Below are 331,751 nucleotides of genomic sequence, written 5' to 3'. Positions count from 1 at the left end.
ACCGAACGCGGCACCGCCGAGGACGAGGGCACCCGTCGTGGCGAGGGTGATGGTGGTCTTGAGGGACTTGCGCATGAGGGTTGATCCTTTGCTGTGGTGGGCTCCTCCGGCACGCTCCTGTGCGTACGCCGGCTGTGTGTATTCAGATCGCCGGCCGAACTTGACCGGAGAGCGCCCTGGGCATTTGCCCTGTGCAGATGATTCGGCACCCCTCCGGGATCGGATTGGACGAGTTTCTGGAGCCCTTTCGACGGGCGGTCCGTACCGTGGAGGAATGGCGACAGAGCAGCTGCAGAGCACGGAACGCATCCGGGCGATCGACGCGTGGTGGCGGGCCGCGAACTACCTGACCGTGGGGCAGATCTACCTCATGGACAACCCGCTGCTGTCCCGTCCGATCGAGCCGAAGGACGTCAAGCCACGCCTGCTCGGACACTGGGGCACCTCGCCGGCGCTCAACCTGGTCTACGCGCACTGCAACGCGCTCATCGCGTCGTTGGACCGGCAGATGCTCTACGTGTGCGGCCCCGGGCACGGCGGACCCGCGATGAACGCGAACGCCTGGCTCGACGGCACCTGGCAGGAGCTGTACCCGGGCACGACGCTGCAGCAGTTCTTCCGGCAGTTCTCGTTCCCCGGCGGCATCCCGTCGCACGCCGCGCCGGAGACCCCCGGGTCGATCAACGAGGGCGGCGAGCTCGGCTACTCCCTGGCGCACGCGTACGGAGCAGCCCTCGACAACCCGGACCTCGTCGTCACGTGCGTGGTCGGCGACGGCGAGGCGGAGACCGGTCCGCTCGCCGGGTCCTGGCAGGCGCACACGTTCATCGACCCGGTCGCCGACGGTGCCGTGCTGCCGATCCTCAACCTCAACGGATGGAAGATCGCGAACCCGACGGTCCTCGCCCGCATCCCCGGCGAGGACCTGACGGCGTACTTCCGCGGGCTCGGGTACGACCCGATCGTCGTGGACTCCGCCCGCGTCGAGGACGACCCGTTCGCGGTGCACGCCCTGTTCGACGGGGCACTGCGCCGGGCACTCGCGACGATCGACGACATCCAGGCCGCTGCGCGCGGGCAGGCCGCACGCGCGGCGGCCGGCGAGATGGCCGGTGCTGCGGACCTCCGACCGCGCTGGCCGATGATCATCCTCCGGACGCCGAAGGGGTGGACCGGGCCGAAGGAGGTCGACGGTCAGAAGGTCGAGGGCACCTTCCGCGCGCACCAGGTCCCGCTGTCCGCCGTCCGCACCGACGACGGGCACCGGGCGCAGCTCCAGGAGTGGATGGAGTCCTACCGTCCCGACGAGCTGCTCTCCGAAGACGGCGACGGCATCGGACTGCTCGAGGCGATCCGTCCGTCCGGCGACCTGCGGATGAGCGCCACCCCGCACGCGAACGGCGGGCGTATCCGGACCGCACTCGACCGGCCGTCCGTGACCGACTTCGGGGTGCCAGCCGGGTCCTCGGCGTCTTCCACCGGCACCCTCGGTCCGTGGGTCGCGGCCCTGACGGCGCGGAACCCCTCGTCGTTCCGCCTGTTCGGGCCGGACGAGACGATCTCGAACAAGCTCGATGCCGTCTTCGACGTGACGAACCGTGTCTGGCGTGCCGGCAACGGTCCGGACGACGAACACCTCGCCCCCACCGGCCGGGTCATCGAGATCCTGTCCGAGCACCTGCTCGAGGGGATGCTCGAGGGCTACGTCCTGTCCGGGCGGCACGGCATCCTGAACACGTACGAGGCGTTCGCCCACATCATCGACTCGATGGCCGGGCAGTACACGAAGTGGCTGGAGTCCTCGGCGGAGATCGACTGGCGCGCGCCGGTGTCGAACCTCACGATCCTGCTGTCGTCGCACGTCTGGCGCCAGGACCACAACGGGTTCTCGCACCAGGACCCCGGGTTCCTCGACGTCGTCGCGTCGAAGCAGCAGGACCTGGTCCGGATCAAGCTCCCCGCCGACGCCAACACCCTGCTCGCCGTCGCCTCGCACGCGATGGAGACGACCGACCGCATCGAGGTCATCGTCGCGGGCAAGCACCAGGAGCCGGTGTTCCTGTCGATCGACGACGCCGTCGCGCACGCCGCCGCCGGGTCGGGCGTCTGGGACTGGGCCGGGACCGAGGACACGATCGGGCACGCGGACGTCGTGCTCGTCTCGGCCGGTGACGTCCCGACCGTGGAGACCGTCGCCGCAGCCGACCTCATCCGCCAGCACGCCCCCGACGTCGGGGTGCGGGTCGTGAACGTCGTCGACCTGCTGTCGCTCGGGGATCCGCGGAAGCACACGCACGCTCTGTCGGACGAACGCTACGACGAGCTCCTCCTCCCCGGCACGCCCGCGGTGTTCGCGTTCCACGGGTACCCGGCGCTCGTGCACCAGCTCACCTACCGCCGACACGGGCACGACGACTTGCACGTGCACGGCTTCCTGGAGCAGGGCACCACGACGTCCCCGTTCGACATGCTGATCCGGAACCAGATGGACCGGTTCGCGCTCGCACACGACGCGCTGACGCGGGTGGCGGACGGGTCCGACCGGTTCGGGCCGCTGCTCGCGCGGCTGACCGAGGCTCGGGACGCGGCTCGCGCCTACGCCTACACGAACGGCGAGGACCACTCGTCCGTCGCCGACTGGCACTTCTCGGGGTGGCCGCAGGACGACGACTGACGGGTCCCTCCTGCACAGGCCGGGAGGCACGCATCACCGTCCACAGGTTGGCCGTCAGGTCGTCTGACGGTGCGCGAAGGGCGGGCACTCCGGCGAAATACGGACTTCTTGGCACACCGCGACCAGTGGTGGAAGCGTTGGTCGTGGGTCGTCGACCGGGCGGTGTCCGCCGACGACCACGACCAGACGGCGGCCGCAATCATGGCGACCGCACTGTCGACACGCGGCTGGACGGCTCCTGACGACAAGTGGATGTTCGACGCAGTCCGCGCGCACATCCCCGACACGGTCCTGGAGGACTTCGATGATCTCGAAACTGACTGACCGACAGTTCAAGCGTCGCCTGGACATGGCGGAGATCTGCATTCCCGATCTCCTGGATGATCCGCACTACGGACCGCTCATGCGCGCGAAGGGCCGCGACGTCGAACTCGCGGAACTGCGTGCCGAATGGCGGGAGCGACAGGAGCGGGCTCGGGCACGCAAGCTCAAGGACGAGGCGTCGTTCGCCGACTGACGGCCGGGCGGCGTGGCACGCTGGACGGGTGTCCGACCTCGTGATCCCGGCCCCGTCCGTCCCCACCGTCCCGACGTCCACCGGCGAGCGCTTCCCGGTGCGGCGGGTCTTCTGCGTCGGACGGAACTACGCCGCGCACGCCCGCGAGATGGGCCACGATCCGGACCGCGAGCCGCCGTTCTTCTTCACGAAGCCAGCCGACGCGATCGTGGTCGACGGCGCGAACACGCCGTACCCGACGATGACCGGGCAGCTGGAGCACGAGGTCGAACTCGTGGCAGCCATCGGCGTCGGCGGGACGGACATCCCCGTCGAGTCCGCGCTCGACCACGTCTGGGGCTACGCCGTCGGGCTCGACCTGACCCGGCGCGACCTCCAGGCAGCGGCGAAACGACTCGCGCGCCCGTGGGACCTCGCGAAGGGGTTCGACGCATCCGCCCCGATCGGCGTGCTCGTCCCGGCAGCGACGGTGGACCCGACCCGCGGCTCGATCGCACTCGACGTCGACGGGGCGCCCCGGCAGCGCGGCGACCTCGCCGACCAGATCTGGTCCGTCGCCGAGGTCGTCGCGACGCTCTCCCGGTTCGTGGCACTCGCGCCGGGCGACCTCGTGATGACGGGCACCCCGGACGGCGTCGGTCCGATCGACCGCGGCGCCGTGCTCCACGGGACGATCGACGGCGTGGGGACGGTGTCGACCCGCATCGTCTGACGACGACGGTCACGTTTCCTGCGTGTCACGGTGACCTGGGAGCACTCGGAGCCGCGGAGCGTATCAGTGTCGGTGACGCCGTGTACGGGAACCGGCGTCGTGGTTCTCATTGACAGGGACAGCGGGACCGAGCACGGTCAGGACGGCCACCGCGCGCCCGGAGACGGTAGGTGCCGACGTGCTGGAACACGACCTGCTCGCGACGTCCTGGACGTGGGACGGCGACGAGCCCATCGACGAACGGGTCCGTGCGGTCGGTGACGCCGGGTTCGCCGGCATCTCACTCGCACTGGACGACCTGCACGAGGTCCGCGCCACCATCGGCTTCGGCTCGCTCCGACGCATGCTCGACGACGCCGGCATCGTGTGGATCCAGCTCGGCACGCTCGGCAACTGGTGGACGTGTCCGAGCCGCACCACCGGCGAGGACGCCGACCGCGGGGTCCTCCTCGAGGCGGCAGCGTCCCTCCGCGCGTGGCAGGTGATCGCACGCGCCGATGTCACACTCCCCGGCGTCTCCCCCGCCGCGATGCTCGACGGCTGGGTGGTGCTCGCGACCCAGGCCGAGAGCGTCGGCGCGCAACTCGTGCTCGAACCCGAACCGTGGTCCAACCTGCCGACGGTCGAGCGCGCATCCCGCTTCGTCGCGGCCGCCGGTCACCAGAACGGCGGCCTGTTGCTCGACGCGATGCACGCGCTGCGCGGTGGCTCCACGCTCGCGTCGATCCGGCAGGGCATCGCCCCGTCGACCCTGGCCGCAGTGGAACTCAGCGACGGGCTGCTCTCCACCCCGAGCGGCATGACGCTGGCGGACGAGTCGCGGGACGGCCGGTACCTCCCGGGCGCCGGCGCATGGGACATCCCCGGGTTCATCCGTGTCGCTCGGGAGCTCGGGTACGACGAACCGTGGGGTGTCGAGGTCAGGACCCCTGCGCACCGAGCGCTCCCCATCGCCGACGCACTGCGGACGGCTGCGGCGGCCACCCGAGCGGTGCTGGACGCCGCCGATGCGTACGGCGCTCCGGCGGCGCCCGCGATGCCGACGTCGCCCGCCCCGACCTCGGCGGTCGACTACGAGCCGCAGCACCGTCCGCGTCGGGAGACCGGTTCAGGGACGCCCGCGTAACGTCGTCGGCATGAGCGATCAGGCACCCCAGGCGGACGAATCACTCCTGCGCGAGTCGCAGCAGGCGATCGACGACGCAAAGGCCGCAGCGGCCGACGTCGTCGAGCCGGACGAAGACGAACTCGTCGACGAGGGTCTCCCGGTCGCGGACGACGCCGAGCCGTCCGACGGCCCCGCTCCGGCGGCCTGACGATCAGACGATCTCGACCACGCGGACGGTGACGTCGGTGGGCCGTCGACCGGCGACGTCCTGGACGCGTCGGACCACGACGTCGCGTACGGCCTTGGCGCTCCCGATGGCCGACGTCCCCGCGTCGACGGCGACGACGACGCGCACCCGGAGCACCTCGCCCTGGTCGTCCACCAGCACAGCACCGCCGTCCCGCGGCAGGTCGAGCACCGACCGGACGTCGCGGACGAGCGCGGCGAGACTCGGCCCCGGCGGGATCACCGACCGCACCCCGGGGACGGCGAGCACGGCCTCGGTCGCTGCGCGGGAGAGCGCACGGGTGTCAGCGGTCACGGGTTCCTCCCGGGAGCGAGCAGGTCCGCGACCCGGACGGTGAGGGAGCGCACCTCGAACGGCGCGTGCTCCGCGAGGACGCCGGCCACCATCGTGCGGAGCTCGTCGACACGGCTGCGGATCGGGGCGGCGGGATCGACCACGATCGCGACCTCGACGTCGACCGGTCCACCGGGGATCGACAGGTCCCCCGTGAACCGGGTCCGACGGACGAGGACGCCGGGGAGCGTGTCACCGAGCGCACGGATCACCCCACGGATCGCCCCCTCGGTCACGACGAGCGTGCTGGACGGGTCGTCGTCGGGCACCGGGATGTCCCGGCCGGCGTGCGCGGTGGTGCGGATCGAGGCGAGGACACCGGCGATCCACCGCTCGTCGGCGCCGTCGGCAGCGCGGACGTCCGCGTCGAGCAACTCCGACGATGCCGCTCGCAGCTCGCCGAGACGCACGAGCGCCGCGCGGGCAGCCGCGTCCGCCTCGATGTCGTCCCGCACGGGATCCCGGCCGGAGTCGAGGTAGTCCGAGAGCTCGTCGAGCGTGAAGGCGCCGTACCGGTCGTCGACGTCGTCGTCGGTCATCGCCACCCCTCCATCCGCTCGAGCACGGTTCGGCGCGCACGTGCGAGCAGCCCGCGCACGCTCGACGCCGACAGGCCGGTCTGCTCGGCGATCTCGGCGTAGGACGCGCCTCCGATCTCGCGCAGCACCCACACTGCTCGCTGCGCATCCGGGAGGTTCTGGACGACCCCGGCCAGCGCGTCCACCTGCATGCGCGTCGCGACGACCTCGTCGACCGGGCGGTCGTCCGACGCCTCGGGCAACGCCTCGAGGTCGAGGTGCGGGTGGCGGCGGCGGAGTCGGTCGAGCGCCTTGTTCGCCGCGATGCGGAACAGCCACGTCCGCACGCGGTCCGGCTCCTCGACGCTGTCGATCCGTTGCCAGGCCAGCAGCGACGCTTCCTGCACGGCATCGTCCGCTTCACCGTCGCCGTGCCCGAGGATCCGGGCGGCGTACGCACGCATGAGCGGGCCGTACCGGCGGATGAGCACGCCGAACGCGGCGGCGTCTCCGTCCGCGGAACGTTCGACGAGCGACCCGTCCGACAGGGACGCCAGCTGCGTGTCCTCGGTCAGGGTCTGGCCTCTCGGATCGGATTCCGGTTCTCGCGTGACGAATTCGGGGTTCGGCACGTCTTCAGTACGTGCCTACCATCGGCGCCTGCGTGCTGATGGTCTCGAGCGCGCCGTGGCCGGTCAACCCTGAACGACCGGTCACGGCGCTCCTGCGGCGGCCCGTGCGTTCCCTGATCCGGCGCACGGGCCGTCTTCAGTCGTCGACCTCGTCGCCGAGGAAGTCCGCGTAGGTCGCCTCCGGGTCCGTCGCCGCCGCCGGGTCCACCGGCTTTCGCGGCGGCCGATCCCCCGACATGGCGACGCGCTCCTCCGTGGTGAACGGTGGCAGGTAGTTGCTCGCGCTCATCGCCGCTCCCTTCGTCCCGAGGAACGTAACAGCCCGGCACGTTTTCCCAACGATCGTGAGGATTTCGTCCCCCGCAACGGGGGCCGACGGGGGACGGAAGTTCGCCCGCAGCGGACCCCATGCGCACGCATCCGATCGTGTGCGCGCTCACTCGCGGACGACGTCACCCGCCGACTTGTCGGTCCGCCAGCCGCGCCACGACGGCTGCCGGAGCCGCCCGTCCCCGGTCCACTCCGCGAACTCGACCTCGCCGACGCGCTCGGGGGTCACCCAGTGCGCGTCGCGGGCATCCGGACGCGGGACGTCCGTGAACGGGGGCGTCTTCCGTTCCAGCCGGCCGAGCACCGCGGCGATCTCGTCGAGGTCTCGATCGCTGAACCCCGTCCCGACCTTGCCGACGTACTCCAGTCCGTCCGGGCCGGGGATCCCGAGCAGCAGTGAGCCCACTCCGCCGGCACGCCGACCGTTCCCGGGCTTCCACCCACCGACGACGACCTCCTGCGTGGCATGGTGCTTCAGCTTGAGCCAGGCCTCCGACCGACGGCCCTCGGCGTACTTCGACGAGCGCTTCTTCGCCACGACCCCCTCGAGCCCGGCCTCCCGGGAGTCGCGCATCGCCCGGTCGAGGTCACCGTCGTGCGCGAGCGGCACCTCGATGACGCCGCCGGCGTCGACGACCGTCGACAGCGCCTCGCGTCGGTTGGTGTACGCCAGGCGCGTCAGCTCGTGCCCGTCCGCCTCGAGCACGTCGAACAGCAGGAAGCGCACCGGCGTGGCCTTCCGTGCGGCCTCGACCTCGCGCGGCTTCGTCAGGCCCATCCGGTTCTGCAGGAGCTGGAAGGACGGCCGCCCACGCTCGTCGAGCGCCACGATCTCCCCGTCGAACACCCCGTCCACACCCGCCCGGTCGCCGAGTTCCTCGAGTTCCGGGTACTGCGCCGTGAGGTCGTTGCCGTTGCGGCTCCGCAGCGTCACCTCGCCGTCACGGACGGTGGCCAGGGCGCGCACGCCGTCCCACTTCAGCTCGAACGCCCACTCGGTCGGATCGAGCCGGGGTTCGCCCTTGGCCAGGGTCGCCTGCATCGTCCGGCGTTCCACCGGCTCGGTCTCCGACGCGGCGGCCCCGTCGATCCGCTCACGGCCGTCGTCGTGTCCGCGCGGCGTACGCGAGGCTCGGCTCGACTCCGTCCCGCCGGTCGCGTCCACCGTCGGGTCGGGCTGGTCCTTGGTGCGGTGGATGAGCCAGTTCTTCTCGTCGCCCTCGCGGCCACGCCCGCGGCCCCGGGTGTGCAGGATCGCGAGGCGTCGGTTGCCGTTCGTCCGGCCGTGCAGCGTGACGATGACCTCCTCGCCCTCGCGCCACTTCTCCAGGTCGTACGTGCCGTCGTCCCAGATCGTGACCGTCCCGCCGCCGTACTCGTCCTTCGGGATCGTCCCCTCGAAGCCGCCGTACTCGAGCGGGTGGTCCTCGGTCATCACGGCGAGGTGGTTCTTCCCCGGGTCGGTCGGCTCCCCCTTCGGCAGCGCCCAGCTGACGAGCACGCCGTCGTGTTCGAGCCGGAAGTCGTAGTGATCCCTGGTGGCGTGGTGCTCCTGGATGACGAACGTCGGCGTGCCGTCCTGCCGGACCGTCGGCGCACCTTCCGGGACTGGCTCCGGCGTCTTCGACGCGTCCCGCTTCGCACGGTAGGCCGACAGGCGGTCGTTCCCCGAGCCTCCCGTCCGCTCCTTCCGTTCCGCGTCGTTCGCCTGCTGGGTCCGGTCGCTGTCCCAGTGACCGTGGTCGGCGCGCCCGACCGCCAACGAGGCGGCCGCGACCGGGTGCAGGGGGTCGCCACGGTCCTCCAGGCGTTCCAGCACCTGGTCCAGCGTCAGCTGGGCCAGCCCCTTCTCGGTGAGTTCCTTCCACGTCCGCGGCGCCGCGACGGTCGGCTGCGACCGGCCGCGCAGCGAGTACGGCGCGATCGTCGTCTTGTTGCCGTTGTTCTGCGACCAGTCGACGAAGACCTTGCCCTTCCGCTCCGCCCGGCTCATCGAGGACAGCACCAGGTCGGGGAGGTCCTGTTCGAGGGCCTTCGCGAGTTCGTGGGCGACCTCGGAGACGTGCTTCGTGGCGGCCTTCCCATCGAGGGCCGCGTACAGGTGGATGCCCTTCGACCCTGATGTCACCGGGTACGGCTCGAGGCCCATGCCCTGCAAGATCTCCCGTGCGGCGACCGCGACCTCGACGCACTCCGGCAGCCCGACCCCATCGCCGGGGTCGAGGTCGAGCACCAGCCGGTCGGGGTTCTGCTGGCCGCCGCGGGGACCGAACCGCCACTGCGGCACGTGCAGCTCGAGTGCGGCCTGCTGCGCCATCCAGACGAGCGTCGGCAGGTCGTCCACGATCGGGTACTCGTTGTCGTGCTCGGTGTGCTCGATGGTGTGGTGGCGGACCCAGTCGGGCGCGGAGTCCGGCAGGTTCTTCTCGAAGAACACCTTGCCGTCGACACCGTTCGCCCAGCGCTTCCTGGTCACCGGGCGGTCCTTGACGTGCGGGATCATCCACGGCGCGACCCGCGTGTAGTACTCGATCACGCGGCCCTTCGTGGTGCCGGTCTCCGGGTACATCACCTTGTCGAGGTTCGTGAGCGCGACGCGGCGGTCTCCGACGAGCACCGTGGTCTTCTTGGAGACCGGACTCACAGCGCGACCCCGGTCGCTCCGGCCACCGTGAGCGTGGACCCGGACGTGTACGACGACTCCGGCCCGGCCAGGTACACGTACGCGCTGCCGAGTTCGACGGGCTGCGCCGGACGGCCGAACGGCGTGCCCTCGCCGTAGTGCGCGATCTCGTCGCCCGGGTAGCTGATCGGTTGCAGCGGCGTCCACACCGGCCCGGGCACCACGGTGTTCGCGCGGATGCCCTTCGCCGCGAGCTGCCGCGCGAGCCCGTTCGTGTACGCGATGATCGCCGCCTTCGTCGCGGCGTAGTCGATCATCCGGTCCTGCGGCTGGTAGGCCGACACCGAGCTCGTCGTGACGATCGCGCTCCCCGGGGCCATGTGCGGGACTGCCGCACGCACCAGCCAGAACATCGCGTAGACGTTGACCTTCATCGTCCGGTCGAAGTCCTCGGTCGACTGCTCGGTGACGTCCTCGTGCACGCGCTGGTGCCCGGCGACGAGGACGAGTGCGTCGAGGCCGCCGAGCTCGCTGACGGCGGTCCGCACGAGTTCGTCGCAGAACGCCTCGTCGGTGAGGTCACCCGGGAGCATCACGGCGTTCCGGCCGAGGTCGGCGATCAGGTCGCGGACCTCGGTGAGGTCGTCGAGCTCCTCGGGGAGGGCGTTCAGCGCGACGTCGGCGCCCTCCTTGGCCATCGCGATCGCGGCTGCGCGCCCGATGCCCGAGTCCGCCCCCGTCACGAGCACCCGGTAGCCGGGCATCCGCCCGGTGCCGAGGTAGCTCGTCTCCCCGTTGTCGGGCTGCGGGTCCATCGCACTCGCGCTCCCTGACCCCTGCTGGGTCTGCGCGGGGAACGGCGGCCGCGCGTACTTCGTCCGCGGGTCGTCCTTGTCCAGCTGGCTCATGCGCCCATCGTGCTCCCTGCGAACTCCGGGCGCTCCAGCCTCGGCACGGGCATCATGAGCGCATGAGGTCGATCTGGAAGGGCTCCATCGCGTTCGGGCTCGTCAACGTGCCCATCAAGGTCTACGCCGCCACCGAGACCCACGACGTGTCCCTGCACCAGGTGCACGACGAGGACAAGGCCCGCATCCGGTACAAGCGCGTGTGCGAGCTGGGACACGAGGTCGAGTTCGCCGACATCGAGCGCGCCTACGACGACGGCGAGAAGACCGTCGTGCTCACCGCCGACGACTTCAAGAAGCTCCCCCAGGAGCAGTCGCACGAGATCGAGGTCCTGGAGTTCGTACCCGTCGACCAGGTCGACCCGATGATGTTCGAGAAGACGTACTACCTCGAGCCTGACTCCCGCTCCCCCAAGGCCTACGTGCTGCTCCGCCGGACGCTCGAGGAGACCGACCGCCTGGCGATCGTGCAGTTCACGCTCCGCCAGAAGACCCGACTCGGCGTCCTGCGCGTGCACGACGACGTGCTGCTCCTGCAGGGACTCCTGTGGGGCGACGAGGTCCGTGCCGCCGACTTCAAGGCGCTCGACACCTCGGTGAAGGTCAGCGCCAACGAGCTGAAGATGTCGTCGTCGCTCGTGGAGAGCATGTCGACCGACTTCGATCCGGAGCGCTACACCGACGAGTACCAGGCCGAGCTGCAGCAGCTCATCGACGCGAAGCTCGAGTCCGGCGATGACGTCGACACGGCCGAGACGTTCGGCGAGCAGGAGTCGTCCGACGACGAGGGCGGTGACGTCATCGACCTGATGGCCGCCCTCCGCGCGTCCGTGGACAAGAAGCGGACAGGAGGCTCCGGGTCGCGCTCGTCGTCCGGGTCGCGCTCCTCGTCGAAGGACTCCGCAGCCGACAAGACTCCGGCGAAGAAGGCGCCGGCCAAGCGCGCACCGGCCAAGAAGACCCCGGCCAAGAAGCCCGCCGCGAAGAAGAAGGCCAGCTAGCCCACAGGTCGCAGCCCGCTGCGGACATCGCGCCCTGCCGCGACGGGGCGCGATGTCCGTGTGGGGGTGCGACGCGGGCGGCGATCAGGTGCGGTCGACGATCTCCTGCATCGCGGCGGCGGCGAGGTCGGCATCGCCGGCGGCGACCGCGTCGGCGAGCGTGCGGTGCAGTGCCACGTCGTGGGCGTCCGGTTCGAGGTCGGCGCGCTCCTCGAGCGCCCGCTCGACCACGCGCTGCAGCCGCGCGAACATCGCGTTCCCGGACAGGGCCAGCAACCGTCCGTGGAAGGCACGGTCGGCCGGGAGGATCGGGGCCGGGTCCGCCGCACCGGCGGCGGAGGCGAGACGGTCGGCGGAGGCGAGCAGGGCCTCCAGGTCGGATCGGTCGTGCGTTCCGGACGCGACGGCACGGGCGGCTGCCGCAGCAGCCGCGGGCTCGACCGCACGGCGGAGGGCACGGAGCTCGTCCAGCGCGACCGCCCGGTCGGGGCCGTCGAGACGCCACCGGACCACGTGGGGGTCGATCACGTCCCACTGTTCGGCGGGCAGGACCCGGAGTCCGACGCGTCGGCCGGCACTGAGCATGCCGAGGGAGACGAGGACACGGGTGGCCTCGCGGACGATGCTCCGCGAGGCGCCGGTGCGGGCGACGAAGCCCTCGACGCTGTCGGCGTGCCCGACGGGCAGCTCGCCGCGGACGATGGCGCTCCCGAGCTCGTCGAGCACCCGGTCGAAGATCACCGCTGCGACACCGGCGAGATGACGAGTTCGTCGACCCGGACGTGCGCGGGGGCGTCGAGCACGAAGGCGACGGTGCGGCCGATGTCCTCCGGGGTGAGCATGACGGCACGGGCAGTTTCGTCGGGGACCTGTGGGCGCTGTGCGAGGAAGTCCGTCGCGACGTCGCCGGGGCAGAGGTGCGTCGCCCGGACGCCGTGCTGCGCTTCCTGCTGGTTGAGCGACCTCGTGAGGGCCCCGAGCGCCGTCTTGCTCGCGGAGTAGGCCACGCCGGCACCAGGCTGGAACGACCAACCGGCGTACGAGGAGATCACGACGACGACACCGCCGGTCTCACGGAGTGCGGGGAGGGCAGCGTCCGTGACGGTCGCCACGGCGGTGAGGTTCGTGTCGACGATGTTCCGGAAGGAGTCCATCGTCTGGTCCTCCCACCGTCGGGCGGGAGCGTTGAGCCCGGCTGCGAGCACGAGTCCGTCGATGCGACCGTGCTGCTCGAGGACGGCGTCCCGCGCGGCCTGTACCGCGTCCGGATCGGTCACGTCGAGCGGCAGGACGTGGGCAGTCCCACCGTCGGCACGGATGCCCGCGGCCACCTCGTCGAGCTGCTCTGCACGACGACCGCTCAGCACGACGGTCCAACCGGAGCGGGCGGCGGCCTCGGCACTGGCGGCACCCATGCCGCTGCCGCCGCCGGTGATCCAGAGCACACGTTCCGTCGTCATGGCTCAATAGTATGCTCATTGCATGGAACTCGACATCACCGACCGCGTGGTCGTCATCACCGGAGCCGGTCGTGGGATCGGTCGCACGATCGCCGAGCGGTTCGCCGCCGACGGAGCGCGTGTCGTCGCGATCGACCTGGCGTTCCTGGACGGAGCACCGGCGGACTCGGTCGACACCGTGACCTGCAACGTCGCCGATCCGGACTCCGTCCGCGCAGCCGTCGACACCGTGGTCGAGCGGCACGGCACGATCGACGTCCTCGTCAACAACGCCGGGATCAACGTCGACGGTCCGGTCGCCGAGCTGCGGTGGGCCGACTGGCAGCGGTGCATGGACGTCAACCTCGGCGGGGTGTTCCTGATGAGCCAGGCCGTGGCGCCGGTCATGCAGCGCGCCGGCCGCGGGCGGATCATCAACGCGGCCTCGTTCGCGGCGATCATCCCGAGCGTCGGCAGCGCGGCCTACGCGGCGTCGAAGGCGGCCGTCGTGTCGTTCACCCGCGTGCTCGCGTCGGAGCTCGGACCGTGGGGCATCACCGTGAACGCCTACGCGCCGGGGATGGTGCCGACAGCGATGAACGGCTTCGCCACGCGGCCGCAGGAGGAACAGGACGTGCTGCTCGACACGCTGTCGCTGCGGCGGTGGGAGACCGCGGACGACGTGTCGAACCTGCTGCTGTTCCTGGCGAGCGACCAGGCCGGGTACATCACCGGCACGCTTCACGACGTGTCAGGCGGCAAGCTCGCGACGCAGATCCCGTCGAAGGCGTACCCGTCACGAGCGTGAAACACGGGTCGGGGACACTGGTGCCATGACTCCACAAGAGCCAGGAGCCCTGCAGTCGTCACCCGAGACCGCAGGCCCGCCCGTCACCGTGTCCATCACACGCCTGGTCGAACCCGACCGCATCCCCGAGGTCACCCGCTGGGTGCAGTCCGGCGTGAACCTCGCCAACCGCTACCCGGGGTTCCTCGGCTCAGGATGGGTGCGCTCCCGGGCACAGTCACGCGAATGGCACATGCTCTACCGGTTCGCCGACCACGACTCGCTCGCGACGTGGGAGAACTCCGACGACCGGCTGCGGTGGCTCGACCTCGGGCGAGACCTCGTCGTGGAGTCCCGCGTCGAGAAGCGCACCGGGATCGAGGGCTGGTTCGACGCCCCGGCAGACACTCCGGCGTCGAGCGCTCCCCCGCGGTGGAAGCAGGCGGTGAGCATCTGGCTCGGGTTCTTCCCGGTGAACCTGGCGTTCACGATCATCGTCGGGCTGCTCGTGCCGTCGTTCGCCGGGCTGGCGGCGCTGCCCCGGGTGCTCATCACGACGCTGGTGCTCACGCCGATCATGACGTTCTGGGTGCTGCCGTTCGTGACGAAGCTGATCCGCCCGTGGCTGCTGGCGCCGCCGCGGAAACGGTAGCGAGCGCTACGCCCCGAGCACCGACAACTGATCGAGCCGCTCGAGGATGACGCCCTCGCGGAGCGCCCACGGGCATATCTCCAGCGCCGACAGGTCGAAGATGTCCAGGCACGCCTCGGCGACCAGCGCACCGGGGACCACCTGGTGCGCCCGACTCGCGGACACCCCGGGGAGCGTGGCGAGCTCGGCCACGGACATCTGCAGGAGCGACGGCAGCTTCGCCCGGAGGGTCGCCCCGTCGAGCGAGCGCGGCACCAGCGGCCCGGCTCCCGACGGCGCGGCCCCGCAGATCCGGGCGATCGAGCGGAAGGTCTTTGAGGTCGCCACCGCCCGGTCCGGCGCACCCGAGCGGAGCAGCTTGCCGGCATCCCGGGCGATCTCGACGCGGATCTCGTGGCGGATCCGGCGGACGTCGTCCTCGGTCGGGGTGCCCGCGGCGAAGAACGACCGAGCCAGACGAGCGGCACCGATCGGCATCGACCATGCGACGTCGGGCGCCTCATCCGCACCGCCGGCGATCTCGAGCGAGCCGCCGCCGATGTCGAACACCGCGAGCCGTCCGGCGGACCAGCCGAACCAGCGGCGGACGGCCAGGAAGGTGAGTCGCGCCTCGTCGGAGCCGGAGAGCACGGCGAGCTCGACGCCGGTGCGCTCCTCGACGTGGGCGAGGACGGCCTCGGAGTTCACGGCGTCACGGACCGCCGAGGTCGCGAACCCGAGCATGTCCTCGCAGCCGCGCTCCTCGGCCACGCGCACCGACTCCGCGACGAAGCCGGTCAGCGCGTCGATGCCGACCTGCGTGACGGCGCCCCGGTCGTCGAGGTGCTCGGCGAGCCGGAGCGGCTGCTTGAAGGACGAGGCCGGCAGCGGCGCGGCGCCGCCGTGGGCGTCGACCACCAGCAGGTGACCGGTGTTGGACCCGATGTCGAGGACTCCCACGCGCATGCGGAAACCGTAGCGGCCTGGGGGCTCGTCTCACGACCGCAGGAACGACTCCAGCTGCTCCGTGGTCGGGTAGGACGCCTGTGCCCCGGCTCCGGTCGCGGCGTACGCCCCGACACCGGCGGCGAACCGCGCGGCGTCCGCGAGGTCGTCGCCTGCTGCGAGTCGGAGCGCCACCGCACCCATGAACGCGTCGCCGCAGCCCGTGGTGTCGACGGCCTCGACGGGGATCGCGGGGACCTCGACGGGCGCGGCGTCGCCGTCGTGCACGATCGACCCGTCGCCACCCCGCGTGACGATCGACCGGGCGACGCCGTGGTCGCCGAGCAGTTCCGCCTCGTGCTCGTTGACCAGCAGCACGTCGGTGAGGTCGAGGAGCTCGCGCGGCACGTCGCCGAACGGGGACAGGTTCGTGAGGACGGTCACGCCGGCCTCGTGCGCGGCTCGGGCGGCGGCGAGGACGACGTCGATCGAGACCTCGAGGCAGAGCCCGAGCACCGCGGCCCCGTCGAAGGCGTCGGCGGGGACGTCGTCCGGCGTCAGCGTGGAGTTCGCGCCGCCGGAGATCACGATGGTGTTCTCGCCGTGCGCGTCGACCGTGATGACGGCGGTGCCGGTCGCCGTTCCCTGCCGGACGGCGACGTGCGTCGTGTCCGCACCCGCAGCCGCGACGGAGTCGCGGAGCAGCGCACCGTTCCCGTCGTCGCCGACCGCACCGATCATGCGCACCGTGCCCCCGAGCCTCCCGGCAGCCACCGCCTGGTTGGCGGACTTGCCGCCTGGCAGGATCGCGAGGTCGGAACCGTGCAGGGTCTCACCGGGCTTCGGGAAGCGCTCGGTGCGGACCACCAGGTCCGCGTTCAGCGACCCGACGACGACGATGGTGTTCAACGGACGGTCTCCTTCTGCGGGGCGACGGACGTCGTCTCGGCGCTCGACGGGCGCGGGATGAGGAACGACGTCGCGAGCGCGGCGATCGTGATGACGGCACCGAGCAGCATCCCACCGGAGTACCCGGCGGTGCCCGCGGACCCGCCGACCCCGAGGGCGATCTGCAACGCGGGCAGGACGGCGAAGCTCACACCGGCTCCGAGGTTGAAGGCCCCCGCGTTGAGGCCGGGCAGGAACCCGGGGTTCGAGTCCGGCGACAGCACGATGCCGAGCCCGTTCAGGATGATGTTCGCGATGCCGGCGTAGGTGATGCCGATGAGCACGGTCGCGGCGATGAGCACCGGCAGGGAGTGCACGCCGACGAACGCCATCAGGAGCGTCGCGACGATGCTGCCGACGAGCCCGACGCGCAGGATCGCCCGGTAGCCGAGGGTCGGGGCGAGGCGTCCGGCGAACGGTCCGACGATCCAGCCGACGAGCGCGTACGGCGTGAGGAACACGAGGGAGGCGAGGTCCGCCTCCATCCCGAAGCCGGCGTCGTGGTTCTGCGCGAGGCTCGTGACGAGTCCGTTCACGACGGCGAAGACACCGGTCATCGTGAGGAACGTCGTCGCGAGGAGCGCCCATGTCGCCCGACGCTTCAGGAACCGCGTCTCGACGAGTGGTTCCGTCACGCGCGACTCGACCGCCCAGAACACGGCGAAGGCAGCGAGCGCGACGACGATCCCGCCGATGACGAGGACCGGGTTCGCGGCGCCGAGCTTGCCGGCCTCGTTGAAGGCGGTCAGCAGGGCACCGACGCTCACCACGAGCGGCACGACACCGATCCAGTCCATCCGGGTGCCCTTGGACGGGTGGGACTCCACGCCCCACACGGCGACCAGGGCCAACGCGATGACCGTCACGACGGCGATGACCCAGAAGATCCCGCGGAAGCCGAAGTTCGTGGCGATCCAGCCGCCGGCGAGCGAGTCGATCCCGGCGATGCCGCCGTTCACCGCGGTGAGGAGGCCGAGCGCGGCGCCGTAGCGCTTCGGGTCGGCGATCTCGTTGCGGAGCACGAGCAGGCAGATCGGGACGACCGGGCCGGTGACGCCCTGGATGATGCGGCCGGCGAAGAGCATCGGCACGTTCACCGCGAGTGCGGCGACGACGCTGCCGATGAGCATCACGGCGAGCATGCCGAGCAGCACGCGCTTGCGGCCGACGATGTCGGACAGGCGGGGCAGGAACAGCGAGAACAGCGCGGCGAGCGTGAAGTACAGCGTCTGCGAGAGGCCGATCGTCGCGTCGTCGGTGTGCAGCTCCCGCGCCATGGTGACGAGAGCGGGGCTGAGCATGCTCGCGTTCAGCTGGAACGCGATGCACGCTGCGAGGAGTGCGGCGGTGAGGGCGCCGATCGACTTCTTCGTCGAGGTGGTGGTCATGGGGGTCAGGCCTTCTGGGTCTCGGTTCGGGGGGTCCAGCCGGTGTCGGGTGTCTCGCCGATGCGCTCGAGGGCGTCGACGACGAGGTCCCAGAACCGGCCGTGATCGAGCTCCATCGCGGCGCTCGTGCGGCAGTCCTCCGGCGCGGGGGCACGGAAGTCGGCGACGGTCATGCCGAGGGTCAGCGTGCCCTGGGTCTCGATGTGGATCGGGACCTTCACGGCGCGCACGATCGTCGGGTCGATGACGTACGCGACGGCGCAGGGGTCGTGCACCGGCGGGGAGTCGAAGCCCTGCGCGTCCTTGTACGTCTGGCCGAAGAAGTCGAGCAGCTCCCCGACGAACGCCGCGGGCCCGGTGCCGACGGCGGCGATGCGCTCGGCGACCTCGGGGGTGGCCAGGGCCTGGTGCGTCAGGTCGAGGCCGACCATCACGACGTCCCAGCCGGCGTCGAAGACGATCGACGCGGCCTCGGGGTCGATGACGATGTTGAACTCGGCGACCGGGCTCCAGTTGCCGACGTGCACGCCGCCGCCCATCAGCACGACCTGCTTGACGCGCTCGACGATGCGGGGTTCCTTGCGGGCGGCGAGGGCGATGTTCGTCAGGCCGCCGGTCGGCACGAGGGTGACGGTGCCCGGCTCGTGCGCCATGACGGTCTCGATGATCAGGTCGACCGCGTGCCGCTCGTCCAGGTCGAACGAGGGCTCGGGCAGCATCGGCCCGTCGAGGCCGCTCTCGCCGTGGATGTCCGGCGCGACCTCGATCTCGCGGAGGATCGGCCGGTCGGCGCCGGCGGCGAACGGCACGCCGGTGATCCCGGCGATGCGGGCGACCGCGAGGGCGTTGCGGGTGACCTTCGGCAGCGTCTGGTTGCCGACGACGGTCGTCACGGCGAGCAGCTCGATGTCCGGGTTGCCGTGCGCCAGCAGGATGGCGACGGCGTCGTCGTGGCCGGGGTCGCAGTCGAGGATGATCTTCTGCTTGGTCGCGTTCGGCACGTGTGCGCTCCACTTCGTCGGGGATGCCGGGCTCGCCGGCGGTAGCTGTGGCTCGACGCGGCCATGCACTCCGCGTCAAGCGTTTGACATCACACCTCATCAAACGCTTGACGTCAAGTCGAGCAGGGCTCGGTCGGTAGCATCGACGGGTGCCAGCATCCTCCGGGACCCCTCGTCGCGTCACCGCCGCGATGGTCGCCGAGCGCGCCGGCACCAGCATCGCCACGGTGTCGCTCGTCGTGAACGGCAAGGACCGCGGCCGCGTCTCCGTGCCGATCGCGACCCGCGTCCGCGATGCCGTCGAGGAGCTCGGGTACGTCGTCGACCACGCCGCCAGCTCCCTCGCCCGGGGCAGCGGCGACCTCGTCGTGCTCATCGCGCCCGACCTGTCGAACCCCTTCTTCGCCGAGGTCATCCGCGGCGTGCGGGACACCATCGGCGACCGGTTCCAGCTAGTCCTGTCGGTGACCGAGCGCGGCGAGCAGCCCGTCGACGCCGACGTCCGGCGCTTCGAGCGGCTCCGGCCCGCGGGGATCCTCGTCGACGCCCCGGCAGCCGCCGAGTCGATGTCCGCGAGCGTGCCCGTCGTGCTCCTCGACGCGCCGGGAGGCCCAGGAGCCGTCAACTATGACCTGTCCCTCGGGGTCTCCGCGCTCGTCTCGCATCTCGCCGACGCGGGGCATCGGCACGTCGGCTACCTCGACGGCACCTCGCGCGCGACGACCTTCGCCGTGCGCCGCACCCTGTTCGAGGACGCCTGTGCCACCGCGGGCATCACCGTGTCGGACCTCCCCGCGAGCGCCGACCTGACGATCGAGGCCGCCACGACCGCGGTGTCCGGCGTCCTCGACGCGTGGCTCGACTCCGGGGTCACGGCAGTCGTGGCCGCAGCCGACACGCTGGCGTACGGAGTGCTGCGGGTCGCGGCCTCCCGTGGCGTCCCAGTCCCGGGCACGCTCGCCGTCGCGGGCTTCGACGACCTGCCGTCGTCCTCGGTCACGGCGCCCGCGCTCACGAGCGTGGCACTTCCCGGCGCGGAACTCGGTCGTGCCGCAGCACTCCGGCTGCTCGCGACGCTCGACGGCACCGAGGCGCCGGCCCCGTCGCTCCCGACGCGCCTGGTGCCGCGCGCGAGTACGGGCGGCTGACGCGGGCGTGGTGCGCGGCTGGCGGGCGGCGCGTGTCCGGCGGGGGGGGGGGGGGGGCGCGTGTCCGGCGCGGGGCCAGCGTTGCCGACTCGGAACGACATGCTCGCTGTCGTACGACAACGATCGTGTCACCCCTTGCACGCGCAACGGGTGCGGACACCGTCGACCGGCACGCGGCCCGGAACGCGCCCCACAACGGACGGGAGTCACGGTGCCAGCTGGCGCCGTGCCTCCCGTCCGTTGTGGTGAGCGTCTACTCGTCGTGACGCGCCGTCGGGACCGATCCCGTTCCGGAGCCGACCGACTCGGCCGGACGCTCCGCGTCCGAACCGCGCTGCGCGCGCTCGAGCTCGTCCGCCTCGGCGCCGCCCACTGCCTCGCCGCGGGCGACCATGCCGGCAACGTCCGCGAGCTTCATCTGCGGGATGAACAGGGCCAGCACGAGAGCCACCGCGATGAACGGGAGCAGGTACCAGAACACCGGGGACAGCGAGTCGGCGTAGGCGTTCACGATGCCGTCCTGCACCGCTTCGGGCAGCTTCGCGAGCTGCGTCGGGTCGATGCTCGCGCTCGCACTCGCCGCCTGCGAGGCACTCCCGCCGGCGCTCGTGAAGACGTCCGTCAGCGAGTCGGTGAGGCGGGACGTGAAGATCGCACCGAACACGGCGACACCGAGGGAGGCGCCGACCTCGCGGAAGTAGTTGTTCGTCGATGTCGCCGTGCCGACGTGCTCCGGCGGGACGGCGTTCTGCGCGACGAGCACGACGACCTGCATGATGAGGCCGAGGCCGGCACCGAACACGAACAGGTAGACGCAGATCAGCCAGATCGGGGTCGCCGCGGCCAGGGTCGTCATACCGAGCATCGCGATGCCGACGACGATCGTGCCGATGATCGGGAACGCACGGTACCGGCCCGTCTTGGTGATGAGCGTGCCGGAGAGGATCGACGTCCCCATCAGCCCGACCATCATCGGCAGCATCAGCAGACCCGAGACGGCGGCCGACGTGCCCGACGCCATCTGCAGGAACGTCGGGACGAAGCCGATCGCGGCGAACATCCCGAGACCGAGCACGAAGCCGATCGCCGTCGCGGTGACGAACGTGCGGTTCCGGAAGAACGACAGCGGGATGATCGGGTCCTCGGCCCGGGACTCGGTGAAGACGAACAGCGCGGCCGCGACGATGAAGCCGGCACCCCAGGCCCAGGTCTCGAGCGCACCCCACCCGTGCTGCTTGTTGCCGCCGAACTCGGTGAAGAACACCAGGCACGCGGTGGTCGCGGAGAGCAGCGCGACACCGAGGACGTCGATGCGCTTCGTCGCCTTCTTGCTCGGCAGGGTCAGCGCAAACCAGGCCACGAAGAACGCCGCGATGCCGACGGGGATGTTGATCCAGAACGCCCAGTGCCAGGTCATGTGGTCGACGAAGAACCCGCCGAGCAGCGGGCCACCGACGGCGGAGAGACCGAAGATCGCACCGAGCGGCCCGAGGTACTTGCCGCGCTCGGACGCCGGGACGATGTCCGCGATGATGGCCTGCGACAGGATCATGAGGCCACCGCCGCCGAGGCCCTGGAGGGCACGGAAGACCACGAACTGCCAGAAGTCGGTCGACATCGCACACCCCAGCGATGCCAGCGTGAACAGCGCGATCGCGACGAGGAACAGGTTGCGGCGACCGATGACGTCACCGAACTTGCCATAGATGGGCATCACGATGGTCGATGCCAGCAGGTAGCCGGTCGTGATCCACGCCTGGTGGGCGACACCGCCGAGGTCACCGACGATGGTCGGCATCGCGGTCGAGACGATCGTCTGGTCGAGACTCGACAGCAGCATGCCGGCGATCAGCGCGGAGAAGATGATCCAGATCCGACGCTGGGTGAGGAGCAGCGGCCCGTCGCTCCCGGGGCGTGCGCGCTTGGCGGTGCGCGGCGCTGAGGTGCTCATTCGGTGTCTTCCTGTCCGGTGGTGATGGCCGCCCGCATGAGGCGGAGGTTCGTGGTGAGCAGGTCGTCGAAGGACGGACCCGTCGACTCGTCGAAGTCGTCGTCGAAGTAGGCGGCGGCGGTGACCTTGAGCAACCCGGCTGCCGACTCGGTCACGAGCCGAGCGCGAGGGTCGTCCGGGACGGTCCACCCGAAGCGTTCCCGCACGGCGTCGGCGACCTTCGCGAGCTGCACGTCCGTCGCCGAGAGGAACCGGGCGACGAGTGCGGGTTCTCGGTCGAAGACCTTGCGCACGAGCGCTTCGTCGGAGCGGTCGAGCCCCACGACGTGCACCTGCTCGATCGCCAGCGCGACGATCGAGCTCAGCGGGTCGAGCGTCGCCGGGACGACCTGCCCGCGCGCGTACGCCACGAGCAGGTTCTCGTCAGCGTTGAGCTCGATGCCGAGGACGACGTCTTCCTTCGAGGCGAAGTGGTTGAAGAACGTCCGACGGGACACCCCGACCGTCTCGCAGAGCTGCTCGATCGTGAAGCCGTGCAGACCGCACTCCACGGTCGACCGACGCGCCTCGACGATCATGCGTCGACGCAGCGTGCGGGTGCGTTCGGCTGTGCTCACCGCACAAGAATTGCACTCGCGGCGCGAAAGTGCAATACGGGAAGTGCTACAGCGCCTTGTCGAAGCAGAACGACCACGGCATCGTGGCCGCGTACGGCTCGTACACGGGGATCGAGCGCCATCCGGTCTTCTCGTACAGGGCGACGGCGTCGGGCTGCCGGTTGCCCGTCTGCAGGATCAGCCGCGTAGCGCCCTGTTCGCGACCGACGCGCTCGCACTCGTCGAGCAGCGCTGTCGCAGCGCCCTTGCCCCGGGCGGACGACAGCACGATGAGGCGCTTGAGCTCGACCTCGTCTCGGAGCCGACGGACCGCGATGTGCCCGACGGCCTCGCCGTCCTCGTCGATGGCGAGCAGGGAGGTGATGACCGTGGCCGGATCGACGGCGAGCGACCGGTCGCGCTCGGCGGTGACGGCGGGGTCCTCGTCGGCAGCGGCCGACCCGTAGCGCTCGTGCATCTCCTCGTCCATACGGGCGCGGAGGACGACTCCACGGGGGTCTTCCCAGGCGACGCGTTCGATCGTGATCACGATCGACCATCCTGACACGCACGGACGACACCGCCGAACGCGGGTACGCGGGTTCGCGTGTGTGCGGGTCAGGGGTGCCAGCGGCGACGGTCCGTGTGCGCCTCGTACGGCTGCGGGTCCGGGTACGTCAGCAGCTCGACGGTGCTCCCCCACGGGGTCCGGACGTAGACGAACCGGTTCCGCGGACCGGCCTCGGGCCCAGGGAGCGGACGGGGTGCACCGAGTGCGACGGCGCCGGCACGCACGACCCGGTCGAGTGTCGCGTCGAGGTCGTCGACGTACAGCGCGACGTGCTGCCATCCGAGGTCCGTCGGCACCGCTGGAGCCCCCTGCGCAGCACCGTCGAACGCGAACAGCTCGATGCCGGGGCCGCCGGGCACGGCGAGCATCCGGACGCGGACCTCGCGGGCACCGTCGGCCACGCCGAGTCGCTCGTCCGTCTCGTGGCCGCCCTTCGGTGGCGCGTCGGCGGGGAGCGTGTCGTACAGCACGACCGCGTCGAACGCCTCGACGAGGAAGGTGGTCGCCGCGTCGACGTCCGGCACGGTCACGCCGACGTGGTCGACGCCGCGCACCGTCACGAGCGCCCGCCGAGCGCGCCGGGCGACGCGGGCGCCCCGGGCGACCCGAGCGCGCCGATCGGGCCGCCGTCGAGGTCCGCCAGGACCGCCGCCGCGTCGTCGTACACGGCAGCGGCTCCGGCCCGCCGGAGTTCGTCGCCGCCGATGCCGCCCGTCATCACGGAGATGCACGGCACGCCGACCTTGGCCGACGCCTCGACGTCCCACATCGCGTCCCCGACCATGACGGCCCGCTCCACGACCACCCCGACCCGGTCGAGCGCGACCTGGACGATCCCGGGCGCCGGCTTCGCCTCGTCGACGTCCTCGGAGCTGGTCACCGCCGTGATCCACTCCTCGGCGGCGAGGACCTCCCGCAGCCGGACGAGCTCGGACGCGGGAGCACTCGTGGCGAGCACCACCGCGTGCCCCAGGGATGCGACGGCCCGCAACAGGTCGCGGGCTCCGGGCAGTGGACGCAATCGAGGCATCTGCTCGGCGTAGTACGCGGAGTGGTACTGCTTCGCGGTCGTGTGGACGTCGTCCGGTGCGTCGGGGAGCAACGACCCGAGCAGGCGGGAGGAGTCCATGCCGATCGCACGGTGGATGCGCCAGGCGTCGACGGACTCGTCGACGGCGCGGAACGCCCGCCACCACGCGTCGACGTGGGCGTAGTTCGAGTCGACGAGCGTCCCGTCGATGTCGAACAGGACGGCGGTGCTGGGGTCGGCAGACATCACCCCAGGCAACTCCGCCGGCCTCTGCACCGGCTCAGTCCGCGACGACGTGTGACGGACGCGGCGGACGACGTGTCACCGATGCGGCGTGGTCGTCACTCCTCGACGCGCCGGGCGATCCGGTGCAGCAACGGCGGCATCCGGGCGAGCAGCTCCCGTTCGTCGGCCGACAGGTCCTCCGCGATCGCCGTGGCGAGCCAATCCGCCCGCGCCCGTCGGTCTCGCAACACCACGTCGCGTCCGGTCGGGGTGATGCCGATCACCGACACCCGGCGGTCCTCGGCCGAGGTCTCCCGTGCGACCAGTCCGCGTTCCTCGAGCTCGCCGACCGTGCGGGACTGTCCCTGGTGCTTGACGCCACGCTTGCGGGCGAGGTCGGCGATCGTCATCGCACCCTGCCGGTCGAGCAGCCCGAGCGTCGCCGAGTGCGCCGGCGGGATCGTGTCGACCTTGCCGCGGGTCGCACGGACGATCCGCCCGATCGACTCCCGGAGTTCGTCGGCGAGGTCATCGGGCGAGTCCATGCCCCGACCGTATCGCCTGGCGCCGAACGCCCTCCGGGGCGTCGTGGCGGCGACCACCACGTCGGGACCGCATCGTGATCGAAGAGCAACCGCACCAGGCGCGCGACGTCCGTAGATTCAGGGAGCGAAGGGGGAGCACGCCATGGGGAACGCACGACGGCAGGCCGCGGGGATCGCGATCGTGCTGGCAGCGACGGCGACGTGTTCTGACCCGAGAGCACACACGCCCTGACGCGGAGAGCGGCCGGCACGACGCCGACCGCCCGCGACGAGACCCTCAGGCCCCGCGCACGTCCTCGGTGGCCGACTGCGCGTGGTCGCGCACGTCGGACGCCGCCCCCTGCGCCTCGTCCTTGACCGTCTGCGCCGCGTGCTGCGCGGAGTCCTTCAGGTCGGACACGTGCCCCTTCGCCGTGTCACCGAGCTGCGAGCCGGCGTCCTGCGCCTGCTCCTTCACCTCGTCGACGAGCGGCTTGGAGCGTTCCTTGACCTCGCTCGCGAGCTCCTCCTCGCGGTCCGTCGACGGCAGCAGCGCCGAGACGAGCCACCCTGCCCCGAAGGCGATGAGCCCGACGGCGAGCGGGTTGCCCTTCGCCGTTCCTGTGGCCTGTCGTACGGCTCCCTTCGCCGAGTCGGCAGCGTCGGAGGCGCTCCCGGAAGCGCTCGACCGAGCAGAATCGGCAGCACCCATCACCGAGTCGCGGAGGCCCTGGAAGCGCGTCTTGACCTTCTCGGACTGTCGGTGGGCGATCGACGACGGGCTGACCTTGTCGGCGAGGGCGTCGACGTCGGAGCCGAGGTCCCCTCTGGTGCGCTCGATCTCGGCGCGGATCTCGTCTGGGGTGCTCATGGCTTCCTCCGGTTGGGCTTCAGTGCTTCGGGGACTTCCTTGGCGGTGGCGACCGTCTGCGGCGCTCCCGTGATGGTCTTCAGTTCCTTGCGTCCTCGCAGCGCCAGCACGGCGGCGACGATCGCGTAGACGACGGCGACGACGAGGCCCGACCAGGCGTTGCCGATCAGGGAGCCGAGGCCCCACCAGGCCGCGATCGTCAGGAACAGCAGCGCGAACAGTCCGGCCACGCCGGCACCGCTCAGCAGGCCGGCACCCTTGGCCGCCTTCTTGCCGGACTCGGTGAGTTCGGCCTTGGCCAGTGCGACCTCCTGTCGGAACAGCTCCGACAGGTCGCGGGTGGCGTCGGACAGCAGGGTGCCGAGCGGCGTGCTCGCCGCGCGTTCCCCCGGAGTCGGCTCTTCGGTCGGGAGCGCACCGGAGTGGCTCATGCCGTCGGCCCCGTCGTCGGGTCGTGGCGTGCTGCTTCCGCCTCGTGGGTGTGCTTCGCGTCCGCGGTGAGCGCCTTCGTCAAGCGGCCCGCGAGGATCCCAGCGCCGGCAGCGATCGCGATGAAGGTCGCTGGACGCTTGGCGGCGAACGACTTCACCTCGCCGAGGAGGGATCCGGGGTCACGGTCGTCGAGGTACCCGGCGACCGAGGTCGCCCTCCCGGCCAGGTCACGGACGACCTTCGCCGCGATGCCCTGCTCGTCGTCCTTCTCCGCCATGTGCCCGAGCTGTTCGCCGAGGTTCCGGAGACCGCCCGCCGCACGCTGCTGCTGCTGCGACGCCTGCTCCTTGAGGTTCTCGGACGCCTGTCCGTAGAGCTCCTTGGCGTGGTCGGCGGCCTCGGAGGCGACCTTCGTCGCCTGCTCCTTCGCCGTGCCGGCGACGTCACCGGCCTTCGCCTTCGCATCCCCAGCCACGTCCTTCGCGGCGTCCTTCGCGCCGGAAGCGCCAGATCCGCCGGTAGCGCCCCCACTGGCAGCGCCCCCACCGGAAGCAGCACCAGCGCCAGTCGGAGCCGGAACCGGAGCCGGAGCCGGCGTGGCAGCGGGCGGCACCGGCGTGGCGTTCGACCACGACGGCACCGTCACTCCCGGATGCGCCTCGTGGCCTTCAGCAGCCGCCGTGCGATCGTGGATCGGGGTCCCGAGGTCGTCCTCGGATCGGTTGGTGTTCATGAGCGGCCTCCCGCGTGCACGGCCCACGAACTGTGGACGACGTGCCCGTGCAACGCTGCGCGGCCGGCGATGCGCTGCGACACAGGAAGGTCGCAAACCGCATCGGCGCCTCAGCCGGCCGACACCGGCCGCGACCGCACGTGGGCCCGTTCCCCCTGCGGCCCGTACAGACAGAGCACCTCGGTCACGTGGTCCGTCACGTTCCCGATCCAGTGCGGCGTGTGCGTGTCGAACTCGACGACCTCACCCGGCCCGAGGTCGAAGTCGTGTTCGCCGAGCACCAGCCGCAGCCGCCCGGACAGCACGTAGAGCCACTCGTAGCCTTCGTGGGTCTTCGGGGACGGCTCACCACCGGGCGAGTGCGGCGGGAAGAGCTGCTTGAACGACCGCACGCCCCCGGTCCGACGGGTGAGCGGCACGACGACCCGCCCACCGTGCATCTCGGGCTTCATGTGCACGCGCGGATCGCCGGTCTGCGGCGCCCCCACGAGGTCGTCGAGCGGCACCTGGTACGCCCGGGCCAACGGCAGCAGGAGCTCCAGCGTCGGCTTGCGCTGGCCGGACTCCAGCCGAGAGAGCGTGCTCACCGAGATCCCGGTCTCCGCCGCCAGCGCTGCCAACGTGACGTCCCGTCGCTGCCGCAGGGTGCGCAGTCGCGGCCCGACCCCGTCGACGACCTCAGCCGTCGTCCGTGAGGCGAGCCGAGCCTCCTGTCCGTGGTCCATGTCGGCCATGTTGCCAGATCGGCAAGGATCGTTGCCGGATCTCGAGCGGCGCCGCACGATGTCCGCATGCGTGACACCTACGACGTGATCGTCATCGGCGGCGGAGCCGCCGGCCTCGCCGCCGCCCTCATCCTCGGCCGCTCCCGCCGCTCCGTGCTGGTGGTCGACTCGGGCCACCCCCGCAACGCCCCGGCGGCGGGGGTCCACAACTACCTCGGGCAGGAGGGCACGCCACCGTTGGAGCTGACCCGGATCGGTCGCGAGGAGGTCGCCGGGTACGGGGTCGACGTCACGGCCGGGAGGCTCGTGGCCGCGTCCCCCGCACCGGCGAGCGATGCCGACGAGGTCGCCTTCACCGCCACCCTCGACTCCGGTGCGCAGGTGACGGCCCGGCGCGTGATCGTCGCCCCCGGCGCCGTGGACGTCCTGCCGGACGTGCCGGGTCTCGCGGAGCAGTGGGGCCGCGGGGTCGTGCACTGCCCGTTCTGCCACGGGTGGGAGGTCCGCGACCGACGGATCGGCGTGCTCGTGACGACACCGTTCGGGGCGCACCAGGCGCTGCTCTGGCGTGCGCTGAGTTCGGCCGTCACCGTGTTCGCGACCGACCCTGCGCTCGTCGACGACACCGCCCGTGCCGGTTTCGCTGCCCACGGGATCGCGGTCCACGACGGTCCGGTGGCCCGGGTGGTGTCGGACGGCGACGTCCTGACCGGCGTCGAGCTCGCCGACGGCACGACCGTGTCGCTCGACGCGCTCGCTGCCGCCAGCTCTGTCGAGGCGCGCGTCGACGGCCTCGACGGACTCGGGATCGTCGCGGAGGACGTGCTGATGGGCGACGTGCGGATCGCGAGTGCGGTGACGGCCGACGCCATGGGGAAGACATCGGTGCGCGGGGTCTACGCGGCCGGCAACGTGGTGTCGCCGATGGCCACGGTCATCGCGTCGTCCGCAGCGGGGACTCAAGCGGGCGCTGCTGTGCACGGCGACCTCGTGCAGGCCGACCTCGCCGCGGCGCTGGCTGCGGTGACGACGCCCGTGGGTCAGTCCACGCGGTAGCCCGCCTGCGCCGCCAGCAACGGTGCGAGCGTGTAGAGGTGGTCCGCCGCGATGGTCGCACCGCGGAAGCCCTCGAGCCGCTCGACACGGTCGAGGTCGGCGCCGCGCAGGTCGACGTGCTCGATCCGGGTGTTCGAGCCCTCGGCGGCGCGGATGCGGGTCCCCTCGAACGACACCCGCAGGAGCTTGGCGTCGGCGATGTCGAGCTCGTCGATGACGCAGTCGCGGAACACCACGTCGGTGACCGTCGCGCCGCGGAGGTTCACGAACCCGAGCTTCATCCCGACGAACTCGACACCGTTCAGCCCGGCGTCGTAGAGCTCTGCGGAGCCGACACGGCCGCCGCCGATCCGGACCTCGCGCCAGGAACTGCTCGATGCCCGGAGGACCGGGGCGTCGAGGGCATCGATCACGGTGTCGTGCACGCGCACCCCGCGGAGGTCGGCGCCGTCGGCACGGAGGTCCTCGATGACGCACTCCTCGATCTCGAGGTCGGGCAGGCGCTCACCCGCGATGTCGAGCGACGCGATGCGCTTGCCGTCGATGCGGTCGCCGGACAGCACGTCGCCCGGCGCCGGGGCCCAGTCGTCGAGGTCGGCGGGTTCGGTCAGGGTGATCCGAGGGGCGTCGGTGCCGGAGGACTTGCCGGAGGTGCGGGCCATGCGCCCAGTCTGCCGTGCCCCGCCGACGCTCACACGAGCGGAGCGTCGATCGGGGTCAGGACGCTGTCGAGCCGGTAGTCCTTCGCGGGGCCCACCGCGTCCCACCGCACGGTCCAGCGGTCTGCGTCGCCGGCGAGCACGCCCGTGTACTCGTCCGGCGCACAAGCATGGACGACGGACGCGCCCCAGACCCAGTCGTGGAACGTCCGTCCGTCGGCGAAGCACACCGTCCAGGTGCCGTCGTCGTCCCGCCGCACGGTGAGCGCTCGGGAAACCGGTGTCGTCCGGCCCGCGAGCTCCATCGTGCCGGACTCCTCCCACCGCACGAGCCCGGCGTGTTCGAGCGTCAGGGTCGTGGTCCCTCGGACGGTGCCCCGGACACCTGCACGCCGATCGACCACGACACGCTCGAGCGCCCATTCCCCGAGCAGCTGGTCCGGCATCACGGGGCGAGCGTACCCGCACGGTCGTTCCCATCACGCCCGCCGTAGGAAGCCGTTTCGCGCGTAGGAGGCCCGGAAAGTCGACCTCCTACGCGCGATTCGTCTTCCCACGCGCGAAACGGCCCCCGCCCTGCCCCGCCCCCGCCCGCTATCCGCGGAGGGGACCCGACCCCTCGACGTTCGCACCGTCCGCGAACCCGGACACGAGCGCACGCAACGCGTCTTCGGAGGTGTGCCGTGCCTCCCACCCGAGTTCCGTGCGGGCGCGATCCGTACGCATGATCGGAACCGACGCGGCGATGTCGATCCACCCGGCGTCCGTCGGCTGGATCCGGAGGCGCCAGGTCAGGGTGACCAGGCCGCGGAGCAGCCCGAGCGGGATCCGGACGGCCCCGCGCATCCCGAGCACCGCCGCGATCCGGGGCGGTGTGAGCACGGGCGTCGCGGCGATGTTGAACGCCCCGGCCGCTCGCCGGTCCACCGCGCGCCAGTACGCGTCGGCGACGTCGTCGGCGTGCACGGCCTGGAACACGAAGCGCAGCGGCAACGGCAGCACGGCCCATTGGATCCACCGGACCGCTCGCATCGGGACGAGCTTCCCGAGGAACAGCCGCCGGATCTCGGCCGCAGCCGCCCGCTGGAAGATCAACCCCGGCCGGAGTCGCGTCACCACGACGTCCGGGTTCGCTTGAGCAAAGGCGTCCATCGCCCGCTCGTTCTCCGCCTTGTGGATCGAGTACGTCGCCGTCTGGATGCCGTCCACCGGCCACGACTCGTCGACGCGCAGGCGCTTGCCCGCTGCGTCCACCCCGCGGTAGGTCCCCACCGACGACGCGACGACGACCTGCGGGACCGACACCCGGGCCACGGCGGCGAGCACGTTCGCCGTCCCGGTCACGTTCGTGCGGTACTGCACCGGGATGTCGTGCGTCGGCTGCAGCGCCCACGCCAGGTGGATCACGGCATCAGCGCCGCGGAACACGGCGGCGAGCTGGTCCACGGCGTCGGAGGCGCCGACGTCGACCGCGTGCCAGACGGCATCGCCGTACGGCGCGGTGTGCACGTCGGGCAGGCGACGGGCGACCCCGACGACCTGCACGTCGGGTTCGGCGGCGAGTCGGCGGACGACGGCGGTACCGACGTTCCCGGTCGCGCCGACGACCACGATGCGGGTCACGCTGCGGCCGGTTCGAGGACGACCTTGACGCAGCCGTCCTCCTTCTTCTGGAACACCTCGTACATGTGCGGAGCGTCCTCGAGCGGGACCCGGTGCGTGACCAGGTCCAGGGTGCCCAGCGGGTCGGCCGGGTCGGACACGAGCGGCAGGACGTCGTCGATCCAGCGCTTCACGTTGCACTGCCCCTCGCGGAGCGTGATCTGCTTGTCGAACATCTTCATCATCGGCATCGGGTCCGCCATGCCGCCGTAGACCCCGCTCAGCGAGACCGTGCCACCGCGGCGGACCAGGTCGATCGCGGCGTGCACCGCGGCGAGCCGGTCCACCCCGACGGTCTCCATCGCCTTCTGCGCGAGGGCGTCCGGCAGCAGGCCGGCGGCGCGCTGGGCGAAGCTCGCGACGGGGTTGCCGTGCGCCTCCATGCCGACCGCGTCCACGACGCCGTCCGGCCCACGACCGTCGGTCAGGTCGACGAGCTGCGCGACCACGTCCTTCGTGCGGTCGAACACCTCGGCGCCGTGCTTCGCCGCCAGGTCACGACGGACCTGCTCCGGGTCGATCGCGAGCACCCGGTAGCCGAGGTGCTTGCCGATCCGGGCAGCGAACTGCCCGACCGGGCCGAGGCCGATGACGGCGAGCGTCCCGCCGTCCGGCACGTTCGCGTACTGCACGCCCTGCCAGGCGGTCGGCAGGATGTCGCTCATGAAGAGCCATCGGTCGTCTGGGGTGCCGTCGTCGGGGACCACGATGGGGCCGTAGTCGGCGTGCGGCACGCGGAGGTACTCGGCCTGGCCGCCCGGGACCTGCCCGTAGAGCTTCGTGAAGCCGAACAGCGAGGCGCCGGATCCGTACTCGGTGACCTGGGTGGTCTCACACTGCGACTGCAGGCCTCGCTGGCACATCCAGCAGTGGCCGCAGGAGATGTTGAAGGGCACGACCACGCGGTCCCCGACCTTCAGGTTCGTGACGGCGCTGCCGACGGCCTCGACGATGCCCATCGGCTCGTGGCCGAGGACGTCGCCCCTGTCGAGGTACGGCCCGAGCACCCCGTACAGGTGCAGGTCGGAGCCGCAGATCGCGGAGGACGTGATCCGCACGATCGCGTCGGTGGGCTCGTGGATGGTCGGGTCCGGAACGGTCTCGACCGAGACCTTCTCGGTGCCCTGCCAGGTGAGTGCGCGCATGAGCGCTCCAATCGTCGGTACGTCCCGTGTACCCGGACGCACCGGCGCGCCCTCTCAGCGCGGGTCGGACGGGAGGCTCGTGGCGGCGCCGCCACGAGCCTCCCGTCAGGCGACCGGGTCGTCCAGGGCGGTGGCCAGGACCGCCTGGTGGCCCGCGCGGTCGCCCGGGCCGGCGCTGCCGGCCAGCATGATGAGGGACTTCCATAGGGCCCAGCCACGGCCCCTCGCCCAGGTCGCATCGTCCAGCCCGACGGCATCGCGGAACACCTGCCGCGCTCCCGGGTCGAGGAACGTCCACGCCAGCACCAGGTCGCACGCCGGGTCGCCGACACCGCACGTGCCGAAGTCGATGAGCGCCGTGAGCCGGCCGTCGTCGCCCACGAGCAGGTTCGTCGGGGCGACGTCACCGTGGAACCACACGGCAGGGCGCTCCCAGGTCGTGGCGCACGCCGTGTCCCAGACCGCCTCGCAGGCCGCCCGGTCGACGTCGTTCCCGAGTCGGTCGAGTGCGTCGCGGACCTCGTGGTCGTAGAACGACGGGTGTGCGCCGCGGTGGAACGAGTGCGCTCCGGCGGCCGGACCGCCGTCGGCCGGGACGGCCCGGAGCTGCCGGAGGACCCGACCGACGTCCGCGGCGAGCTCCGACCGGTCCGGATCGGCGCCTGCTGCCACCGTGCCGTCGAGCCAGCGGCGGACCGACCACGGGAACGGGTAGCCGCTGCCCGGGCGTCCGAGTCCGACGGGCTCGGGAACCGCGACGTCGAGGTACGGCGCCAGGTACGGCAGGACGCGCTGCTCCTTCTCGACGGCTGCGACGTAGCCCTCCGCGCTCGGCAGCCGGACCGACAGTGCATCGCCGAGCCGGTACGTGCGGTTGTCCCAGCCCTGCGGGTCGACCTCGGTGGCCGGCAGGTCCGACCATGCGGGGAACTGCTCGGCGACGAGGCGTCGGACGAGATCGGCGTCGATCAGCATCCCGACATCGTGTCGTGTGCCCGGGCGTGCGTCTAGGCTCCGGGCCTCCGGCCGCCGACCGGCCATCTGGAATCCTCCGATCGACTGATGTGCGGATCGGTTCCCGTTCGGGACGATGTCGTCCGATGAACCACCGTGCCCCTTCCCGTCCGTCCCGTCGCGCACTGCTGGCCGGGGTCGGTGGGAGCGTGCTGACGGGGGCGCTCGCCGCGTGTTCGGCCGGGCCGACGGGTTCGCCGACGGCTCCGGCTTCTGCGTCGCCGACGTCTCCGGCTTCCGTGTCGCCGTCGGCTTCGGCTTCGTCATCCGCGACGGCGACGGCGACGGTTCCGCCGGTCGCCCTGCAGCGACAGCCGCTCACCGCCGGGACGATCACCGGGCTGCCGGCGGGGACGCCCGGGATCGCCTGGACCGTCGACGACGGGGTGTCCAGCGAGGTGGTCGAGGCCTACGCCCGGTTCGCCGCCGAGACCGGGACCCGCCTGACGTTCTTCGTGAACGGGGTGCGCCCGGCGTGGACCGAGCACGCCGACCTGCTGCGACCGTTGGTGACATCCGGGCAGGTGCAGCTCGGGAACCACACGTGGGACCACCCGGCGCTCACGAAGCTCTCGGACCAGGGCATCATCGACCAGCTCACCCGGAACCAGGACTTCATCCGGGACACCTACGGCGTGGACGCGAAGCCGTACTTCCGGCCGCCGTTCGGGTACCACGACGCCCGGGTCGACGCCGCAGCCGCCCGCGCCGGGTACACGACGCCGTTGCTCTGGTACGGGTCGCTGGCCGACTCCGGTGACATCACGTCGGACCAGATCGTCGGCTTCGCGGAGCAGTGGTTCCAGCCTGCGCACATCGTGATCGGGCATGCGAACTTCCGGGGGACCATCGGAGCACTGCCGCGGTTGCACGCGCTGTTGCAGGAGCGGAAGTTGTCGACGTTCACGCTGGACGACGTGTTCGCGAGCTAGCGCGCTCAGCCGTTCTGGCGGAGACGGTCGCGCTCGGCCGCCGGCAGGTGCTCGGTCGCGGTCTCGAGCGCGCTCCGGCTGAGGAACCGCCCCTGTCGCTCGAGGAACGCGACGAGGGCCGGCTCGGACGCCCGCTTGCCGACCTCGCGCAGGACCCAGCCGAGCGCCGACTGCACGGTGTCCCCGCGCTCCCGGACGAGCCGGCCGGCCACCGCGAGCGGCACGTCAGCGTCGCCCTGCTTTGCGAACGCCAACGTCGCGACCACCGCGATGCGCCTGACCCACGCGACGTCCGACTTCGCGAGCGCGAACAGCGGACCGGTCGAGCCGTCGAGCATCGGCGCGCCGACGAGCTCCTCGGCGGCGGTGTCGACGAGTTCAACGCGGTCGATCCGTTCGGCGCGCGCCGCAGACAGGTACTCCTCCGTGAGCTCCGGGTCGGGGCGCTCCCGCATCGCCTGCACGAGCAGCACGACGGCGACGAGCCGCGCGCCGGGATCCTCGCTCCACAGCAGCGCAGACCGTTCACCCTCGTCGAGGTCCCGGTGCGCCCGAGCCACCCGCCGGGCACCCGCGACGTCGCCCGGCGTCTTCGCGAACGCGGCGAGGACGTCCTCGGCGGTGACCCTCACGCGACCTGCGGATCGGGCTTGCTCGCCCGCCCGAGACCGCGTCGCAGCACGATCACCGCAACCACGACCAAGAACCCGGCGAACATCCACGTCCCGACCTGCGGGACGATGACCCCTGCGATGAACGCCCCGATCGGTGAGCAGACCGCCGCCGTGATGCCCACCGTCAGTCCCACGCCGAGGTCCACCACCCCTCGACGCAGGTTCGCCACTGTGCCCGACACCGACGTCGGCACCATCGTCAACAGCGACGTCCCCTTCGCGAGCAGGTCACCCGCGCCGAGTGCGAGTTCCATCCCGGGCACGATCACGACCCCGCCGCCGACACCGATCAGGCCGGAGAGGACGCCGGCCAGCAGTCCGATCCCGAGCAGCACGACCGCCTCGATCGGGCCGAAGTGCACGTCGCCCTCGCGGGTCGGCACATTGGTGAAGAGGGAGACGAGCACGACGACGATGAAGCCGACGAAGATCCACGGGAGTATCCGGAGCGGGATCGCCCGCAGGAGTCTGGAGCCGATGGGCGCTCCGACGACACTGCCGATCGCCAGGGTGAGCGCCGCGAGCCAGTGCACCTCACCCTGCAGGGCGTAGGTGATCGCGCCGACGACGGCCGCGGGGGCGATCGCCACGAGGGAGCTCGCGGAGGCGCTGCGCTGGTCCATGTGGAGGAACGCCATGAGTGCGGGGACCACGATCACCCCGCCGCCGACGCCGAACAGGCCGGAGAGGACACCGGCGACGATCCCGATCGCGACGAGCACGGTCAGTTGCGCAGCGCGGGATCTCATCCCCTCCAGCGTACGACCCGAGTCGGCGGCGAGGCTCTCAGCCGATGGGCATGGTCGGTGTCGCCAAGTCGATGCTCATCGCGGCGTGGTCGACGTTCATCACGAACGGGTCACTCGAGAACACGGCGAACGTCGACCCTGGCGATGCCGTCGAGGTCAACGCGCTCCGTCCTCAGCCCGCGTAACGGTGTGCTGCCTCGCGGATCGCGGCGGCGTGGAGGTAGATGTCGTCGAGGTTCTCGATCGCGTGCTTCGTCTCGACCTTGTCCTCGTCGAACAGTCCGAGGTACTTCTGCTTCTTGCCGTTGAACCAGAGGCGCGCGATCGGCTTGCGGTTGTTGTCGTCGAGCAGGATCGCGAAGTACGACTTCTGATCGCGGTGCGCGATCCGGTCGGGCTTGACCTCGCTGCAGGCGATCGCCTTGACGATCTGGTAGCCCTCGAGTTCTTCGAGGGTCGTCTCGATCTCGGTGTCCCGGTCGATGTCGTCTCGAGCGACGGACTCACTCGAGACCGCTTCTTCCGAAGCCTCGACGCTGACCGGCGCCGAGTAGGAGGCACCGAGCGCAGTCTTCAGACGATCGTTCACCTGCTCGTTGAGGTATTGCTTCGACGCCTTCGCGACCAGTGCCGTGAACTGCACCTTCGCATCCTGCGTGAAGCGACCGTCGTAGACGCGGTTCGTGAACAGCCGGACGAAGTCCTCCTCCGGCTCACGGAACTGCGCGGCGATCGCGCGCTTGATCGAGCCGACGTACTTCAGCTCCTCGGCCGCGCTGATCACCGAGTCGAGGTCGAACACGTCCTTCGTGAGCTTCCGGAGCTCCGGCAGGAGCGTCTCGTCGATGTCCGCCAGATCGAGGACGAGGAACGGACGGTCGTCCATCTTGTTCGGCGCGTCGAGGTCCGTGTAGAAGTTGTAGACCTCGCCGTTGGTGAGGACGGCGATCCGAGCGTTCGTGACCGAGAAGTACCGGAAGAGCTGGGACGCGTGCTCGATCTTGAGCGGCTCCGTCGACTTCTTGCACTCGATGAGGATCTGCACCTCCCCGTCTCGCATGATCGCGTAGTCGACCTTCTCGCCACGCTTGACGCCGACGTCGGCCGTGAACTCCGGCACCACCTCGAGCGGGTTGAACACGTCGTAGCCGAGGATCGTCGAGATGAACGGCATCACGAACGCGTTCTTTGTGGCCTCTTCGGTCTGGATCGCGTCTCGCTGGTTCTGCACCTTCGCGGCCAGCGCTGCGAGTCGTTCTTCGAACTCCATCGTCTCTCCCCTCGATCAATGCGACCGTAGTTGAAGGACAGTCGACATCGAGAATCGCTCAGGACCCCAGTTCGCGGGTCATTGCGCCGACCATAGCGTATGTGAAGTTCCAGTTGCGTCAAGCGCTCGTGGCCGCCTAGGCTGAAGTCACCCCCCGGGGTGCCACGTCAACGGCTAACCGGCCAGAAGCCCTTCTCCAGCGAGAGGGGCTTCTGTACTTGCCAGGCGCTCGGCCGGCCGAAGGTACCCAGCTCATCGATCAGCCGCGCCGGGAACTGGCTCTCGCGGAGCGCCGCCTGCTTGACGTGCCGGATGTGATCTGGCCTGACTTCGAGCAGACTCCGCGCAGGCGCTGCCTCAGTCGGGACGACGAGGCCGATCTTCCCCCTCGCCCGTTCTCGCACGATGCGGAGCGCGTCGGCGAAGTCAGAGTCGTTCGACAAGAGGAACGACACGTCGAAGGTCCCTGCCATCGCGTCCGCCACCATGTGCGCAGCGAGCGACACGTCCGTCCCCTTCTCCTCGATCTTCCGGACCCGGACGCGCCGTGGCTCACCGGCATCGTCGAGCACGAGCGGCGAGAGCGCCATCCATCGTTTGTCCGCCCGGAACGTCCCGAAGTGCACCGAGACCGACGGCAGCGTGGCCAGCGCCCGGAGGTAGCGCTCCTGGTTCTGCGGGACGCGCGGGTCCTTTCCCTCGACATGCCGTACCCGTGCCGTGAAGTACCGGATCTGCCCGACGTCGAAGCCAGGCAAGAGACGAGTGCACAACAGTTCGAGGTCGAGCCATTTCAGGTCATCTCGCCCCTGGAGAGCCCGTCGGAACAGGTTGAAGCCGTCGACGTAGACGGCGGCGGTCGGGCGCGAGCGAGAAGGGCGCATCTCGCGAGAATTGCGTGACATCCGCCGCGGCGGACCACGCAGACGACACCGGTGGACAGCTCGTCGTTTTACACAACAGAAACAAACTGTATACAAGCAAGGCTCCGCAGGTGTGATTGTATGCAATCAACCCCGCTCCTGAGCGCGACCCCACAAGGGACGCCACGCACCTCCCCAGCATCAGGAACCGCATGTCCCCGATCAGCCCCCGACGACGACGCACGCTCATCGCGATGCCCGCCGTCCTCATCGCCGCGACGCTCGCACTCACCGCCTGCGTCCCCGTCCAACGCTCGAAGGCCGGCGGCACCACCGCCGGCACCGTCACCACCGCCCCGATCGGCGACCAGCAGGTCAAGGAGGGCGGTGACCTGGTGATGGCGCTGTCGGCAGAGCCCGACCGCCTCGACCCGACCACCTCGTCATCGCTGTACACCCGGTACGTCATGGAGACGATGTGCCAGAAGCTCTACGACATCGACGACGAGGGCACCCTCGTCCCGATGCTCGCGACGGAGCTCCCGACGGTGAGCGACGGCGGCACGACCGTCACGTTCCCGGTGAAGACCGGCGTGCGGTTCGCGGACGGCACGCCGTTCGACGCCGACGCGGTCGTGACGACGCTCGACCGGAACCTCACGAAGGCTGACTCCAGCCGGAAGAGCGAGCTGGGCCCGGTCTCCGACGTCGAGGCAGTCGACGACCACACCGTGCGACTGCACTACGAGACCCCGTTCGCCCCGCTCACCGCGGCCCTCGCGGACCGCGCGGGCATGGTCATGTCGCCGACGGCGCTCGCCGAGAAGGGCGACGACTTCGGCGACGCCCCGGTGTGCGTCGGCCCGTACAAGTTCGTCAAGCGCGTCCCGCAGACGTCGATCCAGGTCGAGAAGGACCCCGAGTACTACGACCCGGCGTCGGCGCACTTCGACACGATCACGTACCGGATCATCACGGACGCCAGCATCCGGGCGGCGAACCTGCGGTCGGGTGACGTCCAGGTGGCGGACACGATCTCCACGCAGGACGTCGACGACCTGCGGAAGCGCAAGGACCTGTCGATCCTGCGCACGGGGTCCCTCGGCTACCAGGGCATCACGGTGAACATCGGCAACCAGGACGGCGTCGGCACGGACCCGAAGCAGATCGACACCCCGCTGGCGAAGCGTGCGGACGTCCGTCGGGCACTGTCGATGTCGATCAACCGGGCGGAGCTCGTGCAGAGCGTATTCCACGGCTGGGCTGACGTCGCTTGCTCGCCCGTGCCGGACACGAGCGTCTTCGCCAGCACGGCGAGCAAGGCGTGCCCGGAGTACGACCCCGATGCCGCGAAGAAGACCCTCGAGAAGGCCGGCGTCCAGCAGCCGTTCCCGATCGAGATGGAGGTGACGAACACCCCCGACACCGTGCGGTTCGCCCAGGCACTGCAGGCGCAGGCGCGCAGCGGCGGCTTCGCGATCACGATCACCCCGGTCGAGTACACGACCCTGCTCGACGACCAGACGCGCGGCGACTTCCAGGCGCTCCAGCTCGGCTGGTCCGGCCGCGTCGACCCGCACGGCAACATCGGCGGCTTCCTGACGACGGGTGGCGGCAACAACTACGCCGGTTACAGCAACGCCGAGGTCGACGACCTCATCACCCGCGCCGCGCAGTCGACCGACGAGCAGGAGCGAGCCGACCTGTACGGCGAGATGACGACGATCGTGCAGCGGGACAACCCGATCATCTACCTGTACCGGACCCGGAGCATCACCGGCGTCGGGAACACGATCGCGGGCGTCTCGACGTACGCGGACGGCGTCGTGCGGCTGAGCAAGGCCGCGTTCGTGGAAGGAGCGGCGAAGTGATCCGCTACGTCAGCACCCGCATCTGGCAGTCGGCGATCACGCTGGTGCTCGCCTCGATCGTCGTGTTCTTCGGCGTCCGGCAGCTCCCGGGCGACCCGGCACTCGCGCTCGCCGGCGAGGAGGCGAGCCCTGCACGGCTCGCCGCGGTCCGGGCCCAGCTCGGCCTCGACGACTCGATCGTCGTGCAGTACTGGCGCTTCCTGGTGAACGCGTTCCAGGGCGACTTCGGCCGCTCGACCCGCACGGGCACCCCGGTGACCGAGCTCATCGGTTCGACGCTCCCCGTCACGCTGTGGCTCGCGCTCTACGCCATCGTCGTCGCCGTGCTCGTCGGGGTCGCCCTCGGCACCCTGGCCGAGCGCTACCGCGGGCAGTGGCCGGAGTGGATGGCGAACGCCGCTGCCCTCGTCGGTCTCAGCGTGCCGAACTTCTGGCTCGGCATCCTGGCGATCGTCTGGCTGGCGGCAGGGCTCGGCTGGTTCCCGGCGTCCGGGTACGTCCCGATGACGTCGAATCCGCTCAGCGCGCTCTACCACCTGACCCTGCCGGCACTCATCCTCGGCACCTCGCTCGCGGCCGTGATCATGCGGCAGACCCGTGCGTCGATGATCGAGACGATGAAGACCGACTTCGTCCGGACCGCACGGGCGAAGGGGCTCGGCCGCGGCCGGGTGCTGTTCCGCTACGGCCTCCGGAACTCGATGATCGTGGTCGTCACCATCGTCGGGCTACAGCTCGGCGGGCTCATCTCGGGCGCCGTCGTCACCGAGCGCATCTTCGCGCTGCCCGGGTTCGGCAAGCTGACGCTCGACTCGGTGTTCACCCGCGACTACCCGGTGATCCAGGCGGTCGTGCTCGTCATCACGGTCGGCTACGTCGTGATCAACCTGGCCGTGGACGTCCTGTACTCGGTCATCAACCCGAAGATCCGCGTAGGGGGATCCCGATGACGGCCATCACCGCAACAGACCTCGGCTCCAGCCGTGGCCGCGTCTGGAAGCAGGTCAGGGCGAACCGCCTCGGGCTCGCCGGCGGCGTCATGCTCGCGGTCGTCGTGCTCGCCGCGCTGACCGCTCCGCTCGTCGCGCCGCACGACCCGACGCAGACGCACTTCGACCTGCCGTTCCAGGTGCCGTTCACCGTCGGCTTCGGCCTCGGCACCGACGACCTCGGCCGCGACATCCTGTCCCGCACGCTCTACGGCGTGCAGGTCTCCCTCGTCGTGGGCGCGCTCTCCGTGCTCGTCGCCGTCGTCGTCGGGACCCCGCTCGGGCTCCTCGCCGGCTACTGGAAGTGGCTGGACGCGATCATCTCGCGCCTGACGGACGTCGCCCTGGCGTTCCCGTTCCTCATCATCGCGGTCGGCCTCGCGGCGATCAGCGGCCCCAGCCTGTCGAACGCCGTCATCGCGATCGGCGTCTCGCACGTCCCGGCGATGATCCGCATCGTCCGCGGTGAGACGCTGCGCATCACGAGCGCCGACTTCGTGACGAGCGCGAAGACCCTCGACGCCGGTGGTGCCCGGATCATCGCGCAGCACGTCCTGCCGAACTGCGTCTCCGCGATCATCGTCCAGGCGACGGTGATCATGCCGGTCGCGGTGATCGGCGAGGCGCTGCTGTCGTTCCTCGGTCTCGGCATCCAGCCCCCGACCCCGAGCCTCGGCATCATGCTCTCGGACGCGCAGCAGTACCTCGGGCAGGCACCATGGGCCGCAGTGGTCCCCGGCATCGCCATCGCCGTGATCTGCCTCGGCTTCAACCTGTTCGGGGACGCCCTGCGCGACGCCCTCGACCCGACCGCATCGGACCGCAAGTGAGCACCATGAGCACCAACCCCGCCTTCGTCCAGCCGAGCGCCCACACCACACGTCCCGACCTGCAGGGCACGTTCGGCATGGCCGCCGCCACGCACTGGATCGCCACCGCGAGCGCGCAGGCCGTCCTGGAGCGCGGCGGCAACGCATTCGACGCCGCCGTCGCCGGCGCGTTCGTCCTGCACGTCGTCGAGCCGCACCTCAACGGCCCGGGCGGCGACATGACCGCCGTCTTCGCCACCGCCGAGGACAAGACACCGACCGTCCTGGTCGGCCAGGGTCCGGCACCGGCCGGCGCGACCCCGGAACACTTCCGTGCCGAGGGCCTCGACCTGGTCCCCGGCTCCGGCGCACTCGCGGCCGCCGTGCCCGGTGCCGTCGATGCCTGGCTCCTGCTGCTCCGCGACCACGGCACGTGGGAACTGGCCGACGTCCTCGCCTTCGCCATCGGCTACGCGCGCGACGGCCACCCGGTCGCGCCCCGCGTGGTCGCCACGATCGCGACGGTCCAGGACCTGTTCCGGGACCACTGGCCGTCCTCCGCTGCTCGGTGGCTGCCGGGAGGCACGGTGCCGGTCCCCGGGAGCGTCATCCGCAACGAGACGTGGGCTGCGGTGCTCGACCGGCTCGTCGACGCCGGCTCCGCCCACACGGGTGGCAGCGCGGACGACCGTGTCGCCCGCATCGACGCTGCGCGCGATGCGTGGTCGAGCGGGTTCGTGGCGGAGGCGATCGACCGGTTCGTGCGCGCCCCGCACCGGCACGCCTCGGGCACCGACCACGCCGGCGTCATCCGCGCGAGCGACATGGCCGCGTTCCGGGCGTCCTACGAGCCCGCGACGACCGCCGAGTTCCGCGGGTACACGGTCGCGAAGACCGGCCCGTGGGGGCAGGGTCCCGCACTGCTGCAGACCCTGCGGATGCTCGAGCCCTTCGACGACGCGCTGCTCGACCCGTCGACCGTCGCGGGAGCGCACACGATCGTCGAGGCGCAGAAGCTCGCCATGGCCGACCGCGAGGCGTACTACGGCGACCACGACGTCCCGATGGACGAACTGCTGGGCGACGCGTACACCGATGCCCGTCGTGCGCTGATCGGCGACCGCGCGTCCCACGAGTTCCGCCCGGGGACGACCGCCGACGGCCCGAGCACGCTCCCGCCGCTCCGCGAGACGTACACACCGGGCGGCGAACCCGTCGCCGGCGTCGGCGAACCGACCGTCCCGGCACCCGTCGAGGATCGTGGTGAGCCGATCGTGATGGAAACGGGCGAGACCCGCGGCGACACGGTCCACATCGACGTCGTCGACCGCTGGGGGAACATCGTCAGCGCGACACCGTCCGGCGGCTGGCTGCAGTCCTCCCCGACGGTCCCCGAACTCGGGTTCTGCCTCGGCACCCGCATGCAGATGACCTGGCTCGAGGAGGGCACCGCGTCGACGCTCCGCCCGGGCGAGCGTCCTCGCACGACCCTGACCCCGACGCTCGTGCTCCGTGACGGCGCGCCCGTCGTGGCGCTCGGCTCCCCCGGCGGCGACCAGCAGGACCAGTGGCAGCTGCTCTTCCTGCTCCGCACGATCGTCGGCGGGTACTCCCCCCAGCAGGCCATCGACGCGCCCGCACTGCACACGACCTCGTTCCCCGGGTCGTTCTGGCCGCGGACCTGGACCCCGGGCGGTCTCGTCGTCGAGGACCGCCTCGGCGAGGACGTGATCGCCGGCCTCGAGGAACTCGGCCACGTCGTCACCCGAGCCGGCGACTGGGCGCTCGGCCGCCTGTCGTGCGTGACGCGCGACCCAGCAACCGGCGTCCTGGGCGCCGCAGCCAACCCGAGAGGAGCACAGGGACATGCCGCAGGACGCTGAGGACCGCACGATGCCCACCGGAGCCGACCCGAGCCTCCCGTCCGCCCCCTTGCTGACCATCCGCGACCTGCGCGTCGCGTTCGGCGGCACCGAGGTGCTGCACGGCGTCGACCTCGACGTCCGTCGCGGTGAGCGCGTCGCGATCGTCGGCCAGTCCGGATCCGGCAAGTCGACGTTGATCGCGGCGGTGCTCCGGTTGCTGCCCGGAGCCGGACGGATCACGGACGGATCGATCCGCCTCGGCGACCTCGACGTCTCCGGAGCGGACGAGGCCACCATGCGCCCGGTCCGCGGCGGACGCATCGGGCTCGTGCCGCAGGACCCGTCGACCAACCTCAACCCCGCGATGAAGGTCGGCGCGCAGATCGCCGACTCGCTCCGCGCCGGCGGGCTCCGCGGCCGTGCGGCGGTCCGACAGCGCGTCGTGGAGCTCATGACCGAGGCCGGGATCCCGGAGGCCGCGCGACGGGCGGACCAGTACCCGCACGAGTTCTCCGGCGGCATGCGGCAGCGCATCCTCATCGCGATCGCGCTCGCCCGCCAGCCGGAACTGCTCATCGCCGACGAGCCGACCAGCGCCCTCGACGTGACGGTGCAGCGGCAGATCCTCGACCACTTGCAGACCCTGGTGGACCAGCACGGCACGACGCTGCTCTTCGTGACGCACGACCTCGGGGTCGCGGCGGACCGGACCGACCGCGTCGTCGTGATGCTCGACGGCGAGGTCGTCGAGCAGGGTGCGCCGGAGGACATCCTCCGGAACCCGCAGCACGAGTACACGAAGCGGCTCATCGCGGCGGCACCCGCGCTGACGGGCGTCGCGCCGGAGCCGGTGGCCGCCGGTGAACCGATCCTCGTCGTGTCGGACCTGGTGAAGGAGTACAAGCTGCGCGGGCGCGGGGCCGGGACCCTCCGCGCGTCCGACGGCGTCTCGTTCACCGTCCGACGCGGCACCACCACCGCGGTCGTCGGGGAGTCCGGGTCGGGCAAGACGACGGTCGCCAGGATCGTCCTGGGGCTCGAGACACCGACGTCGGGCAGTGCGCTCGTCGACGGGCTCTCGATCGGGACCGCGCGCGGTGCCGAACGGCGGAGCGTCCGTCGTCGGGTGCAGCCGGTGTTCCAGGACCCGTACGGTTCCCTCGACCCGACGTCGACGATCGAGCGGATCATCGACGAGCCCCTGCGCGTGTTCGGGATCGGCGACCGGGCGTCCCGCACCGAGCGGGTCGCGACGCTGCTCGACCAGGTCGCCCTGCCACGCACGGTCGCGCAGCTCCGCCCGAACGAGTTGTCCGGCGGCCAGCGGCAGCGCGTCGCGATCGCCCGTGCGCTCGCACTCGAGCCGGAGCTGCTCATCCTCGACGAGGCGGTCTCCGCGCTCGACGTCCTCGTGCAGGAGCAGATCCTGGCGCTGCTCGACGACCTGCAGGACCGTCTCGGTCTGAGCTACCTGTTCATCACCCACGACCTCGGAGTGGTCAGGCGCATCGCGGACGACGTCGTGGTGATGCGCCGCGGGAAGGTCGTGGAGCACGGGTCGGTCGCGCAGGTGTTCGACGCCCCCGCTGAGCAGTACACACGGGACCTGCTCGACGCGATCCCCGGTCGGGCACTGGCGGAGCACGCCGCGTGACGCGCTCGCCGTGGGCCGTCGTCAGCGTGAGACGATCGTGACCGTGCTGAACGGTGCCGGCGTCCTCGACGCGATCCGCCGCGACATCGTCGCCGGCGCGCTGCTGCCCGGGACCCGGGTGACGGAGGCGTTCCTCGCGGAGCGGTACGGCGTCTCCCGGGTCCCGGTGCGCGAGGCGTTGCGCGGCCTCGAGGGCGAGGGCTTCGTCGTGTCGCAGCCGAACGTGGGCTCCCGGATCGCGGCGATCCCGTTCGACGAGGCCGACGACCTGTTCGCCGTGCGGGAGTCGCTCGAGATCGCCACCGCCCGGCGTGCGGCCACCCGGGCGCGCACGCTCTTCGACGGGGACGCCCCGCCCGAGGACTGGTGGCGGACCCGGCGCGAGCTCGGCGCGATCCTGGACGCCGGCGACGACGCGGTCGAGCGGGACGAACTCGACCTGCTCGTCGACCTCAACGACCGCTTCCACTTCCTGGTCGCCGAACTCTCCGGCAGTGCGACGCTCGCGACGCTGCTCCGGCAGTTGTCCCGGAAGATCGAGTGGTTGTACGCCACGGACACGTTCTCCCGTGGCAAGCGGCTGTGGCCGGAGCACCGGCGCATCCTCGCGGCGATCGACGCCGGCGACGTGGATGCGGCGGCGGAGCGGATGGGGTGGCACGTCCGCGAGAGCCGCATCGGGTACGCGGCGCGGTCGTCGCCCGACCGTGCCGATGCCCTGCGGTCCGCGGGCCCCGCGATCTGAAGTCTCCCGCGGTCGAGTGCGCAGGAACGGTGCCTCCGTGCGGCTGCGGGCCTTCGTTTCCGCGCACTCGACCCGTCGGCGGCGGCGCCTGGCGCCCGACGCTCGCGCGACCTACCGGAAGCGCAGCACCGTCAGCGGGTCCTGCAGCGTCCCGTTCACCCGTGTCTCGACGTGCACGTGCGGCCCCGTCGACTGCCCGGTGTTCCCCGACTTCGCGATCTCCTGCTCGGCGCCGACGACCTGCCCCGTGGAGACCTCGATCACGCTGAGGTGCGCCGTGAGCACCGTGGTCACGCCGTAGGTCACCACGACGTAGTTGCCGTAGGACGGGTCGTTCGCGACGGTCTTCGTCACCGTCCCCGGGCCGGACGAGTACACCGGCGTCCCGGTCTTCACCGCGGCGTCGGTCCCCTGGTGGTAGCGCGGCACGTGCCCGGCGCCCCGGTCGTCACCGTAGCGGCCGCTGATGGTGCTGCTCACGACGGGCCACAGCAGCGTGGTGACCGGCTTCGACGACCACGACCGGGTGCCCGCCTTGCCGTAGAGGACGACGTTGCCGTCGACCTGCACGAGCAGCTGTCCGCCTCCGGCACGGTAGGTGCGTGTCGACCAGATGGCCCGCCCGTCCGCGCGGTAGACGACGAGGTTGCCGTCGGTCTGCACCGCTGTCCACGCGCCCGGGTTCCGGTAGGTCTTCGTCGACCACGCAGCACGGCCGTTGACGTAGAGCACGAGGTTGCCGTCTGCCTGCATGGTCAGCACGCGGGCGGTGCTGGCGTCGGAGCGGAGCGTCGTGCCGGCCTTCAGGACGGTCCCGGCGGGGACGCGGTTCTGGAAGGCGGTGAGCTGCCAGCGGACGACGCCCGCAGTGTCGGTGGTGCGCATGGACCCGTCCGGCTCGACGGAGAACCCCTTCGACGCGTACCCGTTCGGCCCCCACTTGGCGAAGATGCCGCCGTTCATGGTCAGCACGAGGTACCCGTCCATCCGGGCGACCGCGACGGCGCTTGGCTTGTTCGCGGTGTTGGACGCCCAGAGGACCACGTTGCCGATGCCGTACTCGACGAGGTTGCCGTCGCCCTGCATCACCAGGCGGTACTGCCCGTTCGCCGAGGTCAGCGAGTCACCCGGGTAGAGCTTCGAGCCGGCCGGAAGCAGTCCCGTGTAGGTCGCCGCCTGCGCCGGTGCCGCCGTCACGACGATCCCGGCGAGGGCGATCGCCATCACGGTGACGGCCGTGACGGTCCTGGTCCAGATCCTGGTGCTGCGCATCGTTCCCCTGCTCCCGCGGAGGACGGCGCGGACCGCCGGTCCGGTGCGGACCGTTCGGCGACGCGCCCTGAACACGCCGCCGAACGATGCTCACAAGCGACGGGGTGCGCACACAGCCCCAGTACCGGGGGGTGGTCCGGACCGGTTCCGTGTGCAGCAACCGTCAGGAGGGCAGCTGGAAGAACTCCTTCGGGGTCGCCAGCAGCGCCCAGCCATGCGCTGAGCTCGTCGACGGCGCCGGGACGGAGGCGGCACGTCCGCCACTGCCCCTGCCGTTCACGGGTGATGAGTCCGGCGCGTTCGAGCGCCCGCGAGCAGCATTCGTCAAGGCCTCAGCGGAACCGCGACGGCGGCACCCCGAACGCACGGGTGAACGCCGCGGTGAACGCGGCGGGGGTGGCGTAGCCGAGTCGGCCCGCGACGTCCGTCACGGACGTCGTGCGGAGGGCCGGGAGGCTCGCCAGCAGTCGCGCACGCACGCGCCACACCGCGGGCCCCACCCCCGTGGCCGCCCGGAACCGCCGGTCGAGCGTCCGACCGCTCACGGAGGCCCGGCTCGCCCAGTCCGCGTTCGTCACGTGCACGTCGGGGTCGGCCAGGTACGCGCGGCACAGGTCGCGGAGGACGCCCTCCGCCGGCAGCCGGATGGACAGCGGGACGGGCGCCACGCGCTCGAGTTCGTGCAGCGCGAGGTCGAGCACCGCGCCGTCACGGCCGTGCACGTCGAGGTCGAGCGGCAGGTCGAACGCCGCGCGGAGGAGTTCACGCAGGAGTGGTCCCACCTCGACGACCGTGCACGAGGTCGGCCACCACGGCACCGCGTCCGGCTCGACGTAGAGGCTCCACGTGGTGACGTCGAGCATCCTGACCTCGTGCTGGACCCCCGGAGGGATCAGCACCGCACGGTCGGTCGGCACCGTCCACGACCCCTCGTCCGTCTCGACGAGCATCGTCCCGCTGGCACCGTAGAGCACCTGAGCGCGCCGGTGCGCGTGCCGGGCGAGCAGGAAGTCGGGCGGGTACTCGGTCCCGATGGGCAGGACGTCGAGCGGCAGGTGATCGTGGTCCTCGACCCGGACGTTGCGCACCCGTCGAGGCTAACTCTCGAAGGCCTGCGACGGAACATCGATTGCTTGCCACCACGGTCGGCGCTGGACTGGATGCCATGACGTTCTTCGTGCTCGCGCTCATCGGGGTCCTCGTCGGGCTGACGACCGTGTTGTTCGGCTTCGGCGGCGGGTTCGTGACGGTCCCGATCATCACCGTCGCCGATGCCGCACTCGGAGGCGATGCGGTCCGCGTGGCGACGGCGACCTCCGCGCTCGTGATGCTCGTGAACGCCGCAGTGGCGACGGCATCCACGAAGCGCGTCGTCCTCCGGGGACTCCGCGGACGCACCGGACTCTTCGCGCTGCTCGTCCTCGGGGGTGCGGTCGGCGCGGCAGCCGCTCGGTTCGCGCCTGATGCGCTCCTGCGGTGGGGCTTCGTCGCGTACGTCGGGGCCACCGTGGTCGACCTGCTCGTCCGCCCCGGGTTCTTCCGACGCGAGCGGGGTCCCCGGTCCCGACGTGAGCCGACCCTCGGAACGCGCCCCACGGCCGTGGTGTCCGGCAGCACGCCCGGCGGGAACGGCATGCGGACGGTGCTCGGCCTCCCGGTCGGAGCGGTCGCGGCGTTCCTGGGTGTCGGCGGCAGCGTCATGACCGTCCCGGTGATGCGCCGGGCCGGTGCGTCCATGCCGGTGGCGACCGCCCTGGCGAACCCACTGACGCTCGCGATCGCCGCACCGGCGGTCCTCGTCACCCTGCTCGTGCACGGGCAGGCACCCGACGCGACCGGCCTGGTCGGCGCGGTCGACGTCCCGGCCGCGGTCGCGCTGCTGCTCGGCGCGATGCCGGTGATCGTGCTGCTCCGCCGACGTCCACCGCGCATCCCCGAAGCGGTGCACGCGTTGGGCTACGTGGTGCTGCTCGGTGCCGCGGGCGTCGCCGTCGCCGTGTCCTGAGGCTCGGGCGGCAACGTGGCGCTCGGCTTGTACGCGTCCCACACGCTCCGGTCGAACCGTGCACCAGCCGCACGAGGCCGACGCACGACCATCGCACTCACCACGAGCCACCCGATCGGCCCGGTGAACGCGAGCAGCAGCACCCAGAGCCCGGTGTGGTCCCGGTCGTGCAGCCGCCGCACCAGCAGGGTCCAGCGCGGGATCGCCGTCACCGCGACCCAGGCGATCACCGGGAGGTCCCACGCCCTCGGTGGGACGTCCGCCCCGTCGCCGTAGCCCCACCACCAGTTCCCACTCCCCCAGAGGTGGAAGTACACGGCAGGGGACGGCATGATCCCGAACGGGTCGGCGTACCAGGTCCAGCGCCACGGCGTCCCCGACCACACCGGGATCCCGACCGCGAGCACCACGACGACCAGCTCGAACACCATCGGCCAGGCGAACTCGGACCGGCTCGCCCGACCGGAGAACCGCCAACCCTGCGTCCAGAACCGGGCCCAGGCGACGAGCGGTCCCACGTCACGCTGCGGACCGCGGGCGAGCGCCTGCTGCCGGAACGTCCCTCGATCCCCCATGCGCTCGACCCTACCGACCTGCGTCTTCGCCGGGAACCCCTTGCGAGAACGTGCGTTCTCCGATTGACTCGGCACCGTGGCTCCCGCTCGGGACCGCACCCCACACGAAAGGAGCGGCCATGCCCACGCGCACCGCACGCACCGCCTGGAACGGCGGCCTCGAGGACGGCTCCGGCCAGGTCGAACTCTCCAGCTCGAAGGTCGGCACGTACGACGTCTCGTTCCCGAAGCGCGCCGCCGAGGACGCCGACGGCACGACCAGCCCCGAGGAACTCATCGCCGCAGCGCACTCCGCCTGCTACGCGATGCAGTTCTCCGCCGTGCTCGGCGAGGCCGGCGGCACCGTCGAGGCCCTCGACGTCAAGGCCGACGTCTCGCTCGGCCCGGACTCGGCCGGCGGGTTCAAGCTCACCGGCATCGCCCTCACGGTGAGCGGCGAGGTGTCCGGCATCGACGAGGCGACCTTCCTCAAGGCGGCAGAGGACGCCAAGGCGACCTGCCCCGTCAGCAAGGCGCTCACCGGAGTCGACATCACCCTGAACGCGACGTTCGAGCAGTAGTCGGCACCACCTGACGGACGGTAGGCCCGTGGCGACCCCGCCACGGGCCTCCCGTCCGTCTCCTGGCTACGCTCGGAGCCGTGATCAGACGGACCTGGACCCACCTGACCCTGTGGCTCGGCCTGCTGGCCCTCATCGGCGGCGCCCTGCTCGTCGCCACCACGCCGAGGGCGTCCTTCGGCTGGTTCGCGTACGCACCGCTGAGTGACTACGCCTTCGTCGCCGGACCGCCGAGCTGGCAGACGCTGCTCGGGTACGCACTGGTGGTCGTCGGGCTCGTCTCGGCGGCCTTCGCCGCCGGACGACTCAGCGTGCGCCGCCGCTGACCGAGCGACTCACCGCCCGCCGGCGACGTGGAGCCGGGCATCGGCCGCGGCGAGCCCGGCGCGCAGGCGCTCGGCCTCGCCGTCCGGCCAGCCGCCCGAGCTCGCGAGCGGCAGCTCCGTCATGTACCGGCGACGCTCCTCGGGGAACGCGCGGACGACGCGGTCCGGGTCCTCGAGCACGGTGCGGTACAGGTTCGGCCCGTCGGCGTAGTAGAGGTCGGTGACCACCAGCCGACCGTCAGCACCGCGCATCACGTTCGCCGTATTGTCGTCGAGCGGGCCCCACCACGGCTGCTCGTCCGCTCCCTGCGCGTGCACGGACCGGATGTGCCCGACGAGCGCCGCGACCTCGGGATCCCCGGCTGCGAGCGATCGGTGGAACGCCGCGGCCTCGGGTTCCGCGACCGGCTCCAGGGCTTCCATCAGGGTGAGGTCCCCGCCGCCGTCGAGGACCCGGTGCCCGAACAACGCGGGCACCTGCCGGGTGTCCGACGCCACCCGGTAGAGCGCTGCCGGTGCCGCAGCCGGTCCAGCCTGAGGCTCGGAGGACCCGATCGGCGTCGTGGTGCGTGGCACCGGTGGGCAGCGCATCGAGGACCGCCGGCCAGGGATCTCCGTCGGTGGTCGCCATGGGCAGCACGGTAGTCGAGGCGTTCAGCGGACGTCCGGACTCGGGCGGGCGCGGCAGGCACAATGGACCGATGGCCGAACCGCTCTTCCCCGGCGCGCGGCCTGGTCGTCCGCACCGCCCGCGTGCCCGCAGCGTCGCCCAGCACGACCTCCGCGACATCCGCGCCCGGCTCCGCGGCACCATCTACGAGCACGTCGCGCCGGACACCCGGTCGCGGCGCGAGCAGTACTCCGCGCAGCAGATCGTCGACTTCTGTCTCGACCTCGCCGAGGTGATGCTGGCCTCGGGCGCGGACACCCGCAGCGTCGAGATCGCCCTGGTGGCGGTGGCGACCAAGTGGAACCTCGCACCCCTCGAACTCGACTTCACGGGCAGCTCGGTGACGATCCAGTACGCGCCGTCGGACGCGCCGATGCTCGTCAAGATGCGGACGGTGAGCTCGGACGGCTCCGACCTCAACCGGCTCGCGTGGGCGAACCAGATCGTCGACGACGTCATCCACGACGAGCGCGACATGTCGTCGGCGGTGAGCGCGCTCGTGGCCGTGCTGCGGATGCCCTCCCGGTGGCCGATGTGGACCGCCGACGTCGGCCTGTCCATCCTGGGCACCTCGATCGCGATGCAGGCGGGTGGCGGCTGGCGTGCCGGCATCGGAGCGTTCATGCTCATGCTCGGCATCATCGTCTCGGGGCGGTGGCTGACGGGCCGGGGCTACCCGCAGTTCTTCGTCTCCGGTGCGCAGGGGGCGGTGGCGTCCGTGATCGGCACCCTGGCGATCGGCATCGGGATCCTGCACCCGGCCGGGGCCGCGACGATGGTGGCGGCCCTGGTGGTGCTGCTCCTTCCCCACGTCGCGCTCGTCACGTGGGCGCAGGACGCGATCTCCGGGTTCCGGGCGATGGCCGTGGCCCGTGCGTTCTACATCGGGCTGGTCATCGCGGCGATCGTGGTCGGGGTGCCGGCGGGGATCGCGCTGACGAAGTGGCTCCACCTCGAGGTCGACCCGTCCGGCATCGTGACGCAGGCCCTGCCGCTGTGGGCATCGCTCGCACTGACGGTCGTGTCGGCCGGTGCGAACTGCTTCGTGCAGCAGGCCAGCGCCCGGGTGATCCCCGTCGCGGTGGTGTTCTCCGTCGCCGCGGCGGCGTCGTTGTGGGGGCTGCGCCAGCTCGGGCTCCCGCTGCTCGGCGCGACGTTCATCGCCGCGGTGCTCCTCGGCGTCCTGTCCACGTACGCCGCCGTGCGGATGCGGACGGCGGTCGCGGCGATCGCGGTCCCGGCGTTCTGCGGCGCGCTGCTGCCCGGTGTCGCGGTGTCGAACGCGCTCCTCAACTTCATGTCGGGGTCGTCGAGCGCCGCACTCGACTTCGTCGCCGCGGTCTCGGTCGCACTCGGGATCGGCGCGGGGCTCGTCCTCGGCGGGTTGTTCGCGACGCCGGGGGCACGGCGAGCGCTCCGGCGGACCCGGCGCGTGGTGGTGCACTCGGTGCACAACGACACGACGGCGATCCCCGTGCTGCGCGACACGGGCTACGACCCGGGCAACGGCTCGGTCCCCCGCGGTTCCCGCACGCGGTGATCCCGGTGACCGGGACGGGTCAGATGTCCCAGCCGCCGTCCGACCACGTGGACAGCCGGCGCTGGGCCTGCGGCTCGTAGCGTTCCATCCAGCCGCGCTCCATCCGCGCCACCGCACGGTCGAACGCGGGCACCAGGTCGAGGTCGCTGCGCAGCAGGGCCTGCAGCTGGAGCCCCTCGTAGAGCGCGATGAGCTGCTCGGCTCCGCGGCGGGGGTCCATCGTGTGCGGGGCACGGCCGACGGCGACGTCGTGCTCCAGCCCGCGTCGGATCTGCGAGGAGAAGAGCTGGTAGCGCGAGCGGAGGTACGTCGACATCGGGTGCGCCGGGTTGCCCGCGACGGACAGCAGGGCGACGAGGAGCCGCATCAGGGCCGGGTCCTCGGCGTTCGACGCGACGATCGCACGGAGCAGCTCGACCGTGCTGCCGTCCCCGACCTCGCGGGTGACCTCGTCCATGCGGCCGCCGTTCCAGCGGTCGAGTGCGGCGAGCACGAGACCGTCCCACGACGGGAAGTGCTGACGGAGTTCGGCGACGCTGATGTCCAGTCGTTCGGCGACGGCCTCGGGACGGGCCTCGTGGAACGGGACGTCGCGGAGCAGGTCCACGGTCGCGCCGACGATGGTGATCCGCAGGTGCAGGGTCGCTGCTGCGGCTGCAGCTGCCTGCGTGTCCGCGCTGGTGTCCTCGAGCATCGTGCCCTCCGTCTGCGGACGTCCTGTCCGCACGACCATCCAAACGGATTCCGGGGTGCGACAGAATCCCCGTTCCGGGGGTCGGCATGATGGGGGACAGAACGTGCAGGTCCTGGCGGTCACGGACTCCTGGCGGGTTCCCGGCGAGCTGTGTGACGATGCCGGGATGACCCCGAACGACCCCACCGCACAGGGCTTGGCGACCATGGCCTCCGCCGGCTTCGAGTTCGGCGGCGACGCCGATCAGGTGGCGCACGACGTCCGGGCGATGTGGGAGCAGGTCGGTCGGCCGGACGGCGCGTTCGAGGCGGCGGCACAGGCGATCGCGGTGCTGCCGCAGCGTCCGGAGGTCCCCGTCGCCGACCAGGCCCGTCGTCGCCGACTCGAGCGGGCGTTCGGCATCAACCCGGTCGAGGTCGAACTCGCGGCCGCGCTGTCCGCGCGCGAGCTCCTCGAGCGCATGGCGAGGTCCTGCGGCGTCGCGAGCTGACCGGGCCGACGCCGCGCACAACCGAAAGCACCCCGCGCCACGCGAACACGTGGTGCGAGGTGCTTTTCGTTGTGCGGGCGACGGGCTGCGGGCGTGGGGCTGGGCGCCGGCTGCTCGCGGACGACGCTCGCGGGCGCGCTACGGCGTCGGCATGCCGCCGTCGACGTGCAGCGTCTCTCCGACCACGTACGACGACTCCCCGCTCGCGAGGAACACGTACGCCGGCGCGAGCTCGGCCGGCTGTCCCCAGCGACCGAGGTACGTCTGCTCCCCCGCGGTCGGCAGGGCCTCCGGCGGCTGCCCACCGGCGGGCTGCAGCGGCGTCCAGATCGGACCGGGCGCCACGGCGTTCACGCGGATGCCCTTCGGCGCGAGCTGCGCCGCGAGGCCCTTCGCCAGGTTGTTCACGGTCGACTTCGTCGCCGCGTAGTGCACCAGGTGCGGCGACGGCGCGTAGGCCTGGATCGAGGTCGTGTTGATGATCGTCGACCCCGGCTGCAGGTGGGGCACGGCGGCCTTCGTGATCCGGAACGTGGCGTAGACGTTCGTCTTGAAGGTCTCGTCGAACTCTTCGTCCGAGATGTCCTCGATCGAGGACACGTTCTGCTGCTTGCCGGCGTTGTTCACGAGGATGTCGAGCCCACCGAGCTCCCGCACCGCGGTCGCGACGAGTTCCTCGCAGAACGCGAGCGACGTGATGTCACCAGGGATCGCGACGGCCTTGCGGCCGGCGGCCTCGATGAGCGAGACGATGCGGTCGGCGTCCTCCTGCTCCTCGGGTAGGTAGCCGATGGCGACGTCGGCACCCTCGCGGGCGTAGGCGATCGCGACCGCCGCGCCGATCCCGGAGTCGCCGCCGGTGACGAGCGCCTTCCGGCCCTGCAGGCGCCCGGAGCCTCGGTACGTCTCCTCGCCGTGGTCGGCCGGGACGTTCTTCGCCATCTCCTCGTCGGTGCCAGCACCCTGGAGGTACTGCTCGTCGGGCTTCTTGTCGGCGTAGAGCTTCGTCGGGTCCTGCATCGTGTACTGGTCGATCTGCTGGTCCGTCATGTCGTCGACGGTACGCACGCGGCCGTCGGGACCGCTCCAGGAGGCTGTCCCCCGATGCGCGCAGCGGCCAGACCGGCGGGTGGTCGCCGGACAGGAGGCTCGGTACGGCCCCGGCGGTCGGCCTACGCCGGGTGGGCGGCGAGGAACGCGTCGGTCTCGGCCCGGGTGGGCGCGGTCGCGGGTCCGAGGCGCGAGACGGCGATCGCCGCCGCGGCGTTGGCACGCCGCACGGCGTCGAGGAGCGGCTCACCACGGGACAGCGCCGCGACGAGCACGCCACCGTGGGCGTCACCGGCTCCGTTCGTGTCGACGGCTGCGACCGCGAACCCCGGCACCAGGACGGGCCCTCCGGGCAGCGACTCGTCGGCGACCCAGCAGCCGGCCCCGCCGTCACGCACCAGCACCGCACCCCGCGCGACCGCGGCCATGGCGGTGACCGTCTGCCGGAGGTCGGCCGATCCCGGGGACGTGAGCCGGGCCTCCCGGGCGTTCGCGGAGATGACGTCGGCACGCGCCGTCACGGGCGCGACCACCTGCGGGTCCAGCGTCGCGACGAGGGGCGACGGGTCGAACACGACCCGCACCGATGTCGGGATCGTCGTGATCCAGGACGCGATCGCACGGCCGTTCACCGGGTGGGCGAGCCCGTACCCGGACACGAACAGGGTGTCGTCCTCCCGGAGCTCGACGCGGTCCAGCTCCTCGGTCCCGAGCCGTCCCTCCGCGCCGACGCTCGTGACGAAGGTGCGCTCGGTCGAGGCGTCGACGAGCGCGACGCAGTACCCGCTGTCCTGGTCGGGTACCCCGGGCTGCAGGATCTCGACATCGGCGGCGGCGAGCGCGTCGCGGACGACGTCGCCGAACGGGCCGGTGCCGTACTGCCCGGCGAACACGACCTCGAGGCCGTCCCGTCGAGCGGCGACCATCGTGTTCAGGCCACCACCGGCGGTGATGTCCGACGAGGACGCGATCACGTCGCCTCCCGGTTCCGGCAGCTCCCCGACGCGCATCACGATGTCGACGATGACGTTGCCGACGGAGACGAGCCGCGGCATCAGGCGCGCTCCGTCACGTGCATCGGCGCGGACTCGTCGGCCGGCTCGTGGAGCACGCCCTTGGGACCGCCCGTGAGCACGTACACGGCTGCGGCGACGAAGAAGGTGACGATCCAGCCGAGTCCGTTGGCGCCGATCCAGGTGTTCGAGAACGCGCCGACGAAGACCGGGTCCGCGTCGCCGACCTGCACGCTCGTGAACAGGAAGCCGACGACGATCGCGACGGCCCAGGCGATGACGGCACGCCACGCGATGCCGCCCGAGTACCAGTACCGACCGCCGGCGCGGAGGTCGAGCAGTGCCACCGGGTCGTACCAGGTGCGGCGCAGGATGTCGGCGATGAAGACACCGAGCCAGGCCGTGATCGGCACGGCGAGCACCGAGATGAAGGTGATGAACGGCGCGTAGAAGCCGTCCGCGACGAGCATGAAGTACATCGCCCCGAGGAACGTGACCACGACGTCGACGGTGACCGCCCAGACCCGGGGGACCTTGATGCCGAGCGTCAGGGTCGTGAGGCTCGCCGAGTACACGGACAGGTGGTTCGAGAGGAGCAGCCCGCCGAACGCCGCGATGAGGTACGGCACCGCCATCCAGCCGGGCAGCAGGTCACGGATCGCGGCGACGGGGTCGCCCGCCTGCGCCAGCGTCGGGTCGCCGGCGGAGACCAGCGCGCCCAGGCCGACGAGCACGACGAGCGGGATGCCGGCACCTGCTGCGCTCGCGCTGACCAGCTTGGCGGCGCGGACGCTCGTCTTCGAGTACCGGGCGATGTCCGCCCCCGCGGTCGCCCAGCCGATGCCGGTACCGGCGGCGATGGTCCCGATGCCGATCACCATCGCGGCGACGGGCCCGGCGGGGGCGCTGCCGACGACGTGCCAGTCGACGCGGACGACCAGGAACACGGCGACGAACACGTTCAGCGCGCCGAAGACCCAGGTCGCCCACTTCTGCACGGCGACGATGAAGGCGTGACCGAGGCCGGAGATGAGCACGGTCGCGATGACGAACACCAGGATCGCGACGATCGTCAGGACCGGGTTGTGCTTGGCGTCACCGTCCGTGCCGAAGAGGATCGTGAACAGCGACAGCAGCACGAAGGCCGCGGTCGTGGTGTTCACCGTCTCCCACCCCAGTCGGGACAGCAGCGAGACGAAGGTCGGGCCGATGTTCCCGCGGACGCCGAAGACGGCGCGGCTCAGGGTCAGGCCGGGTGCGCCGCCACGGCGTCCGGCGATCGAGATCACGCCGACCACGGCGAACGACCCGGCGGCGCCGATCACGGCGACGAGGAGCGCCTGCCAGATGTTCAGGTGCTGGAACGCCACCAGGGTCGCGCCGAGGGGCAGCCCGAGGATGGAGATGTTGGCGGCGAACCACACCCAGAACAGCGCGCCGGCGTTCCCGGTGCGCTCGGCGGCGGGCACCGGTTCGATGCCGCGCTGCTCGATGCTGGTGAGGGTTCCCGAGCTCGGGGTGTCTGCCATGGTTCCTCTTACGTCGTCGGAAGGGCTTGGGGTGGGACCGGGCGGTGGCTCGTGGGGGATGCCACCGACCGGGGGCTAGGAGGTGCTGCTCGCGGTGCGGGCGCGGTCCATGCGGTCCGCGCTGCTCGTGCGGAGCTGCAGCAGCGGGGTCACGACGTCGGCGAAGCGGATGTCGTTGACCGACTCGACCTGGTCGACGGTCTCGGGCGACCACGCGTCGGCACCGTGCACGGCACCGAGCACGGCACCCGCCATCGCGGCGATCGTGTCGGTGTCGCCGCCGATGCTCGCGGCGGTGCAGAGCGTCTCCCAGGGGTCGAGGTCGAGCGACACGAGGGCGAGCGCGGCGACGACCGACTCCTGACTGGCGACGCTCGTGCCGATCACGCCGTCGATGGCGGCAATCCGGTCGTCCGTCGGCACGGTGGGGAGCCACTGGCGCGCCCAGGCCGTCTTGTCGGCGATCGAGGCCCCGGCGATCCAGTGTCCCCGTCGCTCCCCGATCCGGGCAGCGGCGACCGCGACGTCCAGCGCCTCGGCCCGCGACGCTCCGTCGATCCCGGCGCTGACGGCGGCGGCGATCGCGGCCGCGCCCCCGATGCCGAGCCCGGTGTCGTGGGTGACGCGGGAGGCGTCCTGCACGGCGTCGACGAGCGCGTCGAGGTCGTCAGCGGTCGTGGTGATGCCGACCGGCGTGATCCGCATCGCGGCGCCGTTCGTGGTGCCGGTGGAACCGGCCTCGGACGCGGGGACGCCGTCGAGGATGCGCTGCACCGCGGTCTTCGTGCTCGGGCCGAGCAGGTCGAGGGACCCCTTCGCCGCCATCCCGCGCTCCCAGTCGATGAGCGCCTCGGCGAACCGGGTCGGGTCGAGCCGGCCGTCGCCCTCGACGAGCAGCTGCGCGACGAGCACGGCCTGCTCGGTGTCGTCGGTGATGCTCGCGGCGGGCATGCCGTGCGCGATGCGCTGCCGGGGGCCGGCGTCGACGAACCCGGTGATGCGGCCGTGGTCCTCGCGGATCTCCTGGAGGGACATCGACTGCGTCGGCATGCCGAGGGCGTCCCCGATCGCGAGGCCCCGGAAGGCGGCGAGCGCGTGCTCGGAGGTGGTCGTGCGGGTCATCGGGCGTCTCCTTGTCCGAAGCGCATGTGGATACGGAAGCGCTCGGGGTCGAGCAGGCTGTCGACGGCCTCGACGAAGGCACCGCCCGCGGTGCGGGAGACCCGACGGCTGTGCAGGAAGGGGGTGCCGGGGGTGCGGTCGAGCACCGCGGCCTCGGCGTCGTCGAGCGGACGGACGTCGATCCACTGCTCCGCTCGCGCCGGGACGAGGCCGGCCGCCTCGATCGTCGCGCTCAACGACCCCTCGACGAGTCCGTCCTCGACGGCACGGTCGAGCCGACCGATGCGCGGCACGACGCTGCGCTCGTAGGAGACGTGCGGCCCGTCGACCACGGAGCGCACCCGGTCCACGGCCACGAAGGCCGGTTCGGCGTCGACCAGGCTCGCGAGTTCGGCGTCCTCGACGCGTTCGATCCGCAGCGTCGACGCGCGGACCTCGGTGCCGCTGCCCGCGATGGACCGTGCCCAGCCGGCACGCGGGTCGAGCGCCGCACCGTCGAAGGTGACGACCGAACCGATGCCGCCGTGCGTGGCGATGTACTCGTCGTCGGCGAGGTCGGCGAGCGCTGCGCGGACGGTGCCGCGGCTGACCGCGAAGCGCTCGGCGAGGTCGTGCTCCCCCGGGAGTCGTTCGCCGGAGACGTACCGGCCCGTCGCGATCGCGTCGCGGAGGGCGTCGGCGACGAGACGTCGCTTCGATGAGACGGGCATGACAGCGATGGTACATGTACAAGACCTGTCCAGTCCATCGGAAGGTCACGGTCCGGTTTCGGCCAGGCCCCGATTCGGTAACACACGTCGTGCAACGAGTCCGTCGGCCCTACCGTCGAATGGTGACCGCACGGACCCTGCTCGCGACCGGCGCCGTCGTGCTCGCCCTCGTGGCCGGCACCACGAGCGTCGATCTGGCGACCGGTGCGGCCACCGGCGGCCGGGCCGCAGCAGCGGAGGTGACTCCGGCGCCCACGTCGTCCCCGGTCTCGAACGCCAAGCTGAAGCGGGTCGACGGACTCGAGCTGGGCGCCGAGTCCATCACGCTCCGCCGCGGGGACCGCACCGTCGCCGTCGCGTCGATGCGGAACGGCTCCGCGACCGTCGAGCTCTTCGACCGCCTGTTCGGCACCCCGTCCCGCACCCTCACCGCCGAGGGTGACGGTGGACGATGCCTGCCGGCGGGGACGACCTACACGTGGGGCGGGTCGCTTCGCGTCGCAGCACTGTCCGAGCCGTCCGACCTCGGCAACTCGCTCGAGGTCCGCGTGCTCCGTGACGAGGTCCGTTCGCGCACGGGCGGCATCGTCGAGCTGAGCGGGCCGGACGGCGTCCAGGTCGGCGACGACGTGTCGGACCTGATCGACGACGCCCCGAAGAGCGACCGCGAGTCCCTGGGGTCCGGGGACTCCGAAGCCTGGCAGGTGCTCCTCGCCGAGGGATGGGCTTCCGACCGTCCGGGTGCGGGGACGAACGGCGTCTCGGCGTTGACCGACGGCACCACCGTGACCGTGATCGGGTCGCCGATGCCGGTCAACGCGACGAAGGGCTGCTGACAAACCCGGCCTGCTGAGGCCGAATCCTCACCCGCGCACGAACGCGAACTGCAGCACTCCGGCGCGTATCGAGTCCAGGAACGGCCGGACCACACCGTGCTCTCCGGCGTTGGAGTCCTCGGCGATGTGCGCCGCGAGGAACACGTCCTGGTACGCGACCAGGACCACGCCACTCGCGCTCGCCGTCTCGAGCCAGCCCTCGCTGTGTTCATCGTCCATGTGCAACGGCGGCGCGGTCCTGGCCCGCGCACCCTCGACGATCGCCAGCGTGATGGCGTTCGACTCCGCTCCGACGACGACGGCGCGGTCGGTGATCAGCGGCAACATGCCATCCGCCGGCGGTATCGCCACCAGTCGGCCCCGAAGACCGCTTTCGACCTCAGACTCGTGCACCAGCAATGCGGACATGTCGGGCCTCCCGAGGAACCACGCTGTCGTCGCCCAGGTGGTGCCGAGCCGCGCCCGCTCAGTCACGATCGTCAAGGTCGAAGAAGTCGAACGCGACGGGTCGCCCGAACATGTCGGTCATCGAACTGCTCGGGGGCCGCCGCCGGGCTCCGGGCTGCACCGGGTCGTTGAGGAACCCGCGGATCGCGGAGCCCTGCGCGGCCGCATCGATCACGATCTCATCGCCCCCGGATCGGGAGCCGTTCCGGCCCAGTAACCAGCTCGCGATGGACCTTGCCGCACTCGCGACGAAGGGTGCCGCAGCGACCGCTACGGTCGAGACCACCGGCTGCCCGGTGAGGAGTGCGGTCGGGGCGACGGCCACGCCGGCCTCGATAGTGGAACGGAGATCACGTCCAAGCAACGGATGGTCACGAACCGCGACCCCGAGCTCGCCGGCGCGTGCCCGGAGAAGATCCCGGAACTCGAGTCGCTCCCGCAGCGAGTCGGCCGCGCCGTACTCACGGAGGATGCCGGAGAACTCCTCCCTCCACCGGTGCATACGGTCCTGCTCGCGGACGGCCAGCAGTTGCTCCGTGGAGATCCGTCGCACCTGCTCCGCAGACGGCGCGGGCAGCGACAGCAGCTGTGTCAGGGATTCCTGGTGTGCAACGGAGCCGTCGAGCCAGTTCGGCCAGTCGATCTCACGGAACATCCAGCTGAGCAGTTCCGGACCAGCGAACCAGTCAGGGAGGTAGAGGTCGACGGCCCCAGACGCTTCGGCACCGAAGTCGAGCAGCGCACGGAGCTCGCGGAACCAGGTCGCGAGGTCGGCCCTGACGATGTCAGTCAGCAGCGCCGACGCATTCGGCCGGTACCCGGCACGGTCGACGACGAGCTGGACGAGTTCGTCCGGCAGGGGGTCTGGAAGCGACCGCTCGACTGTCGAGCGGTCGGGGAACGTGGGCGGGCTCACGTAGACGAGCGTTCCCGACTCCTCGAGCGGTGCGTACCGTGCCACCCGCCTCAGCAGCCAGGTGCCGTCAGTGACCGCCCGGCTCCCGAATCCGAGGTTGTCGAGGTGCGCCTGCCGGTCGTCCGCCGAGATCCACCGCTCTGCATCGTCAACGACCGCGACCTGGTCCGCGTACCCGAGCGCACGTCCCACGAACGCGAACTCGCGGTCGTACGGACCGGACGACCCTCCGGCGAAGTCGGTCAGGAACGCCGGGCGGAAGAACCCAGGGGGTGTCTGCGGCACCGGTTCCGACTCCACCGCAACCCGCCGCTCGAGGTACTCCTCGAGGAGGCCGCGGGCGTCTTGCCTGCGCCGGGTGGCACGCCACACCGCGAGGTCGGTCGGCGCTTCACCGAGGACCTCCGCGAGGACCGATGCATTGGTTGCCAATGGTCACGTCCGGATCGTCGCGACCACCGGGAAATGGTCACTCGCGAACCAAGTCTCCGGACCGTCGTGGTCGATCACCACGCGGTCCACGCCGGCGACGTCCTTCGTCAGGACCCAGTCGATCCGCTCCCCCGACTCCACCGGTGGCAGCCAGTCGTTGAACGTCGCGGTGCGGTCGCCCGGGTCCCCCGCGACCGTCCACGTGTCGACGTACCCACCGTCGGCGAAGACGCGCGACGCCGTTCCCGCGCCGGCCGGCTCGTTGCAGTCCCCTGCGACGACCACCGGACCGTCCACACCCGCGAGCCGCTCGACGATGAGCGCCGCGCTCTTGCCGCGGACCTCGTCCCCGTGGTCGTTCGCCTCGTGGTCGAGGTGCGTGGTCAACAGGGTGAACGCGGCGCCGTCGACGTCCAGGAAGCGGACGTGGTTCGCGATGCGGGGGAACAGGCTGCCCCACGTGTTCGACACCGGCTCGTCCGGGGTGTCCGACAGCCAGAACGACCCTTCCTCGATCGGGCGAAGGCGGTCCTGTCGGAAGAAGACTGCGGCATGCTCCCCCGCGCTGCCGCCCTCACGCCCCTGTCCGACGGCCGCGTACCCCTCGAGCCCCTGCCGGAGGTCCTCCATCTGGTGATCGAAGGCCTCTTGCACGCACAGGACGTCCGGGTCGTGGCGCCGCACGATGTCGAGCAGGACGGGGAGCCTGGCCGGCCAGTCGTGCGCCGGATCCGGGTTCTTGATGTTGTAGGTCATCAGGGTGATCGGACGCGCTGCGTTGTCCACACCCTCGAACCTACGGCGAGTGCACGCTCGGCCGGTCGACGACCCGCCGATGCGTCCGTCGCCCAGCGGAGAACCGGAGCCGCAGGAAATGTGGATCAGCGCTGCGCCGATCCGAGATCGGTCGTCGCATCGGCGACGCGGGACACCTCTGGATCATGCGACGCAACGAGCACCGCCGCACCATCATCGGCCAAGTCACGCACAATCCGCATCACGAGACTGGTGCGGTCGGCATCCAGTGCAGCGGTGGGCTCATCCATGAGGACCAGACGGGGCTTGCGAACGAGGATCCTCGCGATCGCGACTCGCTGACGTTCTCCGCCGCTCAGCTCGACGGCACGACGGCCGAGGTACTCCGTCGGGAGATCCATCAGGTTCATGACTTCGTCCACGCCGAACGGAGTGGACGTCGGAGCGCTCGGTGCCGCCCTCGCAGCTGCCTGGAGGTTCTGCCGGACGCTCCATTGTTCGACGAGCCCGGCATCCTGGAACACGAAACCGACGGTGTGACGGAGGTATCTCCGCAGCCGTACCCCCCGGAGCGCAGGAACGTCATAGCCGAGCGAACGAATGGTGCCAGAGCGCGGACGCTCAAGGCCACCGATCATCCGCAAGAGAGTCGACTTGCCCGCTCCGGATGGCCCGAGCACCGCGTGCACCTGACCCGTTCGTGCTTCCAGGTCGAGCGCACGGAAGAGCGGCCGATTGCCGAGTCCGTGTTCCAATGCGACGACGGACACGACCTGGTCTTCATTCGGCATGAGCCCTCAGCTCCTTCGTGGTGGTGAATCCCCCAGCGATCCGGATGCTGGACGCTGAGATCACGCCGGCGACGACGCCGAACGTGACGCCGAGCGGGAACGGCAAGATGTCCGCTCCGGTCAAACCACTGCGCATTCCGACGAGGATCGTCAATGCTGCGCACGATAAAAGGAGAACCGTTCGACCCCAGAGGGGCAGGTGAACGCGGGCAAGCGACTGGCCGTGCACCAGTCCGGACAACACCCGATCGCGGTGGATCAGCATGTAGCTGCGCGTTCGGATCACGAGTACGCCCAACATCACGAGGAGCCCGATCACCCCGCCGACCATCGCAATCGGGAGTTTCACCGCCGCGGCTTCCTCGCCGCGCGCCATCTGGTTGGCCAACGAATCGAGCACGTACACGGACCGTGAAACGCCAGCGTCGTCCAGGACCTGGCGAGTGCCGCCCACGTCTTCGGTGAACAACAAGTCGCCCGCCGATCCAGCCGCGAAGTACGAGTCGTCATCCAGCAATCCGGCTGACGCGGGAACGATGACGATGACGGGTGAGTCCGAGAAGACCTGGGACCGGAAATCCGTCTGCCCGTAGTTGAACACCTTGCCCGCTGAGTACGTGCCGATGCGCGGCGCCTTCGGAACGGCTTCGTTCGGGACATCACCAAGGGGCGACGCGAACCATCGTCGCCACTCCGAAGCGATCGAGTCCGCACGGTCAGCGTGGTCATCTGGCACGAGAATCCCCCAGATGCCGGGGCCGTGGGCTCCGCGGAGCGGATCGGACAGACGACTGCCCGATCGTACGATGAACTCCGGGTTCGCCACGATGACATTGGAGCCGGGATCTCCGGGCATGAAGCGATCACCGTTGTTGCGGCCCGGCACCCAGCTGAGCACGACTCCTGCCGCATCGTCGCGCGTGCGCACTGCCGATGCGAACGGCGCGACTGCCGCATCCAGCGCATCCGGCCCGTCGACCCCCTGGAAGATCGTCGACGTACAGGTTTCGCACGCGCGCCAGTCGGGACGGCTTCCATGGACTGCCTGGAGCGCTCCGGCGGCCGCAACAGCCTGCGTGAGGAGGAACACCACCAACGTCAGGGCGAAGACTTGGACCACAGACATCGGAACCGAGCCGCGTGCCCACGGACGCCACCCCGTGAACGCGGCGCGAAAGCGCTCCCCTGCGGGCAGAACGCCCGAAATGCATGATCCACCTGCGAACGCCGCGAACAGCAGACCCAGCATCAGGGCACTCGCTTCGTAGTAGTCCGGGAGCCGATGCCCACCGTTGTACGGAAGCAGAACCACAGCCGCCACGCCACCGAGAACCACGAACGCGGCCACGGAGAGCGCGGCCGATGTCACCAGGTCGCCGATGAGGGGTGCCCGCGCACCGAGCGTGAGCGCAAGAGCAGATCTGCGAGCCCGCCGCGCTGCGCGCGCGAATCCCATCGTGAACGCCGCGAGAACGGCAACGCCTGCAGCCATGACGGCAGGGGTGTAGCCGACCATGTACCGCAGCAGACTCCACCACCCCAGCGACTGGGCATGCGCCTCGATACCACGATCCTCGAGCCCGACCACGACCTGGTGCAGGTCCGCGAACGACATCGTCGACAGGTAGCCCCCGGACGCCGCACCGTCGAGCGGCACCAACTCCGTGACCATGCCCTTGTCGAACCGTGCGTACGTGCCCGATGGGAAAGCCCGGTCGTACAGCGTGCGGTCACCGATGATCGGCGCAAGGGTTCGTGTCGTCGTCTCCCCGGTCGGGTCCATGCGGATGCGGTAGAAGTTCGCGTGGTGACGCTGAGCCTCCGCACGCAAGAGCGGAGTGATCGGGGTGGCCTCGTTCGCCTGGGCGATCACCAGTGCAGACCGGACGGTCGCCATCGACTGCGTGTCCTGCACGCTCAAGGCCGCGAAGCCGATGAGCAACGAGATCACCGCAGCCGCAGCCGCGGCTGTGGTTCGAAGGAGGATCGAGGCCACCCGTCGCGCTACTTCGTGTCCCAGAACGCGGTGTTGCCCCCAGCAGTCCGGAGAACCTGCGCGACCGACCGCGTTCCCTTGGACACCCAACCCGAGTACTTGCAGCTCGTTCCGAAGCCCGCGCAGGCCGTCGACTTGTGGGTCTTGCTGCTGTGGTCGTAGTACGAGTAGGAGTTCCCCCCGCCGATGCCGTAGATCCACACGCCTCCGCCGACCTTCTCGGTGGTGCGGAGCTTTCCATCACCGATGGTGTCGTCGATGATGACCTGGCTCCCCTCGCCGCCGGTGATCGCCGCGGATCCACCAGCGGTCGCACCGCCATCGGTCATCGTCGACGCGGATGCAGCGGATGGAAGCGCGATCGCACCCGCCATGACCAATCCAGCGAAGAGCGTCGCGACGCGGCGACCTGCTGTGGTGTTGTCTGCAATATTGAACATGACCGTTAACGTACACAGAAGGGTCGGTGCGCGCGAATCGCCCGATCCAGCGCCGCTCGACGTGACGACCTCTGGATCGCGATGTCCGGACGAGCCGGACCAAAGGAGTCTCACCGCGCCAGACCTGCCCCACCCGCACGTCCGGCGCTTCTGCGCCCGCATGGCCTCGATTCAGCCGGCAAGGTGGCGCAACCGGGCTGCGCGTGTCGCGTCGCAGGGAGACACGCGCGGTCACACGTGCTTCAGGAGTTCACGGAGTTTCCTGTCGCGCCCTTGACCGCGGGCCGCGGTGCGGAGCCCCTTACTAGTAGATGCAGGAATCCGCCGAGCCGTAGTTGTGCACGGCGGTGGAGGTCGGGCTCGGCTCGGACGACGATCCCGAGTCCGACGATCCCGAGTCCGACGACCCGGAATCGGACGATGCCTGGTCCGACGGGGATGCCGCATCCGACGGCGCCGCCGGGTCGGCCGGCTGCTCGGCCGCGACCGCGGTCTTGCCGTCCGTGCCGAGGACGAGCGTCACGCCCTGCACCGAGGAGGTCTGCACGGCGACCGCGCCGGGGACCGCGGCGACGACGGCCTTCGCCTGCGCCTCCATACCAGCGGGGTACTGCACCATCGTCGTCGCGGTGGTGTCCGACGATCCCGGTGCGCCGACCTGGAACGACCGTCCGGCGAGCACCGTACCGGCAGCACCGGCCGCACCCGTCACGCCGCTGCCGTTGAGGACGGTCACCGCGACGCTCGCCGGGTCGGCCGCCGTTGCCTTCGTGTACGCCTCCGGTTGCCCGACGAGGCTCTGCACGAACGCGGGCATGCCGGCGGTGTCGACCTCCACGATCGACAGGGCGGAGCCGCCGACGTAGATCGTGGGGGTACCGAGGATCGGGATCGTCGCCGACTTGATGTTCGCCGGCCGCAGGTTCCGCAGCTGGGTGGCGAGCGAGAGCATGTCGAGTCCCTGGTCGGTCTCGATGGACCCGCCGATGGCATCGATGATGTTCGTCGTCTTCACGGGGTTGAGCAGGGTGCCCGCCGACAGGATCTTCCGCGCTTCCTGCGACAGGAAGTACTGCTGACGGACCTGGCGGTCGAGGTCGCCGTTCGGCAGTCCGTGCCGCTGCCGGACGAACGACAGCGCCTGCTTGGCGTCGAGCTCGGACGTGCCTGCCGGCAGGTCGACGCCCGAGTAGCTGTCCTTGGCGGGCTCCTTGAGGCAGACCGAGACCGGCCCCAGTTGCTTGACGATCTCGTAGAACCCGAGCAGGGAGACGCGCACGTAGTGGTCGATCGACAGCCCGCTGAGCCCCTCGATCGTCTTGATGAGCAGCTGTGCTCCACCCGAGGGACCGCCGCCGTTGAGGGTGCCGTAGTAGAAGGCACTGTTGAGCTTTCCCTTGCCGACCCCGGGGATCGCGACGTACGAGTCGCGCGGGAACGAGATCATCGTCGCGTCCTTGCCGTCCGCGGAGATGTGCAACACGATCATCGTGTCGGTGTTCGTGCCGCCACCGTCGTCCTCGGTGCTGAGCTCGGCCATCTGCTCGGGGGTGGCGTTCTCCGGCCGGTGGTCGTCCCCGACCAGCAGGATGTTCATCGCCTTGCCGTCGACGTCGTCCTTCTTCTCCGTCGAACCGGTGATCGCGTCGACCTTGGTGACGCTCGACGCCAGGCGGTTGTACGCGTACGCCGCGTAGCCGCCGCCGAGCAGCAGGGCCATCGTGAGCACGCCGGCGACGGCGGGCAGCACCACGCCGAAGCCGCGCTTCTGGCGGCCGTGCCGGGGCGGCACCGCGCCGCGTCCGCGGCGCACAGTCGTCTCATCGGGTTGCGAACTCACGTGAGCACGATAGCGGCGGACCGTGAGTCGAGCATGAAACCGCCCTGCAAAACGGCCTGGAGGCCCGTGGCACGCCCGCCACGGACCTCCAGACCGGCTCCGGGTCGCCGCGTCACTCCGGACGCAACGAGGCCTTGTTGGTCTCGCGGGCCCGCAGGACCGCGATGCCGCTGATCAGCGCGGCGGCCATCACGTAGAAGGCCGGTGCGAAGGTGTTGCCCGTGGAGGCGATCAGCCAGGTGGCGAAGTACGGGGTGACCCCACCGAAGATCGCCACGCTGATGTTGTAGGCGATGCCCATCGAGCCGTAGCGGATGTTCGTCGGGAAGAGCTCCGCCATCGCGGCGCTCACGGCACCGTCGAACGCGGCCATGAACAGCCCGAGGAGCATCATCGCCCCGGCGGCCGCCCAGAAGTTGCCGGCGTTCATGAGCATGAGCGTCGGGTAGGTCAGCACGACGAACCCTGCACAACCGGCCAGCATGACGGGCTTCCGGCCGATCTTGTCCGACAGCAGCCCGAAGAACGGCACCAGGGCGGCGATCACGATGAACCCGAGGACGACGGCGCCGTAGGACACCAGCGGGGAGTACCCGAGGTCGGTCTGCAGGTAGGACGGCATGAACGTCTGCAGGATCCAGTGCCCGACGGCCTTGATCACGACGAACCCGACGCAGAACAGCAGCGCCTTCCACGAGCTGCGGATCGAGCGGCGCAGCGGGTTCGCCGCGACCTCGCCCTTCGCCTTGAGCGCCCGGAACTCCGGGGTGTCCTCGAGCTTCGTGCGGAGGTAGAGCCCGACGAGGCCGAGCGGCACCGCGATGAGGAACAGGACGCGCCAACCCCACGACCCGAGGGCGTCCCCGCCGGCGATCGCGGTGAACAGGAACACCAGGCCGCCACCGACGATGAACGCCATGAACCCGAAGACGTCGATGAAGCTCGTGACGAAGCCGCGTCGGTTCGACGGGGCGTACTCCGCCAGCAGCGTGGTCGCCCCCGCTCCCTCACCGCCCGCCGCGAAGCCCTGCACGAGTCGCACGACGACGAGCAGCAGCGGTGCCCACAGTCCGACGTTGTCGTACGTCGGCAGGATGCCCATCACCGCGGTCGCGCCGCTCGTGATGAGGATGACCGTCGCGAGCGTCGTCTTGCGGCCGACCCGGTCGCCGAGCGACCCCCAGAAGAGCCCGCCGAGCGGACGCATCACGAACCCGGCGCCGAACACGGCGAACGCCGAGAGCAGCGCGACCTGCGGGTCACCCTGCTTGAAGAAGTGCACGGAGATGACCGTCGCGAGCGTGCCGTAGAGGCCGAAGTCGAACCACTCGACGAAGTGGCCGACACCGGCGGCGACGATGACCTTCCGCATGCCGGTGCGACGAGCGTCGTCACCCAGCGCGGTCTGCAGATCAGGGGTGGTGGCAGCGTCCGGAGCTGCAGGCGCTCGGGTTGCGTCGCTCATGTGGGAACCTCACACTTCGTTGTCGAGAGTTGCTTGACCATAGCATCGGCCGGGCATACTTTGCCACACAGTGGGAAAGAAACACCAATGGATGATACGTTCGCTGCCATGCAGTCCCGCAAACAGCACCACGACGTCGTGGTCGTCGGCGGCGGTCTCGCCGGTGTGAGCGCCGCCGTCGCCGCCGCCCGCCTCGGCTCCAGCGTCGCCCTCGTCACCAACCGGCCCGTCCTCGGCGGCAACTCCTCGAGCGAGATCCGCGTGTGGGTCGTCGGCGCCACCGCGCACGGCACGCAACGGTTCGCCCGCGAGACCGGGATCATGGGCGAGCTGTTCCTCGAGAACCAGTACCGCAACCCGCAGGGCAACGCGATCTACTGGGACCAGGTCGTGCTCGACCTCGTCCGCGCCGAGCCGAATGTGCACCTGCACCTCAACACCGACGTGCGCACGGTCACGACGACCGACGACGACGGGGCGCACCGGATCACGAGCGTCAGCGGGTGGACGATGGGCAGCGAGATCGAGACGACCTTCACCGCGCCGGTGTTCCTCGACTGCACGGGCGACGGACTCGTCGGCGCCCTCGCCGGCGCCGAGTACCGCATCGGCCGCGAAGGGCGCGACGAGTACGGCGAGGACTGGGCACCGGAGCAGGCCGACGACGAGCTCCTCGGCAGCTCGATCTTCTTCTCCACGCACGACACCGGGAAGCCCGAGAAGTTCGTCGCACCGTCCATCGCCGTCGACCTCTCCACGACCCCGATCCTCGTGAACCGCGCGATCAAGACGGGCGACAACGGCTGCAACTACTGGTGGATCGAGTGGGGCGGCGAGCTCGACACCGTGACCGACAACGAACACATCCGCGACGAGCTCTGGGGCGTCGTCTACGGCATCTGGGACCACATCAAGAACTCCGGGCAGTTCGACGCCGACACCCTGACGCTCGACTGGGTCGGCGCGATCCCCGGCAAGCGCGAGTACCGACGGTTCGTGGGCGACCACACCCTCACGCAGCACGACCTGCTGTCGCAGCGGACCTTCCCCGACACCGTCGCGTTCGGCGGCTGGTCGATCGACCTGCACCCGGTCGAGGGCGTCTACGCACCGACGGCCGGCGCCCAGCAGCGCTACACCGACGGCACGTACGACATCCCGTTCCGCTCCCTCTACTCGGCGAACGTCGCGAACCTGCTGTTCGCCGGCCGGAACATCTCCGCGTCGCACATCGCGTTCGGGTCCACACGGGTGATGGCCACCTGCTCCGCACTGGGACAGGCCGCCGGCACCGCCGCACACCTCGTGGCGCGACACGGGACGACGCCCCGGGAACTCGGGACCGACCACGTCGCGATGCTCCAGCAGACGCTCCTCCGCGAGGACGCCCCGCTCATCGGCGTCCGGGCCGTCGACGGCTCCGACCTGGCACGCGGCGCCCGCGTCTCGGCGAGCTCGGAGCTGACCACGATCGACACCACGCCCTGGACCAGCGAGGAGACCTTCGCCCTCGACCGCGACGCCGCGATCGTCCTCCCGGTGGACCCGACGCTCGGGACGATCGCCATCCGCACCGCGGCCGACCGGGCCTCCGACCTGACCGTCGAGCTCTGGACCACCGGCAAGCCGCAGAACTACGCCCCGATCGTCCACGTCGCCACGCACTCGGCGCACGTGCCCGCCGGTGTCGGTGACGCGGTGGTCGACCTCGCGTTCACGCCGGACGAGCCGTGCAACGCGGTCGTCGTCGTCCGGGCTGCCCCCGGCGTCCGGCTCTTCCGGACGACGGCCCACCCGTACGGCGTGATGGCGCTCCGTGCCCGCTCCGCCGAGGACGAGGCGTTCGACGACCACATCCCCGAGGAGGCCGACCAACCGGTCACCGACTGGGAGGCACGCACCCTGCGCGGAACCGGATTCGCGTTCAGGGTGAGCGGCGAGACGGACGCGTGGCGAGCCTCCAGGGCGGTGGACGGGTTCCAGCGTCCATTCGGCGGGCCGCACATGTGGTCGTCCGACGCGGTCGGCACGGCAGCGCTGACGCTCGACTGGGCGGAACCCGTCGATGTCCACCAGGTCCGCATCGTCTGGAACGACGACGTCGACGCGGACCTCATCAACCTGCACCACCACCGCACGCACTGGGATGTCGTGCCGGACCTCGCCCGCGACTACCGGGTCGAGGTGTGTGTCGACGGCGACTGGCGCGTGGTCGCCGAGGTCGCGGGCAACCGCCACCGGCACCGCGTCCACGACGTCGAGCCGGTCCGCACGTCGTCGCTGCGCGTCATCGTGACCGCGACCAACGGTTCGCCGTTCGTCACGGCGAGCGCCGTGAAGGTCCACTGACCGCTGATCCCCGCGCCCCACTGTCGGCGGCGTCACGGTCCGCGCGGCCCGGGCAGAGTCGAAGCCCATCACCGCGGGGTGCCCGTCCGACCAGCAGAATGGGCACATGGCCACCACCCCTCCGAACCAGAGCATCGAACGCGCCGCCGCGGTCCTCGGTGCGCTCGGCGCCTCCGAGAACGGGAGCGTCCGCGCGTCGGACATCGCCAGGGCCATCGGGCTCGGGACCTCGACGACCGGTCGGCTCCTGGCGACGCTGGAGTCCCTCGAGTACGTGCGCCGCGACCCGGAGACGCAGGGCTACTCGGTCGGGCGCGCCGTGCTCGAGCTCGCCAGCCAGGGCCTGAACCACAACCCGGTCCACCGCGAGTCCCGTGCAGCGGCGCAGGAGCTCGCGCACCGCATCGGCCTGACCGCCAACGTCGGCGTCCTCGACGATGCGTGGGCGATCTACCTCTGTCACTTCGAGGGATCGCTCGCACCCAAGTCGCACACGATGATCGGCATGCGGCAACCCCTGCACGCATCGGCGCTCGGCAAGGCCCTGATGCTCGACCTGACCGAGGCGCAGCGGCAGGCGCTGCTCCCGGAGCTCCCCCGCTACACCGACCACACCATCACGACGCACGACGCCCTGTCCGCGGACCTCGCGGCGTCGGCCTCGCGCGGGTGGTGCGTCGAGAACCAGGAGCTCGCGCTCGGTCGGTTCTGCATCGCTGCGCCGATCCGGAACGCGTCCGGCCGGATCGCCGCAGCGCTGTCGATCTCCGGCCGGGTCACACAGCTCCGCGACCGCGACATGGACTCCCTCGCCGAGGACCTCATCGAGGTGGCCGACCGCATCAGTGTCGGGCTGGGGATGATCAGCGCCGTCGCACACTGACGACAAACATGTCAACACATGTTCAGGGAACATGCGCACGTTGTATACCGAACTCCGTTCGGATGGTGTCGGGCGAACCGCCCCTCACCGTTCGAAGGAGCACGACATGCGGAACCTCCGCACCACGATCGCGGCTTGTCTGACCGCGACCACCATCGCCGGCATCGCATTCGGCGCGCCGACCGTCGCGTCCGCCACGACCCCGACCGCACCCGCCGCCTCGACGACCGAGAAGCACGTCGTCGTCATCGGGGTGGACGGACTGCTGTTCGACCGCATCGCACCGGCTGACGCGCCGAACCTCGACGCGATGATCGCGTCCGGGTACTCGTCGAAGACCTCCCTGTACGCCGACCCGATGGCGCCGACGCTCTCCGGACCGGGGTGGGCGACGAACCTCACCGGCGTCTGGCCGGACGAGCACGGGGTGACGAGCAACTCGTGGGGCACGGGGACGCACCTGTCGCAGTACCCCGACTTCCTGACGCGACTCGAGCAGGCGAACCCGAGCCTGTCGACGTTCGCCGACGTCAGCTGGAACCCGATCGTCGACGGGTCGACCGGCACTCCGCTCATCACGAGCACAGTCGACGACGTCCAAGCCGCGAACGGTGACGCCGACACCGCGGCCCGCGCCGTCACGAAGATCACCAGTGCGGGCCCGAACGCCTCGTTCGTCCACTTCGACGACGTCGACGAGGCCGGACACGCATCCGGCGCCGCCTCACAGGCCTACCTCGACGCGATCCACGAGGTCGACGGGTACATCGGCCAGATCCGGGCCGCGGTGGCGAAGCGGTCCGACGCCGCCGACTGGTCGTTCATCGTCACGAGCGACCACGGGCACACCGCCGCCGGCGGCCACGGCGGCAGCACCCCGGCCGAACGCTCGTCCTTCATCCTGAAGACGGGCGCCGGGATCACGAAGACGACCCCGGCCGTCGCCCCGAAGAACGTCGACATCGCCGCCGACGTCCTGCACACCTTCGGTGTCCCGGTCCCCGCTGCGCTCGACGGCCGCCCGCTCGACACGGTCTCCACCGACCCGTTCGACACGAAGGCCGGCGCGCTCCAGTCCCGCGTCGACGAGACCGGCATCCCCGCCTCGACCCTCGGCTGGACCAAGTCGATGCCCACGGGCTGGACGGTCGACAACACCGGGATGGGTACCGGCGGCGTGAGCGAGTGGCGCGGCTGGTCCCTGGCGAGCGACGCGTTCTGGACCGGCACCGAGACCGGTCAGGGACGCGAGGACAACGTCCGCGCCCGCGGCGTCTTCGCCGTGGCGGACTCCGACGAGTGGGCGGACAAGTCGCACACCGGCACGTTCAACAGCCGCATCGTGTCCGCCCCGTACACGGTGACGGGCAAGACCTCGGCGACACTGTCCTTCGCATCGCACTACCGCAAGGAGGGCAACGAGACCGCCTCCGTGCTCGTCTCCTTCGACGGCGGCGCGTGGAAGAACGTCGAGACCTACACGTCCGACCACATCGCATCGATCGACACGCAGACGATCGCGGTCCCGGCGGGTGCGCAGCAGATGCGCGTCCAGTGGTCGCTGACCAACGGTGACAACAACTGGTACTGGGCCATCGACGCCCCGTCCGTCCGTTAGTCACCGCCGCCCGGCCTGGAGGCACGGTGCACGCCCGGCGCGCACCGTGCCTCCGTCACGTGTCCCGTGGATCAGGGGCGGGGCTGCATGAAGGACGGGTTGCCAGCGGCGACGACGGTGAAGCGCACGACGTCGCTCCGGTAGCGGTCGTCGGAGCACTCGAACGCCCGTCCGTCGTCGCCGACGGTGGTGCGCCGGACACGGAGGATCGGCGAGCCGAGCTGGACCTCCATGAGTCGTGCGTCGAGGTCGTCCGCGGCGACGGCGTCGATCTCGTGCGTGACGTCCGCGAACCGGTGGCCCTTCGTCGCGAGGAACTCCGTGATCGACTCCTCGTCGATCTCCTGGAACTCGAACAGCAGGCGGCCGACGGGCTCGATGAACGTGGAGCGCTCGACCATTGCTGGCCGTCCGTCGAGCGTGCGCATCCGGATGACGTCGACGACCCGGTCGCCGACCTCGATCCCGAGCGCAGCGGCCTGGTGCTCGTCGGCACGGCGCACCGCGAGCTCCTCGGTCCGCCCGCCCGGTGTCCGGTGGAACGACCGCGCCCAGGCGGTGAACGGCGTGTACACGTCGGCGCGCTGCTGCACCTGCCGGGTCCGCACGCGCGAGGGACGTCCACGGGTCGACTCGATCAGCCCCTCGTTCCGCAGCTCGGCGAGGGCGTTGCGGACCGGGCCGCGTGACGTGTTCCACTGCACCGCGAGGTCACCCTCGGTCGGGACGTCGTCCCCCGGTGCGAGGTCCCCGTCGAGGATCCTGGCGCGCAGGGAGTCCGCGATCTGCTGGTACACGAAGTCGGCCACGTGTCGATCGTAGAGATGCCAACCCGCGAGGATCGCTCGGCACACCGCGGCGAACGGCGGGAGTTGTATTGCGAACGGGTGAACAGGGCATGACGATCCCGTAGTTGTATACCCATGTGGCGGGATCATGTGGAATCGTCCCAGACATGTCCACCCCGTCCCACCACGACGTCGCGATCGTCGGCGCCGGCATCGTCGGGCTCGCCCACGCCTGGGAGGCCCACCGCCGGGGCCTGCGCGTCGTCGTCGTCGACGCCGCAGCCGGTCCGCACGGCGCCTCCGTCCGGAACTTCGGCCACGCCTGCATCACCCCGCAGACCGGGGCGGCCGCGGTGTTCGCGAACGAGGCGCGCGGCCGCTGGCTCGAGCTCGCGGTCCGCGCCGGCTTCACGGCCCGCGAGACCGGCACGCTGGTCGTCGCCCGCCGGCCGGAAGAGCTGGCGGTCGTCGAGGAGTTCGCGACCGCCACGCGCGGTCGGGTCGAGCTGCTCACCGCCGCCGCAGCCACCGCCCGCATCCCGGTCGCCCCGGACGAGGTCGTCGGCGGGGCGTTCCTCCCGACCGACCTGCAGGTGGACCCGCGCACCGCGACGCCCGCGATCGCCGAGTTCCTGGCGGCCGAGGGCGTCGACTTCCGCTGGCGCACCACCGCGACCGGCGTGACCAGCGGGACCCTCGCCACCACCCGCGGGGACATCGCCGCAGCGACCGTCGTCGTCGCCACGAACCACGACCTCGACCGCCTGTTCCCGGAGATCGCCGAACGCGCCCACCTGGTGCGCTGCCGACTGCACATGCTCCGGGCGACGCCGTCACTCCGCGCACCCCTCGTCGCCCCGCTCTTCACCGGCTGGTCGCTGCTCCGCTACTCGGGCTTCGCGACCCAGCCGAGCGCCGACGCACTGCGTGACCGGCTGCAGGGAGAGATGCCGGAGGGCGTCGCGCTCGACCTCAACCAGATGGTCACGCAGCACGTCGACGGGTCGCTCATCCTCGGCGACACGCACGAGCGCGGGATCGACGCGACGCCGTTCGAGTCCGAAGCCGGGTTCGACCTGGTCATCCGCGAGACGAAGCGGCTGTTCGGCGTCGAGGACGTCCCGGTCGTCGAGCGCTGGCAGGGCGTCTACGCGTCGTCGCCCGACCGCGAGTTCGTCATCGAGCAGCCGGAGCCGGGCGTGCACGTCGTCACCGTCGCGAGCGGGATCGGCATGACGACCGGACTCGGCATCGCCCCCTTCACCTTCGACGGCACCGCAGCAGACATCGCGGCGGGGACCCTGCCGTCGAGCCCCGTCACGACCACCCTCCAGGAGACCCGATGACCATCGACACCCCCATCACGCTCGTCGTCCTCGACATGGCCGGCACGACCGTCAGCGACGACGGCACCGTCGAGCGCGCCTTCCTCGCCGCGGACGCCGCCGTCGGGCTCGCCGCCGACGACGCCGGCCGCCAGGACATGCTGCAGTACGTCCGCGACACCATGGGCTACTCCAAGATCGTGGTGTTCCGGCACCTGGCGAACGGCGACGAGGAGCTCGCCCAGCGCGCGAACGCCGCGTTCGAGTCCGCGTACCGCGAGATCGTCGCGTCCGGCGGGTGCGAGCCGATCCCCGGCGCGGCCGAGACGATCCACGCGCTGCGCGCCGCGGGCATCCGGACGGCCTTCACCACCGGGTTCTCCGCCGAGACGCTGGTGGCACTGCTCGCGTCGCTCGGCTGGACCGACATCGTCGACGTGGTGCTGACGCCGGCCGACGCCGGTCGCGGCCGCCCGTTCCCGGACATGCCGCTCACCGCGCTCATCCGCACGGAGACCGAGTCCGTGCGGCAGATGGTGGTCGTGGGTGACACCGCGAACGACGTCCTGTCCGGGGTCCGGTCCGGTGCAGCGGCCTCCGTCGGCGTCCTGACGGGCGCGCACGACGAGGCAGCACTCCGTGCCGCAGGAGCCACGCACGTGCTCGCGTCGATCGCGGACCTCCCGGCCCTGCTCGGCGTCGCTGTTCTGGAGGCACGGTGAGCGCCGACCGTCCGCCTCGCCTCGCCGAGACGGACGGGTCCACCGCCCCCGGGATCGAGTTCCGGGACGTCACGGTCCGCGGCGACGACGGCCGGGTGATCCTCGACTCGCTGACGATGGCCGTCCCGCGCGGCGAGATCGTCGCCCTGCTCGGCCCGTCCGGCGCCGGCAAGACCACCGCGCTGCGTGCCGTCGCGGGGTTCCAGGCGCCGGCGTCGGGGCAGGTGCTCCTCGGCGGCCGGGACGTCACGGCGGTCGCACCCCGCGACCGCGGCATCGGGATGGTCGTGCAGAGCTACGCCCTGTTCCCGCACATGTCCGTCGCGCAGAACGTCGCGTACGGGCTCCGGTCACGAGGCGTCCGTCGCCGCGACACCACCGAGCGCGTGCGCGAGGCGCTGGCGATGGTCGGGATGGAGACCTTCGCGGACCGTCGTCCCGCGTCGCTGTCCGGCGGACAGCAGCAGCGCGTGGCCATCGCCCGTGCACTCGCACCTCGTCCAGCGGTCCTGCTGCTCGACGAACCGCTCTCGGCCCTCGACGCACAGCTCCGCTCGGGGATGCTCGCCGAACTCGCACGGCTGCACCGGGAGCTCCCGGACGTCACGATGCTCTACGTCACGCACGGGCAGAACGAGGCGCTCGCGCTGGCGGACCGCATCGCCGTGATGGCCGACGCCCGGCTCGTGGAGTACGGCGCGTCGGAGAGCCTCTACCGCGACCCGGAGTACGCCTTCACCGCCCGGTTCCTCGGGGCGTCGAACGTCCTCGAGGGCGTGGTCGCCGGGGACCACGAGGTCCTCGTCCACGGGGCTCCGTCGGCACTCCGGCTCGTCGAGCCCGTCCGCGGCGGCTCCACCGTCCGCCTGTCGGTCCGCCCGCACCGCGTCCGGCTGCTCTGCGGCGACGAACGCGGCACGAACGAGCTCGCGGTGACGGTGACCGACGTGCAGTGGCGCGGGGCGACCCACCACGTCACCGGGACGGTCGGTAGCCAGTCCTTCGCCGCCGAGCTCCTCGAGCTCAGCGTGCCGCCGACCGTCGGTTCGACGGTGCGCTTCGGCTTCGAGCCGCACGACGTGGTCGTCGTCCGCGACCCGGCCACTGCGGTGCGACCCGACCACGGCACCGCGGACGCCGTCGTGGCGGAGACGAGCCGGTCCTCCCGTCCGACGCTCGCCAGGAGCTTGCGGTGACCGCCGTCGTCAGCGCGCCACCCGCACTGCCGCGTCCTCGCACCCGGGTCGCCGGTCCGGCCGTGGCGGCGCTCGTGCCGCTCGCCGTCCTGCTGGTCCTGGGCGTGTACCCGCTCGTCCTGCTGCTGTCGAACGCGGTGCACGACGACCTCGGGACCGTCGACCTGGCCAGGTGGGGCGAGCTCTTCGGCAACCCGGTGTTCCTCGACGTGATCTGGACCACCGTCCGGATCGGCGCGCTGACGACCATCGGCTGCGTCGCCCTCGGCACGTTCCTGGCGCTCGTCGTCGCGTTCGTGCCGTTCCCCGGGACCGGCTTCGTCGTCGGTGCGCTGAACGTCGCGGTGTCGTTCCCCTCGTTCCTCATCACGCTCGCGCTGGTGTTCGTCTGGGGCGACGTCGGCGTCGTCAACGGCGGCCTCGCGGCGATCGGCCTCGGACCGGTGCACCTGCTCGACGGACAGTGGGGCGTCGTCCTGGCCGAGGTCGTGTACTTCACCCCCTTCGTGCTCCGCCCGGTGCTCGGCGCACTCGAGAACGTCGACCGTCGCCAGGTGGAGGTCGCCGAGTCGCTCGGTGCCGGGCCATGGCGGATCATCAGGACCGTCGTCCTGCCCGAGGTCCTGCCGGCGATCGCCGCAGGCGGGGCGCTCGTGCTCATGTACTCGCTCAACGAGTTCGGGATCGTCCTGTTCACGGGGGCGAAGGACGTGCAGACCCTGCCGACCCTGGTGTACGGCCAGGCGATCGGCCGCGGCGAGTACCAGACCGCCGCCATCGCCGCGGTCGTGAACGTCGCCGTCTCGATCGGGCTGTACCTGGTCGCACGGCGCGTGACGCGGGCGGGGGTGCGCTGATGCTGGTCCGCAGCGCTGCCGTCCGTCGCACCGTGCAGGCCGTCGCGATCGCCCTGCTGCTCACCGTGTTCGCGCTGCCGTTCGGCGCCGTGCTGCTCGGTTCGCTGGCGTCGTCGTGGTCGGGTGCGCTCCCGTCCGGGATCACGCTCGGCAACTTCGTGGCGGTCTTCGGGGAGTCCGGCACGCTCGGCGCGGTCGGGGCGTCGCTCGCCACCGCCGTGGTCGCCACCGTCGTCGCGATCGCGCTCGCCACCTCGGCCGCGCTCGGTGCCCGTGCACTCCCCCAACTCCGCCGGGTCGTCGACGCCGCGTTCCTGCTGCCCGTCGCCGTGCCGTCGGTGGCGATCGGGCTCGCGATCCTCATCGCCTTCTCGACCGGCCCCGTCCCGCTGAACGGCACCGTGTGGATCGTCCTCGTCGCGCACGTGGTGCTCGTCAGCGCCATCGCCCACCAGCCGATCGCGGCGGCGGTCGCACGGCTCGACCGACGCTACGAGGAGTCGGCCGCGGCACTCGGGGCATCCGGGATCCGGGTGCTCGTGACCGTGGTGCTCCCGCAGCTCCGCCCGGCGCTCATCGCCGCCGCTGCGCTCTGCACGGCACTGTCCATGGGTGAGCTGACCGCCGTGATGATGGTCGCGCCGCCGACCTGGCGCACGCTGCCGCTGCAGGTCTTCTCGATGACGAGCCGCGGCATCCACCTGTACGAGGGCGCGGCGCTGGCCGTCGTGCTCATGGGCATCACGCTCGTCGTGCTGCTCGGCCTCGGCCGCCTCGCGCGCCGGGCCGCCTGACCCCACCCGACCCACCGCATCCGCGCCCCACATCCGCCGCCACATCTGCCCCAGGGAGAACCATGTCCGTGCACCGATCCCCCCGCCGCCCCGTCGTCGCCGCCGGCATCGCCGCCGTCGCCACCGTCGTCGTCCTCGCGGGCTGCTCCGCGACCGGCGCCGCCAGCACCGGCTCCGGCTCCGACTCCGACTCGAAGACCGTCACGCTCTACACCGCCGACGGGCTGAACGACGGGCACTCGTCGTTCTACAAGACCGTGTTCGCCGACTTCCGGAAGGACACCGGCATCACCGTGAACGTCGTCGAAGCAGGCTCAGGAGAGGTCGTCCAGCGTGCCGCCAAGGAGCAGTCGAACACGCAGGCGGACGTCCTCGTCACGCTGCCGCCGTTCATCCAGCAGGCCGACCAGCAGGGGCTCCTGGCGAAGTACACGCCGGCGGGGTCCGAACACGTCGCGGACGACAACAAGGCCGCTGACGGCACGTACACGACGATGGTCGACAACGTGATCGGGTTCATCCGCAACACCTCGTCCGTGCCATCGGCCCCGACGACCTGGAAGGACCTGCTCGACGCCGACTACAAGGGCAAGCTGCAGTACTCGACCCCGGGCGTGGCCGGCGACGGCACCGCGATGCTGTTGCTCGCGCAGCAGGTCCTCGGCAAGCAGGCCGTCGACGGCTACATGCACGACCTGCAGGAGAACAACGTCGGCCCGTCCGACTCCACCGGTGCCCTCGCGGCGAAGGTCGACAAGGGCGAGCTGTCGATCGCGAACGGCGACCTGCAGATGAACCTCGCACAGCAGGCGTCGATGCCGAACCTCGGCGTCTTCTTCCTCGACGGCGAGGACGGCAAGCCGACCACCATGTCGGTGCCGTACGTCGCGGGCCTCGTCAAGGACGCCCCGCACGCGGCTGCCGGCAAGAAGCTGCTCGACTACCTCTACTCCGAGAAGGTGCAGGAGGAAGCGACCACGGTCGCGGGCGGGCTGCCGGCGCGGGACGACGTCACGCCCACCGGGCCCGAGGCGGAGAAGGTCTCGAAGCTCCTCGACGGCGTCACCGTCGTCCGGCCCGACTGGGATGCGGTGCTGAAGGACCTCGACGACACCGTGGACCGCTGGAACACCGCTACCGGGACGCTCTGACCCACACGGGTCCCACCGCCCCCGCGTCGCTCGGCGCGGGGGCTTCGCGGTGTCGTCAGCCGCGTGACGGCAGCAGGTGCACGGCTTCCATGGCGAGCTCGGCGGCGATGGGGTCCTTCGCCACGACCGCGTCCTTCAGCTTCGCGAGCTCCGGCAGGATGACGTCGGCCGGCACGAGCTCGGCGAGCTCGGGGACGCGGAGCTTGAACGCCAGTCCGTCGGTCGTCGACTTGCAGAGCTGCTCGAGCGAGGGGTTCCCGCAGGCATCCGCCCACATCGAGTAGATGTCGGCTCCGTCGTGCGCGACCTTGGCCTGCTCGTCCTTGCCGACGCGGGCGACGACGTCGTCGAGCATCTTCACGATCTTCTTGCGCTCGGCGTCCGTGAACCGCGGGACCGCGAGCCGGACGACGCCGCCGTAGATCACGCCGAGCGTCCGGTAGGCGTCGAGGAGCTCGTCCTTGGCCGGAGCAGCGACCCGGGTGTACCGGTTCGGCGCCATCTCGATCAGGCCGGATCGCGCGAGCTCCGCGAGGGCCTCGCGGATCGGAGTGCGCGAGACACCGAGCCACGCGATGAGGTCGTCGTCGTTGAGGCGCTCCCCCGGCTCGAGCGTGCCGTCCATGATCGCGTCGCGGATCTTGTCCTGCACGGTGTCACGGAGGAGCTTGCGCTCTGCTGCGGGCTGCGTCGAGGGAACTGGCATGCGCTCAGCGTGTCACATGTCGGCTGGTCGCCGCGACAGGATCGTCGGCAGTTCGACGTGACAGCCGCGAGGGCCACCACGCGTGCCGACCGAGGTCGTACGCCAGCGCCGGGACGAGCAGGGAACGGACCACGATCGTGTCGAGCAGCACGCCGAACGCGACCACGAACGCGATCTGCACGAGGAACAGGATCGGGATCACCCCGAGCGCCGCGAACGTCGCCGCGAGGACCACGCCGGCCGAGGTGATCACGCCGCCGGTGACCCCGAGCCCGCGGAGCACGCCCTCGTGCGGGCCGAACCGGATCGCCTCCTCGCGCACCCGGGTCATGAGGAAGATGTTGTAGTCGACCCCGAGCGCCACGAGGAACACGAACGAGTACAGCGGCACGGACGGGTCGGCCCCGGGGAAGTGGAACACGTGGTCGAACACGAGCGCCCCGACGCCGAGCGCCGCCGCGAACGACACGATCACGCTGCCGATCAGGACGAGCGGCGCGACGATGCTCCTGAGCAGCAGCATGAGGATCAGCAGGATGACGACGAGCACGACCGGGATGATCACCGACCGGTCTCGGATGCCGGTGTCGTTCGTGTCGACAGCTGTGGCGGTCACACCGCCGACGATCGCGGACGGGTCCACGCGTTCCACCGCGGTCCGCAGGTCCCTGATCGTCTGCTCCGCGGCGTCCGAGTCGGCCGCGGAGGTGAGTGTGGCCTGCAGCAGGACGTCACCGTCCGACACCGTCGGTGCATCCGAGGACCCGATCGGCACGGTGCCGGACGGGGAGTCCTTCGACACCGCGACGACCTCACCGACACCGTCGACCCCGCGGATCGCCGATGCCAGCCGATCGATCCGGTCCGCCGAGCCGATGACCTGCGCGGGGCTTCCCGACCCAGCAGGGAAGTGGTCGGCGAGCACGTCCTGACCGTCCCTGGCCTGGGACTGCCCGATCACGAGGTCGCTCTGCGGTACCCCGTCCGCCTCGAGTCCGATGAGCCCGGTGCCCATGGCGAGCAGCCCGACGGTGCAGACGATCCAGACGACCCGCGAGCGCCGCGCGACGAGCCGGCCGACGCGCGCCCAGAGTCCCTCGGCGCCCGGCCCGGTGACGACGGGGTGCGCGCTGCCGTGGACCGGGCGGAGCGGCCAGAACGCCGCACGCCGGAAGGCGAGGAGCAGCGCGGGCAGCAGCGTGAGCGCGGCGAGGAGGCTGAACGCGATGCCGATGGCCGCGACGGGTCCCAGCGCCTTGTTCGAGTTGAGGTCGGACAGCAGCAGGCAGAGCACGCCCACGATGACGGTGCCGCCGGAGGCCAGGATCGGTTCGAGGCTCCCGCGCAGCGCGGCCGTCGTCGCTTCCCACCCGGTGCGGTGGTCGCGCAGGGCTTCGCGGTACCGGGACACGTACAGCAGCGCGTAGTCGGTGGCGGCACCGATGACGAGGATGGACAGGATGCCCTGCACCTGCCCGTTGACGGTGACGACGCCCGTCTTCGCCAACGCCCACACGACGAGGATCGACGCGGTCAGCGCGAACGTCGCGGTCCCGAGCACCAGGAACGGCAGCAGCGGCGAGCGGTAGACGACGATGAGGATGACGAGGACGGCTGCGAGCGCGACGCCGAGCAGGATCCCGTCGATCCCAGCGAAGGCCTCCGTGAGGTCGGCCGTGAACCCGGCCGGACCCGTGACGTACCCGCGCATGCCGGACGGCACCGCGTCGTCGACGTCCGCGCGGATCGCCTCGACCGCGTCCCCGGTGTCCGCCGTGGTCGTCAGCGTGGCGACGATCTCCACGGCGTCGCCGTCGTCGCTCGGGATCGCGGGGCTGACCGACTGGACGTCGGACCGGTCGCCGAGCCGCTGGACGAGGTCGGCTGCAGCCTTGGTGTCCGCAGCCGAGAACCCGCCCGAGCGCTCGAGCACGATCACGGCGGGCGCTCCGGACGGGTCTCGGAAGTCGCCAGCGCGCTCCTGCACCTTGGTCGCGTCGGCTGACGCCGGCAGGAACGAAGTCTGGTCGTTGGTCGAGACCTCGGAGATCTTCCCGAAGAACGGACCGCCGATCGACGCGATGACGAGCCAGGCGACGATGACGACCGCGGGGATGGTGATGCGGAGGAAGCGGGGCACGTCGATGAGCGTACTCCGATAGTCAGCATGCTGATTACCAGAACGACCACATCAGCACGAACCGTAGACTCCGAGCATGGACGACGCCCCCGCCGAGTGGCCCCTCGGCCGGTTGCTCGCCGCCGCGGCCCGATCCGTCGAACGCGACTGGGACGAACGGCTCCGGGCGATCGGACTGCCGCACGCCGCGCTGATCGCACTCGACATCGTCATCCGAACGGGGCCGACGGGGGCGGACACCCTCGCCCGCACGGCCAGGGTCCAGCCGCAGACGATGTCGCGGACGCTCGAGCGCCTCGAGCGCGACGGCCTGATCGAGCGCGGCCCGCACCCCGCCGACCGTCGTCGCCGGGTGGTCACCGTCACGGAGCACGGACGCACGATGTGGGACACCGCCCGGCACATCGAGCGAGAGGTCCTCCCCGACGATCCCGACCTGCGCGCGGCGCTGGGCCGGATCCTCCACAGGTCCTGAAGACATCACACGTGAAATACCACATGCCGTACCATCGGAGGCATGCCTGGTCGCCGCACTGCCCCTCGTCGCCGTCGCCCGTTCCTCGTCGCCCTCGTCGCGACCGTCGGCGGACTCGTCGGCATCGCGGCGGTCATCGCCGTGGTCGCCAGCGTCTTCATCGGCGGCCTCGCGCGCAGCTACGACCGCAACACGGAGACCATCGCCGATCCGTTCCCGAAGGCGGACCGTCCGGCCCCGACCGACGGCGCGGAGAACATCCTGCTGATCGGCTCCGACTCCCGGAAGGGGCTCGACCCGGACGGCGACCACGCTGCGGGCGGCCGCTCGGACACGCTGATGCTCGCCCACGTCCCGGCCGACCGGAAGGGCGGGTACCTGATGTCGATCATGCGCGACTCGTGGGTCGACGTCCCCGGCCACGGCACCGCGAAGATCAACGCCGCGTACTCGTGGGGTGGCATCCCACTGACGGTGCAGACGGTGGAGCAGCTCCTCGACGTCCGCATCGACCACGTCGCCGAGATCGACTTCGCCGGCTTCGAGGGCATGACCGACGCGCTCGGCGGCGTGACCGTCCAGTCCCCGAAGGAGTTCACCGCCCGCGGGCACCACTTCGTCGCCGGCGCCAACCGACTCGACGGTGCCCAGGCGCTGACGTTCGTCCGCGAGCGGTACGCGTTCGCGGATGCCGACCACACCCGCGTCCGGAACCAGCAGGCGTTCATGCGCGGCATCGTCGACGGGGTGCTCTCGAAGGGCACGCTCACGAATCCGGGCCGTGTCCAGGACTTCGTCACCGCGACGAGCAAGTACTTGTCGGTCGACGCCGGCCTGGACTTCCAAACCCTCGTCGGGCTCGGTTGGTCCCTCCGCGACGTCCGTCCGAGCGACCTGCAGACGTTCACGTTGCCCACCGCCGGCGGTGGGACGTCCGCTGACGGCCAGTCCTACGTCGCGGTCAACACCGGCGCGGTGCAGTCGCTGTCCTCGGCACTCCGATCCGACGACCTCGGCCGCTGGCTGCAGGACAACCCGCACTAGCCGGAGCACCGAACGCCCCCGCGACGAGAAGTCACGGGGGCGTTCGTGTGGTGATCGGTCGACCGGGATCAGGCCGGGAGCTGCAGCGTCTGACCCGCGTAGATCAGGTTCGCGTTGTCGATCGTGGTCGTGTTGGCGGCCCACAGCTTGTTGTAGCCACCGTCGATGCCCAGCTTCGTGGCGATCGAGTCGAGCGTGTCACCGGAGACGACCTGGTAGGTCTTGCCGCTGGTGGGCACGGCGGCCGGCTTCGACGGCGCGGCAGGAGCCGTGACCTTCGGAGCGGCGTTCGTGGTCGACGGTGCTGCCTTCTGCGCCGGGGCAGCCGGTGCGGGCGCGGCAGGAGCCGAGGCGGCCTGCTGCTGGGGGATCGCGCCGGGGGCGGCGCCGGCCGTGCCGCTCAGCCCGAGCTTCGCGGAGCAGGCGGGCCATGCACCCCAGCCCTGCGACGCGAGGACGTGCTCGGCGACGGCGATCTGCGTCTCGCGGCTGGCGTTCGCCGGGCTGCCCGTCCCGCCGTTGGCGGCCCAGGTGCCCTGCGTGAACTGCAGGCCGCCGTAGTAGCCGTTGCCGGTGTTGATGGCCCAGTTGCCGCCGGACTCGCACTGCGCGAGGGCGTCCCACGTGGATCCGTCGGCCGCGTTGGCCGGGGCCGAGAGCCCGACGCCTGCCGCGGCGATGCCGGCGAAGGCGAGTCCGCCGAGGACGGCGCGGGTACGAGTGGTCTTCTTCATGTTGTTGCTCCACCGGGGCCGCCCGCCGTTTCCGGCGTACCCGCTGCCCGCCCCGACCGATCGCGGTCTGTTGAGGTGTCGCCGGGGGCAGCGGTTCGCGCCGGCGTCACGGTCGGCCACCATAGGAAACTCCGCGTCGTTATCAAACTGAGACAAATGGTTCTACCCATCTGCGTTTGTCCCCCTCCGCTGAACCTGTACGCGCCGATCGCCGCTGACGCGGCGATCGGCTGTCCCGGGGTACACGAACATCCGAATCCCCTGGCAAGGCCGGACTGGAGGCTCGTGACGGGCCCGACCCGCGCCTCCCGTCCGGCCGTGGTCCGGCCCGGTTCCCGTCAGACGCGGGAGAGGAGGGTGACCGCCTCGAGGTGCCCGGTCTGCGGGAACATGTCGAGGACGCGCGCACGGCGCAGCCGGAGCGACGGCATCCGCGCGAGGTCCTTCGCGAGGGTCACCGGGTTGCAGCTCGAGTAGACGACGTGCTCGACGTCGGACGCCTCGAGCCACTCCGACAGCGCCTGGCCGATGCCCCGTCGTGGCGGGTTGACCACGACCAGCTCGGGGGTCTTGCCGGCTCGGGACCGGAGCGCGTGCTCGGTCGCGTCGTCCGCTGCGAACCGGACGTCCACCAGCCCGGCCTCCCGAGCGGACTGCTTCGCGGACCGGATCGCCTCGACGCTGGTCTCGATGCCCGTCACGGCACGACCCGGGCGGGCGGCGTGCAGGGCGAAGCCGCCGACGCCGCAGTAGAGGTCCCACATCGACGCCGGGGCGACCTCGTCGATCCATGCCGACGCCTGCATGTACAGCGCGGACGCGACGTGCGCGTTGGTCTGGAAGAAGCTCTGCGGGCGCAGGTGCATCGTCACGTCGCCGAAGCGCATGGGGAGCGTCTCCTGCTTGGTGAGGACGATCTCGCGGTCGCCCTCGGTGACGGCCTTGTGCTCCGGCAGCAGGTTGGCGGTGACGACCACCGCGTTCGGCAGCGCCAGCAGCAGGTCGCCGAGCCGCGACCGGAGTCGTGCGAGCTGCCCCTCGGAACGCAGGACGAACCGGACCATGAGCTCGCCGTCCGGCGACTCGGTGACGAGGAGGTACTTGAGCTCACCCCGCCGTGCAGCGACGTCGTACGGGATCAGCCCGGCGGACGTGACGAACTCCGCGAGGACGGGGAGCGCCTGCCGGATGCCCGGCGTGCAGATCCCGCAGTGCCGGATGTCGACCCCGCGTTGCCGGTGATCGAGGATCCCGATCGTGGGGTGCTCGGTCGACCCGCCGACGACCATCTTCGCCTTGTTCCGGTAGCCGGACTCCGGACTGGTGACCGCTGGGAGCCACTCGACGCTGCCGGGACCCCCTGCGGCCTTGACCGCGTCGTGCAGGAGCTCGCGCGTCCGGAGCTCCTTGTCGAGGACCTGCTCGGCGTACGGCTGCCCCATGAGCGTGCACGAGCGGCACACCCCGCGGTCGAAGTAGTCGCACTGCATGGCCCGGTCAGGATACGGCAGCAGCGTCCCTCGCCCGCGTGGTGATGCGGTAGATCGAGGTGGTCGCCGGTCAGGACAGCGCAGCAGCGTCCCTCGCCCGCGTGGCGATGCGGTAGATCGAGGTGGTCGCCGCGATGAAGAGCGTCGTGCCGTCGTCGCCGCCGAAGCAGAGGTTCGCGACGACCTCGGGGACGGGCACCTCGCCGATACGGGTACCGTCCGGGGCGAACACCACGATGCCCGCGTGCGACGACGACCACACGTTGCCGTCGGTGTCCACGCGGATGCCGTCCGGTGCGCCCTCCCCGGGCAAGAGTGTGGCGAAGACCCGGCCGTTCTTCACGCGGTGCCCGTCGACGTCGTACGCGCGGATGACGGGACGCTCACCGGACGAGCTCGCGAGGTAGAGCACGCGCTCGGACGGGTCGAACGCCAGCCCGTTCGGCTCGTCGGCGTCGAGCACGACCGGTCGCAGGTCGGACCCGTCGGGGCCGCAGCGGAACACCCAGTGGTCGCCGTACTCGCGCTCACCGGGGTGCCCCTCGCGGAGCTGCGTGATGCCGTACGCGGGGTCGGTGAACCAGACGGCACCGTCCCGCGACACGACGACGTCGTTCGGTGAGTTCAGCCGGACGCCGTTCCACCCGTCGGCGATCACCTCGACGACCCCGTCCCGGTCGCGCTCGACCCGGCGGTTCCCGTGCGAGCACTGCACGACGCTGCCGTCGCGGTCGAGGGTCCGGCCGTTCGTGAACTCGACGGCGGTGGCGTACTCGTCGGTCTGGCCGGTGTCCGCGTGCCACTGCACGATCCGGTCGCCGGGGATGTCCGACCACCGCAGCGTCCGGGTTGCGGGGATCCAGCACGGCCCCTCGGCCCAGGTGCTGCCGGTCGCGATGCGCTCGAGCGCCACGGGGTCCGGGACGAGGTCGGTGATCGACGTCATGGGTTCTCCTTCGAACACCACGAGCCTACGGTCCCCGTCCCGGCACCACTCGCGGTCACGCCGTGGTGTCCTCCAGCGCGTCGAGCGTCGCGACGTCCTCCGGCGCCAGGACGAAGTCGACGTCGGCGTTCTCCGCGATGCGGGACGGAGTCGTGGACTTCGGGAGCGGCAGAACGTCCTTCTCGAGCAGGTAGCGGATGGCGACCTGTGCGACGGTCTTGTCGTACTTCCCGGCGATCTCCTCGATGGCCGTGTTCGACAGCAGGCCACCGGTGGCGAGCGGCGAGTACCCCTCGACGAGGATGTCGTGCTCGGCGCAGAAGGCCGTCGTGTCGTCCTGGGTGTTGCCGATGAACCAGCGGATCTGGTCGGCGTGCGGGGTGACGTCGGTGTTCGCGAGGAGGTGCTCGAGGTCCGCGACGACGAAGTTCGAGACACCGATCGACTTCGTCTTGCCGGCGTCGTGGAGCTCCTCGAAGACCTTCCACACCTCGACGTTGCCCGCGCGGTGGTCGCTGCCCATGTCGCTCCAGGGCCACGGCGCGTGGATCAGGTACAGGTCGACGACGCCGAGATCGAGCGCCGCCGTCGAGGCCGCGAAGGCCTCACGGGCGCCGGCTGCGGTCTTGATCTCGGCCGGGAGCTTCGTGGTGATGAAGACCTCGTCACGCGGGACGCCGCTGTCGCGGACGGCCTCGCCGACGCTGGCCTCGTTGCCGTAGGCGGCCGCGGTGTCGATGTGCCGGTAGCCGGCGTCGAGGGCGACGCGGGTGGCGTCGTAGGCCTCGGAGCCCGGCGGGATCTGCCAGGTGCCGAACCCGATCTTCGGGATGTGGAGGCCGTTGGACATGACGAACGTGTCGGTGAGAGCAGGCATGGGCCCGACGGTACGCGCGCGCGGCGCGTCGGGCCGTCAGCCGGTCAGTCGGTCAGGGCGACCGACAGGATCCGGTCGTCGCCGGCACCGGCGCTGCCGCGGCCGTCGGTGTTGTTCGTCACGAACCAGAGCGTGCCGTCCGGTCCGGCGAGCACGGTGCGCAGCCGCCCGTACGTCCCGGCGAACCACTCCCGCGACGTCGACGGGTCGGACACGGGCACCGACCGCAGCACCTCGCCGCGGAGGTTCGCGATGAACACGGTGCCACGGACCACCGCGAGGCCGGACGGGCTGGCGTCGGAGGTCCGCCACTGCTGCACCGGATCGACGAAGCCCTGGTCGACACCCCCGGTGCCCTCGACCTCGGGCCAGCCGTAGTCGGCACCCGGTTCGATGACGTTGAGCTCGTCCCAGGTGTTCTCGCCGAACTCGGACGCGAACATCGTGCCGTCGGAGGCCCATCCGAGCCCCTGCACGTTCCGGTGCCCGAGCGACCAGACCGGGGAGCCGTCGAACGGGTTGTCGGCAGGGACCTCGCCCGTCGGCGTGAGCCGCAGGATCTTGCCCGCGAGGGAGTCCCGGTCCTGCGCCTCCGACCGGTTGCCGGCGTCGCCGACCGTCACGTAGAGCATGTCGTCGGGGCCGAACGCGATGCGCCCGCCGTTGTGGAAGCTGTTCGCGGGCAGGTCGTCGATGACCGTCGTCGCGTCGCCGAGGCCGTACGAGCCCGCGCTGCCGGTGAGGGGGTATCGCTCGACCCGGTTGCCACCCTCCCCCGTCGAGTACACGTAGAGGTCGTCGTCGTGCAGTGCGAGGCCGAGCAGTCCGCCCTCGCCGCTGTGCCGGACGCCGTCGATCGTGCCGACCGTGCGGGTGTCGCCGTCGTCCCCGAGTTCGAGCACGTCCCCGGAGTCACGCAGGCTGACGAGCGGGACGTCGTCGTCGGTGAGCACCACCGACCAGGGCGCGTCGAGGTCCGTCGCGACGTCCGAGACGGCTCCGGTGGGCGCGACCTCGCCGGTGGCCAGGTCGGTCGGCGCCGGCCCTGCAGTGGCACTGCGGCGCGTGGTCGGTTCGTCGGCGTCCGACCCCGCGGTGCACCCGGCGAGCGCCAGGACGAGCAGGGCGAACGATGCGATCGGTGCTGCGGTCCGGGTGCGCATGGCGCGGACTCTACGCGCCGTGGTTGCGAGCCCCCGTAAGCGTCCCCACGGCAGCCGACCCGACCAGCCGCCGGACGGGAGGCTCGTGGCGGCCCCGGCACGAGCCTCCCGTCCGCCGGTGGGCGCGACCAGCGCGCCGGCGCACGTCAGCGCAGCATCCGCTCCAGCAGCTCGCGGAGCCGGCGGCGGTCCGCCGACGACAGCCGCTCGGTGAGCGGCAGGAGCGCGTCGCGCATGGCGGCCTCGAGCGCGGCGGCCATCTCGTGCCCGCGGTCGGTGAGCACCACGTCGACCGCGCGCGCGTCGTCCGCGTTCGGGACGCGCTCGAGCAGTTCCTTCTTCTCGGCACGGGCGACGAGCCCGGTCATCGTCGACTTCTCGAGCCCGAGGTACTCGGCCAGGTCGCCGATCCGCAGGCGGCGGTCACGCAGGATCGCGAGGACCCGGAGCTGTGTGAGGGACAGTCCGGCGTCGGCCGCCAGCCCGGTCAGCGAGCCCATGGTCGTGAACGCCGCGTGGCCGAGGGCGTCGACGAGTCGGTCCTGCTCGGTGGTGTCCATGGCCCGAGCCTACTTGACGAACTTCGTGGTGCGAACTACTTTGATTCGTAACACGAACCAAATGGAGGCAGTCGTGCACGCATCGCTCGTCACACACTTCGGCTCGGCACCCACGTGGACCGAGTTCCCGGAACCCGAACCCCGCGGCGAGGAGGTCGTGGTCGACGTCGTCGCCGTCGGCCTGCACCCCCGCGTCCGGTCGCAGGCGGACGGATCGCACTACACGAGCGACGGCGCATTGCCGCTCGTCCCGGGCGTCGACGGCGTCGGGCGCTTCCCGGACGGCACGCTCCGCTACTTCGCCGTGCAGTCGGACACCCGCGGGTCGATGGCCGAACGCACCGCGGTGGACCCGCGCGCGAGCGTCGTGCTGCCGGACGGCGCGGACCCCGCCCGGGTCGCGGCCGGCGTCAACCCGGTGATGTCGTCGTGGGTGGCACTCCGTCGCCGCATCGCGTTCCCGGACGGTGCGCGGGTGCTCGTGCTCGGCGCGACCGGGGCGTCCGGCCGTGCCGCCGTGCAGGTCGCGAAGCGCCTCGGGGCGTCCTCCGTCGTCGCGAGCGGGCGCAACGCGTCGCGCCTCGCGTCACTGACGGAGATCGGCGCCGACGTCGTCGTCCCGCTCGACGACGTCGAGGCGATCGGGCGCGCGGCGTCCGACGTGGACGTCGTCATCGACTACGTCTGGGGTGTGCCCGCCGCCGCGGTCATGCGGACGCTCGTCACCGCCCGCGAGGCCCGCGGCGAGCGGCTCGACTGGATCGCGATCGGGTCGACGGCCGGCCAGGAGGCTCCGATCCCGTCCGCAGCGCTCCGCGCGTCCGGCCTCACCATCGTCGGCAGCGGGCGAGGCTCGGTGGGGACGTCCGGGTTCGTCGCCGAGCTCCCCGGCATCGTCGCCGCGATCGCGGACGGCACGATCGCGGTCGATGCGACCACGGTGCCGATGCACACCGTCGCGGACGCATGGGCCGGACAGGTCGACGCCGGGACGAGCAGAGTGGTGCTCGGAGTCTGATCCTCGGCGGGTCATCCTGTCCGGTCGTTCAGGTTCTCCCCATCCGGCTCTCGGTAGCCTGAGAGCCACCCAGAGCCGGACTTGCACGCCCGACCCCGAGGAGGCGCCCCATGGTCACCGTCCTCGTCGCGTTCGGAGTCGTCGCACTCCTCGTCCCCGCGCTGACACCCCTGCTCGGGCGTCGGGTGTTCACCGTCGCCGCCCTCGCACCGGCGGCCGCAGCGGTCCTGACGATCGCGCAGACCGACCGGGCCCTGCACGGTGGCATCAGTTCGTCGGTGCAGTGGATCCCGCAGCTCGACCTGTCGATCGCGCTCCGGGTCGACGCGCTGTCGTGGGTGCTCGCACTCGTGGTGTCGATCGTCGGCGCGCTCGTGCTCGTGTACTGCGCGTCGTACTTCGGTCCGAAGGAACCGGGGCTCGGCCGCTTCGCCGGCGTCCTCACCGCGTTCGCCGGATCGATGTACGGGCTGGTGATCGCCGACGACGTCATCGTGCTGTTCGTCCTGTGGGAAGCCACCACGGTCTTCTCGTACCTGCTCATCGGGCACGACGCCGTCAAGCGCGCGAGCCGCGCCGCTGCGATGCAGGCGCTCGTCGTCACCACGGCCGGCGGTCTGGCGATGCTCGCCGGCCTCGTGATCCTGTCCGTCACGGCCGGCACGACGCAGCTGTCCGCCATCGTCGCGCAGGCCCCGACGGGCACGATCGTCACGGTGTCGGTCGTGCTGGTCCTCGCCGGCGCCCTGACGAAGTCCGCGATCGTCCCCTTCCACTTCTGGCTCCCGGCCGCGATGGCCGCGCCGACCCCGGTGAGCGCGTACCTGCACGCCGCGGCGATGGTCAAGGCCGGCATCTACCTCGTGGCCCGCCTCGCCCCGGCGTTCGCGCTCCTCGAGGGCTGGCGCGAGACGATCACCCTGCTCGGCGTGCTCGGCATGGTCATCGGCGGGTACCGGGCGCTCCGCCAGACCGACCTCAAGCTGCTGCTCGCGTACGGCACGGTCGCCCAGCTCGGGTTCCTCGTGCTCGCCGCCGGCTGGGGCACGCCCGCGATCGCGCTCGGTGGGATCGCGCTGCTCGTCGCCCACGCCGCGTTCAAGTCGACGCTGTTCCTGGTCGTCGGGACGATCGACCACGTCACCGGCACCCGGGACCTGGGCAGTCTGTCCGGGCTCGGCCGGAAACTCCCCTGGCTCGCGACCGTGGCTGTCCTGGCGCTCCTGTCGATGGCCGGCATCCCGCCGATGATCGGGTTCGTGGCCAAGGAAGCCGTCCTCACCGGGCTCGTCGAAGCGCTGCACGGCCCGGGGTCCGGGTGGGCGTGGTTCGCGCTCGTCGGCGTCACCGTCGGGTCCGTGTTCACCGTGGCCTACTCGCTGCGTTTCCTCTGGGGTGCCTTCGCCCGCAAGCCAGGCGTCCAGCAGACCGAGCCGCACGCGCTGCACGGCCTCGGGGTGGTGCCGTCGATCCTCGGCCTCACCGGTCTCGCGCTCGGACTCCTCACGCCGGTCGTGGCGCACGGGCTCGAACCGGCCGCTGCCGCCGCGTCGATGTCCGGGGAAGCCGTGCCGCACCTGGCGCTCTGGCACGGACTCGAGCCGGCGCTCGGGATCTCCGCGATCACGCTCCTCGGCGGCCTCGCGCTCTTCGCCGCACGCACCCGGGTCGAGGCGCTCCAGCACCGCCTCGCCGGGTTCCCGAGCGCGGCGAACACCTACCGACACCTCATGCGCGGACTCGACCGTGCAGCCACCGGTGTCACCGCCGCCCTCCAGCGGGGATCGCTCCCCTACTACCTGACGGTCATCCTGTCGGTGTTCGTCGCCGGCGCACTCGTCAACCTGGCGCTCGGCGGGCCGTGGGAGTTCCACGTGCGCTTCGCCGACTCGTGGGGCCAGATCCCGGTCGTGATCGTGATGTCGATCGCCGCGACCGCCGTCCTCACCGCGAAGACGCGGTTCGCCGCGGCCGTGCTCGTCGGTGTCACGGGCTACGGCATGTCCGTGCTGTTCGTCCTGCACGGCGCCGTGGACCTCGCCCTCACGCAACTCGTCGTCGAGACGGTGACGCTCATCGCCTTCGTCCTGGTGCTCCGCCGCCTCCCCCCGCGGATCGCGACGGCGAACCCCTCACGCTTCCGGGTACTCCGGGCCCTGTTCGCCGCGCTCGCGGGCGCCACCCTGGCGGTGGTCGTGATCGTCGCCGCCTCCGCTCGGTCGGCCAAGCCGATCTGGCCGGACCTCCCCGCGCTGACGAGCTCGTTCGGGCACGGCCTGAACGTGGTGAACGTCGCGCTCGTCGACCTCCGCGGCTGGGACACGCTCGGTGAGCTCACCGTGGTCGTCGCCGCGGCCACCGGGGTCGCGAGCCTGATCTTCGTGAACTCCCGCGAAGACACGCTCCCCCGCCTCCGCGACCTGCCGAGTGTCGTCGCGAGCGACAAGCACCGCCCGGACGGCGAGCCCCGCGCTTGGCTGCCGACGAGTGCCGCGCTCCCGACCGGTCGTTCCGCGCTGCTGGACGTCGTCGTCCGACTGCTGTTCCACGGCCTCATCGTCCTGTCCGTGTACCTGCTGTTCGCCGGGCACAACGCCGCCGGTGGCGGGTTCGCCGGCGGTCTCGTCGCGGGCATCGCGCTCGCGGCCCGCTACCTGGCAGGTGGCCCCGCCGAGCTCGGCGCCGCCGCTCCGATCCGTGCCGGTCGACTGCTCGGCCTCGGTGTCGCGACCGCCGCGATCACCGCGATCGTGCCGCTGTTCTTCGGCAGGGAAGCCCTGTACTCGGAGTTCTTCGAGGCCACGGTCCCGATCCTCGGGCACGTCGAGTTCGTCACGGCGACGTTCTTCGACATCGGCGTGTACCTCGTCGTCGTCGGCCTGGTGCTTGACGTGCTGCGGAGCCTCGGCGCCGAGGTGGACCGGCAGCGGCTCGAGGACACGAACACCCCGACGACCGACTCGATCGAGGGCAACCCCGACGACCACGAACAGCAAGAGGTGACCGCATGACCATCACCCTCGTCCTCGTCATCGCGATGGCCGTCCTCTTCGCCTGCGGCGTCTACCTGCTGCTCGAACGCTCGCTCACGCGGATGCTGCTCGGGTTCCTGCTCGTCGGCAACGCCCTCAACCTGCTGCTGCTCGTGATGTCCGGCGCTGCCGGCAACCCGCCGATCGGCAAGTCGTCGGAGGGCATCACCGACCCGCTGCCCCAGGCGTTCGCCCTGACCGCCATCGTGATCACCTTCGCCGTCAGCGCGTTCCTCCTCGCCCTCATCCACCGCTCGTGGACGCTGTCCCGCGCCGACGAGGTCGAGGTGGACGAGGCCGACGTCGCGATCCGGCACGAACGGGACGCCCCGGCGGAGGACGACCCGGAGACGGACACGGACCCGGAAGCCGACACCGACCACGAGCGCCACCACGAAGACCAGACCCAGGACGAGGCCCACCGATGACCTTCCTCGTCCCGCTCCTCGTCCTCGTCCCGCTCCTCGGTGCGGCCGTCGCCCTCGGGCTGCTCCGGCACCAGCGCATCCAGCGCGCGATCACCGTGGCCGTGCTCGTCATCGCACTGGCCGTCGCCGCCACGCTGATGGTGCTCGTCGACCACCACGGCACCATCGTCGTGCAGGTCGGCGGCTGGGACGCCCCGTACGGCATCTCGCTCGTCGTCGACCGGTTGAGCGCGTTGCTCCTCACGGTGTCCGCGAGCGTGCTGCTCATCGTCCTGCTGTTCTCGATCGGACAGGGCCTCGCCGCCGACGACGGCGAAGCGCCCGTCACGATCTTCTACCCGACGTACCTCGTCCTCGCGGCCGGGGTCCTCGACTCCTTCATCGCCGGCGACCTCTTCAACCTCTACGTGGCGTTCGAGATGCTCCTCGTCGCGAGCTACGTGCTGATCACCCTCGGGGGCAGCGAGCAGCGTGTGCGGGCCGGCACGACGTACATCGTGACGAGCCTCATCGCGTCGGCGATCTTCCTCTCGGCGATCGGGCTGGTCTACGGCGCGACGGGCACGGTGAACATCGCCCAGATCAGCGAGCGGATGGCAGCCCTGCCCGACCACGTACAGCTCCTCATCCACACGATGCTGCTCATCGGCTTCGGCATCAAGGCGGCCGTGTTCCCGCTGGCGTTCTGGCTGCCGGACTCGTACCCGACCGCGCCGGCACCGGTCACCGCGGTGTTCGCCGGCCTGCTGACCAAGGTGGGCATCTACGCGATCATCCGCCTCGAGACGATCATGTTCCCGCGCCCGCAGCTCAACACCGTCCTGCTCGTGGTCGCCGCGCTGACGATGATCGTCGGCGTGCTCGGGGCCGTGTCGCAGACCGACGTGAAGCGACTGCTGTCGTTCACGCTGATCAGCCACATCGGGTTCATGGTGATGGGCGTCGGACTCGGATCGGTCGTCGGCACGGCCGCTGCGGTGTTCTACACGGTGCACCACATCGTCGTGCAGACGACGCTGTTCCTGGTGTCGGGCCTGATGGAACGGGTCGGTGGGACCACGTCGACCAGGTCGCTCGGCGGCCTGCTCAAGGCCGCGCCGTTCCTGGCCGCCCTGTACCTGGTCCCGGCGTTCAACCTCGGCGGGATCCCGCCCTTCTCCGGCTTCATCGGCAAGCTCGGGCTCTTCCGCGCCGCAGCGATCGACGGCAGTCCCCTGGCGTACATGACCATCGCTGCCGGGGTCGTGACCTCGCTCCTCACCCTGTACGCACTGATGCGCGTGTGGGACGCCGCCTTCTGGCGACCGAAGCCCGCTGCCGAAGCAGCGGCCCCGCACGTCGCGGTGGCAGAACCGCACGAGTCGCTGCGGGCTCCGGAGCCGGCACCCGTCACCCGGTCCGAGGCGGACGGCTCCGTCCTGTCGGGAGGCTCGGTGACGGTCACGGATCCGGTCACCGGGAGCATGCAGCACGTCTCCGGCCGTACCCGCCTGCCGCGCATGCTGGTCGGCGTCACCACGGTCGCCGTGCTCGGCTCCGTCGCGCTCACGGTCGTCGCCGGCCCGCTGTACGGGTACGCCACCCGGGCGGCCGAGTCGCTCGAGTCCCCGCAGCAGTACGTCGAGGCAGTCCTGGGGGCACGACCGTGACCGACGCCAGGACCCGACGCATCGCGAACGCCCGACGGATCGCCGTCGCGTGGCGCTACGACGTGCCGCTCGTGCTCGGGCTCACCGTGCTGTGGGCGCTGCTGTGGGGATCGTGGACGCCGCTGACCCTGCTGTGCGGGGTCGTCGTCGCGCTCCTCGTGACGCAGGCCCTCCCCCTGCCGGCCGTCCCGCTGTCCTCCCGGTTCTCCCCGCTGCACTTCCTGTGGTTCCTCGTCGTCTGGTCCGGCCTCGTCGTCGCCGCGTCGTTCCGGGTCGCGTGGGTGGCGTTCCGGCCGCGGGGAGTCCGACGCAGCTCGATCGTGCTCGTGCAGATGCACACGACGTCCGAGATGACGTTCACGCTCGCGACCCTCGCGGTGTCCCTCGTGCCGGGCTCCTACGTCGCGGACGTCGACCTCCGCCGTCGACGACTCCTGCTCCACGTGCTCGACACCGAGCGGCGCGAACAGGTCGAGCACGCCAAGCGCGAGGCACTCGGCATCGAGACGATGGTAATCCGTGCGCTCGGGTCGAAGCAGGACCTCTCCGAACTGTCCGAACCCCTGCCGGAGGTGACCCGATGAGCGCCGGGGTCGTCGTGATGGGGATCCTCGTCGCCGTGGTCCTCGCACTGCTCGGGGCCACCCTGCTCCTCGCCGTGTTCCGCATCGTCCGCGGTCCGACCATCCTCGACCGGATGATCGGCTCCGACATGGTGCTCACCACCGTCCTCGTGGTGATCGCGGCGGCCATGGTGATCCGGCAGGACCTCGCAGGGATCCCGGTACTGGTGGTGATCGCCGCGACGAGCGTGTTCGCGACCATCGCCGTGGCCCGTGCCGTGACGCCGTCCTCGGACCCGTCCGACGACGGCGCTGACGTCACCACACCGGAGCGACGGCAAGGAGGCGAGTCGTGATCGAGATCATCGAGACCTTCATCGACGGCGCGGGCATCCGGGCCTGGATCGCCGTCGGGCTGCTGCTCGTCGGGTCGCTGCTCTCGCTCGGCGCCGGCGTCGGGATCGTGCGCTTCCCCGACCCACTCGTCCGGCTGCACGCGATGGCGAAGCCGCAGGTCCTCGGGCTGGCGTTCGGGCTCGCGGCGATCGTCGTCTCGGTGTGGACGTGGACCGCGCTCTGGGTCGTCCTGCCGATCATGGTGTTCCAGCTCTTCCTGGTACCGGTGTCGACGCACATGATCGCCCGGGCCGGGGTCCGCTCCGGCGACTACGACCACCAGGCGCTCCTCGTCGACGACACCGAGTCCTGACCGCCCGGTGTCCTGACCGCCACGTTGCGCGATCCGCTCCCGCACAACCGAAAGCCATCCGCACCGCGGCGTTCAACGGCGCGGAGTGCTTTCGGTTGTGCGAACGGGCACGGCGGGCGGGCACGGCGAACGGGCACGGCGAACGGGCACGGCCGGCGGGCACGGCGGGCGGGCACGGCGGGCGGGCACGGCGGGCGGGTCAGACGACGTAGGCGGCGCCCAGACCGGATGCGGCTCGCACCGACTCCCACGTGCGCGCGAGGCCGTCCTCGAGCGACACCTGCGGTGCCCACCCGGTGAGCGACCGGACGAGCGTGTTGTCCGACAGCAGGCGATCGACCTCGCTGGCCTCCGGGCGCAGGCGCGACTCGTCCACCACGATCCGCGCACGACGACCGCTCACCCGCACGAGCATCGCCGCGAGGTCCCCGATCGACACCTCGCTCCCGGTCCCGAGGTTGCACGTGCGCCCGACCGCCGCGTCCGAGGCCCCGATCGCCAGGAACCCCGCGACCGTGTCGGTCACGTAGGTGAAGTCCCGCGTGGGTGTCGTCGAGCCGAGCCGGATGACGTCCGACCCCGCGGCGAGCTGCCCGAGCACCGCCGGGATCACCGCACGGGCACTCTGCCGGGGTCCGTACGTGTTGAACGGGCGGCAGACGGCGACCGGCGTCCCGAAGGCCGCGTGGTACGACAGCACCATCGCGTCCGCGGCGATCTTCGACGCGGAGTACGGCGACTGCGGCTGCGCCGGGTGCGTCTCGTCCATCGGCACCCGCAGCGCGCTGCCGTAGGTCTCCGACGTCGAGGTGTGCACCATCCGGGAACCGTGGCGGCGGCACGCGGCGACGACGTTGTGCGAGCCGACGACGTTCGTCTGCACGTACGACTCCGGCGCGACGTAGGAGTACGGGATCCCGATGAGGGCCGCGAGGTGGAACACGGTGTCCGTGCCCGCGACCGCGGAGTCGACGAGGAACGGGTCGCGCACGTCGCCCGCGAGCACCTCGACGCGGTCGTCGTCGGCGTACCGGGCGAGCCACCCCGCCGATCCGTACGGCTTGTAGTGGCAGAGCGCGCGGACACGGGCGCCCCGTTCGACGAGGGCGTCGACGAGCGTCGAGCCGATGAAGCCCTCGGCTCCGGTCACGAGGACGCTGCGGCCCTCCCAGTAGGTGTCGTTCATCGTGTGGTCCTTTCCGCAGAGGTACGGGCGAGTTCGATCGCCCAGTCGGCGACGGCGTCGGCCGCCGCCGCGTGGGGTGAGGTCGCGTGGTGCGCGTGGCTGATCGGCGCGACCGGGAGGCTCGGCTCGGCCCCGACGGGCCCGGCCAGTTCCGAGACGGCCCGGTCCAGGGCACGGGCGTCCAGTTCCGAGTCGGGCAGCACCACGACACGGGCGCCGGACGCGGCGAGGGCACGGGCGTTCGCGGTCTGGTGGTCGTCGGTGGCACCGGGCAGCGGCACGAGGACGGCAGGGACACCGAGGTGCTCGACCTCGGCGACGGTCGAGGCTCCGGCGCGGACGACCACGACGTCGGCCGCGGCGTACGCGGCGGCCATGTCGTCGATGTGCGGCACGATCGTGGCGACCGCGTCGCCCCCGCCGTCGCGGAGTCGCTGCCCGAGCTCCGCGGCGTGCGAGCCACTCGCCTTGATCAGCATGCGGAGCCGACCGTCCCACGATCGGGCGCACGCCAGGTCGACGGCGGCTCGGTCGAGCGACACCGCGCCGAGGCTCCCGCCGGACACGACCACGAAGCGCTCCTCGGCGGCGACGCCGAACACCGCCCGGGCACGTTCCCGCATCGCCGCCCGGTCGCAGGACGCCAGCGCCGGGAGGATCGGGATGCCGACCCGCCGGACCTCGGCGCTCGACGCGAACCCGGCACGGTCGGGGTCGAACGCGCACGCGACCTTCCCGGCCAGCCGCGCCGCGAGGACGTTCGCGAGCCCCGGCGTCGCGTTCGACTCGTGCACGAGCACCGGTATCCGGAGCGTCCACGCGGCGACGATCGCCGGCACGGTCGGGTACCCGCCGACCCCGACGACGACGTCCGCCCGCCGGTCGCGGAGTTGACGGCGGGCGCGCAGGACACACCGGACGAACCGTGCGGGGAAGCCGAACGCACGCCGGTCCACACGACGCGGGAAGGGCATGATCGGTGTGGTGTCGAGACGGTACCCGGCGGCGGGGACGAGCCGGGCCTCCAGGCGGTCCGGCGTTCCCGAGAACGTGACGGACGCGCCGGGCACGAGTCGTTCGATCGCGGCGGCGACCGCGAGGCCGGGGAAGACGTGTCCGCCGGTGCCGCCGGCGGCGATGACGACGCGGAACGGCGCACCGTCGGCGACGGAGCGCGACGTGCGGTTCGAGTGCAGCATGACCATGCCGCAAGGGTGCGACGCGGTCGTGAGCCGAACGTGAGGTCGAGGCGCGTCAGCCGGCAGGCAGGGTGATGACGATCTCGGTGCCGGGGCCGTCGCCACGAGCGTCGGCCGTGATCGTGCCGCCGGACGCGGCGACGATCTGCGCCGCGATCGCCAGCCCGAGCCCGGACCCGGGGAGCCCGCGCGCGGACGCGGCCCGGTGGAAGCGGTCGAAGACGTGTGCGCGGTCTTGCGGTGGGATGCCGATCCCGCGGTCGCGGATCGACACGAGGACCGGACGCCCGTCGAGGACCTCGATCTCGACCGGCTCCCCGGCGCCGTACTTGCCGGCATTGTCGAGCACGACGTCCAGCAGGCGCGGGAGCCGTCCGTCGGCGACGCGCACCGGGACGTCCGACGACGGGAACCGCACCCGGAACGGCACACCCCAACGGCGGGCTGCCGTGGCCGCCGACGATCGGACGACATCGACCAGGTCCACCGTCGTCAGGAGGTCGGCGCCGGGACGGTCCCCGCGCGCGAGTTCGGCGAGGTCGTCGATCGTCGCCTGCATCGCGGTGATCTCCTCGGTGACCGCTGCGCGCAGCGCGGCGCGGGTGGCCTCGTCGAGCGGCCGGTCGTCGGTGAGGAGCTGGAGGTTCGTGCGCAGGGTCGTCAGCGGGGTCCGGAGTTCGTGCGACGCGTCGGCGACGAAGTCCCGCTGCGCGTCGCTGGCGGCCGCGAGCTCGGCGAGCATCTCGTCGAAGGCGCCGGCGAGCCGCCCGAGCTCGTCGTTGCGGTGCACGTCGACGCGCTCGTGCGGATCGGCCGTGTCCCGGACCCGTCGCACCGCGGTGTCGAGCGCGCGCACGGGCCTGAGCCCCACGGTGGCGACGACGTACCCGAGGACCGCGGCGAGCACGACCCCGAGTGCACCGGCGACGGCGAGCGCGACGGCTGTGCGCGTGAGCGCGGTCTCGGTCTGCCGGGTGGGGACGCCGACCATCACGGCCTCGTCCGTGCGAGTCGGGACCACGGCGACCCGGACCCCGTCGGCCGTGTACCGAGCGCGTGCCGATTCCCGGGTGGCGACCGCGTGCGCCTGCTCGGTGACGGCGAGGGGCCCCGCGCCGGACCCCAGCGCGTCACCGGTGTCGATGCGCCGGACGCACGCCGGCTCGACCGCGTACTCGCACCCGCCGGCACCCTCCCCCGTCCAGTCGGCGTTCGCCTGGATCAGACGCTGGACGCGGGTGGCCTCGCGGTCGAGGGAGGTGTCGAGCGCGCTGTGCAGCTGTGAGGCGACGACGAACCACGTCAGGAGAGCCACCAGGACGACGGCGATCGCGACCGCTCCGGCCACGACGGCGGCCAGGCGACGACGGAGCGACCCGGTCCGCGTCCTCACGGCTCGAGCCGGTAGCCGAGGCCGCGGACGGCCGTGATCGCCGGGCCGTCGGTCGCGGCGACGAGCTTCCGTCGCAGGGAGCTCACCGCGACGTCGAGGGCGTTCGACGTGGGGACGGCTCCGTCGGGCCACACCGCCTCGCCCAGCTCGTCGCGGGTGCGGACCCGCGCGGGGTCGCGGAACAGCAGCTCGGCGACGACGGTCTCGGTGCGCGTGAGGTCGACGGGGCCGGCTGCCGTCAGGAGGCGTTGCTGCTCGCCGTCGAGACCGATCCCCCGCCACTCGGGCCGCTCCACGCCCGTGGTCGGGCCGCCCCGCCGGACGAGCGCACGGACCCGTGCCCGGAGTTCGTCGACGTCGAAGGGCTTGCCGAGGTAGTCGTCGGCGCCGGCGTCGAGGCCGTCCACGCGCTCGCGGGGTCGGTCGTGCGCGGTGAGCATCATCACCGGCACGGCGTCACCTGCGGCACGCAGGGCCCGGCACACGCCGAGCCCGTCGAGGAAGGGCATCGCGAGGTCGAGCACGACGGCGTCGGGGTCGTCCGACACGACCGCGGCGAGTGCCTGCCGACCGTCGGCAGCGGTGACGACGGCGTGCCCGTCGGTCTCGAGGGCGACACGGATGCCGAGCAGCACGTTCGGGTCGTCGTCCACCACGAGGACCGTCGTCTGCCGTGCCATGCCCGTCATGCTGGCACGGAACCGCTTCACCTTCGCCTCATGCGGCGCCACCGTCGGCCATCGTCCTCGTCACGAAGCGCTCGATGAGGTCGTCGCGGGTCCGTTCGTACACGCCGAGCCCTCGGTCGGCGACGTCCTCGAACGCCGTGGCCAGCTCCAGGAGCGCCGCGTCGGAGGTCGGCGGTTCGATGAGCGGGAAGAACGAGAACGTCACCGGGCGGATCGCGTCGACCCCGCCGAGGTCCACGCGGTTCCCGCGGCCGGCCGTGCGGACGCGGTCGAACGCCTCGCGCAGGTCGTCGACGAGGCTCGCCGGGCGTGCACGGTTGGGGTCGCGCACCATGCGGGGATGCGGGTTCTCGACGACGACCACGCGGGGGTCGATCTCGGCCCACCGCCGCACGACGGCGCTCGTCGACACGTCGGTGTAGTCGTACTGCAGCCGCCGGGTGAACTCCGGTGCCAGGAACCGGTCGAGCTCCTCCGGGATCGCGGCACCGGCGTGCGGTGCGCTGACGAGGACGTCGGCCTCGGCGATCGCCTGGTCGAGGGAACGCTCGCCCTTCCCGGCCCACCAGGTGACGTCGTCGGCCGTGAATGTGGTGCCGGCGGGGATGAGGTCGCGACTCGCTTCGTCCATGGATCGAACGTATCCGCAGAACGCGGCCGGGGAACGGACGCGACTCCGGTTGCGGGAACGCGCAGCGATCCGGACAACAGGACACCGTTCGACCAGGCTGGACACATCACTCGACGCCGAGCAGGAGACCCCGTGCGCCATCCCCAGATCGTCACCGCTGCACTGGCGGTCAGCCTCGTGGCCGCCGTCATCGGTGTCCCCGCCGCACCCGCTTCCGCAGCACCGGAGCTGCCGGACGCGACCATCACCATCGGGAACAACCAGCCGACGGGCGACGGACGCGCCATCGCTCCCGTCTCCGGCGACGGCCCGGACATCGTCAGCGACGCCCGGCTCCAGCGCGTGCAGGCCGGTACGGACGGCACCACCGTCGTCATCACGCCGCCGGAGGGTCAGGACCTGCACGTCGGGCACTACGAATCGGCTCCGAACGACAACAGGGATCCAGCCCAGGTGGTGATCGACCGTGGCAGCACCCACTGGACGACCCTCGGCGTCTTCGACGTGCTCGACATCGCCGCGAACCCCGACGGCACGTTGACCCGGCTGGACGTCGTGTTCCAGACGGACTACCCGGACGCGGGCCGCACGTACTTCGGCGAGGTCCGGTTCGGTCAGGCCGGTCCGAAGCTCCGGCCGTCTGCCACCAACCTGACGTTCCCGCAGGTGCCGGTCCGCAACACGCGGGTGTGGGCGCAGGAGTCGTTCCACAACACCTCGGACGCCCCGATGCCCATCGGCGCGGTGGGACTTTCGGGGTGGGCCCCGACCGATTGGGCGATCGCGGACGACACCTGCAGCGGCACGACGTTGGCGCCGGATGCGACGTGCACGCTGCGCGTCGGTTTCTCACCCCTGGGCGCCGGGCCGCGGACCGCGGTGCTCTCCGTCCCGAGCGGCGCGACGACCGTGACGACTGCGCTCGCGGGGACGGCCCCGCTCGGGACCACCCGCATCACGTCGACGGGGACGGACTCGATCCACCGCGGCAAGACGTTCACCGACGACGAGGCCGACGGTCACACGCGCGTCGCGCAGCAGTACTCCAGAGCGGGCACCTGGTGGTTCACGACGGCGGACGTGGCGTCGGGCGACTTCGGTGTGCACCAGGTCGGACTCTCCGTTCCCGGTGACTCGATCACACTCGGCAAGCACTCGCTGACGGACTTCGGCGACCACCAGCGCTACGGCATGGTATTGTCGGCCAACGCGTACGGATGCGGGAGCACCAGCGGCACCGAGAACGTGCTCGACGTGGCTCGGCGCCCCGACGGCACCCTGCTCCGGGCGCACATCCGGTTCACCACCGCCTGCGGCGACGGCTCGGGTCGGGCGACCGCCGAGATCCAGTGGCGGGATCGCGCGGACGTGACGGCGCCCGCCCGCCCGCAGACGCTCGTGGTCGACGCCGCATCGCGCAGCGCGACCTGGACGCGATCAGCGACGTCCGACGCGCGGACGACGGTCGTACGCCTCGTCGCGGGCGACGGCTCGGGAGCGACCGTCACCTCGGGCGTCGCCGTCGCCATGGCCGCAACCGGTACCGCTCCGCTGCCGGCGCTCGTCGCCGGTCAGCAGTACACACTGATGGCCTGGCCCGTCGACCGGACCGGCAACGTCGGGACCCCGAGGACGGTCGCGGTCCACGGCTGACCCGTGGACTGCCGGACTGGAGGCTCGTGGCGACGCCGCCACGAGCCTCCAGTCCGTCAGGTGGTCGCGTCGCGACGCGACAGCACCAGGTTCACGACGGCGGCCAGGACCACGAGGGCGGCGGACAGCGCCGGGAAGAGCATCGCGGTCTCGGTGCCGGATCGTTCCGCGACCTCGCCGACGACCGCCGAGGTGAGCGACTGGCCGACGATCACGGCGGAGCCGAGGATCGTCATCGTGGTCGCCGAGCGCCCGACGGGTGACCGATCCGAGCCGAGACTGTACTGCGCGACCAGCGTCGGGCCGATGCCGACGCCCATGATCGCGAGGACGATCCCGACCGCGAGCACCGAGTCCGCGGAGGCGAACGCGACGGCTCCGCCGAGGAGCACCACACCGAACACGAGCCACCGCCAGCCGATGCCGAACGCCTTCGGGAACGCCGCCGAACCGAGCGCGAGCCCCGCGGAGCCGATCCCCATCAGGCCGTAGAGGAGCCCGGCCTGCGAGGACTCGCCGTGGACCTCCATGAACGCGGTCAGCGAGGTCAGGGTCGAGCCGAAGAAGAAGCCGATGCCGAGGATCCCGGCGACCACGACGACGAGCCGCGGACGCAGGAGCTCCCGAGCCGGTGCCTGGGCGACCACAGCGTGCTGACCGGCCGCGAGCGTGCCGGTCGGGTGCAGCGCGAACGCCGTCACGAACACGAACGTCAGCGCGGACGCACCCGCGACGGCCACCCATGGAGCGATCGCGCTCGCGAGCAGCCCGACCAGGAACGGACCGATGATGAACACGGTCTCGTCGGCGGCGGACTCGTACGCCATCGTGCCACTGAGCACCCGCTCACGGCGGTCCCCCGACATGCGCTGCCGGATGATCGCGACGAGCCGCGTGCGGGACATCGGGGCGACCTGGGGTGCCGTCGCGCCGATGAGGAACGACATCGCCAGCACGGCGAGGTCCGGAGCGGCACCCTGTACGACGAACGGCAGGACGCCGAGCAGCACGCCGTTCGCCAGGCCGACGGGGACCAGCACCTTCCGCTGGCCGAGCCGGTCGGCCGCGGCACCCACCATCGGGCCGAAGACCGCCGAGCCGATGCCGACGAACGCGGAGTTGACGCCACCGAGGGCGACGGAGTCACGGGATGCGACGACGAGGGTCAGGACGCCGACGACCATCATCGCGAAGGGGAGCCGGGCGATGAACGCGATCGGGAAGTAGGACCGTCCGGCGTGGGCGATCAGCGATGCGTCGGAAGAACGCGGTTGGAGCATGTCGAGGTGTGCCTTCTCGGCCCGCGTCTGTCCGGCGGACCCATCGGGTGCCGCCGTTGTCCGTCGAGGTGCGACGGCCGGTAGATACACACTGCGTTCCTCGATGGTACCAGCGGGCTTGATCTCAACATTGGTTGAGGTCGTTCACTGGGTGCCATGACCATCTGGACCTGCGCCACGTGCGCCATCGAGCACGCCGACACCGACCAACCACCAGCCCGCTGCGAGATCTGCTCGGACGAACGACAGTTCGTGCCGGCGAGCGGACAGGCCTGGACGACACGGGACTCCCTCGCCGAGGAGGGCCTCCGGATCGTCGTCACCGAGATCGAACCTGGCCTGCACGCAGTCACGACCGAGCCCGCGCTCGGCATCAACCAGCGGGGACTCCTCGTGCAGACCGAGGGCGGGAACCTGCTGTTCGAGCCGCCGGGGTTCATCGACGAGGCCGGCGTCGCTGCCGTGCGCGCCCTCGGCGGTGTCGCGGTGATCGCCTCGAGCCACCCGCACCTGACCGGGTCGTCGATCCAGTGGAGCCACGCGTTCGACCGGGCTCCCGTCCTGGTCAACGCGAAGGACGAGCACTGGATCCGGCGCCCGGACCCGGTGATCGCGCTGTGGCGGGACCGGGTCGAGCTGCTGCCGGGGCTCGTCATGGTCGAGGCCGGCGGGCACTTCGCGGGGAGCAGCGTCGTGCACTGGGCGGCCGGTGCCGACGGACGCGGCGTGCTGCTCACGGGCGACACGATCGCGGTCGGCGGCGACAGGAAGTCGGCGAACGTGATGCGCAGTTTCGTGAACAACATCCCGCTGCCCGAGCCCGCGGTGCGTCGGGTGCAGGACGTGGCGCGGGGGTTCGCGTTCGATCGGCTCTACAGCGCGTTCGGGGGGCTCCCCGCCGACGCATCGAGGATCGTCGAAGCGTCGCTCGACCGGTACGTCGGCTGGCTCCGGGGCGACTTCCCCGAGTGAGGCGCGGGTCGGTTCAGCCGCGACGGCCGGAGCGCCGGGCGAAGGCATCGAGCGCGCGCAGGACGTCGTCGTTCCGCCACACGGTCGTCTTGAGCTTGTACTCGGACTTCGACACGAGCACTCCCGCGGTGACGAGCGTGTCGAGCAGCCGGTAGACGTTGACCGATCCGCCGAGCTGCGTCGAGAGCGATGCGGCTGTGAGGACAGGCTGGCGTGCCACGACCTCGAGGACCCGCCACACCGCCGAGTCTGCGCGCGCGGTGACACCCTCGCGCCACCGAGCCTGGGCGGCGTGGACGTCGTCGACGAGCTCGCGCGCGTTGTTGACGGCGCGGAACGACGCCTCCGCCGCAGCGACGACGATCGGCTCGATGTCGCCGGATCGATAGGCGTCGAGAGCCGCGTGGTAGCCGACGGTGTCCGTGAGGAGCCCCGCAGACACCGGGATCGTCACGTTCCGGGTGAGCCCCGTTCCGCGGAACATCGCCTGCATCAGCGCGCGGCCCGTCCGACCGTTGCCGTCGGTGAACGGGTGGATGGTCTCGAACTGGGCGTGCGCGACGGCGATCTGCACGAGCCGCGGCAGGTCGGTGCGGCGAGCGAACGCCATGACGTCGTCGACGAGGACGGGGACCCGCTCGAACGCGGGAGCGACGAAGTCCGCACCGGCAGGGCTGTCTGCGCTTCGGCCGATCCAGACCGGTTCCTCACGCCACGACCCGGCGTCGTGATGCGGATCGCCGTCGAGCAGGACGCCGTGCATGGCGAGCACGGAGTCGGGGGTGAGCTCGTCAGCGAGGTCGAGCGCGCTCTGCATCGCACGGGTGTTCGCGACGATCTGCGCGGCGTTCTGCCGTGAGTCGTCGCCGAGCTCGGCCGTGAAGATGGCCCGAGCGCTCGCCGTGAGGTTCTCGATCTGCGACGACGCCGCCGCTTCTGACCGCAAGAGCAACGAGGCGAACGGTGCGATCTCCCCACCGAGCTGCGCATCGAACCTCACGAGGGCCTCGACCGCATCGTCGACGAGCGCGGCAGTCGACGACGACACCACGGGGTCGAGACCCGCGATGAACGGCGGGACGGCAGCGCGGTACGTGTGCCCGAGCGTGCTCCTTCGACTGGCGGCGACACCGAATCCGGCGTACTTCGATTCGAACCAGCGTTCCTCAGAATCGATCGCCGGCCAGTTCATGACGCTCCGATCTGTCACTGTGACGCGACTGTTTTGACACTTATCGAGCTAAGTGTAACTGGTCGGCCAGGCGAGTGACAGATCGTCCTCGGTCAGCGGGTCTCGCCCGTGGCCCAGAAGTAGGTCAGGGGTGCGCCGTTCACCAGGTGGTCGCCGATCACCCGCTGCTGGAACACGACCGGGTTGTGCGACGACAGGGTCCGAGCGTTCCGCCAGTGCCGGTCGAGTGCACGGTCCCGATCGGTCGCGCTCGCACCGCCGACCTCGAACAGCGTCGTCGTCGCACGCAGGACGACCTCGACGACGGTCCCCTGCACCGCGATCGTCCGGAGCTCGGCGGCGTCGACGAGCGCGTCGAGGTCCGTGCCCGGCTCGCCGTCCACGATCGCGTCGTGCGCCGTGTCGATGGCCGCTGCGGCGTTCAGCACGAGGGCCTCTGCGGCGACGGCGTCCGATGCGATGCGTCCGACGACGGACTGCACGAGCGGGTCGGACGCCGCGGTCCGGCCGACCCCGTGCTGGTAGTGCCGGGTCCGGGAGCGCACGAACGCCGCAGCGTCGCGGGCTGCCGCGGCGCCGACCCCCGCGAGCGAGGCGAGCAGCACGGTCTGCAGGAACGCCGGCAGTACGGTACGTCGCTCGGCACGCTCGGGTCGGAGCTGCCAGAGCTCGACCCGCACACCGTCGAACGTCGTGGTGCCGCTCCCGGTCAGGCGCTGCCCGAAGCCGTTCCAGTCGTCGTGGACCTCGACGTCCGGGTCGTCCACCCGCACGGTGACCCCGACGGTGTGGCCGTCCGGCGTCTGCGCGGTGACGGTGGTCCAGTCCGCGAAGATCGTGCCCGTGCTGTAGTGCTTCTGGCCGTGCAGACGCCAGCCGTCGCCGTCCGGGACGATGTGCGTCGACAGGGAACCGACGGCCGCTGTGGAGCGTTCGTGACTGGCGTTGCCGAACACCTCGCCGGCGGCGATCCGCGTGAACCACTCGTCGCGGCGGACGACGTCCGGGTCGAGCAGCAGCTCCTCGACGAAGGCGAAGTGCGCCCGGAGCAGCTGCGGGATGTTCGAGTCGGCCTCGGCGAGCCGGATGAGCAGGGTGAACAGGTCCGATGCCGAAGCACCGGCACCGCCCGCGGCGACCGGGACGGTGACGGCCGTGAACCCCGCGTCCGCGAGCCACTTGACCTGCTCGTGCGGCAGCGTGCGGTGCTGCTCGCGGTCCACGGCGCCGTCCGCGATCCGGGCGAACACCGGTGCGAAGCGCTCCAGCAGCGAGGTCCGGGTCGGGAGTGTGGTGATGGTCATGGTTCCTCCTGCGGGTTCCGGTGGATGCTGACGCCGGGGACCGCGTCGAGCAGCCCCTGCGTGTACGGGTCGCGCGGGGAGCGGAAGACCTGGTCGGCCGGCCCCTCCTCGACGACACGACCGTCGCGCAGCACGAGCACGCGGTCGCTGACGTGGTGGATCACCCCGAGGTCGTGGGAGATGAAGAGCGCGGCGGTGCCGTACTCCTGGCGGATGTCCGCGAGGAGGTCGAGCACCTGCGCCTGGACGGAGACGTCGAGGGCGCTGACGGCCTCGTCGAGGACTAGCACGTCGGGGTCGGTGGCGAGCGCCCGGGCGATGGCCACGCGCTGCCGCTGCCCGCCGGACAGCGTCGAGGGGTGCCGGCGTGCGATCCCCACGTCGAGCCCCACGCCCGTGAGCAGTTCCGCCACGCGCGCCTGGTCCCGATCGCCGCGCAGGACTTCGGGCTCAGCGACAGTTCTCGCGTCGGGGCGCACGTGAACTGTCGCTGAGCCCGGAACCTGCGCGTGTCGACGGGCGGCGCGGGCGCCGGTCAGCGCGGAGCGGATGAGCTCGCCGACCGTGCGGCGGGGGTCGAACGAGGACAGCGGGTCCTGCGACACCGTGGCGATACGTGGGCGATCGCCGCGACGAGCCCGTTCGGGCAGCGCCGACCACGGGCGCCCCTCGAACGTGACCGTCCCCGACGAGGGCGGGGTCAGCGCGAGGGCGATCGCCGCGGTCGTGGACTTCCCGGAGCCGGACTCCCCCACGATGCCGAGCGTCTCGCCCGCGCGGAGCTCGAACGACACGTCGTCGACCACGGTCCGCACGACCCGGTCGGGCCCCCGGTAGCGCTTGGTCACGTGCGACACCGACAACACGACGGAGCCGGCCACGGGCACCGGACGCGATGCCGGCCGCGGTGCGAGGGTCGCACGGGGAGCGTCCGACAGCCGGGCTCCCGGTGCGTGTGCGGACGGGATCGCCGCGAGCAGCCGCTTCGTGTACGGGTGCTGCGGGTCGCCGAGCACGGCGCCGACGGGCCCCTGCTCGACGACGACCCCGTGCTGCATCACCACGACGTCGTCCGCGAGCTGCTCGACGACGCCGAGGTCGTGGCTGATGAGCACGAGCCCGGTCCCGCCGGCACGGAGCTCGTCGAGGAGCGCCAGGATCTGCGCCTGCACGGTGGTGTCGAGCGCGGTCGTCGGCTCGTCGGCGATGAGCACCGCCGGGTCGAGGGCGATCGCGGCGGCGATGAGCGCACGCTGCCGGAGCCCGCCGGACAACTCCGACGGCAGCTGACGGGCCCGCAGCGACGGCGAGGGGATCCCGACGCGCTCGAGCAGCGAGAGCACCTGCCGCTCGCGCTCGGCCCGCGGTCCGACCCCGTGCACACGGAGCGCGTCGGCGACGGACGCACCGACCTTGCGGAGCGGGTCGAGGGAGACCAGTGCGTCCTGCAGCACGTAGCCGACCTGCTTCCCGCGGACCTTCCGCCACGCGCCGTCGGACAGGTCCCGGAGGTCCTGGCCACCGAGCGACAGGGCCGAGGCCGTGGTCGTCGCAGTGGTCCCGTTCAGCCCGAGCAACGACCGGGCGGTGACGCTCTTGCCGGAGCCGGACTCGCCGACGATCGCCACGCAGCGGCCGGCCTCGAGCGTGAACGAGACGTCCTGCACGACGGTGCGGTCGCCGAAGGCGACGGACAGGTTCCGGACGTCGACGACCGGCGCTGAGCCCTGGACGACTGACGTGGCGGACGTGAGCGAGTCTGCGGTGGTCACCGGGGGCCTCCAGGCTGGGTCAGGGTCTGCACGGCGCGACCGACGGCGGTCAGCGACAGGGCGAGCAGCACGATCACGACACCGGGCCAGAAGTCGAGCCACCACGCCTGCTGCAGGTAGTTGCGGCCGGCGTTGAGCATCGCGCCCCACTCCGGCGCCGGGGGCTGCACGCCCATGCCGAGGAACCCGAGCGCCGACGCCCAGACGATCGCCTGCCCGATGCCGAGCGTGACCAGGACGGTGAGCGGCCGGAACGCGTTCGGCAGCAGCGTGCGGAACAGCACGTGAGCCGAGGAGTGTCCGAGTGCCCGCTCCGCCTGCACGTACGGCGCACCACGGACGGCGAGCACCTGCCCGCGGACCATCCGTGCGTACCCGGGGATGGTCGCGATGCCGACGGCGAGGATCTGCGTCCCCGCACTCGACCCGAACACGGCGATCAGGATGAGCGCGAGGAGGATTCCCGGGAACGCGTAGAGCACCTCGATCACGCGGGTCACGACGGCGTCGACGGCACGGCCGCCGAGCCCGCCGAGGACCCCGAGCAGCACGGCCCCCGCGAGTCCGAGCGAGGTCGCCCCGACGCCGATCAGGACCGACTGGCCGGCGCCGTGCACGACCCGCGAGTAGACGTCGCGGCCGGACTGGTCGGTCCCGAACACGTGCTGCGCGCTGGGTGCGTCGAAGCTCTTGCCGAGGTCGATGGCGAGCGGGTCCTGCGGCGCGAGCAGGGACGGCCAGAGGGCCGCCACCGCGACGAGCGCGATGAACGCTGCGGCCAGCCAGAACGAGACGCGGCGCAACGGGTGGGAGGCTCTGCGCACCTTGGTCGCGCCGGTGGCGGTCGGGACCGGTGCCGGCCCCAGGGCCGTCGGTTCGCTGGGTGCGATCGTTGCGGTGGTCATGCTGCGGCTCCCGTCGTGCGGCGCAGTCGTGGGTCGATCACGACGTACGCGATGTCGGTGAGGATGTTCGCCACGACGTAGACGAGCGCCACGACGAAGGTGATGCCGATCACGAGCGGCAGGTCCTGCGCGCTCACGGCCGTGACCAGGACCTGCCCGATGCCCTGGCGGGCGAAGACGACCTCGGCGATGACGGCGCCGGAGACGAGCGAGCCGAGGCCCCAGCCGGACAGCGTCACGCCGGGGAGCGCCGCGTGCCGGAGCACGTACTTCCCGCGGATGGCGCGCTCGGACAGGCCCCGACTGCGGGCGGAGAGGACGAACGGCTGCTGCTGCTTGTCCTCGAACTCGTCGCGGGTGACCTGCCCGAGGAACCCGGCGAGCGGGATCGCCAGCGTCAGGGCGGGCAGGACGATGCCGAGCGGACCGGAGCCGATGACCGGGAACCAGTGCAGCTGCACCGCGAAGACCAGGAGCAGCACGAGGCCGAGCCAGAACTGCGGGAGCCCCGCGGCGACGGTCTCGACGACGGAGCCGAGGCGTCCGACGATGCCCGGGCGACCGGCGGTGAGGAGCGTCGACGCGATCGAGAGCAGCCACGCGATGACGAGCGCGGACACCGTCAGCGCCAGGGTCGGGCCGATCTGCCCCGCGATGACGCTCGTGACGGACTGCTTCAGCGTGTAGGACTCCCCGAAGTCGAGTCGGAACAGCCCGCCGAGGAAGTCGCCGTACTGCGCGATGAGCGGCCGGTCGAAGCCGTACTGCTCGGTGACCGCGGCGACCGCCTCCTTCGTGGGGTGTGCAGCGGCGCCGCCGAGGATCGCGACCGCGGGGTCGCCGGGCACGGCGTGCTCGAGGAAGAACACGATCGTGCCGACGGCGAGGAGCAGGACCACCGCCTCGACGATGCGTCGTGCGACTCGGATGACCATCACTTGCCTCCGTCGATCAGGTAGGCGTCGGAGAGGACGGGTTCGCCCTCGCTGGGTTCGATCCACACGCCGCCGACGCGGTCGGAGATGCCGAGGCGGGTCTGGATCGGGTAGAGCGGCAGCGTCCAGGCCTCCGACGACAGTCGCTTCTGGGCCGCCGAGTAGTACCTCGCCTGCTCGGCCGGGTCGGTCGTCGCCGTGCCCGCGATGAGCAGCCGGTCGAGCTCGTCGTCGTACGCGAACGCCGAGTTCTGGCCGTTGTCGACGTCGTAGGTCGCCTTCGAGTACTTGATGTACATCACGTGCGGCGTCGGGCTGTTCCAGTAGTTCCCGAGCAGGTCGTACGCCTTCGGGTTGCCCCACACCGCGTTCATCGAGGACGAGTCCAGCGCCTGCAGCACGACCTTGACCCCGACGCGCTTCTCCATCGCCTGGATGTCCTGCAGGATCGTGACGTCGGCCGGCGGGGTCTCCGCGGAGTCGGCGTTGTACGGCAACTTCACCGTCAGCGTCTCGCCGTCCTTGGTCCGGTAGCCGTCCGCGTCGCGTCCGGTCCAGCCGGCCTCGTCGAGGAGCCGCTTCGCCTCGGCCGGGTCGTACGGGAAGGGCTCGTGGTACGCCGCGTCGTAGTGCGGCGTCCCCGAGGAGACGTTGTTCCCCTCGTAGGGGAACACCCCGTTGTAGGCGCTCTCCACGGCTTCCTTCGCGTCCGAGGCGTGCACGAACGCCTTCCGGACCCGGATGTCGCTGAAGACCGTGCTCTTCGTGTTGATGTCGAGGCTGAACGGCGCTCCAGAGTGCACGAACGACTGCAGTTCGATCGAGGGGTCCGACTTCGCCAGACCCTCGCTCTCCGGCGGGACGTTGAAGATGACGTCCGCTTCGCCCGAGCTGAGCGCGCCGTACCGCGTGGTGTTGTCCTTGAGGAACTTCCACGTGATGCCGTCGAGGTAGGCGGGACCCTGGTGCTTCGCATCAGCCGGGGCGCTGTTGTAGGCGTCGTTCCGGACGAGCTCGACGTCCCGCTCGTGGTTCCACGCCACGACCTTGAACGGCCCCGTGCCGACCGGCGACTCGCAGTTCGCGGCGAGCCCCCGCGCCATGGCCTTCGGCGACTCCATGCCGAAGAACGCCTGCGACAGTGCGGCGAGGAGCGGCGAGTACGGCCGCTTCAGGGTGATCCGCACGACGTGGTCGCTGATCGCGGTGGCCTTGTCGAAGTACCCGGTCAGGTAGAGCAGGTCGGTCGAGGACTGCGTCGCCGGGTCGAGGATCTGCGTGAAGTTGTCCACGACTGCCTGGGCGTCGAACGGGGTGCCGTCGGTGAACTCCACGCCCTGCTTCAGCGTGAAGTCGTACTGCGTGCCGTCGTCCGAGATCGTCCAGCTCGACGCGAGCCACGGCTTGACCGAGCCGTCCTGCTGCAGCGACACGAGCGAGTCCAGGTACTGCCGGGCGATGTACGTCTGCGGCATGTCCCCGGAGTTGTGGGGGTCGAGGCACGTCGGCTCACGGTCCGTCGCGTAGACGAGGTTCCCGCCGCGCACCGGCCCGGTGTCGCGGGTCGCCGAGGCAGCGCCGGCGGAGCAGCCGGCGAGGAGCACCACGGTCGCGGCGGCAGCGGCGAGCGCCGCGGTAGCGCGCTTCCGCACGGAGCGCCGTGCGGTGTCGGATCGGGTCATGTCGAGGACCGTAGGCAGCCCGGCGGGGTCGGGTCGAGCCTCCCGTCTTCCGTCGCAACGGACCGTCACACGGCGTCGCGGACCGCGGGAGGGCGTGTCACGGAACGTCACGTCCGCGCGGACCGAACGGGAGGCTCGTCACGGTTCGTCACCCGCGTCACGTCGGGACGTGGTCGCCCATATCGTGTCGGCCATGGAGCAGCGGACCATGGGGCGGACGGGTGCGCCCGTCAGCGCGCTGACGCTCGGCACGCGGGCCATCGCGGGCGTCGCGGAGCGGGACGTGGACGGTGCGGTGGACCTCGTGCAGGAGGGCCTCGGCCGTGGCGTCACCGCGATCGACGTGTCGGACGCGCACGGATCCGGGCTCGCGGAGTCCGTCGTCGGCGCCGCGCTCGCCGGCCGCCGCGACGACGTCTTCGTGTCGGTGCGGTTCGGCGACCCCGTCGACGAGGACCCCGCGCACCGGGGATCCGGCCGGCGGTGGATGTTCCGCGCGGTCGAGCGGAGCCTCGAACGGCTCGGCACCGACGTCATCGACCTCTACCAGCCCGCGCGGCCCGACCCTGCGACGTCCCTCGACGAGACCCTCGACGCGCTCGCCGACCTCGTCGCGCAGGGCAAGATCCGCAGCTTCGGCATCCCCGGGTTCCCCGCCGAGGAGCTCGTCGAGGCGCAGTGGCTCCGCTCCGGCGCGAAGAGTGCGACCGCGACGCACGTGCCCTACTCGATCCTGACCAGGACGGCCGAGCGCACCGTGTTCCCCGTCGCCAGGCGCTTCGGGCTCGGGGTGCTCGCGGGGGCGCCGCTCGCCGGCGGGTGGCTCGCCGGCGCCTACCGGGACGGCACGGTGCAACCCCGGTCGCCGCACGCCGTCGAGCAGCCCGACGTGTACGACATCGGGTCGCCGCAGAACCGGCGGAAGCTCGCGGTCGCCGATCGACTCGGGAGCCTGGCGGACGAGGCCGGGTTGACGCTCCTCGAGCTGTCGATCGGGTTCGCGCTGACGCACCCGGACGTGGCCTCGGTGGTGATCGGGCCGCGGACGGTGTCGCACGTGGACGCGTACGCGCAGGCGGCCGAGGTCGTGCTCGACGACGACGTCCTCGACGCGGTGGACGCCATCGTGCCGCCGGGGACGCACGTGCTCGAGCGGGACACGGGGTTCCCGCTGCCGGCGCTCACGCGCGAGCGGCTCCGTGGCCGCGTGGTCGCGCGGTCGATTCGTGCGTAGGGGGTCGGTCGGTCGGAGTCGGTCGAATCGCGCGTAGGGGGTCGAATCGCGCGTAGGTGGCCCGATTTTCCGACCTCCTACGCGCGATTCGACTTCCCATCGCGGGCGTTGTGGGCAGGAACGCCCACCGGGTCAGCGGTAGGCGACGGTCGACAGTGCGGCATGCGCCACCATGACCGGCAGTGCTGCTGCGTGCGGCAGACGCGCCGCGGCACGCTCGAGTCCGCCGAGGACCGCGTCGAGCGGCATCCGTGCAGCGGGGATGGCGGCAGGTCGAGTGGTCGCGGCGACTGCGGTCATGGTGGGCTCCTCGTGGTGTGGACTCCCTGGCGAGTCCGAATACACATAACATATTAGATACTTCATAGTCGATCAAGTGTTATGCGAACTTGGGGGTTCCGAGCAGATTCCGAGAAGCGACGGCGTGGTCCGCGCGCGAGCCTCGACGCAACGACGAGGAAGGGCCGACCATGGCACGGACGACGAAGACCGAGGGCACGTTCACGGACGAGGAACGCGCTGCGATGACGGAGTACGCCGCCGAGAAGCGCACCGCACGGACCCGCACGGGGACCAAGGCGGAGAAGGCGGCGGCCGAGGCGCAGGCAGTCGTCGACAAGATCGCCGAGATGCCCTCGCCGGACCGGGAGCTCGCGGAGCGCATCCACCGCATCGCGCTCGAGGCCGCGCCCGAGCTCGCCCCGCGCCTCTGGTACGGGATGCCCGCGTACGCCAAGGACGGCAAGGTGGTGTTCTTCTTCCAGGACGCCGCGAAGTTCAAGGCGCGCTACGCGACACTCGGCTTCCAGGACCCCGCGCAGCTCGACGACGGGTCGTTCTGGCCGACGTCGTGGGCGATCACGCCGGCGTTCAGCGCTGCCGACGAGGCGACGGTGGCCGACCTGATCCGCCGAGCGGTCGCCTGACGCGACCAGCAACGAGAGGGAGGCTCGTGGCGGCGCCCCACGAGCCTCCCGTCCGTCAGATCCGTAGGATCTCGACCATGGTCGAGATCCCGCGTCCGAAACCCACTGACCTGCTGACGATCGGCGAGGTCGTGGCGCGCACCGGGGTGGCAGCGTCGGCGCTGCACTTCTACGAACGCAAGGGCCTGATCCACCCGGAGCGGACCGACGGCGGGACCCGGCTGTACCCGCGACACACGGAACGACGGATCGCGATCATCCAGGTGGCGAAACGGCTCGGCATCCCGCTGAGCGAGGTCGCCGAGCAGTTCGCGACCCTGCCGGAGGACCGGATGCCGTCGCTCCGGGACTGGAACCGGCTGAACGAACGGTGGCGTGCACGACTCCGGGCCCGGCAGCTGGAACTCGAACGCCTGCAGCAGGAGATGACGCAGTGCATCGGGTGCGGCTGCGTCTCGCTGAACGCCTGCCTGGTGATGAACCCGGGCGACGCGCTCGCTGCCGAGGGGCACGGCGCCCGTCGACTCCTGCCCATCGAGGACGAGGAGCCGTCAGCCCCGTAGCCCGCCGTCGAGCCGGGTGAGCAGGGCGAGGGCATCCCGCACGCCGCCGTCGTCGCCACCGAGGGCGTTCCGTAGCTTGGCGGCCCAGTGGGCGCGCAGGATCGCGATGTTCTCCGCCGCCCGCTCGGTCGGGAACAGCTGGACCAGACGTGCGTCGGCCGGATCCACGCGACGGTCGACCATGCCCTTCGCGACGAGGGAGCGGAGGGCCGCGCTGAGGTTGCTCCGATGGAGTGCGGTGGCCTCCGCGGTCGCGCTCGGTGAGGTGCCCGCGTGCGTGTCGATCCAGCGCATCACGAGCGCCTCGGTCCCGGTGAGCGGCACGATGTCGAGCGCCGGGGTGCCGTGCGGGTCGATCTCGCGGGAGATCCGGAGCACGGCCTCGGCCAGCTCGGCCAGCACGTCATCGGTCACCGGTCGTCCCATGGGCAGCACTGTAGCGCCCGCGCACCGGGGTTATGCATTCACAACCATTGGGTTATGATTTCATAATCATGACGACGGACACCGGATCCATCCGCGCGCACGACGCGACACCCACGACGGCTGCGGCCGCACCCCGACAGCAGGGCATCACCACGGCGCTGCTGCTCGTGCTCGGGCTGCTCAGCGCGGTGGCCCCGTTCGCCACCGACCTGTACCTGCCGGCTTTCCCCGAGATGACGGTCGAGCTGCAGACCTCGGCCACGACCGTCCAGCTCACGCTCACGGCCTTCCTGGTCGGGGTCACCGCGGGGCAGCTCGTCTTCGGGCCGCTCTCCGACCGGTTCGGCCGGGTGCCGCCGCTGATCGCCGGGGCGGTGCTCTGCGTGCTCGCCAGTGCGGCAGCCGTGCTCGCGCCGAACGTCGGCGTGCTCATCGTCGCCCGGCTCCTGCAGGGCCTCGGCGGTGCGGCCGGCATGGTGATCGGCCGTGCGGTCATCTCCGACCTGGCGACCGGCAAGCCCGCAGCGAAGGCGTTCTCGCTCATGATGATCGTCGGCGGCGTCGCCCCGGTCGTCGCGCCCCTGCTCGGTGGGCTGCTCACCGGGCCGATCGGCTGGCGCGGGCTGCTCACCGTCGTGCTCGGCCTGTCGGTCGTCATGCTCGTGGCGGTGCTCGCCGTGATCCGCGAGACCCACCTCCGCTCGCACCGTGCAGCGCTGCGAGCGGCACGGACGTCGTCGGGTTCGCCGGTTCGGGCACTGCGCTCGCGGACGTTCCTCGGCTACACCGCGGTGTTCGGCTTCGCGTTCGCGGTGATGATGGCGTACATCTCGGCGTCACCGTTCCTGTACCAGGACATGATCGGCTTCGGCACGGTCGGCTACGGCATCGCGTTCGGCATCAACGCGTTCGCGCTGATGGGCGTGAGCATCCTGTCCGCCAAGCTCACCGAGACGCGTTCGGTCGTCGGCGTGCTGTCGCTCGGCATCGTGCTGGTGCTCGCGTCGACGGTGGCGTTCGCGGTGCTGGTCGTCACGTCCGCGCCGGTGCTCTTCCTCGCCGTGCCGCTCTTCACCGCGGTCGGCAGCCTCGGACTCGTGCTCGGGAACGCGACGGCCTTGGCACTCGGTGCCGTCCCGTCCGCGGCGGGGAGTGCGTCCGCCGTGCTCGGCGCGCTGCAGTTCGGCCTCGCCGCGCTGGTGTCCCCGCTCGTGAGCATCGGCGGCTCGGCGACCGCGGCGCCCCTGGCGATCGTGATGCTCGTTGCGGCGGTCGTCGCGGTGCTCGCGCTGCTCGTCGCACGCGGCCGGCGCGCGGGCTGACGCTGCGCGGCGCGCGGGCTGACGCTGCGCCGAGATTCGGCCTGAGCGACAGTTCTCGCGCTCCCGGTCGCGAGAGGTGTCGCTCAGCGCGAGACTCGGCCCCCGCCCGTGCCCGCAGCAGGGCGCGCGGGGCGCAAGAACGGGATGCGCGGCATCAGCCAGTCCACCCACACCAGGCGCGCTGCGGGCGCCACGGCGAGCGCCCACCCGACCGAGGCCAGCGCGTCCGTCGGGTAGTGCACCGCGTCGATCGTCACCGAGAACCACACGACGACGACCGCGATCGTCCCGAGCACCACCGCGAGCCGGTGCCACCGGGTGTCCCGCAGCACCCAGCACAGCGCGATCGTGAACGCCACCATGAACACCGTGTGCCCGCTCGGGTACCCGGGGTCCGGCTGCACGGCGAACGGGTGCGGCAGCACGTCGACTGAAGGCCGCGCGCGGTGCACGATCTCCTTCGCCAGGTCCGACGGGATCCAGGTGATCGCGACGACCCCGGCGAACGCCGCAGCCGGCCGGATGTTCCGCTGCAGCGCCCAGATCAGCCCGGTGACGATCGCGGTGACGACGATCGCGGGGCCGGGGCTGATCGCGTGGTAGACCCCGTCCGTGATCGCGCCGAGGAACCCGACGTGCAACGCGTTGAGCGCGCGGGCGATCCCGATGTCGACGGTGCCGAGGAAGAACCCGACGACGGTGATGACGATCACGGCACCGATGGCGATCGCGAGCGTCGTCAGCGGGTACGGCGACCGCACGAGGATGCCGTTCGCGTCGGGCTCCCGGCGTCGGGGGCGGAGCGGCGGCACATCGTCGATCATCCGTCCATCGTCCCAGCAGCACGCGGGACTAGACAGGAGGCGAAGCCGCACCCGCGTGAGAGGACACACATGCCAACCGTCGCCGAGAACATCGTCGCCACCCTCCGCAAGAACGACGTCGAGCGGGTCTACGGGCTCCCCGGCGACTCCCTCAACGGGTTCACCGACGCGCTCCGGAAAGACGGGTCGATCCGGTGGGAGCACGTCCGGCACGAAGAGGCGGCCGCGTTCGCCGCGAGCGCCGAAGCCGCACTCACGGGGAACCTCGCCGTGTGTGCGGGCAGCTGCGGCCCCGGCAACCTGCACCTCGTCAACGGCCTGTACGACGCGAACCGGTCCCGCGTGCCCGTCCTCGCGATCGCCGCACACATCCCGACCGCCGAGATCGGCTCCGGGTACTTCCAGGAGACGCACCCGCAGGAGCTCTTCCGCGAGTGCTCCGTCTACGTCGAGTACGTCGCCGACCCGACGCAGATGCCCCGCCTGCTCGAGATCGCGATGCGTGAGGCGACCGAGAAGCGCGGCGTCGCCGTCCTCGTCATCCCGGGCGACGTGCTCCTCGCCGAGGCGGTCGGCACGCGCGAGACGCGCATCGAGGCCACCACGCCGCGGATCATCCCGAGCGAGGAGGAGCTCCAGCGCACCGCCGAGCTCCTCAACGGCGCCGACAAGGTCACGATCCTGGCCGGCGCGGGCGTCGCCGGTGCCCACGACGAGGTCGTCGCCCTCGCCGAACGCCTGCAGGCACCGATCGTGCACGCGCTCCGCGGCAAGGAGTACATCGAGTACGACAACCCCTACGACGTCGGCATGACCGGGCTCCTCGGCTTCGCGTCCGGGTACCGCGCGATGGAAGACGCCGACGTCGTGCTGATGCTCGGCACCGACTTCCCGTACCAGCAGTTCTTCCCCGCGAAGGCGAAGCACGTGCAGGTCGACATCCGGGGATCGCAGCTCGGCCGCCGGCACCCCGTCGACATCGGGCTCGTGGGGACGGTCAAGGACACCGCGCTCGCCCTCATCCCGCTGCTCGACGGCTCGAAGCCGACGAAGCACCTGCAGGACGCGCTGAAGCACTACCGCAAGACCCGCGAGCGACTCGACGACCTCGCGGTCCCGGCCGGGAAGAAGAAGCCCCTGCACCCGCAGTACGTCGCGAGGGTGCTCGACGAGCTCGCGGCCGACGACGCCGTGTTCATCCCCGACGTCGGCTCCCCCGTCGTGTGGGCATCGCGCTACCTCACCATGAACGGCAGTCGCCGGCTGATCGGCTCGTTCGTGCACGGCACGATGGCGAACGCCGTCCCGCAGGCGATCGGCGCGCAGGCGGCGTTCCCGGACCGGCAGGTGGTCGCGCTCGCGGGCGACGGCGGCCTGGCGATGCTCCTCGGCGAGCTCATCACGATCGTGCAGAACAAGCTGCCGGTGAAGGTCGTCGTGTTCGACAACTCGTCACTGAACTTCGTCGAGCTCGAGATGAAGGCCGCCGGGTTCGTCACGTACGGCACCGAGCTGCAGAACCCGGACTTCGCGGCGGTCGCCGAGGCGGTCGGCATCAAGGGCTTCCGCGTCGACACGTCCGACGACTTCGAGGACGCGATGGCAGCAGCACTCGCCCACGACGGTCCGGCGCTGGTCAGCGTCAAGGTGGACCGGCAGGAGCTGTCGATGCCGCCGGCGGTGACGATGGAGCAGGCGAAGGGCTTCACGCTCTACGCGATCCGGACGGTCATGTCGGGTCGCGGCGACGAGCTGCTGGACCTGGCCTCCACGAACTTCCGGCAGCTGCTCTAGTCGCGACCACCGGACGGACCGGAGGCTCGTGGCGGATCCGCCACGAGCCTCCGGTCCGTCATCTGGTCACCAACCGAGCGGGTGGCCGTCCTCCAGCAGGACGCCGGTCGGGCCCTCCGGGCCCGCGCTGGCGGCTGCCACCACCGTGGCGGCGCTGACCTCGACGGGCCGACCGTGCGGGTTCGGCATCCCGCCGAGCTCGGTCGCGGTGTAGCCGGGCTCGAGCGCGACGAAGTGGACCTCCGGTGCCATCCGGGCGTACTGGACGGTGAGCATCGTCACGGCGGACTTGCTCGCACCGTAGACCGCTGCCTGCACGGTCGACGCGGCGCTCTCGGGGTCGTGCACCGCGGTGAACGAGCCGAGGGCGCTCGAGATGTTCACCACGAGCGGGTTGGCCGAGCGTCGGAGGATCGGGAGCGCTGCCTCGGTGGTGCGGACGATGCCGACGGCGTTGGTGTCGAACACCCGGAGTGCATCGGGACCGTTCAGCCCCCACATCGCGATGCCGGCGTTGTTCACGAGGACGTCGAGGCCACCGTCGGCGTCGACCTGTGCGAACGCGGCGGCGACCGAGGCGTCGTCGGTCACGTCGAGCTGGACGGAGCGTGCGCCGATCTCGGCGGCGACGGCCTCGCCCTGCTGGGCGTTGCGAGCGCCGATCCAGACCGTGTGTCCAGCCTCGACGAGTTGGCGGGCGGTTTCCTTGCCGAGGCCACGGGTGGCTCCGGTCACGAGTGTCGTTGTCATGGCCCCAGCGTCGGTCGTCTGCACTCGGATAGGGAGTCGTCCCGTTGTCGTAGGACCGTCAGGGCCAGGACGGCACATGACGAACGAAGCCCGGCACATCGCATTCCGACGAGCACCGCTTCCGTTCAGCCTCAGGTCGTCGAGATGTCCTTGAAGCCCTGCAGGGTCTGCGGTGGCTGATTCGAGTACTCGGGAATGCCGATATTGCGTCGGAACGTGAGCTGGGTGCCATTCCAAATGCGCGCTTTGGTGTTGTCGCCGAGATTCACCGACCACCAAACCTGCCCGGTTCCGCCATCCGGGACGGATACTGTGATCACATTCGTTGCCATGTCGTCATCCTCTTCTGACTTCGGTGGTTCGAATGGGACGTACGTGCCGTTGTACTCCCAATGCCATGCTTCCGGGTACGACCCTCCGGGTTCTGCCCCGGCAGGGTGTTCCCACCCGTACTTCCCCGCGTTCGCCTTGAGCCACAGGTACGTCGGGTGGTTCCAGTCGAGCCGCCCGATCGTGACGTCGATCGCCAACGCCCAGCCGTGGTTGGAGCTCCCCGGCAGGGCTGCGAGTTCACAGCTGCCCTGACTGCACCAGTAGTCACGGAGTTCCTGCTGCCGTGCGTAGTTGCGGTACGCCTCGGTGATCGGGAGGTTGCCGCCGCGCGCCGCGACGAACGCCTTGTTGAGCGCGACGAGCGCCTGGGTCGCATCGGACCGCAGTCGCTGGGAGGTTGCCCAGGGAATGACGGTCAACGCTTCGAGTGGGATCTTCCCGTTCTCGTACTGCCCCCATCGCCCGACGGCGAGGGCCGGCCGGGCAGTGAACAGCGGAACACCGGCGACCGCGACACCGGCCAACAATCCCATTGCGCCGATCGCAGTACGTCGCGAAATCGGCTGAAGCTGCTTTCCCCCATGCGGCATGGCGACAATCTAGCATCAGCACCGGAGCCGTTGTCAATGCTTTTTCTTCTTGCCGGAAAACGGATTCACCCGGAGTTCATCGAGCCAAGAGGTGGGTCTGACAGGGCCAGGATCCGAGACAGCCCCAGGCGCAGACTGGGGCCGTGGACGAGAACGACTTCGGGAGCACGCTCCGACGCCTGCGGGACCACGTCGCGCCCGATGCGGTCGGCGTGGCCGTGGGGCCGCGGCGTCGAGCGGTGGGGCTCCGGCGCGAGGAGCTCGCCGGCCTCGCCGGGATCTCCGCCGACTACCTGACCCGGCTCGAGCAGGGCCGTGCGACCTCCCCCTCCGCCCAGGTCGTCGAGGCGTTGGCGCGAGCACTCCGGGTGACCGACGCCGACCGGGAGCTGCTGTACCGGCTCGCCGGACACGCCGCTCCCGGGGCGGACGTCGTCCCGACCCGGATCCCGCCGAGCGTGCAGCGGCTGCTCGACCGGCTCGCCGACACCCCGGTCGCCGTCCTCGACGCCGCGGGCAACCTGCTCGTCGCGAACGCCCCGCACGACGCGTTGATGGGGTCGATCTCGGCGTACACCGGGCACGAGCGGAACACCACGTGGCGGCACCTCGTCGGACCGGGCAGCCGCGCGGTGCACACCGATGCCGAACAGGCGGCGTTCGAGGAGTCGCTCGTGGCCGGGCTCCGGATGACGGTGGCTCGGTACCCGCTCGACCGGCAGCTGCAGCAGCTCGTGCGGGACCTCCGGGCGGCGAGCCCTCGGTTCGTGGAGCTGTGGGCGTCGGTGTCGGGGGCACCGGCCGCGCAGGGACGGCGGAAGGTGATCGAGCACCCGCTGGTCGGGCGGATCACGGTCGACTGCGATGCGCTCGTCGTCGCGCCCGAGGACCTCTGCATCCTGGCCTACACGGCCGAGCCGGGGACGGTCGACGCCGAGCGGCTCGCACTGGCCGTCGTGCTCGGGACGCAGTCGCTCGTCGAAGAGGGCTGACCCGGCCCCTGCAAACCACCGGTACGTCCGCTCCGAATCATCTGTGGGCATGACCTGTCCGGACCGTCGAAGCCGACGGCCCAACTCACGAAAGGCCACACGATGACCACGCACGCAACGACCGGTCGCACCGGCTACGGATCCACCTGGACGCAGAAGGGCGCACTCGTCTTCGGCGTCGTCTTCCTCATCGTCGGCATCGCCGGCTTCATCCCCGGCCTGACGATGGACATGGGTTCCATGGCGATGGCCGGACACGGTTCGATGGCTCTGCTCCTGGGCCTGTTCCAGGTGTCGGCCCTGCACAACATCGTCCACCTGCTCTTCGGCGTGGTCGGCCTGATCGCCGCCCGCACCGCCACGGGCGCTCGCCTGTACCTGCTCATCGGCGGCATCGTCTACGCGGTGCTCTTCGTCTACGGGCTCTTCACCGCCGGGATGATGGGCGGGGCGAACTTCGTGCCGCTGAACAGTGCCGACAACGTCCTGCACGCAGTGCTCGCCGTGGCCATGATCGTCCTGGGTGTGGTGCTTCCGCGGGTCGGCGCACGGCGGGCCTGACCCGTCACCTCGCGCGGGTGCCGGCGCTCGTCGTCAGGCGCCCGCGCCACCGTCGACGGGGACGATCGCGCCGGTGACCATCGCCGCCCGGTCGCTCAGGAGCCACGCGGCGACCTCGGCGACCTCCTCCGGCTCGGCCATGCGTCCGAGCGGCACGGACGCGTTGATCTGTTCGGTGATGCCGGGCGTCGCCGTCTCCCAGGCGTCGATCATCTCCGTCGCCGTGCCTCCCGGCGTGATGCCGTTGACGCGGATGTGCTCCGGCGCCCAGGTCACGGCAGCGGTCTCGGTGATGCTGTTGAGCGCCCGCTTCATCGCGCCGTAGGCGGGCAGCGCCGGGTTCGCCCGTCGGCTGCCGATGCTCGACGTGTTCACGATCGCGCCGCCGCCGGACCGCCGCATGAGCGCTGCCTCCGCGGTCATCGCGACCCAGTGCCCGCGGAAGTTCACCGCGAACTGGGTGTCGATGTCCTCGTCCGTCGTGGTGTCGAGGGGCCCGGGCTGCTGGATCGCCGCGCCGTTGTTGAACGCGCCGTCGAGCCGCCCGTGCAGCTCGTCGACCCGGATCACCGCTGCGCGGATGCTGTCGGCGTCCGCGAGGTCGAGTGCGACGGCGTCGGCGGTCCCTCCCGCCGACCGGATGTCGGCGACGACGCCGTCGAGCGCATCGGTGCTGCGTGCCGCGAGCACGACGGCGGCGCCTTCACGGGCGAAGAGCCGGGCGGCGGCGGCACCGATCCCGCGGCTCGCGCCGGTGATGAACAGGACCTTGCCCGTGAGCAGGCCGATGGGAGTGGAGGTGGTCTCGTTGGTCATGCCGACAGCGTCCCGCCGCCCGGAGCGGCGGAGCCAGGTACATCCGGTACCAGGATCCGGTCACGGCTCCGGAGCAGACTCTCGGGCATGGACAAGCAGGAACTCGCCGCGTTCCTCCGGTCACGGCGCGAGCGGCTCCGGCCGGAAGACGTCGGGCTGCCGTCCGGACCACGACGCCGGACGCCAGGGCTCCGGCGCGAAGAGGTGGCGGTCCTCGCCCACATCTCCACGGAGTACTACGTCCGACTGGAGCAGGGCCGTGCGCCACGACCGTCAGCCGAGGTGCTCGCAGGCATCGCCGGTTCGCTCCGCCTGACACCCGCCGAGTCCGAGCACCTCCACCTGCTGGCAGGCACCGCTCCGCTGCACGGTGGGACCGTGCAGCGTGACGTTCGGCCGAGCATCCTCGCGGTGATCGACCGGCTTCCGCAGACCGCCGCGATCGTCATCTCCGCGACGTTCGAGGTGCTGGCGTGGAATCCGCTCGCCGCCGCGCTCATGGAGGACTTCGCCGAACGCACCCCGACCGAGCGGAACCTGGCGCGCAAGGCCTTCCCGGTCGGCGGGGCCCCCGAGCGCACGCCGTACGGGATCTCCGACGGCACGGAGTTCCAGCGGCACGTCGTGATGCAGCTCCGGACGACCCGCGCCCACTACCCGGCGGACGCGTCGGTGACGGACCTCATCGACGAGCTCAGGGGCAACGAGGAGTTCGCCAGGCTCTGGGAGCAGCAGGACGTCGCACCGGCTCCGATGCTCACGAAGACCTTCCACCACCCGATGGTCGGATCGGTGACGGTCGACTGTGACAGTCTCGCGCTCACCGACCACGACCAGTTCCTGGTGCTCTACACCGCTCCGCCGGGGTCGCCGGACGCGGACGCCCTCGCGCTCCTCGGCGTGATCGGCGCGGCCGACGCGGCCGACGCGGCCGACGCGGCCGACGTGCTCGGGGCCGAGGGCGTCCGGTCGGACTGACCCATCAGAACGCCGGCGTGCCCCCGGCGATCGTGATCGTGGAGCCCGACTGGTAGCTCGACTCCGGGCTGACGAGGTGCACGTAGGCGGCACCGAGCTCCGCGGGCTGTCCCGGGCGGCCGAACGGCGAGCTCTCGCCGAAGTGTGACACGGTCTCGGCGTCGTCCGACCCTGGCTGCAGCGGCGTCCACACCGGTCCGGGTGCGACGGAGTTCACGCGGATGCCCTTCGGCGCGAGCTGCTGCGCGACGGCCTCGGTGAAGAGCTTGATCGCACCCTTCGACACCGCGTAGTCGATCTTGTCGGCCGACGGTGTCGACGCCTGGATCGACCCGGTCGTGACGATCGTCGACCCCGGCTCGAGGTGCGGCACGGCGGCCTTCGTCAGCCAGAACAGCGAGTAGATGTTCGTCTTGAACGTCGAGTCGAACATCGACGTGTCGAGCGTCAGGATGTCGTCGTTGCTGTCCATGCGGCCGGCGACCATCACGAGGGTGTCGAGTCCGCCGAGCTCGTCGACGCCCTTCTGGACGAGGTCGATGCAGTACTGCTCGTCGGCGATGTCACCGGGGAAGAGCACGGCGCGACGCCCCTCGCCCTCGAGCAGGTCGCGGACTTCTTCTGCGTCCTCCTGCTCGTCGGGGAGGTACGACAGCACGAGGTCGGCGCCCTCACGCGAGAGCGCGATCGCGGCGGCACGGCCGATCCCGGAGTCCGCGCCGGTGACGATGCCGCGGTACCCGGTCAGGCGTTCCCGCCCGACGTAGCTCTTCTCGCCGTGGTCCGGCTTCGGGTCCATCTTCCACGCGGCACCCGGTAGGGACTGCTCCTGCTTCGGGTACGGCGGTGCGGGGTAGAGGGTGTTGGGATCGCGCTTGTCGTACTGGCTCATGCGTCCAGCGTCCTCACCCGGCCCCGGACGGCCACTCAGGTCAGCGCTTCGCCTCGGCACGCTGCTGGATCACGACCATGACGAGGAACAGGATGCCGACGGCGAGCAGGATCGACGCGGTGATGAACCCGCCACCACCGATCAGCGACGTGACGAGCGCCGCGATGCCGATCGCGGTGAACATGCCGCCGAGCAGCCATCCGGCCTTCACGCTGACGAACCAGCGGGGTCGGCCGGCAGCGTCCGCCTCGCGCTGCTGCCGGTCCTGGTCCTCACGCCAGGCACTGCCGCGGCCGCGCTTCCGGAGCACGAGCGCCCAGAAGACGATCGCCCCGACGCCGAAGACGAGGAAGAACCCGGTCAGTCCCGCGGCCGCGCCGGTCTTCCCCTCCGCCCAGAACGGGATCGTGATGGCGAGCCCCACGACCGCCAGCCCGACGACCAACCACGGTGCGATGTTGCGCGCGTACGACTGGTTCGCACGCCCGACGGCCCGGTCCACCTGCATGAACCGGCGCTCTCGGTCGCTTCGCTCGGACTCGGGCTTGTGCATGATGCGGCCCTCGACGGCGATGAGCACGACGGACACGAGCAGCACGGCTCCGATGACGATCCACACGACCATGGCGAGAAGCTACTCCCGAGAACTCCTCACGCCACGGCGGACCGGGGTACGTCGGGCGGGCACTGAGGCTCTTCCGGTTCGCACCTCGGCACGAACATCGCGCCCCGTCGAGACAGGGCGCGATGTTCGCAGGCGGGCGCAATCCAGCAGACGCGGCTGGCCCTACGCGAGCTCCGCGTCGCGGACGAGCGCCCGCACCTGCGCGGCGGCGCCGAGCGCGACCGCGTCGGACCCGAGCGTGGACTGCTCCACGCGGATGGTCGCCCCGGAAACGGGCGGCTCGGCAGCGATCGCGGCGGAGACCGCCGGGGCGAGCAGGTCCCACGACCGTGCGACCCCGCCCCCGATGACGACCGTCGTCACGTCGAGGATCCCCGCCGTCAGCAGGATCCCCCTGGCGATCCCCCACCCGGCGTCGTCGAACACCGCGCGGGCGTCGACGTCACCGGTGCGGGCAGCGTCGGCGATGGCGTGCACGGGCAGGCGCTGCCCGGTCCGGGCTTCGTAGCGCGATGCCATCCCCCGCGCTGCCGCGATCGTCTCGAGGTGTCCGTGCTGACCGCACGTGCAGAGCTCGTCGCCGAACCCCGGCACGTGCCCGATCTCCCCAGCGGCGCCTCGCGGGCCCCCGAACAGCGCTCCGTCGAGCACGAGCGCGCCGCCGACCCCGGTCCCCAGGGTCATCCCGAGCACGTCGCGTTCTCCCACGACGGCACCGGCAGCGATCTCGCCGAGCAGGAACGCGTTCACGTCGTTGTCGAGCGTCGCCGGGACGCCGAGCGCCGCAGACACCGCACTGGTCACGCCGTAACCGGCCCAGCCGGTGAACGAGTTCCCGGTCACCAGCACGGTCCCCGTGGCCGGGTCGACGACACCGGCAGCGCCGACGCCGACACCCGCAAGGGAGGCCCGGTGCCGGTCGAGCAGGTCCGTCACCGCGCCGAGCGCCGCCGCCACGATCGCCGCCCCACCCGCGTGCGCCGGCGTCGGCAGGTCGACGCGGTCGATCACCTCGAGGGACGGTGTCGCGATGAGCACCTTGGTGTTCGTCCCACCGACGTCGACGCCGGCGAAGACCGCGCTCACGACTCCACCGCCGCGAGGGTCGCGAGCCGCTCGGTCCGACGCTGCCGTTGCAGCACCGGGTCCGGAACCGGGACCGCCGCGAGCAGCCGACGCGTGTAGTCGGTCGTGGGGTGCAGGAGCGTGGTGCCGGTCGTGCCCTGCTCCTCGATCACACCCCGCCGCATCACGACGACCCGCTCGGCGAAGTGCTGCACGACGGCGAGGTCGTGCGACACGAACAGGCACGCGAACCCGAGCTCGCCCTGCAGTTCGGTCAGGACCTCGAGCACCGCCTCCTGCACGCTCACGTCGAGCGCCGATGTCGGTTCGTCGGCGACGAGCAGCCGCGGGTCGAGCACCAGCGCACGGGCGAGGCTGACTCGCTGCCGCTGGCCGCCCGAGAGCTCGCGCGGGGCGCGGTTCGCCAGGGCGCGGGGCAGCCGGACCGCGTCGAGCACCTCGTCGACTCGCTTCCGCCGCTCGCCGGTCGACATCCCACGACGGTGCACGGCCAGCGGCTCCGCGATGCAATCCCCGACCGACATCCGAGCGTCGAGCGAGGCGACGGGGTCCTGCAGGACGACGCCGATCCCGGAGCGCAGCGCACGCCGGTCCCGCCCGCGCGTGCGACGGAGGTCCTCGCCGAACAGGTGCACCGCGCCAGCGGTCGGCTTGATGAGGCCCAGCGCGACCCGCGCTGCCGTGGACTTCCCCGAGCCGGACTCGCCGACCAGGCCGACGGTCTCACCGGCGTGGACCGCGATGTCGATGCCGCTCAGGGCGTGGACGGCCCGCGCCCCGCGCCCGAACGTCACCGAGACGTCCCGCAGGTCGACCACCGGAGCCGAGCCGAGCCTCCCGTCCGTGTCATCGGCCACCTGGACGACCGGGGCCGCTGATCGATCCCGGGCCGCGATCGACTCAGGCGTGTCGAGCCGCGGCACCGCGGCGAGCAGCCGCTTCGTGTACTCGTGCTGCGGGCGGAGCAGGACGTCCTCGACCGGACCCGTCTCGACGATCTCCCCCTGCAGCATCACGGCGACCCGGTCCGCGAAGTCCGCCACGACACCCATGTTGTGCGTGACGAGGAGCACCCCCGTTCCGCTGTCCACCGCGAGCGCACGCAGCAGCTCGAGGATCTCCGCCTGCACGGTGACGTCCAGCGCCGTGGTGGGCTCGTCGGCGATGAGGAGCGCCGGGCTGTTCGCGATCGCCATCGCGATGACGACACGCTGCCGCTGCCCGCCGGAGAGCTGGAACGGGAAGGCGCGGGCACGCGTGGCCGGGTCGGGGATGCCGACCTTGCCGAGGAGCTCGACGGCCTCGGACCGTGCGGCAGCGGCGGGGACGGAGCGGTGGTTCCGGATGACCTCGGCGATCTGCTCCCCCACGCGGGTCAGCGGGTCGAGGGCGGTCGCCGGCTCCTGGAAGACCATCGAGACAGTCCTCCCGCGGAGCCCACGGAGCGCCGGTTCGGTGGCACCGATGACCTCGTGCCCGGCGACGACCGCGCTGCCGGACGCCGTCGCGTTGCCGGAGAGCAGCCCCATCGCGGCGAGCGCGACGGTGGACTTGCCCGAGCCGGACTCCCCGACGAGCGCCAGGGTCTCGCCGGGCGCGACCGACAGGGAGACCCCGCGAACGGCGTCGACCGTGCCGGACTCGGTGCTGAACGAGACCCCGAGGTCGGTGGTCTGCAGAATGGTGTCGGTCATCCCCGGCCCCTCACGTCGAAAGCGTCCCGGAGCCCGTCGCCCACGGCGTTGAACGCGCAGACGACCAGGATCACGGCGAGACCCGGCGGCACGATCAGCCACCACCGCCCCGAGTACGCGGCGGTCAGTCCCGCCGAGAGCATCCCACCCCAGTCCGTCGCCGGCGCCTGCACCCCGAGGCCGAGGTACGAGACGTACGCGACGAGGAGGATCGCGTCGGCGACCTGGAACGTGGCGGCGACGACGATCGTGGACACCGAGTTCGGCAGCAGGTGCTTGCCGATGGCGCGGGCGTGCGAGCCGCCGATCGCGCGGAGGGTGAGCACGTAGTCGCGGTTCTTCAGCGTCAGTGTCTCGGCGCGGATCAGGCGGGAGGGCACGAGCCACGACACCAGACCGAGGATCACGATGAGTCCGCCGACGCCCGGCGTGGTGATCGCCGAGATGACGAGCAGGATGAACAGCGCGGGGATCGCGATGCCGGCATCGACGATGCGCATCATCACCGCGTCCACCCACCCGCCGACGTACCCGGCGACCGAGCCCCACAACGTGCCGACGACCGTGGCGAGGATGCCCGCCGCGATCCCGACCATGAGCGAGACCTTGCCGCCGTACATCAGGCGGCCGAGGACGTCGTGCCCGACGGCGTCCGTGCCGAGCCAGTGCGCGGCGCTCGGGCCGAGGTTGGCCTGGGACAACTGCGTGTGGGTCTGGTCGGTCGGGTACAGGAACGGGCCGACGAAGCAGAACAGCACGATGACGACGATCACGGCGAGACCGATCACGGCGAGGGTGTTGTGCGAGAACCGGCGCGCGGCCAGTCGGAAGCCGGTGGCGGCCACGGAGACGGGGGCTCCGGGCGCCTCGGGTGCGATCTGCACGGTGGTCATGCGCGGTCCGCCTTCACGGTGCGGTAGCGGTACGTGTCGATGCGGGACGTGACGGTCATGCGCGGTCCGCCTTCACACGAGGGTCGATGAGCGACTGGGCGACGTCGGCGAGCAGCGTGCCGATCACCGTCGCGACCGAGATCACGAGGACACAGCCGAGGAGCGTCGGGTAGTCCGAGGACTGCGCCGCGTTCCAGAACAGCAGTCCCATCCCCGGGTAGTTGAACAGCTGCTCGGTGACGAGCGCGCCGCCGAACAGTACCGGCAGGTAGTACCCGAGCATCGCGACGACCGGCGTCAACGAGTTCCGGAACACGTGCCGTCGGAGGATCGTCATCGTCGAGGAGCCGCCGGCGCGGGCCGTGCGCACGTAGTCCTCCTGCAGGTTCTCGAGCGTCGATGCCCGCATGTACCGGCTGAACACCGCGATCATCGCGAGCGCCCCGGTGAGCACCGGCAGCACGAGCCCGGCCGGGTCCTGGAAGACCTCGGCGAGGGTGTTTCCGCTCGGTGCCTGCGACGGCAGCCACGGCAACTGCTGGCTGAACACCACGATGAGGACGAGTCCGAGGAAGAACGCGGGCGTCGAGTAGAAGACGAACGCGAGTGCCGTGACCGTGTAGTCCACCGCACCGTTGCGGCGGGCGGCCTGCCACATGCCGATCGGGATCGCGACGACGAGGCCGAGGACCGCGGAGAGCCCGGTGAGCACCAGGGTCTTCGGCAGACGCTCCTGGATGAGCTGCGAGACGGGTTCGTTGAGCGTGTAGGAGGTCCCGAGGTCGCCGGTGAGCAGCCGCCCGAGGAACCGGAGGTACTGCACGGGCAGCGGCTGGTCGAGCCCCTGCGCCTGGTTGAAGGCCGCGATCTGGACCGGTGTCGCGGAGACGCCGAGCACGCCCCTCGCGGGGCCGCCGGGCAGCGCGTGCAGCAGGCAGAACACGACGATCGTGACGATGAGGATCACCGCGAGCGCCTGGAGCACCCGCCGGGTGAGGTAGAGGACTGTGGTCATGCGGCTTCCGTTGGTCGGTTCCTACGTGAGCGGGACGGGAGGCTCGGTGTGCGCCGGGCGCGCACCGAGCCTCCAGGCCGTGGTCGCGTCAGCGACCTACTTGCTCCACTTCCACTGGGCCGGGTGGAAGTTCGCCAGGGAGTCCTGGTCGAAGCCGGTCAGGCCCTGCTTGACCACCGAGATCTGGTAGTCCGGGCTCGGCAGCCAGATCACCGGCAGGTCCTTCGCGACCGCCGCGCTGTAGTCCTGCACCGCGCTGGAGTCGGTCGACGTGGTGGTCGCGTCGATGAGGTCGTCGACCTGCTTGTTCGAGTAGCTGCCGAAGTTCGCCGAGCCGCCCGTGGAGAAGAGCGCCTCACCGGTCGGGTAGGCCGGGAAGTACCAGCTGCCGGCGGTGCCGAAGAAGGACAGGTCCCAGTCGCAGCTGGCCTCGTCCGAGGTGCACGTCGGGGTCTGCGACAGGACGCTCGACACCGGGGCCGTCTTGATGGTGAAACCGATGCCGGTCTTCGCGAGCGAGGACTGGATCGCGCTCATCATGTTGTCGGTCACGGACGAGCCGGATTGCGAGAGCACCTGCATGGTGAACTTCGTGCCGGCCTCGACGCCGTCGCCGCACTGGCTGGCGCCGGAACCGGCGTCGGTGCAGACCATCGTGCCGCTCTTCTCGGTCCAGCCGTGGCTGGTGAGCAGGGCCTTGGCCTTCGACGTGCTGAACGGGTACGGGTTGTCCTGCTGCGCGCTCGACACGTAGTCGGACTCCTGCGCCTGCGGCACCGGGCCGTAGGTCGGGGTCGCGGTGCCGTTGAAGACGACCTTCGACAGGCTCTTCTGGTCGATCGACATCTGCACGGCCTGGCGTGCGTAGTCCTGCTTGAAGACCGCGCCCATCTTCGGGTTGTTGAAGTTGTACGGCATGTACGTGATCGCCCAACCGGTCCACGGCTTCACGTCGTAGCCCTTCGACGTGAAGGAGTCCTTCTGGTCGAGGTCGGTCGCCTGGATGTAGCCGTAGTCGACCTCACCGGAACGGACCGCGTTCGCTTCGGCGTCTGCGGTGGTGAACGGGAGCAGGTTGACCGTCGTGATCTGCGCCTTCTGGCCGCCGTCGTACTTGGAGTTCGCGACGAGCTGGACCTTGCCGGCGGTGGTGAACGACTTGACCCCGTACGGGCCGCTGATGGTCTTCCAGAGCGGGTCGGAGTCGTAGTCGGCGATCTTGCCGGCGGCGGTGTTGATGGTCTTCCAGACCGCCTTCGCGCCGTCGGTCGTGCGATCGGCGTCCGACACCGATGCCGAGGCGCTGGTCTTGTCCCACGCGTGCTGCGGCAGCGGGACGACGAGGCTCAGCTGGTTGGCGAGCATCCAGTCGGAGTTGTACGCCTTGTCGAACGTGATCGTGAAGTGCGTTTCGTCATCGGCCTTGAACGAGGTCCAGTTGTCCGGGACCTTGCCCTCGGAGTAGGAACCCCACTGGGCCTTGTTCGCCTTGATGAGGTTGAACCAGAACTCGACGTCGCGGCTCGTGATCGGCTTGCCGTCCGACCAGTGCCGGTCGCCGAGGGTCACCGTGACGCTCTTGCCGTCGCTCGCGAAGTCCGCGTCCGTCGCGACCGAGCCCTTCTTGTTCCAGGCGATCTTGCCGGTGGAACCGTCGTACGCGATGAGGGGCTCGTACAGCGACTGCGCGATGGAGCCGTTGTTCGTGTTGAGGTGCGCTGCGGTGCCGATCGGCAGGATCCAGTTCGGCGTGAAGTTCGCCGGGAGCGCGTAGTTGATCTCGTCCGAGTTGGTGTTCGTGGCGGCGGTGCCGCCTCCGGAACAGCCGGCGAGCAGTGCGCTCACCGCGATCGCCGCCCCGGTGAGGAGGGCCCAGCGACGGGGCTTGGTCATGCGGATCTCCTTGTGCGTGGGATTCGGGAGGTGGAGCGTGGGGACAGTCAACGACCAAAGCCCTTGGAAAAACAAACATTTGTTTGTAAATACTTCGTTTCTGCGGTTCGGTCGAAAGGGTCGACCACGCTGTCTGCCCGTTAGAGTCGGCGATGCGTCGTTGTTGCCAGGTGTTTTCGTGGAATTGGAGAAAGTCGTGCCGGACCTCAGCTCCCGTGTGCTGGAGCTCGTCGCGTCGGGTCAGGCGACCAGCCGGACCGAGATCGCCGGGCTGCTCGCCGCCGCTCCCTCGACCGTGTCGCACGTGGTGTCACAGCTCCTGTCGCACGGCCTGCTCGCCGAGGAGGGCACCGACGCCTCGACCGGCGGTCGCCCCCGCAAGGTGCTCCGGATCGGCGGGGTGGACGAGTACGCGGTCGCCGCCGACGTCGGCGGCGGTCACGCGCGGATCGGGATCGTGCTGCCTGGAGGCTCGCTCGAGTCGGTCGCGAACGTCCCGTTCGCGCTCTCCGACGGCCCCACCGCCGGGCTCCAGCGACTGGCGTCGCTGCTGGAGGAGCTGATCGAGTCCCGCGGAGCGGCCGGTCTCCGTGGCGTCGGGCTCAGCCTGCCCGGCCCGGTCGACGTCGAGGCCGGTGTCGTCGACCTGCCGAGCCGGATGCCCGGGTGGAACGGGTTCCCCGTCGCGTCGTGGCTCACCGAGCGGTTCGGGGTCCCGGCGGCGGTCGACAACGACGCGAACTGCATGGCCGCCGGTGAGCAGATCGTGCAACCCGCATCGCGGCGACAGGCCATCACGATCAAGGCCGGATCGGCGATCGGTGCCGGGATCGTCATCGACGGCCGGCTCTACCGGGGCGCCACCGGCTCCGCCGGGGACATCACACACGTGCGGATCGACGCCGCCGGGGACACCCCGTGTTCGTGCGGCAACACCGGGTGCCTCGAGACCGTGGCGTCCGGTGCCGCGCTCGTCCGGATCCTCAGCGCCGCGGGGGTGCCGGTCACCTCGACGGCCGACGTCGTGCGACTCGCATCCGACGCCGACCCCGAGGCCACCCGGGCCGTGCGGCTCGCGGGCCGTTACCTCGGCGAGGTGCTCGCCGCCAACGTGAACTTCTTCAACCCGGATGCCGTGTACCTCGGCGGCATCCTGTCCACCCTCGACCCGTTCGTCGCGGCCGTGCGCAGCCAGCTCTACGAGAGCTGCCACCCGCTCATGACGCAGCACCTCGTCATCGAGCGCGCGTCGCTCGGCGCGGACGCGGGTCTCGTCGGAGCCGGACAGTTCGCCCTGCAGCGCGGGCTCGCCGCATCGCTGCAGGACCTGTCGACGCCGATCCCCCAGTCGACCACCAGGAACAGGAGCGTCCGTGTCTGACACGACCAGCACCACGACCGCCGGCACCGCCCACCGTCCCGTCATCGCCATCGCCGGGCTCGCCATCGAGACGTCGACGTTCACGCCGACACGGACCCTCGCACCGGCGTTCCACCCGGACCGCGGGGACGAGGTCGTCGCGCGGTACCCGTTCCTCGCGTCGCTGGACGCCGACTTCCGTGGGGCGCTCATCGGGCACGCGCTGCCGGGTGGCATCGTCGACCGCGCGTCGTACGAGGAGCTCGCGTCCGAGATCGTTGCGCGCCTGACCGCGATCGTGGCATCGACGTCCGTGGACGGGCTCTGGTACGACATCCACGGCGCGATGGTCGTCGAGGGGCTGGACGACGCCGAAGCAGACCTCCTCGGACGCATCCGCGCGGTGATCGGCCCCGACGTGGTCGTCTCCGCCTCGATGGACCTGCACGGCAACGTCACGGCGGAGCTCGCGCACCAGGTCGACCTCGTCACCTGCTACCGGATGGCCCCGCACGAGGACGCCATGGAGACGAAGGAGCGCGCCGTCCGGAACCTCGTCGACGTGCTCACCACCCGGCCCGTCGGTGCCCAGCGTCCGGTGAAGGCGTGGATCCCGATCCCCGTGCTGCTCCCCGGTGAGCAGACCTCGACGCGCATCGAGCCCGCGGCGTCGCTGTACGCGCAGGTGCCGGAGGTCGAGGCGACCGAGGGCGTCCTCGACGCCGCTATCTGGGTCGGGTACGCCTGGGCCGACCAACCCCGCGACCGTGCCGTCACCGTCGTCACCGGGTGGTCGACGGACGCGGTCGCCGCGGGCGCCGAACGACTGGCGCGGGCGTTCTGGGACGTCCGCGAGGACTTCGTGTTCGTCGCGCCGACGGGCTCCTTCGACGAGTGCCTCGCCGCCGCGCTGGCTCCCGACGCCACACGGCCGTACTTCATCTCGGACTCCGGCGACAACCCGACCGCGGGCGGCTCGGGCGACATGACGTGGGGGCTGACGCAGGTGCTCGCGCACCCCGCGTTCGCGGACCCGACCGGCCCGGTGGTCATCTACGCGAGCGTGCCCGGCGCCGATGCCGTCGCGACCGCCGTCGACGCCGGTGTCGGTGCGACCGTCACCGTGACCGCCGGCGCCACGGTCGACGCCGTGCACGCGGGCCCGATCACGATGACCGGTCGCGTGCACGCGATCAAGCACGGCGACCGCGACGCAGAGATCGAGGTCGTGCTGCAGGTCGGCAGCGTCTTCGCGATCCTCACGAAGACCAGGAAGCCGTACCACCACGAGCACGACTTCACCGACCTCGACCTCGACCCGCGCAGCGCCGACGTCGTCATCGTGAAGATCGGCTACCTCGAACCAGAGCTCTTCGACATGTCCGCCGACTGGATGCTCGCGCTCACCCCGGGTGGCGTCGACCAGGACCTCGAGCGGCTCGGGCACCACAGGATCGAGCGGCCGATGTTCCCCTACGATCGAGTGTTCCCGTCGGAGCCCGACCTGACCGCGCGGATCATCCCCTCGTCGAACGAACCCCTCGGAGCCGTGCTGTGACCGTTGCCCTCGAGATCGCCGTCACCTCGCCGGCCGGTGCCGCGACCGCCCGCGACGGCGGTGCCGACCGCGTCGAGCTCTGCGTCGGGCTGGAGCTCGGCGGACTGACCCCGTCGCAGGCCCTCGTCGAGGCCGTGCACGAGACCGGCATCCCGGCGCACGCGCTCATCCGCAGCCGGCCGGGCGGGTTCGTGTTCGACACAGCCGAGATCGACCTCATGGAACGGGAACTCCGGGCTGTGCTGCGCTCCGGTGCCGCCGGCGTCGTGGTCGGGGCGCTGCGTCCGGACCACTCCCTCGACGTGGACGTCCTCCGGCGCTTCGTGGCGACGGCGAAGGAGGTCCGCGACACGGCCGAGGTCACCCTGCACCGCGCGATCGACCACGCCGCCGACCCCGTCGCAGCCGTCGCGCTGCTCGCCGAGATCGGGTTCACCCGCGTGCTGACGTCCGGCGGCAAGCCCACCGCGGTCACCGGCGCCACGACGATCGCCCGCATGGTCGATGCCGCCGGGCCCGTGCAGGTCATGGCGGGCGCGGGGGTCACTCCCGCTGACGTCCCGGCTCTCCTCGCGACGGGGGCCGCCGCCGTGCACCTCTCCGCCAAGCGCCCCGCCGCGGACAACGCGCACGCCGGTGTCCCGATGGGCGGTGCCGACGACGGCGCCGCACACTTTGTGACCGACCTCGAGGTCGTCCGGGCCGCCCGCGCCGCGGTCGACGCCTGACAGGCCCGCCGTTCGCTCCCCACTCCCTCCTCTCCCCCCCCTTCACGCGAAAGCGACAGTTTCCGCCCGGAATCCACCGGGAAACTGTCGCCTTCGCGAACGAGACGAAGACACATTCCGACCGACCGTCGCTTTCGCGCTGCAGTCCCGGCACGATGGACCCGTGGGGAACGGACGGTCGGCGACCGGGGCGGCGATCGGCGCCGCACTGCTCGTCGCGGCGCTCGGGGGGTGCGCGGTGTTCCCGACGGCCTGTCCGGCGATCGGGTGGACGAACGCCGTCGAGGTTCGCGTTCCGGGCTCGTCGGGGGCCACGTCGGCCGTGCGCGAGGTCGCATTCTGCGGCGGCGGTGACGACTGCGCTCCAGGGGTAGCGCCGGAGACATCGCCGTCCCCGACGGGGAATGCGACACCGGCGGCACCTCCGGCTCCGGGGCCCCTCACCCCGAAGCCCGAGCCGACGGACACCGTCACCCTGTCCCCGACGCCGTGGCGGACGACGATCCGCGACGGCGAGGTCTGGACGATCTCGACGGACATGGGCACGCCGGACCGCGGCCGAGTGGCGCTCCGCGACCGGGAGGGCACGACACTGACCGAACAGGCCGTCGTCCTGTCGTGGAAGCGCCACGGCGGCTCCGCCCAGTGTGGCGGCCCGAGCACAGCCACGGTCATCGTGCAGCCGTGACAATTAGTTCGAGAGTTGACAGTTAGAACTCAAACACTTAGAGTTCTGAGCATGACGCAGCGCGCACCACACTTCGACACCCCGCTCCAGCTCATGCGCTGGATCGGGTGGGCCCAGCGCAAGGCCGCCGAAGAGTGGGTGCGCGAGCGCGAGCTCACCCACGAGCAGAGCTTCGTGCTCGGCTACCTCCAGCAGAACCCCGGGGCCATCCAGCGTGACATCGCCGAGATGACCCGGACCAGCGCCGCGAGCGTCTCGAGTCTCCTGCAGGGCCTCGAGAAGCGCGGGCTGATCGAACGACGAGCAGAGGCCGGCAACGCCCGGACGAAGCTCGTGTACGCCACGCCGACCGGCATCGACCTGATCGCCGGGTTCGAGGACGCGATGCTCGCCCTCGACGACACCCTGCTCGCCCCGCTCACCCCGGACGAGCGCGCCACCCTCCGCACCCTGCTGCTGAAGGTCACCGCGGAGCTCGACGAGCCCACCCGGTAGACCACGCCCGCCAGGGCGCCACCACTTCCACTCACACCACGCCGTGCCGGCGTCCGTCGGCGCGCGCTCGACCCTGCCCGGAACCGGGAGGGAAGGAGCACACCATGAGCACCGAAACCGCACCCGCCGCCGCGGAACGGACCGCAGCGGAAAAGAACCGCTGGTACCTCTCCGCCGCCCCCATCGCCAGGGCCCTCGTGCACCTCTGCGTGCCGATGGCCGCCGCGATGGTCGTCAGCGCCCTCTACAACGTCATCAACGCGGGCTTCATCGGCTCGCAGCACGACACCTCGCTCCTCGCCGCGATCACCTTCGGCACCCCGCTCCTCGGCCTGATCATGGCGATCGGCGGCGTGTTCGGCGTCGGCGGCAGCTCGCTGATGTCCCGCCTGCTCGGCGCGTCCGAGCACGACCCCGCGAAGGCCGCCGAGATCAAGCACGTGGCGTCCTTCGCCGTGTGGGGCTCGGTCATCACGGGCATCGTCCTCGGTGGCATCGGACTGCTCCTCCTGCAGCCCCTCGTGGGCGTGCTCGGCGCCGACGCGGCAGCCGTGCCCGCCACGAGCGCCTACGTCGCCGTCATGCTCGCGTTCGTCCCCGTGCTCGCCGCCGCGTTCTGCCTCGAGCAGATGGTCCGGGCAGAGGGTGCGGCACGCCAGGCCATGATCGGCCTCATCCTGTCGACGATCGGGAACCTCGTCTTCGACGTGCTGTTCATCCTGGTCCTGCACTGGGGCGTCGCCGGTGCCGCACTCGCGGTCGGTCTCGCCAACGCCGTCAGCATCGTCTACTGGGTGAGGTGGCTCGGCAAGCACAGCGAGAACGTCTCCCTGTCGCTCCGCTGGTTCACGCTCCGCCCCGCCGTCCTGGGGCCGGTGTTCGGCATCGGTGTCAGCGAGCTGCTGCAGGCCGGGTTCCTCATCGTCACGACCCTCGTCCTCAACAACCTCGCCGCGCAGTACGGCGACGACCCGCTCGCCGCGATGGGCGTCGCGGTCCGCATCGCCCAGGTGCCGGAGTTCCTGGTGATGGGCGTCACGATCGGTGTCCTGCCGCTCCTCGCGTACGCCTACGGCAAGGGCGACAAGGCCCGCCTGCACTCCGCGCTCAAGGCGTCGGCACTCACCGTCGGCGCGATCGTCCTGATCTTCTCCGGCACGGTGTTCGTCTTCCGCGAGCAGGTCTTCACGATCTTCTCCTCCGACCACTCCGTCCTGGCGATCGGCCTGACTATCCTGGTCGCCCAGCTCGTCGCGACGATCGTGAACGGCTTCACCGGCCTGTTCACCTCGCTGTTCCAGGCCGCGGGCCTCGCCACCCCGGCGATCGCGATGTCGATGGCGCAGGGCATCCTGTTCATCCCGATCGTGCTGCTCGGCAACCTGTGGTTCGGCCTCGCCGGCATCATCTGGGCGCTGACGATCACGGAGATCCTGGTCTTCCTCGCCGGCGTCGTCATCTGGCTGGCATCGCGCGGTCGGATCGACCGCGGCCTCACCGAGGGCAGCGCAGAGCGGGCGGAAGCCGTCCTCGAAGCAGCGGCCGCCTGACCACGTGCCCCGAGGCGGACGGGAGGCACGTAGGGTCGTGAGATGGCTGGCACCGGCGAGTACGCGATCTTCCTCAACGGCTCGTACGGCGTCGGGAAGACCGCGACGCTCGACCACGTCGGGAACGTCCTCGCGGCGGCCGGACGGCCGTTCGCCCTGATGGACGTCGACTGGTTCCACCGCTCCTGGCCGGTGGCGGACCACGACCCCGACAACACCGTGATCGAGGCGCAGAACATCGCCGCCGTGTGGGCGGCCTACCGCGCTGCCGGTCCGCGGCAGCTGGTCCTGAGCGGTGTGATCGCGAGCCGGACCGACCTCCACCGGTACGAGGACGCGGTCGGCATGCCGGTCCGGGCGGTCCGACTCGTCGCGGAGCCCCCGACCGTCGAGAGCCGGTTGCGCCGACGGTACGACGCTGATCAGGACGACGCACTGTCCTGGCACCTCGAGCGGTACGCCGAGCTCCAGGATCGACAGGCCCGGGCAGACCTCGACGAGGCCGTGATCGCGACGGACGGCACGACCCCGGTCGAAGTCGCCCGGGCGGTCGTCGCGCACTTCGACTCGACGGTGCACGATGTCGTCTGACGTGGAGGAGTCGTACGCGGGCAGGGCGGCCGAGTACATCGGCCTGCTCGGGTCGATGGCGTCGGTGCATCCCGCTGACGAGCACCTCGTGACGACGTGGGCGCGCGGCGTCGACGGCCCGATCATCGACGCCGGGTGCGGCCCGGGACACTGGACCGCCCACCTCGCCGAGCGCGGCTGCGACGTGCACGGGATCGACCAGGTCCCCGCGTTCATCGAGCACGCCCGGGCGGCCCACCCGAGTGCGGCCTTCGACCTCGCGAGCACGGACGCGCTCCCCGACGCCGAGAGCAGTCACGCCGGTGTGCTCGCCTGGTACTCGCTCATCCACCGCGAACCGGCCGTGATCCACCGCCCGCTCCAGGAGTTCGCGCGGGTCCTCCGCCCCGGCGGCGGGCTGCTCGTCGGGTTCTTCGTCGGACCGCGGGTGGAGGCCTTCGACCACGCGGTCGTCACCGCGTACCGCTGGTCTCCCGAAGCGCTGTCGGCAGCACTGCGCTCCGCCGGGTTCGACGTGCTCGAGGCGCACACGCGCACCGGGCCGGCGGACGGTCCACGGCCGCACGGCGCGATCGTCGCGCGGCGTCGGGACGACGCACCGTCGTTAACCTGACCGTCGCATGCGCATGGCATGGTGGGTCCGGGCATCGCCGCCCGCAGCCCAGCCAGCCGCGAGCGGAGATCGATGCCAGCACCCGACCTGATGGTCGTCACCGACCTCGACGGCACGTTCCTCGACCACCACGACTACTCGTTCGAGCCGGCCCTCCCCGTGCTCGATCGTCTGCGGTCCGACGGCGTCCCGGTGGTGTTCTGCAGCAGCAAGACGACGGCCGAGATCACGACCCTGCAGGAGCGCACCGGGCTGACCGGCGAGGCGTTCGTCGCGGAGAACGGCGCGGTCGTCGTCGGCCGAGGCGGAACCGTCCTCGCCGGACCGTCGGACGACAGCCTCGGGCGGCTGCAGGACGCGCTCGACGATCTGCGCGTCGGCCTCGACCTGCACTTCGAGACGTTCTCGAGCGTCCCGGACGAGATCGTCGCGACGTGGACCGGGCTCGATGTCGACGCCGCGTCCGCAGCCCGTCGGCGTGCGGCGTCCGAGGTCCTCCTCTGGCACGCCGAGGACGACGACCGCGCCGACGACTTCCGCACGGGGCTCGCCGCGGCCGGGCTCGACCTGGTGCGCGGCGGCCGGTTCTGGCACGTGCTGCCGACCGGGTGCGGCAAGGGCGCTGCGGTGCGGATGCTCCTCGCCGACCACGAGCGCCGGACCGGCCGGACGCCGTGCACGATCGGGCTCGGCGACGGCCCGAACGACACCGACCTGCTCGATGCCGTCGACCTCGCCGTCGTCGTCCGCGGCCACGGCCCGGCGCCGGGACCGCTCGTCGACGACCGACCCGAACGCGTGTACCGAACGACCGCCCCCGGCCCGCACGGCTGGACCGAGGGCCTGACCCACTTCCTGAGGAGCGACCGATGAGCGACTTCCACCAGAACGGCGTCATCACGACGTTCCACGACCTCAGCCGCCGCAGCACCGCGAGCATCGAGGACGACCTGCGCGGGTTCGCCGAGAAGCGTCCGATGAGCCTGATCCTGCCGGCGCTGTACTCGGAGCTCGAGCGGCCGGCGTTGACCCGCATCGTCGACGAGCTCGCGGAGGCCGACTGGCTCAGCGAGATCGTGATCGGGCTCGACCGTGCCGACCGCGCGCAGTTCGAGCACGCCCGCGCGTTCTTCGCACGGCTGCCGCAGCGCCACCGGATCCTGTGGAACGACGGTCCCCGCCTCAAGGCGCTCGACGCCGACCTCGACGCCGCTGGGCTGGCACCCGGTGAACCCGGCAAGGGCCGCAACGTCTGGTACTGCACCGGGTACGCGCTGGCCTCCGAGCGGGCCGAGTGCATCGCCCTGCACGACAGCGACATCACCACCTACGAGCGGGGCATGCTCGCCCGGATGCTCTACCCGCTGGCCAACCCGGCGTTCGACTACGAGTTCTCGAAGGGCTACTACGCCCGCGTCGCCGACGGTCGGATCAACGGCAGGGTCGGACGCCTGCTCGTCGGTCCGCTGCTCCGGTCGCTCCGCCAGGTCTACGGGGAGTCCGAGTACCTCGAGTACCTCAGCAGCTTCCGCTACCCGCTGTCCGGCGAGTTCGCGATGCGCGCGCACGTCCTGAACGGGCTGAAGATCCCGGGCGACTGGGGTCTGGAGATCGGGATGCTGTCCGAGGTCTACCGCGACTACGCCACGCGCCAGGTGTGTCAGGTGGAGATCGCCGACGCGTACGACCACAAGCACCAGCCCCTCGCCGAGGCCGACGGCACCGGCGGGCTCGCACGCATGGGGAACGACATCGTGCAGTCGCTGTTCCGGAAGCTCGCGACGATGGGTGTCCCGCTCACCTCGGACTCCTTCCGGGTGCTCAAGGCGACGTACTACCGGAACGCGCTCGACATCGTCGAGATCTACCGGCACGAGGCGGAGATGAACGGGCTCGGGTTCGACCAGCACGCAGAAGAGGCAGCGGTCGAGCTCTTCACCAAGGCGATCCTCGACGCGGGCGGCGCCTTCACCGCCCGCCCGAACGACCGGGCGTTCATCCCGAGCTGGAGCCGCGTGCGTTCCGCGGTCCCCGACGTCCTGGACCGGCTGAGCGCCGCGGTGGAGGCGGACCAGCAGGACTGAGCAGCGGGTCTGAGCGGCGGCTGGATAGGGTGACGGGGACCGGCGTCACCGTCGAGCCGGCCAGCAGTCAAGGAGTTCGAGATGCCCGCGACCCCGCTCCGGATCGGCCTCGTCGGGGCCGGTGGAATCGCGCACGCCCACATGCCCGGATTGCTGCGGCTCGGGTCCGTGACCGTGTACGCGAAGGACGGTGCGCCGGAGTTCGCGGCCGCATGGGCTTCGGCGGCGGCCGCCGCTGGATCGTCCGTCACGGTCGTGGACTCACTCGACGCCCTGCTCGACGCGGTCGACGTGGTGGACGTGGTCACCCCGACGTTCGCCCACGCCGAGGTTGTCCGCGCGGCCCTCGCCGCGGGCAAGGACGTCGTCTCGGAGAAGCCGCTCGCCCGGACCGATGCGGACGCGTCGGATCTGGTGCAGTGCGCACGGGACGCGGGCCGGCGGCTCTTCCCGGCCCACGTGGTGCGCTTCTTCCCTGCGTACGTGCGCCTGCAGGAGGCCGTGACCACGGGCCTCCTGGGCGACCTGGCGGTCCTGCGGTTCGTGCGCTCCGGCGCCTTCCCGACCCGCACCCCGTGGTTCGCGGACCGCGCCCTGTCCGGCGGGATCGTGATGGACCAGATGATCCACGACCTCGACATCGCGCGCTGGGTGGCCGGCGAGGTGACGACCGTGTCGGCGCTGAGTGTGCGCGCCGGGACCGACGCCGAGCCGGTCGAGGCTTCGCACGTCCTGCTGACCCACGCATCGGGGGCGATCAGCCACGTGGCGGGGATCTGGGGGCCGCAGCACCTGCCGTTCACGACCGAGTACTCGGTGACCGGCACGCTCGGCAGCCTGTCGCACCGATCGCGCGACGAGGTCGACTACGTCGCGGACCTGGCGGTGCCGGAGGCCGTCGACGGGTTCCTGCCGGCGGTCGATCCGGCCGACGATCCGTACGGGCTGGAGCTCGCGGAGTTCTTCGGAGCCGTGAGCGACCCGGGGAAGCCCGAGCCCCGGGTCACGGCGGCGGACGGGGCAGCAGCGGTCCGCATCGCGAACGCCGCGCTCGAGTCGATCGAGACCGGGCAGCCCGTGATGCTGGGAGGTGTCGCGTGACCATCAGGATCGGCGTGATGTCGTTCGCGCACACGCACGCGATCGGGTACCTCAGCGCCCTGCAGGCCATGGACGGCGTCGAGGTGCGGGGATCGGATCCGGACGGCGTGAGCACCGGGACGTCCGTCGGCGAGCTGCGGGGACGCGCCCTCGCCGAGGCGCTCGGGGTCGCCTACGCCGACACCCACGACGAGTTGCTGGCGTGGCAGCCGGACGCCGTCGTCGTCACGAGCGAGAACGCGCGGCACCGGGAGCTCGTCGAACTCGCCGCCGCGGCCGGCGCGCACGTGCTGTGCGAGAAGCCGCTCGCCACGACGTGGGAGGACGGCCTCGCCATCCGGGACGCCGTCGAGCGCGCCGGAGTGCTGCTCATGGTGGCGTTCCCGGTGCGGTTCTCGTCGGCGTTCGCGAAGCTCCGGGCCGCGCACGACGCCGGTGCGCTCGGGCAGCTGTTCGCGATCCGCGGGACGAACAACGGCATGCTGCCACGCACCCGCGACTGGTTCACCGACCCGGCGCTGTCCGGTGGCGGCGCGATCGTCGACCACGTCGTGCACATCGCCGACATGCTCGAGGGGCTCATGGGTGCGGCACCGCAGACCGTGACCGCCGTGGCGAACCGCACGCTGCACGCCGGGCGGGCGCGGGCCGAGACCGCCGGGCTCGCCCGGGCCGAGACCGCCGGGCTCGTGACGATCACCTACGACAACGGGGTGATCGCCGCGATCGACTGCTCGTGGAGCAAGCCGGACACGTCCGCGGTGTGGGGCGGGCTGACGCTCGACGTTGCGGGGACGGGCGGGACCGTGTCGCTCGACTTCTTCGGCCCGGCCGCGCGGGGGATCGTCGCGGAGACGGGACTGCCGATCGAGGCCCGGTACGGCGCCGACTTCGACGAGGCGATGCTCCAGACCTTCGTCGACGCCGTCCGGACAGGGGTGCAGCCCCAGCCCGACGTGCGGGTGGGGCTGCGGACGCTGTCGATCGTGGTGGCAGCGCAGGAGTCCGTGCGGACCGAGCGGACGGTGGCGGTCGACTCGGTGACCGCCACCGCCGGGCCGGGCGACGTCAGCGCTGCAGTGCTTCCGTCAGCTTGACCCGTCCGCCGGTGCGGAGCAGGGCGTTCTCGTAGACCCGGGCGCCGATCACCACGACGAGCGCGGCGGACGCGATGACCACGAGGAGCGACACGATCGGCTCCCACCACTCGGCGGTCCCGAGGAAGATGCGCATCGGCATCCCGATCGGGGCGCTGAACGGCACGTAGGACATGATCCCGAGCACGGTGGGGTTGTCCGCGGCGAAGATGATCAGGAAGTACGGGATCATCACGAGCATCATCACCGGGGTCGTGACGCTGCCGACGTCCTCCTGCCGGGAGACGAGCGACGCAGCCGCCGCGAAGAGCGCCGCGATGAGCACGAACCCGAACGCGAAGAACACGACGAACCAGAGCATGCTCGGCCCGAGGAGCGTGAACAGGTTGTCCTGCCCGGTCACGGCGAGGGTCACCGCCGCGGCGATCGCGATCGCCACGATCTGCCCGAGGGCCATCACGCTGTTCCCGATCACCTTGCCCGCGAGCAGGGCTCTGGCCGGGATCGCCGCCATCAGGATCTCCACCACGCGGGTCGCCTTCTCCTCGACGACGCTCTGCGCGATCGACTGCCCGAACGTGACCGCCGCGGCGAAGAACACGATGCCGAACGCGATCCCGACGAGGGAGATGAGCCCCGGTGCCATCGCGTTCGGGTCGAGCAGCTCCACCTTCGGCGAGACGCTGAGCGCCTGGACGACGTCGGTCGGGGCGCTGTCGAGGCCGACGACGCCGAACCCGATCGGACCGGACTCCGGCACGATCGCGGCATCCACGTCACCGCTGCGGACGAGTCGCTCGGCCGCGGCACGGTCGTCGACCCGGGTGACGTCGAGCCCGCCGGTCGACGGCAGGGTGACACCGTTCACGACGGCGACGGGCGTGGTGCTGCCACCGCTCGACTTGCCGACGATGCCGCCGACCACGATCGACGCGACGACCATCAGGAGCAGGATCAGCGCCGAGATGACGAAGGCCTTGCTGCGGAGCCGCGCCTGGATCTCGCGGATGGAGACGAGGCGGACCGCCTGTGCGGCAGTGCTGGCGGAACGACCCGAGTTCATCGGACGACCTCCCGGAAGACCTCGCTGAGCCGGGCGACCCGGGGCCCGAACGACCCCACCGTCCCCGTGGTGACCGCCCGCTGCAGGACGCGCTGCGCCACGGACTCGGATGCCTCGAAGACCGCGTAGCCGCCGTCGAACTCACGGACGTGCACGTCCGGCTCGTCGCGGAGCCAGGCGACGTCCCCGTCGACCAGCAGCTCCCACGCCGCCGGACCCGCCGCACGGCGGAGTTCCTCCTGCGGGCCCGCAGCCCGGACCCGACCGTCGGCGATGACCACGACGTCGTCGCAGAGCCGCTCGACCACGTCGAGCTGGTGACTGGAGAACAGGACCGGGACCCCGTCGGCCGCCGCCTCGCGCAGGACGCCGAGCACGGTGTCGACGGCCATCGGGTCGAGACCGGAGAACGGCTCGTCGAGCACGAGGACCTCCGGCCGGTGGGCGAGCGCCGCCGCGACCTGCACGCGCTGCTGGTTGCCGAGCGAGAGCTTCTCGACCGGGTCGGCCGCGTGCTGCGTCAGTTCGAGGCGCTCGAGCAGCTCGGCGGTGCGGGTGGCAGCCGCGCGACGGTCCACCCCGTGCAGCCGCGCCAGGTAGGTGACCTGCTCGGCGACGGGCATCTTCGGGTACAGGCCCCGTTCCTCGGGCATGTAGCCGAAGCGTCGGCGGTCGGCGGGACCGATGGCCTGGCCGTCGATCGACACCGTTCCGCTGTCGGCGTCGAGCACGCCGAGCATGATGCGCATGGTGGTGGTCTTGCCGGCGCCGTTGCCGCCGACGAACCCGGTGAGCCGACCCCGGCCGACCGTGAACGCCACGTCGTCGAGCACCCGGCGGTCTCCGAAGTGCTTCGTCACTCCCTCGACACTGAGCATCGTGTCCCCTCTCGTGCGGTGGTGGATCCACCGCACCACCGACGCTACGGAGGAACCGCGGACCGCACCTCCCACGCCGGACGGGTTCCGAGCCTCCGTCCCGAGACGGAGGACGAGACCTACTCGCCGGACCGGGCCACCCCGTGCTCGTACGCCCAGACCACCGCCTGCACGCGGTCCCGGAGCTGCAGCTTCTGCAGCACGTTCGACACGTGCGTCTTCACCGTCGCCTCGCCCACGTACAGCCGCGCCGCGATCTCACCGTTGCTCATGCCCTGCGCGAGCAGCCGCAGGACCTCGGTCTCGCGCTCGGTGAGGCCGGGGACGGTACCGTCCGGAACGCCCGCGGGCGCGGATCCCGTCGCGCGGCTGATCACCCGACGGGTGACGTCCGGCGCCAGCAGCGCGTCCCCGGACGCGACCGTCAGCACCGCGTCGATGAGCTTCTCCGGCGAGGCGTTCTTCAGCAGGAACCCGCTCGCTCCCGCATCCAACGCGGCGAACAGGGTGTCGTCGTTGTCGAAGGTGGTCAGGATCAGGACGGCGGGCGGATCGTCGAGCGCCGTGATGCGCCGGGCTGCCTCGAGCCCGTCCACACCCGGCATCTGCACGTCGAGGCAGACCACGTCCGGCCGGAGCGTGGTGACGGCGTCGACCGCCGTCGCTCCGTCGGCCGCTTCACCGACGACCGTGATGCCCGGCTCCGACTCGAGGATGACCCGGAACCCGGCGCGCACCAGGTCCTGGTCGTCGGCCAGCACCACCCGCACGGTCACGTCGTCGGCAGCCATGCACGCACCAGGAACCCTCCCCGGGCGCGTGGCCCGATCTCGATGCGACCGCCGACGGCGGCGACCCGCTCACGCATCCCGACGTGGCCGAGTCCGCCCCGCCCGGTGCCGTCCGCCTCGGCCCTGGATGCCGGACTGGAGGCTCGACTCCCGATCCCGGTGTCCGTCACCTCGATCTCCACCGCGTCCGGCAGGTACCGGAGTCGCAGGTCCGCGCGCGCGTCCGGTCCGGCGTGCTTCAGGACGTTGGTCACGGCCTCTTGCGCGATGCGGAAGGCGACGCTGGCGACCGTCGGCGGTACCGCACGCTCGGCGCCGACGACGGTGTACTGCGTCGGGTGTCCAGCGGTCTTGGCCGACTCGGCGAGTTCACCGAGCCGGGCGATCCCCTCGGTGCTCGGTGCGGTGTCGCGGTCGTCGCGGTCCGTCTCGCGCAGGGTGCCGAGCATCTTCCGGAGTTCCTCCACCGCGGTCCGGGCGCTGTCCTCGACGACGCCGAGCGACGTCGCCGCCTGGTCCGGGTCGCGGTCGAGCACCCGTCGGGCAGCGCCCGCCTGGACGCCCATGAGGGAGACGTGGTGGGCGACGACGTCGTGCAGTTCCCGCGCGATCCGGACGCGTTCGAGCGTGACGGCCTGTGCCGCGGTCCGCTCCCGCTCGACTGCGAGCTCGGCAGTGCGTTCGGCGAGCTCGTGCTTCGCCACCGCCGACGCCCATGCGCGGTTGCCCGAGTACCAGGCGGCGCCGAAGTACACGAGGTTGATGATGATCGACATCAGCGAGTTCGCGATGATCGGCGAGACCGGTCCGTCGCCCGTCTTCGGCAGGGCGCTCGGCACCGACCAGCTGAACGACAGGGCGATGAACAGCCAGGCGAACATGCCGACGATGACGATCCAGCGCACCACCTCGGCGCGGACGCGGTCGGAGCACCACGCGCCCACCGTGTACAGCGCGATGAAGAGCGTGAAGTTGTTGAAGAACAGCTCGGGCACGTGCAGGATCTGCATCGCCGCGAACGTCGCCGCCACGACCACCGCGACGGTCGTCGGGAAGCGGCGACGGAACGCGAGGGGGCCGGCGTTCGCCACGACGAGCAGGACCGACAGCCACCACGGTGCGAGCTCCTCGTAGAAGCCGGTCGAGCCGTAGAGGATCGTCGAGATGCCCATCGCGACGGCGAGTGCCGCTGCGAGGATCGTGTCCTGCCGGTACTCCGCGCGACCGACGGGCAGCCGCGACCACTCGCGCGTCGTCGCCCCCGTTGCGTCCATGCCGTCAACGGTAGCGGCCCGGGTGCGCTTCGGGGGTTGGCGCGGGCGGTCCGGCGCGCTTGGGGGTCGAATCGCGCGTAGGAGGTCGAATCGCGCGTAGGAGGTCGGTTTTTCCGACCTCCTACGCGCGGTTCGGCTTTCCATTGCGGGCGTTGTGGGTGCTCTGGGCGGTCGCGCAGCAGGACGGGAGGCACGGTGCGGGCTGGCACCGTGCCTCCCGTCCGTCGCGGTGACCGTCCACCGCACGGTCGTTGCGTCCGCAACGTGCGACAGCTGCGCTGTCGCGCGACAGCGACTTCGTCGTTCCGAGTCGGTGCCCGTGCCGGTGTCCGTGTCGCTAGTGCTCCGTGCGGCGCGACCACCGGACCAGCAGGAACAACCCGAGCACGGCGGCCACGGCCACGAACCCGCCGATCCCCACCGATCCTGCTGACACGGCCACGCCGGCGAGCACCGCCAGGACCGGGGCGTCCATCGCCCAGAGGACCCGGATGACCGGCATCGGGTCGCCGACCGCAGAGGGCGCCGGCGTCATCAGGAAGAGCGGCGCGGGCCCGCGGAGGGCGTTGCTGAGATGTGCCGCGACCACGACGATCGGCAGCGCGATGCCGCCCCAGACGAGCACGGGCACCGATGCCGGCGCGACGACGGCACCGAGCACGATCGCTACCCCGCCGGTCAGGAGCAGCGTCGTTCCGGTCGGCACGATGCTGTGGAGGAGGAGCAGCCGCCCGTCGCCGACGCCGTACATCGGGAGGTCCGTCGTGACCTGCGCGGCATGGTGCAGCCCGCGACTGAACGCGCCGACGCCGGTGTACAGCAGGACCGCGGCGAGGGCTCCGAGCAGGAACCCGCCCGCGGGTGCGACTGCGGCGAGCACCAGGAACGCTCCGGCTCCGGCGACCGCCACGACCCCGGCCGCGAGGCGTGCCGGCGTCCGGATCGCACCGACCAGGTCGCGGACGACGAAGACCAGCCCGAGTCGTGCGCTGCGGCGCACCCCGTCGATCCGCCGCCCGACGGTCGGGAGCGCCTGGTAGGACTCGGCGACCGAGGTGAAGTCGAGGCTGACCGCGTGGGCGATCGCCACGTCCCAGTTCGCCGCCTGTGCCGTGAGCGTCGCGTCGTCGATCCGGTCGAGCAGCCACGGCACCGCCACGAGCCCGGCGGCCGCGAGGACGAGCAGCACCACGTCAGCGCCGACGACAGGTCCGGCACTGCTCACCCATGCCCATCGACCGAACGGTTCCGCGGAGACGACCTGCGCCGCCACGGCGAGGAGGAGCAGGACCACGGCGAGCGCCCCGGCGACGCGGGGGAACGACTCACCGATGAGCCAGCACACCACCGCGACCACGCCGACGAGCGCACCGCGCAGCGCGAAGTCCAGCACGGCGGGCGCGGACACCAACCCGAGCGAGCCGAGCGCGAGTCCGATGAACACCGCGATCCCGCCGCCGACCACGACCGCGACGCCCACCGCTCCGAGGACCCGCGACCGGAACACCGTCCGTCGGCGGAGATCGCTGCCGGCCAGCGCGTGGACGAGGAACGGCGGGGCGACCGCCGGCCCACGGCTCCTGCCGATCAGGAGCGCCGCCGCCCAGATGCCGAGCACGACGGTCCCGGCGATCGTCCCTGCGGCCGACGACGCCAGCGCGGACGAGCTGGTCTCCGTGGTGATCCGCAGCCACACGGTCCGGCCGATCGGGGCGCCGACGATGAGCGCGGCGAGCACGAGCGTGTACGCGAGGTAGGCCCGGTCCCCCAGGTCCCGGACCTGACGGTCGCGCCACACGCCGGTGGCGGCAGCGAGTCGTGCGCTCACCGGAGGGCACCCAGGTCGACGACGCGGTCGGCGAGCTGCTCGGTGAGGAGGTCGCTGTGCGTCGCGACGACGAGCGACGCACCGGCGTCTCGGCGACGGCCGAGCACGTCGCTCACCATCTCGAGGCGTTCCTGGTCGAGTCGTTGTTCGGGCTCGTCGAGCAGGAGCACGTCGAACGGTCGCGCGAGCACGAGCGCCAGCCCGACGAGCTGCTGCTGTCCGGTCGACAGCTCGTGCGGGAACCGCCGCACCAGGGTGTCCAGTCCGAGCGCACCGAGTGTCTCCGCGGCCAGCGTCTCGGCGGTGTCGCGGTCGTCGAACCAGGTCGCGGCGACGAGCCGGACGTGGTCCTGGACGGTCAGGTCGCTCGCCATCGGTGGCAGCCCGATCATCGAGGCGACCCGGCGCCGGAAGGCCGGATCGCGACGGGAGATCCGCGCCCCGGCGATGGTGGCGGTCCCCGTCGTCGGCGAACGCATCCCGGCGAGCACGCGGAGCAGGGTCGACTTGCCGGCGCCGTTGTGCCCGCGCACGATGAGGGCCTGTCCCGCGTCGCACCGGACGGTCGTCGTGGGCAACAGGGTCACGTCATCGACCGCGACCACGAGGTCGTCCACGGAGATCATCACGGGACCAGCCTGCCCTGTCGACGTACCGTGACGCGAGCAGGAGTCCTCGGTTACCATCCACTCCACCGTGGTCAGGGGTGACCGCGCCAGGATCAGGGGCCCACCATGACCGCACGACGATGGACGACGGTCGGCATCACGACCACGATGACACTGATCGGCGTGCTGGTCGCACCGGTCACCGCGAGCGCTGCGGTCCCGGACGGCGACGGGACGCTCACCGTGATGCTGACCGACCCGGACAAGCAGCCGATCGCCATGGCCGGCGTGGCCGTGGACCTGCGCGCCGCGGACGGCGGCACCGCCGCGTCGGCGACGAGTGACCAGCGCGGACGCCTGACGTTCGAGGACGTCCCTGCCGGGACCTGGACGCTGCACGGCGAGCGCGAGGGGTCGTACGGCTTCGACGACACGATCCCCGCGTCGCGGACCGGGGTCGTCGTCACGCCGGGTGGTCACGACACCGTCGTGCTCGTGATGCGGAGGGGTGCGTCCATCGGTGGTACGGCGCACAACCCGTCCGGCGGGGACCTCTCCGGCGCGTCGATCGTCGTGCGGGGCTGGAACACCGGCACCGTCAAGCACACGGTGACCTCGCCGGACGGGCACTACTGGGTGCACGGGCTGCCGAGCGACGACTACAGCGTGCAGGTCAACGCGCACGACGAGACCCTCGACTCGTGGCCGGCGCTCCGGAACGAGTCGTGGGGGTTCCACCGCGATCCGGGCTCCACGGCGGCGCGCACGTACGTCCGGGTGTCACACGAAGCGGTCGGCCGCGACGAGACGGTCCTCGACGGGATCGACGGCAGTGCGACCGAGGGCGTCACACTCACCGGCATCGTCAACCCGCAGCTCGACACCGACTTCACGGGCGCCACCGTGCACGTGTACGGCGAGTCCATCGGCAGCACGTTCGACACCCGCATGAGCTACTGGTCCCCGGGCCGCGGCGGGACGTTCGGCGCGGTGTTGAGCGCCGGGCGGTACAAGGTCGAGGTCGTCGGGTGGTCGCCGAGCCAACGTCGGTACGTCTCGTACTGGTACGGCGGTGAGGGCAACCGGCCGGTCGCGGACCGGGCGTCGTCGCACACGATCGTGATGGGCGGAGACCAGAGCCGCTCGGTCTCGTTCTGGAGCACTCGCTGACCGGTAGTTGCCGATGGTTACGCCCGCCACGAGCGACAGGGTCGCTGTCGTACGACACACGCGTTGTCGGTACCGAGCGCTCGCAACTGTTGCACGCGCGGGGCGGCGACAACGTCGATGTCGTGCGACATCGACGTTGTCGTTCCGAATCGCTCGCGCCGCACCCCGCGCTCGCTCCCGGGCTACGCTGCGTTCCACCGGGCAACGCCGACGAGGAGGTCGCGCATGCACAAGGTCACGTACTCGATGACGGCGTCCCTCGACGGGTTCGCCATGGACTCCGACGGACGCTTCGACTGGAGCGAGCCGGACGACGAGGTCTTCCGTGTCTTCCTCGACCAGCTCCGGGGCGTCGACGTGCACCTCATGGGGCGGAAGCTCTACGAGACGATGCTGTTCTGGGAGACGGCGGAGGACGTCCCCGGGCTGAGCGATGCCGAACGCGAGTGGACGACGCTCTGGAAGGCGCTGCCGAAGGTCGTGTTCTCGCGGACGCTCACGGAGGTGCAGGGCAACGCACGCCTGGCGACCGACGGCGTCGCAGCGGAGATCGACCGGCTGCGCGCAGCGCCGGGCGACGGCGACATCGCGATCGGCGGACCGGAGCTGGCGGCCGAGATCGCGGGCCTCGGCCTGATCGACGAGTACCAGCTGGTGGTCGCGCCGGTCCTGGTCGGCGGCGGGACGCCGTACTTCGCGCACGGCGGCGACCAGGTGGGACTCGAACTCCTCGAGACCCGCGTCTTCGCGGCGGGGTCCGTGTTCCTCCGCCATCGCGTCACGCGCTGAGCAGACGTGGACCGCACCGCTGACGGGCTGGAGGCTCGGTGCCAGCTGGCACCGAGCCTCCAGTCCGTCAGTCGGGCGCGTTCAGAGCGCGAGCAGCAGGACCACCAGGGTCGCGACCGACAGCACGAGGAGCGCAGCCGCGCCCTGCAGGCCCTTGTCGCGAGCCCGCACGTGCGCGACGATCGCGCCGACGAAGTACACGATCGAGCCGATGGCGGCAGCGACGCCGAGCGCCGGGATCCACAGCCCCGCGACGAGGCCGATCGTGGCGAGGACCTCGAGTACCCCGAGCACGCGCATCTGCGACGGGGTCACGTGCACCGTTGCCATGTTCGCCCGCATGGGTGCCGCTCCGATGAGCTTCATGACGCCGGAGCCGAGCATGGCGGCGGCGAGGACGAGGGACAGGATGACGGCTGCGATGTGCACGGAGGACTCCAAACGGTGAAGCGGACAGTGGTGTCCGGTTCAATCCGGACAGCACTGTCCGTATTCCCGGAACGCCGTCGTACACTCCGATCGTGAGCGAGACCCACGCGAGAGCACCTCGGAAGGACGCCATCCGCAACCGCGCAGCGATCGTCGAGTCGGCGTGCACGGCCTTCGCGAAGCGGGGACTCGACGCTCCGCTCGAACCGATCGCCGCGGCCGCAGGAGTCGGCAACGCGACGCTCTACCGGCACTTCCCCGAGCGTGCTGCCCTGTGGGAGGAAGTCCTCCGAGCGCCGTTACAGGAGGTCCTCGACCTCGTGCACGAGTGCGCCGAGCTGTCGGAACGGGATCCCTGGAACGGGTTCGCCACCTTCATCCGCCGGACCGCCGAGATCGAGGCGCGACGCGAGGGCTTCAGCGACCTGATGACCACCCGGTTCACGGGCGCGCCGACGCTCCTCGCCATGCGTGCGGAGATCCAGGCCGGCCTCGAGACGCTGTTCCGCCGCGCGCAGGACTCCGGCTCGATCCGGCCCGACGCAGCGCTCGAGGACGTGGCCGTCCTGCAGCTCTCGATGTCGAGCACGATCGCGGCCTTCGGCGAGGTGGCTCCACAGCTGCACCGACGATGGGTCGACCTGCTCCTCGATGCCTTCCGAGCACCGGGCGCTGAACGAGAGCCGCTCGGTGGGCCACCCCTCCGGCCGAACCAGATCTGGCGTGCGGTGATGGCGCGGCGGCGGTAACTCCAAGCCCCTCATCTGGTGCGGAAGTAGCGGTGCAGGGCTCGTTCGCGGATGCTCACCAGGCCGAGGGCTCCCCCGACGACCGCACCGACGATCCCCACGGCGAGACCCACCGTCGCTTCGAGGAGAACGGGCCCCGCGTCCGATCCGTCGAGCCCGCGGATGAGGACGACGACCGACGCGAACGTCGCGACACCGCCCACGACCGCCCACACGACGTGTTGCACGGTCGTGCCGACCAGTTGCGCCGCGATCGTCACGCCGACGTGTCGATCGGACGCGATGGACAGCCGCCGCCGGAGAGCCGCGATGCCGCCGATGACGACGCCCGCGGCGAACGAGGCCACCGTTGCCGTGTTCGCGTCGATCACGGCTCCACCGACCGCGAACCTCGTACCGTGCCGGGGGTTGAGCTGCCCCGTTGCGACCCGTTCCTCACCTTCTGCTCCCGTCGACGGCAAGACGACGCGTCGGACTGCGGCAGTCGCGTCGTCGTCCTGTGGCCAGATCGTCGCCCAGCAGGCATCGAACGATCGGCCGTCGTCCACGGCGGGAGCGAGGAACGCGTACTCGAGTTCTGGGTCACGCCCGTCATCAGGATGGTCGTAGACAGCGGACACCCGGCTGACGCCGGTGGCCGTCGACAGGATGTCGCCGGTCTCGAGGCCGAGCTCGTCCGCGACCGGCCGCGACGCGAACACGCCCGCACCGCCGCTGCCCGTCGGAGAGAGCAGCGCGCCGAACCCTACGGTGACGTCGTACGTCGGCACCGAGGTGCGCGGGAGGGCACTTGGGACGGTGCCCTCGATGTGTTCCCGCAACGCCCCTGCAGCACGGACGCTCGGGATGTCCACGAGCGCGTCACATGCTCGCCCGTCGATCCGATGGGCCGCCCGCACAACGGTCGTGGCGCCCCCGACGGCGACGAACTCGTGCGCAGCGCGGACCTCGGCGACCACTCCGGTGGCCCGCACGCCCACGATCCCGCCGAGGACGATCGCCGTGAGGATCGCGAAGAACGCAGCAGATCCTGCACCCGCGACGACGTCACGCCATCCTTCGCGAACCGCCTCACGAAACCTCACCGGTGTTCACCGAGGTCGAGGACGTCGTCGCACGCTGCGCGGGTGTCCTCGTCGTGAGTCGCAACGACGACGGTCGCGCCCTCGGCAGCGAGCGCCCCGATGGTCCGGTTGACTTCGCGCGCCGTCGCCCGGTCGAGCTGTGCGGTGGGTTCGTCCACGAGCATCACACCGGGACGGGCCGCAACGGCCCTCGCGAGCATCAGCCGTTGCGCTTCGCCGCCGGAGAGCTCTGAGAACCGTGCCGCTGCACGACGACCGAGCCCGAACCGCGCCAGGAGCTCGAGGGCTTCGCGGACCGCGCGCGGGCGTGACGCACCTGCCGCCACACCGGGCAGCGCGACGTGGTCAAGGGCGGTGCGCCCGGCGACGCCGTACGGGTTCTGAAAGACCCACACCACCCGCTCCTCATCCGTGCGCTCGACGACGCCGGACGATGGTGTCTGCATCCCGGCGACGATGGAGAGCAGCGTCGACTTGCCGGATCCACTCGGTCCGACAAGCGCGCACACCCGGCCCGCTGCAAAGGTCGCGTCGACGTCGGTGAACAACGGAGCGCCCGCGACCCAGCTGTGCCCGACCCCCCTCAGGATCACCGACACGTCTGCGACCGGTCCGGATCGACGCGGACCCGGTCGAGCCGTTCTCCGCTCCGGACCCGGACGAAGGCCTGTCCGAGTTCGGACCCGACCAGGGCGACTTGCCGCGCCGAGCCGATCGTCGGCTGCACGCAGGCGAGTCCGTCCGCAACGTGCCAGAGGACGTCCGGCGGCACGACATCGACCTCGAGCGGCTCGGCAAGCAACCAGCTCGCGACGAGTGTCGGAGCTCCTTCGGCCGATGCGACGGCTGACTGATATTCAGGGAGGGCACCGATCGAGCGGAGCGCCGCCCCGTCGCCGATGATGCCGTCCGCTCCGATGTCCACCGTCGCTCCGCCGACGCGCAAGCGACGCGCACCGTCGACAGGGTTCGACGGCACCTGTTCAAGCCGCGCGCTCCGGAGCTCGGCCGGCAGTGACACGAGCATGCCCCCGTCTGGCACGGCGGCTCCGACGACCGCAGAGCACGACCGCACCGTCGTCTCCGCAGCCGGGATCCACGCGAATGCACCGACAGAGACCGAGTCGTCTGGCAGCTCCGCGGCAGGCACTCCGCGCTCGCCGAGGAACAGCCTGGCCGCGCGCAGTGTCCCCGCCCCGACCACTCCGTCGACCGTGACGGTACCTCCGAGCCGCGAGAGCTCCGCCTGCAAGGCCCGGACGTCGTCGCCCCGATCTCCCACGGCGAGGTCACGCCAGAGTGGCATCGACGCCGCGAACGCGATGACCGGTGAGCCATCGACGGTCGCAACGACGTCGCCACTGTGCAGAGCGCCTCCCGTCGTGCACGTCAGGGCGGTCACGGTCCCGGTGCGTGACGTCACGACAGCGCGCGGGGCACCGGTCTCGAGTGCGAGCGAGACCTGTCGCTCATCGGCGTCCGTCCGATGCGTCGCGCTCACGACGGTCCGGGGCTTCGGCGTGGAGAGCGATCGTGGGGCATCGACGGGCAGCGTCAGCACCAGCGTCACCGCGGTCCCCGCGGCGACGAGTACCGAGCCGAGGGCCACGAGCGTCGGAGAAGCTCGTCTCGCCCGGCTCATCCGTCCCGCCAGAGCCCGAGCGGATCGAGCCGACACTGCACCGCATCCGGGTCGTACTCCTTGAACGAGTACACACCCTTGTCGTTCTCGGCGCGCCACTTCCGCTCCGAGTAGCTCTTGGCGACAAGTCCCGCCTTCCGCAGACACGCGACCGTGATCTTCGCCTCGTCCTGCTTCTCAGGGTTTCGACGGGTCTCCTGGTAGAGGAACGTGATGCTCTGGTCGTACCGCTTCTCGCATGCTTCGAGCACGGAGTTCGTCCGATTCATGTCGTTGCTCGGCGGGCTCCCACCCGAGCTCCCGAGTTCGAAACCACCATCTGTGCCGTACGTGATCGTGTACCCGGAATCTGCGAGACATCCGCGGATCCGCTCGTGGGCGTCCTCGAGTTCCGCCGTGGTCACCTTGCCGTCCCCGAGGACCTTCGCTTCGTAACCGGAGACTCCGGCGTTCAGGGCCTCCCGGAAGTCTTCCTTCCACGGCCCGGCGTCCTGCAGCGGAGCGTCAGTTCCTGCCTCAGAAACGGCTCGATCCTCGATCTGCAATCCCGCGCAGCCAGCGGTCGCGCTCACGAGTGCCAGTCCGAGCGCCAGCAGCACGCGCATCACCTGTCGCGCCAGAGCCCGAGCGGATCGAGCCTGCACTGCACGGCGCGCTCATCCCACTCGTTGAACGAGAACACACCCGAGTCGTACTCCGAACGCCACTTCCGTTCGGAATACCCGCCATCAACGATGCCGGACGCCCGGAGACAGGCGACCGTGATCTTTGCCTCGTCCTGCTTTTCTGGGTTCCGGCGGAGTTCGTTGAAGAGCATGGTGATGCTTCGATCGAAGCGACGGGCGCAGGTCTGCATCGCCGTGTCGACGACCCCTGTCGCCGGAAGGTCGCCACCGTCCGCCATCGTCAGGTCTGAGGTTCCATCGTCGGAAATGCGCAGGACGTAGCCCGCATCGCGCATGCACGCTTTCTTCCGCGCTTGTGCGTCTGCGAGTTCCGCGGACGTGATCAGTCCGTCCTCGAGGACTTTCGTCTCGTACGCACTGGAGTCGCTCACCGCATCGCCGAATTCCTGTGCCCAGGGTCCGGCCGATGGCACCGGCGCGGCATCGGCACCCGGGTCCCCTGATCCGACCGAGCAACCCGCGAGAAGCTGAGCGGCCACGACGCCGATGACCAGGACGAGCAATCCGCCTCGACGCAGCGGCAACTCAGACCCGAACCATTCCGTATTGCGTCACGTTCGCGTAGCACAACGGCTCGTAGGACCAGGTGTTCGCTCCGGCGTTGTTGCCGTACTTCAAGATCTTGTTGTCGATGCGGTTGAAATGATGCGCCATACCGCACCCCGTGTAGTTCTTGCCCTTCGTCTGCGTGATCTGCCCCCAGCACGCAGCCGCATTCGCCTCAGGAGCCGAAGCCGTATCGAGCGCAATGCCCCCGCTGACGACCGCGCCGACGAGCGCGGCCCCGAGCAGCAGTTTGGTGATGGTCATGATGTCCTCCCGTACACCGCGAACCCCTCTCGCTGTCCGTTAACATATCTCCGTTCGCCGTTCGCTGCAACGACCGGATGTCACCGGTGCTCGAGCACCTGCAGCAACGACGAGGCCGAGCGACGCCCGTCGGCGACGACCCCACGAAGCGAGCGGACGAAGGGGGCACCCGGCGAGACGGTGACGGGCCGCTCCCACGCGACCGCGGTGCCGATGCCGGGGTAGTCGGTCGCCCGGACGAACCACGGGTCACGCGACGAGGACGTCAGCAGGACCGTCGCCGCGCCCGTCGAGCCCGGGGTCCCGGCGAAGTCCGCCGCCCACCTGAGCCACGGCGCCCGGGTGCCGAGCACGGCGTCCTCCCCTTCGGCGTCGGCCGTGGAGACCTCGATGCCCGAGCACGGCGGGAAGCGCCAGAACCACCCGCCGTACCCGGCGCGTGGTCGACCGTTCGACCCGGGGCTGCCGAGCGTCACCGTCCGGTCGCGCACGGGTTCGAGCGACGTGGACAGGTCGAGCACCCAGCAGTCGGCAGCGACCGGTCGGGCCCGCATCGTGCGGACCTCGCGGAGCTGGTCCAGGCCGTCGCGATCGACCCACGTCAGGGACGCCGTGATCGAGTCGCCGTCCCCCTCGAGGTCGTCCAGCCGCTGCCGACCGTGGTCGTCCTGGTCGACGTACCCGTGTCCGTGCACGTACGTCCCGCCGCCCCAGGTGTTCGTGTCGTCGACGTCGGCGACGGTGAACCCCAGCCCGAGGTGCCAGTCGTGGTCGGCCGGCCGGCGGGCGGTGAGCTCGACGCCACCGAGGGTCCGGACGGGGTGCAGGAACGGGCGGGGGGACGAGGACGGCGTGGTCCCGGCCCCGTCCTGCAGCACGAGCAGTGGACCTGCACCGGCAGTGGCCACCACGGCGTCCCGCGCGGCCGACGCCCACGGGGCGCCGGCATCGACGAAGGTCCCGTCGAGGTCCGCGGCCGCCCGGACCCAGCGCTCGACGTCCTGAACGACCGGGTGCGCGTCGTCGCCGGCGCCGACGACCTCGACGAAGCGGGGCTCGATCCGTGTGGGTTCGGGTGCGGTGCGCATCGCCTCGACGACCCGCATGAACGCACCGGTCGAGTCGAGGGGCACCAGCAGCGGGACGCCGTCGGCGCGGTGGGCCAGGAGGTTCTCGAGCAGGTCGGTCCTCGTGCCCGGGGTGACCGCGCCGTCCGGCCCGACGACCTCGTCCGTCGTGTACCGGAACGAGACGGTACCGCGGTCGCCGACGACCTCGACGACCGGTGCCGCGTCCGCATCGCCCGAGGCAGCCAGGGTCAGGGCCGCGGACACGGTCGGTCGGCCGGCGTCGAGCGAAGCTGGCACGATCCGGAGCGCCGTCGTGTCGTCCGCGTCGATCGCGTTCGCCCGGTACGCATCGACGTCGACACGCTCCACGTCCTCGACGCGCTGGACCCCGGCGATCCGGAGCGCCGTCGCCACCGCGTGCGCGAGCGGGTTCGTGACGACCCCGTCCACGACGTCGACGCCGTCGAGCGAGCGCCTGCCGGCCCACGGCGAGCGCTTCCAGTACGCCGCGCGACGCACCCAGGTCCCCATCGCCCGCACGTGCCGGACCGGACCGATGTCGAACCGGTCGGCGTCGAGGTCGTCGAGCACGTGCGATCCGAGGCTCTGGAACCCCACCTGCACGACCCGACCGGTCTCGCGCTGCACGGCGAGCAGGGCCTCGAAGTCGGCCATCCGGGCGAAGGGCGGCTTCTCGAGCAGGACGTCGGCACCCGCGCGGAGCGCCTCGGCAGCGACGGCCGCGTGCACGGGGATGGGCACCGCGGCGATCACGACGTCCGGCACGCCGACACCCGCGAAGGCGTCGCCGAGTGATGGGAAGAGCGGAGCGCCGACGGCATCGACATCGACCACGAGGGGGTCGACCAGCCCGATCACCCGGACCGCGCCAGCCGCCTGCAACCGCCGCAGGTTCGCCAGGTGCACCGCACCGAAGCCGCGCACCCCGACGAGCACGACCGATGCCCCGGTCATCGGTCGGAGCGCCGCACGGGGACGCACGCGTCGAACGCCGCGACCACCCGTTCGGCGACGACGTCTGCCGGTGTGTCCCAGACGTCCTGGTTGAACACCTCGACCTCGACGTCCCCGGTGTACCCGGCCGCGTCGACGGCCGCGGAGACCGGACCGAAGTCGATGTGCCCGTCGCCCATCACACCGCGGGACAGCAGCGGATCCGCGGCGATCGGCGTGACCCAGTCGCTCACCTGGTAGGACGCGATCCGGCGCTCCCTCCCGGCTCGCGCGACCGATTCCGACAGCGCAGGGTCCCACCAGACGTGGAAGGTGTCCACCACGACCCCGACGACGGCCGGTTCGAACGGCGCGGCGAGGTCGAGGGCCTGCGCGAGCGTCGACACGACGGCCCGGTCGGCGGCGTACATCGGGTGGAGCGGCTCGATCGCGAGCTGCACCCCCGCTGCGGCTGCCGCTGGTGCGAGTTCGGCGAGCGCGTCGGCGACCCGACCCCGCGCCCCGACCAGGTCGGTCGACCCGGACGGGAGGCCCCCGGCGACGAGCACGAGCACCGCCCGCGATCCCGGCGCTCCCGCAGCCGCCAGTGCCGCCGTCTCCTCGATCGCCCGTCGGTTGTCGTCGATGGCAGCCCGGCGGACCGCACTCTCGACCGGCGTGAAGAAGCCGCCGCGGCAGTGCGACGACACCCGGAGCCCGGAGTCGGCGAGCATCCGCGCGGCCTCGTCGAGTCCGACCTCCTGCACCGGCTCGCGCCACGTCCCGATCGCACCGATGCCGGCGGACCGCGTGGCGGCGATCGCCTCGGCGAGCGACGCGGACTTCACCGTCGCCTGGTTGAGCGACAGGCGCGGGTGCGCCGCTGCGCGCCCAGCCACACGCGCCCCCACGTGCCCAGCCACACGCGCCCCCGCGCGCCCTGCCACGGCGCTCACGCGACCACCTCGCTCCTGGCCTCGACGCGCGGACCGGCACCGGGCCTCCCGGCCGTCCCGACCGGCACCCCTGCCGACGCGAGCAGGCCGTGCCAGCGCGATGCGGCGAGGTCCGGGTCCTCGAGCGCGCCGCAGGCGTTCGCGAGCCGGACGGTCTCGGACAGCTGCGGCAGACTGCGCGCCGCGTGCATGCCGCCGACCATCGTGAAGGCGGGCTGGTGCCCGTTCAGCCAGGACAGGAAGGCGATCCCGGTCTTGTAGTGCCAGGTCGGCGCGGCGAAGACCTGCCGGGCGAGCGCCTCCGTCGGACCGAGCACGCTGCGGAACCCGTCCGCGTCGCCGCGGTCGAGCGCCTGCACCGCCGACGACGCGATCGGCGCGATCGCGGCGAACGCCCCGAGCAGCGCGTCGGAGTGCCGACCGGCCTGCTCGGACATCAGGTCCACGTAGTGGAAGTCGTCCCCCGTGAACATCCTGGCGGTCCCCGGGAGCCGCGACCGGAGCGCGATCTCGGCGTCCGCGTCGAGCAGGCTCATCTTGATGCCGGCGACCCGTTCACCGGCATCCGCGATGATCCGGAGGACGGTGTTCGTGGCGTCCGGTACTGACCTGGACCCGAAGTACCCCTCGAGCACCGGGTCGAAGGCCGCCCCGAGCCAGTGCAGCACCACCGGCTGCGTCGCCTCGGCGATCACCCGCTCGTACACGTGTCGGTAGTCGTCGGCCGTCCGGGCCGCGCGCGCCAGGTGCCGACTCGCCATCAGGACGGCGACCGCATCGTGCTCCTCGGCGTGCCGGAGCTGCGCGACGTACGCCTCGACAATCTCGTCGAGGGTGGCGCCGTCTGATGCGATGTCGTCCGTGTTCACGCCGACCGCGATGCGTCCGCCGACGGAACGGGCCTCGGCGGCGCTGCGCCGGACGAGTTCGCGCATCGCGACCGGGTCGAGGCCCGCGTTGCGCTGCGCGGTGTCCATCGCGTCCGCCACGCCGAGCCCCCACGACCACAGGTGGTGCCGGAACGCGAGGGTCGCGTCCCAGTCGACGTCCGCGGCGGCACCGGGGGTGTTGTCGCCCGCGACGCGCGGGACGACGTGGGCCGCCGCGTAGACGACCCGGCTGGTGAGCGGTCCACTGGGCTTGGTCCATGTCGGGAGGTCCCGGAGCGGGACGCCGGCCGTGGTGCCGTCCGGCGCGAGGAGCGTCAGGAGCGTCATGCGGTCACCCGTGTGTCGTCGGCCTGGAGGCTCGGTGCGGCTCCGTCGTCGAGCCGCAAGTCCGGCAGATCGATCCGTCGCCCCTCGCGGTTCGACCGCAGACCGGCTTCCGCCAGCGCCACTCCCCGCGCACCGGAGAGCAGGTCGTAGGGGTGCGGCGCGTCCTCGACGACGTGACGCACGAACTGCTCCCACTGGACCTTGAAGCCGTTCTCGAAGACCTCGTTGTCGGGGACCTCCTGCCAGCCGGCGCGGTAGTCGTTCTCGTCGCGGATGTCGGGGTTCCAGACCGGCTTCGGTGTCGTGCTCCGGTGCTGGACCCGGCAGCCGAAGAGCCCCGCGACGGCACTGCCCTCGGTGCCGTCGACCTGGAACTCGACGAGCTCGTCGCGGTCGACGCGCACCGCCCAGCTCGAGTTGATCTGCGCCGTGATCCCGCCGGCCAGGTCGAAGATGCCGTACGCCGCGTCGTCCGCGGTGGCCCGGTACCGGCTGCCGTGCTCGTCCACGCGCTCCGGGATGTGGGTGACGGCGCGGGCGGAGACGGACTCGACCCGGCCGAACAGGTCCTCCAGGACGTAGTTCCAGTGCGGGAACATGTCGACGACGATGCCGCCGCCGTCCTCGGCGCGGTAGTTCCAGCTCGGGCGCTGCGCGGCCTGCCAGTCGCCCTCGAAGACCCAGTAGCCGAACTCCCCGCGGACACTGAGGACCCGTCCGAGGGCGCCGGACGCCAGCACCCGGCGGAGCTTCCGGAGCCCCGGGAGGAACAGCTTGTCGTGCACGACGCCGTTCTTGACCCCGGCGTCGCGGGCCGCGCGGGCGAGGTCGAGCGCGTCGTCGAGGGTCTCGGCCGTGGGCTTCTCGGTGTAGATCGCCTTGCCGGCGGCGATCGCGCGGCGGAGGGCGGGGACGCGGGCACTCGTCACGAGGAAGTCGGCGTAGACGTCCCACCGGGGGTCCGACAGCGCGGCGTCGAGGTCCGTCGTCCAGTGCTCGATGCCGTGTCGGTGCGCGATCTCGGCGAGCTTCGGTTCGGAGCGCCCGACGAGCAGCGGCTCCACCTGGACCCGGGAGCCGTCGGACAGCAGCACGCCGCCCTGCTCCCGGATGGCGAGGATCGACCGGACGAGGTGCTGCCGGTACCCCATCCGGCCGGAGACGCCGTTCATGATGATGCCGAGTGGTGGTCGTGACACGGGGTCCTCCGGTGATCGTCGGTGATCTCGCACGTCTGGCGTGCGGAAAGCGCTTACCGAACGCTACACGGATGCCCGCGCCGAGGGAACCCCCGTCGTCAGCCGAGGCTGGTGCTCGCCCGGAGGACGACCTCGCCGGCGGCCACCGCCGGCACGTCCTCGCCGAGGGCCGCCCGGACGGCGAGCTCCCCGATCGTCTCGAGCGGCAGGTGCACGGTCGACAGCGCGGGGACCACGTCCGCCAGCGTGCCGACGTCGTCGAAGCCCGCGACCGCGATGTCCCGCCCCGGTTCCAGCCCGTGGTCGCGGATCGCGGCGAGCGCCCCGACGGCACTGACGTCGTTGACCGCGAAGACGCACCCGGGACGGACCCCGGCCTCGAGCAGCTGCGTCATCGCGGCATGGCCACCGTCGCGCGTGAACACCCCGGCGACCACCCGGTCGTCCGCCAGACGGATCCCCCGTCCCGCGAGCCCGTCGACGAAGCCCGCAGCCCGTGCCCTGGCGGTGACGACGTCCGGCTCCCCGGAGAGGACCGCGAAGTCCCGGTGCCCCTCGTCGACGAGTGCCTCGGCCAGCGCAGCCGCTCCCGCACGGTTCCCGATCACGAGCGGGGTGGCGGCGATCGACGACGCGTGGTCGTCGTCGTCCGAGACCAGCGCGACGACCGATGCCCCACCCCCGCGCAGGAGCTCCACCCCCGCTCCTGCCGGGCTGCTCGTCCTGCGGCTGACGGCGAGGACGACCGCGCGCGGCCGGAGTCCCGCGACGCTCCGCAACACCGACGCCTCGCGCTCCGCGTCCCCCGCGGTGGAGGTGATCACGAGCACGAGCCCGGCTCGGTCGGCCGCCCGCATCGCCCCCGCGGCGATCTGCGCGAAGTACGGGTCCGTGATCTCACCGACGACGAGCGACACCACCGTCGTGGCCCCACGCGCGACGGCCTGCGCCTGCACGTTGGGCATGTACCGGAGCTCCCGCGCCGCCGCCTCCACCCGCTCGACGTACTCGGGACGGACGCGGCGGGTGCTGCCGTTGAGCGCTCGGGACGCCGTCGCGAGCGAGACGCCGGCCGCGCGGGCGACGTCTTCCAGGGTCGCACTGCTGCGCTCGACCACCTCGACCCTCCGTCCCGGCCGCGCGTTCGCGGGCACGGTCACAGCATGCCAGGCGGTGCCGTCCACACCCGCCCCGGCAGGCCGTCGGCACACTTGCGGAAAGCGCTTGCCAAGCTCCGTTACAACGATTACGGTGGCGCCCAGTCATCGACACCACCATCAAAGGAGATGGGAATCGTGCAACGAAGCAACTCCACGACGGCGGGCTCCTGGTGAGTGCGCTCGGCGAACTCCGTGCACTCCGCGCACGAGACGCCCAGGGGAAACGCATCCCTGCTTCCCGGCGGGACGACAAGGCAGCGGCCGTCTTCCTCGCCCCGTGGCTGATCGGCATGGTCGGGATCACCCTCGGCCCGATCCTCGCCTCGCTCTACCTGTCCTTCACCAACTACAACCTCCTGCAGAACCCGACGTTCACCGGCCTGACGAACATCCAGCGGATGGTCGAGGACACCAACCTCGGCAGTTCGCTCGTGGTGACGCTCGTCTACACGGTGGTCTCCGTGCCGCTGCAGCTCGCGGCCGCGCTCCTCGTCGCCGTGCTGCTCGACCGCGGGATGCGGGGGCTGTCGTTCTACCGCTCGGTCCTCTACCTGCCGTCACTGCTCGGCGGCAGTGTCGCGATCGCGGTGCTCTGGCGCCTGGTGTTCGGCGGCGACGGCCTGCTCAACGCGCTCCTGGCGGTCTTCGGCATCCAGGGGCAGTCCTGGATCGGTTCCCCGAACACGGCCCTCGGGACGCTGATCATCCTGCACGTCTGGACCTTCGGGGCGCCGATGGTGATCTTCCTCGCCGGGCTCCGCCAGATCCCCCGGCAGTACTACGAGGCGGCCTCCACCGACGGGGCGACCCGCTGGCGGCAGTTCCGGTCGATCACGCTGCCGCTGCTCAGCCCGATCGTGTTCTTCAACCTGGTGCTCGGGATCATCGGGGACTTCCAGTCGTTCACACAGGCCTACGTGATCTCGAACGGCACGGGAGGGCCGACGAACTCGACCCTCTTCATCACGCTCTACCTCTACCAGAAGGCGTTCGGCAGCCTGCAGATGGGATACGCCTCCGCGATCGCGTGGCTCCTGCTGCTCATCGTCGGCGCCGCCACCGCGCTCAACTTCTGGGCCTCGAAGTACTGGGTCTTCTACGATGACTGATCACTCGACCGCACTGCGCCCCGCACCGACGACGCCCCCGGCGGATGACCGGCCCGACCCCCGGCCGGACGCCGTCAGGGTCGCGAAGGCCCGCGGCTCACGCGCTGGCAGCATCGCCAAGCACACCGTCCTCATCCTGCTGAGCCTCGTGATGCTCTACCCGGTGCTCTGGATGGTGGTGAGTTCGCTCCGCCCCGACGGGCACATCTTCGACAACCCGAGCCTGGTGCTCGACACCTTCGACACCGACAACTACACGACGGGTTGGAGCGCCCTGCAACGGCCGTTCGGCGTGTACCTGGCGAACTCGGCGATCATCGTGATCGGCGCCATCATCGGCAACCTCGTGAGCTGCTCCCTCGCCGCCTACGCGTTCGCCCGGCTGAGCTTCCGGTACAAGCGGCTCGCGTTCGGCGCGATGCTCGTGACGATGATGCTGCCCATCCAGGTGCTGATCATCCCGCAGTACGTCATCTACTCGCAGCTCGGGTGGATCAACACGTTCCTGCCGCTCATCGTCCCGAAGTTCCTCGCCACGGACGGCTTCTTCGTCTTCCTGATGGTCCAGTTCATCCGCGGGATCCCGCGGGAGCTCGACGAAGCCGCGCGCATCGACGGAGCAGGGCACGCCCGGATCTTCTTCCAGGTGATCCTGCCGCTCATGAAGCCCGCGCTGGCGACGGCGGCGATCTTCACCTTCATCTGGACGTGGAACGACTTCTTCAGCCAGCTCGTGTTCGTCACCGCGCCGGACAAGTACACGGCGTCCGTCGCCCTCCGCCAGTTCATCGACCCGACCGGGCAGTCCGACTTCGGCGCCCTCTTCGCGATGAGCGTCGTGACCCTCGTCCCCGTGTTCCTCGCGTTCCTCTTCGGTCAGCGGTTCCTCCTCAGGGGCATCGCGACGACCGGCGGCAAGTGAACGGCCCCCGACCCGAACGACCCACCCTCATCACACAGCAAGGAAGCCCATGCACCTGAGATCACGCGTCATCGGCGCCGTCGCGATCGCCACCGCCTCCGTCCTCGCCGTCGGCGGCTGCGCCGTCGGCAACGCCAACGGCGGCAACGCCGAGCTGAGCAAGGACCCCGTCACCATCTCCCTGAACTGGTGGGGCGCAGGGGCCCGCGTCACCGCCACCGAAGCAGCGGTGAAGGCCTTCGAGAAGGAGCACCCCAACATCACCGTGAAGACCCAGTCCACCGACTGGGGCAGCTACTGGGACAAGCTCGCCACCACCGTCGCCGGCGGCAGCGCGCCGGACGTCATGCAGTTCGACCAGATCTACGTCGCCTCGTACGCCCAGCGCGGCGCGATCGCCGACCTCGGGCAGTACAGCAAGTACCTCGACACCTCGGACCTCACGAAGAACGTGCGCGACACCGGCCAGTACGACGGCAAGCTCTACGCCGTCCCGATCGGGCTGAACTCGATCGGCGTCGCCGTGAACCGGACCGTCCTCGACGAGTACGGCATCGACATGCCATCGTCGAAGGGGTGGACGTGGGACGAGATGAACACGGTCGCGAAGGAGGTCACCGAGAAGTCCGGCGGCAAGGTCAAGGGCCTCGACCCGTTCGGCGGTGACACCCCGTCGCTGACGCTCTGGGCGCGGCAGCACGGCGGCGCGGTGTTCGACGACGAGGGCAAGGTCGTCCTGAAGCCGTCCATGCTCGCCGACTACTGGCAGTACGCACTCGACCAGATCGACGCGGGCGTCACCCCGAGCCCGTCGCAGCTCGCCGAGGGCACGAACGCCGCACTCGACCAGTCCGACATCGCCACCGGCAAGGTCGCGATGACGTTCATCCCGTCGAACCTCAGCGCGTACCAGGCCGCAGCGCCGTCACAGAAGCTCGACATGCTCCCGATGCCCGCCGCCGCCGACGCGAAGAAGGGCTGGCAGTACCTCAAGTCCTCGATGTACTGGTCGATCTCGAGCAAGTCGAAGCACCCGGCGGAAGCGGCTGAGCTCATCGACTTCCTGACGACCAGCCCGAAGGTCGGCAAGATCTTCGGCGCCGAGCGCGGCATGCCCGCGAACCCCGCGTTCCAGAAGCAGATCACCCCGGACCTCAGCGGCTCGGACAAGATCGTCATGGACTACGTGAAGCAGGTCACCGCAGAGTCCGGTCCGCCCGCACCGATCACGCCGGTCGGCGCGCAGGACGCGGACACGCTGCTGGCCCAGATCTGGCAGAACGTCCAGTTCGGCAAGACCACGCCGAAGGCGGGGGCCGAGCAGTACGTGACGCAGCTCAAGAAGGCGATTCAGGACGCGCAGTAGCCGCGACCACGGACGGACGGGAGGCACGGTGCCAGCTGGCACCGTGCCTCCCGTCCCTCACACTTCCGCTGTGGCGTCACCACCGCCCACTGCGCGTTTGCCGCTCAATCGATGCTCGGCCAGTCAGTGGTCATGTACGCCTCGACTGCGCGGTGCTGGAAGCTGTACTTCGACCCACGTTTGATGATCCGCCGGATGGTGTCGAGCCGTTGCGCCGTCGGCCCCGCGTCAGTCGCCTTCGCGAAACCTGCCTCAGCGGCGATGATGCTGAACCGCCGTCGTTCCGCAGGCAGGTCCGCCATCGCCCGGAGGAAGTCCCGCTCGCGCTGCGGGAGCCGCGAGACGATGCGCTCGATGTGTGCTCCTGCCTCACTCTCGGCCCCTCGCCAACCGGCGCGGACTTGTTCCAGAGTGATCGTCTCGCCGGACCCCGCATACCACGACTTCTCGCCGGCGAGTTGGAAGAGGAACGGCTCTCCTCGACACAGGTCGACGACAGCGTCGGCCGCGTTCTGTTCCATCCGGACCCTTGCAGTTCCGCCTTCTCCGTCCGGAACCTCCCAGCCGTCGACGACGAACTGGCGAAGGGCTGCGTTCAAGTCCTCATCGTCGATTCCCGTGAGGATGGTCGTCTGGAACCGTCGAGCGAACGTCGCGCCCTTGTGTGCCCCTGCTCTGTCCTCGAAATCGGGGAGACCAGTCAGGTACACAGCGAGCGGCAGTGTTCGCCTCGCGACAAGACCGCCGGGCAGCTCGACGTCGTCTTCGTGACCGATCGCGTCGCCAAGTGCGATGAGCAGCTGCGACAGCACGTTCTCATTGGTGATGTTCTGGACTTCGTCGATGTGGATCAACGCAACGCAGTTCTGCTTGCGCGCAGCGCGGCCGACCTCGACGAGGATGTCTCCGAGCACGCGGTACGGTTCGGGACCTTCCTGGTCGCGAAGCGTCAGCGCGAACCCAGACGCCTCGACGGACTCCACTCGTGCGATCAGCTCTCGGATCCGCTTTTCACGCCGCGTCGCGAGGCCGGCTTGATTGGCGAGGTCGAGGACAGCCGCAGCCACCAGCTTGAGCGGGTCGGCGCCGGATGGAATACGCAACTGCGGAGTCACCCAGTCGCCGCGCACTCGAGCGTCATCCGCGATGCGTCGTACCAGGGAGGACTTCCCCAGGCCCGGCTCTCCGAGGATCGTGCGTCCCCGTTCTGGCAGCCCCGCCATGCGGCGAGGTCGAAGCACGTCCCGCCAGTCGTTCAGCTGCTGCGTGCGGCCCGCCCACACCTCAGGGACGATGTCCGAGCCGGGACTGAAGGGATTGTCGAGAGCGTCACGCACGCGATAAGTTTATCACCGGGCGGACCGATGATAAATTTATCAACAGCCCTCTGCCTCGAGATGGTATCCGGGAATGGAACCCGCGTCCCCGGGTTTGACCCCTCCATGACATCGTCAGCCCAGCGCCGTGGGTGGCTCAGCGTCCTCTCGGTCGCACTCGGTTCCTTCGTGCTCGTCCTCTCCGAGTTCCTGCCCATCGGGCTCCTCCCCGCGATCGCCGCCGACCTCGACGTCCCGGTCGGGACCGCCGGCCTGATGGTCGTCGCCACCGGACTCGTCGGTGCCGTCGCCGCTCCCGTCGTGACCGTCGCCACCTCGCGCCTCGACCGCCGTGTGGTGCTCGTCGCCCTGACGGTCCTGCTGGTGGTCGCCGACGGTCTGGCAGCCGTCGCCCCGTCGTTCGCGGTCCTCCTCGCGGCACGCATGCTGCTCGGGGTCGGGATCGGCGGCTTCTGGGCGATCGGTGCCGGGATCGCCGGGAGGCTCGTCCCGGCTCCGTCGGTCATCCGCGCGACCTCCTTCATCACTGCTGGCGTCTCGGTCGCTACCGTCGTCAGCCTGCCGCTCGGCGCGTTCGTCTCCGCGCTCGGCAGCTGGCGCCTCGGGTTCGTGATCGGCGGGGCGCTCGGGCTGGTCGCGCTGGTGCTCCAGCTGGCGATGCTGCCGAGCATCCCGTCGGTGCAGCGGGTGCGGTTCGCCACGCTCAGCGCACTGCTCCGTGTCCCGAGGGCCCGCGTCGGCCTCATCGGTGCCGCGTTCGTCTTCGCGGCGCAGTTCGCGGCGTACACCTACGTCGCGCCGTACCTGCAGGACCTCGTCGGCGTCGGGCCGGAGACGATCACCCTCGCGCTCCTGGTGTTCGGCGTGGCCGGCATCGTCGGCAACTTCGTGGCGGGGGTCACGCTGAGCCGGAACGTGCTCGGCACGATCGGCGCGTCCAAGATCGTGCTGGCCGCGGCGGTGATCGCACTGCCGTTGCTCGCGCACTCGGTCGTCGGGGTGTTCGCGCTGCTCGTCGTCTGGGGCCTCGTGTGGGGTGCGCTCCCCCTCGGGATGCAGACCTGGATGTCCACCGCCTCACCGGGTGGTTCGGAGACCGGTCTCGCACTCTTCGTCACCACGATCCAGCTCGCGATCGCCGCGGGGTCGGTCCTCGGCGGCGTCGCCGTGACGTCCTTCGGGATCGCGGCGGACTTCTGGTTCGCCGGCGGGATCGCCGTGGTCGGTGCCGTCGTGCTGGTCGGCCTCGGGCTGCGTCGTGGGAACGCGGTGCCGGTGGCGTCCACCGACGACGTCGTCCCAGCGTCGACCAGTTCCGTGACGACGGTGTGCCCGACCGGGGCCTAGTCGCTCAGCGCCGCGCCGCCGTCGGCCGCCTGCCGCCCGACGCCCGACGCCCGCCGCCCGCCGCCCGACCCATGATCGAGTGCGCAGAAGCGGCGGGCAGAACACACCCGAGACCGCACCGTCTGCGCACTCGTTGAGCGCGGAGCGAGCGGGGCGGTCTGACCGCCGGGCGACCCCGTCCGGTGGTCGGACCGTCAGCCCGGCCAGCGCTCCGATGTCCACGTGCCGCCCGCGTCCCGCTCGAACGCGAGCCGGTTGCTCGGCGCGTCCGTCGCCCCACGCCAGAACAGCATCCGCACCGGTGTGATCGCGTAGCCGACCCAGGTGTCGGGCGGATCGAGGACCGCGTCCCGGTGCTCCGCGATGAACGCCGCCCAGGTCGCGCGCCGCACGTCGTCCTCCGCAGCGGCGAGCGGGTGGTCGTTGACCCAGGCGAGCACCTGCAGGTAGTGGGTCCTCGCGGCGTAGGCGGCCCGAGCCTCCTGGTCGGTGACCGGCGCGACGTCCCCGGTGACGACGAGCTGCCGCGCGGTCTCCGGCAAGACGATCGTGGCGGTCGCCCTGGGGACCGCCGCGACCTCGGCGGCCTTCCGGCTCCTGGAGTCGGTGTGGAAGTGCAGGCGCTCCCCGTCGAACGCGGAGAGCAGCACGGTCCTGGCCGACGGGTAGCCGTCGAGGCCGATCGTCGAGAGCGTCATCGTCACCGACGCACCCGCGCCGGGGAGCCATGACGCGGCGAGCGCCAGGGGGCCGGTCGGCGCCGCAGCAGCGGAACCGGAACCGTCCGCGCTGACCTCGCCCGGCAGCACCGACGTCACCGGCGGACGGCGGGGTCGAACCGTGCGATCTCGTGGAGCGACGCGACCGCCTCGTCGAGCGAGACGTCCCACAGCGCCTTGCCGTACTCCACCGTCGCACGGCTCGCGTCCCCGATGACACCCGGTGTCCCGAAGTCGTTCGACAGCCACCCGAAGCTGACCGGGCCGCCGTTGAACCGGATGCGCTCGAACTCGGCGAGGTGGTCGGGCACCCACCGTTCGGCCTTCGACATGTCGACGAGGTCCGGACGCAGGTGCAGGATCATCGAGGTCTCCGCCGCGCCGCCGTGGATCCCGAGGCCGCGCTCGTCGGCGTCCTCGCCACCGGGCCCCTGGACGCGCGCCAGGGTCGGCATCAGGAACGTCTTCAGCCCGAACCGCTTCCGGATCTCGCGCAGGGCGACCTGCAGCAGCGCCACGTTCCCGCCGTGCCCGTTGGCGAACACCAGCGTGCCGGCACCGGTGAGGGCGACGGCGCGGCCGATCTGCACGACGGTGTCGAACATCGTCGCCTCGTCGAGCCACACGGTCCCCGGTGCCCAGCTGTGCTCGTCCGACTTCGTGAACGCCAGGGTCGGGAGCCGCCACACGTCGAGCCCCTCGGTCGCCGCGCGCTCGACGGCCGCCCCGCCGATGTGGTCCGCGAGCAGGAAGTCGGTCAGGAGCGGCAGGTGCGGCCCGTGGTGCTCGACGGCACCGGTCGGCTGGACGACGATCGTGTCGGGCGTGAACCGTGCCGCGACCTCGGGGCCGGACAGCTCGGCGAGGTTCCTCGTCCCGCTCACTTGCCGAACCCCGGGATGCTCGGCTGCGCCGACGCCGTGGATCCGCCGGACTCGACCAGCGCGGGGTCGATCACGTGCCCGGGGTTCAGCAGTCCGGCGGGGTCGGTGCGCTGCTTGAGCGCGACGAGTTCCTCGACGCCGTGGTCGACGTAGTACTGGTGGGGGCTGTGCACGCGGACACCGAGGTCCCGGAGTGCCGGGTACCCGGCGTACACGTCCTCGGCACCGGTGTACGGCGCGGTCAGCATGCCGATCGGCCCGATGTGCGCCGCCTCGATGTGCAGCATGGCGCCCGGGTACACCGCCTCGACCTCGGCGATGCGGTCGATCAGCGCCTCGCCGCCGACCTCGACGTGGAACCAGACGGTGTCCGGCGAGTTCCGCTTGAGCCACCAGATCGGGTGGTTGTAGGACAGCATCGAGACCTTGGTCGTCTGCTGGAGGCCATCGCGGACGTCCTCGACGGTGCCACCCGCTGCCTCGATGAGGTCCCGCGACTCCTCGAGCACGACCGCGTCGATGATCCCGCGCAGGCTCGCCCGGTCGACGGCGATGGCGGGGTCTTTCGGCAGCTTCGCCGCGATCTCGGCCCGGTCGGCGCTCACCAGTCTCGGTGCCGGGGTCGTCCCACGGAGCGTTCGGACCGCGGTGAGTGCCTGCTCGAACGTCGGGAAGGTGGCGTACACGGCACGCCAGTCCTGCAGGGGCTCGAGCCGCACGGTGGCGCGCGCGATGATCCCGGCGGTGCCGTAGGTGTGCACGAACGTCTGCGCCTCGGCACCTTCGACGTGCAGCAGTCCGTCCTCGCCGGGGAGCGCGATGTCGAGCGCGGTGACGAAGCCCTCCCAGTTCGATCCGTGCGAGATCGATCCGGTGCCGCCGGAGCCGCCGGACAGGAAGCCGCCGATCGTCGACTGCGCGGTGGACGGGTACATCCAGAGCTGCTGCCCGGCGGCCGCGGCGGCCTGTTCGAGCGAGACCATCGAGGCGCCGGCCTCTGCGGTGACGTACCCGTCGCCGACCTCGACGACGGTGCGCGCCCGCGAGGTGTCGAGCACCACACCGCCGTGCAGGGGGATGCCCTGGCCGTAGTTGCCGGTTCCCTTGCCCCGCGTGGTGACGGGGACGCCGTGCCGCGCCGCGAGCTGCAGGACGGCGGCGATCTCGTCGGCGCTCGTGGGGTACGCGACCAGGTCGGCGAGGCCGAGGGGGAGCTGTTCGGTGAGGATCGGGCTCATCGTCGCCTCGTCCACGGACGCGCGTTCGCGCGTCCGCTGGTCGGTGCTGACGCCGCGGTCGCCGAGCAGGTCGACGAGCGCGACCCGCAGGGTGTCGAGGGATTCCTGGGTGGCGGGCATTGGGTGCTCCTGTGGGGTGGTCGGACGGGAGGCTCGGTGACGGTCCGGCACCGAACCTCCAGAACGGTGGGTGGGGCCGACTGCCGCGATGGCGGCCGGCCCCGTGGCCGGCTAGAAGCCGAAGCCGATCTTGTCGTCGAGGAACTTGTTCGTGTAGAGGTCGTCGGCCGTGAGGTCGGCCTTCACGTGCCCTCCGGATGCGTCGAAGATCGGCTTCGCCTTCGCGATGAAGTCCGTCATCCGGTCGGCGTCCATGTCGCCGACGTAGGCGTTGTCGCCGTCGGTCGCGACCTTCAGCTTCTTCATCTGCTTGACGGCGAACGCGCCGACCTGGGCGTCGTAGGTCCAGCCGTTGTTGTACTGCTGGACGAGCTGGTCGATCAGGTCGTTCGTCGGCGTCGGGTCCTTGAAGTAGTCGACGTCGGCCTGCTGCATCACCGGCACGAGCTTCTCGAGGCACGGGCTCAGCTTCTGCAGGTCACCGCTGCGGACCGACATCGTCTCCGGGTACGGGTTCCACCCGGTGCTGGAGATGAGCGAGTAGTCCACCTTCTTGCCCCAGGCGGCGACCTCGTTCTGGTAGATGTACGGCTCGGCGGTGGCGAAGCCCTGCTGGGCGTCCTTGCCGCCGGCCGAGACGAACTTCGACGGGGTGCCGTCGTAGCTGCCGTCGAGGACGCTCTTCGGCAGGTTGCCGGACTGCTCGAGGTAGGTCATGTACGCGGCACCGCTGAAGTAGCGCACGACGCCGTCGTTCTTCTCGAGCGCCTTGCCGAGCGACTTGATCGAGTCGACGTCCTTGTACTTCGACGGGTCCCACATGAGCACCATCGGCGACTGGTCGTTCTCGGCGAACACCGCTGTGGTCGGCAGGTTGTCGGAGAACTGCACGGCCTCGTCGGTGGAGACGTAGCCGAGGGTGATGTCCTTGTCCTGGTACATCTGCGAACTGACGGTCGAGTAGCCGATCGCCGGGCCGCCTGCACGGACCTCGAGCTTCACGCCGGTCGACTTGCCGTTGGCGTACAGGTCGCCGGTGACGGACTTGCCGCTCGCGTCGATCTTCGGGTTCGGTCCGAGCATCTGGTACACGTGGCCGTGGTCGGCCTCGGGGTTCCAGTCGGTCTGGACGACGACCGTCGCCGGGCAGACGTCCGACAGGTCGACGGCCGGGCCGCTCGCCGTGGACGCGGTCGACGTGCTGTCGCCGGTCGCGGCGCCGGATCCGCTCGCACAGCCGGTGAGGGCGATCGCGGTGACGCCGAGGGCGGCGGTCGCGATGCCGAGGCGGGTCTTGATGCGCATGGGTGCTCCGTTCGTGGTGCTGTTCACGTGGTGCGTCGGGGTGGTGGGAGGAATGGTGCGGGGGGCTCAGCCGAAGTCGTGCCAGCGCCCGACGGCGAGGCGACCGATCAGGCCGAAGAGCAGGAAGACGGCGACGCCGTAGAGCGAGGCGATGATGATGGTCGCGTAGAGCTCCGGGCCCATCAGGCGTGAGGCGGTGACCTGGATGAGGACGCCGAGCCCGGGGTTGCCGCGCTGGAAGAACTGGTCGCCGACGATCGCGCCGATGACCGACAGCCCCGCCGAGGTCCGCAGACCGACGAAGATCGACGGCAGCGCGGCGGGGACCTGGAGCTTCACGAGCTGCGCGCCGCGGCCGGCCCGCTGCAGCTGGAAGAGCTCGCGTTGCGCCCGGTCGGCGGACTGCAGTCCGAAGAGCGTGTTGGAGACCATCGGGAACAGGGCGATCATCACCGTGACGATGACCCGGCTGGTGAACTCGTAGCCGAACAGGGCGCCGATGAGCGGCACCAGCGCCAGGATCGGCACGCACTGCAGGACGACGGCGTACGGGTAGAGCGAGTTCTCGAGCCACTTCGCCTGCGCCATCAGCATCGCCCAGACGACGCCGATCACGATCGCGAACGCGAGCCCGGTCAGCGACACGACCGACGTCCGGCCGAGTGCCTTCCACAGGTCGCTGTCGAACGTCGTGGGCGCACCGTTCACGCCGGTGTCCCAGACGATCGCCTTGAGCACGAGGTGCGGGTACGGCACCAGGAACGCGAGGTTCCTGACGTGGTCGTAGTAGGCGGCGGCCGCGTACCAGATGCCGATCAGGACGGCGAAGACGACGACCGGCTGCCACCACGTGACGGCGCGACGCGGTCGGGAGCGGCGGGTGGCGAGTCTCGCCGCCCTAGCCTCGGTGGCCTGCTGCAGGGTCGCCATCAGCGGTGCCCCTCTCGGAGTGCGTGGGAGACCTCGCCGACCAGTTCGGCGAACTCGGGGGTGAACCGGATGTCGGGGTCGCGCGGCATCGGGAACGGGACGTCGAAGCGGCCGACGATGCTGCCGGGGCGACCGGACATCACGATGACCTTGGTGGACAGGTACACGGCCTCGGACACCGAGTGCGTGATGAACAGCCCGGCGAAGCGCTGCGCGACGAAGAGCCGCAGGAGCTCGTCGTTGAGGCGCTCGCGGGTGATCTCGTCGAGGGCGCCGAACGGCTCGTCGAACAGGAACAGCTGCGGGTCGAGGGTGAGCGACCTGGCGAGCGAGACGCGCATGCGCATGCCGCCGGAGAGCTGCTTCGGCAGGTTCGACTCGAAGCCGTTGAGTCCGACGAGGTCGATCGCCCGTCGTGCCTTCTCGGCCCGGTCGGCCTTCGGTGCGTGCTGCAGCTCGGCGAGCAGCTCGACGTTGCCCTGCACCGAACGCCACGGCAGCAGCGTGGCGTCCTGGAAGACGTACCCGATCCGGTCCGCGGTGACCTGGGCGGTCCCGTCCGAGGCGGTCTCGAGTCCGGAGGCGATGCGGAGCAGGGTCGACTTGCCGCAGCCGGAGGGGCCGACGACGGAGACGAACTCGCCGCGGTCCACGGTGAGGTCGACTCCCTGCAGGGCGACGGTGCCGTTCGGGAACGTCATCTCGACGTTGCCGAAGTCGAGCAGCGTGTCCGTCGACGTGACGGGCGCTGGTGCGGTGGTGGTCACGTGTACCTCATTTCGGTGGGGTGGGGCGGGCGGGTCGTGCCGGGGAGCCCGGTCAGGGAACGAGTTCGGGGGCGACGGGCGCTCCGGGTTCGGGCGCTCCGGGTTCGGGCGCTCCGGGTTCAGGCACTGCGAGCGCGGGTGCGGCGACGCTGCGGCTGACCTCGGTGACGGCGACGAGTCGGCCGTGCGCGATGACCACCCGGTCGGCGGGGGCGTTCGCCACGGCGTCGACGACGCTCGTCGCGTCCACCGCGATGAGGTCCGCTCGTGCTCCTGGCGCGACCCCGGCGACGGGCAGGCCCATCACGCTGCGAGCCCCGTCGCTGACGAGCGAGTACGCCTCGTCCGGGGTCAGGTGTCCGGCGCTGACCAGGAGCGACGCGGTCTCGAACGCGTCGGAACGGCCGACGGGGTTGAACGGGTCGCGGACGTTGTCGGCGCCGGCTGCGACGCGGACACCGGCGTCGAGCAGGGCGCGCAGGGCGGTGAGTCCGCGGGGCGTCGACACCGGGTGCTGCCAGCCCTGCAGGTACAGGTTCGTGATCGGGAGGGAGATCACCCCGATGTCGGCGGCGAGCACGTCCGCGACGACCTCGGCGAGACGGCCGGGTTCGAGCGTGCCGAGCCGGACGCAGTGTCCAGCGGAGTACTGGCGGTCGCGGGGCCAGTCGCGCACGATCTGCGCGTACCGGTCGAGCGTGACCGGGCCGTCCAGGCTCTCGTCGGCGTGCAGGTCGACGCCGAGGCCCCGCCGCTCGGCGATGACGAGGAGCCGGACGAGGTCGGCCTCCGGGTCGTCGGCGAGGTGCGGGGCGCCACCGACCAGGTCGACGCCGAGGTCGAGGACCGCCTCGACGTGCTCGTCCGGCGCGTGGTGCCCGGCGAGCGCGACGAGCTCCAGGTCGACGAGCCCGGCGAGCTCGCGGCGGACCTGCACGAGCGCCCGCGCTCCACGGGTCGCCGCCTGCACGTCGGCGGTCCCGCGGGCGCTCAGCACGTCGACGTGGGTCCGGATGGAGGTCGTCCCGGCAGCGAGCATCGCGAGGGCCTGTGTCCGTGCCCGATCCGCGATGTCGGCCACGGTCATGTCGTCGGCGTGGTCGACCCATGCCTCGATCGCGGACCCGAGGTCGCCGAGCGGCGGCTGGATGCGGTCGAAGCTCAGGGCCTTGTCGAGGTGTGCGTGCGGTTCGGCGGGGGCGGTGAGCAGGAGCCGGCCCTGCAGGTCGAACGTCGCCGCTGCGTCGGCGGTGAGGGAGCCGGCCGCAGCGACCTCGACGACGGTCTCGCCGTCGATCCGGACGTCGACGGTGCGCCCGTCCGGCAGTGTCGCTCCGCGCAGCAGGGCCAGCGCGTTCGGCAGGGATGACCGCATCGGAACGCCCTCTCGATCGTGTGTCAGAATGTTGATCGCATCAACATTGGTGATGCTATGAGGACCACGTTTCCCACGTATTTCGCGGCGGTTGCCATGTGTGACGGTCGCGTCCCGGTGAAACCCCGCCCGTGACCGACCGACGGAGGAACAGTGCCCACCGACCTCATCGAGCCCGGCTCGACGAACACCCGCGTCGTCGACGAGCAGGCACTCCGCACCGGCGAGCACATCCGCGCGCTGCGCCGGTCGCACGGCCAGACCCTCGTCCAGCTCGCCGAACGCACCGGGCTGTCGCACCCGTTCCTCAGCCAGCTCGAACGCGGGCACTCCCGCGCCAGCATGGTCTCGCTCGAGAAGATCGCGATCGCGTTGGGCACGAGCCAGGTCGAGCTGCTCGCGGCCGGGGACGCGCAGCACCGCGAACCCGACGACCGCTCCCCCGACGTCCTGCGTGCCGCCGACGGTGCCCGCGGTCCGTTCTCGAAGGGCGAGGCGCGCCTGCTCGTGCACGGTGGCCGGCACGCGTTCGAACCGCTCGAGTTCACGGGCATGAACACCGACCCCGGCGAGTACTACGAGCACCGCGAGGACGAGTTCCTCTACGTGATGTCCGGCTCGCTGCTCCTCGACCTCGGGGGCGCCGGCGTGCAGCACCTGGAACCGGGCGACTCCGCCTACTACCGCGGCGGCACACCGCACCGGTGGTGCAGCCCGGACGGCGACCGGTTCCAGCTCGTCGTGGTCAAGCAGAGCCCGTTCGGCGGGGAGGGCGGCGCATGAGCGCTCGGTTCCCCCTCCGGATCGCCGCCCGTCGGGTCGTCGCGGCGGACGTCGTCGCGATCGACCTCGCCGCCGTCGGCACCGAGCCGCTCCCCACCTGGCAGCCGGGCGCACACCTCGACGTCGAGGTCGCACCCGGTGTCGAGCGGCAGTACTCGCTCGTCACCACCACGGACGACGGGCACTGGCGGGTGGCCGTCCTCCGCGAGCACGGCGGCCGCGGTGGCTCGGTGGCCGTCCACGACACGCTCGAGGTCGGGAGCACCGTGACGGTCGGCGGCCCGCGCAACCACTTCGCCTTCGATCCCGACCGACCCGCGGTGTTCGTCGCCGGCGGCATCGGCATCACCCCGATCGCCGCGATGATCGCCGAGGCCGAGCTCCGTGGGACCCCGTGGGAGCTGCACTACGCGGGTCGCCGGCGGGACGCGATGGCCTTCGCCGAGGACCTCGTGGCCGATCACCCGGGCCGGGTGTCGCTCGCCGTGGCCGACGAGGGCACACGACTCGACGTCGAGGCACTGCTCGCGGTGCCACGTGACGCGGTCGTGTACTGCTGCGGCCCGAAGCGCCTGATGGACGCGGTCGAGGCGGCGGCGGCGCACTGGCCGGACGGCAGCGTCCGGGTCGAACGGTTCGAGGCCTCCGACGCCGCCACGCTCCCCGGCACGGAGTTCGAGGCCGAGCTGGCCGTGTCCGGGATGACCCTGACCGTGCCGGCGGACCGCACGCTGCTCGAGGTCGCCGAGGACGCCGGGGTGTTCGTCCTGTCGTCCTGCCGCGAGGGCACGTGCGGCACCTGCGAGACGCCGGTGCTCGAGGGCTCGGTCGACCACCGCGACGCCGTGCTGAGCGCCGCGGAACAGGCCGGCGACCACACCATGATGATCTGCGTGTCCCGCGCGGCACGGGGCTGCCCGCGCCTGGTCCTCGACCTCTAGCCCGAAACCGCCCCGAAACGCGCCGCTGCTAGAACCGGTCCATGCTCACCGTCTCCGGCGCACGCCGCGTCCTCGTCGACCCCAGGACCGAGCGGGACGGGGACGTCCTCGTCGACGACGGCTCGCCGGACCACGCGACCCTCGACGCCTCCGGCTGCGTCGTCACCCCCGGCCTCGTCAACGCCCACCACCACCTGCTGCAGACGGCCTTCCGCACCCTCCCGGGCACGCGTGGCGTGCCCATGTCGGCGTGGCTGCCGACGATGGCCGATGCGTACGGCCGGGTCGCCCACGATCCCGAGCTCTACGGACTCGCCGCGACCGTCGGAGCCGCGGAGGGCCTCCTGTCCGGGGTCACCACGATCGCCGACCACCACCTGAACTGGCCGGCCGCTGCGTCCGCCGACGACACGGTCGCCCTGGCGGCCGCGACGGCCGGGGCGGTCCGTGCGCTCGGAGGCCGCCTGGCGTTCGTCCGTGGTTCCGCGCGGGACGACCCGGACCGCGCGGCGGCGTCGGCCGAGGCGATCGTGACCGGACTGCTCCACCCGGACGCCGTCGGCGGTGTCGACCCCGACGGTCTGCTCCAGGTCGCGGTCGGACCGGCGGGCGTGCACTCCGACGGCGAGGCGACGTTCCGAGCGCTCGGCGACGTGGCCGCACGACACGGGCTCCGCCGCCGGACGCAGGCGAACGAGCAGGTCGACACCGCCATCGCGCTCGAGCGGTACGGCCGACGGCCGGTCGACCTGCTCGAGGACTGGGGCTGGCTCGCGCCGGACGTGACGATCGCGCACCTGTGCGACGTGACCGACGACGAGATCGCCCGGCTCGCCGCCGCCGGCGTGACCGCGACGCACGCGCCGGGGTGCGACGTGCCGATGGGGTGGGGCGTCGCTCCGGTCGCACGGCTCACGGACGCCGGGATCACCGTCGGCCTCGGGACGAGCGGCGGCGGCAGCAACGACGCCGGGCACCTGCTCGCGGACGCCCGGCTCGCGATGCAGGTGTCGGCGCTGGTCGGACCGCAGCTCCCGGCCCGGCAGGTGCTCGGGATGGCGACGGAGGGCTCCGCCGTCGGCCTCGGCCGGCCGGAGCTCGGGCACCTCGGTGCCGGTTCCGCCGGGGACCTGTGCGTGTGGGACGTGTCCGGGGTCGCCGATGCCGGTGTCGACGACCCCGTGGCCGGCCTGCTGTGGGCGTCGCCGGGGCGCCGGCCCCGGCACGTCGTCGTCGGTGGGCGCGTGGTGGTCAGGGACTGGAGGCTCGTGGCGGCCGACGAGGGCGAGCTCGCGGCCCGGCTGCGGGACCGGTTGGCACGGACGCCGGTCACGTCGTGACGGACGGGCAGCTCGTCGGCGCTGGGCGCTTCGACACGGTGGCGGCGACCGAGACGGTGACCGCGGCGCGCGTCCGCTGAGCGAGCGCCGCCAGAGCATCCTCGAAGACGGACGGGAGGCTCGTGGCGGGGTCGCCACGAGCCTCCCGTCAACCGTTGGTCACCGGGACGCGCGCCGGACGCGGACCGCGGCCGCCTCGAACGGCTCGAGGGTCGTCCGTGCGACTCCCCCGGTGACCGTGGTCGGTGCGCCCGTGGCGTCGCCCAGGTAGGTCGACCGGACGGCGCCGTCGACGTCCACGCCGAAGGCGAGCTCGACGTCGACCGGCTCGTCCGCGAAGGACTGGAGCCGGACGATCGACGTCTGCTCGTCGTCGCCGGCGACCACCGAGACGAGCCGGACGCGGGGATCGCTGATCGTGAGGAGCTCCGCCGACGCCCGGTCAGCAGTGCCGACACCGGACGCCGGGACGGCGGCGAGCGGCCGGACCAGGTCGGCCGTGGTCTGCACTGCCACCGCTCTCATGTGCGGGCCCGCACCGCGCCTCCCGTCCGACGGTGGAGACGGACCGGGCGCGGCATCGCGACTCGTCCTCAGACGGGACGGCGCTCGGTCTGCCGTGTCGCCGACCGGGACGACAGGAGGAGCCCGACGGCGATGACGAGCAGTCCGATGCCACTCCCGAGCACGGAGAGGTGGATCGACATCGACGCGACGTCGATGCCGGATCTCGCCGTGAGGAGCAGGCGATCGGCGAGGATCGCCGTGCCGTTCGTGACCAGGGCCGAGATCGCGATGAGGCCGAGGCCGACGAAGACCGCGGCGGGGACGACGCGCCTCGCGCGGTGCACCGCGAGCAGGGTGCACGCGACAGCCACCGCTGTGCCACCGACGACACCGATCCCCGGGACGACCAGTCGGAGGAACGGCTCGGAGAAGGCGTCGGGTACCCGGACCCGCAGGGCCGTCGTCTGGACCACCCCCGCGACCGCGGCCACCAGGAGCAGCACCTGCGCGGCGGGGACCGCCCGCAACGGACGTTCGTCCGACGCACCGAAGCCCAGGATGAGCAGGCCGGCGAGTGTCAGGGGGCCGGCGAACAGCGACGCCGTGGACGCGACCTCGTGACTGACGTCGATCAGGAGCGTGGCGCAGGTGCACAGGCCGGCTGCGGTGAACACCATCGCTCCGACCGAGACGGCATCGACGCCCCGGAGCCGGGTCGACCGACCGTCGCTCACGATGCCTCGCGTGCCGGCCAGCGGAACCGCTGGACGACTCCGTAGACCGACTGCGAGCGCGTCACGAGGACGAACAGGCCGTACCCGACGACGCCGCCCAGGATGTTGGTCATCCAGTCGTTGACGTCGGCGATGTGTCCACCGAACGCGAGCTGCGCGGTGGCCATCTGCGTGAGTTCGATCGCGAGACTCGCGCCGGCGACGATCGCGGTCACCCGCCACCAGCTCGGCCGCGCGAGGAGCAGGGGGATGAGTACACCGAGCGGGACGAAGACCACGATGTTGACGAGCGCGTCCTCGAGCCCGTAGTCCACGAACGGGACGAGCCAGAGCGGCAGTGGGCGCGGCCCGGAGTCCGGCCAGGTCCCGACGTGGATGAAGATCGGGAAGACCGTGTTCGCGATCACGCCCCCGGCGTAGAGCGCGAGGACGGCGGCGACGCTCGCCCGGGGAACCGTGACGCGGCCACGGGCGTGGAGGGTCCAGAGCAGGACGAGGAAGATCACGATCTCGAGCGGGATCACGATCGGGAGCATGGGGACTTCGATGGACCTCATCCGCGGGCTCCGCTCGATCGACTCACGCCGCGCTGCGTCTCCGCGGCTTGTTGCTCGGTCACCATCGTCGAACCTCCGGGACCGAGTCTGTCATCCCGTGGGCGTGCTACGAGACCGCGCCCGAGCGCGCACCCGACCAGAGGTCGACGTCGAGGACGCCCACCGAGTGCTCGTCGATCGCGGCGAGTTCCTCGTCCGTGAAGGACAGGTCGTCGAGCGCGGCCACGTTCTGCTCCAGCTGCTCCACCCGCGAAGCGCCGATCACGAGCGACGTCACGCGTTCGTCCCGCAGTGCCCAGGCGAGCGCCAGCTGCGCCAGGCTCTGCCCCCGGCGCTCCGCGATGCCGTGCAACGCCCGCAGGTGGTCGACGACCTCCGGCGTCAGCGACCCGGCGTCGAGCGACTTGCCCGCCGCCGCCCGCGAGTCCTCCGGGACGCCGTCGAGGTACCGCCCGGTCAGGAGTCCCTGGGCCAGCGCCGTGAACCCGATCACCCCGAAGCCCAGGTCGTCGGCTGCATCGAGGAGTCCCTCGTCCTCGATCCAGCGGTTGAGCATCGAGTAGGACGGCTGGTGGATCAGCAGCGGGGTCCCGAGGTCGCGCAGGATCGCCGCGGCCTGCCGGGAACGCTCGGCGTCGTACGACGAGATCCCGACGTACAGCGCCTTGCCCTGTTGGACGGCGGTGTGCAGCGCCCCCATGGTCTCCTCGAGCGGGGTCGAGGCGTCGAGCCGGTGCGAGTAGAAGACGTCGACGTAGTCCAGGCCCATCCGCTGGAGCGACTGGTCGAGCGACGCGAGGACGTACTTCCGCGAGCCACCACCCTGCCCGTACGGTCCGGGCCACATGTCCCAGCCCGCCTTCGTCGAGATGACCATCTCGTCGCGGTACGGCCGGAAGTCCTCTCGCATGAGCCGGCCGAAGTTGACCTCGGCGGCGCCGTAGGGCGGCCCGTAGTTGTTCGCCAGGTCGTGGTGGGTGATGCCGAGGTCGAAGGCGCGTCGGCTGATCGCCCGCTGCGTCTCGAACGGCCGGTCGTCGCCGAAGTTGTGCCAGTACCCGAGCGAGAGCAGCGGCAGGTCGAGACCGGAGCGGCCGGTCCGGCGGTAGCGCATGCTGTCGTAGCGGGTCTCTGCTGCGGTGTAGTCCATGGGTCGAGGATGGCACCGTGTCATCTGAGACCCCGAACTGGGGTGGAGATCGCGCCGTAACGAGGCGAGTCGCGCTCATATGATCGGCCTGCTCCCTGCAGGAGGGAGCCTCTCCCGAAGGAACGCCCTTGCGCGCACGCACCGCTCCGTCTCCAACTCGAACCGTCCGGCCGATGCGGAAGGCCATCGCGAGCGCCGCAGTCCTCGCGGCCGCACTCGCACCGGCACTGCTCTCCGTGGGCGCCGCCCAGGCTGCCCAGCAGGGCACGCTCGACCAGGCGAGTGAGACGCACAGCCTCGGCCCGTGGTCGAACGGCGACAACGGCCAGACGTTCACGCCGGCGATCAGCGGGCTCGTGTCAGGCATCGACCTCTACGAGGCGCAGGTCTCCGGGTCTGCCACGTACAACCTGACCATCCGCGCAGCGCAGAACGGGCTCCCCACCGGCCCGGTCCTCGGTACCGGCTCGGCGACCGTCTCCAGTGTCGGATGGTTCTCGGTCCCGATCACGTCGACCGCCCCCGTCACAGCCGGGGGGTCGTACGCGATCTCGTTCCGGGGCCCGTCGAACGCGTACGTGGGGTGCGACACCAACGTCTACCCCGGCGGCGGCGCGATCTACGAGGGTCAGAACTACGCCTCCAGCTACGACCTCGCCTTCCGCGAGTACGTCGTCGCCGGTGGCACGATCTCCGGCACCCCGACGTCGAACACTCCCGTCGACCACCCCTACTCCTACGACTACGCGGTGAACGGCTACCCGGCTCCGACGCTCTCGGTCGTCGACGGCGCGCTCCCTGACGGCCTCACCCTCTCGCAGTCCGGCCGGCTCTCCGGCACGCCGACCACGGTCGGGTCATCGACGTTCACGATCCGCGCCGCGAACGACAAGGGCCAGCAGGACGTCACCTCCACCATCGTCGTCCGAGCGGCAGTGGCGCCCGCTGCTCCCAGCGGTGTCACCGCGGCGGCCGGCGCCGGTTCCGCGACGGTGTCGTGGTCGGCACCCACGGACACCGGCGACGACCCCGTCACCGGGTACACCGTCACCTCCACCCCGGGCAACGTGACCGCGACGACCTCCGCCACCAGCGCGACGATCAACGGCCTGACCCCTGGCACCCCCTACACGTTCCAGGTCGCCGCCACGAGTGCCTCCGGAACCGGTGCCGCCTCCGAGCCGAGCGCCGCAGTGACCCCCTACACGACGCCGTCCGCTCCGGTCGGTTTCCGCGTGACCCCCGGTGACGGATCGGTCGAGCTGAACTGGTCCGCTCCCGCGAGCGACGGCTCCAGCCCGCTGACCGGCTACACGATCTCGCAGCGCGTCGACGGCGGGCCGTGGGCCGACGTCGCCACCCCGGCCGCAACCGACGACAACGCCGTCATCGACGGCCTGCGCAACGGCTCCACCTACGAGTACCGGATCGTCGCGTCCAACGCCGCGGGCTCCGGGCCCGCCGCGTCGAGCAACCCGGCCGCCCCGTTCGGCGTGGCCGGTTCGCCGCAGGCGGTCGAGGCGGTCGGCGACGACGAGTCCGCATCGCTCACCTGGTCGGCACCCGCCGACGCGAACGGCTCCCCGGTCACCGGCTACCAGGTCGAGTACAGCAGCGACGGCTCCACGTGGAGCGAGCCCATCAGCGCCGCGACCACGTCCGCCGACGTCACCGGGCTCACCAACGGCACCGAGTACTCCTTCCGTGTCGCTGCCGTGAACGCCGCCGGCGCCGGACCGTGGAGCGAACTCGCCACCGCGACGCCCGTCACCGTCGCGAGCGCACCGAGCGACCTGACCGTGACCCCCGCCGACGGCGCGGCCGTCCTCTCCTGGACCGCGCCCACGGACGACGGCGGTGCGGCCGTCACCGGCTACCGCGTCGAGTACCGCGCCGCCGGCGCTGACTGGACCGGCGTCGACGCGTCGACCTCCCCGGCCACGATCACTGGTCTGGACAACGGGTCCCGCTACGAGTTCCGCGTGCGCGCCGTCACGTCGGTCGCACCGGGCACCGCGAGCGACAGCGTCTCGACCACGCCGTTCGTGTTCGACCCCACCGCGCGCAGCGACGGGGACTCGATCGACGGCACCACGCTGTCCGTCGGCGACCGTGTCCACCTCGGCGCGACCGACCTGCCAGTGGGCTCCACCGTGACGGTCGACCTGCACTCGACGCCGGTCCGCCTGGCGACGGTGACGATCGGCGACGACGGCGTCCTCGACACCGACGTGATCATCCCGGCCGGAACCGCCGCAGGTGCCCACGACCTGGTGCTGACGCTGGACGGCACCGGGGCGGACCCCGTCACCGTGTCGCACGCGTTCACGGTCGCGCCGGCCACCGCGGCCGCCACGACCACCGCGGTGGCTCGTCAGGCCGCCGCGGAGCTCGCCTTCACCGGGTCGACGATCTCGCCGCTCCTCGTCGGCGGGGCCGCGCTCGCGGTCCTGCTCGGTGTCGGCCTGATCGTGGTGCGGCGCCGCCGCGCCTGATCGCTGACCTGACGGACTGGAGGCGATGCGCACGACGTGTGCATCGCCTCCAGTCCGTCCGGTGACCGCCGGGATCGCGTGCCAGTGCGCCGTCCGGAAGGTCATCCGTTCCGCGACGGCGTGGGCCTCGAGCTGGGCGGACGAGCCGACCGTCGGGGTGGACGCCGCATCAGCCACACTGGTCATGACGACCCTCCGGGCGGAAGCCGACGCGGGCGCGTGCACCCGGCACTGCCGAGCGGCCGACCACCGCCGTCCGGCAGCGGCGTGGGCACCTCCCACTGGACGGGAGGCTGTCCGTCAGTGCTCGTCGTAGTGGTCCCCGTGGCGCGCGTGCCGGTGCCCGTCGTGCACGTAGTCCACGTGGTCGCCGTGTTCGACGGTCTCGTGCTCTCCGCCGTCGTGCTCGTGGTCGTGTTCGGTGACGTCGTGCTCGGCGACGGTGTGCTCGGGCTCGGGGATGCTGGTGTCGGACATTCGACTTCCTCTCGTCGCGTACTTGTGTACTCGCTCAGCTGGGCTCTAGTGTACCCACTAACTGATAACAGTTATCAGTATCAAACAAGCTAGAGAGCACCTCATGACCAACACGATCACGCACAGCGCACGCCGCCGAGTCGGGCTGGCAGGCGGCGCCGTCGCCGTCCTCGCAGCCCTCGCGGTCGGTCTCGGATCCACCCCCGCGAACGCTGCGGACCTGAGCTCCGGGCACGTCGACTTCGTCTCCGTCGCGGCGAACGGCTCGCAGCTCAAGCTCGGCTCGAACGTCAACGACACCGGCTGGGTCGCCGCATCGGCCAACACGCTGAAGGTCGCATCGACCAGCGGCGCCAGCGGCACGGGCTACATCCTCCCCGAGAGCCACGACGAGGCCGACGCCCGTGGCGTGCCCTTCGCCGGGTTCTCCGGGGACGAGGACCTCCGCGACCTGGGCTTCGTCGCTGGCAACACCGTCACGGTGAAGCTCGAGTCCGTGGCCTACACCCCGGCTTCGGGCCAGTCCGGTACCGGAACGGTCAGCATCAGCCAGGGCGGCACCGCCTGGTTCACCAACGCCGCGAAGACGCATGCCTTCACCGTCGAGAGCGGTTCCGACGAGGCGTACCACCAGCACGCGAAGTGGGTGTTCAGCAAGGCGGGCACCTACAAGCTCACCTTCAGCGCCTCCGGCAAGGGCAAGTCCGCCGGTTCGACGACCTACACGGTCAAGGCCGGCGTCTAGCCGGTCCACCACGGGACCGAGCACGCGGTGTGCGTGCTCGGTCCCGTGCCGTCGTCGAACCCTCCCGCCCCACGAAGACGAAAGGGCGCTCGTGCGCCGCACCACCTCTGCACTCCTCTCCCTCGGCCTGGTCACCACGCTGACCGCCGGCATCGCCGCGGCCGGCCCGGCAGCGGCCGAACCCGCCGGCACCCCGGTGGTCTCCGACTCCGGATACCTCGCCGTGACCCCGACCTTCACCCTCGGGTCGGACGGCAAGCCCACCGCCGCGCGGCTGGGGCTCGTCGACAAGACCGACCCGGCGACCGCCGCTGCGAGTTGGCGTCCCGCGTCCGAGGCGGTCGTGCACATCCCGACGGCCGGCCAGGACGGCACGTGGTCGCTGCCGGCGTCCGACGCAGACTTCGGGAACGGCGAGCAGCTCGTCTACGGCACCGACCAGCCGGCGGCCGAGTACACGGCACAGGGCGGGACGCTGCTCGGGTTCGACACGCAGTCCCAGCCGGGGCAGCTCAACGGCGACCTCGCGTCAAAGGTGGCGTTCGACAGCGCGTACCGGCTCGAGGACGCCACCGGAGTCGGTTGGACCGTCAGCCGGTCGGACGTGGACTGGGACCAGGACCCGCCGGTGCGGACCATCGCGCCGGTGTGGACGGCCGACGACCACGCGGCCGACCTGCTGTCCGCTCCCGGCCAGTACGGAGTATCCCCGGCGTGGAGCTTCACGCAGCCGGGCACGTACTGCCTCACGATCGCCGAGACCATGCGGACGAAGGAGCCGAAGGGCACGCCCGCGACCGACCTCTCGACCCGGGCCACCTACACGGTCGTGGTGGGCGCGATGCCGGCGACCGTCCAGCCGTGCGCACAGCCCGGCGACGGCGACGGCGATGCGCCGGCGAACCTCGTCACGTCGGGGCACCACGACCTCCGCACCTACCTCGGCTCGGACGGCGAGCTGCACTGGGGGCTGGACAGCGCGCTGTGGTCGCTCGACGACGTCGTGATCGGCCGGACGCCGGCCCCCGCGCGGGTGCAGACGCCGACCGGGGCGACCGACATGCGGACGATCGGACCGGTCGGCACCGAGTACTGGTACTTCCCCCAGAGCTCGACGAACGGCTCGGGCGACTACGTCTGGCCCGGGTGGAGCACCGAGTCGCTGGACCGGTCGCTGATGGGCTCGAAGGTCGGGATCTCGCTCGACGGCGTGACGCGGGACGGCGCCGTGGACCCCGCTGCCCGGGTCCTCCTGCTCGGTGCCACCTCGGGTGGACGCAACAGCACGTACTTCGACTCGGCGAAGGGGATCACCTCGTTCGAGATCGGCGGGAACGACCACTCGCACAACATCTGGGCGTTCACGAAGCCCGGCGTCTACTGCGTCGCGATGACGGCGACGATGCGGACGGCCTCCGGGCACTGGACGAGCGCCGCGCAGAACCTCACCTTCGCGGTCGGTGACGACGTCGACCTGCAGCAGGTCCGACCGTGCGGCTCCGCGGACGTCCCACGGTTGTCGTCCGCGCTGCCCTCCCCGCCGTCCACCGGCACGGTGGCCCGGCTCGACCACGGATCCGCGCAGCTCGGCCTCGACTTCGACGGCTCGGACGTCCGGAGCGTCGCGACGACGGGCATGCGACCCACGGACGCGGAGTCCGCCCGTGACCCCGAGGACGTCGTCCTGCACGGCGCGACCCTCGACGGCCGATCCGGGCAGTGGCGCGCCGTGCAGAACGGCGGCGGCGCGGTGGCGATCCGCACCGATGCCGTCGACCCGGCATCGGTGCGCGACCGGCACGTGACCGTCGGCATCGGCACGGTGGACGGTCCCGGCACCGTCGCGGCGATCAGTGACGACGGCGCGAAGACCTACGGGTCGCTGTCGAGCGCGATCGGCGGGTCCCGGACGATGGAGGTCCCGGTGCGCTCCACCACCAGGACGCTGCAGTGGTACTTCTCGAAGCCCGGCGTCTACTGCGTGCCGCTGACCTACCGCGCCACCCTGGCCGACGGCGGCACCGCGACCGGTTCGGACACCCTGACCTTCGCGGTCGGACCGAACGCCGACGGCTCCGGGATCGACCTGTCGACGATCACCACCTGCAGCCGCGGCCAGCACGGCGTGGACCTCGGTGGCGGCGGCAACGGCGGTGGCGAAGGCGGCACCGGGCCGAGCCACGGGGACGTCTACCTCGAGAACGGTGCGACGAACCGTGCAGGGGCCACCGTCCTGAACGACGGACACGTCGACGTGGCCTCCCGACTGCGCGGCGACGCACTCGACACCGTCGTGAAGGACACCACGGACAGTGCGACGCCCACGTGGCGGGACCCCCGGAAGACCGTGCTGCAGCTCCTGCCGACGGCGAAGACCACCGTCCCGGAGGGCTACGGCTTCCTCGGCGCCCCCGGCAGCTCGGCGTGGTCCGTCGACCAGACCCAGCAGGACGGACTCCTCTGGCCCGGATGGTCCACCGAATCACTCCCCGGTGGTGCGACGAAGGGCGGCGTCACGTGGGCGCTGAACGACGTGCAGGGCTACCCGGACACCCAGGGCCGACCGACGTCCATCGGCGACTTCACGCTGTACCAGCAGGTCGGCTTCGGCGAACCGGACGTGCTCCTCGCCTCGGCCGGCAAGCGGAGCTTCGTCATCGGCAAGGACGTGCACGCGCACGGTTCGTGGTCGTTCTCGGCGGAGGGCGTCTACTGCATGGCGATGACCCGCAGCGCGGTCGCGGCGGACGGCGGCCCGATGCAACACGACTTCGTGCTCGCCGTGGCGGTCGGCAACGTCTCCGTGCAGGACGTCGACCCCGCGAAGTGCTTCTCGGGCACGACACCGAAGGGCTCCGCCGCCGGCACGACCACCGACGACCCGTCCGACGACGGCGGGCAGGCAGCGGCGGCTCCGTCGCTCGCGTCGATGGTCCACAAGGTCTGCACGGCGCCCACCCGGTCGTCGGGTCCCGCCGGCGCCGCCCGGACGACCGTGATCAGCCGCGGACACGTCGACGTCGGCAGCCGCATCGTCGACGGCAGGCTCCGCACGCTCGTGAAGGACGGATCGCAGGGCGGCGTCACCTGGCGGGAGCCGTCGGCCACGACGATCTGGCTGAAGCCCGCAGCGCAGGTCTCGAGTCCCGGAGGGGCGTTCTCCTTCCTCGGAGCAGCCGGCAGCCCCGCGTGGCAGATCCCGCAGACCCAGGACCCGGCCCTGGTGTGGCTCGGGTGGAACACCGAGGAGATCACCGCCGCCCAGGCGAGCGGCCCGGTGCAGTGGCGCCTCGACTCCGTCGACGGTCCCGGGACGGTGACGATCTACGAGCTGGCGTCGTTCGGCAGCCCGCAGCGCATCCTCTCCGCCGGGAGCACCTACCCGATCCCACTCGGCGTGCACGCGCACGGCAACTGGGGCTTCACCGCCGAGGGCACGTACCGCCTGCACATGACGCAGACGGTGACACTCGCCGGGGGCGGGACGAGCACGGACCGGCAGACGCTCACCGTGGTCGTCGGCGGGTCGGACCCGTCCGCCGGTGCCGGCTCTGGTGCAGCCGCCGCGGCGACCGCGGACCTCGACTGCGCACCGTCGTTCGGTTCCACCGTCCCGGCGGTCGCGGCCGTCGACGACCCGTCCACCGACCAGGGCGGCGGCACCACGGCCGGCGGCATCCGACCGGTGCAGCGCGATCGGGCGGCTGACGGATCCGACGCTCCGGACACCCCGACGTGGGTGCTCGCCGTCATCGGGTTCGGCGGCGTGCTCGGCGCCGGTGGCGCCGGCAGCGCCGCCACCTGGTTCCTGTCCCGTCGACGCGGGCTGTCGGCATGACCGCCCGTCGCCGACGCGGGGGCGACCCGGCCTGGAGGCGCGGTGCGAGCAGGCGGATCGGCCGCCTGTGGGCGGTGACGGTCGCCACCACGGCCGTGGCGGGCCTCCTGGCCGGGTGCGCGCCGAGTGGCGCCCTCTCCTCGACGTCGGACGGACGCGTCCGCGTCGTCACGACCACCGGGATCCTCGCCGACCTGGTCCGGAACGTCGGCGGCGACCGCGTCCAGGTGCGCTCGATCGTGCCCGACGACGCGGACTCGCACACGTACGAACCGAGTCTCCGGAACGTGCGCGACGTCGCCTACGCCGACCTGGCGTTCAGCAACTACCTGCTGCTCGAGGAGCACGACGTCATCAAGGCGCTCGACGCCAACCTGCGGCCGGACGCGACGGAGGTGAGCATCGCCGAAGCGTCGACGAAGTACGCGTCCGACGTCATCCCGCTCGTCGAGGACGTCTCGCTCGACACGATCTGGCTCGGCCTCCGCGTCGAGGGCAGCGGCACCGGCCTCGGGGCCGACCGGTCGTCGGAGGTGCAGCTGCGGGCGACGGGACTCGACGGCCCTGGCGAGCTCACCGCCTACCTGACGGGCACGTTCGGCGACACCGACGTGCTGTTCAGTCCACGGGACGGCGACGACCGGGACGACACCGCGACGCTGCCCCCCGACGCGCACACGCACCTGAGCTGGGCGTTCACGGAGCCCGGTGTCTACGCGTTGCACCTCAGGGCCTCGCTCCGGAAGGACGACTCCTCCGGCGCGGTCGACCTCGGCACGACGACGATCCGGTTCGCGGTCGGCGTGGACCCGTCGACGGTCAGGGGCCCGACGGGCGCCGTGCTCGACTCGGGGCACGCCGACATCACGGTCGACCTCGACGGGGACGCCGGCGACCGGTTCAGCCTGCGGTCGGAGCGGACGGGGAAGGACGGCAGCGACGAGGTCCGGCACGACGACCCCGCGACCGCGATCGTCTCGGTGCCGAACACCGCGCTCAAGCCGATCCCCGCCGGTCCGGGCTTCCGGTTCCTCGGCCGCTCCGGGCAGCAGGTCTACCAGCTGCCCCAGGCCGTGCTCGGCGTGCACGTGCACGGGTCCATCGACCCGCACCTCTGGCAGGACGTCCGGAACGCCCAGGCGTACGTCAAGGTGATCCGGGACAGCCTCGCGGCGAAGGACCCGCGGCACGCCGACGACTACCGGCGGAACGCGGCACGGTACCTCGACACCCTGACCCGACTCGACGACCAGGTCCGCGCGACCATCGCGGCGATCCCCACCGACCGTCGGCACCTCGTCACGACGCACGACGCGTTCGCCTACCTGGCAAAGGCGTACGGCATGCGCGTCTCCGGGTTCGTCACCCCGAACCCGGCGTCCGAACCGAGCCTGGCCGATCGGCAGCGGCTCGCACAGACGATCCGCTCCCTGCACATCCCCGCGGTGTTCCTCGAACCGAACCTCGCCGCCCGGTCGTCCACGCTCACCTCGGTGGCCGCCGAGCAGGGCGTCGCCGTGTGCCGGATCTACGGCGACACCTTCGGACCCGACGTCCACTCCTACGTCCAGATGATGCGCTACAACGCGCACTCGCTCCACGACTGCCTGACCTGAGAGACCCATGCGATCCCGAACACCACTCCGACGCACCGTGCTGCGCGCCGTCCCCGCCCTCGTGGCCGTCACGCTCGTCGCACCCCTCGTCCCGACCGCCGCGACCGCCGCGACCGACCCGCTGCAGCAGACCCTGTCCGCCTCGGAGCCCACGGTCACCGACCGCAAGGCCTTCGACGACGGCCACATCGACATCGGCCCGCGGTGGCAGGACGGGAAGTGGACCCTGCAGGTGCACTCCGGCGTCAGCCCCGACGCCGAGTGGCGCGCTGCGTCGGATGCCGTCCTGCACGTCTCGGACACCGCACGCCAGGCCGTCCCGGACGATCCCACGTACGACTTCCTGCACACGAAGCCGGGCACCGAGGTGTCGGTGATCCCGCAGACCCAGCAGAGCGGCGTCGTCTGGGTGGGGTGGAACACGCAGGACCCCGCGGCGATGGAGGTCATGCGGGACGGCGTCACGATGTCGTTGCACGGCGTCCAGGGCCCCGGCGACCTGGTCGTGTACCTGCAGAGCGGATCGCTCGGCGCGCCCCAGGTGCTCTGGGACTCCGCGGCGCAGCTGCCGCAGGACCTCTTCGTCGACGTGAACAGCCACACGCACGCGAACTGGGTGTTCACGAAGCCCGGCGTCTACCTCGTGGACATGGAGATCCGCGCGACCCTCCGCGACGGCAGCACCGTGACGGACACCGAGCCCGTCCGGTTCGCCGTCGGGGACGCGACGAGCCCGGACGCGGCGTTCGCGGCCCGCTGGACCGGGAAGTCCGCGTCGCCGACACCGACCCCGACGGCCGAGGCTGCCGCGAGCGGATCGGGACTGAGCGACGCCGGCGTCCTCGGGATCGGTGTCGGCGCCGGGGTCCTCGTCCTGGCGCTCGTGGTCGTCGTGATCGGCGCCGCCCGCGGCGCCCGGGCACGGCGACGAGCACGCGCAGCAGCACCGGCCGGCGGCTCCGATGCCTGACCGGCACGATGCGGGAGCGCCCGACGTCGTCTCCGTGGACGGTGTCACGGTCGTGCTCGGTGGCCGCGAGGTCCTGTCCGACGTCACCACGACCCTCCGCACCGGGGAGTTCGTCGGACTCGTCGGCCCGAACGGCGCCGGCAAGACCACGCTGCTCCGCAGCGTGCTCGGACTCGTCCCGATCGCCGCAGGGAGTCTCCGGGTCCTCGGTGCGAAGCCTGGCGGCACGCACGGCGGCATCGGCTACGTGCCCCAGCGGCACGAGTTCGCGTGGGACTTCCCGATCTCGGTCGAACGCGCCGTGATGACCGGACGGGTCCGGCAGGTCGGGCTCTTCCGGCAGCCGAAGGAGCACGACTGGCGCGCTGTGCACCGCGCCGTCGACCGCGTCGGGCTCACCGCACTCCGCGACCGCCCGGTGGGCGAGCTGTCCGGCGGGCAACGGCAGCGCGTGCTCGTCGCCCGGGCGCTGGCACTCGGCCCCGCGGTGCTGCTGCTCGACGAACCCTTCACCGGGCTCGACGTCCCGACGCAGCGGCTCCTCACCGAGCTGCTGCGCGACCTCGCCGACGAGGGGCACGCCGTCCTCATGACCACGCACCACCTCACCGACGCGGTGCGCTCGTGCGACCGGCTCCTGCTGATCGACCGGCGCGTGCTCGCCGACGGGCCGCCGGCCGAGGTCACCGCCGCCGGCGGCTGGCAGGCGTCGTTCGGAGCGGTGGCCTGATGCTCACCCCGCTCGACTTCCTGCACGACCTCGTCAACCCCGACCTGCGGTTCCTCGCGAAGGCCCTCGTCGTCGCCGTCGCATCGAGCCTGGTGTGCGGCATCGTCGGCTCGCACGTGGTGCTGCGCGGCATGGCGTTCATCGGCGACGCCGTCGCGCACGCCGTGTTCCCCGGGCTCGCGGTCGCGTTCGTCCTGAACGGCAACCTCGTGCTCGGCGGAGCGATCGCCGGCGTCGTCACCTCGGTGCTCGTCGCGGTCATCGCGCAGAACCGCAGGCTCAAGGAGGACAGCGTCATCGGCATCCTCTTCGCCGCCGCGTTCGCACTCGGGATCGTCGTGATCAGCCGGGCCCCCGGATACGCGGGGTCGCTCCAGCAGTTCCTCTTCGGGTCCATCACCGGCATCCCGGACTCCGACGTCGTCACCGTGCTCGTCGGCGGTGCCGCGATCGTCGTGGTCGTCCTGCTGCTCGGCAAGGAGTTCGTCGCCGTGGGACTCGACCGGGAGTCCGCTCGTGCCCTCGGCCTCCGCGTCTTCGCACTCGACCTCGTGCTCTACGTCCTCGTGACCCTCGCCGTGGTGCTGTCCGTGCAGACGATCGGGAACGTCCTCGTCCTCGCCCTGCTCGTGACCCCGGCGGCCACGGCGCGGCTGCTCACCGACCGGCTCGGCGTGATGATGGTGGTGGCTCCGGCCCTCGGGTCCCTGTCCGCACTCGTCGGGCTGTACCTGTCGTGGAGCGTCGACCTCCCCGTCGGCGGCACCATCGTGCTCGTCGCGACCGGGTTCTTCGTACTCGCGTGGCTCGCGAGCCCGCGACACGGCCTCGTCGCCAAGGCGCGCGCTCGACGGACGAGCCGAGCCGCGCCTCCCGTCCGCTCCGTGGAGACCACGTGAGCGAAGGCTCGCGCCGCGCGCGCTTCCTCGCCGTCGGGACCGGCGCAGCGGTGGCGGCTGCGGCGCTCACCGTGGTGGTCGCGGCCGGGTTCCGGCCGTCGAGCGGTCTGGAGGCTCGGCCCACCTCCGCCCCGTCGGTCGCGTCGACTCCCGCCACTGCTCCGTCCTCGCCCCCGTCGGTGGCGTCGCGCCCTGCCGCGCCGGTGACCGCCGACCGCGAGTGGGTCGCAGACCGCGCCGCGCGGACGGGCATCCCGGAGCCGGCCATGCGGGCCTACGCCGCCGCCGCACTCCGCGAGCGGGTACGCACACCCGGTTGCGGGCTCGGCTGGTCCACCCTCGCCGGCATCGGCGAGGTCGAGACGCGCCACGGGACCATCGGGCAGCGCACGCTCACCCCGGACGGCAAGGCGCTCCCGCGCATCGTCGGCATCGCGCTCGACGGCGGCGACACCGACCGCGTCCAGGACACCGACGGAGGGTCGCTCGACGGCGATCCGCGGTGGGACCGGGCAATCGGTCCGATGCAGTTCATCCCCGAGACCTGGCAGACCTGGGGCGTCGACGCGGACGGCGACGGGCTCGCCGATCCGGACGACCTCGACGATGCCGCTGCCACCGCGGCCGCCTACCTGTGCGCGGACGGGCACGTGCTCGGCGAGCGTGCCGGGTGGGTCGCCGCGGTCGGGTCGTACAACCACCACGAGGAGTACGTGCGGGCCGTGGCAGAAGCCGCGAACCGCTACGCCGCATCCTGACCCTTGCAACTGGAGAACCGTTTGCGCAGGACCGACCGTGACGGACCACCTCGACGAGTCGCCAGGCGATGCGAGTGATCATCGAGCCGCGTTCGACCGAGGATCCCTCGCCAGCGCTCGACTTCACGCGGGACCCTGCAGATGCTCCGTCACCGATTGGTTGCCGCAGAGCGCACACGGCCTCATGAGAAAAGCCCCGGATCCCTGCAACAACGGGGATCCGGGGCTCCTCGTCGTTGGGGGGCTCGTAACGAAACTCCCCGATCCCCACGAGCACGCCGATCCGCAGCCTTGGCTTGCAAACCGGTGTCGATCATGCGGAGCGTCGTCAGTAGCGTTCGCGTCCGCCGCTCAGGCGCGGACGCGCTACCCCCGAGCGCCCTCAGGCTTGGGCTTGGTCAGTGCCGCCACCAATCCCCCGACGATCAGGATCAAGCCAACGATTCCGAGAAGGATTTCTGGAGTGCTGGTGACGTCGTCCGGGAGTCCGTGGTCGTCGAACCAGACTCCCACGACGGCGCCCTCGACATAGGTGATGATGAGGACCGCGACACCGAGAAGGACGGTGATCCAGGACCAGATTCGTTGCATGGTTTCTCCGTTGGTTGCAGCGGTGGCTGGTGTGGGCGTCGAGTCTGCCTCGGTGCAGGCTTGTGTCGAGGTTGTACGAGTCTTTCCAGAACTGTGCGCCCAGATCGAGGTGGCACCACAGCTGCAGCTTCATGTCGTTCGTGTTCGCACGGGACCTGTGGTCAGGGGTCTTGGACAGCACCTCGCTCCAGTGCGCGTCCCACGTCAGGGACCCGGCCCACACTCGACCCCAGCTGGTGGGGAACACCATGAGGCGCGGGTCGTTCTCGCCCGCGTCCAGCGCTGTGACCCGATACCCCTCGCGCCGAAGCCACATCTCGGCAGCGTGCAACGCAGCATCGTCTCGCAGCCTGCGGACGAACCCGTCGCGGGCGATCTCGAAGTCCAGTCTGTTGCCGAGGACGTCACCGGTGGAGAATGCGGGCACGCTCGAACAGTAGTGCGAGACGAGGTCGGGAGTCTTTCCGCGCCCGATCCCGCAGCAGGAGGCCGTCGCTCCCCGTCGGCGTCTTTGCTGGAGGTCCTGCTGGTCGTCTGACGGACGCTGTCGCGCGGGAGCATGCTGGTCTGATGACAGACGAAGACGAAACGACGGAAACGCCGCGTCGGTTCCGAACCCTACGACCGAATCCTCTTCGGGACGTACTCCCGTGGGTGGCCGTCGTAGTGGGCGTCGTCCTGATCGCGCGCGGGGTCGTCGACATCTCCCGACACAACAGCCCAGCACAGCTCCTCATCGGCGCCTGCCTCGCAGTGGTCGGGTTGGTCGTCTTCTTCATCAACCGTTGGCAGGCGAAGCGAGGCCTCTGACGCCGTCTCATAGGCCAATCGTCTGCTGCGCTGACCTCGAGCGGCAGGTACGCCGCTCGGAGGTGGTGAGCGCAAAGATGCTGGCTCGTCAATGCGGGCGCGCTGGCGCCAAGCCAGACGAGCAGAAGGTCCGCCGCCGTGACCGGCACGGCTGGTCCGACTACGGACGGAACCGGAAGAAGTTCCACAGCGTCGAAGCCAAGCCCGACATCACGTCCGAAAGCTGAACCAAGAGAGCCCCCGACCGCTCGGCCGGGGGCTCTCTTGTGTTCGGGAGTTTCGCAAACTGGGCAAGCCAGTTTCGCAAACAGCCCCGTGGCGGTACCGGTGGGATTTGAACCCACGGTGGAGTTGCCCCCACACATGTTTTCGAGACATGATCCTTCGGCCGCTCGGACACGGTACCGGGAGAGAGTTTACACGATCCGGGAGGCTGGTCGCGACACGGCGGGTGGGCCCGCCCTCCACAGGCGGTCACCTCCAGGGCCCTTCCCACACCCACAGATTCCGCTCTGATCCAGCGTGGCCAGCGGGCGTACCGTCAGCGGCATGAAGTCCCGTACCCTCATCGCACTGATCTCCTCGATCGCCGGCGGCCTCGCGGTCGCCGGCGGCGCGGCACTCGGCGCCCGGGCCGGCGTCAAGGGGCAGCGCGCGGCAGCCCAGCGCGTCGTGGACATGCTCCCCACGCACGCGGACTGGTGGCGTGAGCGACTCCACCACGAGGGGCAGATCACCTACCTGGCGATCGGCGACTCCGCGGCGCAGGGTGTCGGCGCCACGGTCCCGTCCCGCGGCTACGTCGGCCTGCTCGCCCGCCGGATCAAGCACCGATCGCGCAGCACCGTCCGCGTGGTGAACCTCAGCATCTCGGGCGCGACCACCTGGGGCGCGAAGAAGCAGCAGCTCCCCGAGCTCCGCACGTTCACGCCGGACATCTGCACGGTGTCGATCGGGGCGAACGACATCGCCGACTTCAACCCGGACAAGTTCGAGCGGAACCTGCGCGAGATCTACGCCGCGGTGCCGTCGCACACGATCGTGGCGGAACTGCCGTGCATGTTCGTTCCCGACCGCGAGCGCAAGGTCGCCGTGGCGAACGAGATCGTGCACCGAGTCGCGGACGAGCTCGGGCTGACGGTGGCGCCGCTGCACGCGATCACGAAGCGCGTCGGGCTGCGGCGGACCTTCTTCAACACGTACGGAGACCTGTTCCACCCGAACGACCGCGGGTACGAGATCTGGGCGAGCGCGTTCGAGCCGGCGATCGACGCTCGCGTGGACACCGTCGCGGCGATCCGCCACTACTTGTCGGTGCGGGAAGCCGAGGACCTCGGGCGCGAAGCCGGCGCGGTCGCGAACGCTCGAGCGGAGCGGGACACCGGTGGGGCAGACGACCTTGACCAGGCGCATCGGCCAGGTCGCATCGACCGGCTCCGGCAGCGCATGACCGGATCCGTCCCGTTGCCCGGCGAGCACGGCCGCGACGACGAGCGCAATGAGCCCAACGAGCACGACGAGCACGACGACCCGAGCACACCGGACGCGGGGGACGCGCCGGACGCAGCGGACGCACCGGACGACCGCCGCGGTGATGTCGGCGGCGCCGCCTAACCTCGTCCCATGGCCCGCCCCCAGTCTTCCTACCGCTGCTCCGAGTGCGGCTGGACCACGATCAAGTGGGTCGGACGCTGCGGTGAATGCCAGTCGTGGGGCACCGTGGAGGACACCACCGCCACGACGGCCAGCGCCCGCGGGACGAGCGCGGTCGCCGTCACGGGGACCCGCATCGCGCAGCCGATCACGCAGGCCCGAGTCGGCGCGGTGCCTCGCTGGCGATCCGGCATCGGCGAGTTCGACCGCGTCCTCGGCGGCGGGATCGTCCCCGGTGCCGCAGTGCTGCTGAGCGGCGAGCCCGGCGTGGGGAAGTCCACACTGCTGCTCGAGGTGGCCTCGCGCGCTGCCGCGTCCGGCAAGCGGGTGCTGTACGTCAGCGCGGAAGAGTCGGTCGACCAGGTCCGGCTCCGGGCCGAGCGCACCGGGGCGATGCACGACGACCTGTACCTCGCGAGCGAAGTCGACCTCGGCGTCATCCTCGGGCAGATCGACCAGGTCCAGCCAGACCTCCTCATCGCCGACTCAGTGCAGACGATCTCCTCCGCGACGATCGACGGCATCGCGGGCGGCACGTCGCAGGTTCGCGAGGTCGCATCGACCCTCATCCGCGAAGCCAAGCAGCGGAACCTGCCCGTGCTGATCGTCGGGCACGTGACGAAGGACGGCTCGATCGCCGGTCCGCGCCTCCTCGAGCACCTCGTCGACGTGGTCTGCCACTTCGAGGGCGACCGGCAGACCGCGCTCCGGTTCGTCCGCGCGCTGAAGAACCGCTTCGGCCCCACCGACGAGGTCGGTTGCTTCGACATGGCCGGCGACGGCATCCACGAGGTCCCCGACCCGAGCGGGCTGTTCATGTCCCGCAACGGCGCTCCGGTCTCCGGCACGTGCATCACCGTCGCGATGGAAGGTCGCCGTGCCCTGCCGGTGGAGATCCAGGCCCTCGTCGTCCCGAGCTCCGCCCCGCAGCCCCGTCGTGTCGTGAACGGTGTCGACTCCTCACGCGTGGCGATGCTGCTCGCGGTGCTCGAACGCCGTGCGGGCATCAAGCTCTCCGACGCGGACGTCTACGTCTCCACCGTCGGCGGGATGAAGCTCACCGAGCCGGGCGCCGACCTGGCGATCGTCCTCGCCCTGGCCAGCGCCGCTCGGGACCGCCCCTACCCGCACACGCTCGCGGCCATCGGGGAGATCAGCCTCGCCGGCGAGATCCGGCCGGCAACGGGTGCCAAACAGCGTGCGAACGAAGCGAAGCGTCTCGGCTTCACGACCGTCCTCGGCGCGGACGCCGAGCACCTCCGCGAAGCACTCCGCGTCGCGTTCTCACTGACGAAGTCCGTGCGCGAACGCGAGCTCGACGCCGCGTTCTGAACCACCGCCCTGGAGCGTCACCGAGCGGACCGGACCGGCGCGCCCGGGTGGGCCGAGCCTCCCGTGTGGAGCGTGAGCCGCTCGTCCTCGACGCCCAGCCGCGCCACCGACGACGCGAAGCCGCGGCGGTCCTTCGACGCGAGCACCCCGATGATCGCCGCGACGGCGAGCGCGAACGCGACCAGCCCGGACAGGGGAAGCCCTGACGCCGACACGGCCGCCCACCCGCCGGAGCCGAGCGCCCAGCGGACGAGTCGCTGCCAGAGCGCCGGCGAGGGGACCGGACGGACCCGGATCACGTGCTCCCCCAGCGTGCGGCCGGTCGCGAGCACGACGGCCAGTTGCGCCGCAGGAGCGACGAACCCGGCGACGAACTCGAGCGTGCTGACCATCGGGTCCTCGGGGTCGGCACCCGTCAGCGCGGCGACCAACGCGATGCCCACCGTGAGCAGGCCGGTGGTGAACCAGATCGCGAGGACGTCCGAGAGCATCCCGAAGAAGCGACGCCGGGCGGTGACCGGTCGGGCCTCACTGACCCCGGAGGGACGGCGCGACCCGACGAAGATACCGATGAGCGGTGCGAAGAACGTGCCGAACGCTGCGCCCGCCGTGTTCGCGATGAGGTCGTCGACGTCGAACAGTCGGTACGAGCACGGGTAGAGGAACCAGTCGCCGGTGAGCTGGGTGAGCTCGATGACGAGCGACACCACGAACCCGGCCGCGGCACCGACGAGGAGTCCGGCGACGACCCGCCGACGCAGCACCGCGTGTCGGACCAGCGCACCGAGGGGCGCGAAGAGCAGCACGTTGAAGACCACCTGCGCCATCGCCGGGTTCCCGAGGAGCGACCGCGGGCCGGAGATCCCACCCTCCCGGGCGATGTCGTGCAGGAACGCGAATGGGTGCAGCTGCGGACTCGCGGCCACCCGGCACGCCGCCGCGGCATCGTTCGGCAGCGGCAGGAGCGTGTAGGTCACAAGGGCGAGCGCGTAGACGAGGGTCGTGAACGCGAGCAGACCGCGGCGGAAGCCGAGCCGTCCGTGCCGCCGGTACTCCATCGCGGCCCAGGGGACGAGGGCCGCCACCGCCAGGAGGGCGCCGAACAGCAGCGCGACGACACCCGGCATGATCGAACCCATCCAGTGACGCTATCCGCAGAGCGCGCACCCTGCCCGGTGTCTCGACGAGTCAGGCGCGGAGAGCGTCCAGCAGATCGGCGGGCTCTGCCTGCATGGTGTTCGGGCCGGCGATGTCGAAGAAGACGCCCTCGAGGGAGTCGAGGTGAGCGGCGAGGAACTCCTCCAGCCGGGCTGCGTCGTAGACCATGACCTGCCGGATCTTCTCGTTCGGCACCATCGCCGTGTACGCGTCGGCCGACGAGAACAGCAGCAGGATGCGCTTCTCCGACCCCTCGCGCCCGAAGACGCGGACCTGCATGTCCTTCTTGCCCGTGACGAGTCGGGGCACGATCACGATGTCGTTCCGCAGCGCGAACGCGACCGCCGCCACGTCCTGCTTCGCGAGGGCTTCCTCGAGCTGTTCGCTCCGGAAGCGCTGTTCCTTGTCTGCCATCACCATCAAGTTCATCAGATTTCGGCCCAAGGAGGCGAACTGTCTGGTCGTGGGGCCAAAGACCCTGTAGGTTGAGGGAACCGCTTCTGCGGCGCCCAACGTCCGGGCGGGGTGGTGACACTCCCCCGACCGGACTGCACAGGGTCACTGGCTCAGGCCTGACCCCGAACCCGTCCCGCCGGCACCTGCCCGCGTGGCGCATCATCCTCGTCGACATACGACGAGGCTCCGTCTGCGTGTCATACCGCGATGGAAAGCAAGAACAGTTAAGGAAACGCCATCATGGCAACTGGAACCGTCAAGTGGTTTAACAACGAAAAGGGCTTCGGGTTCATCGCCCCGGACGACAACAGCGCGGACGTCTTCGCGCACTTCTCGGCGATCTCGGGCAGCGGCTACCGCGGTCTCGAAGAGAACCAGAAGGTGGAGTTCGAGATCACTGAGGGCCGCAAGGGCCCGCAGGCGGAGAACATCACCGTCATCGGCTGAACCCCAGGGGAACGCTGACCGTCATCCGGTCGGCTGACCCCGAACACGACCGCGGTCGGACTCGATCGAGCCTTCGTCATGACGAAGTTCGATCGGCCGGCCGCGATTGTGTTTGTATGACGAAAACCCGGACAACAGCAGCCCTCTCCGCCGCCGCCCTCGTCGTGGTCGCCATGACGGGGTGCGCGCAGATCCAGCAGCAGGTCGGCGACGCATGGTCCGTCACGTACGAGGTCACCGTCGACTCTCCGGACGCGACCCCGCTCCACGATGTCAGCTACGTGGGCGCCGAGAGCCGTGGCGATTCGCCCGAGACCCACACCGCCAAGTCGACGTCGACCAAGGCGACCGAGGGCGAGAACACCAGCTGGACGCACGACTCGATCGTGCTCGCTGAGGACGATGCGTCGGTGCGAGCCACTCCCCCGGCCGACCGCACGGCGAGCTGCCGGATCCTGCTCGACGGCAAGAAGGTCATCGCCGAATCGCACGGCGGCGTCGGGCAGATCGTGCGGTGCGAGGCGACGACGCCGAAGTTCGGTTGACCCACAGGGCCACGCCCGATATATTGGCCGGTGAAGCCGGACCATCGAGGTGGCTCTGGAAGTGAGCCCGGGAATTCCCGCTGATTGCGGGGCCCGGGTTTCGCGCTTTCACGGGGTACTCCAGATCTGGTGGTCGATGAGCACCCGGTAGTCCGGGTCGCCCCGGCTCGCTGCTCCCACCGCACCGCAGATGACATCCGGCAGCCACACGAGCGGCTCATCGTGACCTCGGGCGTGGAACATCCTGATCCCTGTGCCCACGATCCGTCGAGAACGAAGCCTGCCGAGCATCTCGAGATCACGACGATCATCAGCCGGGCCGCGCGATTCGAGCACGACTTCCTCCGTCCCCACACGGTCCAACTCCCAGAGCAGCGCTTCAAGGCATCGTCGGCGAGCCCGCTCTGGTCGCTCACCATCACGGACGTCGCGCACCACGACGCAGTGCTCGAGGTCTCTGCTGGCCACGAACTCGAGGACCTCGAGGCGGAACGCACGAACCGCCTCGTGCCAGTGGAGCTTGCGCTGACCCCTGGGCACGAATCGTCGGAGCTGCTGACGGAGCTCCTCGGCGTCGACCTCGGGTCCCACCGAAGTACTCACGAGGATGTACGGGCCGGTACCGCCGGTTCCGCCGACCTGGGACTCGTCGACGAACACACGCATCCGATCCTCCGAGCACCTGCCGATCACGGGAAAGCGGCGCCCCGGAAGGGAGCGCCGCTCGATCGGGATCCCGATCCCGATCCCGATCCAAAGTATCAGATACCAGCACCTAGTTCAGGATGAACTGCGCCGAGTCCTTCGCCGTGATGTTCCCCACCGCGACCTGCAGGTGGTAGCTCGCTCCCCCGCCGGTCACCGACGGACGAGAGGCATCACACGTCGAGGCCGACGACCGCGTCCGGTCCCACGCGATGGCCGGCGTGGTCAGGGTCTGCCCGGCCTTGATCGTGACGTCCTGGTTCGTCCCACCGGTCTGGCAGTCCTTCGACGACCAGTACTGCTCCTCGCCGGAGCTGATCGTCAGGACCTGCTGCGACGACCCCAGGTCCATGTGGCAGGAGTTCGATCCCTTGTTCGAGATCGACATCGCGATCTTCGGGTCCTCGGTGGGGCCGTACGCGCTCTTGTCGAGGACGGGCTTCAGCGTGATCTGGTCCTTCGAGCACGTCGACCCGTCGGCGGCGGAAGCGGGCGCCGAAGCGGACGCGGATGCCGACGGCGCTGACGATGCGCCAGCGGACGACGACGAAGACGACGACGAAGCGGCGGAAGACGACGAAGAAGCGGGCGACGCCGACGGCGCAGCGGCGGACGACGCCCCGTTCCCGCGCCCCACGACGATGAGCACGACGACGACCACGATGAGCAGGATCACTCCGGCCACGGTCGCACGGCGGCGCCAGTAGACGCCCGGCTTCTGCGGGCCGACGGGGTGGCGGAACGAGGACATGCGCACAGGGTAGACAACGCCTGGCGCGCCGCGAGGGAACCCCGCCGAGGACGACCCGAAAGCGTCAGAGGATCTTCAGCATGCGGGTGTTGCCGAGGGTGTTCGGCTTAACCCGGGCGAGGTCGAGGAACTCTGCCACGCCCTCGTCGGACGACCGGACGAGCTCGGCGTAGACGTCCGGGGACACGACGCTCTCGCCGATCTCGAGGTACCCGTGCTTCGTGAAGAAGTCGACCTCGAACGTCAGGCAGAAGATCCGCGCGACACCGAGCTCACGGGCGTCGTGCTCGAGGGCTTCGAGCATCCGGTGCCCGACGCGCTTGTGGATCCAGTCCGCGTCGAGGGCGAGCGTGCGGACCTCGGCGATGTCGTCCCAGAACACGGCGAGGGCACCGCACCCGATAGGCACACCGTCGGGACCCTCGGCGATCCGGAACTGCTGGATCGAGCCGTAGAGCGCGACGTTCTCCTTGCCGAGCAGGATGCGCCGGTCGACGTAGGGGGCGATGAGGCGCTGGATGTGCGGGACGTCCGACGCCAGCGCCGGTCGCACGAGGATGCCGTGGTCGTCCCGTTCGTGGAACGCGTGCTTCCCGTGCTCAGTCATCTCCCCAACCATAGTGCTCACGGGGTACGGCTCCCTGGGCTGCGCACATGCGCCGCCGCCTACCGTCCAGGACATGCCTCAGATCATCGAGACCATCGACGTCAACGTCCCCGTCAGCGCTGCCTACGGGCAGTGGACCCGCTTCGAGGAGTTCCCCGCGTTCCTCAGCGAGGTGGAGAAGATCGTCCAGGTCGACGACACCACGACCGACTGGACCGTGAAGGTCGCGGGCCAGGAGCGCGAGTTCCGCGCGAAGATCACCGAGCAGCACCCCGACGAGCGGGTTGCCTGGACGGTCAAGGACGGCGAGACCGACCACGCCGGTGTCGTCACGTTCCACAAGCTGTCCGACAACGAGACGCGCGTGACCGCGCAGATCGACTGGCAGCCCTCCGGCTTCCTCGAGAAGCTCGGTTCCGCGGTCGGCATCGGTGGCCACGCCATCAAGAAGGACCTGCAGAACTACAAGGAGCACGTCGAGTCGGCTCCCACGGACGCCGGCTGGCGCGGTGACGTCCAGGCCTGAGACCCGGCCGAAGACAGACGGGAGGCCCGGTGCCAGCTGGCACCGGGCCTCCCGTCTGTCTGTGGCTGGGTCCTAGGACTCGATCTCGCCCTGCGGAGCGGCTTCCGTTCCGGACTCCACGGCGGCTGCGCCGGCGAGGACCTCTTCGCGGCCCGGCTGACGCCCGGTCTCGAACTCGAACTTGCCGTCGATGAAGTCGACCTTGACGTGGTCGCCAGCGGTGAGCTCACCCTGCAGGATGTGCTCGGACAGCTGGTCCTCGACCTCGTGCTGCATGGCACGACGGAGCGGGCGGGCACCGAGGGCGGGGTCGAACCCGACCTTGATGAGCTGCTCCTTCGCCGGCAGCGTGAGCTCGACGGTCATGTCGCGGTCGAGCATGCGGTCGGACAGACGCTTCACGAACAGGTCCACGATCTGCAGCAGCTCGGACTGCGAGAGCTGCGGGAACACGATCGTGTCGTCGACGCGGTTGAGGAACTCGGGCTTGAAGTGCTTCTTGAGCTCCTCGTTCACCTTCGAGCGCATGCGGTCGTAGCCGACGCCCGAGTCACCCTCGACCTGGAAGCCCACCGGGCCACCGGCGATGCCCTGCGAACCGAGGTTCGTGGTCATGATGATGACGGTGTTCTTGAAGTCGACCACGCGGCCCTGACCATCGGTCAGACGGCCCTCTTCGAGGACCTGCAGCAGCGAGTTGAAGATGTCCGGGTGGGCCTTCTCGATCTCGTCGAAGAGGACCACGGAGAACGGCTTGCGACGCACCTTCTCGGTGAGCTGGCCGCCCTCTTCGAACCCGACGAACCCGGGAGGGGCACCGAACAGGCGCGAGACGGTGTGCTTCTCGCCGAACTCCGACATGTCGAGGGAGATCAGTGCACCCTCGTCGTCGAACAGGAACTCCGCGAGCGCCTTGGCGAGCTCGGTCTTCCCGACGCCCGTGGGGCCGGCGAAGATGAACGAGCCCGAGGGGCGGTTCGGGTCCTTGAGGCCGGCGCGGGTGCGGCGGATGGTCTTCGAGAGCGCCGAGATGGCTTCTTCCTGACCGATGACCCGCTGGTGCAGGGCCTTCTCCATGAAGACGAGGCGCGAGGTCTCCTCTTCGGTGAGCTTGAACACCGGGATGCCCGTGGCCTGCGCCAGGACCTCGGCGATGATGCCCTCGTCGACGGTGCCGGACGCCGCGACGTCACCGGCACGCCACTGCTTCTCGAGGCGGAGACGCTCGCCGAGGAGCTTCTTCTCCTCGTCGCGCAGGCTCGCGGCCTTCTCGAAGTCCTGCTCCTCGATGGCGGCTTCCTTCGACCCGCGGACCGTCGAGATCTTCTCGTCGAACTCGCGGAGCTCCGGCGGCGCCGACAGGATCGAGAGACGCAGGCGAGCGCCGGCCTCGTCGATCAGGTCGATTGCCTTGTCGGGCAGGAAGCGGTCCTGCACGTAGCGGTCCGCGAGGTTCGCCGCGGCGACGATGGCGCCGTCGGTGATGGACACCTTGTGGAACGCCTCGTACTTGTCGCGGAGGCCCTTGAGGATGTTGATCGCGTGCGGCAGCGACGGCTCGTTGACCTGCACCGGCTGGAAGCGACGCTCGAGTGCTGCGTCCTTCTCGAAGTGCTTGCGGTACTCGTCGAGGGTCGTGGCACCGATGGTCTGGAGCTCACCACGGGCGAGGAGCGGCTTGAGGATCGACGCGGCGTCGATCGCGCCCTCGGCTGCACCGGCTCCCACGAGCGTGTGGATCTCGTCGATGAAGACGATGATGTCGCCGCGGGTGCGGATCTCCTTCGTGACCTTCTTCAGGCGCTCCTCGAAGTCACCGCGGTAGCGGGACCCGGCGATGAGCGACCCGAGGTCGAGCGAGTAGAGCTGCTTGTCCTTGAGCGTCTCGGGCACGTCGCCCTTGACGATCGCCTGGGCGAGACCCTCGACGACGGCGGTCTTGCCGACGCCGGGCTCACCGATCAGGACGGGGTTGTTCTTGGAGCGGCGGGAGAGGATCTGCATGACCCGCTCCATCTCCTTCTCGCGGCCGATGACCGGGTCGAGCTTGCCGTCGCGCGCGGCCTGGGTGAGGTTCCGACCGAACTGGTCGAGGACCTGCGAACCCTGCTGGGCGTTCTGTTGCTGCTCGCCGCCGACGGCGACCGCTTCCTTGCCCTGGTAGCCGGACAGGAGCTGGATGACCTGCTGGCGGACGCGGTTCAGGTCGGCGCCGAGCTTGACGAGCACCTGGGCTGCGACACCCTCGCCCTCGCGGATGAGGCCGAGGAGGATGTGCTCGGTGCCGATGTAGTTGTGACCGAGCTGCAGCGCCTCGCGCAGGGACAGCTCGAGCACCTTCTTGGCGCGCGGCGTGAACGGGATGTGCCCGGTCGGCTGCTGCTGGCCCTGCCCGATGATGTCCTGGACCTGCTCGCGGACGGCATCGAGCGAGATGCCGAGCGACTCCAGCGCCTTGGCGGCGACGCCCTCGCCCTCGTGGATGAGGCCGAGGAGGATGTGCTCGGTGCCGATGTAGTTGTGGTTGAGCATCTTCGCTTCTTCTTGAGCGAGGACGACAACACGACGGGCTCGGTCGGTGAATCTCTCGAACATGTGCTCTCCCTTGCCGGGCTCGTGGAAGACCGGTGACGTACATCGAGACTAACCAGCGCATCCCCGGTGGTCTGCCCCTGTTCGCCGTGGGCGTGACCTCGCTCCGCTACGCGCGGCGAGCAGCGCGGCGGAGGGCACGCCGGAAGCGACGGGGGTCGACGCCGACTTGATCGAGGACGTCGTGTGCAGCACCCATGAACGGGTCGTCCATCCCGTCGAGCACGGCGAGCATCACGTGGTGCGGACGGACGCGCTCGTGCGGGCCGGCGATCTGCGACGCGTGCGCCAGGAGCCGCGCTCCGGCGGGGGTGCACGTGATGCGGTCGGCCTCGGTCGGGTACGGCTCGGTACCGGCACCGACGAACACACGGATGGCGTCGCGGAGGACATCGGCCGTGACGCCGTGGCGCCGCAGGACGTCGCTGAACCGCGGCATCCCCGAGCAGAGCACGACCGAGGCGACGGAGAGCGCGGCGGTCTGCATGTATGCAGAATATCTTATTGCGAGTGTTTTGAGAAGCCCTCGAACCAGGTCCGCCCGGTACCATCCGGCACATGGAGCAGCCCGTCGTCGGCCTCGTCGTCCACCCGACCAAGAACGTGCAGGAGTCCGTCACGACCCTGCAGCGCTGGAACTCCTCCGGCGCCGGCCGCCTCGTCGCGCGGCGCATCGACGCAGCCCGCATCGGCGGCACGATCGACGTGGTGGAGGACGACGACTTCACCGCCACGGTCGACCTCGTCGTCGCGCTCGGCGGGGACGGCACGATGCTCGGTGCGATGCGGCTCGTCGCGAAACGCCCGGTGCCGGTGCTCGGGGTGAACTACGGCAACGTCGGGTTCCTCGTGGAGATCGAGCCCCCGGAGCTCGAAGCGGCACTCGAACGACTGTCGAGCGGCGACTACCAGCTGGAGCCGCACCACGCCCTCGAGGCCCGACTGTCGTGGAGCGGCGCGCGGACCGAGTACCTCGCGTTCAACGACCTCACCATCGTGCGGCGTCCGGGAGCAGGGCAGGTGTCCGCGGACCTCAGCGTCGGCGGGCTCGGATACGGGTACTACCGGGCGGACGCCATCGTCGCAGCGACCCCGGCCGGGTCCACCGCGTACAACTACGCCGCCGGTGGCCCCGTCCTCTCCCCCGCACTCTCCGGCTCCGTCGTGACCCCGGTCGCTCCGATGGCGGGCATCGACCGCGCGGTGGTCCTCGCCGCGCGGGAGCGCTACCGGTTCGAGATCGCCGAGGGCACCAGGAGCGCGGCGCTCGAGGTCGACGGACTCGTCGTCGGGGAGGTCGCCACCGGGGCGCAGATCGACATGCGGCTCCGGAAGGACGCCGGTAGCGTCGTCCGCCTCGACGCCGAGCGACACGGGCGCACCGGGCGACTGAAGCTCAGCCTGCTCGACCTGCCCGTCCGCCCCGACCAACTCGTCGAGCTCATCCCGAGCGACCTCCGGCAGAAGCTCCGTCGCGAGGCCGAGGACTGAGCCCGCCCGCCGACATGAGTGTGGCCCGTCCGAGCAGTGCTCGAACGGGCCGTCCCATCACCCCACCGGATCGCCTTCCCACGGAACGACCCGGTTTCCCCGTACCGACGCCGTTGCGGGCGTCGGCCGAAGTACTGCTGACCTACTCGGTCAGGTAGAGCTGCATGTCCTGCGAGACCGCCTTGGCGAACAGGCGCAGCTTGGCTCGCGACTCCACACGGCTGACCGCCTGGCGCGTCGTGTGCACGATCTTCGAAATCTCGTCGAGCGTCATCGGCTTGTCGTCGTCGAGGCCGTAGCGCATGCGGATCACGTTCGCCTCGTCGCTCGGGAGCTCCGCGACGATCGAGCGGATGTCGCGGTGCAGGAGCGTCGTCTCGGTGAGCTCGTTCGGGGACGCAGCGTCCTCGTCCTCGATGAAGTCGCCCAGTTCGCTGTCGTCGGAGTCGCCGACGACGGTGTGGATCGAGACCGGCTCGTGCGAGCGGCCCTTGAGGTCCACGAGTTCCTCGACGGACATGCTGAGCTCGGCTGCGACCTCTTCCGGCATCGGCGCGCGGCCGAGGTCGACGGTGAGGTCACGCTCGGTGCGCGAGATCTTGTTGATCAGCTCGACGGTGTGCACCGGGATGCGGATCGTGCGGGCCTTGTCGGCGAGACCACGCGAGATGGCCTGGCGGATCCACCAGGTGGCGTAGGTCGAGAACTTGTAGCCCTGCGTGAAGTCGAACTTCTCGACCGCGCGGACCAGGCCGAGGTTGCCTTCCTGGATCACGTCCATGAAGGGCAGGCCACGCTGCGAGTAGCGCTTCGCGATGCTCACGACGAGTCGGAGGTTCGAGGTGATCATGCGCTCCTTGGCGCGCTCACCGTCCCGGACCAGCCACTTGAGCTCACGCTGCAGGGACTTCGCGAGGCCCTGCTCCGTGGCGAGCTTCTCGCCGGCGAACAGACCCACCTCGATCCGGCGGGCGATCTGTGCTTCTTCCTCGGCGGTGAGGAGCGCGAGCCGTCCGATGTGGCGGAGGTAGTCGCCGACCTGGTCGACCGATGCGCCGCGGACGCCGGCGAGCTGCTCGTCCGCCTCGACCTCTGCCGCGGCGGTGTCGAGCGTGGTGCTCTCGACCTTGGCCGACTCGGTCTTCGCGGTTGCCTTCTTCGTCCGGCGCGAGGTGGTGCTCGGTGCTGCCGTTGCGATCGTCATCTGACTCTCCCTGCATTCGACGGTGATGGCCTTCGTGGGGTGTGACCGAGTAAAGCGGTCCGGAGGTGTACCCCACAAACCAAACGGAATGATTCCCAGGGTTCTCCGTGCTTCGCCATCGGAACCGCACCCCACGGGGTACAGCGCACGACCAGTCTCGTCCCCCGACCGCTCCGAGGGCAAGGGGTCCACCGCGTCGTTCCGGCGTTGCATGGGTGTTTCTGGCGCATTGCAGAGGATGCACCCCGCCGGCGCGACTTCGCCGGGCATGCGAAAGGGGTACGTCGTCGCGGATCGATGCGATCCGGACTCCGTACCCCGAAAGACGAACGGATGGGGGTCACCAGGAGGGTTCGAGCCAGCCCTCCCGGCGCTTGGAGACCTCGATCTCCGCGTCGCGGTCGTACTCGTCGTACTCGCTCTCGATGTCGCCGACCAGGCTACGAGTGCGGAACAGCTGCGTGATGGACATGCGGACGATGTTCACAGCACGCGGCAACGCCCACGTGAACGAACGGTGACGCTGGGCGTCGACGGGGTGAAGGGCAGGCGACGGTCCCTGCTCAGACGTCGATGTCGTCGTCGTCCTCGTCGTCCCACGCGGAGTCGTCACGCGTCGGGTCGGCGATTGCGGGGTGGCCGAACGCGTCCTCCGGGTCGAGCTCCGCGGGGTCGTCGCCGGGCAGGGACGAACTCATGGCGGGCACGATGGCACCGCCGGGTGAACCGGGGGTGAACGCTGCTGCTACTCCGCGGACGCCGGTGCGGACGCGGGGACGCCGTGCTCGCGCTCGAAACGGGCGCGCTCTTCGGCCTCGACCTTTGCGTAGGCGGCGCGCTCGGTACGGTCGGCCCGCATGATGGCGCGCATGACGAACCAGAACACGAGGCCGACGACGACGGTCGGCGTCAGGGCGAAGATGATCCCGGTCACGACTCCATGCGGCACCCGAGCATCCTAACCCGCCCGCTCGTGAGGGACCGACGGGCTACTTGACGAGCGGGAACAGGATCGTCTCGCGGATGCCGAGGCCCGTGATCGCCATGAGGAGGCGGTCGACGCCCATGCCCATGCCGCCCGACGGGGGCATCGCGTGCTCGAGCGCCCGCAGGAACTCCTCGTCGACGCGCATCGCCTCGGGGTCGCCACCCGCCGCGAGCTTCGCCTGCTCGACGAACCGCTCGCGCTGCACGACCGGGTCCACCAGCTCCGAGTACGCCGTCGCGAGCTCGAACCCGCGCACGTACAGGTCCCACTTCTCGACGATGCCGGGGCGGGTGCGGTGCTCACGGGTCAGCGGCGAGGTGTCGACCGGGAAGTTCATGACGAACGTCGGGCGGTCGAGCGAGTCGATCACGAAGTGCTCCCAGAGCTCCTCGACGTACTTGCCGTGGGTGGCGTGCGCGACCTCCACGCCCTCCGCCGCGGCGAGCTCCTGCAGCTCGGCGAGCGGCGTCGACGGCGTGATCTCACGCCCGGCCGCCGACGAGAGCGAGCCGTACATGTCGATGCGCGGCCACTCGCCGCCGAGGTCGTACGCCGAACCGTCGGGCAGTGTGACCTCGAGGGAGCCCCCGGTGACGGCGCGCGTCGCGTTCTGCACGAGCTCCTGCGTCAGGTCGGCCATCTGCTCGTAGTTGCCGTACGCCTGGTACGCCTCGACCATCGCGAACTCGGGCGAGTGCGACGAGTCGGCGCCCTCGTTCCGGAAGTTGCGGTTGATCTCGAAGACCCGGTCGATGCCACCGACGACGGCGCGCTTCAGGAAGAGCTCCGGTGCGATGCGCAGGAACAGCTCGGTGTCGAACGCGTTCGAGTGCGTGACGAACGGACGGGCCGACGCACCGCCGTGCTGGGTCTGCAGCATCGGCGTCTCGACCTCGAGGTACTCGTGGCCGGTGAAGGTCTGGCGGAGCGACGCCATCACGGCGGCCCGGGCACGGACGGTCTCGCGGGCCTGGTCGCGGACGATGAGGTCGAGGTACCGCTGACGGACCCGGGTCTCCTCGTTCAGCTCGTTGTGCAGGTTCGGGAGCGGCAGGATCGCCTTGGCCGCGATCGCCCACTCGTCGACCATGATCGACAGCTCGCCACGACGGGACGAGATGACCCGACCGTGCACGAACACGTGGTCGCCGAGGTCGACGAACTCCTTCCAGCGCGCCAGCGACTCGTCGCCCACCTCGGCGAGTGACACCATGGCCTGGATCCGGGCGCCGTCGCCGGACTGCAGCGTCGCGAAGCAGAGCTTGCCGGTGTTGCGGGAGAACACGATGCGGCCGGCGACACCGACGACGTCATCCGTCTCGGCCCCGGTCTCCAGCTCGCCGTACTGCGCACGCACCGCGGGGATCGTCGTCGTGATCGGGAGTTCGGCCGGGTACGCCTCGATCCCGGACTCCAGCAGACGTGCCCGCTTGTCCAGCCGGATCTGTCGCTGCTCGCTCGTCTCCTGCTCGGCGAGCGCGACGGCGTCGGTGACGGCGTCGGCGTCGGCCGGTGCAGCAGCGGTCTCGGGGGTGACGGTCTCGTCGGTCATGCGGTGCGGCTCCGGAGGTCGTGGGGGTGCAGGGGAATGCTACCCGCGGGGTGCGGCATCCCCGGAATCGACGGGCCCCGGGCTGGCCCCGCGCGCACCGGCGGCGAATGCACCGACGGGCGGCCGCCCCTGCGCGCGCAGCACGAGCATCGTCACCGACGACCCGACGTAGGCGGCAGCCACGAGCAGCATCACCACGGTGCCGAGGACGTCGAACGCCCCGACCGTGGACGCCCGCGCGAACAGCGCGTCCGCGACGAAGTACGCCGCCAGCAGGAACCCGGCGAACGGCCGACCGGTCATGCGCCACCACGCACGAGGCGGTTCGACGGGCTCGCCCTCGTTCCGGAACAACCGGACGCCGACGACGACGATCGCCACGAGTCCGACGGCCGACAGGAACGGCACGGCACCGTCCGGCAGCCCGATCGCCCAGAGCAGCAGCGCGAGGAGCACCTCGACGACGACGGCGCCGACGAGGTACCCGACCTTGGCCTGAGCGGTGGTGATGCGGATGGTCGCCATGGTCACAGTCTGGACTGCCCGTCGGCCGCGGCGAGCGCGTTGTCCACGGCGGACCGGACGAGCGCCCCGAGCACGCGCCCGGGGTGGTCGACGCCGATGCCCGAGAGCGTGCCGGCCGACTGGTCGACGATCGCGGTCGAGAAGCTCACGGCGGCGCGCACGGCATCGGCGTACGCGGGCCGGTCCTGCTCGGTCACGACGAACGGCTCGGCGCCCATCTCGACGACGAGCGCCTGGGCGATGGGGAGCACCGGCGCGGGTGCGGTGACGGCGCAGTACGCGTCGCGGAGTCGCGCGAGGTCCACGCTCGTGCCGGTGAACGCCATGGCCGGGTGGATCGCGAGCGGGATCGCCCCGGCGGCGAGGGCCGGCCCGAGGATCCCGACGCCGTGGTCGGGGCTGGTGTGCACGACGAGCTGCCCCGCCTGCCAGATGCCCGCGTCCGCGAGGCCCTGCACGAGTCCGGCGAGCTGGTCGTCCGGCACCGCGAGGATCACGAGTTCACTGCGCTCGACGAGGTCGGGCGTCTCGAGCAGCGGCACACCGGGGAGCATCGCCTCCGCGCGGTCCACGCTCTCCGCGGACACCGCGGTGATGCCGACGATCGCGTGCTCCGCGTTCGCCAGGGCGGCACCGAGCACCGGTCCGACACGGCCGGAGCCGACGACGCCGACTCCGAGCCGTCCCGCCCTCATCGTTCGGCTCCTGCCGGTGGGACGTCGCCCCAACCCACGGGAGGCTCGTGGGGCCATGGTGCCGCCGCCTGCGGTTCCGCAGGGGGCGGGGCGGACGCGTGGCGAGCCTCCAGGCCGGATGCACCGGACGTGCCGGATCCGCCGGACCGCCAGCGGTGCGACGTGTCGGTGACCGCCGCCTCGACGGCCAGCCGCGCGGTCTCGGCCCAGAGCGCCTGCGCGTCCTTCGCATCGATCGCTCCGACCGTCGCGTTCACCGGACCGGACACGGTCTGCACGTGTACCGACGCGAGCCGCAGCACTCGCTCGAGCGGCCCCTGTGACACCTTCACGCTCTGCACCCGCGGCAGCGGGACGACGACGAGCGACCGCCACACCGCACCGAGGCGGAGCAGCACGGCGCCCTGTACGAACCGGTACCCGTTGCGGCGGGCCGAGAACGGGCGGAGCCACCGGCCGCGACGGGGCGAGTGCGTGAACCCGCCCTGGTCGCCGGTCGTGGTGAGGCTGTCGTCGACGACGCTGACGGCTTCGGCTGACCCCTCGCGGAGCCGGTCCATCGAGGCGGCCGGCCCGACGACCGCGGAGCCGACGAGTGTCGGCAGGATGATCTCGAGCACCTGCCGGACGTCGGCGGCGTCGCCGACGGGCAGCACGATCGAGGACACCTGCTGGTTGTTCGATGCACCGTTGCCGGCGTTCGTCGCCCGGTTGATGCGGACGTCCCACCAGCCGAACGGCCGCCAGAGGAGCGGCTGCGCGACGCTCACGGCGTGGATGCGACCGGGAGGCAGGGTCTCGTTCGTCGTGGACACGAGGCCGAACCCGATCCGGATGCCGTCCCGGGTGTCGGCGATCGTGTACTGCAGCGAGCGCGAGAACTTCCGGATGTAGTACCCGCCGGCGCCGATCACCGCGGGGAACAGCGACACGAGCAGGAAGTACCGGCCGGTGACGGCGATGCTGACGATGATCGCGACGATGACGAGCACGAGGAACACCGTCGTGCCGGAGAGCACCATCGACGCGATGAGCCGCCCCGGCTTGACCTTGACGATGCGCGTGGCGTGCACGGCGGACGGGTCGAGCTCGGGCGACAGGAACTCGTTCACGCGGTCCTGCACGACGCCGTTGCTGTGGCGCTCGCCCGACTCCGCCTCGTCTTCCTGCGCGCCGGAGGCGAGCACGAGGATGCGCTGCCGGAGGTCGTCCGCGGCCTTCGCCCCGAGGTAGGCGAGCTGCACGTTGGCGTCGTTGCCGGCCTGCGCGATCTCGAGTTTCGCGGTCCCGAAGATCCGTGGGACCAGCGGCCGCGTGATGTTGATGCCCTGGATCCGGTCGAGCCGGGCCTTGCGGTGGTTCCGGAACAGCACGCCGGAGCGCACCTCGACGATCTCGCCGGTGACGCGGAACTCGTGCATCCGCCAGGACAGGTAGAACAGGCCGATCAGCACGACCAGGAAGCCCGCGATGCCGAGGAGCACCCACCCGACGGCGCCGTGTTCGTAGACGTAGCGGACCGGATCGCCCTCTTCCTGCGGCCCGTCGGCACCCGGGATGAACATGTTGACGAGGGTGTCGCGGAGGTTGTTCACCACGATGCCGAGCACCACGATGAGGAAGATCCCACCGCGGAGCAGCGGGGTCAGTGGGTGCAGACGGTGCCACTCGCCGTCGGTCAGCGGAGCGGCCGCAGCGGCGTTCCCGCTGCGCGGTGGTGCCGGCGGGGGCGGTCCTGGTCGGAACGTCACGGGTCCCCCTACAGCCCGGCGCGACGGGTCTCGGCGAGCTCCACGAGCCGGTCGCGGAGCTCGTCGGCGTCCTCGGCGGGGATCCCCGGCACGCGGACGTTGGTCGACGCGGCAGCCGTCACGAACTTCAGCTCGCTCATGCCGAGCGCACGGTCGAGCGGGCCGCGGGCGACGTCGACGAGTTGGAGTCGGCCGTACGGCACCGCAGTGAAGCGCTGCCACATCAGCCCGCGGCGCAGGACGAAGTCGTCCTCGCGCAGGGCGTAGCCGATCGCTCGGACCCGACGAGGGGTCAGCGCCGCGGTGACCAGGGTGACGACCGCGACCACGATGCCGATCAGGATCCACACGACGCCGGCGGTGCGTTCGAAACCGCCGCTGACGACGCCGATGATCACACATCCGGCGGTCACGACGACTCCGGCGAGCACCGTCTGCACGAGTTCCGTCCAGAGGAGCTTCGGGGACACCCTGGTCCAGGTGATGCCGGTCAGGCCGAGTCCCGGCTCGTCGAGTCGTTCGCGCGGCATCTGGGCCCCTCCTGGTGTCTCAGTTCGCCGTGGTGCCGCCCTGCGGGTCGTCACGATCGTCGTCCGGCGGGACGATGCACATGCGCTCGGCGACGAGCGCGCACACGGTGAGCACGATTCCGCCACCGACCGCCACGGCGTTCGGCAGGGTCGAGCCTAGCGAAGGCGTCACCGAACGGGTCAGGAGGTACGCGATGAGCCCGAGCCCGAACGCGCCGAGCAGCGCCCCGATGATGCTCGAGGCCTTCGCGAGCACCACCACCCTGGTCGCGTAGAGCGGGTCCACGCGGCGCTCCGCACCGCCCTTCACGTGCCGCCGGACGGGGACGGCCATGATCACGAGGGCGATGCCGATGAACGCGAGCGTCAGCCCGAGGGGCGACGACAGGATGAGCGTGGGGGCCTGCCGGGACGCCAGTGCGGCGTCGAGGGCGAAGCCGGCGACGAGCGCCACGACGGCGACGCTGATCAGGGTGGACGCGCGGGTGGGCTTCACTGGGTCCTCCCGCTCGTGGTGGGCGCTGGCCGGGAGGCTCGGGTCGGCTCCGCGAACAGGCGCGGCTCGTCGACGCGGTCGGTGTCGTCGCCGAGTACGGCGAGCAGGTCCGCGACCGGTCCGGCATCCGGCCCGCTGCCGGGCAGCACCGCGTCCGGGTCCGCGTCGAGCCACGGCGCGAGCACGAACGCACGTTCGTGCGCCCGGGGGTGCGGCACCGTGAGGGTCTCGGTGTCGATGTGCTGGTGCACGCCGGCGTCGTCGGTGATCGCGACCACGTCGAGGTCGAGGGTGCGGTCACCCCAGCGGACCTCACGGGTCCGGCCGTGGGTGTCCTCGACGACGTGCAGGGCGTCGAGGAGCTCCTGGGGCGTCAGCGTGGTGTCGACGACCACGACCGCGTTCCGGTACCGGGGCTTCGTCCGGTCGAGTCCGTCGAGCGTCAGGGCGACCGACTCGACCTCGTGGCTAGCGGACACCGGCTCGACACCGGGGATCGCCGCGATCTCGGCGGCAGCGGCGCGCAGCGTGCTCCCCCGGTCGCCGAGGTTCGCGCCGAGGGCGATGACGGCGCGGCTCACGCGACTCGCTCCCGGCGGATCGTGATCGAGACGTCGGTGAACGGCACCGTGATGGGCGCCTGCGGCTTGTGCACGGTGACCTCGGTCGCCAGGGCAGCGCGGTGCGTCAGCACGGCGGCGGCGATCCGCTCCGCCAGGGTCTCGATGAGGTCGACCGGGTCGCGCTCGATCTCGGCGACGACCTGCTCGGCGAGCACGCCGTAGTGCACGGTGCGGTCGAGGTCGTCGGAGCCGGCGGCCGCGCGGGCGTCGACCTCCACGGCGACGTCGACGACGAAGTCCTGCCCGTCGGCGCGTTCGTGGTCGAAGACGCCGTGGTGGCCGCGGGCGCGGACCCCGACGAGGCGGATGGTGTCGTTCACGATCGAGCTGCCCTCCAGGCTTCCCAGACGTCGAGCACCGCGCGGGTCGGTGCGGGGTCGTGCACGCGGACACCCCATGCCCCGCGCTCGGCGGAGAGCAGGCTGATGGCGGCCGTTGCGAGGTCGCGGTCCTTCGGCGGAGCGCCAGCCGGGCTGCCGACGCCGTCCAGGAACCGCTTGCGTGACGCGGCGACGAGCACGGGGAGGCCGATCGACGCGAAGCGCTCGTACCCGGCCAGGATCTCCCAGTTCTGCACGCCCTGCTTCGCGAACCCGAGCCCCGGGTCGATGACGACCTGCTCCTGCCGCACCCCGAGCACGATGAGTTCCGCGACGCGCATCTCGACCTCGCGACGGACCTCGTCGACCGCGTGCTCGTACACGGCGTCGCGGTACATCCGGTCGCTGTGGCCACGCCAGTGCATCACCACGAAGCCCGTCCCGGTGGAGGCGACGACGCGCGCCATGTCCGGGTCGGCCAGGCCGCCGGAGACGTCGTTGACGATCGCGGCTCCGAGCTCCACCGAACGCTCGGCGGTGTCGGCGTTCATGGTGTCCACGCTCACCACGATCCCCTCGGCGACGAGCTGGCGGACGACGGGGAGCACGCGCTCCTGCTCGACGGCCAGGGGGACCCGATCGGCCCCGGGGCGGGTGGACTCCCCGCCGACGTCGATGATGTCGGCACCGGCGGCGACGAGCTCGCGCGCGTGCGCCAGGGCGGCATCGATCCCGAGGTGCAGCCCGCCGTCCGAGAACGAGTCGGGCGTCACGTTGAGGATGCCCATCACCCGGGTGCGCTCGGGCGTCGGGGCACCGCGGTCACGACGACGGCGCACGACGACCTCCGGCACCGGTTCCGGTGCTCGGAGGTCGGTCGCAGCGAGTCGGCGCGAGCGTCGCGTCGGCAGGTCGGACATCCGGCCTACGCGGGGGCGATACCCGGGTTGCCGAACGGACGGTGACGACGGGTCTTCGAGGGCTCGTCGGTCGTCTCGGCAGCGGTGTTCGCCGCCTTGCCGGGGACCTCGATCGCGGGCAGGTCGCTCACCGGGCGCTTGTCGCTCGACAGCCACTGCGGGCGCTCCGGCAGCTTCCGGACGTCCTTGAAGATCTCGACGAGCTCCGGCGCGTCCAGCGTCTCCTTCTCGAGGAGCTCACCGGCCAGGCGGTCGAGGATGTCGCGGTTGTCGTTGAGCACCTGGTAGGCCTCGTCGTGCGCGGACTCGAGCAGGGCACGCGTCTCGGCGTCGACCATCTCGGCGATGTTCTCCGAGTAGTCGCGTCCGGTGCCGCCGCTCATGTCGCGGCCGACGAAGGGCTCGCTCGACCCGGAGCCGAGCTTCACCGAACCGACGGCCTGGCTCATGCCGTACTCGGTCACCATCTTGCGTGCGGTGCCCGTGGCCTTCTCGATGTCGTTCGACGCGCCCGTGGTCGGGTCGTGGAACACGATCTCCTCGGCGACGCGACCACCCATGGCGTAGGTGAGCTGATCGAGGAGCTCGTTGCGGGTGACGGAGTACTTGTCCTCGAGCGGGAGCACCATCGTGTAGCCGAGGGCGCGGCCGCGCGGCAGGATCGTGATCTTCGTCACCGGGTCGGTGTGGCGCATCGCCGCTGCCGCCAGGGCGTGGCCGCCCTCGTGGTACGCGGTGATGAGGCGTTCCTGGTCGCTCATGATCCGGGTCCGGCGCTGCGGGCCGGCCATCACGCGGTCGACGGCCTCGTCGAGGGCACGGTTGTCGATGAGCTGCGCGTTGGAGCGGGCGGTGAGGAGCGCGGCTTCGTTGAGGACGTTCGCCAGGTCGGCACCGGTGAACCCCGGCGTCTTGCGGGCGAGGAGCTCGAGGTCGACGCTCGCGGCGAGCGGCTTGCCCTTCGCGTGCACCTCGAGGATCTGCTTGCGGCCCTGCAGGCTCGGCGCGTCGACACCGATCTGGCGGTCGAAGCGGCCGGGGCGGAGGAGCGCGGGGTCGAGGACGTCCGGACGGTTGGTCGCCGCGATGAGGATGACGTTCGTCTTGCCGTCGAAGCCGTCCATCTCGACGAGGAGCTGGTTCAGCGTCTGCTCGCGCTCGTCGTTGCCGCCGCCGATGCCGGCACCGCGGTGACGACCGACGGCGTCGATCTCGTCGATGAAGACGATGGCCGGGGAGTTCGCCTTCGCCTGCTCGAAGAGGTCACGGACACGGCTCGCGCCGACACCGACGAACATCTCGACGAAGTCCGAACCGGAGATCGAGTAGAACGGCACACCCGCTTCGCCGGCGACGGCTCGTGCGAGCAGCGTCTTGCCGGTTCCGGGAGGGCCGTACAGCAGCACGCCCTTGGGGATCTTCGCGCCGACGGCCTGGAACTTCGCCGGCTCCTTGAGGAACTCCTTGATCTCGTGGAGCTCTTCGATCGCCTCGTCGGAGCCCGCGACGTCGGCGAACGACACCTGCGGGTTCTCCTTGTTGTTCATCTTCGCCCGGGACTTGCCGAACTGCATGACCTTCGAGCCGCCGCCCTGGGCGCTCGAGAGCAGGAACCAGAACAGGGCACCGATGAGCAGGAACGGCAGGAGCGTCAGGATCAGCGTGACGAACCAGTTCGACTGCTGGACGGTGTCGTTGTAGCCCTTGGGGAGGTCGGCCTTCGCGACGGCGTCGACGACCTCGGTGCCACGGGGCTCGGAGTAGTAGAACTGCTCGGTGGTGCCGCCGTCCTTCAGGGTGAGGTCGACGCGCTGCTCGGTCGAGTTCACCACCGCGGACGAGACCTTGCCGTCAGAGAGCTGCTCGAGGCCCTTCTGCGTGTCGATCTGCTGCGTGCCGGACTGGCTGATGAACGCCCATCCGATCCAGATCCCCACGATCGCAATGAGCACGTAGATGTACGGCCCGCGGAGGATGCGCTTGAAGTCCATGTGATCCGGGCAGAGCGCCCGACACCTTTCTCTGCCGAAGTTGCGTGCTGATCAGCATACGGCCGCGATTCTGTGGCGAGAATGGGTGTCCTCTGCGGGCGAACTCCCCGTTCGCCGACGATCCGTCTAGGAGTAGACGTGCGGGGCGAGGACCCCGATGCCGCGCAGGTTGCGGTACCGCTCGTCGTAGTCGAGGCCGAAGCCCACCACGAAGGCGTCGGGGATGTCGAAGCCGACGTACTTCACGTCCACCTCGACCTTCGCCGCCTCCGGCTTGCGGAGCAACGCGACGATCTCGACGCTCGCGGCCCCACGGGACTCGAGGTTCTGCTTGAGCCAGGACAGCGTCAGCCCGGAGTCGATGATGTCCTCGACGATGATGACGTCGCGACCGTGCAGGTCGGTGTCGAGGTCCTTGAGGATCCGCACCACACCGGACGACTTCGTGCCAGAGCCGTAGGACGACACGGCCATCCAGTCCATCTTCGCCTGGAGCGTCAGGTGGCGGGAGAAGTCGGCCATGACCATGACCGCGCCCTTCAACACACCGACGAGCAGTGGGTCCTTGTCTCCGTAGTCGCGGTCGACCGCCGCGGCGAGCTCGGCGATCTTGTCGTCGATCTGCTCGGGGGTGAAGAGCACTTCGGAGAGGTCGTCCTGCACGTCGGAGAGTTCCACCGGGACAGCCTAACTCGCTGCGAAGAGCAGACGATCCCCGCTCCGGGACACCTGCACGCCGGGGAGGTCGATCGGGCCCTGCCCGCTCCACTCGGTGACGAGTCGGCAGACCTCGAGCGTCTGCACCCTGGACAGCGTCACGCCGAACTCGCTCTCCACCGCGAGCCGGACGAGCCGCTGCCGGAGGGCAGGCGGGTTCGCGTGCAGTTGCCGCACGGACAGCGAGATGCCGGCCTCCGAGTGCTCGGCGAGGTCCTCGGCCATCTCCTCGGCGAAGTGGTCGAGCGCCGCGGAGTCCTCCCGCAGCTGGTCGGCCGTGCGGGCCAGTGCCTCGTGCACGTCGGCCCCGAGCTCGCGCTCGAGCACCGGCATCAGGGTGTTCCGGACGCGCACCCTGGTGAACGCCGGGTCCTCGTTCTGCGGGTCGTGCCACGGCGCGAGCCCGGCGGCGGCGCACGCCTGCCTGGTGGTGTGCCGCCGCACCGTCAGCAGCGGCCGGCCGTAGGCCGGGCCCGAGTCGCGGACCGCGAGCGGGCGCATGCCGGACAGGCTGTCCGGTCCGCTGCCGCGCAGGAGGCCGAGCAGCACCGTCTCGGCCTGGTCGTCCAGGGTGTGGCCCAGCAGCACGAGCGGTGCCCCGGTGGCGGACGCGACGTCCGCGATCGACGCGTGCCGGGCCTCCCGTGCGGCGCCCTCCGGACCACCTGCGGTGCCGACCGCGACCCTGCGGACCTCCACCGGGTCCAGACCCAGCTCGGATGCCTGCCTGGAGGCTCGGCTCGCCACCGCCTCGGAGCCCGCCTGGAGCGCGTGGTCGACGATGACCGCACCGGCCCGGAGCCCCTGCTTGGGTGCCTCGAACGCGGTGGCCGCGGCGAGCGCGAGGGAGTCGGGTCCGCCGCTCAGCGCGACGAGGACCAGGTCGCCGTCGCGGACGAGGTCCTGGTCGATCGCCTGCGCGAGGAGGTCGCGGACCGCGCGACGGGTGTCGGCGACTGCGGGATCCAGCCGGGGACGCGGAGAGTTCACCCGGTAACGTTAGCCGCGCTTTCGGAACCTCCGACAGACCCATCGACAAACCAGGAGTGCACACATGGCCGCGTACGACGTCGTCGTCGAGATCCCCAAGGGCAGCCGCAACAAGTACGAGGTGGACCACGAGACCGGTCGCGTGTACCTCGACCGCGTCCTGTTCACGTCGTTCGTCTACCCGACGGACTACGGCTTCTTCGAGAAGACCCTCGCGGACGACGGTGACCCCGTGGACGCGCTGCTGCTGCTCGAGTACCCGACCTTCCCCGGCGTCGGCGTGAAGGTCCGCCCGGTCGGCGTCTTCAAGATGAGCGACGAGGCCGGCAACGACGCGAAGGTCCTCGTGGTCCCCGCGAAGGACCCGCGGTGGGCGCACATCCAGGACATCTCGGACGTCGACGAGCAGACGAAGGCCGAGATCGCGCACTTCTTCGAGCGCTACAAGGACCTCGAGCCGAACAAGTGGGTCAAGGCCGAGGGCTGGGGCGACGCCGCCGAGGCCGAGGCGATCGTGACGGCCGGCCAGGCCGCCTACGTGCCCGGCTCGCACTGACGGTCCGTCCCGACTCGCACTGAGTCCTCTGGACGCAGAACGGCGCCCGCTCTCCTGACGGAGGCGGGCGCCGTTCTCGTTGCTACAGGGAACCGCTCGGACGGGCGACGTACGGCAGCAGCTGGTTCGGGAGCCAGATCGCTCGCTCCACCACGCCGACGTTCGGGTTCGCGGCCTCGACCATCATGCCGCCGCCGGTGTAGATCGAGTCGTGGTACCCGCCGGAGGCGGTGCCGTTCCGCGAGTAGAACAGGATGTCGCCCGGCTGCCGCTGCGAGAGCGGGACGAGTCGGCCGATCGAGCCGAAGTAGTTGTACTGCCAGACGACGTTGTGGCCACCGGTCGCGATGCCCTGCGAGTTGTAGGCCATCATCACGAGGCCGGAGCAGTCCCAGGTGTTCGGGCCGGCGCCGCCCAGGACGTACGGCTTGCCGAGCTGGCCGCGGGCGTAGGCGATCGCGCCGGCGGCCTTCGACGGTGACGGGGCGGGGTTGCTCGGGGCGGGGTTGCTGGGCGCCGGGTTGCTCGGTGCCGGGTTGCTCGGCTTCGACGGCGCCGGGTTGTTCGGCTGGGACGGCGCCGGGTTGTTCGGCTGGGAGGGCGCCGGGTTCGACGAACCGGGGTTGCTCGGGGTGGATGCCCCGGGGCTCGTCGTCCCGGTGTTCGAACCGGTGTTCGGGCTCGTCGCGGGGCTGGTCTGCGCCGCCAGCTGTGCCTCGGCCTGCTTCGCGCGCTGCTCGGTGTAGTACGCGCTCTCGGTCGCGACGGTGGTGCCCTTGAGGAATGCGAGCTGCTCGAGCACCTCGTTCTGCTGGCTCTGCGCCTCGTCGAGCTTCGCGTTCGCGGACGCCGCGGTGTCGTTGGCCGCGTCGAGGGCGGACTTCGTGGCGTCGGTCGCCTTCGCGAGCGCCTTCGTCGCCTGGGACTTCTGCGCGGCGAGGGAGTCGACCGTCCGCTGGTCGGCCTTCGCCTGCGCCAGCACGGTCGCCGAGCGCTCGGACAGGTGCGACATCGTGCCGACTTGGTAGAGCAGGTCCTTCGCGTCCGAGGCATCGACGAGCATGCTCGTGGACAGGTCACCGCCGCCGGTGCGCGAGAGCTCGACCACGAGTGCCGCGACCTGCGACGCGGAGTCGTCCGCCTTCGACTTCGCCCGCTTGGCCTGCGCGCTGAGGTCGTCGAGCGTCGACTGCGCCTCCTGCTGCTCCGACGCCGCGAGTGCGTACGTCTGGCCGGCTTGCTGCACCACGATCCCGGCCTGGTCCGCCGAGTCCTGCAGCGAGGACAGACGCGAGGCGAGCTCGTCGACCGTCTGCTGCGTCTCGGCCTGGTCGGCCTTCGCCGCCTGCACGTCCGCCCACGATGGGGCCTTGGGTGCGGCCTCGGCCGGTCCGGCGATCGTGACCGAGAGCCCGATGCCGAGCAAGGAGACGGTCGCGATCCCGCAGGCGAGGGAACGTGCAGGCTTCTTCATGTGGTGTCAGGGCCTCTCGGGCGCGCACACGGTCATACCGAGATCCCCCGCGCTGCCATGAAGGGGACCGGGTCCACGGCGGCGCCGTTCACCCGGGTCTCGAAGTGGAGGTGGCACCCGGTCGACCAGCCGGTCGAACCGACCTGGGCGATCTGCTGCCCGGCGGAGACGTGCTGGCCGCTCGCGACCATGATCCCGCCGTTGACGATGTGCCCGTAGGCGGTGGAGATGCCGCCGCCGTTGTCGAGCACGACCTCGTTGCCGTAGCCGCCGCCGTTGCCCGCGAAGGTCACGGTGCCGTCGTGGGCCGCGTAGATCGGTGAGTAGCAAGCGGGTGCCAGGTCGACGCCGGCGTGCAGCGCGTGCGCTCCGGTGTACGGGTCGATGCGGTAGCCGTACGGGCTCGTCTGGTACCCCGCACTCGGACGGACCCAGCCGGACGCGTTCGCTGCGCCGCCGCCAGTGCCACCGCTCGCCGCAGGCGCTTGTGCGGCCGCACGTGCCGCAGCCTCGGCGCGCTCCTTCGCGAGCTTCGCCTGGCGGGCCTTCTCGACCTGGACGCCCTTGTTGTACTTCGCCTCGACGTCGGACGCGTTCGAAGTCAGCAGGGTGAGCTGCGCTTCGAGCCGTGCCTGGTTGCTGTTCTGCGCGTCGACGGCCTTCTCGGCGGCGTCCGCTGCGGACTGTGCGGCCTGCATCTTCTGCTGCGCGGCGTCGGCCAGGTCACCGAGCGCCTTCTTCGCGACGTCCGACTTGTCCGCGAGGGCCTGTGCCGTGCCCCGGTCCTGCGTCGCCTGGGAGTAGATGCCGTCGGCCTGCTCGCTGAGCTTCGACATGGCGCCGAGCTCGTAGAGGTAGTCCTTCGAGTCGGTCGGGTGCGTCAGGAGGTCCGTCGTGACGTCGTTCGCGCTGGCCCGGCCGAGCTGTGCCGCGAGCTGACCCGCCTGCTGCTCCGACTGGGCCGCGGTCATCTCGGCCTCGTCCGCCTGGGTCTGCAGCTTCTGCTGCTGGAGCGTGGCCTCGTCGTACTTCGTCTGCGCCGTCTGGTACGCGGTGCCGGCGGCGTCGGCCGACTTCTGCTTCGCCGCGGCGTCGTCCTTGAGGTTCGAGATCAGGCCCTTGATCTCGGTGACCTTCTCCTGCTGCGCGGCCTGCGACGCCTTGGCCGCCTGCACGTCGCTCCAACTCGGATAGCTCGCCGCCGAGGCGCTGTCGACGGGGGTGATCGCGGCGATGGTCCCGGCGGTGAGCACGACGGCGACCGCTGCGGCGACGAGGCGGCGGCGGTAGCTGAGGGACTGCGAAGGTGAGGTCGACATGTATCTCGATTTCGTAACAGCGCGGCAAGGCTCACGCACGTAACACTGTTAACAAACGCAACAGTAACAACAGGTGCCGGCCCGATGCAGCCCCTCGGATGAGGGGCACGGGCCAGCGACGATGGTCGCACTCGACCATCGACGGCACAGGATCGCCAGGAGTCTCTCCCACGATCGGAGCAGTCTGCTCCACGGTGAGTGAAGCTGCGGCATGTGTACGGAGACCCGCGACACGCCGAGCGGACGCGGGTCCGGGGCCCCGATTTGTCATCGGGGCGGGGCATCCGTATGCTTGTCCATCGGTAGCGCGATGCACTGCTTGCGGCCCTATCGTTTAGTGGCCTAGGACACCGCCCTTTCACGGCGGCAGCACGGGTTCGAATCCCGTTGGGGTCACTCTCCGGAGTGAGCAAGTAACGTAGTGCAGAGCAACACCGGAACAGCAAGACACAACACAACATGGCCCTGTAGCGCAGCTGGTTAGCGTGCCGCCCTGTCACGGCGGAGGTCGCGGGTTCAAGTCCCGTCAGGGTCGCCACGGCTGGATAGCTCAGTTGGTAGAGCGTTCGACTGAAAATCGAAAGGTCCACGGATCGATGCCGTGTCCAGCCACGGTGAAAGGCCCCTCACGCGAGTGAGGGGCCTTTCGCCGTTCAGGCCTCTCGGGCCTTTGGCGTTCAGGCCTCTCGGGTCTTCGGCGAGCTGTCGTTCGTCTTCGCCGGGTCCCGCTCGACGACGCCGCCCAAGACCTCGTCGATCCGCGAGAGCAGCTCGGCCGGGATCGTGACACCAGCGGCGCCGGCGTTGTCCTGCACCTGCTCCGGACGCGATGCGCCGATGATCGCCGACGCGACGTTCTCGTTCTGCAGCACCCACGCAACCGCGAGCTGCGCCATGGACAGGTCGAGCTCCTTCGCGATGGGGTCGAGCTCCTGCACGGACGACAGCACGTCGTCGCGCATGAACCGCTTGATCATGTCCGCGCCGCCCTTGTCGTCGGTGGCACGTGAGCCCTCTGGCAGCGGCTGACCCGGCTTGTACTTGCCGGTGAGCACGCCCTGCGCGATCGGCGACCAGACGATCTGCGAGATACCGAGCTCCTTGGAGGTCGGGACGACCTCACTCTCGATGACCCGCCAGAGCGCCGAGTACTGCGGCTGGTTCGAGATGAGCTGGAAGCCGAGCTCCTTGGCCAGCGCTGCACCCGCCCGCAGCTGTTCTGCGGTCCACTCGGAGACACCGACGTAGAGCACCTTGCCCTGCCGGACGACGTCGGCGAACGCCTGCATCGTCTCCTCGAGCGGGGTCTCGTAGTCGAAGCGGTGCGCCTGGTACAGGTCGACGTAGTCCGTCTGCAGGCGACCGAGCGAGCCGTCGATCGACTCGAGGATGTGCTTCCGTGACAGCCCGGTGTCGTTGTGCTGCTTGGGTCCGGTCGGCCCGAAGACCTTCGTGGCGATCTCGAGCGACTGCCGACGCTCGCCCTTGAGTGCCTCGCCGAGGACGGTCTCGGCGCCGGTGTTGGCGTACACGTCGGCGGTGTCGAACGTCGAGATGCCGACGTCGAGCGCTGCCCGGACGCAGGCGATGGCCGCGTCGTTCTCGACCTGGGACGCGTGGGTCAGCCAGTTGCCGTAGGTGATCTCGGAGACCTTGAGGCCCGAGTTGCCGAGGTAGCGGTACTCCATGTGCGTGTCACTCCTGTCGTGGCCGCGTCGATGCGGCTCGGTCGTGACGCTAGTCCCCCGGTCACGTGCGCTCGTGGATGCACTACCTGACGAACTGTACGCTGAAGTACCAGTTGCTCGGAGCAAAAGACGAAACCCCGGCGATGTGGCCTGAGCCAGGGATCGTTCCGGGGTCTTCAGGAAGTACCTTACACCGACGGCGAGGAGCGATGCCAGCAGAGTTCGAACACGTCACTACGCTGCTGACCGCCCAGCGATTGCGTTCCTATCGCCAGTGCACGAAGACGCTTTCGAGTGCGGTGAAGCTCTACGAGTGGAACCTGCGCGCCGCGGCGAGCGTCCTCGTGCTCACCGGATTGGTCGAGGTCGTCACCCGGAACGCCATCGACCGCGAGCTGAGCGCGTGGGCGTCCCGACGGGGTCGATCGAGAGATTGGTTCGACCTCGTCGCGCTCGATCGCCAGGGGACCGCGGACCTCGACAAGGCCCGCTCCCGCGCCACCCGCAACGGCCGACGAGCGGAAGTACACGGCCGTGTGATCGCGGAGCTGACCTTCGGCTTCTGGCGGTACCTCGTCGAGTCTCGCTACCACACGGCGCTCTGGGTTCCGGGGCTGCACCGTGCCTTCCCGCACGGGCCACGAGACCTGCGCGTCCGACGGGCGGAAGTCGCCCGTCGGCTGCAACAACTCCACTTCGTCCGCAACCGCGCCGCCCACCATGAACCGATCCACGCTCGAAACCTCAGCCGAGACCACGAGCTGGCGATCGAGCTCCTGCGGTGGGTCAGCCCGGAAGCCGGCACGTGGGCGCTCCGGGTGTCCGACCTCCCCACGGTCCTCGCTGCCCGACCCCGATGAGGCGCTCCGTGGCCGAAGCTGCGCGGCGCCGCGCACGCGACGTGGTTTCGTGGACCCATGACCAGCAACGGAGCGAGTGTCCTGTTCATCGGCGGAAGTGGCGTCATCAGTGCCGCATGCGTGCACGAGGCGGTGTCGCAGGGCATCGATGTCACGGTGCTGAACCGCGGCACCACCGACGCGCGGCCGCTGCCCGACACCGTCACCCGGCTCCGCGCCGACGTGTCCGACCGGGCGGCGCTGGCGGAGGCCCTCGGCGATCGGCACTTCGACGCCGTCGTCAACTGGATCGCCTTCACGCCGGACCAGGTGCAGGCCGACATCGACTTCTTCGCCGGCCGCACGAACCAGTACGTCTTCATCAGCTCGGCCTCGGCGTACCAGACCCCGGCGACGCACCTGCCGATCACCGAGTCGACGCCGCTGAAGAACCCGTACTGGCAGTACTCCCGCGACAAGATCGCCTGCGAGGAACTGCTCATGACGGCGTACCGCGAGCAGGACTTCCCGGTGACGATCGTCCGGCCGTCGCACACCTACGACGCGACGAAGCTCCCCCTCACCGGCGGATGGACCGCTGTTGCAAGGATGCGCGCCGGCAAGCCGATCATCATCACGGGCGACGGCAGCTCGCTCTGGACGCTGACGCACAGCCGCGACTTCGCCGTCGGGTTCACCGGCCTGCTGGACCGCGACGAGTCGATCGGCGAGGCGTTCACGATCACGAGCGACGAGGCACCGACGTGGAACGCCATCGCACGGACGATCGCCGACGCGGCCGGGGTCGACGACCTGAAGATCGTGCACGTGCCGGCCGACGCCATTGCCGCAGCTGATGCCGAATGGGGTGCAGCACTGCTCGGCGACAAGGCGAACAGCTCGGTGTTCGACAACAGCAAGATCCGCGGGCTCGTGCCCTGGTACCGCCCGCGCACGACGTACCGGCAGGGCGCTCGCGAGGTGCTCGCCTGGTTCGAGGCACACCCGGAAGCCCAGGTCGTCGACGAGCGACTCGACGCGCTGATGGACGAGCTCGCGGAGCGCTGGGCGGTCTGACCGCGGGCCCGCACCGGCCGGGAGGCTCGGTGCGGGTCCGGCAGGTCAGCTGCGGTCGCGCAGGACCGACTCCAGGGCCCCGATCGCGGTGGCGATCTCGTCGTCGGTCACGACGAGCGGCGGCGCGAAGCGGATCGTCGACCCGTGGGTGTCCTTGACGAGCACCCCGCGCTCGGCCATCGCCGTCGCGATCTCCTTGCCGGTGCCGAGTGCCGGGTCGATGTCGATGCCCGCCCAGAGCCCGGCGACGCGGTGCGTCACGACCCCCTTGCCGACCAGGTCGTCGAGCAGCCCACGGAGGACCGGCTCGCCGGCGAGCGCCCGCTGCTGGAACGTGCCCTCGCCCAGCATCGCGACGACCTCGGAGCCGACCGCCGCCGCGAGGGGGTTCCCACCGAACGTGGAGCCGTGCTCACCCGGGCGCAGGACGCCGAGCACGTCGCGGGAGCCGACCACCGCGGACACGGGGACGATCCCGCCGCCGAGTGCCTTGCCGAGCGTGATGAGGTCGGGACGGACGTCGACACGCGACACCGCGAGCGTGTGCCCGGTCCGCCCGAGCCCCGACTGGATCTCGTCGGCGACGAACAGCGCGCCGAACTCGTCGCAGATCGCCCGGACCGACGGCAGGTAGTCCGCGGGCGGGATCACCACGCCGCCCTCACCCTGGATCGGCTCGACGAGCACGGCGACGACGGTGTCGTCCATCGCGTCGCGCAGCGCCGACGCGTCGCCGTACGGCACCGTGCGGAACCCCGGCGTGTACGGCCCGAAGTCGTCGTGCGCGACGGGGTCGTCCGAGAACGAGATGATCGTCGTCGTCCGGCCGTGGAAGTTCCCCGACGCGACGATGATCGTGGCCTTGCCCTGCGGCACGCCCTTCACCCGGTAGCCCCAGGCCCGCGACACCTTGATCGCTGACTCGACGGCCTCGGCCCCGGTGTTCATCGGGAGCACCATGTCGGTGCCCGTCAGCTCGGCGAGCCCAGCGGCGAACGGCCCGAGCTGGTCGTTCACGAACGCGCGGCTGGTCAGCGTGACGCGGTCGAGCTGCGCGCGGGCGGCATCGAGCAGCCTGGCGTTGCCGTGCCCGAAGTTCACGGCGGAGTACGCCGCGAGACCGTCCAGGTACCGCTTGCCGTCGACGTCCGTCACCCACGCGCCGTCGCCAGACGCGATGACGACGGGCAGCGGGCTGTAGTTGTGCGCGAGCGCACGGTCCTCGACGGCGAGCGCCGCGGTCGTCTTCGTGCCGAGCGCGGTGCTGGTCCCGGTCATCAGACGGACCGGGCCACGGACGTGCCGGTGCCGACGGGGTGCAGGTCGAGCGTGCAGCACTTCACGCCACCGCCGCCGAGCAGCAGCTCGGACAGGTCGACGCCGATGGGGTTGTAGCCCTTCTCGCGCAGCTGCGAGGCGAAGGTCGTCGCACGCGAGGCGATCACGACGTTGTACCCGTCGGAGTACGAGTTCAGTCCGAGGATCGCGGCGTCCTCCTCGGTCGCGACGATCGCGTCCGGGAAGCGCTCGCGGAGGATCGTGAGCGACGGCTCGTCGAACGCGCTCTCGAGGTACGCGATGTTCGACTTGCCCTCGGCGTCGGGCTCGGGGTCGAGCACGGCGATGGCGGTGTCGAGGTGGTAGAAGCTCGGGTTGATGAGCTTGAGCGTGATGACGTCGCGGCCGTAGACCTTCGCGATCTCGTCGTGCGAGGTGCTGTCGGACCGGAATCCGGTGCCGGCGAGGATGACGTCACCGACGAGCAGGAAGTCGCCCTCGCCCTCGTTCGTCTCGACGGGCTCGGCGACCCGGAGGCCCGCCTGGCGGAACCAGTCCATGTACGCGGGCCCCTCGGGCTGGCGCTCCGGGTACTGGAACTTCGCGCCGTACGCGACACCGTCGAGCACGAAGCCGCCGTTCGCCGCGTAGACCATGTCGGGCAGGCCGTCGATCGGGTCGATGAGGTGGATCTCGAAGCCGAGGCCCTGGTACACGTCGTACAGGTCCTGCCACTGCGCGACGGCCTTCGAGGTGTCGGTCGGGTCCTCGGGGTGCATCCACGGGTTGATCCGGTAGCTCACCGTGTAGAAGTCCGGCTTGCACATCAGGATCGTGCGCTTGGTGGCGGTCCGGAACGGTGCCGTGCTGGTGGCGGGTGCGGGGTTCGACGGTGCTTGAGTCGACACTGGAGTCCTCCTGGGACTTCGGGCCCGAGCCTGCCAGGAACCACCTGGGGAGATCTCGGTGAGATGCAGGCTCACTCACCGTGTGTTCCGCGGGCGGACCAGGTCGACGCCGAGGCCCAGTCTAGGGAAGCCGAGGCGGAGAACGCAGCAGGTCGGCGCGCACGTTTCGTGCGTTGAGCCCGGCGTCCTCGCAAGAACTCCGCGTACGATGGTGTCCGATGGATTCGCTCGACCACCGCATCCTGGATCAACTCCGGGACAACGCACGCGCCGGCTACGGCGACATCGGATCGGTCGTCGGGCTCTCCGCATCGGCCGTGAAGCGTCGCGTCGACCGGCTCGTCGCCGATGGCGTCATCCGTGGGTTCACGATCAAGGTCGACCCCGCGGTCGAGGACCGTGGCACCGAGGCCTGGGTCGAGCTCTACTGCCGCGGCACGGTCTCCCCCGACGAGCTCCGCTCGCTGCTCGACTCCGTTCCCGAGGTCGTCGACGCCGGTACGGTCACGGGCAGTGCCGACGCGGTGGTGCACATGCGTTCGAAGGACCTCCCGGCGCTGGAAGAGGCGCTCGACCGGGTCCGGCTCGCTCCGCAGGTGGACCACACACGCAGCGCGATCGTGCTGTCCCGGCTCGTCTCGCGCGAATCCGCCTGAACCGCCGTCATCGGGCCGGGGACCACCACGGTGCAGGACGCACCCAGGTCGCCGTCCGCCAGAGCCACTCGACCGGCCCGTAGGCGAAATGCCGGAGCCAGGATCGGCTGCACACCGACTGGACCACGATGAGCACGAAGCCGATCGCCACGACCGGCCACACGGCAGTCATCATGGAGAAGTCCACGACTGCACTGATGGCGGCGAGCACCACGGCGGCGACGTAGTTCGTGAGCGCCATCCGCCCGAGCGGCTCGAAGAACGCCGCGAGTCCTCGTCGGAGTGGAGTCCGCCAGAGGAGCGCGAGCCCGGTCGTGTACGCCACCGCCACCACGCCACCGGCGATCCCACCGATGACGGAGAACCGCGGGTCCCCGGAGTGCTCGGCGACCTGCGCCCACGCCAACGGGACACCGACAGCGGTCGCGACGACGAACACCACGAGGACCCAGCGCCCCGAGCCGCCCAGCGCCTTCGGGATGCCGTAGGCGGCGAGTCCGGCGCCGAGCAGCATGAGCCCCGGTGTCGCCGCGAGACCGCCTCCGGTCAGCGCGTACCCGGCGACCGTGAGCACCACACCGACCGCCAGGGTGAGCCAGCGGGGTGCGAACAGGACGATCGGCAGCACGACCAGTCCGGCGACGCCGTACTCGGTCAGGACGTTGCCCGGGTAGACCAGCATGAGCACGGCACCGATGAGCACCAGACCCACCAGTCGGCGGACCATCACGAGCCAGGGCCGTGCGGCGCGTTCCCGAGCGCCCTGCAGGACGAAGAACAGACTCACTCCGAACAGCGTGTTGAAGATCGGGACGAACCGCGTCTGCGTCGTGAGGTACAGCAGGTCGCGGACCGGGTCGGCCGGCATCGCGGTGTTGTGGAGTTCGACCCAGCCGCTCCCGACGCGCGAGATGTCGATCGCGTTGACGAAGAGGATGCCGAAGAGCGCGAACCCCCGGAGCACGTCGATGAACCGGTAGCGTTCCGAGGTCGAGGTCGAGGTCGAGGTCGAGGTCATGGTCCCATGATCCGGGATGCTGATATTCCACGCATCACCCATGCGGATGATTCCGCGGGCCGAAGCGCGTAGCTTCGCGTCCATGGGACGCAGGACGACGGACGGGAGGCTCGCCATGCCTCCCGTCGGATCAGTGGCCGCCCGCCGGATGGTCACCGCTGCGGCCGCCGCCTACGTCGCCAACTGCCTCTGGGGCACCGCCGTGGCGGTGCGCGTCATCCGGACGAAGAAGCTCCGCGTCGTGCACCACGGCCTGTTCGTCGTGACCGCGACCCTCACGGGCGTCGCGGCGACCACGCCGCTCTGGACGCGCTCCCGGTCGGCGCTGTTCCTGCTGCCCGCGCTCGTGCCGCTCGCGATGGCGCCGCGCACCAACCCCCGCACCGGAGCACACTGGAGAGTCGCGGTCGCCGCCGCACCGTCCTACCTCGGGGCGATGCTGTCCCGGCGATGACCGCTGGGAGGACAGCAGTGGAGCTCTTCGAGGCCATCCGGCGCCGGCGCACGACGAACGGGGCGTTCCTGCCCGACCCGGTCTCCGAGGAGCACCAGCGGCTCCTCGTCGAGCTCGCCGGCCGGGCACCGTCGCAGCTGAACAGCCAGCCGTGGCGGTTCGTGCTCGTCGAGGAACGACCGACGATCGAACGCGTCGCCGAGATCAGCGGGCGCTCGATGACCCGCACGATGGCCGAGGGGACGTTCTTCCAGCGCTACAAGCCCTACTTCCGCTTCAGCCAGGCCGAGATGGACGAACGGCGCGACGGGATGCTGTTCGACAAGCTCCCCGGTCCGCTCAAGCCCTTCACGAAGCAGGTGTTCACGAAGCGCGGGCAGCTCCTCATGAACACGCTCCGAGTGCCGCAGACGCTCGGCGAGGAGAACCGGAAGCTCGTCGCCGGGTCGCCGCTGCTGCTCGGGGTGATGCTCGACCGGCACGAATACCGGAAGGAGGAGCTCTCGGGCTTCTACTCGGTGTTCAGCATGGGCGCGGCGATGGAGAACATCTGGCTGTCGACGACCGAGCTCGGCCTCGGCATCCAGTTCGTGTCGTTCCCGATGGAGACCCCCGGCGCATGGGAGGAGATCGAGGGGCTGCTGCGGGTGCCCCCGGAGCTCGAGCTGATGGCCGTGTACCGGATCGGGTACCTGCCGCCGGAGCGTCGGCGTCCGGCGATCGACTGGACCTCGAGCGAGCGGAAGCGGCCATCCCAGTACGTGTTCCGCGGGACCTGCGACACCCCGCAGCAGGGGTGGGACGACGCGCCGGTGGCGACCCACATCGACGACGCGAGCGTCTCGTGACCGCCGGCCGGTCTGCCGGGTTCGAGCCGAGCCTCCAGGCCGTCGCCCCTGCGCTGCCGGGGCGGCCGTGGATCGAGCAGGCGTGGCGCGACGTCGTCTTCGTGCACTGGCGCGTGGACGTCTCTGCGGTGGCGCCGCTGTTGCCGGCGGGGACGCGTCCGGACACGATGGCCGCGGACGGCACCGACGACGGGACGACCACGTGGGTGGGGCTCATCGGGTTCCGGTTCGAGGACACCCGGTTCCCGCCGATCGCCGTGCCGGACGGACTCGGGACGTTCGTCGAGGTGAACGTGCGCGTCTACACGGTGGACGAGCACGGGCAGCACGGGGTCGTGTTCCTCTCGCTCGATGCCGGTCGCCTCGCTCCGACCATCGGCGCGCGGACGCTCACCGGGTTGCCGTACCACTGGGCGCGTGCCGAGTGCCGGGTCGGCTCCGGTCGGGTCGGGTACGCGATGCGGCGACACGGGACGCAGCTGCGTTCGGTAGTCGACGTGTCGATCGGCGACGCGATCGACGAACCATCGGCGCTCGACACGTTCCTGACGGCACGGTGGGGCATGCACGTCCGTCGAGCCGGGGTCACCCGGTTCTGGCCGAACGAGCACGAGTCGTGGCCGCTGCACCGGGCGTCGGTGCGGGTGCTGCGGGACGACCTGCTGGGGGCCGCGGGGCTGCCGTTCTCGCTGGCGGAGCTCCCGCCGGACTCGGTGCTGTACTCGCCGGGGGTGACGACGCGGTTCGGCGTCGGTCGCTGAGGCTCGCTTCGTCGGACGCCGGAGCGCCGGGGCGCCGGGGCTGCCGACTCGGTACGACAGACTCGATGTCGTACGACAGCGGCATCGTCGCTCCCCCGCGTGTGCAACGGTTGCAGGCGCGGGACGACGTCAGAGTCGATGTCGTACGACAGCGGTGTTGTCGTCGCTCTGACGATGAGCAGCGGTGAGCAAGGACGCTCCGGCCCGAGCACAGGGGGACGCTCGAAGGGCCGGAGCATCGATGCTCTCGGCGAACCTGCGGTGGTCAGGGGTTCCACCGACCGGGTGTGGTTCGCTGACGACGACAGTAGCGGGTCCGCACTTAGGGGGACAGACAGTTCGGTCCCCCAGTTCGGGTGTCCACTTGCGAATGGCTCACGGGACCCCCGCGTAGCGTCCCGCACATGAGCGACAACGAACAGACCGAGCCCGTCATGGACGGCGCCACCGAGGCCACGAACCACGAGAAGCTCTCCGGACTCATCGAGCAGGTCGACCAGGACCACGGCCACGAGGGCGCCGCCGCGATGGCCGACCACCTCCGCGACCGGATGGACGAGACCGGCGTCGTGGACGAGGACCGGGGCGACGAAGAGGACTGACCGCTAGCCGAGTCCCAGGCAGTACGCCAGCACGGCCTGCTGCACGGGCAACAGGGAACGCTTGAACCCGTACCCGACGAAGGCGTCACCCGCGAGTGCCCCGGCGGTCGCCTCCCGCCCCCGGACGAACGGCGGACACGGGGCGAACCGCACGCCCGACGGCGCGGTCGCCAGGAGTTCCGTGGTGATCCGGAAGCGCTCGAGCGCTGCAGCGTGTCGACCCGGCCCGTCGGTCAGGACGACGTCGGCCGAGCGCATGGCGGTGGCGAGGTCGTCCGTCCACACGGCTCCGGGCGTCGCGAGTCCGTCCGGGCAGCAGTGGACGAGGTCGAGGTCGAACAGTGCGGCGGCCTCGTGCCACGCCCGCGCGATGTTGCCGTCCGCGCCGACGAACAGGAACCGCAGTGCTCGGACGTCACCGTGCTGCGACAGGGCGTAGACGTCCGACAGCACCTCGCACGGGTGGTTTCCGTCGGTCATCGCGTTCACGACCGGGAGTGCGTCCGGACCTGCCAGGTCCTCGAGCACCGCGATCGACGGGTGCCGGGCGACGACGACGTCGGCCCACTGCGCCAGGTACCCCGCGACGTCGCCGAGCGCCTCGGGCTTGTCGAGCGTCTCCGGCGGGAAGACGATCGGCTGGAGGCCCATCTGCCGCGCACCCCGTTCGAACGACACCCGCGTGCGCAGGCTCGACGGCGGGAAGAACATCACCGCCGCACCGTCCGTCACCGGCCCCGTACCGCCGCGGTAGGCGTCGGCGAGGGCGAACACGGCCGCCGCGTCGGCGGCCGTCCAGTCGTCGAGTCGGATCAGGTGCCGCATCGCTCCACGATAGGGCCGACCACCGCCCTGGACGGGAGGCACGACTCACGTGACGCGCGCGCGGAACGTGCGCAGGGCCTCCAGTTCGGATGCGTCCAGACCGGACCGCGCGACGAACGCGTCCACGTCGAAGCCGTCGACGACGGCGCGGAACGCGTCGGCGACCGTGGTGCCGTGCTCGGCGCAGAGCGCCTCGATCTGGTCCTCGTGTACCGGCACACCGATCGCGGCGAACAGCGCGGGTGCGGTCTCGACCGTGATGAGGTAGTCGTCCACGATGTCGTCGGCCGCGACCCCGGCGATCGACAGCAGCACGAGCGACACGATCCCGGTCCGGTCTCGACCTCCGGCGCAGTGGAACAGCACACCCCCGGGTTCGGCGCGGACCATCGCACGGAGCACCTCGACGGTCCGATCGGGCTTCCGGTCGAGGTGTGGGCCGTAGTAGAGCGGCGTGCCGACCAGCCCGTTGTCCCAGAAGTCCGCCCAGAAGTCCTGGTCGTCGAGGTCGTCGTGGTCGATGACGACCGTCGTCAGCCAGTCCGGCCGTGAACCGGTGTCCTTCTCGCGCTCGGACGGTGCCCGGAGGTCGACGACGGTCCGGATGCCGGCGTCTTGGATCGCTGCCCACCCGTCCGTCGTCACCCGGTCGACCGACTCGGACCGGAAGAACCGACCGGCCGGCGTGGTCCCGCCGTCCCGCGTCGGCAGGCCCCCGAGGTCGCGGGCGTTGCGCAGCCCCTCGGCGGCGAGCGTGCGTCCTGTCGGTGCCATCCCGACACCGTAATCCGGCATGCTGGAGCGATGGCGACGTGGCAGGCGGAAACCTTCGAGCGGTTGCGGACCGCGCTGCCGGACGGCAGCCTGCGGGCGTACGGTTCGCTCGTCGACGGGGACCTGGACGCGTGGAGCGATCTCGACGTGGAGGTCACGACGTCCGAGCGCCTCGACGTCGAGCGGCTGCTCGACTCCCGGCTGTGGGCGTGGCAGGAGTCGCACACGGCGGACGGGCAGGTCCTCCGACTGGTCGCCCGCGACGGTCGCCGGGTCGATCTCACGGCCACGGGTCCGATGCTCATCGTGCCGGAGCCACCCGTCGACAACGAGGTCCGGTTCGACGCGGCCCTCGCCGCGACGCGGCTCGGGCGCGGCAACCTGCTCATCGGCCTGCACCTGGTCCTGGGGATCGGACGGGAGGCACTGGTCGAGTCGATGCGCGCCGCCGACCTGGCAGCGGGGACCGTCCACCACCGGGTCGCCACCCCTTTCGACGCGCGGGCGGCCGAGGTGGCGGCGCTCACGTCGGATGGGCTGGAGCCGGCGACGGCGCTCCGCGCCTACGAGCTGTACGGCGCACGACGTTCGGAGCGTGAGCCCGGGTACGCGCCGGACCCCGCCGGACTGGTGGGGTTGCTCGAGCTCGCGCGCCGCGGCTGACCGTCAGACGCGGAGCTCGGCGAACTCCCGGTCGACGTCGCCGAAGCGGTGCGTGGTGATCGACACCGATTGCTCCCGGAGGTAGGGCAGCATTTCGATGAGCCCCGACTCGACGACGGGAGCGTGGTGGATCGCGACGTCGATGCTCGCGCCGAGCGCTTCCTCGAGCGCGAGGGCGTCGCCGCCGAGCAGTCGGATGCGCGCGCCCGGCCCGCCGAAGGCCGTGTGCTTCGGGCGTTCGCGACCCTGTGACAGGACGACGTCGAGGGCGTCCTCCGGCTCGTCGGACGGGCTCGACCAGCTGTCGCGGAACACGTCGCCCGATGCCGCGCGGCGGTGGAACTCCTCGTCCGACTCGACCAGGTGGTCGACGACGTCGAGCGGGGAGCGGCTCGACGCGAACAGCTGGGTGAGGGGGCCGGGCAACGGTCGCGCGGTGCTCAGGAGGATGTGTGCGCGCGCGGCGGTTGCGGCGACGAGCGCACGGACGAGGTCCCCGCTCGACGCGTCCTCGGACTGGCGCACGATGATCGACTGCGGGCGGTAGCGCAGGACGTTCCGCTCCACGACGAGCGCCGAGGGGTCGTGCGAGACGCCGTACTGCTCCGTGCGGGCCTGCACGTCGCTGACGGCGCCTGCTCGGACCTGGTCGAACTCCTCGAAGGTCAACCCGCTGCGTGCTGCCTCGATCACGGCGGTGACCCGCGGCGGGAGACCGTGCAGCTGGATGCTCTTGTGGACCTTGCGCGGTGTCGGCTCCCAGCGGCCGAGGGTCGCGACGTACATCGGACCACCCGCCTTGGTGCCCGTGCCGACGGAGGACTGCTTCCACCCGCCGAAGGGTTGGCGTCGGACGATCGCCCCGGTGATGCCGCGGTTCACGTACAGGTTGCCCGCCTGGACGCGGTGCATCCAGTCGGCGACCTCGTCGACGTCGAGGGAGTGGATCCCCGCGGTGAGGCCGAAGTCGGTGCCGTTCTGGATCGCGATCGCGTCGTCGAGGGTCTCGGCGTGCATGATCCCGAGCACCGGCCCGAAGTACTCGGTCTGGTGGAAGTCGCTCCCGGGGCGGACGCCGTCGCGGATGCCGGGCGACCAGAGCCGGCCGGAGTCGTCGAGCGGGACCGGCTGCACGAGCCAGGACTCCCCCGGGCCGAGCTCCGTCAGGCCCGCGCGGAGCTTGCCCTTCGGCTCGGCGATGAGCGGACCCATCTGCGCCGTGGGGTCGTCGGGCCAGGCGACCCGCAGCGTCCGGGTGGCGTCCACGAGCTGCCGACGGAACCGCTCGCTCTCGGCGACGGAGCCCACGAGGATGACGAGCGACGCCGCTGAGCACTTCTGGCCGGCGTGCCCGAACGCCGAACGGACGACGTCCTGCACGGCGAGGTCGAGGTCGGCGGACGGCGTCACGACGATGGCGTTCTTGCCGCTGGTCTCGGCGGTGAGGGGCAGCCCGGCACGCCACCACGTGAAGGACCTGGCGGTCTCGGCGGCTCCGGTGAGGATGATGCGGTCGACGGCCGGGTGCGCGATGAGCTGCCGGCCGAGGATGTCCTCGTCGAGGTCGACGAGCTGGAGGAGCGAGTGCGGGACCCCGGCGTCCCAGAGCACGTCGGCGAGGACGGCACCGCAGCGCTTCGCTTCCGGGGCGGGCTTCAGCACGACCCCGCTGCCCGCGGCGAGCGCGGCGAGCACCCCACCGGCGGCGATCGCGACGGGGAAGTTCCACGGCGGCACGACGACGGTCAGGCGCGGGGGCACGTACCGCGCACCGGTGACGGACGCGAGCCCCCGAGCCTGGTCGGCGTAGTAGTGGGCGGAGTCGATCGCCTCACTGACCTCGGCATCGGCCTCGGTGATGGTCTTGCCGGTCTCGGCCGCCATCACCTCGACGAGGTCGCCACGCCGGACCTCGAGCTCGTGCGCGATCAGGTCGAGCAGCTCGGCGCGGTCGCCCGGGTCCTGACGGCCCCAGTTCACGCCGGCCTGGGCGGTGCTGCCGACGATCCGTTCGAGCTTGGTGCGGTCGAGGACCCGTGCGCCACGGATGGTCTGGGTGCCGAGCTGCGACCGGGGTACCCGGCGGAGCACGTCCGCCGCCCACGACCGGTTGGCGGGGATCGCCGGGTCGGTGTCCGGGACGTTGTCGAAGCGGTCGCGCGGACCGGGTTCGGCCGGGCGGCGGCGTCGGTCCTGCGTGCGGTTCGTCGCCGGGACCGGGTCGTCGAGCGCTGCGACGGACGCGGTCCAGCGGGCGAGTTCCCGGTCGAACACGGCCTGGTCGTGGTCGATGTCGAACGCCCCCGACATGAAGTTCTCGGAGCTGGCGTTCTCCTGCAGCCGCCGGGCCAGGTACGCGATCGCGGAGTCGAACTCGTCCGGCTGCACGACGGGTGTGTAGAGGAGGATCTGCCCGACATCGGCGCGGACGGCGTCGGCGTGCGTCGCCGCCATGCCGAGGAGCATCTCCACGTCCACGGCGTCGGTCACCCCGCGGCGCTGGGCGAGCACCCACGCGGTCGCGAGGTCGAAGAGGTTGTGCCCGGCGACGCCGATGCGGACGGCGTCGGTGCGCTCGGGCGTCAGTGCGGTGTCGAGCATGCGCAGGTACGCGGTGTCGGTCTCGCGCTTGCTGCCCCACGTGGCGAGCGGCCAGTCGTGCACGATCGACTCGACGCGCTCCATGGCGAGGTTGGCGCCCTTGACCAGCCGGACCTTCACGGGGGCACCACCGCGTGCCCGGCGGGCGATCGCCCACGACGTCAGCGACTCGAGCGCTCCCGCGGCGTCCGGCAGGTACGCCTGCAGCACGATGCCGGCGTGCAGGCCGAGGAACTCCTCGCGCCCCAGCAGCTCTTGGAAGACCGCGAGCGTGACGTCGAGGTCGCGGTACTCCTCCATGTCGAGGTTGATGAACTTCGGCGTGGGGCTCGACGCCGCCAGCCGGTAGAGCGGCACGAGGCGGTCGACGACGCGGTCGACGGTCTCGTCGAAGGCCCACATGGACATCTGCGGGACCACGGCACTGACCTTGATCGAGACGTAGTCGACGTCGTCCCGCGCGAGGATGTCCATCGTGCCCTGGAGCCGACGGTCGCTCTCGGCGCTGCCGAGGACGGCTTCGCCGAGCAGGTTCACGTTGAGCCGCGTGCCGTCGCCGCCGATCTTGGCGAGCGCCGGACCGAGCTTCGCCGGGGTCGCGTCGACGACGAGGTGGCCGGTCATCCGGCGCAGGATCTTCCGTGCGGTGGGGATGACGGCCCACGGTGCCATCGTCGCGAAGCCGCCGCCGAAGGTGACCGCGCCACGGAGGTACCAGGCGAGGAAGTCGGGGACGTCCTGGCTGACCTTCTCGAGGTTCCGGGCGGCGACACGGGGGTCTTCCGGTCGGATCACCTTGTCGACGAAGCCGAACGTGAAGTCGAGGCCCTGTTCGTCGCGGAGCACACCCGCCAGCCGGGCGGCACCGGGATCGGGCTTGACCCCCGCGGACGCGGCGAGCCACCGTCGCACGAGCGCGACGGCGTCGTCGGTGCAGTCCTGGAGTCGAGCGCTCGGCATGCACCGATCGTATGCCGCAGCACCGACCTCACCTCGGAGCGCGCCGAGTGCTGGCCAACAGTCAGCGATGTGTCAGCGGGATACGCTTGCTCGCATGTCGAAGCAGGGCGATGGCGGCCACGACTGGGCCACCTGGGACGCGTACCACGACGTGTGGAGACGCCTCGACCGCGCCCTCGACCACGCGGTCCAACACGGCGCGGGCATCTCGATCCCGGAGTTCGAGATCCTGATCGGGCTGCACCGGCAACCGGACCACCGACTGCGCGTGCGGGACGTCGCGGCCGGCATCGGCTGGGAGAAGTCGCGCGTCAGCCACCAGGTCACGCGCATGGTGTCCCGCGGCCTGGTGGAGCGTGCGGACTGCCCGACGGACGGCCGCGGCAGCTGGGTCGTGATGACGCCGGACGGCCGCCGCGCGGTGCTCGCCGGGATCCGCGCGCACACCGCCGCGCTCGAGCAGCTGTTCTGGAAGCCCGTGGGCAACGACGCGGGCACGCTGCGGTCGGTCAGCGCCCGGGTCCAGGCCGCGCTCGGCCCGGTCGATCCCGTGCACGACTGACCCGTCCGTCACTCAGATCCGGACCGTCGCGAGGGTCCTCGTGTCGCCGTGCAACCGGACCTCGACCGACTCGATGGAGCCGAGCGGCACGTCCGTCGCCGCCGCGAGACCGGCAGCCGAGCGCCCGGACGCCGTCCACGAGGCGACGGTCTCGTCGGTGCCGTCCTTCCGCACCACGACGAGGTCGTACATGACGCTGCTGCCGTTCCCCCAGTCGCGCCCGCCGTACGTGCACCCCCAGTCGAACCGGGTCCCCCAGGCCTTCCGGGTCACGTCGAGGTCGATCCGCAGCCCGGCGGCCGCGACCGGCGACATCGCGTAGCGCTCTGCCCCCGCGGAGACGGACGTCGGGGCCGGACCGACCCGCGCCGCGCCGATCGCGACCCCGCCGAGCACGGCGGCCACGACGGCGAGCCCCGCGGTCACGGTGACCAGGACCCGACGGCGGCGACGACGGCTCCTGACCCGGTGTGCGACGGTGGCGAGCGGGCGTGCCGGAGCCGGGTCGGGCCTCCCGTCGGGGTCCGCGATCGCGACGGCGTCCTCGGCCGGCAACCGACCGAGCAGGCCCGGCATGCCGGCCAGTTCCGCGACGGCGGCGCGGCACGCGGCGCACGTCTCCAGGTGCCGCTCGTACTCGAGCCGTTCGTCGCTCGGCAGCGAGCCGAGCACGTACGCGGCGTCCCAGTCCCGGTAGCGGTCCTCGGTCATCGGGTCACCCCTCGTTCCTGCAGTGCGAGTCGGAGTGCGCGGAGGCCGTAGTGCAGGCGGGACTTCGCGGTGCCCTCAGGGATGCCGTGGCGTCGGGCGATCTCGGGGACGGTGTGGCCGAGCCAGTACGCGTCGACGACGACGCGGCGGTGCTCCGGCGAGAGTGCGGCGAGCGCGTCGGCGACGACGATGCCGTCGAGCACGGCGTCCGTCCGGTCGGGCTGCACGTCGTCGACGGGTTCGTCGCTGCCGAACTCGCGGCGGTGTCGAGCGGAGCGGGCGTCGTCGACGACCAGGTTCCGCGCCACGGTGAAGAGCCAGGCCCGAGCAGCATCGGGCTCGCGCTCGAGCACCGCTGGTCGCTGCCACGCCCGGACCAGGGTCTCCTGCACGACGTCGTCGGCGAGCGCCCGGTCCGCGGTGAGGTGCCGCACGTACCGCAGCAGCGCATCCCCGTGCTCGGCGTGCAGCGCCACGAGCAGCTCGTCCGCCGGACGCTCCCCCACGGTCACCGCGTCAGCTCGAGGGAGAACTCGACCGCGCCGGAGCCGTCGACCTTCACGAACCCGAGGTCCGGCGCCTGGACGCCGTAGTCGGCGAACGTGACCGGGATCGACCCGGCGACCTGGACGTGCCCGTCGCCGTCGACGCCGAGCTGCGCGTCCGCCTCCACCGTCTTCGTCACGCCGTGCATCGTCAGGTCGCCGCGAAGCGTCACGTCCTGGTCGGTGCCGACGAGCGCCACCCGCACGTCGACGGGGTCGGTGACGCGGAAGGTCGCGGTCGGGAAGCGGTCGGTCTGCAGGGCCTGGGAGCGGAAGTACTCGTCGCGGGCGGACTCCGGTGTGGCGATCGAGGCGACCTGCACGGTGACCGTCGCGCGCTCGAGCGAGCCGTCGTCCACGGTGGCGGTGGCGTCGACGTCCTTCGTGCGTCCGGTCACGGTCACATCCTGGCCCCGGAGGACCTCGTGCACCCGGTACCCGGCGAAGGAGTCGTTCCCCGCCCGCCACGTGCCGTCGGCATCGGCCGGGTCGAGCGTCGCCCCGCCGGTCGGGGCGAGCGTCGGGGCCGCGTCGGCAGCGCCGTTCACGAGGTTCGCGTAGACGATCGGTCCGCCGATCACACCGGCCGTGCCGATGACGACCACGCCGGCGGCGATCCCGAGCAGCACCTTGGTCCGAGTCCTCATGCCCGGGAAACGACGCAGGGGGCGAGATCGTTCAATGCGGATCGGGATCGAACGATCCGGTCCGACGACCCGTGTCACCGGTGAGCGGGTCCGCTCATGCCGGGAGGCCCGGCTCGGCCCCGCAGGACAGGGGTCACCCATGCGCACCACACGTTCCACCCGTTCCGTGCTGATGGTCGCGGGCGTCGCGGTCGCGGTCGCGACGCTCGCGGGCTGTTCAGCCGGGTCGTCGGCGTCGTCGGGCGGTTCGTCCGCTCCGACCACGTCGGCGTCCTCGTCGTCGTCTGCGTCGTCGTCGGGTGCGCCGTCGTCCGGCGGCGCGTACGGCACCGCCGACAAGGGCGGCGACAGCGGCGGCGGGCACGGCGCCGACGACGGCATCGCGACGGCATCCACCTCGCTCGGCACCATCGTGGTCGACGGCACGGGCATGACCGCGTACTTGTACGACGAGGACGTGAAGGGTTCCGGCAAGAGTGCCTGCTCAGGAGGGTGCGCCGCCGCCTGGCCGGCGATCGAGTCCGACACGGCGAAGCCCGCCGTGTCCGGGGTGACGGGCGAGGTCGGCACGATCACCGGCGTCGACGGGAAGCTCCAGGTCACGGTCGACGGTCGCCCGATCTACACCTACGCGGCCGATGCGAAGCCGGGCGACGTCACCGGGCAGGGCGTCGGCGGGGTCTGGTACGTCGTGAACCCCGACGGCACCGAGCAGAAGTAGCCCCGGGCGGATCAGCGGTGGTGGTAGAAGTTCGCCTGGTCCTGACCGCGCTGGGCCTCGCGCAGCGCGTCGGCGAGCTCCTGGTCACTCTGCTCGAAGGCCCGCGAGCGAGCACCGAAGTCGGTGAACTTCGCCATCCACACCCAGAACACGACGAGGCCGACGAACACGACCGCGGCTCCGATCCACCACCCCATGCTCGGACCCTATCCCGCGGGCGGGGTCAGTGGTGGCGGTGGTCCTGGATCGTCATGCGGGGACCGAACGCGGGCTTCCGGAAACCGCTGCCGCCGATGAGCCGCACGACCCGCTCGCGGTGCCCACGCCATGGTTCGAGGAGCTCGAGCATGCCGTCGTCGTCGACCGGGCCACCGGTCAGCGCCCACCCGACGAGCGCCGGCACGTGGAAGTCGCCGACGCTCGGGGAGTCGGGGTCGCCGTGGGAGCGCTGCGCCGTCTCGGCAGCGGTCCACTTCCCGATCCCGGGGATCGACTGCAGCCGGGCGGCCACGACGGTGCCCCCGCGGCCGAGCGACAGCGTCCGTTCGAGCGCCGGGGCGACCTTCACCGCACGCATCACCGTCGCCGAGCGCCCGGGTTCGATGCCGGCCCGGTGCCACTCCCAGCTCGGGACCTTCGCCCACTCGGCGGCGGACGGCGGCACGATCATGCCGACGGGCGCGGGCCCCGGCGCGGGAGTGCCGTACTTGCGCAGCAGGTACCGCCACGCACCCCAGGCCTGCCGGGAGGTGACCTTCTGCTCCATGATCGCCGGCACGAGCATCGCGACGACCGTGTTCGTGCGACACAACCGCAGTCCCGGCTGCCGGTGCCGGGCGTCGGCGAGGAACGCGTGCGAGGACACGTCGAGGTCGGACCAGTCGTCCCCGCGTCCGACCAGGTCCGGACCGTGCTCGACCGCCCACTCCGCGCCGTCGCCCCACGCGGAGATCCCGATCGTGTCCCCGGCCTGCCGGATCACCACCGAGGCCGCCCCGTCCGGCGTACGGAGCGCGAGCCACACGTCGGGGCCGACCACCCGGAACGCCGGGTCGCCGGAGCCGCGTTGCAGGGGCCGGAGCGTCGCGGCCACGTGCACCGGGCCTCCTGGTCGGTAGACCGTGTCGAACCGTCGCACGCCGCCGGTCGGAGCCGGGTCGAGACGGGCGAGGCGCATGACAGGGATGGTAAGCGAAACCACCGTCGGCCAAGATGGGACCTGATCCACACACCCGACATCGGAGTCCCACCATGCGCATCGGCATCCTCACCTCCGGCGGCGACTGCCCCGGCCTCAACGCGGTCATCCGTGCGGCGGTCCTCAAGGGCATCGCTATCCACGGCCACGAGTTCGTGGGCTTCCGCGACGGCTGGCGCGGCGTCGTCGAGGCGGACATCGTGCCGCTCGGCCGCAAGGACATCCAGGGCATCGCGAAGCAGGGCGGCACCATCCTCGGGACGAGCCGCACGAACCCGTTCGAGGGCGAGAAGGGCGGCGTGGAGAACATCCAGGCGAACCTCGAGCGCCATGGCATCGACGCGATCATCGCGATCGGCGGCGAGGGCACCCTGGCGGCGGCGAAGCGGCTCACCGATGCCGGGCTGAAGATCGTCGGCGTCCCGAAGACCGTCGACAACGACCTCGGTGCCACCGACTACACGTTCGGGTTCGACACCGCCGTCGAGATCGCGACCGAGGCGATGGACCGCCTCCGCACCACCGGCGAGTCGCACTCCCGCTGCATGGTCGCCGAGGTCATGGGCCGGCACGTCGGCTGGATCGCACTGCACTCGGGCATGGCATCGGGCGCGCACGCCATCCTCATCCCGGAGCAGAAGACGAGCATGGAGCAGATCGCCGGGTGGGTGCAGTCCGCCTACGACCGCGGACGCGCGCCGCTCGTCGTCGTGGCCGAGGGGTTCGTGCCCGACCACGAGGACAACGCCCACTCGGAGCGCGGGCTCGACGCCTTCGGCCGTCCGCGGCTCGGGGGCATCGGCGAGCGCCTGGCACCGCTCATCGAGGAGATGACGGGCATCGAGACGCGCGCGACGACGCTCGGCCACATCCAGCGCGGCGGCACCCCGACCGCGTACGACCGGGTGCTCTCGACGCGCCTGGGACTGGCTGCGATCGACTCCGTGGTCGAGGAACGCTGGGGCCGGATGGTGGCGCTGCGCGGGACGGACATCGTGCACGTCTCGTTCGAGGACGCGCTGGGCGAGTTGAAGACCGTGCCGCAGTCGCGGTTCGACGAGGCCGCCATCCTGTTCGGCTGACGGTCCGGAGCCGGGAGGCTCGGGGTAGCGTTCGGCGCGTGACCCGCGCCGTCCTCGTCTCCAGTTCCAGTGCCCCCGCCGTCACGTCCGTGGACCTGTCGGACCCCGGTGAGGGCGAAGCCCTCGTCGACGTCTCGTACTCCAGCGTCAACTACAAGGACGGGCTCGCGCTGGCCGGAGACCCCGGCGTCGCCCGGATCGACCCGCTCGTACCGGGGATCGACGTGGTCGGGACGGTCTCCGCACTCGGCCCCGGGGTGCACGACGTGGCGATCGGCGACCGCGTGGTCCTGAACGGCGCCGGTGCCGGTGAGACGCGGCACGGCGGGTGGGCGACCCAGGCGGTCGTGCCGTCGGCGTCGCTCGTGGTGCTGCCGGACTCGGTGCCGGAGGACTTCGCCGCCGCGATCGGCACCGCGGGGTTCACGGCAGCGCTCAGCGTGCTGGCGCTCGCCCGTTTCGTCGACCCGTCGGACGGCCCGGTCCTCGTGACGGGGTCCTCCGGCGGCGTCGGCTCGGTCGCCATCCCCCTCCTCGCCGGGCGCGGGTACCGCGTGACCGCCTCGACGGGCCGGCCGGGCAACGCGGAGTCGCTCCGGGCGTTGGGTGCGACGGACGTCGTCGACCGCGGACCGCTCGGGGAGCGCGGCAAGCCGATGCAGAAGGCGGTGTGGGCCGGCGCGGTGGACAGCGTGGGCGGCGCGACGCTCGCGAACCTGCTCGCCTCGACCCGCTGGGGTGGCGCGGTGACGGCCTGCGGGCTGGCCCAGGACGTCCAGCTGCCGACGACGGTGCTGCCGTTCATCCTGCGCGGGGTGTCGCTGCTCGGCATCAACTCGGTGGACGCTCCGGGTGCGCTCCGGCGCGAGGCATGGGACCTGCTCGCCGCCGAACTCGACCCGGCCCTGCTCGCCTCCGTCACCCGCACGGTCGGACTCTCCGAGGCGATCGGGCTCGGGCCGTCGATCGTCGCCGGCCAGGTCCACGGGCGGACGATCGTCGATACATCGTACTGACGTTCTGCAATACTATTATTCTACAAGCGCTTGCATATTGACACGTTAGGATTGGAATTCCAAACGTCCGCAATGTGAGGAGCACCCGGATGCCGGTCCCGAAGTCCACCGTCGAGAACTCGCCCCGGAAGCTCCTGCGGGACGTCGTCTACGACAAGATGCTCGCGGCGCTCCGCGACGGCACGCTCCAGCACGGCGAACGCCTCAACGACGACGAGCTGGTGCAGTGGCTCGGGGTGAGCCGCACCCCGATCCGCGAGGCGATCGCGAAGCTCGTCGACATCGGGCTCGTCGAGATGGAAGCGAACCGGTACACCCGCGTCGCGACCCCGACGATCGACGATTGGGTGATCGCCACGCGCGCCATGGCCGGGTTCTTCGAACTCAGCTTGCGCTGGGGCGTTCCCGAGTACACCGACGCCGATGCCGCCGCGCTCGAGAAGCTCCTCGACCGCGCCGACAGCCTCCGGAAGGTCCGCGACTACGGGTTCAGCGGGGCCGTCACCGAGATCGTCGAGTTCGCGATCGCGCACTGCGGCAACCCGCTCGTGCAGGTCGCCGCCGACGGCGCCCTGGAGCGCGTGCGCTTCACGCTCAACCCGACGCCGGCGTTCGAGCAGTACGAGTCCGAGGCGTTCTTCTCCATCCTGCGTTCCGCGCTCGAGGACCGCGACGGCGAGACCGCGGCCGAGGCCGGGCGTGCACTCACGCGCAACTTCGAGCAGCACATCGAGTCGGTGCGAGCCGCGCGCGGCTGACCATGGACGGCGCGCGCTCGAGCGGTGACCGTCGTCCCGTGTTCGACGAGGCGTTCGTCACCGTGCTCGCCGGCATCCGGGACGGCACGCTCCGCGACGACACCGACTACGACGTGCTCGCGCTCTGTGATCGGTTCGCCGTGCACCCCGCGGTGCTCGAGGGCGCCCTGCAGCGGCTCGCGGACATCGGCCTGGCCCGCGTGCTGCCCGGCGACGTGGTGCGGTTCCCGCCGCTCGACCCGGTGGCGTGGGCCGAGGGCACCTGGTTGCTCGTCGGTGTCGTCGAGGTGGCGATGCGCGCCCTGGTGCCCGTCGCGACGGACGAGGACGTCGAGCGCTACGCCACCCTCGTGGCCGCTGCACGTCGCGCGGCTGCCGACCGTGGCGACGAGCTCGACACGACGGTGCTCGCGACGCTCGACTTCTGGGCGGGCACGGGCCCGGAGTCCTTCACGCCACGCCTCCTCGTGCGGTCGATGCAGCAGACCCGCTACGGCCTCGCCACCAGGCCCCCGTGGCGGAACCCGGACGTCGAGGCGTGGCTGGCCTCCTCGTTGCAGGCGCTCCGCCTCCGGGACGTCCGGAGCGCCGAACGCGCCGCGCACGTGTTCGCACGGCTGTGGAGCCGCTACCTGGCGGAGAGCGCGCGAGAAATCGGCCGGGAACCCGACACCCTGGTCCACCCGGCGGGCGGAGCATCGGAGACCCTCTACTGGGCCGACTGGCGGGCGGACGACGACTGGTTCGAGCTCCTCGGCTCCGTGCGCGACGGGTCGCTCGAGCCCGGGCGCTCGTACGCGTTCCGGGACCTCACCGCACGGTTCCGGGTCCCCCTGCAGCGCCTGTTGCCGATGATCCGGCGGCTCGAGGTGATGGGGCTGGTCGCCGCCGGTCCCGACCGCGACGACAGCGTCCTGGTGACGACGCCGACGGTCGACGACTGGGCGCAGACGATCGGGCTGCTGCTCGGCCTGCAGGAGATGTGTGCACGGAGCTGCATCGCGGACCTGACCGACGCGGACGTCGCCGAGCTGGACGCCCTGGTCGCTCGGGTCCGGCGTGAGGCCAGGGTCCGGGACTTCGCGTACACGGCCACGCTGCTCGAGATCGCCAGGTTCTTCGCGCTCCGCACCCCGAACCGCGCCATGCGGCAGACGACGAGCGTCGTGATCTCGCGGTTGGCGTACATCCTGCCGGAGCCGCCGCCGTTCCGGCAGTGGGCGGTCGAGGACTTCCTCCAGCTGCTCGACCAGGCAGTCCACTCCCGTGACGCCGACACCGTGTCGGAGGCGTTTCACGCGCTCGGCACCCACTTCGACGCGCACGTCGCCGACGTCCGCACCCGGTACGGGACGATGGAGTCGTGAACGACGTCCTCATCAGTGCCGCCGGTGTCCGGGTGACCCGGTCCGGCCGAGACCTCCTGCACGACATCGACCTGACCGTCCGGCGCGGCGAGCACTGGGCCCTGCTCGGACCGAACGGCGCCGGCAAGTCGACGCTGCTCGCCGTCCTCGGGGCGACCGGGCACCCCACCGCCGGCACCGTCGAGGTCCTCGGTTCGCCGCTCGGCCGGGTCGACGTCCGAGCACTCCGCGAGCACATCGGGCACGTCGACCCGCGCCACCGCATGCTCTCCCCGCTGACCGTGTTCGAGACCGTCCTGACCGGGCTGACCGGGACGACGGACCTCATGATGCGGTGGGAGCCGACGGCGGACGAGGTCGCACGCGCCGAGGAGCACATCGCCTCGGTGGGACTCACGGCCCGTCGCGACTCCCGGTGGCCGGTCCTGTCGCAGGGTGAACGCGGGCGTGCGCTCATCGCCCGAGCACTGATGTCGGAGCCGGAGCTCCTGCTCCTCGACGAGCCCGCGACGGGGCTCGACGTCGCCGCGCGCGAGCACCTCCTGGAGACGATCGACGCCCTCCGCGGGCGACACCCCGACCTCGGCAGCGTGATGGTCACCCACCACCTCGAGGACCTGCCGGCGTCCACGTCCCACGCGATGCTGCTCCGCGACGGTGCCGCCGTCGCGCAGGGCACCGCCGACGAGGTGATCACGTCGTCCGCCGTGTCGCACGCGTTCGACTTCCCGCTCGCCATCGTGCGCGCGGAAGGGCGCTGGCACGCTCGGCGTTCGGCCTAGCCGGGACGCGGTGCTGTCCCCTGTCCCACCCTCGGTGGTCCGGTCGGTACGCGGTTCTGCGATGTGCCCTGTACGCCGTCACCGGTGCTCGGTGCTGGGCTGCGATGTACACGGCTTGCGCCTGGCGCTGCCCACGGCGCCGACAGAGGACCGGATCACCCGCCGGTCCATCGGGTCCGTACCCGCCCCGGTCCGCCTACCGACGCACCGCGTGCTCGTCGTGTCAGTCCGCCAGGGCGACCTCCCAGTTCGTGCGCTGGATCGTCGCGTCGAGCTCGCGGAGCTCCTTCGCGAGGCCGTCCGCACGTGACCGGAGCTCCGCCGTCGGCAGCGCGGCGAACGTGCGGAGCTCGCTGCGCATCTGCCGGTACGAGCCACCGCCGGTCGTCGCATCCGCTGCGCCGGTGACCAGCGCGTGCCGGAGCCGGAGGGCGTCACGGCGCGCCAGCAACGTGGTCACGGTCGTGCCGTCGGGGAGCACGGTGGCGGAGTTCGTCGCGTTGATGCGGGCGACGAGTGACTCCAGCGCGTCGATCGCCGACTCGGCTTCGACCAGGAGCGCGGCGGCGTCCTCGTCCGGCTCCTCGCCCTCCTGGTAGCGGGCGTTCCCCGCGATCCGGGCGCGGAGCTGCTCGATGCGCTTCTGCAGGTCGGCCCGCTCGATGAGCGCTTCGGCGAGTTGCATGCCGCCATCCAACCAGGCCGCCGAGTGACGCGTCCGCCCGTGGAGAGCGCCTGTGGAGAGCGCTCCTGTCCACAGTTCCCCGGCTGCGCCCGCGGAGGATGAGTCCGGCTCCGTACGGTCACAACATGTTGTACATCATCCGCCACCGGACCGGTTCGTCGTCTACGCTTTCATTGCGGAACCGAGGTCGGAAGTGACCCCGATCTGGACCGACTCCGCCGACAAGCACGGCGTCTCCCGCGCCGACGCGTCCCACGCCATCGTCCACGCCACCTACGAACGACATCTCAGCACCCAGCCGGACGGCTGGACGGTCTGGGTGTTCATCGGCCCCGAGCGCTCGACGACCCGTCGCGAACTCGAGGTCCTCCTGAAGTTCCCACCACGACCCACCGCTCCGATGGTCGTGTTCCACGTGATGCCGCTCGGTCCGAAGTACCGACGGCTACGAGAGAGGTTCCCGAATGGCAATCGACGTCCACGCACTGCTCGCCGAGACCGAGTACCGCAGGTGGAGTGACGACGAGTACGAAGCCCTCAGTGACGCCATCGCAGACGGCACACTCGACCACGCCTGGGACGGCCCAGCGCAGGTCGGCGCCGAAGCCGCGGCAGCGGGTCGGGCACTCTTCCTCCGCGAGCTCGGCTCCGAAGAAGCACTCGCGGAGTACATCCGCGAGCTCGAGGACCGCCGAGCACAGCTGGCCAGCTGAGACCGACGGGCGCCGGGGTTCGCCCTGCCCCGGCGCCCGTCGTCCCGCTCGGACGAGCGGGACGACCGAGACGAGTGGGCCGAGCGGGCCGAGCGGGCCGAGCCCTCAGGGGGCCGTCGCCGCTGCAGCCGCCTTCGCCGCAGCGGGCAGCGCGTCGAGCACCCGCCCGACGGCACGGTCGTCGTGGGCAGCCGTGACGAACCACGCCTCGAACACACTCGGCGGCAGCGTCACACCGGCGTCGAGCATCGCGTGGAAGAACGGCGCGTACCGCCAGGCGTCCTGCGCCCGCACGTCGTCGTAGTTACGCGGAGCCTGCTCCGAGAACGCGAAGGAGAACAGGTTCCCGGCACGCTGGACGGTGTGCGCGACCCCCTCGGCCGACAGCGCCTCCGACGTCGCCGTCGAGATCACCGACGCCGTCCGGTTCAGCGACTCGTAGAGCGATGCCGTCGCCGCACGGAGCGTGGCGATCCCGGCGGCCACCGCGAGCGGGTTCCCGGAGAGCGTCCCTGCCTGGTAGACGGGGCCGAGCGGAGCGAGGAAGTCCATGACCTCGCGTCGACCACCGAGCGCGGCGAGGGGCATGCCGCCGCCGATGACCTTGCCGAACGTGATCAGGTCGGGCTTCCACCCGGCACCGTCGGGCACGACCTTCGACGCCTCGAGCCCCCACCACCCGGCGGACCCGACGCGGAACCCGGTGAGGACCTCGTCGACGATGAGCAGCGCGCCATGGGACTGCACGATCTGCGCGAGCGCCCGGTTGAAGCCACGCTCCGGTGCGAGCACACCCATGTTCGCGGCGGCGGCTTCGACGATGACACCGGCGATGCGCTCGGAGTGCTCGTCGAACGCGCGGCGGACGGCGTCGAGGTCGTTGTACGGCAGCACGAGGGTCTGCGCCGCCGTCTCCGCGGTGATGCCGGCACTCCCGGGGAGCGCGAGCGTCGCGACGCCGGAGCCGGCTTCGGCCAGCAGGGAGTCGGAGTGGCCGTGGTAGTGCCCGGCGAACTTCACGAGCAGGTCCCGCCCGGTGTACCCGCGGGCGAGCCGGATCGCCGTCATCGTGGCCTCGGTCCCGGTGGACACGAGTCGGAGCTTCTCGATCGGGCCGTCACCATCGACGGAGACCCGCTGCTTCACGAGTTCGGCGAGCTCGGTCTCCCCGGGCGTCGACGCACCGAACGACAGCCCGCGTGCGGCGGCCTGCTGGACGGCCTCGACGGTACCCGGGTGTGCGTGTCCCAGGATCGCGGGCCCCCACGACGCGACCATGTCGACGTACTCGCGCCCCTCGGCGTCGGTGACGTACGGCCCCTTCGCGGACACCAGGAACCGCGGGGTGCCGCCGACGGAACCGTAGGCACGGACCGGCGAGTTCACGCCGCCGGGGATGCTCTTCTTCGCGCGGCCGAAGAGCTGGCCGTTCGTCATGGGAGAAGCTGCGGTCGTCATCAGATGCCTTCCTGGCGGAGCGTGCGGGCGATGTCGACCGCAAAGTAGGTCAGGATCGCGTCGGCGCCGGCGCGCTTGATGCCGACGAGCGACTCCATCGCGGCTGCGTCGCGGTCGATCCAGCCGTTCTGCGCCGCCGCGGTGATCATCGCGTACTCGCCGGAGATCTGGTACGCCCAGACCGGGACCGGCGACGTCGCAGCGGTCGACGCGAGGACGTCGAGGTAGCTCATCGCGGGCTTCACCATCACGATGTCGGCGCCTTCGTCCACGTCCAGTGCGACCTCGCGGAGTCCCTGGCGTCCGTTCGCGGCGTCGATCTGGTAGGTCCGCCGGTCACCGACGAGCGACGACGACACGGCCTCGCGGAAGGGACCGTAGAACGCCGACGCGTACTTCGCCGCGTAGGCGAGGAGTGCGGTGCCGGTGAACCCCGCGGCGTCGAGAGCATCACGTGCGGCGGCGATCTGGCCGTCCATCATGCCGCTCATGCAGACGAGCTCGGCGCCGGCCTCGGCCTGGGCGACCGCCATGTCGCGGTAGCGCAGCAGGGTCGCGTCGTTGTCGACGCTGCCGTCCGCCGCCAGGACACCGCAGTGCCCGTGGTCGGTGAACTCGTCGAGGCACAGGTCGGACTGCACGACGAGCGCGTCACCCACCTCTTCGCGCGCGACGCGGATCGCCACGTTGAGGATGCCGTCGGGGTCGGTCGCACCCGAACCGGTCGCGTCCTTCGAGACGGGCACGCCGAACAGGTTCACCCCACCGATCCCGGCGTCGGCGGCGTCGACGAGGGCCCGCCGGAACGAGTCGAGCGAGTGTTGTTCGACACCCGGCATGCTCGAGATCGGGACGGCGGCGGTCGCGCCCTCGCGGATGAACATCGGCAGCACGAGCTCGGAGGGGTGGAGACGGGTCTCGGCCACCAGACGACGCATCGCCGGGGTGGCGCGGAGTCGGCGGGGGCGGACCTGGGGGAAGCGGCCGGTCACGGGGTGCCTTCCTGTTCGGGGGCGTTCTGGTTCAGGGTCTCGACGACGGCGTCGAGCAGGGATTCTGCGGAGCGGGCCGGAGCCACGACGTGCACGCGCAATCCCGCGGCGCGGGCGTCGGCGGCGGTTCCGGGGCCGATGCACGCCACGAGCGTGCGGGGATCGAGCGGGGTCATCCGGCGGGCGATCTCGCGGGCGACGCTGCCGCTCGTCACGAGGACCGCATCCGGCACCGTGTCGAGGGAGACCGGCTCGTCGCCGGTCCCCACGGTACGGTACGCGACCACGTCGTCCACGTCGATGCCGCGAGCGCGCAGACCGCCGACGACGGTGGGCGCGGCGATGTCCGACCGCGGGAACAGCACGGTGCCGGACACGTCCGGGAACGCGTCGACGAGCCCGCGCGCCGACGCCTCCGCCGGGACGAGGTGGACGGCCCAGCCCACCTCGTGGGCGGCCCGCGCGGTGCGGTCGCCGACCGCCGCCACGCGGACCCCGGACGGGAGGACCGCCACGCGTCCGGCGAGGACGCGCACCGCCGTCGCACTGGTCACCACGATCCATTCGTAACCAGCCACGCTGGTTCCGTCACCGGCAGCGGGTGGCGATCCGAGCCTCCCGGCCGCCGTCTCCAACGGGACCGGATCCACGGGCGGTGCCGACGAGATCAGCGGGACGATCCGTGGGTCCAGCCCGCGCTCGCGCGCGGCCGCGGCGACACGGTCGCCCCAGCCGCCACCCCGCGGGATGACGACGACGGGCGCCGGGGTGTTCGTGGCTACTCCGACGACGTCGCGATGTCCGCCAGGTCGGCGGCACCGTTCTCGAGGAGCTCGGCCGCGACGCGGTCACCGACCTCGAGCGCGTCGGCGAGACGCTCCTGCGCCGAGCCGTCGAGGACGGCGGCGTGCGACGCGGTGCGGTACTCGGACCCGTCGGGTCGGTAGACCGTGGCCGAGACGAGCAGCATCTCGGCGTCGACGATGGCCGTCGCGCCGATCGGAGCGGAGCAGCCCGCCTCGAGCTTCTCGAGGACTCGACGCTCGGCCGAGACGGTCAGTCGCGTCGCCGCGTGCTCGATCTTGCGGAGCGCGGCCAGGAGGTTCCGGTCGGATTCGTCGGAACGGATCTCGACCGCGAGCGCCCCCTGCCCGGGAGCACTCGGCCAGAACCCGAGGTCGAGGAGCTCGGTCGCCTCGTTCAGTCGCTCGATGCGGCCGAGGCCGGCGGCGGCGAGCACCACGGCGTCGAGGTCGTCCTCGACGCGGCCCATGCGGGTGTCGATGTTGCCGCGGATGTCGACGACCTCGAGGTCCGGGCGCTTCGCCTTGAGCTGCGCGACGCGACGAGGCGAGCCCGTGCCGACCTTCGCACCCTCCGGCAGGGAGTCGAGCGTGGCGGCGTTGCGGGCGACCAGGACGTCACGGGCGTCGGCGCGCTTCGGCACCGCGCCGATCGTGAGCCCCGGGTACGGCGCCGTCGGCAGGTCCTTGAGCGAGTGCACGAGGACGTCGACCTCGTTCGCGACGAGGGCCTCGCGCAGGGCACTGGCGAACACGCCGGTGCCGCCGAGCGACGCCAGGGACGCGCGGTTCGTGTCCCCCTCGCTCGTGACCGTGACGAGTTCGACCGGACGACCTGACGCCTTCGACAGGCGGTCGGCGATGTCCTGCGACTGCGCGACCGCGAGCCGGCTGGCGCGGGTCCCGAGCCGGATGGGAGCGGGCGCGTCGGTCACGGTGCGAGCCCGGCCGCCGCCGGCTTGAACCCGGCACGCTCGTTCTCGCAGCACCCCGGACGGCAGACGTCGTACCAGGGGCCGATGTCCGTCATGTGCGGACGCTCCGCGGTCGGGGTGCCGTTGACGCGCTCGAGCACCAGGTCGACGAGCCCGGTGACGTACGCCGGGTCGACGCCGGGCGTCTGCGTCCGGATCGACCAGAAGCCGAGCTCCTGGGCGGTCTCGGTCGCCTCTTCGTCGAGGTCCCACATGACCTCCATGTGGTCGCTCACGAAGCCGAGCGGCACGATGAGCACCGCGCGGGTGGGGCCGCCCTTGAGCTCCTCGTTCATGTAGTCGTTGATGTCGGGCTCGAGCCACGGCTGCGTCGGCGGGCCGGAGCGCGACTGGTAGACGAGCTTCCACGCCGGCTTCGTCGTGCCCTGCAGGTGCGCGTGCTCCGGCTGCTCGAGCAGCTCCGCCCACGCCTGGTCGAGGACGACCTGCGCCACGGCCTCGTGCTGGGCGGCGTACGCACCGCCGTCGCCGAAGCCACGGAAGTCCGGACCGGACTTGGCGGCGTCGGTCGAGGGGATCGAGTGCGTCGAGAACAGGATCTGCAGCTCGCTCGCGACGTCGAGTCCGTCGTTCTCGGCGATCGCCTGCGCCATGCCGTCCCGCACACCGTCGACGAACGGCCGGACGAAGCCCGGGTGGTCGAAGAACTGCCGGACCTTGTCGACCTGGATCGTGTCGATCAGGCCGGTGGCGTCGAGCACGCGGGCGTAGTCCTCGCGGTACTGCCGGCAGCTCGAGAACGACGAGTAGGCGCTCGTGGCGATGGCGATGAGCTTGGTGTGGCCCTGCTCGGCCGCCTCGGTGAAGGCGTCCTCGAGGTACGGCTCCCAGTTGCGGTTGCCCCACAGGACCGGCATGTCGATCCCGCGCGCGGCGAGCTCGGCCTCGAGCGCGGCCTTCAGCGCCCGGTTCTGGGCGTTGATCGGGCTGACGCCGCCGAAGTGGCGGTAGTGGTGCGCGACCTCTTCGAGCCGCTCGTCCGGGATGCCCCGGCCACGCGTGACGTTGCGGAGGAACGGGATGACGTCGTCCTGGCCCTCCGGTCCGCCGAACCCGGCGAGCAGGATGGCGTCGTACGCCACCGGGGTCTCGACGTGCTCGGGGCCGTCCGCGGCGGCGGGGGTCGCGGCGATCACCAGCTGACCGTTCGTGATCTTCGACGTGTCGGTCATGACAGGACCTCCGGCAGCTCGGCGGTCGTCACCCGACGACCGGTGAAGAACGGGACCTCTTCGCGCACGTGCATGCGCGCCTCGGTGTAGCGCAGGTCGCGCATCAGGTCGACGAGGTCCACCAGGTCGGGGCTCTCGAGCGGCAGTATCCACTCGTAGTCGCTCAGGGCGAAGGTGGCGATGGTGTTCGTCAGGACACGGCGGTACTTCGCGCCGGCGATCCCGTGGTCGCGGAGCATCGTGCTGCGCTCTTCCTCGGGCAGGAGGTACCACTCGTAGGAGCGGACGAACGGGTACACCGTGATCCACGCCTCGGGGTCCTTGCCACGGAGGAACGCGGGGGTGTGCCGCTTGTTGAACTCGGCTTCGCGGTGCATCGCCATCACGTGCCACACCGGTTCGGCGTCCTGGAACAGCCCGGTCCGGCGGATCTCGCGCAGCACGGCCTGGATCGCCTGCGCGTCGTCGCCGTGCAGCCAGACCATGACGTCGGCGTCGGCACGGAAGCCGGAGACGTCGTAGAACCCACGGATGGTCACGCCGCGATCGGCGGCGGCGGCGATGACGGCGTCCAGCTCGGCGACCGCATCGGGGCCGACCGTGTGGATCGGACCGAGGGGGCGACGGAACACGGCCCACAACGCATACGCGGTGAGGAGGTTCGGGTCGATCCCGGTGGCGGGGTCGGTCTCGTGCGGTGTTGCGTCGTGCGGGGGCACGGTGGAACTCATGAGGTCCATTGTCCTATCGGTCGCAAGGTAATGGTTCGCCCGCTGCCGATCTCCCCCGCCCGACGGGCCGCCCGTCGAAGGGGTCTACCGCCGTCGGAGCACCGTGATGACGATACCCCCGACCACCGCCACGCCCGCTGCGAGCCCGGCCAGGTACGGGGGACGTTTTACGACCACACCGCGCTTCACCTTCGACGCAGCGATGCCGATCTGCTTCGGCACGTTGAGCTTGTCCTCGATCGCGTCGAGGGTGTCGAAGAGCTGGGCCCGGGTCTTGGCGACGTCGTCGGCGAGCTGGTCGTGGGGGTGCTGGTCGGTCACGGGTTCCTCCGGAGATGGTACGGGCGTCAGAACCGGCCGCCGACGTCCGGCTTGCGGGACGCGTGCTGGGTCTCGGGCGTGGGCTTCTTGCCCATGCCCTTCACCGCGTTGATGTCGTTCTTCACGCTGTCGATCGTGCGCTTCGGCGTGATCGGCAGCCCCTTCTTGAAGCGCTTCCAGCCGACGAGCCCGAGGATCGCGGCGACGACGAGCATCACGAAGGCGACGACCAGCGCCGCCAGCCACGCGGGCATCACCGTCGCGAGGCCCATCACGGCCGCCGTCAGCAGGACGCCGATCGCATAGAGCACGATGACGAGCGCCGCGATGAGCAGCCCCGCGGCGATGGCGAAGACCTTCGCCTTGCCGACGAGCTCGGCCTTGAGGAGCGCGATCTCACCCTTGACGAGGTTCTTGACGAGCTGTGGGACGTCCCCGACGAGACCGAACAGCGATCGCGGTTTCCGGTCACGGGTGTCGGTCATGAGGCCTGGGCGTCCTTCTTCTGGCCGACCTTGCGGACGACCTTCTTGGTCTGCTCACCGACGAACTCGGCCACGTCGGGCGTCTTGTCCGCGACGAACTCCTCGACGGTGTGGACGCCCTGCTGGACGCCGTTGCTGTTCCAGATCTTGCCGGTGACGGTCTTGATCTGCTCGTACCGCGCCCGTCCGGCTCGCGATCCCAGGACGTACCCGAGTGCTGCGCCGGCGACGAACAGGAGCCTGCCTCGCATGGTTCCTCCGTTTGAGTCAGTGTGCGGTGGTCATGCGCCGAACGGAATGTGTCGGCGTTCCACCAACAGTAGCCCTCGGGGGGTCGGCGGTCCGCTCAGGAACCGAGCAGACCCCGCACGGTCGACCGGGTCTCCCCCACGATCCCGGCCAGGCCACGGCCCCGCGACACCTCACCGATCGCGACGACGCCGTCGGCGAGACCGGAGGGGCTGGTGTCCGGTCCGTGCCAGCGGACGCGCGCCGCCCCGACGACGTTCCCCGCGTCGACGGGGACGCCCAGCAAGGCGGTCGCGTCCGTGGTCGCACGGACGCCCGTCGCGTCCGCCGGGTCGACCGGGAGGCTCGTGGCCACGTCGTCCGCGCCGCCTGCGGTGGTCCGGTAGCTGAGTCGGAGGACGTGGCGTCCGTCCGCCGCGTCGGCCAGCCACGGCCACTTGGCCGTGGCGTGCGTGATCGCCTTCGCCCGGACCCCGGTGGCGTCCGGGTGCACGAGCATCCCGGTGCCGCGCGGCGCGGCGTCGAGGGCGGGCTGGTCGACGACCAGGGTGACGAGCTCGATGCCCGTCCGCTCCGGTGCGGCAGCGCGGTGGGGATCGGGAACAGCGGCGAGGACGTGGTCGGCGACGAGCCGCTCGGCGGTGCCGTCGGCGTGCAGGAGCTCGACCGCAGCGCGCTCGATCGCGGTCGCACGGGTGTGCAGCCGGACGTCGACCCGGTAGGTCTCCATGTCGCGGACGAGCTCGTCGACGATCCGGACGATCCCGCCCCGGATCCCCTGCACCGCGGAGCCGGCGGTCGCCCGCTCCCGGAGTGACAGCACGGCGCGGGCGAGGGACCCCTCGCGCTGCAGGGCTGCTCGGAGTCCCGGTGCGACGCGGTCGGGATCGAGGTCGTCCGGGTGCGTGGAGTGGACACCGGCGACGATCGGGACGACGAGGTCGTCGAGGACCGTCGCCCCCATCCGCTTCCGGACGAGCTCGCCGAGCGACCCGGCTCGCGCACCGACGGGCGACGGGATGAGGGAGTCGAGCTGGGCCCGGAACGCGGCGCCCTGGCCGACCACGGCGATCACGTCCGCGGCCATGGGGCTGCCGGGGATGCCGAGGAGCCCCGTCGCGGGGATCGGCGCGACCCGGCCGGCGCGCGTCATGAGCCATGCGCCGCGGGGGTCGGGCGCGACGACGTCGTTGCCGAGGCCGAGTTCGATCGCGAGCGCGGAAACGGCGTCGGTGCGGGTCGCGAACGAGTCCGCCGCCATGTCGAGGTCGATTCCCGCGACGGTGTGCCGGCGGACCATGCCGCCGAGCGAGCCGGAGGCCTCGACGAGCACCACGTGCACGCCCGTCTTGGCGAGGTCACGGGCGGCGACGAGCCCGGCGACGCCGCCGCCGACGACGATCGCGTCCGTCACGCGGGGCTCCCGGCGACGTCGGTCCCGTCCCCGAGCGTGTGCACGAGCTCGACCAGGCGGGTCAGCACGGTCGGGTCCGTCTCCGGCGGGACACCGTGCCCGAGGTTCACGACGTGGGCGCGTGCAGCACCACCGCGACGGACCACGTCGCGCACGTGCGCCTCGAGCACCTCCCACGGCGCGTTGAGCATCGCCGGGTCGACGTTGCCCTGCACGGTGACGCCGTTACCGACGCGGGCGACGGCCTCGTCCAGCGGGAGCCGCCAGTCCACGCCCACCGCGTCCACCTGGACCGCGTCGGTGCCGAGGGTCGTCATGTCCCGCAGGACCTCACCGCTGCCGACACCGAAGTGGATGCGCGGGACGCCGAGGTCGGCCACGTGCGCGAGCGCCGCGGCGGAGTGCGGTGCGACGTGCTCGAGGTAGTCGGCGCGGGAGAGCGAGCCGACCCACGAGTCGAAGAGCTGTGCGGCCGATGCCCCGGCGAGCACCTGGGCGCGGAGGAACGTCCCCGACACCTCGGCCGCCCAGGCGAGCAGGCGCGACCAGGTCTCCGGCTCGGCGTGCATGAGCGTGCGGGCGCGGATGTGGTCCTTCGACGGGCCGCCCTCGACCAGGTACGCCGCGAGGGTGAACGGGGCACCGGCGAACCCGATGAGCGGCGTGCTCCCGAGTTCGGCGACGGTGCGCTGGACGGCCTCGGCGATGGGAGCGAGCGCGGCCGGGTCGAGCGACTCGAGCGCGTCGACGTCGGCAGCGGTGCGGATCGGGGAACCGAGGACCGGGCCGCGACCCGGGACGATCTCGACGTCCACGCCCGCGAGCTTGATCGGCACGACGATGTCGCTGAAGAAGATGCCAGCGTCCACCCCGTGCCGACGGACGGGCTGCAGCGTGATCTCGGACGCCATCGCCGGATCGAGGCACGCGTCGAGCATCGCCGTCCCGACGCGGAGCTCCCGGTACTCCGGCAGCGAACGCCCGGCCTGGCGCATGAACCACACCGGCAGCGTCTCGGGTCGGTCCCCGCGGAGCGCCCTGACCAGCGGGGATCCGGCGGTGCGACCGTCGGCGAGCGGGTGCGTTGCGGGCAGTGCGGCTGTGGATGCGTCGGTCACCGCACGATTCTCCCATCGAGCGCGGTACCATGGAGTACGTGCTCATCTGTCTCACGGCGTCGCATCGCAACGCCAGCTTCGATCTCCTGGAGCGACTGAGCATCGGCGCCCCCGCGGCCGCCTCCCGACTGGTCACCGACTCGGACGTCCTCGACGGCGCCGTGGTCCTCGCGACCTGCAACCGCTTCGAGGCCTACCTCGACATCGCCGGCGACAGCGACTCCGCCGTGGCCGCCACGGTCGAGGCCGTCGCCAGCGCCAGCGGACTGGCCGGCGCCGAGGTCCTCGACTCCGTCTCCGTGCTCGGCGGCAAGGACGTCGTCCAGCACCTCTTCGCCGTCTCGAGCGGCCTCGAGTCCGTGGTCATCGGCGAGACCGAGATCTCCGGACAGGTCCGCCGCTCGCTCGAGGACGCACGCGCCAACGGCACCACGACCTCCGACCTCGAGCGGCTCTTCCAGGAAGCCGCGCACACCTCCCGCGGCGTCAAGACCCGCACCCGCATCGGGGCGGCCGGTCGCTCGCTCGTGCGCCTCGGCCTCGAACTCGCGTCGTCCCGCGTGACCGACTGGGCGCAGACGAACGTGCTCCTCGTCGGGACGGGCAGCTACGCGGCCACGACGATCGCAGCACTGCGCGACCGCGGTGCCGAGCGCATCCAGGTGTACTCGCCGTCCGGCCGCGCCCCGTGGTTCGCCGCGAAGCACGACCTCGTCGCCGCCCACGACCTGCGCCGGGCGATCGCCACGAGCGACGTCGTCATCACGTGCACCTCGAGCGAGGTCCCCGTGATCGATCCGGCCGACCTCGACGACGGGGTCCGCCGCATCGTCATCGACCTCGGGCTCCCCCGCAACGTCGACCCGGACGCCACGCACGTCGACGGCGTCGAGCTGCTCGACCTCGAGACGATCAGCATCCACGCGCCCATCTCCGAGCTGAACGCCGAGTCGGAAGCCCGGGCGATGGTCGACGACGCCGTGTCCCGCTTCCGCGCGCAGGCGCTCGAGCAGTCGACGACCCCGGCGCTCGTGGCGTTCCGGAAGCACGTCTTCGACATCCTCGACGACGAGATCGACCGCGCCAACCGGCGCGGGGACAGCACGCCCGAGTCGGCGGAGCACACCGAGCGGGCGCTCCGGCACCTCGTCGGCGTCCTGCTGCACCGCCCGTCGGTCCGCGCGCGCGAGCTGGGTCGCGCCGGACGCGGCGAGGAGTTCGTCGGTGCGCTCGAGGCCCTCTACGGCGTGCGACCAGAACCCGAGGCGGAACTGGACGTCCCCACCCCCGTCGTGCCGCTGGCGGACCGGACCGCCCCGGTTCGCGAGGACGAGGCGGACGCGAGCTGAGCCTCCCGCCCGTCCTGCGCGTCAGCGCGCTGCTGCTGGTCCGTGACCGGCGCGTGCTCATGGTGCGGGCGCGACAGCGCGACGTGCTCTACCTGCCGGGCGGCAAGGCCGAGGCGCACGAGACCGACGTCGAGGCCGTGGTCCGGGAATCGCTCGAGGAGACCGGTCTGCGGCTCACCGCCGCCGACGTGGACGAGTTCGCCGTGGTCACCGAGCCGGCACACGGCCAGGCTCCGGGGACGATGGTCGCGATGACCCTCTTCCTGGTCCGGCCGGGAGGCCCGCTGGACTCGGCCACGCCCGTCGCCTCGGCAGAGGTGGACGAGGTCGAGTGGGTCACCTCCGCGGACGCGGACCGGTGCCCGCCAGCGGGCGTCGAGACGATCCGCCTGCTCGCGCAGGCGGACCTCATCGACTAGCGCTCAGCCGTTCTCGGTGTCGTCGGTGCCGCTGCCGGTGTCGACGTAGTGCCCGACCGCACCGGACGGACGCGGCTCGCCCTCGCCGGGGATGTCCGACTCGACGTACTCGCCGTCGGTGCCCGTCGTCGTGGGGACGTCCTCGCCGGGGATGTCGCTCGCGACGAACTCGCCGACCGGCTCGTTCGTCCTGGGCTGTTCCTCGCCGGGGATCTCGCTGTCGACGAACGCCCCCGCAACCGGCTCGACGCCGTCCGCGCGGTCTCCGTCGCCTCGGATCTGTTCGTGCTTGCCTGCCATGGTCCGTCCTCCGGGTCCTGTGCACGGCAACGGTGCCGTACGGCGCGAGTGTGCTCGCGGTCCCTGAGTGGATACCGGGACGCATCGTGTCCGGCGGTGATTACCTGCCGTCATGCAGTCCAGCAAGGGAACCGTGATCATGCTCGGGGCGATGGGCATCCTGACGATGGGGGCCCTCGCCGGGTGCGCGTCCGGCGGGAGCGACACCGCGACGGCCACCGCCACCGCGACGAAGACCGTCACCGCGACGCCGACCCCGTCGACCTCGCCTGCGCCGTCGACCTCCGCGTCGGCCGGCGATGGCGGCGGATCGTCGAGCGGTGGGTCGTCGGCGGGCAGTTCGGGGCAGTGCGTGGCCGGCGACCTCTCCGCGTCGATCCAGCCCGGCAGCGGGGGTGCGGCGGGGAGCGTCGTCGTGCACCTCGCCCTGCAGAACACCGGATCCGCGAGCTGCACGCTGCAGGGGTGGCCGGGCGTCTCCTTCGTCGGCGGGGGCAACGGCACGCAGATCGGGGCCGCTGCCGATCAGGACAAGGGCTCGCCGCACCCGACGGTGACCCTCGCACCCGGACACACCGCCGTCGCACCGCTGAAGATCGGGCAGGCTGCCAACTACTCGAACGCCGCGTGCTCGCCACGGACGCCCGACGGGTTCCGCGTCTACCCGCCTGGGTCGAAGGCCTCGCTCTTCATCGCGGACACGGACTACACCGCCTGCGACGATGCTCAGGCCCCGCTCCTGTCCGTCCAGGCATTCGTCCCCGAGGGACAGGCGACTTCCTGACCCCTGGTGTGAAGATGTCCTCGTGAGCACGACGTCCCCCAACGGGTTCCGCCGCGAGCGGTTCACGAGCGACGACGGCAGCGGCTACACGGCGATCTTCACCTCCGAGTACGGCGGATCCGGATTCGCCTCGGACACCGCGGTGGCACCGGGGACCCGGTACGAGTACTCGGTCATCGGCGACGACGACCTCTCCCTGCGCACGATGGACGCCTCCGGCGGGCGTCGCGGCGGGGTGATCGGTCCGCGGAACGACCACGTCGTGTTCTGGCTGACGCGTGGGCGCCTCGAGATGCACTTCGCGGACCGCACCCGTGTCGTGCTCCCCGGCGCCCCCTACATCGCCTCGGCGTCGGAGGCGTACCGCTTCGAGTCGGAGGACACGCTCTACAACGGTGTCCACATCGCCGACCGGTTCCTCCGCTCGGTCGGCCACGAGCTCGGCTTCCTGCTGCCGGACGGCCCGCTGCTCTTCGACCAGCAAGACGACGTCGTCGCACGCCGGGAGCCCCTCCGTCGCCTGATCCGCGAGCTCGGGCCGGCGCTCCTCGACGACCGGGTCCGGGGACCGATGCGGACCGCGCTCAACCGGAGGCTCGCCGTCGTCGTCCTCGACACGTTCCCGCTCCGCGACCGCGGCGACGACGTCCCCCTGGCGAGTCGACTGCGCGACGCGCTCCGCTTCATCGAGGAACACGCCCGCGAACGGCCGGCCGTCGGGACGATCGCGGACGCCGCGGGCCTCCGCGAACGCGGGCTCCAGGACGTCTTCCTGCGGACGCTGGGGGTGACGCCGAGTCGCTTCCTCCGGGACCAACGCCTCGACGGGGTGCGGAGCGAACTCCTGCGGACGGCCGACCCCGGGTGCGTCACGGAGATCGCGCAGGCATGGGGCTTCACGAACGGCGGGCGGTTCGCTGCTGCCTACCGCGACCGGTTCGAGGAGTCCCCCGGTGCCACCGTCCGGGCGGTCCACGCCGCCGCCCCCGGCTCGGAGACACCGTCCCCGCGACTGCGACGTGCACTCGCCTTCATCGACGCCCACGCCGCGGAACCGCTCACGGTCGCCGGCATCGCCCGCGCGGTGGGGCTCCAGCCGCGACGGCTGCAACAGCTCTTCGAACGCGAGCTCGGGACGACGCCCATGGCCCGCGTCCGCGCGGTCCGGGCCGTGTCCGACCGCAGCGTCGGGAAGCGCACGCCGACGGACGAAATCCACGTCGATCCCTGAGCCGTCGATGTGCCGGGGGACAAGTCCGTCCCCCGGTCGACCGCTGTCTGACACTTCCCTGGGAAGCAGTGATCCCGTGTGACTTCTGTCGAGGTCAGCCCGTCTCATCCGTGAACAGCAACCGCTGGGATCACCTGGCGGGACTCACGGAAGGAAACAACCATGGCAGACACGACCACCACCCCGGGCACCGCAGCAGCGACCACCGCCGCACGGACGGCTCCGGCGACGTCGGGCACCACGACGGGCAAGACCGTCATCGACGACACCGTCGTCTCGAAGGTCGCCGGCATCGCCGCCCGTGAGGTGAACGGCGTCCACTCGCTCGGCAGCGGCGCAGCCCGCGCCATCGGCGCCATCCGCGACGCCATCGGCCAGCGTGACCTCGGTCAGGGCGTCAAGGTCGAGGTCGGCGAGAAGCAGGTCGCGGCCGACATCGTGATCGTCGCCGAGTACCCGGTGCCGCTGCAGCAGGTCGCCGAGGGCGTCCGCTCCTCGGTCAGCCGTGCGCTCGAGCAGATCGTCGGCATGGAGGTCACCGAGATCAACGTGACCGTGCAGGACGTCTTCATCCCGGGCGACGACGACGACGATGACGAGAAGAAGGAAGCGCGAGTCGCATGAGCACCACCATCACCGGCGCCCTGATCGGCGCCATCCTGGCAGTCGTCGCACTGCAGTTCGGCTTCTGGGGCTTCGTCCTCGTCGTCGTGTTCGCCCTCGTCGGCGCCCTCGTGGCCGCCCTCGTGTCCGGACGCATCGACCGCGGTGCCCTGACCGACGTGCTGACCGGGCGCCGGAGCTCCCGGTGACCGGCGGCCCGGAGGTCGCGGGCCGCGTCGAGATCACGGCGCGGGCCCTGACCTCGTGCGCGCGCGCCGTCGCAGCCGAGCACCTCGGTGCCCCGGCGAAGCGGGTCCACGTCGGACTCGGAGACCACCAAGGGTCGCTCGCCCTCGACATCACGGGACCGATCGCCGCGGCCGACGACCTCGTCGGCCGCGCGACGGCCGCCGCAGCCGAGGTCCGTGACCGGGTCAGCGCCCTCACCGGGCGCCGAGTCGGCAGTGCCCACATCGAACTGACCGGGATCGTGCGTGAGCGCGAGACCCGCGTCGCCTAGGAGATCGTCATGAGCAGCAGTCCCGTCGGCGGCAACGCCGTCGAACGACGCATCCGTCGCCGGAGCGTGCACCGCTCCCGGTCGACCGCGGTGTCCGTCGCGCTCGTGGTGCTCGTCCTCGTCGCGGCCTGGATCGGCACCGAATCGGTCCTCCGAGCGGTCGGTGCGGCACCACTCCTCGCCGACCCGCAGACGGTCGTCGACACAGCACTCCGCCCCGATGCGGCGTTCGTCACGATCGCCGAGGTGATCGCGGTCGTCCTCGTCGTGCTCGGCGTCGTGCTCGTCGTCCTGGCGCTCAAGCCCGGTCGGCAGCACCGTTCGCCGGTGCCCCACGACCGGGGAGCCGTCGTCATCGACACCCGCATCATCGCCGCCACCGCGGCCAACGCCGCCGGATCGGCAGCAGGGGTCCCCGAGGGCAACGCATCGGCGAGCTCCCGCGGCAACCGCACCGACGTCAGGGTCGTCCCGGTCTCGGGCGTCCCCGTCGACGAAGCCGCCGTCCGTGCAGCGGTCACCGAACGACTCAGCCGACTCGACGAACGCTTCGGCCGACGCGTGAAGGTCACACTCGCAGAACGAGGGACGCTGTCATGACGAAGAGCAACCGCACCCTGAACCGCATCATCCTGTTCGTCCTCGGCCTCGTGGCGATCGTCGTCGGCATCACCATCGGCGCCGGTGTCCTGCCGGCCGTCCGCGATGCCGTCGCCCCGTACGTCTCGATCCCGCGCAGCCTCGACGTCCCCGCGGCGTCGCTGTGGATCGTCGCCGTGGCCTGCGCCGTCGTCATCGTCCTCGCCCTCGTGTGGGTGTTCACCCGCGGCGGCGGCGGGACCTCCGTCGCCGTCCGCGAACGCTCCGGCGACGATGCCGTCACGATCAACGTGGCCCTCGTCCGCGACGTCGTGGACCACGAACTCAAGGGCGTCCGTGACGTCGTCGGCTCGAAGGTCGACGTCTTCCAGGTGCGCCGGCAGCGCGCGGCCCGGATCCGGGTCGCCGTGCGACGCGGCGGCGACGCCGTCGCCGTGCTCGACGCCGTCGACCGTGCCGTCGAGGTCCTCGACCGCACACTCGGCCGCTCCGTCCCGGTGCTCGTGCACCTGACCGGCGGCACCCGTTCGGCGCTCGCGAAGGCGACCACCAGGGTCAGCTGAGGCCGACCGCCGGACGTACCACGGGCCTCCCGGCCCACTCCCACCAGCGCAACGGGCGCTCCCGCCCCACCGAAGGAAGGAACCCTCATGGGTCTCGACGACAAGATCAAGAACGCCGCCCAGGACATCGCCGGCAAGGCGAAGGAAGCCCTCGGCAACGCGACCGACGACGACTCCAAGGTCGCCGAGGGCAAGAAGGACCAGGCCGCCGCGAGCGTCAAGCAGACGGGCGAGGACGTCAAGGACGTCTTCAAGAACTAGGCAGCTGCAGTGACGACGACGGGGCATCCGCCAGCGGGTGCCCCGTCGTCTCCTGTCCGGACCGAGGAGGACATCATGGAGAACGAGACACACGCCCGCACCCACGTCACCGATGTGGCCCTGCCCGCATCGCTGACCGAACCGCTGCCGGCGGACGCCAGCGTCCTCACCGTCGCAGCGCGCACCGCAGCAGTCACCGCGATCGGCGTCGACGGCGTGCACCACCTGGGTGGCGTGCTCGAACGCGCGGCCGACCAGGTCCGCTCCCGCCTCGGCCGGACCGCCAACGCCCTCGGCGTGCAGGTGGACGACGTCGACGGGACGCTCGACGTGCAGGTGTCCCTCGTCGTCACCTACCCCGAGCGTGTCACGACGGTCGCCGAGGAGGTCCGTGCGCAGGTCGCCCACGCCGTGACCCAGGTCGCGGGACGGCCCGCGACGGTCGACGTCCGGGTCACCGACGTGCACGGCCCGTTCGACGACGAGCCGTCGAAGGTCTCCGAGGCGGTCGACACGGTCCGCGAGAAGGCGGCGGAGGCGACCGAACGGGTCAAGGACACCGCCACCGACGCTGCCGAGACCGTCAAGGGTGCCGCGTCCGACGCCGCCACGAAGGCGCAGGAGGTCGGGGCGGACGTGGCCGACCGCACCCGCGACGCCGCAGACCGCACCCGGGAGGCCGCCGCCGAGGCGCTCGACCAGGTGCGCGACACCGCGTCGGAGACCGCCGACCGGGCTCGCGACGCCGCCGCCGAGGTCCGCGACTCGGCCGCCGACACCGTCGACCGGGCCGGTGTGGCCGGCTCAGGCGCCGTCGATGACGCGGTGGACGCGACCAAGCGCGCCGCGGACGACATGGCCGACGCAGCCGCGCACGCCGCGGAGGCCACCGAAGCCGCAGCGTCCGAGCCGGACACCCGAGCATGACCGTCTGGTCCGGCCGCTCCGGTCGTCGCTTCGGCCGGGAACGGCCGCCGCGCGCACGTGGTGTCTGGATCGCGACCGTCGTCGGCGTGCTCGTCGTCCTCCTGCTCTTCTTCGGGGCGTTCCTGCCGCTGACGGGCTTCCTGGCCGGTGTCACGGCCACCACCGCCGGTCTCGTGCCGTTCCCGGTCATCCGGGTCACCCTCGTGACGATCCTCGGCGGTGTCGTCGTCCTCGCGTTGCTGATCCTCGCCGTGACCCGGCGTCGTAGCGTGGCGGCGTGGGTGCCGGTGGTCCTCGCGGTCATCGTCACCCTCGCCGTGACGGCCTACCCGCTCGTCACCGTCGCGATCGGCTCGGCCGACCGCGCCGGCGACGTCTGGCCGATCATCACCGACCTCGTACGACGGATCACCGGCTGACCGGCCGGGATCCGACACTGAAGGGACAGACCATGCGCAACCGACTCCTCGTCATCGCCGCCGTCGTGCTCATCGGCTTCTGGTTCGGCGCTCGTGCCAACCGGACCGTCGTCAAGCAGTCGAAGGGCGAGACCGTCCGCAAGATGTGGAACGACCCGCACGCCCGCAAGTCGCGGAAGAAGCTCCGCAAGAAGTTGGAGAAGGCCGCCAAGAAGCGCGGCTGACCGGACTGGAGGCCCGACCCGCCTCCGCACAGCACGCCCCGACCGATGTGGCCGGGGCGTTCGTGCGTGGTCGGGTCAGCGCGTCGCGGTGACGTGCACCGCGTCGAGCACCTCGGTACCCATGGTGCGCAGCGCCTCGACGACCGACAGGCGCCGGTCGAGCGTGTCGTCCTCGAACGTCACCGTGACGGCGTAGCTGACGCTCGACCCGGGTCCTCGGAGCACCCCGGCCTCGGCGCGGATCCCCGGGCCGGACCCCGTCACGGCGACCGACTGCAGCCCGTGGTCGAGCGCTCGGTGCGCCAGCGGGTCGAGGCCGAAGGACCCCGCGACGAGCGAGAGGTCGGCAGCGAGCGAGAGCCAGCCGAGCACCCGGTTCGAGACACCCTCGTCGACGACCTCGCCGAGGGCCAGACCGCGCATCACCCAGCTGAGCTCCCCGGACGCCGCGACCGCGATGTCCGGCGCGTCGTCGGGGCCACGGCGGTCCCGGACGCGGTCGATGAACGCCGACCGCTCGACCCCGAGCGACTCGGCACGCTCGCGCACGGCGTCGATGCCGACGGTGGAGAGCAGTGCGTTCGTGGCCCACGCGTCGGCGGTCGCCGCGACGAGGGTGGCGAGGTCCGAGACCTGCATCGTCGGCTCCTGCAGGAACTGCCAGAGTCCCGGTCCGGTGGCGGTGTCACGCGCCATCCGCTGCAGCCGGTCGCCGTGCAGCCGACCGTCCTCGAGCCGTGCCGCGACCTCGATGAGCAGCAGCACCCGGCCGAGGCCCCCGACGGGTTGCACGAGCCGGTCGTCGATCGCGAGCAGGGCGCGGCCGGTCGACGTGTCGATCACGGACGCGCTGACCCCGGCACCGTCGTACGCGAGCGCTCCGAGGGCCTCGACCGTCGCCGAGAACCGCTCCTCGCCACCCCCTCGGTGGCGTCCACGAGCGCGGCCACCCGCACCAGCACGGCTGCCAGCACCGGTGGCGCCGCCGTCGTGGCGTCGCCGCCGCGAGGACGGTGCCGCGTCGGGCTCGACCATCACCAGATCGAGACGCGCTCGGCGGGGTCGAGGTACATCGCGTCGCGCTCGGTCACGCCGAACGTGTCGTAGAACACGTCGATGTTCTTCACGACCTGGTTGCAGCGGAACTCGGTCGGCGAGTGCGGGTCGATCTGGAGCAGGCGTGCGGCCTCTTCCGGGCGGATCGCCATCCGCCATGCCTGCGCCCAGCTCAGGAAGAACCGCTCGGCGCCGCTCAGTCCGTCGATGACCGGCGGTTCCTGTCCGTCGAGCGACAGGAGGTACGCCTTCCACGCGATCGACAGGCCACCCAGGTCCCCGATGTTCTCGCCGATCGTGAGGGCACCGTTGACGTGCCCGTCCGGGACCTCGGTCGGGACCAGCGCGTCGTACTGCGCGATGAGTGCCTTCGTGCGCTCCTCGAACGCCTGCCGGTCGGCCTCGGTCCACCAGTTCTCGAGCCGACCGTCGCCGTCGTACTGCGAGCCCTGGTCGTCGAAGCCGTGCCCGATCTCGTGGCCGATCACGGCACCGATCGCACCGTAGTTCGCCGCGGCGTCACGGCCGGCGTCGAAGAACGGGAACTGCAGGATCGCGGCCGGGAACACGATCTCGTTGAAGCCCGGGTTGTAGTACGCGTTGATCGTCTGCGGCGTCATGAACCACTCGTCGCGGTCGATCGGCTTCCCGATCTTGCCGAGCTCGCGGTCCACCTGGAACGCGGCGACCGCCCGGACGTTGCCGATGAGGTCGTCGGCGGAGATCGGCAGCGCCGAGTAGTCGCGCCACTTCACCGGGTACCCGATCTTCGGCGTGAACTTGTCGAGCTTCTCCAGCGCGCGCGTGCGCGTCTCGTCGGTCATCCAGTCGAGCGCCGTGATGCTCTGCCGGTACGCCTCGACCAGGTGCGCGACGAGGTCGTCCATGGTGACCTTCGACGTCTCGTCGAAGTGCTCGTCGACGTAGATCCGACCGACGGCCTCGCCCATCGCGCCCTCGACCAGCGAGACGCCGCGCTTCCAACGCTCGCGCTGCTTCGGGGCGCCGGTGAGTGCCGTGCCGTAGAACGAGAAGCTCGTGGCGGAGAACGCGCTCGTCAGGTACGGGGCCGATGCACGGATGACCTGCCACCGGAGCCAGTCCTTCCACGCCTCGAGCGACTCGGACCCGAGCAGCTCCGCCAGGCCCGTCAGGAACGAGGGCTCACGGACGACGACGGTCGAGAACGCGCCGACCGGGGCGTCGATCGACTCCCACCAGCGCTGCAGGTCCGCCCCGGGTGCGAGTGCGTCCACCTCGGCCCACGGCAGCTTGTTGTAGGTCTTCTGGCTGTCGCGCGTGGCGACGTTGTCCCAGTGCTTGCCGGCGAGCGCCGTCTCGAGCGCGATGACGTGCTCGGTGCGCTCGGCACCGTCGTCGAACCCGGCGAGCGGGAACATCGCGGCGACGAACTCGCGGTACTTCTCGCGGATGTCACCGAACCGCTCTTCGCGGTAGTACGACTCGTCGGGCAGCCCCAGACCGGACTGCTCGAGGAACACGACGTACGACTCCGGGTCACCCGGGTCGTTGTCGACGAACAGCTGGATGAAGCTCGGCAGCCCGAGTCGCTCGAACCGACCGACCATGCGGAGCACGTCGTCCTTCGTCTCGAGCGCGGAGATCTCGGCGAGCAGGGGCTCGATCGGTGCCGTCCCCAGTGCCTCGAGCTTCGACTCGTCGGTGAAGGAGGTGTACAGGTCGCCGACCTTGCGCTCCTCGGACCCCGCCGGTGCCTGCTGGGAGCGCTCGATGATCGCACGGACGGCCTTCTCGGCTTCTTCCGCGAGCACCGTGAACGAGCCGTAGCGCGCCTTGTCGTCGGGGATCGGCGTCGCGTCGATCCACTGCCCGTTGACGTGGCGGTACAGGTCGTCCTTCGGCTGCACCTTCGCGTCGAGTTCGTCGGTCTGGATTCCGGTGGTGCCTGCGACGTCGGTCATGCGCTCCACGATAGCCACCGATCCCCTGCCGTCCACCCGACGATCCCGACTCACTGGTCCTGCGGTCGCCGTCGACGCATGACCCTGAGCACCGACAGGCCCGAGCCGGCGAGCACGAGCGCTGCGGCCACGCCGAGCGCGCCCGTGGCCTCGGTGCCGGTGGAGGCCAGTCGGCCCGGTCCCGACGCGAGCTTCGCGGCAGCAACGCGATGTGCGTCCGGGTGGACCCCGGTCGAGACGCCGGGCCCGCTCGCGCCCCCGGCTCCGGACTCCCCCGGGCCCGGGCGGTGCGGGAGCCGCGGCAGCACGAGGCGCAGTCCACCCTGTTCGACACCGTCGATCCGCTGCCGCGCGACGACGACGTCCGCAGGAAGCTCGTCACGCGCCACCGTCAGCTCCCAGGTGCGCCCGACGGTCGTGCGGATCGGCGCACCGTGGTCGTCGGTGACCGCCGTGCCGTCCTCGGTCTCGAGGTCGACCGTCGCCCCGTTCTCACCCGTACCCGAGAGCCGGACCGAGCCGTCCGGGAGCTCCTCGACGCCGCCGGTCAGCGCGACCGGCACGGTGACGTGGGCGTCCGTCGTGCCGAGCTCGGTCGCACCGTCGTGTGTCGTCACCGTGACGGTGTGGAACCGCGCGTCGTCCGGGATGGGGAGTTCGACCCGCCAGTTCGTGTCAGCGCCCACCGGGACGCGGACAGCGTCGATCGGACCGCCGGCATCGGCGAAGGTCAGCTCGGTCCCGGCGGGTGCACGGCCGACGAGCGTGATGCGATCGGTCTCGCGGGAGGCGTCCGCCGCCGTCACGACCGCCGCGCCCGACACGGCGTAGACGTCGTCCACGCCACCGTTCTGCGTGCCGTCGAAGTACTGGAACGCCTCGACGTGGTGGTCCCCGAAGGACAGGTCTCGCAGCGTGAACGACCATGCACCGTCCGCGTCGGCATCGGTCTCGCCCACGGTCTGGCCGCCGTCCTTGATGACGAAGTGCGCCCTCGGGTACCCCGTGCCGTCGAGGGTGACCGAGCGCGCGATACCGTCCACCGTCGCGAGCATCCCGGGCGGGGTGAGCAGCAGGAGCTCCACGGGGAGGTCGACCACCCGGCCGGACACGGCAGCGGTCACACGGACGACGTGGGAGCCCGGTGCCACGCGCACCGCTGCCGACCACGCGCCGGTACGGTCCGCTTCGGTCCACTCCTCGGTCTCGACGTCGCCCGCGACGTGGACGCTCGTGCCGACCGGGGCGGTGCCGGTGACCGTCACGATCCCGAGCCCGTGGTCGATCGACCGGACCCCTGCGGTGAAGTCGGTCGTCGCGGCCGGCTGCGACGACACCGGGGCGGCGACCGTGGGCGCGGTGGCGGCGAGCGGCGCGATCGCGACAGCAGCGACGGCGACGGCGCAGCCGGCCGTCCGGACAGATGTGCGCATGGCCACTCCCTCGGTGATGTTCCACACACCTTATACAAGTGGTCCACGCCGGAAGCAGCAGTTGCCGTCATCGGTGGACGGCTGCCACTACGGTCGTGGGCATGGGACTCCCGTGGAAGCTGCACGGAGACGGCGCGACCGTCTCGGCGACGACGATCGTGGCACCGGACGAACGGCTCACCTGGCCGCGCACCATCGGCCTCGGCGTCCAGCACGTCGTGGCGATGTTCGGCGCGACGTTCCTCGTCCCGCTGCTGACCGGCTTCCCGCCGTCGACGACCCTGCTCTTCAGCGGCATCGGGACGATCCTGTTCCTGCTCATCACCGGGAACCGCCTGCCGAGCTACCTCGGCAGCTCCTTCGCCTTCATCGCCCCGATCGGTGCGGCGACGAAGATCGGCGGGATCCCGCTCGCGCTCTCCGGCATCATCGTGGTCGGCGCGCTGCTGGCGGTCATCGGGCTCGTGGTGCACCTCGCCGGCGCCGGCTGGATCGACCGTCTGATGCCCCCGGTCGTCTCGGGAGCGATCGTGGCGCTCATCGGGTTCAACCTCGCCCCGGCAGCCCGTGACAACTTCACGAAGGCGCCGCTCGTCGCCGTCATCACGCTCGCCGCGATCATCCTGGTGACGGTCCTGTTCAAGGGGCTCATCGGTCGCCTGTCGATCGTCATCGGCGTCGTCGTCGGGTACGTCGCAGCGCTCATCGCGGGCCAGGTCGACTTCTCCGCCGTCGGCGACGCCGCCTGGATCGGCCTGCCCGAGTTCACCGCACCGGCCTTCGACCCGGGACAGCTCGCGATCTACCTGGCGTTCGTGCCGGTCGTCCTGGCGCTCATCGCCGAGAACGTCGGCCACGTGAAGGGCGTCGGACAGCTCACCGGCCGCGACCTCACGCCGCTGACCGGGCGCGCGCTCTTCGCCGATGGCATCTCCACCGTGCTGGCGGGCGTCGGCGGCGGTTCCGCCACCACCACGTACGGCGAGAACATCGGCGTGATGGCCGCCACCCGGGTCTTCTCCACGGCCGCGTACTGGGTCGCGGCGATCGTCGCGGTCCTGCTCGGCCTCTCTCCCAAGATCGGTGCGGTCATCTCCTCGGTCCCGGCCGGGGTCCTCGGCGGCGCGACCACCGCGCTCTACGGTCTGATCGGCGTCATCGGCATCCGCATCTGGGTCGAGAACCGGGTCGACTTCGCCAAGCCCAAGAACCAGCTCACGGCCGGTATCGCGCTGATCATCGGCATCGCGGACTTCACGTTCTCGTTCGGTCAGGCCTCCTTCGGCGGGATCATCCTCGGCACCGTCGCCGCGATCGTCGTCTACCACGTGATGGACCTGATCGGCCGGGCGCGCGGCACCGAGCCGCCGACGCCGGAAGCGTCGGAGTCGGCGCACGCCGCCACCGGCGGCGTCCCGACGGAACCACGCGCGGACTGACGCGGACCCGCCGTCGGACGGGAGGCACTGGTCGACTCCGCCACGCACCGCACGGTGCGCGCGCGACGCGACCAGGGCCTCCCGTCCGGTCCGGCATGATGTCCTGGTGCCCACGTCCCGCCGCGCCGTCGACCGCGACATCGTCCGGCTGGCGCTGCCGGCACTCGGCGCGCTCGTCGTCGAGCCGCTGTTCCTGATGACGGACACGGCGCTCGTCGGACACCTCGGGGCGACACCACTCGCCGCCGTCGGACTCGCGAGTGCCGTGCTGCAGACCGTGACGGGGCTCCTCGTCTTCCTGGCCTACTCGACGACACCTGCCGTGGCGCGCGCGCTCGGTGGCGGTGACCGGCGCGGAGGGGTGCACGCCGGCATCGACGGGATGTGGCTCGCGCTCGGGCTCGGCATCGTGCTGGCGCTTGTCGGGTGGCCGCTCGCCGGTCCGCTCGTCGGGCTGTTCGGTGCGTCGACCCCGGTCTCGAGCGCCGCGACCGCGTACCTGCTCGTGTCGCTGATCGGCCTCCCCGGGATCCTCGTCGTCACCGCGTCGACGGGGCTGCTGCGGGGGCTGCAGGACACCAGGACGCCGCTCGTCGTGGCGTCGATCGGCTTCGTGGCGAACGGTCTCCTCAACGCGGTGCTCATCTACGGGTTCGGGTGGGGTGTGGAGGGATCGGCCGCCGGCACCGTGATCGTGCAGTGGTCGATGGCCGCCGTGTACGTGGTGATCGCCGTGCGTGCGGCCCGACGGGTGGGGGCTCCACTGCGGCCGGGCGCCTCTGGCGTGGTGCGGGCACTGCGGTCGGGAGCGTGGCTGTTCCTGCGGACCGCGTCGCTGCGGGTGGCGATGCTCGCGACCGTCGGGGTGGCCGCCGGGCTGGGGACGGTCGGACTCGCGACGACGCAGGTCGGTCTGACGGTGTTCAGCACGCTCGCCTTCGCGCTCGACGCGCTGGCGATCGCTGGACAGGCACTCGTCGGGCACGCGCTCGGAGCGGGTGACGCCGACCGGGTGCGGCTCGTGACGACGCGGCTCGTGGTGCTCGGCATCGGTGGTGGCGTGCTGCTCGGCCTGCTGACCCTGGCGGTGAGCGGGGTGCTGGGCCCGGTGTTCTCGGACTCCGAGGCAGTCCGGTCGTCGCTGCCCGTCGTGCTCGTGCTCATCGCGGCGGGGATGCCGGTCGCCGGGTACGTGTTCGTGCTCGACGGGGTGCTGATCGGCGCGGGCGACGCCAGGTACCTCGCGATCGCCGGCGGGGTGAACCTCGTCGTGTACCTGCCGCTGCTCTGGGTCTTCGGGGACGGGCTCGCGGCGCTGTGGGCGGTGTTCTCGTTCGGGTACATCGGCGTGCGCGCGGTGACGCTCGGCGTGCGGGCGCACCGCCCGGGCTGGATCGCGGTCGCGATGGCGCGCTGAGTGGCGCGGGCGCGCCTGCCGCGGGCTACGCGCGCGGGGGTGCCGTCGTGTCGCCGACGCGGAGCTCGGAGCGGAACGACGCACCACTCGGCGCATCGCCCTCGAGCATCGCCAGCGCTGCCCGCGCAGCCGCCTGGCCCTTCTGCACGAACGGCTGCACGAGCGTGGTCAGCTGCCGGATCGGCGAACGGTGCAGCAGGCTGTCGTCCACGTGGATGCCGTCGAAACCCACCACGCTGACGTCCTCCGGCACCCGCAGCCCGTGCTCGAGCGCCGAGGAGATCACCCCGACGGCGAGCAGGTCGCTCTGCGCGATGACGGCGGTCGGACGGGTGCCGTCGGGCCCGAACAGCGACTCCCCGGCGACGCGCCCGGCCTCGACGGAGCTGCCGCCCGCCTCGATCGCGACACACGACGGGAACACGCCACGGACCCCGCGGAGCCGCTCCATCGTCGTGAACGCCGCCCCCGCCGCGAAGCGCGCATCGGAGATCGGCCCGAGCTGGTGCGTGGCGTCGAGGGGCAGCGTGACCACGGTGACGTCGGTGTGGCCGAGGTCCCGGAGGAACGCGGCCGCGCGGCGCGAGCCCTCCCGGTTGTCGAGCTGGATCGGGACAGCGCCCTCGATGTCGTCCGCCTCGATCGCGACGACCGGGATCCCGCGGCGTCGGAGCACGGCGACGGCGGGGTCCACCCGCACGTTGCAGCCGACCAGGACCACCGCGTCCATCGGGGCGTCGACCAGCGGGCCCATGCCGCGCTCGTCGTCGAGGGGGCTCCGGACGAGGAGCAGCGACGCCCCGGCCTCCCCGGCGACCTCGGCGATGCCGTCGAGCGTCAGGACGTTCACCGGGTCGCGGAACGCGTCGCTCAGGCGTTCGTCCATCACGACGCCGATCACGCCGGAGCGACCCCGGCGAAGCGAGCGCGCACGTGGGTCGGGACCGTCGTACCCCATCGACGCGGCGACGGCGAGCACGCGGGCGCGGGTCTCCTCGGACACCGGGCCGCTGCCGCTGAACGCGAGCGACGCCGTCGACGCGGCGACCCCCGCCGCACGCGCGACCGCAGCCAGCGTCGGTCGTGCGGGCGCGGTGTGCCCCGACGCGCCACGAGGTGTTGCCGAGTCGTCCATCGCCGGTTAGCGTATCCGAGAACTACACTCGAATCGATTCGATCGGAACAGCACCATGACGACGGCGTCAGTCACCAGGACGAGCCAGGCCCCCAGCACCCGCGCGTGGATCACCGCGGTGTTCGTGGTCTTCACCCTGTCGGGGCTCGGTATCGCGACCTGGCTCGGCCGGATCCCGAGCGTCCGCGACGAGCTCGGCGCCAGCACGTTCGAGATGGGGCTGCTCGTCGTCGGGATGAGCGTCGGGTCGATCGCCGGACTGACCTTCGCCGGACACATCGTCGCGAAGCTCGGTGCGAAGCACGGCGTGCAGATCGCCGCCGTCTGCCTGGTCGTCGGCATGGTGATGGCCGGCGTCGCGGTGACCACGGGGTGGGGCTTCGCCGCCATCTGGCTGTGCCTGATCGCGTTCGGCTTCGGCAACGGGCTCGCCGACGTGTCGATGAACGTCTCCGGTGCCGCTGCCGAACGACTCGGTGGCCGCACGATCATGCCGATGTTCCACGCCGCGTTCAGCCTCGGCACGCTCGCCGGTGCCGGGCTCGGCGCACTGGCCGAACGCCTCGAGGTCCCCGTCGCGCTGCACTTCGTCGTACTCGGCGTCCTCATCGGCATCGCGATGACCGTCGCCGTCCGGTGGTTCGGCGACGAGCGGTTCACCGAACCGGAACCCACCGACACCACCCCCGTGCCGCTGCCGGTGTCCCGCTGGGCCGTCTGGAAGCAGCCGTCCACGCTCCTCATCGGTGTCATCGTGCTCGGCATGGCCCTCGCCGAGGGATCCGCCAACGACTGGCTGCCGCTCGCCATGATCGACGGCCACGGGCTCGAGAACGACGCCGGGTCCGCCGTGCTCACCGTGTTCCTCGCCGCGATGACCGTCGGCCGGGTCGCCGGCAGTCCGCTGATCGACCGGTTCGGCCGCGTCCCGGTGCTCCGGACCAGTGCGGCGGTCGCGGTCGTCGGCCTCGGCATGCTCATCTTCGTGCCGAGCGTGCCGCTGGCGATCGTCGGCGTGGTGCTCTGGGGACTCGGCGCGAGCCTCGGCTTCCCGATGGGCATGTCGGCCGCCGCCGACGACCCCCGCACCGCAGCCGCCAAGGTGAGTGCCGTGGCCACCATCGGGTACGTCGCGTTCCTCGCCGGGCCGCCGATCATCGGGTTCGCGGGTGAGCACTTCGGCCTGCTGCACGGTCTGCTCATCGTGTTCGTCTTCATCGTCGCTGCCGGTCTGGCATCGGGTGCGGCACGCGAGCGGACGCCGGACGCGCAGCCGGGTGCCGTGGACCCGGCCACCCACCCGGGGAACGAACGCGCCGGAGCCGAGCCGAGCCTCCAGGCCGACGCGAACCGGGGGCCGGACGCCCGTTAGGCTTCCGGGGTGCGTCTCGTCATCGCCCGCTGCTCCGTCGACTACGCCGGTCGCCTGTCGGCACACCTCCCCCTCGCCACCCGGCTCCTCATGCTGAAGGCCGACGGCTCGCTGCTCGTCCACTCGGACGGCGGCAGCTACAAGCCGCTGAACTGGATGAGCCCGCCGTGCTCGATCGAGATCGGCGACCCCTCCGAGGAGCAGGCCGAGGCCGGCATCGAGCAGGTCTGGACGGTCACGCAGAAGAAGACGCAGGACAAGCTCGTCGTCAGCATCTACGAAGTCATCGCGGACGAGAGCCACGACCTCGGCGTCGACCCGGGGCTCGTGAAGGACGGGGTCGAGGCGCACCTGCAGCAGCTCCTCGCGGAGCAGATCGAGCTCCTCGGGGACGGGCACACGCTCGTCCGGCGCGAGTACATGACGGCGATCGGGCCGGTGGACATCCTGGCGCGCGACGACGCCGGTGCGAGCGTCGCGGTCGAGATGAAGCGCAACGCCAACATCGACGCGGTCGAGCAGCTCACCCGCTACCTCGAGCTGATGAACCGCGACCCGCTCCTCCGCCCGGTGCAGGGTGTGCTCGCCGCGCAGACCGTCGCGCCGCAGGCCCGCACACTGGCCGAGGACCGCGGCATCCGCGTGCTGGTCCTCGACTACGACGCGATGCGCGGCATCGAGGGCGGGCACACCCGCCTGTTCTGAGCCGAGCGGTCGCCGTTTCGCGCCGGCGGGGGCCGGTTCGTGCGGGCGGGGGCCGTTTCGTGCGTAGGAGGCCGTTTCGCGCGTAGGAGGTCGAAAGGAACGACCTCCTACGCGCGATTCGGCTCGCTACGCGCGTTTCGACCCACGGACCCACCGACGCACCGCAGGGGCGGACGGGAGGCCCGGCTCGGCCCCGCCGAGCACGTCACGACCCACAGGTGGGCCGCGTCCACCGCCCCGGTTAGGGTGGGTACGTCATGACAAGCCCGTTCAGCGCCATCCTCTTCGACCTCGACGGAACCATCAGCGACTCGGCGCCGGGCATCCTGGAGAGCCTGACGTACACGTTCCGCAAGGTCGGCGTGCCCGTCCCGGACCACGAGACGCTGATGTCGTTCGTCGGGCCGCCGATCCTCGACACCTTCCGCGACGCGATGGGCATGGACCAGGAACTCGCGGACCGCACCCTGGCCGTCTACCGCGAGCACTACTTCTCCCACGGCGCCCTCGACTCCGCGATGTTCCCCGGCATCGACGTGGTCCTGCGCACCCTGCACCAGGCCGGGCTGCCGATCTCGACGGCGACGAGCAAGCCCGAGACCCCGGCGACGTACATCCTCGACCACTACGGACTGACCGGGGACATCGACATCATCACCGGCGCCAGTGACGACGAGGTCCGCTCCTCGAAGGCCGACGTGGTCGAGGAAGCGCTGAAGCGCCTCGACGGCCGCGGGTTCGACGTCTCGCGTCCGGTGCTCGTCGGCGACCGGCTGCACGACGTCGAGGGAGCCCGGGTGCACGGCGTCCCCGTGGTCTTCGCCGAGTGGGGCTACGGCTCCCCCGCCGAAGCCGAGGGAACCATCGCGCGGGCGGCCACCCCGCTCGACCTGCTGCCGATCCTGCTGCCAGGGGCTTCGGCGCCGGACGCACCCACCGCCGACGCCAGCGCCCGTTCGTGACCCGCGCCGCCGCACTGCGCCGCGCCGGCTGGGTGCTGCCGGCGGCCATCGTGCTCGTCGCGTTGAACCTGCGCGGCCCCATCGTCGCCCCGGCCCCGGTGATCGGTGACATCCGGCTCGACCTCGGCCTGACGACCACCGTCGCAGGGCTCCTCACGACGATCCCGGTGCTCTGCTTCGCCCTCGCGACACCGCTCGCTAGCTGGGTGATCGCGAAGGCGACCCCCGAGCGGGCACTGTCCCTGTCGCTCGTGATCGTGCTCGCCGGCACCGTGCTCCGGTCGGTGCCCAGTGCCGCGGCGCTGCTGATCGGTACCGCGGTGATCGGCATCGGCATCACCATCGGCAACGTGGTGATCCCCGTCGTCATCCGCCGGGACACCTCGCCCGAGCGCGTCGGGATCGTCACCGGCGTGTACACGTCGGCGCTCAACGTCGGGTCGATGCTGACGTCGCTCGCCACCGCACCGCTCGCATCCGTGTGGGGCTGGCCGATCGCGATCGCGGTGTGGGGACTCCTCGCCGTGGTCGCCGGGCTGGCGTGGACGTACGCGGTCGGAGCCCGTGCCGCGTGGATGGGCCCGGCAACCGGGAGCCCCACGGAGCCGGCGGTCGTCACCGGGCCGATCGACCAGGTGCTCGGGACGGGGGCCATCCGGGTGCCGTCCCCCGCTGCTGCCCGTCCAGCCAGGTGGGTGACGATCGGGCTCACGTTGGCGTTCGGCGGCCAGGCGTTCTCCTACTACGCGCTCACGGCGTGGATCCCGACGCTGCTGCACGACGAGATCGGCTTCTCGAAGGCGTCGTCGGGTGCGAGCTCGTCCGTGTTCCAGATCCTCGCGGTCGTCGGAGCGCTCGGTGTCCCGGTGCTCGCCTCCCGCTGGCGACCTCGGGCGATCCTGTCGCTGGTGGCGTTCCTCTGGCTCGCGATGCCGCTGGGGCTGCTGTTCGCGCCGCAGCTCTGGTTGCTCTGGTCGATCCTCGGCGGGGCGGCCCAGGGCGGCGGGATCACCGTCATCTTCATCATCATCGTGCGACTCGTGTCGACCGACGACGACGCCAGGAGGATGTCCGCGTTCGTGCAGGGCGGCGGCTACCTGATCGGGTCGGCGGGTCCGCTCGTCGCCGGGGCGCTGCACGACGCGACGAACGACTGGACCGCGCCACTGCTCGTCGTGCTCGTGGCCGTCCTGACCCTCGGCATCGTGGGGACCCTGTCCGCCCGCCGGGTTCCCTGACGCCACGAACTGTTCCGCGCGGGCGTGGGATGGGGTGGGAGCGGGGGCTGTTTCGCGCGTAGAAGGCTCTTTCGCGCGTAGGAGGCCCGATTTTCCGACCTCCTACGCGCGTTTCGACCTCCTACGCGCGATTCGGCCCCCGACCGCGCGGAACAGCCCCGACCGCGACACGCCCCCGCACCTCACCCGGCGCGCAGCACGTCCTGCAGCGTCATCGGCGCCCGACCGGTGACCCGCTCGACGTCTCCGGACACGCGCGCCAGCGCCCCCTCGGCGATCGCCGTGTAGGTGCTCACCCACGCATCGGCCTGCCACGGCTCCGGGTTCCACCGCGCCCGCGATGCATAGGCCTCGTCGAGCGTCTCCCGGTGGTACGTCACCGTACGGCCCCGCTCGGCGCTCACCGTCGCAGCCGCCTGCTCCAGGGTGATCGCCACGGGACCGCTGAGCTCGTACGTCCGGTCCAGGTGTGCCGAGGGATTCTCGAGCACAGCTGTTGCGACCCGGGCGACGTCGGCACGCGCGACCGCGGCCATCGCACCGTCGCCAGCCGGTCCACGGATCACCCCGTCCTCGCCAACCAGGTCCTCGACGAAGTCCAGGTAGAAGTTGTCCCGCAGGAACGTGTGCGCCATGCCCGTGGCCCGGATCGCCTGCTCCGTCGCCCAGTGGTCGCGACCGAGCGTGAAGGTCGCATCCGCGGCCGCGCCCGAGAACGAGGTGTAGACGACGTGCCGGACACCGGCCGTCGCCGCCGCCCCGACGAAGGCGCGGTGCTGCGCCAGGCGGTCCTCGGCCTCTGCGGCGGACACCATGAGCAGGACGTCGACGCCCTCGAGCGCGCTGCGTGCCGCGTCGACGTCGTCGAACGTCGCCACGGCGACGTCCGTCCCGGGCAGCTCGGGAGCCCGTGCGGCGTCGCGGACGATCATGCGGAACGGCACGCCGTCCGCGGCGAGCGCGTGGGCGACCGCACCGCCGATGTTGCCGGTCGCGCCGGTGATGGCGATGGTCATGCGGGTTCCTTCGTTCAGGTGGTCAGGTCCGGACGATCCGGGAGGCTCTGCTCACCGTGGGAGCGACGCGTGTGGCGTTCACGCCGTCGACGTCGATCGCCCAGCGCACGGCCGCATCGTGGTCGCGGCCGTGCCGCATGTGCCGACCGACCAGACGATCGACGCGGACGCCGTCGTCCACGACGCAGGACCACGTCTCGGTGAAGAGGTCGCGGAGCGCCGCCCACGGGTCGGTGTCGTCGAGCAGGTAGTTGCCCTCGGAGACCACGAGCCGGGTCGCCCGCGGCACGGCGATGCTGCCCGCCACGGGCTCGTCGACGCGGCGGTCGAAGTCCGGCGCCCAGACGACCGGTTCGTCAGCGGCCACGAGCCGCCGCACGAGCGCGACGTACCCGTCGGCATCGAAGGTGTCGACCGCGCCCTTCCGGTCGTGTCGGCCGAGGGCGTCCAGCGCGGCGTTCGCCAGGTGGAAGCCGTCCATCGGGACCTGCACGGCCGTGCCGGGTCCGAACCGCTCGTCCACCGCGGCGACGATCCGCCTGGCCAGCGTGGACTTGCCCGCACCGGGAGCCCCGGCGATGCCGAGCACCGCCCGATCCCCGGCGGATGCCAGTTCGAGCGCACGCTCGACGGCCTCGTCGACCGATCCCTCCACAGGCACGCCCTCATCTTCGCAGAGTGATTCACTGTCGGCATGAGCATCGATGCGACGAAGGCGTTCAGCGGGTTCTCGGTGCGGGACCCGTCGGAGGCGAAGTCGTTCTACACGGACGTCCTCGGCCTCGAGGTGACCGAGGACCACGGCATGCTCGCGATCCAGCTCGGCGACGGGCACTGGGTCCTGGCGTACCCGAAGGGCCCCGCCCACGAACCCGCCGCGTTCACGGTGCTGAACTTCCCCGTGCAGGACGTCGACGCCGCGGTCGACGAGCTCGCCGCGAAGGGCGTCGAGTTCCTGCACTACGAGGGAATGACCGACGAGAAGGGCATCAACCGCAAGGGCGGCCCGCTCATCGCGTGGTTCACGGACCCGTCCGGCAACGTCTTCAGCGTCATCGCCGAGTAACGCTGCGGTCAGGTGGTCAGCGCCCCGCCCAGCCGAGCGCGATGGGGACGACCAGACCGTGTCGGTGGTGCGGGAGCTCGGCGATCGGGATCCAGTCCGCACGCTCCGTCGACCCGTCGGTCTCGTCCCGGAGCTCGCCGCCGGTGATCCTCACCCGGAACACCACCTGCACGGCCTTCATCGGCCGGCCGTTCTCGTGCATCCGGCGTTCTGCGGGGACCAGGTGGTGCCGCACCCCCAGCAGGCCGCCGACCGAGACCTCGTACCCGGTCTCCTCCATGAACTCGCGGACGACCGCCTGCTCGACGCTCTCGTCGTACTCGACCCCGCCGCCGGGCAGCGCCCACGTCCCCGCCTCCGGGAACCGCTGCATGGCGAGCAGGACCCGGCCCTCGTGGGTGACCACGCCGTACGCAGCGAGCCGGGTGTCGTAGTCCGTGTACTCCATGACCCGACCATTCCAGCAAGCCGAGCCGGCGCGGACGTGCCGCGCCGAGCCTCCCGGCCGTCCCGGCGACCACGCAGCCGACGCGACGTCCGTGGTGAGAGCTATCGTGATCGCCATCCGGACCGGAGGGACGGCGTGCGATGACGACGACGGACACGACCCACGGGCAGATCACGTTCCGACCGGGGAACGAGGTGCCCTGGAGCGACCTCGACCTGGTGTTCGGCGAGCGGGGCGAACCAGGGACGTGCCACTGCCAGTGGCTGAAGCTGCTCGACCGCGAGTTCACGGACATGCCGAACGACGAGCGGACCCGGCGGTTCCGGGCCGAGGTCGGTTGCGACGACCCGGGAGCGCGCGACACGACGGGCATCGTCGCCTACCGCGACGGCGAGCCCGTCGGGTGGGCAGCCGTCGAGCCCCGACCAGCGTTCGTGCGCCTCCGGAAGACCCGGGTGCCGTGGTCCGGTCGTGACGAGGACCGCGACGACGATGGTGTGTGGGCGATCGCCTGTTTCGTGGTCCGCAAGGGATTCCGTCGGCAGGGTGTCAGCCGTGCGCTGGTCGTCGGTGCCGTGGAGCACGCCAGGCGCAGCGGGGCGAGCGCCGTGGAGGGGTACCCCATGCAGTTCGCCGAGGGCAAGGACGACATCTGGGGCGAGCTCTTCGTTGGCGCGCGGTCGGCCTTCGTCGATGCCGGTTTCCGTGAGGTCACACACCCGACCGTGCGGCGGTACGTGATGCGGCTCGAGTTCTAGACCTGCTGCACCGCTCCCCAGCCGACGCGCATCCGTGCGACCGCCCGGTCGAAGCCGGGCAGCAGGTCGATGTCGTCCCGCAGGAGCGACTGCAGCTGCAGCCCTTCGTACAGCGCGAGGAGCTGTTCCGCGCCGTGACGCGCAGAGGAACCACTCGACTCGCGGCCGGCGATGACGTCGCGGGCGAGGGCGAACGTGAGGTCCTCGAAGGACGTCGTGTACTGCTTCCGGAACCACCCCGCCGCTGCGTGCGAGGGGTTCGACGCCGCGCTCAGCAGGGCGAGGCGGAGACGGACGAGTGCCGGGTCGCCGAGTCCCGTCTCGAGTCGGGCCCGGACGTAGGCGACGGCGCCGTCCTGCTCCGCGACGGATCGGAGCGCCGCACGTTGGGCGGTGTTCCAGCGGTCGATCACGGCGACGACGAACAGCTCCCACACCGGGTACACCCGACGGAACTCCTCGACCGTGATGTCGGCGTGGACGGCGACCTCGGCCGGCCCGACCTCGTGGAAGTCGGCCGCACGGTAGGCGAAGATCCCTGCCGCGACGATGTGCGCGCGGAGGTCGGGGTCGTCGGTCGCGGGCATGAGGTCGATTGTCCTGTCCGCTCCGTCGGCGCGCGACCGCCAGTTCGGGGGCTCCGAGCCGACTGCCGCAGGCGCACCCGCGACCGCTCGCGACCTCGCGCTGGGCACCCGGTCAGCCGCGGTCGAACACCAGCGTCGCGTCGTCGGGGGCGGTGACACGACCGGTCCGTGCGAACTCCGCCCAGATCGCCCGCACACCCGGGCCGCGACGCTCGATCTCCGGCCAGTCGCGCTCGGGGACGAAACGGCTGCCGGCCCATGCCTCCTTGCGCCCGAGCAGCAGCGGCAGGTCGCTCATGTGCACCGCCCCGGTCGGCTGCGCGGTCGCGCCGCGGAGCAGCCGGTAGACCGTCGCGCGCCCACCGCCCGACCGGTGCCGCTCGGCGAACGCCCGGGCATCGCGCCCGTAGATCACCTCGGTCAGGGGCCGGACGAGCCACCACCGCACAAGCGACCGCGCGACCCGGTTCCGAACGATGCGCTTGAGCCCGGGGAGCACGGGCACGTACATGCCGGCCTCGTCCGAGCCCGACCCGATCAGCACGTCGACATCGGGTGCGACCCGCCGCCAGGCCTCGGCGAGGTCCCGTTCGGCGGGCAGGGGCGCGAACCCGTACTGCGTGCCGTAGGGCATCCCGCCGCGGAGCCCGTACCGGCCGCCGACCCGGGTGCCACGGGCCTGCCGCTCGTACAGCTCGTCGAGCGGGGTGTCCGCCGCCATCGGCCCCACCGCCTCGACCATCGCCCGGTTCATCCGCGCGCGTCCCCGCGAGAGTCCGAGCGGTGCGCTCTGCACGATCGCCCGGCGGAAGAGCCCGGCGGTCCCCTCGCTGATCATCAGGTGCGCGATCGCGTCTCCTCCGGCGGACTGCCCGAAGAGCGTGACGAGGTCGGGGTCGCCACCGAACGCGGCGATGTTGTCGTGCACCCACCGGAGCGAGGCGACGAGGTCGAGCAGCCCGAGGTTCGCGGGGACGCGCTCCCCGTCGCCGAGGAACCCGAGCACCCCGAGCCGGTACGTCACCGTCACGACGACGACGCGTTGCTCGCGGACCAGGTCGTACGGGTCGTTGATCGGGACGTCGCCGCCACCGATGACGTACGACCCGCCGTGGACCCACACCATGACCGGCAGCCGTTCCTCGGGGCCGATGTCCGCCGGGACCGTGATCGAGAGCGCCTGGCAGCGTTCGTCGACCTCGGCGTCGATCTCGTGGAGCAGCTGGTCGATGACCGCCGCGGAGGGCTGCGGCGCCACCGGTGCCGGGAAGTCCGCGTGGAACACGTCATCGAACACGGGCATCGGCTCCGGCGGCCGGAACCGCTCGGCCTGCGCGTACGGCACGCCGAGCACCCGGATGACGTCGCCGTCCAGCGAACCGCGGATGCGTCCGGCCGGGCTGTCGAAGGTCACGGTGGCGTCGTCGAGCATCAGTCCACGCTAGCCCTGGAGGCTCGGTGCGGCCCCGGCGCGTCGGCTCGCCGCCCGGCGGGGTCGCGCGGACCGGATCAGCGCACGCGCTTGATCGGGATCACGACGAGGGCGCCGATGATCGCGACGATGCCGGCCGCCCAGCACATGAGCTCGTAGTTGTCCGGCGAGCCACCGGTGCCGAACTTCAGGAAGAACAGCGACGCAGCAGGAGCGAGCGACTGCGGGAGCGCGTTCGCGATGTTGATGACGCCGAGGTCCTTCCCTGGTCGGTCGGCGTTCGGCAGGACGTCGACGACGAGGGCGGTGTCGATCGCCGAGTAGATGCCGTAGGCGAAGCCCATGATGATCTCGGCGACGTAGAACCCGTTCACGGTGTCGGCGTGCGCGAGGACGACGAGCCCGACGGCGAACAGCGCGGTGGATCCGCCGACGAAGACCTTCCGACGCCCGAGCCGGTCGGACAGCCAGCCGGAGAGCGCCGCACTGACGAGCAGGGCGATCGTGTAGAGCAGGACACCGAACGCGACGGCCGCGGTCGCCTCCTTGTCGCTCGTGATCCCGATGTGCTGCTTCATGTAGAGGAGGCGGTAGGTCGTGAACATGAACGTCGCGAAGATGATCAGGAAGCGCGACCACCAGGCGAAGGCGAAGTCCGGGTTCTTGATCGGGTTCGTCCAGAACGACGAGATCAGGTTGATGAAGGTGAACTTCTTGAGCTTGTACGTGGGGAGGTCGTCACGGGCGACGACGGCGTAGACCACCACGAGGATGATCGCCAGGATGCCGGGGGCGATGAACAGCACCGGCAGGTTCGCGACGAAGAACACCGAGAGGTAGGTGCCGGCGAGGACGGCGATGTTCTGGGCGAGCGCGATGATGCTCGATGACTTCCCGCGCTGGAACTGCGGCACGTTGTCGGCGAAGCTCGCGGTCAGGGTCGCCAGCACGGTGTTCGCCGAGAGCTGGGCGAGCAGCCATCCGAGGGTGAGCTGCGTGGTGTCCGGGGCGAACGCGATCCAGACGAGGGCGATCGCGAACACGACGACGCCGGTGAGCATCCACGGGCGACGACGCCCCCAGCGGGTGCGGGTCCGGTCGGACAGCGCCCCGGCGAGCGGGTTCATGATGAGCGCACCGAACGCGCCGATCGGCAGGACCGAGCCGATGACGTTCGCCGCGTCGGATCCGACGAGCGCCTCGGCCTTGAGCTGCATGCTCACGTACACGGGGGCCATGAGCGCGACGAAGAGGCCGAACTGCCCGAGGAACAGCGCGATCTGGTAGCCGATCCCGACCCGCATCGTGCTGACGGGTTGGGTGATGCCCTCTTCCGGGTGCAGCAGGACCGGTGTCTCCGCGGGTTCGGGTGTGCTCATGACGCCTCCTCGAGTCGATGAAAACCGTGCGTCGCACGGTTTTACCAGACGCGAGCATACATCGGGACATCAGGACATGCAGAACGGGCCGCAACAGACCGTCGCAAAAACTACACACCGGATGGTTTTTCGGGTAGCGTCGTACTCGATCTCGTCGCGGAGCATCGCGTCCCGGCAGGTCGAGAACGCCCAGTCAGGACCGAAGGAGCCTCTGCAATGCCCACCACCTCTGTGCAGCTGTACTCGCTGCGCGACGCCATCGCCGAAGACCTCGACAAGGCGATCGCCCGCGTCGCCGAGATCGGCTACGAGAACGTCGAGCCGTACGCGTTCGTCGAGCGCGCCGCCGACCTCGAGCGCGCCTTCGCCGCCACCGGCCTGAAGGCCCCGTCCGGACACGTCGCCGTCATCGACGCCGAGGACACCGCCCCGATCTGGGACGCCGCAGAGCGCCTCGGCATCCAGACCGTCATCGACCCGTTCATCCCGACCGACCGCTGGCAGACCGCCGACGACGTCGCGAAGATCGCCGAGCGCGTCAACGTCCTCACCGCCGAGGCTGCCGCCCGCGGCCTGCAGTTCGGTTACCACAACCACCAGTGGGAGTTCACGAACAAGGTCGACGGCCGCACCGTCTACGACCTCTTCGTCTCGCAGATCAGCCCGGAGACGGTGCTCGAGGTCGACACCTTCTGGGCCACCGTCGGCGGCGCGGACGCCCCCGCCGTCCTGCAGTCCCTCGGTGACCGCGTCGTCGCGATCCACGTCAAGGACGGCAAGGTCGACGGCGACATCCGCACGGCACTGCCGTCGTCGGAGAGCGCGCTCATCGTCCCCGAGGCACTGCAGCGTGCGTTCGAGAACCAGACGCCGGCCGGCCAGGGCGACGTCGACGTGCCGGCGATCCTCGCCGCCGCGCCGCAGGCCATCCGCGTCGTCGAGTTCGACGCCTACAAGGGCGACGTCTTCGAGGGCATCACCGAGTCCCTCGCCTGGCTGAAGGCGCATGACCAGTCTGAGGGGTCTGGCAAGTGAGCCGCGTCGGAGTCGGCATCATCGGTGCCGGGAACATCTCGGACCAGTACCTGACGAACCTCACCCAGTTCGCCGACGTCGAGGTGCTGATGGTCGCCGACCTCATCCTCGAGCGCGCGGCGTCCCAGGCCGAGAAGTACGGCGTCCCGGCGTCCGGCACGGTCGAGGAGCTCCTCGCCCGTGACGACATCCAGATCGTGGTGAACATCACGATCCCGGCCGAGCACGCCAAGGTCGGACAGCAGATCATCGCCGCCGGCAAGCACACCTGGAGCGAGAAGCCCGTCGCCACCAACGCGGAGGACGCGCAGGCCCTGCTCGCCGCCGCCGCGGCAGCAGGCGTCCGCTACGCCACCGCGCCGGACACCGTGCTCGGAGCCGGGATCCAGACCGCCATCCGCGCCATCGCCCGCGGCGACATCGGTACGCCGCTCACCGCGACGACGATGTTCCACGTCCCCGGCCCGGACCAGTGGCACCCGGACCCCGAGTTCCTGTACGCACAGGGCGCCGGTCCGCTGTTCGACATCGGCCCGTACTACGTCACGACGCTCCTGCACGCCTTCGGTTCCGCCTCGCGCGTGCAGGCCGTGTCGTCGAAGTCCCGCGAGACCCGCGTGATCGGCTCCGGCCCGCGCGCCGGCACGGAGTTCGCCGTCGAGGTGCCCACGCACCACGCCGCGCTCATCTCGTTCGCGGGTGGTCAGTCGGCACAGACGACCCTGTCGTTCCAGCACGCGCTGCCCCGCAACGGCTTCGTCGAGATCAACGGCTCCGAGGGCACGATCGTGCTGCCGGACCCGAACGTCTTCGACGGCGACAGCACGCTGTGGACGCTCGGCAAGGACGAGCCGACCACGCTGGAGCACAAGGGCTCCACCTGGGGCCGTGGCACCGGCGTCGTCGAGCTCGCCCGCGCGATCGCCGAGGGCCGGCCGGAGCGCGCCTCCGGTGCCGTCGCGTCGCACGCGCTGGACGTCATGCTCGGCATCCGCGACGCTGCCGAGTCGGGTCAGGCCGTCGAGATCACCTCGTCGATCGACCCGATCCAGCCGCTCCCCGAAGACTTCGACCCCGCGGCCGCGGTCCTCGCCGAGGGCGTGCCTGCGTAACCCCGTTCCTCTCCTCATCGAGGGAACAGAAGACGTCGGGTGCCCGTGCGGCACCCGACGTTTTCTGTTCCCTCAGCGACGCGGGAGCGCGAGCGCGCGGGGAGCGCGCGGCGAGCAACACGCTCAGCCAGCGGGCGGGACGATCTGCTCGAGCAGGTGCAGCACGCGTTCGCCGTCGACCGCGTCAGGGTCGAGCAGCCACTGGACCTGCAGCCCGTCGGACGCCGCAATGCTCAAGGACGCCAGATCGGTCGGGTCGAGGTCGGCCCGGATGCGCCCGAGCTCCTGGTCGCGGCGGATCAGTTCGGCGAGTTCGCCCCGCAGACGCGCGAACCGCTCGCGCATGAAGTCCCGCGTCGACGGATGTCCCTCACCGACCGCATCGGCTGCGAGGGTCGTGTAGAGCTGCACGAGCCCGGGGACCTCGCGGTTCCGCGCGGCGCTCTCACGCATGTCACCGATCGCGGACTGCAGGCGGTCGGGTGCGCCCTGCTCGCGGACCTCGTGCTCTCGGTAGACCGCGAGCAGGAGTTCGTCCCGCGACGGGAAGTAGTGCCGGAGTGCCGCGTGCGTGATGCCGAGCGCATCGGCCACCGACCGGAGCGACGAGGCGTCGACGCCCTGCTCGGCCACCATCCTGATCATCTCGTCGAGGATCTGGACCCGCCGCTCCGCGCCCTTGCGGTACCCGCGCCGCGGCACGGTCCCGGCGTCGTCGGCAGAGGTCATGCAGACAACTTACCGTTGGAAGGTTTCAGGCGCTGGTGTCGTCCACGGTGTACTCGTCGGCCGGCTCCGGAACCGCCTCGGCGAGGGCGTCCACGATCCGTCCGAGGGCCTCGGCGACCACCTCGTTGTCGGCGGCCGGCAGCCCGTCGAGCACCCCCACGACGATCTCGTGGAACTGCGCGTACGACTCGTCGATCTTGGTCGCCACCTGGTCGGTCGGTTCGAGGAACTGCGCCCGACGATCGGTGGGGTGCGCGGTCCGGACGATGTCGCCCTTCTCCACGAGGCCGTCGACGATCTTCGTCACCGAGGCGTTGGACACCGCGAGCATCACCGCGAGGTCCTTCGGGCCCATCGCCCGGCCGTCCCGGTGGGCCTGCAGCAAGTACCGGACCGCGAGGAACTCGTTCTTCGACAGTCCGCTCTCGATACGGGCGTGCTCGATCTGCTGTTCCTCGGCGTGCTGCAGCCGGAGGATGGCGTCGACAGCCGAGCGGGCGGCCTTCGATCGGGGTGCTCGCGAGTAGAGGTGGACGTGCTCTCGGCGGACGACGGTCAACGGCATGTGGTCATGAACTCCGGGTTCTCAGGCCTGCGGGACGGTGAAGAAGTCGGCGTAGGCCGGCTCGGCACGCTTGGAGAGGAGCGACGGGTCCTCGATCCGAGCGGTGACGTAGGCGGCGATGACCGCGGGGTCGGTGAGGCCCGCACGGGGGTGCGTGCCCAGGAGACCGGTGCTCCACTGAGCTCCGTGGTACGTGCTGCGCATGCCTGGTTCCACCTTCCTGATCGTCTTCGCGTCCGGGTTGGACGACGAAAGTGTTTCACAAAATGAACGGTTAGAGCAACTGACAATCCAGACCCTGTACGTTTCGCGCACCGAACTGTACGGAACACTGAACGACCCGCTGCGCGACCGAGGGATAGCGTGGCGGCGTGGATCTCCAACTCACGGACCGTGTCGCGCTCGTCGTCGGGGGCAAGGGGTACATCGGCAGCGCCGTCGCCGATCGACTCCGAGCCGAAGGAGCGACGGTCGTCGTCGCCTCGCGGAGCGCGACGGACGACGACGGCGTCGCGATCGACACCGCGGACCAGGCCTCGGTCGACGCTGGCGTCGCCTCGGTCATCTCGCAGCACGGGCGCATCGACGTGCTCGTCGTGACCGCGGCGCCGAGTGCCGGGACCCTCGACCCGGCGAAGAAGTCCGACCCGGATCAGATCGCCCGGGCCGTCGACGGCAAGGCGCTCGGGTTCCTGCGGGTCGCGAACGCCGTGCTGCCCGGACAGCGTGCGGCGGGCTTCGGACGCGTCGTCGTCGTGAGCGGGCAGAACGCCTACCTCTCCGGCAACATCACCGCGTCCCTCCGGAACACCGCCGTCAGCGTGATCGCGAAGAACCTCGCCGACGAGGCAGCCGGCTCCGGCGTGACGGTCAACGTCGTCAACCCGGGCACCGTGACGGACCAGCCTGCTGCCGAGGTGCAGCGCGGGTCCGGTGGCGAGTCCAGCCCCCAGCAGATCGCCGACCTGATCGCGTTCCTGTCGTCGCCGCTGTCCGCGGTGTCCGGCGAGTCGATCTCGATCGCGCACCGCGTCCTCGGCTCCGTCACGATCTAGGTCGTCAGCGCCGCCGCTTCGTCGAGGACGGTGGCGATCGCAGCCGGATCGTGCGCGAACCGGCCCAGGAACAGCCCGCCGATGCGACCCTGCCCCCGGGTGAGCAGCCCCGGCCCGGCGGAGCCGCCGTAGACCACGACCGACCCCGCCAGCTCCGGCCGCTGTCCGAGATGCGCTTCGATGCCCGCGAGGACCTCGACGACGTGGTCGTCGGGCGCCGGCTCCGGCGCGCCGATCGCCCAGACCGGCTCGTAGGCGACGATGACCGGTCCGGGGGCGTCCCGCGAGACGGCGCGGTCGAGCTGCCCGGTCACGTCCGCGATCGCATCGGGACGGGAGGCCCGGCTCGCCTCGCCGACGCAGACGAGCGGACGCAGGTGGTTGCGGAACGCGGCGTCGACCTTCCGCGCGATGGTGACGTCGTCCTCGTGGAAGAGGGAGCGGCGTTCCGCGTGCCCGATCTCGACGAGGTCCACGCCGATCTCCGCGAGCTCGGCGCCAGAGACCTCGCCGGTGAACGCGCCCGTGTCCTCCGTCGCGAGGTCCTGGGCGCCGAGCAGCACGGAGGTGCCCTCGAGCACTGCGCGCACGGGGACCAGCGACGGGAACGTCGGGATCACGAACAGCTCCGCGGCGCCCCTCGTGACCGCCCGGTGCGTCCTGGCGATGTCCGCGACGGCCTCGGCCCAGCGCAGCGTCCGCGCGTGCCCGAAGTACATCTTCAGCGAGACGCCGATCGTGATCACGGCGCCACCGCGTCCACGATGAGGGCGAACGACACCGCGCCGGGGTCAGGGGTGCCGACGGCGTGCTCGGCGTGGGTCCGCGCTCGCCCCATCCTCGGCAGGAGGTCGGCCGTGGCCTCGGCTGCCCGCTGCGCCGCATCAGCTCCTGCGCGCCAGGCGGTGGTCAGGTCGTCGCCGGCGGTGATGCGGGTGGTGAGGACGTCGTCGAAGGGGACGAGGGCGTCGACCATGGTCTTGTCGCCGACGACCGCGCCGAAGGCGAGGACCGCGTCGGTGGCGGCGTGCACCGCGCGGTGGACGGTCGCCGCTGTGGGACGTTCACGGTCCCCGATGACGCGACCCAGAGCCTCCAGTGCGGCACCCCAGATCGCACCGGACGTGCCACCGGCCTTGTCCGACCACGCATCCCCCGCGATCGCGAGGACGCCGCCGGCACCCGCCCCACGCTCGGCGGCGTCGCGTGCGGCCGCGTCGGCGGCGGTGGAGCCGCGTTGCATGCCGATGCCGTGGTCGCCGTCCCCGGCGACCGCGTCGATCCGACCCAACTCGTCCGCGTGCGCGTCGAGCAGTTCGCGGATCGTCGTGAACGCCTGTGCGATCTCGGTGCCGAGCGCGCGGGATGCGTCGCTGGCCGGTCCCACCGGTGCGGACGCGTCGGCGGTGAGGACGGCTTCGGGGAGCCGTTCCTGCGGCACCGCACCACCCTTCCGGTACGCCGGCGTGTCCGCCGGTGCCGCCCAGAGCGCTTCGAGTTCCGCGTCCAGCCAGAACAACGTCAGCGACACCCCAGCCATGTCGAACGACGTGACGAGTTCCCCGACCTCGGGCTCCACGACCGTCAGGCCGGCATCGGTCAGGTGCCGTTGGACGGCGGCGTAGACGACGAAGAGTTCCTCGTACTTCACGCTGCCGAGCCCGTTCAGGATCGGGACCACCCGGTCACCGGCACCCTCCGGACGCTCCGCCAGGAGCCGGTCGGTGAGGAGCTCGGCGAGGCCGTCCGCGGTCGGGACGTCGGCTTCGTCGATGCCCCGCTCACCGTGGATGCCCATCCCGATCGCCATCCGCCCCTCCGGGACCGTGAACAACGGCTCCTCAGCACCCGGCAGGCTGCACCCGGTGAACGCGACACCGAAACTGCGCGTGCGGTCGTTTGCTCGCTCCGCGATCGCGGTCACCTCGTCGAGTGTGTCCCCGCGTTCGGCGGCGGCACCGGCGACCTTGAACACGCACAGGTCCCCCGCGATCCCCCGACGCTTGTGCGTCTCGCCTGCCGGAGCGGACGCGACGTCGTCCGTGACCCGGACCGTGCGGACCGGGATCCCGGCGTCGGTCAGGGTGCGGGCGGCGGCGTCGAAGTTCAGGACGTCGCCGGCGTAGTTGCCGTAGGACAGTAGTACCCCACCACCGTGCTCGGCGGCTTTGGCGACCGCGGTGATCTGTTGCGCACTCGGACTGGCGAACAGGTTCCCCATCGCCGCACCAGCGGCCAACCCATGCCCCACGAGCCCACCGAACGCCGGGTAGTGACCACTGCCACCACCGATCACCAGGGCGACCGTGCCGTCCGGCGACGCGGTGGACCGGGCGACACCGCCGTGCACCTTCCGCACCCACCGCTGGTTCGCCGAGACGAACCCGTCCACCATCTCGTCCGCGAAGTCCGCCGGATCGTTGAACAACCGGGTCATCGCTTCGCCCGCTGCTCGGTCGTCGCCACGTGCGAGGTGTCGAGCAGGTCGTCCGCCCGTGACTGCCGGAAGAACTTCGTGCAGAAGATCATCACGGCCGCGACGAACGCCAGGACACCGAGCGAAACGATGCCGAACGCTCCGCTGTCGGTCGGGACGACCTCGTTGATCGCCGTGCGCATGATCGGTGCCACGAACCCGCCGAGGTTGCCGAGCGAGTTGATCAGGCCGATGCCCGCGGCCGCTGCGGCACCCGTGAGAAAGGCCGTCGGGTACGCCCACGTGATGGGGCCGACGGACAGGAAGCTCGCCACGGCCAGGGTGATGAACACGATGCCGAGGATCGGCTGCCCGTTCGCGCCGGCCCACGCGGAGCCGAGGATCGAGAGGCCGGTGAAGACGTAGAACATGGTCCCCCAGCGTCGGCGGCGGCCCACGGAGTCCGCTTTCGATCCGACGAGGTAGCAGGCGATGAGCCCGACGAGCCACGGGATCGCGGACACCAGCCCGACCTGCCAGCCGACGTCCTGCCCGAGGAGCGACGACACCTGCTGCGGGAGGTAGAACGTGGTGCCGTAGACGGCGACCTGCAGGCAGAAGTAGATGATCGTGAAGTACCAGACCCGGCCGCTCGCCATCGCCTTCCAGATCCCCTGCGGCCCGTCGGCGCTGCGGGCGGTGTCCTCGCGGGCCATCGCAGCGGTCAGCGAGTCCTTCTCCCCCGGCTCGAGCCACTTGGCCTGCTGCGGGCTGTTCGTCAGGAACATGAGCGCGGCGATGCCGGCGAGCACCGCGAGGATGCCCTCACCCGCGAACATGACCTGCCAGCCGTGGAACGGGGTGGCCTGGTCGCCGAAGCTCAGGAGCCCCCCGGACAGCGGCGCGCCGATCATCTGCGAGAACGGCTGCGCCAGGTAGAAGATCGCGAACATCCGCACGCGGACCTTGTTCGGGAACCACTCGGACAGGTACATGATCACGCCGGGGAAGAGCCCCGCCTCGGTCACGCCGAGGATGAACCGGAGCACGATGAACATCGTGTCGTTCGTCGTGAAGGCGAACAGCGCGGCGACGATGCCCCACGTGATCGCGATGCGGGCGAGCCAGAACCGTGCGCCGAAGCGCTTCAGCAGCAGGTTCGACGGGATCTCGAAGATCGCGTAGCCGATGAAGAAGATGCCGGCACCGAGCGCGAAGGCCGCGTCGGAGATGCCGCGGTCGACGCTGAGCGCCTCTTCCGCGAACCCGACGTTGGTGCGGTCGAGGAACGCGACGAAGTACAGGATCACGAGCATCGGCATCAGGTGTTTGGTGGCCTTGCCGATGGCCGACTTCAGCCCGGGGTCGTGGGTCGATCCGAGCGCGGGGACGTTGGGAAGTGACACGGGTTCGCTCCTTTGCGAGCACGGTGCGGTACGGGGGGACGGTCTCGCCGTCAGTGCATGTAGAGGCCGCCGTCGACGTTGAGGGTCTGACCGGTGACGAAGCCGGCGTCCTCGCTGATCAGGTAGGCGATCGCCGCTGCGATGTCCCGCGGGGTGCCGATGCGCGGCAGCACACCGTCGGCGGCCATCGCGGTCTTGCGCTCCTCGGACAGCGTGCCGCCCATGATGTCGGTGTCGATCGGCCCGGGGGCGATCGCGTTCACCGTGACGCCCTTCGGCCCGAGCTCACGCGCCAGTCCACGGGTGAGCCCGATGACGCCGGCCTTGGCCACCGTGTACGGCGTCTTGCTGAACGTGCCACCGCCGCGCTGGGCGGAGACCGACGACAGGTTGACGATGCGGCCGTAGCCGGTCCGCACCATCGACTCCGCGGCACGGAGGCTGGCGAAGTGCACGCCGTCGAGGTTGATCGACAGGACGCGGTGCCACTCGCCCTCCGGCAGGTCGAGGTACTCGTGCGCCGAGGACACCCCGGCCAGGTTCACGAGGGCGGTGATCGGGGCGATCTCGGCCTCGATGGCGTCGAACGCCGACCGGACCGCGGTCTCGTCGGCGACGTTCGCGCCGACACCGACCGCGCGGACGCCGTGCTGCTCGTGGATCTCGGCCGCGACGGCCTTCGAGGCGTCGTCGTCGAGGTCGATGATCCCGATGTCCCAGCCGGCCTCGGCCAGGTGGTGGGCGGTTGCGCGGCCGATGCCGCGCGGGGACGCTGCTCCGGTGAGGACGACGGTCCTGCTCTGGTTGCTCATGTCTGGCTCCCGGTCGGTCAGTGGATCGGTGCCGGGCCGAGCTCGTCGAGGAGCTTCTGCATGGCGACGTAGGCACGGTTGCGGTAGGCGACGAGCTCCGGCGTCCGGTCGGCGGGCACCTCGAGGTACCCGGCTCCGGACTTCGTGCCGAGCTCGCCGGCGTCGACGTGCTGCTGCAGCGACGACGGGGTGGCGAAGCGCTCCGGCCAACGGGTCTGCAGCGACTCGAAGCAGAACGCGTAGACGTCGAGCCCGGCCATGTCCGCGATCGCGAAGGGGCCGAAGAACGGCAGGCGGAACCCGAACGTCGTGCGGACGATCGTGTCGATGTCGTCGGGCGTCGCGATGCCCTCGTCGACGATCTTGGTCGCCTCCTCGAACAGTGCGTACTGCAGCCGGTTCAGCACGAAGCCGGTGGCGTCCTTCACCCGCGCGGACTGCTTGCCCGTCGCGGCGACGACGGCCTCGGCGACCTCGACGGCGTGCTCACCGGTGGTCGGGTGCGGGATGAGCTCGACGCCGGGGATGAACGGCGCGGGGTTCGAGAAGTGCACCCCGAGGAACCGCTCCGGACCGGTGACGGCCTCGGCGAGCGACTGGATCAGGATGGTCGACGTGTTCGAGCCGATGATCGCGTCGGGCTTCGCGGCGGCGCTGATCCGACGAAGGGTGTCGTGCTTGATCTCGAGCTTCTCCGGCACCGCCTCCTCGATGAAGTCGGCCGTGGCGACCGCTTCCTCGATCGAGGCGGCAGCACTGAGGTGCGCGTCGACGCGGGACACGGCATCCGCGGGGAAGAGGCCGTCCGCGACGAACTGCTCCGTCTCGGTGATGAGCCGCGCGCGGTTGGCTTCGGCGATCTCGGCGGACACGTCCGCGATCCGGACGGTGTGGCCGGCGAGGGCGAGGACCTGCGCGATCCCACCGCCCATGTAGCCGGATCCGACGACGGCGATGTCGAGGGTGCTCATCGAGTTGCTCCTTGCTGCGTCGTCCCGACGACCGAGGTCGCGAGGACGGAACGGATGTACTGCTGGTTGGTGGCGCAGACGCCGAGGCTGTCCCCGCCGTACTGCTCGGTCATGAGGATGCCGCGGAAGCCGTTCGCGACGGCGTCACGGAGGACCTGGCGGTAGTTGATGAGGCCGGTCTCCATGGTGCTCGGCACGCTCGTCGACCAGCTCCCGTCGGCCGACTCGTCCCGCGTGTAGTTCTTCACGTGCAGGTAGTTCGTGTACGGCAGGGTCTTCGCGAACAGCTCCTTCCAGTCCTCCACCGGGCGGTGCAGGCGGATGAGGTTCGCGACGTCGGCGTTGAGACCGACGTTGTCGAGGCCGATGTCCTCGACGAGACGGACCGCGCTGTCCGCGGTGCCGAGGTACGTGTCCTCGTAGAGCTCCAGCGCCATCGGGAGCCCGACGGACGCCGCGTGCTCGCCGAGTTCACGGAGACGGGACACCGCGGCGTTCCAGACCTCGGGGTCGTCGGGGTCCGTCGGGCCCTGCGCGGTCCAGAACCACAGCGCGCGCTGCTGGGCCTCGTTGAACGGCTGGTGCAGCCCGGTCGAGAAGACCTGCATGCCCCACTCGGCCGCCGCGTCGATGGTGCGGTGGGCGTACGCGAGGTTGTCCTCCTCGTGCCCCGGCTGGATGACGCTCTTGCGCTGCAGGTGCACCGACGGGATGCCGATGCCGTGCGAGCGCGCGATCGCGAAGAGCTCGTCGCGCCGGGACGGCTCGAGGTCGGCGGGTCGGATGTGGCTGTCGGCGAGCTCGGCGAGGGAGAACCCGGCGGCGCCGACCTGCCCGAAGATGTCGTCCCACACCTCGGCCGGGGCGTCGTGCACGGCGACGCCGTCGCTGCCGACGGCCGGGAAGCCGTGCAGACATGCCGCGATGGGCCAGGTGTCCGCCGTCCAGGTGGTCGGGTCCCAGTCCTGCTGGACCCAGTCCTGTGCTGTCGTCACGGGGTGCTCCTTTGCACGTCGATGGTTCATCGCTGAACCTCTTTCCTATAGGAAAGATACATGCTCGCCGGCAGAGTGCAACCCGATCCGACCAAACCCCCCGTACGGGGGCTCCGAAGGAGTCCGGGCCCGGAGGATCAGGGCGCCCGTGCCGCTGACCCGAACCTCGGCACGGGCGTCCGCCCGAACGTCCAGACGAGTCAGCCCGCGTCAGGCGGTGTGGGACGCGTCCGCTCGGGACCGCAACCGCACGGCGTCGATGTGCACGCGCATCGCCGCGACGGCCGACGTCGGGTCGGACGCGAGCGCATCGAGGATCGCCTGGTGCTCGTGCACGGCACGGTCGGTGTCGTCCCCGCCGCCCTCCACGATCTGCCGCATCCGGTGCACGCGCGTCGTGATGATGTCCGACATCTCGAGCAGGAACGGGTTCCGGGCCGCGTCGAAGATCAGCTGGTGGAACTGCCAGTCACTCCGGAAGTACCTGGCCATGAGTTCCTCAGGTGCCTGCGCCGACCCGACGACGGCGACCTCACGCGCGACGGCCGCCTGGTCAGACAGCGCGAGGACCAGGCGCTCCCGGAGCCCTTCGACGTCACCCCGTGCAGCGAGCTCGACGGCGCCACTCTCGACGATCAACCGGGCGTCGAAGAGCGCCTCGAGCTGGTCCCCGGCGAGCGGCGGGGCGACGCGGTACCCCTTGTTCGCCTCACGCGTGACGAGCCCCGTTCGTTCGAGCTGCACGAGCGCTTCCCGCACGGGCGTCGGCGAGACGCCGAGCGTTCGGGCGAGTCCGTCGATCGACAACCGCATCCCCGGTTCGACGTCCGGTCCCATGAGCACGTCGAGCACCCGGTCGTACACCCGGTCGCGCAGGCCACGCTGCGTGATCCGCTCCGCGCTGAACCCCGGCACCGTGCTCGTCATACCTCGATCCTAGAGAATACACGAACCCGTCCTGCCCGACGTTCTTGCCCATCACGCCCGCGTTGGGAAGCCGAATCGCGCGTAGGAGGTCGGAACGAACGACCTCCTACGCGCGAAACGACCTCCTACGCGCGAAAGAGCCCCCTACGCGCGGAACGGCCCCAGCCGCGACGCCAGGAACTCCACCATCGTCCGCACGAGGAGCGCTCGGGAGGACGCCCGCCGGTACTCGTGCCCCTCGCCCTCGAGCTCCAGGTACGACACGTCGTGCGATCGCCCACGCAGTGCGTCGACGACCTGGTGCGCCTCGCCGATCGGCACGTTCGTGTCGAGCTCCCCGTGCACGACGAGCAGCGGCGCCGTCACGTCGTCGATCGCCCGCATCGGCGACAGTGATCCGAGCAGTGCAGCGTCGTCCACGGGGTGCCCGTACTTCGTCGCGGCGGCGGAGGCGATCCACGGCTCGGTGTCCCGGTAGAACGTCGCGAAGTCGCTCATCCCGCACACCATCACCCCGGCGGCGAACACCTCCGGCGTGAACGCGAGCGAGGCGATCGTGGCGTACCCGCCGTACGACCGGCCCTCGACGGCGACCCGCCCGCGCTCGGCGTACCCGTTCGTCACGAGGAACCGGGCGCAGTCCACGACGTCCGCGAGCGCGTTCCACCGCAGCCCGAGGTCGTCGGCGTGCACGAACTCCCGCCCGTACCCGCTGGACCCGCGGATGTTCGGCGCGAACACCGTGATCCCCGCTGCGGCGAGCGCCTGGTGCTGCGGCGAGAACGTCGGTCGTTCCTGCGACTCCGGTCCGCCGTGCAGGTGCAGCATCGCTGCACGGAGGGGAGGCTCGTGGCCAGCCCCGGAAGGAGCGTCGGCCTGTGACGTGGCCGGCTCCACCGCCCGGTACAGCCACCCGGTCAGCTCCAGTCCGTCACGGGCGGTGAACCGCTCGAGCGTCGGCTCGACGAGCGGCACGTCCGGGAGCGCCGGGACGTCGGTGACCCGGCTCCAGGTCAACGCGTTCGTGTCGAGACGCCACAGCTCCCGGGGTCGCGTCGGCCCCTCGACGGCGAGGATCACGCTCCGCCCGTCACGACTGAGGACCGGGTCGGTGACGACGTACCCGGGCAGGTCCGGCACGGGGGTGCGCGAGGCGTCGTGCGTGTTGATGAGGTCCAGCTCGCTGCGGCCGTCGACGTTCCAGCCGAGCAGCAGCGTGCGCCCGGCGTCGTCGGCGTCGAGGAACTCGAGCTCGGCGTCGTCGCGGTCGATGATGCTGCGGGGCTTCCCACGCCACCCGTGCGGCCCGACCGGCTGTGCGACGAGCCCGCGGCGGGGCAGCCCGGCCTCGGTCGCGACGTAGGCGACGAGCGGACTGGTCTCGCTCGCCGGGGAGGGGCGCAGGAACGCGATCTCGGCGGAACCGTCCGGCGGATCGGTGAGGAGCGGGTGGCTCTCGTCGGTGAGACGGTCCACGACCACGACGAACTCGTGTCCGCGGGCGCCGTCGCGCAGCACCACGAGCCGCTCCTCCACCGACAGGTCGAGGACGTGGATGAGTTCACCGACCGCGAGGTCGTCGCGATCCCCGGACACCGGGTCGACGAGGTACGAGCGTGCGGGCTGCTCGGGCTCGGTCGACGGCAGCGTGATCACGACGCGGTGCCCACTGCGACTCCACGGCCCGAGTTCGGCGTGCTGGTACCGCGACCCGGCGATCTGTGCGGCGTCGTTGCCGTCGGGGCGGACCACCCAGACCTGCTGCTTCACGCCGCCGTCGGTCGCGATGGCGACGGCGAGCCACTCCCCGTCGGACGACCACGTCACCCGGATGACCGGGTCGTCGGACAGGCGGATGCGGACGGGATCGGGCAGTGGACCGTCGACGACCACGTCCTGCACGAAGACCTCGGGGGTGCCGTGCCGGTCGCTGACGAACGCCACCCGGCGCGCGTTCCGCGTCATGGTCGGGCCCCACGAGCCCCAGGCGGCGGTGAGCCGCTCGCCCAGGTCGACCGCGGCCCTGGTCTCGGCCGACTGCGCGACGGACGCCGGTGCGCCCACCTGCTCCGAGCCTCCCGGCCGGCTCACCGCACCCCCTGGTGCTGCAGCCACATCTCGATCAGGCCGAGCTGCCAGAGCGCGTTGGCGCCGATCTCGGTCCTGGTGCTGTTCGGGTCCCGGAGCATCCGCTCGACCTCCCCTGCGTCGAAGAGCCCGCGTTCCCGTGCCTCCGGGGCGTGCAGCGCCTCGCGGACGCGCTCCAGGTACGGGCCCTCCAGCTGCCGGATCGCCGGTACGGGGAAGTACCCCTTCGTCCGGTCGATCACGGCGTCGGGGACGATGCCGCGCGCCGCGCGCTTCATCACGCCCTTGCCGCCGTCGGCGAGCTTGAGCTCCGGCGGGATCGTGCCCGCGAACTCGACGAACTCGTGGTCGAGGAACGGCACGCGGGCCTCGAGCCCCCACGCCATCGTCATGTTGTCGACGCGCTTGACCGGGTCGTCGACGAGCATGATCGTCGTGTCGCTGCGGAGTGCCGCATCGACGCTCGTCGACGCACCGGGACGCGCGAACTCCGCGTCCACGAACGCCGACGGGGTGTCGTCGTCGCTCCGCCAGCGCTCCCCGAGCAACCCCTGCAGGGCGGGCCAGCGCCGGTCCATGAACACCGACCGGTACGCCTCGGCCGCCTGGTCCCTCGGCACGGAAGCGAGCGGCGGATACCAGCTGTACCCGCCGAGGACCTCGTCGGCACCCTGCCCGGACTGCACGACCTTGACGTGCTGCGAGACCTCCTGTGAGAGCAGGTAGAACGCGACGCAGTCGTGGCTGACCATCGGCTCACTCATCGCCTGGATCGCCCCGTCGATGCCGTCGAGCAGGCGTGACGAGGGGATGCGGATGCGGTGGTGGTCGGTGCCGAAGTGCCGGGCGACCTCGTCGGAGTACTCGAACTCGTCGCCGGACTCACCACCGGCCGACTCGAAGCCGATGCTGAACGTGGCGAGGTCCTGCTGACCGGCCTCGGCGAGCAGGGCGACCACGAGCGAGGAGTCGATGCCGCCGGAGAGCAGCACCCCGACCGGGACGTCGGCGACCATGCGGCGCTCGACCGCGGTGCGGAGCGACGCCGTGAACGCCTGCTGCCAGTCCTCGTCCGACCAACCGGCACGGGCGGGGTCACGCTCGAACCGGGGCTGCCAGTACGTCGTGTCGCGGAACGCTCCCGACGGCTCGTAGACCCGCACGGTCGCCGGCGGGAGCTTGCCGACGCCGGACAGGATCGTGCGGGGCGCCGGGACGATCGAGTGGAAGCTCATGTAGGACGCGAAGGCGACTGGGTCGATGGACGTGTCCACGCTGTGCCCACCGCCCGTCGCGTCGCCGGCCAGGATCGCCGGCAGGGAGCTCGCGAACCGGACGCCGCCGGGGACCTCGGCGACGTAGAGCGGCTTGATGCCGAGCCGGTCCCGGGCGAGCACGAGGCGACCGCTGGCGTGCTCCCAGATCGCGATGGCGAACATCCCGATCAGGTGGTCGACGAACGACTCGCCCCACTCGGCGTAGGCGGCGACGATCACCTCGGTGTCCGACGTCGAGTCGAACGTGTGGCCCTTGCCGTGCAGTTCCTCGCGGAGGTCCCGGTAGTTGTAGACCATCCCGTTGTAGGCGATCGTCAGGCCGAGGCGTGTGACGACCATCGGCTGCGCGCCCGCGGTCGACAGGTCCACGATCGACAGCCGGCGGTGCCCGAGCGCCACCGGGCCACGCGCCCACAGTCCGTCGCCGTCCGGCCCCCGGTGCACCAGGCACCCGGTCATCCGGGCGACCGCCCCGACGTCGGGGGACGTCCCGTCGAACCGGATCTCGCCGGCGAGTCCACACATCAGCTGTCCTCCCGGTCCGTGCCGACGATCCACGTGTCCTTCGCGCCGCCACCCCGCGACGAGTTCACGACGAGGCTGCCCTCCGGCGCGACCCTGGTGAGCGCGACGTCTGCCAGGTGGGTGTCGTCCGGACCCGTGCCCGTCAGGTAGACGAACGCGCGGAGGTCCACGTGCCGTGGGTCGAGCCCGGCTGGACCGATGGTGGGGTGCGACGAGAGCTGGACGACCTCCTGTCCGACCCACCCGGCGGGGTCCGCGGCGATCGCACGTCGCCGCTCGGCGACCTCCGGCGCGCTCGCGACCGGCCCGATGAGGACGTCGCGGCCGCCCTCGCCGTCGACGGGTTTCGTCACGAGCTCGCCGACGCGGTCGAGCACGGACATCCGTTCGCCCTCGATGCTGGTCCGGTAGGTCGGCACCGACTCGAGCAGCGGCTTCTCGTCGAGGTAGTACCAGATCAGGTCGGGCACGTTGACGTACATCGCCTTGTCGTCGACGAGCGCGTTGCCGGGCGCGTTCGCCAGGTAGACGCGCCCGGCCTCGGCCGCGTCGAGGATCCGCGCGCCGAGATCAGGCGTCTGGTCGTTCCGGAGCGCGCTGGCGTCGCGGTCCACCCGCAGGTAGAGCGCGTGCAGGACGTCACCGGTCGCCGCCTCGACGACGCGTCCGTCGCGGACGTCCAGGTCCGACTCGGTCAGGAGGCGCATCCCGGCTCCGTCGGACAGCCTGCGGTGTTCGTACCAGGCGCCGGCGGCGGGGCCGTCGCTGATCAGCGCCAGCACCGGCTCGCGTTCGCCGGTGACGGCGGTCGCGTTGGTGCGGAGAGTGTGGTCGATCCGGTCCATGACGCCGTGCGGATCCCGCAGGTGTTCCGGCCGGGGCGCGTCGGGGACGACCTCGTCCATGAGTTCGCGGAGTGCGATGCCGTACGCCACGCCGGAGGGCGAGCGCACGTTGTCCTCGAGCACCCGCCAGCCGCCGAACTCGTTCCGCACGAGGTCGAAGCCGAGCACCGGGGCACGGACGGCGTCCCTCGGCAGGCGGGTCGCGTCGGGGTCCCACCCGTTGCGGCCGACGAAGTCGCGCTCGTCCATCGCCCCGTCCGCGACGATCCGTCGGTCGCCGTACGCGTCGCGGAGGAAGAGCTCGATCGCGCGGGCACGCTGCCCGAGGCCCTTCGCGAGCTGGTCCCACTCGTAGGCGCTGACCGTGCGCGGGACGAGGTCGCAGCCGAAGTCCTGCACGGCGCCGGCGACCACGAAGCCGACCTCGTGCTCCCGGGTCCAGGCGTCGCGGGCGGTGCAGCGGTCGATGGTCGTCTCGGCGTCCCAGCCGCGGAAGAACGCGGCCAGGTCGCGGAACGCGGGACGGGGGCGTGCACCCGGTCCGACCGCCTCGTCGCCGGCACGGACTCGGTACGACGGGATCGCGACGACGGGGTGGTCGTCCCGTCCGGACGGCGTGCCGGCGGTGTCCTCGACCACGAGCGCCACGACGTCGTCGAGCGACCCCCGCTCGGCGTACGCGGTGCGCTGCCGGTCGGTGGAGTTGCCCCGGGCGAGGGTGTCCTCGAGCAGGGCGCTCACGGTCCCCCAGTCGCCGAGCTCCTCGAGTTCGGGGCGGAGCCGCGAGACGAGCTGGCGCACGGCGATCTCCGCTGGCAGTCGCTCCGGGTGCTGCCCCAGCCCCAGCAAGTCGCCGCTCAGCCCGCTGCGGGCGGCCTGCCACATCGCCGCGCGGTGCAGCGGTTCGCTCCTGGGGTGCCACTCGGCGCCGGACTCGACCGCGAGCTCCGCCTTGCGGACCGCGGCGCGGAACAGCCCGGCGATGAGGACCGCGTCGTCGACCACGGGTGTCGCGTCGCAGACCCGCAGTTCGAGCGTCGGTGCGTGCGACGACGGACGGACGTCGAAGTAGGCCATCTTCTTGTCGGCGATCACGCCGGACGCGATGAGGTCCTCGAGCACCTTGTCGTACTCGGCGGCGCTCTCGACGCGGCCGAAGCTGCCGGCGGACGGCCAGCGCTGCCAGATGATGCTCCGGAAGGACGCGTACCCGGTGTCCTGGCCGTTCCAGAACGGACTCGACGCACTCAGCGCCAACAGGACCGGGAGCGTCGGCGCGACGCGCTGGGCGATCTGCACCGCCAGGTCGCGGTCGCTCACGCCGACGTGCACCTGCAGTCCACAGATGAGTTGTTCGTCGACGAGCATCCGGTACTGCTCCTGCATGCGGCCGTAGCGGCCACCGGAGGTCAGTTCGAAGTCGGCGTACTCGGACCTGGGGGCCGTGCCGGCGGCGGCGATGGTGACACCCGCCGGCGCGATCGCTCCCGCCAGCTCCTGCCGGAGGTCGACGATCACCCGTCGGAGATCGTCGAGCGTCGTCACCACCGGGGTGTTCGTCTCGATCGTCGTGCGCTGGAGTTCTGCGCCGAAGCGGTCTGCTGGGAGTTTGGGCAGAAGGCGCGGGGCCTTCGCGGAAAGTCGGCCGGACTCGAGGTCGATGAGGTGCAGCTCTTCCTCGGCGCCGAGCGTCAGCTCTGCACTCATTCACCGAACCTACCCATGGCACCTGTCGAGCGCACGGGGGTACACCCGTCTGGGAACACGGCCACCGTGGGCCGTAGAAACGAAGGATGACGGCAACCGCGTTCTGCCTGCACGCCCTCGGGTCCAGTTCCGAGGAGTTCGCCACGCTCCGTACCCGCCTGGCGGGCACCCTCGACCTCGTCGGCATCGACCTGCCCGGCTTCGGCCGCTCGTCCGCTGCGCCGGGGACCACCGTCGAGGAGATGGCCGAGCACGTCGAGCGGGCCATCGGCCAGAGCGGCACCACCGAGTGGGTCCTCATCGGGCACTCGATGGGCGGCAAGGTCGCCTCGGTCGTCGCCTCCCGCACGATCGACGGCTCGAACGGGCTCTTCGGGCTCCGCGCGGTCGTGCTCCTCGCGGCGTCGCCGCTGTCCCCGGAGCCCATGGACGAGGAGCGTCGCGCGACGATGCTCGGCTGGGCTTCCGACGGCCCGATCGGTCCGAGCGACGCCGAGACCTTCGTGTCGGCGAACGTCGACGCCCCGCTCGCGCCGGAACCGCACGCGATGGCTGTGCACGACGTGCAGCGGGCCGACCCACGTGCCTGGACGGACTGGCTGGTGCGCGGCAGCCGCGAGGACTGGTCGGCCACCTTCCCGCCGAACCCGGTACCGGCGTTGATCCTGGCCGGTGCTGCCGACGGTGACCTCGGCGAGGACGCGCAGCGCACCCTGAACCTGCCGCACTGGACGACCGGCGAACTCGACGTCGTCCCGGACGCCGCGCACCTGCTGCCGTGGGAGCAGCCCGACGCGGTGGCCGAGCGCATCCGGGACTTCTGGGAGCGGCGGGTCGCCGGCGGCCCGGTCGTCCCGCCGGCCACCGTCCGGGTGATCGCCTCACCACGTGTCAGCGCGCGGACCCGCGGCATCCTGGCCGTCCGTGCCCTGCCCGACGACCCCACCGCGACCCCCGCGTCGCTCAGCGTCGACCAGCTCGACACGCTCCGTGCGGTGGCCAGGATCGTCGTCCCGCAGCCCGGCGACACGACGATCGACCTCGCGCTGCGTGTCGACGCGCAACTCGCAGCGGGGCTCGGCGACGGGTGGCGGCCGGACGGATTGCCGGCCGACGTCGATGCCTACCGCGCGGGACTCGACGCGCTCACTCCGGAGGCCGCTCGGGGCGACGAGCACCTCACCACGGTGCTCGACGCCGTCACCGCTGGCGAACACACTCCCGCGGTCGGACCGTTCGACGCAGAACAGCTCCGGGCATGGGCCGAGGACGCCGCGGTGGACCTCGTCAAGCAGTGGGCGGCACACCCGGCGACGATGGCCGAGATCGACTACGACGGCTTCGCCAACGGTGGCGACGGCGTCCGCAAGCAGGGCTTCCAGCTGCTCGCCGCCGGGCAGCGCGAAGCGTGGGAACCGACGGGAGCAGCACGATGAGACTCGACCACCAGCGCCGGTACGACGAGGACGAGGTCGTCGACGCGGTCGTCGTCGGCACCGGGGCGGGCGGCGCACCGCTGCTCGCGACCCTCGCCAGGAAGGGCCTGCGGGTCGTCGCGCTCGAGGCCGGCCCGAACACCGACCCGGAACGTTTCACCCCGGACGAGGTCGAGGCTCCCGGTGACATCAACTGGATGGACGAGCGCATCAGCGGCGGGGACGCCCCGACCGCGTTCGGCCCGAACAACAGCGGGACCGGCGTCGGCGGATCGACGCTGCACTGGGGAGCGTTCACCCCGCGTCCGAACGAGCACGACATCCGGCTCCGCACCGACTCCGGCGAGGGCGAGGACTGGCCGATCGAGCACGCCGAACTCGTGCACTGGATCGAGCAGGCCGAGCACGACGTCGGCGTCGCGGGCCCGGCGCACTACCCGTGGGACCCCGCCCGTCGCTACCGGATGGGGCCGCCGGCGCGCAACGCGTCCTCGGACATGATGATGCGCGGTGCCGCTGCCGTCGGGATCACCGCGACGGATGCACCCGTCGGCTTGACGACCGAGGACCGGATGCAGGAGCACCACGGCCTCCGGCACGCGTGCGTCGCCTGCGGTTCCTGTCACCAGGGCTGCCGGAACGGCGCGAAGGTGTCGATGGACACCACGTACCTGCCCGCCGCGGTCGCGTTCGGAGCGGAGATCCGTGCCGAGGCCTTCGTGCACGGCATCGAGCTCGACGCAAGCGGTGCGGTCGAGGCCGTCGTGTACCGACAGGGCGGTCGCGACCACCGGCAGCGGACCCGGTCGCTCGTGCTCGCCGCCGGTGGCATCGAGACCCCGCGACTCCTGCTGCACACCGGGCTGGCGAACAGCAGCGGCCAGGTCGGGCGGAACTTCACGGCGCACGGGGCCACCCAGGTCTGGGCGACGTTCGACGAGTCGATGCGCTCGTACCGCGGGTATCCGTCGTCGATCATCACCGAGGACTTCATCCGTCCCGTGGACGCCGACTTCGCCGGTGGGTACCTGATCCAGAGCCTCGGCGCGCAGCCGCTCACCCTCGCCACCTCGATGGTCCGGGGCGGCGGGCTGCGGGGCGCGGTGCTCGTCCGGGCGATGCGCGACTACCCGAAGATGGCCGGCGTCGGCATCAACGCGGAGTGCCTGCCGTACGACGACAACCGGCTCGTGCTCTCCGACGAGGTGGACGCGAACGGGGTGCCGAAGGCCCGCGTGACGTTCTCCCCCGGTGCGAACGAGGAGGCGATCACCCGGCACGCCGTCCGCACCATGACGTCGATCGTCGAGGCGGCCGGCGGTCGCGACGTCCGCGTGCTCGGCCGGACCGCGCACACCGTCGGGACCGCGCGGATGGGCACCGACCCGGAGCGCTCCGTCGTGGACGCGGCCGGCCGCTCGTGGGACGTGCCGAACATGTGGATCGTCGACAACTCCGTCTTCCCGAGTTCCCTCATCGCGAACCCGGCGCTGACGATCATGGCGCTGTCACTCCGCACCGCCGACCGCATGCTGCGCGACGACGCGTCGGCCGACCGGGCGGAGGCGCGCCTCACCGCCGCCTGAGCAGCAGGAGTGCGGCGAGGGTCGCCCCGTCGGTGACCGCGCCGGCGGCGATCGCTGCGTCGACCTCGGCGGGGTCGAGCTCGACGGTGGTCCAGTCCTCGCCGGGCTCGAGTGCGGCGCCGCGCCGTTCGGTGACGGTGCCGACGAACACGTGCGTCCGGACATCGGACACCCCCGGTTCGGCCACGAACGTCCCGACCTCGACGAGTTCGTCGCAGACTGCACCCGTCTCTTCGAGGACCTCCCGGGCGGCAGCATTCGCCGCGGAGTCGTCTTCGGGGTCGATCGCGCCCGACGGCAACTCGTAACGCGGCTCTGGTCCGGTGGTGTCACGGACGCCGTGCACGAAGACGAGCCGATCGTCGATCGACGCGACGACGATGACGCTCTCCGCCGAGCGGAGTCGGAACCAGCTCCGCTCCGAGTCGTCGATCGTCTCCGTGACGGTGAACCACGGGTTCGCGTGCACGACCGTAGCGGCCGACCGGTCCGGTTCCCACTGGTCGCGGGAGGGGACACCCACCGGCGTGGTCGTCCTGGCGGTCATCCGAAGACGCAGGTCGATCTCGTGCTCGTCTGACGGCGGGTCGTTCGCGTCCATGCCGACGAGCCACGTCAGTCCGCGGAGTGCACGGCTGTCCCGGCCGACCAGTGCGAGTGCCCAGACGGCGTCGGTGTGTACCGCGGCCCGACGCTGCGCCCAGTCGATCGCTTGGAGCACATCGCCGCCGGTGAGATCGGTTGTCTCGGTGGTGAAGACTTCGCCGGCACGCTCCTGGACGTACACCCGGAAGTGCGGGTGGTGGTCTTCCCAGGTGCTGTCGCGCTCGTCGACCTCGATGGCGTCCATCGATCGAGCGTACGAGATCATCGCGGAGCCTGGTGTCCGGTGACATTCCACGTAGGCTGGTCGCGTGGATCCCGACACCGCCGGGTCGTGGTCCTGGGGCAAGCGTGAAGCCCACCACCGCGCCAACGGTGATGGGCTTCGGGTTGCTCTCCGAGTGGAAAGCCGAGGACGGGCGCAATCCGTTCCCGAGTCTGAACGCTCGGGTCCAGTGTAATCGAGCCCCGGCCCGATTGCACGCCTGTCCCGGTCCCCGCTCCTCGTGTCCGCCGGCGCTGACACCGGAGGTGGTCTCGATGTCGAACGACACCGATCCCAAGCCCGGGCGTCGGGTGTTCTGGTTGGGGGTCGCGGGCTTGCTCGTGAACCTCGCCAGGCTCCTGGTCGACCTGGTCCGGAAGGACTGAGACAAGGGCGTGCCGCACCGGTCTCGATCGGTGCGGCACGTTCCGGCGTTCTGGGCGTCGGATCAGCCGCGCGTGCGGGACAAGCGCCGGTTGAGCGCCCCGTTGAGCAGCGCGACGAGCAGCCCCACCGCGAACACCAGCGTCCCGAAGCACAGCACCTGCGGCGGCATCCCGGCCTTCGCGGCGCCGTACACGAACAGCGGGAAGGTGACAGCGGGCCCGGCGACGAACGACGTGATCACGTAGTCGTCGATCGACATCGCCAGCGCCAGCAGCCCTGCGGCGAGCATCCCCGGCGCGAGCAGCGGCAGCGTGACGAGCCGGAACGCCTGGAACGGCGTCGCGCCGAGGTCGCCGGCGGCCTCCTCGAGCGCACGCGACGTCCCGGCGATCCGCCCTCGGAGCACGACGACGACGTACGCGACGTCGAACGCCACGTGGGTGAGCAGCACCGTGAGGAATCCGGTGCCGAGCCCGATCGACAGGAAGAACGACAGCGACGCGGAGCCGACGACGATCGACGGCGCCGCGATGTCCGCGAACACGACGGCGTTGACGGCCCCGCGCCCGAAGAACTTGTAGCGCTCGAGCGCCAGGGCGAGCGGGAGCCCGATCGCGACCGAGACGATCGCCGCGAGGAACGCGATGACGACCGACGTGACGAACGCGGAGCCGAGCCCCGAGACGTTCACGAGGTTGGCGTACCAGTACGTCGTGAAGCCGTTCCACGCGAAGGTCAGCCGGTTGGTGGGGGCGTCGTTGAACGAGTACACGATCATGTAGACGATCGGTACGAGGGTGATCGCGATGACCACCCAGTAGACGATGGCGAGCCAGGGCCCACGACGGTTCACGCCGTGACGGCGCGGTGCGACGGCGGTCATACGAGGTCCTCGAGGTCGTCGGTGCCGGAGACCCGGGCGTAGATGAACAGGATGATGCCGAGCACGACCATGAGCACGGTCGACAGGGCAGCGGCGACGTTGTACTGCTGGTTGCCGGAGTAGGCGTCCTGGATGGCCTGCCCGATCGTGTACGTGTTCGTGCCGCCGAGGAGCGCCGAGTTCACCGGGTCCCCCACGCAGTCGATGAACACGAGCAGGACCCCGGCGAAGATGCCGGCACGCGACAGGGGCAGCGTGGTGTGCCAGAACGCCCGGAACCGCCCCGCGTAGAGGTCGTGAGCGGCTTCGCCGAGTCTCGGGTCGATGCGTTCGAGCGCCGCGTAGATCGGCAGCACCATGAAGGCGAGGTCGTTGTACGCGTCACCGAAGATCACCGCGCCCCCGGTACCGAGGATGTGGAAGTCCTTGCCCGCGAGCCCGATCCCCTGCAGGAACGTGACGACGGGCCCCTGCGACGCGAGCACGAACGCCCACATGTCGGTGCGGATGATGAACGACACGAGGAAGCTCACGAACACGAGCATCAGGAGCGGGTTCTTCCACCGCGGTGACACCCGGAACGCGATGAAGTACGCCACGGGGTAACCCACGATGATGGTCACCAGCGTCGCAGCGAAGCCGTACCAGAGCGACCGGAGCAGGAACGTCAGGTAGGGCACCTGCGGGTCCACGAACAGGGACGAGTAGATCCCGAAGTTCCACGTGAACGTGTAGCCGTCGTCCGGGTTGCCCGACATGAGCGAGACGATGAGCCCGGACACGAGCGGGATGACGAAGAACACGCAGAGGTAGGCGGTCCCGACCAGCGCGAGCAGGAACGGCGTGCTGCGGCGACGACCGCGACGGACCGGCGCCGGGTCGAGACCGACCCCGGGAGCGACCCCGAGCGCGGTCACGACTGCACCACCGCGTTGAAGATGCCGTTCCACTCGGAGTACTCGTCGTAGTTCTCGAACACCCGGAACTCGTGCGACTTCTCGAGGACCGAGGCGTCGGGGAACACCAGCGGGCTGTCCGCCACCGTCTTGTCGTCGAGCTGGTTCCTGACGTAGTCCTCGGCCGCGGGCACCGGACACACGTAGTTGACGTAGTCCTCGACGATCCCCGCGATCTTCGGCGTGTAGTAGAAGTCCATCCAGGACAGCGCCGACACCGGGTTCGACGCCTGCCGCGGGATGAGCATGTTGTCGTGCCAGGTCATCTGCCCCTCATCCGGCGTGACGAACTCCAGGTCGGGGAACCCGGACTGCTGCGCCTGGAACACGTCGCCCGACCACGCCTGGGTGATCCAGGTGTCGCCGTTCTCGAGCCGGTTGATGTAGCTCTGGTCGTAGAACCCGGTGACGCTCGGGCGGAGCTTCCTGAGCCACGCCTGGGCCTTGCGCCAGTCGGCGGGGGTCGACGTCTCCGGGGCGATGCCGAGGGCGAGCAACGCCAGGGAGCCGAGCTCGGTGTTGTCGCTCATCAATCCGACGCGGCCCGTGAAGGCCGGGTCGAGGAGGTCCTGGAAGGACGTGATCTTCCGCCCGGTGTACTTCGGGTTGTACGCGAGCCCGGTGAATCCGGTCTGCCAGACGACCGAGTGCTTGTTGTCCGGGTCGTAGTTCGGGTTCTTCACCGAGTCGGACGCGTACTTCGCGAAGTTCGGCAACCGCGTGTGGTCGAGCTCGCACACGAAGCCGTTCTTGATCATCTCGGTGAGCTCGTACCCGTTCGTCATGACGACGAGGTCGTAGCCGGTCGCACCCTGTGCGCGCAGGATCGGTGAGACGGTCGCGTAGAACGTCGCGTTGTCCTGGATCACCGCCTGGTAGTCGACCGCGATCCCCGTCTCCTGCTTGAAGAGCGCGAGGGACTCGGACTTGCCGTGGTCGGAGTCGATGTAGAGCGGCCAGTTGGCGAAGTTGAGCTCCTTGGTCGCCTTCGCGTCCTTCCAGAACGCGGTCCAGTCGACGGGGTGCTCCTCGAGCGAGGCCGCGGAGCCCTTGATGCTGCACCCCGCCAGCAGGGCGGCGACCGCCGCCGCGCCACCGCCGGCCAGGAACCCGCGTCGGCTCACCCGCGCGGACGTCAGTCCGCGCACCAGGTCCGGCCCGGCGTTCACGCGACCGCACCTGCGGTGGCGGTCTCGGCCTGGAGGCCCGGTGCGGGCTGGGTGGTGACGCTCGCGTCGGACGCGATGGGAGCCTCCAGACCGAAGCCGTGGTCGACGCCCCAGGTGAGCCAGACCTCGGTGCCCGTGGCGATGCGGGGCCCGCCCTTCGTGTTCTGCGCGAAGACGGAGACGCGGCCGGCCCCCGGCACGTCGACGAGGTACTGCGTGCTGACGCCGGAGAACGAGACGTCGACCACGCGACCGGGTCCGAGGATGTTGCGTCCCGCTTCGTGCGACGGCTCCGCGGTGCGGATCTTGAGCTTCTCGGGACGGACGCCCACGACCACGCGACCGCTGGTCGCGACCGCACGCGCCGTCGGGACCGCGATGGTGCCCGCCGCGGTGGCGACCACGAGCAGCTCGCCCTCGGTGCCCCGGACCTCGCCCTCGAGCAGGTTCGACTGGCCGAGGAAGTTCGCGACGAACGCCGTGCGGGGCAGCTCGTAGAGGTCCTGGGGGCTGCCCATCTGCTCGATCCGGCCACCGTTCATGACGGCGACGGTGTCGGCCATCGTCATCGCTTCTTCCTGGTCGTGCGTGACGTGCAGGAAGGTGAGCCCGACCTCGGCCTGGATCGTCTTGAGTTCGAGCTGCATCTGGTGCCGGAGCTTCAGGTCGAGGGCGCCGAGCGGTTCGTCGAGGAGCAGCAGTGCCGGGCGGTTCACGATCGCGCGGGCCAGGGCGACGCGCTGCTGCATGCCGCCGGAGAGCTGTGCCGGTCGCTTCGACGCGGACGAGTCGAGCTCCACGAGGTGCAGGGCCTCCCGTGCCTTCGTCATCGGGTCGGGGATGCGCCGACGCTTCAGGCCGAACGCGACGTTGTCGAGCACGCTCATGTGCGGGAACAGCGCGTAGTTCTGGAAGACGGTGTTGACCGGCCGCTGGTACGGCTTCGTGTCGGTGACGTCCTTCCCGCCGAGCAGGATGCTGCCGCTCGTCGGTTCCTCGAGGCCGGCGACGAGGCGCAGCGTGGTGGTCTTCCCGCAGCCGGACGGCCCGAGGAGCGCGAAGAACGACCCGGCGGGCACGGTGAGGTCGAGGGCGTCGACCGCGGTGTGTCCGGGGAAGGACTTCGTGATCTGCTCGAGCCGGAGATCTGCTCCGGATTCGGCGAAGGTGCCGGTCGTTGCCATGGTGCCTCCTGCTGCTCGGTGCGGGGGTCAGGGTCAGCCGATGTACGACATGACGTGCTTGATGCGGGTGTAGTCGTCGAACCCGTACTGGGAGAGGTCCTTGCCGTAGCCGGAGTGCTTGAAGCCCCCGTGCGGCATCTCGGCGACGATCGGGATGTGCGTGTTGATCCACACGCACCCGAAGTCGAGGTCACGGGCGAAGCGCATCGCCCTGGCGTGGTCGGTCGTCCACACCGAGCTCGCCAGGCCGTACTCGACGTCGTTCGCGGCACGCAGCGCTTCGGCCTCGGTGCGGAAGCGCTGGACGGTCTGCACGGGGCCGAACACCTCCTGCTGGACGATGCGGTCGTCCTGCCGCAGCCCGGAGACGATCGTCGCCTCGTGGAAGTACCCGACGTCGCCGACCCGGTGGCCACCGAGCTCGATCGTCGCGTGGTCGGGGAGCGTGTCGAGGAAGTCCTGCACGTGCGTGAGCTGGTTCACGTTGTTGACCGGCCCGAAGTACCCGTCCGTGCCGGTCCTCGCGTTCGTCCGGGCTTCCTCGGCGAGCGCCGCCACGAACTCGTCGTGGATGCCCTTCTGCACCAGGAGCCGGGTGGCCGCGGTGCAGTCCTGCCCGGCGTTGAAGAACCCGGCGGCGACGATGCCGGCCACCGCGGAGGGGATGTCGGCGTCGTCGAACACGATCACGGGGGCCTTGCCGCCGAGTTCGAGGTGCGTGCGCTTGAGGTCACCGGCCGCGGCTCGGGCGACCGCCATGCCCGCGCGGACCGACCCGGTGATGGACACGAGCTGCGGGGTCGGGTGGTCGATCATCGCAGCGCCGGTGGAGTGGTCACCCAGTACGACGTTGAGGACCCCCGGCGGCAGGAACTCCGCGGCGACCTCGGCGAGCAGCAGCGTGGAGAGCGGTGTCGTGTCGCTCGGCTTCAGGACGGTGGTGTTGCCGGCGGCGAGCGCGGGGGCGATCTTCCACACCGCCATGTTGAGCGGGTAGTTCCACGGGGTGACCTGGGCCACGACGCCGATGGGCTCGCGCCGGACGAAGGACGTGTGGTCGGCCAGGTACTCGCCGGCGCTCCGGCCCTCGAGGTTCCTCGCGGCGCCGGCGAAGAAGCGGATCTGGTCGACGGAGAGCATGACCTCGTCCTCGACCAGGGTGGCGCGGGGCTTCCCGGTGTCCTGCGACTCGAGGTCCGCGAACTCGTCCGCGCGGGCCTCCACCGCGTCGGCGATCCGGAACAGTGCGAGCTGGCGCTCCCCCGGGGTCGTGCGGCGCCACGTGTCGAACGCGGCGCTCGCTGCCGAGAAGGCGGCGTCGACGTCAGCGGCGGTGGAGATCGGCGAGATGCCGTATTCGGCCTCGGTCGTCGGGTCCACCAAGCCGAACGACGTGTTCGTCCCGGACGGGGTCCACTCGCCCCCGACGAAGTTCCGGAGGTCACGGGTCGCCGTGTCCGACGCCGTCTTCGTGCTGTCCAGCATGGCGGCGATACTGGCACGGAAACCGCTCGTTCGGAAGACTTGTAACAACGGAAATCGTCGCGAAACACGGTGTTCACAACGGATTCCCTTGCTTTCCCCCGGAATGCACTGCCATGCTGTCCGGCATGGCGGCAGCACCACGACGTCCGGGACCGATCGACGACATCTCCAAGCGGATCATCGAGCAACTCCAGGCAGACGGGCGCCGTCCGTACGGCGAGATCGGCAAGGCGGTCGGTCTCAGCGAGGCGGCGGTCCGGCAGCGCGTGCAGAAGCTCACCGAGACCGGCGTCATGCAGATCGTCGCGGTCACCGACCCCATGCAGCTCGGGTTCCACCGGCAGGCGATGATCGGCATCCGTGTGAACGGCGACACCCGCAAGGTCGCCGACGCACTCGAGCAACTGGCGGCGGTCGACTACCTCGTGATGACCGCCGGCAGCTTCGACCTCATGGTGGAGGTCGTCTGCGAGGACGACGACGACCTCATCGAACTGCTCAACGGGACGATCCGGGCCATCCCCGGCGTGACCGGCACCGAGACCTTCGTCTACCTGCAACTCCGCAAACAGCTCTACGACTGGGGAACGCGATGACCATCTCCGACCAGAAGACCGAACAGCCCACGCGACTCGGCTCCTACGACCCGTTCGCACCGGTCGACAACGAGGACCTGCAGCGCAAGTCCCGCGACCACCTCTGGATGCACTTCGCCCGGCACGGTGCGAACCAAGCGGGTGCCGAGGTCCCGATCATGGTCCGCGGCGAGGGCCACCACGTCTACGACAGCCACGGCAAGGGCTACATCGACGGACTCTCCGGCCTGTTCGTCGTCGCCGCCGGCCACGGACGGAAGCGCCTGGCCGAGATGGCCGCCAAGCAGGCCGAGACGCTGAGCTTCTTCCCGATCTGGTCGTACGCGCACCCCGCGGCGATCGAGCTCGCCGACCGCCTGGCCGACCACGCCCCTGGTGACCTCAACAAGGTGTTCTTCTCCACCGGCGGCGGCGAAGCGGTCGAGACGGCGTTCAAGCTCGCGAAGTACTACTGGAAGCTCCGCGGCAAGCCGATGAAGCACAAGGTGATCTCCCGCGCGGTCGCCTACCACGGCACCCCGCAGGGCGCCCTCGCGATCACCGGCATCCCCGCGATGAAGCAGATGTTCGAGCCGCTGACCCCCGGCGGCCTCCGTGTGCCGAACACGAACTACTACCGCGCCGACGAGATGGGTTTCGCCGGGCAGAGCGAGGAGGAGTTCGGGTACTGGGCGGCCGAGCGCATCCGCGAGATGATCGAGTTCGAGGGGCCGGACACCGTCGCGGCCGTCTTCCTCGAACCGGTGCAGAACTCCGGCGGCTGCTTCACCCCGCCGCCCGGGTACTTCCAGCGGGTGCGTGAGATCTGTGACGAGTACGACGTGCTGCTCGTCTCGGACGAGGTCATCTGCGCGTTCGGTCGCATCGGCACGATGTTCGCCTGCGACACGTACGGCTTCGTCCCGGACATGATCACGTGCGCGAAGGCGATGACCTCCGGGTACTCCCCCATCGGCGCGACGATCATCAGCGACAGGATCTTCGAGCCGTTCGCCGAGGGCGACACGACCTTCTACCACGGGTACACGTTCGGCGGGCACCCGGTCTCCGCCGCCGTCGCCATGGAGAACCTCGACATCTTCGAGGAAGAGGGGCTGCTGCAGAACGTCCAGCAGAACGCCCCGCTCTTCCGCGCCGAACTCGACACCCTGCTCGACCTGCCGATCGTCGGCGACGTCCGCGGTGCCGGGTACTTCTACGGCATCGAGCTCGTCAAGGACAAGGCCACGAAGACCACGTTCGACGACGACGAGTCCGAGCGCCTGCTCCGCGGGTTCCTGTCGAAGGCGCTGTTCGACGCGGGGCTGTACTGCCGCGCCGACGACCGTGGCGACCCCGTCGTGCAGCTCGCTCCGCCGTTGACCATCGGGCAGCCGGAGTTCCGCGAGATCACCTCGATCCTGCGGAGCGTCCTGTCCGAGGCATCGTCGAAGATCTGACCGTGTCCGGCTACCGGCGGGTCTCGTTCTGGATGGACCAGCTCGTGGCCTCCGGCCGCGACGACCTGACGCCTCGGCCGCCGCTCGACGGCGACCGCTCGGCGGACGTCTGTGTCATCGGCGGTGGACTGACCGGTCTCTGGACCGCGTGGTACCTGCACCAGGCCGACCCGAGCCTCCAGATCGTCGTCGTCGAGAAGGAGATCGCCGGATTCGGCGCCTCCGGACGGAACGGCGGGTGGTGCTCGGCGCTCTTCCCGCGCGAAGCGGCGGAGATCGCCGAGCACGCCGGCCGTGACGCGGCACTCGCCATGCGGCGGGCGATGCGGGACACGGTCGACGAGGTCGGCCGCGCAGCGGACGATGCCGGGATCGACTGCGACTTCGTCAAGGGCGGCACCGTGCTCTACGCGCGATCGGCGGTGCAGGACCGCGCAGCTCGCGCAGAGGTCGACGCGTCCGCCGCCTTCGGCGACGACATGGACTACCGGTCCGCGCGCCCCGGCGACGCCGCCGGTTCCGTCGGGGTCGCGTTCACCCCGGACTGCGCGCGCCTGCAGCCGGCCGCGTTGGTCCGTGGCCTGGCGGCCGCACTGGAGGCCCGTGGCGTCGTGATCGCGGAGCGCACGCCCGCCGTGTCGTGGGCTCCAGGGCGTGTGGTCACCACCTCCGGGACCGTCTCGGCCGGCGCGGTCGTCGTCGCGCTCGAGGGCTACGGGGCGACGATGCCGCAGACCAGGCGGCGGATCATGCCGCTGTACTCGCTGATGATCGCGACCGAGCCGCTGTCCGAGGCGGCGTGGGGGCGGATCGGGCTGGAGCACGGGCAGACGTTCTCGGACTACCGGCACCTGTTGATCTACGGACAGCGCACCGCGGACGACCGGTTCGCGTTCGGCGGCCGCGGAGCCCGGTACCACTGGGGTTCCACGATCCGGAACTCGTACGACCGGGTGCCGAGGGTGTTCCGCCACCTGCGCACGACGCTCGCCGAGCTCTTCCCCGACGTCGGTGACGTCGGGGTCACGCACACGTGGGGCGGCCCGATCGGGGTACCCCGCGACTGGTGCGCCTCGGTGACCTGGGACGGTTCCGTGGGGTCGGCCGGCGGGTACGTCGGCGACGGGCTCTCGACGACGAACCTGGCGGGGCGGACGCTGGCCGACCTCGTGCGTGGAGTCTCGTCCGACCTGACGTCGCTGCCATGGGTCGGGCACCACTCACCGGACTGGGAGCCGGAGCCGTTGCGGTTCCTCGGGGCGAACGCCGGACTCGTGGCGACGGACATCGCCGATCGCGAGGAACGACTGACCGGACGACCGAGCGTGGCCGCCCGGATGCGCTCGAAGGTGACTGGGCACTGATGGCGGTCGTTCCTCCGTCGGCGTTCGACGTCGTGGTGATCGGTGCCGGGGTCTCCGGGCTCGCAGCTGCGCGGGCACTCGCGCTCGGCGGGCAGCGGGTCGTCGTGCTCGAGGCCCGCAACCGCATCGGCGGGCGCACCTGGACGGACGCCGCGCTCGGGGTGCCGGTCGACCTCGGGGCGTCGTGGATCCACGGCGTCGAGGGCAACCCGCTCTGGTCGTTGGCGTCGGCGTTCGGGATCGAGACCGTGGAGTTCACGGTCGGGAGCTTCCAGTTCGACGGGCGCCCGATCGCGTGGCACGACCCGTCCGGTGCTCGGGTGTCGGGTTCGTCACTGGTGGCCGACCTCCACTCGGTCGACGACCTCCTGCCTGCCGTCGTCGACGCCTCGCCACCGGGGACCACCTACGCGTCGGCCGTCGCGTCGGTGCTGTCGACGCTCGGGTGGACCGGCTCACGGGCGGATCGCGTGACCGAGTACATGGCGCACCGCTCCGAGGACCTCTGCGGCGCGCCCGTCACCGACCTCGACGCCCACGGGCTCGACGAGGAGCACGTCGCCGGGGACGAGGTCGTGTTCCCCGGCGGGTACGGGCAGTACGCCGTCCGGCTGTCCGCCGGGCTCGACGTCCGGTTGTCGTCCGTGGTCCGTGCGGTGACCACCACGCCGTCGTCCGTCCGGGTCGACCTCGCCGACGGGTCGTCCGTGTCCGCGTCCCGGGTGGTCGTGACCGTGCCGCTCGGGGTCCTCAAGGCCGGGGACATCACGTTCTCACCGCCGTTGTCCGATCCCGTCGCCGGTGCGCTCGACCGGCTCGGGATGGGTGTCTACGACAAGGTGTTCTTCCGCTTCCCCTCGGCGTTCTGGCACTCCTGGGTGATCCGGCAGCAGGGGGACGCCGGCGTCGACTGGCACTCCTGGTACGACATGTCCCGCGTGACCGGGGTGCCGGTGCTGGCGGCGCTCGTCGGCGGCTCCGGAGCACGTCGACTCGAGACGCTGTCCGACGCCGAGATCGTCGCCGAGGGGCTGGCGGCCCTGCGGTTGCTGTTCGGCCCATCGGTGCCGGAGCCCGAGGCCGTGCGCATCACCCGGTGGGCGGCGGACCCGTTCGCGAAGGGGTCGTACTCGTACCTGCACGTCGGCTCGTCGCCTGACGACCACGACCTGCTCGGGACACCCGTCGGTCGCGTGCAGCTCGCGGGCGAGGCGACGTGGGGCGACGACCCCGCGACCGTGCACGGGGCGCTGCTGTCCGGGTTGCGAGCGGCGTCGCGCATCCTCGGACGGGAGGTCCCGGCGGACGAGCTGGCCTCTACACTCGGCGCGTGAGCCCGTCGAAGGTCAGACACCAGCACGAGCACCGCTTCCCGGTCGCCGCCGCGATCCTCGTCAACCTCGCGCTCGCGCTGCTCCTGCCGAGCCGGGTGCTGTTCTTCCCGTCGTGGGTCGTGCCGCTCCTCGGTGTCCTGTTGCTCGTGCCCCTTATCGTGTTCAACCCGCGGCGGCTGTCCCGCGAGACGACGTGGTCGAGATGGCTGTCGGTCGGGCTCGCGATCATGCTCACGGTCGCGAACCAGCTCACCGTCATCCGGACGGTGATGGAGCTCCTCGTCGGCCATGCGGACGGCGGGGCCGTGCTGCTCACCGCGCTCCAGGTGTGGGTGAGCAGCATCATCGCGTTCGGGCTCGTCTACTGGGAGCTCGACCGCGGCGGGCCGGTCGCACGACGGCGTCCGGGGCTCTGGGAGTCCGACGAGGCGGACTTCCAGTTCCCGCAGGAGACCGACTCCCGCACCGCCGCGTGGCGTCCGGTGTACCTCGACTACCTCTACGTGGCGCTCACGAACATGGTGGCGTTCAGCCCGACCGACACGATGCCGATGACCGTCCGCGCGAAGATGATCATGGCCTACCAGTCCGTCGGCGGGTTCATCCTGATGGCCCTGGTCATCTCGCGCGCGGTCAACATCATCGCCTGACCGGTGGCCTGCTCGCTCGTTCCGTGTCAGGCGCCGTGTGCCTCCTCGGACACGGGCTGCCACTCCCGCCAGGTCGCCAGACGCGACTCGTAGTCCTTCTCCGCGATGCCGAGCGGCGCCTTGCCGAAGAAGACCCGCAGCGGCGGCTGATCCGCGTCGACGACCTTGAGGATCGCCGAGCGGGTCGCCTCGGGCTTGCCCGGGTCCGACGCCGACGGGCGATTCGAGGCCGCCTCGCGCACGTCGGCGTAGGCGTCGATCGGTTCGCTCTGCTTCGACGACGGGCCGGACCAGTCGGTGGAGAACCCACCGGGCTCGATGAGGGTGACGTGGATGCCGAAGTCGGCGACCTCTTGCGCCAGCGACTGCGAGAGGCCCTCGAGCGCCCACTTCGACGCGTGGTACGCGCCGACGGTCGGGAACGCGCTGATGCCACCGATGCTCGACACCTGGATGATGTGCCCCGAACCCTGCTCGCGCATGATCGGCAGCGCCGCCTGCGTGACCCACAGCGCGCCGAACAGGTTCGTCTCGAGCTGGGCACGGACCTCGTCCTCGGTGAGCTCCTCGACCATGCCAAAGTGGCCGTAGCCGGCGTTGTTCACGACGACGTCGAGGGAGCCGAAGTGGTCGGCTGCACGCTGCACGGCGGTGAAGTCGGCCGAGCGGTCGGTGACGTCGAGCTGGATGCCGAGGAACGTGTCGGGGTACTGCTCGACGAGCGCCTGCACGTCGTCGGGGTTCCGTGCGGTGCCGGCGACGGAGTCCCCGCGCTCGAGGGCGGCTTCGGCCCACTCGCGGCCGAAGCCCTTCGACGCGCCGGTGATGAACCAGGTCGTGCTCATGTGTCCTCCTGTTGTCTGACGCCGGTCACGCAACGCCGACGCCTTCCGAATCAGCTGGAGGTCCGGGTGACGGACGCGTCTTTCGGACGGGGCGCGGCGAACTCCAGGTTCACGTCGTCGGGATCCTGTACGGACAGGATCACGAGACCGAACGGCGGGAGGTCCGTCACCGCACCGTGCTCGATGCCCGCCTCGTCGAGCCGCGACACCGCATCGTGCAGGTCGTCGACCGATCCGACCCGGAAGGACACGTGGTCGAGGCCGACGCGGTCGGGATCGAACCGGTCACCCGACTCCGCCACCGGACGCAGTCCGAGGGTCTGGCCGCCGAAGGTGAACGAGCACCCGCCGTAGGTCCGCCACGGGTCGTCGTGGATCGTCGGGTCGTCGAACTGGTCGCTGAAGTCGCTCCCGGGCGGCATGCCGAACAGCAGCTCGTAGAAGGCCTTGCTCCGGTGGATGTCGGTGACGGTGAGCCGCACGTGCGAGAAGCCGAGCGGCACGACGATGGGATCGTTCATCCCCCCATCATCGGCCGGGGCTCCTGGTCGCGTCCGGTCGGCTCCGGGAACCGGACACCGCTGAGCTCCTCGGAGACGGTCCACAGTCGGGCCGCCGCCGGTTCGTCGCGCATCGGCGCCCATGGCTCGCGCCGGGCTGCCGGTCCACCGAGCCCACCCGGCCACCGCGGACCGGTGAAGGCGCCGTCCAGGTCGGCACCCGTCGCGGCGAGCAGTGCGGGCTGCCCGGCGGAGTCGATGGTCCCGACGAGGAGCCCGCGTGACGACAACCACCGGATGACCCGGACCGCGGTCGTGTCCTGCGTTCGCCCGACTTCCGGACGGGCGGCCAGGAGACTCGTCGGTGCGACACCCGGGTGGCTCACCGCACTCGTGATGCCCCAACCACCCGCTCGACTCCGTCTGCTGAGCTCGAACCCGACGAGTGCGCAGGCGAGCTTCGACGCCGCGTAGGCGCGGTTGCCGTCGTAGGGACGTTCGGACTGGAGGTCGTCCCAGCCGATCCGGGCCTGTCGGGCCGCGATGCTCGTCTGCATCACCACGCGTGCGCTGCCGGCTCGCAGGAGCGGGAGGAGCTGACCGACGAGCGCGAAGTGCCCGAGGTGGTTCGTGCCGAACTGCAGTTCGAAGCCGTCCTCCGTCTCCTGCCGCTCCGGTGGCGTCATCACGCCCGCGTTGCCGATCAGCAGGTGCAGGGGGTCGCCCTGCGAGCGGAGGCGATCGGTGAGTGTCGCCACGGAGGTCAGCGACGACAGGTCCATCTCCTCCAGCCGCAGCGCGGCGTGCGGGTGCTGTTGCCTGATGCGGTCGACGGCGGCCTCGCCCTTCCGCCGGTTGCGGACCGGCATCACGACCTCGGCGCCGGCAGCGGCCAGCCGGGTGGCGATGCCGAGACCGATGCCGTCGCTGGCGCCGGTGACCAGGGCCCGTCGGCCGGTGAGGTCGGGGATCGTGACGTCGTCGTGGGTGCGTGGCATCGTGTCGTCTCCTCGTTCGCGGCACCTCGTGGCGCCTCGGTCGAGCATGCGCCGACCCCGTGCACGACATCCACGGCCTGACGATCCGTGGCTCGGACGGGCGCGTCGCGAGAGGATGACGACGTGATCGATCGAAGCGCACTGGCGGACTTCCTCCGTGGTCGCCGGCATGCCCTGCAACCGGAGGACGTCGGGCTGCCGCGTGGACAGCGTCGGCGGACCGCCGGGCTCCGTCGCGAGGAGGCGGCCCTGCTCGCGAACATGTCGACGGACTACTACGCGCGACTCGAACGCGAACGCGGCCCACAGCCGTCGGAGCAGATGCTCGCCGCGATCGCGCAGGGCCTCCGGCTGACGATCGACGAGCGCGACCACCTGTTCCGTCTGGCCGGGCACGAACCACCGACGCGGAGCGTGGGCTGCGACCACGTGTCCCCGGGGATGATGCGGATCCTCGACAGCCTCGTCGACACCGCGGCCGAGGTGTCGAACGAGGTCGGCGAGACCCTGCGGCAGACACCGCTCGGCGTGGCGCTCGTCGGCGACCACTCGCGGTACACCGGCGACGCGCGGAGCTCCGGGTTCCGGTGGTTCACCCAGACGGAGGTCCGGGAGCTCTACCCGGTCGAAGACCACGCCTTCATGTCCCGGATGTACGCGTCCGGTCTCCGAGAGGTCGTCGCTCGGCGCGGTCCCGGGTCGCGGGCGGCGCACCTCGCGGACACCCTGCTCGCGAGGAGCGCCGAGTTCCGGGAGGTCTGGGCGCTGCACGAGGTCGGGGTCCGTCCGCGCGAGGTCAAGCGGTACGTCCACCCCGAGGTCGGGGAGCTGACGTTGCACTGCCAGGTGCTGCACGACCCCGAGCAGTCGCACGTGCTCCTCGTGCACACCGCCGAGCCGGGCAGCGTGACTGCTGAGCGACTCCGGCTGCTCTCGGTCATCGGCACGACCACCGCTGCTCGCTGAACCGCGGAGCCGATCACACTTGCGATTCCCTCCGGCACACCGGCCTCGTAGCGTTGCCGGATGGTCGACGGAACGATGGACGGACCACCGCAAACAGAAACCCCCTCGCGATGCGAGGGGGTTTCGAGGTATGCACGCCGGTCCGTGCCCGACGCTCGTGAGGACCACGCTACGGTTTCGGGACCAGCGAGTCAACCGGCGCTGGCTGCCCTCTTGGGAGCGGCCCGCCTGCGCACGTACGCATCAGTCACCGGTGGAGACCTTGCACGAGCTGGCGACCTCTACCTCTGGGCGACGCAACTCGCCGGCGCACTGCACGCGCAACTGTCGTTCGTCGAGATCGCGGTGCGCAACGCCATCGACACCCGGCTCGGCGAGCTTGCCCTGCTCGACGGCTCCCTGTCCGACTGGACCACTGAGGGCGCGACGCCGGAGGCGGTCTACACACTCCTCCGACGACAGCTCGCCGACGCACGGAGCCGCGCGTCTGTCGCTGCCGCGGAACGCGGGACGCGTCATCAGCGGAGCGGTGAAGGAGCGACGCACGACGATGTCGTGGCGCAACTGATGTTCGGCGCTTGGGTGAAGCTGATCCGCCCCGTCTCGCGCACAGAGTCCGCGGGACGGCAGCAACGCCTCTGGCGCGACACCCTCCGCCACGCTTTCCCGAACGCCCCCGGTGACGATGCCGGACGGATCGCGATCGGCAAACAGTTGGAGACGCTCCGACGGCTTCGGAACCGAGTCGCGCATGGTGAGTCGGTCCCGCTGCACCGCGGAACGGACACAGCACCCCGCGATAGCGGGGTGCTGTGTCCGTTGTGTGGTGCGGTGCGCTTCTGGCGCGGGGTGTTACTTGATCTTGGCGGTGATGGTGGCGGTG

General features: G+C 71.0%; 337 protein-coding genes, 4 tRNA genes and 1 pseudogene. 144 read left to right on the top strand and 198 right to left on the bottom strand.

The window, feature by feature from the left end:
• Positions 1–274 precede the first annotated feature (274 nt).
• From ACO0E1_RS13735 to ACO0E1_RS13710, 6 genes are all read left to right on the top strand, one after another.
• Entirely contained in the window at positions 275–2,674 is a 2,400-nt protein-coding gene (locus ACO0E1_RS13735) for a phosphoketolase family protein (protein WP_422874706.1), read from the top strand.
• A 108-nt stretch (positions 2,675–2,782) separates the two neighbouring features.
• On the top strand, positions 2,783–2,998 hold the full coding sequence (locus tag ACO0E1_RS13730; RefSeq protein WP_422874705.1) for a hypothetical protein: 216 nt from the start codon (positions 2,783–2,785) through the stop codon (positions 2,996–2,998).
• A gap of 25 nt (positions 2,999–3,023) precedes the next feature.
• Positions 3,024–3,191 carry a hypothetical protein gene (locus ACO0E1_RS13725; protein ID WP_422874704.1) on the top strand — a complete coding sequence of 56 codons (168 nt, stop codon included), beginning with the start codon at positions 3,024–3,026 and terminating at the stop codon, positions 3,189–3,191.
• 28 nt (positions 3,192–3,219) lie between these two features.
• Positions 3,220–3,903, top strand: a complete 684-nt coding sequence (locus ACO0E1_RS13720; RefSeq protein ID WP_422874703.1) for a fumarylacetoacetate hydrolase family protein — start codon at positions 3,220–3,222, stop codon at positions 3,901–3,903.
• 178 nt (positions 3,904–4,081) lie between these two features.
• Entirely contained in the window at positions 4,082–5,029 is a 948-nt protein-coding gene (locus ACO0E1_RS13715; protein ID WP_422874702.1) for a sugar phosphate isomerase/epimerase family protein, read from the top strand.
• Positions 5,030–5,039: 10 nt separating this feature from the next.
• Positions 5,040–5,219: a hypothetical protein gene (locus tag ACO0E1_RS13710; RefSeq protein ID WP_422874701.1), complete on the top strand. Its 180-nt coding sequence runs from the start codon at positions 5,040–5,042 to the stop codon at positions 5,217–5,219.
• 3 nt (positions 5,220–5,222) lie between these two features.
• Here the strand turns inward: ACO0E1_RS13710 and ACO0E1_RS13705 are convergent, their stop codons facing one another.
• The 6 genes from ACO0E1_RS13705 to ACO0E1_RS13680 all read right to left on the bottom strand — a co-directional run bounded on the left by ACO0E1_RS13705 (position 5,223) and on the right by ACO0E1_RS13680 (position 10,602).
• Positions 5,223–5,552, bottom strand: a complete 330-nt coding sequence (locus tag ACO0E1_RS13705) for a hypothetical protein (protein WP_422874700.1) — start codon at positions 5,550–5,552, stop codon at positions 5,223–5,225.
• On the bottom strand, positions 5,549–6,130 hold the full coding sequence (locus ACO0E1_RS13700) for a hypothetical protein (protein ID WP_422874699.1): 582 nt from the start codon (positions 6,128–6,130) through the stop codon (positions 5,549–5,551). The genes ACO0E1_RS13705 and ACO0E1_RS13700 overlap by 4 nt, the downstream gene beginning before the upstream one ends.
• Positions 6,127–6,741 carry an RNA polymerase sigma factor gene (locus ACO0E1_RS13695; RefSeq protein WP_422874698.1) on the bottom strand — a complete coding sequence of 205 codons (615 nt, stop codon included), beginning with the start codon at positions 6,739–6,741 and terminating at the stop codon, positions 6,127–6,129. Before ACO0E1_RS13695 ends, ACO0E1_RS13700 begins: the two co-directional genes overlap by 4 nt.
• A gap of 136 nt (positions 6,742–6,877) precedes the next feature.
• A complete protein-coding gene (locus ACO0E1_RS13690) occupies positions 6,878–7,030 on the bottom strand; it encodes a hypothetical protein (RefSeq protein WP_422874697.1) in 153 nt (50 codons plus the stop codon).
• A 147-nt stretch (positions 7,031–7,177) separates the two neighbouring features.
• Entirely contained in the window at positions 7,178–9,715 is a 2,538-nt protein-coding gene (locus tag ACO0E1_RS13685) for an ATP-dependent DNA ligase (protein ID WP_422874696.1), read from the bottom strand.
• Positions 9,712–10,602: an SDR family oxidoreductase gene (locus tag ACO0E1_RS13680; protein WP_422874695.1), complete on the bottom strand. Its 891-nt coding sequence runs from the start codon at positions 10,600–10,602 to the stop codon at positions 9,712–9,714. The genes ACO0E1_RS13685 and ACO0E1_RS13680 overlap by 4 nt, the downstream gene beginning before the upstream one ends.
• Before the next feature lie 62 nt (positions 10,603–10,664).
• Here ACO0E1_RS13680 and ku point away from each other — a divergent pair, with 62 nt between their 5' ends.
• Entirely contained in the window at positions 10,665–11,603 is a 939-nt protein-coding gene (gene ku / locus ACO0E1_RS13675) for a non-homologous end joining protein Ku (protein WP_422874694.1), read from the top strand.
• 84 nt (positions 11,604–11,687) lie between these two features.
• Here ku and ACO0E1_RS13670 read toward each other — a convergent pair whose 3' ends face one another.
• A complete protein-coding gene (locus ACO0E1_RS13670; RefSeq protein WP_422874693.1) occupies positions 11,688–12,344 on the bottom strand; it encodes a FadR/GntR family transcriptional regulator in 657 nt (218 codons plus the stop codon).
• Positions 12,341–13,063: an SDR family oxidoreductase gene (locus ACO0E1_RS13665; protein ID WP_422874692.1), complete on the bottom strand. Its 723-nt coding sequence runs from the start codon at positions 13,061–13,063 to the stop codon at positions 12,341–12,343. The genes ACO0E1_RS13670 and ACO0E1_RS13665 overlap by 4 nt, the downstream gene beginning before the upstream one ends.
• Before the next feature lie 22 nt (positions 13,064–13,085).
• Here ACO0E1_RS13665 and ACO0E1_RS13660 point away from each other — a divergent pair, with 22 nt between their 5' ends.
• Together ACO0E1_RS13660 and ACO0E1_RS13655 are read left to right on the top strand one after the other, a co-directional pair.
• On the top strand, positions 13,086–13,850 hold the full coding sequence (locus ACO0E1_RS13660; protein WP_422874691.1) for an SDR family NAD(P)-dependent oxidoreductase: 765 nt from the start codon (positions 13,086–13,088) through the stop codon (positions 13,848–13,850).
• 25 nt (positions 13,851–13,875) lie between these two features.
• Positions 13,876–14,481, top strand: coding sequence for an antibiotic biosynthesis monooxygenase (locus ACO0E1_RS13655; RefSeq protein ID WP_422874690.1), 606 nt, complete (start codon positions 13,876–13,878; stop codon positions 14,479–14,481).
• A gap of 6 nt (positions 14,482–14,487) precedes the next feature.
• Here ACO0E1_RS13655 and ACO0E1_RS13650 read toward each other — a convergent pair whose 3' ends face one another.
• From ACO0E1_RS13650 to uriH, 4 genes are read right to left on the bottom strand one after another with little or no spacing between them, the layout of a single operon-like run.
• Positions 14,488–15,426 (bottom strand): Ppx/GppA family phosphatase, encoded by a 939-nt coding sequence (locus ACO0E1_RS13650; protein ID WP_422874689.1) that lies wholly within the window; start codon positions 15,424–15,426, stop codon positions 14,488–14,490.
• A 30-nt stretch (positions 15,427–15,456) separates the two neighbouring features.
• The gene (locus ACO0E1_RS13645; RefSeq protein WP_422874688.1) at positions 15,457–16,314 is read right to left on the bottom strand and encodes a ribokinase; all 858 of its coding nucleotides are present in this window, start codon (positions 16,312–16,314) and stop codon (positions 15,457–15,459) included.
• Positions 16,311–17,741, bottom strand: coding sequence for a uridine transporter UriT (gene uriT / locus ACO0E1_RS13640; protein ID WP_422874687.1), 1,431 nt, complete (start codon positions 17,739–17,741; stop codon positions 16,311–16,313). Before uriT ends, ACO0E1_RS13645 begins: the two co-directional genes overlap by 4 nt.
• 5 nt (positions 17,742–17,746) lie before the next feature.
• Positions 17,747–18,742 carry a uridine-preferring nucleoside hydrolase UriH gene (gene uriH / locus ACO0E1_RS13635; protein WP_422874686.1) on the bottom strand — a complete coding sequence of 332 codons (996 nt, stop codon included), beginning with the start codon at positions 18,740–18,742 and terminating at the stop codon, positions 17,747–17,749.
• Positions 18,743–18,891: 149 nt separating this feature from the next.
• Between uriH and ACO0E1_RS13630 the strand changes: the two genes are divergently transcribed.
• The gene (locus tag ACO0E1_RS13630; RefSeq protein WP_422874685.1) at positions 18,892–19,890 is read left to right on the top strand and encodes a LacI family DNA-binding transcriptional regulator; all 999 of its coding nucleotides are present in this window, start codon (positions 18,892–18,894) and stop codon (positions 19,888–19,890) included.
• A 253-nt stretch (positions 19,891–20,143) separates the two neighbouring features.
• Here ACO0E1_RS13630 and ACO0E1_RS13625 read toward each other — a convergent pair whose 3' ends face one another.
• The 10 genes from ACO0E1_RS13625 to ACO0E1_RS13580 form a co-directional block, all read right to left on the bottom strand.
• A complete protein-coding gene (locus ACO0E1_RS13625; protein ID WP_422874684.1) occupies positions 20,144–21,841 on the bottom strand; it encodes an MDR family MFS transporter in 1,698 nt (565 codons plus the stop codon).
• The gene (locus ACO0E1_RS13620; protein WP_422874683.1) at positions 21,838–22,458 is read right to left on the bottom strand and encodes a TetR/AcrR family transcriptional regulator; all 621 of its coding nucleotides are present in this window, start codon (positions 22,456–22,458) and stop codon (positions 21,838–21,840) included. The genes ACO0E1_RS13625 and ACO0E1_RS13620 overlap by 4 nt, the downstream gene beginning before the upstream one ends.
• Positions 22,459–22,504: 46 nt before the next feature.
• Positions 22,505–22,987, bottom strand: coding sequence for a GNAT family N-acetyltransferase (locus tag ACO0E1_RS13615; protein ID WP_422874682.1), 483 nt, complete (start codon positions 22,985–22,987; stop codon positions 22,505–22,507).
• Between the two features lie 68 nt (positions 22,988–23,055).
• Entirely contained in the window at positions 23,056–23,568 is a 513-nt protein-coding gene (locus ACO0E1_RS13610; protein ID WP_422874681.1) for a VOC family protein, read from the bottom strand.
• Positions 23,565–24,284 (bottom strand): HAD family hydrolase, encoded by a 720-nt coding sequence (locus tag ACO0E1_RS13605; RefSeq protein WP_422874680.1) that lies wholly within the window; start codon positions 24,282–24,284, stop codon positions 23,565–23,567. Before ACO0E1_RS13605 ends, ACO0E1_RS13610 begins: the two co-directional genes overlap by 4 nt.
• A gap of 95 nt (positions 24,285–24,379) precedes the next feature.
• Positions 24,380–24,808 carry a MarR family winged helix-turn-helix transcriptional regulator gene (locus tag ACO0E1_RS13600; RefSeq protein WP_422874679.1) on the bottom strand — a complete coding sequence of 143 codons (429 nt, stop codon included), beginning with the start codon at positions 24,806–24,808 and terminating at the stop codon, positions 24,380–24,382.
• Positions 24,809–25,085: 277 nt separating this feature from the next.
• The gene (locus ACO0E1_RS13595; protein WP_422874678.1) at positions 25,086–25,658 is read right to left on the bottom strand and encodes a DUF3618 domain-containing protein; all 573 of its coding nucleotides are present in this window, start codon (positions 25,656–25,658) and stop codon (positions 25,086–25,088) included.
• Positions 25,655–26,089, bottom strand: a complete 435-nt coding sequence (locus tag ACO0E1_RS13590; protein WP_422874677.1) for a phage holin family protein — start codon at positions 26,087–26,089, stop codon at positions 25,655–25,657. Before ACO0E1_RS13590 ends, ACO0E1_RS13595 begins: the two co-directional genes overlap by 4 nt.
• Positions 26,086–26,565 carry a hypothetical protein gene (locus ACO0E1_RS13585; RefSeq protein ID WP_422874676.1) on the bottom strand — a complete coding sequence of 160 codons (480 nt, stop codon included), beginning with the start codon at positions 26,563–26,565 and terminating at the stop codon, positions 26,086–26,088. The genes ACO0E1_RS13590 and ACO0E1_RS13585 overlap by 4 nt, the downstream gene beginning before the upstream one ends.
• A gap of 368 nt (positions 26,566–26,933) precedes the next feature.
• Positions 26,934–27,557, bottom strand: a complete 624-nt coding sequence (locus ACO0E1_RS13580) for a helix-turn-helix domain-containing protein (protein WP_422874675.1) — start codon at positions 27,555–27,557, stop codon at positions 26,934–26,936.
• Between the two features lie 57 nt (positions 27,558–27,614).
• Between ACO0E1_RS13580 and ACO0E1_RS13575 the strand changes: the two genes are divergently transcribed.
• Positions 27,615–28,604, top strand: coding sequence for an NAD(P)/FAD-dependent oxidoreductase (locus tag ACO0E1_RS13575; protein ID WP_422874674.1), 990 nt, complete (start codon positions 27,615–27,617; stop codon positions 28,602–28,604).
• Here ACO0E1_RS13575 and ACO0E1_RS13570 read toward each other — a convergent pair.
• The 5 genes from ACO0E1_RS13570 to ACO0E1_RS13550 form a co-directional block, all read right to left on the bottom strand.
• The gene (locus ACO0E1_RS13570; protein WP_402727860.1) at positions 28,589–29,266 is read right to left on the bottom strand and encodes a pentapeptide repeat-containing protein; all 678 of its coding nucleotides are present in this window, start codon (positions 29,264–29,266) and stop codon (positions 28,589–28,591) included. The two genes, ACO0E1_RS13575 and ACO0E1_RS13570, sit on opposite strands and share 16 nt — an antisense overlap.
• 29 nt (positions 29,267–29,295) lie before the next feature.
• On the bottom strand, positions 29,296–29,709 hold the full coding sequence (locus tag ACO0E1_RS13565) for a DUF6314 family protein (RefSeq protein WP_422874713.1): 414 nt from the start codon (positions 29,707–29,709) through the stop codon (positions 29,296–29,298).
• A 148-nt stretch (positions 29,710–29,857) separates the two neighbouring features.
• Positions 29,858–30,886 (bottom strand): NAD-dependent epimerase/dehydratase family protein, encoded by a 1,029-nt coding sequence (locus ACO0E1_RS13560; RefSeq protein ID WP_422874673.1) that lies wholly within the window; start codon positions 30,884–30,886, stop codon positions 29,858–29,860.
• On the bottom strand, positions 30,883–32,070 hold the full coding sequence (locus ACO0E1_RS13555) for a zinc-dependent alcohol dehydrogenase (RefSeq protein ID WP_422874672.1): 1,188 nt from the start codon (positions 32,068–32,070) through the stop codon (positions 30,883–30,885). Before ACO0E1_RS13555 ends, ACO0E1_RS13560 begins: the two co-directional genes overlap by 4 nt.
• Before the next feature lie 105 nt (positions 32,071–32,175).
• Positions 32,176–33,045, bottom strand: coding sequence for an aminoglycoside phosphotransferase family protein (locus ACO0E1_RS13550; RefSeq protein WP_422874671.1), 870 nt, complete (start codon positions 33,043–33,045; stop codon positions 32,176–32,178).
• Between the two features lie 125 nt (positions 33,046–33,170).
• On the opposite strand from ACO0E1_RS13550, the gene ACO0E1_RS13545 reads away from it, so the two are divergent.
• Positions 33,171–34,016, top strand: a complete 846-nt coding sequence (locus ACO0E1_RS13545) for a polysaccharide deacetylase family protein (RefSeq protein WP_422874670.1) — start codon at positions 33,171–33,173, stop codon at positions 34,014–34,016.
• 5 nt (positions 34,017–34,021) lie between these two features.
• Here the strand turns inward: ACO0E1_RS13545 and ACO0E1_RS13540 are convergent, their stop codons facing one another.
• Positions 34,022–34,648, bottom strand: a complete 627-nt coding sequence (locus tag ACO0E1_RS13540; protein ID WP_422874669.1) for a DNA alkylation repair protein — start codon at positions 34,646–34,648, stop codon at positions 34,022–34,024.
• The gene (locus ACO0E1_RS13535) at positions 34,645–35,439 is read right to left on the bottom strand and encodes a sulfite exporter TauE/SafE family protein (RefSeq protein WP_422874668.1); all 795 of its coding nucleotides are present in this window, start codon (positions 35,437–35,439) and stop codon (positions 34,645–34,647) included. Before ACO0E1_RS13535 ends, ACO0E1_RS13540 begins: the two co-directional genes overlap by 4 nt.
• A 44-nt stretch (positions 35,440–35,483) precedes the next feature.
• Here ACO0E1_RS13535 and ACO0E1_RS13530 point away from each other — a divergent pair, with 44 nt between their 5' ends.
• The gene (locus ACO0E1_RS13530; protein ID WP_422874667.1) at positions 35,484–35,624 is read left to right on the top strand and encodes a hypothetical protein; all 141 of its coding nucleotides are present in this window, start codon (positions 35,484–35,486) and stop codon (positions 35,622–35,624) included.
• Here the strand turns inward: ACO0E1_RS13530 and ACO0E1_RS13525 are convergent.
• On the bottom strand, positions 35,612–36,709 hold the full coding sequence (locus ACO0E1_RS13525; protein ID WP_422874666.1) for a type I restriction endonuclease: 1,098 nt from the start codon (positions 36,707–36,709) through the stop codon (positions 35,612–35,614). The genes ACO0E1_RS13530 and ACO0E1_RS13525 overlap by 13 nt on opposite strands.
• Positions 36,710–36,876: 167 nt before the next feature.
• A complete protein-coding gene (locus ACO0E1_RS13520; protein ID WP_422874665.1) occupies positions 36,877–37,593 on the bottom strand; it encodes an NYN domain-containing protein in 717 nt (238 codons plus the stop codon).
• A gap of 191 nt (positions 37,594–37,784) precedes the next feature.
• On the opposite strand from ACO0E1_RS13520, the gene ACO0E1_RS13515 reads away from it, so the two are divergent.
• From ACO0E1_RS13515 to ACO0E1_RS13490, 6 genes are read left to right on the top strand one after another with little or no spacing between them, the layout of a single operon-like run.
• Positions 37,785–39,443, top strand: a complete 1,659-nt coding sequence (locus ACO0E1_RS13515) for an ABC transporter substrate-binding protein (RefSeq protein WP_422874664.1) — start codon at positions 37,785–37,787, stop codon at positions 39,441–39,443.
• A complete protein-coding gene (locus tag ACO0E1_RS13510) occupies positions 39,440–40,393 on the top strand; it encodes an ABC transporter permease (RefSeq protein ID WP_422874663.1) in 954 nt (317 codons plus the stop codon). The genes ACO0E1_RS13515 and ACO0E1_RS13510 overlap by 4 nt, the downstream gene beginning before the upstream one ends.
• A complete protein-coding gene (locus ACO0E1_RS13505) occupies positions 40,390–41,262 on the top strand; it encodes an ABC transporter permease (protein WP_422874662.1) in 873 nt (290 codons plus the stop codon). Before ACO0E1_RS13510 ends, ACO0E1_RS13505 begins: the two co-directional genes overlap by 4 nt.
• Positions 41,263–41,267: 5 nt before the next feature.
• The gene (locus tag ACO0E1_RS13500; RefSeq protein WP_422874661.1) at positions 41,268–43,124 is read left to right on the top strand and encodes a gamma-glutamyltransferase family protein; all 1,857 of its coding nucleotides are present in this window, start codon (positions 41,268–41,270) and stop codon (positions 43,122–43,124) included.
• A 10-nt stretch (positions 43,125–43,134) separates the two neighbouring features.
• Positions 43,135–44,760 carry a dipeptide ABC transporter ATP-binding protein gene (locus tag ACO0E1_RS13495; protein ID WP_422874712.1) on the top strand — a complete coding sequence of 542 codons (1,626 nt, stop codon included), beginning with the start codon at positions 43,135–43,137 and terminating at the stop codon, positions 44,758–44,760.
• A gap of 37 nt (positions 44,761–44,797) precedes the next feature.
• Complete coding sequence (locus tag ACO0E1_RS13490) at positions 44,798–45,505, top strand: GntR family transcriptional regulator (protein ID WP_422874660.1); 708 nt, start codon at positions 44,798–44,800, stop codon at positions 45,503–45,505.
• A gap of 111 nt (positions 45,506–45,616) precedes the next feature.
• Here ACO0E1_RS13490 and ACO0E1_RS13485 read toward each other — a convergent pair whose 3' ends face one another.
• Both ACO0E1_RS13485 and ACO0E1_RS13480 read right to left on the bottom strand, forming a co-directional pair.
• A complete protein-coding gene (locus tag ACO0E1_RS13485; protein ID WP_422874659.1) occupies positions 45,617–46,777 on the bottom strand; it encodes a peptidoglycan DD-metalloendopeptidase family protein in 1,161 nt (386 codons plus the stop codon).
• A gap of 332 nt (positions 46,778–47,109) precedes the next feature.
• Positions 47,110–47,865: a helix-turn-helix domain-containing protein gene (locus ACO0E1_RS13480; protein ID WP_422874658.1), complete on the bottom strand. Its 756-nt coding sequence runs from the start codon at positions 47,863–47,865 to the stop codon at positions 47,110–47,112.
• A gap of 77 nt (positions 47,866–47,942) precedes the next feature.
• On the opposite strand from ACO0E1_RS13480, the gene ACO0E1_RS13475 reads away from it, so the two are divergent.
• A complete protein-coding gene (locus ACO0E1_RS13475; RefSeq protein ID WP_422874657.1) occupies positions 47,943–48,782 on the top strand; it encodes a TSUP family transporter in 840 nt (279 codons plus the stop codon).
• Here ACO0E1_RS13475 and ACO0E1_RS13470 read toward each other — a convergent pair.
• Positions 48,734–49,357 carry a DUF805 domain-containing protein gene (locus ACO0E1_RS13470; protein ID WP_422874656.1) on the bottom strand — a complete coding sequence of 208 codons (624 nt, stop codon included), beginning with the start codon at positions 49,355–49,357 and terminating at the stop codon, positions 48,734–48,736. The genes ACO0E1_RS13475 and ACO0E1_RS13470 overlap by 49 nt on opposite strands.
• Before the next feature lie 119 nt (positions 49,358–49,476).
• On the opposite strand from ACO0E1_RS13470, the gene ACO0E1_RS13465 reads away from it, so the two are divergent.
• Positions 49,477–49,917, top strand: coding sequence for an OsmC family peroxiredoxin (locus ACO0E1_RS13465; RefSeq protein ID WP_422874655.1), 441 nt, complete (start codon positions 49,477–49,479; stop codon positions 49,915–49,917).
• A gap of 80 nt (positions 49,918–49,997) precedes the next feature.
• A complete protein-coding gene (locus ACO0E1_RS13460) occupies positions 49,998–50,243 on the top strand; it encodes a hypothetical protein (protein WP_422874654.1) in 246 nt (81 codons plus the stop codon).
• Between the two features lie 9 nt (positions 50,244–50,252).
• Here ACO0E1_RS13460 and ACO0E1_RS13455 read toward each other — a convergent pair whose 3' ends face one another.
• Positions 50,253–50,819, bottom strand: coding sequence for a hypothetical protein (locus tag ACO0E1_RS13455; protein ID WP_422874653.1), 567 nt, complete (start codon positions 50,817–50,819; stop codon positions 50,253–50,255).
• A gap of 125 nt (positions 50,820–50,944) precedes the next feature.
• Here ACO0E1_RS13455 and ACO0E1_RS13450 point away from each other — a divergent pair, with 125 nt between their 5' ends.
• Entirely contained in the window at positions 50,945–52,453 is a 1,509-nt protein-coding gene (locus tag ACO0E1_RS13450) for a threonine/serine exporter family protein (RefSeq protein ID WP_422874652.1), read from the top strand.
• Positions 52,454–52,472: 19 nt separating this feature from the next.
• On the opposite strand, the gene ACO0E1_RS13445 is transcribed toward ACO0E1_RS13450, so the two are convergent.
• Positions 52,473–53,147 carry a TetR/AcrR family transcriptional regulator gene (locus tag ACO0E1_RS13445; RefSeq protein ID WP_413600182.1) on the bottom strand — a complete coding sequence of 225 codons (675 nt, stop codon included), beginning with the start codon at positions 53,145–53,147 and terminating at the stop codon, positions 52,473–52,475.
• Between the two features lie 166 nt (positions 53,148–53,313).
• Here ACO0E1_RS13445 and ACO0E1_RS13440 point away from each other — a divergent pair, with 166 nt between their 5' ends.
• On the top strand, positions 53,314–53,637 hold the full coding sequence (locus tag ACO0E1_RS13440; protein ID WP_281266600.1) for a hypothetical protein: 324 nt from the start codon (positions 53,314–53,316) through the stop codon (positions 53,635–53,637).
• Between the two features lie 138 nt (positions 53,638–53,775).
• Here the strand turns inward: ACO0E1_RS13440 and ACO0E1_RS13435 are convergent, their stop codons facing one another.
• From ACO0E1_RS13435 to ACO0E1_RS13415, 5 genes are all read right to left on the bottom strand, one after another.
• Positions 53,776–54,687: an SDR family oxidoreductase gene (locus ACO0E1_RS13435; RefSeq protein WP_422874651.1), complete on the bottom strand. Its 912-nt coding sequence runs from the start codon at positions 54,685–54,687 to the stop codon at positions 53,776–53,778.
• 122 nt (positions 54,688–54,809) lie between these two features.
• On the bottom strand, positions 54,810–55,742 hold the full coding sequence (locus ACO0E1_RS13430; protein WP_422874650.1) for a PfkB family carbohydrate kinase: 933 nt from the start codon (positions 55,740–55,742) through the stop codon (positions 54,810–54,812).
• Complete coding sequence (locus ACO0E1_RS13425; RefSeq protein ID WP_422874649.1) at positions 55,742–57,229, bottom strand: purine-cytosine permease family protein; 1,488 nt, start codon at positions 57,227–57,229, stop codon at positions 55,742–55,744. Before ACO0E1_RS13425 ends, ACO0E1_RS13430 begins: the two co-directional genes overlap by 1 nt.
• Before the next feature lie 75 nt (positions 57,230–57,304).
• Positions 57,305–58,351, bottom strand: a complete 1,047-nt coding sequence (locus ACO0E1_RS13420) for an ADP-ribosylglycohydrolase family protein (RefSeq protein WP_422874648.1) — start codon at positions 58,349–58,351, stop codon at positions 57,305–57,307.
• Positions 58,348–59,061: a GntR family transcriptional regulator gene (locus tag ACO0E1_RS13415; RefSeq protein ID WP_422874647.1), complete on the bottom strand. Its 714-nt coding sequence runs from the start codon at positions 59,059–59,061 to the stop codon at positions 58,348–58,350. The genes ACO0E1_RS13420 and ACO0E1_RS13415 overlap by 4 nt, the downstream gene beginning before the upstream one ends.
• A gap of 122 nt (positions 59,062–59,183) precedes the next feature.
• On the opposite strand from ACO0E1_RS13415, the gene ACO0E1_RS13410 reads away from it, so the two are divergent.
• Entirely contained in the window at positions 59,184–59,897 is a 714-nt protein-coding gene (locus tag ACO0E1_RS13410; protein ID WP_422874646.1) for a hypothetical protein, read from the top strand.
• Between the two features lie 27 nt (positions 59,898–59,924).
• Here the strand turns inward: ACO0E1_RS13410 and ACO0E1_RS13405 are convergent, their stop codons facing one another.
• From ACO0E1_RS13405 to ACO0E1_RS13370, 8 genes are all read right to left on the bottom strand, one after another.
• The gene (locus ACO0E1_RS13405) at positions 59,925–60,305 is read right to left on the bottom strand and encodes a hypothetical protein (RefSeq protein ID WP_422874645.1); all 381 of its coding nucleotides are present in this window, start codon (positions 60,303–60,305) and stop codon (positions 59,925–59,927) included.
• Positions 60,306–60,363: 58 nt separating this feature from the next.
• Positions 60,364–61,692 carry a hypothetical protein gene (locus ACO0E1_RS13400; protein ID WP_422874644.1) on the bottom strand — a complete coding sequence of 443 codons (1,329 nt, stop codon included), beginning with the start codon at positions 61,690–61,692 and terminating at the stop codon, positions 60,364–60,366.
• Positions 61,693–61,695: 3 nt separating this feature from the next.
• The gene (locus ACO0E1_RS13395) at positions 61,696–62,478 is read right to left on the bottom strand and encodes an endonuclease/exonuclease/phosphatase family protein (RefSeq protein WP_422874643.1); all 783 of its coding nucleotides are present in this window, start codon (positions 62,476–62,478) and stop codon (positions 61,696–61,698) included.
• 95 nt (positions 62,479–62,573) lie between these two features.
• Positions 62,574–63,239 (bottom strand): ABC transporter ATP-binding protein, encoded by a 666-nt coding sequence (locus tag ACO0E1_RS13390; protein ID WP_422874642.1) that lies wholly within the window; start codon positions 63,237–63,239, stop codon positions 62,574–62,576.
• Positions 63,229–65,235, bottom strand: coding sequence for a hypothetical protein (locus ACO0E1_RS13385; RefSeq protein WP_422874641.1), 2,007 nt, complete (start codon positions 65,233–65,235; stop codon positions 63,229–63,231). The genes ACO0E1_RS13390 and ACO0E1_RS13385 overlap by 11 nt, the downstream gene beginning before the upstream one ends.
• Before the next feature lie 8 nt (positions 65,236–65,243).
• Positions 65,244–65,675 carry a lactococcin 972 family bacteriocin gene (locus ACO0E1_RS13380; protein WP_422874640.1) on the bottom strand — a complete coding sequence of 144 codons (432 nt, stop codon included), beginning with the start codon at positions 65,673–65,675 and terminating at the stop codon, positions 65,244–65,246.
• A gap of 304 nt (positions 65,676–65,979) precedes the next feature.
• A complete protein-coding gene (locus ACO0E1_RS13375) occupies positions 65,980–67,515 on the bottom strand; it encodes an LCP family protein (protein WP_422874639.1) in 1,536 nt (511 codons plus the stop codon).
• Positions 67,516–67,627: 112 nt separating this feature from the next.
• Complete coding sequence (locus ACO0E1_RS13370; protein WP_422874638.1) at positions 67,628–68,980, bottom strand: MFS transporter; 1,353 nt, start codon at positions 68,978–68,980, stop codon at positions 67,628–67,630.
• Positions 68,981–69,088: 108 nt separating this feature from the next.
• Here ACO0E1_RS13370 and ACO0E1_RS13365 point away from each other — a divergent pair, with 108 nt between their 5' ends.
• The 3 genes from ACO0E1_RS13365 to ACO0E1_RS13355 all read left to right on the top strand — a co-directional run bounded on the left by ACO0E1_RS13365 (position 69,089) and on the right by ACO0E1_RS13355 (position 73,830).
• Positions 69,089–71,329, top strand: a complete 2,241-nt coding sequence (locus ACO0E1_RS13365) for an FAD-dependent oxidoreductase (RefSeq protein ID WP_422874637.1) — start codon at positions 69,089–69,091, stop codon at positions 71,327–71,329.
• 106 nt (positions 71,330–71,435) lie between these two features.
• A complete protein-coding gene (locus ACO0E1_RS13360) occupies positions 71,436–72,212 on the top strand; it encodes an IclR family transcriptional regulator (protein WP_281266588.1) in 777 nt (258 codons plus the stop codon).
• Positions 72,213–72,318: 106 nt separating this feature from the next.
• Positions 72,319–73,830 (top strand): alkaline phosphatase family protein, encoded by a 1,512-nt coding sequence (locus tag ACO0E1_RS13355; protein ID WP_422874636.1) that lies wholly within the window; start codon positions 72,319–72,321, stop codon positions 73,828–73,830.
• 71 nt (positions 73,831–73,901) lie between these two features.
• Here the strand turns inward: ACO0E1_RS13355 and ACO0E1_RS13350 are convergent, their stop codons facing one another.
• Complete coding sequence (locus ACO0E1_RS13350; protein WP_422874635.1) at positions 73,902–74,639, bottom strand: GntR family transcriptional regulator; 738 nt, start codon at positions 74,637–74,639, stop codon at positions 73,902–73,904.
• 146 nt (positions 74,640–74,785) lie between these two features.
• Between ACO0E1_RS13350 and ACO0E1_RS13345 the strand changes: the two genes are divergently transcribed.
• From ACO0E1_RS13345 to ACO0E1_RS13320, 6 genes are all read left to right on the top strand, one after another.
• On the top strand, positions 74,786–75,964 hold the full coding sequence (locus ACO0E1_RS13345; protein WP_422874634.1) for a TIGR03364 family FAD-dependent oxidoreductase: 1,179 nt from the start codon (positions 74,786–74,788) through the stop codon (positions 75,962–75,964).
• On the top strand, positions 75,961–76,665 hold the full coding sequence (locus tag ACO0E1_RS13340; RefSeq protein WP_422874633.1) for a phosphonatase-like hydrolase: 705 nt from the start codon (positions 75,961–75,963) through the stop codon (positions 76,663–76,665). Before ACO0E1_RS13345 ends, ACO0E1_RS13340 begins: the two co-directional genes overlap by 4 nt.
• Positions 76,662–77,861 carry an ABC transporter ATP-binding protein gene (locus tag ACO0E1_RS13335; protein WP_422874632.1) on the top strand — a complete coding sequence of 400 codons (1,200 nt, stop codon included), beginning with the start codon at positions 76,662–76,664 and terminating at the stop codon, positions 77,859–77,861. Before ACO0E1_RS13340 ends, ACO0E1_RS13335 begins: the two co-directional genes overlap by 4 nt.
• The gene (locus ACO0E1_RS13330; RefSeq protein ID WP_422874631.1) at positions 77,858–78,718 is read left to right on the top strand and encodes a 2-aminoethylphosphonate ABC transporter permease subunit; all 861 of its coding nucleotides are present in this window, start codon (positions 77,858–77,860) and stop codon (positions 78,716–78,718) included. The genes ACO0E1_RS13335 and ACO0E1_RS13330 overlap by 4 nt, the downstream gene beginning before the upstream one ends.
• On the top strand, positions 78,718–79,512 hold the full coding sequence (locus ACO0E1_RS13325; protein WP_422874630.1) for an ABC transporter permease: 795 nt from the start codon (positions 78,718–78,720) through the stop codon (positions 79,510–79,512). Before ACO0E1_RS13330 ends, ACO0E1_RS13325 begins: the two co-directional genes overlap by 1 nt.
• A 62-nt stretch (positions 79,513–79,574) precedes the next feature.
• Positions 79,575–80,663, top strand: a complete 1,089-nt coding sequence (locus ACO0E1_RS13320) for a 2-aminoethylphosphonate ABC transporter substrate-binding protein (protein ID WP_422874629.1) — start codon at positions 79,575–79,577, stop codon at positions 80,661–80,663.
• Between the two features lie 55 nt (positions 80,664–80,718).
• On the opposite strand, the gene ACO0E1_RS13315 is transcribed toward ACO0E1_RS13320, so the two are convergent.
• Together ACO0E1_RS13315 and ACO0E1_RS13310 are read right to left on the bottom strand one after the other, a co-directional pair.
• Complete coding sequence (locus ACO0E1_RS13315; protein ID WP_422874628.1) at positions 80,719–81,369, bottom strand: GntR family transcriptional regulator; 651 nt, start codon at positions 81,367–81,369, stop codon at positions 80,719–80,721.
• Between the two features lie 4 nt (positions 81,370–81,373).
• Positions 81,374–83,509: an MMPL family transporter gene (locus ACO0E1_RS13310; RefSeq protein WP_422874627.1), complete on the bottom strand. Its 2,136-nt coding sequence runs from the start codon at positions 83,507–83,509 to the stop codon at positions 81,374–81,376.
• 76 nt (positions 83,510–83,585) lie between these two features.
• On the opposite strand from ACO0E1_RS13310, the gene ACO0E1_RS13305 reads away from it, so the two are divergent.
• Positions 83,586–83,984, top strand: a complete 399-nt coding sequence (locus ACO0E1_RS13305; RefSeq protein WP_422874626.1) for a MarR family winged helix-turn-helix transcriptional regulator — start codon at positions 83,586–83,588, stop codon at positions 83,982–83,984.
• A 42-nt stretch (positions 83,985–84,026) separates the two neighbouring features.
• Positions 84,027–85,028, top strand: a complete 1,002-nt coding sequence (locus ACO0E1_RS13300; protein ID WP_422874625.1) for an LCP family protein — start codon at positions 84,027–84,029, stop codon at positions 85,026–85,028.
• Positions 85,029–85,096: 68 nt separating this feature from the next.
• Here the strand turns inward: ACO0E1_RS13300 and ACO0E1_RS13295 are convergent, their stop codons facing one another.
• The 6 genes from ACO0E1_RS13295 to ACO0E1_RS13270 all read right to left on the bottom strand — a co-directional run bounded on the left by ACO0E1_RS13295 (position 85,097) and on the right by ACO0E1_RS13270 (position 90,798).
• Positions 85,097–85,762 (bottom strand): transglycosylase family protein, encoded by a 666-nt coding sequence (locus ACO0E1_RS13295; protein WP_422874624.1) that lies wholly within the window; start codon positions 85,760–85,762, stop codon positions 85,097–85,099.
• A 338-nt stretch (positions 85,763–86,100) separates the two neighbouring features.
• Positions 86,101–87,252, bottom strand: a complete 1,152-nt coding sequence (gene rlmC, locus ACO0E1_RS13290) for a 23S rRNA (uracil(747)-C(5))-methyltransferase RlmC (protein WP_422874623.1) — start codon at positions 87,250–87,252, stop codon at positions 86,101–86,103.
• Between the two features lie 70 nt (positions 87,253–87,322).
• A complete protein-coding gene (locus ACO0E1_RS13285) occupies positions 87,323–88,198 on the bottom strand; it encodes an SMP-30/gluconolactonase/LRE family protein (RefSeq protein WP_422874622.1) in 876 nt (291 codons plus the stop codon).
• A gap of 55 nt (positions 88,199–88,253) precedes the next feature.
• Positions 88,254–89,075, bottom strand: a complete 822-nt coding sequence (locus ACO0E1_RS13280) for an aldo/keto reductase (protein ID WP_422874621.1) — start codon at positions 89,073–89,075, stop codon at positions 88,254–88,256.
• Positions 89,076–89,119: 44 nt separating this feature from the next.
• Positions 89,120–90,238: a PQQ-dependent sugar dehydrogenase gene (locus tag ACO0E1_RS13275; RefSeq protein WP_422874620.1), complete on the bottom strand. Its 1,119-nt coding sequence runs from the start codon at positions 90,236–90,238 to the stop codon at positions 89,120–89,122.
• Positions 90,239–90,384: 146 nt separating this feature from the next.
• Complete coding sequence (locus ACO0E1_RS13270; protein WP_422874619.1) at positions 90,385–90,798, bottom strand: MarR family winged helix-turn-helix transcriptional regulator; 414 nt, start codon at positions 90,796–90,798, stop codon at positions 90,385–90,387.
• A 73-nt stretch (positions 90,799–90,871) separates the two neighbouring features.
• On the opposite strand from ACO0E1_RS13270, the gene ACO0E1_RS13265 reads away from it, so the two are divergent.
• The 7 genes from ACO0E1_RS13265 to ACO0E1_RS13235 all read left to right on the top strand — a co-directional run bounded on the left by ACO0E1_RS13265 (position 90,872) and on the right by ACO0E1_RS13235 (position 98,197).
• Positions 90,872–91,816 (top strand): zinc-binding dehydrogenase, encoded by a 945-nt coding sequence (locus tag ACO0E1_RS13265; protein ID WP_422874618.1) that lies wholly within the window; start codon positions 90,872–90,874, stop codon positions 91,814–91,816.
• Between the two features lie 110 nt (positions 91,817–91,926).
• Positions 91,927–94,827, top strand: a complete 2,901-nt coding sequence (locus tag ACO0E1_RS13260; RefSeq protein ID WP_422874617.1) for a Na+/H+ antiporter subunit A — start codon at positions 91,927–91,929, stop codon at positions 94,825–94,827.
• Entirely contained in the window at positions 94,824–95,276 is a 453-nt protein-coding gene (locus tag ACO0E1_RS13255) for a Na(+)/H(+) antiporter subunit C (protein WP_422874616.1), read from the top strand. The genes ACO0E1_RS13260 and ACO0E1_RS13255 overlap by 4 nt, the downstream gene beginning before the upstream one ends.
• A complete protein-coding gene (locus ACO0E1_RS13250) occupies positions 95,273–96,925 on the top strand; it encodes a Na+/H+ antiporter subunit D (protein ID WP_422874615.1) in 1,653 nt (550 codons plus the stop codon). Before ACO0E1_RS13255 ends, ACO0E1_RS13250 begins: the two co-directional genes overlap by 4 nt.
• Positions 96,922–97,509 (top strand): Na+/H+ antiporter subunit E, encoded by a 588-nt coding sequence (locus tag ACO0E1_RS13245; RefSeq protein WP_422874614.1) that lies wholly within the window; start codon positions 96,922–96,924, stop codon positions 97,507–97,509. Before ACO0E1_RS13250 ends, ACO0E1_RS13245 begins: the two co-directional genes overlap by 4 nt.
• Positions 97,506–97,844, top strand: a complete 339-nt coding sequence (locus ACO0E1_RS13240) for an MrpF/PhaF family protein (RefSeq protein WP_422874613.1) — start codon at positions 97,506–97,508, stop codon at positions 97,842–97,844. Before ACO0E1_RS13245 ends, ACO0E1_RS13240 begins: the two co-directional genes overlap by 4 nt.
• The gene (locus ACO0E1_RS13235) at positions 97,841–98,197 is read left to right on the top strand and encodes a cation:proton antiporter (protein WP_422874612.1); all 357 of its coding nucleotides are present in this window, start codon (positions 97,841–97,843) and stop codon (positions 98,195–98,197) included. Before ACO0E1_RS13240 ends, ACO0E1_RS13235 begins: the two co-directional genes overlap by 4 nt.
• 199 nt (positions 98,198–98,396) lie before the next feature.
• Here the strand turns inward: ACO0E1_RS13235 and ACO0E1_RS13230 are convergent, their stop codons facing one another.
• From ACO0E1_RS13230 to ACO0E1_RS13210, 5 genes are read right to left on the bottom strand one after another with little or no spacing between them, the layout of a single operon-like run.
• Positions 98,397–99,383: an SDR family NAD(P)-dependent oxidoreductase gene (locus ACO0E1_RS13230; protein ID WP_422874611.1), complete on the bottom strand. Its 987-nt coding sequence runs from the start codon at positions 99,381–99,383 to the stop codon at positions 98,397–98,399.
• Positions 99,380–100,588: a UDP-N-acetylglucosamine--N-acetylmuramyl-(pentapeptide) pyrophosphoryl-undecaprenol N-acetylglucosamine transferase gene (locus ACO0E1_RS13225; protein WP_422874610.1), complete on the bottom strand. Its 1,209-nt coding sequence runs from the start codon at positions 100,586–100,588 to the stop codon at positions 99,380–99,382. Before ACO0E1_RS13225 ends, ACO0E1_RS13230 begins: the two co-directional genes overlap by 4 nt.
• Positions 100,589–100,637: 49 nt before the next feature.
• Positions 100,638–101,975 carry a HAMP domain-containing sensor histidine kinase gene (locus ACO0E1_RS13220; RefSeq protein WP_422874609.1) on the bottom strand — a complete coding sequence of 446 codons (1,338 nt, stop codon included), beginning with the start codon at positions 101,973–101,975 and terminating at the stop codon, positions 100,638–100,640.
• Complete coding sequence (locus ACO0E1_RS13215; RefSeq protein WP_422874608.1) at positions 101,972–102,655, bottom strand: response regulator transcription factor; 684 nt, start codon at positions 102,653–102,655, stop codon at positions 101,972–101,974. The genes ACO0E1_RS13220 and ACO0E1_RS13215 overlap by 4 nt, the downstream gene beginning before the upstream one ends.
• Positions 102,656–102,692: 37 nt before the next feature.
• Positions 102,693–103,295 carry an N-formylglutamate amidohydrolase gene (locus ACO0E1_RS13210; RefSeq protein ID WP_422874607.1) on the bottom strand — a complete coding sequence of 201 codons (603 nt, stop codon included), beginning with the start codon at positions 103,293–103,295 and terminating at the stop codon, positions 102,693–102,695.
• A 132-nt stretch (positions 103,296–103,427) separates the two neighbouring features.
• Here ACO0E1_RS13210 and ACO0E1_RS13205 point away from each other — a divergent pair, with 132 nt between their 5' ends.
• On the top strand, positions 103,428–104,948 hold the full coding sequence (locus ACO0E1_RS13205; protein ID WP_422874606.1) for a hypothetical protein: 1,521 nt from the start codon (positions 103,428–103,430) through the stop codon (positions 104,946–104,948).
• Between the two features lie 56 nt (positions 104,949–105,004).
• On the opposite strand, the gene ACO0E1_RS13200 is transcribed toward ACO0E1_RS13205, so the two are convergent.
• Positions 105,005–106,228 (bottom strand): MFS transporter, encoded by a 1,224-nt coding sequence (locus ACO0E1_RS13200; protein ID WP_422874605.1) that lies wholly within the window; start codon positions 106,226–106,228, stop codon positions 105,005–105,007.
• 156 nt (positions 106,229–106,384) lie between these two features.
• Here ACO0E1_RS13200 and ACO0E1_RS13195 point away from each other — a divergent pair, with 156 nt between their 5' ends.
• Positions 106,385–107,200, top strand: a complete 816-nt coding sequence (locus ACO0E1_RS13195) for an MBL fold metallo-hydrolase (protein WP_422874604.1) — start codon at positions 106,385–106,387, stop codon at positions 107,198–107,200.
• A 13-nt stretch (positions 107,201–107,213) separates the two neighbouring features.
• Here the strand turns inward: ACO0E1_RS13195 and ACO0E1_RS13190 are convergent, their stop codons facing one another.
• From ACO0E1_RS13190 to ACO0E1_RS13165, 6 genes are all read right to left on the bottom strand, one after another.
• Positions 107,214–108,410, bottom strand: a complete 1,197-nt coding sequence (locus ACO0E1_RS13190) for a Fic family protein (RefSeq protein WP_422874603.1) — start codon at positions 108,408–108,410, stop codon at positions 107,214–107,216.
• A 74-nt stretch (positions 108,411–108,484) separates the two neighbouring features.
• Positions 108,485–109,696 carry an acyl-CoA dehydrogenase family protein gene (locus ACO0E1_RS13185; protein WP_422874602.1) on the bottom strand — a complete coding sequence of 404 codons (1,212 nt, stop codon included), beginning with the start codon at positions 109,694–109,696 and terminating at the stop codon, positions 108,485–108,487.
• A complete protein-coding gene (locus ACO0E1_RS13180; protein WP_422874601.1) occupies positions 109,693–111,468 on the bottom strand; it encodes a dipeptide ABC transporter ATP-binding protein in 1,776 nt (591 codons plus the stop codon). Before ACO0E1_RS13180 ends, ACO0E1_RS13185 begins: the two co-directional genes overlap by 4 nt.
• On the bottom strand, positions 111,465–112,373 hold the full coding sequence (locus ACO0E1_RS13175; RefSeq protein ID WP_422874600.1) for an ABC transporter permease: 909 nt from the start codon (positions 112,371–112,373) through the stop codon (positions 111,465–111,467). Before ACO0E1_RS13175 ends, ACO0E1_RS13180 begins: the two co-directional genes overlap by 4 nt.
• A complete protein-coding gene (locus ACO0E1_RS13170; RefSeq protein WP_422874599.1) occupies positions 112,370–113,308 on the bottom strand; it encodes an ABC transporter permease in 939 nt (312 codons plus the stop codon). The genes ACO0E1_RS13175 and ACO0E1_RS13170 overlap by 4 nt, the downstream gene beginning before the upstream one ends.
• On the bottom strand, positions 113,308–114,990 hold the full coding sequence (locus ACO0E1_RS13165) for an ABC transporter substrate-binding protein (RefSeq protein WP_422874598.1): 1,683 nt from the start codon (positions 114,988–114,990) through the stop codon (positions 113,308–113,310). Before ACO0E1_RS13165 ends, ACO0E1_RS13170 begins: the two co-directional genes overlap by 1 nt.
• Before the next feature lie 193 nt (positions 114,991–115,183).
• On the opposite strand from ACO0E1_RS13165, the gene ACO0E1_RS13160 reads away from it, so the two are divergent.
• Positions 115,184–116,224 carry an aldo/keto reductase gene (locus ACO0E1_RS13160; RefSeq protein WP_422874597.1) on the top strand — a complete coding sequence of 347 codons (1,041 nt, stop codon included), beginning with the start codon at positions 115,184–115,186 and terminating at the stop codon, positions 116,222–116,224.
• Between the two features lie 132 nt (positions 116,225–116,356).
• Here the strand turns inward: ACO0E1_RS13160 and ACO0E1_RS13155 are convergent, their stop codons facing one another.
• On the bottom strand, positions 116,357–116,524 hold the full coding sequence (locus ACO0E1_RS13155; protein ID WP_422874596.1) for a hypothetical protein: 168 nt from the start codon (positions 116,522–116,524) through the stop codon (positions 116,357–116,359).
• Between the two features lie 170 nt (positions 116,525–116,694).
• Here ACO0E1_RS13155 and ACO0E1_RS13150 point away from each other — a divergent pair, with 170 nt between their 5' ends.
• On the top strand, positions 116,695–117,150 hold the full coding sequence (locus ACO0E1_RS13150) for an iron chaperone (protein ID WP_422874595.1): 456 nt from the start codon (positions 116,695–116,697) through the stop codon (positions 117,148–117,150).
• 77 nt (positions 117,151–117,227) lie between these two features.
• Complete coding sequence (soxR, locus tag ACO0E1_RS13145) at positions 117,228–117,713, top strand: redox-sensitive transcriptional activator SoxR (RefSeq protein WP_422874594.1); 486 nt, start codon at positions 117,228–117,230, stop codon at positions 117,711–117,713.
• On the opposite strand, the gene ACO0E1_RS13140 is transcribed toward soxR, so the two are convergent.
• Complete coding sequence (locus tag ACO0E1_RS13140) at positions 117,702–118,139, bottom strand: MarR family winged helix-turn-helix transcriptional regulator (RefSeq protein WP_422874593.1); 438 nt, start codon at positions 118,137–118,139, stop codon at positions 117,702–117,704. The two genes, soxR and ACO0E1_RS13140, sit on opposite strands and share 12 nt — an antisense overlap.
• Before the next feature lie 68 nt (positions 118,140–118,207).
• On the opposite strand from ACO0E1_RS13140, the gene ACO0E1_RS13135 reads away from it, so the two are divergent.
• On the top strand, positions 118,208–119,461 hold the full coding sequence (locus tag ACO0E1_RS13135; RefSeq protein WP_422874592.1) for a multidrug effflux MFS transporter: 1,254 nt from the start codon (positions 118,208–118,210) through the stop codon (positions 119,459–119,461).
• 83 nt (positions 119,462–119,544) lie between these two features.
• Here ACO0E1_RS13135 and ACO0E1_RS13130 read toward each other — a convergent pair whose 3' ends face one another.
• Positions 119,545–120,285: a phosphatase PAP2 family protein gene (locus ACO0E1_RS13130; RefSeq protein WP_422874591.1), complete on the bottom strand. Its 741-nt coding sequence runs from the start codon at positions 120,283–120,285 to the stop codon at positions 119,545–119,547.
• A gap of 69 nt (positions 120,286–120,354) precedes the next feature.
• Between ACO0E1_RS13130 and poxB the strand changes: the two genes are divergently transcribed.
• On the top strand, positions 120,355–122,079 hold the full coding sequence (gene poxB / locus ACO0E1_RS13125; protein WP_422874590.1) for a ubiquinone-dependent pyruvate dehydrogenase: 1,725 nt from the start codon (positions 120,355–120,357) through the stop codon (positions 122,077–122,079).
• A 66-nt stretch (positions 122,080–122,145) separates the two neighbouring features.
• Here poxB and ACO0E1_RS13120 read toward each other — a convergent pair whose 3' ends face one another.
• Both ACO0E1_RS13120 and ACO0E1_RS13115 read right to left on the bottom strand, forming a co-directional pair.
• Positions 122,146–122,829 carry an SDR family NAD(P)-dependent oxidoreductase gene (locus ACO0E1_RS13120; RefSeq protein ID WP_422874589.1) on the bottom strand — a complete coding sequence of 228 codons (684 nt, stop codon included), beginning with the start codon at positions 122,827–122,829 and terminating at the stop codon, positions 122,146–122,148.
• Between the two features lie 131 nt (positions 122,830–122,960).
• Positions 122,961–123,752 (bottom strand): M15 family metallopeptidase, encoded by a 792-nt coding sequence (locus ACO0E1_RS13115; protein ID WP_422874588.1) that lies wholly within the window; start codon positions 123,750–123,752, stop codon positions 122,961–122,963.
• Between the two features lie 143 nt (positions 123,753–123,895).
• Here ACO0E1_RS13115 and ACO0E1_RS13110 point away from each other — a divergent pair, with 143 nt between their 5' ends.
• Together ACO0E1_RS13110 and ACO0E1_RS13105 are read left to right on the top strand one after the other, a co-directional pair.
• Positions 123,896–124,744, top strand: coding sequence for a helix-turn-helix transcriptional regulator (locus tag ACO0E1_RS13110; RefSeq protein WP_422874587.1), 849 nt, complete (start codon positions 123,896–123,898; stop codon positions 124,742–124,744).
• A 102-nt stretch (positions 124,745–124,846) separates the two neighbouring features.
• Positions 124,847–125,305, top strand: coding sequence for a DUF4383 domain-containing protein (locus tag ACO0E1_RS13105; protein ID WP_422874586.1), 459 nt, complete (start codon positions 124,847–124,849; stop codon positions 125,303–125,305).
• A 33-nt stretch (positions 125,306–125,338) separates the two neighbouring features.
• Here ACO0E1_RS13105 and ACO0E1_RS13100 read toward each other — a convergent pair whose 3' ends face one another.
• Positions 125,339–126,121: an SDR family NAD(P)-dependent oxidoreductase gene (locus ACO0E1_RS13100; protein WP_422874585.1), complete on the bottom strand. Its 783-nt coding sequence runs from the start codon at positions 126,119–126,121 to the stop codon at positions 125,339–125,341.
• An 87-nt stretch (positions 126,122–126,208) separates the two neighbouring features.
• Between ACO0E1_RS13100 and ACO0E1_RS13095 the strand changes: the two genes are divergently transcribed.
• Positions 126,209–127,099 carry a helix-turn-helix transcriptional regulator gene (locus tag ACO0E1_RS13095; protein ID WP_422874584.1) on the top strand — a complete coding sequence of 297 codons (891 nt, stop codon included), beginning with the start codon at positions 126,209–126,211 and terminating at the stop codon, positions 127,097–127,099.
• 4 nt (positions 127,100–127,103) lie between these two features.
• Here the strand turns inward: ACO0E1_RS13095 and ACO0E1_RS13090 are convergent, their stop codons facing one another.
• The 7 genes from ACO0E1_RS13090 to ACO0E1_RS13060 all read right to left on the bottom strand — a co-directional run bounded on the left by ACO0E1_RS13090 (position 127,104) and on the right by ACO0E1_RS13060 (position 135,197).
• On the bottom strand, positions 127,104–127,991 hold the full coding sequence (locus tag ACO0E1_RS13090) for an SDR family oxidoreductase (RefSeq protein WP_422874583.1): 888 nt from the start codon (positions 127,989–127,991) through the stop codon (positions 127,104–127,106).
• A 40-nt stretch (positions 127,992–128,031) separates the two neighbouring features.
• The gene (locus ACO0E1_RS13085; RefSeq protein WP_422874582.1) at positions 128,032–128,616 is read right to left on the bottom strand and encodes a hypothetical protein; all 585 of its coding nucleotides are present in this window, start codon (positions 128,614–128,616) and stop codon (positions 128,032–128,034) included.
• 162 nt (positions 128,617–128,778) lie between these two features.
• Complete coding sequence (locus ACO0E1_RS13080) at positions 128,779–129,702, bottom strand: ROK family protein (protein ID WP_422874581.1); 924 nt, start codon at positions 129,700–129,702, stop codon at positions 128,779–128,781.
• Positions 129,699–131,396 carry a dipeptide ABC transporter ATP-binding protein gene (locus tag ACO0E1_RS13075; RefSeq protein ID WP_422874580.1) on the bottom strand — a complete coding sequence of 566 codons (1,698 nt, stop codon included), beginning with the start codon at positions 131,394–131,396 and terminating at the stop codon, positions 129,699–129,701. The genes ACO0E1_RS13080 and ACO0E1_RS13075 overlap by 4 nt, the downstream gene beginning before the upstream one ends.
• Entirely contained in the window at positions 131,393–132,289 is an 897-nt protein-coding gene (locus ACO0E1_RS13070; protein ID WP_422874579.1) for an ABC transporter permease, read from the bottom strand. Before ACO0E1_RS13070 ends, ACO0E1_RS13075 begins: the two co-directional genes overlap by 4 nt.
• Positions 132,290–132,344: 55 nt before the next feature.
• A complete protein-coding gene (locus ACO0E1_RS13065) occupies positions 132,345–133,304 on the bottom strand; it encodes an ABC transporter permease (protein ID WP_402727778.1) in 960 nt (319 codons plus the stop codon).
• A 96-nt stretch (positions 133,305–133,400) separates the two neighbouring features.
• On the bottom strand, positions 133,401–135,197 hold the full coding sequence (locus tag ACO0E1_RS13060; protein ID WP_422874578.1) for a peptide ABC transporter substrate-binding protein: 1,797 nt from the start codon (positions 135,195–135,197) through the stop codon (positions 133,401–133,403).
• A 178-nt stretch (positions 135,198–135,375) separates the two neighbouring features.
• On the opposite strand from ACO0E1_RS13060, the gene ACO0E1_RS13055 reads away from it, so the two are divergent.
• From ACO0E1_RS13055 to ACO0E1_RS13000, 12 genes are all read left to right on the top strand, one after another.
• Complete coding sequence (locus tag ACO0E1_RS13055) at positions 135,376–136,578, top strand: ROK family protein (protein ID WP_422874577.1); 1,203 nt, start codon at positions 135,376–135,378, stop codon at positions 136,576–136,578.
• Positions 136,571–138,115, top strand: a complete 1,545-nt coding sequence (locus tag ACO0E1_RS13050; RefSeq protein ID WP_422874576.1) for a M81 family metallopeptidase — start codon at positions 136,571–136,573, stop codon at positions 138,113–138,115. Before ACO0E1_RS13055 ends, ACO0E1_RS13050 begins: the two co-directional genes overlap by 8 nt.
• Positions 138,112–138,843 (top strand): copper homeostasis protein CutC, encoded by a 732-nt coding sequence (locus ACO0E1_RS13045; protein WP_422874575.1) that lies wholly within the window; start codon positions 138,112–138,114, stop codon positions 138,841–138,843. The genes ACO0E1_RS13050 and ACO0E1_RS13045 overlap by 4 nt, the downstream gene beginning before the upstream one ends.
• A 163-nt stretch (positions 138,844–139,006) precedes the next feature.
• Positions 139,007–139,531 carry a hypothetical protein gene (locus ACO0E1_RS13040; protein ID WP_422874574.1) on the top strand — a complete coding sequence of 175 codons (525 nt, stop codon included), beginning with the start codon at positions 139,007–139,009 and terminating at the stop codon, positions 139,529–139,531.
• 51 nt (positions 139,532–139,582) lie between these two features.
• Positions 139,583–140,026, top strand: coding sequence for a MarR family winged helix-turn-helix transcriptional regulator (locus tag ACO0E1_RS13035; protein WP_281266537.1), 444 nt, complete (start codon positions 139,583–139,585; stop codon positions 140,024–140,026).
• Positions 140,027–140,130: 104 nt separating this feature from the next.
• Positions 140,131–141,576: an MATE family efflux transporter gene (locus ACO0E1_RS13030; RefSeq protein ID WP_422874573.1), complete on the top strand. Its 1,446-nt coding sequence runs from the start codon at positions 140,131–140,133 to the stop codon at positions 141,574–141,576.
• Positions 141,577–141,618: 42 nt separating this feature from the next.
• Positions 141,619–142,167, top strand: coding sequence for a hypothetical protein (locus ACO0E1_RS13025; protein WP_422874572.1), 549 nt, complete (start codon positions 141,619–141,621; stop codon positions 142,165–142,167).
• Positions 142,157–142,780 carry a class I SAM-dependent methyltransferase gene (locus ACO0E1_RS13020; protein WP_422874571.1) on the top strand — a complete coding sequence of 208 codons (624 nt, stop codon included), beginning with the start codon at positions 142,157–142,159 and terminating at the stop codon, positions 142,778–142,780. Before ACO0E1_RS13025 ends, ACO0E1_RS13020 begins: the two co-directional genes overlap by 11 nt.
• Before the next feature lie 72 nt (positions 142,781–142,852).
• Positions 142,853–143,653, top strand: coding sequence for an HAD-IIB family hydrolase (locus ACO0E1_RS13015; protein WP_422874570.1), 801 nt, complete (start codon positions 142,853–142,855; stop codon positions 143,651–143,653).
• Complete coding sequence (locus tag ACO0E1_RS13010) at positions 143,650–144,864, top strand: glycosyltransferase family protein (RefSeq protein ID WP_422874569.1); 1,215 nt, start codon at positions 143,650–143,652, stop codon at positions 144,862–144,864. Before ACO0E1_RS13015 ends, ACO0E1_RS13010 begins: the two co-directional genes overlap by 4 nt.
• Positions 144,865–144,945: 81 nt before the next feature.
• Positions 144,946–145,965 (top strand): Gfo/Idh/MocA family protein, encoded by a 1,020-nt coding sequence (locus ACO0E1_RS13005; protein ID WP_422874568.1) that lies wholly within the window; start codon positions 144,946–144,948, stop codon positions 145,963–145,965.
• On the top strand, positions 145,962–147,062 hold the full coding sequence (locus tag ACO0E1_RS13000; RefSeq protein WP_422874567.1) for a Gfo/Idh/MocA family protein: 1,101 nt from the start codon (positions 145,962–145,964) through the stop codon (positions 147,060–147,062). Before ACO0E1_RS13005 ends, ACO0E1_RS13000 begins: the two co-directional genes overlap by 4 nt.
• Here ACO0E1_RS13000 and ACO0E1_RS12995 read toward each other — a convergent pair.
• The 6 genes from ACO0E1_RS12995 to ACO0E1_RS12970 form a co-directional block, all read right to left on the bottom strand.
• Entirely contained in the window at positions 147,034–148,125 is a 1,092-nt protein-coding gene (locus ACO0E1_RS12995) for an ABC transporter permease (RefSeq protein WP_422874566.1), read from the bottom strand. The genes ACO0E1_RS13000 and ACO0E1_RS12995 overlap by 29 nt on opposite strands.
• On the bottom strand, positions 148,122–149,003 hold the full coding sequence (locus tag ACO0E1_RS12990) for an ABC transporter ATP-binding protein (RefSeq protein WP_422874565.1): 882 nt from the start codon (positions 149,001–149,003) through the stop codon (positions 148,122–148,124). Before ACO0E1_RS12990 ends, ACO0E1_RS12995 begins: the two co-directional genes overlap by 4 nt.
• 119 nt (positions 149,004–149,122) lie before the next feature.
• The gene (locus tag ACO0E1_RS12985; RefSeq protein ID WP_422874564.1) at positions 149,123–149,794 is read right to left on the bottom strand and encodes a response regulator; all 672 of its coding nucleotides are present in this window, start codon (positions 149,792–149,794) and stop codon (positions 149,123–149,125) included.
• Positions 149,776–151,068, bottom strand: a complete 1,293-nt coding sequence (locus tag ACO0E1_RS12980; protein WP_422874563.1) for a sensor histidine kinase — start codon at positions 151,066–151,068, stop codon at positions 149,776–149,778. The genes ACO0E1_RS12985 and ACO0E1_RS12980 overlap by 19 nt, the downstream gene beginning before the upstream one ends.
• Before the next feature lie 337 nt (positions 151,069–151,405).
• Positions 151,406–152,896, bottom strand: a complete 1,491-nt coding sequence (locus tag ACO0E1_RS12975) for a hypothetical protein (RefSeq protein WP_422874562.1) — start codon at positions 152,894–152,896, stop codon at positions 151,406–151,408.
• Positions 152,893–153,522 (bottom strand): ABC transporter ATP-binding protein, encoded by a 630-nt coding sequence (locus ACO0E1_RS12970; protein WP_422874711.1) that lies wholly within the window; start codon positions 153,520–153,522, stop codon positions 152,893–152,895. The genes ACO0E1_RS12975 and ACO0E1_RS12970 overlap by 4 nt, the downstream gene beginning before the upstream one ends.
• Positions 153,523–153,630: 108 nt before the next feature.
• Here ACO0E1_RS12970 and ACO0E1_RS12965 point away from each other — a divergent pair, with 108 nt between their 5' ends.
• Positions 153,631–154,674, top strand: a complete 1,044-nt coding sequence (locus tag ACO0E1_RS12965; protein WP_422874561.1) for an MSCRAMM family protein — start codon at positions 153,631–153,633, stop codon at positions 154,672–154,674.
• A gap of 225 nt (positions 154,675–154,899) precedes the next feature.
• On the top strand, positions 154,900–155,463 hold the full coding sequence (locus tag ACO0E1_RS12960; protein ID WP_422874560.1) for a dihydrofolate reductase family protein: 564 nt from the start codon (positions 154,900–154,902) through the stop codon (positions 155,461–155,463).
• An 81-nt stretch (positions 155,464–155,544) separates the two neighbouring features.
• Here the strand turns inward: ACO0E1_RS12960 and ACO0E1_RS12955 are convergent, their stop codons facing one another.
• Positions 155,545–155,892, bottom strand: coding sequence for a DoxX family protein (locus ACO0E1_RS12955; protein WP_422874559.1), 348 nt, complete (start codon positions 155,890–155,892; stop codon positions 155,545–155,547).
• Positions 155,893–155,984: 92 nt separating this feature from the next.
• Between ACO0E1_RS12955 and ACO0E1_RS12950 the strand changes: the two genes are divergently transcribed.
• Positions 155,985–156,641 (top strand): TetR/AcrR family transcriptional regulator, encoded by a 657-nt coding sequence (locus ACO0E1_RS12950; RefSeq protein WP_422874558.1) that lies wholly within the window; start codon positions 155,985–155,987, stop codon positions 156,639–156,641.
• Positions 156,642–156,652: 11 nt separating this feature from the next.
• Here the strand turns inward: ACO0E1_RS12950 and ACO0E1_RS12945 are convergent, their stop codons facing one another.
• The 11 genes from ACO0E1_RS12945 to ACO0E1_RS12895 form a co-directional block, all read right to left on the bottom strand.
• Positions 156,653–157,726, bottom strand: coding sequence for a hypothetical protein (locus ACO0E1_RS12945; RefSeq protein WP_422874557.1), 1,074 nt, complete (start codon positions 157,724–157,726; stop codon positions 156,653–156,655).
• Positions 157,723–158,325, bottom strand: coding sequence for an ABC transporter ATP-binding protein (locus tag ACO0E1_RS12940; RefSeq protein WP_422874556.1), 603 nt, complete (start codon positions 158,323–158,325; stop codon positions 157,723–157,725). Before ACO0E1_RS12940 ends, ACO0E1_RS12945 begins: the two co-directional genes overlap by 4 nt.
• Entirely contained in the window at positions 158,316–159,368 is a 1,053-nt protein-coding gene (locus ACO0E1_RS12935; RefSeq protein WP_422874555.1) for a peptidoglycan-binding domain-containing protein, read from the bottom strand. Before ACO0E1_RS12935 ends, ACO0E1_RS12940 begins: the two co-directional genes overlap by 10 nt.
• On the bottom strand, positions 159,365–159,967 hold the full coding sequence (locus ACO0E1_RS12930; RefSeq protein WP_422874554.1) for a hypothetical protein: 603 nt from the start codon (positions 159,965–159,967) through the stop codon (positions 159,365–159,367). Before ACO0E1_RS12930 ends, ACO0E1_RS12935 begins: the two co-directional genes overlap by 4 nt.
• A 5-nt stretch (positions 159,968–159,972) precedes the next feature.
• Positions 159,973–160,557, bottom strand: coding sequence for a hypothetical protein (locus ACO0E1_RS12925; protein ID WP_422874553.1), 585 nt, complete (start codon positions 160,555–160,557; stop codon positions 159,973–159,975).
• Positions 160,558–160,579: 22 nt separating this feature from the next.
• Positions 160,580–160,864, bottom strand: coding sequence for a hypothetical protein (locus tag ACO0E1_RS12920; RefSeq protein WP_422874552.1), 285 nt, complete (start codon positions 160,862–160,864; stop codon positions 160,580–160,582).
• An 80-nt stretch (positions 160,865–160,944) separates the two neighbouring features.
• Positions 160,945–162,909 carry a DUF6807 family protein gene (locus ACO0E1_RS12915; RefSeq protein WP_422874551.1) on the bottom strand — a complete coding sequence of 655 codons (1,965 nt, stop codon included), beginning with the start codon at positions 162,907–162,909 and terminating at the stop codon, positions 160,945–160,947.
• Complete coding sequence (locus tag ACO0E1_RS12910; RefSeq protein ID WP_422874550.1) at positions 162,906–163,787, bottom strand: sugar phosphate isomerase/epimerase family protein; 882 nt, start codon at positions 163,785–163,787, stop codon at positions 162,906–162,908. The genes ACO0E1_RS12915 and ACO0E1_RS12910 overlap by 4 nt, the downstream gene beginning before the upstream one ends.
• A 53-nt stretch (positions 163,788–163,840) precedes the next feature.
• Entirely contained in the window at positions 163,841–165,061 is a 1,221-nt protein-coding gene (locus ACO0E1_RS12905; protein ID WP_422874549.1) for a DUF993 family protein, read from the bottom strand.
• Complete coding sequence (locus ACO0E1_RS12900; protein ID WP_422874710.1) at positions 165,058–166,233, bottom strand: Gfo/Idh/MocA family protein; 1,176 nt, start codon at positions 166,231–166,233, stop codon at positions 165,058–165,060. The genes ACO0E1_RS12905 and ACO0E1_RS12900 overlap by 4 nt, the downstream gene beginning before the upstream one ends.
• A gap of 125 nt (positions 166,234–166,358) precedes the next feature.
• Positions 166,359–167,378 carry a LacI family DNA-binding transcriptional regulator gene (locus ACO0E1_RS12895; protein ID WP_422874548.1) on the bottom strand — a complete coding sequence of 340 codons (1,020 nt, stop codon included), beginning with the start codon at positions 167,376–167,378 and terminating at the stop codon, positions 166,359–166,361.
• Between the two features lie 212 nt (positions 167,379–167,590).
• Between ACO0E1_RS12895 and ACO0E1_RS12890 the strand changes: the two genes are divergently transcribed.
• From ACO0E1_RS12890 to ACO0E1_RS12880, 3 genes are read left to right on the top strand one after another with little or no spacing between them, the layout of a single operon-like run.
• Positions 167,591–168,529 carry a carbohydrate ABC transporter permease gene (locus ACO0E1_RS12890; RefSeq protein ID WP_422874547.1) on the top strand — a complete coding sequence of 313 codons (939 nt, stop codon included), beginning with the start codon at positions 167,591–167,593 and terminating at the stop codon, positions 168,527–168,529.
• Complete coding sequence (locus tag ACO0E1_RS12885) at positions 168,522–169,451, top strand: carbohydrate ABC transporter permease (protein ID WP_422874546.1); 930 nt, start codon at positions 168,522–168,524, stop codon at positions 169,449–169,451. The genes ACO0E1_RS12890 and ACO0E1_RS12885 overlap by 8 nt, the downstream gene beginning before the upstream one ends.
• A gap of 49 nt (positions 169,452–169,500) precedes the next feature.
• On the top strand, positions 169,501–170,817 hold the full coding sequence (locus ACO0E1_RS12880) for an ABC transporter substrate-binding protein (protein WP_422874545.1): 1,317 nt from the start codon (positions 169,501–169,503) through the stop codon (positions 170,815–170,817).
• A 104-nt stretch (positions 170,818–170,921) separates the two neighbouring features.
• Here the strand turns inward: ACO0E1_RS12880 and ACO0E1_RS12875 are convergent, their stop codons facing one another.
• Positions 170,922–172,154: a P-loop NTPase family protein gene (locus tag ACO0E1_RS12875; RefSeq protein ID WP_422874544.1), complete on the bottom strand. Its 1,233-nt coding sequence runs from the start codon at positions 172,152–172,154 to the stop codon at positions 170,922–170,924.
• A 105-nt stretch (positions 172,155–172,259) separates the two neighbouring features.
• Between ACO0E1_RS12875 and ACO0E1_RS12870 the strand changes: the two genes are divergently transcribed.
• The gene (locus tag ACO0E1_RS12870; protein ID WP_422874543.1) at positions 172,260–173,501 is read left to right on the top strand and encodes an MFS transporter; all 1,242 of its coding nucleotides are present in this window, start codon (positions 172,260–172,262) and stop codon (positions 173,499–173,501) included.
• Between the two features lie 194 nt (positions 173,502–173,695).
• Here the strand turns inward: ACO0E1_RS12870 and ACO0E1_RS12865 are convergent, their stop codons facing one another.
• The 7 genes from ACO0E1_RS12865 to ACO0E1_RS12835 form a co-directional block, all read right to left on the bottom strand.
• Complete coding sequence (locus tag ACO0E1_RS12865; protein ID WP_422874542.1) at positions 173,696–174,319, bottom strand: pyridoxine/pyridoxamine 5'-phosphate oxidase; 624 nt, start codon at positions 174,317–174,319, stop codon at positions 173,696–173,698.
• Complete coding sequence (locus tag ACO0E1_RS12860) at positions 174,316–175,104, bottom strand: creatininase family protein (RefSeq protein ID WP_422874541.1); 789 nt, start codon at positions 175,102–175,104, stop codon at positions 174,316–174,318. The genes ACO0E1_RS12865 and ACO0E1_RS12860 overlap by 4 nt, the downstream gene beginning before the upstream one ends.
• Positions 175,101–176,462 (bottom strand): FAD-binding oxidoreductase, encoded by a 1,362-nt coding sequence (locus ACO0E1_RS12855; RefSeq protein WP_422874540.1) that lies wholly within the window; start codon positions 176,460–176,462, stop codon positions 175,101–175,103. The genes ACO0E1_RS12860 and ACO0E1_RS12855 overlap by 4 nt, the downstream gene beginning before the upstream one ends.
• 111 nt (positions 176,463–176,573) lie before the next feature.
• Positions 176,574–177,767, bottom strand: coding sequence for an ABC transporter substrate-binding protein (locus ACO0E1_RS12850; protein WP_422874539.1), 1,194 nt, complete (start codon positions 177,765–177,767; stop codon positions 176,574–176,576).
• Between the two features lie 66 nt (positions 177,768–177,833).
• Positions 177,834–178,697, bottom strand: coding sequence for an ABC transporter permease (locus ACO0E1_RS12845; protein ID WP_422874538.1), 864 nt, complete (start codon positions 178,695–178,697; stop codon positions 177,834–177,836).
• A complete protein-coding gene (locus ACO0E1_RS12840; protein WP_281266506.1) occupies positions 178,697–179,464 on the bottom strand; it encodes an ABC transporter ATP-binding protein in 768 nt (255 codons plus the stop codon). Before ACO0E1_RS12840 ends, ACO0E1_RS12845 begins: the two co-directional genes overlap by 1 nt.
• A gap of 52 nt (positions 179,465–179,516) precedes the next feature.
• Positions 179,517–180,839, bottom strand: a complete 1,323-nt coding sequence (locus ACO0E1_RS12835) for an amidohydrolase family protein (protein WP_422874537.1) — start codon at positions 180,837–180,839, stop codon at positions 179,517–179,519.
• A gap of 153 nt (positions 180,840–180,992) precedes the next feature.
• On the opposite strand from ACO0E1_RS12835, the gene ACO0E1_RS12830 reads away from it, so the two are divergent.
• Genes ACO0E1_RS12830 through ACO0E1_RS12820 form a run of 3 tightly spaced genes read left to right on the top strand, consistent with a single transcriptional unit; the run spans position 180,993 to position 183,903 of the window.
• Entirely contained in the window at positions 180,993–181,622 is a 630-nt protein-coding gene (locus tag ACO0E1_RS12830; protein WP_422874536.1) for a helix-turn-helix domain-containing protein, read from the top strand.
• Positions 181,619–182,563 carry a PDR/VanB family oxidoreductase gene (locus ACO0E1_RS12825; RefSeq protein ID WP_422874535.1) on the top strand — a complete coding sequence of 315 codons (945 nt, stop codon included), beginning with the start codon at positions 181,619–181,621 and terminating at the stop codon, positions 182,561–182,563. The genes ACO0E1_RS12830 and ACO0E1_RS12825 overlap by 4 nt, the downstream gene beginning before the upstream one ends.
• Positions 182,564–182,604: 41 nt before the next feature.
• Positions 182,605–183,903 carry an amidohydrolase family protein gene (locus ACO0E1_RS12820; RefSeq protein WP_422874534.1) on the top strand — a complete coding sequence of 433 codons (1,299 nt, stop codon included), beginning with the start codon at positions 182,605–182,607 and terminating at the stop codon, positions 183,901–183,903.
• 159 nt (positions 183,904–184,062) lie between these two features.
• Here ACO0E1_RS12820 and ACO0E1_RS12815 read toward each other — a convergent pair whose 3' ends face one another.
• From ACO0E1_RS12815 to mgrA, 4 genes are all read right to left on the bottom strand, one after another.
• The gene (locus ACO0E1_RS12815; protein ID WP_422874533.1) at positions 184,063–184,419 is read right to left on the bottom strand and encodes a hypothetical protein; all 357 of its coding nucleotides are present in this window, start codon (positions 184,417–184,419) and stop codon (positions 184,063–184,065) included.
• A gap of 77 nt (positions 184,420–184,496) precedes the next feature.
• Positions 184,497–185,144 carry a hypothetical protein gene (locus ACO0E1_RS12810; protein WP_422874532.1) on the bottom strand — a complete coding sequence of 216 codons (648 nt, stop codon included), beginning with the start codon at positions 185,142–185,144 and terminating at the stop codon, positions 184,497–184,499.
• Positions 185,141–185,701: a VanZ family protein gene (locus ACO0E1_RS12805; RefSeq protein WP_422874531.1), complete on the bottom strand. Its 561-nt coding sequence runs from the start codon at positions 185,699–185,701 to the stop codon at positions 185,141–185,143. The genes ACO0E1_RS12810 and ACO0E1_RS12805 overlap by 4 nt, the downstream gene beginning before the upstream one ends.
• A gap of 106 nt (positions 185,702–185,807) precedes the next feature.
• Positions 185,808–186,851, bottom strand: a complete 1,044-nt coding sequence (gene mgrA / locus ACO0E1_RS12800; RefSeq protein ID WP_422874530.1) for an L-glyceraldehyde 3-phosphate reductase — start codon at positions 186,849–186,851, stop codon at positions 185,808–185,810.
• Positions 186,852–187,024: 173 nt separating this feature from the next.
• On the opposite strand from mgrA, the gene ACO0E1_RS12795 reads away from it, so the two are divergent.
• Positions 187,025–189,346: a fibronectin type III domain-containing protein gene (locus tag ACO0E1_RS12795; RefSeq protein WP_422874529.1), complete on the top strand. Its 2,322-nt coding sequence runs from the start codon at positions 187,025–187,027 to the stop codon at positions 189,344–189,346.
• 300 nt (positions 189,347–189,646) lie between these two features.
• Here ACO0E1_RS12795 and ACO0E1_RS12790 read toward each other — a convergent pair whose 3' ends face one another.
• Positions 189,647–189,823, bottom strand: a complete 177-nt coding sequence (locus ACO0E1_RS12790) for a zinc transporter permease (protein WP_422874528.1) — start codon at positions 189,821–189,823, stop codon at positions 189,647–189,649.
• A gap of 103 nt (positions 189,824–189,926) precedes the next feature.
• Here ACO0E1_RS12790 and ACO0E1_RS12785 point away from each other — a divergent pair, with 103 nt between their 5' ends.
• The 7 genes from ACO0E1_RS12785 to ACO0E1_RS12755 all read left to right on the top strand — a co-directional run bounded on the left by ACO0E1_RS12785 (position 189,927) and on the right by ACO0E1_RS12755 (position 199,379).
• Positions 189,927–190,568 carry a choice-of-anchor M domain-containing protein gene (locus ACO0E1_RS12785; protein ID WP_422874527.1) on the top strand — a complete coding sequence of 214 codons (642 nt, stop codon included), beginning with the start codon at positions 189,927–189,929 and terminating at the stop codon, positions 190,566–190,568.
• Positions 190,569–190,659: 91 nt separating this feature from the next.
• Positions 190,660–194,406, top strand: coding sequence for a TIGR03773 family transporter-associated surface protein (locus ACO0E1_RS12780; protein ID WP_422874526.1), 3,747 nt, complete (start codon positions 190,660–190,662; stop codon positions 194,404–194,406).
• On the top strand, positions 194,403–196,022 hold the full coding sequence (locus ACO0E1_RS12775) for an anchored repeat ABC transporter, substrate-binding protein (protein ID WP_422874525.1): 1,620 nt from the start codon (positions 194,403–194,405) through the stop codon (positions 196,020–196,022). Before ACO0E1_RS12780 ends, ACO0E1_RS12775 begins: the two co-directional genes overlap by 4 nt.
• A 7-nt stretch (positions 196,023–196,029) precedes the next feature.
• Positions 196,030–196,992: a choice-of-anchor M domain-containing protein gene (locus ACO0E1_RS12770; RefSeq protein ID WP_422874524.1), complete on the top strand. Its 963-nt coding sequence runs from the start codon at positions 196,030–196,032 to the stop codon at positions 196,990–196,992.
• Positions 196,985–197,722, top strand: coding sequence for an anchored repeat-type ABC transporter ATP-binding subunit (locus ACO0E1_RS12765; RefSeq protein ID WP_422874523.1), 738 nt, complete (start codon positions 196,985–196,987; stop codon positions 197,720–197,722). The genes ACO0E1_RS12770 and ACO0E1_RS12765 overlap by 8 nt, the downstream gene beginning before the upstream one ends.
• Positions 197,722–198,621 carry an anchored repeat-type ABC transporter permease subunit gene (locus tag ACO0E1_RS12760; protein WP_422874522.1) on the top strand — a complete coding sequence of 300 codons (900 nt, stop codon included), beginning with the start codon at positions 197,722–197,724 and terminating at the stop codon, positions 198,619–198,621. Before ACO0E1_RS12765 ends, ACO0E1_RS12760 begins: the two co-directional genes overlap by 1 nt.
• The gene (locus ACO0E1_RS12755) at positions 198,618–199,379 is read left to right on the top strand and encodes a lytic murein transglycosylase (RefSeq protein WP_422874521.1); all 762 of its coding nucleotides are present in this window, start codon (positions 198,618–198,620) and stop codon (positions 199,377–199,379) included. The genes ACO0E1_RS12760 and ACO0E1_RS12755 overlap by 4 nt, the downstream gene beginning before the upstream one ends.
• Before the next feature lie 366 nt (positions 199,380–199,745).
• On the opposite strand, the gene ACO0E1_RS12750 is transcribed toward ACO0E1_RS12755, so the two are convergent.
• Together ACO0E1_RS12750 and ACO0E1_RS12745 are read right to left on the bottom strand one after the other, a co-directional pair.
• Positions 199,746–199,970 carry a hypothetical protein gene (locus ACO0E1_RS12750; RefSeq protein ID WP_422874714.1) on the bottom strand — a complete coding sequence of 75 codons (225 nt, stop codon included), beginning with the start codon at positions 199,968–199,970 and terminating at the stop codon, positions 199,746–199,748.
• A 25-nt stretch (positions 199,971–199,995) separates the two neighbouring features.
• Positions 199,996–200,286: pseudogene (locus ACO0E1_RS12745) on the bottom strand (DUF2599 domain-containing protein); the annotation flags it as partial.
• A gap of 338 nt (positions 200,287–200,624) precedes the next feature.
• Here ACO0E1_RS12745 and ACO0E1_RS12740 point away from each other — a divergent pair.
• Positions 200,625–200,780, top strand: coding sequence for a hypothetical protein (locus tag ACO0E1_RS12740; protein WP_422874520.1), 156 nt, complete (start codon positions 200,625–200,627; stop codon positions 200,778–200,780).
• A gap of 316 nt (positions 200,781–201,096) precedes the next feature.
• On the opposite strand, the gene ACO0E1_RS12735 is transcribed toward ACO0E1_RS12740, so the two are convergent.
• Positions 201,097–201,186: transfer RNA gene (locus ACO0E1_RS12735), tRNA-Ser, on the bottom strand.
• A 143-nt stretch (positions 201,187–201,329) separates the two neighbouring features.
• On the opposite strand from ACO0E1_RS12735, the gene ACO0E1_RS12730 reads away from it, so the two are divergent.
• Complete coding sequence (locus tag ACO0E1_RS12730; protein ID WP_422874519.1) at positions 201,330–202,394, top strand: SGNH/GDSL hydrolase family protein; 1,065 nt, start codon at positions 201,330–201,332, stop codon at positions 202,392–202,394.
• 9 nt (positions 202,395–202,403) lie between these two features.
• Complete coding sequence (gene radA / locus ACO0E1_RS12725) at positions 202,404–203,765, top strand: DNA repair protein RadA (RefSeq protein ID WP_422874518.1); 1,362 nt, start codon at positions 202,404–202,406, stop codon at positions 203,763–203,765.
• Between the two features lie 17 nt (positions 203,766–203,782).
• Here radA and ACO0E1_RS12720 read toward each other — a convergent pair whose 3' ends face one another.
• The gene (locus tag ACO0E1_RS12720; RefSeq protein WP_422874517.1) at positions 203,783–204,904 is read right to left on the bottom strand and encodes a VanZ family protein; all 1,122 of its coding nucleotides are present in this window, start codon (positions 204,902–204,904) and stop codon (positions 203,783–203,785) included.
• A gap of 49 nt (positions 204,905–204,953) precedes the next feature.
• Complete coding sequence (locus tag ACO0E1_RS12715) at positions 204,954–205,343, bottom strand: SseB family protein (protein ID WP_422874516.1); 390 nt, start codon at positions 205,341–205,343, stop codon at positions 204,954–204,956.
• Positions 205,344–205,619: 276 nt separating this feature from the next.
• Here ACO0E1_RS12715 and ACO0E1_RS12710 point away from each other — a divergent pair, with 276 nt between their 5' ends.
• From ACO0E1_RS12710 to ACO0E1_RS12700, 3 genes are all read left to right on the top strand, one after another.
• The gene (locus tag ACO0E1_RS12710) at positions 205,620–205,826 is read left to right on the top strand and encodes a cold-shock protein (protein WP_056126521.1); all 207 of its coding nucleotides are present in this window, start codon (positions 205,620–205,622) and stop codon (positions 205,824–205,826) included.
• 116 nt (positions 205,827–205,942) lie between these two features.
• On the top strand, positions 205,943–206,371 hold the full coding sequence (locus tag ACO0E1_RS12705) for a hypothetical protein (RefSeq protein ID WP_422874515.1): 429 nt from the start codon (positions 205,943–205,945) through the stop codon (positions 206,369–206,371).
• A gap of 129 nt (positions 206,372–206,500) precedes the next feature.
• Entirely contained in the window at positions 206,501–207,160 is a 660-nt protein-coding gene (locus ACO0E1_RS12700) for a hypothetical protein (protein WP_422874514.1), read from the top strand.
• On the opposite strand, the gene ACO0E1_RS12695 is transcribed toward ACO0E1_RS12700, so the two are convergent.
• The gene (locus tag ACO0E1_RS12695; protein WP_422874513.1) at positions 207,147–207,827 is read right to left on the bottom strand and encodes a hypothetical protein; all 681 of its coding nucleotides are present in this window, start codon (positions 207,825–207,827) and stop codon (positions 207,147–207,149) included. The genes ACO0E1_RS12700 and ACO0E1_RS12695 overlap by 14 nt on opposite strands.
• 64 nt (positions 207,828–207,891) lie before the next feature.
• Positions 207,892–208,434, bottom strand: coding sequence for an amino-acid N-acetyltransferase (locus tag ACO0E1_RS12690; protein WP_281266468.1), 543 nt, complete (start codon positions 208,432–208,434; stop codon positions 207,892–207,894).
• A 73-nt stretch (positions 208,435–208,507) separates the two neighbouring features.
• Here ACO0E1_RS12690 and ACO0E1_RS12685 point away from each other — a divergent pair, with 73 nt between their 5' ends.
• Positions 208,508–208,960, top strand: coding sequence for an SRPBCC family protein (locus ACO0E1_RS12685; RefSeq protein WP_422874512.1), 453 nt, complete (start codon positions 208,508–208,510; stop codon positions 208,958–208,960).
• A gap of 72 nt (positions 208,961–209,032) precedes the next feature.
• On the opposite strand, the gene ACO0E1_RS12680 is transcribed toward ACO0E1_RS12685, so the two are convergent.
• Together ACO0E1_RS12680 and ACO0E1_RS12675 are read right to left on the bottom strand one after the other, a co-directional pair.
• Positions 209,033–211,555, bottom strand: a complete 2,523-nt coding sequence (locus ACO0E1_RS12680; RefSeq protein WP_402727704.1) for an ATP-dependent Clp protease ATP-binding subunit — start codon at positions 211,553–211,555, stop codon at positions 209,033–209,035.
• A 106-nt stretch (positions 211,556–211,661) separates the two neighbouring features.
• On the bottom strand, positions 211,662–212,039 hold the full coding sequence (locus ACO0E1_RS12675) for a hypothetical protein (RefSeq protein ID WP_422874511.1): 378 nt from the start codon (positions 212,037–212,039) through the stop codon (positions 211,662–211,664).
• Positions 212,040–212,110: 71 nt separating this feature from the next.
• Here ACO0E1_RS12675 and ACO0E1_RS12670 point away from each other — a divergent pair, with 71 nt between their 5' ends.
• Positions 212,111–213,043 carry an NAD(+)/NADH kinase gene (locus ACO0E1_RS12670; protein WP_422874510.1) on the top strand — a complete coding sequence of 311 codons (933 nt, stop codon included), beginning with the start codon at positions 212,111–212,113 and terminating at the stop codon, positions 213,041–213,043.
• A gap of 142 nt (positions 213,044–213,185) precedes the next feature.
• Here the strand turns inward: ACO0E1_RS12670 and ACO0E1_RS12665 are convergent, their stop codons facing one another.
• The 16 genes from ACO0E1_RS12665 to tilS form a co-directional block, all read right to left on the bottom strand.
• Positions 213,186–214,247: a sigma-70 family RNA polymerase sigma factor gene (locus ACO0E1_RS12665; RefSeq protein WP_281266463.1), complete on the bottom strand. Its 1,062-nt coding sequence runs from the start codon at positions 214,245–214,247 to the stop codon at positions 213,186–213,188.
• Positions 214,248–214,587: 340 nt separating this feature from the next.
• Positions 214,588–214,719 (bottom strand): hypothetical protein, encoded by a 132-nt coding sequence (locus ACO0E1_RS12660; RefSeq protein ID WP_422874509.1) that lies wholly within the window; start codon positions 214,717–214,719, stop codon positions 214,588–214,590.
• A 91-nt stretch (positions 214,720–214,810) separates the two neighbouring features.
• Positions 214,811–214,945 carry a hypothetical protein gene (locus tag ACO0E1_RS12655; protein WP_422874508.1) on the bottom strand — a complete coding sequence of 45 codons (135 nt, stop codon included), beginning with the start codon at positions 214,943–214,945 and terminating at the stop codon, positions 214,811–214,813.
• A 47-nt stretch (positions 214,946–214,992) separates the two neighbouring features.
• On the bottom strand, positions 214,993–215,196 hold the full coding sequence (locus tag ACO0E1_RS12650; protein WP_281266461.1) for a hypothetical protein: 204 nt from the start codon (positions 215,194–215,196) through the stop codon (positions 214,993–214,995).
• Between the two features lie 40 nt (positions 215,197–215,236).
• Positions 215,237–216,787, bottom strand: a complete 1,551-nt coding sequence (gene lysS / locus ACO0E1_RS12645) for a lysine--tRNA ligase (RefSeq protein WP_422874507.1) — start codon at positions 216,785–216,787, stop codon at positions 215,237–215,239.
• A 39-nt stretch (positions 216,788–216,826) separates the two neighbouring features.
• Positions 216,827–217,312: a hypothetical protein gene (locus ACO0E1_RS12640; RefSeq protein WP_422874506.1), complete on the bottom strand. Its 486-nt coding sequence runs from the start codon at positions 217,310–217,312 to the stop codon at positions 216,827–216,829.
• Between the two features lie 2 nt (positions 217,313–217,314).
• Positions 217,315–218,007 carry a Rossmann-like and DUF2520 domain-containing protein gene (locus ACO0E1_RS12635; RefSeq protein WP_422874505.1) on the bottom strand — a complete coding sequence of 231 codons (693 nt, stop codon included), beginning with the start codon at positions 218,005–218,007 and terminating at the stop codon, positions 217,315–217,317.
• Positions 218,004–219,758, bottom strand: coding sequence for a PH domain-containing protein (locus ACO0E1_RS12630; protein ID WP_422874504.1), 1,755 nt, complete (start codon positions 219,756–219,758; stop codon positions 218,004–218,006). The genes ACO0E1_RS12635 and ACO0E1_RS12630 overlap by 4 nt, the downstream gene beginning before the upstream one ends.
• An 8-nt stretch (positions 219,759–219,766) precedes the next feature.
• A complete protein-coding gene (locus tag ACO0E1_RS12625) occupies positions 219,767–220,288 on the bottom strand; it encodes a PH domain-containing protein (RefSeq protein WP_281266456.1) in 522 nt (173 codons plus the stop codon).
• 19 nt (positions 220,289–220,307) lie between these two features.
• The gene (locus ACO0E1_RS12620; protein WP_422874503.1) at positions 220,308–220,784 is read right to left on the bottom strand and encodes a DUF3180 domain-containing protein; all 477 of its coding nucleotides are present in this window, start codon (positions 220,782–220,784) and stop codon (positions 220,308–220,310) included.
• Entirely contained in the window at positions 220,781–221,365 is a 585-nt protein-coding gene (gene folK, locus ACO0E1_RS12615) for a 2-amino-4-hydroxy-6-hydroxymethyldihydropteridine diphosphokinase (RefSeq protein ID WP_422874502.1), read from the bottom strand. Before folK ends, ACO0E1_RS12620 begins: the two co-directional genes overlap by 4 nt.
• Positions 221,362–221,727, bottom strand: coding sequence for a dihydroneopterin aldolase (folB, locus tag ACO0E1_RS12610; protein ID WP_422874501.1), 366 nt, complete (start codon positions 221,725–221,727; stop codon positions 221,362–221,364). The genes folK and folB overlap by 4 nt, the downstream gene beginning before the upstream one ends.
• Entirely contained in the window at positions 221,724–222,647 is a 924-nt protein-coding gene (gene folP, locus ACO0E1_RS12605; protein WP_422874500.1) for a dihydropteroate synthase, read from the bottom strand. Before folP ends, folB begins: the two co-directional genes overlap by 4 nt.
• Positions 222,648–222,652: 5 nt before the next feature.
• Positions 222,653–224,638: an ATP-dependent zinc metalloprotease FtsH gene (gene ftsH / locus ACO0E1_RS12600; RefSeq protein ID WP_422874499.1), complete on the bottom strand. Its 1,986-nt coding sequence runs from the start codon at positions 224,636–224,638 to the stop codon at positions 222,653–222,655.
• Positions 224,639–224,764: 126 nt separating this feature from the next.
• Positions 224,765–225,316 carry a hypoxanthine phosphoribosyltransferase gene (gene hpt / locus ACO0E1_RS12595; RefSeq protein WP_402727693.1) on the bottom strand — a complete coding sequence of 184 codons (552 nt, stop codon included), beginning with the start codon at positions 225,314–225,316 and terminating at the stop codon, positions 224,765–224,767.
• 9 nt (positions 225,317–225,325) lie between these two features.
• Positions 225,326–226,345, bottom strand: coding sequence for a tRNA lysidine(34) synthetase TilS (gene tilS, locus ACO0E1_RS12590; protein WP_422874498.1), 1,020 nt, complete (start codon positions 226,343–226,345; stop codon positions 225,326–225,328).
• Between the two features lie 64 nt (positions 226,346–226,409).
• Here tilS and ACO0E1_RS12585 point away from each other — a divergent pair, with 64 nt between their 5' ends.
• The gene (locus ACO0E1_RS12585; protein ID WP_133519645.1) at positions 226,410–226,901 is read left to right on the top strand and encodes an inorganic diphosphatase; all 492 of its coding nucleotides are present in this window, start codon (positions 226,410–226,412) and stop codon (positions 226,899–226,901) included.
• An 82-nt stretch (positions 226,902–226,983) separates the two neighbouring features.
• Here ACO0E1_RS12585 and ACO0E1_RS12580 read toward each other — a convergent pair whose 3' ends face one another.
• On the bottom strand, positions 226,984–228,375 hold the full coding sequence (locus ACO0E1_RS12580) for a C40 family peptidase (protein ID WP_422874497.1): 1,392 nt from the start codon (positions 228,373–228,375) through the stop codon (positions 226,984–226,986).
• Between the two features lie 32 nt (positions 228,376–228,407).
• Positions 228,408–229,694, bottom strand: a complete 1,287-nt coding sequence (locus ACO0E1_RS12575; protein ID WP_422874496.1) for a M23 family metallopeptidase — start codon at positions 229,692–229,694, stop codon at positions 228,408–228,410.
• 323 nt (positions 229,695–230,017) lie between these two features.
• On the opposite strand from ACO0E1_RS12575, the gene ACO0E1_RS12570 reads away from it, so the two are divergent.
• The 3 genes from ACO0E1_RS12570 to ACO0E1_RS12560 all read left to right on the top strand — a co-directional run bounded on the left by ACO0E1_RS12570 (position 230,018) and on the right by ACO0E1_RS12560 (position 230,306).
• A tRNA-Glu gene (locus ACO0E1_RS12570) sits at positions 230,018–230,090 on the top strand.
• A gap of 65 nt (positions 230,091–230,155) precedes the next feature.
• A tRNA-Asp gene (locus ACO0E1_RS12565) sits at positions 230,156–230,232 on the top strand.
• A gap of 1 nt (position 230,233) precedes the next feature.
• Positions 230,234–230,306, top strand: a tRNA-Phe gene (locus ACO0E1_RS12560).
• A gap of 65 nt (positions 230,307–230,371) precedes the next feature.
• Here the strand turns inward: ACO0E1_RS12560 and ACO0E1_RS12555 are convergent.
• A complete protein-coding gene (locus tag ACO0E1_RS12555; protein WP_422874495.1) occupies positions 230,372–231,382 on the bottom strand; it encodes an aldo/keto reductase family protein in 1,011 nt (336 codons plus the stop codon).
• A 299-nt stretch (positions 231,383–231,681) separates the two neighbouring features.
• Between ACO0E1_RS12555 and ACO0E1_RS12550 the strand changes: the two genes are divergently transcribed.
• A complete protein-coding gene (locus ACO0E1_RS12550; protein ID WP_422874494.1) occupies positions 231,682–232,242 on the top strand; it encodes a hypothetical protein in 561 nt (186 codons plus the stop codon).
• 57 nt (positions 232,243–232,299) lie between these two features.
• A complete protein-coding gene (locus ACO0E1_RS12545; RefSeq protein WP_422874493.1) occupies positions 232,300–233,298 on the top strand; it encodes an SDR family oxidoreductase in 999 nt (332 codons plus the stop codon).
• 45 nt (positions 233,299–233,343) lie between these two features.
• Here the strand turns inward: ACO0E1_RS12545 and rocD are convergent, their stop codons facing one another.
• Both rocD and ddaH read right to left on the bottom strand, forming a co-directional pair.
• Positions 233,344–234,576, bottom strand: a complete 1,233-nt coding sequence (rocD, locus tag ACO0E1_RS12540; RefSeq protein ID WP_422874492.1) for an ornithine--oxo-acid transaminase — start codon at positions 234,574–234,576, stop codon at positions 233,344–233,346.
• Positions 234,576–235,484 (bottom strand): dimethylargininase, encoded by a 909-nt coding sequence (gene ddaH, locus ACO0E1_RS12535; RefSeq protein ID WP_422874491.1) that lies wholly within the window; start codon positions 235,482–235,484, stop codon positions 234,576–234,578. Before ddaH ends, rocD begins: the two co-directional genes overlap by 1 nt.
• A gap of 218 nt (positions 235,485–235,702) precedes the next feature.
• Between ddaH and ACO0E1_RS12530 the strand changes: the two genes are divergently transcribed.
• Positions 235,703–236,140, top strand: coding sequence for an Lrp/AsnC family transcriptional regulator (locus ACO0E1_RS12530; RefSeq protein ID WP_422874490.1), 438 nt, complete (start codon positions 235,703–235,705; stop codon positions 236,138–236,140).
• 7 nt (positions 236,141–236,147) lie between these two features.
• On the opposite strand, the gene ACO0E1_RS12525 is transcribed toward ACO0E1_RS12530, so the two are convergent.
• The gene (locus ACO0E1_RS12525) at positions 236,148–237,158 is read right to left on the bottom strand and encodes a DUF418 domain-containing protein (RefSeq protein WP_422874489.1); all 1,011 of its coding nucleotides are present in this window, start codon (positions 237,156–237,158) and stop codon (positions 236,148–236,150) included.
• Between the two features lie 82 nt (positions 237,159–237,240).
• Between ACO0E1_RS12525 and ACO0E1_RS12520 the strand changes: the two genes are divergently transcribed.
• The 4 genes from ACO0E1_RS12520 to ACO0E1_RS12505 all read left to right on the top strand — a co-directional run bounded on the left by ACO0E1_RS12520 (position 237,241) and on the right by ACO0E1_RS12505 (position 239,823).
• Positions 237,241–237,612 (top strand): hypothetical protein, encoded by a 372-nt coding sequence (locus ACO0E1_RS12520; RefSeq protein WP_422874488.1) that lies wholly within the window; start codon positions 237,241–237,243, stop codon positions 237,610–237,612.
• Complete coding sequence (locus ACO0E1_RS12515) at positions 237,609–238,460, top strand: nitroreductase family protein (RefSeq protein WP_281266441.1); 852 nt, start codon at positions 237,609–237,611, stop codon at positions 238,458–238,460. Before ACO0E1_RS12520 ends, ACO0E1_RS12515 begins: the two co-directional genes overlap by 4 nt.
• On the top strand, positions 238,457–239,221 hold the full coding sequence (locus ACO0E1_RS12510) for a YqjF family protein (RefSeq protein ID WP_422874487.1): 765 nt from the start codon (positions 238,457–238,459) through the stop codon (positions 239,219–239,221). The genes ACO0E1_RS12515 and ACO0E1_RS12510 overlap by 4 nt, the downstream gene beginning before the upstream one ends.
• Before the next feature lie 404 nt (positions 239,222–239,625).
• Positions 239,626–239,823, top strand: coding sequence for a hypothetical protein (locus tag ACO0E1_RS12505; RefSeq protein ID WP_281266434.1), 198 nt, complete (start codon positions 239,626–239,628; stop codon positions 239,821–239,823).
• Positions 239,824–239,826: 3 nt separating this feature from the next.
• Here the strand turns inward: ACO0E1_RS12505 and ACO0E1_RS12500 are convergent, their stop codons facing one another.
• Positions 239,827–240,648 (bottom strand): ornithine carbamoyltransferase, encoded by an 822-nt coding sequence (locus ACO0E1_RS12500; protein ID WP_422874486.1) that lies wholly within the window; start codon positions 240,646–240,648, stop codon positions 239,827–239,829.
• A 45-nt stretch (positions 240,649–240,693) separates the two neighbouring features.
• Positions 240,694–241,422 carry a tyrosine-protein phosphatase gene (locus ACO0E1_RS12495; protein ID WP_422874485.1) on the bottom strand — a complete coding sequence of 243 codons (729 nt, stop codon included), beginning with the start codon at positions 241,420–241,422 and terminating at the stop codon, positions 240,694–240,696.
• Positions 241,423–241,452: 30 nt separating this feature from the next.
• On the opposite strand from ACO0E1_RS12495, the gene ACO0E1_RS12490 reads away from it, so the two are divergent.
• Positions 241,453–242,085 (top strand): hypothetical protein, encoded by a 633-nt coding sequence (locus tag ACO0E1_RS12490; protein ID WP_422874484.1) that lies wholly within the window; start codon positions 241,453–241,455, stop codon positions 242,083–242,085.
• A 3-nt stretch (positions 242,086–242,088) separates the two neighbouring features.
• On the opposite strand, the gene ACO0E1_RS12485 is transcribed toward ACO0E1_RS12490, so the two are convergent.
• Complete coding sequence (locus ACO0E1_RS12485; RefSeq protein ID WP_422874483.1) at positions 242,089–245,646, bottom strand: bifunctional proline dehydrogenase/L-glutamate gamma-semialdehyde dehydrogenase; 3,558 nt, start codon at positions 245,644–245,646, stop codon at positions 242,089–242,091.
• Between the two features lie 94 nt (positions 245,647–245,740).
• Between ACO0E1_RS12485 and ACO0E1_RS12480 the strand changes: the two genes are divergently transcribed.
• Entirely contained in the window at positions 245,741–246,208 is a 468-nt protein-coding gene (locus ACO0E1_RS12480; protein WP_422874482.1) for a MarR family winged helix-turn-helix transcriptional regulator, read from the top strand.
• A 12-nt stretch (positions 246,209–246,220) separates the two neighbouring features.
• Here ACO0E1_RS12480 and ACO0E1_RS12475 read toward each other — a convergent pair whose 3' ends face one another.
• Genes ACO0E1_RS12475 through ACO0E1_RS12465 form a run of 3 tightly spaced genes read right to left on the bottom strand, consistent with a single transcriptional unit; the run spans position 246,221 to position 248,111 of the window.
• Positions 246,221–246,919 (bottom strand): anti-sigma factor family protein, encoded by a 699-nt coding sequence (locus ACO0E1_RS12475; RefSeq protein ID WP_422874481.1) that lies wholly within the window; start codon positions 246,917–246,919, stop codon positions 246,221–246,223.
• On the bottom strand, positions 246,916–247,431 hold the full coding sequence (locus tag ACO0E1_RS12470) for a sigma-70 family RNA polymerase sigma factor (protein WP_422874480.1): 516 nt from the start codon (positions 247,429–247,431) through the stop codon (positions 246,916–246,918). The genes ACO0E1_RS12475 and ACO0E1_RS12470 overlap by 4 nt, the downstream gene beginning before the upstream one ends.
• The gene (locus tag ACO0E1_RS12465) at positions 247,428–248,111 is read right to left on the bottom strand and encodes a YceI family protein (RefSeq protein WP_422874479.1); all 684 of its coding nucleotides are present in this window, start codon (positions 248,109–248,111) and stop codon (positions 247,428–247,430) included. The genes ACO0E1_RS12470 and ACO0E1_RS12465 overlap by 4 nt, the downstream gene beginning before the upstream one ends.
• A gap of 139 nt (positions 248,112–248,250) precedes the next feature.
• Here ACO0E1_RS12465 and ACO0E1_RS12460 point away from each other — a divergent pair, with 139 nt between their 5' ends.
• Positions 248,251–248,832, top strand: coding sequence for a COG4315 family predicted lipoprotein (locus tag ACO0E1_RS12460; RefSeq protein WP_422874478.1), 582 nt, complete (start codon positions 248,251–248,253; stop codon positions 248,830–248,832).
• 11 nt (positions 248,833–248,843) lie between these two features.
• Here the strand turns inward: ACO0E1_RS12460 and ACO0E1_RS12455 are convergent, their stop codons facing one another.
• Positions 248,844–249,029, bottom strand: a complete 186-nt coding sequence (locus ACO0E1_RS12455) for a hypothetical protein (protein WP_422874477.1) — start codon at positions 249,027–249,029, stop codon at positions 248,844–248,846.
• A gap of 26 nt (positions 249,030–249,055) precedes the next feature.
• Complete coding sequence (locus ACO0E1_RS12450) at positions 249,056–250,009, bottom strand: DNA-3-methyladenine glycosylase family protein (protein ID WP_422874476.1); 954 nt, start codon at positions 250,007–250,009, stop codon at positions 249,056–249,058.
• Between the two features lie 74 nt (positions 250,010–250,083).
• Between ACO0E1_RS12450 and ACO0E1_RS12445 the strand changes: the two genes are divergently transcribed.
• The 5 genes from ACO0E1_RS12445 (at position 250,084) to ACO0E1_RS12425 (ending at position 255,035) form a co-directional block, all read left to right on the top strand.
• Complete coding sequence (locus ACO0E1_RS12445) at positions 250,084–251,112, top strand: 6-phosphofructokinase (RefSeq protein WP_422874475.1); 1,029 nt, start codon at positions 250,084–250,086, stop codon at positions 251,110–251,112.
• A gap of 38 nt (positions 251,113–251,150) precedes the next feature.
• On the top strand, positions 251,151–252,128 hold the full coding sequence (locus tag ACO0E1_RS12440) for an MDR family oxidoreductase (RefSeq protein ID WP_422874474.1): 978 nt from the start codon (positions 251,151–251,153) through the stop codon (positions 252,126–252,128).
• Positions 252,129–252,217: 89 nt separating this feature from the next.
• Entirely contained in the window at positions 252,218–252,886 is a 669-nt protein-coding gene (locus ACO0E1_RS12435) for a GntR family transcriptional regulator (protein ID WP_422874473.1), read from the top strand.
• A 2-nt stretch (positions 252,887–252,888) separates the two neighbouring features.
• Positions 252,889–254,253 (top strand): FCD domain-containing protein, encoded by a 1,365-nt coding sequence (locus ACO0E1_RS12430; protein WP_422874472.1) that lies wholly within the window; start codon positions 252,889–252,891, stop codon positions 254,251–254,253.
• Positions 254,250–255,035: an ABC transporter ATP-binding protein gene (locus ACO0E1_RS12425; RefSeq protein WP_422874471.1), complete on the top strand. Its 786-nt coding sequence runs from the start codon at positions 254,250–254,252 to the stop codon at positions 255,033–255,035. The genes ACO0E1_RS12430 and ACO0E1_RS12425 overlap by 4 nt, the downstream gene beginning before the upstream one ends.
• 223 nt (positions 255,036–255,258) lie before the next feature.
• Here the strand turns inward: ACO0E1_RS12425 and ACO0E1_RS12420 are convergent, their stop codons facing one another.
• Positions 255,259–255,720: a DIP1984 family protein gene (locus tag ACO0E1_RS12420; protein WP_422874470.1), complete on the bottom strand. Its 462-nt coding sequence runs from the start codon at positions 255,718–255,720 to the stop codon at positions 255,259–255,261.
• A 464-nt stretch (positions 255,721–256,184) separates the two neighbouring features.
• On the opposite strand from ACO0E1_RS12420, the gene ACO0E1_RS12415 reads away from it, so the two are divergent.
• Complete coding sequence (locus tag ACO0E1_RS12415) at positions 256,185–256,433, top strand: hypothetical protein (RefSeq protein ID WP_422874469.1); 249 nt, start codon at positions 256,185–256,187, stop codon at positions 256,431–256,433.
• A gap of 105 nt (positions 256,434–256,538) precedes the next feature.
• Here the strand turns inward: ACO0E1_RS12415 and hemL are convergent, their stop codons facing one another.
• The 11 genes from hemL to hemE form a co-directional block, all read right to left on the bottom strand.
• On the bottom strand, positions 256,539–257,891 hold the full coding sequence (gene hemL, locus ACO0E1_RS12410; protein WP_422874468.1) for a glutamate-1-semialdehyde 2,1-aminomutase: 1,353 nt from the start codon (positions 257,889–257,891) through the stop codon (positions 256,539–256,541).
• The gene (gene hemB / locus ACO0E1_RS12405; RefSeq protein ID WP_422874467.1) at positions 257,891–258,883 is read right to left on the bottom strand and encodes a porphobilinogen synthase; all 993 of its coding nucleotides are present in this window, start codon (positions 258,881–258,883) and stop codon (positions 257,891–257,893) included. Before hemB ends, hemL begins: the two co-directional genes overlap by 1 nt.
• Positions 258,880–259,632, bottom strand: coding sequence for a uroporphyrinogen-III synthase (locus ACO0E1_RS12400; RefSeq protein WP_422874709.1), 753 nt, complete (start codon positions 259,630–259,632; stop codon positions 258,880–258,882). The genes hemB and ACO0E1_RS12400 overlap by 4 nt, the downstream gene beginning before the upstream one ends.
• A 29-nt stretch (positions 259,633–259,661) precedes the next feature.
• Complete coding sequence (gene hemC / locus ACO0E1_RS12395; RefSeq protein ID WP_422874466.1) at positions 259,662–260,621, bottom strand: hydroxymethylbilane synthase; 960 nt, start codon at positions 260,619–260,621, stop codon at positions 259,662–259,664.
• The gene (locus ACO0E1_RS12390; protein ID WP_422874465.1) at positions 260,618–261,853 is read right to left on the bottom strand and encodes a ferrochelatase; all 1,236 of its coding nucleotides are present in this window, start codon (positions 261,851–261,853) and stop codon (positions 260,618–260,620) included. Before ACO0E1_RS12390 ends, hemC begins: the two co-directional genes overlap by 4 nt.
• Positions 261,850–262,584 carry a hydrogen peroxide-dependent heme synthase gene (gene hemQ / locus ACO0E1_RS12385; protein WP_422874464.1) on the bottom strand — a complete coding sequence of 245 codons (735 nt, stop codon included), beginning with the start codon at positions 262,582–262,584 and terminating at the stop codon, positions 261,850–261,852. Before hemQ ends, ACO0E1_RS12390 begins: the two co-directional genes overlap by 4 nt.
• A gap of 84 nt (positions 262,585–262,668) precedes the next feature.
• Positions 262,669–262,905: a DUF3618 domain-containing protein gene (locus ACO0E1_RS12380; protein WP_422874463.1), complete on the bottom strand. Its 237-nt coding sequence runs from the start codon at positions 262,903–262,905 to the stop codon at positions 262,669–262,671.
• A 26-nt stretch (positions 262,906–262,931) separates the two neighbouring features.
• Entirely contained in the window at positions 262,932–263,390 is a 459-nt protein-coding gene (locus ACO0E1_RS12375; RefSeq protein WP_402727658.1) for a phage holin family protein, read from the bottom strand.
• Positions 263,387–263,641, bottom strand: a complete 255-nt coding sequence (locus ACO0E1_RS12370; RefSeq protein WP_281266412.1) for a hypothetical protein — start codon at positions 263,639–263,641, stop codon at positions 263,387–263,389. Before ACO0E1_RS12370 ends, ACO0E1_RS12375 begins: the two co-directional genes overlap by 4 nt.
• 95 nt (positions 263,642–263,736) lie before the next feature.
• A complete protein-coding gene (locus ACO0E1_RS12365) occupies positions 263,737–265,053 on the bottom strand; it encodes a protoporphyrinogen/coproporphyrinogen oxidase (RefSeq protein WP_422874462.1) in 1,317 nt (438 codons plus the stop codon).
• The gene (hemE, locus tag ACO0E1_RS12360; protein ID WP_422874461.1) at positions 265,050–266,171 is read right to left on the bottom strand and encodes a uroporphyrinogen decarboxylase; all 1,122 of its coding nucleotides are present in this window, start codon (positions 266,169–266,171) and stop codon (positions 265,050–265,052) included. The genes ACO0E1_RS12365 and hemE overlap by 4 nt, the downstream gene beginning before the upstream one ends.
• A gap of 38 nt (positions 266,172–266,209) precedes the next feature.
• Between hemE and ACO0E1_RS12355 the strand changes: the two genes are divergently transcribed.
• Together ACO0E1_RS12355 and ACO0E1_RS12350 are read left to right on the top strand one after the other, a co-directional pair.
• Entirely contained in the window at positions 266,210–267,520 is a 1,311-nt protein-coding gene (locus tag ACO0E1_RS12355) for a glutamyl-tRNA reductase (protein ID WP_422874460.1), read from the top strand.
• Positions 267,517–267,939, top strand: coding sequence for an NUDIX hydrolase (locus tag ACO0E1_RS12350; RefSeq protein ID WP_422874708.1), 423 nt, complete (start codon positions 267,517–267,519; stop codon positions 267,937–267,939). The genes ACO0E1_RS12355 and ACO0E1_RS12350 overlap by 4 nt, the downstream gene beginning before the upstream one ends.
• A 3-nt stretch (positions 267,940–267,942) precedes the next feature.
• Here the strand turns inward: ACO0E1_RS12350 and ACO0E1_RS12345 are convergent, their stop codons facing one another.
• The gene (locus ACO0E1_RS12345) at positions 267,943–268,239 is read right to left on the bottom strand and encodes a hypothetical protein (protein WP_422874459.1); all 297 of its coding nucleotides are present in this window, start codon (positions 268,237–268,239) and stop codon (positions 267,943–267,945) included.
• A gap of 112 nt (positions 268,240–268,351) precedes the next feature.
• Between ACO0E1_RS12345 and ACO0E1_RS12340 the strand changes: the two genes are divergently transcribed.
• From ACO0E1_RS12340 to ACO0E1_RS12290, 11 genes are all read left to right on the top strand, one after another.
• Complete coding sequence (locus tag ACO0E1_RS12340; protein ID WP_422874458.1) at positions 268,352–269,023, top strand: DUF4232 domain-containing protein; 672 nt, start codon at positions 268,352–268,354, stop codon at positions 269,021–269,023.
• A 22-nt stretch (positions 269,024–269,045) separates the two neighbouring features.
• Positions 269,046–270,254: a helix-turn-helix domain-containing protein gene (locus ACO0E1_RS12335; protein WP_422874457.1), complete on the top strand. Its 1,209-nt coding sequence runs from the start codon at positions 269,046–269,048 to the stop codon at positions 270,252–270,254.
• A 162-nt stretch (positions 270,255–270,416) separates the two neighbouring features.
• Positions 270,417–270,878, top strand: coding sequence for an Asp23/Gls24 family envelope stress response protein (locus tag ACO0E1_RS12330; protein WP_413600373.1), 462 nt, complete (start codon positions 270,417–270,419; stop codon positions 270,876–270,878).
• Positions 270,875–271,066, top strand: a complete 192-nt coding sequence (locus ACO0E1_RS12325; RefSeq protein WP_402727650.1) for a DUF2273 domain-containing protein — start codon at positions 270,875–270,877, stop codon at positions 271,064–271,066. Before ACO0E1_RS12330 ends, ACO0E1_RS12325 begins: the two co-directional genes overlap by 4 nt.
• Positions 271,063–271,377 carry a hypothetical protein gene (locus tag ACO0E1_RS12320; protein ID WP_281266403.1) on the top strand — a complete coding sequence of 105 codons (315 nt, stop codon included), beginning with the start codon at positions 271,063–271,065 and terminating at the stop codon, positions 271,375–271,377. The genes ACO0E1_RS12325 and ACO0E1_RS12320 overlap by 4 nt, the downstream gene beginning before the upstream one ends.
• Before the next feature lie 9 nt (positions 271,378–271,386).
• Positions 271,387–271,977, top strand: a complete 591-nt coding sequence (locus ACO0E1_RS12315) for a DUF6286 domain-containing protein (RefSeq protein ID WP_422874456.1) — start codon at positions 271,387–271,389, stop codon at positions 271,975–271,977.
• The gene (locus ACO0E1_RS12310; protein WP_422874455.1) at positions 271,974–272,540 is read left to right on the top strand and encodes a hypothetical protein; all 567 of its coding nucleotides are present in this window, start codon (positions 271,974–271,976) and stop codon (positions 272,538–272,540) included. The genes ACO0E1_RS12315 and ACO0E1_RS12310 overlap by 4 nt, the downstream gene beginning before the upstream one ends.
• Positions 272,541–272,627: 87 nt before the next feature.
• On the top strand, positions 272,628–272,801 hold the full coding sequence (locus tag ACO0E1_RS12305; RefSeq protein WP_422874454.1) for a CsbD family protein: 174 nt from the start codon (positions 272,628–272,630) through the stop codon (positions 272,799–272,801).
• A 75-nt stretch (positions 272,802–272,876) separates the two neighbouring features.
• Complete coding sequence (locus ACO0E1_RS12300) at positions 272,877–273,728, top strand: Asp23/Gls24 family envelope stress response protein (protein ID WP_422874453.1); 852 nt, start codon at positions 272,877–272,879, stop codon at positions 273,726–273,728.
• Positions 273,725–274,147 (top strand): MFS transporter permease, encoded by a 423-nt coding sequence (locus ACO0E1_RS12295; RefSeq protein WP_422874452.1) that lies wholly within the window; start codon positions 273,725–273,727, stop codon positions 274,145–274,147. Before ACO0E1_RS12300 ends, ACO0E1_RS12295 begins: the two co-directional genes overlap by 4 nt.
• Before the next feature lie 32 nt (positions 274,148–274,179).
• Positions 274,180–274,371, top strand: a complete 192-nt coding sequence (locus tag ACO0E1_RS12290) for a hypothetical protein (protein WP_422874451.1) — start codon at positions 274,180–274,182, stop codon at positions 274,369–274,371.
• Between the two features lie 75 nt (positions 274,372–274,446).
• On the opposite strand, the gene ACO0E1_RS12285 is transcribed toward ACO0E1_RS12290, so the two are convergent.
• Genes ACO0E1_RS12285 through ACO0E1_RS12275 form a run of 3 tightly spaced genes read right to left on the bottom strand, consistent with a single transcriptional unit; the run spans position 274,447 to position 278,803 of the window.
• Positions 274,447–275,406: a serine hydrolase gene (locus ACO0E1_RS12285; protein ID WP_422874450.1), complete on the bottom strand. Its 960-nt coding sequence runs from the start codon at positions 275,404–275,406 to the stop codon at positions 274,447–274,449.
• Complete coding sequence (locus ACO0E1_RS12280) at positions 275,406–277,370, bottom strand: M13 family metallopeptidase (RefSeq protein ID WP_422874449.1); 1,965 nt, start codon at positions 277,368–277,370, stop codon at positions 275,406–275,408. The genes ACO0E1_RS12285 and ACO0E1_RS12280 overlap by 1 nt, the downstream gene beginning before the upstream one ends.
• 50 nt (positions 277,371–277,420) lie before the next feature.
• On the bottom strand, positions 277,421–278,803 hold the full coding sequence (locus tag ACO0E1_RS12275) for a hypothetical protein (RefSeq protein ID WP_422874448.1): 1,383 nt from the start codon (positions 278,801–278,803) through the stop codon (positions 277,421–277,423).
• Between the two features lie 101 nt (positions 278,804–278,904).
• Between ACO0E1_RS12275 and ACO0E1_RS12270 the strand changes: the two genes are divergently transcribed.
• Positions 278,905–280,242, top strand: coding sequence for a uracil-xanthine permease family protein (locus tag ACO0E1_RS12270; RefSeq protein WP_422874447.1), 1,338 nt, complete (start codon positions 278,905–278,907; stop codon positions 280,240–280,242).
• A gap of 106 nt (positions 280,243–280,348) precedes the next feature.
• Complete coding sequence (locus tag ACO0E1_RS12265) at positions 280,349–281,659, top strand: MATE family efflux transporter (RefSeq protein ID WP_422874446.1); 1,311 nt, start codon at positions 280,349–280,351, stop codon at positions 281,657–281,659.
• 25 nt (positions 281,660–281,684) lie between these two features.
• On the opposite strand, the gene ACO0E1_RS12260 is transcribed toward ACO0E1_RS12265, so the two are convergent.
• Complete coding sequence (locus tag ACO0E1_RS12260) at positions 281,685–282,794, bottom strand: LacI family DNA-binding transcriptional regulator (protein WP_422874445.1); 1,110 nt, start codon at positions 282,792–282,794, stop codon at positions 281,685–281,687.
• Positions 282,795–282,849: 55 nt separating this feature from the next.
• On the opposite strand from ACO0E1_RS12260, the gene ACO0E1_RS12255 reads away from it, so the two are divergent.
• From ACO0E1_RS12255 to ACO0E1_RS12240, 4 genes are all read left to right on the top strand, one after another.
• Positions 282,850–284,166: an MFS transporter gene (locus ACO0E1_RS12255; RefSeq protein WP_422874444.1), complete on the top strand. Its 1,317-nt coding sequence runs from the start codon at positions 282,850–282,852 to the stop codon at positions 284,164–284,166.
• 9 nt (positions 284,167–284,175) lie between these two features.
• Positions 284,176–284,871, top strand: a complete 696-nt coding sequence (nucS, locus tag ACO0E1_RS12250) for an endonuclease NucS (protein WP_422874443.1) — start codon at positions 284,176–284,178, stop codon at positions 284,869–284,871.
• Between the two features lie 257 nt (positions 284,872–285,128).
• The gene (locus ACO0E1_RS12245) at positions 285,129–285,833 is read left to right on the top strand and encodes an HAD hydrolase-like protein (RefSeq protein ID WP_422874442.1); all 705 of its coding nucleotides are present in this window, start codon (positions 285,129–285,131) and stop codon (positions 285,831–285,833) included.
• Entirely contained in the window at positions 285,830–287,071 is a 1,242-nt protein-coding gene (locus ACO0E1_RS12240; protein ID WP_422874441.1) for an MFS transporter, read from the top strand. The genes ACO0E1_RS12245 and ACO0E1_RS12240 overlap by 4 nt, the downstream gene beginning before the upstream one ends.
• A 182-nt stretch (positions 287,072–287,253) precedes the next feature.
• Here the strand turns inward: ACO0E1_RS12240 and ACO0E1_RS12235 are convergent, their stop codons facing one another.
• Together ACO0E1_RS12235 and ACO0E1_RS12230 are read right to left on the bottom strand one after the other, a co-directional pair.
• Positions 287,254–288,087, bottom strand: coding sequence for an SDR family oxidoreductase (locus ACO0E1_RS12235; RefSeq protein ID WP_422874440.1), 834 nt, complete (start codon positions 288,085–288,087; stop codon positions 287,254–287,256).
• Positions 288,088–288,109: 22 nt separating this feature from the next.
• Positions 288,110–288,748 (bottom strand): nucleoside/nucleotide kinase family protein, encoded by a 639-nt coding sequence (locus ACO0E1_RS12230; protein ID WP_422874439.1) that lies wholly within the window; start codon positions 288,746–288,748, stop codon positions 288,110–288,112.
• A 33-nt stretch (positions 288,749–288,781) separates the two neighbouring features.
• On the opposite strand from ACO0E1_RS12230, the gene ACO0E1_RS12225 reads away from it, so the two are divergent.
• A complete protein-coding gene (locus ACO0E1_RS12225; RefSeq protein WP_422874438.1) occupies positions 288,782–289,153 on the top strand; it encodes a VOC family protein in 372 nt (123 codons plus the stop codon).
• A gap of 16 nt (positions 289,154–289,169) precedes the next feature.
• Here ACO0E1_RS12225 and ACO0E1_RS12220 read toward each other — a convergent pair whose 3' ends face one another.
• Complete coding sequence (locus tag ACO0E1_RS12220; protein WP_422874437.1) at positions 289,170–289,601, bottom strand: NUDIX hydrolase; 432 nt, start codon at positions 289,599–289,601, stop codon at positions 289,170–289,172.
• A 140-nt stretch (positions 289,602–289,741) separates the two neighbouring features.
• Between ACO0E1_RS12220 and ACO0E1_RS12215 the strand changes: the two genes are divergently transcribed.
• Complete coding sequence (locus ACO0E1_RS12215) at positions 289,742–290,359, top strand: GNAT family N-acetyltransferase (protein WP_422874436.1); 618 nt, start codon at positions 289,742–289,744, stop codon at positions 290,357–290,359.
• On the opposite strand, the gene ACO0E1_RS12210 is transcribed toward ACO0E1_RS12215, so the two are convergent.
• The 3 genes from ACO0E1_RS12210 to ACO0E1_RS12200 form a co-directional block, all read right to left on the bottom strand.
• Positions 290,356–290,946 (bottom strand): TetR family transcriptional regulator C-terminal domain-containing protein, encoded by a 591-nt coding sequence (locus tag ACO0E1_RS12210; RefSeq protein WP_422874435.1) that lies wholly within the window; start codon positions 290,944–290,946, stop codon positions 290,356–290,358. The genes ACO0E1_RS12215 and ACO0E1_RS12210 overlap by 4 nt on opposite strands.
• A gap of 112 nt (positions 290,947–291,058) precedes the next feature.
• Entirely contained in the window at positions 291,059–292,378 is a 1,320-nt protein-coding gene (locus ACO0E1_RS12205) for a carboxylesterase family protein (RefSeq protein WP_422874434.1), read from the bottom strand.
• A gap of 77 nt (positions 292,379–292,455) precedes the next feature.
• Complete coding sequence (locus ACO0E1_RS12200) at positions 292,456–293,757, bottom strand: MFS transporter (RefSeq protein WP_422874433.1); 1,302 nt, start codon at positions 293,755–293,757, stop codon at positions 292,456–292,458.
• 216 nt (positions 293,758–293,973) lie between these two features.
• On the opposite strand from ACO0E1_RS12200, the gene ACO0E1_RS12195 reads away from it, so the two are divergent.
• Positions 293,974–294,792, top strand: a complete 819-nt coding sequence (locus ACO0E1_RS12195; protein ID WP_422874432.1) for a sugar phosphate isomerase/epimerase family protein — start codon at positions 293,974–293,976, stop codon at positions 294,790–294,792.
• Entirely contained in the window at positions 294,789–295,904 is a 1,116-nt protein-coding gene (locus ACO0E1_RS12190) for a Gfo/Idh/MocA family protein (RefSeq protein WP_422874431.1), read from the top strand. Before ACO0E1_RS12195 ends, ACO0E1_RS12190 begins: the two co-directional genes overlap by 4 nt.
• Before the next feature lie 123 nt (positions 295,905–296,027).
• Here ACO0E1_RS12190 and ACO0E1_RS12185 read toward each other — a convergent pair whose 3' ends face one another.
• Genes ACO0E1_RS12185 through ACO0E1_RS12175 form a run of 3 tightly spaced genes read right to left on the bottom strand, consistent with a single transcriptional unit; the run spans position 296,028 to position 297,402 of the window.
• Positions 296,028–296,633 carry a TetR/AcrR family transcriptional regulator gene (locus ACO0E1_RS12185; RefSeq protein WP_422874430.1) on the bottom strand — a complete coding sequence of 202 codons (606 nt, stop codon included), beginning with the start codon at positions 296,631–296,633 and terminating at the stop codon, positions 296,028–296,030.
• Between the two features lie 25 nt (positions 296,634–296,658).
• Positions 296,659–297,198 (bottom strand): MarR family winged helix-turn-helix transcriptional regulator, encoded by a 540-nt coding sequence (locus tag ACO0E1_RS12180; RefSeq protein WP_422874429.1) that lies wholly within the window; start codon positions 297,196–297,198, stop codon positions 296,659–296,661.
• A 21-nt stretch (positions 297,199–297,219) separates the two neighbouring features.
• Positions 297,220–297,402, bottom strand: a complete 183-nt coding sequence (locus ACO0E1_RS12175) for a hypothetical protein (protein WP_422874428.1) — start codon at positions 297,400–297,402, stop codon at positions 297,220–297,222.
• A gap of 167 nt (positions 297,403–297,569) precedes the next feature.
• Here ACO0E1_RS12175 and ACO0E1_RS12170 point away from each other — a divergent pair, with 167 nt between their 5' ends.
• Positions 297,570–298,253 (top strand): SDR family NAD(P)-dependent oxidoreductase, encoded by a 684-nt coding sequence (locus ACO0E1_RS12170; protein ID WP_422874427.1) that lies wholly within the window; start codon positions 297,570–297,572, stop codon positions 298,251–298,253.
• Here the strand turns inward: ACO0E1_RS12170 and ACO0E1_RS12165 are convergent.
• From ACO0E1_RS12165 to ACO0E1_RS12120, 10 genes are all read right to left on the bottom strand, one after another.
• Positions 298,250–298,999 (bottom strand): triose-phosphate isomerase family protein, encoded by a 750-nt coding sequence (locus tag ACO0E1_RS12165; RefSeq protein ID WP_422874426.1) that lies wholly within the window; start codon positions 298,997–298,999, stop codon positions 298,250–298,252. The two genes, ACO0E1_RS12170 and ACO0E1_RS12165, sit on opposite strands and share 4 nt — an antisense overlap.
• A complete protein-coding gene (locus tag ACO0E1_RS12160) occupies positions 298,996–300,690 on the bottom strand; it encodes a dihydroxyacetone kinase family protein (protein WP_422874425.1) in 1,695 nt (564 codons plus the stop codon). Before ACO0E1_RS12160 ends, ACO0E1_RS12165 begins: the two co-directional genes overlap by 4 nt.
• Entirely contained in the window at positions 300,687–302,075 is a 1,389-nt protein-coding gene (locus tag ACO0E1_RS12155) for an MFS transporter (protein ID WP_422874424.1), read from the bottom strand. Before ACO0E1_RS12155 ends, ACO0E1_RS12160 begins: the two co-directional genes overlap by 4 nt.
• A gap of 50 nt (positions 302,076–302,125) precedes the next feature.
• The gene (locus tag ACO0E1_RS12150) at positions 302,126–302,887 is read right to left on the bottom strand and encodes an SDR family NAD(P)-dependent oxidoreductase (protein ID WP_422874423.1); all 762 of its coding nucleotides are present in this window, start codon (positions 302,885–302,887) and stop codon (positions 302,126–302,128) included.
• Between the two features lie 17 nt (positions 302,888–302,904).
• Positions 302,905–303,858: a 3-hydroxyacyl-CoA dehydrogenase family protein gene (locus tag ACO0E1_RS12145; protein ID WP_281266359.1), complete on the bottom strand. Its 954-nt coding sequence runs from the start codon at positions 303,856–303,858 to the stop codon at positions 302,905–302,907.
• The gene (locus ACO0E1_RS12140; RefSeq protein ID WP_422874422.1) at positions 303,855–304,853 is read right to left on the bottom strand and encodes a sugar phosphate isomerase/epimerase family protein; all 999 of its coding nucleotides are present in this window, start codon (positions 304,851–304,853) and stop codon (positions 303,855–303,857) included. The genes ACO0E1_RS12145 and ACO0E1_RS12140 overlap by 4 nt, the downstream gene beginning before the upstream one ends.
• Positions 304,854–305,063: 210 nt before the next feature.
• Positions 305,064–305,780: a GntR family transcriptional regulator gene (locus ACO0E1_RS12135; RefSeq protein WP_422874421.1), complete on the bottom strand. Its 717-nt coding sequence runs from the start codon at positions 305,778–305,780 to the stop codon at positions 305,064–305,066.
• Between the two features lie 144 nt (positions 305,781–305,924).
• Positions 305,925–307,871 (bottom strand): S9 family peptidase, encoded by a 1,947-nt coding sequence (locus ACO0E1_RS12130; RefSeq protein ID WP_422874420.1) that lies wholly within the window; start codon positions 307,869–307,871, stop codon positions 305,925–305,927.
• Positions 307,868–309,670: an N-acetylglutaminylglutamine amidotransferase gene (locus tag ACO0E1_RS12125; RefSeq protein ID WP_422874419.1), complete on the bottom strand. Its 1,803-nt coding sequence runs from the start codon at positions 309,668–309,670 to the stop codon at positions 307,868–307,870. The genes ACO0E1_RS12130 and ACO0E1_RS12125 overlap by 4 nt, the downstream gene beginning before the upstream one ends.
• On the bottom strand, positions 309,670–312,222 hold the full coding sequence (locus ACO0E1_RS12120; protein WP_422874418.1) for a glutamate--cysteine ligase: 2,553 nt from the start codon (positions 312,220–312,222) through the stop codon (positions 309,670–309,672). The genes ACO0E1_RS12125 and ACO0E1_RS12120 overlap by 1 nt, the downstream gene beginning before the upstream one ends.
• A gap of 86 nt (positions 312,223–312,308) precedes the next feature.
• On the opposite strand from ACO0E1_RS12120, the gene ACO0E1_RS12115 reads away from it, so the two are divergent.
• Both ACO0E1_RS12115 and ACO0E1_RS12110 read left to right on the top strand, forming a co-directional pair.
• On the top strand, positions 312,309–313,658 hold the full coding sequence (locus tag ACO0E1_RS12115; protein ID WP_422874417.1) for an alpha/beta fold hydrolase: 1,350 nt from the start codon (positions 312,309–312,311) through the stop codon (positions 313,656–313,658).
• Entirely contained in the window at positions 313,655–315,244 is a 1,590-nt protein-coding gene (locus ACO0E1_RS12110; protein ID WP_422874416.1) for a GMC family oxidoreductase, read from the top strand. Before ACO0E1_RS12115 ends, ACO0E1_RS12110 begins: the two co-directional genes overlap by 4 nt.
• Here ACO0E1_RS12110 and ACO0E1_RS12105 read toward each other — a convergent pair.
• The 6 genes from ACO0E1_RS12105 to ACO0E1_RS12080 all read right to left on the bottom strand — a co-directional run bounded on the left by ACO0E1_RS12105 (position 315,231) and on the right by ACO0E1_RS12080 (position 322,176).
• Entirely contained in the window at positions 315,231–316,094 is an 864-nt protein-coding gene (locus ACO0E1_RS12105) for an NUDIX hydrolase (RefSeq protein ID WP_422874415.1), read from the bottom strand. The genes ACO0E1_RS12110 and ACO0E1_RS12105 overlap by 14 nt on opposite strands.
• A 466-nt stretch (positions 316,095–316,560) precedes the next feature.
• Entirely contained in the window at positions 316,561–317,382 is an 822-nt protein-coding gene (locus ACO0E1_RS12100) for an ABC transporter permease (protein WP_422874414.1), read from the bottom strand.
• Entirely contained in the window at positions 317,379–318,299 is a 921-nt protein-coding gene (locus ACO0E1_RS12095) for an ABC transporter permease (RefSeq protein WP_422874413.1), read from the bottom strand. Before ACO0E1_RS12095 ends, ACO0E1_RS12100 begins: the two co-directional genes overlap by 4 nt.
• Positions 318,296–319,507 (bottom strand): ABC transporter substrate-binding protein, encoded by a 1,212-nt coding sequence (locus ACO0E1_RS12090; RefSeq protein ID WP_422874412.1) that lies wholly within the window; start codon positions 319,505–319,507, stop codon positions 318,296–318,298. Before ACO0E1_RS12090 ends, ACO0E1_RS12095 begins: the two co-directional genes overlap by 4 nt.
• Positions 319,504–320,691: an ABC transporter ATP-binding protein gene (locus tag ACO0E1_RS12085; RefSeq protein ID WP_281266346.1), complete on the bottom strand. Its 1,188-nt coding sequence runs from the start codon at positions 320,689–320,691 to the stop codon at positions 319,504–319,506. The genes ACO0E1_RS12090 and ACO0E1_RS12085 overlap by 4 nt, the downstream gene beginning before the upstream one ends.
• 33 nt (positions 320,692–320,724) lie before the next feature.
• A complete protein-coding gene (locus ACO0E1_RS12080; RefSeq protein ID WP_422874411.1) occupies positions 320,725–322,176 on the bottom strand; it encodes a gamma-aminobutyraldehyde dehydrogenase in 1,452 nt (483 codons plus the stop codon).
• Between the two features lie 113 nt (positions 322,177–322,289).
• Between ACO0E1_RS12080 and ACO0E1_RS12075 the strand changes: the two genes are divergently transcribed.
• The 5 genes from ACO0E1_RS12075 (at position 322,290) to ACO0E1_RS12055 (ending at position 327,559) form a co-directional block, all read left to right on the top strand.
• Positions 322,290–322,772, top strand: a complete 483-nt coding sequence (locus ACO0E1_RS12075) for an Lrp/AsnC family transcriptional regulator (protein WP_056120925.1) — start codon at positions 322,290–322,292, stop codon at positions 322,770–322,772.
• Positions 322,773–322,879: 107 nt separating this feature from the next.
• On the top strand, positions 322,880–324,211 hold the full coding sequence (locus ACO0E1_RS12070) for an aspartate aminotransferase family protein (RefSeq protein WP_422874707.1): 1,332 nt from the start codon (positions 322,880–322,882) through the stop codon (positions 324,209–324,211).
• A gap of 2 nt (positions 324,212–324,213) precedes the next feature.
• Positions 324,214–325,575 (top strand): NAD(P)/FAD-dependent oxidoreductase, encoded by a 1,362-nt coding sequence (locus ACO0E1_RS12065; RefSeq protein ID WP_422874410.1) that lies wholly within the window; start codon positions 324,214–324,216, stop codon positions 325,573–325,575.
• Entirely contained in the window at positions 325,575–326,909 is a 1,335-nt protein-coding gene (locus tag ACO0E1_RS12060) for a flavin monoamine oxidase family protein (protein ID WP_422874409.1), read from the top strand. The genes ACO0E1_RS12065 and ACO0E1_RS12060 overlap by 1 nt, the downstream gene beginning before the upstream one ends.
• Complete coding sequence (locus tag ACO0E1_RS12055) at positions 326,906–327,559, top strand: hypothetical protein (RefSeq protein WP_422874408.1); 654 nt, start codon at positions 326,906–326,908, stop codon at positions 327,557–327,559. The genes ACO0E1_RS12060 and ACO0E1_RS12055 overlap by 4 nt, the downstream gene beginning before the upstream one ends.
• 26 nt (positions 327,560–327,585) lie before the next feature.
• On the opposite strand, the gene ACO0E1_RS12050 is transcribed toward ACO0E1_RS12055, so the two are convergent.
• Genes ACO0E1_RS12050 through ACO0E1_RS12040 form a run of 3 tightly spaced genes read right to left on the bottom strand, consistent with a single transcriptional unit; the run spans position 327,586 to position 329,902 of the window.
• Positions 327,586–328,404 carry an SDR family oxidoreductase gene (locus ACO0E1_RS12050; protein WP_422874407.1) on the bottom strand — a complete coding sequence of 273 codons (819 nt, stop codon included), beginning with the start codon at positions 328,402–328,404 and terminating at the stop codon, positions 327,586–327,588.
• 50 nt (positions 328,405–328,454) lie between these two features.
• On the bottom strand, positions 328,455–328,925 hold the full coding sequence (locus ACO0E1_RS12045) for a VOC family protein (protein WP_422874406.1): 471 nt from the start codon (positions 328,923–328,925) through the stop codon (positions 328,455–328,457).
• Positions 328,922–329,902, bottom strand: coding sequence for an SDR family oxidoreductase (locus ACO0E1_RS12040; protein ID WP_422874405.1), 981 nt, complete (start codon positions 329,900–329,902; stop codon positions 328,922–328,924). Before ACO0E1_RS12040 ends, ACO0E1_RS12045 begins: the two co-directional genes overlap by 4 nt.
• 123 nt (positions 329,903–330,025) lie before the next feature.
• On the opposite strand from ACO0E1_RS12040, the gene ACO0E1_RS12035 reads away from it, so the two are divergent.
• Both ACO0E1_RS12035 and ACO0E1_RS12030 read left to right on the top strand, forming a co-directional pair.
• On the top strand, positions 330,026–330,868 hold the full coding sequence (locus ACO0E1_RS12035) for a helix-turn-helix transcriptional regulator (RefSeq protein ID WP_422874404.1): 843 nt from the start codon (positions 330,026–330,028) through the stop codon (positions 330,866–330,868).
• A 213-nt stretch (positions 330,869–331,081) separates the two neighbouring features.
• Positions 331,082–331,751: hypothetical protein (locus tag ACO0E1_RS12030; RefSeq protein WP_422874403.1), on the top strand; the 670-nt coding region annotated here is incomplete at its 3' end.

The sequence above is a fragment of the Curtobacterium guangdongense genome (genome assembly GCF_049341845.1).
Classification (GTDB): Bacteria; Actinomycetota; Actinomycetes; order Actinomycetales; family Microbacteriaceae; genus Curtobacterium; species Curtobacterium guangdongense.
This window is presented reverse-complemented; position numbering and strand designations above follow the sequence as displayed.

What these genes read in the sequence shown, in the direction of transcription:
- ACO0E1_RS13735 (WP_422874706.1), top strand. Translation starts at nt 275, where the DNA reads ATGGCGACAGAGCAGCTGCAGAGCACGGAACGCATCCGGGCGATCGAC.
- ACO0E1_RS13725 (WP_422874704.1), top strand. Translation starts at nt 3,024, where the DNA reads ATGGCGGAGATCTGCATTCCCGATCTCCTGGATGATCCGCACTACGGA.
- ACO0E1_RS13710 (WP_422874701.1), top strand. Translation starts at nt 5,040, where the DNA reads ATGAGCGATCAGGCACCCCAGGCGGACGAATCACTCCTGCGCGAGTCG.
- ACO0E1_RS13700 (WP_422874699.1), bottom strand. Translation starts at nt 6,130, where the DNA reads ATGACCGACGACGACGTCGACGACCGGTACGGCGCCTTCACGCTCGAC.
- ACO0E1_RS13690 (WP_422874697.1), bottom strand. Translation starts at nt 7,030, where the DNA reads ATGAGCGCGAGCAACTACCTGCCACCGTTCACCACGGAGGAGCGCGTC.
- ACO0E1_RS13680 (WP_422874695.1), bottom strand. Translation starts at nt 10,602, where the DNA reads ATGAGCCAGCTGGACAAGGACGACCCGCGGACGAAGTACGCGCGGCCG.
- ku (WP_422874694.1), top strand. Translation starts at nt 10,665, where the DNA reads ATGAGGTCGATCTGGAAGGGCTCCATCGCGTTCGGGCTCGTCAACGTG.
- ACO0E1_RS13665 (WP_422874692.1), bottom strand. Translation starts at nt 13,063, where the DNA reads ATGACGACGGAACGTGTGCTCTGGATCACCGGCGGCGGCAGCGGCATG.
- ACO0E1_RS13660 (WP_422874691.1), top strand. Translation starts at nt 13,086, where the DNA reads ATGGAACTCGACATCACCGACCGCGTGGTCGTCATCACCGGAGCCGGT.
- ACO0E1_RS13655 (WP_422874690.1), top strand. Translation starts at nt 13,876, where the DNA reads ATGACTCCACAAGAGCCAGGAGCCCTGCAGTCGTCACCCGAGACCGCA.
- ACO0E1_RS13650 (WP_422874689.1), bottom strand. Translation starts at nt 15,426, where the DNA reads ATGCGCGTGGGAGTCCTCGACATCGGGTCCAACACCGGTCACCTGCTG.
- uriT (WP_422874687.1), bottom strand. Translation starts at nt 17,741, where the DNA reads ATGACCACCACCTCGACGAAGAAGTCGATCGGCGCCCTCACCGCCGCA.
- ACO0E1_RS13625 (WP_422874684.1), bottom strand. Translation starts at nt 21,841, where the DNA reads ATGAGCACCTCAGCGCCGCGCACCGCCAAGCGCGCACGCCCCGGGAGC.
- ACO0E1_RS13605 (WP_422874680.1), bottom strand. Translation starts at nt 24,284, where the DNA reads ATGTCTGCCGACCCCAGCACCGCCGTCCTGTTCGACATCGACGGGACG.
- ACO0E1_RS13600 (WP_422874679.1), bottom strand. Translation starts at nt 24,808, where the DNA reads ATGGACTCGCCCGATGACCTCGCCGACGAACTCCGGGAGTCGATCGGG.
- ACO0E1_RS13595 (WP_422874678.1), bottom strand. Translation starts at nt 25,658, where the DNA reads ATGAGCACCCCAGACGAGATCCGCGCCGAGATCGAGCGCACCAGAGGG.
- ACO0E1_RS13590 (WP_422874677.1), bottom strand. Translation starts at nt 26,089, where the DNA reads ATGAGCCACTCCGGTGCGCTCCCGACCGAAGAGCCGACTCCGGGGGAA.
- ACO0E1_RS13580 (WP_422874675.1), bottom strand. Translation starts at nt 27,557, where the DNA reads ATGGCCGACATGGACCACGGACAGGAGGCTCGGCTCGCCTCACGGACG.
- ACO0E1_RS13575 (WP_422874674.1), top strand. Translation starts at nt 27,615, where the DNA reads ATGCGTGACACCTACGACGTGATCGTCATCGGCGGCGGAGCCGCCGGC.
- ACO0E1_RS13570 (WP_402727860.1), bottom strand. Translation starts at nt 29,266, where the DNA reads ATGGCCCGCACCTCCGGCAAGTCCTCCGGCACCGACGCCCCTCGGATC.
- ACO0E1_RS13565 (WP_422874713.1), bottom strand. Translation starts at nt 29,709, where the DNA reads ATGCCGGACCAGCTGCTCGGGGAATGGGCGCTCGAGCGTGTCGTGGTC.
- ACO0E1_RS13555 (WP_422874672.1), bottom strand. Translation starts at nt 32,070, where the DNA reads ATGCGCGCACTCACCTGGCAGGGCACCGAGAAGGTCTCGGTCGAGACC.
- ACO0E1_RS13550 (WP_422874671.1), bottom strand. Translation starts at nt 33,045, where the DNA reads ATGCTGATCGACGCCGATCTCGTCCGACGCCTCGTCGCCGAGCAGTTC.
- ACO0E1_RS13545 (WP_422874670.1), top strand. Translation starts at nt 33,171, where the DNA reads ATGAACCACCGTGCCCCTTCCCGTCCGTCCCGTCGCGCACTGCTGGCC.
- ACO0E1_RS13535 (WP_422874668.1), bottom strand. Translation starts at nt 35,439, where the DNA reads ATGAGATCCCGCGCTGCGCAACTGACCGTGCTCGTCGCGATCGGGATC.
- ACO0E1_RS13530 (WP_422874667.1), top strand. Translation starts at nt 35,484, where the DNA reads ATGGGCATGGTCGGTGTCGCCAAGTCGATGCTCATCGCGGCGTGGTCG.
- ACO0E1_RS13525 (WP_422874666.1), bottom strand. Translation starts at nt 36,709, where the DNA reads ATGGAGTTCGAAGAACGACTCGCAGCGCTGGCCGCGAAGGTGCAGAAC.
- ACO0E1_RS13520 (WP_422874665.1), bottom strand. Translation starts at nt 37,593, where the DNA reads ATGCGCCCTTCTCGCTCGCGCCCGACCGCCGCCGTCTACGTCGACGGC.
- ACO0E1_RS13515 (WP_422874664.1), top strand. Translation starts at nt 37,785, where the DNA reads ATGTCCCCGATCAGCCCCCGACGACGACGCACGCTCATCGCGATGCCC.
- ACO0E1_RS13505 (WP_422874662.1), top strand. Translation starts at nt 40,390, where the DNA reads ATGACGGCCATCACCGCAACAGACCTCGGCTCCAGCCGTGGCCGCGTC.
- ACO0E1_RS13500 (WP_422874661.1), top strand. Translation starts at nt 41,268, where the DNA reads ATGAGCACCAACCCCGCCTTCGTCCAGCCGAGCGCCCACACCACACGT.
- ACO0E1_RS13495 (WP_422874712.1), top strand. Translation starts at nt 43,135, where the DNA reads ATGCCCACCGGAGCCGACCCGAGCCTCCCGTCCGCCCCCTTGCTGACC.
- ACO0E1_RS13485 (WP_422874659.1), bottom strand. Translation starts at nt 46,777, where the DNA reads ATGCGCAGCACCAGGATCTGGACCAGGACCGTCACGGCCGTCACCGTG.
- ACO0E1_RS13475 (WP_422874657.1), top strand. Translation starts at nt 47,943, where the DNA reads ATGACGTTCTTCGTGCTCGCGCTCATCGGGGTCCTCGTCGGGCTGACG.
- ACO0E1_RS13470 (WP_422874656.1), bottom strand. Translation starts at nt 49,357, where the DNA reads ATGGGGGATCGAGGGACGTTCCGGCAGCAGGCGCTCGCCCGCGGTCCG.
- ACO0E1_RS13465 (WP_422874655.1), top strand. Translation starts at nt 49,477, where the DNA reads ATGCCCACGCGCACCGCACGCACCGCCTGGAACGGCGGCCTCGAGGAC.
- ACO0E1_RS13450 (WP_422874652.1), top strand. Translation starts at nt 50,945, where the DNA reads ATGGCCGAACCGCTCTTCCCCGGCGCGCGGCCTGGTCGTCCGCACCGC.
- ACO0E1_RS13445 (WP_413600182.1), bottom strand. Translation starts at nt 53,147, where the DNA reads ATGCTCGAGGACACCAGCGCGGACACGCAGGCAGCTGCAGCCGCAGCA.
- ACO0E1_RS13440 (WP_281266600.1), top strand. Translation starts at nt 53,314, where the DNA reads ATGACCCCGAACGACCCCACCGCACAGGGCTTGGCGACCATGGCCTCC.
- ACO0E1_RS13435 (WP_422874651.1), bottom strand. Translation starts at nt 54,687, where the DNA reads ATGACGGACCAGCAGATCGACCAGTACACGATGCAGGACCCGACGAAG.
- ACO0E1_RS13430 (WP_422874650.1), bottom strand. Translation starts at nt 55,742, where the DNA reads ATGCCGCGGCTCGTCTCCGTCGGCAACGTCATCGTCGACATCGTGATG.
- ACO0E1_RS13425 (WP_422874649.1), bottom strand. Translation starts at nt 57,229, where the DNA reads ATGGCAGACACCCCGAGCTCGGGAACCCTCACCAGCATCGAGCAGCGC.
- ACO0E1_RS13420 (WP_422874648.1), bottom strand. Translation starts at nt 58,351, where the DNA reads ATGACCCGCACGACCACCTCCGAGCACGCGCTCGCCGCCTTCCGGGGC.
- ACO0E1_RS13415 (WP_422874647.1), bottom strand. Translation starts at nt 59,061, where the DNA reads ATGCCCGTCTCATCGAAGCGACGTCTCGTCGCCGACGCCCTCCGCGAC.
- ACO0E1_RS13405 (WP_422874645.1), bottom strand. Translation starts at nt 60,305, where the DNA reads ATGTCCGCATTGCTGGTGCACGAGTCTGAGGTCGAAAGCGGTCTTCGG.
- ACO0E1_RS13390 (WP_422874642.1), bottom strand. Translation starts at nt 63,239, where the DNA reads ATGCCGAATGAAGACCAGGTCGTGTCCGTCGTCGCATTGGAACACGGA.
- ACO0E1_RS13380 (WP_422874640.1), bottom strand. Translation starts at nt 65,675, where the DNA reads ATGTTCAATATTGCAGACAACACCACAGCAGGTCGCCGCGTCGCGACG.
- ACO0E1_RS13370 (WP_422874638.1), bottom strand. Translation starts at nt 68,980, where the DNA reads ATGAGCGACGCAACCCGAGCGCCTGCAGCTCCGGACGCTGCCACCACC.
- ACO0E1_RS13365 (WP_422874637.1), top strand. Translation starts at nt 69,089, where the DNA reads ATGCAGTCCCGCAAACAGCACCACGACGTCGTGGTCGTCGGCGGCGGT.
- ACO0E1_RS13360 (WP_281266588.1), top strand. Translation starts at nt 71,436, where the DNA reads ATGGCCACCACCCCTCCGAACCAGAGCATCGAACGCGCCGCCGCGGTC.
- ACO0E1_RS13355 (WP_422874636.1), top strand. Translation starts at nt 72,319, where the DNA reads ATGCGGAACCTCCGCACCACGATCGCGGCTTGTCTGACCGCGACCACC.
- ACO0E1_RS13345 (WP_422874634.1), top strand. Translation starts at nt 74,786, where the DNA reads ATGTCCACCCCGTCCCACCACGACGTCGCGATCGTCGGCGCCGGCATC.
- ACO0E1_RS13340 (WP_422874633.1), top strand. Translation starts at nt 75,961, where the DNA reads ATGACCATCGACACCCCCATCACGCTCGTCGTCCTCGACATGGCCGGC.
- ACO0E1_RS13325 (WP_422874630.1), top strand. Translation starts at nt 78,718, where the DNA reads ATGCTGGTCCGCAGCGCTGCCGTCCGTCGCACCGTGCAGGCCGTCGCG.
- ACO0E1_RS13320 (WP_422874629.1), top strand. Translation starts at nt 79,575, where the DNA reads ATGTCCGTGCACCGATCCCCCCGCCGCCCCGTCGTCGCCGCCGGCATC.
- ACO0E1_RS13315 (WP_422874628.1), bottom strand. Translation starts at nt 81,369, where the DNA reads ATGCCAGTTCCCTCGACGCAGCCCGCAGCAGAGCGCAAGCTCCTCCGT.
- ACO0E1_RS13305 (WP_422874626.1), top strand. Translation starts at nt 83,586, where the DNA reads ATGGACGACGCCCCCGCCGAGTGGCCCCTCGGCCGGTTGCTCGCCGCC.
- ACO0E1_RS13300 (WP_422874625.1), top strand. Translation starts at nt 84,027, where the DNA reads ATGCCTGGTCGCCGCACTGCCCCTCGTCGCCGTCGCCCGTTCCTCGTC.
- ACO0E1_RS13295 (WP_422874624.1), bottom strand. Translation starts at nt 85,762, where the DNA reads ATGAAGAAGACCACTCGTACCCGCGCCGTCCTCGGCGGACTCGCCTTC.
- rlmC (WP_422874623.1), bottom strand. Translation starts at nt 87,252, where the DNA reads ATGCAGTGCGACTACTTCGACCGCGGGGTGTGCCGCTCGTGCACGCTC.
- ACO0E1_RS13285 (WP_422874622.1), bottom strand. Translation starts at nt 88,198, where the DNA reads ATGACGTCGATCACCGACCTCGTCCCGGACCCCGTGGCGCTCGAGCGC.
- ACO0E1_RS13280 (WP_422874621.1), bottom strand. Translation starts at nt 89,075, where the DNA reads ATGCCTGCTCTCACCGACACGTTCGTCATGTCCAACGGCCTCCACATC.
- ACO0E1_RS13275 (WP_422874620.1), bottom strand. Translation starts at nt 90,238, where the DNA reads ATGCGCACCCGGACCGCAGCACCGATCGCATCGTTCGCCCTGCTCGTC.
- ACO0E1_RS13270 (WP_422874619.1), bottom strand. Translation starts at nt 90,798, where the DNA reads ATGGACACCACCGAGCAGGACCGACTCGTCGACGCCCTCGGCCACGCG.
- ACO0E1_RS13260 (WP_422874617.1), top strand. Translation starts at nt 91,927, where the DNA reads ATGGTCACCGTCCTCGTCGCGTTCGGAGTCGTCGCACTCCTCGTCCCC.
- ACO0E1_RS13255 (WP_422874616.1), top strand. Translation starts at nt 94,824, where the DNA reads ATGACCATCACCCTCGTCCTCGTCATCGCGATGGCCGTCCTCTTCGCC.
- ACO0E1_RS13250 (WP_422874615.1), top strand. Translation starts at nt 95,273, where the DNA reads ATGACCTTCCTCGTCCCGCTCCTCGTCCTCGTCCCGCTCCTCGGTGCG.
- ACO0E1_RS13240 (WP_422874613.1), top strand. Translation starts at nt 97,506, where the DNA reads ATGAGCGCCGGGGTCGTCGTGATGGGGATCCTCGTCGCCGTGGTCCTC.
- ACO0E1_RS13230 (WP_422874611.1), bottom strand. Translation starts at nt 99,383, where the DNA reads ATGAACGACACCTACTGGGAGGGCCGCAGCGTCCTCGTGACCGGAGCC.
- ACO0E1_RS13225 (WP_422874610.1), bottom strand. Translation starts at nt 100,588, where the DNA reads ATGGTCATGCTGCACTCGAACCGCACGTCGCGCTCCGTCGCCGACGGT.
- ACO0E1_RS13215 (WP_422874608.1), bottom strand. Translation starts at nt 102,655, where the DNA reads ATGGCACGGCAGACGACGGTCCTCGTGGTGGACGACGACCCGAACGTG.
- ACO0E1_RS13210 (WP_422874607.1), bottom strand. Translation starts at nt 103,295, where the DNA reads ATGGACGAAGCGAGTCGCGACCTCATCCCCGCCGGCACCACATTCACG.
- ACO0E1_RS13200 (WP_422874605.1), bottom strand. Translation starts at nt 106,228, where the DNA reads ATGCTCCAACCGCGTTCTTCCGACGCATCGCTGATCGCCCACGCCGGA.
- ACO0E1_RS13195 (WP_422874604.1), top strand. Translation starts at nt 106,385, where the DNA reads ATGACCATCTGGACCTGCGCCACGTGCGCCATCGAGCACGCCGACACC.
- ACO0E1_RS13185 (WP_422874602.1), bottom strand. Translation starts at nt 109,696, where the DNA reads ATGACCATCACCACACTCCCGACCCGGACCTCGCTGCTGGAGCGCTTC.
- ACO0E1_RS13175 (WP_422874600.1), bottom strand. Translation starts at nt 112,373, where the DNA reads ATGACCACCGCAACGATCGCACCCAGCGAACCGACGGCCCTGGGGCCG.
- ACO0E1_RS13170 (WP_422874599.1), bottom strand. Translation starts at nt 113,308, where the DNA reads ATGGTCATCCGAGTCGCACGACGCATCGTCGAGGCGGTGGTCCTGCTC.
- ACO0E1_RS13165 (WP_422874598.1), bottom strand. Translation starts at nt 114,990, where the DNA reads ATGACCCGATCCGACACCGCACGGCGCTCCGTGCGGAAGCGCGCTACC.
- ACO0E1_RS13160 (WP_422874597.1), top strand. Translation starts at nt 115,184, where the DNA reads ATGGAGCAGCGGACCATGGGGCGGACGGGTGCGCCCGTCAGCGCGCTG.
- ACO0E1_RS13155 (WP_422874596.1), bottom strand. Translation starts at nt 116,524, where the DNA reads ATGACCGCAGTCGCCGCGACCACTCGACCTGCCGCCATCCCCGCTGCA.
- ACO0E1_RS13150 (WP_422874595.1), top strand. Translation starts at nt 116,695, where the DNA reads ATGGCACGGACGACGAAGACCGAGGGCACGTTCACGGACGAGGAACGC.
- soxR (WP_422874594.1), top strand. Translation starts at nt 117,228, where the DNA reads ATGGTCGAGATCCCGCGTCCGAAACCCACTGACCTGCTGACGATCGGC.
- ACO0E1_RS13140 (WP_422874593.1), bottom strand. Translation starts at nt 118,139, where the DNA reads ATGGGACGACCGGTGACCGATGACGTGCTGGCCGAGCTGGCCGAGGCC.
- ACO0E1_RS13135 (WP_422874592.1), top strand. Translation starts at nt 118,208, where the DNA reads ATGACGACGGACACCGGATCCATCCGCGCGCACGACGCGACACCCACG.
- ACO0E1_RS13130 (WP_422874591.1), bottom strand. Translation starts at nt 120,285, where the DNA reads ATGATCGACGATGTGCCGCCGCTCCGCCCCCGACGCCGGGAGCCCGAC.
- poxB (WP_422874590.1), top strand. Translation starts at nt 120,355, where the DNA reads ATGCCAACCGTCGCCGAGAACATCGTCGCCACCCTCCGCAAGAACGAC.
- ACO0E1_RS13120 (WP_422874589.1), bottom strand. Translation starts at nt 122,829, where the DNA reads ATGACAACGACACTCGTGACCGGAGCCACCCGTGGCCTCGGCAAGGAA.
- ACO0E1_RS13115 (WP_422874588.1), bottom strand. Translation starts at nt 123,752, where the DNA reads ATGCCGCATGGGGGAAAGCAGCTTCAGCCGATTTCGCGACGTACTGCG.
- ACO0E1_RS13105 (WP_422874586.1), top strand. Translation starts at nt 124,847, where the DNA reads ATGACCACGCACGCAACGACCGGTCGCACCGGCTACGGATCCACCTGG.
- ACO0E1_RS13100 (WP_422874585.1), bottom strand. Translation starts at nt 126,121, where the DNA reads ATGACCAACGAGACCACCTCCACTCCCATCGGCCTGCTCACGGGCAAG.
- ACO0E1_RS13095 (WP_422874584.1), top strand. Translation starts at nt 126,209, where the DNA reads ATGGACAAGCAGGAACTCGCCGCGTTCCTCCGGTCACGGCGCGAGCGG.
- ACO0E1_RS13090 (WP_422874583.1), bottom strand. Translation starts at nt 127,991, where the DNA reads ATGAGCCAGTACGACAAGCGCGATCCCAACACCCTCTACCCCGCACCG.
- ACO0E1_RS13085 (WP_422874582.1), bottom strand. Translation starts at nt 128,616, where the DNA reads ATGGTCGTGTGGATCGTCATCGGAGCCGTGCTGCTCGTGTCCGTCGTG.
- ACO0E1_RS13075 (WP_422874580.1), bottom strand. Translation starts at nt 131,396, where the DNA reads ATGACCGACACCATTCTGCAGACCACCGACCTCGGGGTCTCGTTCAGC.
- ACO0E1_RS13070 (WP_422874579.1), bottom strand. Translation starts at nt 132,289, where the DNA reads ATGACCACCGTGCAGATCGCACCCGAGGCGCCCGGAGCCCCCGTCTCC.
- ACO0E1_RS13065 (WP_402727778.1), bottom strand. Translation starts at nt 133,304, where the DNA reads ATGACCACAGTCCTCTACCTCACCCGGCGGGTGCTCCAGGCGCTCGCG.
- ACO0E1_RS13060 (WP_422874578.1), bottom strand. Translation starts at nt 135,197, where the DNA reads ATGACCAAGCCCCGTCGCTGGGCCCTCCTCACCGGGGCGGCGATCGCG.
- ACO0E1_RS13035 (WP_281266537.1), top strand. Translation starts at nt 139,583, where the DNA reads ATGACGCAGCGCGCACCACACTTCGACACCCCGCTCCAGCTCATGCGC.
- ACO0E1_RS13030 (WP_422874573.1), top strand. Translation starts at nt 140,131, where the DNA reads ATGAGCACCGAAACCGCACCCGCCGCCGCGGAACGGACCGCAGCGGAA.
- ACO0E1_RS13025 (WP_422874572.1), top strand. Translation starts at nt 141,619, where the DNA reads ATGGCTGGCACCGGCGAGTACGCGATCTTCCTCAACGGCTCGTACGGC.
- ACO0E1_RS13020 (WP_422874571.1), top strand. Translation starts at nt 142,157, where the DNA reads ATGTCGTCTGACGTGGAGGAGTCGTACGCGGGCAGGGCGGCCGAGTAC.
- ACO0E1_RS13015 (WP_422874570.1), top strand. Translation starts at nt 142,853, where the DNA reads ATGCCAGCACCCGACCTGATGGTCGTCACCGACCTCGACGGCACGTTC.
- ACO0E1_RS13010 (WP_422874569.1), top strand. Translation starts at nt 143,650, where the DNA reads ATGAGCGACTTCCACCAGAACGGCGTCATCACGACGTTCCACGACCTC.
- ACO0E1_RS13005 (WP_422874568.1), top strand. Translation starts at nt 144,946, where the DNA reads ATGCCCGCGACCCCGCTCCGGATCGGCCTCGTCGGGGCCGGTGGAATC.
- ACO0E1_RS12995 (WP_422874566.1), bottom strand. Translation starts at nt 148,125, where the DNA reads ATGAACTCGGGTCGTTCCGCCAGCACTGCCGCACAGGCGGTCCGCCTC.
- ACO0E1_RS12990 (WP_422874565.1), bottom strand. Translation starts at nt 149,003, where the DNA reads ATGCTCAGTGTCGAGGGAGTGACGAAGCACTTCGGAGACCGCCGGGTG.
- ACO0E1_RS12985 (WP_422874564.1), bottom strand. Translation starts at nt 149,794, where the DNA reads ATGGCTGCCGACGACGTGACCGTGCGGGTGGTGCTGGCCGACGACCAG.
- ACO0E1_RS12980 (WP_422874563.1), bottom strand. Translation starts at nt 151,068, where the DNA reads ATGGACGCAACGGGGGCGACGACGCGCGAGTGGTCGCGGCTGCCCGTC.
- ACO0E1_RS12970 (WP_422874711.1), bottom strand. Translation starts at nt 153,522, where the DNA reads ATGATCTCCGTGGACGACCTCGTGGTCGCGGTCGATGACGTGACCCTG.
- ACO0E1_RS12965 (WP_422874561.1), top strand. Translation starts at nt 153,631, where the DNA reads ATGACCGCACGACGATGGACGACGGTCGGCATCACGACCACGATGACA.
- ACO0E1_RS12960 (WP_422874560.1), top strand. Translation starts at nt 154,900, where the DNA reads ATGCACAAGGTCACGTACTCGATGACGGCGTCCCTCGACGGGTTCGCC.
- ACO0E1_RS12935 (WP_422874555.1), bottom strand. Translation starts at nt 159,368, where the DNA reads ATGAGCCGGGCGAGACGAGCTTCTCCGACGCTCGTGGCCCTCGGCTCG.
- ACO0E1_RS12920 (WP_422874552.1), bottom strand. Translation starts at nt 160,864, where the DNA reads ATGACCATCACCAAACTGCTGCTCGGGGCCGCGCTCGTCGGCGCGGTC.
- ACO0E1_RS12915 (WP_422874551.1), bottom strand. Translation starts at nt 162,909, where the DNA reads ATGACCGGGGCATCGGTCGTGCTCGTCGGGGTGCGCGGCTTCGGTGCG.
- ACO0E1_RS12905 (WP_422874549.1), bottom strand. Translation starts at nt 165,061, where the DNA reads ATGACGCTCCTGACGCTCCTCGCGCCGGACGGCACCACGGCCGGCGTC.
- ACO0E1_RS12900 (WP_422874710.1), bottom strand. Translation starts at nt 166,233, where the DNA reads ATGAACGGCGTCTCCGGCCGGATGGGGTACCGGCAGCACCTCGTCCGG.
- ACO0E1_RS12885 (WP_422874546.1), top strand. Translation starts at nt 168,522, where the DNA reads ATGACTGATCACTCGACCGCACTGCGCCCCGCACCGACGACGCCCCCG.
- ACO0E1_RS12880 (WP_422874545.1), top strand. Translation starts at nt 169,501, where the DNA reads ATGCACCTGAGATCACGCGTCATCGGCGCCGTCGCGATCGCCACCGCC.
- ACO0E1_RS12870 (WP_422874543.1), top strand. Translation starts at nt 172,260, where the DNA reads ATGACATCGTCAGCCCAGCGCCGTGGGTGGCTCAGCGTCCTCTCGGTC.
- ACO0E1_RS12855 (WP_422874540.1), bottom strand. Translation starts at nt 176,462, where the DNA reads ATGCCCGCCACCCAGGAATCCCTCGACACCCTGCGGGTCGCGCTCGTC.
- ACO0E1_RS12850 (WP_422874539.1), bottom strand. Translation starts at nt 177,767, where the DNA reads ATGCGCATCAAGACCCGCCTCGGCATCGCGACCGCCGCCCTCGGCGTC.
- ACO0E1_RS12845 (WP_422874538.1), bottom strand. Translation starts at nt 178,697, where the DNA reads ATGGCGACCCTGCAGCAGGCCACCGAGGCTAGGGCGGCGAGACTCGCC.
- ACO0E1_RS12835 (WP_422874537.1), bottom strand. Translation starts at nt 180,839, where the DNA reads ATGCGGTCATCCCTGCCGAACGCGCTGGCCCTGCTGCGCGGAGCGACA.
- ACO0E1_RS12825 (WP_422874535.1), top strand. Translation starts at nt 181,619, where the DNA reads ATGAGCGCTCGGTTCCCCCTCCGGATCGCCGCCCGTCGGGTCGTCGCG.
- ACO0E1_RS12820 (WP_422874534.1), top strand. Translation starts at nt 182,605, where the DNA reads ATGCTCACCGTCTCCGGCGCACGCCGCGTCCTCGTCGACCCCAGGACC.
- ACO0E1_RS12805 (WP_422874531.1), bottom strand. Translation starts at nt 185,701, where the DNA reads ATGAGGTCCATCGAAGTCCCCATGCTCCCGATCGTGATCCCGCTCGAG.
- mgrA (WP_422874530.1), bottom strand. Translation starts at nt 186,851, where the DNA reads ATGGACTACACCGCAGCAGAGACCCGCTACGACAGCATGCGCTACCGC.
- ACO0E1_RS12795 (WP_422874529.1), top strand. Translation starts at nt 187,025, where the DNA reads ATGCGGAAGGCCATCGCGAGCGCCGCAGTCCTCGCGGCCGCACTCGCA.
- ACO0E1_RS12790 (WP_422874528.1), bottom strand. Translation starts at nt 189,823, where the DNA reads ATGTCCGACACCAGCATCCCCGAGCCCGAGCACACCGTCGCCGAGCAC.
- ACO0E1_RS12785 (WP_422874527.1), top strand. Translation starts at nt 189,927, where the DNA reads ATGACCAACACGATCACGCACAGCGCACGCCGCCGAGTCGGGCTGGCA.
- ACO0E1_RS12775 (WP_422874525.1), top strand. Translation starts at nt 194,403, where the DNA reads ATGACCGCCCGTCGCCGACGCGGGGGCGACCCGGCCTGGAGGCGCGGT.
- ACO0E1_RS12770 (WP_422874524.1), top strand. Translation starts at nt 196,030, where the DNA reads ATGCGATCCCGAACACCACTCCGACGCACCGTGCTGCGCGCCGTCCCC.
- ACO0E1_RS12765 (WP_422874523.1), top strand. Translation starts at nt 196,985, where the DNA reads ATGCCTGACCGGCACGATGCGGGAGCGCCCGACGTCGTCTCCGTGGAC.
- ACO0E1_RS12760 (WP_422874522.1), top strand. Translation starts at nt 197,722, where the DNA reads ATGCTCACCCCGCTCGACTTCCTGCACGACCTCGTCAACCCCGACCTG.
- ACO0E1_RS12750 (WP_422874714.1), bottom strand. Translation starts at nt 199,970, where the DNA reads ATGCAACGAATCTGGTCCTGGATCACCGTCCTTCTCGGTGTCGCGGTC.
- ACO0E1_RS12730 (WP_422874519.1), top strand. Translation starts at nt 201,330, where the DNA reads ATGAAGTCCCGTACCCTCATCGCACTGATCTCCTCGATCGCCGGCGGC.
- radA (WP_422874518.1), top strand. Translation starts at nt 202,404, where the DNA reads ATGGCCCGCCCCCAGTCTTCCTACCGCTGCTCCGAGTGCGGCTGGACC.
- ACO0E1_RS12720 (WP_422874517.1), bottom strand. Translation starts at nt 204,904, where the DNA reads ATGGGTTCGATCATGCCGGGTGTCGTCGCGCTGCTGTTCGGCGCCCTC.
- ACO0E1_RS12715 (WP_422874516.1), bottom strand. Translation starts at nt 205,343, where the DNA reads ATGGTGATGGCAGACAAGGAACAGCGCTTCCGGAGCGAACAGCTCGAG.
- ACO0E1_RS12710 (WP_056126521.1), top strand. Translation starts at nt 205,620, where the DNA reads ATGGCAACTGGAACCGTCAAGTGGTTTAACAACGAAAAGGGCTTCGGG.
- ACO0E1_RS12705 (WP_422874515.1), top strand. Translation starts at nt 205,943, where the DNA reads ATGACGAAAACCCGGACAACAGCAGCCCTCTCCGCCGCCGCCCTCGTC.
- ACO0E1_RS12695 (WP_422874513.1), bottom strand. Translation starts at nt 207,827, where the DNA reads ATGTCCTCGTTCCGCCACCCCGTCGGCCCGCAGAAGCCGGGCGTCTAC.
- ACO0E1_RS12690 (WP_281266468.1), bottom strand. Translation starts at nt 208,434, where the DNA reads ATGACTGAGCACGGGAAGCACGCGTTCCACGAACGGGACGACCACGGC.
- ACO0E1_RS12685 (WP_422874512.1), top strand. Translation starts at nt 208,508, where the DNA reads ATGCCTCAGATCATCGAGACCATCGACGTCAACGTCCCCGTCAGCGCT.
- ACO0E1_RS12680 (WP_402727704.1), bottom strand. Translation starts at nt 211,555, where the DNA reads ATGTTCGAGAGATTCACCGACCGAGCCCGTCGTGTTGTCGTCCTCGCT.
- ACO0E1_RS12675 (WP_422874511.1), bottom strand. Translation starts at nt 212,039, where the DNA reads ATGCAGACCGCCGCGCTCTCCGTCGCCTCGGTCGTGCTCTGCTCGGGG.
- ACO0E1_RS12670 (WP_422874510.1), top strand. Translation starts at nt 212,111, where the DNA reads ATGGAGCAGCCCGTCGTCGGCCTCGTCGTCCACCCGACCAAGAACGTG.
- ACO0E1_RS12665 (WP_281266463.1), bottom strand. Translation starts at nt 214,247, where the DNA reads ATGACGATCGCAACGGCAGCACCGAGCACCACCTCGCGCCGGACGAAG.
- ACO0E1_RS12660 (WP_422874509.1), bottom strand. Translation starts at nt 214,719, where the DNA reads ATGTCCATCACGCAGCTGTTCCGCACTCGTAGCCTGGTCGGCGACATC.
- ACO0E1_RS12655 (WP_422874508.1), bottom strand. Translation starts at nt 214,945, where the DNA reads ATGAGTTCGTCCCTGCCCGGCGACGACCCCGCGGAGCTCGACCCGGAG.
- lysS (WP_422874507.1), bottom strand. Translation starts at nt 216,787, where the DNA reads ATGACCGACGAGACCGTCACCCCCGAGACCGCTGCTGCACCGGCCGAC.
- ACO0E1_RS12640 (WP_422874506.1), bottom strand. Translation starts at nt 217,312, where the DNA reads ATGGCGACCATCCGCATCACCACCGCTCAGGCCAAGGTCGGGTACCTC.
- ACO0E1_RS12635 (WP_422874505.1), bottom strand. Translation starts at nt 218,007, where the DNA reads ATGAGGGCGGGACGGCTCGGAGTCGGCGTCGTCGGCTCCGGCCGTGTC.
- ACO0E1_RS12625 (WP_281266456.1), bottom strand. Translation starts at nt 220,288, where the DNA reads ATGCCGCGCGAACGACTCGACGAGCCGGGACTCGGCCTGACCGGCATC.
- folP (WP_422874500.1), bottom strand. Translation starts at nt 222,647, where the DNA reads ATGTCCGACCTGCCGACGCGACGCTCGCGCCGACTCGCTGCGACCGAC.
- ftsH (WP_422874499.1), bottom strand. Translation starts at nt 224,638, where the DNA reads ATGGACTTCAAGCGCATCCTCCGCGGGCCGTACATCTACGTGCTCATT.
- ACO0E1_RS12585 (WP_133519645.1), top strand. Translation starts at nt 226,410, where the DNA reads ATGGCCGCGTACGACGTCGTCGTCGAGATCCCCAAGGGCAGCCGCAAC.
- ACO0E1_RS12580 (WP_422874497.1), bottom strand. Translation starts at nt 228,375, where the DNA reads ATGAAGAAGCCTGCACGTTCCCTCGCCTGCGGGATCGCGACCGTCTCC.
- ACO0E1_RS12575 (WP_422874496.1), bottom strand. Translation starts at nt 229,694, where the DNA reads ATGTCGACCTCACCTTCGCAGTCCCTCAGCTACCGCCGCCGCCTCGTC.
- ACO0E1_RS12555 (WP_422874495.1), bottom strand. Translation starts at nt 231,382, where the DNA reads ATGGAGTACCGCTACCTCGGCAACTCGGGCCTCAAGGTCTCCGAGATC.
- ACO0E1_RS12545 (WP_422874493.1), top strand. Translation starts at nt 232,300, where the DNA reads ATGACCAGCAACGGAGCGAGTGTCCTGTTCATCGGCGGAAGTGGCGTC.
- rocD (WP_422874492.1), bottom strand. Translation starts at nt 234,576, where the DNA reads ATGACCGGGACCAGCACCGCGCTCGGCACGAAGACGACCGCGGCGCTC.
- ACO0E1_RS12530 (WP_422874490.1), top strand. Translation starts at nt 235,703, where the DNA reads ATGGATTCGCTCGACCACCGCATCCTGGATCAACTCCGGGACAACGCA.
- ACO0E1_RS12525 (WP_422874489.1), bottom strand. Translation starts at nt 237,158, where the DNA reads ATGACCTCGACCTCGACCTCGACCTCGACCTCGGAACGCTACCGGTTC.
- ACO0E1_RS12520 (WP_422874488.1), top strand. Translation starts at nt 237,241, where the DNA reads ATGGGACGCAGGACGACGGACGGGAGGCTCGCCATGCCTCCCGTCGGA.
- ACO0E1_RS12515 (WP_281266441.1), top strand. Translation starts at nt 237,609, where the DNA reads ATGACCGCTGGGAGGACAGCAGTGGAGCTCTTCGAGGCCATCCGGCGC.
- ACO0E1_RS12505 (WP_281266434.1), top strand. Translation starts at nt 239,626, where the DNA reads ATGAGCGACAACGAACAGACCGAGCCCGTCATGGACGGCGCCACCGAG.
- ACO0E1_RS12500 (WP_422874486.1), bottom strand. Translation starts at nt 240,648, where the DNA reads ATGCGGCACCTGATCCGACTCGACGACTGGACGGCCGCCGACGCGGCG.
- ACO0E1_RS12495 (WP_422874485.1), bottom strand. Translation starts at nt 241,422, where the DNA reads ATGGCACCGACAGGACGCACGCTCGCCGCCGAGGGGCTGCGCAACGCC.
- ACO0E1_RS12490 (WP_422874484.1), top strand. Translation starts at nt 241,453, where the DNA reads ATGGCGACGTGGCAGGCGGAAACCTTCGAGCGGTTGCGGACCGCGCTG.
- ACO0E1_RS12485 (WP_422874483.1), bottom strand. Translation starts at nt 245,646, where the DNA reads ATGCCGAGCGCTCGACTCCAGGACTGCACCGACGACGCCGTCGCGCTC.
- ACO0E1_RS12480 (WP_422874482.1), top strand. Translation starts at nt 245,741, where the DNA reads ATGTCGAAGCAGGGCGATGGCGGCCACGACTGGGCCACCTGGGACGCG.
- ACO0E1_RS12475 (WP_422874481.1), bottom strand. Translation starts at nt 246,919, where the DNA reads ATGACCGAGGACCGCTACCGGGACTGGGACGCCGCGTACGTGCTCGGC.
- ACO0E1_RS12465 (WP_422874479.1), bottom strand. Translation starts at nt 248,111, where the DNA reads ATGAGGACTCGGACCAAGGTGCTGCTCGGGATCGCCGCCGGCGTGGTC.
- ACO0E1_RS12460 (WP_422874478.1), top strand. Translation starts at nt 248,251, where the DNA reads ATGCGCACCACACGTTCCACCCGTTCCGTGCTGATGGTCGCGGGCGTC.
- ACO0E1_RS12455 (WP_422874477.1), bottom strand. Translation starts at nt 249,029, where the DNA reads ATGGGGTGGTGGATCGGAGCCGCGGTCGTGTTCGTCGGCCTCGTCGTG.
- ACO0E1_RS12450 (WP_422874476.1), bottom strand. Translation starts at nt 250,009, where the DNA reads ATGCGCCTCGCCCGTCTCGACCCGGCTCCGACCGGCGGCGTGCGACGG.
- ACO0E1_RS12445 (WP_422874475.1), top strand. Translation starts at nt 250,084, where the DNA reads ATGCGCATCGGCATCCTCACCTCCGGCGGCGACTGCCCCGGCCTCAAC.
- ACO0E1_RS12435 (WP_422874473.1), top strand. Translation starts at nt 252,218, where the DNA reads ATGCCGGTCCCGAAGTCCACCGTCGAGAACTCGCCCCGGAAGCTCCTG.
- ACO0E1_RS12430 (WP_422874472.1), top strand. Translation starts at nt 252,889, where the DNA reads ATGGACGGCGCGCGCTCGAGCGGTGACCGTCGTCCCGTGTTCGACGAG.
- ACO0E1_RS12420 (WP_422874470.1), bottom strand. Translation starts at nt 255,720, where the DNA reads ATGCAACTCGCCGAAGCGCTCATCGAGCGGGCCGACCTGCAGAAGCGC.
- ACO0E1_RS12415 (WP_422874469.1), top strand. Translation starts at nt 256,185, where the DNA reads ATGGCAATCGACGTCCACGCACTGCTCGCCGAGACCGAGTACCGCAGG.
- hemL (WP_422874468.1), bottom strand. Translation starts at nt 257,891, where the DNA reads ATGACGACCGCAGCTTCTCCCATGACGAACGGCCAGCTCTTCGGCCGC.
- ACO0E1_RS12390 (WP_422874465.1), bottom strand. Translation starts at nt 261,853, where the DNA reads ATGACCGACACGTCGAAGATCACGAACGGTCAGCTGGTGATCGCCGCG.
- hemQ (WP_422874464.1), bottom strand. Translation starts at nt 262,584, where the DNA reads ATGAGTTCCACCGTGCCCCCGCACGACGCAACACCGCACGAGACCGAC.
- ACO0E1_RS12375 (WP_402727658.1), bottom strand. Translation starts at nt 263,390, where the DNA reads ATGACCGACACCCGTGACCGGAAACCGCGATCGCTGTTCGGTCTCGTC.
- ACO0E1_RS12370 (WP_281266412.1), bottom strand. Translation starts at nt 263,641, where the DNA reads ATGCGAGGCAGGCTCCTGTTCGTCGCCGGCGCAGCACTCGGGTACGTC.
- ACO0E1_RS12345 (WP_422874459.1), bottom strand. Translation starts at nt 268,239, where the DNA reads ATGGCAGGCAAGCACGAACAGATCCGAGGCGACGGAGACCGCGCGGAC.
- ACO0E1_RS12340 (WP_422874458.1), top strand. Translation starts at nt 268,352, where the DNA reads ATGCAGTCCAGCAAGGGAACCGTGATCATGCTCGGGGCGATGGGCATC.
- ACO0E1_RS12330 (WP_413600373.1), top strand. Translation starts at nt 270,417, where the DNA reads ATGGCAGACACGACCACCACCCCGGGCACCGCAGCAGCGACCACCGCC.
- ACO0E1_RS12325 (WP_402727650.1), top strand. Translation starts at nt 270,875, where the DNA reads ATGAGCACCACCATCACCGGCGCCCTGATCGGCGCCATCCTGGCAGTC.
- ACO0E1_RS12315 (WP_422874456.1), top strand. Translation starts at nt 271,387, where the DNA reads ATGAGCAGCAGTCCCGTCGGCGGCAACGCCGTCGAACGACGCATCCGT.
- ACO0E1_RS12310 (WP_422874455.1), top strand. Translation starts at nt 271,974, where the DNA reads ATGACGAAGAGCAACCGCACCCTGAACCGCATCATCCTGTTCGTCCTC.
- ACO0E1_RS12305 (WP_422874454.1), top strand. Translation starts at nt 272,628, where the DNA reads ATGGGTCTCGACGACAAGATCAAGAACGCCGCCCAGGACATCGCCGGC.
- ACO0E1_RS12300 (WP_422874453.1), top strand. Translation starts at nt 272,877, where the DNA reads ATGGAGAACGAGACACACGCCCGCACCCACGTCACCGATGTGGCCCTG.
- ACO0E1_RS12295 (WP_422874452.1), top strand. Translation starts at nt 273,725, where the DNA reads ATGACCGTCTGGTCCGGCCGCTCCGGTCGTCGCTTCGGCCGGGAACGG.
- ACO0E1_RS12290 (WP_422874451.1), top strand. Translation starts at nt 274,180, where the DNA reads ATGCGCAACCGACTCCTCGTCATCGCCGCCGTCGTGCTCATCGGCTTC.
- ACO0E1_RS12285 (WP_422874450.1), bottom strand. Translation starts at nt 275,406, where the DNA reads ATGGTCGAGCCCGACGCGGCACCGTCCTCGCGGCGGCGACGCCACGAC.
- ACO0E1_RS12280 (WP_422874449.1), bottom strand. Translation starts at nt 277,370, where the DNA reads ATGACCGACGTCGCAGGCACCACCGGAATCCAGACCGACGAACTCGAC.
- ACO0E1_RS12275 (WP_422874448.1), bottom strand. Translation starts at nt 278,803, where the DNA reads ATGCGCACATCTGTCCGGACGGCCGGCTGCGCCGTCGCCGTCGCTGCT.
- ACO0E1_RS12270 (WP_422874447.1), top strand. Translation starts at nt 278,905, where the DNA reads ATGGGACTCCCGTGGAAGCTGCACGGAGACGGCGCGACCGTCTCGGCG.
- ACO0E1_RS12260 (WP_422874445.1), bottom strand. Translation starts at nt 282,794, where the DNA reads ATGGACGACTCGGCAACACCTCGTGGCGCGTCGGGGCACACCGCGCCC.
- ACO0E1_RS12255 (WP_422874444.1), top strand. Translation starts at nt 282,850, where the DNA reads ATGACGACGGCGTCAGTCACCAGGACGAGCCAGGCCCCCAGCACCCGC.
- ACO0E1_RS12245 (WP_422874442.1), top strand. Translation starts at nt 285,129, where the DNA reads ATGACAAGCCCGTTCAGCGCCATCCTCTTCGACCTCGACGGAACCATC.
- ACO0E1_RS12235 (WP_422874440.1), bottom strand. Translation starts at nt 288,087, where the DNA reads ATGACCATCGCCATCACCGGCGCGACCGGCAACATCGGCGGTGCGGTC.
- ACO0E1_RS12225 (WP_422874438.1), top strand. Translation starts at nt 288,782, where the DNA reads ATGAGCATCGATGCGACGAAGGCGTTCAGCGGGTTCTCGGTGCGGGAC.
- ACO0E1_RS12220 (WP_422874437.1), bottom strand. Translation starts at nt 289,601, where the DNA reads ATGGAGTACACGGACTACGACACCCGGCTCGCTGCGTACGGCGTGGTC.
- ACO0E1_RS12215 (WP_422874436.1), top strand. Translation starts at nt 289,742, where the DNA reads ATGACGACGACGGACACGACCCACGGGCAGATCACGTTCCGACCGGGG.
- ACO0E1_RS12210 (WP_422874435.1), bottom strand. Translation starts at nt 290,946, where the DNA reads ATGCCCGCGACCGACGACCCCGACCTCCGCGCGCACATCGTCGCGGCA.
- ACO0E1_RS12205 (WP_422874434.1), bottom strand. Translation starts at nt 292,378, where the DNA reads ATGCTCGACGACGCCACCGTGACCTTCGACAGCCCGGCCGGACGCATC.
- ACO0E1_RS12200 (WP_422874433.1), bottom strand. Translation starts at nt 293,757, where the DNA reads ATGAGCACACCCGAACCCGCGGAGACACCGGTCCTGCTGCACCCGGAA.
- ACO0E1_RS12195 (WP_422874432.1), top strand. Translation starts at nt 293,974, where the DNA reads ATGCCCACCACCTCTGTGCAGCTGTACTCGCTGCGCGACGCCATCGCC.
- ACO0E1_RS12185 (WP_422874430.1), bottom strand. Translation starts at nt 296,633, where the DNA reads ATGACCTCTGCCGACGACGCCGGGACCGTGCCGCGGCGCGGGTACCGC.
- ACO0E1_RS12180 (WP_422874429.1), bottom strand. Translation starts at nt 297,198, where the DNA reads ATGCCGTTGACCGTCGTCCGCCGAGAGCACGTCCACCTCTACTCGCGA.
- ACO0E1_RS12175 (WP_422874428.1), bottom strand. Translation starts at nt 297,402, where the DNA reads ATGCGCAGCACGTACCACGGAGCTCAGTGGAGCACCGGTCTCCTGGGC.
- ACO0E1_RS12160 (WP_422874425.1), bottom strand. Translation starts at nt 300,690, where the DNA reads ATGACCCGGTTGTTCAACGATCCGGCGGACTTCGCGGACGAGATGGTG.
- ACO0E1_RS12150 (WP_422874423.1), bottom strand. Translation starts at nt 302,887, where the DNA reads ATGAGCAACCAGAGCAGGACCGTCGTCCTCACCGGAGCAGCGTCCCCG.
- ACO0E1_RS12145 (WP_281266359.1), bottom strand. Translation starts at nt 303,858, where the DNA reads ATGAGCACCCTCGACATCGCCGTCGTCGGATCCGGCTACATGGGCGGT.
- ACO0E1_RS12135 (WP_422874421.1), bottom strand. Translation starts at nt 305,780, where the DNA reads ATGACGAGCACGGTGCCGGGGTTCAGCGCGGAGCGGATCACGCAGCGT.
- ACO0E1_RS12125 (WP_422874419.1), bottom strand. Translation starts at nt 309,670, where the DNA reads ATGTGTGGACTCGCCGGCGAGATCCGGTTCGACGGGACGTCCCCCGAC.
- ACO0E1_RS12120 (WP_422874418.1), bottom strand. Translation starts at nt 312,222, where the DNA reads ATGAGTGCAGAGCTGACGCTCGGCGCCGAGGAAGAGCTGCACCTCATC.
- ACO0E1_RS12115 (WP_422874417.1), top strand. Translation starts at nt 312,309, where the DNA reads ATGACGGCAACCGCGTTCTGCCTGCACGCCCTCGGGTCCAGTTCCGAG.
- ACO0E1_RS12110 (WP_422874416.1), top strand. Translation starts at nt 313,655, where the DNA reads ATGAGACTCGACCACCAGCGCCGGTACGACGAGGACGAGGTCGTCGAC.
- ACO0E1_RS12105 (WP_422874415.1), bottom strand. Translation starts at nt 316,094, where the DNA reads ATGGACGCCATCGAGGTCGACGAGCGCGACAGCACCTGGGAAGACCAC.
- ACO0E1_RS12100 (WP_422874414.1), bottom strand. Translation starts at nt 317,382, where the DNA reads ATGACCGCCGTCGCACCGCGCCGTCACGGCGTGAACCGTCGTGGGCCC.
- ACO0E1_RS12085 (WP_281266346.1), bottom strand. Translation starts at nt 320,691, where the DNA reads ATGGCAACGACCGGCACCTTCGCCGAATCCGGAGCAGATCTCCGGCTC.
- ACO0E1_RS12080 (WP_422874411.1), bottom strand. Translation starts at nt 322,176, where the DNA reads ATGCTGGACAGCACGAAGACGGCGTCGGACACGGCGACCCGTGACCTC.
- ACO0E1_RS12075 (WP_056120925.1), top strand. Translation starts at nt 322,290, where the DNA reads ATGCTGTCCGGCATGGCGGCAGCACCACGACGTCCGGGACCGATCGAC.
- ACO0E1_RS12070 (WP_422874707.1), top strand. Translation starts at nt 322,880, where the DNA reads ATGCACTTCGCCCGGCACGGTGCGAACCAAGCGGGTGCCGAGGTCCCG.
- ACO0E1_RS12060 (WP_422874409.1), top strand. Translation starts at nt 325,575, where the DNA reads ATGGCGGTCGTTCCTCCGTCGGCGTTCGACGTCGTGGTGATCGGTGCC.
- ACO0E1_RS12050 (WP_422874407.1), bottom strand. Translation starts at nt 328,404, where the DNA reads ATGAGCACGACCTGGTTCATCACCGGCGCGTCGAAGGGCTTCGGCCGC.
- ACO0E1_RS12045 (WP_422874406.1), bottom strand. Translation starts at nt 328,925, where the DNA reads ATGAACGATCCCATCGTCGTGCCGCTCGGCTTCTCGCACGTGCGGCTC.
- ACO0E1_RS12040 (WP_422874405.1), bottom strand. Translation starts at nt 329,902, where the DNA reads ATGCCACGCACCCACGACGACGTCACGATCCCCGACCTCACCGGCCGA.